At 46.9% G+C, this 461373-nt stretch carries 444 protein-coding genes, 13 tRNA genes, 3 rRNA genes, 1 other RNA gene, 6 pseudogenes, 3 CRISPR repeat arrays, 5 riboswitches and 3 other annotated features (2 of these 478 running past the window's edge); of the genes and pseudogenes, 61 read left to right on the forward strand and 406 right to left on the reverse strand.

Annotated features, from left to right (window positions below; all coding sequences use genetic code 11):
• The 4 genes from M5E81_RS06585 to mraZ form a co-directional block, all read right to left on the reverse strand.
• On the reverse strand, window positions 1–642 hold the 5' end (the start) of the coding sequence (locus tag M5E81_RS06585; RefSeq protein ID WP_009145993.1) for a UDP-N-acetylmuramoyl-L-alanyl-D-glutamate--2,6-diaminopimelate ligase. It extends 846 nt beyond the left edge of the window; only the first 642 of its 1488 coding nucleotides appear in the window; it begins with the start codon at window positions 640–642; the stop codon falls past the left edge of the window.
• Window positions 643–802: 160 nt separating this feature from the next.
• Complete coding sequence (locus M5E81_RS06590; RefSeq protein ID WP_009145994.1) at window positions 803–1204, reverse strand: cell division protein FtsL; 402 nt, start codon at window positions 1202–1204, stop codon at window positions 803–805.
• A 47-nt stretch (window positions 1205–1251) separates the two neighbouring features.
• Window positions 1252–2184 carry a 16S rRNA (cytosine(1402)-N(4))-methyltransferase RsmH gene (gene rsmH / locus M5E81_RS06595; protein ID WP_210684297.1) on the reverse strand — a complete coding sequence of 311 codons (933 nt, stop codon included), beginning with the start codon at window positions 2182–2184 and terminating at the stop codon, window positions 1252–1254.
• Between the two features lie 14 nt (window positions 2185–2198).
• Window positions 2199–2630 carry a division/cell wall cluster transcriptional repressor MraZ gene (gene mraZ, locus M5E81_RS06600; RefSeq protein WP_009145996.1) on the reverse strand — a complete coding sequence of 144 codons (432 nt, stop codon included), beginning with the start codon at window positions 2628–2630 and terminating at the stop codon, window positions 2199–2201.
• A gap of 234 nt (window positions 2631–2864) precedes the next feature.
• On the opposite strand from mraZ, the gene M5E81_RS06605 reads away from it, so the two are divergent.
• On the forward strand, window positions 2865–3074 hold the full coding sequence (locus M5E81_RS06605) for a DUF1858 domain-containing protein (RefSeq protein WP_040564637.1): 210 nt from the start codon (window positions 2865–2867) through the stop codon (window positions 3072–3074).
• 116 nt (window positions 3075–3190) lie between these two features.
• Complete coding sequence (locus tag M5E81_RS06610; protein ID WP_249747082.1) at window positions 3191–4144, forward strand: lactate/malate family dehydrogenase; 954 nt, start codon at window positions 3191–3193, stop codon at window positions 4142–4144.
• Between the two features lie 125 nt (window positions 4145–4269).
• On the opposite strand, the gene M5E81_RS06615 is transcribed toward M5E81_RS06610, so the two are convergent.
• The 34 genes from M5E81_RS06615 to M5E81_RS06780 all read right to left on the reverse strand — a co-directional run bounded on the left by M5E81_RS06615 (window position 4270) and on the right by M5E81_RS06780 (window position 41692).
• The gene (locus tag M5E81_RS06615; protein WP_148495301.1) at window positions 4270–4629 is read right to left on the reverse strand and encodes a hypothetical protein; all 360 of its coding nucleotides are present in this window, start codon (window positions 4627–4629) and stop codon (window positions 4270–4272) included.
• A gap of 300 nt (window positions 4630–4929) precedes the next feature.
• Window positions 4930–7551 (reverse strand): alanine--tRNA ligase, encoded by a 2622-nt coding sequence (gene alaS, locus M5E81_RS06620; protein ID WP_249747083.1) that lies wholly within the window; start codon window positions 7549–7551, stop codon window positions 4930–4932.
• 214 nt (window positions 7552–7765) lie between these two features.
• Window positions 7766–9481, reverse strand: a complete 1716-nt coding sequence (locus M5E81_RS06625) for an ABC transporter ATP-binding protein (RefSeq protein WP_249747084.1) — start codon at window positions 9479–9481, stop codon at window positions 7766–7768.
• On the reverse strand, window positions 9482–10891 hold the full coding sequence (locus M5E81_RS06630; RefSeq protein WP_249747085.1) for an outer membrane protein assembly factor BamB family protein: 1410 nt from the start codon (window positions 10889–10891) through the stop codon (window positions 9482–9484). It lies immediately after the preceding gene.
• Window positions 10888–11763 (reverse strand): energy-coupling factor transporter transmembrane component T family protein, encoded by an 876-nt coding sequence (locus M5E81_RS06635; RefSeq protein ID WP_249747086.1) that lies wholly within the window; start codon window positions 11761–11763, stop codon window positions 10888–10890. Before M5E81_RS06635 ends, M5E81_RS06630 begins: the two co-directional genes overlap by 4 nt.
• Window positions 11732–13381 (reverse strand): ABC transporter ATP-binding protein, encoded by a 1650-nt coding sequence (locus M5E81_RS06640; protein ID WP_009144690.1) that lies wholly within the window; start codon window positions 13379–13381, stop codon window positions 11732–11734. The genes M5E81_RS06635 and M5E81_RS06640 overlap by 32 nt, the downstream gene beginning before the upstream one ends.
• 2 nt (window positions 13382–13383) lie before the next feature.
• Entirely contained in the window at window positions 13384–15042 is a 1659-nt protein-coding gene (locus M5E81_RS06645) for an MptD family putative ECF transporter S component (protein WP_249747087.1), read from the reverse strand.
• A gap of 7 nt (window positions 15043–15049) precedes the next feature.
• A complete protein-coding gene (locus M5E81_RS06650) occupies window positions 15050–15883 on the reverse strand; it encodes an ABC transporter ATP-binding protein (RefSeq protein WP_009144692.1) in 834 nt (277 codons plus the stop codon).
• Between the two features lie 204 nt (window positions 15884–16087).
• Complete coding sequence (locus tag M5E81_RS06655) at window positions 16088–16897, reverse strand: nitroreductase family protein (RefSeq protein ID WP_040564642.1); 810 nt, start codon at window positions 16895–16897, stop codon at window positions 16088–16090.
• Between the two features lie 9 nt (window positions 16898–16906).
• Complete coding sequence (locus tag M5E81_RS06660; RefSeq protein ID WP_040564644.1) at window positions 16907–17305, reverse strand: hypothetical protein; 399 nt, start codon at window positions 17303–17305, stop codon at window positions 16907–16909.
• A 161-nt stretch (window positions 17306–17466) separates the two neighbouring features.
• On the reverse strand, window positions 17467–18369 hold the full coding sequence (gene murB, locus M5E81_RS06665) for a UDP-N-acetylmuramate dehydrogenase (protein WP_249747088.1): 903 nt from the start codon (window positions 18367–18369) through the stop codon (window positions 17467–17469).
• Window positions 18369–18710: a YlbF/YmcA family competence regulator gene (locus M5E81_RS06670; RefSeq protein ID WP_009144696.1), complete on the reverse strand. Its 342-nt coding sequence runs from the start codon at window positions 18708–18710 to the stop codon at window positions 18369–18371. Before M5E81_RS06670 ends, murB begins: the two co-directional genes overlap by 1 nt.
• Window positions 18711–19095: 385 nt before the next feature.
• Window positions 19096–20154 carry a M15 family metallopeptidase gene (locus tag M5E81_RS06675; RefSeq protein WP_249747089.1) on the reverse strand — a complete coding sequence of 353 codons (1059 nt, stop codon included), beginning with the start codon at window positions 20152–20154 and terminating at the stop codon, window positions 19096–19098.
• Complete coding sequence (locus M5E81_RS06680; protein ID WP_249747090.1) at window positions 20154–20933, reverse strand: carbon-nitrogen family hydrolase; 780 nt, start codon at window positions 20931–20933, stop codon at window positions 20154–20156. Before M5E81_RS06680 ends, M5E81_RS06675 begins: the two co-directional genes overlap by 1 nt.
• Complete coding sequence (locus M5E81_RS06685) at window positions 20930–21448, reverse strand: YqeG family HAD IIIA-type phosphatase (RefSeq protein ID WP_210684250.1); 519 nt, start codon at window positions 21446–21448, stop codon at window positions 20930–20932. Before M5E81_RS06685 ends, M5E81_RS06680 begins: the two co-directional genes overlap by 4 nt.
• On the reverse strand, window positions 21445–22992 hold the full coding sequence (locus tag M5E81_RS06690; protein ID WP_009144700.1) for a sensor histidine kinase: 1548 nt from the start codon (window positions 22990–22992) through the stop codon (window positions 21445–21447). The genes M5E81_RS06685 and M5E81_RS06690 overlap by 4 nt, the downstream gene beginning before the upstream one ends.
• A gap of 3 nt (window positions 22993–22995) precedes the next feature.
• Window positions 22996–23700 carry a response regulator transcription factor gene (locus tag M5E81_RS06695; protein WP_009144701.1) on the reverse strand — a complete coding sequence of 235 codons (705 nt, stop codon included), beginning with the start codon at window positions 23698–23700 and terminating at the stop codon, window positions 22996–22998.
• Window positions 23701–23912: 212 nt separating this feature from the next.
• Window positions 23913–24653 (reverse strand): M48 family metallopeptidase, encoded by a 741-nt coding sequence (locus M5E81_RS06700; protein ID WP_249747091.1) that lies wholly within the window; start codon window positions 24651–24653, stop codon window positions 23913–23915.
• Entirely contained in the window at window positions 24650–25576 is a 927-nt protein-coding gene (locus M5E81_RS06705; RefSeq protein WP_009144703.1) for a 3'-5' exoribonuclease YhaM family protein, read from the reverse strand. The genes M5E81_RS06700 and M5E81_RS06705 overlap by 4 nt, the downstream gene beginning before the upstream one ends.
• 18 nt (window positions 25577–25594) lie before the next feature.
• A complete protein-coding gene (locus M5E81_RS06710) occupies window positions 25595–26383 on the reverse strand; it encodes a Nif3-like dinuclear metal center hexameric protein (RefSeq protein WP_009144704.1) in 789 nt (262 codons plus the stop codon).
• Window positions 26358–27062: a tRNA (adenine(22)-N(1))-methyltransferase gene (locus tag M5E81_RS06715; RefSeq protein ID WP_249747092.1), complete on the reverse strand. Its 705-nt coding sequence runs from the start codon at window positions 27060–27062 to the stop codon at window positions 26358–26360. Before M5E81_RS06715 ends, M5E81_RS06710 begins: the two co-directional genes overlap by 26 nt.
• A gap of 234 nt (window positions 27063–27296) precedes the next feature.
• Complete coding sequence (gene phoU, locus M5E81_RS06720) at window positions 27297–27944, reverse strand: phosphate signaling complex protein PhoU (protein ID WP_040564648.1); 648 nt, start codon at window positions 27942–27944, stop codon at window positions 27297–27299.
• Window positions 27945–27967: 23 nt separating this feature from the next.
• The gene (gene pstB / locus M5E81_RS06725) at window positions 27968–28735 is read right to left on the reverse strand and encodes a phosphate ABC transporter ATP-binding protein PstB (RefSeq protein WP_249747093.1); all 768 of its coding nucleotides are present in this window, start codon (window positions 28733–28735) and stop codon (window positions 27968–27970) included.
• Window positions 28732–29616 carry a phosphate ABC transporter permease PstA gene (pstA, locus tag M5E81_RS06730; RefSeq protein ID WP_249747094.1) on the reverse strand — a complete coding sequence of 295 codons (885 nt, stop codon included), beginning with the start codon at window positions 29614–29616 and terminating at the stop codon, window positions 28732–28734. The genes pstB and pstA overlap by 4 nt, the downstream gene beginning before the upstream one ends.
• Window positions 29613–30518, reverse strand: coding sequence for a phosphate ABC transporter permease subunit PstC (gene pstC / locus M5E81_RS06735; RefSeq protein WP_249747095.1), 906 nt, complete (start codon window positions 30516–30518; stop codon window positions 29613–29615). The genes pstA and pstC overlap by 4 nt, the downstream gene beginning before the upstream one ends.
• 242 nt (window positions 30519–30760) lie before the next feature.
• A complete protein-coding gene (locus M5E81_RS06740; RefSeq protein WP_009144712.1) occupies window positions 30761–31642 on the reverse strand; it encodes a phosphate ABC transporter substrate-binding protein in 882 nt (293 codons plus the stop codon).
• Between the two features lie 459 nt (window positions 31643–32101).
• Window positions 32102–32683 (reverse strand): orotate phosphoribosyltransferase, encoded by a 582-nt coding sequence (gene pyrE / locus M5E81_RS06745; RefSeq protein WP_249747096.1) that lies wholly within the window; start codon window positions 32681–32683, stop codon window positions 32102–32104.
• Between the two features lie 4 nt (window positions 32684–32687).
• Window positions 32688–33404 (reverse strand): orotidine-5'-phosphate decarboxylase, encoded by a 717-nt coding sequence (gene pyrF, locus M5E81_RS06750; RefSeq protein ID WP_009144715.1) that lies wholly within the window; start codon window positions 33402–33404, stop codon window positions 32688–32690.
• A 47-nt stretch (window positions 33405–33451) separates the two neighbouring features.
• Complete coding sequence (locus M5E81_RS06755; RefSeq protein ID WP_009144716.1) at window positions 33452–34417, reverse strand: dihydroorotate dehydrogenase; 966 nt, start codon at window positions 34415–34417, stop codon at window positions 33452–33454.
• Window positions 34411–35178, reverse strand: a complete 768-nt coding sequence (locus tag M5E81_RS06760) for a dihydroorotate dehydrogenase electron transfer subunit (RefSeq protein WP_009144717.1) — start codon at window positions 35176–35178, stop codon at window positions 34411–34413. The genes M5E81_RS06755 and M5E81_RS06760 overlap by 7 nt, the downstream gene beginning before the upstream one ends.
• 2 nt (window positions 35179–35180) lie before the next feature.
• Window positions 35181–38390: a carbamoyl-phosphate synthase large subunit gene (carB, locus tag M5E81_RS06765; protein ID WP_249747097.1), complete on the reverse strand. Its 3210-nt coding sequence runs from the start codon at window positions 38388–38390 to the stop codon at window positions 35181–35183.
• 2 nt (window positions 38391–38392) lie between these two features.
• Window positions 38393–39472 carry a carbamoyl phosphate synthase small subunit gene (locus M5E81_RS06770; protein WP_009144719.1) on the reverse strand — a complete coding sequence of 360 codons (1080 nt, stop codon included), beginning with the start codon at window positions 39470–39472 and terminating at the stop codon, window positions 38393–38395.
• Window positions 39457–40752 carry a dihydroorotase gene (locus tag M5E81_RS06775; protein WP_249747098.1) on the reverse strand — a complete coding sequence of 432 codons (1296 nt, stop codon included), beginning with the start codon at window positions 40750–40752 and terminating at the stop codon, window positions 39457–39459. Before M5E81_RS06775 ends, M5E81_RS06770 begins: the two co-directional genes overlap by 16 nt.
• Window positions 40736–41692: an aspartate carbamoyltransferase catalytic subunit gene (locus tag M5E81_RS06780; RefSeq protein WP_040564652.1), complete on the reverse strand. Its 957-nt coding sequence runs from the start codon at window positions 41690–41692 to the stop codon at window positions 40736–40738. The genes M5E81_RS06775 and M5E81_RS06780 overlap by 17 nt, the downstream gene beginning before the upstream one ends.
• A gap of 252 nt (window positions 41693–41944) precedes the next feature.
• On the opposite strand from M5E81_RS06780, the gene M5E81_RS06785 reads away from it, so the two are divergent.
• A complete protein-coding gene (locus M5E81_RS06785) occupies window positions 41945–43084 on the forward strand; it encodes an acyltransferase (protein ID WP_009144722.1) in 1140 nt (379 codons plus the stop codon).
• Window positions 43085–43152: 68 nt separating this feature from the next.
• Here the strand turns inward: M5E81_RS06785 and M5E81_RS06790 are convergent, their stop codons facing one another.
• From M5E81_RS06790 to M5E81_RS06810, 5 genes and pseudogenes are all read right to left on the reverse strand, one after another.
• A complete protein-coding gene (locus tag M5E81_RS06790; RefSeq protein WP_249747099.1) occupies window positions 43153–44589 on the reverse strand; it encodes a glucose-6-phosphate isomerase in 1437 nt (478 codons plus the stop codon).
• 110 nt (window positions 44590–44699) lie between these two features.
• Window positions 44700–45131, reverse strand: a pseudogene (locus M5E81_RS06795) (FKBP-type peptidyl-prolyl cis-trans isomerase); the annotation flags it as partial.
• A 183-nt stretch (window positions 45132–45314) separates the two neighbouring features.
• Window positions 45315–46100, reverse strand: coding sequence for a hypothetical protein (locus M5E81_RS06800; protein WP_249747100.1), 786 nt, complete (start codon window positions 46098–46100; stop codon window positions 45315–45317).
• Between the two features lie 49 nt (window positions 46101–46149).
• Window positions 46150–46965, reverse strand: coding sequence for an SH3 domain-containing protein (locus M5E81_RS06805; RefSeq protein WP_249747101.1), 816 nt, complete (start codon window positions 46963–46965; stop codon window positions 46150–46152).
• Window positions 46966–47109: 144 nt separating this feature from the next.
• The gene (locus M5E81_RS06810) at window positions 47110–47526 is read right to left on the reverse strand and encodes a DUF6508 domain-containing protein (protein ID WP_249748095.1); all 417 of its coding nucleotides are present in this window, start codon (window positions 47524–47526) and stop codon (window positions 47110–47112) included.
• A 171-nt stretch (window positions 47527–47697) separates the two neighbouring features.
• On the opposite strand from M5E81_RS06810, the gene iadA (M5E81_RS06815) reads away from it, so the two are divergent.
• Window positions 47698–48867, forward strand: coding sequence for a beta-aspartyl-peptidase (iadA, locus tag M5E81_RS06815; RefSeq protein ID WP_210684227.1), 1170 nt, complete (start codon window positions 47698–47700; stop codon window positions 48865–48867).
• A 98-nt stretch (window positions 48868–48965) separates the two neighbouring features.
• On the opposite strand, the gene M5E81_RS06820 is transcribed toward iadA (M5E81_RS06815), so the two are convergent.
• From M5E81_RS06820 to M5E81_RS06835, 4 genes are all read right to left on the reverse strand, one after another.
• Complete coding sequence (locus M5E81_RS06820; RefSeq protein ID WP_249747102.1) at window positions 48966–49922, reverse strand: TIM barrel protein; 957 nt, start codon at window positions 49920–49922, stop codon at window positions 48966–48968.
• Between the two features lie 561 nt (window positions 49923–50483).
• Window positions 50484–51293, reverse strand: coding sequence for an ABC transporter ATP-binding protein (locus M5E81_RS06825; protein WP_009144480.1), 810 nt, complete (start codon window positions 51291–51293; stop codon window positions 50484–50486).
• Window positions 51293–52315 (reverse strand): FecCD family ABC transporter permease, encoded by a 1023-nt coding sequence (locus M5E81_RS06830; RefSeq protein WP_009144481.1) that lies wholly within the window; start codon window positions 52313–52315, stop codon window positions 51293–51295. Before M5E81_RS06830 ends, M5E81_RS06825 begins: the two co-directional genes overlap by 1 nt.
• Window positions 52305–53255, reverse strand: a complete 951-nt coding sequence (locus M5E81_RS06835) for an ABC transporter substrate-binding protein (RefSeq protein WP_249747103.1) — start codon at window positions 53253–53255, stop codon at window positions 52305–52307. The genes M5E81_RS06830 and M5E81_RS06835 overlap by 11 nt, the downstream gene beginning before the upstream one ends.
• Before the next feature lie 199 nt (window positions 53256–53454).
• On the opposite strand from M5E81_RS06835, the gene M5E81_RS06840 reads away from it, so the two are divergent.
• The 3 genes from M5E81_RS06840 to fba all read left to right on the forward strand — a co-directional run bounded on the left by M5E81_RS06840 (window position 53455) and on the right by fba (window position 55320).
• On the forward strand, window positions 53455–53652 hold the full coding sequence (locus M5E81_RS06840; RefSeq protein ID WP_249747104.1) for a DUF896 domain-containing protein: 198 nt from the start codon (window positions 53455–53457) through the stop codon (window positions 53650–53652).
• Window positions 53652–54305 (forward strand): RluA family pseudouridine synthase, encoded by a 654-nt coding sequence (locus M5E81_RS06845; protein WP_249747105.1) that lies wholly within the window; start codon window positions 53652–53654, stop codon window positions 54303–54305. The genes M5E81_RS06840 and M5E81_RS06845 overlap by 1 nt, the downstream gene beginning before the upstream one ends.
• Window positions 54306–54390: 85 nt before the next feature.
• Window positions 54391–55320 carry a class II fructose-1,6-bisphosphate aldolase gene (gene fba / locus M5E81_RS06850; protein WP_210684220.1) on the forward strand — a complete coding sequence of 310 codons (930 nt, stop codon included), beginning with the start codon at window positions 54391–54393 and terminating at the stop codon, window positions 55318–55320.
• 123 nt (window positions 55321–55443) lie between these two features.
• Here fba and M5E81_RS06855 read toward each other — a convergent pair whose 3' ends face one another.
• The 6 genes from M5E81_RS06855 to M5E81_RS06880 form a co-directional block, all read right to left on the reverse strand.
• On the reverse strand, window positions 55444–56721 hold the full coding sequence (locus M5E81_RS06855) for a TRAP transporter large permease (RefSeq protein WP_249747106.1): 1278 nt from the start codon (window positions 56719–56721) through the stop codon (window positions 55444–55446).
• A gap of 39 nt (window positions 56722–56760) precedes the next feature.
• On the reverse strand, window positions 56761–57210 hold the full coding sequence (dctP, locus tag M5E81_RS06860) for a TRAP transporter substrate-binding protein DctP (RefSeq protein ID WP_249747107.1): 450 nt from the start codon (window positions 57208–57210) through the stop codon (window positions 56761–56763).
• Window positions 57211–57217: 7 nt separating this feature from the next.
• Window positions 57218–57616 (reverse strand): TRAP transporter substrate-binding protein DctP, encoded by a 399-nt coding sequence (dctP, locus tag M5E81_RS06865; protein ID WP_249747108.1) that lies wholly within the window; start codon window positions 57614–57616, stop codon window positions 57218–57220.
• Between the two features lie 156 nt (window positions 57617–57772).
• Window positions 57773–59350 carry an IS1182 family transposase gene (locus M5E81_RS06870; protein WP_249747109.1) on the reverse strand — a complete coding sequence of 526 codons (1578 nt, stop codon included), beginning with the start codon at window positions 59348–59350 and terminating at the stop codon, window positions 57773–57775.
• Window positions 59351–59863: 513 nt separating this feature from the next.
• The gene (locus M5E81_RS06875) at window positions 59864–61471 is read right to left on the reverse strand and encodes an MBL fold metallo-hydrolase RNA specificity domain-containing protein (protein WP_249747110.1); all 1608 of its coding nucleotides are present in this window, start codon (window positions 61469–61471) and stop codon (window positions 59864–59866) included.
• Between the two features lie 164 nt (window positions 61472–61635).
• Window positions 61636–61785 carry a hypothetical protein gene (locus M5E81_RS06880; protein ID WP_249747111.1) on the reverse strand — a complete coding sequence of 50 codons (150 nt, stop codon included), beginning with the start codon at window positions 61783–61785 and terminating at the stop codon, window positions 61636–61638.
• Window positions 61786–62003: 218 nt separating this feature from the next.
• Between M5E81_RS06880 and M5E81_RS06885 the strand changes: the two genes are divergently transcribed.
• The 3 genes and pseudogenes from M5E81_RS06885 to M5E81_RS11320 all read left to right on the forward strand — a co-directional run bounded on the left by M5E81_RS06885 (window position 62004) and on the right by M5E81_RS11320 (window position 64623).
• The gene (locus M5E81_RS06885) at window positions 62004–63041 is read left to right on the forward strand and encodes an IS1595-like element ISSag10 family transposase (RefSeq protein WP_002837184.1); all 1038 of its coding nucleotides are present in this window, start codon (window positions 62004–62006) and stop codon (window positions 63039–63041) included.
• Window positions 63042–63064: 23 nt separating this feature from the next.
• Entirely contained in the window at window positions 63065–63559 is a 495-nt protein-coding gene (lnu(C), locus tag M5E81_RS06890; RefSeq protein ID WP_019543803.1) for a lincosamide nucleotidyltransferase Lnu(C), read from the forward strand.
• 224 nt (window positions 63560–63783) lie between these two features.
• Window positions 63784–64623, forward strand: a pseudogene (locus M5E81_RS11320) (KilA-N domain-containing protein).
• 169 nt (window positions 64624–64792) lie between these two features.
• On the opposite strand, the gene M5E81_RS06910 reads toward M5E81_RS11320, so the two are convergent.
• Both M5E81_RS06910 and M5E81_RS06915 read right to left on the reverse strand, forming a co-directional pair.
• Window positions 64793–64869, reverse strand: a tRNA-Pro gene (locus M5E81_RS06910).
• A gap of 82 nt (window positions 64870–64951) precedes the next feature.
• Window positions 64952–65287, reverse strand: coding sequence for a hypothetical protein (locus M5E81_RS06915; protein ID WP_249747113.1), 336 nt, complete (start codon window positions 65285–65287; stop codon window positions 64952–64954).
• A 165-nt stretch (window positions 65288–65452) separates the two neighbouring features.
• Between M5E81_RS06915 and mscL the strand changes: the two genes are divergently transcribed.
• The 5 genes from mscL (at window position 65453) to M5E81_RS06940 (ending at window position 70109) form a co-directional block, all read left to right on the forward strand.
• The gene (gene mscL, locus M5E81_RS06920) at window positions 65453–65881 is read left to right on the forward strand and encodes a large conductance mechanosensitive channel protein MscL (RefSeq protein ID WP_040564500.1); all 429 of its coding nucleotides are present in this window, start codon (window positions 65453–65455) and stop codon (window positions 65879–65881) included.
• Window positions 65882–66047: 166 nt separating this feature from the next.
• Window positions 66048–67271 (forward strand): tyrosine--tRNA ligase, encoded by a 1224-nt coding sequence (gene tyrS / locus M5E81_RS06925; protein ID WP_249747114.1) that lies wholly within the window; start codon window positions 66048–66050, stop codon window positions 67269–67271.
• A 103-nt stretch (window positions 67272–67374) separates the two neighbouring features.
• Window positions 67375–68700 (forward strand): branched-chain amino acid transport system II carrier protein, encoded by a 1326-nt coding sequence (gene brnQ / locus M5E81_RS06930; RefSeq protein ID WP_009144493.1) that lies wholly within the window; start codon window positions 67375–67377, stop codon window positions 68698–68700.
• Between the two features lie 40 nt (window positions 68701–68740).
• Window positions 68741–69604: an Mrp/NBP35 family ATP-binding protein gene (locus M5E81_RS06935; protein WP_249747115.1), complete on the forward strand. Its 864-nt coding sequence runs from the start codon at window positions 68741–68743 to the stop codon at window positions 69602–69604.
• 25 nt (window positions 69605–69629) lie between these two features.
• On the forward strand, window positions 69630–70109 hold the full coding sequence (locus M5E81_RS06940) for a YbaK/EbsC family protein (protein WP_009144495.1): 480 nt from the start codon (window positions 69630–69632) through the stop codon (window positions 70107–70109).
• Window positions 70110–70258: 149 nt separating this feature from the next.
• Here the strand turns inward: M5E81_RS06940 and M5E81_RS06945 are convergent, their stop codons facing one another.
• From M5E81_RS06945 to M5E81_RS07035, 18 genes are all read right to left on the reverse strand, one after another.
• On the reverse strand, window positions 70259–70834 hold the full coding sequence (locus M5E81_RS06945) for a 4Fe-4S binding protein (RefSeq protein ID WP_009144496.1): 576 nt from the start codon (window positions 70832–70834) through the stop codon (window positions 70259–70261).
• Window positions 70827–71018: a 4Fe-4S binding protein gene (locus M5E81_RS06950; protein WP_249747116.1), complete on the reverse strand. Its 192-nt coding sequence runs from the start codon at window positions 71016–71018 to the stop codon at window positions 70827–70829. The genes M5E81_RS06945 and M5E81_RS06950 overlap by 8 nt, the downstream gene beginning before the upstream one ends.
• Window positions 71019–71033: 15 nt before the next feature.
• Window positions 71034–72296, reverse strand: coding sequence for a thioredoxin (gene trxA, locus M5E81_RS06955; RefSeq protein WP_249747117.1), 1263 nt, complete (start codon window positions 72294–72296; stop codon window positions 71034–71036).
• A gap of 47 nt (window positions 72297–72343) precedes the next feature.
• Complete coding sequence (locus M5E81_RS06960) at window positions 72344–73105, reverse strand: DUF134 domain-containing protein (RefSeq protein WP_249747118.1); 762 nt, start codon at window positions 73103–73105, stop codon at window positions 72344–72346.
• A gap of 99 nt (window positions 73106–73204) precedes the next feature.
• The gene (locus M5E81_RS06965) at window positions 73205–73723 is read right to left on the reverse strand and encodes a DUF6125 family protein (RefSeq protein ID WP_249747119.1); all 519 of its coding nucleotides are present in this window, start codon (window positions 73721–73723) and stop codon (window positions 73205–73207) included.
• A gap of 315 nt (window positions 73724–74038) precedes the next feature.
• Window positions 74039–75124 carry a Coenzyme F420 hydrogenase/dehydrogenase, beta subunit C-terminal domain gene (locus M5E81_RS06970; protein ID WP_087942286.1) on the reverse strand — a complete coding sequence of 362 codons (1086 nt, stop codon included), beginning with the start codon at window positions 75122–75124 and terminating at the stop codon, window positions 74039–74041.
• Window positions 75125–75369: 245 nt separating this feature from the next.
• Complete coding sequence (locus tag M5E81_RS06975) at window positions 75370–77853, reverse strand: excinuclease ABC subunit UvrA (RefSeq protein WP_249747120.1); 2484 nt, start codon at window positions 77851–77853, stop codon at window positions 75370–75372.
• 431 nt (window positions 77854–78284) lie between these two features.
• Entirely contained in the window at window positions 78285–78815 is a 531-nt protein-coding gene (locus M5E81_RS06980) for a metallophosphoesterase family protein (RefSeq protein ID WP_249747121.1), read from the reverse strand.
• On the reverse strand, window positions 78816–79367 hold the full coding sequence (locus tag M5E81_RS06985) for an AAA family ATPase (protein ID WP_419720834.1): 552 nt from the start codon (window positions 79365–79367) through the stop codon (window positions 78816–78818).
• Between the two features lie 280 nt (window positions 79368–79647).
• Window positions 79648–79935: a hypothetical protein gene (locus tag M5E81_RS06995; RefSeq protein ID WP_249747124.1), complete on the reverse strand. Its 288-nt coding sequence runs from the start codon at window positions 79933–79935 to the stop codon at window positions 79648–79650.
• A 26-nt stretch (window positions 79936–79961) separates the two neighbouring features.
• Window positions 79962–80525: an RNA 2'-phosphotransferase gene (locus tag M5E81_RS07000; RefSeq protein WP_249747125.1), complete on the reverse strand. Its 564-nt coding sequence runs from the start codon at window positions 80523–80525 to the stop codon at window positions 79962–79964.
• A 14-nt stretch (window positions 80526–80539) separates the two neighbouring features.
• A complete protein-coding gene (locus tag M5E81_RS07005; protein WP_249747126.1) occupies window positions 80540–80731 on the reverse strand; it encodes a hypothetical protein in 192 nt (63 codons plus the stop codon).
• A gap of 238 nt (window positions 80732–80969) precedes the next feature.
• A complete protein-coding gene (locus tag M5E81_RS07010; protein ID WP_249747127.1) occupies window positions 80970–81779 on the reverse strand; it encodes a WYL domain-containing protein in 810 nt (269 codons plus the stop codon).
• The gene (locus M5E81_RS07015) at window positions 81780–82373 is read right to left on the reverse strand and encodes a WYL domain-containing protein (protein ID WP_050787076.1); all 594 of its coding nucleotides are present in this window, start codon (window positions 82371–82373) and stop codon (window positions 81780–81782) included.
• A gap of 124 nt (window positions 82374–82497) precedes the next feature.
• The gene (locus M5E81_RS07020; protein WP_249747128.1) at window positions 82498–83028 is read right to left on the reverse strand and encodes a transcriptional regulator; all 531 of its coding nucleotides are present in this window, start codon (window positions 83026–83028) and stop codon (window positions 82498–82500) included.
• Window positions 83029–83340: 312 nt separating this feature from the next.
• Complete coding sequence (locus M5E81_RS07025; RefSeq protein ID WP_249747129.1) at window positions 83341–83589, reverse strand: hypothetical protein; 249 nt, start codon at window positions 83587–83589, stop codon at window positions 83341–83343.
• Window positions 83590–83879: 290 nt separating this feature from the next.
• Window positions 83880–84593, reverse strand: a complete 714-nt coding sequence (locus M5E81_RS07030; protein ID WP_009144513.1) for a response regulator transcription factor — start codon at window positions 84591–84593, stop codon at window positions 83880–83882.
• Window positions 84583–85794, reverse strand: coding sequence for a sensor histidine kinase (locus tag M5E81_RS07035; protein WP_249747131.1), 1212 nt, complete (start codon window positions 85792–85794; stop codon window positions 84583–84585). The genes M5E81_RS07030 and M5E81_RS07035 overlap by 11 nt, the downstream gene beginning before the upstream one ends.
• 71 nt (window positions 85795–85865) lie before the next feature.
• On the opposite strand from M5E81_RS07035, the gene M5E81_RS07040 reads away from it, so the two are divergent.
• Together M5E81_RS07040 and M5E81_RS07045 are read left to right on the forward strand one after the other, a co-directional pair.
• Window positions 85866–87206 carry a TrkH family potassium uptake protein gene (locus tag M5E81_RS07040; protein ID WP_249747132.1) on the forward strand — a complete coding sequence of 447 codons (1341 nt, stop codon included), beginning with the start codon at window positions 85866–85868 and terminating at the stop codon, window positions 87204–87206.
• A 20-nt stretch (window positions 87207–87226) separates the two neighbouring features.
• Window positions 87227–87874, forward strand: coding sequence for a potassium channel family protein (locus tag M5E81_RS07045; RefSeq protein WP_009144516.1), 648 nt, complete (start codon window positions 87227–87229; stop codon window positions 87872–87874).
• A gap of 89 nt (window positions 87875–87963) precedes the next feature.
• On the opposite strand, the gene M5E81_RS07050 is transcribed toward M5E81_RS07045, so the two are convergent.
• The 5 genes and pseudogenes from M5E81_RS07050 to M5E81_RS07070 all read right to left on the reverse strand — a co-directional run bounded on the left by M5E81_RS07050 (window position 87964) and on the right by M5E81_RS07070 (window position 91922).
• Window positions 87964–88494, reverse strand: a complete 531-nt coding sequence (locus M5E81_RS07050) for an LOG family protein (RefSeq protein ID WP_249747133.1) — start codon at window positions 88492–88494, stop codon at window positions 87964–87966.
• A 330-nt stretch (window positions 88495–88824) separates the two neighbouring features.
• Complete coding sequence (locus M5E81_RS07055) at window positions 88825–89601, reverse strand: ZIP family metal transporter (protein ID WP_009144519.1); 777 nt, start codon at window positions 89599–89601, stop codon at window positions 88825–88827.
• Between the two features lie 513 nt (window positions 89602–90114).
• A complete protein-coding gene (locus M5E81_RS07060; RefSeq protein ID WP_249747134.1) occupies window positions 90115–91011 on the reverse strand; it encodes an SIR2 family NAD-dependent protein deacylase in 897 nt (298 codons plus the stop codon).
• Window positions 90977–91471, reverse strand: a pseudogene (locus M5E81_RS07065) (macro domain-containing protein); the annotation flags it as partial. The pseudogene M5E81_RS07065 and the gene M5E81_RS07060, both read right to left, overlap by 35 nt.
• Window positions 91472–91526: 55 nt before the next feature.
• Window positions 91527–91922 (reverse strand): pyridoxamine 5'-phosphate oxidase family protein, encoded by a 396-nt coding sequence (locus tag M5E81_RS07070; RefSeq protein ID WP_249747135.1) that lies wholly within the window; start codon window positions 91920–91922, stop codon window positions 91527–91529.
• A gap of 59 nt (window positions 91923–91981) precedes the next feature.
• Here M5E81_RS07070 and M5E81_RS07075 point away from each other — a divergent pair.
• Window positions 91982–92140: pseudogene (locus M5E81_RS07075) on the forward strand (winged helix-turn-helix transcriptional regulator); the annotation flags it as partial.
• 433 nt (window positions 92141–92573) lie between these two features.
• Here the strand turns inward: M5E81_RS07075 and M5E81_RS07080 are convergent.
• The 13 genes from M5E81_RS07080 to M5E81_RS07140 form a co-directional block, all read right to left on the reverse strand.
• Window positions 92574–93773, reverse strand: coding sequence for an IS256 family transposase (locus M5E81_RS07080; protein ID WP_249747136.1), 1200 nt, complete (start codon window positions 93771–93773; stop codon window positions 92574–92576).
• A 308-nt stretch (window positions 93774–94081) separates the two neighbouring features.
• Complete coding sequence (locus M5E81_RS07085) at window positions 94082–94768, reverse strand: alpha/beta hydrolase (RefSeq protein ID WP_249747137.1); 687 nt, start codon at window positions 94766–94768, stop codon at window positions 94082–94084.
• Window positions 94768–95517, reverse strand: coding sequence for an HD domain-containing protein (locus M5E81_RS07090; protein ID WP_249747138.1), 750 nt, complete (start codon window positions 95515–95517; stop codon window positions 94768–94770). The genes M5E81_RS07085 and M5E81_RS07090 overlap by 1 nt, the downstream gene beginning before the upstream one ends.
• Before the next feature lie 6 nt (window positions 95518–95523).
• The gene (locus M5E81_RS07095; RefSeq protein ID WP_249747139.1) at window positions 95524–95901 is read right to left on the reverse strand and encodes a rhodanese-like domain-containing protein; all 378 of its coding nucleotides are present in this window, start codon (window positions 95899–95901) and stop codon (window positions 95524–95526) included.
• A gap of 501 nt (window positions 95902–96402) precedes the next feature.
• Window positions 96403–97356, reverse strand: coding sequence for a helix-turn-helix transcriptional regulator (locus M5E81_RS07100; RefSeq protein WP_249747140.1), 954 nt, complete (start codon window positions 97354–97356; stop codon window positions 96403–96405).
• Between the two features lie 12 nt (window positions 97357–97368).
• The gene (locus M5E81_RS07105) at window positions 97369–99261 is read right to left on the reverse strand and encodes an RNA ligase (RefSeq protein WP_249747141.1); all 1893 of its coding nucleotides are present in this window, start codon (window positions 99259–99261) and stop codon (window positions 97369–97371) included.
• Between the two features lie 71 nt (window positions 99262–99332).
• Window positions 99333–100214 (reverse strand): IS3 family transposase, encoded by an 882-nt coding sequence (locus M5E81_RS07110; protein WP_249747005.1) that lies wholly within the window; start codon window positions 100212–100214, stop codon window positions 99333–99335.
• Window positions 100145–100708, reverse strand: a complete 564-nt coding sequence (locus M5E81_RS07115; RefSeq protein WP_249747006.1) for a transposase — start codon at window positions 100706–100708, stop codon at window positions 100145–100147. Before M5E81_RS07115 ends, M5E81_RS07110 begins: the two co-directional genes overlap by 70 nt.
• 43 nt (window positions 100709–100751) lie before the next feature.
• Window positions 100752–101048 (reverse strand): AAA family ATPase, encoded by a 297-nt coding sequence (locus tag M5E81_RS07120; RefSeq protein ID WP_249747142.1) that lies wholly within the window; start codon window positions 101046–101048, stop codon window positions 100752–100754.
• Between the two features lie 32 nt (window positions 101049–101080).
• Entirely contained in the window at window positions 101081–101626 is a 546-nt protein-coding gene (locus tag M5E81_RS07125; protein WP_249747143.1) for an RNA 2'-phosphotransferase, read from the reverse strand.
• 57 nt (window positions 101627–101683) lie between these two features.
• On the reverse strand, window positions 101684–101875 hold the full coding sequence (locus M5E81_RS07130) for a hypothetical protein (protein WP_249747144.1): 192 nt from the start codon (window positions 101873–101875) through the stop codon (window positions 101684–101686).
• Between the two features lie 381 nt (window positions 101876–102256).
• A complete protein-coding gene (locus tag M5E81_RS07135; RefSeq protein ID WP_249747145.1) occupies window positions 102257–102928 on the reverse strand; it encodes a hypothetical protein in 672 nt (223 codons plus the stop codon).
• A gap of 220 nt (window positions 102929–103148) precedes the next feature.
• The gene (locus tag M5E81_RS07140; RefSeq protein WP_249747146.1) at window positions 103149–104042 is read right to left on the reverse strand and encodes a WYL domain-containing protein; all 894 of its coding nucleotides are present in this window, start codon (window positions 104040–104042) and stop codon (window positions 103149–103151) included.
• Window positions 104043–104374: 332 nt separating this feature from the next.
• Here M5E81_RS07140 and M5E81_RS07145 point away from each other — a divergent pair, with 332 nt between their 5' ends.
• A complete protein-coding gene (locus M5E81_RS07145) occupies window positions 104375–104788 on the forward strand; it encodes an HTH domain-containing protein (protein ID WP_009144403.1) in 414 nt (137 codons plus the stop codon).
• Window positions 104764–105732: an IS3 family transposase gene (locus tag M5E81_RS07150; RefSeq protein WP_050787068.1), complete on the forward strand. Its 969-nt coding sequence runs from the start codon at window positions 104764–104766 to the stop codon at window positions 105730–105732. The genes M5E81_RS07145 and M5E81_RS07150 overlap by 25 nt, the downstream gene beginning before the upstream one ends.
• Window positions 105733–105848: 116 nt before the next feature.
• Here the strand turns inward: M5E81_RS07150 and M5E81_RS07155 are convergent, their stop codons facing one another.
• Together M5E81_RS07155 and M5E81_RS07160 are read right to left on the reverse strand one after the other, a co-directional pair.
• The gene (locus tag M5E81_RS07155; RefSeq protein WP_249747147.1) at window positions 105849–106199 is read right to left on the reverse strand and encodes a hypothetical protein; all 351 of its coding nucleotides are present in this window, start codon (window positions 106197–106199) and stop codon (window positions 105849–105851) included.
• A 9-nt stretch (window positions 106200–106208) separates the two neighbouring features.
• Window positions 106209–107111 carry a hypothetical protein gene (locus M5E81_RS07160; protein ID WP_249747148.1) on the reverse strand — a complete coding sequence of 301 codons (903 nt, stop codon included), beginning with the start codon at window positions 107109–107111 and terminating at the stop codon, window positions 106209–106211.
• Between the two features lie 329 nt (window positions 107112–107440).
• Here M5E81_RS07160 and M5E81_RS07165 point away from each other — a divergent pair, with 329 nt between their 5' ends.
• From M5E81_RS07165 to M5E81_RS07200, 8 genes are all read left to right on the forward strand, one after another.
• The gene (locus tag M5E81_RS07165; protein WP_249747149.1) at window positions 107441–108481 is read left to right on the forward strand and encodes an IS30 family transposase; all 1041 of its coding nucleotides are present in this window, start codon (window positions 107441–107443) and stop codon (window positions 108479–108481) included.
• A gap of 412 nt (window positions 108482–108893) precedes the next feature.
• The gene (locus M5E81_RS07170; RefSeq protein WP_009144747.1) at window positions 108894–109337 is read left to right on the forward strand and encodes a hypothetical protein; all 444 of its coding nucleotides are present in this window, start codon (window positions 108894–108896) and stop codon (window positions 109335–109337) included.
• A 94-nt stretch (window positions 109338–109431) separates the two neighbouring features.
• Complete coding sequence (locus M5E81_RS07175) at window positions 109432–109998, forward strand: recombinase family protein (RefSeq protein WP_249747150.1); 567 nt, start codon at window positions 109432–109434, stop codon at window positions 109996–109998.
• Window positions 109992–110351, forward strand: coding sequence for a hypothetical protein (locus M5E81_RS07180; protein ID WP_009144749.1), 360 nt, complete (start codon window positions 109992–109994; stop codon window positions 110349–110351). The genes M5E81_RS07175 and M5E81_RS07180 overlap by 7 nt, the downstream gene beginning before the upstream one ends.
• Before the next feature lie 144 nt (window positions 110352–110495).
• Entirely contained in the window at window positions 110496–111353 is an 858-nt protein-coding gene (locus tag M5E81_RS07185) for a protein rep (RefSeq protein WP_249747151.1), read from the forward strand.
• A 129-nt stretch (window positions 111354–111482) separates the two neighbouring features.
• Window positions 111483–111740, forward strand: coding sequence for a recombinase family protein (locus M5E81_RS07190; RefSeq protein WP_249747152.1), 258 nt, complete (start codon window positions 111483–111485; stop codon window positions 111738–111740).
• Between the two features lie 97 nt (window positions 111741–111837).
• Window positions 111838–113223: an IS4 family transposase gene (locus M5E81_RS07195; RefSeq protein ID WP_249747014.1), complete on the forward strand. Its 1386-nt coding sequence runs from the start codon at window positions 111838–111840 to the stop codon at window positions 113221–113223.
• Between the two features lie 116 nt (window positions 113224–113339).
• Complete coding sequence (locus M5E81_RS07200) at window positions 113340–114725, forward strand: IS4 family transposase (protein ID WP_249747153.1); 1386 nt, start codon at window positions 113340–113342, stop codon at window positions 114723–114725.
• A 97-nt stretch (window positions 114726–114822) separates the two neighbouring features.
• Here the strand turns inward: M5E81_RS07200 and M5E81_RS07205 are convergent, their stop codons facing one another.
• The 9 genes from M5E81_RS07205 to M5E81_RS07245 all read right to left on the reverse strand — a co-directional run bounded on the left by M5E81_RS07205 (window position 114823) and on the right by M5E81_RS07245 (window position 121751).
• Window positions 114823–116112 (reverse strand): SpoIID/LytB domain-containing protein, encoded by a 1290-nt coding sequence (locus M5E81_RS07205; RefSeq protein ID WP_249747154.1) that lies wholly within the window; start codon window positions 116110–116112, stop codon window positions 114823–114825.
• 27 nt (window positions 116113–116139) lie between these two features.
• Window positions 116140–116742 carry an epoxyqueuosine reductase QueH gene (locus M5E81_RS07210; protein WP_009146257.1) on the reverse strand — a complete coding sequence of 201 codons (603 nt, stop codon included), beginning with the start codon at window positions 116740–116742 and terminating at the stop codon, window positions 116140–116142.
• 26 nt (window positions 116743–116768) lie between these two features.
• Entirely contained in the window at window positions 116769–117776 is a 1008-nt protein-coding gene (ruvB, locus tag M5E81_RS07215) for a Holliday junction branch migration DNA helicase RuvB (RefSeq protein ID WP_009146256.1), read from the reverse strand.
• A 75-nt stretch (window positions 117777–117851) separates the two neighbouring features.
• Window positions 117852–118454, reverse strand: a complete 603-nt coding sequence (ruvA, locus tag M5E81_RS07220) for a Holliday junction branch migration protein RuvA (RefSeq protein WP_009146255.1) — start codon at window positions 118452–118454, stop codon at window positions 117852–117854.
• Entirely contained in the window at window positions 118455–118949 is a 495-nt protein-coding gene (gene ruvC / locus M5E81_RS07225; RefSeq protein ID WP_021720245.1) for a crossover junction endodeoxyribonuclease RuvC, read from the reverse strand.
• Window positions 118950–119047: 98 nt separating this feature from the next.
• Entirely contained in the window at window positions 119048–119788 is a 741-nt protein-coding gene (locus tag M5E81_RS07230; protein WP_249747155.1) for a YebC/PmpR family DNA-binding transcriptional regulator, read from the reverse strand.
• 106 nt (window positions 119789–119894) lie between these two features.
• The gene (locus tag M5E81_RS07235; protein ID WP_009146252.1) at window positions 119895–120398 is read right to left on the reverse strand and encodes an NUDIX hydrolase; all 504 of its coding nucleotides are present in this window, start codon (window positions 120396–120398) and stop codon (window positions 119895–119897) included.
• A gap of 14 nt (window positions 120399–120412) precedes the next feature.
• On the reverse strand, window positions 120413–120628 hold the full coding sequence (locus M5E81_RS07240) for a hypothetical protein (protein WP_009146251.1): 216 nt from the start codon (window positions 120626–120628) through the stop codon (window positions 120413–120415).
• On the reverse strand, window positions 120615–121751 hold the full coding sequence (locus M5E81_RS07245) for a DNA recombination protein RmuC (protein ID WP_249747156.1): 1137 nt from the start codon (window positions 121749–121751) through the stop codon (window positions 120615–120617). The genes M5E81_RS07240 and M5E81_RS07245 overlap by 14 nt, the downstream gene beginning before the upstream one ends.
• A gap of 197 nt (window positions 121752–121948) precedes the next feature.
• Between M5E81_RS07245 and M5E81_RS07250 the strand changes: the two genes are divergently transcribed.
• The 4 genes from M5E81_RS07250 to M5E81_RS07265 all read left to right on the forward strand — a co-directional run bounded on the left by M5E81_RS07250 (window position 121949) and on the right by M5E81_RS07265 (window position 128067).
• A complete protein-coding gene (locus tag M5E81_RS07250; RefSeq protein ID WP_249747157.1) occupies window positions 121949–122557 on the forward strand; it encodes a TetR/AcrR family transcriptional regulator in 609 nt (202 codons plus the stop codon).
• Between the two features lie 150 nt (window positions 122558–122707).
• A complete protein-coding gene (locus M5E81_RS07255) occupies window positions 122708–123832 on the forward strand; it encodes an efflux RND transporter periplasmic adaptor subunit (protein ID WP_249747158.1) in 1125 nt (374 codons plus the stop codon).
• Entirely contained in the window at window positions 123832–126879 is a 3048-nt protein-coding gene (locus tag M5E81_RS07260; protein ID WP_249747159.1) for an efflux RND transporter permease subunit, read from the forward strand. Before M5E81_RS07255 ends, M5E81_RS07260 begins: the two co-directional genes overlap by 1 nt.
• 348 nt (window positions 126880–127227) lie before the next feature.
• The gene (locus M5E81_RS07265; RefSeq protein WP_249747160.1) at window positions 127228–128067 is read left to right on the forward strand and encodes an Rpn family recombination-promoting nuclease/putative transposase; all 840 of its coding nucleotides are present in this window, start codon (window positions 127228–127230) and stop codon (window positions 128065–128067) included.
• 155 nt (window positions 128068–128222) lie between these two features.
• Here the strand turns inward: M5E81_RS07265 and M5E81_RS07270 are convergent, their stop codons facing one another.
• From M5E81_RS07270 to ppsA, 7 genes are all read right to left on the reverse strand, one after another.
• A complete protein-coding gene (locus tag M5E81_RS07270; RefSeq protein ID WP_249747161.1) occupies window positions 128223–129929 on the reverse strand; it encodes an ABC transporter ATP-binding protein in 1707 nt (568 codons plus the stop codon).
• 266 nt (window positions 129930–130195) lie between these two features.
• Window positions 130196–130618, reverse strand: a complete 423-nt coding sequence (locus tag M5E81_RS07275; protein WP_249747162.1) for a flavodoxin — start codon at window positions 130616–130618, stop codon at window positions 130196–130198.
• Between the two features lie 27 nt (window positions 130619–130645).
• Entirely contained in the window at window positions 130646–131779 is a 1134-nt protein-coding gene (locus tag M5E81_RS07280; protein WP_249747163.1) for an ABC transporter substrate-binding protein, read from the reverse strand.
• 132 nt (window positions 131780–131911) lie between these two features.
• The gene (locus M5E81_RS07285; protein WP_249747164.1) at window positions 131912–132439 is read right to left on the reverse strand and encodes a hypothetical protein; all 528 of its coding nucleotides are present in this window, start codon (window positions 132437–132439) and stop codon (window positions 131912–131914) included.
• Window positions 132436–133551: a PilN domain-containing protein gene (locus tag M5E81_RS07290; RefSeq protein WP_249747165.1), complete on the reverse strand. Its 1116-nt coding sequence runs from the start codon at window positions 133549–133551 to the stop codon at window positions 132436–132438. Before M5E81_RS07290 ends, M5E81_RS07285 begins: the two co-directional genes overlap by 4 nt.
• On the reverse strand, window positions 133548–133997 hold the full coding sequence (locus tag M5E81_RS07295; RefSeq protein ID WP_050787130.1) for a prepilin peptidase: 450 nt from the start codon (window positions 133995–133997) through the stop codon (window positions 133548–133550). Before M5E81_RS07295 ends, M5E81_RS07290 begins: the two co-directional genes overlap by 4 nt.
• 159 nt (window positions 133998–134156) lie before the next feature.
• On the reverse strand, window positions 134157–136532 hold the full coding sequence (gene ppsA / locus M5E81_RS07300; protein WP_249747166.1) for a phosphoenolpyruvate synthase: 2376 nt from the start codon (window positions 136530–136532) through the stop codon (window positions 134157–134159).
• Between the two features lie 290 nt (window positions 136533–136822).
• Here ppsA and M5E81_RS07305 point away from each other — a divergent pair, with 290 nt between their 5' ends.
• Complete coding sequence (locus M5E81_RS07305) at window positions 136823–137263, forward strand: hypothetical protein (RefSeq protein ID WP_249747167.1); 441 nt, start codon at window positions 136823–136825, stop codon at window positions 137261–137263.
• A 96-nt stretch (window positions 137264–137359) separates the two neighbouring features.
• On the opposite strand, the gene M5E81_RS07310 is transcribed toward M5E81_RS07305, so the two are convergent.
• From M5E81_RS07310 to M5E81_RS07330, 5 genes are all read right to left on the reverse strand, one after another.
• Window positions 137360–137435 (reverse strand) — tRNA-Ala (locus M5E81_RS07310).
• Between the two features lie 74 nt (window positions 137436–137509).
• The gene (gene pepT / locus M5E81_RS07315; RefSeq protein WP_249747168.1) at window positions 137510–138754 is read right to left on the reverse strand and encodes a peptidase T; all 1245 of its coding nucleotides are present in this window, start codon (window positions 138752–138754) and stop codon (window positions 137510–137512) included.
• A gap of 163 nt (window positions 138755–138917) precedes the next feature.
• On the reverse strand, window positions 138918–139805 hold the full coding sequence (locus M5E81_RS07320; RefSeq protein ID WP_040565032.1) for an IS3 family transposase: 888 nt from the start codon (window positions 139803–139805) through the stop codon (window positions 138918–138920).
• Entirely contained in the window at window positions 139781–140140 is a 360-nt protein-coding gene (locus M5E81_RS07325) for a hypothetical protein (protein ID WP_009145279.1), read from the reverse strand. The genes M5E81_RS07320 and M5E81_RS07325 overlap by 25 nt, the downstream gene beginning before the upstream one ends.
• Window positions 140141–140369: 229 nt before the next feature.
• On the reverse strand, window positions 140370–141923 hold the full coding sequence (locus M5E81_RS07330; protein WP_249747169.1) for an AbgT family transporter: 1554 nt from the start codon (window positions 141921–141923) through the stop codon (window positions 140370–140372).
• A 251-nt stretch (window positions 141924–142174) separates the two neighbouring features.
• On the opposite strand from M5E81_RS07330, the gene M5E81_RS07335 reads away from it, so the two are divergent.
• Window positions 142175–143371, forward strand: coding sequence for a pyridoxal phosphate-dependent aminotransferase (locus tag M5E81_RS07335; protein WP_249747170.1), 1197 nt, complete (start codon window positions 142175–142177; stop codon window positions 143369–143371).
• A 63-nt stretch (window positions 143372–143434) separates the two neighbouring features.
• On the opposite strand, the gene M5E81_RS07340 is transcribed toward M5E81_RS07335, so the two are convergent.
• The 11 genes from M5E81_RS07340 to M5E81_RS07390 form a co-directional block, all read right to left on the reverse strand.
• Window positions 143435–144598, reverse strand: a complete 1164-nt coding sequence (locus M5E81_RS07340; RefSeq protein WP_249747171.1) for a CaiB/BaiF CoA transferase family protein — start codon at window positions 144596–144598, stop codon at window positions 143435–143437.
• Between the two features lie 42 nt (window positions 144599–144640).
• Entirely contained in the window at window positions 144641–145864 is a 1224-nt protein-coding gene (locus M5E81_RS07345) for a class I SAM-dependent rRNA methyltransferase (RefSeq protein ID WP_009145040.1), read from the reverse strand.
• A 128-nt stretch (window positions 145865–145992) separates the two neighbouring features.
• A complete protein-coding gene (locus M5E81_RS07350; RefSeq protein ID WP_249747172.1) occupies window positions 145993–147696 on the reverse strand; it encodes an AAA family ATPase in 1704 nt (567 codons plus the stop codon).
• Window positions 147697–147847: 151 nt separating this feature from the next.
• Window positions 147848–148669, reverse strand: coding sequence for a MetQ/NlpA family ABC transporter substrate-binding protein (locus tag M5E81_RS07355; protein ID WP_009145042.1), 822 nt, complete (start codon window positions 148667–148669; stop codon window positions 147848–147850).
• Between the two features lie 87 nt (window positions 148670–148756).
• A riboswitch (SAM riboswitch) is annotated at window positions 148757–148857 on the reverse strand.
• A 107-nt stretch (window positions 148858–148964) separates the two neighbouring features.
• Complete coding sequence (locus M5E81_RS07360; RefSeq protein WP_009145043.1) at window positions 148965–149531, reverse strand: Fe-S-containing hydro-lyase; 567 nt, start codon at window positions 149529–149531, stop codon at window positions 148965–148967.
• Between the two features lie 15 nt (window positions 149532–149546).
• Complete coding sequence (locus M5E81_RS07365; RefSeq protein ID WP_009145044.1) at window positions 149547–150392, reverse strand: fumarate hydratase; 846 nt, start codon at window positions 150390–150392, stop codon at window positions 149547–149549.
• 59 nt (window positions 150393–150451) lie between these two features.
• The gene (locus M5E81_RS07370) at window positions 150452–151678 is read right to left on the reverse strand and encodes an NAD(P)-dependent malic enzyme (protein ID WP_249748096.1); all 1227 of its coding nucleotides are present in this window, start codon (window positions 151676–151678) and stop codon (window positions 150452–150454) included.
• Between the two features lie 195 nt (window positions 151679–151873).
• Window positions 151874–152353, reverse strand: coding sequence for a metallophosphoesterase (locus M5E81_RS07375; RefSeq protein ID WP_009145046.1), 480 nt, complete (start codon window positions 152351–152353; stop codon window positions 151874–151876).
• Window positions 152350–152943: an XTP/dITP diphosphatase gene (locus M5E81_RS07380; protein ID WP_249747173.1), complete on the reverse strand. Its 594-nt coding sequence runs from the start codon at window positions 152941–152943 to the stop codon at window positions 152350–152352. Before M5E81_RS07380 ends, M5E81_RS07375 begins: the two co-directional genes overlap by 4 nt.
• A gap of 63 nt (window positions 152944–153006) precedes the next feature.
• Window positions 153007–154332, reverse strand: coding sequence for a histone deacetylase family protein (locus M5E81_RS07385; RefSeq protein ID WP_249747174.1), 1326 nt, complete (start codon window positions 154330–154332; stop codon window positions 153007–153009).
• Window positions 154332–155981, reverse strand: a complete 1650-nt coding sequence (locus tag M5E81_RS07390; protein ID WP_249747175.1) for a hydantoinase/oxoprolinase family protein — start codon at window positions 155979–155981, stop codon at window positions 154332–154334. Before M5E81_RS07390 ends, M5E81_RS07385 begins: the two co-directional genes overlap by 1 nt.
• 667 nt (window positions 155982–156648) lie before the next feature.
• Here M5E81_RS07390 and M5E81_RS07395 point away from each other — a divergent pair.
• A complete protein-coding gene (locus tag M5E81_RS07395; protein WP_249747176.1) occupies window positions 156649–158019 on the forward strand; it encodes a sodium-dependent transporter in 1371 nt (456 codons plus the stop codon).
• An 82-nt stretch (window positions 158020–158101) separates the two neighbouring features.
• On the opposite strand, the gene argH is transcribed toward M5E81_RS07395, so the two are convergent.
• The 7 genes from argH to argC form a co-directional block, all read right to left on the reverse strand.
• A complete protein-coding gene (gene argH, locus M5E81_RS07400; protein WP_210684692.1) occupies window positions 158102–159514 on the reverse strand; it encodes an argininosuccinate lyase in 1413 nt (470 codons plus the stop codon).
• A complete protein-coding gene (locus tag M5E81_RS07405) occupies window positions 159514–160734 on the reverse strand; it encodes an argininosuccinate synthase (protein WP_021720576.1) in 1221 nt (406 codons plus the stop codon). Before M5E81_RS07405 ends, argH begins: the two co-directional genes overlap by 1 nt.
• Window positions 160735–160980: 246 nt before the next feature.
• Window positions 160981–161922 carry an ornithine carbamoyltransferase gene (gene argF, locus M5E81_RS07410; protein WP_009145054.1) on the reverse strand — a complete coding sequence of 314 codons (942 nt, stop codon included), beginning with the start codon at window positions 161920–161922 and terminating at the stop codon, window positions 160981–160983.
• A 19-nt stretch (window positions 161923–161941) separates the two neighbouring features.
• Window positions 161942–163132 (reverse strand): aspartate aminotransferase family protein, encoded by a 1191-nt coding sequence (locus M5E81_RS07415; RefSeq protein WP_249748097.1) that lies wholly within the window; start codon window positions 163130–163132, stop codon window positions 161942–161944.
• Between the two features lie 38 nt (window positions 163133–163170).
• Window positions 163171–164061, reverse strand: coding sequence for an acetylglutamate kinase (gene argB / locus M5E81_RS07420; protein ID WP_009145056.1), 891 nt, complete (start codon window positions 164059–164061; stop codon window positions 163171–163173).
• Between the two features lie 231 nt (window positions 164062–164292).
• Window positions 164293–165498: a bifunctional glutamate N-acetyltransferase/amino-acid acetyltransferase ArgJ gene (argJ, locus tag M5E81_RS07425; protein WP_009145057.1), complete on the reverse strand. Its 1206-nt coding sequence runs from the start codon at window positions 165496–165498 to the stop codon at window positions 164293–164295.
• 92 nt (window positions 165499–165590) lie between these two features.
• The gene (gene argC, locus M5E81_RS07430) at window positions 165591–166625 is read right to left on the reverse strand and encodes an N-acetyl-gamma-glutamyl-phosphate reductase (protein WP_249747177.1); all 1035 of its coding nucleotides are present in this window, start codon (window positions 166623–166625) and stop codon (window positions 165591–165593) included.
• 238 nt (window positions 166626–166863) lie between these two features.
• Between argC and M5E81_RS07435 the strand changes: the two genes are divergently transcribed.
• From M5E81_RS07435 to feoB, 3 genes are all read left to right on the forward strand, one after another.
• A complete protein-coding gene (locus M5E81_RS07435; RefSeq protein ID WP_009145059.1) occupies window positions 166864–167688 on the forward strand; it encodes a transglycosylase domain-containing protein in 825 nt (274 codons plus the stop codon).
• A 132-nt stretch (window positions 167689–167820) separates the two neighbouring features.
• Window positions 167821–168069, forward strand: coding sequence for a FeoA family protein (locus tag M5E81_RS07440; protein ID WP_009145060.1), 249 nt, complete (start codon window positions 167821–167823; stop codon window positions 168067–168069).
• A complete protein-coding gene (feoB, locus tag M5E81_RS07445) occupies window positions 168066–170072 on the forward strand; it encodes a ferrous iron transport protein B (protein WP_249747178.1) in 2007 nt (668 codons plus the stop codon). The genes M5E81_RS07440 and feoB overlap by 4 nt, the downstream gene beginning before the upstream one ends.
• A 75-nt stretch (window positions 170073–170147) precedes the next feature.
• On the opposite strand, the gene M5E81_RS07450 is transcribed toward feoB, so the two are convergent.
• The 40 genes from M5E81_RS07450 to recG all read right to left on the reverse strand — a co-directional run bounded on the left by M5E81_RS07450 (window position 170148) and on the right by recG (window position 216085).
• On the reverse strand, window positions 170148–170915 hold the full coding sequence (locus M5E81_RS07450) for a hypothetical protein (RefSeq protein ID WP_249747179.1): 768 nt from the start codon (window positions 170913–170915) through the stop codon (window positions 170148–170150).
• Window positions 170916–170964: 49 nt separating this feature from the next.
• Complete coding sequence (locus tag M5E81_RS07455; RefSeq protein WP_009145063.1) at window positions 170965–171375, reverse strand: peptide deformylase; 411 nt, start codon at window positions 171373–171375, stop codon at window positions 170965–170967.
• Entirely contained in the window at window positions 171360–171806 is a 447-nt protein-coding gene (locus M5E81_RS07460) for a very short patch repair endonuclease (protein WP_249747180.1), read from the reverse strand. Before M5E81_RS07460 ends, M5E81_RS07455 begins: the two co-directional genes overlap by 16 nt.
• Window positions 171807–171819: 13 nt before the next feature.
• A complete protein-coding gene (locus M5E81_RS07465; protein WP_249747181.1) occupies window positions 171820–173070 on the reverse strand; it encodes a type II restriction endonuclease in 1251 nt (416 codons plus the stop codon).
• 4 nt (window positions 173071–173074) lie between these two features.
• Window positions 173075–174181 carry a DNA (cytosine-5-)-methyltransferase gene (dcm, locus tag M5E81_RS07470; RefSeq protein ID WP_249747182.1) on the reverse strand — a complete coding sequence of 369 codons (1107 nt, stop codon included), beginning with the start codon at window positions 174179–174181 and terminating at the stop codon, window positions 173075–173077.
• Between the two features lie 166 nt (window positions 174182–174347).
• A complete protein-coding gene (gene drmB / locus M5E81_RS07475) occupies window positions 174348–176186 on the reverse strand; it encodes a DUF1998 domain-containing protein (protein ID WP_249747183.1) in 1839 nt (612 codons plus the stop codon).
• Between the two features lie 4 nt (window positions 176187–176190).
• Window positions 176191–179343 (reverse strand): helicase-related protein, encoded by a 3153-nt coding sequence (locus tag M5E81_RS07480; protein ID WP_249747184.1) that lies wholly within the window; start codon window positions 179341–179343, stop codon window positions 176191–176193.
• Between the two features lie 9 nt (window positions 179344–179352).
• Window positions 179353–181992, reverse strand: coding sequence for a UvrD-helicase domain-containing protein (locus M5E81_RS07485; protein WP_249747185.1), 2640 nt, complete (start codon window positions 181990–181992; stop codon window positions 179353–179355).
• 16 nt (window positions 181993–182008) lie between these two features.
• A complete protein-coding gene (locus M5E81_RS07490; RefSeq protein ID WP_249747186.1) occupies window positions 182009–183451 on the reverse strand; it encodes an Hsp70 family protein in 1443 nt (480 codons plus the stop codon).
• Between the two features lies 1 nt (window position 183452).
• Window positions 183453–184877 carry a synaptonemal complex protein 1 gene (locus tag M5E81_RS07495; RefSeq protein WP_249747187.1) on the reverse strand — a complete coding sequence of 475 codons (1425 nt, stop codon included), beginning with the start codon at window positions 184875–184877 and terminating at the stop codon, window positions 183453–183455.
• A gap of 63 nt (window positions 184878–184940) precedes the next feature.
• The gene (locus M5E81_RS07500; protein WP_249747188.1) at window positions 184941–185903 is read right to left on the reverse strand and encodes a ComEC/Rec2 family competence protein; all 963 of its coding nucleotides are present in this window, start codon (window positions 185901–185903) and stop codon (window positions 184941–184943) included.
• 146 nt (window positions 185904–186049) lie between these two features.
• A complete protein-coding gene (locus M5E81_RS07505; protein ID WP_009144900.1) occupies window positions 186050–186814 on the reverse strand; it encodes a cyclase family protein in 765 nt (254 codons plus the stop codon).
• 168 nt (window positions 186815–186982) lie between these two features.
• Window positions 186983–189436, reverse strand: a complete 2454-nt coding sequence (gene pheT / locus M5E81_RS07510) for a phenylalanine--tRNA ligase subunit beta (protein WP_249747189.1) — start codon at window positions 189434–189436, stop codon at window positions 186983–186985.
• A gap of 12 nt (window positions 189437–189448) precedes the next feature.
• Window positions 189449–190480 carry a phenylalanine--tRNA ligase subunit alpha gene (gene pheS / locus M5E81_RS07515; protein WP_040564813.1) on the reverse strand — a complete coding sequence of 344 codons (1032 nt, stop codon included), beginning with the start codon at window positions 190478–190480 and terminating at the stop codon, window positions 189449–189451.
• A 125-nt stretch (window positions 190481–190605) separates the two neighbouring features.
• Window positions 190606–190819 (reverse strand) — a binding site (T-box leader).
• 213 nt (window positions 190820–191032) lie between these two features.
• Entirely contained in the window at window positions 191033–192079 is a 1047-nt protein-coding gene (locus M5E81_RS07520; protein WP_009144904.1) for a Fic family protein, read from the reverse strand.
• 123 nt (window positions 192080–192202) lie between these two features.
• A complete protein-coding gene (locus M5E81_RS07525; RefSeq protein ID WP_009145788.1) occupies window positions 192203–193162 on the reverse strand; it encodes an ABC transporter ATP-binding protein in 960 nt (319 codons plus the stop codon).
• On the reverse strand, window positions 193159–194157 hold the full coding sequence (locus tag M5E81_RS07530; protein ID WP_009145789.1) for an ABC transporter ATP-binding protein: 999 nt from the start codon (window positions 194155–194157) through the stop codon (window positions 193159–193161). Before M5E81_RS07530 ends, M5E81_RS07525 begins: the two co-directional genes overlap by 4 nt.
• Window positions 194158–194169: 12 nt before the next feature.
• Complete coding sequence (locus M5E81_RS07535) at window positions 194170–195042, reverse strand: ABC transporter permease (RefSeq protein ID WP_021720555.1); 873 nt, start codon at window positions 195040–195042, stop codon at window positions 194170–194172.
• Between the two features lie 5 nt (window positions 195043–195047).
• Window positions 195048–195983 carry an ABC transporter permease gene (locus M5E81_RS07540; protein WP_009145791.1) on the reverse strand — a complete coding sequence of 312 codons (936 nt, stop codon included), beginning with the start codon at window positions 195981–195983 and terminating at the stop codon, window positions 195048–195050.
• 104 nt (window positions 195984–196087) lie between these two features.
• Complete coding sequence (locus M5E81_RS07545; protein ID WP_009145792.1) at window positions 196088–197650, reverse strand: ABC transporter substrate-binding protein; 1563 nt, start codon at window positions 197648–197650, stop codon at window positions 196088–196090.
• Between the two features lie 209 nt (window positions 197651–197859).
• Window positions 197860–198390 (reverse strand): flavodoxin family protein, encoded by a 531-nt coding sequence (locus M5E81_RS07550; RefSeq protein WP_249747190.1) that lies wholly within the window; start codon window positions 198388–198390, stop codon window positions 197860–197862.
• Between the two features lie 15 nt (window positions 198391–198405).
• Window positions 198406–199818 (reverse strand): radical SAM protein, encoded by a 1413-nt coding sequence (locus tag M5E81_RS07555; RefSeq protein WP_249747191.1) that lies wholly within the window; start codon window positions 199816–199818, stop codon window positions 198406–198408.
• A 4-nt stretch (window positions 199819–199822) separates the two neighbouring features.
• Complete coding sequence (locus tag M5E81_RS07560) at window positions 199823–200785, reverse strand: ABC transporter substrate-binding protein (RefSeq protein WP_249747192.1); 963 nt, start codon at window positions 200783–200785, stop codon at window positions 199823–199825.
• A 73-nt stretch (window positions 200786–200858) separates the two neighbouring features.
• Window positions 200859–202970, reverse strand: coding sequence for a TonB-dependent receptor plug domain-containing protein (locus tag M5E81_RS07565; RefSeq protein WP_249747193.1), 2112 nt, complete (start codon window positions 202968–202970; stop codon window positions 200859–200861).
• Between the two features lie 343 nt (window positions 202971–203313).
• Window positions 203314–203390 (reverse strand) — tRNA-Met (locus tag M5E81_RS07570).
• A gap of 3 nt (window positions 203391–203393) precedes the next feature.
• Window positions 203394–203469, reverse strand: a tRNA-Thr gene (locus M5E81_RS07575).
• A gap of 9 nt (window positions 203470–203478) precedes the next feature.
• Window positions 203479–203554, reverse strand: a tRNA-Met gene (locus M5E81_RS07580).
• A gap of 9 nt (window positions 203555–203563) precedes the next feature.
• Window positions 203564–203648: transfer RNA gene (locus M5E81_RS07585), tRNA-Tyr, on the reverse strand.
• Window positions 203649–203707: 59 nt separating this feature from the next.
• Window positions 203708–204493 carry a TrmH family RNA methyltransferase gene (locus M5E81_RS07590; protein WP_249747194.1) on the reverse strand — a complete coding sequence of 262 codons (786 nt, stop codon included), beginning with the start codon at window positions 204491–204493 and terminating at the stop codon, window positions 203708–203710.
• 70 nt (window positions 204494–204563) lie between these two features.
• Complete coding sequence (locus M5E81_RS07595; RefSeq protein ID WP_249747195.1) at window positions 204564–205490, reverse strand: AEC family transporter; 927 nt, start codon at window positions 205488–205490, stop codon at window positions 204564–204566.
• A gap of 101 nt (window positions 205491–205591) precedes the next feature.
• Window positions 205592–205945 carry a 50S ribosomal protein L20 gene (gene rplT / locus M5E81_RS07600; protein WP_210684724.1) on the reverse strand — a complete coding sequence of 118 codons (354 nt, stop codon included), beginning with the start codon at window positions 205943–205945 and terminating at the stop codon, window positions 205592–205594.
• A 28-nt stretch (window positions 205946–205973) separates the two neighbouring features.
• A complete protein-coding gene (rpmI, locus tag M5E81_RS07605) occupies window positions 205974–206171 on the reverse strand; it encodes a 50S ribosomal protein L35 (RefSeq protein WP_009145115.1) in 198 nt (65 codons plus the stop codon).
• 17 nt (window positions 206172–206188) lie between these two features.
• On the reverse strand, window positions 206189–206692 hold the full coding sequence (gene infC, locus M5E81_RS07610) for a translation initiation factor IF-3 (protein WP_009145116.1): 504 nt from the start codon (window positions 206690–206692) through the stop codon (window positions 206189–206191).
• Between the two features lie 83 nt (window positions 206693–206775).
• Window positions 206776–206883, reverse strand: a sequence feature (ribosomal protein L20 leader region).
• A 49-nt stretch (window positions 206884–206932) separates the two neighbouring features.
• The gene (gene dnaJ / locus M5E81_RS07615; protein ID WP_009145117.1) at window positions 206933–208084 is read right to left on the reverse strand and encodes a molecular chaperone DnaJ; all 1152 of its coding nucleotides are present in this window, start codon (window positions 208082–208084) and stop codon (window positions 206933–206935) included.
• Window positions 208085–208338: 254 nt separating this feature from the next.
• Window positions 208339–210189: a molecular chaperone DnaK gene (gene dnaK, locus M5E81_RS07620; protein ID WP_249747196.1), complete on the reverse strand. Its 1851-nt coding sequence runs from the start codon at window positions 210187–210189 to the stop codon at window positions 208339–208341.
• Between the two features lie 107 nt (window positions 210190–210296).
• The gene (gene grpE, locus M5E81_RS07625; RefSeq protein WP_249747197.1) at window positions 210297–210884 is read right to left on the reverse strand and encodes a nucleotide exchange factor GrpE; all 588 of its coding nucleotides are present in this window, start codon (window positions 210882–210884) and stop codon (window positions 210297–210299) included.
• Window positions 210885–210902: 18 nt separating this feature from the next.
• The gene (gene hrcA, locus M5E81_RS07630; RefSeq protein WP_009145120.1) at window positions 210903–211937 is read right to left on the reverse strand and encodes a heat-inducible transcriptional repressor HrcA; all 1035 of its coding nucleotides are present in this window, start codon (window positions 211935–211937) and stop codon (window positions 210903–210905) included.
• Between the two features lie 106 nt (window positions 211938–212043).
• Entirely contained in the window at window positions 212044–213246 is a 1203-nt protein-coding gene (gene hemW, locus M5E81_RS07635) for a radical SAM family heme chaperone HemW (RefSeq protein WP_249747198.1), read from the reverse strand.
• Window positions 213247–213310: 64 nt separating this feature from the next.
• The gene (locus tag M5E81_RS07640; RefSeq protein ID WP_009145122.1) at window positions 213311–214009 is read right to left on the reverse strand and encodes a TVP38/TMEM64 family protein; all 699 of its coding nucleotides are present in this window, start codon (window positions 214007–214009) and stop codon (window positions 213311–213313) included.
• Between the two features lie 15 nt (window positions 214010–214024).
• Entirely contained in the window at window positions 214025–216085 is a 2061-nt protein-coding gene (recG, locus tag M5E81_RS07645) for an ATP-dependent DNA helicase RecG (RefSeq protein ID WP_249747199.1), read from the reverse strand.
• A gap of 120 nt (window positions 216086–216205) precedes the next feature.
• Here recG and rpmB point away from each other — a divergent pair, with 120 nt between their 5' ends.
• Window positions 216206–216397, forward strand: a complete 192-nt coding sequence (gene rpmB / locus M5E81_RS07650; protein WP_021719311.1) for a 50S ribosomal protein L28 — start codon at window positions 216206–216208, stop codon at window positions 216395–216397.
• Between the two features lie 59 nt (window positions 216398–216456).
• Here the strand turns inward: rpmB and M5E81_RS07655 are convergent, their stop codons facing one another.
• The 7 genes from M5E81_RS07655 to M5E81_RS07685 all read right to left on the reverse strand — a co-directional run bounded on the left by M5E81_RS07655 (window position 216457) and on the right by M5E81_RS07685 (window position 221483).
• Window positions 216457–216858, reverse strand: a complete 402-nt coding sequence (locus M5E81_RS07655) for a zinc ribbon domain-containing protein (RefSeq protein ID WP_009145124.1) — start codon at window positions 216856–216858, stop codon at window positions 216457–216459.
• Between the two features lie 81 nt (window positions 216859–216939).
• A complete protein-coding gene (gene folK / locus M5E81_RS07660) occupies window positions 216940–217398 on the reverse strand; it encodes a 2-amino-4-hydroxy-6-hydroxymethyldihydropteridine diphosphokinase (RefSeq protein ID WP_009145125.1) in 459 nt (152 codons plus the stop codon).
• Window positions 217399–217697: 299 nt separating this feature from the next.
• Window positions 217698–218891 (reverse strand): dihydropteroate synthase, encoded by a 1194-nt coding sequence (folP, locus tag M5E81_RS07665; RefSeq protein WP_249747200.1) that lies wholly within the window; start codon window positions 218889–218891, stop codon window positions 217698–217700.
• Window positions 218882–219658, reverse strand: a complete 777-nt coding sequence (folE2, locus tag M5E81_RS07670) for a GTP cyclohydrolase FolE2 (protein WP_249747201.1) — start codon at window positions 219656–219658, stop codon at window positions 218882–218884. Before folE2 ends, folP begins: the two co-directional genes overlap by 10 nt.
• A gap of 1 nt (window position 219659) precedes the next feature.
• Entirely contained in the window at window positions 219660–220016 is a 357-nt protein-coding gene (gene queD / locus M5E81_RS07675) for a 6-carboxytetrahydropterin synthase QueD (RefSeq protein WP_009145128.1), read from the reverse strand.
• Window positions 220013–220492, reverse strand: a complete 480-nt coding sequence (gene trmL, locus M5E81_RS07680; RefSeq protein WP_040564986.1) for a tRNA (uridine(34)/cytosine(34)/5-carboxymethylaminomethyluridine(34)-2'-O)-methyltransferase TrmL — start codon at window positions 220490–220492, stop codon at window positions 220013–220015. Before trmL ends, queD begins: the two co-directional genes overlap by 4 nt.
• A 43-nt stretch (window positions 220493–220535) precedes the next feature.
• The gene (locus tag M5E81_RS07685; protein ID WP_009145130.1) at window positions 220536–221483 is read right to left on the reverse strand and encodes a glucosaminidase domain-containing protein; all 948 of its coding nucleotides are present in this window, start codon (window positions 221481–221483) and stop codon (window positions 220536–220538) included.
• 195 nt (window positions 221484–221678) lie between these two features.
• Here M5E81_RS07685 and M5E81_RS07690 point away from each other — a divergent pair, with 195 nt between their 5' ends.
• Window positions 221679–222350 carry a metal-dependent hydrolase gene (locus tag M5E81_RS07690; RefSeq protein WP_249747202.1) on the forward strand — a complete coding sequence of 224 codons (672 nt, stop codon included), beginning with the start codon at window positions 221679–221681 and terminating at the stop codon, window positions 222348–222350.
• Window positions 222351–222353: 3 nt separating this feature from the next.
• Here M5E81_RS07690 and M5E81_RS07695 read toward each other — a convergent pair whose 3' ends face one another.
• From M5E81_RS07695 to M5E81_RS07940, 50 genes and pseudogenes are all read right to left on the reverse strand, one after another.
• Window positions 222354–223604 carry a RecQ family ATP-dependent DNA helicase gene (locus M5E81_RS07695; RefSeq protein ID WP_009145132.1) on the reverse strand — a complete coding sequence of 417 codons (1251 nt, stop codon included), beginning with the start codon at window positions 223602–223604 and terminating at the stop codon, window positions 222354–222356.
• A gap of 149 nt (window positions 223605–223753) precedes the next feature.
• Window positions 223754–224038 carry a zinc-ribbon domain containing protein gene (locus M5E81_RS07700; protein WP_009145133.1) on the reverse strand — a complete coding sequence of 95 codons (285 nt, stop codon included), beginning with the start codon at window positions 224036–224038 and terminating at the stop codon, window positions 223754–223756.
• Between the two features lie 272 nt (window positions 224039–224310).
• Complete coding sequence (locus M5E81_RS07705; RefSeq protein WP_249747014.1) at window positions 224311–225696, reverse strand: IS4 family transposase; 1386 nt, start codon at window positions 225694–225696, stop codon at window positions 224311–224313.
• A gap of 327 nt (window positions 225697–226023) precedes the next feature.
• Window positions 226024–226665: a histidine phosphatase family protein gene (locus tag M5E81_RS07710; protein WP_249747203.1), complete on the reverse strand. Its 642-nt coding sequence runs from the start codon at window positions 226663–226665 to the stop codon at window positions 226024–226026.
• Window positions 226665–227465 (reverse strand): nicotinate-nucleotide--dimethylbenzimidazole phosphoribosyltransferase, encoded by an 801-nt coding sequence (locus M5E81_RS07715; RefSeq protein WP_249747204.1) that lies wholly within the window; start codon window positions 227463–227465, stop codon window positions 226665–226667. Before M5E81_RS07715 ends, M5E81_RS07710 begins: the two co-directional genes overlap by 1 nt.
• Before the next feature lie 56 nt (window positions 227466–227521).
• Window positions 227522–228256 carry an adenosylcobinamide-GDP ribazoletransferase gene (gene cobS, locus M5E81_RS07720; protein ID WP_249747205.1) on the reverse strand — a complete coding sequence of 245 codons (735 nt, stop codon included), beginning with the start codon at window positions 228254–228256 and terminating at the stop codon, window positions 227522–227524.
• A gap of 4 nt (window positions 228257–228260) precedes the next feature.
• Window positions 228261–229271: a nicotinate-nucleotide--dimethylbenzimidazole phosphoribosyltransferase gene (cobT, locus tag M5E81_RS07725; protein ID WP_249747206.1), complete on the reverse strand. Its 1011-nt coding sequence runs from the start codon at window positions 229269–229271 to the stop codon at window positions 228261–228263.
• Window positions 229272–229279: 8 nt separating this feature from the next.
• Window positions 229280–229858, reverse strand: coding sequence for a bifunctional adenosylcobinamide kinase/adenosylcobinamide-phosphate guanylyltransferase (gene cobU / locus M5E81_RS07730; protein WP_249747207.1), 579 nt, complete (start codon window positions 229856–229858; stop codon window positions 229280–229282).
• A 147-nt stretch (window positions 229859–230005) separates the two neighbouring features.
• Window positions 230006–230188, reverse strand: a riboswitch (cobalamin riboswitch).
• A gap of 81 nt (window positions 230189–230269) precedes the next feature.
• Window positions 230270–231814 (reverse strand): ribonuclease Y, encoded by a 1545-nt coding sequence (gene rny, locus M5E81_RS07735; protein WP_249747208.1) that lies wholly within the window; start codon window positions 231812–231814, stop codon window positions 230270–230272.
• A 237-nt stretch (window positions 231815–232051) separates the two neighbouring features.
• Window positions 232052–232579, reverse strand: coding sequence for a regulatory protein RecX (locus M5E81_RS07740; protein WP_249747209.1), 528 nt, complete (start codon window positions 232577–232579; stop codon window positions 232052–232054).
• Window positions 232554–233606 (reverse strand): recombinase RecA, encoded by a 1053-nt coding sequence (gene recA / locus M5E81_RS07745; protein ID WP_009145142.1) that lies wholly within the window; start codon window positions 233604–233606, stop codon window positions 232554–232556. The genes M5E81_RS07740 and recA overlap by 26 nt, the downstream gene beginning before the upstream one ends.
• A gap of 90 nt (window positions 233607–233696) precedes the next feature.
• A complete protein-coding gene (hslO, locus tag M5E81_RS07750; RefSeq protein ID WP_249747210.1) occupies window positions 233697–234596 on the reverse strand; it encodes an Hsp33 family molecular chaperone HslO in 900 nt (299 codons plus the stop codon).
• Between the two features lie 176 nt (window positions 234597–234772).
• Window positions 234773–235234 carry a 6,7-dimethyl-8-ribityllumazine synthase gene (gene ribH, locus M5E81_RS07755; RefSeq protein WP_009145144.1) on the reverse strand — a complete coding sequence of 154 codons (462 nt, stop codon included), beginning with the start codon at window positions 235232–235234 and terminating at the stop codon, window positions 234773–234775.
• A gap of 49 nt (window positions 235235–235283) precedes the next feature.
• Window positions 235284–236513: a bifunctional 3,4-dihydroxy-2-butanone-4-phosphate synthase/GTP cyclohydrolase II gene (locus M5E81_RS07760; protein ID WP_009145145.1), complete on the reverse strand. Its 1230-nt coding sequence runs from the start codon at window positions 236511–236513 to the stop codon at window positions 235284–235286.
• A gap of 21 nt (window positions 236514–236534) precedes the next feature.
• Window positions 236535–237185, reverse strand: a complete 651-nt coding sequence (locus tag M5E81_RS07765; RefSeq protein WP_249747211.1) for a riboflavin synthase — start codon at window positions 237183–237185, stop codon at window positions 236535–236537.
• Window positions 237185–238309, reverse strand: a complete 1125-nt coding sequence (ribD, locus tag M5E81_RS07770) for a bifunctional diaminohydroxyphosphoribosylaminopyrimidine deaminase/5-amino-6-(5-phosphoribosylamino)uracil reductase RibD (RefSeq protein ID WP_249748098.1) — start codon at window positions 238307–238309, stop codon at window positions 237185–237187. Before ribD ends, M5E81_RS07765 begins: the two co-directional genes overlap by 1 nt.
• Window positions 238310–238389: 80 nt before the next feature.
• A riboswitch (FMN riboswitch) is annotated at window positions 238390–238506 on the reverse strand.
• Window positions 238507–238576: 70 nt separating this feature from the next.
• Window positions 238577–239698: a M20/M25/M40 family metallo-hydrolase gene (locus M5E81_RS07775; RefSeq protein WP_009145936.1), complete on the reverse strand. Its 1122-nt coding sequence runs from the start codon at window positions 239696–239698 to the stop codon at window positions 238577–238579.
• An 83-nt stretch (window positions 239699–239781) separates the two neighbouring features.
• The gene (locus M5E81_RS07780) at window positions 239782–239985 is read right to left on the reverse strand and encodes a hypothetical protein (RefSeq protein ID WP_009145937.1); all 204 of its coding nucleotides are present in this window, start codon (window positions 239983–239985) and stop codon (window positions 239782–239784) included.
• A 4-nt stretch (window positions 239986–239989) separates the two neighbouring features.
• On the reverse strand, window positions 239990–243382 hold the full coding sequence (locus M5E81_RS07785; protein WP_249747212.1) for a UvrD-helicase domain-containing protein: 3393 nt from the start codon (window positions 243380–243382) through the stop codon (window positions 239990–239992).
• Window positions 243375–246542 carry a PD-(D/E)XK nuclease family protein gene (locus M5E81_RS07790; protein WP_249747213.1) on the reverse strand — a complete coding sequence of 1056 codons (3168 nt, stop codon included), beginning with the start codon at window positions 246540–246542 and terminating at the stop codon, window positions 243375–243377. The genes M5E81_RS07785 and M5E81_RS07790 overlap by 8 nt, the downstream gene beginning before the upstream one ends.
• A gap of 161 nt (window positions 246543–246703) precedes the next feature.
• Window positions 246704–247516, reverse strand: coding sequence for a hypothetical protein (locus M5E81_RS07795; RefSeq protein ID WP_249747214.1), 813 nt, complete (start codon window positions 247514–247516; stop codon window positions 246704–246706).
• A gap of 138 nt (window positions 247517–247654) precedes the next feature.
• Window positions 247655–247945, reverse strand: a complete 291-nt coding sequence (gene cas2, locus M5E81_RS07800; protein ID WP_210684751.1) for a CRISPR-associated endonuclease Cas2 — start codon at window positions 247943–247945, stop codon at window positions 247655–247657.
• Window positions 247946–247957: 12 nt separating this feature from the next.
• On the reverse strand, window positions 247958–248989 hold the full coding sequence (gene cas1c / locus M5E81_RS07805) for a type I-C CRISPR-associated endonuclease Cas1c (protein ID WP_249747215.1): 1032 nt from the start codon (window positions 248987–248989) through the stop codon (window positions 247958–247960).
• Complete coding sequence (cas4, locus tag M5E81_RS07810) at window positions 248986–249651, reverse strand: CRISPR-associated protein Cas4 (RefSeq protein WP_249747216.1); 666 nt, start codon at window positions 249649–249651, stop codon at window positions 248986–248988. The genes cas1c and cas4 overlap by 4 nt, the downstream gene beginning before the upstream one ends.
• Before the next feature lie 78 nt (window positions 249652–249729).
• Window positions 249730–250216: a CRISPR direct-repeat array (repeat unit 31 nt; unit sequence ATTTCAATCCACGCTCCCTCACGGGAGCGAC).
• A gap of 140 nt (window positions 250217–250356) precedes the next feature.
• The gene (locus M5E81_RS07815) at window positions 250357–251556 is read right to left on the reverse strand and encodes an IS256 family transposase (protein ID WP_249747217.1); all 1200 of its coding nucleotides are present in this window, start codon (window positions 251554–251556) and stop codon (window positions 250357–250359) included.
• A 151-nt stretch (window positions 251557–251707) separates the two neighbouring features.
• Window positions 251708–253700: direct repeats of the CRISPR family, unit length 31 nt; unit sequence ATTTCAATCCACGCTCCCTCGCGGGAGCGAC.
• 87 nt (window positions 253701–253787) lie between these two features.
• A CRISPR array of direct repeats spans window positions 253788–254866; the repeat unit is 31 nt; unit sequence ATTTCAATCCACGCTCCCTCGCGGGAGCGAC.
• A 186-nt stretch (window positions 254867–255052) separates the two neighbouring features.
• Complete coding sequence (locus M5E81_RS07820) at window positions 255053–255886, reverse strand: Fic family protein (RefSeq protein WP_249747218.1); 834 nt, start codon at window positions 255884–255886, stop codon at window positions 255053–255055.
• 1 nt (window position 255887) lies between these two features.
• Window positions 255888–256811, reverse strand: coding sequence for a type I-C CRISPR-associated protein Cas7/Csd2 (gene cas7c, locus M5E81_RS07825; RefSeq protein ID WP_249747219.1), 924 nt, complete (start codon window positions 256809–256811; stop codon window positions 255888–255890).
• Window position 256812: 1 nt separating this feature from the next.
• Window positions 256813–258675 (reverse strand): type I-C CRISPR-associated protein Cas8c/Csd1, encoded by a 1863-nt coding sequence (gene cas8c / locus M5E81_RS07830; protein WP_249747220.1) that lies wholly within the window; start codon window positions 258673–258675, stop codon window positions 256813–256815.
• Entirely contained in the window at window positions 258662–259408 is a 747-nt protein-coding gene (gene cas5c, locus M5E81_RS07835) for a type I-C CRISPR-associated protein Cas5c (RefSeq protein WP_249747221.1), read from the reverse strand. The genes cas8c and cas5c overlap by 14 nt, the downstream gene beginning before the upstream one ends.
• A gap of 16 nt (window positions 259409–259424) precedes the next feature.
• The gene (cas3, locus tag M5E81_RS07840) at window positions 259425–261809 is read right to left on the reverse strand and encodes a CRISPR-associated helicase Cas3' (RefSeq protein WP_249747222.1); all 2385 of its coding nucleotides are present in this window, start codon (window positions 261807–261809) and stop codon (window positions 259425–259427) included.
• Window positions 261810–262226: 417 nt separating this feature from the next.
• On the reverse strand, window positions 262227–263552 hold the full coding sequence (locus M5E81_RS07845; protein ID WP_249747223.1) for an AsmA family protein: 1326 nt from the start codon (window positions 263550–263552) through the stop codon (window positions 262227–262229).
• A gap of 136 nt (window positions 263553–263688) precedes the next feature.
• Window positions 263689–265008, reverse strand: coding sequence for a M18 family aminopeptidase (locus M5E81_RS07850; RefSeq protein ID WP_249747224.1), 1320 nt, complete (start codon window positions 265006–265008; stop codon window positions 263689–263691).
• Window positions 265009–265044: 36 nt separating this feature from the next.
• Window positions 265045–265878, reverse strand: coding sequence for a deoxyribonuclease IV (locus tag M5E81_RS07855; RefSeq protein WP_249747225.1), 834 nt, complete (start codon window positions 265876–265878; stop codon window positions 265045–265047).
• 17 nt (window positions 265879–265895) lie between these two features.
• The gene (locus M5E81_RS07860) at window positions 265896–266546 is read right to left on the reverse strand and encodes an MmcQ/YjbR family DNA-binding protein (protein ID WP_249747226.1); all 651 of its coding nucleotides are present in this window, start codon (window positions 266544–266546) and stop codon (window positions 265896–265898) included.
• Between the two features lie 57 nt (window positions 266547–266603).
• A pseudogene (locus M5E81_RS07865) lies at window positions 266604–266852 on the reverse strand (DUF1653 domain-containing protein); the annotation flags it as partial.
• A 116-nt stretch (window positions 266853–266968) separates the two neighbouring features.
• Window positions 266969–268354, reverse strand: a complete 1386-nt coding sequence (locus M5E81_RS07870; protein ID WP_249747014.1) for an IS4 family transposase — start codon at window positions 268352–268354, stop codon at window positions 266969–266971.
• 671 nt (window positions 268355–269025) lie between these two features.
• Window positions 269026–270357, reverse strand: a complete 1332-nt coding sequence (locus M5E81_RS07875) for an RNA-binding domain-containing protein (protein ID WP_009146153.1) — start codon at window positions 270355–270357, stop codon at window positions 269026–269028.
• 623 nt (window positions 270358–270980) lie between these two features.
• Window positions 270981–271330, reverse strand: a transfer-messenger RNA (tmRNA) gene (gene ssrA, locus M5E81_RS07880).
• A 110-nt stretch (window positions 271331–271440) separates the two neighbouring features.
• Window positions 271441–271908, reverse strand: coding sequence for an SsrA-binding protein SmpB (gene smpB / locus M5E81_RS07885; protein WP_249747227.1), 468 nt, complete (start codon window positions 271906–271908; stop codon window positions 271441–271443).
• 2 nt (window positions 271909–271910) lie between these two features.
• Window positions 271911–274274: a ribonuclease R gene (gene rnr / locus M5E81_RS07890; RefSeq protein ID WP_419720859.1), complete on the reverse strand. Its 2364-nt coding sequence runs from the start codon at window positions 274272–274274 to the stop codon at window positions 271911–271913.
• 10 nt (window positions 274275–274284) lie between these two features.
• Complete coding sequence (locus M5E81_RS07895) at window positions 274285–274746, reverse strand: PaaI family thioesterase (protein WP_009146157.1); 462 nt, start codon at window positions 274744–274746, stop codon at window positions 274285–274287.
• 28 nt (window positions 274747–274774) lie between these two features.
• Window positions 274775–275515 carry an alpha/beta hydrolase gene (locus M5E81_RS07900; RefSeq protein WP_249747229.1) on the reverse strand — a complete coding sequence of 247 codons (741 nt, stop codon included), beginning with the start codon at window positions 275513–275515 and terminating at the stop codon, window positions 274775–274777.
• 167 nt (window positions 275516–275682) lie between these two features.
• On the reverse strand, window positions 275683–275886 hold the full coding sequence (locus M5E81_RS07905; protein ID WP_249747230.1) for a BrnA antitoxin family protein: 204 nt from the start codon (window positions 275884–275886) through the stop codon (window positions 275683–275685).
• A 266-nt stretch (window positions 275887–276152) separates the two neighbouring features.
• The gene (locus M5E81_RS07910) at window positions 276153–276551 is read right to left on the reverse strand and encodes a hypothetical protein (RefSeq protein ID WP_249747231.1); all 399 of its coding nucleotides are present in this window, start codon (window positions 276549–276551) and stop codon (window positions 276153–276155) included.
• 1068 nt (window positions 276552–277619) lie between these two features.
• Window positions 277620–278042, reverse strand: coding sequence for a hypothetical protein (locus M5E81_RS07915; protein WP_249747232.1), 423 nt, complete (start codon window positions 278040–278042; stop codon window positions 277620–277622).
• Window positions 278043–278057: 15 nt separating this feature from the next.
• Complete coding sequence (locus tag M5E81_RS07920; RefSeq protein ID WP_249747233.1) at window positions 278058–278894, reverse strand: ERF family protein; 837 nt, start codon at window positions 278892–278894, stop codon at window positions 278058–278060.
• Window positions 278895–278897: 3 nt separating this feature from the next.
• Entirely contained in the window at window positions 278898–279260 is a 363-nt protein-coding gene (locus M5E81_RS07925; protein ID WP_249747234.1) for a hypothetical protein, read from the reverse strand.
• Window positions 279261–279400: 140 nt separating this feature from the next.
• Window positions 279401–279679, reverse strand: coding sequence for a hypothetical protein (locus M5E81_RS07930; protein WP_249747235.1), 279 nt, complete (start codon window positions 279677–279679; stop codon window positions 279401–279403).
• On the reverse strand, window positions 279679–280143 hold the full coding sequence (locus M5E81_RS07935) for a hypothetical protein (protein ID WP_249747236.1): 465 nt from the start codon (window positions 280141–280143) through the stop codon (window positions 279679–279681). Before M5E81_RS07935 ends, M5E81_RS07930 begins: the two co-directional genes overlap by 1 nt.
• Window positions 280144–280158: 15 nt before the next feature.
• On the reverse strand, window positions 280159–280365 hold the full coding sequence (locus M5E81_RS07940) for a hypothetical protein (protein WP_249747237.1): 207 nt from the start codon (window positions 280363–280365) through the stop codon (window positions 280159–280161).
• A gap of 174 nt (window positions 280366–280539) precedes the next feature.
• Between M5E81_RS07940 and M5E81_RS07945 the strand changes: the two genes are divergently transcribed.
• Complete coding sequence (locus M5E81_RS07945; RefSeq protein WP_249747238.1) at window positions 280540–281190, forward strand: helix-turn-helix domain-containing protein; 651 nt, start codon at window positions 280540–280542, stop codon at window positions 281188–281190.
• Here the strand turns inward: M5E81_RS07945 and M5E81_RS07950 are convergent.
• Window positions 281163–281327, reverse strand: a complete 165-nt coding sequence (locus M5E81_RS07950) for a hypothetical protein (RefSeq protein WP_249747239.1) — start codon at window positions 281325–281327, stop codon at window positions 281163–281165. The two genes, M5E81_RS07945 and M5E81_RS07950, sit on opposite strands and share 28 nt — an antisense overlap.
• A gap of 289 nt (window positions 281328–281616) precedes the next feature.
• Here M5E81_RS07950 and M5E81_RS07955 point away from each other — a divergent pair, with 289 nt between their 5' ends.
• Window positions 281617–282675, forward strand: a complete 1059-nt coding sequence (locus M5E81_RS07955) for a site-specific integrase (RefSeq protein WP_249747240.1) — start codon at window positions 281617–281619, stop codon at window positions 282673–282675.
• A gap of 290 nt (window positions 282676–282965) precedes the next feature.
• Here M5E81_RS07955 and M5E81_RS07960 read toward each other — a convergent pair whose 3' ends face one another.
• The 20 genes from M5E81_RS07960 to scfA all read right to left on the reverse strand — a co-directional run bounded on the left by M5E81_RS07960 (window position 282966) and on the right by scfA (window position 308379).
• Window positions 282966–283574, reverse strand: coding sequence for an ATPase (locus M5E81_RS07960; protein ID WP_249747241.1), 609 nt, complete (start codon window positions 283572–283574; stop codon window positions 282966–282968).
• Window positions 283546–283758, reverse strand: a complete 213-nt coding sequence (locus tag M5E81_RS07965) for a hypothetical protein (protein WP_021720543.1) — start codon at window positions 283756–283758, stop codon at window positions 283546–283548. The genes M5E81_RS07960 and M5E81_RS07965 overlap by 29 nt, the downstream gene beginning before the upstream one ends.
• Window positions 283759–283925: 167 nt before the next feature.
• Window positions 283926–285167 carry an S-layer homology domain-containing protein gene (locus M5E81_RS07970; protein ID WP_249747242.1) on the reverse strand — a complete coding sequence of 414 codons (1242 nt, stop codon included), beginning with the start codon at window positions 285165–285167 and terminating at the stop codon, window positions 283926–283928.
• A 423-nt stretch (window positions 285168–285590) separates the two neighbouring features.
• Entirely contained in the window at window positions 285591–287591 is a 2001-nt protein-coding gene (locus M5E81_RS07975) for a sodium-translocating pyrophosphatase (RefSeq protein WP_413641475.1), read from the reverse strand.
• A 114-nt stretch (window positions 287592–287705) separates the two neighbouring features.
• On the reverse strand, window positions 287706–287936 hold the full coding sequence (gene secG / locus M5E81_RS07980) for a preprotein translocase subunit SecG (protein ID WP_210684771.1): 231 nt from the start codon (window positions 287934–287936) through the stop codon (window positions 287706–287708).
• 347 nt (window positions 287937–288283) lie between these two features.
• On the reverse strand, window positions 288284–289567 hold the full coding sequence (eno, locus tag M5E81_RS07985; RefSeq protein ID WP_249747244.1) for a phosphopyruvate hydratase: 1284 nt from the start codon (window positions 289565–289567) through the stop codon (window positions 288284–288286).
• A 17-nt stretch (window positions 289568–289584) separates the two neighbouring features.
• A complete protein-coding gene (gene gpmI, locus M5E81_RS07990) occupies window positions 289585–291099 on the reverse strand; it encodes a 2,3-bisphosphoglycerate-independent phosphoglycerate mutase (protein WP_009145822.1) in 1515 nt (504 codons plus the stop codon).
• Window positions 291100–291154: 55 nt separating this feature from the next.
• Window positions 291155–293080, reverse strand: a complete 1926-nt coding sequence (tpiA, locus tag M5E81_RS07995) for a triose-phosphate isomerase (RefSeq protein ID WP_009145821.1) — start codon at window positions 293078–293080, stop codon at window positions 291155–291157.
• A gap of 18 nt (window positions 293081–293098) precedes the next feature.
• Entirely contained in the window at window positions 293099–294106 is a 1008-nt protein-coding gene (gap, locus tag M5E81_RS08000; RefSeq protein WP_302292088.1) for a type I glyceraldehyde-3-phosphate dehydrogenase, read from the reverse strand.
• Between the two features lie 83 nt (window positions 294107–294189).
• Entirely contained in the window at window positions 294190–295224 is a 1035-nt protein-coding gene (locus M5E81_RS08005) for a sugar-binding transcriptional regulator (RefSeq protein ID WP_009145819.1), read from the reverse strand.
• A gap of 278 nt (window positions 295225–295502) precedes the next feature.
• Window positions 295503–296000, reverse strand: a complete 498-nt coding sequence (queF, locus tag M5E81_RS08010) for a preQ(1) synthase (protein ID WP_210684774.1) — start codon at window positions 295998–296000, stop codon at window positions 295503–295505.
• On the reverse strand, window positions 296000–296503 hold the full coding sequence (locus tag M5E81_RS08015) for a QueT transporter family protein (RefSeq protein WP_249747246.1): 504 nt from the start codon (window positions 296501–296503) through the stop codon (window positions 296000–296002). Before M5E81_RS08015 ends, queF begins: the two co-directional genes overlap by 1 nt.
• A gap of 14 nt (window positions 296504–296517) precedes the next feature.
• The gene (gene queC, locus M5E81_RS08020) at window positions 296518–297198 is read right to left on the reverse strand and encodes a 7-cyano-7-deazaguanine synthase QueC (RefSeq protein WP_249747247.1); all 681 of its coding nucleotides are present in this window, start codon (window positions 297196–297198) and stop codon (window positions 296518–296520) included.
• A gap of 293 nt (window positions 297199–297491) precedes the next feature.
• A complete protein-coding gene (locus M5E81_RS08025) occupies window positions 297492–298739 on the reverse strand; it encodes an MFS transporter (RefSeq protein ID WP_249747248.1) in 1248 nt (415 codons plus the stop codon).
• Window positions 298740–299641: 902 nt separating this feature from the next.
• A 5S ribosomal RNA gene (rrf, locus tag M5E81_RS08030) occupies window positions 299642–299758 on the reverse strand.
• A 189-nt stretch (window positions 299759–299947) separates the two neighbouring features.
• Window positions 299948–302853 (reverse strand): 23S ribosomal RNA (locus M5E81_RS08035).
• Window positions 302854–303087: 234 nt separating this feature from the next.
• A 16S ribosomal RNA gene (locus tag M5E81_RS08040) occupies window positions 303088–304745 on the reverse strand.
• The 16S, 23S and 5S rRNA genes sit together here, the layout of an rRNA operon.
• 628 nt (window positions 304746–305373) lie before the next feature.
• Window positions 305374–306447, reverse strand: a complete 1074-nt coding sequence (locus M5E81_RS08045) for an ISL3 family transposase (protein ID WP_249747249.1) — start codon at window positions 306445–306447, stop codon at window positions 305374–305376.
• 309 nt (window positions 306448–306756) lie between these two features.
• Entirely contained in the window at window positions 306757–308154 is a 1398-nt protein-coding gene (gene scfB, locus M5E81_RS08050) for a thioether cross-link-forming SCIFF peptide maturase (protein WP_249747250.1), read from the reverse strand.
• Between the two features lie 78 nt (window positions 308155–308232).
• Complete coding sequence (gene scfA, locus M5E81_RS08055; protein ID WP_009145710.1) at window positions 308233–308379, reverse strand: six-cysteine ranthipeptide SCIFF; 147 nt, start codon at window positions 308377–308379, stop codon at window positions 308233–308235.
• 333 nt (window positions 308380–308712) lie between these two features.
• On the opposite strand from scfA, the gene M5E81_RS08060 reads away from it, so the two are divergent.
• The 3 genes from M5E81_RS08060 to M5E81_RS08070 are packed head-to-tail and all read left to right on the forward strand — an operon-like array spanning window position 308713 to window position 310232.
• Window positions 308713–308844, forward strand: coding sequence for a CD1871A family CXXC motif-containing protein (locus M5E81_RS08060; RefSeq protein WP_021719506.1), 132 nt, complete (start codon window positions 308713–308715; stop codon window positions 308842–308844).
• Complete coding sequence (locus M5E81_RS08065; protein ID WP_249747251.1) at window positions 308837–309655, forward strand: 4Fe-4S binding protein; 819 nt, start codon at window positions 308837–308839, stop codon at window positions 309653–309655. Before M5E81_RS08060 ends, M5E81_RS08065 begins: the two co-directional genes overlap by 8 nt.
• A gap of 43 nt (window positions 309656–309698) precedes the next feature.
• Complete coding sequence (locus M5E81_RS08070) at window positions 309699–310232, forward strand: TlpA family protein disulfide reductase (protein ID WP_249747252.1); 534 nt, start codon at window positions 309699–309701, stop codon at window positions 310230–310232.
• 52 nt (window positions 310233–310284) lie between these two features.
• Here the strand turns inward: M5E81_RS08070 and M5E81_RS08075 are convergent, their stop codons facing one another.
• The 20 genes from M5E81_RS08075 to acpS form a co-directional block, all read right to left on the reverse strand.
• On the reverse strand, window positions 310285–310836 hold the full coding sequence (locus tag M5E81_RS08075; RefSeq protein WP_249747253.1) for a biotin transporter BioY: 552 nt from the start codon (window positions 310834–310836) through the stop codon (window positions 310285–310287).
• Window positions 310837–310984: 148 nt separating this feature from the next.
• Window positions 310985–311851 (reverse strand): polysaccharide deacetylase family protein, encoded by an 867-nt coding sequence (locus M5E81_RS08080; RefSeq protein ID WP_009145706.1) that lies wholly within the window; start codon window positions 311849–311851, stop codon window positions 310985–310987.
• Window positions 311848–312786, reverse strand: a complete 939-nt coding sequence (gene whiA, locus M5E81_RS08085) for a DNA-binding protein WhiA (RefSeq protein ID WP_040565143.1) — start codon at window positions 312784–312786, stop codon at window positions 311848–311850. The genes M5E81_RS08080 and whiA overlap by 4 nt, the downstream gene beginning before the upstream one ends.
• 44 nt (window positions 312787–312830) lie before the next feature.
• Entirely contained in the window at window positions 312831–314192 is a 1362-nt protein-coding gene (locus tag M5E81_RS08090; RefSeq protein WP_249747254.1) for a gluconeogenesis factor YvcK family protein, read from the reverse strand.
• Window positions 314193–314204: 12 nt separating this feature from the next.
• Complete coding sequence (rapZ, locus tag M5E81_RS08095; RefSeq protein WP_009145703.1) at window positions 314205–315065, reverse strand: RNase adapter RapZ; 861 nt, start codon at window positions 315063–315065, stop codon at window positions 314205–314207.
• Between the two features lie 335 nt (window positions 315066–315400).
• Complete coding sequence (gene bioB, locus M5E81_RS08100) at window positions 315401–316390, reverse strand: biotin synthase BioB (RefSeq protein WP_009145701.1); 990 nt, start codon at window positions 316388–316390, stop codon at window positions 315401–315403.
• A 181-nt stretch (window positions 316391–316571) separates the two neighbouring features.
• A complete protein-coding gene (locus M5E81_RS08105) occupies window positions 316572–317141 on the reverse strand; it encodes a chromate transporter (RefSeq protein ID WP_009145700.1) in 570 nt (189 codons plus the stop codon).
• Between the two features lie 12 nt (window positions 317142–317153).
• Window positions 317154–317720, reverse strand: coding sequence for a chromate transporter (locus M5E81_RS08110; protein WP_040565140.1), 567 nt, complete (start codon window positions 317718–317720; stop codon window positions 317154–317156).
• A gap of 208 nt (window positions 317721–317928) precedes the next feature.
• The gene (gene groL / locus M5E81_RS08115; protein WP_009145698.1) at window positions 317929–319560 is read right to left on the reverse strand and encodes a chaperonin GroEL; all 1632 of its coding nucleotides are present in this window, start codon (window positions 319558–319560) and stop codon (window positions 317929–317931) included.
• Window positions 319561–319611: 51 nt separating this feature from the next.
• A complete protein-coding gene (gene groES / locus M5E81_RS08120; protein WP_009145697.1) occupies window positions 319612–319902 on the reverse strand; it encodes a co-chaperone GroES in 291 nt (96 codons plus the stop codon).
• A gap of 267 nt (window positions 319903–320169) precedes the next feature.
• Entirely contained in the window at window positions 320170–320757 is a 588-nt protein-coding gene (locus tag M5E81_RS08125; protein ID WP_249747255.1) for an ANTAR domain-containing response regulator, read from the reverse strand.
• A complete protein-coding gene (locus M5E81_RS08130) occupies window positions 320747–322138 on the reverse strand; it encodes a sensor histidine kinase (protein WP_009145694.1) in 1392 nt (463 codons plus the stop codon). The genes M5E81_RS08125 and M5E81_RS08130 overlap by 11 nt, the downstream gene beginning before the upstream one ends.
• Window positions 322139–322306: 168 nt before the next feature.
• Window positions 322307–323329, reverse strand: a complete 1023-nt coding sequence (gene tsaD / locus M5E81_RS08135; RefSeq protein ID WP_210684789.1) for a tRNA (adenosine(37)-N6)-threonylcarbamoyltransferase complex transferase subunit TsaD — start codon at window positions 323327–323329, stop codon at window positions 322307–322309.
• Window positions 323322–323798, reverse strand: coding sequence for a ribosomal protein S18-alanine N-acetyltransferase (gene rimI / locus M5E81_RS08140; protein WP_249747256.1), 477 nt, complete (start codon window positions 323796–323798; stop codon window positions 323322–323324). Before rimI ends, tsaD begins: the two co-directional genes overlap by 8 nt.
• Window positions 323771–324466, reverse strand: a complete 696-nt coding sequence (gene tsaB / locus M5E81_RS08145; protein ID WP_009145691.1) for a tRNA (adenosine(37)-N6)-threonylcarbamoyltransferase complex dimerization subunit type 1 TsaB — start codon at window positions 324464–324466, stop codon at window positions 323771–323773. Before tsaB ends, rimI begins: the two co-directional genes overlap by 28 nt.
• On the reverse strand, window positions 324447–324920 hold the full coding sequence (tsaE, locus tag M5E81_RS08150; RefSeq protein ID WP_249747257.1) for a tRNA (adenosine(37)-N6)-threonylcarbamoyltransferase complex ATPase subunit type 1 TsaE: 474 nt from the start codon (window positions 324918–324920) through the stop codon (window positions 324447–324449). Before tsaE ends, tsaB begins: the two co-directional genes overlap by 20 nt.
• Before the next feature lie 100 nt (window positions 324921–325020).
• Window positions 325021–325557: a GerMN domain-containing protein gene (locus M5E81_RS08155; RefSeq protein WP_249747258.1), complete on the reverse strand. Its 537-nt coding sequence runs from the start codon at window positions 325555–325557 to the stop codon at window positions 325021–325023.
• A 17-nt stretch (window positions 325558–325574) separates the two neighbouring features.
• A complete protein-coding gene (locus M5E81_RS08160) occupies window positions 325575–326825 on the reverse strand; it encodes an N-acetylmuramoyl-L-alanine amidase family protein (protein ID WP_249747259.1) in 1251 nt (416 codons plus the stop codon).
• A 104-nt stretch (window positions 326826–326929) separates the two neighbouring features.
• A complete protein-coding gene (locus tag M5E81_RS08165; RefSeq protein ID WP_249747260.1) occupies window positions 326930–328480 on the reverse strand; it encodes an NAD(P)H-hydrate dehydratase in 1551 nt (516 codons plus the stop codon).
• Entirely contained in the window at window positions 328477–328854 is a 378-nt protein-coding gene (acpS, locus tag M5E81_RS08170; RefSeq protein WP_249747261.1) for a holo-ACP synthase, read from the reverse strand. Before acpS ends, M5E81_RS08165 begins: the two co-directional genes overlap by 4 nt.
• Before the next feature lie 332 nt (window positions 328855–329186).
• On the opposite strand from acpS, the gene M5E81_RS08175 reads away from it, so the two are divergent.
• From M5E81_RS08175 to M5E81_RS08195, 5 genes are all read left to right on the forward strand, one after another.
• Window positions 329187–329828 carry a hypothetical protein gene (locus M5E81_RS08175; RefSeq protein ID WP_249747262.1) on the forward strand — a complete coding sequence of 214 codons (642 nt, stop codon included), beginning with the start codon at window positions 329187–329189 and terminating at the stop codon, window positions 329826–329828.
• A gap of 49 nt (window positions 329829–329877) precedes the next feature.
• Entirely contained in the window at window positions 329878–330213 is a 336-nt protein-coding gene (locus M5E81_RS08180; protein ID WP_249747263.1) for a hypothetical protein, read from the forward strand.
• A gap of 237 nt (window positions 330214–330450) precedes the next feature.
• Complete coding sequence (locus tag M5E81_RS08185) at window positions 330451–331650, forward strand: IS256 family transposase (RefSeq protein WP_249747264.1); 1200 nt, start codon at window positions 330451–330453, stop codon at window positions 331648–331650.
• Window positions 331651–332878: 1228 nt separating this feature from the next.
• Window positions 332879–333208 (forward strand): hypothetical protein, encoded by a 330-nt coding sequence (locus tag M5E81_RS08190; RefSeq protein ID WP_249747265.1) that lies wholly within the window; start codon window positions 332879–332881, stop codon window positions 333206–333208.
• Window positions 333209–333220: 12 nt separating this feature from the next.
• The gene (locus M5E81_RS08195) at window positions 333221–333631 is read left to right on the forward strand and encodes a hypothetical protein (protein ID WP_249747266.1); all 411 of its coding nucleotides are present in this window, start codon (window positions 333221–333223) and stop codon (window positions 333629–333631) included.
• Window positions 333632–334484: 853 nt separating this feature from the next.
• Here M5E81_RS08195 and lnu(C) (M5E81_RS08200) read toward each other — a convergent pair.
• Window positions 334485–334979, reverse strand: a complete 495-nt coding sequence (lnu(C), locus tag M5E81_RS08200; RefSeq protein WP_019543803.1) for a lincosamide nucleotidyltransferase Lnu(C) — start codon at window positions 334977–334979, stop codon at window positions 334485–334487.
• Between the two features lie 23 nt (window positions 334980–335002).
• Window positions 335003–336040: an IS1595-like element ISSag10 family transposase gene (locus M5E81_RS08205; RefSeq protein WP_002837184.1), complete on the reverse strand. Its 1038-nt coding sequence runs from the start codon at window positions 336038–336040 to the stop codon at window positions 335003–335005.
• Window positions 336041–336105: 65 nt separating this feature from the next.
• On the opposite strand from M5E81_RS08205, the gene M5E81_RS08210 reads away from it, so the two are divergent.
• Window positions 336106–336669 carry a transposase gene (locus M5E81_RS08210; RefSeq protein WP_249747006.1) on the forward strand — a complete coding sequence of 188 codons (564 nt, stop codon included), beginning with the start codon at window positions 336106–336108 and terminating at the stop codon, window positions 336667–336669.
• The gene (locus M5E81_RS08215; protein ID WP_249747005.1) at window positions 336600–337481 is read left to right on the forward strand and encodes an IS3 family transposase; all 882 of its coding nucleotides are present in this window, start codon (window positions 336600–336602) and stop codon (window positions 337479–337481) included. The genes M5E81_RS08210 and M5E81_RS08215 overlap by 70 nt, the downstream gene beginning before the upstream one ends.
• 132 nt (window positions 337482–337613) lie before the next feature.
• Here the strand turns inward: M5E81_RS08215 and rpsI are convergent, their stop codons facing one another.
• The 38 genes and pseudogenes from rpsI to M5E81_RS08405 form a co-directional block, all read right to left on the reverse strand.
• Window positions 337614–338006, reverse strand: coding sequence for a 30S ribosomal protein S9 (gene rpsI, locus M5E81_RS08220; RefSeq protein WP_009145170.1), 393 nt, complete (start codon window positions 338004–338006; stop codon window positions 337614–337616).
• A 21-nt stretch (window positions 338007–338027) separates the two neighbouring features.
• Window positions 338028–338465 carry a 50S ribosomal protein L13 gene (gene rplM / locus M5E81_RS08225; protein ID WP_249747267.1) on the reverse strand — a complete coding sequence of 146 codons (438 nt, stop codon included), beginning with the start codon at window positions 338463–338465 and terminating at the stop codon, window positions 338028–338030.
• Between the two features lie 172 nt (window positions 338466–338637).
• On the reverse strand, window positions 338638–339390 hold the full coding sequence (gene truA, locus M5E81_RS08230) for a tRNA pseudouridine(38-40) synthase TruA (protein WP_249747268.1): 753 nt from the start codon (window positions 339388–339390) through the stop codon (window positions 338638–338640).
• Window positions 339378–340193 (reverse strand): energy-coupling factor transporter transmembrane component T family protein, encoded by an 816-nt coding sequence (locus tag M5E81_RS08235; RefSeq protein ID WP_249747269.1) that lies wholly within the window; start codon window positions 340191–340193, stop codon window positions 339378–339380. The genes truA and M5E81_RS08235 overlap by 13 nt, the downstream gene beginning before the upstream one ends.
• A complete protein-coding gene (locus M5E81_RS08240) occupies window positions 340193–341050 on the reverse strand; it encodes an energy-coupling factor transporter ATPase (protein WP_249747270.1) in 858 nt (285 codons plus the stop codon). The genes M5E81_RS08235 and M5E81_RS08240 overlap by 1 nt, the downstream gene beginning before the upstream one ends.
• Window positions 341041–341865, reverse strand: coding sequence for an energy-coupling factor transporter ATPase (locus M5E81_RS08245; RefSeq protein ID WP_009145175.1), 825 nt, complete (start codon window positions 341863–341865; stop codon window positions 341041–341043). Before M5E81_RS08245 ends, M5E81_RS08240 begins: the two co-directional genes overlap by 10 nt.
• A gap of 394 nt (window positions 341866–342259) precedes the next feature.
• A complete protein-coding gene (locus tag M5E81_RS08250; protein WP_009145177.1) occupies window positions 342260–342625 on the reverse strand; it encodes a YccF domain-containing protein in 366 nt (121 codons plus the stop codon).
• 222 nt (window positions 342626–342847) lie between these two features.
• Window positions 342848–344227, reverse strand: coding sequence for an alanine/glycine:cation symporter family protein (locus M5E81_RS08255; RefSeq protein ID WP_040565007.1), 1380 nt, complete (start codon window positions 344225–344227; stop codon window positions 342848–342850).
• A 107-nt stretch (window positions 344228–344334) separates the two neighbouring features.
• Window positions 344335–344432: riboswitch (glycine riboswitch) on the reverse strand.
• A 283-nt stretch (window positions 344433–344715) separates the two neighbouring features.
• Complete coding sequence (locus M5E81_RS08260) at window positions 344716–346062, reverse strand: alanine/glycine:cation symporter family protein (protein ID WP_249747271.1); 1347 nt, start codon at window positions 346060–346062, stop codon at window positions 344716–344718.
• A gap of 120 nt (window positions 346063–346182) precedes the next feature.
• Window positions 346183–346288, reverse strand: a riboswitch (glycine riboswitch).
• Window positions 346289–346553: 265 nt separating this feature from the next.
• Window positions 346554–348041 (reverse strand): annotated as a pseudogene (locus M5E81_RS08265) (ArnT family glycosyltransferase); the annotation flags it as partial.
• 54 nt (window positions 348042–348095) lie between these two features.
• Entirely contained in the window at window positions 348096–349136 is a 1041-nt protein-coding gene (locus M5E81_RS08270; protein ID WP_249746999.1) for an IS30 family transposase, read from the reverse strand.
• A 75-nt stretch (window positions 349137–349211) separates the two neighbouring features.
• Window positions 349212–349349: a hypothetical protein gene (locus tag M5E81_RS08275; RefSeq protein ID WP_249747273.1), complete on the reverse strand. Its 138-nt coding sequence runs from the start codon at window positions 349347–349349 to the stop codon at window positions 349212–349214.
• Window positions 349350–349477: 128 nt separating this feature from the next.
• Entirely contained in the window at window positions 349478–350761 is a 1284-nt protein-coding gene (locus M5E81_RS08280) for a sensor histidine kinase (RefSeq protein ID WP_249747274.1), read from the reverse strand.
• Complete coding sequence (locus tag M5E81_RS08285) at window positions 350751–351416, reverse strand: response regulator transcription factor (RefSeq protein ID WP_249747275.1); 666 nt, start codon at window positions 351414–351416, stop codon at window positions 350751–350753. Before M5E81_RS08285 ends, M5E81_RS08280 begins: the two co-directional genes overlap by 11 nt.
• Before the next feature lie 107 nt (window positions 351417–351523).
• A complete protein-coding gene (locus M5E81_RS08290; protein WP_009145183.1) occupies window positions 351524–351916 on the reverse strand; it encodes a hypothetical protein in 393 nt (130 codons plus the stop codon).
• A 67-nt stretch (window positions 351917–351983) separates the two neighbouring features.
• Complete coding sequence (rpoC, locus tag M5E81_RS08295) at window positions 351984–356099, reverse strand: DNA-directed RNA polymerase subunit beta' (RefSeq protein WP_040565009.1); 4116 nt, start codon at window positions 356097–356099, stop codon at window positions 351984–351986.
• 20 nt (window positions 356100–356119) lie between these two features.
• Entirely contained in the window at window positions 356120–359935 is a 3816-nt protein-coding gene (gene rpoB, locus M5E81_RS08300; protein ID WP_249747276.1) for a DNA-directed RNA polymerase subunit beta, read from the reverse strand.
• A 311-nt stretch (window positions 359936–360246) separates the two neighbouring features.
• Window positions 360247–361413, reverse strand: coding sequence for a beta-aspartyl-peptidase (gene iadA / locus M5E81_RS08305; protein ID WP_249747277.1), 1167 nt, complete (start codon window positions 361411–361413; stop codon window positions 360247–360249).
• 61 nt (window positions 361414–361474) lie between these two features.
• The gene (gene nhaC / locus M5E81_RS08310; RefSeq protein ID WP_249747278.1) at window positions 361475–362926 is read right to left on the reverse strand and encodes a Na+/H+ antiporter NhaC; all 1452 of its coding nucleotides are present in this window, start codon (window positions 362924–362926) and stop codon (window positions 361475–361477) included.
• 344 nt (window positions 362927–363270) lie between these two features.
• Window positions 363271–364152 carry a LysR family transcriptional regulator gene (locus tag M5E81_RS08315; RefSeq protein ID WP_249747279.1) on the reverse strand — a complete coding sequence of 294 codons (882 nt, stop codon included), beginning with the start codon at window positions 364150–364152 and terminating at the stop codon, window positions 363271–363273.
• A 20-nt stretch (window positions 364153–364172) separates the two neighbouring features.
• Window positions 364173–365468, reverse strand: coding sequence for a glutathionylspermidine synthase family protein (locus tag M5E81_RS08320; RefSeq protein WP_249747280.1), 1296 nt, complete (start codon window positions 365466–365468; stop codon window positions 364173–364175).
• Window positions 365469–365478: 10 nt separating this feature from the next.
• Entirely contained in the window at window positions 365479–365925 is a 447-nt protein-coding gene (locus tag M5E81_RS08325) for a hypothetical protein (protein ID WP_009145191.1), read from the reverse strand.
• Window positions 365926–366115: 190 nt separating this feature from the next.
• A complete protein-coding gene (locus M5E81_RS08330; RefSeq protein WP_249747281.1) occupies window positions 366116–366775 on the reverse strand; it encodes an alpha/beta hydrolase in 660 nt (219 codons plus the stop codon).
• Between the two features lie 146 nt (window positions 366776–366921).
• Complete coding sequence (rplL, locus tag M5E81_RS08335) at window positions 366922–367293, reverse strand: 50S ribosomal protein L7/L12 (RefSeq protein WP_009145193.1); 372 nt, start codon at window positions 367291–367293, stop codon at window positions 366922–366924.
• A gap of 65 nt (window positions 367294–367358) precedes the next feature.
• Window positions 367359–367886: a 50S ribosomal protein L10 gene (gene rplJ / locus M5E81_RS08340; RefSeq protein ID WP_009145194.1), complete on the reverse strand. Its 528-nt coding sequence runs from the start codon at window positions 367884–367886 to the stop codon at window positions 367359–367361.
• 30 nt (window positions 367887–367916) lie between these two features.
• Window positions 367917–368052, reverse strand: a sequence feature (ribosomal protein L10 leader region).
• 24 nt (window positions 368053–368076) lie between these two features.
• Window positions 368077–368769 (reverse strand): 50S ribosomal protein L1, encoded by a 693-nt coding sequence (rplA, locus tag M5E81_RS08345; RefSeq protein ID WP_249747282.1) that lies wholly within the window; start codon window positions 368767–368769, stop codon window positions 368077–368079.
• Between the two features lie 69 nt (window positions 368770–368838).
• Window positions 368839–369264 carry a 50S ribosomal protein L11 gene (rplK, locus tag M5E81_RS08350; RefSeq protein WP_009145196.1) on the reverse strand — a complete coding sequence of 142 codons (426 nt, stop codon included), beginning with the start codon at window positions 369262–369264 and terminating at the stop codon, window positions 368839–368841.
• A 14-nt stretch (window positions 369265–369278) separates the two neighbouring features.
• Window positions 369279–369839, reverse strand: a complete 561-nt coding sequence (gene nusG, locus M5E81_RS08355) for a transcription termination/antitermination protein NusG (RefSeq protein ID WP_009145197.1) — start codon at window positions 369837–369839, stop codon at window positions 369279–369281.
• 55 nt (window positions 369840–369894) lie between these two features.
• On the reverse strand, window positions 369895–370113 hold the full coding sequence (secE, locus tag M5E81_RS08360; RefSeq protein ID WP_009145198.1) for a preprotein translocase subunit SecE: 219 nt from the start codon (window positions 370111–370113) through the stop codon (window positions 369895–369897).
• A gap of 46 nt (window positions 370114–370159) precedes the next feature.
• Window positions 370160–370309: a 50S ribosomal protein L33 gene (gene rpmG, locus M5E81_RS08365; protein ID WP_009145199.1), complete on the reverse strand. Its 150-nt coding sequence runs from the start codon at window positions 370307–370309 to the stop codon at window positions 370160–370162.
• Window positions 370310–370541: 232 nt separating this feature from the next.
• Entirely contained in the window at window positions 370542–371732 is a 1191-nt protein-coding gene (gene tuf / locus M5E81_RS08370; RefSeq protein ID WP_009145072.1) for an elongation factor Tu, read from the reverse strand.
• Window positions 371733–371882: 150 nt separating this feature from the next.
• Window positions 371883–371959 (reverse strand) — tRNA-Met (locus M5E81_RS08375).
• Window positions 371960–371962: 3 nt separating this feature from the next.
• Window positions 371963–372038: transfer RNA gene (locus M5E81_RS08380), tRNA-Thr, on the reverse strand.
• A gap of 10 nt (window positions 372039–372048) precedes the next feature.
• Window positions 372049–372124: transfer RNA gene (locus M5E81_RS08385), tRNA-Met, on the reverse strand.
• An 8-nt stretch (window positions 372125–372132) separates the two neighbouring features.
• A tRNA-Tyr gene (locus M5E81_RS08390) sits at window positions 372133–372217 on the reverse strand.
• A 105-nt stretch (window positions 372218–372322) separates the two neighbouring features.
• Window positions 372323–373534: a diaminopropionate ammonia-lyase gene (gene dpaL, locus M5E81_RS08395; protein ID WP_009146125.1), complete on the reverse strand. Its 1212-nt coding sequence runs from the start codon at window positions 373532–373534 to the stop codon at window positions 372323–372325.
• An 11-nt stretch (window positions 373535–373545) separates the two neighbouring features.
• On the reverse strand, window positions 373546–374169 hold the full coding sequence (locus M5E81_RS08400; RefSeq protein WP_009146124.1) for a CYTH domain-containing protein: 624 nt from the start codon (window positions 374167–374169) through the stop codon (window positions 373546–373548).
• The gene (locus tag M5E81_RS08405) at window positions 374147–374866 is read right to left on the reverse strand and encodes a TVP38/TMEM64 family protein (RefSeq protein WP_249747283.1); all 720 of its coding nucleotides are present in this window, start codon (window positions 374864–374866) and stop codon (window positions 374147–374149) included. The genes M5E81_RS08400 and M5E81_RS08405 overlap by 23 nt, the downstream gene beginning before the upstream one ends.
• Before the next feature lie 590 nt (window positions 374867–375456).
• On the opposite strand from M5E81_RS08405, the gene M5E81_RS08410 reads away from it, so the two are divergent.
• Window positions 375457–376005, forward strand: a complete 549-nt coding sequence (locus M5E81_RS08410) for a gamma carbonic anhydrase family protein (RefSeq protein WP_413641481.1) — start codon at window positions 375457–375459, stop codon at window positions 376003–376005.
• Between the two features lie 225 nt (window positions 376006–376230).
• Here M5E81_RS08410 and M5E81_RS08415 read toward each other — a convergent pair whose 3' ends face one another.
• Window positions 376231–377634, reverse strand: a complete 1404-nt coding sequence (locus M5E81_RS08415; protein ID WP_249747285.1) for a sodium:solute symporter family protein — start codon at window positions 377632–377634, stop codon at window positions 376231–376233.
• A 329-nt stretch (window positions 377635–377963) separates the two neighbouring features.
• Here M5E81_RS08415 and M5E81_RS08420 point away from each other — a divergent pair.
• Window positions 377964–378040 (forward strand) — tRNA-Arg (locus M5E81_RS08420).
• Between the two features lie 204 nt (window positions 378041–378244).
• Here M5E81_RS08420 and ptsP read toward each other — a convergent pair.
• From ptsP to M5E81_RS08465, 9 genes are all read right to left on the reverse strand, one after another.
• Window positions 378245–379864, reverse strand: a complete 1620-nt coding sequence (ptsP, locus tag M5E81_RS08425) for a phosphoenolpyruvate--protein phosphotransferase (protein WP_249747286.1) — start codon at window positions 379862–379864, stop codon at window positions 378245–378247.
• A gap of 36 nt (window positions 379865–379900) precedes the next feature.
• Window positions 379901–380158: an HPr family phosphocarrier protein gene (locus M5E81_RS08430; protein ID WP_009146104.1), complete on the reverse strand. Its 258-nt coding sequence runs from the start codon at window positions 380156–380158 to the stop codon at window positions 379901–379903.
• Between the two features lie 88 nt (window positions 380159–380246).
• Window positions 380247–382151, reverse strand: a complete 1905-nt coding sequence (locus M5E81_RS08435; protein ID WP_249747287.1) for a PTS fructose transporter subunit IIABC — start codon at window positions 382149–382151, stop codon at window positions 380247–380249.
• 21 nt (window positions 382152–382172) lie between these two features.
• Window positions 382173–383090 (reverse strand): 1-phosphofructokinase, encoded by a 918-nt coding sequence (pfkB, locus tag M5E81_RS08440; RefSeq protein WP_009146106.1) that lies wholly within the window; start codon window positions 383088–383090, stop codon window positions 382173–382175.
• Window positions 383087–383839, reverse strand: coding sequence for a DeoR/GlpR family DNA-binding transcription regulator (locus M5E81_RS08445; protein WP_040565335.1), 753 nt, complete (start codon window positions 383837–383839; stop codon window positions 383087–383089). The genes pfkB and M5E81_RS08445 overlap by 4 nt, the downstream gene beginning before the upstream one ends.
• Before the next feature lie 212 nt (window positions 383840–384051).
• Window positions 384052–384579 carry a hypothetical protein gene (locus tag M5E81_RS08450; RefSeq protein ID WP_009146109.1) on the reverse strand — a complete coding sequence of 176 codons (528 nt, stop codon included), beginning with the start codon at window positions 384577–384579 and terminating at the stop codon, window positions 384052–384054.
• Window positions 384580–384591: 12 nt separating this feature from the next.
• Window positions 384592–385236, reverse strand: coding sequence for a coenzyme F420-0:L-glutamate ligase (locus M5E81_RS08455; protein WP_210684837.1), 645 nt, complete (start codon window positions 385234–385236; stop codon window positions 384592–384594).
• 4 nt (window positions 385237–385240) lie between these two features.
• Entirely contained in the window at window positions 385241–385666 is a 426-nt protein-coding gene (locus M5E81_RS08460) for an acyl-CoA thioesterase (RefSeq protein WP_249747288.1), read from the reverse strand.
• Between the two features lie 95 nt (window positions 385667–385761).
• Window positions 385762–386889: an AI-2E family transporter gene (locus tag M5E81_RS08465; RefSeq protein WP_249747289.1), complete on the reverse strand. Its 1128-nt coding sequence runs from the start codon at window positions 386887–386889 to the stop codon at window positions 385762–385764.
• 150 nt (window positions 386890–387039) lie between these two features.
• Between M5E81_RS08465 and M5E81_RS08470 the strand changes: the two genes are divergently transcribed.
• Window positions 387040–387114 (forward strand) — tRNA-Arg (locus M5E81_RS08470).
• A 58-nt stretch (window positions 387115–387172) separates the two neighbouring features.
• On the opposite strand, the gene M5E81_RS08475 is transcribed toward M5E81_RS08470, so the two are convergent.
• From M5E81_RS08475 to M5E81_RS08505, 7 genes are all read right to left on the reverse strand, one after another.
• A complete protein-coding gene (locus tag M5E81_RS08475) occupies window positions 387173–388318 on the reverse strand; it encodes a HipA domain-containing protein (RefSeq protein WP_249747290.1) in 1146 nt (381 codons plus the stop codon).
• A 126-nt stretch (window positions 388319–388444) separates the two neighbouring features.
• A complete protein-coding gene (locus tag M5E81_RS08480; protein ID WP_249747291.1) occupies window positions 388445–388801 on the reverse strand; it encodes a molecular chaperone Hsp90 in 357 nt (118 codons plus the stop codon).
• A 208-nt stretch (window positions 388802–389009) separates the two neighbouring features.
• Entirely contained in the window at window positions 389010–390620 is a 1611-nt protein-coding gene (locus tag M5E81_RS08485; protein WP_419720860.1) for a gamma-glutamyltransferase family protein, read from the reverse strand.
• Between the two features lie 82 nt (window positions 390621–390702).
• A complete protein-coding gene (locus M5E81_RS08490) occupies window positions 390703–391422 on the reverse strand; it encodes an amino acid ABC transporter ATP-binding protein (protein ID WP_044484609.1) in 720 nt (239 codons plus the stop codon).
• 8 nt (window positions 391423–391430) lie between these two features.
• Window positions 391431–392081 carry an amino acid ABC transporter permease gene (locus M5E81_RS08495; RefSeq protein ID WP_009146117.1) on the reverse strand — a complete coding sequence of 217 codons (651 nt, stop codon included), beginning with the start codon at window positions 392079–392081 and terminating at the stop codon, window positions 391431–391433.
• Window positions 392082–392133: 52 nt separating this feature from the next.
• Entirely contained in the window at window positions 392134–392901 is a 768-nt protein-coding gene (locus M5E81_RS08500) for a basic amino acid ABC transporter substrate-binding protein (RefSeq protein ID WP_009146118.1), read from the reverse strand.
• Between the two features lie 97 nt (window positions 392902–392998).
• Window positions 392999–393778, reverse strand: coding sequence for a basic amino acid ABC transporter substrate-binding protein (locus M5E81_RS08505; RefSeq protein WP_345740554.1), 780 nt, complete (start codon window positions 393776–393778; stop codon window positions 392999–393001).
• Between the two features lie 494 nt (window positions 393779–394272).
• Here M5E81_RS08505 and M5E81_RS08510 point away from each other — a divergent pair, with 494 nt between their 5' ends.
• Window positions 394273–394890: an HD-GYP domain-containing protein gene (locus tag M5E81_RS08510; RefSeq protein WP_021720610.1), complete on the forward strand. Its 618-nt coding sequence runs from the start codon at window positions 394273–394275 to the stop codon at window positions 394888–394890.
• Between the two features lie 107 nt (window positions 394891–394997).
• On the opposite strand, the gene nrdG is transcribed toward M5E81_RS08510, so the two are convergent.
• Window positions 394998–395537 (reverse strand): anaerobic ribonucleoside-triphosphate reductase activating protein, encoded by a 540-nt coding sequence (gene nrdG, locus M5E81_RS08515; protein ID WP_249747293.1) that lies wholly within the window; start codon window positions 395535–395537, stop codon window positions 394998–395000.
• An 18-nt stretch (window positions 395538–395555) separates the two neighbouring features.
• On the reverse strand, window positions 395556–397682 hold the full coding sequence (gene nrdD, locus M5E81_RS08520; protein ID WP_249747294.1) for an anaerobic ribonucleoside-triphosphate reductase: 2127 nt from the start codon (window positions 397680–397682) through the stop codon (window positions 395556–395558).
• 473 nt (window positions 397683–398155) lie between these two features.
• Between nrdD and M5E81_RS08525 the strand changes: the two genes are divergently transcribed.
• Window positions 398156–399088 (forward strand): DMT family transporter, encoded by a 933-nt coding sequence (locus M5E81_RS08525; RefSeq protein ID WP_249747295.1) that lies wholly within the window; start codon window positions 398156–398158, stop codon window positions 399086–399088.
• Between the two features lie 190 nt (window positions 399089–399278).
• On the forward strand, window positions 399279–400466 hold the full coding sequence (locus tag M5E81_RS08530; RefSeq protein ID WP_009145441.1) for an iron-containing alcohol dehydrogenase: 1188 nt from the start codon (window positions 399279–399281) through the stop codon (window positions 400464–400466).
• Between the two features lie 111 nt (window positions 400467–400577).
• On the opposite strand, the gene rpmA is transcribed toward M5E81_RS08530, so the two are convergent.
• The 6 genes from rpmA to guaA all read right to left on the reverse strand — a co-directional run bounded on the left by rpmA (window position 400578) and on the right by guaA (window position 405717).
• On the reverse strand, window positions 400578–400871 hold the full coding sequence (gene rpmA / locus M5E81_RS08535; protein ID WP_021720615.1) for a 50S ribosomal protein L27: 294 nt from the start codon (window positions 400869–400871) through the stop codon (window positions 400578–400580).
• Window positions 400872–400876: 5 nt separating this feature from the next.
• Window positions 400877–401203 carry a ribosomal-processing cysteine protease Prp gene (locus M5E81_RS08540; protein WP_009145438.1) on the reverse strand — a complete coding sequence of 109 codons (327 nt, stop codon included), beginning with the start codon at window positions 401201–401203 and terminating at the stop codon, window positions 400877–400879.
• Between the two features lie 5 nt (window positions 401204–401208).
• Window positions 401209–401520, reverse strand: a complete 312-nt coding sequence (gene rplU / locus M5E81_RS08545; RefSeq protein WP_009145437.1) for a 50S ribosomal protein L21 — start codon at window positions 401518–401520, stop codon at window positions 401209–401211.
• 129 nt (window positions 401521–401649) lie between these two features.
• On the reverse strand, window positions 401650–403065 hold the full coding sequence (locus tag M5E81_RS08550) for an Rne/Rng family ribonuclease (RefSeq protein WP_009145436.1): 1416 nt from the start codon (window positions 403063–403065) through the stop codon (window positions 401650–401652).
• Between the two features lie 121 nt (window positions 403066–403186).
• On the reverse strand, window positions 403187–403939 hold the full coding sequence (locus M5E81_RS08555; protein ID WP_249747296.1) for an EFR1 family ferrodoxin: 753 nt from the start codon (window positions 403937–403939) through the stop codon (window positions 403187–403189).
• A 224-nt stretch (window positions 403940–404163) separates the two neighbouring features.
• On the reverse strand, window positions 404164–405717 hold the full coding sequence (gene guaA, locus M5E81_RS08560) for a glutamine-hydrolyzing GMP synthase (protein ID WP_009145434.1): 1554 nt from the start codon (window positions 405715–405717) through the stop codon (window positions 404164–404166).
• Between the two features lie 378 nt (window positions 405718–406095).
• Between guaA and M5E81_RS08565 the strand changes: the two genes are divergently transcribed.
• A complete protein-coding gene (locus M5E81_RS08565) occupies window positions 406096–407379 on the forward strand; it encodes a dicarboxylate/amino acid:cation symporter (protein WP_009145432.1) in 1284 nt (427 codons plus the stop codon).
• A gap of 102 nt (window positions 407380–407481) precedes the next feature.
• Here the strand turns inward: M5E81_RS08565 and M5E81_RS08570 are convergent.
• The 15 genes from M5E81_RS08570 to M5E81_RS08640 form a co-directional block, all read right to left on the reverse strand.
• Window positions 407482–407557, reverse strand: a tRNA-Thr gene (locus M5E81_RS08570).
• 76 nt (window positions 407558–407633) lie between these two features.
• Window positions 407634–408437 (reverse strand): undecaprenyl-diphosphate phosphatase, encoded by an 804-nt coding sequence (locus M5E81_RS08575; RefSeq protein WP_009145431.1) that lies wholly within the window; start codon window positions 408435–408437, stop codon window positions 407634–407636.
• A 199-nt stretch (window positions 408438–408636) separates the two neighbouring features.
• Window positions 408637–409731: a 6-phosphofructokinase gene (locus M5E81_RS08580; protein ID WP_009145430.1), complete on the reverse strand. Its 1095-nt coding sequence runs from the start codon at window positions 409729–409731 to the stop codon at window positions 408637–408639.
• 23 nt (window positions 409732–409754) lie between these two features.
• Complete coding sequence (gene brxF, locus M5E81_RS08585; protein WP_040565069.1) at window positions 409755–410219, reverse strand: BREX-3 system P-loop-containing protein BrxF; 465 nt, start codon at window positions 410217–410219, stop codon at window positions 409755–409757.
• Between the two features lie 163 nt (window positions 410220–410382).
• Complete coding sequence (gene sigH / locus M5E81_RS08590) at window positions 410383–411120, reverse strand: RNA polymerase sporulation sigma factor SigH (RefSeq protein WP_009145428.1); 738 nt, start codon at window positions 411118–411120, stop codon at window positions 410383–410385.
• Between the two features lie 108 nt (window positions 411121–411228).
• Complete coding sequence (locus M5E81_RS08595; RefSeq protein ID WP_249747297.1) at window positions 411229–411747, reverse strand: NYN domain-containing protein; 519 nt, start codon at window positions 411745–411747, stop codon at window positions 411229–411231.
• Window positions 411748–411759: 12 nt separating this feature from the next.
• The gene (gene rlmB / locus M5E81_RS08600; protein ID WP_009145426.1) at window positions 411760–412506 is read right to left on the reverse strand and encodes a 23S rRNA (guanosine(2251)-2'-O)-methyltransferase RlmB; all 747 of its coding nucleotides are present in this window, start codon (window positions 412504–412506) and stop codon (window positions 411760–411762) included.
• A 9-nt stretch (window positions 412507–412515) separates the two neighbouring features.
• Complete coding sequence (gene thyX / locus M5E81_RS08605) at window positions 412516–413217, reverse strand: FAD-dependent thymidylate synthase (protein WP_040565068.1); 702 nt, start codon at window positions 413215–413217, stop codon at window positions 412516–412518.
• Between the two features lie 42 nt (window positions 413218–413259).
• Window positions 413260–413727: a Mini-ribonuclease 3 gene (locus tag M5E81_RS08610; RefSeq protein ID WP_210684851.1), complete on the reverse strand. Its 468-nt coding sequence runs from the start codon at window positions 413725–413727 to the stop codon at window positions 413260–413262.
• A complete protein-coding gene (gene cysS, locus M5E81_RS08615; protein ID WP_365688232.1) occupies window positions 413727–415175 on the reverse strand; it encodes a cysteine--tRNA ligase in 1449 nt (482 codons plus the stop codon). The genes M5E81_RS08610 and cysS overlap by 1 nt, the downstream gene beginning before the upstream one ends.
• Before the next feature lie 96 nt (window positions 415176–415271).
• Entirely contained in the window at window positions 415272–416747 is a 1476-nt protein-coding gene (gene gltX, locus M5E81_RS08620) for a glutamate--tRNA ligase (RefSeq protein ID WP_009145421.1), read from the reverse strand.
• 133 nt (window positions 416748–416880) lie between these two features.
• On the reverse strand, window positions 416881–417381 hold the full coding sequence (gene ispF, locus M5E81_RS08625; protein ID WP_009145420.1) for a 2-C-methyl-D-erythritol 2,4-cyclodiphosphate synthase: 501 nt from the start codon (window positions 417379–417381) through the stop codon (window positions 416881–416883).
• The gene (ispD, locus tag M5E81_RS08630) at window positions 417371–418093 is read right to left on the reverse strand and encodes a 2-C-methyl-D-erythritol 4-phosphate cytidylyltransferase (protein WP_009145419.1); all 723 of its coding nucleotides are present in this window, start codon (window positions 418091–418093) and stop codon (window positions 417371–417373) included. The genes ispF and ispD overlap by 11 nt, the downstream gene beginning before the upstream one ends.
• A gap of 10 nt (window positions 418094–418103) precedes the next feature.
• Window positions 418104–419036: a PIN/TRAM domain-containing protein gene (locus tag M5E81_RS08635; RefSeq protein WP_244944641.1), complete on the reverse strand. Its 933-nt coding sequence runs from the start codon at window positions 419034–419036 to the stop codon at window positions 418104–418106.
• Between the two features lie 407 nt (window positions 419037–419443).
• The gene (locus tag M5E81_RS08640; RefSeq protein ID WP_009145417.1) at window positions 419444–419929 is read right to left on the reverse strand and encodes a CarD family transcriptional regulator; all 486 of its coding nucleotides are present in this window, start codon (window positions 419927–419929) and stop codon (window positions 419444–419446) included.
• Window positions 419930–420219: 290 nt separating this feature from the next.
• Between M5E81_RS08640 and M5E81_RS08645 the strand changes: the two genes are divergently transcribed.
• The gene (locus M5E81_RS08645; protein WP_009145416.1) at window positions 420220–421026 is read left to right on the forward strand and encodes an HAD-IIA family hydrolase; all 807 of its coding nucleotides are present in this window, start codon (window positions 420220–420222) and stop codon (window positions 421024–421026) included.
• 114 nt (window positions 421027–421140) lie between these two features.
• Window positions 421141–422232 carry a metallophosphoesterase gene (locus M5E81_RS08650; protein WP_009145415.1) on the forward strand — a complete coding sequence of 364 codons (1092 nt, stop codon included), beginning with the start codon at window positions 421141–421143 and terminating at the stop codon, window positions 422230–422232.
• A 114-nt stretch (window positions 422233–422346) separates the two neighbouring features.
• On the opposite strand, the gene M5E81_RS08655 is transcribed toward M5E81_RS08650, so the two are convergent.
• The 56 genes from M5E81_RS08655 to M5E81_RS08930 all read right to left on the reverse strand — a co-directional run.
• Window positions 422347–422739: a YegP family protein gene (locus M5E81_RS08655; protein ID WP_249747298.1), complete on the reverse strand. Its 393-nt coding sequence runs from the start codon at window positions 422737–422739 to the stop codon at window positions 422347–422349.
• A 102-nt stretch (window positions 422740–422841) separates the two neighbouring features.
• Window positions 422842–423750, reverse strand: coding sequence for a fumarylacetoacetate hydrolase family protein (locus tag M5E81_RS08660; RefSeq protein ID WP_249747299.1), 909 nt, complete (start codon window positions 423748–423750; stop codon window positions 422842–422844).
• A gap of 165 nt (window positions 423751–423915) precedes the next feature.
• Window positions 423916–424254, reverse strand: a complete 339-nt coding sequence (gene rplQ, locus M5E81_RS08665) for a 50S ribosomal protein L17 (RefSeq protein ID WP_009145412.1) — start codon at window positions 424252–424254, stop codon at window positions 423916–423918.
• 19 nt (window positions 424255–424273) lie between these two features.
• Window positions 424274–425239 carry a DNA-directed RNA polymerase subunit alpha gene (locus M5E81_RS08670; protein ID WP_009145411.1) on the reverse strand — a complete coding sequence of 322 codons (966 nt, stop codon included), beginning with the start codon at window positions 425237–425239 and terminating at the stop codon, window positions 424274–424276.
• Between the two features lie 71 nt (window positions 425240–425310).
• Window positions 425311–425904, reverse strand: a complete 594-nt coding sequence (gene rpsD / locus M5E81_RS08675; RefSeq protein WP_009145410.1) for a 30S ribosomal protein S4 — start codon at window positions 425902–425904, stop codon at window positions 425311–425313.
• A gap of 16 nt (window positions 425905–425920) precedes the next feature.
• Window positions 425921–426313: a 30S ribosomal protein S11 gene (gene rpsK, locus M5E81_RS08680; protein WP_009145409.1), complete on the reverse strand. Its 393-nt coding sequence runs from the start codon at window positions 426311–426313 to the stop codon at window positions 425921–425923.
• Between the two features lie 22 nt (window positions 426314–426335).
• Window positions 426336–426704 (reverse strand): 30S ribosomal protein S13, encoded by a 369-nt coding sequence (rpsM, locus tag M5E81_RS08685; RefSeq protein WP_009145408.1) that lies wholly within the window; start codon window positions 426702–426704, stop codon window positions 426336–426338.
• 17 nt (window positions 426705–426721) lie between these two features.
• Entirely contained in the window at window positions 426722–426835 is a 114-nt protein-coding gene (rpmJ, locus tag M5E81_RS08690) for a 50S ribosomal protein L36 (protein ID WP_004092858.1), read from the reverse strand.
• Window positions 426836–426863: 28 nt separating this feature from the next.
• Window positions 426864–427082 carry a translation initiation factor IF-1 gene (infA, locus tag M5E81_RS08695; RefSeq protein WP_009145407.1) on the reverse strand — a complete coding sequence of 73 codons (219 nt, stop codon included), beginning with the start codon at window positions 427080–427082 and terminating at the stop codon, window positions 426864–426866.
• Window positions 427083–427094: 12 nt separating this feature from the next.
• Window positions 427095–427745, reverse strand: coding sequence for an adenylate kinase (locus tag M5E81_RS08700; RefSeq protein ID WP_009145406.1), 651 nt, complete (start codon window positions 427743–427745; stop codon window positions 427095–427097).
• Between the two features lie 12 nt (window positions 427746–427757).
• Entirely contained in the window at window positions 427758–429014 is a 1257-nt protein-coding gene (secY, locus tag M5E81_RS08705; RefSeq protein ID WP_009145405.1) for a preprotein translocase subunit SecY, read from the reverse strand.
• A gap of 1 nt (window position 429015) precedes the next feature.
• Window positions 429016–429456 (reverse strand): 50S ribosomal protein L15, encoded by a 441-nt coding sequence (gene rplO, locus M5E81_RS08710; RefSeq protein WP_009145404.1) that lies wholly within the window; start codon window positions 429454–429456, stop codon window positions 429016–429018.
• Between the two features lie 20 nt (window positions 429457–429476).
• A complete protein-coding gene (gene rpmD / locus M5E81_RS08715) occupies window positions 429477–429656 on the reverse strand; it encodes a 50S ribosomal protein L30 (protein WP_009145403.1) in 180 nt (59 codons plus the stop codon).
• A gap of 13 nt (window positions 429657–429669) precedes the next feature.
• On the reverse strand, window positions 429670–430170 hold the full coding sequence (rpsE, locus tag M5E81_RS08720) for a 30S ribosomal protein S5 (protein ID WP_009145402.1): 501 nt from the start codon (window positions 430168–430170) through the stop codon (window positions 429670–429672).
• A 17-nt stretch (window positions 430171–430187) separates the two neighbouring features.
• A complete protein-coding gene (gene rplR / locus M5E81_RS08725) occupies window positions 430188–430550 on the reverse strand; it encodes a 50S ribosomal protein L18 (RefSeq protein ID WP_021719367.1) in 363 nt (120 codons plus the stop codon).
• 25 nt (window positions 430551–430575) lie between these two features.
• A complete protein-coding gene (rplF, locus tag M5E81_RS08730) occupies window positions 430576–431124 on the reverse strand; it encodes a 50S ribosomal protein L6 (protein WP_040565066.1) in 549 nt (182 codons plus the stop codon).
• A 27-nt stretch (window positions 431125–431151) separates the two neighbouring features.
• Window positions 431152–431550 carry a 30S ribosomal protein S8 gene (gene rpsH / locus M5E81_RS08735; RefSeq protein WP_009145399.1) on the reverse strand — a complete coding sequence of 133 codons (399 nt, stop codon included), beginning with the start codon at window positions 431548–431550 and terminating at the stop codon, window positions 431152–431154.
• A 31-nt stretch (window positions 431551–431581) separates the two neighbouring features.
• On the reverse strand, window positions 431582–431767 hold the full coding sequence (locus M5E81_RS08740) for a type Z 30S ribosomal protein S14 (RefSeq protein ID WP_009145398.1): 186 nt from the start codon (window positions 431765–431767) through the stop codon (window positions 431582–431584).
• Between the two features lie 16 nt (window positions 431768–431783).
• Window positions 431784–432329 (reverse strand): 50S ribosomal protein L5, encoded by a 546-nt coding sequence (gene rplE, locus M5E81_RS08745; protein ID WP_009145397.1) that lies wholly within the window; start codon window positions 432327–432329, stop codon window positions 431784–431786.
• A 27-nt stretch (window positions 432330–432356) separates the two neighbouring features.
• Window positions 432357–432686 (reverse strand): 50S ribosomal protein L24, encoded by a 330-nt coding sequence (gene rplX, locus M5E81_RS08750; RefSeq protein WP_009145396.1) that lies wholly within the window; start codon window positions 432684–432686, stop codon window positions 432357–432359.
• A gap of 37 nt (window positions 432687–432723) precedes the next feature.
• Window positions 432724–433092 (reverse strand): 50S ribosomal protein L14, encoded by a 369-nt coding sequence (gene rplN / locus M5E81_RS08755; RefSeq protein ID WP_009145395.1) that lies wholly within the window; start codon window positions 433090–433092, stop codon window positions 432724–432726.
• A gap of 38 nt (window positions 433093–433130) precedes the next feature.
• Window positions 433131–433391 (reverse strand): 30S ribosomal protein S17, encoded by a 261-nt coding sequence (rpsQ, locus tag M5E81_RS08760; protein WP_021719365.1) that lies wholly within the window; start codon window positions 433389–433391, stop codon window positions 433131–433133.
• Window positions 433392–433423: 32 nt separating this feature from the next.
• Complete coding sequence (gene rpmC / locus M5E81_RS08765) at window positions 433424–433618, reverse strand: 50S ribosomal protein L29 (RefSeq protein ID WP_009145393.1); 195 nt, start codon at window positions 433616–433618, stop codon at window positions 433424–433426.
• The gene (gene rplP / locus M5E81_RS08770; protein ID WP_021719364.1) at window positions 433618–434070 is read right to left on the reverse strand and encodes a 50S ribosomal protein L16; all 453 of its coding nucleotides are present in this window, start codon (window positions 434068–434070) and stop codon (window positions 433618–433620) included. Before rplP ends, rpmC begins: the two co-directional genes overlap by 1 nt.
• A gap of 6 nt (window positions 434071–434076) precedes the next feature.
• Window positions 434077–434745, reverse strand: coding sequence for a 30S ribosomal protein S3 (rpsC, locus tag M5E81_RS08775; protein WP_009145391.1), 669 nt, complete (start codon window positions 434743–434745; stop codon window positions 434077–434079).
• A 27-nt stretch (window positions 434746–434772) separates the two neighbouring features.
• Window positions 434773–435105 (reverse strand): 50S ribosomal protein L22, encoded by a 333-nt coding sequence (gene rplV, locus M5E81_RS08780; protein ID WP_009145390.1) that lies wholly within the window; start codon window positions 435103–435105, stop codon window positions 434773–434775.
• A gap of 20 nt (window positions 435106–435125) precedes the next feature.
• The gene (gene rpsS, locus M5E81_RS08785) at window positions 435126–435401 is read right to left on the reverse strand and encodes a 30S ribosomal protein S19 (protein WP_009145389.1); all 276 of its coding nucleotides are present in this window, start codon (window positions 435399–435401) and stop codon (window positions 435126–435128) included.
• A 31-nt stretch (window positions 435402–435432) separates the two neighbouring features.
• On the reverse strand, window positions 435433–436263 hold the full coding sequence (gene rplB, locus M5E81_RS08790) for a 50S ribosomal protein L2 (RefSeq protein WP_009145388.1): 831 nt from the start codon (window positions 436261–436263) through the stop codon (window positions 435433–435435).
• 23 nt (window positions 436264–436286) lie between these two features.
• On the reverse strand, window positions 436287–436577 hold the full coding sequence (gene rplW / locus M5E81_RS08795) for a 50S ribosomal protein L23 (RefSeq protein WP_210684866.1): 291 nt from the start codon (window positions 436575–436577) through the stop codon (window positions 436287–436289).
• The gene (gene rplD / locus M5E81_RS08800; protein WP_021719361.1) at window positions 436577–437203 is read right to left on the reverse strand and encodes a 50S ribosomal protein L4; all 627 of its coding nucleotides are present in this window, start codon (window positions 437201–437203) and stop codon (window positions 436577–436579) included. Before rplD ends, rplW begins: the two co-directional genes overlap by 1 nt.
• 32 nt (window positions 437204–437235) lie before the next feature.
• The gene (gene rplC, locus M5E81_RS08805) at window positions 437236–437877 is read right to left on the reverse strand and encodes a 50S ribosomal protein L3 (RefSeq protein WP_009145385.1); all 642 of its coding nucleotides are present in this window, start codon (window positions 437875–437877) and stop codon (window positions 437236–437238) included.
• Between the two features lie 15 nt (window positions 437878–437892).
• On the reverse strand, window positions 437893–438204 hold the full coding sequence (rpsJ, locus tag M5E81_RS08810) for a 30S ribosomal protein S10 (protein ID WP_021719359.1): 312 nt from the start codon (window positions 438202–438204) through the stop codon (window positions 437893–437895).
• A gap of 171 nt (window positions 438205–438375) precedes the next feature.
• A complete protein-coding gene (tuf, locus tag M5E81_RS08815; protein ID WP_009145072.1) occupies window positions 438376–439566 on the reverse strand; it encodes an elongation factor Tu in 1191 nt (396 codons plus the stop codon).
• 39 nt (window positions 439567–439605) lie between these two features.
• Window positions 439606–441708 (reverse strand): elongation factor G, encoded by a 2103-nt coding sequence (fusA, locus tag M5E81_RS08820; RefSeq protein WP_272881125.1) that lies wholly within the window; start codon window positions 441706–441708, stop codon window positions 439606–439608.
• A gap of 35 nt (window positions 441709–441743) precedes the next feature.
• A complete protein-coding gene (gene rpsG, locus M5E81_RS08825) occupies window positions 441744–442214 on the reverse strand; it encodes a 30S ribosomal protein S7 (RefSeq protein WP_009144757.1) in 471 nt (156 codons plus the stop codon).
• Between the two features lie 46 nt (window positions 442215–442260).
• Entirely contained in the window at window positions 442261–442641 is a 381-nt protein-coding gene (gene rpsL, locus M5E81_RS08830) for a 30S ribosomal protein S12 (protein WP_009144758.1), read from the reverse strand.
• Between the two features lie 52 nt (window positions 442642–442693).
• Entirely contained in the window at window positions 442694–442963 is a 270-nt protein-coding gene (locus M5E81_RS08835) for a ribosomal L7Ae/L30e/S12e/Gadd45 family protein (RefSeq protein ID WP_244944637.1), read from the reverse strand.
• A gap of 276 nt (window positions 442964–443239) precedes the next feature.
• Window positions 443240–443572: a 7(1) septoil knot domain-containing protein gene (locus M5E81_RS08840; protein WP_249747300.1), complete on the reverse strand. Its 333-nt coding sequence runs from the start codon at window positions 443570–443572 to the stop codon at window positions 443240–443242.
• Window positions 443573–443601: 29 nt separating this feature from the next.
• Window positions 443602–444123 carry a nitroreductase gene (locus M5E81_RS08845; RefSeq protein ID WP_249747301.1) on the reverse strand — a complete coding sequence of 174 codons (522 nt, stop codon included), beginning with the start codon at window positions 444121–444123 and terminating at the stop codon, window positions 443602–443604.
• 127 nt (window positions 444124–444250) lie between these two features.
• Complete coding sequence (locus tag M5E81_RS08850) at window positions 444251–445468, reverse strand: DUF1343 domain-containing protein (RefSeq protein ID WP_009144762.1); 1218 nt, start codon at window positions 445466–445468, stop codon at window positions 444251–444253.
• Between the two features lie 163 nt (window positions 445469–445631).
• On the reverse strand, window positions 445632–446513 hold the full coding sequence (locus tag M5E81_RS08855) for an IS3 family transposase (RefSeq protein WP_249747005.1): 882 nt from the start codon (window positions 446511–446513) through the stop codon (window positions 445632–445634).
• Entirely contained in the window at window positions 446444–447007 is a 564-nt protein-coding gene (locus M5E81_RS08860) for a transposase (RefSeq protein WP_249747006.1), read from the reverse strand. The genes M5E81_RS08855 and M5E81_RS08860 overlap by 70 nt, the downstream gene beginning before the upstream one ends.
• Window positions 447008–447094: 87 nt before the next feature.
• Window positions 447095–447442: an arsenate reductase family protein gene (locus M5E81_RS08865; protein WP_249747302.1), complete on the reverse strand. Its 348-nt coding sequence runs from the start codon at window positions 447440–447442 to the stop codon at window positions 447095–447097.
• Window positions 447443–447454: 12 nt separating this feature from the next.
• Window positions 447455–448609: a S41 family peptidase gene (locus tag M5E81_RS08870; protein WP_040564687.1), complete on the reverse strand. Its 1155-nt coding sequence runs from the start codon at window positions 448607–448609 to the stop codon at window positions 447455–447457.
• Window positions 448610–448633: 24 nt separating this feature from the next.
• A complete protein-coding gene (locus tag M5E81_RS08875) occupies window positions 448634–449779 on the reverse strand; it encodes a murein hydrolase activator EnvC family protein (protein ID WP_009144765.1) in 1146 nt (381 codons plus the stop codon).
• 14 nt (window positions 449780–449793) lie between these two features.
• Window positions 449794–450681: a permease-like cell division protein FtsX gene (ftsX, locus tag M5E81_RS08880; protein ID WP_040564706.1), complete on the reverse strand. Its 888-nt coding sequence runs from the start codon at window positions 450679–450681 to the stop codon at window positions 449794–449796.
• Window positions 450671–451348, reverse strand: a complete 678-nt coding sequence (ftsE, locus tag M5E81_RS08885) for a cell division ATP-binding protein FtsE (RefSeq protein ID WP_009144767.1) — start codon at window positions 451346–451348, stop codon at window positions 450671–450673. Before ftsE ends, ftsX begins: the two co-directional genes overlap by 11 nt.
• 25 nt (window positions 451349–451373) lie before the next feature.
• Window positions 451374–452456 carry a polysaccharide pyruvyl transferase CsaB gene (gene csaB, locus M5E81_RS08890; RefSeq protein ID WP_009144768.1) on the reverse strand — a complete coding sequence of 361 codons (1083 nt, stop codon included), beginning with the start codon at window positions 452454–452456 and terminating at the stop codon, window positions 451374–451376.
• On the reverse strand, window positions 452453–454552 hold the full coding sequence (locus tag M5E81_RS08895; RefSeq protein WP_249747303.1) for a DUF5693 family protein: 2100 nt from the start codon (window positions 454550–454552) through the stop codon (window positions 452453–452455). The genes csaB and M5E81_RS08895 overlap by 4 nt, the downstream gene beginning before the upstream one ends.
• 28 nt (window positions 454553–454580) lie before the next feature.
• Window positions 454581–455685, reverse strand: a protein-coding gene (prfB, locus tag M5E81_RS08900; protein ID WP_187363676.1) for a peptide chain release factor 2 whose coding sequence is annotated in 2 segments (ribosomal slippage) — window positions 454581–455615 and window positions 455617–455685 — 1104 coding nt in all. Because the reading frame shifts where the segments join, the coding sequence is not laid out codon by codon here.
• A gap of 118 nt (window positions 455686–455803) precedes the next feature.
• Window positions 455804–458263, reverse strand: a complete 2460-nt coding sequence (gene secA / locus M5E81_RS08905; RefSeq protein WP_009144771.1) for a preprotein translocase subunit SecA — start codon at window positions 458261–458263, stop codon at window positions 455804–455806.
• A gap of 129 nt (window positions 458264–458392) precedes the next feature.
• Window positions 458393–458932 (reverse strand): ribosome hibernation-promoting factor, HPF/YfiA family, encoded by a 540-nt coding sequence (gene hpf / locus M5E81_RS08910; protein WP_249747304.1) that lies wholly within the window; start codon window positions 458930–458932, stop codon window positions 458393–458395.
• Between the two features lie 201 nt (window positions 458933–459133).
• The gene (locus tag M5E81_RS08915; RefSeq protein ID WP_009144773.1) at window positions 459134–459541 is read right to left on the reverse strand and encodes a GNAT family N-acetyltransferase; all 408 of its coding nucleotides are present in this window, start codon (window positions 459539–459541) and stop codon (window positions 459134–459136) included.
• Complete coding sequence (locus tag M5E81_RS08920; RefSeq protein ID WP_040564693.1) at window positions 459541–459894, reverse strand: CGGC domain-containing protein; 354 nt, start codon at window positions 459892–459894, stop codon at window positions 459541–459543. The genes M5E81_RS08915 and M5E81_RS08920 overlap by 1 nt, the downstream gene beginning before the upstream one ends.
• Window positions 459891–461090: a hypothetical protein gene (locus tag M5E81_RS08925; RefSeq protein ID WP_009144775.1), complete on the reverse strand. Its 1200-nt coding sequence runs from the start codon at window positions 461088–461090 to the stop codon at window positions 459891–459893. Before M5E81_RS08925 ends, M5E81_RS08920 begins: the two co-directional genes overlap by 4 nt.
• Window positions 461091–461279: 189 nt before the next feature.
• On the reverse strand, window positions 461280–461373 hold the final stretch of the coding sequence (locus M5E81_RS08930) for an ABC transporter ATP-binding protein (protein WP_249747305.1). 680 nt of this gene lie beyond the right edge of the window; the window shows 94 of its 774 coding nt (coding positions 681–774); its start codon lies beyond the right edge, outside the window; its stop codon occupies window positions 461280–461282.

The following is a 461373-nucleotide window of genomic DNA, read 5'->3' on the forward strand; positions in this document are numbered from 1 at the left end:
TGTTTTATGGAAGTCCAGGTGATCCTGGGTAATATTCGTCAGCACAGCGCAGTCATATTCAATGCCTGCCACACGCTTCAGCGCCAAAGCATGGCTGGAAACTTCCATTACGCAGTAGTCACAGCCGGCGCAGCACATAGCGTACAGTGTTTTCTGCAGGTCAACTACGTCCGGAGTAGTGTTATGAGATTCGGTAATCTCATCGTTAATCATAATATTGATAGTGCCGATCAGACCAACCTTATAGCCTGCCTTACGCAGAATCAGGCGAATAATATTCGTCGAGGTTGTTTTGCCGTTAGTACCGGTCACGCCGATCATTCTCAGCTTGCGTCCCGGATAATCATAAAAATACGGCGTTACCAGCTCCATAGCCTCACGCGTATCAGCAACCTTAATAAGAGTAACACCCTGCGGTACTTCAGCGGGAACGTCCTCCACCAGCGCAGCAACAGCGCCCTTCTCGGCAGCCATCGTCAAAAATTTATGTCCGTCTACAGTTGCACCCTTCAGGCAGATAAAAAGACTGCCGGCTACCACCGCACGGGAATCGGCAGTTACATCAGTAATAACTTTATCGGCACTGCCAATTACCTCAGCCTGCGGCAATAAGGCAAGGAGTGAAGCTAATTGCTTTTCCATTTATTAACCCCCCTGTTTTACGTTCTGCCCCTCAAGGAGCAAAGCCGTAAATTACTTCTAGTTTAATTATAGTATAGAATTTAAATTGAAACGGCAGCCAAAAGGCTGCCTCCCAAAAACCCATTCAAATTATATCACAATATAAACTGAATGGCTATGTTTATTTGTTATGAACAGCCAAAGAATTGCTGCTTCCGCCAGCCTTAACATAAATATTGCTGCGGGCAACACTCATACCCAAATACTGTTCGGCCAAACCGATAATACGGTCAGGACCCTTCAGCTGCTCAACCTCGATTTTCAGCTCGTTGTTTTTGGTGATAAGCTGAGCCTCCTGCTGTTGCAGGCTCACCAGCTCATTGCCATATTGCACCATAGCGTTACTGCGTAAAACAACAATAAAATAAGCTGCCATAATAAGTAAAAATGCTTTAAGAATTCTGTTGCGCAGCACTCTTCTCGGATCAGGTCTATGTACTTTTCTGCGGGCAGGCTGCTGAACCTCATATTGCTCGGCAGGCTGCTCCTGCCAAGCATAATTATCGTATTTTCTGGCAAGCATCAAAATCACCCTTCATCAAAACATCAAAATTTATCTATGTGCATTTGTCAAATCTTAATTGCATAACGCAGGCGCGCACTGCGGCTGCGCGGATTTTCTTCCACCTCTGCCTTGGATGGAACAATATTGCCTGTTTTGCGCAGCAAAGGCTTTTTACCGCATACGCACACCGGCAGCTGCGGCGGGCAAGTGCAGCCCTTGGCAAGCTTGGCAAAGGTCTGCTTAATAATTCTGTCCTCCAGCGAATGGAAGGTAATGACACCGATACGGCCGCCGCTCTTTAAGCGGTTCACGGCTCTTTCCATAGTATCTGCCAAAATTCCCAGCTCGTTGTTTACCTCTATGCGGATAGCCTGAAAGGTACGCTTCGCCGGATGCGGACCGTCAAGTCTTGCTCCCTTGGGAATAGCCTTCTTGATGACATCCACCAGCTCAAAGGTAGTAGTCAACGGCTTTTCTTTGCGCGCCGCCACAATAAACTGTGCGATACGCTTCGCCCAACGTTCCTCACCGTAACGGTGAATGATATCCGCCAGCTCTTCTTCCTTATAGTGGTTTACAATGTACTCTGCATCCAGACTTGCTTCTTTATTCATGCGCATATCCAAAGGTCCGTCATGCATATACGAAAAACCACGCTCCGGTGTATCCAGCTGATAGCTCGAAACACCAAGATCAAAAAAGATACCGTCAATTTCATCGATTCCCATAGAATCCAATACCTGGGAAAAATTTTCAAAATTGGACTTGGCAACTGCGGTTTTGCAGGTAAATTTGTTCAGCAAGCGTTCGGAACCGGCAGCAATAGCATCATCATCCTGATCAATGCCAATCAAAAGACCGCCTGCCTCCAGCTGTGCGGCAAACGCACTGCTATGACCTGCACCGCCCATAGTGCAGTCCACGTAAATACCATTTTTATCTGTTATCAGAAAGTCCACGCTCTCAGCGAGCAGAATACTTGTATGCTTAAATTCCATAGCCAACACCAATCTTATATTCCTAAGTCAGCAAGCTGCTCTGCAAGCTCGCTCACATCCTCGGCATTTTCTTCGTTATATTCGTTCCAACGGCCTGCATCCCAAATTTCGGCTCTGCTGCCTACGCCCACAATCACAGCATCCTTTTCCAGACCGGCATGACGACGCAGGTTTGCCGGCAAAAGCACTCTGCCCTGCTTGTCACATTCGCCCTCGCAGGCACCGCCAAAGAGAAAACGTGTAAAATCACGCGCTGTTTTGCGGCTCATCGGCAAGGCTGCCAGCTTCTGTTCCAACTGATGCCATTGCTCCATATCGTAAACAAAAAGACAGCCGTCCAGACCTTTGGTAATTATAAACTTACTGCCCAAACTTTCACGCAGCTTAGCAGGCATAGCAAGACGACCTTTTGCATCCAGAGTGTGTTCGTATTCACCTAAAAGCATTTTGTCGCCCCCTTTTTACCCACATTGCACCACTTTTCTCCATTATATCGTTTATTAGCCGTAAACGCAAGTATTTCACGGCTTAATGTGAAAAAATAATCAAAAAAACGTGAACTCTGTCAAGCTTATTTCGCAAAAAATTTTCAGTAATAAATTTGGCTTTTAGAAGCACAGATGATATAATGAATGAGTACGGATTTCGTGTACAATTTTTATAAAAAGGAGACTTATACAATGGTTACTAAAGATACCGGCATTATTGAAGCCGTTCAAAACCATCCTGAAATCATGGAGGTTTTCGCTGAATATGGTCTGGGCTGCATCGGCTGCATGGCTGCTCATTTCGAAACCATCGGTCAAGGCGCTGGCGCTCACGGCATTGATGTTGATGCTCTTATCGAAGATATCAATAAAGTTATTGCCGAAGCAGAAGCAAACAAATAAAATAGCGAAGCGGGATAAATACTGCACCGGCATATTTTCACCGCATAGAAAAAATGAGGGAGCTATCTCCAGCACAAGTGGGGACGGTTCCCTGTTTTCATAAGGAGGTCTCTGTTATGTTCAAAACTCGTAAGGTTGTAATCGTCGGCGCAGGTCACGTCGGCTCTCACGTTGCTTTAGCGCTCATCCAATCCGGTGAAGCAGATGATATTGTACTTATTGATATTCTTAAGGAAAAAGCTGCAGCACAGGCACTGGATTTGGACGACTGTGTCAGCGGTGCTCTTTGCGGTCACGACGCAAAAATCCGCGCCGGTGAATACAGTGAGCTCAATGACGCAGATATTCTGGTAATGGCCTTCGGCCGCAGCCGTCGTCCCGGCGAAACTCGTCTGGATATGTTTGATGATTCCATCAAGATGGCTAACGAAGTTATCAGCCACCTGAAACAGGTTGACTTCAATGGAATTATGATCAGCATTTCCAATCCTGCAGATATTATCTGCGAGCATATCCGCCGTCAGATGCAGTGGGATTCGCATCGCTGCTTCTGCACCGGCACCAGCCTGGAAAGCTACCGCCTGCTGCGCGTACTCAGCGCCGCTACCGGCTACAGCCGTAAATCTATCCAAGCCTTCTGCATGGGTGAGCACGGTAATTCCAGCTTCGTTGTCTGGTCCCGCATCCGCATCGGCAGCAAGAGCTTTGCCCAGCTGCGCAGCGAACGTCCGGAGCTGGCTGCCCTCAGTCTGGATGATTTGCAGCTGCAGGTTAAAAGAGCCGGTGATATCGAGGTTGACGGCAAAGGCTGCACAGAATTCGGTATTGCCAATGCTGCCTGCATGCTGATTAAGGCTATCTTCCATGATCAGAAGCTCATCTGGCCCTGCTCCACCGCTCTCAACGGCGAATACGGTCAGAAGAACGTTGCTGCCGGCGTACCCTGTGTCATCGGCAAGAACGGTATCGAAGAGATTCTTGAACTGAAGCTGACGGAAGAAGAAGAAGCTAAGTTCGCTGCTTCCTGCGACATTCTGCGTGGCTTTTTGGACAGAGCAGGCAGCTTGTAAAGATAAGCTTGCAATGCTTATAAGAATGTAAAACGTTAATTACAAAAAACGTCGTAAGCAATGATCAGCACTCATAAGCTCACGACGTTTTTTTATACACATTATAAAACTACAAACTCACAGCCTCAATAAGCATCCAATCCGTTGCGTGCACCACCGACAACACGCACATTGCTAACATTAAAAGCAGCTTTAATCACAGGCAGATACTTGCCGATTAGCTCCGTGCGCACTCTTTCATCGCCGGCAACCAGCAGCAACGCATCGTCGCCCAGGTTAATATTCAGCAGCGGGCTAATCAGACGCTCAAACGCAGGCGCAGACATAGCCTTCTTCAAAGCCGTCAGTCCGGGTACAAGCTGCGGTTTTTCCTTAGCCATGCGCACCTCCAGCGCTTCAAAAGGAACCTCGAACAGCTTATCATTGGCTGCCCCGACAAAGCTTTCATTAAGAGAACCGCTTACACCAACAAAATCTTCTGCCATAAGAAAAACCTCCTTCATAACATATACACATAGGGAGACATAGCCTCCGCTCAAAATAAAAACTCCTGCTAATATGAATTTATCACGATTCGGACTCTTTGTCAAAAAATACATAGTGAAAATTTCAGCAATATTTCAATAACGCTTAACAAAAAATGCTTCTCGGCAAGCGGTTTTTACAACTGTAATCAAACCGGCTGAAAGCACTATTACAGACATACAAAAACTGACGAAGCAAAATTTGCCTCGTCAGTTTTATTTTTAGGTAATATTTAATTCAACGTCTGCTAAACGAAGTAATTATTTCACCATAGCAGCAACGATATCAAAAGCAGCAGCAAGTGCTTCATCAACCTTAGCTACGTCCTTAGCACCGGCTTGTGCCATATCAGGACGACCGCCGCCGCCACCGCCGCACAGCTTAGCAACAGCCTTAACGATGTTGCCCGCATGTACGCCTTTAGCAACTGCATCTTTAGTAGCCATGGTCAGAATGCTTACCTTCTCGCCCATAACAGCAGCCAGCACAACAACGCCGCCCACCTTATCACGCATCTGGTCACCCAGATTACGCAGAGCGTCAACGCTGTCAGCATTAACCTTCTGTACCAGAACAGGAACGCCGTTAGCATCCTTAATCTGATCAGCAACATTGCTTACCTGCGCCTTAGCGATTTCTGCAGCCAGCTCTTCAGACTTCTTCTGTGCTGCCTTCAGCTCGCATTGCAGAGTCTCCAGACGAGTCGGAACGTCGCAGGAGCGGCATTTCAGCTCAGCAGCCAGACCGTTTACCATTTCCTCGGTAGCATTCACATGAGCCACAGCACCATGACCGGTAACAGCCTCAATACGGCGCACGCCTGCACCGCTGGAGCCTTCGCTCACGATTTTGAACATACCTATTTGTGCGGTATTGCTTACATGGCTGCCGCCGCAGAACTCCATGGAGAAGTCCGGAACGGTAACAACGCGAACGATGTTGCCGTATTTTTCGCCGAAGAGAGCGGTAGCACCCTTCTTCTTAGCTTCCTCAATCGGCAGCTCTTCAATATTAACAGCCTTGCCAGCCAGAACCTGCTCGTTGACAATAGCCTCAACCTTCTTCAGCTCCTCAGCAGTAACCTGAGAGAAGTGGGAGAAGTCAAAACGCAGACGGTCCGGACCGACATAGCTGCCGGCCTGGTTAACATGGGCACCCAGAACCTGTTTCAGAGCAGCATGCAGCAGATGGGTTGCGGTATGGTTACGAGCGATATCCATCTTGCGTGCCTTGTCTACAGCAAAGGTAACAGCGTCACCTACAGCAACAGTGCCTTCGGTTACGGAACCGATCATAATAACAGCGCCGTCAGGCAGCTTTTTGGTAACATTTACAGCGATAACGCCGGTCGAAGCGGTAATAGTACCGATATCGCCCAGCTGGCCGCCGCCCTCAGCATGGAAAGCGGTAACGTCGCAGATAACAGCAACATCAGTGCCGTCAGCAGCGTTTTCAATCGGCTGTGCGTCATGCGCAGGATACATTTTTACAATCTTAGCTTCGGTTGCAGCTTCGTCAACCTTCAGTTCAGCAACATTGATGCCGCTGGTGTTATAAACAACCGGACGGCCCTCTTTATCGTTGCGTGCTTCACGCGCCATTTTACGCTGAACCTCCAGAGCAGCGTCGAAGCCTTCTTTATCCATAGTCATGCCGGCTTCTTCCAGAATTTCTTCAGTCAGTTCCCAGGGGAAGCCAAAGGTATCGTTCAGCTTGAAAGCAGTTGCACCGTCGAGCACGGTTTTGTTTTCAGCCTTCAGCTTTTCAATCTCCTCGTTCAGCAGCTCGCAGCCCTGTTTCAGAGTGCGCAGGAAGCTGGTTTCTTCCATTTCCACAACCTTTTTGATGAAGTCAGCCTTCTCTACCAGGTTGGGGTAAGCGTGACCGAACATGCCGATAACAACGTCAACAGCACCGGTCAGGAACATCTCGTTGATACCCAGCAGACGAGCGTGACGGATAGCACGGCGCAGGATACGGCGCAGTACATAGCCACGGCCTTCGTTGGACGGAAGAATACCATCACCGATCATAAAGGTCATGCTGCGTACATGGTCAGCGATAACCTTCAGGGAAACGTCGGTAGCCTTGTCCTTGCCATATTCAACATTAGCAATCTTAGCTGCATATTCAATAATCGGGAAAATCAGATCAGTTTCAAAGTTGGACGGCTTGCCTTGAACAACACTTGCCAAACGCTCTAAGCCGGCGCCGGTATCAATGTTCTTGTTTTTCAGCGGTGGATAGGTGCCATCAGGCATCTGGTTGAACTGGGTAAATACCAGGTTCCAGATTTCCAGGAAACGATCGCAGTCACAGCCGGGGCCGCAGGTCGGTTTGCCGCAGCCGCGTTCAGGACCGAGGTCGATGTGGATTTCGGAGTCAGGACCGCACGGACCGCTGCCAATTTCCCACCAGTTATCAGCCAGGCGTACAATGTGGTCTTCAGGAACACCTACAACATTGTGCCAGATATCAAAAGCTTCATCATCCTCAGTGTGGATGGTGATGTACAGCTTATCGCCAGGCAGGCCAAGTTCCTTGGTCAGGAACTCCCAGCTCCAGGGGATAACTTCTTTTTTGAAGTAATCGCCAAAGGAGAAGTTGCCCAGCATTTCAAAATAGGTATGGTGGCGCGCAGTGCGGCCAACGTTTTCAATATCACCGGTACGCACGCATTTTTGGCAGGTGGTGATACGAGTAGCAGGCGGTTTCATTTTGCCGGTGAAAAACGGCTTGAACGGTGCCATGCCTGCACCGATAATCAGCAGAGTCGGGTCATCCTGAGGAATCAGGGAAGCACTCGGAAGCATAAGATGGCCTCTATCTTGGAAAAATTTCAAAAACTTTTCGCGGATTTCGTTACCAGTCATGTATTTCATAGTAGTTCATTCGCTCCTTCGAAAAATAATACTGCATTACTGCGGAAATTACCGCAGCAGACAAAGATTGCATATAAAAAAATTATATAATTTTTGCCTGTGAATGTCAATAAGCGCAAAGCTCCGCAAGTGTATACATAGCATAAAAAACGGAGCAATTATCTGCCCGAAAGGCAATCTAACTGCTCCGTCTGCTTAAATTTAATTTTTAAGCTTAATCCTGTTCATCCAGCTCATAAAGGCGCTTATAAATGCCGCCAAGGGCCATTAGTTCTTTGTGTGTGCCGATTTCCGCAATTTCACCGTTATGCAGCACCACAATTCTGTCAGCGTTGATAATCGTAGACAGACGATGTGCGATAATCAGCGTAGTGCGGCTTTCAGCCAGCTTATCCAGGGACTTCTGAATCTGCTTTTCCGTTTTGGTATCAAGCGCACTCGTCGCTTCGTCAAAAACCATTACCGGCGGATTTTTCAGGAAGGCACGGGCAATAGCAATACGCTGCTTTTGCCCGCCGCTCAGCTTCACGCCGCGCTCACCGACCTTAGTTTCATAGCCCTCAGGCAGCGCGCTGATAAAGTCATCAGCAGCCGCCAGCTTGGCAGCCTGCTCAATCTCCTGCTCGCTTGCCTTAATCTTGCCATATGCAATATTAAAGTTAACAGAATCGCTGAAGAGGAAAACATCCTGCTGCACCAAACCTACATGATTGCGCAAGTAGCTCTGTTTATACTTTCTGATATCTACGCCGTCAAGCAGCACTCTGCCCTGCGTCGGCTCGTAAAAGCGCAGCAGCAGGCTTGCCAGTGTCGTTTTGCCTGCACCCGTAGCACCCACAAAGGCCACCTTTTCACCGGGAGCAATATCAAGATCAAAATGCTTCAGCACCGGCTTATCCTGCAGATAGCCAAAGGTTACATTCTCAAAGGTAATGCGGCCCTTAATCTCACCTGCAGCAATCGCATCAGGCGCATCGTCAATCTCCACCTCATGCTGCATCATCTCATTGAAGCGATTGTAACCGGCCATACCGCGCTGGTACATTTCCGTAAACATCAGCAGACGGAAAACAGGCTTCATAAAGATGTTGACATATAGGAAGAAGGCAACAAAATCGCTCAGCGGCAGCTGGCCATCAGCAACCATCACACCACCGCAGACTAATACAACAAGGTTAGTAATATTGGTAAAGAAGGTAATAGTGCCGTTAAAGTATGACAAGATGCCAAAGGATTCATTACGCACGCGCATAAGCTCGTTGCTCTTGCGCATAAAGCGTTCCAGCTCCAACGGCTCGTTGGCAAAGGCCTTCACCAGACGGATACCGCTCAGTGCCTCCTCTGCCTGCGCCGAAACCTCACCGGACTTTTCACGGCTGCGGCGGAAGGCACGCTTCATCTTCCTGTTAACATAAACAGAATGCACTGCCTTGAAAAGCAGTAGCACGCTGATAATAGAACCAAGGAAGGGGTTCAGGTAAAGCATCATGAAAATCGTACCCAGCATACTGATGGTGCAGATGAGAAGGTCATTCGGACCTTTAAATGTCAGCTCACTGATTTCCACGATATCGCTCGTAATACGCGACAGCAGCTGTCCTGTACGGGCATTATCAAAAAAGCGGAAGGACATTTTTTCCATATGTCCGAACAAATCGCGACGCATGTCGTTTTCAATGCCGGAGCTCATCACACGTCCATAATAGTTAATTGCGAAAAGCAGTCCAAAGTTGATAAGATACAATACTACCAGTATGCCTGCCCAGTAAAAAAGCTCGTCAAGATTCTTCTGTGGAATTTCGACGTTGAGCATCTGTCTTACAATATAAGGAAAGACCAGCTCCATCAAGGCCGAGAAGCATGAGCCTATCAGCACCAGAAGCAAAATCAGCTTATAGGGCTTATAATAATGAATTATTTTTTCTAACATTTACTTTGCTCCTCCTGCGTTATTTTTCCAGATATGTAAACGGTAAGCACCGATAATTTTGCCATCCGGAGTCAGTGCCGGCGCCTCCACACCTGCCAGCCACTGTCCGTCAGGTGAAATACCAATCGCCTGACAAGGTCCTTCGGTTGGGAAATAGCTGTACTTTTTGCCTGTTTTCAGGTCCAGCACCAGTGCTCCGTGCGCCTTGTAATTGTGCGTGCGCACGTTGCGCCCCACCGCGCAGGCCGCCAGCCTGCCGGCGAAAGCAATTTCCTCCATCGTACCGTCTGCCATATACTGATAGCGGAAGGTACCGTCTGTATTGAATACAAAAATACTGTTATTGCTCGGGTGTTCTACCGGCGTCGGCAGCTGCCAATTTTCACGGTTAAAGGTGTTAATCGTGGTAAAGAGTACGCCGTAGGGTGTTACGAAACCGTCGCGGCCGCTGGCATTTACATATGCACCATCCACCTGCTGCGGCTTAGATACAGACCTTGTCCAAATGATTTTGCCGGTTTCGTCAAAGAAAATTCCGCGTCCGTCACTGGCTCCTGCTGCCAGATATTTGCCGTCCGCACTGAAGTTGGGACTGCCGCGCATAACTGTGTTATCAAACGGTGGAATCGGCGGCACATGCGTTGAATTAAGCAGCTCGCCGGTTCTTTTATCGAGGAAATACATCGTATCCTTATACTTCATATCCTCGCGGTAATCGTAGGCAGAAGTAGAAAACACTGCTCTGCCGTTATTATCGTTGACATCGCACCAGTTTATCCAGCTGTCGATAACCTCATTCTTGGGGAACTGCCACAGCAACTTACCCTCCTCATTTACAGCCAGCATTTTTGCATTGTAGCCTCTGCTGCCGTCCTTGCGCATCAAAAAGCGGTAAGCGTTGGCATAGACATTATTTTCATTGTCGACTGCAATATGCACCACCGACGGATAGGAACGCTGCGAAGCATCGGAGCCGACGAAGTCAGCACTCTTATACTGCCAACGGATATCACCCGTATGAACATCAACAGCATACAGCCTGCCTTCAGCGCTCTGCTCGCCTACTATCGCCAGTTTGCCGTCAGACGTAAGGCACAGAGCAATCAGCTTGCCTATGCCAAGGGAACGTTTCCATTTCTGACGTCCTTCATTGTCAAAGAGGAAGAGCTCGCCACGCTCCGTACCGACAATCCAGCCTTGTTCGTCGGCAGCATAACGCACTACCGCCTTAGTAAAGCCCATGCGGTCATAATTCTGTGTTGGGATATCACCCAGATAAACGCTCACACCGGAGCCGTCATTGTTAACATGAAACTGGTTCCATGGCGTTCTGCTGCCAGTAATCCAGTACAGTGCGCACCAGGAAAGCAGCAGTAGCACAAGCGCCAGCCAGCCTTTAAGCTTATTCATAGATACAGCACCGTCCAATCATAGATTTGGCGGAAAACGCCAAAGTAGAAGCCCTGCTCCGACAGCAGGTAAATTATTTTACTGCCAACAACTGCCACCACTACTGCAAACAGCAGCAGGCAGCTTGCCTTTTCGCGTGCGTCCCACTGTTGGCGTCGCCTTCCGGCGCCGCCTGCGAAAAAGCCACGGCTCACAACCGAAAGCGCCAGCGTCTGCGCACGCCTCAGGCAGCGCGCCAACAACGGCTTGGCGATATACGGCAAATGCCGCAGCACAGCAGTGCGTCCCCTCTGGCTGTCACTGCGCAGCTGCAGCGCTGTAATAACCTCGCCTGTTTCTGCCGCCAGCACCGGCAAAAAACGAATCGCCGTCACCAGCATGAACGCCATCTGCGGCGGCAGCCTCCAGCCCAGCAATGCCTGCAGCAGCTGTCGCGGGTCACTCGTCCAGCAAACCAAAAGCCCCAAAGCCAACATGCTGGCGCTGCGCAATCCCTGCACCGCACCGTACAGAATGCCTTCGCGGTAGATGAAAAGTCCGCCCGTCAGCTGGCCGATAAAGCCTGCCTCCGGAGCAATCAGCACCAACAGCGGTGTACGCGGCGTCTGCGCAAAGAACAGGGCCTGGCTGAACATGGAGCCCCACAGACCTAAGAGCAGCAAAATTGCCATTACCTTCCATTTGTAAATGGAGGTTTTCGCTGCCAGATGCAATAATAAGGTAAACGTAAATAAAATAAAGAGTGTCCGCGGATTATCCACGGTAATCATCAGAATAGCAAAGAGAAAGAGGAACAGCAGCTTAGTACGCCCATTGAGCTTCTGCGCCCATCCTGCTGCATCAGTGCCTTCCCATAGCTGTCTTACGGACATAGCGCTTCACCCCCTCTACCGTGATGCAGGGAGGAAGCCCCGCCTGCTCGCACACCGGCAAGAGCGCTGACGGTGTAAGACCGCCGGCCTCCACCAGCTCCTTATTGCTCAAAACCTCTTCTGTCGTGCCGTCGGCAATAATCTGCCCCGCACACAAAACAATTACGCGGTCGGCCACCTGTGCCGCCAGCTCCATATCATGCGTACAGATGAAGATACTGCCCCCCTGCTCCTTATAAGCCAAAAGCAGACGGCGGATTTCCGCCAGACTCTGTTCGTCCTGTCCTGTCGTAGGCTCGTCCAAAAGCAGCAGCGCCGGCTTCTTCGCCAGCATAGCACCCAAAACAACGCGCAAACGTTGCCCTTTGCTCAGCGCCAGCGGAAAATCATCGGCATATTCCGCTAAATTCATATGCTCTAAGAGCTGCTGCAGCTCCTGCTGCGTAATCGTGTGATTCTTCCAACACAATTCCTCGCGCACCGTATCTGCGAGCAGCATCAGATCAGGCTCCTGCCGCAGATAGCCGATTTTGCCCAGCTGCTTGTCGACCGGTTTTCCCTCCAGCAGCATGCTTCCCTGCTGCGTCTGTGTCAGGCCGCCCAAAAGGTTCATCAGCGTGCTTTTGCCAGCGCCGTTGAAGCCCATAATCGCTGTAATCTGCCCCTGATAAAGCGTAAACTGCAAATTCTTCAGCGTTGGCTCCTTGCCGCCGGGATAGGTGTAATACAAATCGCAAGCTTCCATAAGAGGCTGCTGTTGCCCTGCAGGCTTGGCCTGCTCAGCAGCTGCTGCAGGCTCGCATTCGCTGCGCAGCATCTGCACTATTTTTTCCTGGTCTGTCGTCAGCTCCGACAGCTGCAGTGCGCGGCACAGCTTCACCGTCTGCGGTTCACGCAAGCCTAAATCCGTGCGCCCTGTCATCGCCTGCCAGGCATCTTTAACAAGACCGTCATAAACAATACGTCCGTCCTGCATTACTGCCAGACGCGAAAAATATTTGCAAAGCTCGTTTACACGATGCTCAATCATCAAAATAGCAATGCCTGCCTCGCGGTTGAGGCGCACCAAAAGCTGCATAAAGCTCTGCACGCCCTGCGGATTCATCTGGCTCACAGGCTCGTCTAAAATCAAAAGTCCCGGCCTGGTAACAAGAATCGAAGCTAACGCTAGACGTTGCCTCTGGCCACCGCTCAGCTTGTGGATGCTGTAATCCTCAAAGCCTCCCAAGCCTACCAACTGCAAAGTTTCGCTCACCTTGCGCGCGATAATCTCCGGCTCCTCGCCCTGGTTCTCCAGTGCAAAGCCAACCTCATCCGCCACCGTCATCGCAAAAAGCTGGTCGTCCGGTGACTGATAGACAGTGCCCACCAGCTGGCCTGTTTTTTCCGGTGGCCATTTGCTGATATCCTCGCCCTGCAGGTAAATTGCTCCCTGCAGCTCACCGCGCTCCTCGCTGCCCAACAAGCCGCTGACAGCCTTAATCAACGTCGACTTGCCACAGCCGCTGCGACCTGCCAAAAGTAGCATTTCACCGTCCGCCAGCGTCAGGTTGATATTTTTTAAGGTAAACTGCTTCCTAGAGGGATAGCGATAAGATAAATTGTCTATTTTCAGCATCTCTATTCCCCCATAACCTGCTGCAGCTTGCTGCCCGTCTTAGCACCCAGCCAGGCGCCGATGCTGCTGTACACAAGGCCGTTGACCAGCATATACAGCGCCAGATACCAGTCTGCATAATACAGACGGTAGAAGAACATCATCTGCTCCATGTTGACGAAGGTGACAAGCGCATCGCCCACGCCCATCAGCAGGCAGATGAACAGCATATAGCCCTTGCCCAGCTCCTGCCTGCGGTAGAAGCCGGAAAGATACAACAGCGTTTCCAAAATCGCTACGTTGACACACATGCTCAAAAGTCCTAACGGCGTAAAATGTCCGAACATCAGACCGGAAAGCATATATTTGACAAAATACATCAGCGTCAGTACGCCCGGTGCACGGAAGAGCACTAGCAGCGCCACCACCAGCAAATACAGCAGCATACCGCTCAGAATGCCTGTCACCAAGCCGGAGAAAGGCCCTAAGAATACATGCAGCAAATCACCGATAAGTGTCGTCGGCAGTGTGATACCGCCAAAGGCCAGCGCCGCAAAGAGTGCCACCGTAATAGCACCGCGCGCACCGATACGGTAAATACAGCCCTTCAGCTTATAGCTAAAGGCCAGCACAGCCAGCAGGCAGATAAAGGAAAAGCCTACTGCCAAAAGGCCCAGATTATGCTTCTTGGCGATTGTCAGCGGTACCTCCTGCACCTTTTCCTGCCCGTTACCGCTTACAGTAACACGCAGGCTGTAATCGCCCTCCAACACTGTAAAATAATCTACATATAACGGAATGATAAAGGCCTGAGTTTTCTTGCCGTCCAGCGAAATCAGCGCCGTAGTTTCGTTGACGCTGCCTGTGTCACCTGCCCAGCCATGCTCGGAATCCTCATTGTTTTTGCCGGCGGTACAAAGACCGGGCATAACCTTGCCAGTCTTCTTATCAATCAGCTCCGCCTTAAATTTCAACAGGCGCACATCGCGCTGCGGGTTACGCATATCCAGCACCAGAAAAGTTGCAGGATGGTTAAACACTGCCGACCAGTTCGTCGCACCATCGCCCGTCATGCGGTTGCGAAAGCCTTCGAGCGTAGTATCGCGGATAAAAACCACGCCTTCTGCCGCGTGGTCATCCTTATTACCCAAATTATCTACCGGCAGAGTAACGCTCTGAATATACCAGTTGAATTTACTTCTGTCGATTTTCTTCCCCGGCTGCGACGCAATAGCAACAGCTGCTGCCGCCGGCTCATAGCTGAAGCTCAGCTCCCTGCGTTCGTGCCAGCCATCGCCGCTGACCTCAACCAGCAGTTGCTTCTGTCCGCGTGCAAGGTATGTCTGCGGCTGAATGTAAAGCAGATCAAAGCTCTGTCCGAAATCTGCCGGCAGCACCCAATCTGCCTCCGCCGTCTGGCGGCCGTCAGCGCTTCCCAAGCGCCATTTGTCATTGGCAAGCGCCTTAAAGCCTTCCGGCAAAATAACACGCAAATGCGCCGGCTGCTCATGCGGTACATCAAAGCCGGTAATATTGATAAACAAAGGCATTGTGCTGCCGCCATGCACTACATGTGCGGCACTCTTATCCAGATTGTAGGGATACACTGCCTCCAGCTTTACGCCTGCAAAGACCTGCTGCGTGAGGCACAGCAGCGCCAGCAGGATATATAAGATTCTCATACTTCACCTATTCACAGCAAATCTTTTTCAATAATGCTGTTTCCTTCTTTTTGCTTGCCTCATCTACACGAGTTGTAATCTCCAGGTTATTATTCAGCGGATTACGGCTTACGGCAATATCAGCCGCATATGCTCTGCTGAGCAAAGGCTCTGTAAAAACACGCTCCGGAGTATCGTCTGCCAGCAGCTTGCCCTCGCCTAAAAGCAGAATACGGCCGCAGTATTTGGCTGCCAGATTAAGCTCATGCACAACCATCAGCACCGTCTTGCCCATCAGCGCCAGCTCACGCGCAAAACGGAAAATCTCCTCCTGATAAACCATGTCCAGACCGGTAGTAGGCTCATCGAGAAAGAGCACCGGTGTCTGCTGCGCCAAAACCTTTGCCAACAGGATACGCTGCTTCTGACCGCCGGAAACCTCTGTCACCGGCTTATCTGCCAGCTCCCGCGTACCGGTATATTCCATGCAGTCCAGCGCCAGACGCTTATCGTCCTCGCTTTCGCGCTCCCACCATTTAAGATAGGGATAACGGCCTGCCATAACAATATCCTGGCCTGTATAACCAAAGCCAACCTCTACCTGCTGCTGCAGATAGGCTACCTCACGCGCCAAATCTCTGTCGGTATATTCCTCCATCGGCTTATCAAAAAACAAAACCTCACCGCTCTGCTTCGGCAACATGCCGCGGATTGTTTTCAAAAGCGTACTCTTGCCGGCACCGTTGCAGCCGATAATACCTACAAGCTCGCCCTTGCCGATAGTGAAGCTTGCATCGCTGATAACACAGCGGCTGCCGTAGCCTATAGATAAATGATTAACACTCAAAACTGCTTCTGACATTATTACACCTCATGCTCATACTTCATCATAAAATTCAAATAAATTTAAGTGCCATATACTTTTACCCAATCTTTTATATTATACCACATAGAAGCATCAGCGACAATAAATCACAGTCCGCACTCTATATAATCAAGAATTTCTTATCAGATAAAATTTTAAATAAAAAGCATGAACCACGGCAATAGTTCATGCTTAAATAAACTAACGGAAATCAACCTTCAGATGCTGTCTTTCCGGCATCCGCTGATATTTATATTTAGGATAGCCAACCATCAGCGTACCTACAATTTTATGTTTCGGCGGCACGGCAATCAAATCCAGCAGCGGCTGATAGCCTGCAATACCGCAGGATTGGATAAAGCCGGCGATAGTTGTTCCCAAACCGATGGTCGGGGCAAACAGCTCTGCATAGGCCCAACTCTGCTCTGCATTGCTCACACCGGTAATATTCAGACGGCGTGCCAACGCAAAAACCAGACAGGGCGCATTGCGGGCGATAATATCCTGTCCACGCTCACGGTAAGCGCGCAGTACCACCTGAAAATAACGTTTATTTTCGGTGCCTGCCGCAACCTCGTTCTCCATCCAGTTGGCAACAGTGTCGGCAATTGCACGGATCTGTTCCTTATCGCGTATAACGATATAGTACATGCCCTGTGAATTGCCGGCAGTCGGCGCATAGCGTGCCACATCCAGCATACGGGTAATTTCTTCATCCGTCGGTGCCTGTGGCTTGAAGTTGCGCACACTGCGGCGCATACGCAAAAATTCATAAGCAACCTCAGGTGTCGGCAGCGGCATCGTCACCGGACGCTGTTCCGCCAGCGGCGTATATTTATTATCCAAGGCTCCTACGGGACAGATAGCAACGCACTGGCCGCAGCTCATGCAGCCACGGTCAAAATTGCACTCCGGTCCGTTTTCACCCATTGAAAGAATGCAGGAAGGACAGCATTCTACGCAAATGCCGCAACGCAGGCATTTATCCTGATTAACTGTTAACAAGTCCATAACGTCACCTCACAGTGCATTATCGGTATAGTGAATGTATTCCAGTCCACTAAAATCTGCCTTATAATGACCATTGCGCATAGGCGTACCCATGAGCTTTTTATCATCAGGCAGACCATCTACATTTACCAGACCGATAGAAGCGGTAGCACAAAGAGCACCAAGCTGTGTTGCTACACGCATAGTATAAGCCTTGTCCGCTTCACCGACAACACCCTTGTGCGGGTACATTGCCGTTGCTGCGACGATAACCGTCAGGATTTTGCCGCTCAGGGCAAAAATATGCGGTACAGTATTCATATCAGTCTGCATATAATCAATTTTAAAATTATGACTTTCCAGCCAGGGAACAAGAGCCTGTAAGCCAAGCTCGTGAATTTCCTGTTCTGTTAAAAGTTGCTGCTCCAAAATTCTCTTCTCCTGTAAACTATTAGTGTGCTCAACCCTTCTCATAAGCAGAGATTGTTAAGAAGATGCCGGATACGAGGAATGGCGACGACGGCGTATAATCTTATACTCCTAGGAGCCCTGACGACGCAGATGGCGCCTTATCGGCGCTCTCCCACAAATTATTCTTCGCCGAGAACCAGAACCTCAGGTTCAAGATGCACACCGTGCGCTGCAAAAACCTTATCCTGCACATCGCAGATAAGCTGCAGCACATCTGCTGCCGTTGCTCCGCCGATGTTCACCACAAAGCCTGCATGCTTTTCGGAAACCTGCGCACCGCCGACAGTATAACCTTTAAGACCGGTCTGGTCGATAAGCGTACCGGCAAAATATCCGGGAGGACGCTTGAACATACTGCCTGCACTGGGCAGCTCCAACGGCTGCTTAGTGATACGGCGGTTACTGAAATCTGCCATTTTATCGGCAATAGCCTGCTTATCACCTGCAGTCAGGCGCACAGTTACCGCAGTAACGATTTTACCGCTGCCCTGCAGTGCTGTATGGCGATAACAGAAATCAAGAGCTGCAGCCGCCAGCTCGCTGATTGTGCCGTCAAGCTCCATTACGCGCACACCGGTAACAACCTTAGCCATTTCACCGTCATAAGCACCGGCATTCATATAAACAGCACCACCGATGCTGCCGGGAATGCCTACAGCAAATTCCATGCCGCTCAGGCCCAGCTCTGCCGCCTTACGGGAAGCAGCAGCCAACGAAACACCGCTGCCAAAGGTCAGGGTGCAGCCGTCAGCAACAACATCATTCAGCATATTGCCCAGCTTGATAACCAGGCCGCGGATGCCCTTATCGCGCACCAACAGATTAGAACCGTTGCCAATCAGCGTAACCGGCACCTTTGCCTCGCCGGCACGCTGCAGTAACTGCTGCAGCTCCTGCTCGCTCTGCGGCATAGCCATCAGATCGGCAGGACCGCCGATACGGAAGGATGTATGCTTCGCCATCGGCTCCTCTGCCAGCAAAGGCTTGGCAGTACAGCCTGCGAAAATCTCCTGCAACGTCATTATTTCTCTCCCATTGCCTCTTTGACAACATCCTGAATAGTATTGGTAACGTCCATCAGCATCATCTGGAAACGAATCAGAGCGTTCAAATATTGAACTGCATCTGCATTCAGATTCAAAATGCCCTGCAGTTTCTGCATTTTATCAACAGAAGCCTGGTCGGGAGTTTTACCCTGATGCTTAGCAAACTCAACTTCCTGAGCAACCATCAGATACTCGTTAACCATTTTCTTAGCATCCGGATCCTTCTCCAGAACAGCAGCTGCTTCCTTCAGTTTTTTGTACTCATGGCTTTCGCGCATAGCCTTAGCCAATTCGTTTGCGTTATCATATACGTTCATAATTAAACACCTCACTAATGATATATTTTTACACTAACGTAAGAAAACCAAATATAGAAAAAAGAACAAAACACATACGCGGGTTATACTGTTAAAGCTTGCAGATATCACGCCAATACAAGCAATCGGTATGCCGTGCAGCGAATATAAATTTTAGCAAATGAGTGTCCGGAACCAAAGGAATGACGCAACTGTTTGAGCGCTACGCTTAACTCATACAGAAGAATCTGTTAGCTTAGCGCGAGTTTTGCGGTATTCCGTCTTGGTTCCACACGAAATTTGCGTCCGTCAAATCGCTTCCGCAAAATACTCAAGAACAACTTCCCTATCAAGCGATTGACGGGAAAATTTCTCTGAGCGGAATGGTATATCGCTTGCGACGCTATTACTGGTTACTTACATTCAAGTGAGCGAACTTAAAGCAGTCGCCAAACTCGAAATGCCACCACTCCATCTCAATCCCATTGAATCCCTGCAGCTCCATCTCCTCGCGCAGCAAGCTGCGCAGATAGCGCTCGCGTGACGTACCGCCGGCATAGCTGGCGTACTGACGCAGCGACGGCTCATCAAAGCCGCAGCCCATATCCAATTCCTCACCGCTTTCCAGGCTGTACAGACCCACATCCACAGCATTACCTGTGTTATGCGTGCTGCCCTTAGTTTCCGGGTCCTCCAGCATGTCCTTCTTATCGTCAGACAAAGCCAGATTAGCCAGCTTGCTCACCGACCAGGGGCGGTAGGCATCCCACAGCACCAGGCCGTAGCCGTAAGGTGCCAGACGCTTTTGCACCTTGCCTAAGGCAGCTGCAGCCTCTTTAGAAACAAAAAGCTTAGACGTAGTATAAAGCGGCGCACCGAAAAGGTTATCACTGCCTGCGTAGACAGAATTAACCTTCACACCGGCAACAGTTGCAGCATCCACCAGCTGCGCCTGCTCACCTGCTGCCAGAGCAGCAGGAACGGCTGCCTTGGCAGCCTCCGCTCGCAGCTTAGCCCAATCCTCGGCACTGCGCTCCGCCAGACGGAAGGACTTCGCCCTCTCGCCGGTAGTCGTGCCTAAAAAGTACCGGCTGTAAGTATTACCGCCGACGCGGCAGGAAATACCGTAGCCGTCAGGATCACGCTCAAAACGGACACCGGCTTCGGTATTGCTCATCGGCCCGGATTCCTGCAAAGTGTAAGAATCAAAATGCACCTTGCTGAGCGGATAAAGATTGGCCGCAGCAAAGGACTTATCCCCCAATGCAGTGCGGTACAACAGCTCCAGACGACCGTTATTCTCACGGATAAGAATATTTTCGCCGTTCCCATAGTAAAAGCCAAGAATATACTTAATATCCTTCGGCGCATCCTTAGGCACGGCAGCCAGAGCAAGCTCCGCTCCCGTTTGGACATAGAAAAGCAGACCGGCCGCCAGGCCGGCCAGCAAATTTCGGTAATTCACTATTGAATCAGCTCCTTGCGTACATCAGCTAAAGCATTAAGCCTGCTGCGTACTCTCGCAACATCTGCCAAATCGATTTCACAGGAAACAACTTCCTCCTGCATACCTGCTTCGGCAAGAATCTTGCCGCTGGGCGCAACAACCATCGAATGACCGTAAAACGGCGCACCCTTAAAGCTGCCTGCACAATTTACCGCTACCACAAAGGTGTGGTTTTCGGCAGCGCGGGCTTGCGCCAGCAAGCGCCAGATATCTCCCCTTGCTTCAGGCCATTCAGCCGGGCAGAAAATGAGCTGTGCTCCCTGCAGAGCCAAATGACGGAAAAGCTCAGGAAAACGCAAATCGTAACAGATAGTCGAGCCGCAGCACAGACCATCTAACGTAAAGGCTTGAAAATTATTGCCGGGAGCAAAGAAATCCTCTTCATGGAAAAGGCCAAAAAGATGCACCTTATCATAAAGATTGACGATTTCACCGTTTTTATTGATAGCCGCAGAGGTATTGTAAATCTTGCCATCGGCATGACGCATAGGCACCGAGCCCGCGAGAATAGCACACTGCTCGGTGCGTGCAATCTCCGCAAGCTGTGCCAGCACAGGCGAAGCCGGCGTTTCGGCCTCCTGCTCCAGGTGTCCCAGGCTGTAGCCTGTTGTCCACACCTCGGGCAGCACCAGCAAATCATGTTTTTTGGCAGCCTCCGCTGCCAGCTGCAGACCATGGGCCACATTAGCCTCTTTATTCTTTTCCAGAACTTCAAGCTGCAGCAATGCTATTTTCATAATACGCGCTCCTTAGGCATCATATTATTGCTGTGCAGGCGACCAAGGAAGAATTTCTCCAGCTTGCGGGTGCAGCGGGTAATGAAATGCTCCTTACCGCCTAAGGACTCAACAAAAACTACAGGATGACCGGCAACCTTTGCGCCTAAAACGTCGGTCAACAGTTGGTCGCCGACAAAAAGAATTTTACCGCCGCCCATAGCTTTAGTAATTTGCTTATAAGCCATCGGCAAAGGCTTAGCGGCACGCATAATGGTGCCAAGACCGGTCTGACGGGTGATACCTTTAATGCGGTCACCGCCGTTATTGGAAATCAATGCAACATTGATACCCATCTGATGCAGCTGACGAATCCAGGTCATAGCACGAGGTCCTACCAGGTTCTTGTCGCGCGGCAGCAGGGTATTGTCAATATCAACAACAATTTTGGTGTAGCCATTGCGCTTCAGCCATTTTGCGGAAATGTCAAATAAACTTTTTACTCTGTAATCGGGGCAAACATACTTTAAAATCATACTACCTTATCCTTTGGAAATTTTATTTCAAATGTGGTACCAGAACCACATTTGCTGATTACCTCGGCACTGGCGCCGTGGACACGAATAATTTCTTTGGCAATGGCAAGCCCCAGACCGGTTCCCGGAACACTGCGGCAATGCGATTTTTCAACCTTGTAAAAGCGCTCCCAGATAAAGGGAATATCCTCTTCGGGAATACCCTTGCCCTGGTCGGAAACCGTTACAAGCACGCCGCCATCGTCAAGCTTATTCGCACCTATTGATACAGTACCATTTTCCGGCGAATATTTCAAGGCATTATCGCACAAAATCATAATTAACTGTACCATTTGGTCTCCGTCGCCCAAAATTTTGATATTATCGTCGGCATGAACATTAATAGTAATATTATGCTTCATGCAACGCACCGATAATTTTTCGGCGACATTACGGATGATACCGGCCAGCGGCAGCTCATCCATGTTGCTTACAGTCAGCGGATCGCTGGACTCCAGTCTGCTGATATCCAACAGCTCGCGTACCATACGCTCTAGACGGACTGTTTCTTCATTTATCAGGCCACGGTAACGCTGAATCAGATCAGTATCCGTTACCATACCGTCACAAATTGCCTCATTGTAGCCACGGATAATCGTAATCGGTGTCCGCAGCTCATGCGATACATTAGCCACAAAATCACGGCGAATTTTTTCCGTCCGCTCCATCTTGGCAATGTAATCACCCAAATCCTTGCCTAAAGAATTGAGCGCATTTCCCAGCTCGGCAATTTCATCATCGCCATGCACCTGCAGCCTGTGGGAATAATCTCCCGCAGCCATCGCCTGCGCATTGTCCTTCATATCCAGAACCGGCCGGATAATCATACCCGACAGACGTTTGACTAAGAACAGACTGAAAATAATGGCAACGATACCTACAATCATAATATAAATATAAACATTTCGCAAGAATTTTTCAAAACCGCTCAAGGGCTCAATCAGCAAAATAGCGCCTGTGTGTCCTTTACCGAAGGTATAAGGAACGCCGACCAGGATTACCTGCTCCTTGTAATACGGATGATAAATCTGCGATTTGAAGGACTTCCCGGCATAAACATCATTCAGTATCACTTTAATGCGATACGATAAATTACTGCTCTTCATATCCTGATCCAGTTTTCTGACGCTTTCCTGCAACACCTGTTGCGAAGGAGCACCATACTTAAGAAAATCCTTCATAGAAGCATTTTCTCCGGTCTCTTGTACATTTTCGTAATTAGAGGCCGCCAAAAGCTCGTAATTATCATCAAACAGCCAGATGCGTGCGCCAACCAGCTTATCTACAGCTAAAATATAACGATAAAGCATATCCCTGTCCTGCAGGCGGATGAAGGCTTCCACAGTTTCCCCCATCTCATCTCCCTTTTCGGCCAACTCCTGCTCCTTAATCTGGAAAAAGTAGTCGGCAATCAGGTAGGATATGCCTGCTGTAATCCCCACAACGACGATAATTATGATAGTCATAAAACTATACATCAGGCGTGTGCTTAGGGATTTTTTCATAGGTTATTCGTCCTTTAGCTCGAATTTATAGCCTACACCCCAGATAGTTGTAATATCCCATTTGGAATCAGGCGGAATGTTCAATTTCTGTCTGATGCGTTTGATGTGCGTATCAACAGTACGGGTATCACCGTAATAGGAATAGCCCCAGATGGTTTCCAGCAGCTGGTTGCGGCTGAAAGCCTTGCCAGGATTCGATGCCAGGCACCACAGCAGCTCCATTTCCTTAGTCGTAAAGGTCATTTTGTTGCCGAATGCTGTTACCTGATACTGATCCATATCAATAATCAGACCGGGATAGGTGATGCGCGAAACCTCGCCCTTCTTCTCCTGCGTGCCTGCACGGCGCAACACAGCCTTCACGCGGGCTACTACCTCACGCGAATTGAACGGCTTGGTGATATAGTCATCAGCGCCGATTTCCAAGCCGGCAATGCGGTCATCATCATCATCCTTGGCCGTAACCATGATAATGGGTAGGTCCGACATTTTACGTACCTGCTTGCAAACCTCAATACCGTCGAGAACGGGCATCATAATATCCAGCAGCAGAATATCCGGTTTTTCGGACTGCACCTTCAAAATTGCGGCAGCACCGTCTTCGGCTTCAATAACCTCAAAGCCTTCCTTCTCAAAATATATGCGCAAGATTTCGCGAATCTGCGCTTCATCATCAGCAATTAATATTTTCTGTTTTGCCATAATCATCACTCCTGCCTTTAAGCTGACTCATACCATTTATTTATCAAAGCAAACGGCAGAGTCCTACAAGATGTTACTATAATTATAGCACAAATACTTGCTTTCTTAGTATGCTTTCACAAAAGATTTACATATATATACTGCTTTTATCATAAACGTAAACGCGAATGCATTATTTATCACAGAAAATGCTTATAATTTTTGTTTTAAGACAGCTATTAAAGCGGCTTGAAGGCTAGCAGCATTTTTTTGCGCTCACGCCAATCGGGCAAATAGCGTTCGACAATCGCATGGAAGCGCGGTGAATGATTAGCCTCGTGCAGATGCGCCAGCTCATGCACCACGATATATTCCAAACATTTCTCGGGCCAGCAGGCCAGAAGCGTATTCAGATTAATGCCGCCTGTGCGCACGTTGCAGGAACCCCAGCGCGTTTTCATTCGATGCACCTTGAGGCCGGTATGACGCACGCCCATTTTCTTTTCCCATGCCTGCAGCAGCTGTTCTCCTCTGTCGGATACCTCCTGCTTATAGAAAAATTCTACAAAGGCGCACCTGGCTTTCTCGCTCAGCTCGCTGCGGTAATAAAAGCAGACAACGTCAGCCTGCACCTCATAGGTACCGTGCTTTTTTCCGCTGAGCAAAAAGTTCGCCGGCAAACGCTTGCCCCACAGCCACACATACTGCCCGTCAAAGGGAAGCTCACCCATGCTGTATTTCGGCTTCTGCTTTTGCTGCGACTTTTCCTGCAGTACCTGCTGCAGCTTTTGGCGCAGCCACTGCTCCCTGCTCTCTAAGAACTGCTGCACCTCGCTTAGGCTCATTCCTACGGGAGCAGTAAGAAAGATGTCGCCGGTTTCTTTTATGCGCAGCGTAATATTTTTGACCAGCTTAAACCGAAGCTTTATCTTCAACCCGTGCAGGTTCAGCACGGTCTCGCGGATTATTCTGCTGTTCACAGCTTGTCTACCAGAATATTACGTCCCAGCATACGGTTGAACTCCCAGGCACTCTTGCCGTCATGCACGTCAAACTGGTTCATTACGGCGTTGATTTCGTCGGCGTAATGCACAACGAAGGCTTCACGTGTAGAGCAGGCTACAGGGGAACCCTTTTCGTTATCACCGTGATGCGACAGCAGAATATGCTGCAGCTGCTCCAGACGGGAGGACGGCAAGCGCAGCTTAGCAGCTGCCTCCTGCACCATCATGCAGCTCATGGTAATGTGTCCGAGCAAACGGCCTTCACTGGTATAAGGGAAGCCGATTTCCGCAGAAATTTCGCGGATTTTGCCGATGTCGTGCAGCAATGCGCCGGCAATAACAAGATCCTTGTCCACGCCTTCAATCTGCTCGGCCAAGGCCACTGCCAGACCGGTAACATCCACAGAATGCTGCAGCAGGCCGCCCAAATAAGCATGATGCATGCGCATGCCTGCAGGATTGGTCACAAAGCGCTCATAGGTTGCACCGCTGAAAATAGTTTCCAGCAGCATACGCAGTCCGGGAGTGCGCACTGCCTTGATATAATTGGCAAGCTTGGTTTTATAAGCCTCTACATCAAAATCACCATGCGGCAACAGATTGCTGATATCATCCTGCGGCAGCAGATTTTCCAGACGCTGAATGACAACCTGCAGCGTCATATCGTTATTGAATTTGTTGATGTCGACGTTACCGCCCATCATAAAGGCAGTAGGGCCCTCCAGCTCACGCAGCTTGTCTACCAGCACTGCGTCAAAGCAGATAAAGGCAATGCGTCCGCTGTTATCCTCCAGCATGCCGCGGGCAAAAACGCCGCCGTTAGAGGAATTGCCTACCTTCTGTACCCTTACCAAAACTGCCTGACACACCTTGATGCCGGCTTTAAAATCTTTAATCATTCTTCTATCACCTGTTTTCTATATATGCTTCAGCAGCAGTGTTTCGCGTGCTACCTGAATTGCCACATCCCAATGCTTTTCCGCAAAGCGCAGCGACAATCTGTCGGCAAGGTCATCGAGCACCGGCAGCTCCGTCGGCTGATGGCCTGCATCGATAATGTTCAAGCCGCTGAAAACAGCCTGCTGTGCCTCATGATACTTCACGTCGCCTGTCACCAGCGTATCGGCGCCCTGCGCCAAAGCCAGCCCAATCAAATCGGCACCGGCACCGCCACAGACCGCAACACGCTTAACCTTGCGTCCTGCATCGCCTACGGTAAGATAATCGGCCTGCAAAGCCTTTTTGACGAAAACTGCAAAATCATGTAGCTTGCTCGGCTGCGCCAGCTCGCCGATGCGTCCGAGGCCGCTGACAGTATCCAGCACATCTGCGTCCTGCAGACGCAGTCTTTTCGCCAGCACGCTGTTCACACCGTTAGCCACGCAATCCAGATTAGTGTGCGCGCTGTAAACAGCAACGCCGTTTTCTGCCAGCTGCAGCAAAAGCTCCTGCTGCCAGTCGGCATCAGTCACATTGCCCAGCTTATGAAAAATCGCCGGATGATGCGTAATCAGCATATCAGCCTTTTTCGCCACCGCCTGCGCCACAGTTTCCTGCGTCATATCCAACGCCAAAAGCAGCTTGCGCACAGGCTTATTGCGTCTGCCCAGCATCAGGCCGACGTTGTCCCAAGACTCCGCTAGCTCAGGCGGTGCCATTTCATCCAGCAGGTTGATGATATCATTTACTGTCACTACGCTTGCCATTTTGCAGCACCTCCAGTTCTGCTTTCAACGCTTCGATTTCCTTATACTTTTCGCTCGCGCGTGCGCGCTCGCTGCGTCCCATATTCTCCAACAGCTGTCTGCAGGTAGCAAGCTGGCGTTCCAGCTGTTTACCCAGCAGCGGATGCTTCTGTGCGAGCAGCAATGGTCCTACAGCACACTCTGCCGCACTGTAAACAGGCGCTAAGCCGCGCTTAGCGGCAATAATCTCGTAAAAATGTGGGGCATCATCCACCAGCTCTTCGGCAGCCAGCTGCCAGCCGTGGCTGCACAGCCACGCACGCAGAGATGCGGCGCCGGCCATCGGCTGCAGCACCAAAAGCTCTGCGCTCTGCGCTACCTCCGTGTCATCCTCCAAAATGCTGATGATGGTAGAAGCGCCCATGCCTGCAATAGCAATGCAGTCTGCTTCACCGGGGCTTAATACCTTCAGGCCGCTGCCCTGACGTACCTCTACATGCTCATGCTGACCGAACTGCGCCACGGTAGTGCGCGCCGCCTGGCAAGGGCCTGCGGCGATATCGCCGGCAATCGCCCGCGCAATTCTTTGCTTATCCAACAGCCACACGGGTAAATACGCATGGTCCGTGCCGATGTCCGCCAATACGCAGCCCTGCGGCACCAGGTTAGCAATAGTTTCTAATCGTCTATCAATATGCATTGCATCCCTCCTGAATTTGCTCTAAAATCTTAGTTTCTGAATCGTGACAGCCACAGCCTGTAATATTTTCTGAAGCTGTCCGGAACGTAAATACTCTAACGCTTTATTATAACACAAATCAACGAATATAGAAAATAAGTCTGCAAAGTGATGCCTGCTGCCAATGCTATGATAACTGCTGAAATAAAGAAAAACCCCCGCATTGCTGCGGAGGCCGTGATTGGCATTCAACGCTCAGTTTTTCAGTTCGTTCTTTACCACAAACATTACCCATTGGGCGATATTCGTAGAATGGTCGGCAATGCGCTCCACATATTTGGCAATCATCAGATAGTCAACATATTGGGGTACGTATTGCGGCTTTTGCTGCATTACAGTGGTCAGATGCTGACGCATTTCGGCAAAATAATTGTCTACCTCATCATCGGTAGCAATAACCTTGTTGGCCAGCTCCAAATCATTTTCGCTGATGGCGCTGATGCTGTCGTACACCATCTGGCGCATAACCTGCAGCATAGCCATAAAGTTATCCGGCAGCGGCACAGGATCCTTTTCAATCAGCTTCAAGGTGTATTGGCTGATATCGCTGCAATGGTCGGCAATGCGCTCCATATCGCCCACCAACTTCAGACAGCTGGCAATCTCGCGCCAGTCAGTTGCTACCGGAGTCTGTGTCAGCACCAGCTCCAGGCATTGCTTTTCGATATTTACTTCGCTGTTGTCAAAATTATCATCGTCGCTGATAATTTGCTGCGCCAAGGCGGCATCCTTCTGCTCCAGGTTGGCGATAACCTTATCCAGGGTATCCTCCAGATTTACGCCCATCACGCGCACACTGTTGAGCAGCTGCTTCAGCTCCTCGTTGAATTTGTTACGTGTCATTTTATTGTTCCTTTCTCCTTGCATCAACCGAATCTGCCGGTAATATACTCTTCTGTCTTAGGATTAGACGGATTAGCAAACAGCTGCTTTGTTTCGTTGAACTCAATCAGCTCGCCCAAAAGGAAGAAGGCCGTTTTATCGGAAATACGTGCAGCCTGCTGCATATTATGCGTAACAATAACAATGGTATAATCCTTTTTCAGCTCCAACGCCAAATCCTCAATCTTCATCGTAGAAATCGGGTCCAGCGCACTGGTAGGCTCGTCCATGAGGATAACCTCCGGCTGCACAGCCAGGGTACGTGCAATGCACAGGCGCTGCTGCTGGCCGCCGCTCAAGCCCAGCGCACTCTTATTCAGTCTGTCCTTCAGCTCGTCCCAGATGGCAGCCTGACGCAGACTGCGCTCCACAATCTCGTCCAGCTCGCTCTTTTTCGTCACGCCATGAATACGCGGACCGTAAGCAACGTTATCATAAATGCTTTTCGGAAAGGGGTTAGGCTGTTGGAAGACCATACCTACACGATGGCGCAGGCTGATGGGGTCAATCTCCGCAAAAATATCCTTGCCATCCAGTGCAATGCTGCCTTCAATGCGAACGCCCTCTTCCAAGTCGTTCATTCTGTTAAGTGTTTTCAAAAAGGTGGATTTGCCGCAGCCGGAAGGACCGATAAGTGCGGTAATTTCCTTTTCCTTAATATCAAGATTTATTTTTTTCAACGCCTGGAATTTGCCGTAATACAAATCCAGATCCTGCACTAAAAATTTAATTGCAGCCTTATCATTCGTCATTTTCTGCTACCTCCGGTTTTTGTATCTAAATAAGTGCTCAGGTAACGTGCGCCCAGGCTAAAGGACAGCACAAGCAGCATTAAGATTGCTGAAGAAAGGTTGGCCATCTGCGCTGCATTGGCCGCTAGAGCCTCGGTACGTGATGCCCAGATATGCAGTGCCAGCGTTTCGCCCGGACGGAAGGGGTTCAGCGGACAGGTCGGCGACAGCAGGTTCCAGCTGTTCCAGTTGATATCTGTGCTCATTCCTGCAGTATACAAGAGAGCTGCCGCTTCACCGAAGCCACGACCTGCGGCCAGAATGACACCTGTCATAATACGCGGCAGGCACGCCGGCAGCAGGACTTTGTAAATTGTCTGCCACAGCGTTGCGCTCATGGCCAGGCTGCCGCGCTTATAGCCCTGCGGCAGTGATTTGAAGGCATCCTCTGTTACCGTCATAATCAGCGGGATGCTGAGAATAGAAACTGCTAGCGCACCGCTGAACAGGTTCCACTGTGAGCCGGTCATTACGATAAATACCAGGTAACCGAACAAGCCGACAACAATGGACGGCAGTGAGGACATCGTTTCGATACACATACGCAGGAACTTGGTGAACTTGCCCTGCTTAGCATATTCCGCCATGTATATACCGGCAGCGACGCCTAGCGGCACGCTCACCAGCAGCGACAGGAAAACCAGATAAATAGTGTTGAAGAATAAATTACCGATGCCGCTTCCCTCAAAGGATACCAGGCTCCAACTGAAATCCTTGAAGCCGTTGATAATAACATACAGGGCAAAGGCTACGAGCAGCAGGATAAAGAAGCCTGCTACGCAATAAAACACAGCTGTCATCAGCTTATCAATAAACTTTGCACGCGCTATACTGTCGTTCATGCCTGCTTCCCTCCTTTAGCAGTTAAAAAGTGGATGGCAAAGATACAGGCCAGAGAGATAATAAACAGCATCAATGCCATTGTCCATAAGGCAATGTTGTATTCGCTGCCCTCCATTGCGCCGCCCATATCTGCCGCAATCGCCGCCGTCAGATTGTTAGTCGGGGAAAGCAGTGAGGTTGGGAAGGCACGCATCTTGCCTATAACCATTGCTACAGCCAGCGCTTCGCCGAAGGCACGCGCCAGGCCCAGGATAACGGCCGTCATCAGACCGGTGATTGCCGCAGGCACTACGACCTTGGCAATAGTCTGCCAACGGGTTGCGCCCAAACCATAGGAAGCAGCACGGTAGCTTTTGGGGATGCTGCGCAGTGCATCTGCCGCCAAACTTGTAATCGTCGGGAAAATCATAACCGCCAGTACAATGCCTGCCGCTAATACGGAAAAACCGAAGCGCAGGTTAAAAATGTTTTTAATCAGCGGTACCAAAATTGTCAGGCCGATCCAGCCGTAAACTACGGAAGGAATGCCGACAAAAATTTCCACAGCCGGTTGGACAAAGCGCTTGCCCAGTTCCGGCGAAATATCCGTCATGAAAATTGCGGTTGCCAGGCTGAACGGTGTAGCAATCGCCAGCGCCAATGCGCAGGTAATAACAGAACCGAAGATAAAGATGGCTGCACCAACACTGCCGCCGCCCTCAGCGCTGTCACTCGGCGCCCAATCTGCCGAAAAAAGAAACTCTGCAATACTGTGGTTGTAGGTAGTAAATGTGCCTACGCCCTTGTAGCACAGGAAAGCGCCGATAGACAGCGTCAGAACAATGAGCGCCAGACCGCAGCCGGTAATAATGTAGCGCCACAACGCATCCTGCCTATAAGCATTTGTTGTAACCTGTTGCATAAACTATTCTCCTCTGATGTAACTCGCGAATATTTCTTTCGTAAAACTAAAGGCTATGCAGAGGCTCGCAGCTGATAACTTACCAGCTCCTGCCCGGCACAGCCTTGATATTTATTCTAAAGGGGATGAGAAGACCGGTAAGACGCATCTCTTGGCGTATGCTGTCTTCCTGCTTCTCGTTTAGATGGAAGCGTAATAATTGTTTTGGGATTGACGCTAATGCGCCTTAGCCGAAGTCCGAATTATCGTTTAACCTGCATTTTAGCAGTAACACCATAACCCTGCTTTTCAATTTCCTTACCATAATCAGCAGAGATGATGAAGTCCAAGAATGCTTTTACAGCGCCGGTAGCTTCGCCTTTAGTATACATATGCTCATAACCCCATACAGGATATTTGCCGTTATAGGTGTTGTCCAGAGTAGGCTCTACACCGTCGATTGCTACGGTTGCAACGTCTTTGTTATTTACAAGGTAGGACAGAGCAACATAACCGATAGCGCCTTTGTTATCCTTTACGCTTTGCAGCAGAGTGCCGGAGTCATCAGTTTCCAGAGATTTGTTGGTTGCTTCTTTAGCACCGCCCAGAGCGAACTCCTGGAAGAGAGCGCGGGTACCGCTTGTAGCAGGACGGGTAATCAGAACGATAGGTTCATCCGGACCGCCAACCTGTTTCCAGTTGGTTACCTTAGCAGTGAAGATGTCGGTCAGCTGAGCCTTGGTCAGGCTTTTTACTTTAGCTGCCAGATCTTTGTTGATAACCGGAGCCATGGTAACTACGCAAACCTTGTGGTCTACAAGTCCTTTGGCAACTTCGGGTTTCAGCTTGCTTTCTGCCGGTACGTCAGAGTTACCGATGTTAACGCTGCCGTCCGCAACCTGTTTCAGACCGGTGCCGCTGCCGCCGCCGTTAAGGGTGATGGAAACATCCGGGTTAATAGCTTTGAATTTGCTTGCTGCATCCTTTGCCAGCGGCAGAAGTGCGGAAGAACCGCTGCCGGTTACACTGCCTGTAACCTTGCTGCCTGCTTTGTTATCAGCAGCCTTGTTATCACTGCCGCAGCCCAGAGCACCGAGTGCTACCATAGCTGCCAGACCTAAACATGCGACTTTTTTCAATTTCATAATATATTTCCTCCTTCAACCATAGTCAAAAAATTTATTTCCGATAAGGCCTGCGCCTCATCAGTAGGGTTCGTGGTTTATGATGCTAGTATAATATATCATTGTTAAGGAAGTATTATGCTGATGTTAAGAACATGTTAAATAGCAAAAAATGCGCACAAGAAAAGCACCTGCCTATCAGTTGTATGATAAGCAGGTGCTTTGAAATTTAGGTTAGATTAGCTTACTTGCCCTCTTCGAGGATAGCGCGCTCAAAAATTTCTCACTTCGCAAAGCTCGTGACAAATCAGGTCTTACTTGTCCTCTTCGAGGATAATTCGACATTCAGTTTCTCGCGGCGCTACGCTTGCGACAAACTGTGTCTTATTTATCCTCTTTCTTGCTCCCTGTTCGGTCGCAAGCGAGGATAATTCCACCTTTTCGATTTCTCGCTTCGTTACACTCGCGACAAATCGGGTGTCATTTACCAGTTCTGCCACGTTTGGTGAACGGTACACCTTTAGCGCACAGCGGACAGGTTGCCGGATCATAGGTTTCTACATTCAAGTGCAGCAGAGCTTCGGTGCGAACGCCGAAATCTACCTTGCCGCCGCTGCGGTCAACCAGCAGGCCTACGCCTACAAGCTCGCCGCCATGCTCTTTAACTACTTCCATAACCTCTTTAACGCTGCCGCCGGTGGTTACGATATCTTCAACAACCAGTACGCGGGTGCCTGCCGGAATTTGGAAGCCGCGACGCAGAGTCATTTTGCCGTTTTCACGCTCGGTGAAGATAGCACGGGTGCCCAGAGCCTTGCCAACCTCGTGAGCCAACAGAATACCGCCGGTCATCGGGCCAACTACCAGTTCAACATCGTCGTTTTCATAACGACGTGCGATTTCCTGGCACAGACGCTCGGTATATTTAGGATGCTGCAGTACGTTGAATTTTTCAACATACATAGGGCTGTGCAGACCGCTGGTTAGCAAAAAGTGACCATGGAGAACTGCTTTAGTTTCCTCGAGCATTTTCATAACATCTTTTTCTTCTAAAACTGCCATTTGCTTACACTCCTTTAATCTCTTCTACAATTGCCAATGCTGCTGCCTGTCTTGCCTCAGCCTTAGTAATAGGTCTGCCTACTACAATGTGGCTGCTGCCGTTTTGCAGAGCGCCTGCCGGTGTTGCTACGCGCTTCTGGTCATCCAAAGAGCTGCCCGCAGGACGTACGCCCGGGGTAACAATCAAAAACTCAGGTCCGCAAGCCTCGCGGATTGCTGCAGCTTCCTTAGGAGAAGCAACAACACCGTCCATGCCTGCTTCCTTCGCCAGCTTAGCCAGGCTGATAACCTGCTCGGCAATGGTATTATTATAATTCAAATCAGCAAACTGTTCATCATCCATGCTAGTAAGAATGGTTACAGCAATCAGCTTCGGTGCCGGACGACCTGCTGCCTCAGCAGCCTCATGCACAGCCTTAACAGCCTCTGCCATCATCTTTTTGCCGCCGACAGCATGAACGTTCATCATATCTGCACCCAAATCGCTGAGTACGGTAAGTGCATGAGCAACAGTGTTAGGAATATCCTGCAGCTTGAGGTCTAGGAAAACATGCTTGCCCTGTTCCTTCAAGAAGCGGATAATTTCGCTGCCTACTGCATAATAAAGCTCCATGCCAACCTTATAGTAGCTTACTGCGTCACCCAATTCGACAACGCAAGCCTTAGCCTGTTCCAAGGTAGGAAAGTCAAGTGCGACTATTAATCTATCATCATGTTGCATGAGAAAATCTCCCTTATATCATACTTTATAGACGCTGGAGAATAATGTTATACAGCGTCGTTAAACAACGGCATGCTTGCTTTGCCGTTTGGCAAAGCCAGACCAACAATTTCAGAAATGTTCTGCGCGTTGTGTCTGTCCAGATATGCCAGCATACCATGGGCAATGGTTTCAGCGATATCAGGCTGTACAAAGTTTGCGGTACCAACTGCTACCGCACTTGCGCCTGCCAGCATGAACTCAATTGCATCCTCGGCACACATGATGCCGCCCATGCCGATGATGGGGATATGCACAGCCTGCGCTACCTGGTAAACCAGGCGCACTGCTACCGGACGTACAGCAGGACCGCTGAGGCCGCCGGTTACATTGCCAAGCACAGGACGCTGACGCTCAATATCAATCTTGGTACCGAGCAGCGTATTAATCATGGAAATTGCATCCGCACCTGCTGCCTCTACAGCCTTGGCCATTACCACGATATCCGTTACATTAGGAGAAAGCTTGGCGATAACCATTTTGCCGGTGTTGGCCTTAACCGCACGTACGACTTCGGCAGCTGCTTCCGGCACAGTGCCGAAAACAATGCCGCCCTCTTTAACATTCGGGCAGGAGATGTTGATTTCTACTGCATCAACACCGTCTACGTCCAGCTTTTTGGCAACAGCGCCGTATTCCTCGGGAGTATGACCGTAAATGTTGACAATCACAGGAACATTATATTTTTTCAGCTCAGGCAGAGTGTGCTCCAAGAAGTACTCACTGCCGGGGTTTTCAAGACCGATGCAGTTCAGCATACCGGACGGGGTTTCTACCGCACGCTGGCCCTTATTGCCTGCCGCAGGCTCTAAGGAGGTACCCTTTACGGTAACAGCGCCAACCTTTTCCAGGTCGAGAAAATCGGTAAATTCCAGGCCAAAGCCAAAGGTACCGGAGCCGGTAGTAACAGGAGTAGCCATTTTCAGGCCGGCAATATCAACTGCCAGACGGCCATCATACAATGCTTTTACCATTCTCCTACCTCCTCTGCCCAGAATACCGGGCCGTCCTTGCAGACCTTGATGCGCTTGCCGATGCCTTCGCAGGCACAGGACAGGCACGCACCCAGACCGCAGGCCATGTATTTTTCCAGAGATACCTGACATTTTACGCCGGCTTCTAAGCAGGCATTGGCAACTGCGCGCATCATCGGTACAGGACCGCAAACGTATACGCAGTCATAGCCGCCCTCTTTTAACAGCTGCGGCAGCAGAGCCATTACGGTGCCCTTAGTGCCGACACTGCCATCATCGGTGGTCAGATAAATATTTTTGCTGAGGCTTTCATAAAGCTTGGTCCAGAACAATTCCTCGGCACTGCGGCCGCCCATCAGGATATCGGTATTGCCCTCACCGAAGCCCTCTGCCAAAAACAGCAGCGGAGCCAGGCCCAAGCCGCCGCCAACCAGCAGCGGTTTTTTGGCGCTCATATCAAAGCCGTGTCCCAGCGGACCGACGATGCTCAGCTCGTCGCCGCTGCAAACGTCAGCCAGAATATGAGTTGCTTCACCGATGATACGATAGATCATGGTGATGGTTCCCTCAGCCTTGTTAACTCCTGCTACGCCGAAGGGACGGCGCAGCAGCGGAGCAGTATTCTTGCACACCTTCACGTTGACGAACTGTCCTGGGACAGCTTCGTCAGCGATTTCCGGTGTATAAACATTTATTAATTTTGTCGTACTATTTAAAACTCGTTGACCAATTACCTTGGCACTCGCAATAGTTTTAGACATAATCAATCCTCCCAGGTCAGGTCCTGCAGAGCGGTAACTCGTACAACGCTACGACGACGCATTGCGCTCATAACGTTCAGCAGCTCGCGTGCAGTATCCATAGAGGTCAGGCAGGCAATTGCATGCTCTACGGTAGAACGGCGGATCTTGAAGCCGTCACGTTCAGCGTCACGGCCATGGTTGGTGGTGTTGATAACCATACCGATGCGTCCGCTCTTGATATCATCAATCAGGTTCGGATGACCTTCGCTTACTTTGGTAGCAACCTCAACAGTTACACCGTATTGCTGCAGATATTCCGCAGTACCGTCGGTTGCAATAACAGTGTAGCCCAACTCTTCAAAGCCGCGAGCAATAGCAACTGCCTCAGGCTTATCCATATCAGCAACGGTAATCAGAATTGCACCCTCGTGCGGTACATTGATACCGGAAGCGATGCAGGCCTTATACAGCGCACGGCTATACTGGTAGTCGCAGGCCATAACCTCACCGGTGGATTTCATTTCAGGTCCAAGGGTGATATCTACATTGCTCATCTTATTGAAGCTGAATACAGGAGCTTTAACAGCATAGTAGTCCGGGAAGAAGCGTAAACCTGCTTGCAGGCCCTGCTCTTTAAGGCTCATGCCCATTGCGCATCTGGTAGCAACGTCTACCATAGAGATGCCGGTAATTTTGCTCAGGAACGGTACGGTTCTGGAGGAACGCGGGTTAACCTCGATTACATATACATGCTCGTCACGAACGATGTACTGAATATTGATCATGCCCTTAACTTCCAGGCCCAGAGCCATCTTGTTGGTGTATTCGATAATGGTACGGATAACACTTTCGCTCAGGCTGCGCGGCGGATATACGGCAATGGAGTCACCGCTGTGTACGCCTGCACGTTCAACGTGTTCCATGATGCCGGGGATTAATACTTCCTTGCCGTCGCAGATAGCGTCAACCTCTACCTCAGTACCCTGCAGGTAATGGTCAACCAGTACCGGATGCTCGTGAGAAGCCTTAACGGCATAGGTCATGTAGTTGCGCAGCTCGTCATCGTTATAAACGATTTCCATAGCACGGCCGCCTAATACGTAGGAAGGACGAACCATAGTCGGATAGCCAACCTTGTGAGCAGCAACCAGCGCACCCTCGGTATCGAATACGGTGTGGCCTTGCGGACGCGGGATATCGCAGCTTGTCAGCAGCTCATCGAAGCGTTCACGGTCCTCGGCACGGTCGATGCTGTCAACGGAGGAACCCAGAATCTTCACGCCTGCGCGGGAGAGCGGGCCTGCCAGGTTGATAGCGGTCTGACCACCGAATTGAACGATAACGCCTTCCGGTTTTTCTTTGTCGATAACATTGAGAACATCCTCTACAGTCAGCGGCTCAAAGTACAGTTTATCGGAAATATCGAAGTCAGTGGAAACGGTTTCCGGGTTGTTGTTGATGATAATGGTTTCATAGCCCATTTCCTTCAACGCCCATACGCAGTGTACGGAGCAGTAGTCGAATTCTACGCCCTGACCGATACGGATAGGACCGGAGCCGAGTACAACTACTCTCTTTCTGTCACTTACTTCAACCTCATCCTCGGTTTCGTAGCAGGAATAGTAGTACGGAGTTGCAGCTTCAAATTCCGCAGCGCAGGTATCAACCATTTTGTAGGTCGGCAGAATGCCGTTAGCCTTACGCATATCGCGGATTTCGAACTCAGTCTTGCCTACGCGTTTTCCGATAACAGCATCGGCAAAGCCCATTTTCTTAGCCTTACGCAGCAGGCTCGGAGTCAGCTCGTGAGTTTCCAGAGCTTTTTCCATTTTAATGATGTTTTGGATTTTGGAGAGGAACCACAGGTCAATCTTGGTGATATCGTGAATCTCTTCCAGAGTAATACCGCGGCGGATAGCCTCAGCAACAACGAAGCAGCGCTCGTCGTCAATGCGTTTGATGCGGTCATGAATTTCTTCATCACTCAGAGCCTTCAGCTCAGGCATTTCCAGATGGTTGATGCCGATTTCCAGGCAGCGAACTGCTTTCAGCATGGAAGCTTCAAAGCTGCGCTCAATTGCCATAACCTCACCGGTAGCTTTCATCTGAGTTCCCAGGGTGCGGTCAGCGGTTACAAATTTATCGAACGGCCAACGCGGGAATTTCAGTACGATATAGTCAATGGTAGGCTCGAAGCAAGCCTTAGTCTTTTTGGTAACAGCGTTTTCGATTTCGTCCAGGTTGTAGCCGACAGCGATTTTGCTGGTAACCTTAGCAATCGGATAACCGGTAGCTTTGGAAGCCAGTGCGGAAGAACGGCTTACACGCGGGTTAACTTCAATTACATAATAGTTTTCGGAGTACGGGTCGAGAGCCAGCTGTACGTTACAGCCGCCAACTACACCCAGCTCACGCACGATATCGATGGAAGCCTGACGCAGCAACTGTACCTCTTTATCGCTCAGAGTCTGTGCCGGAGCCACAACTATGGAGTCGCCGGTGTGTACACCAACGGGGTCCAGGTTTTCCATGGAGCAGACGGTGATGCAGTTATCAGCAGCGTCGCGGATTACTTCGTATTCGATTTCTTTCCAGCCGGCGATGCTGCGTTCAATCAGGCATTGGCCGATGGGGCTGTAGCCCAGGCCCTTTTGCACGATATCAATCAGCTCTTCCTCGTTTTCAGCAATACCGCCACCGGTACCGCCGAGGGTATAAGCAGGACGGACAATCAGCGGATAGCCGATTTCCTTGCCGAAGTCGCAAGCAGCCTCAATGGTTTCTACAATGGTGCTTTCAGGAATCGGCTGATGGATTTTCTCCATAGTTTCCTTGAACATTTCGCGGTCTTCGCCACGTTTGATTGCGCTGATCTGAGTGCCCAGCAGACGAACATTGTACTTGTCCAAAATGCCTTGCTCTTCCAATTTCATAGCCATGTTCAGACCAACCTGACCACCAAGAGTTGCCAGCAGGGAATCAGGACGCTCACGTTTGATAATTTTTTCAATGAATTCATCGCTGATAGGTTCAACATATACACGGTCAGCCACATGCACATCAGTCATAATGGTTGCAGGGTTACTGTTAATCAGTACAACCTCCAGGCCTTCTTCCTTCAGAGCGCGGCAAGCCTGAGTGCCTGCATAGTCAAACTCTGCTGCCTGACCGATGATAATAGGGCCGGAGCCGATAACGAGAACCTTTTTAATATCTTTAAGTTTCGGCATAATTAACGACCCTCCATCATATCAACAAAATGTTTAAACAAATAATCATGATCGCCGGGGCCAGGGCAGGCTTCCGGATGATATTGAACGGTAAAGGTAGGATGCTTGGTGTATTCCAGGCCTTCGATAGTACCGTCGTTCATGGAAATATGGCTGATGTTGATGCCCTTGCCTTCCAGAGATTTTTCATCTACAGCATAGCCGTGGTTTTGGGCGCTGATGTAGATGCGGCCGGTTGCCAGGTATTTTACCGGTTGGTTGATACCGCGATGGCCGAATTTCATTTTATAGGTATCAGCGCCGTTAGCCAAAGCCATGAGCTGATGACCGAGGCAGATACCGAAAATCGGTTTCTTGCCGATTAATTTCTTAATGTTTTCAATAACCTCAGGCAAATCCTTCGGGTCGCCGGGGCCATTGGACAGGAAGATACCGTCCGGGTCGCAAGCCAGTACTTCTTCTGCGGTAGCGGAAGCAGGGAATACTGTCAGGCGGCAGCCAAAGGCTTCAATGGATTTCAGGATATTGCGTTTAATACCGAAGTCCATCACAGCTACATGCAGCTTGCCCTCGCCCATGGTGTAAACCTCGGGAGTGGTAACCTCCTCAACCTGGTTGCGTACTGCCGGTAAGTCCAACAGTTTCTGTACTTCCTCATCAGGCATTTCTGCCGGAACGATTACGCCCTGCAGTACGCCGTGATTACGGATTTTACGGGTGATAGCACGTGTATCTACACCTGCTAAGGTCGGGATATCCTGTTCAGTCAGGAAATCCTCCAGGCTCTGCTCATTGCGCCAGTTGCTGGGGCAATCGCACAGCTCGCCGATTACGAAGCCCTGGAAGAAGCATTTCTTGCCTTGGTTAAACAACGGATTGCAGCCATAGTTGCCTACCAGAGGATAGGTCATTACTACAATCTGACCGCAGAAGGACGGATCAGTCAAGGTCTCCTGGTAACCGCTCATGCCGGTGGTGAATACAACCTCACCTACAGCATTGCGCTTGCCGCCATACAGAGTGCCTTCAAAAACGCTGCCGTCTTTTAAAACTAATTTTCCTTTTCTTACTTTTTCGTGCATACTACACCATTCCTCATTACAAAATTACCATGCAGCATAGTAGCAACAGCCTTGCCGGTGCAAGCCTTGCCTTCGTACGGGGTGAATTTGCCGCGGGTATAGAATTTGGAGCTGTCAACAGTCCATTTTTTATTCAGGTCCATAATAGTGATATCAGCAACGCTGCCTTCTTTCAGAGTACCGCCGGCCAGCTTGAACAGCTTAGCAGGCTCGCAGCTCATTTTGCTGATAATAGTATTCAGGTCGAATACATGGGTGTGATATAAGTCAGTCAGAATTACTGCCAGAGAGGTTTCCAGACCGCAGAAGCCGTTCGGAGCATAACGGAATTCAACATCCTTTTCTTCCGGTGCGTGCGGGGAGTGGTCGGTAACGATAGCGTCAACAGTGCCGTCTAAAACAGCCTCACGCATAGCCTGTACGTGGTCTGCACTGCGCAGCGGCGGGTTAACGCGGGTTGCAGAATTATAATCTGCGCAAGCCTCATCAGTCAGAGTCAGATGATGTACGGTTACTTCACTGGTAACATTTACGCCGCGTTTTTTAGCCTGGCGGATGATATCGATAGCACCCTTGGAAGCAACGTGGCAGATATGTACATGTGCGCCGGTGTATTCAGCGATGATGCAGTCACGTGCAACAGCGATATCCTCACTGATTGCCGGTACGCCTGGTACGCCGATACGTGCGGAAACAACGCCTTCATGCATGTAGCCTTCGGAATCCAGCTCAGGATCAATTGCATGGCACAGCAAAGGTTTGTCAAAAGCAGTTACATATTTAGCAGCCAGCACCATCAGGCGGGAGCTCTTTACATAGTGGCCGTCATCAGAGAAGCCCATAGCGCCTTTTTCTGCCATATCGCCCATCTCTGCCAGCTCTTCGCCCTTTTCGCCCTTGCTGATTGCGCCGATAACTTCAACGTTAGCGTAGCTTTCTTCGCGAGCACGTTCTTTAATACCGCTTACTACGATGGAGGTATCAATAACAGGCTTGGTATTAGGCATGCAGGCAACGGTGGTTACACCGCCGGCAGCAGCAGCCTTAGTACCGCTGATAATATCTTCCTTAGCTTCCAGGCCGGGCTCACGCATATGAGTGTGTACGTCAATCAGACCAGGAGTTACTACGAGGCCGGTTGCATCAAAAACCTCGTCAGCAGCTTCGGCAATATCCTTGCCCAAAGCTTTAATTTTGCCATCCTCAACGAGGATATCCATTACAGCATCTAATTTTTGGCTGGGGTCTACTACCCTGCCGTTTTTAATCAACGTTTTCAATGTGTTTACCTCCTGTCAAAGTCAAGAATAAGAGTGCCATACGTACAGCTACGCCGTTTTGTACCTCAGTACGGATTGCGGCGTTATCGCAGTAACCAACCTCCCAGGAGATTTCCAGACCACGGTTCATCGGGCCGGGATGCAGCACGGTTACGTCAGGCTTAGCCAGCTTCAGGCGGTTTTCGTTAATACCGAAGATACGTGCATATTCACGCGGAGACGGGAACAGGCCCTTTTGCTGACGTTCCAGCTGAATACGCAGGATATCGATTACGTCAGCGCCTTCGATTGCTTCTTCAACGCGTTTGTGTACGGTAACGCCCAGAGAAGCAATATCATGCGGCAGCAGAGTCATAGGACCTGCAACGTGTACCTCAGCGCCCATTTTGGTCCAGGCAGCAATATTGGTGCGGGCAACACGGCTGTAGAGAATATCACCGATGATTGCCATTTTCAAGCCCTTCAGATTTTTGCCCTGCTCACGGATAGTAAACATATCCAGGAAGCCTTGAGAAGGATGTGCATGTGCGCCATCGCCGGCGTTGATGATTACAGGGTCTGCAACCTTAGCAGCATATGCTGCAGCGCCTTCAATGGGGTGACGCATAACAATCGCATCACAAGCCATGGATTGTACAGTCAGGATGGTGTCGCGCAGGCATTCACCTTTGACAACACTGGAGGAGGATGTAGTGATGTTTACTACATCGGCACCCAGATATTTGCCTGCCAGCTCGAAGGATGTACGGGTACGTGTACTGGGCTCATAGAACAGATTGATGATAGATTTACCGCGCAGTGAGGGCACCTTTTTGATATCCCTCTTCATAATCTTCTTCATTTCCTCAGCGGTTTTCAAAACCAGCTCGATTTCCTCAACGCTGAGGCTTTCCAGATCCAGTATATCTCTGCCACCCAGAGATACATTTGATTTAGCCATTAGCTTTACCTCCTGTTTTTTATAATAAAATTGCATAATAAAAGGCCTTCTCGTCCCATGATGGTGCAAAAAGGCCTTAGGTTTCATAATAACTTATACCTTGCAGTCTCACAGGACCAATTTAAAGGTGCAAATTGATTGTATATATTTTACACCTTAATGAAGAATACGTCAAATACTTCGAGGTAAAATCTTGGCAGGATTTTTTTACTTATAGTATAATAAAGAAGATTAAAAATTAGCGAGGTACTTATGCGAAACACCATTATAGATAATCTGCGTGGCATCTGCATGCTTGGCGTCATCGGTATTCATATCGGCAGCCTGGCACTTGCCCCCAACAACTTTACTCTTTACTTATTACTGGAGATTTTAAGCCGTTACAGTGTCCCCTCCTTTTTCTTTATCTCCGGCTACGGCCTGGCCTGTACGGATAAAGGCCTATTAAGCGGCAGCCGGCTGAACTATATCGACTTTATGAAGAAGCGTCTGCGGGGAGCAGGCCTGCCCTATCTCAGCTGGTCGCTTTTTTACATGCTTTACTTCTGGCTGATTCTGCCACCGGGCTTCGTCAGCTGGAATCCGCTGCATGTGGCCTATGTGTTATTCTTCGGCCTGGGCTGCTACCATTTGTATTTTATGGTCATCCTGCTGTGGTTTTATGCAAGCTATCCGCTCTGGCGCCAACTTCTGCGTATAATTATACACAAAAGCATACCATTTATGCTAGTGCTTTTATTCATATTCCAGCTTGCATTTAACTGGTGGACAACGCATCCTGGCCTGAATACAGCGGGTTGGAGCGTCATAGCTAAAAATTTCTTTGATTATCGCCTCAACTATCTTCCCTTGCATTATTTACTTATTTTTATGAGTGGCGGCTTGGCAGCCGGCTATTGGGAAAAATTCATCGCCCTCCTGCGCAGATACAGCGCCATGGTATGCATGATTTTTGCTGCAAGCATGGCCTGGGACGTGCAAAGCTGTTACGAAGCAGTTACGGTCAAAGGCTACACGCTGATTGATCTGGCCAACACCTATCACCAGCTCAGCCCGCAGGGACTCTGCTACACCGTAGGCTCGCTGCTCTTCTTCTGCCTGGCACTTGATTGGCTGGAGCGCAAGGCGCAAAGCGAAGGTTCCCTCGCGAAGCCTTTCTATAAAGCCATCAGCATCCTTTCCTCCTACTCCATGCTCATCTACTTTGTGCATCCGCTGCTCCTGGACTGGCTCAGCAGCGCCTACAACCATTTCGGCATCATCATGACCGTCAAAAAGGTAGCACTGTCCTACGTGCTGCTGGTGCTTGGCTCTCTGGCCCTCAGCATCCTGCTGACGAAAGCATTTGAAAAATGCAGTATGGCAAAGCTGCTGTTTACAGGTAAACGCTGAATTTAATACATAGCAAAAAGACGTTGCGTGCTTTTTCAGCACACAACGTCTTTTTGCCATCTTAAATTTTACAGCTGAGCCTTCATTAATTTCTTATAAACCTCAACGCCAGGCTGGTCAAATGCATCCACATCCGCCAGCTCGCCCTCGTAGGCAATCGTCAGCATCAAAAAATACATCAGCTGACCAAGATAATATTCATTCAGCTTTGGCAGCGTAAAGCGCGCATTGTAACGGTTATCACCCGTCAGCGCCGCTTCATTGGCATTCAGCGCCGCTTTAAGAGCCTTCGCCATATCCATGCCCTCGTACTTATCAAAGAACGGTACATCCGCAAAGGGATTGTGCAAAATTGCCTCCTCCTCAGGGTTGGCAACCTCCAGGAACTGTACCACCTTGTTCAGACGGCCGTCCTGATGCTGCTGCGTCTGCGCATGCATATCCGTCGTGCCAACAGCAACAATCGGCGTTCTACCGTAGTAAACAACCTCACCCTCACGGTTGCAGCGCTTGCCCAACGATTCCGCCAGCAGCTGCACGTACCATTCGCTCAAGGATTTCAGGCGCATGCTGTACGGCATGAACACTTCTATATCACGTCCGCGCTCATAGGCCATAAATTTCAGTAAAGCGTTGAGCAGCGCAGGATTCTCCGCAAGCTCTGCCTGCCGGCAATAGATGTCCATATCACGCGCACCACGCAAAAATTCTTCGATATCTCCGCCCAAGGCAGCCATCGTCACTAGGCCCGGGTCCGTCATGATGCTGAAGCGTCCGCCGATGCCTTCCTTGATATCAAAACGCTCCCAGCCGAATTTTTCCGCCAGCTGCAGCAGCGGCGCAGATTCAATCGGTGCCTGCAAATCGGTAACCACCGTACAATCAAGGTCGATGTCTGCGTTTTGAGACAGATTAGCATAGAAATACGTAAAGGCAGAAATTGTTTCCAGCGTAGTACCGGATTTAGAAATCGGCACCAGCATAATCTTTAGCTTCTTGCCTTCCTGCGCACTTACTCCAGCCATACGGCGCATCTTGAACAGCAGTGAATTGCAGTCCACCGGATCAAGATTATTGCCGGAAAAATAAATGCAGGGCTGCCCCTGACGCAAGGTTGCGCTGGTATTCCAGTGATAACCGCCAAAGGCATCAAACAGCACCTTGTTGCCCAAGTAGGAGCCGCCAACGCCCAAAAAGATTACGACATCCTTACTGCGCAGATGCTTGCTGTAGCGCATCAGCTTGATAATCGACTGCTCCGTATTGGGGTTGCCGTCAGCAATATACGGCATGCGTGGAAAATAAACATGCTCAGGCGTGCCGTCCTTAGATAAATGCTTCTTGGCAAAGCCGCTGCGGCGCAGCTCACACACAGCCTTCTCGGCTACGGCTCCCTGCTGCTGCAGTGCCTGCTCCACTTCCTGCGGCTGCAGTCTGCCTGCTCCCATCATATTATTGAAATCAAAAACGATTCCGCTAGGCACCACAATTCTATAATCCACCATAAACACTCCTAAATATCAGTTGCAAAAATGCACGTATGCTATTGTACCATATCAGCACTGCAAAATCTATTGCCAAAGCAAATTGCAGTTTGCCATATGGTAGCAATACTTTATTTTACCTCTACCAGCTCAATATGGAAGTTCAGTTCCTTGCCGGCCATTTCATGGTTAGCGTCAAAGGTAATGTTGGTATCATCCTTTTCGGTTACCAGTACAGGAACAGGCTGACCGAATTGGTTCTGCAGGTAAACTCTCTGGCCAACGGTCAGGTTTTCAGAACCAGGCAGCTGGGCAATCGGCATGGTGAAGATAGCCTTCGGATCAGCCTCACCGTATGCTTCTGCCGGCAGCAGATGGATGTCAACCTCAGCGCCAACCTCCAGGTCTGCAACAGCTGCATCAAAGCCTTTAATCATCTGGCCTGCGCCGCAAACAAATTCCAACGGCTCGCCACGATCATAGGAAGAATCAAATTGCTTGCCGTCATTAAAGGTACCTTTATAGTGTACGCGACAGGTTTTTCCTACATTACGTCCGGTTAATTCATTACTCATTATTAAATCACCTCATAAAAATATTTGATATAAAGCCGGTATAAGCGTATATCAGTCACAGTTATGTATATTATACTATAAATTTCGCCTTATTTCACCTCAAAAAAAAACGGCAGCCAGTTAAATTCCGACTGCCATCATATTTCAGGCTCATCACATCAGCCCTTTTATTCACCTTCCTGCAGAAAGATACTGCCTCATCAGACCCTTAAAGCCATGCTTTTTGAAGTCCTTCAACGGTAAAAATTCAATCTCAACACTGTTATTAGCGTATTCAGACCTCATTTCATTGAACTCTTCCACAGTCATATCTGTTTCCTGCGAAGCATCTGCCTCACTCCTGCAGCTCATGTTGCGGCAAACGCCAAGGCCGTCATCCTTTGGCCAGGTAAAATAAAGCTCATAGCATCCTAGGTTGCCGTCAGGCTGCAAATGCTCAACAGCAAGCACCTGATGCGAAATGCCGGTGCCGCCTCGTGTCACCAGATTGTCATTTGCCATAAGCTGCAGACTGCTACGGCTCCAGCCCTCCGCAACGTATTTCACGCTGTCGTCCGCAAAGGTGTAAATCGCATAAATCTCCTTACCGTAATGCCCCGCGCCGCGTTTTTGGCTAATCCAACCGATAAGCAGCTCCGGAACACCGTCGCCGCTGATATCCTGCAGCGTGTAGCCAAGCTGCTGCAGGGCCGCCTCCCGCTTGGCGAAATCCCGCACCTCACAGATGCCTGTTCTTCCCTGCTCCGGCAGGTTATCACTCGTACCGTCAGCGATAAATTCATAAACACTGTCTACAACCTTTGCATATTCCTGCTCATAGGCCGGCGCTGCTTTGGCAGCGGCCTCAGCCTTAGGCAAATCCATCTGCGGTAATACGGAATTTTTTTCTGTGCCGCAACCGGCAAATGCCGCCAGAAGCATTGCCAGGCACATGCTCTTAAACAGCTTACGCTTCATTACGCCACCTCCTGTCAAAAGATGTTTTTAGCAAAATTTGCTTCATCCGTCAGTTCGCTAAATGAACATCACTCTCACAGTACATAATTTCTGCAATCACATCACGAGAATCCAGTTTTACATAAAAGCTCTTATGCAGGCATTTTTGCCCCCTTGCGTTGTATGCATATTTTACCCAACCGATCATATGATGCGTATCCGATATACCCACACCCATAGAATCGTTCTCCCAGCCATTCATTTTCAGGTACCCGTCCAGAGCAATCTGCCTGTCTGTGTCAAGCTGCTGACCGACAGCATAGCCTGCCATGCTGCCATGAAGTTTATTAATCTTCACATCATTTACTTTGTTTCTCGCTGAATCTATATAGAACAGACGCGGTCCGACCTGCATCTTTTTATCAGCATAGGAGATAATATCATCCGTATTCTGTTCCACAGGCCCCGGGTAATAGGCACCTGAAGCAAAAATCTCGGGATCCATAATCCAATCTGCTTCGAGGGCAGCATTAAAGCGTCCTGCTGCGCTGGCAGCTCTCGGGGTTGTATCAAGATATTTGCTTGCCATAAAACCAACATGGCCCCTTTCAGTAGTTCCAAGAAGCCATTTGTATTCACTGTTTACTGCATCTACAACCATGCTTACATAAAATTTATCTCCCCTTTGCAGCATGGTGATAACATCACAGTCAGTATTAGGCTGTGTTCTGACATTAACATCGGTTGCGTTGCAATATACCTCCAGCGGCCAGCCGGGATAAGACCTGAGCTCGTTGGCCAAATAATCTGTATTAACCTCGGCAAAGGCAGTGTTGGCAAACATTGCCAGACCAAGCGCTGCGCTTAAGAATATTCTCTTTTGCATATCCATCCCTCCTATTCCTGCCATCTGCGTTACGGGCAGTTGTTTTCCTGATTATATTTTAACTTGAAAATAAGCAAAGCGCCCCACCCGAAAGCGTGAATTCGGGTAGGGCGAGAGGGAAATTTGGGGAGAAAGGATATATTTTTATGCCTCATCAAGCTCCTGCAAACGTTTCAACCATCTTATAACAGAGCCACTTTCGATAAAGCCTAATAACGCACCATCACAAAAGCGCTCTGCCCTAAGAGAAGCTATCAGCAAAGCCAATATACATTGAGCATCTAATCCAGAAGCATCGGCTTTCATCATGGAATCATAACCCCATTCTATGCCATTAGCATTAAGAATATCTGCATATTTACTCGGTACTATCTCATCACTTTCTTTGGCAAATTTATAGATATCATCTGCCAACTTCTTAACCGTTATAGAATAAATGACGAAAGGAAGGTGCATCGGTCTTTCCTGAGAACCATCATTTTCCTTATCACAACTCCATTCACCAGCATTATCATTTTCCAAAAGATTGATATGTTTTGTCAACACAGAGTATTCTTTCATCACACTTCATCCCTCTTCCAATCTCTCCACACTATCATAGCACGACAATTCATTTTTATTGTCTATATTATACCATTAAAACCCGAAAACTTTCTTGTCTCATATACCATTTTCAACAATTCAGTGTATAATTAAAGCATAAATAATTTTTCAGAAACGGAGAATCCTCACATGAAATGCTTACTCATTAAAAACGCGGACGTATACGCTCCGCAGCCCCTCGGAATTGTCGACCTTCTGATTATCAATGACAAAATCGCCAAAATAGGCCAACAGCTTGCAGCACCGCAAGGCTTAGACTGCCAAATTCTTGATGCCCAAAAGCGCAAGGTAGTCCCCGGTTATGTTGACCAGCACGTGCACATCATCGGCGGCGGCGGCGAATCCGGTCCCTACAGCCGTACACCGGAAATCAACCTCAGCGAGCTGACGAAGGTTGGCATTACTACCGTAGTAGGCGTTTTGGGCACAGACGGCACCTCCAGACATAACGAAAGCCTGCTGGCGAAGGCCAGAGGTCTGACGCATGAAGGCATCACCGCGTACATGCTCACCGGCTCTTACGAAATTCCCCTGCACAACATGACCGGTGATGTGCGCCGCGACATCATCCTGATTAACGAATGCCTTGGCATCGGCGAAGTTGCCTTATCTGACCACAGAAGCTCGCAGCCTACACGCGAAGAGCTGGAAAAGGTGCTTACGCAGGCTCGCCTGGGCGGTATGCTTTCCGGCAAGGCCGGCGTTGTGCAGTTCCACATGGGCGTAGGCAAGCGTGGCATGGATGTTCTGCTGGCAATTGTACGCGAAACAGAAATCCCCGCCCGTCATTTTATCCCCACCCACGTCAACCGTGCCTTCCATCTTTTTGAACAGGCCAAGGAATTTGCCCGCTTAGGCGGTTATGTAGATATCACCTCCGGCATCAGGGAGCAGGACGGCTTCCCCGCCTGCGTCAAGCCCAGTGACGCCATCAAAATTCTTTACGAAGAGGGCGTGCCGATGGACAAAGTCACCATGAGCTCGGATGCCAACGGCTGCATGAGCGTTACACTTCCCGACGGCAGCCAAAAGCAGCTTGCCGTTTCGCCGGATTCCTTCCAAGAGGAAGTTAAGGATGCTCTGCTTGCAGGTGTTCCCACAGAGGTTGTGGCAAAGGTTGTCAGCAGCAATCCGGCGCAGGCCAACGGTCTGTATCCTCAAAAGGGCTGCCTGCAAGCCGACAGTGATGCCGATCTGATTATTTACAGCGACAGCTATGACGTAGATACCGTAATCGCCAAAGGCCAAATCATGGTGGCAGCAGGCGAAGCGCTTGTCAAAGGCACCTTTGAAAAATAAACATTGTAACGAAAATCCCCTGCACAAGCCTTTGCTTATGTAGGGGATTAATTTTTTTATGATATTTTCGTTATAGCTTGACGCACTCAGGCCGCTGCTTATCTGGCAACAGAAAGCTGCTGCTGCATCAGCGGAATCATTTCCTCGATAGTTTCATATGCCAGCTCATGATTTACATACTGCGGCTGAACGCACTGCAGAATCTGCTTAGCTGCCGTGGTAGTAAAAGGCTTATGCTGGTCAATCGCCGCAATATGACGCCAAATAACTTCCGCATTCAAATTAGCCGGCACCTTGCGTTCAAAGCTGCGCAAATACTTGCCGGAAAGCGAGCAGGAAAGATGCACACCCTTAATCAGCTCAGCATACGGACCGAGCTTGTCCACCGTGCGGCAGACATAATCCGCAGCCTCCACCTCTGTGCGCAGACGCGGATTGGTATTCATCAGGTGACCGGTATCAAGCATAATACCGACGTTTTTGCGCTCAATGCGCTCAAAGAAAAACTTCACCTTGCGCGCATCCGTCAGGCGCAGACCGGGCCACCACAAATTTTCAAACAGCACCGTAACATTGGCAGGAATCTCATCCGCCACAGCATTAAAAACATCTGCCGAAGCAGCCAATACCTCACGGTCATCGTAACGGAAATCAAAGGTAAAGATTGTTTCGGTATCGGCCTCCGCCACATGCCACACCAGATATTCCGGCTTCTGCGAAATGGCAGCGCAGATATTACGGCGGATTACAGCCAGCCATTCATCACAGCTCATAGCTGTCTTAAAATATGTCTGGCGTTCGTGGATACTGCGAAACTGCTGCTGCAAGCGTTTAGCCTTTCGCAGCCAGAAATCCATCCAATACGGCCAATAATTCAAATGTGCGCCAATCGTCAGCTCCTTGTAATCAGGGAATGCTTCCGGATCTCTGTAAATAAACTGTTCAATACCGTCAACACCCAGCTGCTGCACTAAACCGGCTAAGGTCATCCCCTTACGCTTCAATTCATCTTCATACCAATCAATCGGACAATAGTTAATAAGATGCTTCGTCATTTCTCACCCTTCTTTGCTACATACTGCACACTCTTAACGTAAACCTTACTTCAACTGTGCTACCGGCAAATAGCTTGAAATTCTTGTTTCATAAAAAAACTGCGGCGGTAACGCTGCAGTCATAATTTAGCTCACGCAAGCAGCACTACTGAAATACTAAAGATGGTTTTACCATCCTTCCTTTCACCTGTACATCGCAAGCTTGCGGAAAAAACTTTTGGGCATAGGCACTCTGACTAAGCTCATCACCGGGACAGCATCTTGTGAGGATATGCGCTGCCAGGCTCGCATTACAGTTGCGGTACAGTACCAGATTCACACTGGTTTTCCTTCTGCTCAAAGCATATTAAGTTTTTATTGTCTTGCTTTCTTTATCTGACGAAAGCTGTGTAATAGTAATATCTACTATTTATAGCACAATTAGTATATCATTAATCAGCTTTTTTGGCAATAGAATTATGAAATTTTTTCCACATCTGTACTGCAGAAATAATAAACTCCCGCAAGCACGATGCTTTCGGGAGTTTGTTGTTGAATATGCGCCATGACGCAGACAAGGCTTTAGCGACAGACTGTAATAGGAACGAGGGCGGGCAGCCCATTACTGCACGCAAACTCATCCGCCTGCACGCGGAACACGTCCGCCAGCAGCTTGGACGTAACAATTTCTTTAGGCTCACCGCTGACTACCAGGCGTCCTGCCTTGATAACGGCAACATAATCAGCGTACTGAATGGCATGGTTCAAATCATGGATAACCATAACCACCGTCAGCCCCAGCTCCTTGTTGAGCTTATCAAGCAGCTGCATAACCTCCAGCTGGTGACAGATATCAAGATAGGTCGTAGGCTCGTCAAGCAGCAGTACCTGCGGTCTTTGCGCCAGCGCCATTGCTATCCAGGCGCGCTGACGCTCGCCGCCGCTCAGCGTATGCAGAAGACGGTGGCTCATCGACGTCATATTGGTCTGCTCCAAGGCCCAGGCAACGTGCTGAGCATCGTCTTTATCACCGCGCCCTAAAAAGCTGCGATGCGGAAATCGTCCCATCTCAACCAAATCCTGCACCGTCAAATCGGTAGGCGCAACCGGTGACTGCGTCAAAATTGCCAGACAGCGGGCAAACTCGCGGTGCGACAGCCTATGGATATCCTTGCCCAGGAAGCTGATGCTGCCTTTAGCGCACGGCAAGATGCGTGCAATCGCCTTCAGCGTTGTACTCTTGCCACAGCCGTTGGGGCCAATGATAGCGGTAATCTTACCCTCGGGAATCGCCAGCGATAAATCATGGATGATTGTTTTTTTGTTAATTGCTATATCAATATGCGTTGCCTCTAAAACAGCTTTAAAGGGCGCTGCATTATTTTGTGTCATCAGATTTCCCTCCTTAACAGGAATAAGAAGAAGGGCGCGCCCAAAAAGGCCATAATAATACCAACAGGCAGTTCAATCGGCGCAAAAATTACACGCGCAAAGGTATCACTGAGCGTAACAATGGCAATGCCCAAAAGTGCGGAAGCAGGCAGCAGAAAGCGGTAGTCGCTGCCTATCAGCAGTCGCGCCGCATGCGGCACCACAAGGCCGACAAAGCCCAGCAGGCCGACAACGCTGACAGCGCTGGCTGCGAGCAAAGCTGCAATAGCCGTAAGGATAATGCGCGTTACCTCAACATTGACACCAAGACCGCGCGCCATCTCATCGCCCAGCTGCAGGATGTTCAGATAAGCGGCACTGGCAAGCGCCAGAATCAGGCCGATAACAGCATATGGCAGAATAATATTTACATGCGGCCAGCTGCGTGCGGCAAGACCGCCTACCATCCACATTAAAGCACCATGCACTCTGTCACTGTAAAAAATCATCAGGCCGCTGATACCTGCACCCAAAAAGGCAGATACCGCAACACCGGCCAAAATAATACGCACCGGCTTAATGCCGTTTTTCCACGCCAGAATATAAATGCAGACAGCAGCCAGCATCGCACCGATGAAGGCAACAGGCGTAATCAGATATTCCATCGCCGGGAACAAAATCATAATCACAACGCCTGCCAGGCCGGCGCCGGAGCTGATGCCGATGATATGCGGGTCTGCCAGCGGATTACGCATAATCGCCTGCAGAATCGCACCGGAAAGTGACAGGTTAATGCCGACCAAGGCACCGACGATGGTACGCGGCATACGGATGTTCCAGATAATCTGACTGCGAGGATCATTACCGGGATTAAGCAGAATATCGGTAATCTCCTTGATGCTGATAATGCTGGAGCCTTTTGTTAAGCTCAAAAAGCTGCCCAATAGTGCCAAGAACAAAAATATCACAAGAATAGTAATACGCCATTTAGTACGGCCGATACCAAAATGCTCCGTCTGCTCTGCAGACTGCTTATTTTCCATTAGTAAAGACCTCCGGATAAACCTGCTGTGCCATAAACTTTACAGCCTCAGGATAGCGCAGGCCGGGGTTAATCAAGAACAGTTTTTCCGGCAGCACATATACTCTGCCTGCTTTTACAGCCGACAGACTGTTCCAGGCGGGGTTATTTTTAAAGTCGGTGCGCAGACGATTTTCAATTTCCTCAGGCTTGCCCATAGAGGTAATAAAGATAATTTCCGGATTCTGCTCTACCAGTGTTTCCATGCTGTAAGGAGTTTTGTTGGATTTTCCCTTGAGCGCTGCAGCAGCAACGTTTTCAAAGCCCAGGATATCGCTTACACAGCCGGCAATGCTGTGCGAGCCTTCTACCGTAACGGCGCTGGCTGTTGCATGCATAATAACGATGCGTTTCTTTTCCTTAGGCAGCTTACTGGTAACGGCGGCAACCTGTTTATCAAGCAGCTCATTTTCCTTTTGGGCCTTATCCTGCGTACCATAAATATCGCCCAAGGTTTTGATGGTACCCTTTACATCCTCAAAGGTTTGGGTATCAAACTCCACTACGTTGATTTTGTTGGATTGCAGCATCGGAATAAATTTATCATGCTGATTTTTGCTGGCCAGAACCAGATCAGGCTTCAGGCCGACAAGTGCTTCCATATTAATATTGTAGACCATGCCTACCTCCGGCACAGACTTCATAGATTCGGGAATTTTGCCTACCTTAGAGCTGGCGCGACCGACTACGGTGCCGCCGACAGCCTCAATCATACTCAAATATGAAGGGCTGAGGCTTACCACTCTTTCAGGCTTTTTGGCAAGCGAAACCTGTCTGCCTGCAGCATCGGTAAGCTGCAGATAAGCCTTATCACCGCCAGTTTGCGTTCCTACACCGCCGCAACCGGCAGCAACCAGCATAGCCGCACATAATAGACCACAAGCAATTTTTTTCAAGAACATGTTAATCACCTCATACTCATCTTATATTACCCAAGCCCAAGGCTTTGGCAATATATATAACTCTCTGATAAAAAAAGCTTAATAATATTGCCCTCATAATAGCACAAATCAGAAGTGTAGTCAATGAAAGTTGCTAAGAAGCGCACATAATAGTATAATTAAATGAATAAGCTTGTTATAACAAAGGAGTAAAAATATTATGGAAATCACTGCAATGATTAACCGCATAAATGCATTAGCCAAAAAGAAGAAAACTTCCGGTCTTACCCCGGAGGAGTTGGCAGAACAAAAGGAGCTGTACAAGGAATATCTGGCCAACATCCGCAGGCAGCTGAAGGCTCAGCTCGATAACATCGAGGTAGTCGACGAGCAGCCGGATAAAAAACAGCTGCACTGATGGCTGCTATCCTGTCGCCATCCATGCTGGCCTACGAGGACGATTTTCTGCTGATTATCGATAAGCCTGCAGGCATGCTGGTACACCCCACCGTCAGCGAGCGTGGCACTACGCTCTACGATTATGTAAAGGCATATTATGAAGCCAACGGCATTAATGCCGGTATACATCCCGTGTCGCGTCTGGACCGCAACACCTCCGGCCTCGTTATTTTTGCCAAGGAGCCTATTGTACAGCACTGGCTTAGTCAGCAGCAGGTTGAAAAGGAATATCTGGCGTTGGCCTGCGGCCGCTTTGAAACCAGCGAAGGTATTATCGAAGCGCCCATCGCCCGCAAGGAAGGCAGTATCATTGAACGCTGCGTTGACTACACGCGCGGCAAATACGCCAAAACAGCCTATGAGGTTTTGGCGTCTTACAGCAATCATACGCTGCTCAAGGTCCGTCTTTTCACCGGACGCACGCACCAGATACGTGTCCACCTTGCTTCTATCGGCCACCCGTTAGTCAATGACAATCTTTACGGCACGCCCGGTCCCCAGGCGCGCCATGCGCTGCATGCCTACCGCCTGGCCTTCAAGCATCCGGTCAGCGATGTGTTTTTAGAAATTACCCGTTCTTTACCAAATGATTTACTGAAACTTCTGTACTAAATAAGCAGACCATGATATAATTAGTGTATACTAATGTAAAGACAGAGTAGCTGTAAGGCTACCCTGAATAAGGAGGAATAGACAAATGCCCTTAGTTACATCTACTGAAATGTTCAAAAAAGCTTACGAAGGCCACTATGCTGTTGGTGCCTTCAACGTCAACAACATGGAAATCATCCAAGGTATCGTTGCTGCAGCTCAACAGGAAAAATCCCCGCTGATTCTGCAGGTAAGTGCCGGCGCCCGCAAATACGCCAACCACATCTACCTGATGAAGCTGGTTGAAGCAGCAATCGAAGATACAGGTCTGCCTATCTGCCTGCATCTGGACCATGGCGAAGATTTTGACATCTGCAAAGCTTGCATCGACGGCGGCTTCACCTCCGTTATGATTGATGGCAGCAAGCATCCTTTCGAAGAAAATATCGAAATGACTCGTCGTGTTGTTGAATATGCACACGAAAGAGGCGTTGTAGTTGAGGCAGAGCTTGGCCGACTGGCAGGCGTTGAAGACGCTGTTAAGGTTAACACAAAGGATGCTACCTACACCGATCCCGATCAGGCTGTAGAATTTGTTGAACGCACCGGTTGCGACAGCCTGGCTATCGCTATCGGCACCAGCCACGGCGCTTACAAATTCAAAGGCAAACCGGAACTGGACTTCGCTCGTCTGGAAAAAATCACCAACATGCTGCCCGGTTATCCGCTGGTTCTGCACGGTGCTTCCACCGTTATTCCATCCTTTGTTGAAGAATGCAACAAATACGGCGGCAAGCTGGACGGCGCTCAAGGCGTACCTGAAGACATGCTGCTGCAAGCAGGCAAATTCGGTGTTTGCAAAATCAACATCGATACCGACCTGCGTCTGGCAATGACCGCTTCCATCCGTAAACACCTGGTAGAAAACCCCGGCGACTTCGATCCTCGCCAATACCTGAAACCCGCACGTCAGGCTATCCAAGACATGGTAGCTCACAAAATGCGTGACGTACTCAACAGCAGCAACAGACTGTAAGCTATAACGATTTAAAAACTAAAATGCACCATTCCCGAGTGTTAAGGAATGGTGCATTTTTTATTTTGATTAGTCTAGGATAGTTCCTGTCACAGATGGTGCCTTATACTCACGCCGTCTATCTTATTTAACGATGTTCGGAAGCCAAGTAGCCAACTGCGGGAAAAAGCACAGAACCAGAATCTCCAGCGCCATAGCAGCACCGAAGGGAATAACACCCTTGATAATCTCCGTCATCTTGCTTTCCGGACTAATGCCCTGCAACACGAACAGGTTCATGCCTACCGGCGGCGTAATCAGCGCCAGCTCCAGATTCAAAAGCATTACTACGTTGAACCAGATAGGATCAAAGCCAAGCTGTACAATCAACGGAAAAAGAATCGGCAAAGTGATGAAAATAATAGAAACAGACTCCAGAATGCAGCCCAGGAACAGCAGCAAAATATTGATAGCAACAAATATCAGCCATTTGCTTGCCTGCATACCTACTACCGTATTCGTCAGCGCCTGCGGTGCATCAAAAATTGTCAGCACAAAACCGAATAAGGTCGCACCTATCATAATAGCAAAAATCATACAGGTATTTTTGATAGTATCGTTCAAAATACCCGGCAAATCGCTCAGATGCAGGCTTTTATAAATGAAGAAGGTGATAATCAGGCTGTAGATAGTACCGATACCGGCAGCCTCGGTCGGAGTAAAAACACCGGTATAGATGCCGCCGACTACAATAACCGGCAGCAGAAGGCCCCAAATATTTTTCCGCAGCTCCTCCATGCGCTCGCTCCACGAAGCAGCCTGCTCGCGCTCCAGATGGCGGGAGCGGAAGACCACGATACCCATAATCATGGCCGTCATCATAATACCGGGAACAACACCGCTCATAAAGAGCTTACCGATGGATTCATCGGTGATTGCACCGTACAGAATCATCGGAATAGACGGAGGAATGAGGATACCAAGCGTACCTCCCGCCGCCACCGCACCCAAAACAAGCGGACGGTCGTAGCCACGGCTGAGCATCTCCGGAATAGCGATAGCGCCGATGGTAACAGCGCAGGCTACGGAAGAGCCTGTAATCGCTGCGAAGATGGCACAGGCCATGACCGTCGCAATGCCCAGGCCGCCGGGAAGATGGCGCAGCCATTTGTTGGCCAGCTCAAAAAGATTGTTGCCTACCTTGCCTGTAAGCAAAATCTGACTCATAAGAATGTACATCGGCACTGCGGTCAGAACAAAATCATCCAAGGATTTATAGCCCAAAATCGGCAGCTGATTGAGCGCGCTTTCGCCGTCCATAAAGGCCAGCATACCGGCAACGCCGCCCATGCCAAGCGCAAAGGCAACAGGCAGGCCCAAAGCCAGCAGCACCAGAAGCAGGATAGTAAAACCGGCAATCATTATTTACTTACCTCCTTCTGAAAATCTCTTGTAAAATCATTATTTTTTATTTTGATTATATCCTCCAGCAGAGTACGGATAATCTGCAAGCATAAGAGCTTTTTTCTGAGTATCGTTCAGCTTAGCATAGGATTTGTCGTTGATTGCCAGCAAAAATTCCGGGCAACCGTGGTTGGTGATAGTCAGATATTTGGTAACCTCATACATTTTGCGGTCACGCATTGCCGTAGTACCGGATGTCTGGCCGTCAATAGTTCCGCGCTGAATGCCCATGTAAACTTCACCGGAGCCCATAGTAACACTGGAAGCACCCAATGCCTTAATCGTTTCGGCAGAATATTTTCTGTAGCCGCGGATTTTCAGACCGGCAAAATCCTCAGGAGATTTGATAGCCTTTTTATTATTGGCAAACTGTACAAAGCCGTAATCGGCCCAAATCAAAGGACGTACACCCTTCTTTTCCAGCTGCTCGCCCAGCTTGGCTCCCAAACCGCCGTCAACAGCCTTGCCGATTTTTTTCGTATGTCGGGAACAGGAACGGCAGGTCGAATACGTCCATCGTCGGCACAATGTTTGCCCAACGTCCTACGGTATTCAAGCCCATATCAATACCGCCGCTGATAAGTGCGTCGTTCATACTTTTATCGTTAAACAGCTGGCCTGCAGGATAAATCTGGATATCAACAGTGCCACCGGATTTTTCTGCGGTCTTAGCCTTCAAATCATTCATAGCTTTTACAAGCAGATGGCTTGCAGGCAGATGCGCTGCCATTTTCAGAGTAACCTTTGCACCGGAGGGTGTTGCAGCCTTTTTGTCTGCTCCGCCGCCGCAGCCTGCGATAAGTGCCATTGCAGCAATTAATGCTGCCGCCGTAAATTTTTTTGCTAATTTCATCAAAATCATCCTTTCCCTTAAGCATTCTTGCTTATTTGATTAAAATAAATTTTTTGGGTATAAAAATGAGGCTGGGACAAAACCACCCTCTCAAACTAAAGAAGGACTGGAATTTGAGTTTTTTCTCAAATTCCAGTCCTTTTACTTCGCGTAAAATTAAGCTGCAGCTGTATGCTGCATATATTTTCTTAAATTTACTGCCATCAAAGCCAAACCCATTTCTATTTTTGCTTTGAATTTTCCTCTTACCGTAAATCTGTTGAAACGCAAATTAGCCTTCAAGAATCCAAAGACTGGCTCTACATCAATTTTCCTTCTCTTGTAGATTTTGCCAGTCTTATTGTCTGAAAGCTGTGCTCTAATATATTCTTTTTGCTGTTCCCATTTTACGTTTATACTTATTTTCCTGTTATTGCCTTCTTTGGCCTTGCAACACTGACTGCGGTATGGGCAATTACAACAATCTTCGCATTCGTATACTCTAAAGTTTATCGCAAAGCCGTTCTTATCTTTTCTTTGGGAATTATATTTAAATATCAATTTTTTGCCGTTTGGACACGTATAGTAATCATCAGCATTATCATAATCCCAATTAGCGGTCTTGAAAGCATCTTTTTTATATCTTCTTTCCTGCTCTTTCAGATACATGCCATAAGTAATTAACGGTGTCAGTTGTCTGTTTTCAATAATGTCGACATAGTTTTCCTCACTGCCATATCCAGCATCAGCTACAATATATTCCGGCAAAGCAAAATAACTGCTTTCAATAACATCTAGAAATGGTTTAAGTGTGCGAGTATCTGTAGGATTGGGAAATAAGTCATATGCAAGAGCGTATTGGCCTTCTGTTGCTATTTGTACGTTATAACCTGGCTTCAGCTGGCCGTTCTTCATATAATCTTCTTTCATACGCATAAAAGTAGCATCTGGATCTGTTTTGGAATAACTGTTTCTATTCTCCATAATAGCAAGTTGTCTGTCGTATTTTTGTTTTCGGGCAATATTATCTTTTAAGATTTTTCTGAGTTGCTTCGGACGTTTCCTTTTGTGCCTTATTCGTTTACGTTTTTCGACAGAATCAGATTCAGCTATTTCTTTGTCCATAACCTCAATAGCTGAATCAAGCTTTTCGACCACCTCAACCATCTCTTTTTCGTTAATCGTAGCTTCTTGCTCAAGCTCCATGGCAGGAATTATTTCCTGCTCAACCAATTCATCGTATATCCGTCTGGAATTTTCTATCAGACTTATACCATATTTTTCTACAGCCTTTTTCCATACAAAGCTGAATTTGTTGGCATTGGCTTCTATCTTTGTTCCGTCTATGAAAATAGCTTCATTATTTATTATCTTTTCTTTTATAAGTCGGGCTCTGAACTGAATAAAACACTGACAAAGCAGTTCCTGCATGTCTTTGTTGCTTCTGAATCTGTTAATAGTGCGGTAGCTGGGTGAATATCCCTGAGCTAACCACATCATACGAATGCTGTCAGATAACAACGCTTCTATTTTTCTACCGGAAAATACCGACTGAGAGTAGGCACACAATAATATTTTGAGCATCATTCTCGGGTGATATGCTGGGCAGCCCGTTTCTTTGTAATATTTATCAAAGGCCTTTTTGGGAATACTTTCAACCAAATTGTTTACGTGCCTTGCGATATCGTTATCCTGAATTTTTATTTCTAAATTTAGAGGCAAAACCAGCTGATTTATGTTATAATTTTTGTACATGACGAGTTCCTTTCCTTGTTTTTGTTATTTTGTGGTGATTTAATTCTAACAGAAAAGCAACTCGTTGTGTACTTTTAGCACTAAAAAACCAGTGGAAATTTACCTGACGGTAAAACTCCACTGGTTTTTCTGTTTAAGGTTGGGTTTTGTCCCAGCCTCGTGATATACGCGGTACCACCCTACATTATACTCTGATGCCTTAACGCGGTTGAACGCTGTCTTCTAAATAAAATCATCTCAAAGACAGAGCTCTCAGGTGAGAAAAACAGCTCTCTTCCATCAGCTTGCAACTAACGCTGACTCTCTAAAGCCGGTTGCTGTTTTATTCCTGTTCACAGCCATTGGTAATTTTTTAGACACTGTGTGGAAATTAGTCATATTATAGAAATACAACTGTTATCTGTCAACTGTTTTTCGCGATTATTTCTCTGTTTTTATCAATAGAAAATCGCTAGTGTTATTCAGAGAAGATTTTGTGTAATACAGATGCACTTTATTTGTTTTGCTTTCAGCTTACAAATCCTTCAGGATATCATCCATGTACTTATGCAGCTTTTCCAGCTTCTTGCGTACCATAACAGCCTTATCCGGGTTACGCGCCACAATCTGCTCGATTTTGCTGCGTTGCAGCAGATAATCGTGTTCCATGCCACGCATGTAAGCACGCAGGTCGATAGCAGCAGGCTCAACCTGAACCATTTCGGATTCATGCATCTGCCACTCGGTACCATGGATTTCGGCGCAGTCACCAAAGTGCGGGATGTAGGTTGCCGTTCCCAGATTGCGTCCCAAAGAATCTGCCAGCTCCATAGCTGCATCAAGCTCGCCATGCGTAACGAAAAAGGCCTTAGGCACCTCTTTCATGCTGCTGTACCAGGCTAAAAGCTGTTGCTTATCCGCATGGGCGGAAAAGCCCTTCATATTGTAAATTTTGGCGTTGACTCTGATATCCTCGCCCATAATCTTAATGCGCTTAATACCTTCTATCAGCCTGCGTCCAATAGTGCCCTCCGCCTGATAGCCGGCAAATACTATGCTGCTGTCCTCACGCCACAGATTATGCTTAAGGTGATGCAGAATACGTCCGGCATCTGCCATACCGCTGGCCGAAATAACAATCTTACTGCCCGGAATTTCGTTAATCGCCATGGATTCCTGCACCGTGGCTGTAAAGCGCAAATTATGCATAGACACCAGCCTGCGTCCCTGCATAGCGTAAAGCGCCCGCGCTTCCTCATCGTATTCCTCTGGATTCGTCATAGTAATCTGCGTAGCTCTGTTGGCCATAGGACTATCTACATAAATAGGAATCTCCGGAATTTTGCCTTCCGCCTGCAGCTTTTGGAAATAATACAGCAGTACTTGCGTACGCCCGACAGCAAACGCAGGAATGATAACGTTACCGCCACGCTCGACAGTATCGTTGATAATATTCGCCAGCTCGCCTTCCTTATCGTAAGCTTCGTGGATGCGGTTGCCGTAGGTAGATTCCGTAATAATAAAATCCGCACCGCCTGCTACCGCCGGGTCCTCAATAATCGGCTGATTCGGCTGACCGATATCGCCGGTAAAAATCAAGCGCGTCTTTTTATCGCCTTCAGTAACAGACATTTCTACAAAAGCAGAGCCCAGGATGTGTCCTGCAACGCGGAAGGTTACGGTAACACCGGGAACAATATTAAACGGTTCGCCAAAGCTGCGCAGCTTGAACAAATGCAAAGCGCGAGAAGCGTCATCAACCGTAAACAACGGCTCGACAATCTTTTTGCCGGCACGCATACCCTTGCGGTTGGCGTATTCCGCCTCACCCTCCTGAATGTGCGCACTGTCCGGCAGCAGAATCGAGCACAGCTCCTCCGTCGATTTAGTGCAATAGATGGGGCCGCGGAAGCCTTCCTTGACCAGCTTCGGCAACAGACCGCTGTGGTCAACATGGGCGTGCGTCAGTACAACAGCCTCAATCTCTCCCGGATGAAACAAAAATTCCTTTTCGTTCAGCGCCTTAATCAGCTTGGAGCCCTGGAACATGCCGCAGTCTACCAAAAACTTATGTGCGCCGACCTCCAGCAGATAACAGGAACCTGTAACGGTGCGCGTTGCACCTAAAAAAGTTATTTTCATCGCAAAGCCTCCATTCTGCAAGTAGTATTTTCAGTTATATTTTATAATTCTACAAAACGAAGGAAAAATCCTTTTTATAGGGGGAATTAGTGGGATGAAGAAAAGAAGCAGGCTCTGAGTTTTCGCTCAAAATCTGCTTAATCAATCATTATATTTTAAATACGCTATTCATTCTCACTTCTAGGCATACTACGCTCAAGGTATTTTTTGATAATCTCTAATTGTTCTTCAACTGTTTTTGGCGAATCATCAAGGACGAATCCCTGAAAATCGTTATTTCTATTGTCACCTACAACTTGTTTTTCTTTTTCCATTACTAAGCGACTCCTCTTCATAAGACCAAATATATATTCACTAAAACATTTGACACACTGTAATATATGGCGTTATAATAGAATTATAATATATAAACATTTTTTCACTAATAAAGGGATATAAAAATAAGGCTCTGTCACAACAAATGGTTGATTTTTGACGAGAAATAGCGTATAATAATAGTAAGAAACAGTACCACCGAAGGAGGTAATTGGATATGCCTACTATCAAAGACGCATTAGATATTATCGGTAAGTTGACTGTCGCAGAGCAGGAAAGCCTTAAAACAATGCTTTTAAGTCCTGCCTTTGTAAAGTCTTTGAATATTGAAGATTTCGTAGCAAAGGAACGCTTTGCAAATGGTCGTGTATGCCCTCTTTGTGGCTGTATCCATGTGGTTCGCAATGGTCATCGTAAAGATGGCACACAGCGATATGTATGTAAGGATTGTGGCAAGTCCTTCGTGATTGCTACGAACTCCATTGTGTCTGGTACAAGAAAAGACTTGTCCGTGTGGGAGCAGTACATTGATTGTATGATGAATGGCTTATCCATTCGTAAGACTGCTGTTGCTTGTGGGATTCACAGAAACACCGCATTCCTTTGGAGACACAAGATTTTGGATGCACTTCAGAATATGGCAGACGATGTTACCCTTGACGGCATTATTGAGGCTGACGAAACTTTTTTCGCCATCTCGTACAAGGGCAATCATAGCAAGAGTAAGACATTTGCTATGCCACGCAAGGCTCATAAGCGTGGTCATTCTACACATATCAGAGGCTTGTCCCAAGAAAAGGTATGTGTTCCTTGTGCGGTTAATAGGAATGGCTTGTCTATCTCCAAGATTACGAATACTGGTAGAGTTTCTACAAGAGATTTACATCATATTTATGATGGTAGGATTAAGACCAATTCCACTCTTGTTACGGACAAGATGAACTCCTATGTGAGATTTACAAATGCCAATGGCATTGACCTTGTGCAGTTAAAGACTGGCAAAGCCAAGAAAGGCATTTATAATATCCAACATATCAATAGCTACCATAGCCAGCTAAAGAGGTTTATGCGTGGCTTTAACGGTGTTTCTACCAAGTATCTGAACAACTATCTTGTGTGGAATAACCTTGTAAATTACGCCAAAGAAAGCGACATGGAGAAAAGGAACATCTTCTTAACTTTTGTTTTGGCAACATTGAAAACTGCTAAATGCAGAGATTTATCAAACAGACCAGCAGTTCCTCTGGTCGCCTAATTAGAATTTGTGGAGATGATAAGATGGTCAATATAACAGATGTAAAACAGATTCTTCAATTTGCAATAGATGCGGAGATTAAAGTCTTTCTTGATGGTGGATGGGGTGTAGATGCTCTTCTTGGATATCAGTCAAGAGCCCATAATGATATTGACATTTTTGTAGAAAAGAACGATTATCAGAACTTTATAGAAATAATGAAAGCTAATGGCTTTTATGAGATTAAGATGGAATATACAACATTGAACCATACTGTATGGGAAGATTTGAAAAACAGAATTATTGATTTGCATTGTTTTGAATATACGGACGAAGGTGAAATTCTTTATGATGGGGATTGTTTTCCGGTAGAAACTTTTTCGGGTAAAGGAAGAATTGAGGAAATAGAGGTTTCCTGTATTGAACCATATAGTCAAGTAATGTTCCATCTGGGATACGAGTTTGATGAAAATGATGCACATGATGTGAAGTTATTGTGTGAGACACTTCATATCGAAATTCCAAATGAGTATAGATAACTGCAAATAACAGTTTGTAGGGGAGTTCTGATACTCCCCTATAAAAATGGCTATTTATCAACTGTTTGTTGTGACATAGCCAAAAATAAAATATTACCCGTCAAAAGCACTACCGCCAAAACACCTTAGTACTAACCTACCAATCTATTGATTACCACAAAACCGAAGCGTGAAAGCTTTTGATCTGATGTTTCAATGCAAATTTTTTAGAAAGGATTTTTATTATGAAAGACGTAAAGAGTACAATCAACGCCAACGGCGTAGAAATTCGCGTGGCAAGTTCAAACGAAGCATATTATATTTCATTGACGGATATAGCCAAAAAGCGCAATCCTGAATTTCCGGCAGATGTTGTTAAAAATTAGTTACGTTCGAGAAGTACAATTGAATTTTTAGGATTATGGGAAAAGATTTATAACCCTGATTTTAAACTGGTCGAATTCGACCAGTTTAAAAATGCAGCTGGCGAAAACAGCTTTGTTCTAACACCACAAAAGTGGATAAGCACTACTAATGCTATCGGTATTACATCTAAATCTGGACGCTACGGCGGTACTTATGCTCATTCCGATATAGCATTCGAATTCGCATCCTGGATTTCTCCGGAATTCAAGTTGTATATAATTAAAGATTATCAACGATTAAAAGCTGATGAAAGCCACGCCAAGTCCCTAGACTGGAATATAAAACGCGAAATAACAAAATCAAATTACCGTATTCATACCGATGCGATAAAAGAGAATTTAATCCCTAATCTTACTCCACAGCAGATAGCTTGTAAATATGCCAGTGAAGCTGATTTGATAAATGTTGCTTTGTTCGGACAAACTGCAAAACAATGGAGAAATCAGCACTCTGAATCTAAAGGTAATATACGTGATGAAGCTACAATTGAACAGCTTATAGTTCTAGCCAATCTCGAAAGCTTGAACGCAGAATATATCAGGTAAGGAATATCGCCTGCTGAAAGATTATCCAAATTGAATAAAATAGCTATTTATCAGCTTAATTCTTTGTGGAATAACTCCCTCAAGAGTATAGAAAAACTAAAGAGCTTAAAATAAAAATATCAGAACGCTGATGGCAGGAGAATTTTGAGCATAATTCCGAAAGGGGTACAATTTGTACCCCTCTTAAACTACTCACACCTGACGGAAAAAGTAATTCAAATACTGTATTTAGTCGCAAAAACAAAAAGAACCGCATTCTCATGCGGTTCCTAAGTTTTAAATTTGGTCGGGGCGGCGAGATTCGAACTCACGGCCTCTTGTACCCGAAACAAGCGCGCTACCAAACTGCGCCACGCCCCGACATTTGTTGTTGCTGTTCATCAGCAACGAATATGATTATAAAGCATCTTTAAGCTTTTGTCAACACTTTTTTTGAAAACTTTTATCCTTGGGTCACAACGCGGATGCTGGTAACCTCAAAAGCCTCAGCAATAGCCGGTAAAATTTCTCTTTCAATGTTGGTACGGTGCAGTTCGCTTTCAGCAACAAGCATGATACGGGTATCAGCATAGTTGATGTTATGCACCTTGCTTACCAGGCGCTTGAAGGTTTCCTCACCGATAATTTTCTTCAGCTTTTGCAGACGTGCAAACACCTCCGGTTTTTCCTTCTGCATACGTTCTTCCAAGGGAGAGAACGGTACAGTCACAACTCTGGCATCACGGGCCAGGACATAATTTTCCTCGCCTTCGCCAGGTACTACTAAATCGTCACGCATAATTCTTCCTCCATCTCTATATCTAACTAAATGAACCTGCATAACGCAGAATTTATTCCCTTTTATTATATGTCACAAGCACTTTTTCGTCAAGCAGCAGGATTTTTAGCATTTAACGAGAATACTATAAAAAATACTTTTAACGAGGGGTGTTCATATATGTCTATGAAAGAAGATTTTAAAAAATTTGCTATGCGAGGTAATGTTATGGATATGGCCGTCGGCGTTATCATCGGCGGTGCTTTCGGCAAAATCGTCAGCTCGCTGGTAAATGATGTCGTTATGCCTCCATTAGGTATGGCGCTTGGCAAGATGGATTTTTCCAATCTGTTTATCAGCCTCAACGGCAAGGAATATGCTACACTGGAAGCAGCAAAAAAGGCCGGAGCTCCTGTACTTGCCTATGGCAGCTTCATTAATTCCGTACTGGATTTTCTGATTCTCGCTTTTGTCATCTTTATGATGATTCGTCAGATCAACAAGCTCACTCCGGAACCGGAGCCTGCACCGGAGCCACGTCTGTGCCCTTACTGCAAATCCGAGATTGCCGATGACGCAACCCGTTGCCCGCACTGCACATCTCATTTGGAATAACAGTTTACACTTTCGGCTGATATTCGGGATTTTTTCCTGCATATCAGCCATTTTCACTTTTATAAAGTCTTTTTCATTTGCTAAAAACAAGCTTATATTGTATAATGTAGATTATATATATCGCCTAGGCTGTTTTTCACAGCTTAAATTTTAAGGAGGTTATCTGATGTCTGTTTATGACGTGCTTATGGAACGTGGCTTTATTAAGCAAATGTCCCATGAAGACGAGATTAAAGAATTGTTAGAGAAGGAAAAAATTACCTTTTATATCGGCTTTGACCCCACCGCGGACAGTCTGCATGTAGGCCATTTCATCGCCCTGATGATGATGAGCCATATGCAACACGCAGGCCATCGTCCTATCGTACTTTTGGGCGGCGGCACCGGCATGGTAGGCGACCCGAGCGGCAAGGACGAAATGCGTAAAATGCTCACTCCGGAATTCATCGCTCACAACATTGCCTGCTTCAAAAAGCAAATGAGCCGTTTCATTGATTTCGGTGAAGACAAGGCTATTATTGTCAACAATGCTGACTGGCTGTTAGACTTGAACTATGTTCAGCTGCTGCGCGAGGTTGGCGTACACTTTACCGTTAACCGTATGCTGGCTGCGGAATGCTTCAAAAAGCGTTGGGAAAAAGGCCTGACCTTCTTTGAATTCAACTATATGATTATGCAGGGCTACGACTTCTGGAAGCTGCACCATGACCATAACTGCATTATGGAGCTGGGTGGCGACGACCAATGGTCCAACATGCTTGCCGGCGTAGAATTAATCCGCCGCAAGGATCAAAAGCCTGCATACTGCATGACCTGCAAGCTCCTGACCACCAGCGATGGCCGCAAAATGGGCAAAACCGAAAAGGGTGCTCTGTGGCTTGACCCGGAAAAAACTTCTCCGTATGATTTCTATCAATACTGGCGTAATGTTGCCGACAGCGACGTAGAAAACTGCCTGTCCCTGCTGACATTCCTGCCGATGGATGAAGTTCGTCGTCTGAGCGCACTGAAGGATGCAGCTATTAACGAAGCTAAAAAAGTTCTGGCCTATGAGGTTACCAAGCTTGTTCATGGCGAAGAAGCAGCGCGTCAGGCGCAGGAAGCTACCGAAGCACTCTTCGGCGGCAATGCCAAAGACATGAGCAACGTACCGGCAATCGAAATTACCTCGGAAGATATGACTGCCAAGATTATCGATGTACTGACTGCCGCTAAAGTTTTCAGCAGCAAACGCGAAGCTCGTCAGTTAATCGCCCAAGGCGGCCTGACTGTAGCAGACACTGTCCTGCAGGATGCAGAAGCATGCCTGAGTGCAGACATGTTTGATGCAGATAAGAGCCTGTTAATCCGTAAGGGTAAAAAGAAATATTTCCGTCTGCTGGTAAAATAAGCCTTTTAAAGCCATCTATGCTCCTGACGGACTAGGTGGCTTTTTCTATGATTTCAAAATACAGACTACTCTTTTAATTAAGGTAGTAAAAAAGGAGCACTTAATGCAAAACGATAAGATAAACCTTTCATTAATCATTCCCATCGGCCTGATGTTATTTTCCTTTTTCTTCGGTGCCGGCAACTTAATTTTCCCGCCTGTTTTAGGACAGATGGCAGGTGAAAACATTTCCTGGGGCATGCTCGGCTTCTGCCTGAGCGGCGTTGGCTTCCCGCTTTTGGGCGTACTTGCTATGGCTATGAAGCAAAGCGATAACCCGGACTCCATTGCTATGCCTATGCATCCCCTGTATGCCCGCGCCGTTACCATTCTCTGTGCGTTGGCTATCGGCCCGCTGTTCGCTATTCCGCGTACCGCTGCCGTTTCCTTTGACACCGGTATTCACAGCCTGCTGCCTGCTTCCTGCGAAGCTATCGGCCTGCCGGTATACACCGTGTTCTTTTTCATCCTGACCTATTTCTTTTCCATTAATCCGTCAAAGATCATCGGTCATATCGGTAAATTTTTGTCCCCCATGCTTTTGATTTGTCTGGCAGTTCTCGTGGTCTGCGTTTTCGTAAATCCTACCGGCAGCCTGAAAATGCCTAATCCGGACTTCGCTGCATCTCCGTTCTTCCGTGGCTTCCAGGAAGGCTATAATACCATGGACCTTCTGGCAGCAATTCTGTTCGGTTCTATTACTATCAAGGCTATTGAAGCTCAAGGCATTACCGATAAAAAGGTTCTGACCAAGCTCTGCTCTTATGCCGGCCTGATTGCAGCCTTCTTCCTTGCTATCATCTATGCAGCACTGGCTTACACCGGCGCACTGAGCATCAATGTTTTCGGTGTTATCCCCAATGGTGCAACTCTGCTCAGCAAAATCTGTACCTATTACATGGGCTTCGGCGGTCAGGTTGTCTTGGCTTTGATTATTTTCTTTGCCTGCCTCACCACCAGCATCGGCCTGACAACCGCTATCTCCGGTTATTTTGCCGAACTTAGCAATAACCGTATGCAATACGAGCGACTGGTATTCTTCGTCTCTGCTTTCAGCCTGGTAGTAGCTAACTTCGGTCTGGAAAACATCATCAAGTTCTCCATTCCTGTTATCTGCATGCTCTATCCAATTATTATCGCTCTGGTAATTCTCAACATCGGTCGTGCAATTATCCATGATGATCAGCTGACCTTCCGCATCTGCCTGATACTGACAACTATTTTCGCTGTTTTCGACGGTCTGCGCGTTGCCAACATCCGCTTCATGGCATTGGATAACTTTCTGGCGCAGAACCTGCCACTGTTTGACATCGGCTTCGGCTGGGTTGTTCCCTGCTTCGGCGGTATTGCTGTAGGCCTGCTGCTGAAGGCTGTAAGAAAAGCTAACTAATAAATTTATTCATAATCAATTAGAGAGTAAGGTGTAATTTATGTCTAACGAACAACAATGCAGCAATGCATCTTCCTGCGGACGCAGCAGCTGTGAAGGCTGTCCCTCCGCAGCAGCTGCTGAAAAAACACAGGCAACTAATTTCCGTGCGCAGCTCAATCCGATGAGCAGCGTCAAAAAGGTTATCGCCGTAGTCAGCGGCAAGGGCGGTGTAGGCAAGTCCATCATCACCGGTCTTTTAGCAAGCAGTATGCAGCGCCGCGGTAAGCGCTGTGCTGTTTTAGATGCTGATATCACCGGTCCGTCCATGGGACATAACCTGGGCGTAAACGGCAAGGCCAAAGCCAACGAAATCGGTATTCTGCCTCTGACTGCTCCCTGCGGTCTGGAGGTGCTTTCTGCCAATATGTTTTTGAAGAATGATTCTGACCCTGTTGTTTGGCGTGGGCCTCTGCTCGCCGGTATGGTAAAGCAATTTTGGAGCGATGCCATCTGGACAAATATAGACTTTATGTTTGTTGATATGCCGCCGGGAACCGGTGACGTACCGCTGACCGTCTTCCAATCCCTGCCTGTTGACGGCATTATCATCGTAACTTCTCCGCAGGAGCTTGTTTCCATGATTGTTGCCAAGGCAGTAAAAATGGCACGCATGATGAACATTCCGATTCTCGGTCTGATTGAAAACTACGCTTACTTCCATTGCCCCGATAACGGCAAGGATTACGAAATTTTCGGCCCCAGCCATCTGGCAGAAACTGCCGATGCCTACGGTCTGAAGGTGCTCGCCCGCCTGCCGATTAACCCGTCCCTGGCAGCGGCCTGCGATGCAGGCAAGCTGGCGGACTGCCATGTAGCAGAGCTGGACGATTGCTGTGATTTTTTAGCTGATAATTTTCAGTAAGCATTTTTAAAGGGAGGCTTTTGTCATGTCTATAGAAAAGGTTCGTACATACTTGAAACAATTTAATGCAGATAATCGTATCATAGAGTTTGCAACCTCCAGCGCTACCGTAGAGCTGGCAGCACAAGCAGCAGGCTGTGAGCCTGCGCGCATTGCCAAAACCCTTTCCTTTAAGCTGCATGATGACAGCGTTATCCTCATCGTCACAGCAGGCGATGCTAAGGTAGATAACGCCAAGTACAAGCATTTCTTCTGCTGCAAGGCCAAGATGCTGACTGCTGACGAAGTAGAGCCTGATATCGGCCACGCTATCGGCGGCGTCTGCCCCTTCGGCATCAATGACGGCGTTAAGGTTTATCTTGACGTTTCCCTCAAACGCTTTGTAACCTTCTTCCCTGCCTGCGGCAGCCACAACAGCGCTATTGAGCTTACTCCGGACGAGCTGGAGCAGTACAGCGCCAACTGTCAGGGCTGGGTAGATTTGTGCAAAGGCTGGCAGGAATAAGCATCGATAACAACATCAAATTCAATTTTTAATACGCAGCAGATTCAGCGTCTGCTGTGTTTTTTTACGCATAAAAAGACCTCCCGTAAGCAGCTTTTACTGCTGACTGCAGGAGGTCATTTTTCATATGCTTGTAAATTTTTCACAAGCTATTTTTTCATTTTGCAAATCATCTGCGTCATAGTACCCATCGGGCAGAAGGTACACCAGGTTCTTGGCTTGAACAGCGCCATTACAACTAAGCCAAGCAGCATAGAAGTGAGCATTACGCTGTAAAAGCCAAAGGCATATTGCGCAACCCATGCCGAAGAGCTGCCTGCGGTATAGGCCCACGCCCAAGGAAGCTTAAACATCCAGAGCAGTGTCACTACCTCGCGCAAAGACTGCGCCTGCGCAGCTACAAGATAAGTCTGCCACAGCATATTGCCGAACATGGCCATAAAGAAGCATAAAAAGCCGAAGCGGAACCATTTGGCGACCAAAAACTCCTGCGTAGCGCGGTTACGCGACCACTTCCACTCGCCGCCCAGCTTTGCCAAAAGCAGTCCGCGTCCGCAGTAACGGTTGCAGAACAGCTTGTTGCCGCCAAACAGTGCCAACAAAACAGGCACCATAAAATCAATCATTCCCAGCCAGGCAAAAAGGATATTGAAAAAGCCCAGGACAAAATAAATTATCGGCCATAGCCAAAGATAATCATACCAATGCTGTACTTTCTTAGCCATCTGTTGCCACCCTGATGCTGCCTGCAGGACAGGTTTTGGCACAGATACCGCAGCCAACGCAGCGCTCCCTGTCCACTCTTGCAAAGCACCCCTTGTATATACTGATTGCCTGACGCTGGCACACCTGCGTGCAGGCACCGCAGGAAACGCATCTGTCCTCGTTTACCAATGCAAATCTTTTCATAATGCCACACGTCCTTTAACGCAAATACTTCAAAGCACTCTGAGCCGCAATAGCACCGTCATTAGTCGCCGTTACAACCTGACGCAGCACCTTGTCGCACACGTCACCGGCGCCATACACACCGGGAACAGCAGTCGACATATCGCTTTTCACAACAAGATAGCCCTTGTCATTAGTGATGCCCAAATCACGGCAGAAATCTGTTACAGGGTCCGCGCCGATATAGGGGAAGACGCCTTTTGCGAGCATCGTTTCCGATGCTCCCGTCTGTTTATTAAGCACCTTGAGTCCCGCAACGCGATTATTTTCGATAATAACCTCCTGCGGTACACGCCATGTCAGCACTTCAATCTTCGGATTAGCGGTCACCTTATCCTGCGTAATCTGCTCAGCGCTAATAACATCACGACGCGCCAGAATCGTAACCTTCGACGCAAATTCCGCAAGATACAGTGATTCCTCAAAAGCAGCATTGCCTGCGCCCACAATAATTACATGCTTATTGCGGTAGAACGCCGCATCGCAGACAGCACAGAAGCTGATGCCGCGGCCGATCATCTCCTGCTCGCCCGGAATGTTCAGCAAGCGCTCCACAGTACCGGTAGCGATAATCACAGCAGGTGCCGTAAACTCCGCACCGCTCGCACAGCGCACACGGCGCTCCGCTCCTTCAATCTCCAGAGCAGCAACCTTCTCATAAAGATAGGTTGTGCCTAAGGCCATCGCCTGCTCGTAAATATCGTAGGCCAGCTGTGAGCCGTTAACATTCTTGATGCCGGGCCAGTTTTCAATCTCAAAGGTTTTTATCAGCTTGCCTCCGGGAGCAAAGGATTCCAGCACCAAAGTTTTCAAACCTGCGCGGCGCGCATAAACAGCTGCCGTCAGGCCGGCAGCACCGCCGCCGATAATAATCAGATCATAGCTTCTATCGGGAGCCTGCTCCACCGGCGGTTCGTTGCCCAACAGCTTTTCCAGTCTTGCCTGCAGGCGTTCCTTCGGCAGAAAGCCTGCGTAACGCGAAGCAACCTCGCCGTTTTTGATAAAGAACAGACCGGGAATAATGGTTATATCCATTTCCTCCGTCAGCTCCGGCTCCTTATCTATATCAATCTTCACGATATCTATGCGCTCACCCATCTCCTTAGCAATATCCTCCAGCACGTAACTGAGCATCTTGCAGGGACCGCACCAGGTCGCATAAAAATCTACCAGAAACGTTTTCTTTTCGGCCAGCATCTGCTTAAATTCTGCAGCTGTCGGGTTTACAATAATCGCCATTTACATCAGGCCTCCTTTGTAATAATGTATTCGTAGTTTATCTTATATCAGTGATGACCGCCGCAGCCATGCTCGCCACAGGTGTGACCTTCGCCATGCTCACCGTGGTGATTGCATTTAACAGCGGGGTTGTAGTCCAAATTGCCTGCCAGCAAAGCCTCTACCGCTGCATCCGCGCTGCCGCTTACGCCGCCGTACAGCTTAATGCCTGCAGCAGCCAAAGCCATCTGTGCACCGCCGCCGATACCGCCGCAAATCAGAACGTCTGCCTTCAGCGCGGTCAATACGCCTGCCAAAGCACCATGACCTTGGCCGTTGGTATTCACAACCTCGGACGCAACAACTTTGCCGTCCTGCACATCATAAACCTTAAACTCCTCAGTATGTCCGAAATGTTGAAAAATCTCGCCGTTTTCATAGGTTACTGCAATTCTCATAATATCTTCTCCCTTTTCCTTGTATTTTTCATATAATTTTTGCTTAAAGCAATCAACACAGCCGCAGCCTGTACTGCTGCCGTTACAGAGCTGGAAATCTCCGCCTTCGATACGCAGCGGCCGTCCTTCCACAACAAAATCCGCCAGCTTCTTGCGCGCCGTTTCGTAAATGCGCTGCACTGTCGTCCGCGCAATCTGCATAAAGGCCGCGCACTGCTCCTGACTCATACCGCGCCTGTCAATCAGGCGTATCGCTTCGTATTCGTCAACGGTAAGAAGAATAGGCTCCTGATCTGCATTATTGTTTTGCGGTAAAAACTCCAGCGTTTGCGGGTAATGGCAAACCTTTCTGCATTTTACTTTCCTAGGCATCTGATTTTCTCCTCTCTAAGTCCATTATATAAGCGAAACGGGCATATGTCAATTATATTTTTGACATATGCCCATTTAAATTTTATAACAGCAAATATTCTACTCTTCTTCAAGATAAAATTCCCACACACAGCCGTCAGGACTTTCCGTACAATCATGGAAGCAGCTCAGGCAACGGCATTTGATGCGCGCGTCAATCGTAGCAGCAAAACCGCTGTATTCGTAAATGCCGACCGATTTGCACGGATGATACGGCATACCCTTGCGGCTGCGCGCCGTCTGCACACGGCAGTCGCGGTTGCGGTAAACAAGCCTGTTGCCTTCACGAATGCATTCATGCTCGTTCAAATTGCCGTAAAAGCGATAGTGCAGCGCCTGCTCCAGGCCCTCAAGTCCAGGATTCTCCGGCAGCTGCAAAAACTCCTTGATGCGCTTGGCTTCAATCACAGTAAATCGCTTCCACGCTTCCTCATCATGGTACATGGCCTCCGCCATACCGAATTTGCGTTCAATCGACTGAAACCAGACACCATCATGCGCCAGCCAGTTTTTCGCGTAGAGCTCAATCAGCTCCAAAAGTTGTTCTTTGCTTAATTCCGCAAGATATTTATTGTACATGATGAATAACCTCCTTTGTGGGGGAAATTATTTCCATTCAATATGTAATCTATTGAACCTACTGCTTATTAAGTGTTTTCACCATTACTACAATGGAAATTATTAAAAACGCTATTACTACTATCGAAATCAATTCTTGCATTTTCACGAAATCAGCGATACATTTTGCTTAAAATTATTAGTCCTCATACTTGTTATAAAAGATCATTTTCTTTATTATATCGCTAATATCATTCCCTCCTCTCAGTATCTTAATCATATCATATTATCTAACTTTTATTAACAATTGTTTTAATAGATGTATACTATCCCCACTCACTCCAAGCACCTCTCCACCATCTCTTTCAGCGTATACTCATCAAGATGCTCAAAGAAAAATGTCCGCTTAGGATTTAGCGGCAGCGACTTGCTCACCGCCAAATTATATTCTGCCCCCTTGGCAAAGTCCGTTGTCAAAAGCTCCGCCTTATCCTTAACCTGCGCCAGTAATTCCGCTCCAGCCTTACTGTTCACCAGCACCAGCGTAACGCCCTTATCATCATCAAATTCCGGGTACTGCTTATCTATTCCCCAATAATCGGCAATCGTGATATCCGCCAGGCTACGCTTATTATTAAACGCACACTCACCGCAGGACGGACGTATGCTGATATTATTCAGGAAAAGGCGCATATACGTTTCCTGCCGCTTGCTCGCTCCGAAGTGCTGATGCTCGGTAAAGAACAATGTCTCGCCCTGCTTCCAACCCTTCGCCTTATCGCGGAAATTCACCTGCACAACCGGCTCGCCTGCCTCCTGCGCCAGCTCCCGCAAATGCTTTTGATAAACCTTGGGACTAGGCACACCATGACAAACCACATCAATCGTCAAAAGATTCTCCGACGGCTTTACCAGATATTTCTTTAAACCGGCAATTTGGCAAGGCGTACCGCTGAACAGAACCTTTCTGCCTGCACGTAAAATTTGCCGTACCTCACTGTAAATCTTGCCGATTTTGCTCTGCACATATTTCGAACCACGCAGCTTAGGCAAATCGGCAAGGCTATCCACCAACACATGCTGCACATTAAGCTGTTCGTCCAGCGCCGCGCCAACCACAACACCGCCCTGCTTTAAGATTGCCTCAGCAAAAAGCGTGAACATTCCCCCACTGGAGCTAGTAAAGCGCACTGCATCATCGTTGTTCTTGGCACCATACACCGCAAGCAGCTCATGCTGCTGCGGTTTGTGCAGCATAGGGCAGACATTTTCACATAAACCGCAATCCATACACATTTCTTCGTTAACCTTGGGATACAAAAAGCCTTCCTCGTCCGCAGTCATTTTTATACAGCCACGCGGGCAGATATTGGCGCAAGCACTGCAGCCTGTACAGTTTTGCTTGCTGCTCAGCTCAATCATGTGTTTAACCTCCCTGTTGCCATAGCCTTTTACAGCTTATATTTAAGCATAAGACTCTGCTTAAGTGATTTTTCTTTTATTATATCACAAAAAAGCCCTCTTGCTTGCACTATCTGCGAGTTTGCCACTATGCGCCGACACTGCTTGACAGCGTAATTTCTAACGCACAAAAACAGAGCTGACTTTCGCAATTCGCCAAAATCAGCTCTTACTTTTTTACTATTCTCTTATCACTCCACGCTCAATCACAAAAATCTGCCGGTAATACTGTTTGCGTTTGCTTTAATCTCTGTCGGCGTTCCGCACGCCACAAGCCTTCCGCCTGCATCACCGCCGCCGGGGCCCATATCAAGCACATAGTCAGCGTTACGGATAACGTCTAAATCATGCTCAATGACAACGACAGTTGCCCCATTATCCAAAATCGCCTGAAAAACCTCCAGCAGTACCTGTACATCCAAAGGATGCAAGCCAATCGAAGGCTCATCAAAGACAAAAACAGAATCATGCTGCGTTCTGCCGATTTCGCTGGCCAGCTTCAAGCGCTGTGCTTCACCGCCCGATAAACCCGGCGTTTCCTCGCCCAGCGTCAGATAACCAAGACCAAGTTGACGCAACACGTTCAGCTTTTGGCTGATGCCCTTCATATTTTTGCAGAACTCAAGAGCAGTGTTTACGTCCATAGCCATCAGCTCCGGCAGCGAAGCGCCTTCCCCTGCCTCGTTTGTCAGCCTGATATCGTAGGCCGCCTTCGCGTACCGCGAACCGCGGCAGTCCGGGCAGGGTATATCCACGTCCGGCAAAAACTGTACGTCCAGACTGACAACGCCTGTTCCGTCGCATCCGGGGCAGCGAAGCGAACCTGTATTGTACGAAAAAGCACCTGCCTTATATTCATGCGCTTTAGCTTCGGGCAATTTGGCGTAGAGCTTACGCAAATCATCATGAATGCCTGCATAGGTAGCCACAGTAGAACGAACATTAATTCCGATAGGCGTGGCATCAATGAGCTTAACGTGCTCAATCCCCTCAGCGTTAACGGCACGGATATGCTCAGGCAGCGCCTTGCCGTCAATCGCCGCAGCCAACGCGGGAACAAGGCTTTCCAAAACCATTGTGGTTTTACCGGAACCGGATACACCGGTGACAACCGTCAGGCGTCCCTTCGGAATATTTATCTCCAACGGTTTAACGGTATGGATTGCCGCAGTGGCAAGCTGAATGGTGCCGTCAGCAAACAGCTCCTGCTTCTGAGCGCAGCTTTTCCGCTTTGCCGCTGCCGTTCCGGCAAGGAACGGGCCGATTTGCGAAGCAGGATTTGCTTCAATCTCCGCTATCGTTCCCTGCGCAATTACATGGCCACCGCCAGCGCCTGCCTCCGGTCCCATTTCCACAAGCCAGTCTGCTTCCTGCAAAATCTGCGTATCGTGATCCACAAGGATGACAGAGTTCCCGTCCGCCACCAGGTCATGCATCACACCGTTAAGGCCCACGATGTTTGACGGATGCAGGCCGATGGACGGCTCATCCAGCACATAAAGAACTCCGGTAGTACGATTACGGACAGCACGCGCCAGCTGCATACGCTGCCTCTCTCCCGTAGAGAGCGTAGCAGCGGAGCGGTCAAGCGTAAGATAACCGAGCCCCAAGTCCAGCAGACGTTTTGCAGTGCCGGTAAAAGCTTCACAGATGCGTTCCGCCATCGGACGCATTGCCTCCGGCAAGCTTGGCGGAATGCGCTGCACCCATGATACCAGCTGCACCAGTGTCATTTGGCAAGCCTCGTCCAGCGAAATGCCTAACAGCTTCGGTGCACGCGCAGCTACGGAAAGACGCGTACCGTGGCAGTCGGGGCAGATATCTTCCTTCAAAAACTTTTCTACGCGCTTTATGCCCTTTTCATCTTTTACCTTAGACAACGCATTTTCGACTGTATAAACAGCGTTGAAGTAGGTAAAATCAAGCTCAGCAAAATCGTTGGAATTGCTTTTCTTGGGATGGTAGAGAATATGCTTCTTTTCCGCAGGACCGTGATAAACGATATCCTTCTCCTGCTCCGTCAGCTTGCAAAACGGTACATCTATGCGCACGCCCATCTCCTTGCAGACATCAGTCATCAGCGACCACATGAGGCTGTTCCAAGGTGCAACAGCGCCTTGCTCTATGGTAAGCGATTCATCCGGCACCAGCGTGCTGATATCTACCGTGCGAACACTGCCTGTACCGCCGCAGGTTTTGCAGGCACCCTGCGAATTGAAGGCCAGCTCCTCGGCAGACGGCGCATAAAACTGTGCGCCGCACTCCGGGCAAGTCAGCTTCTTGCCTGCGGCAACCAAAAGCGTCGGCTCCAGATAATGTCCGTTGGGACAGCGATGGTTGGCAAGGCGCGAATACATGAGGCGCAGGCTGTTCAGCAGCTCCGTACCTGTTCCGAAGGTACTGCGGATTCCTGGCACACCGGGGCGTTGGTGCAGCGCCAAGGCCGCAGGAACATAAAGCACCTCATCTACAGACGCTTTGGCAGCCTGCGTCATGCGTCGGCGCGTATATGTCGAAAGCGCCTCCAGATAGCGGCGTGAACCTTCGGCGTACAGCACGCCAAGCGCCAGGGATGATTTGCCGGATCCGGATACACCCGCAATGCCGACAATTTTCCCCAAGGGAATGTCTATATCAAGATTTTTCAGATTGTGGACCTTCGCTCCACGGATAAGCATTTTATCAATCATTTTTCTGCTCCTGTATGAATTGAATTGCTTTTAAAATATGCATGATATGTTTAATTTAGTCTAACACTATAACAATACAAGTGCAACTTATGCGCAAGCTTTTTTCCACGATTGATGATGTTGCTTATGATATAATCGAATTACCGGCTGATGGAGTGTAGCATCATACTTGGAAGTCAGTGGTCGGATGAGGGGGACAGATGCTTTGTTAGTCCCTCCCACAAAGAACTACCCGTAATTCGTTATTGGGGCACTGTGTCACCAGCTTCTAACGTACGGGAGTTCTTTTTTATTCTTAAAATTTAAAGCACGCAAAAAGGCATAACAAGCTGCATTATCACAGCTTATTATGCCTTTGCTTATTTTCGCATCTTATAAAACAGACTTCTGATAGCCTAAAAGTTTTACACGCAGGACTTGCGCTCTTCAAACTACTTGCTCGAAGCAATCATCTTCATCACAAAGCCATCCTCGCTAAGCTCTAGCGCCCGCAGCTGACCGCCCATTTCCACCGCTCCGTCCAGATTAAAGCAATGCTCGGTAACCTCCGCAGGCACGCCCTCATAATTGCGGTATCCGTGAACCTGATACTCGTCCGCAGCAGCATGCTTGGCAAAGCATATATCAACGTCCAGCGCATCCTCATACACGCCGGTGCCGTAAACCAGCTCCGCTGTTGCCACCAAAGATAAATTCTCCGGCATACGTGCCAAGCCGCCATGGCTTACTAAAACCTTTTTGCCCTGATATGTATAGCAGAAGCACTGCGATAATTTCCTGTAAAAATTATATACCGCCTTCCTGCTCAGGCCTGCTTGCGCCAGCTCCGGTGCCGTCTGCATGCGGAACTCCTTCGAAGCAACGCCATCCGGCAAGCCGTAATCCCGCAAGTTAGCCTCATGGTTGCCCTCCAGCAGCGTAACGTTATCTAATGTGGCAAGCTGCAACAGTAATTGCAGCACCTAAGCATTCTCGCTGCCCCTGTCAATGTAATCGCCAAGAAAAATATAGTAGTTTTGCGGATTTATTTCCTCAAGATATTCCTTCAGCGGCTTATAGCAACCATGAATATCACCGATATGAATTACCTTTTTATAGGCAGATAAATCGCGTGGTTTATACCAAATTTGCGCCAGATCCTCCGGTTTGATTACGGTAATGCCGGACGGAACCTTATTATCCGCCAGCTGAGCATACATTCTTTCAATAACATTTTCCGGAACCTGTTTGTATTCCTCACGCTGCAGGTTCCTTTTCTTTGCTTCCTCAATAGTAATATCAGTAAAATCAACCACATAAACACGATATTTATACTCATTGGCAAGCTTTTTGTACGCAGTTATATCTCTGCCGCGGATGTTGGTGGCATCCACGACCGTAAAGCAGCCACGCTTCATGCGCTCCTCCAGCGTCTGCAGGCAAAAACGGCCACATCTGCTTGTCAAAATGTGGGCTGATGCACCATCTGCCTGCGTTATCCAGCATCGGCGAAGCATATAACAGACGCAGCACATCCGCGCTCAATGTATAAGGCTTCAGTCCCTGCTCTTTTATAAACGTGCTCTTGCCGGAGCCCGGCACACCACGCATCAATAATAATATTCTCATATCAATCACCTTACTTAACTAATACTTTGTAGCTAAAAAACTGCCTATAAATGACGAATACTTTTCAGCTATGGGCAACTCATAATCTGCTTCAAAGCTCTTTCTTTTTACGAATACAATTTTTCCCGAAATCGGATTGTAGCCTTGGCGAATATACTCCTTGCTGTATACACCAACGCCTCTTTTCTACCATTGCGGTACATCGTTGTAGTTTATATTCCTTGCAAAGAGAAGCTCATTTTTGAAGGCAACACTTTTTGCCCTCAAATACTGCGTAGCCTCATTTTTTGACAGTCCCTCCTTACGCAACGTCCAATAATACCAAGAGTTAAGCGCATTTCGGTTTGCATCCTCCTGCCGCCACAAAAAATAATCCTTTACGAGTTCAATGTTAGGCAAAGGCACAACTCTGCAGTCAAAGCAGACCGCCTTACCAAGTGCCAAGGAAAAATAACCACTGGCCTCACCGTTCATACACTCGCATCCGCTTATCAAAATCGTCAAATTTCACTATCTAAAGCTCCTTCCAATTCCCATAAAAACTTCTTGGGCACGCTTTCTGTCAGCCACACGCCGTTGGCCGAAAGGTAAAACTTGTAGCCCGCTCTCACCATTTCGCCTGCCAGAACTACGTAGATAAACGGCTCTCCATGTCTTTTGCCGACATTATGCGCTGTTTCTACATTCGCCGACAAATGCACATACAGCCTTTGCCTGGCGATAAGTCCCTGCCTGTTAATACTCGCAACATATTTAACGCCTGTCCCGTGATACAAAAGCTCCGGCGGCGCAACCTCCCAAAGTTCCACATCAACCTTCACGGAATGCCCCTGATTCGCTCTTATTCTCTTCTTATCCTCGCTGAATGCGAAACGCTGCTTGCCATCTTCGGCAACAATCTGCTCCAGCATAAGCATATTAAACGCTTCTATCCGGTTAAAGGCAGCCAGCAGTGCTTCCACCTGCGCCCAACCATGCGCATCCAGCTCAATGCCAACTGCTTGCGGTTTATGCCGCAGCACCAGTGCCAAAAATCTTCCCCATTCGTTCAAGCTCTTTCTCATAGCATTTCCCCGCCTTATAAAAAAGCAGAACTCCCGAAACTATAGCCATAGTCTCCGGAGTTCTGCTTTTTATTACGATTATAAATTTTTGCCGAAGCCTTGACCTTGGTAATCGGCTTCACATTTCCCCAGTTGCCTCGTTTGGAGGCGTTGACTATCTTTTGCTGTTTTTTCGACATTTTCTCATAGCTTACAAATTTTTCCATATGCTTATTCCTCCATCATCTGTTCTGTTTTATAAAAATAGCTTGTTGCTATGTTAATCTTAACACAGCAGCAAGCTATAATCATGGAAAAAAACATACGCACTTAAAATTCTGCGCTGCATTGCAGCTGTTCTCTGAGCTTTTTCTTATAAGCTCCTTAAAGTCCTCCGGCTCACGCACCTTAATCGTCGGCCCAAAGCTCAATACACGGAAAAGCATTTCGGTTTCATCGCTCTTGTCATATTGCACTGTCAGCAGGTAGTGCGACTCGTCCAGCTTTTCCGTTTTCCTTCGCCAGGTCGGAAAAATGCATCAATGCGCGCACCATCGTACTGCGTTCATCCTCAATTTCCAAAACCAGCGTCTGCTCGGCAAGTTCTCCCTTCTTCAAGCTTTTTACATGCTCTACCGCCTCTCCCGCTTCTACGGATATTATTCTGCCTAAATTCAGCGTCACCTGCTTACGCTCGGCTATTGCCTGCAGGCGAAACTTATCATCCTTAGCCGAATATTCCAAAGACACCGGCACCAAATCCGTCCAGACGATAATCGTTCCCTTATTGCTCCGGTACGAAGCATTCAGATAACGCTTTTCCCGCACGGCATGAAGAATTTCCCTAAAGTTTACTCTGTATTTGGGATTGGTATAAGCATCGCCATCCACAAAGCGGTCGAAAAAGACAAACTGCTCAGGCCTGCACAAAGGCTCTACAGACTGCAATGCAGCCTGCTGCCTTGCAATCTCCTCATCAGAAAAGAATAAGCTGATTTTTTCATCAAGGAGCAAGGTTTTCAACCATCGTTTCTGCAGAGCAGTCAGGGGCATCGTCGGCTTATTTTTCAGCGGTGTCCCAAGCTCCGGCGTCAGCAGCTTCCATGTACCGTCAGCAAGTGCAGGCCAAAGCTGCAGCACGCTGTCGCCATAAGCACCCTCGCAGACAAGCTGCTGCATGCTTGCTGCAGACAGTTTTCCGTCAAGCGCCTGCGTCAGCACCTTCGCCACAACATTATAATAGGTTCCGTAAACCTCACTGAACACTGTGCTCATCTACGCTTCACCTGCTTTCTTCACGCCATACATAGCGTACACCTCCGCTAAATCCTGCCAAAACTTTTCTTCCACAGCCTTATTGCTGCAGGAAAAACTTTCAATGCGACCGATAAAGGTACGCAGCCAGGGCAGCATTTCGCCTGCATCATGTACATCGGCAATAAAACGATAATGCTCAGCATCTGTTTTTTCCACTCGTCCGCAGCGCTTTTCCCGCTCCAGGCATTGTAAAATATACGGCTCGTCACTGCTGATGCGCACTACAAGCTCCACATGCTCCAAGGCATCAGCAGCAAGCCATCTGTTCATAGATACGCCCCACAAATGCTGTTCCATCTGCTTTGCCATAGCGCAAAACTTGTCATAATCGCGCACAGGCTTCGCTTCCAGAACACGTTCAAGATTATCCAGACGGCAGAAAATAATCCTATGCGCCTTAAAGAACCAGCACATCACATAACGCCTGCCGCTTTGCGTGCTTACGTAAATCTTCAGCGGCAGCACGCGGAAAGAAATGTTCTTGCCTCTGGAAGAAGAGCTTTCAATACGCACGCACTGCCTGCACTCCATCGCCGCCAGTAAATCAAGCAACACGTCACTCCCCAAGGCATGCAGCAAATAATGATGTTTATAGGAAAATACGTTGCTGCCTGCAGAAAACTTATCCTCTATAAAGCTGCCACAACACCTATCTGATTCGTTTCGGCAAAAAAGCTCACAGCCTCACGCCAAGCCTCCAAATCAACTTCATCCCTGCTGCGCTCATAATATACTCCCGACCGCATTTTTCATTTTCTATTAAACCAAGCTCTGCATATTCTGCCAATTTCTTACGCACAGTGGAAATGTCCAGCGCCACCGGTTCATCAAAACAGGATAAATACGCTGCATCCAGCCTTTCCATAAGCTGACGCAGAGTAAATTTTTCACCAGGCTGCAAAATATCCAGCAGAAAAAAATGCAGCATGATATCATTAGCCGTAAAGCTCTTCGCCTTCAACGCCTTGTAAAAAGGATTATGCGAGATTTTTCTGCTGTCCACGGAAATAAAGCAGTTCTTGCCACCGGCATTCTGACGAAAATACATATACTCACCCAGCCAGCTTTCAATGCGTCTGCGCTCATTGTCATAGCTACGGGCGCTTTTATCCGCAAAATCAGCTCTGCTCTTAAAGCCAAAGACATAAAAATCACGCATCATCTGCCGTATATTATCAAAGCTTTTTATTAACTCATTAAAAGCCACGGCCAGCACCCTCCTTCCTCAGTGAATCCGATGAACAGTATTAAAAAATATGCTGATAACTCAGCGCTACTTTTTTACTTAAGCACTGATTTATCTTTAGTATATCACACACCAATGACAATTTTTGTCTATGTCAGAGAATCTAATACGCCATAAAACAAAAAATCAAATGCAGCTTGGTTGCATTTTTTTTACAGGCAGCAAGAAAAGCGCAGCTATCAGCATGCTTTATGCATGTGTAACAGCTGCGCTTTTTTGCCATTGATAAAAACTTGCGAGTTTAAAGTTTATGTGCGGATTTTACCGAAAGCCTCAGCCCTCATCCTTGATATTTTCTATTTCATCCTGCACATCATTACGCCGCTCTTCCAAATCGTCATAGCTTTCACCGTTAGCCTGTCTTTCTGCTATTTCATCCTCTATATCGGACTTTTCTTCTTCAAGATCCAACAGCTCTTCTCTCGAAGCATACGCATAATTATCTTGAGAAAAAACAAGCGGCATAACCACAAATAACGACATTATCAACAGCGCTTTAGCTATAATACTTTTTATTTTCATAATTACACCCACGAAAATTTATCCTCTAAGCATTTTGCAAAATCCAGCTGACATATAAGTTATTATTTACCACTCCAAGGTCAGGCCAACCCCAACCTCCTTCACCGTCAGCTGTTTATGCAAAGCAAATTTCGCAGCCAGATTTGTACAATGGCATTGTTCTAATTATACCATGCTTGTAAAAATCATAACACCTATATTAAAAGAAAGCCCGCCCCTGTGCTGTGAAAGCATAAGGACGGATTTTAGTTTATCATTATATTAGCCATCTGTACACTTTCCGGCAGATCCTATTCTTCATCTTCTGCCAGCATACGATAGCCTACACCAAGCTCATTAACAATATAGCGCTTTTCTCCGGGTGTCACGCCCATTTTTTTCCTGATGTTTTTCATATTTACCTGTAGCTTTTTGACACTGCCATAATCAGAATATCCCCATACTGCTTGGATTATGGCAGCATAAGTCAGCACCTTTCCCGCATGGATGGAGAGGAAAGTCAAAATATTGTATTCCGTCTGTGTCAGGTCGATTTCGTTTCCATCGACCAAAACCTGCCTTTTATCGTAATCAATCATCAAATCCTGAAATTGAAATTTACCGATGTGATTACCCTCGTTTTTCTCACTGTAACGATGACTGCGAAGCACTGCACGGATACGAGCCATCAGTTCCTCAGTTCCAAACGGCTTAGTAATATAATCATTCGCGCCAAGGTCTAAGGCTTCCACCTTGTCCATTTCGCCGGAACGGGCAGAAAGGACAATGATGGGAACAGTATCCGCTTCTCTAACATCCTGAATTAAGCTCAAGCCATCACGGTCCGGCAACCCGAGATCCAGAACAATGAGATCCGGATGATAAGAAGCGTACATCATCATGCCGAGCGCACAGGTTTCTGCACAGATTACCTGATAATCACTTATTTCCAAATTTGCTTTGATGAAGCTTAGGATGTTTGCTTCATCCTCTACGATTAAAATTTTGAATTTATTATTGCTCATCATCGCACCCTCTTGCCAAAGAAAAGCGGAATACAGCACCGCCGCCCTTCCTGTTTTCCACAAAAATCTCGCTGCCATGCGCCTTAATAATAGCAGCGCAAACCGAAATACCGATGCCCATATTGCTGCGCGTTCCGTCTATCGGTGCTGCAGACTTTTTATAACATCCGGTAAAAATCTTATCCAAAATCTCCTCCGGAATGCCACACCCATTGTCGGCAACTTCAAATATGGCCTTATCTCCTGCAAGGGAAACCGACAGCTTCAGCTCTGTCATACCATTCGCATGAAACACAGCATTTTCCAAAAAGTTCAGCAACACTTGCTCGATGAGGATTGAATCCATAGGAATATCCACAAAGTCGGCCGGTATCTGCGTAATCACCTTCTGATTCGGGTGCTTCTTGGAGAACTTCATAAGCACAGAGTCAATAAGTTCATCCAAAACGATTGGCGTTTTCACAACCTTGACCTTAGCACCGTCGATTCTTGTAACAGCCAGCAGGTTTTCGACCATGCGGATAAGCCACTCGCTATCCTCTTGAATTTCTCCCAACAGCTTTAGCTGCTGTTCTTCCGAAAGTGCATCCTTCTTGGAAATCAGCGTAGAAGATGAGCCATATATTGATGTAAGAGGTGTACGCAAATCATGAGAGATTGCCCGCAACAGATTGCCCCTCATCCTCTCCTTTTCGCTTTCTGCCCGCAAATTCTCCTGATCACGTATCCTACTGTTCAACGTACTGGTGGAAACGGCAACAACCAGCATAATAATAGCAGACAAGATGCTTTCTTCTACGAAAAAATCTAAAGTATAATAAGGATAAGTAAAAGCGAAATTTACGGCAAATACGCTTAAGACAGCCGAAACAATACCATAGCAATACCCGTGCGTTTTCAGCGATATCAGAAATACGCCAAATACAAAAATCATAGGAACCAGCGTTTGTGTTGTAAAGAGCTTCCGAATCAGAAGATTAATGGCAAAAGCGCCGAAAAAAACACAGACCGAAAACAAAATATCTTCTTGTCGTTGTTGATGCTTCATAATGCTTCTCCTAATTATTTTTACAAACCCATTATACTTCACGAGCAAAAGCGCTTCAAGGTACAGCACCGGATAATATTGCTCCATACCCGTTTCTTTACCAAATCTACACCGAAAAAATGCTATGATAGGAACAAGCAAAGCAGTGTTCAATATACGGCTTTTACATTGTGTCCGCAACAAGCACAATGAATATATAAACAGATTAACAAGAAGGTGTAGGTATGTCAGAAGAAATGATTAGCAGAAGATTTCAGCTTTCATCTTTTCAAATTATCATATTAGGTTTTGCGGGAGTAATCCTGCTGGGTGCATTACTGCTGATGCTGCCAATTTCCGCAGCAGAACGCTGTGTAACACCGTTTCTTGATGCGCTTTTTACCGCAACCTCCGCAGTTTGTGTAACCGGTCTTGTGCTGCATGATACCGGCAGCTACTGGTCGGCCTTTGGTCAGACAATCATTCTGGCACTGATACAGATTGGCGGTCTTGGTGTTGTCACTGTAGCTGCATTATTTGCACTTCTGTCCAGGCGAAAAATTTCTTTAATGCAACGCAGCACCATGCAGGATGCCCTATCAGCTCCCAACGTAGGCGGTATTGTCCGGCTTACGAAGTTTATTCTGTGGGGGACATTTCTTGTTGAACTTTTGGGTATACTTGCCATGCTGCCGATGTTCTGCCGCGACTATGGCTGGCATGGTATTTGGATGGCAGTATTTCATTCTGTCTCGGCCTTCTGCAATGCAGGCTTTGATATTTTGGGAACCGCAAACAATCTGTATCCATCTCTTACCGGTTATGAGCAAAATCCAATAATGAATATAACTATTATGCTGCTTATCATAATTGGCGGTATCGGCTTTTTGACCTGGGAGGACATTTACGAAAACAAGCTGCAGTTCCGACGCTACAGAATGCAAAGTAAAGTAATCCTCATTTTTACGTTGATTCTGATTATCTTCCCGGCAATTTTTTTCTTCTTTTTTGATTTTGCACCCCTTCCCATTGAAGCGCGTCTTCAGGCAGCTCTCTTCCAGTCAGTCACAACAAGAACAGCCGGTTTCAATACGGTAAATTTATCTGCTATGTCCAGCTCGTCGCAAGGCATTATGATTCTTTTAATGCTGATTGGCGGTTCACCGGGCTCAACTGCCGGTGGTATGAAAACGACAACCTTTGCCGTCCTGCTTGCCAACATTGTTGCGACCTATCGCCAGCAGGACAGTGCCCATTTTTTTGATCGCAGAATCGATTACAATGCAATCAAGCTTGCCTCAACTATCCTCACCATGTATATTGCACTATTTTTTTGGGGAGGAATTTTTATCAGTGCCTATGAGAACCTGCCACTGTCATCCTGCTTATATGAAACAGCATCAGCATTGGGAACAGTCGGTCTGACGTTGGGAATTACACCGCAGCTACATGTACCCTCACAACTGATACTGATTTTACTTATGTATCTTGGCAGAGTAGGCAGCCTTACGCTCATGTACGCAGCATTATCCGGCAAAAAAGCAGTTAACTCAAAACTGCCGCTGGAAAAAATCACTATTGGCTAAACAAAAGGAGTGGATATCCTATGAAAAATATTTTATTGATTGGAGCAGGTCATTTCGGGCGTCATATCGCTATGCAGCTTTCACAATTAGGGCATCAGGTCATGGCGGTTGATACTGACGAGGAAAGAATTAACGATGTACTGCCGTTTGTCACCAAAGCACAAATCGGTGACAGTACCAATGCAGAGTTTTTACGTGCTCTTGGCATCAGGAATTTTGACGTTTGCTTCGTAACTATCAGCGGTAATTTTCAAAACTCGCTGGAAACTACTTCGCTTTTGAAAGAACTGGGCGCAAAATGTGTAGTATCTCGTGCTGAACGCGATGTCCAGGCAAAGTTTCTGCTTCGTAACGGTGCAGACAATGTAGTCTATCCTGAAAAACAGATGGCTATATGGGCAGCCAAACGCTACACCGCAGACCATATTTTCGATTATATTGAAATTGACAAGCAGCACGCTATTTTTGAAGTAGAGGTGCCCAAAGCATGGGTTGGTAAAAGCATCGGTATGTTGGATGTCCGCAAGAAGTTTGGCATCAATATTCTTGGTATAAAACGCTTAGGAAAAACTGATGTCTCCATAACACCTGACACCGTATTATCCGAGGACATAACTATGTTAGCATTAGGTGAGTATACAGCACTGCAAAAGTGTTTCCGGATATAAATATAAGCACAGAATATTTACGGCAGCAAAAAAGCTGACGCCTTGCGTAAATGCGAAGCGTCAGCCTTTTTATATTCTCGTCAACTCTTTTATTTCAATAATTCCTTAATTTTTTCCAAGCTTTCCGCAAAATATACTCCCTGCTGCTTTTCCTCTGAAGAGAAACCTTTAGCAATCATCTGCTGCAGAAAGTGCTTTATATCATCATAATAACCGTCAAGATTATAATAGATGCACGGCGCCTGCAGATGTCCCAGTGAAATCTTTGACATAATCTCACTGACCTCCTCCAGCGTTCCCACGCCGCCGGGAAAGGCAATAAAGGCATTGCCAAGCTCAATCATTTTCGTCTTGCGCTCTGCCATATCCTTGGTAATTATCAGCTGCGTCAGTCCCTCATATTGATAGTCTTCATCTATAAAAAACTGCGGCTCCACGCCGATAACCTTACCGCCTGCCTGCAGAACGCTTTGCGCCAGCTCTCCCATCAGGCCTGTCTTTGAGCCTCCGTAAACTAATGTATTACCGCTCGCACCAATCCAGCTACCCAACTCTTTAACTGCTTCCTCAAATTTAGAATCATTGCCTGTGGATGAGGCAAGATATACTGTTATATTCATGCTAAGACCTCCGAGTATTGTTTAATTTAGCCTACCACCATAAAAATACCTGTGCAAGCGATATGGAATAATTATATATATAGCTTGATGATGAGTACGTCAGAATCTGTCTATGTGCAAAAGAAGATGTTAGGCATGCCAGATAAACTGTTTAATTAAAGAGAGATTACTGTGAAGTGCAGCATTAAGAAGCTCGATTTTGCCATCAAATTTCTTAATGCTGTTTTTGTTTTCACAGCAATCTCTCATTTCATAATATTCTTTGTCTCTTTCAGGCTTTCCGCTATACTGTTTGCAAGCGGCAGTATTCTGATATACCGAAATTATTCTCTACCCTAACGCAACATCCAGCACCATCATCACACTGAAGCCTACGGCAAAGAAAATCGTGCCGATATTGGAATGCTCTCCCTGCGACATTTCAGGGATAAGCTCCTCTACAACAACATAAAGCATTGCACCGGCAGCAAAGCTCAAAAGATATGGCAGCACCGGTATTACAAACTGAGCGGCAAGTATCGTCAGCACTGCTCCGATTGGTTCCACAACACCGGACAGCACACCACCCCAAAACGCTCTGCTCTTACTCTCTCCCTCTGCACGAAGCGGCATAGAAATAATCGCGCCCTCAGGGAAGTTCTGAATAGCAATACCGATGGACAGGGCAAGCGCCCCTGCTGCCGTAATTGACGTATTACCCGCCAGAAAGCCGGCATATATTACACCTACTGCCATTCCCTCAGGTATGTTGTGCAGCGTGACAGCCAAAACCATCATCGCAGTACGGCTCAAATTTCTTTTGGGACCTTCCGTCTGCTCACTTCCCACATGCAGATGGGGAATCATGTGGTCAAGCAGGAGCAAAAACAATATTCCAATCCAAAAGCCGATAAACGCAGGGAGGAAGGACAGCCTTCCCATGCTTTCGGATTGCTCGATAGCAGGAATCAGCAGGCTCCAGATAGATGCTGCAACCATAACACCGGCTGCAAAGCCCGCAAGCGAGCGCTGCACCATATTACTCAGCGATTTTTTCATAAAGAACACGCACGCCGAACCGAGTGTTGTTCCGATAAAAGGTATCAGTATTCCGATAAAAGTCTCCATTACTTCACCATCCTTGTATAAAAAATTTGTTTCTTGTCAACTTAATCATACCACAATGATAGGAATTATGATAGCTGAAGCGGAGATTTCTTTGGGGTTATATCACCTACTTTTCTGCGTCGGAGTTTATGCTGCATGTATAATCAGCGTCAGCATCAACCTGCAGAAAGCATATTCGACCTTGAGGACTTAATCTATCCTCCTTATATCGAGCAATAATAAATCAACGCGCAACTTTTTTCCACGATTACCTCGTTATTACATGTTATACTTTGTTCATCGGTTGAACACCGACATGTTCCTTGATCTGAGCATAAAAAAACACAGTTATTATCAAGCTTCTTGCATGTGTAATAGCTGCTTTTTTTGTTGGCACGAAAAACTTTAAACAGAATATCATTTGCCAAAGTAACAGGCTGACGCCTTGCGTAAATGCAAAGCGTCAGCTTTTTTGCTATGCTATGAATTATGGATATAAATGCCTAAAAATTTGTAGCTTGTTGATTGGGTATATTAAAAAATGTCCTGCACTGAACCTCTATCAATAAGCTTCTGCAAAGCTACCCCTATATCCTCGTTAATGCAAATTGATTTTGCCTCTATTTCTTCCGGCGCATAGGCTTCGCCTAGATTAATGCAGGCATAAGCAGTATTTGCCCACTCATTTGCCAAATGCCAGAAAGGAAATTTTATAATCGCCGGTGTGTTCATCCCAACGCCAAGTTCCAGAAACAGCACCCTCAAGCCCTTATGCTGCTCAAGGAACTCCTTGTACCGCTGCGACGCACGATACCAGCCATCATCCTGCACAAAGGTAGCATCGCAGTGCAGGTTCATTGTCATAGGCTTGCCACAGATAGGGCAATACGGAATCAGCTCAGCAGAAACTCGCATATCCTTCTGCTCTTCCAGCATTTTCCGAATTCTGATTTCATTATCATACGTTTTCCGGCAGCATGGCTCACTGCACTGAAACAAGCCATAATCTCCCTGCATATAGAAAAGCCGCTTTTTATCAAAGCCAGCTTTCTGAAAACAATGGTCTACATTAGTTGTGATGACAAAGTAATCCTTATCTGCCACCAGGCGCAAAAGCTTTTCATAAACAGGCTTCGGTGCATCCATATAACGGTTGATAAAAATATAACGGCTCCAATAACCCCAAAACTCTTCCTGCGTAGGAAACGGATAAAAGCCACCAGAGTACATGTCACGAATGCTATATTTCTCCGCAAAATCTGCAAAATACTTTTGAAACCGCTCCCCTGTGTAGGTATACCCAGCCGCTGTCGACAAGCCGGAGCCTGCACCGATAACAACAGCCTCACATTCCTGCAGTGCAGCTTGTAAACACTTAATTTGCTCCGAGTAATTTTTAGTAGATATTTTTGTCCAAATCTTTGAAAACATTGAATATTACTTTCTTTACGCCCGTCTGTAGCCTGAAAAACTTCTTAACACTCTGCACGGCAATCTCTGCCGCCAACTCATTGGGAAAATGGAATTCACCTGTAGAAATACAGCAGAATGCAACACTTTCTAATTTATTCTCCGCCGCCAGCCCCAGGCAAGAGCGGTAGCATGATGCAAGCAGTTCTCTCTCGTGCTTTTTCACCTTGCCGCTGATAACAGGACCTACGGTATGCAATACATACCTGCTCGGAAGATTAAAAGCCGGCGTAATTTTAGCACCTCCTGCAGGTTCAGGGTAGCCTTGCTGCTCCATCAAATTATCGCATATAAGGCGCAGCTGCATGCCGGCGAAGGTATGAATTGCGTTGTCAATGCAGCGATGGTTGGGAATATAACAGCCTGTCATAGCGCTGTTGGCAGCGTTCACAACAGCATCACATTTCAGAGTAGTAATATCTACTTTCTATAGCATTACAGCAGCCTCGCTTTCGCAAAGGCTGCTGCATTATTTTTTAGAATTCGTAGGGGGGATTTCCTGAGAAGTCAGCAATAATCCTGTGAGCGTTTTCCAGATATAACACCTCAAAGATGGGATTGGTGGCTTCACCATATTGACTTTTTACAATGGGATTCTGCAGGCACATTTCCTTGGCTGGCATATTGTTTTCAAAAACAGCCTTGCCATGCAAACGAATCCATGCATACTCCGGACTGGACACGGAAAGCTCAACTTCCGGATTTTTCAGCATATCCTTGTAGACATCCTTTTGGCTATTAGTGCAAAACCACAGCTTCCCGTCAAGCAAGCCAGCAAACATAAAGGGGCGGCATTTTGCCTTGCCATCGCGACCAACGGTGGCCAGATATTGCACAGGGTTAGCATTCAGAAATTCTACTACTTTTTTCATTATAAGTACCTCCAAGCTATAGTATGTTTCGTGATGCTTTTATTGTAATACGCATTGAGCAGCTGCGTGCCATGGAGGAAAGTGGCCTTGTCCATCGCCAGGTCTACGCTGAAGTGCCGCCGAAGGTAGAGTATTCGCTGACTGAGCTCGGCCTAAGCTTGAAGCCAATCCTTGACTGCATGTGCACATGGGGCGAAGCATATAAGGCTAAACATTAAAGTGTTTTTGTGCAAAAAGGCTGACGCCTTGCGTAAATGCGAAGCGTCAGCCTTTTCTTATTGTAAACTTATTTATCCTACCTTTCTTTCACATCTATAATAAAAATCATAATCAGGGAGCAAAAGTTTCTGCGCACGCAGCATAAGAAAAGTCAATCTTGCAGCAGTCATGTCCTGACTACGCAGCGCAATTCTCTGTCCCATTCGGTACGGATTTTCTTCAAGCTTCCGCGCACCGATATTGATAACCGGTTTAATCAGCTTAGCCTTACGCATTACACCGAATAAATTGGGTACTGTCAATAGTTTTGCGCAAATTTCTTCAGACATCCTAGCAGAAGTTTAGTATATAAGTTTAACGGTTAGTGCACTTCACCGTTAAATATCAATTAGCTTCTGCTTTAGATACCTTTGCTTATTAAGTTAGCTGTTTTTAAGATATTTTTGCTTCACAATACAGTTCTTCGGCAAGCATATCTGTTAGATGTTTCATGTTCAAGTAACGTTTTTTGCCCCAATCATTGCTGGCTATATAACGCAATCTTGCACATACAAGCATCAATGCTGATTCACCATCAGGAAACGTGCCAATCACTCTTGTGCGACGCTTTATTTCTCTGTTTACACGTTCAATAATGTTATTGGTACGTATACGTAGCCAATGCTCTGACGGAAAATCCATATAGGTCAAGGTTTCCTCTAAACCATTTTCTAGTTTGTCTGCAGCCTTGTTAAGTTTCATCTCACGTAATCTGGAAATTACTGATTTTGCCTTTTCTTTAGCTGCTGCTTTATTCTCCTGAGCATGAATTGCTTTGAGCATCTTGGCAACTTCCTTGACAGTTTTACGTGGTACTACAGAGAATATATTACGGTACATATGCACCGTGCAGCGTTGGTATCTGACATTTGGAAACACTTCACCTATGCTTTCTACCATGCCTAAATTTTTATCGCCAATTATAAGTTTAACGCCATCTAAGCCACGGCTTTTCAGCCATACAAAGAAATTTTTCCAGCTTTCAGTATCTTCTTTGAGGCCCTCGGCTGTACCTATAACTTCTCTGTATCCGTCTTCTGTGACGCCAATAGCAACTAATACAGAGGCGTTTTCAAAGGAGCCTCCCCAACATCTTTTTAGAAAAATACCGTCTACAAAGACATAGGGGTACTTTTCTGTAAGCTTCCTGGAGCGCCATTCTTCAATTTGAGCAAAGCATTTTTGATTCAGATTGCTAATGGTTCCGGCTGAAACCTTCTGTCCCCAGAGAATCTCTGTAATACTTTCAACACGACGCATAGAAACGCCGGCAAGATACATTTCTACCAAGGCTTCTTCTACGGAGCATTCACGTCTTTGGTAGCGCTGAATAATAGCAGACTCAAAAGTAAGACCTTTTAATTTAGGCACTTTTAAAGTAACGTCACCAGCTTGAGTAGAGAATGATCTTTCGTAATGACCGGCGCGATAACCTTTTCTTGTTTGCTCACGTGCGTAGCGTTCAGCTTGTACAAGTTTGTCAGCTTCTGCATCCAAAAGAGCATTGAGAGTTTCTTCTACACTATTTTTTACAATAGTTTTCAATTCGTTGTGGATAAATTGCTCGTTTAATTGTATAATGTTACCAGACATAGATTCTACCTTCTTTCATGTTTTGTGTGGTAACTTAATTGTAAGCATAGGTAGTCTCTATGTCTATCTTTTTAAATTGAATTTGCGCAACTTATTATACGTCATCCTTGCATGTGTAATAGCTGCTTTTTTTGTTGGCACGAAAAACTTTAAACAGATTATCATTATACAATGAGCATTTAAATTTTTAAACACAAAAAAACTGATTGACTTCCGCAAGTTCAATCAGCATTTTCATTCTATATATTGTTCCAACATAATTTATGTTGGTGCCGCGGAGGCGAGCCAGGACAATGAGATACGCTTTTTTATATTACTCTCGTTAGCCACTTCTCCACAATGGCTTCATCTTCCGGCCCCATAAAGGGATGCTCACTATCGGGAGAAACGGTTAAACCAGCACCGAAACCCTTGGCAAAAGCTTCCATTACCTCCAACGGCTGCAAATTATCCTTGCCCGCATACAATATCTCCGTACGAAAGGCCCATTTATTTATGGGATGCTGCAGCACATACTGATAATAATCCCAATCCAAGGTTTCAAAAGGTGTAGCCACCTTCTTTTCCTGCTCCAACCTAGCCTCTGAAACATCAAACCAAAGCATCATCTGCCTTATCAGCCAATGCATGTCAATAATAGGTGATTGCAACAGACATTTCTTAAAAGGCTTGTCAGCATAGCCATGAAGGGCAAAGAAGGCGCCAAGGCTGCAGGCGAAAAAATTTACCTCCGTCCATTTTCCGAAAGTAAAGTCAGCTATCTTCTCCAAATCCTTTATCCCCTGCCAAACATCACAAGGCTCTGGTCCATCCTTTCTCTCGCCATGCCTTGGCAAATCAAAGCTCAAGATTTGATAGCCCTTGGTCTCGGCCACTTTGGCAAAAGCTTCAGCATATTCTTTATACCCCTGCTTGCCATGTACATAAATATAAATTTTATCAGAAGGCACTCCCCACAGCACCGCAGGAATACCATCTATAGAAAACTTTTCCATTAGCATTTTATCTCACTATTTATAAACTTTCTTAACCGTTCTACCGCCTGTTCAACCTCTGTGTCACGAGGCAAAGTAGCGATAACTCTATCCAAATAGCCCTTTTCTACAATCTTTTTCATGGTCCAGGGAAAATACAAGTCGTATACCCAAACAAGATAAAGCAGCTTACGGTCATCAACAGTCTGCATGTCACCGCCATTAATCTGTTCTGCCTTAAGGAAATTATGCTTGCATACAGGTGTAAAAACTCCTTCCGGAGGCACGCATACATACTCAATATTTACTCTGTAAATGTCTAGCTTATCGGCATCACGAATAATCTTGGCAAAAAGCAGATGACGTTCACTGGGAGCCTGAGCTATAAACTTTTTATTGTGATTGCTGATAGCGAACAACAAAATACTCCTGTCCTCGCTATCCAGTTCCTTATACAGTGACTGCTCCTGAATTACCTTCAGTCCCAGCTCAGCATGATCCTCGCTCAGATTATCTCGAAATGTACGGTACACACTCCACTGGCGAAACCTGCCCATATCATGTAAAAGCCCTATCAGCTCAGCAAGCAAAACATCGTGCTCGGTGAGCTTTAGCCATTGGGCCAACTCCTTACAGTTGCGACGCACGAAGCCAATATGTGCTTCTTTAAGACCGATGCCCCACATAGCCTCCTTATCTTCGTTATGAAATGAGCTAGAGTATGCAGCCATCCATTTTTCAGCTTCACTGATAATATGCTTTAAATACACTTGTCCTCACCTTTCCAGTTCCCCCTGCCAACGAGAAATACCGCCAAAGTCCTTTACATCCTTATAGCCCAAACCACGCAAAGTAACTGCTGCAATGGCGCTACGGCGACCGCTACGACAATATACAATAATGGGTTTATCTTTATCGGGCAATAAGCTAGCTGCCTTTTGCTCCACCTGATCGTAAGGCAAAAGCACCGACCCTCCAATATGTCCTTCGGCAAATTCTTCCGGAGTACGCACATCCAAAAGTACAAAATTTTCTTTCTTAGCTAGTTTAGCCTGCAGCTCCTCATAGCTAACCAAACTGCTTTTACCGCCACCAAAACCAAAAATGAACAGGCCTGCAACCGCAAGCGCAGCAATAACTAAATATTTACCCATTTAAACATCATCCTTTTACATTTATATTTAATAATTTAATTCGGTTTTTTCCGAGTCGTTTTTATCCGAATTAAAACTACAGTTTTTCGAAGTGCTTTTATTTACTGCTTTTCAACCAAGCTATAGCTTTCCTCTAAAAGCCGCTACACTAAAAGCGGATATAACATGTTACCTCACTCCTGGAAAAGAATCAACATACTGAATTTTGATGTCTGGTAAGGAATCTACTGTCACTGCTCCTGCTGAGCACATGACAGGTACCATGGTTATCAACAGTGTTACCATCAGTAAAATTTTGGTTGAAAACTTCATTGTACGCACCTCCATTTGCAAACCAATAATCATGCTCTATAACAAAGCCGCCTTTACCTTATTCCACAACCACAGCAGTACCGCTCACACTAAAAATATTATACACTAAAAATCACTTATGAACACCGCTTTCAACAAAAATTTCCTTATTATTATGGAATCTATTCTATATTATTACACACTCTACTCTTATTGAACCACTTCTACTAACTCACCATAACTTCTCAGCCAAATATCTATGCCGCTTCCAAAAACCTCAGCGGTGAGCAAATAACCCTTCTCATTATGGTCAATAATCTCTGCGGTGGGCAGTCTGTCCAATACTGGCTCTGGATTAGGCCCCTTATAATAAAATTTTAGCTTCTGCAGCCTGCCACCATACATAAACTGCACCCGCTTACGGAACTCGCCCTCCTCAAATCTACTCTCGTAGGGCACATTATAATGCCTATCTGTAACCTTGAGGCTCTCAATTCTATCTATCCTATAAATAGTAGGAAACGGGTCATTTTCAACCTCGAACTCAATTTTCTCTTCCTTCTGAGGTACAATAAACCCAGCCAAGTAAAAATAAAACTCCGAAAACATGACTCCGGCTGGGCGCAGCACCCTATGCACAAGGCTTCCATCAGCAGGCTTGCGGTAGTCAATCTCTACCTCCTTATGCTCCCTTAAGGCCTCGCCCAAGCGCCACATGGTCTCTAACACCTCTTTGTTATGACGAGGTGGCACATAATGAAAGCGCTCATTACTAATCAAGCCATTAACATAGCTCTTGCACTCCTTGGGCACGCAGCAATCGATGAGCTTATCCAAAATCGGGTCCAGCTCAGCTTTAGAAAGAGACCTGCTTTCCAGCAATATTTTCAAAACTGCAAAAACCTCTTTATTACTCAGCACGTTTCTTAAGGGTGGCACAAGCTTATAGGCATTATGCTTTTTATCATAAACTAATTCCTGCACTACTCCACTAGCATCACTCTGGTTATGAAAAAATGCCCGCAAATCCTCAATATCACGCTGAATAGAGCGCAAAGAACATTTGTAATGCTCCGCTTCCTCCAATTTATAGAGCACCTTGCCCTCAGCCAGCCTAGCATACATTTCCAGCAGCCTATCCTTGCCAATTCTGTCTTCAGCCATTTTTACATCTCCCTATAATTTATCCTCAAAAAACCTATTTCTCAAAGCGATTATATCCGTTGCAAAGGAATAAGTGCCATCACTTTGACGCAGTGGATAAACCTTCTCTCGCAGCCACTCATAAAACTCCTTGCTTTCCTCATCACCAAGCTGCCATTTGGCCTTGATTGCCCCATGACGCAGCGTTGTATCCGCAACCTGACGTAGCTTTTTCCATTTAGAGTAGTAAGAAAGCTTAATTTTTGTCATAAAATGATTCTCGTCCTCGATGACAAAGCCTTCGATATGCTTGCCTTCATAAAGATAATCGATCTTCATGCTCTCCTTGAGCCATTTATATAACTCATCCCAAGAATTAAGAGTAAAGGCCAGCTTCTTTACTTCCACTCCCAACTGTTCTGCCAAAGCGCAAAGCTCATCATAGGATCGATGCTTAAAGGTCATATCATTCTCGATGATTTCCAAAAGTACCACATGAGGCCTATCGTATTCAATAATATGGGGATCCTTGAACGGCTCAATACACTCAAAAATTACAGAGCAGTTGTTATCACGGACAAAAGCTTCCAAAACAGGCATCTTCTCCTTCAGCTGCTGAGCCAAGGTATTATAGAAAATATTAGAATAAAGCCCCAGCATATCACCTTTGGACGTAATAATCATCTTCTTTTTAGTCTGGTCATAGCCCACAATTCCCAAAAAACCATTAACCTTTACATAAGCCTGCACTGGAAACACAAGATTATCTCGCAATGCCTTCAGCCTTGTTTCCGGTCGCTCCTCCAGATTAAAGAATTTATCGTAGCTACGGGCTACGATTCTTTCTTGTGCCCTATCAATAAATAAGCCCCTGGCCCTACAGGTAATATCATCCCAAGCCTTATTATAAAAGGCTTCACGGCTAAAGTTAAAGGAAGAAATATTGCCAAAGCTACGTTCTTTGATATAAGGATTAGCGTTGAAGGATTCTAAAAGCTCATGTATGGTTTTAGGATTCTTTTTTGCAGAATCATCTTTATTTGGCTTAACCCTAGGGGTATATTCCAAAGCATTACCAATGGTAATGGTCGTAAAGCCTTCCTCAATCAGCTCCAAAGCTCTGAGCTGACCACCCAGCTCCACTCCGCCATCTAGATTAAAACAATGCTCATTGACCTGCACGGGTACGCCCTCGTAATTACGGTGACCATGGACCTGATACTCATTTTCTTGAGCGAGCTTCGCAAAATTTATATCCACATCCAGCCCGTCCTCATATTCGCCCGTGCCATAGAGCATCTCAGCTGTAGCAACAAGCGTAATATTTTCCGGCATTTTGGCTAAGCCTCCATGAGTAGCCAGTACCTTTTTACCATGATATGTATATAAGAAGCACTGCCCAAGCTTACGATAAAATCCATACACAGCCTTGCGCGTTAGTCCCGCCTTAGCCAGCTCCTCTGCCGTCTGCAGGCGAAATTCGCGGGAGCCAGCTCCATCCGCTAATCCATAATCACGCAGATTTATCTCGTGATTACCTTCAAGCACAGTTACGTTTTCCATGCTAGCTAGCTTCAGCATCAGCTCCATAACCTGAGCATTCTCACTGCCGCGATCAAGGTAATCACCAAGAAAGATATAGTAATTTTCAGGATCAATTTCTCCAAGATACTCCGCCAAAGGCTTATAACATCCATGGATATCACCAATATGCACAATCTTTTTGTATTGAGAAAGGTCCTTAGGCACATACCAGACTTTGCCGATTTCATCAGGCTTAATTACAGTAATACCTGCTGGCACTTTATTATCCTCTAGCTGCGCGTACATCCTCTCAATAACGTAGTCCGGCACCTGTTTATACTCTTCACGCAGGAGGTTACGTCTTTTTGCCTCAGCGATAGGCAGATCCGTAAAATCAACCACATATACTCTATACTTATATTCTGATATGTACCCAGTTTTCTGGACACCGCTAAAAATTTGAATAATTATATTTACATCATGGATGCTTCTCTGAATTTAGAGGGAGGCATCCATTTTGTTTTAGCTTGAATTCTTTTGTTGTTATAATAATCGATGTACTCAGCTATAGCGTTTGAAAAAGATTCAAACGAAGGGTAATCTTTTTCAAATCCGTAGAACATCTCGTTTTTTAATCTGCCAAAGAAAGTTTCCATAATACAGTTGTCATAGCAGTTACCTTTCCTAGACATTGATTGAATGATTCCGTGCTTTTGCAATTCATTCCTATAAAATGCATGCTGATATTGCCATCCTTGATCTGAGTGCATAATAAGACCTTTTACAGAAGGAAAACCTTTAAATGCCTTTTTCAGCATGTCCTTTATTTGCGCCATATCTGGATGTAGAGAAAGATTGTAAGAGATTATTTCATTGCTGTTCATATCCAAAATCGGAGAAAGATAACATTTGCCCCAAGGCAGATTGAACTGCGATACATCGGTTGTCCACTTTTGCAAAGGTTTTTCGGTATTGAAATCTCGATTGATGATATTATCAGCAACTTTGCCAACATCGCCTTTATAGGAGTGGTATTTTTCCTTGGGACATTTTCCAAACAAGGTAAGCTGATTCATGATTCGTTGGACACGCTTGTGATTTACTCGAAAACCTCGATTCAGAAGCTCCTTATGTACGCGCCTTACACCATATCGCTTTTTGTTCTCGTTGAAGATAACAATAATTTCGGATGATAAGTCGGCATTTCGTTCGCTAACTTTATCTGTCTTGCTAAGCTCGTAATAGTACGTTGAACGCGACAGTCCAATCGCATCCAGCAAATAATTCAGTTTGTAACCTTCTTCACGCAGTTTTTGGACGAGCGCAGCTTTTTCGCCTTGAGTTGCGCTGCGCATCTCTCTTCTCTCAAGGCAATCTCTTTTTTTACAATAGCAATCTCCGCTCTCAAGCGCTCATTTTCTGCTCTGAGCAGAATCATTTCTTCTCGTTCTGATGGAGTAAGTTCTGCCGGCTCTATTTTTTTCTTCATTTCAGGCTCCTTGGGTGGTCGTCCTTTTCGTTGTGCGACCAATCCCTGATACCCTTTAATTTTATAGCATCTAACCCACTGATACAAGAGTCCAGCGTTAATTCCTGCAGAAATAGCTGTTTCCTTATTTGACGCACCAGCTAATACTTTGGCTACAAGTTCATATTTCTCTTCTGCTGACCAAGTTTTTCTCTGATTTTTATGTCTTAATGCTTCTGGACCACATTTATCTTCTATCCGAACCCAAACTCGGATTGTATTGTGGAAATTTTTTTCTGTTATATCTTTAGGCGTTTCAGGCCATTTACCTTGTCGATATAATTCTACACACTGTCTTTTGAACTTATAGCTGTATTTCATTAAAATACCCCCAATACTGGGTGTCCAGTATTGGGGGTACATATCATTCCTGAGCCAGCTTTTTATAATTGCTTAAATCACGTCCCCGGATATTGGTAGCATCCACAACCGTAAAGCAGCCCCTCTTCATTCTTTCTTCCAAAGCCTTTAGCAGCATTGGCCAGACAAGCTTATCATTGCGCTGGCTAATGCACCACTTGCCCATTTTATCCATTACAGGAGAAGCATATAATAAACGCAGTGCATCGGCGCTCAGCACATAAGGCTCAAGTCCCTTCTCTTTTATAAATGTGCTCTTGCCGCAGCCTGGCACACCTCGCATAAGTAATAAAACTCGCATAATCTATTCACTTCCAATATAAAACAAAACTTTTATTCCTCGTAACTACGTAAAAACTTTACTGGCACGGCTTTTGTAAGCCACACTCCATTTTCTGATAGGTAGAATTTATAGCCTGCATCAACCATTTTACCGGCTAAAATTTTGTATATAAAAGGCTCTCCATGCCGCTTGCCGACCTTTAATGCAGTTTCTACATCACCTGATAAATGCACATAAAGTCTCTGCCGTGGTAAAAGTCCTTCCTTATTAATGCTTTCCACATATTTCCTACCAGTACCATGGTAAAGCACTTCAGGCGGCACAGCTTCCTTAAGCTCCACATCTACCTTCACTGAATGACCTTGATTAGCCCTGATTTTTGTACCATCCGCACTAAATGAATAACGCTTTTTCTCGTCATCCCTCACAATTTCATTTAGCATAGCCACAGTAAACGTACCCATTTTACTAAAGGCACTTACAATAGCGCTGACCTCTGCCCAGCCATGAGTATCAAGCTTAATCCCCACAGCATCAGGTTTGTGTCTAAGTACCATAGCAAGGAGCCTGCTCCATTCTATTAAACTTCTTCCCATCTATTATCACCATCCTAGTACAAATTATCACATATCTTCATAGAAAAATTCTACCCATCAAAAGCAAAAAGCAGGACTTTGGAAACTAGCAAAGCTTCTAAAATCCTGCTTCTTTTTGCGATTATAAATCTTCGCAGATTCTTTTACCTTGGTAATAGGCTTCACTAAGCCCCAGCTACCACGCTTAGCGGAATTGAGCTTCTTCTGTTCCTTTTTAGATAGCTTTTCATAGGCAATAAATTTTTCCATCTTATATCCTCCATTTTATGAAAGAGCGACCTTTGGCTAAGCCGTAGGCCGCCCTTTTTATTAACAAGGCTACTACATATTCATTAGCACCGCTAGAACTGACCAAGATAAACGTGTTAGCGTGTTATCGCAGTTAGCTGTTGGCGTTTGTTGTTGTTAGCGGTTTTCTTGAGTATTGCTTTGAGAGCATCCGCATTCGGACTTACGAGGTTGCGATCTTTATCCCCCATCCCTCTTCACTGACGTTTATACTCCTTTTTATTGCATGGATGAAAAAGATTTCATCAAGTAGATAACATTGTTTTCGATACAAGTATCTTGAAGATATCCCGTCCATCTAACAAGTCGCTAACAATATTGTTCACCCTATTAAGCAATTAATTAAGCGACGTATTCCTCCAAATGCTTATACACATAATCGAGGTCAGCAGTTACAGGAAAAGCCGGCTCAGCTTCCTTGGGAATCCGCGAAGTCAATGCTGCCGCCTCAATGGCATCACTCAAATCATTGGCTTCTTCCTTTAGCTTCTCATAAGCAGCACGGGCCTTAGTCACCACATCCATATCCGGTCGGTGGGTTACGGTAATCGTATAGGCAGCCAGCACCTTTTCGGTGCCCTGAGTAAAGTTCAGGCTGGCAGTATTATTGTATTCCTCCTCAACCTTCCGCCCCAAGGCCTGGCACTGCACCACCAAATCACGCAAATCGCTGGCCTTCAGCACCGCTGCGTCATAGCTTAGTCCCTCATCGCCAATCTGCATTCCATCCTTCACTTGGGAAATAGCGGTCGCAAGCTTAACTCTGCAGCTGGTCAAATACTCGTAAACAGCAAGCAGTCTGGCAAAATCATAGCCACGCACATTCTTGCTCTTTCTGACCTTTAGCTCATCGCTATAGGTTTTATTGGCATCATTAAAGTAAAAGTTGAGTTCGGAGCGTTTGTGGTTTTCCTCTACCACTTCAAACTTCTCATCATCCATGGCGTCATTAACAATCTCTTGTTGAATACATCTAATCAATCTTTGGTACTGAAATGCTTTCTTTAAATTCATGCTAACACCTCATCTCATGACACTCATTTAATCATTTATCTCTTTGCTGACTAAATAATACCATAGTAATGAGATTTAATCATGGAAAAAAAGTTGCGCACTAAAATTGTACCCAGAGTCAACATTACCTATGCACTCTATCTTCTAACATTCTATTTATCATAGTAACATGATTATGTTATTTTATCATTTTTTACGTTAGAATGCTTGCTAGCCCTCTTTAGTTTGTACTTCGAATCCCCAGCTGCTCCTGCAATCTCTCTTTAAGAAGCTCAACAAAGCATTCGGGTTCTCTAACCTTCATAGTAGGCCCAAAGCTCAACACCCGGTACACCATCTCCGTCTCATCGTTTTTATCATAATATACAGTAAGCAGATAATGCGTGTCATCAAGCTTTTCCGTTTCCTTTGCCAAGTCGGAAAAATGCATCAGGGCCCGCATCATGGTGTGGCGCTCGTCCACAAGCTCAAGCACCAGCTTTTCCTGAGACACAGAAACTAAAGGAAGCTCCTCGGCCAAAGGCTCACCCAGCTCCACCGTAATAATCTTGCCCAAGTTTAAAGTAACATGCCTAGACCCTGCCATCCCCTGCAAACGGAACTTATCATCCTTGGCAGAGTATTCCAAAGCCATGGGCACTAAATTAGTCCATACAATGACATTATCCTTATTGGTGCGGTAGGATGCATCGATAGCAAGATGGTCTTTGACAGCCTGTAAAATCTGGCGGAAGTTTTCCCGGTACCTTACGCTTTTATAATCGTCTCCATCTACAAAACGGTCAAAAAATACGAACTGCTCCGGTCTATACAAAGGCTCCACATCCTCAAGTGCCTTCTCTTCATTGGCTAGTTCATCATCGGTAAAAAATAAGCGCACCCTTTCATCAAGTAATAGTGCTTTAAGCCACTTTTTTTGAAGAAGAGTCAAAGGCATAGATGGCTTGTGGATTAAAGGAGTCTTGATCTCCTTAGTCAAAAGCAGCCACCTTTCATCCGTCAAAGCGGGCAGAAGCTCTAGTGCACTTTCCTCATAGCCATCTTTGTATACGATTCTTTTCAGCTGCTCCAGAGTTAATCCGTCGCTTGCAGCTTTGCCTAAAATATCAGCCACTATATTATTATAATGTACCCATAGTCATGGACAGTTTGGTAGGTAGTATAGAAAGCGATATGGGCATTAAAGCAACATAGTCTACATGAATTATATTTGCATTTATGACTTAAGTGTCCCTTTAACTTATTGTTTAAATCTGGACACTAAGAGAGAACGAAAAGAGAGTTACTTTGGACAGTTTTCAAGAAAAATACTAGAATTGGACAGCTTTCTTTTGGTCAATCCCTAAAAATGGACACTTTTTTCTTTTCCTTGGTCTTAAATCGTTTTTGAGCGACTTTTTCCCAAACTGTATGTTATACTATGGATAAAAGGCGGAGGTGCTCAAAATGGCTGTAAAGCGCTTTACTGAAGAGGAAATGGAGCTGTTACGTAAGAATCCATACACCTACAGAGTAACTTATAACATGTTATTATTGACGGTAGAGTTTAAGGAGAAATTTTGGAAACTTTACCTTCAAGGTTTTTCACCAGTGTCTATTTTTAAGGAGTTAGGATATGACCCTAATATTTTAGGTGCTTACAGAATAAACAACTTCACTTTTAAGCTAAAGAAGGCAATGGAATCTGGAAAACCTCTCACTCAGGGAGTTGGTGGTGAAGTAAAGCCTCCACCTAAGAATAAAAATTATAGCGATTTGCCATTCGAGGCAGCGATAGCATCTATGCAGTACGAACTCTCATATCTTAGACAGGAGGTAGATTTCTTAAAAAAGCTGTGCTCTTTGGACAAATCAGACTAGCACGTGAAATATCTCTTGGGTTGTCGAATAGAAAATTTCAATTGATTCATGATTTAGTATCTAAGCCAGATAATCAATTGAAAGTGTCCCATTTATGTAAACTCGCTCATGTTACTAGATCTGGATACTATAATTGGTTAAGCAATATGGATTCCCGTAATGAACATGAACAGAAGGATAGAGCAGATTTTAGTAAAATTCTTGAGGCATATAAATTTAAGGGCTATGACAAAGGCATTCGCGGCATCCATATGAGGTTGTTACATTTGGAGAAGCCAGTGCTGATGAATCTTAAAAAGATAAGGCGGCTAATGGTAAAGTACAATTTGAGATGCCCAATTAGAAAGCCAAATCCATACAGGCAAATGGTAAGAGCTTTGAGAACCAATAAGGTTGCTCCTAATCTTTTGAACCGGGAATTTAAAGAACATGGACCTAGAAAAGTATTGTTAACAGATATAACTTACATACCATTAAATGATAAATACTGTTATTTATCTACAATTCTAGACTCCTATACAATGCAAGTATTAGGATATTGTCTGAGTGATTCTCTGGCAATAGATTTTGTGTTGGAAACTGTTAATATGGTACTAGCAAAGCATGGTAATGAAATCTCTAGTGAAACTATAATTCATTCCGACCAGGGTTCACACTATACAAGTTATAAATTTATGCAGTTAGTCCATGATGCTAATCTTAGGCAATCCATGTCAAGAAGAGGAAATTGTTGGGATAACGCACCACAAGAGAGCTTTTATGGACACATGAAGGACGAAATACATATATCTAAATGCAAAGACTTTGAGGCCTTAAGAGCTGAAATAGATAGGTGGATGGATTACTACAATAACGATAGGTACCAGTGGAAGTTAGCCAAGCTATCCCCAAACGAGTATTATGAGTATGTAAAAACAGGCCTTTACCCATTGAGGATATTTTAATAAAAACTAAGAAGCAGCGGTTCCGGCAGGAACTGCTGCTTCTCTCTTTCTCTTAAAAATGTCCTTGACAAAGGGTACGGTTTATATAGTATGTACCATATACTTCGCTAAAAATATCACTCATGCCCGCCACCTGCCTTGCTCAAGCCATACATAGCATACACGTCATCTAAATCCTGCCAAAAACGCTCCTCTATCTTATTATTACTGCAAGTAAAGCTTTCAATCCTGCCAATAAAAGTGCGCATCCAGGGGAGCATCTCCCCCGCATCTCTCACGTCGGCAGTAAATTGATAGCGTCCCTCAGCTAACTTTGTAACCTTGCCGCAGCGCTTTTCCCTTTCCAGACACTGCAAAATATAGGGTTCCTCTTCACCTGCACGCACAACAAGCTCAACATGATCGAGGCTGCTCTTTCCTTCTCCTAATGGAATGTTCACAGAAACACCCCACAGATGCTGCTCCATTTCCTCCGCCTAAGCCAAAAATTTGTCGAAATCTGGCAAATCCTTGGGCTCCAGTACCTGCTCTAAATTGTCCAGGCGGCAGAAAATTATTCTTTTCGCCTTAAAAAACCAGCCCATTACATAACGGCGACCGCTTTGCGTGCTGACATAAATCTTTAAAGGCAGAACACGCATACTGATATGCTTACCACCATCAGTGCAGCTGGCAAGCCTAACAGTCTGCTTTTTTTGCATCGCATCCAGTAAGTCCAAAAGCACATCGCTTTCCAAGGCCTGCAAGAGATAGTGATGCTTATAGCTAAAAATATTTACTTCCTCACTATATTTATCCTCCAAGAAGCTGCCCACGACGCCCACAGGAGAACTTTCTGCAAAAAAACTGACCGTTTCATGCCAACGCTCCAAATTCACTGCATCCTTACTGCGGCTATAGAACAGCTCACGCCCCTGCTTTGCAGCCACAATAAGGCCCAGCTGTACATATTCGGCCAGTTTCTTGCGCACAGTAGAAGCATCTATGGTTCCTGCATCAGCAAAATGGCTTAAATAATCCTGATCTAGACGCTCCACCAGCTCATTTAAACTCATGCTGACCCCTTCCTGCAACATATCCAAAAGATAAAAGTGCAGCATGATATCCTTCGCAGTAAAGGTTTTTGCCTTCCAAGCCTTGTAAAATGGATTGTGCTTAATCTTGCGGCTGTCCACAGCAATAAAGCGACGCCTGCCCTTAGCATTTTGGCGAAAGCACATATAGTCCGCCAGCCAGCTTTCAATGCGACGACGGTCATTGTCGTGGCTACGAGCACTTCTGTCATTAAAATCAGCCTTGCTCTTAAAACCATACACATAAAAGTCCCGCATCACCATTCTGATATTGTCAAGGTTCTTTACAAGCTCGCTATAGGCCACAACACTCACATCCTTCGCCAATCTTACACATATAAGCTAAATGCATACCCTTGCAAAAGCAAACGCAACCTAAAAAACTGTGAAAACAGTGCAGTGTTACCTTTACAAAACATCATCGTGTCTATATTTTATCATAACAAATGGACAAAATCTGTCTTTCTTCTCAAAAAACAGAGTGATTTTTAAAGCATTTTTAAAGTAAAAAAGTTAAAAGTGGCTCATTGTATAATGAAATTGCACACCTGAAAAATTGAATAAAAATAGTCCATTGTGATACCTTTGTGTTAAGATTAAGTTTCTACACAAAAACTAACTAAGGAGTAATCACAATGGACTACACCAAAGATATCACAAATCATCAAAAAGGTAAACACTTTTCTTTAGGAGACCGCAGGGAATTACAAGGAATTCTGTCTGACAGCTCTAAACAGTATTCTCTTCGTCAGCTGGCAAAGTATTTTAACTGTGCTCCAAATACTATCAGGAATGAACTCAAGCGTGGTGCTCATCCTCATACCGGTAGATATGGAGCTGCTCGTGCTCAACGTGCCTATATTGCTAGCCATAGCAACAGTATTTGCAAGTCTAAAAGATTTCTTACAAGTAATTTTGTTACTTGGACTGTTCGAAAAGTATTGCAAGAACACTGGTCTTTGGATGCCTGCCATGGCTATGCCCTAGACAATCATCTATTTCCTCTCAAAGAAATTGTGTGCGTAAAGACTCTCTATAACTATGTAGATTCCATGCTGCTTAGATTGCGCAACATTGACCTTCCATTAAAGGTAAGAAGACGTAAAACAACCCGCAGCATAAAGAAAAATCTGAAGCATATGGGTCGCAGCATAGACGAGAGGGATTCTAATGTGGATGAACGCAATGAATTCGGTCATTGGGAAATAGATACTGTTATAGGAAGTAAAAGCAAGAGTGACAACGTGGTGTTGACTCTTGTGGAACGTATAACACGCAAGTATATCGCACTGAAAATAACTAGTAAAACATCCTTTGCTGTTAACGAAGGCATTGCTTACCTAAAGGAATACTATGGTACTAAATTCAGTCAGGTGTTTAAGACAATTACTAGCGATAATGGAAGCGAGTTTGCAGAACTCTCGCAAATAGAGAATGACACTTCTATAAAAATATACTTCGCACATCCTTACAGTTCTTGGGAAAGAGGCAGTAATGAGCGCCATAATGGTTTGCTCAGAAGATTCATCCGAAAAAGAAAGAGGATGGACAATTATAGCTACGAAGATATTATGTTTATCGCTGATTGGTGTAATTCACTTCCAAGGAAGATTCTGGGATATAAAACTCCAGATGAACTGTTTGACTTTGAGTTGGATAAGATCTATGCATCTTAATTTTCAAAAAGTGTGCAACTTCTTATTGCAATTTAGAATAAAAAGAAATAGAATCAGTTTTTTCTCCGGAAAACGGCAAACAGACTGTGAGAACAAAAAACATACCATCCTATGGGAAGAGCAGAATACAACCTTAAGCATTATTAACTCTATGTATGCCCACGGCAATACTTTTTGCCTTAATCGAGAAGGGAAACAATTGCAGCCGGAGTAAGCCCTCATGCCTTACTCCGGCTTTACTGATACGTCAACTCTCTCGTCAACAAAAAAAACGCCGAGTTATCCATATATATAATAAATATAGGAAGTAAAAAATAAAAAAGTTCACGCAAAACGAGTCGCTTTCTACATGTCAGCGGCTCGTTTTGTGTGTTAAGAAACGCAAAAACTAACAAACAAAGGAGCCAAGAAAATGAAAAACAATTATCAACTACCAAAACCAACAAATCCAACGATTAGCTACTGCCAAGCAAAAGCAATTTTCACGGCCGATGGCCGCCTCGAAGGTTATAAGAAAAATATGAAAATAACACGGAACAACTTTGTGCGCAAGTTAATCTACGAAAGGCAACATGGTATCTGTCCATATTGCGGTAAAAGGATGCTAAATATAAATGTGGGTACAGCAATCCATCATAACAGCTACGACAATAGCTGCACATTTAATGGTCCACTAATCCACATATATTCGCCGCAACCCGACGGCGCCATCCAAATCCAAGTGCCCAATTGCGCGGTATGCTACTATAAATATCCCTGCAAGTCCGAAGACTGCATTTCTGCCCTTGTTATGATTCATAAGGACTGTCACGAACTACTTCACGGTCACCTAGAAAAAGTCAAAACTCAAGACTAATGAGCACGCCTGCCTCACAACGATATGATGCGGGGTTAAGCGTGCTCAAAACTTACAATCAAAACGATTTACATATAAGAGGAGAATAAACAAAATGATCTATGGTTACGCTCGAGTATCGAGCAAGAAACAACTTCATGGTAATTCTTTAGAAGAACAAACGACAACATTAACCGCCAATGGTGCCATAAGCATAACCGCTGAGCAATTTACAGGCAAGACAACAAGCAGGCCAAAACTTCAAGCACTAATTGATTCACTGCAACCTGGTGACACGCTAATGGTTACAAAACTCGATAGGCTTGCAAGAAATGTTACGGAAGGTATTGAACTCATTCGTGCTCTATTTAAAAAAGAAGTTAAAGTACACGTGCTAAATATTGGCTTATTAGAGAATACTTCAATGGGCAACTTCTTCATCACTACCCTACTTGCCGTAGCTGAACTAGAGAGAAATATGATCCTTGAAAGAACACAAGCAGGCAAGGAAGTTGCCAGGACCAAAGCTGGCTTCCGAGAAGGGCGACCACCTCTACCCAAAGAAAAAATTAATTTGGCCCTAGATCTCCTTACAAACCACTCATATAAAGAAGTTGAAACAATGACAGGCATCAGTAGAGCCACGCTTGGGCGGTACAGACGGAGGGTAAAAAAATGCTAAAGCTTCCTGTATCGTTTTTGGTAATATTCATCCCTACGTGCCAAGGAATAATCGTAAAATGTGTGGATTTGGACATAAGAGTATATGTCAAGGTCTTTCAACTAAAAAAAGCAACCGATGCAACGAAAGCCAAAATTATACAGCAAATTAACGCTTATAATCATCTGGATTATCATATCCAAGAACCAAAATATAGAATTGAGGATGTTCCTAACGGTGTTTTATTCTCTTTCTTAAGGATTGGAAAGGAAGATTTTATAGATATGGAGTCCTCACAAATCTCCCACACTCTCACTACTTATCGGGTTAATGCAAAAATAACCCCCCGTACAGGGATATATACAAAAAAATAACCCTGCCATCAAATGCTAAATTGTGATATATTTGTGAAATCTCGTTTTATTGCTGAAAAACCCCTCTAAAAGCACAGTTTACTTAACGGTTTCTTAACTTGCCAAAGATTATTATTAAACAAAAATAATAATAAGGAGGCACAAATGACTACGAATATCACAATTAACGAAACTGCAAATTACAAAAAGAGGCAGTGCAATGAACTTGCAGAACATCTCAGACATATGGGACTGGAAAAAGAAGCTTTATCCTTAAAAAACTGTTCTTCATTCATTACTTATGCCCTTTTTGAGGACTACAAAAAGGTAAGTGACATCCGGATGTGTCAAAAACGTTATTGCCCTATCTGCGGGGATATGCAACGCTCTCAGCACAGTCATAAAATGAGTACGATAGTCGATACTCTTACCCGCTACAACTCAAACTTAATCACGATATCCCTGGAACTTACCCTACGCAATAACAGTGTCGATCATATCAGAAAAGACATTAAAACTCTCAAAACTGCATGGAGTAAAATTGTTAAGTGCAAAGCTATTAAGCCCAATATAATTGGTTATGTGTATTATATACACCCTAAATATACTAATCAGGATGAATACAACGAAATGAATACGCACAACCATATGCATGTAATAATATTTTTTAAAGAAGTAGTTGAAGAACACTTAAAAGTTGAATACTGGACTGAAATCTTCAAGAGGACTGCCAACCTCCCTTACACCCCTTATGTACACCTAAGAATGTTGGAAAACAAAGAAGCCATCATTACCAAAGCAAATTATGCAGCCAAACCCCTTGAAATCAAGCACATTTCAAAAAAAGACATAAAAGTCTACCTTGAACAAATAAAAAAGCAACGGCTAATTACGATGAGCCAGTCATTAAACAAAATTTACAAACCACTCGCGATCAAAAAATTTACCGAACTTACAAGTGAGTACAAGGGCCGGGTAACTCAATATTGGGAGCAAGATCATTACCAATTAACCGAGTTTTAACTGTATATAATGTATTTTATTAATATTTAGAGGTGAAAAGATGGAAGAAAAATACGAAATAATAGCAAAATATTTACTAAAGCTTCTTTTAGAGTCTGAACCCCCCATCAACGATGAGGAGGCTGCGTAATGGATCGGGCTGTAATATACGCGCGTTACAGTAGCGATAATCAGCGCGAGGAATCCATTGACGCACAGGTGCGGGCCTGCAGAGAATACTGCAAGCGCAAAGATTATTTTGTCACCCACATTTACAAGGACGAAGCCAAAAGCGGAACCAAGCTTGCTGGCCGTGATGCCTATAAGCAAATGCTGGCGGACGTTAAAGAGAATTTATTTGATGTTATTACTCAAACTTCGCAGGTAAAAATCCCCTGCACCCCTTGAAAGTCCAGGCTTTGTAAACAGAAAAATAGCATGAGTCTTGCCAGTTTGGTATAATTATGTTGGCTCAAAAACATACCAAGCACCGGAGGCTCATGCTATGAAAAGTATATCACAAACCACCCAGCAGATGGAATCCATCTCGAAGAAAACTTCGGCGTTCTTCCGTCGTTATCATGTCGGCCAGATTCTGCGCGCGGCCAACGCTTGCAAGCTCAAAGGATTTTCCTCCATTCTCGTTTTCCTCGTGCTCGTAAGCATCATCTTCGAGAACCGCTCGCTCTATATGCAGCGCCGACTTCACGAGGATTCGCTGCCGTTCGGCAAGGACACGGCTTACCGCTTCTTGAACTCCTGCCACACGAACTGGCGCAAGTTCACGCTGCTTCTTGCGGCGCGGATCATCAACGAAACCATCAAGCCGCTGACGGATGCCGGCCGGCGTTGTGCCATCGTCGTCGACGATTCGCTCTTCAGCCGCTCGCGTTCCAAGCGCGTGGAACTCTTGGCGAACGTCTACGACCATGTGAGCCGCCGCTATACGAAGGGCTTCCGCTTGCTCGTCCTCGGCTGGACGGACGGGAACACGTTCCTGCCACTCACGTTCTGCCTTCTTTCAACCTCGAAGGAAAAGAACCGGCTCAATGAGGCCAGCGCATCCGTCGATGCAAGAAGCAACGGCGGAAAGCAGCGCAAGCTCGCGCAGATGGAAGCGCCAGCCGTCGTCCTCAATTTGTTGCAGGAGGTCAAGGCGACAGGAATCCCCGCGCAGTACGTCCTCTTCGACACATGGTTCTGCTCGCCGTCGTCGCTGAAAGCCATCCATGACCTCGGCTATGACGTCACCGCTATGGCAAAGAAGAGCAAGAAGGTGCGCTACCCCTGCGAAGGGAAGATCTCGAACGTCAAGGCCATCTACAAGGAACACAAGAAACGCCGCGGACGCTCGCGTTACCTCCTGTCCGTCGATGCTGTCGCGACGAAACAGGGAGAATCCCTCGTGCCTGTGCGATTGGTCTTCGTGCGGAACCGCAACAAGCGGAAGGATTATCTCGTCCTCGTCACGACAGACCTCTCGCTTTCGGAGGAAGAAGTCATCCAGCTCTACGGGAAGCGCTGGGGCATCGAGGTGTTCTTCAAAGCGTGCAAGTCCTACCTGCGGCTCGGCAAGGATTGTCGTTCCGTCTCCTACGATGCGATGACGGCGCATGTCGCCGTCGTCTGCACACGATATATGCTCCTGGCTGTCGAGGAACGTGAGAACACGGATGGGCGAAGCCTCGGCGAGCTCTTCTATCTGGGGCTTGATGAGCTTCCGGACTTGAAGTACATGGAAGCGCTTCGCCTCGTGTTGCAGGAGTTTGCGGAGCAGCTTCGGGCAGAATATCCGTCAGAAGTCTTGCTGGTCGAATCGCTCTTGGAACGATTCCTGAACGATCTGCCCGCTCTTTGGATGAGTCGTCTGCGTGCACAGAAGTGTGCGTGAATGGCTTTCGACATTCAGTTCAAGCTGATTTATCAAGGCATACGGGATGTTTTCCGTGTGCGAAGTTTGAGTAATTAAGATGTGAAACAAAACATACTAAAGCGGAGGTTCATGCTATGCAAATTATACCACAAACCACCCATCAGATGGAATCCATTTCGAAGAAAACTTCGCTGTTCTTCCACCAATATCGCATCGGCCAGATTTTGCGGTCTGCCAACGCATGCAAACTCAAGGGCTTTTCCGCTATTCTGGTGTTCCTTGTGCTCGTCAGCATCATCTTCGAGAACCGCTCGCTTTACATGCAACGCCGGCTTCACGAGGAATCCCTGCCGTTTGGCAAGGACACGGCCTACCGCTTCTTGAACTCCTGTCACACGAACTGGCGCAGGTTCACGCTGCTCCTTGCGGCGCGGATCATCAACGAAACCATCAAACCGTTGACAGACGCCGGACGTCGTTGCGCTATCATCGTCGACGATTCGCTCTTCAGCCGCTCGCGCTCCAAGCGCGTGGAACTCTTGGCGAACGTCTACGACCATGTGAGCCACCGTTATACGAAGGGCTTCCGCCTGCTCGTCCTTGGCTGGACGGATGGGAACACCTTCCTGCCGCTCACGTTCTGCCTCCTTTCGACATCGAAGGGAAAGAATCGTCTCAACGAGGCCGACGCGTCCGTCGATGCCAGGAGCAACGGCGGAAAGCAGCGCAAGCTCGCGCAGATGGAAGCGCCAGCCGTCGTCCTCAATTTGTTGCAGGAGGTCAAGGCGACAGGAATCCCCGCGCAGTACGTCCTCTTCGACACATGGTTCTGCTCGCCGTCGTCGCTGAAAGCCATCCATGACCTCGGCTATGACGTCACCGCTATGGCAAAGAAGAGCAAGAAGGTGCGCTACCTCTGCGAAGGGAAGATCTCGAACGTCAAGGCCATCTACAAGGAACACAAGAAACGCCGCGGACGCTCGCGTTACCTCCTGTCCGTCGATGCTGTCGCGACGAAACAGGGAGAATCCCTCGTGCCTGTGCGATTGGTCTTCGTGCGGAACCGCAACAAGCGGAAGGATTATCTCGTCCTCGTCACGACAGACCTCTCGCTTTCGGAGGAAGAAGTCATCCAGCTCTACGGGAAGCGCTGGGGCATCGAGGTGTTCTTCAAAGCGTGCAAGTCCTACCTGCGGCTCGGCAAGGATTGTCGTTCCGTCTCCTACGATGCGATGACGGCGCATGTCGCCGTCGTCTGCACACGATATATGCTCCTGGCTGTCGAGGAACGTGAGAACACGGATGGGCGAAGCCTCGGCGAGCTCTTCTATCTGGGGCTTGATGAGCTTCCGGACTTGAAGTACATGGAAGCGCTTCGCCTCGTGTTGCAGGAGTTTGCGGAGCAGCTTCGGGCAGAATATCCGTCAGAAGTCTTGCTGGTCGAATCGCTCTTGGAACGATTCCTGAACGATCTGCCCGCTCTTTGGATGAGTCGTCTGCGTGCACAGAAGTGTGCGTGAATGGCTTTCGACATTCAGTTCAAGCTGATTTATCAAGGCATACGGGATGTTTTCCGTGTGCGAAGTTTGAGTATATTACAGGACACATAGCTTCCTGCTAACGGACAAGCTGAGTTCCGGGATAATAATGTGCCAGAATCGTTTTATAGGTAGCCTTGGCATCGGCGTTAGCCATACCGCGCGCCCCCCAGGCACTCAAACCGAGGCCGGAGCCTTTCCCCTTGCCGTGGAAAATAATTTTTTCTTCCTTGCCGCCGCCCAACAAATGGTAGCTGCGTACTAAATTTTTCCAGACGGGCTTTTTCGACTCATTGACCTTGATGCCTATATCCTTGCTGCCTATTTCCATACCGTAATGATCTTCGATAGGCACCTTGAGCGTTTCCGGTACCGGCGTACCGGTTTCGATATCAAATAAGGTACTGTTCAAGCCTAACAGGTCCTGCAGCTCACTGCCGCTGATTTTGGCAGCACCGGCCTCACCCGAAAGGATAATATATTTTACCCGTCCCGTGGGCGTTCTGTCAACACCTGCATCATCAAGCGGGGACAGACGTATGCTCGTCAGCTTGCCGGTGGTATAACCGCGCTGTGCTGCCAGACTTTCCAAAAGCACCGGAGTAATGCGGCTTTCCCAGGTATATTCCGGGCTGTCGCTGTCGTAATCCTCTACCGACTGCAGATAGCTTACGGCAGTACCGCGCAGATTCAGCGCGCTTTCGGTTCTGCCGCCGCTGCTTGAAGTAGTGACAGCTTCAATCGCCCGACCGTAAGCATCAGCAAGATACTGTCCTTTCGTCGCCTGAATCAGCTTCGTCACAGCATACTTTTCAATGCGCTTGCCGGTACCTCCGTAAGGCAGCTCCCTGTCGGTTGCAAGCAAAGCATAAGCCTTGTCGCTGTGCTGCATTTTATACATAGCATAGCTGCGGGCAGCAACCGCCTGTGCCTTGATAACCTCATCAGGCCATACGGACATCGTTTTGGCAGGCAGCACGCTCGCCAGATAATCCTCCAGCGGCAGTCTGTTGACTACCAGTAGCTTATTACCCTGCTCGGCCTGCAGCTGAAAATCCCCTTTATAACTGCGTTTATTGATTTGCGGTGAGCTTTTGCCTGCCGCCGTAGCAACAAACGCTTCATTACCAAATTCATTGTTATCATCAAAGAAAAGCTTTCCCTGCTGCGCATGGATGAAATATTTTCCCTTGGGCATCGTAGTAGTTTTGCCCGATGAATCACGCACTGTGAATTCATCCTCACAGCTCAGCTCTGCCGTTGCCTGCCCCACCACAATTCCTATGCGGATTTGCTCGGCGGCTACCGCAGCAGAGGCAAATATAAAAGTAAATAACAGTACAGACAGTATCAGTAATTTTCTAAGCATATACTTTTCCTCGATAGCTTGCAGCCTTTATCTGGTCACCATTTTAATATTTTTGCTTACAACCACAAACTTATCCTGCGTTGCTTCCGCCTTGGGCTTTTTGCGGATTTCGTAGCGGTCACGCTCGCTGAAGACACAGCCGCAGTACTGCTGGCGATACAGCCCCAGCTCCAGGCTGATATCCACGCCGCGCTGGTAGCCGACGCGGAAATCCTCGTAATAGAACGGAATACCGAACTCCGCCGCTGCCGCCTCCGCCTCCTTTTTTATCAGCTCATGGCGCTGATAGGGGCTGACGAGCAACGTAGTCGAAAAGGCATCGTAGCCGTTTTCTTTGGCAAACTGCGCTGCGTAGCGCAGGCGCATACGGTAGCAGAAGGCACAGCGCACGGTAGGCTCTGACAGCATACCGCGGATGCATTCCTCTATCGGATAGCTTTTGTCGATAATAAGATTGTAGCGCTTCTTCTCACAAAACTCCCGCAGGGTGCTCAGCCTGTGCTTGAACTCCTTGTACGGATGAATGTTAGGATTAAAAAACAAAATATCAAAATCTGTTCCCGCCGCCGTCAGCTGCTCCGTAGGGTAGCAGGCACAGGGACCGCAGCAGGCGTGTAATAATAATTTCATTTTTCCTCCTGAACAGCTAAGCTGCTTTACTGATTTTCGGGAAACGGTATTCCCAGATATCTATAGGTTTCGCGTGTTGCCATACGTCCGCGCGAGGTGCGGTTCAGCATTCCCTGCTGCATCAGATACGGCTCGATTACATCCTCAATGGTTGAGGACTCCTCGCTTACGGCTGCAGCAATTGTTTCGATGCCGACAGGACCGCCGCCGAAGGTTTTGACGATGGTCGTCAAAATTTTGCGGTCGTTGCGGTCGAAGCCGTAGCGGTCAACCTCCAGCTTAGCCAGCGCTTCGTCTGCCAGCTGACGGTCGATAACCTCCACGCCCAGCACCTGAGCGAAATCGCGCACACGCTTCAGCAGACGGTTCGCGATACGCGGCGTGCCTCTGCTGCGGCGGGCAATTTCCATGGCGCCTTCCTTGTCGATTTTTACATTCAGGATTTCCGCTGCACGCGTAATAATAAACTGCAGCTCCTCCGGCTTGTAAAATTCCAGGCAGCACTGTACGCCGAAGCGGTCCCGCAAAGGCGCTGCTATCGCTCCCAGACGCGTGGTAGCGCCGATAAGCGTAAAATGCGGCAGGTCCAGACGCACACTGCGTGCCGCAGGACCTTTGCCGATAATAATATCTAACGCAAAATCCTCCATAGCGGAATACAGGATTTCCTCTACGGTCTTGGACAAGCGGTGGATTTCGTCAATAAAAAGTACATCATTGTCGCCAAGGTTGGTTAAGATTGCTGCCAAATCTCCCTGACGTTCAATCGCCGGTCCGCTGGTAACGCGGATGTTGACATTAAGCTCATTGGCAATAATGTTGGCCAGCGTAGTTTTGCCCAGGCCCGGAGGCCCGAACAGCAGCACATGGTCCAGCGCTTCGTGGCGGGCAGCGGCAGCCTTAATGAAAATAGACAGATTATCCTTGACCTGCGTCTGACCTATATATTCATTTAACAGACGCGGACGCAGGCTGTACTGCCAGCCATCTGCTTCCTGTTCCGCCCCGGCAATAATTCTATCATCAAATTCCATAAGTTCCTCCTAGCAAGCCTTTTGCAGCCTACTGCTACAGGCTCAAATACCGCCAGACGATTTATCTGCGGGAAATTACTTCATCATCAGCCTTAAGGCCTGCTTCAGAATTTCCTCGCTCGTCTTGGTTTCTGCGCCTTCGATTTTCTTGATTACGGGCATAATCTCGCTGTTGCTGTAGCCAAGGGAAGCAAGTGCTTCGATAGCCTCCGCTACAGCACCGCTGCCTCCGGCAGCTACTGCTTCGCCGAAGCTGTCAGCACTTTCGGCGGCTACGGGTCCGACCTTGTCCTTCAATTCCAGCAGCAATCGCTCCGCCGTCTTTTTGCCGATACCGGGCAGCTTGGTGAGCACCTTGATATCACGGCTCTGCACCGCCAGATAAAAGGCATCAGGCTTAACTGCGGATAAAATACCCAAAGCCATCTTGGGACCTACGCCGCTGATAGTCAGCAGCAGTTCAAAGAGGTCATAATATTCCCGGCTCAAAAAGCCGTAAAGAACAATGGCATCCTCGCGTACTGCGGTGTGGATGTGCAGGCGTACAGAGGCACCCTGCGTCAGCTGAGCAAGCTGTGCCGCCGGCATGAAAACACGGTAGCCTACGCCGCCTGCCGTTTCGATTATGCAGTTGTCTATGCCCAGGCTGTCAACAGTGCCCTTCAATGAACCTATCATTTATCTGCCCTCCTGCCATCTGCGCGTAGACGCAGTATTGATGCCGCAGATTGCCGCTGCCAGCGCATCGGCCGTATCATCCGGTTTAATTTTTTCGCGGATATTGAGCAGATGCATTACCATATAGATAACCTGCTCCTTCGTCGCACTGCCTGTGCCTACTACCGACAGCTTAATCTGCATCGGCGTAAATTCCATCACCGGCAGTCCCTTGTTGGCCGCAGCCAAAAGCACAACGCCGCGTGCCTGTCCTACAGGAATCGCAGTAGTCACGTTGCGGTTGAAAAACAGCTTTTCGATGCTCAGCAGATCCGGCTTGAAGTGATCGATAATATCCGAAATATCATCGTAAATCTTCTTTAGCCTCAGCTCCGGCAGCATATCCTTATCCGTCAGCACCGAGCCGTAAAAAACGGGGCGCAGACGGTTTCCTGTCATATCTACCAAGCCATAACCGCAGATGGCGGTACCGGGGTCAATTCCTAAAACCAGCATAAAAAACCTCTCAAAAAACAGAAAGCAGACATCAACTGCCTGCTTTCCTTTCTGCAACTATGCTTCGCGCACATTGCAGTTACTTCGTAATAATAATATTATTCCTCGTCGTCTTCCGGCAAGTCAGCGTTGGTGTAAACGTCTTGTACATCATCGCAATCATCCAATGCGTCCAGCATCTTCTGAACCTTTTCGGCATCCTCACCGGACAGCTCAGCCATAGTATCGGGAACCATGGTGATTTCGGACATTGCAACTTCAATATTGTTATCAGCCAAAGCCTTTTCTACATCGTCATAAGCAGCCGGATCGGTGATAATTTCGAAGCCGTCTTCGCTGCTCTTGATATCCTCAGCACCTGCATCCAGAGCGATCATCATCAGATCATCCTCGCTCACACCGGTTTCGGCGCTAACTGCGAAGATACCTTTTTGTTTGAACATGTAGCTTACGCAGCCGCTGGCACCCAGGTTGCCGCCGTGCTTAGAGAATACGTGACGTACATCGGCAGCGGTACGGTTACGGTTATCGGTCAGGCAGCTGACCATCATAGCAACGCCTGCAGGACCGTAGCCTTCATAGGTAATCTCTTCGAAGCTTTGGCCTTCCAGAGCACCTGCACCCTTTTGGATTGCACGTTGAATGTTGTCTTTAGGGATATTGTTAGCCTTAGCCTTGGACAGAGCCAGCTTCAGCTTCATGTTACCGGTAGGATCTGCACCGCCCATACGAACGGCAATAGTGATTTCACGGCTGATTTTAGTAGTGATTTTGCCGCGCAGAGCGTCAGCCTTGCTTTTTTTATGTTTAATGTTCGCCCATTTAGAATGTCCTGACATTGTAAATTCCTCCAAACTTTCTCTTTGCCATATTTATTTAAGCATTTACCATAATATTTTACCACGCCGGCTGTGTTTTTTCAACAGCAAACGCCGACATACAGCTTTATTTTGCAAAAACATCCTTAATACTGTCATAATGCAAAAAGATTCCCTGTTGCGCCAGCTCCTGAATTTCCTCCAAGGTCGCCAGCTTGTATTCCAGTGCCTCATTAGGGCGGATTTTTACCTGCTCCGGTGCAAAGGGCAGCGTAAAAAGATAGCAGTCGACGAAATAATTATCGCCCTCGCCCGGATTCTCACGGTGATAGGTCAGCGCCGGTCCGCCTGCGCAGGCAGAAACATCAAGACCGGTTTCCTCCCACACCTCACGGTTCACAGCCTCGCGTGAGCTTTCACCCGCCTGCACCGCACCGCCGGGAACCTCCCACCAGCCGGCAGCCCAGGCCTTCGTCAGCACGCGTCTGGTAATCAGAAAGCGTCCGTCTGTGTTGCGCACAACGCCAAGCACCGTCAGATGATACTCGCCGTCCTGCAGTATCCAGTCATTTTTCTTCATCGTCCGTCCGGTAAGACGGCGTTCACGGTCATAAATATCCCATTGCTCCATTGTAATTCCCCCTCTTAAAGCAAGCGCGGCAAATATTTGAAAATCAGCCAAAAGCCACAGGTCATGGCGAAGGCAATGCTGCCGCTGTCATAATCTATATAACCGAGATACAGGCTGTTTAAGCCCGTAACAAAAATCATATTCAGCCACATAAAGCCGTAGGCCCATAATAATATCTGTACCCACAGCGGCGGCTTTTTATAGTGATGAGGCTCATTATTCTTTGTCATGCTTATCTTCCTCATCTAACATCTGCACAGCATCCAGCTGCTTCTGCAAACGTGCTGTATAGCGCTTGGTGGTATGCAGAGCGTTCTGCCCCTCCTCCAGCTTTTTAGCTGTTTTATCAAGGGCTGTTTCCAGGCCGGCAAGCTCCTGCTTAACCTTGTTCAGCAGCTGCCACACCTCTGTAGTACGCTGCTGCACCGCCAAGGTACGGAAGCCCAGCTGCAGGCTGTTCACCAGCGCTGCCAGCGTCGTCGGCCCCGCCACGCACACTCTGAACTTCAGCTGCAGCTCTTCGGCCAGTCCCGGCAAGGCCAAAGCCTCCGCAAACAGGCCCTCGCTCGGCAGATACATCACGGCAAAATCCGTCGAATACGGCGGACAGATATATTTTTCGCAGATATCCTTCGCTTCGCTCTTTAAGCGTCGCTCCAGCTGCTTTGCCGCCGCATCCGCCGCCTGCGTATCACCGGCCTCACGCGCCTGCTGCAGGCGCTGGTAATCCTCCAGCGGAAACTTGGCATCAATCGGCAACAGCACCTCCTGCTCCCGCTGCCCCGGCAAGCGCAAAGCATATTCCACGCGCAGGCCGCTGTGCGGACGCACCTCTGCATTTTCTACATATCTTGCACGGTCAAGAATATCCTTGAGGATATTGCCAAGCTGCATTTCGCCCCAGGTACCGCGCACCTTGACGTTCGAAAGAACGCGCCGCAGCTCATCCACCCCGCAGGAAAGGCTCTGCATCTGTCCCAGTGACTGGTGTACCTCGCCCAGGCATTTGTTGACCTGCGCGAACTTCTGCTCCAGCGATTGATTAAGGCGCTCGTCCACAGTCATGCGGATGCGCTCCAGGTTCTGGTCCGTCATATCCGCCAGACGCGCCACGCGCTTGTCAATCTGTTCGCTCAGCCTGTCGCTCGCCGCCTGGTTTTCCAAGCGCGCCGCCCGCGCCAGTGTGCTCTGCTCGCCGCGCAGGTCGTACATGCTTTCCGCAAGCCTGCGCTCCAAAAGCTCCAGCCGCTGCGCCGTCATGTCTGCCTTAGGGCGTCCCTGTATCAATAATATTATCACACCTGCCAGCAGCAGAGCTATGACAATCATCAAAGCTATAGCCAATGTATTCATTTTTTCTATACTGACCTCCGTTATTTTTTTATTATAGCAGAAAAACAGTACATAGCCAACGTATTAACGAACAAAATTTTCATATTTAACAAGATATTTTCATAATATCACTTTTTTAACAAAATCAGCTTACATCTGCGCCCAAATCGTGTATAATATATTCATACATTATTTATTCCAACGAGGTATTACGTTATATGATAGATGAAAGTCCTAATCTCAATTCTGCTGATAAAATTCTTGAGGCCGCAACCAAGCTGTTTGCCATGGACAGCTTCGCTGCCGTGTCCATCAAGCAGATTTCTGTTGCCAGCGGCGTCAACAGCGCGTTGATTTCCTATTATTTCGGCGGCAAAAAGAATTTATATCAGGAGGTTTTATATACCGAGGCCGAAAAATTTCTGAAGCTGCAGGACAAAATCCGTCAGCAGCCAGGTTCACCGCTGACCAAGCTGCGTACCTATGTAGACGGCATTGCCGAAATGCAACAGCAGAACCCCTATAACATTCACCTGATTTACCGTGAACTGCTGACTCCGCAGCCCATGTTTGAAAATTATGTGCGCAGCAAGCTGTACCGCATCCATCAGTTCATGACCGAGCTGGTTGAGGAAGCGATTGCCTGCGGCGAAATCGTTGCGGATATCAAAGCAACCCACGTTGCCTTCACTCTGGAAGGTATTATCATGTTCTTCTTTTTGATGCACAGCCATATCTGCGAGCTGGGTAATTTTAAAAACGGTGCTGAGCTTGATTACCTGCTGCAGGCGCTCAACACCTACCTTGCATCGCTTAGCAAAAAATAAATATATTCCTCAAATAAAGCTGCTTTCCGGCAGCTTTATTTTTGTTTACAACTTTGTTGCTTGACGCTCTCTACATTAGAACCTATAATTTAATTGAACGATTAAAAATTTTACAACAATAACATTATTCTGCAAGGGAGCTGTTAAATCATGCAGTCTATTATGGAAAAACTTCCCAAACTTCCTGATAAAAAGAAACTTGTTGCCGGAGCTGCCGTTGTCGTACTGGCAGCCGCAGGCTGGCAGCTTTACAGCAGTATTATGCATAAGCCACAGGAGGCAAACTACATCCCCATCGTCCGGACTATGACGATTGGCGAAAGCATTGCCGATTCCTCCACCGTATATCCCGGCGAGGTGCGCGGACGTTATGAAAGCCAGCTGGCCTTCCAGACTGCCGGCAGAATCGCTTCCCGTCTTGTCAACGTAGGCGACCGGGTACACGCCGGCCAGATTCTGATGACGATTGATCCGAAGGATGTAAACCAAAGCGTAGAAGCAGCCAATGCACAGCTGGCATCTGCCATTGCCAACCAAAAGCTGGCGGCCGACAATGCGGCACGCTTTAACAAGCTATATGCCGGCGGTGCTGTGAGCGAAGCAACGCGCGACCAGTACAACACCCAGCTGGAGGCAGCCAATGCTGCGCTGCGTCAGGCACAGGCCAACGCCAACGCCAGCGGCAACCAGCTGAGCTACACGCAGCTGACGAGTGATGCCGACGGCGTTGTGGCAGCCATCACCGGTGAAGCAGGCCAGGTAACGGCAGCCGGTACGCCGATGGTCACCATCGTGCGCAGCGGTGAACGTGAAATCCAGATTAACGTGCCGGAAAACGTCAAGCTGAGCGTCGGCCAGCAGGCGGAAATCAGCTTCTGGGCGCTTCCAGATGTTACGGCGAAGGGCACTGTCCGCGAAATTTCGCCTATTGCCGACAGCATTACACGTACCTATAAGGTGCGCGTTGCTGTGCCGCAGCTGCCTGCAGCAGCCAAGCTCGGCATGACTGCCAAGGTCAGCTTTAAGGACGCTGCGGCGTCCGAGGACGAGATTGTTATTCCTGCTACCGCACTGTATCAGGTAAACGGCAAGACTCAGGTCTGGCTGGTGCGCAATAACCGCGCTGTGCTGCAGGACGTTAAGGTTGCCGGCTACGTAGGCAACAACGTACGTTTGGCAGGCGGCTTAAACAAGGGTGATATTCTGATAACCGCCGGCCTCAGCAAGCTTGTCGATAACCAACAGGTACGTCTGACCAAAGGCGGTGATATCTGATGTCAAACAACGAAAAGCATCATGCCAACTGGGCAGAATGGGCTATTAACCATCGCCAGTTAGTTTACTTCTTCGCTGTGCTTGTGCTGATTATGGGCATCTTTTCCTTTAAATCGCTCGGCCGCAGCGAGGACCCCAGCTTTGCCGTCAAGCAGATGGTAGTATCCGCAGCCTGGCCCGGTGCCAGCGCCAAGGATGTAGAAATGCATCTGACAAATACTTTGGAAAAGCAGATTCAAAGTCTGCCGCAGGTTAAGAAAATCACCAGCTATTCGCGTCCTGGCGTCTGCGTTATTACGGTAGCGCTCAAGGATGAAGTTGCCGGCAACACGGTACGTCAGCGCTGGCTGGAGCTGCGCAACATCGTAAACGACGGCAAAAAGGACTTGCCTTCGGGTACCGTAGGCCCCTTTTATAACGACCGTTTTGATGATGTTTACGGCAATATCTACGCAATTACCGGTGACGGCTTCACCTATGAGGATATGCGTAAATACGCCGAAAAAATTAAGCTCGACTTCTTCAGCGTGCCTGATGTCAAAAAGGTTGAGCTGGTAGGCGTACAGCCGGAGAAAATCTTCGTGCAGATGCAAACTGCCAAGCTGGCACAGCTGGGACTGGATATCAACAGCATTGCCAGCACCATTAAGGCACAGACCTCGATCAATGCCAGCGGTATGATTGAGGCCGACACAGCCAACTCCTACCTGCGCATTACCGGCAGCCCCGACAGCGTGGAAAATATTGCTGCCATCCCCATCAATGCCAACGGCCGTGTCTTCCGCTTGGGCGATATCGCAACCATCACCCGCGGTTATGCAGACCCGCCGGAAACAATGATGTACTATAACGGCAAGCCCGCAGTCGGCATTGCTCTTTCTATGGAGGACGGCGGCGATAACATCAAGCTCGGTGAAAATCTGGCCAAGGAAATCGCCCGCATCCAAAAGGAGCTGCCGCTCGGATTGGAGCTTAATCAGGTTGCCAATCAGCCTGAGGTAGTAAAAAAATCCATCAGCGAATTCTCCGAAAGCCTTTACGAGGCAATTATCATCGTGCTGGTAGTCAGCCTGATGACGCTCGGACGCCGCAGCGGTTACGTAATTTCCTGCTGCATCCCGCTGATTTTGTTAGGCTCCTTCTGCGCAATGTTCGCTTTGGGCATCGATTTGCATAAGGTATCCCTGGGTGCACTGGTTGTTTCCCTTGGTATGCTGGTCGATGACGCCATCGTCGTCGTTGAGCTGATGGAAGTAAAAATGTCCGAAGGCATGCCTCGTAAGGAAGCAGCCTCCTATGCCTTCAAAACCTGCGCCTGGCCGCTTTTGACAGGCACCACCATTACCTGCCTCGGCTTCATGCCGATTGCCTTCTCCAAGGCCAGCGCTTCGGAATTTGCCTACAGCCTTTTCCCGGTTATGACCGTAACCCTGATGCTGTCCTGGCTTGTTTCCGCAACCTTGGCACCGGTATTGGGCTATGAATGGATACGTCCTACAGTTATCAAGCAGGAATCTTATGACAACTGCTTCTACCGCGCCTTCCGCAAGCTGCTGCACTGGGCCTTGGGACACCGCATTACGGTTATCGGCATTACCTTGGCGATGCTGGGACTTTCCATGTTCATGCTGCGCTTCGTCAGCCAGGAATTTTTCCCCGCCTCCGTACGTCCGGAGCTTTTGGTAGAGCTTAATATGCCTGAAGGCAGTTCGATTAAAACTACAGATGCCGCAGCACGCAAGCTGACGAATCTGATTAAAGACGATAAAGAATTAGACCACGTTTCCACCTACGTAGGCGAAAGCGCACCGCGCTTTGTGCTGGTAATCGACCCGGTACAGCCGCGTGATAACTATGCACAGCTCGTAGTTGTTGCCAAAAGCGTGGAAGACCGCAAAAAACTGGAGAAGCGCATCAGCGAGCTTGCCGCCGAGCATTTGCCGGAGGCTATAGTTTACTCCCGCTCGATTCCGCTCGGTCCGCCTGCTCCCTATCCTGTTATGATCCGCGTCAGCGGCAACAGCGATGCGCAGGTTAAGGAATATGCGCAGAAGGTGCGCAAGGTGATGGCCGCTAATCCCTACGTCAACATGACACGTCTTGACTGGCTGGAGCAGACCAACGCCGTTAAGCTGAAGGTCGACAATGACAAGCTGCTGCAAATGGGACTCACACGTCAGACTGTGGCCAACGCTCTGCAGGCTCAGGTATCCGGTTATACCGTAGCAACCTATCTGGAGGGCGACCAGCAGATTGGTATCGTTTTCCGCCTGCAGCCTGACCAGCGCGCAGATATTTCGCAGCTGGAAACTATTTCCATTCCTACGAGCCAGGGTGCTGTGCCTCTGTCTCAAATCGCGCATCTTGATTACACCAGCGAGGACAATATCATCTGGCGCCGCAACCTGCGTCCTACAATTACCGTCAACGGCGGTATTGTTGACGGCGTTACCGGCAACGATGTTACCAAGCAGGTGTATAAGGAGCTGGAGCCTCTGCGCAAGGAGCTGCCTGCCGGCATGAGCATCGAGGTCGGCGGTTCGCTGGAGGACAGCAACGATACCTTGAATTATCTGATGAAGCCGATACCGCTGATGCTGCTGCTGATTGTCGTTCTGATTATGCTGCAGATGCAGGATATCCGCAAGCTGCTGGTTATTATGCTGACGGCGCCGATGGGTATAATCGGCGTTATCTTCGGCCTGCTGCTGTTCAATTCCGCTTTGGGCTTTATGGCGGAGCTGGGTATTCTGGCGCTCACCGGTACAATTATCCGTAACAGTATGGTGCTGGTTGACCAGATTCAGCAGCATCTTGATGCCGGGATGGAGCCTGCCAAGGCGATTACGGAATCGGCGATTGTGCGTTTCCGTCCGATTATGCTGGCGGCTTTCACTACGGTACTGGGATTGATTCCGATGTTCGCCAGCCAGTTCTGGAATGCAATGGCTGTAGCTATTGCCTGCGGCCTGACAGGTGCAACGCTGCTGACGCTGGTGGTACTGCCGGTGCTGTATGCAATTGTGTTTAAGGTTAAAGCAGAATAGAGCTGAGATTATAGTGTTTATAAAAAAACTGCCTTGCTGAAAATTTCAGCAGGCACAAGTCTTGTTCTCCCTTGACATTCCCCTGTATTTCAAGTAAACTTAAACTAAGTTCTTCAAAACCGCAAGTAAGCCTATGCATCAAGCTCATTTACCTGCGGACAATTAAATAAGCAGTATATCCTGCAGATGCATTTTCTGCAGAAGCTTAAGCAAGGCCATTTATCTGGTACATTCTAAGAGTAGTACAAACTGACGATTTTTTTATCGTCAGGGTACTGCTCTTTTTTTGTTTTTCCGCTGCTTATGTATTTTTTATTGCATCTGTGTTAAAATGAAAGAAGAAAAACCATGCAAGACCTGGCAACAAAATTTGCAAACATGACGATTCAAAGCGACTTCATCTTCAAAAAGGTTATGTCACGCAAACGCATCTGCAAGCATCTGCTGGAGGAACTGCTGCAGATAGAAATTGCTGACATTAACTACATTGAGGCAGAAAAGACGCTTGAGCCTGAGTACACCAGTCGCGGCATCCGCCTTGATATCATCGTAGCGGACGATAAAAACACACACTATAATCTGGAAATGCAGGTAAAAAACAAAAAGAATCCCCAAACCAAAGCCTTCGTTCTGCCCAAACGCTCGCGCTATTATCAGGCGCTGCTTGATTTTGATTTGCTGCAGGCAGGCCAGCCTTATGACCTATTGCCGCCGACCTTTATCATTTTCATCTGTATTTTTGATTTCTTTGAAAATGGTAATTATGTCTATACTTTTAAAAAGCGCTGCCTGGAGGATTTGGAGCTGGAGCTTCCGGATAAAGCAACCACCATGATTTTGAACACTAAGGGTACGCATGGCGAAATCTCTAAGGATCTCAAAAGCTTTTATGATTATGTAAACAATCACATTGTAACTACTGATTTCACCAAGCAGATTGATAATGAAATCAGCTATTTGAAACTCGATACGAAAGTGAGGCGAGAATATATGCTTATGGAAGCTCGTTTGTTAGACGAACGGCGTGAAGGTATTGCTGAAGGCAAAGCTATCGGCATTGCCAAAGGCGAAATCAATGCCAACATTGCTACTGCTAAACGTCTGTTAAGCATGGGACTTACTGTGCAGGATATTGCCAAAGCTACTTCTCTCCCAATTGAACAGGTTGAAGCGCTGAAAGCTGACTAAACTCAATACGAAAAAAATTAAACCAAAGCTCAAAAACCCATGTCCCGCCGAAATCGGCAAGACATGGGTTTTCTGTATTCTCAGCGCACGCTTTAGCAACAGCGTGCGCTATTTTATTATCTTCTGCAGTACGCCTGCATCCGCAAGCCTCTGCTTTACTCCTTCTGATACAAATCATAATAACGCCCTTTGCGCGCCAGCAGCTCCTCATGGCTGCCGCATTCCGCAACAGCACCCTCGTCAAGCACCACAATCTTGTCCGCATGACGGATGGTGGAAAGACGGTGCGCAATAATCAGCGTGGTGCGTCCTACCGCCAGCTCGTCTAGCTCCTTTTGTATCTGCTGCTCCGTAATATTGTCGAGCGCACTTGTAGCCTCATCCAGCACTACTACCGGAGGGTTTTTGAGAAAGACACGTGCAATCGCCAAACGCTGCTTCTGGCCGCCGCTCAGCTTCACGCCGCGCTCACCCACCTCGGTGTCGTAGCCAGCAGGCAGCTTTTGAATGAACTCATCGGCCGCCGCAGCCTTCGCTGCCGCCTGCACCTCGTCCGCTGTCGCATCCGGTTTGGCGTAGGCTATGTTGTAGCGCACGCTGTCGCCGAAGAGAAAGACATCCTGCTGCACCAGGCCGATTTGCCTGCGCAGCGATTCCTGCGTAAATTCACGGATATCGCAGCCGTCCAGCAGAATTCTGCCGCTCTGAGGCTCGTAAAAGCGCAGCAAAAGGCTGGCAATAGTTGTTTTGCCTGCTCCCGTAGCGCCCACAAAGGCCACAGTTTCACCTGCTGCCACGCTCAGCGAAAGGTTGCGGATAACAGGTCTGCCGTCCGCATAGGCAAAGCTGACGTTATCAAAGGTGATGTTCCCCTTGCAGGGCGGGCAAATTTTAGCATCCGGTGCATCAGTAATCTCGGGCTTTTCCTGCAGCAGCTCATAAAAACGCTTGAAGCCTGCCATACCGCGCTGATATACCTGAATGAAGCCTAAAAGCTGCATCAGCGGTTTCATAAACAGGCCCACGTAGAGGAAGAAGGCTACCAGCTCGCCAAAGCTCATCAGCCCCTTATTTATAAGCAAACCGCCTACTACGAGTATCGCTACATTGATAAAGTTGCTGAAGAATATCATGCTGCCGATAAAATAGGATTTAAACTTAAATGACTTTTTACAGGTTGCCAGATACGCATCCGCCTTTTCCATAAACTGCGCCATATCGCTGCGCTCACCGGCAAAGGCCTTGATCAGACGCACGCCGTTAATGCTTTCCGCAGCCTTGCCCGTTACCTCGCCCATTGCCACACGATTGGCAAAAAAGGCCTTTTTCATGCGCAGGTTGACGAAAACGGTATGCACCGCCTTCACCAGAAGCAGGAAGGCAATAAGGCTGCCCAGCATAGGATTCATGTAAATCAGAATAACCATCGTGCCAAGCATCGTCAGCCCACAGACGATAAGATCAATCGGCGCATTGCCTGCGAAGCCGTTAATTTCGCTCAAATCGCTGGTGAGGCGCGAAAGCAGCTGACCGCTTTTGTTTTTATCGTAAAAGCCGAAGGACAGCTTCTGCAGATGGCTGAATAAATCGCGGCGCATATCGCGTTCCATGGAATAGCTCATGGACTGCGCCCAGTAGATGATGCTGAAATGCATGCCGAAGTTTACCAGATACATGGCAAGCAGTGCTGCCGACCATTCAAGGAGCAGCGGCAGATTCTTAAGCGGCAGCTGCTGTTCCAGCATCAGCTTTACTACATAGGGAAAGAACAGCTCGAGCAGTGCGCGCAGCAATGAGCCAATCACGAGAAAGAGCAGGATGCCCTTATACGGTTTATAATAGCTGAGAAATGTTTTGAACATAAAGCTTTCCTATCCTCTATTCCTATATATTCCAAAACGCGGGCAGCAGCTTTTGCCGATGTCCCCGGCGTAAAACGCTGCCGCAGCATGATAATCTTTATTTTATAATGATACAGTCTACACTATATAGCAGGTATAAAGTCAATAGGATGTGTTCTTAAATAATATCGCAAGGCAAGTTATTTGCCAATTGCTATAACGCAAGCGCTTCACTAAAAAACTGCCCTTCTGAAAATCGAAAGGCAGTTTTTTGTGTTGCTTCAGCCTTACTCGGCAAGCAGCTTGCCTGCTTCCGCCAGCTTGGCCATTGCTTCGTCATCGGGAGCACCCAATGCCAGTACGCCGTCAGCTACAAGTGTTGCGCCAGCATCCTTAACGCGTGCTTCCCAATCCTGCATGTAGCTTCCGCCCCAGCCATAGGAGCCGAAGATCGCTACCTTTTTGCCTGCCAGCTTGCCTTCCAGCTCGGTGAAAAACGGCTCGAATTCGCATTCCTCCAGCACCTCTGCGCCCATTGCCGGGCAGCCCAGTGCCAGAGCGTCATAGCCTGCAGCCTCGTCAGCAGTGATTTCGCTGATATTTTTTACAACAGCCTCCGCACCGGCAGCGTTAATTGCTTCTGCAACAGCGTCAGCCATCATTTGTGTGTTACCGGTACCGGTCCAAAAAATTACAGGAATTTGTTTCATGATTATGTCCTCCTTTTGCTTTAAACTTTACTTTTGATAATAACCCTGGATTTGTTCCAGCAGAAAATCAGCACCCTTTTCGCCCATAAACGGCAGGTGTGTTGCCACCACACCGTTCATAAACGGCGTGCTGATGAGCACCTTCATGTTGCTTGCATCTGCCTGCGTGAGCGCCACGTCATCCGCGAAAAGCAACTTGTCGCGCAGCTCACGTATTTCCTGCAGCCATTCGCCCTCCTCGGCGTAGGCTTCTACATCTGCCGCCGGTTCGGTGATGGCCTTCAGGCTGTGCGCGCACATTTTATGCGTCACGGTGATGCCTGCCTGCGCCAGGAAAGTGCTCACACCCTGCACCAGGTCATAATCACCCTTGACAGCGGCCTGCCTTGGCTTGCTGCCGCCCATGGTAATCAGCATCACGATTTCGGGATTTTCCTTGGCTACGAATTCCATGCTCAGCGGAATGTAGCTGCTGTCCTTCACGTTTTCGGCCTTGTCCGCAATGTTCATAGCGCCCAGACGCTCTGCCAGATCACCGCCAAAGCTCTTTTTGGTGGACATGTTGAAGCTGTCCGGCGAGCCGAAGATGATCAGCACCTTCGGTCCCCTGCCCTTCTGTACGTCCTGCGTCAGCGCAGCATATTCCTTTTCTATCTGCGCACGCTTGACGGCAGCTTCCTTTTCTCTGCCGGCAAAGCAGCCAAAATCGTCTATGCTTTTCAGCACATCCTCATAGGAGTTTATCATGTTCAGGTAAAGCGGCACGCCGGCCATTTCCAGAGGCTTGCGCAGCATTACGTGGAAGGGTACGTTGGTACCTACAACCAGATCAGGCTTCAAGCTCATGATTTTTTCCAGATTCGGCGCGTGGATCATGCCTACTTCAGGGATGTCCTTAATGCTTTCCTTGATGTCGTTGGGATATGAAGTGCTGGTAGGTCTGCCGACGGCCTTGCCACCGATGGAGGCGAAGATTTCCAGATTGGAGGCATTGAAAAAGACGATTCTTTTGGGCTCCGCGGGGATGTGTACCTTGGCGCCGGTGCTGTCGGTTACGCTGACGGCGGCGTTGGCTGCGAGCTTGTGCTGGCCTCTTGCCAGCAGGAAGTAGCCTGCCAGGGCTATGATTACGACAAATACGAGTAAGATATATTTTTTCATACGCAACTTCCTTTACAATATTAGCCAATGCTATCTTTAAAATTTAATTAGCCTACTCTAACTTTACTATGACATTATCTTATAAGATGAGGGTTTTGTCAAGATAAAATTAGCGTAGGCTAATTGGGTGAATCAGTTTATGGTATGCAATTCCAGTGAGATATCCATTTTCAGCACTTCTTTTGCCTGCATGTCGCTTTGCAAGCGCAGCTCTTTAAACTTGCAGCCGTCGCGTTCTGCCTGCCGCAGCCAACGCAGCAGGGAATAAAAATTGCCGACAACACTTATTTTCACTGTCTGTAGCTGCAGGCCCTGCTGCAAAGGCACAGGATTTCCCTCCATCTGCATGCTGTTTAGCAGAATACTTTGCGCTTGTGCCTGCTTTTGCAGGCGCTGCAAGAGGTTGTTTAAATTCAGATTATGCTCTACCTGCTGCTCTAATTTTTTTTGCTTATCCAATAGCTTGATTTTATATGTTTTATAATCACTGTGTTCATCAGCAAAGCGAATCTGCTGTGTCAGTTTTCTCTGCAACTTCTGTATCTGCTCTACCGTCAGTTGCCGTTCAGTCAAAAGCTCCCATGCCTGCATTCCCATGCCTACAACCAACACGAAGGCTATGCAGGCAAGCAGATTAATTGTTTTTTCTCCTGCTTTCATTGCTTGCCCTCCTTCATCTGCAGCTGCAGTTTATAAACAAGAACGTTACCCTGCTGCTGCGATTGCAGAAGCTCTACTCTGCTGTAATTTCCACATTTTTGCAGTTGCTCCACAAAGCTTTCTAAAGCCAAATTATCCACCGCCTGACCCTGCAGCACTAAAGGCTTTTTGCTGCCGTTGTATTCCAGCAGAGTCAGCCAACAGCCGGGAATCATCTGGCGGCAGATGCGTTCCAACTCACCAACCGCCTCCTTCGAAGGTTTAGACGCTGTAGCCAACAGCTTTTCCAAACGCTGACATCTATGTTCCACAGCCTTGCTTTCCTGCATACGCTGCTCCCACTCCGCATACTGCGCTAATCGCTGCTCCACCTCCCGCAAATCGCGTTGCGCCAGATAACAGCCTCCCCAGGCCCCGCCATAAGCTAACAGTGCCAAAGCCAAGGCAGCACCGCTGACCTTAGGCAGCCAGCGTCCAAAAGCGGCCGCTGCACCATGCAAATACTTTTGCTTCTGTCTATATACAGTCGGCAGCTGCTTACCGGTAAACCACTTCTCTGCAGCTTCATCAAACGTCATGTCGCTTAACAAAATGCCCTGCAGCTTTAAAAGCAAGCTGCTGCACAGATGCTCCAGCTCAGCGCGTGATGTATCCTGTAAGGCCGTAAAAGTTACCTGATATTGCTGTTCTCCTGCTTCACTAAATTCTGTTGCCTCAAAGCTATAAGTATAGTCCTCTTCAGGCCAAGGAACACTCTGCTGTATCTCCCATTTTAAGACAGCCTGCAGTTCACGCCGCCGCATTGAAGGCAACACCATCTGTTCAGAATGCATCATTGCTGCTGCAGGCAGCAATAAAACCATCGCACCTTCTTCCACCTCACGCTTCAAAAGCATTTCACGTAAAGTATCGGCAAGTCTTTGCTTATTTGTCAGGCACTCTTCATCTAGCTGCTCCTGCCAGCTATGCTCACCATTCTGCCAATATGCCACCTGCCCCGTTTGCAGCGACAGCAGCAAAAGCGCCTGCTTAAGGCGCCATCGGCAGCGCAAAGCGCACAGTACAGGCTCAAACAGCTCCTCAACACTAATACTTTTACCATACTTCATCATAAGAACATCCTCCAATACCATGTAATGATTTCTCTACCCCAAAAATATGCAGTGACTGCCGCCGCACACAAAAACGGTCCGAAGGGAATCGCCTGTTTCAGCTTCCCACGCCTGCACAGCAACAGTAATGCTCCCACAATGCCACCGCTGATAAAGGCAAGCAGCAAACACAATACTCCCTGCTCTAAACCGAGCCAGATACCCAACGCCGGCGCCAACTTAACATCGCCCTCGCCCATACCGCCGCGGCTGGCAAAATACAGCACCAACATTATTGCCAAAATAATTCCAGCGCCGTAAGCAGCATCAAAAAGCTGCCTCTCATACCACGCGCGTACTAAGCCAACCGCCGCTAAAATTAATGTTGTCTTGTCATAAAGCAGCATAGATTTCAGATCGGTATAGGTGTGATAAAGCAATCCAAGAACAAAAATAACGGAAAACATGAATACCTCCTTAAATTTTTCCAGAAAAAAGCAAATAGGACCCCTGCATTGCATTACTACAATACAGGAGTCCTAAAACTCTTTACTGCATATTTACTTTTTCTGCTTCCAGATAAAGCCAATGCGCTTGACTACAGAGCTGAAAGTCTTGCTTGCTAATTACCAGTTCAGGTCCTCAACCTCTTGACGGCCTTTGCCGGTCAGAGCATCCATCATGATGCGTTGCTCGATTTGAGCAGCCAGCTTCTTGGTGAACTTAACAGTATCCGGATTAACGGACATGCTGTCGATACCGCTCTTAATGAGGAACTCGCAGAACTCAGGATATACGCTCGGAGCCTGACCGCAGATAGAAACGGTCTTGCCATCCTTATGAGCAACCTCGATCAGGTGACGAATTGCACGGCGTACAGCCAGGTTACGTTCGTCATAGATATGGGAAACAGTATCGTTATCACGGTCGCAGCCCAGAACCAGCATGGTCAGGTCGTTGGAACCGATGGAATAGCCATCAACAAATTTGTTGAACTGGTCAGCCAGGATGATGTTGGACGGAATCTCAGCCATCAGCCAAACCTTGAAGTCCTTACCACGGGACAGACCGCAGTCAGCCATAATCTTGGTAACCTTTTCGCATTCCTCTACGTTACGGCAGAACGGAATCATAACGTTCAGGTTCTTCAGGCCGAACTCTTCGCGAACTTTGCGAACAGCCATGCATTCGAGCTTGAATGCTTCGATATATTTAGGATCATAGTAACGGGAAGCACCGCGCCAGCCCAGCAGAGCGGAAGGCTCGTTCGGCTCGAATTCGTCGCCGCCCTTCAGGTCGCGGTATTCGCTGGACTTGAAGTCGGAGAAGCGCATGGTTACCGGTCTCGGAGCCATAGCCTGGCAAACTTGGCGGATGCCTTCAGCCAGTTGGTCTACAACCTTTTCCGGTTGACCGATTTTGATCAGATACAGCGGATGTTCATGGATATAAGTAGTCCAGATGAACTCTTCGCGCATCAGACCGATGCCGTCGCAAGGCAGAGTAGCATATTTTTCAGCCAGCTCAGGATCGCCCAGGTTCATATAAATCTTGGTGCCGGTCGGTGGGAAATATTCAGCAGCAGCAACTACTTGTTGTGCCGGCTGTTCAGCCTTCGGCTCTTCGATGATGCCTTCATAAACAACACCATGAGTAGCATCAATGGTTACGTCAATGCCATCGGGAATGGTGGTGGTAGCAGCTTCGCCACGGCTCTTGGTACCTACGATACAGGGAATGCCCAGCTCGCGGGATACGATAGAAGCATGGCAGGTCATTCCGCCGCTATCGGTTACGATTGCTTTCGCTTTCTTCATAGCCGGTACCCAGTCAGGAGCGGTCATTTCGGTTACGAGGATTTCGCCTTCCTTGAACTCGTCGATATGGGACGGATCCAAAATTACATGTACGCGGCCTGCTACATTACCAGGGCTGGCAGGCAAGCCTTTAACGATAACTTTGCGATCAGTAGTCACTTTCTTCTCCTCTTTCGGTGCACCATTTTCTTTGTTACGACGGCTCCATACGGTTTCAGGACGGGCTTGCAGGATGTAAACCTTGTTATCGCGCTCGTCAACGCCCCATTCCATGTCCATGTAGCAGCCATAGTGTGCTTCAATTTTCTTAGCGCATTCAGCCAATTGTTTTATTTGCTCATCAGTCAGCTTCTGCTCGTTTTGCTCATCCAGCGGAACAACAACTTCTTCGCAGTCGCCGTCAGCTTTACGGATCAGCTTAATGTCCTGAGCGTTAACGTTCTTTTCAACAATCTCGCAGGTAGCTTTATTTACAGTATAGTTATCCGGAGTTACGGTGCCTTGAACAACATATTCGCCCAAGCCCCATGCGCCTTCGATGAGGATGTTCTTGTCGTCGCCGGTAGCAACGTTAACAGTGAACATAACGCCTGCAGCCTTGGAGAATACCATCATCTGTACTGCAGCGCTCAGTGCTACATCCAGATGATCAAAGCCTTGTTTTTCACGGTAGTAAACCGCACGGTCGGTAAAGCAGGAAGCATAGCATTCCTTAACCTTAGCAACGATGGTTTCTGCACCCTTTACGTTCAGGTAGGTGTCCTGCTGGCCTGCAAAGCTTGCATCCGGCAAATCCTCTGCGGTAGCGCTGCTGCGAACAGCAACGAACGGATCAGCCTGGCCAACCTTTTCACCCAGCTCTTTGTAAGCTTGGGCAATCATGTCCTGCAGATCCTGCGGCATTTCTTCGTCCATAATTGCCTGGCGGACCTTAGCGCAAACCTCGCGCAGCTGAGCGCTGTTGTCTACGTCCAGACCGGCAATTAAAGCTTTGATCTTTTCGTACAGACCGGTCTTTTCAAAGAAGTATCTGTAAGCGCAGGCAGTAGTTGCGAAGCCATACGGTACAGGTACGTCAACATGAGAGGTCAGCTCGCCCAAGGAAGAAGACTTACCACCGGCGATTGCTACGTCTTTTCTCTCCAGCTGGTCAAACCACAGCAGGAATGCTTTTTCTTTCTCCATAATAATTTGCTCCTTTTAAAATACTATACTTTTTTCTGGGGAAATCCTTAATATAGTGTATACTATATCACATTTAAAGGGCATATTCAAGCGATTTCTGCAGTTTTTTTAGATTTTTTGTAGAAAATTCACCGGCATGCTATAATACAGATAAAAGTGAGGTGCGTGCCATGAATTTTATCGACAGCTTTTGCAGTAACATAAAAAAGGTAATTGCCCTTATAGCTTTAATACTCCTTTTAACGCTCGTTATTTTAATTTTTACGCATACATCATTAGGCTATTTTCTTGTGCTGCTGCCCATAACACTGCTGATTATTTACCTTTTACATAAGATAAAAGAGCTGGATGAACAAGAAAGCTTCTTCCACAGCGTAGTTTTAGCCGTTCTGGCTTTTATTTTAGTTCTCTGTGGACTGCCGAAGGAGGGAGTATTGCTTTCCGCCGTTGTCTATGCCGCAAAGCTTTTGTACAAATACAATAGGATGCTGCATCCGCAGGAGGAAGAACAGCAATACAATAATAATATGAATAATATAGAAGCAGACAGCGCCGATGCTTACGTTCCCCTTATCACCTATGACGATACCTGCCCCGACGACGGCGAGGACTATGGCCCTGAAGGCAGCGTTATCTGGGGACCGCGTACTATCGAAGAAAAGATCTATATCAACAGCAAATGGTACATCAACGAAAACAGCGAGGAATGGGAAGAAAACGAAGGCTGCTGAGCCATTAAACAATTTACTCAGACGCTCATACACATGGGCGTCTTTTTTTGCGCACAAAAAAGCGGTCCTACCAAAGTAAGACCGCTAATTAACGATTGGTGGAGACGAGGAGAATCGAACTCCTGACCCCCTGCTTGCAAGGCAGGTGCTCTCCCAGCTGAGCTACGCCCCCAAAAGGCTTCGCGCGCATTTGCGTCGGAAACAAGTAATATTTTACAGGAAAGCGACGCATTTGTCAAGCATTTTTTATTTGGTAATCAGCTCAACCAGCTTCAATGTCATCAGGCAGGATTTTTCCACTGCAGCCATCGGCATAAACTCGCAGTTGGAGTGGAAGTTGAGCGCGCCGGTGAAATAGTTCGGCGTCGGGATGCCCTTGGTGGAAATAAAGGAACCGTCGGTGCCGCCGCGCATAGCGATATCCTTCGGCTCGATATCCAACTCCTTCATAGCCTCGAAAATGTACTCAACGCATTTTCTGTTGTCATCGTTCAGCGCATCGGCAATGTTGCCGTATACGTCGGTGATGTTCAGCTCAATGCCGGCCTTCGGATTCTTGGCCTGTATATATTCCACAGAATGACGGATGAACTCCTTGCGTGCTTCATACATCTTTTTATTATGGTCGCGGATTTTGATATCCAAAGTTGCTTCCGCAGCGTTGGATTTAATAGACTGCACCCAGATAAAGCCTTCGGTGCCCTCGGTGTGCTCCGGAGTCTGCATTCTGTCGAAGCAGTTGATGATATCTACAGCAACCAGCGCCGGGTTGACCAAAGTGTTCTTAGCGGACATCGGATGTGCGGTTACGCCCTTGATTTTGATGTGTGCGCTGCCTGCATTAAAGGTTTGGTATACAACCTCGCCCAGCTCGCAGCAGTCAATGGTATAAGCAAATTCAACCGGGAACTTGCTGAAATCCATCTTCTTGGAACCGCAGAGGCCAACCTCTTCATCCGGAACAAAGGCTACATAAATTTCGCCGTGCGGACGGTTTTCCTTAATGATGGTTTCCAGTGCTACCATCAGGTTGGCAACAGCAGCCTTGTTATCTGCGCCCAGTACGGAGGTACCGTCGGTGGTGATAAGGTCGCTGCCGATATATTTGTTAAGCTCAGGATGCTCGCTTACCTTAATGTAGATTTGCTTTTCAGCGTTCAGCAGTACATCGCCGCCCTGATAGTTTTTCACAATCTGCGGATGTACCTCGGGAGAAAGGTTTACGTCAACGGTATCCATATGCGCAACCCAGCCTACATTCGGCACGGGAGCGTGACCTGCAGGCAGGTTAGCCGGCAGACGGCCGGTCAGCACGCAGAATTCACTGATTTCCAGGTCCACCAGACCAAGCTCAGCCAAATCCTCCTTCAGCAGCTTAGCCATATCCCATTGGCCGGGATTACTTGGGACAACAGCACAGCCCTCCTTACTTTGGGATGGTACGGCAGCGTAACGTAAAAAGCGTTCAGTCAAACGTTCTTGCAAAGACATTTTCAAAGACCTTCTTTCATAAATACATATAACACCCTTCCGTCTGCTCGCTATGCTCGCAGCCACCTCCCCTTTGAGGGGAGGCAAGGTGAATTAGCTATATGCACTAGTCAACAAATTTTAGACACAAATCATAAAAAAATATACAACAAAAAATTATCTGTTAGTCAGATATCCGTTCGTAATGCAACTTGCGATATTGAGTTGGCGTCAGATAGTTTAACGAATAAGCTGGACGCTGTTCATTAAAGAAGTGAATATATTCTTTTACTTCATCTACAACAGGCCTTTCGCCTGTTACATGAAAATCGGTAAACATTTCTGCCTTTATCCAACCATTAATCGCTTCCATTGCTGCATTGTCGGTAGGTGTTCCGGCACGAGACATGGAATGAGTAATGCTATACATTGGCAACAAGTCGTTAAATGCCTTAGATGTGTAAACAGATCCTTGGTCTGAATGCAAGATCATTTCATATTCCGGATACTGCTTCTTTAAAGCAATTAAATCCTCCAGACCGCTAATATATGTCATACGGTCACCACGTTTGGAAGATAGAGAATGGCTTACAATTTCATTATTCCAAAGATCCATATACAATGTTAGCTCATAATAGATCCCTTTTACATAAAAAGCAGTCATATCGCTTACAATACATTGCAGTGGTCCGTCAATCTGTATTTCTGTCATAAGCAGATTAGGAAAAACACGGTATGAATCTCCTGGCTTTTTGTATTTATAATGCTTGGCTTGACTCTTAATGCCAGTGATTTTACAGCACTTATGTGCATATGCATCTGAAAGTACAAGACCAGTATCCAAACGAATCTTAGCGTTAAGCCAACGATACCCATGAGAAGGAAACTTAGCATGGTACTCTTTAAAAAGTAAAATATTGCTAAGCAGGCTCTTCATTCTTGTAGAAGGATGCGCAAGCTTCTTTTTCCAAGCATAGAAACTACTGCGCTGGATATTCATGGTTTCGCATATAAGTTTTACTGGAAATTCTCCGGAAAGCTCTAATACTACTTGGTATTCTTCTTGCCGTATAGAATTACTGTACCATCCCCTTTCACCGCATAGCCTTTTTTTAATCTGGCTTCTGCAATTCTTGCTTTAAGCAATTCACGAATTAATTCTTCCTTGGTCATGGATTGAAAGTCATCCGTATTTGCAGAAAGTGCTGGGGAATCGGGACGTATTATATTACATTTTTGTTGTTTACAATTTTTTGCAGGCAGGTTATTTGCATCTCTGTACATACGCATATAAGTGCGTGCTGTACCTTCGCAAATTTTATATAACTCTGCAGCTTGATAGCGAGTAATCTCACTGTCATATATTCGTCGACCAATGTCTAATTTTTCTTGTTTAGTGTATTTCATGGTAAACCTCCTGTTTAGACTGAAGTATTCCTTGTTCAGTGATATATATATTGGTGTATTCCATTATATATTATCTGTACAAAAAATACCCCCTCTGTGTCTAAAATAAGTTTACCACTTCAATAGGACAAGAGAAGAGCTTGCATGATGTCACCCCTCTCCGCCTCGACAAGCTCGGCACCTCTCCCCGAGGAGAGGCTCTCTTCATTATATCATCTCTGAAATAATATTACATTATGCGTCTGGGGTATACGTAGTCAGCTTGTAATCCCAACGGTATATCCATAAACCAGAAAGCATACAGCATAATAGTCAGGGTGACGAGTAACGTAATAGTATACGGCAGCATCAGTGAGCTCAGTGTACCGATACCGGCGCTCTTCACGTACTTCTGGCAGTAGAGGATAATCAGCGGGTAGAACGCAAACATCGGAGTTACAACGTTAACCGCAGAGTCACTAACGCGGAAGGCAACCTGAGTCAGCTCCGGCGCAATACCTACAGCCATCAGCATCGGTACGAAGATAGGTGCCAGAATTGCCCACTTAGCGGAAGCAGAGGTAATAATCAGGTTCAGCATCGCAACGAAGATGATGATGCCGAAAATAGTTACCTGCGGCGGCAATGCCAGGGACTTCAGGAACTCGGCACCGGCAATCGCAATCAGCGCGCCCATGTTGGAAGCACCGAAGGCATAGAGGAACTGCGCAGCGAAGAAGTAGAATACAATCAGCTGCACCAGAGTTTTGGTGATATCCTCCATCGCAGTGGTAACATCCTTCGGAGATTTGAATTTTTCTACCATTACGCCGTAGGTCAGACCGACAGCGCCGGTGAAAACAAACAGCAGAGAAACGATGGACTGCATAATCGGCGCCTTGAAGCTTGCCAGCATACCCTTGTCATCGCGGAAGATGGAATCAGCTGGCAGCAGCAGGTACACAAGCAGCGCAATCATCACGATCAAAAGGCCGGTAGCAGCGTAGAAGGCACGGTTTTCTTTGGGAGTTACGGCAGTGTTGCCGTCCTCGCCTACCTCGATATCATCATCGAGCGGGCAGTTTTTCCATAGCCAAGGCTCAACAATTTTTTCCGTCACCCACCAGCAGCTGGGGATTACGAGGAAGGTTGCACCGAAGGCGTAGAAATAGTTGCACAGTACGTTAACCTGATAAGACGGGTCGATAATCTGCGCAGCGCTCTGGGTGAAGCCCTGAATAACCGGGTCAATTGCGGACGGAGTATAGTTGGCAGCGAAGGCACCGGCAATGCCTGCGAAGGATGCGCCGATACCTGCCAGCGGATGCTTGCCGCTCGCATAATACATGTAAGCCGCAACCGGGATGATGATTACATAGCCGGTATCGGGACCGAGATGGCTCAGCATACCGACGAGAATAATAATCGGGGTAATCAAAAACTTAGGCGTAACAGCCAGAATTTTTTTCAGCGCAGTATTAATGTAGCCGGAGCCGTCAGCAATACCGATACCCAGGGTAGCAACGATTACCATGCCCAGCGGCGGGAAGCCGGAATAGTTGGTAACCATCTTGCTTAACAGTGCAACAAGGTTTTTGCCGCTCAACATATTGTTGACTACAATTTCCTTGCCGGTAGTGGGATGCACATAACCAAAGTGCATCGTCGAAAGAATTGCTGACATAATGCAGCAGATGATAAACGCACCGATGAACAAAATCGTGATATCGGGGATTTTGTTGCCGACGCGTTCAATCAGGCCGAGGATGCCGCCGGTCTGATTTTTTGCTTGCGTTGTTTGCATAGGGGACAATCACTCCTTCAAAAAATTAAAAATAACGTTCCTATTATAGCATTTTTTTAATATTTATGCAAAAGCATTCTGCAAACGACAACCATTTGCCAAACTGCTTCTTCAAAAAGTGCTTGCGTCAAAAAGTCAAATGTATACAGTATTAATATTTTACTATATACAATCTCGGCAAAATCTGTGCTATAATAAACAAAGCAGTTACAACTGCCCCAAACAATAAATAATAGCAAGGAGTTTTTTTCATGATACTTTCTCAACGTATTCAAAGCCTGACAGCATCTCCTATCAGAAAGCTGTCCCCGTATGCTGACGCAGCCAAGGCTGCAGGTAAAAAGGTTTATCATCTGAACATCGGACAGCCTGATATTGCCACTCCGGCACAATTCATGGACAGTGTGCGTGAATTCCAGGCACCGGTAATCGCCTACAGCAATTCCAAGGGCGAAATGTTCCTTCTGAAGGCTATACAGAAATATTATGCAGAAAAAGGCATGGATTATGCTATTGAAGATATTTTCGTTACCAACGGCGGCAGCGAGGCCCTGATTTTCGCAGTTATGGCTCTGTGCGACCCCGGCGACGAAATCATGGTTTTCGAACCCTTCTACGCTAACTACACCACCTTCTGCAAGGAGTTCGGCGCTAAAATCAACGCTGTTCCTACCAGCGTAGAAAACGGTTACCACCTGCCCAGCGAAGAAGAAATCGAAAAGCACATTACTCCGAAAACCAAAGCAATTCTGCTCACCAACCCCGGCAATCCTACCGGCGTAGTTTATACCGAAGAAGAACAGGATATGATTTCCCGCATCGTGCGCAAGCATAACCTGGCTTTAATCGCTGACGAAGTATACCGTGAATTCGTTTATGACGGAGCATATCGCAGCTTCGGCACCATGCCCGAATTAGACGACAACCTGATCATCATCGATTCCGTTTCCAAACGCTACAGCGCCTGCGGTGCGCGCATCGGCTGCATCATCAGCAAAAACAAAGAGCTCAGCAAGCAGGTTATCAAATGCTGCCAGGCTCGTCTGTGCAGCCCGATTCTGGAGCAGGTCGGTGCAGCAGCTCTGTACACCACTCCGGCAAGCTATCTGGAAGAGGTTAACAAGGAATACAAAAAACGCCGCGACACCATCGTGGCAGCTTTGAAGAAGCTCCCCGGCGTGAAGGCTTCCGACCCGAAGGGCGCTTTCTACATCATGGTTAACATGCCTGTTGACGATGCAGAAAAATTTGCTATCTGGACTCTGGAAAACTTCGCTATCGACGGCGAAACCGTTATGTTTGCTCCCGGCAACGGCTTCTACAACACCCCCGGCAGTGGCGTCAATGAAGCACGCCTTGCTTATGTATTAAAGAGCGAGGATCTGGAGCGCGCTATCTACATTCTGGGCGAAGCACTCAAAGCATATCCCGGCCGTGTAGAAAAATAAGCTCACAAAAACTTTAAAGCTTACCAAAAAATCAGACCTCCTGAAAATTCAGGAGGTCATTTTTTATTTGCTCTGCAATGCTTCCGCCAGCAGTTTTTCATCGGCAATAGCCTGCGACAGCACCAGCTGCGTATCCTCGCCCAGACGCGGCGCACGCTTCCGCAGCGCGGCCGGCGTTTTGCTCAGCTTCATGGCAAAGCCCAGCTGCCGATAGCTGCCAAGCTCTGCGTCCTCTACGTTCAGCACCATCTCGTTGGCCTTGGTCTGCTCCGCAGCCACCGCCTCGGCAAAATCCAGCACCGGCGTTACGCAGGTATCCTTGCCCGCCAGCAGCTGCTCCCATTCGGGCAGCGTGTGTTTGGCAAATTCCAGCGACAGCTGCTGCTTTAAGTAGTCGTGGTTAGCATCATCATCTATCAGGTCCGTCATATCGGGGCGCTGCAGCACAGCGCACAGGTTGCTCCAGAACTTCTTCTCCAGGCAGCCCACCGCAAGGTAGCGTCCTTCCTTCGTCGCATAAATATTGTAGTTGGCGTTGGCACCCGTCAGCCAGTTGTTGCCGCGTTCCGCCACAAAACCGCTGCCGAAGTACAGGCTGGCAGCACCGGGCATCAGCGTCATCGCCACATTATACAGCGAAATATCTATTTCCTGCCCCTCGCCCGTCATCTGTGCATGGCGCAGCGCAATCATAATGCTCATGCCCGCCGCCATCGACGCATTCATATCCGCCATCAGCACGCCCGGAATCGCCGGCTTGCCCTGCGCCTCACCGCTCATAGCGGTAATGCCTGCCAAGCTCACATAACCGATATCATGGTCGGCCTGCTTGGCCAGCGGCCCCTTTTTGCCGTAGCCTGTCAGCGAGCAGTAGATAATTCGCGGATTCACTGCCTTCGCCGCCGCATAGTCAATGCCCAGCTTCGTCAGTACGCCCGGACGATAGCTTTCCACCACCACGTCGGCGGTTTTCACCAGCTCCAGAAACGCCTTGCGTCCCGCATCCGACTTCAGGTTAAGCACTACGCTCTTTTTATTGCGGTTCAGCTGCAGATGCCAGTAACCGAAATCCTTGAGGAACGGCGGAAAGCTGCGGGCATAATCACCCCGTCCCGGCTCCTCGATTTTAATAACCTCCGCGCCGAAATCGGCCAGCAGCATTGTACAATACGGTCCCGGCAGCAGCCGTGACAAATCAAGCACACGAATACCCTCTAAAGCCTGCACAATAACGCCCCCTTAACAGCAGCATATTTTTAGACTGAGTTTTTATACTACCTGGAAGATATAGAATTTGAGATAATTGGTTTCCGGCACCTGCCACAGAATCGGATGGTCCGGAGATTGCTGACGTGCTTCAATCTGACGCAGGGAAACGTTGGCATCATGCGCAGCGTCCTGCAGCATCTTCACGAATAGCTCCTCCTTCATAAAGTGCGAGCAGGAGCAGGTTGCCAGATAACCGCCGCGCGGCAGCAGCTTCATGGCCTTCAGGTTGATTTCCTTGTAACCGCGAATCGCATTCTTTACCGTGCTGCCGGATTTGGTGAACGCCGGCGGGTCCAGAATAATAAAGTCATATTCACGGGAATGCTTGTTGAACAAATCGCTCAGCAAATCAAAAACATTCGCCTGCAGGCCGTGCATAACATCGGAGCAATTGTTAATCGCAGCGTTATGCTCCGCCATCTGCACTGCCTCCGCACTGATATCAACCGCGGTAACGCTCGCAGCGCCGCCCTTGGCAGCATTCAGCGCAAAGGAGCCGGTGTGGGTAAAGCAGTCCAGCACATGCTTGCCCTTGGCAATCTTGGCAATCGCCTGACGGTTATACTTCTGGTCGAGGAAGAAGCCGGTCTTTTGGCCGTTTTCTACATCAACCGTATATTCGATGCCGTTTTCGACAATCTCGGTAGTCACAGCGCCGGGTTCGGGGCACAAATCGGTAGCAAACCAGTGCTTGCCCTCCTCCATGCCCTCCAGCAGGCGGATTCTTACGTCGTTGCGCTCGTACAGGCCACGGATTTCCTGTCCCATCTCGCGCAGAATTTTAATCAGCAGTTCAAACAGCATCTGCTTGCGCATTTCAATACCCAAGGACAGGGTTTGCGTTACCAGCAGATCATTATAGCGGTCTACGGTCAGTCCGGGGAACATATCCGCTTCGCCGAAAATCAGACGGCAGCAGTTAAAATCACGCTCGCCCATAACCGTCAGGCGGTAATCCAGCGCATAGCGCAGACGACGCTCCCAAAAGGCTTCGTCAAACTTATCATTAGTATTAGTGGAAATAATGCGCACACGGATTTTGGAATGGTCGTTCACAAAACCGGTGCCCAAATACTTGCCCTTGGACGTTACTACATCCACCAGATCACCGTTGGCATAATCGCCTTCAATTTTAGTTACCTCTTCACCGAACACCCAGGGATGACCGCCACGTGCGGCACGCTCTCCCTTCGGGGTTACGAAAAATTTTGCATATTTACGCATATTCTACCTCACGATTTTAAGATTAGTTTTTCTTTAAGTATAGCATATTTTGCAGGCGGATGCGTCAAAAAATAAAAAGCAGGCCCATAGCCTTACCCCTCAGGTAAAGCCACGAGCCTACAAGCTATCTACAGCTTTTCTGCCATAACCCTGCATTTTTTCTTGCAGAAGGCTATGCCGTAAAGCAAAACTTTTTCTCTGCCATTATTATGCAGATACTCTGCGTAGCGTTTTGCGCGAATCTGCGCCAACGCCTTCGCACAGCTCTTCTCCATAGCCGTCATCGTCTGCGCATACTTCAGCTCTACGATTACGCCTGCATCCAAATCATCTGTTTCAACAATAATGTCCGCAAAGCCCTCGCCCGCTTCCACATTAGAGCGCACCAGCCAGTCTGCCTTTCCTGCCAGCAAGCCTACCAAAAGCATGTGATAGGAATTTTCTCTTTCCGCATCCCTGCCCTTAGCATCAAAAACACTGATGGAATTGCTGAGAGTCCTGTTCAAAAACAACTCTACCGCCTCGCTGTCACCCATGGCGAAAGCCTGCCAAAAGCTCTGCAGCTGCTCAGTGTCGGCAAAAACTTTCTTTTTAAACCATTCCTGAATCTGCAGCTTGTACACCTCGCGAATCTCCTGATTGGGAACCACCAGCTTATACGCGCCATCCTCAGTCACGCCCTTCTGCGTAAGATACCCGGTGGTAAAAAGCACGCTCCAAAGATTATCTATACTGCTGTCAATTTCATCATAGGTCAGTTCCAAGCGGATATGCTTTTCTATAGCCTCGCCTGCAACAAGACGCTCCAGTTCATCACGCGTCGATTTATCAGCCATCTCTATAAAGAGCTTCACCAAAGCATTGCCACTGGTATTTATCCAATAAGCCTGCGGTTTGGCCGACGGATTGCTGCGCAGCATATCTACATGATTAATGACATCCCACGGACAATAAACATCAGCGGCACCAAAGCGGTAGCCGTCATACCACGCCTTGGTTTCATCAAGATGGTCTGCCAGATTATAAGCCGCCAAAAGCTGCTCCACCTCAGCATCCGTAAAGCCAAACTGTTCATCAAAACGGTTATCGGTAATCGAAAGCACCTTAAAATTATTCAGACCGGTAAAAATGCTTTCTTTAGAAACACGCAGGCAGCCCGTCAACACAGCAAAATGCAGAAACTCGTTAGTCTTTAAGGCCTGGCCGAGCATACCGCGGATAAGTGACACCATTTCCTTATAATATCCATTCTGAAAGGCCTTATCCAAAGGCACATCATATTCATCAAGCAGGATAATCGTTTTTTGTCCGTAATGCTTAGATAAAAGCTTCGATAAAAGCTGCAAAGCAGAAACAAGAACTTCGCCTGCCAGCGCATAACGTCCCTCGCGCACCGCCGTCAATCCGCAATATAAGCTTCGCTCATTTTCCGTCAGCTTATCGCTCTGCGCCAAAAAAGCAAAGCGCTCCGCTTCTCCGGCAATCAACTCAGCCAAACGATACTGCGCATCGGCAAAGGTAAGTCCCTCTACATTCTTAAAGGAAAGAAAAATTACCGGATATTTTTCCTGATACTCCTCGCACAGCTTATTGTTTTTTGCAATCTGCAGGCCGTCAAACAACGAAGCATCTGCTCCTATCTCAAAGAAATAGCGCAGCATACTCATATTCAGCGTCTTGCCAAAGCGCCGCGGTCTTGTAAACAAATTAACCTTGCCCCAGCCATCCAGCAGCTGTTCAATGAATTTTGTTTTATCAACATAATAAAAGCCCGCCTGACGAATTTCCGCAAAATCTTCTATTCCCACAGGCAGTTTCAAGGATTCTGTCATATGCTAAGCTCTCCTTTCCGCAGCAGTAAATTATTCTACACGCATCCCGTCTTTTTTATAATTGTATCATTATTACACCTGCATCGGCAACAAAATTTTGCTATATAAAAAAGCTGTCGCACTTTGACATGCGACAGCAGTTTTGCTTTGCTTAGAACGCTGCAACAACAGCACCTTTGTATTTTTCGTCAATGAACTTCTTAACTTCGGGAGAACGCAGAGCATTCATCAGCTTCTGGATTTCCGGACGGTTTTCGTCGCCCTTGCGGACAGCTACGATGTTAGCATACGGAGATTCCTTCGGCTCGGTGAACAGAGAATCCTTAACTGGATTCAGCTTAGCTTCCATAGCGAAGTTAGAGTTGATAACGGACAAATCGGTATCATCCATGGAACGCGGCAGCAGAGCAGCTTCGATTTCCACAATCTTCAGCTTCTTGTCGTTGCCAACGATATCGCCTACGGTAGCCTTAACGCCAACGCCATCCTTCAGCTTAAGCAGCTTAGCGCTTTGCAACAGAGCCAGCGCACGGCCGCCGTTGGACGGGTCATTCGGAATAGCGATTTTAGCGCCTTCGGGAATATCATTCAGAGATTTGATTTTCTTGGAATAAATACCCATCGGCTCGATATGTACCTTGCCTGCGGATACAAGATTCATCTTGCGCTCGGAAACAAAGGTATCCAGATAAGGCTCATGCTGGAAGAAGTTGGCATCCAGCTCCTTGTCGTTCAAAGCCAGATTCGGTTTTACATAATCGCTGAATTCGATAATCTGCAGGTCTACGCCCTCTTTAGCCAGAGTGCCTTTAATCTGGTTCAGGATTTCAGCGTGCGGTACAGCGGTAGCACCAACCTTAAGGGTTACCTTTTTGTCAGCACCGTTGTCTGCCTTTTTGTCTCCGCCGCCGCAGCCTGCAGCAACAACTGCCAGGCTTACTAATGCCAGTAATGCAACTAATAATTTTTTCATCTTTTCTTACTCCCTTTCTTTATTTAACACGTCTTGCAAAACATCCGCCTAAGAAAAAAACTCCTTCTGAGGAAGGAGCCGGTCTTCCTCTCATCTTTCAAGATTACACTTGCAGGATGTAGCACCATAACATTTGTCTGGTTGCCGGGCATCATCGGGCCTGTTCCCTCCGCCACTCTTGATAAGAGCGTGTTATTAAGATGTGAGTAATAATATATTATCCTAGTGTCTTTGTCAACATTAATCGCAAAAAAAATTAAGGGCAGAAAATCCTGCCCTCAATCTGTTAACAATGTTACTCTTTTCTGTACTTAGCAATACCAACTTTATAGAAGTCATTACCCTCGCTGTCGATGCAGACGATAGCCGGGAAATCCTTAACCTCGTATCTGCGGATAGCCTCCGGTCCCAGGTCCTCGTAAGCAATCATGGTTTCGCTCTTGATGGATTGGGTGATAACAGCAGCAGCACCGCCTACAGCAACGAAATAAACAGCGCCATGCTTCGCGCAGGCATCAATAACCTCCTGGCTGCGCAGACCTTTGCCGATCATGCCGCGCATGCCCTGCTCGATCATAGTCGGAGTGTATTTGTCCATACGGCCGCTGGTGGTGGGGCCGGCACTGCCGACAACCTCGCCCGGTTTGGCAGGAGTAGGACCAACGTAATAAATAACATTATTGGTCAGGTCCAAAGGCAGCTTTTCGCCGCGCTCCAGCGCTTCATACAAACGCTTGTGAGCAGCGTCGCGTGCAGTGTAGATATAACCGCTGATGCGTACAACGTCGCCTGCATGCAGGTCTTTGACAGTTTCTTCGGTCAGCGGAGCATTGATATATTTGATTACAGCTTCTTCACTCATCTTCAGGCGCCTCCTTTAAATTTCTGCTTCAGCCTTGCGTGCCTGGTGGCAGTTCAGGTTTACAGCGCAGGGCATACCACCGATATGGGTATGGGTAAATTCAACATTTACAGCCAGAGCGGTAGTGCTGCCGCCTAAGCCGGAAGGACCAACGCCGGTCTTATTTACCAGCTCCAGCAGCTCGTCCTCCAGTGCCGCATAGCGCTCATCCTTGTTGTGCTCGCCTACGGTACGGGTCAGCGCGTATTTAGCCAGAATAGCGGCGCGCTCCATGTTGCCGCCGATGCCTACGCCGACGGTAATCGGCGGGCAGGGGTTCGGGCCTGCAGCACGCACGGTATCAACAACAAATTTTTTGATGCCTTCAACACCGTCTGCCGGCTTCAGCATCTTCAAAGCGCCCATGTTTTCGCTGCCGCAGCCTTTGGGGCAAACGATAATTTTAACCTTTTCACCGGGAACAATCTTGGTGTGGATGATTGCCGGAGTATTATCACCGGAATTTTTACGATCAAATACCGGGTCGCCTACAGAGGATTTACGCAGATAGCCTTCAGTGTAGCCCTTTGCTACGCCTGCATGAATGGCAGTATACAAATCGCCGTCAACGAAATGCACTTCCTGGCCGATTTCCAGAAATACAACGGTCAGACCAGTATCCTGACACAGAGGAACAGCCTTTTTCTTAGCCAGCTCGAAGTTCTCAATCAAGGTAGCAAGGATTTCCCTGCCCAAAGGAGATTCTTCTTCAACAGCGGCATTTCTGATCTTGTCCATCATCTCCTGCGGGAGATAGTAGCAGGAATCCATGCACAGCTTGGCAATAACATCAGTGACTTCACTAACCTTTATTTCTCTCATGTTTTCATCCTCCTAAGCTCACATTGTCATTGTGAGAATAATATTTTTGATACTGCGGCTTAACGGCCGATGCGTTTAGCAGTATTGGCTCTTACAACCTCAGGATCTACAATTTTGCGTGCCAGGCCCTTTTCAATAGCAACCTTTGCAACAGCGGCAGCAACCGCCGGAGCAACACGCGGGTCAAAAGCGTCAGGTACTACATAGTCCTCACGCAGGTCTTTTTCATCAATCAGGTCGGCAATAGCATAAACAGCAGCAACCTTCATCTCCTCGGTGATAGCGCGTGCGCGTACATCAATAGCACCGCGGAATACGCCCGGGAATACGGTTACGTTGTTTACCTGGTTCGGTCTGTCGCTGCGGCCGGTGCCGGCAACAGCAACGCCTGCTTCCTTAGCAGCATCATAGCTGGTTTCCGGAACAGGGTTAGCCAAAGCAAAAACAATAGCCTTGTCAGCCATGCTTTGCATAATTTCTTTGGTGAATACGTTCGGAGCGGAAGCACCGATCATAACGTCCGCACCCTTAGCAACATCAGCAAGAGTCCCCTGCTTATGCTCCTTATTGGTTACGGTAGCCAGATAGCTCTGGATGCGGTCCAGCTTAGCGTCGATGCCTTCATACAGAGCGCCGAAGCGGTCAACCATGATTACATGCTGTGCGCCCATGTTTACCAGCAGACGGCCGATAGCACTGCCGGCAGCACCGCAGCCGTTGACAACGAATTTAGCGGTAGCAATGTCTTTTTTTACAAAGCGCAGTGCGCCCAGTACAGCAGACAGGCAGGCAATAGCGGTACCATGCTGGTCATCGTGGAATACAGGAATATCGCAGATTTCTTTCAGCTTATCTTCGATTTCATAGCATTTGGGAGAGGAAATATCCTCCAGGTTTACGCCTGCATAGTTAGGCTGCAGCAGCTTAACGGTGCGGATGAATTCGTCCGGATCCTTGGTATCGAGGCAAACAGGCACAGCGTCAACATCACCGAAGGTTTTGAACAGTGCAGCCTTGCCTTCCATTACCGGCATAGCAGCCTCGGGACCGATGTCGCCCAAGCCGAGTACACGGGTACCGTCGGTAATAATAGCAACCATGTTGCCACGGCAGGTATATTCGAAGGAGAGGTTTTTGTCCTCCTTGATATCCTTGCAGGGTTCAGCTACACCCGGGGTATAGGCAATAGCCAAATCATGACGGGTTGCAATAGGCACCTTGCTTACTACAGCAATTTTGCCGTTATTGTCCATATGTAATTTAAGAGCTTCTTCACGCAGAGTCATTGTCATCTTTTTTTCCTCCCAAGATTTCCCGACGTAAGCTGTCTAAAAAATCATTAGCTCCGTCCAACAAATAGTATACACTTATTGTATATTAAACTACCCTGTTTTGCAAGATGTTTTCTGTGTAATCTACATCATTTTAAGGAATTGTCAAAAGATTTTTGCTTACTGCGCAAAATTTTCTTAACCAAAGAATCAGACCTTGAAGAATTCCACCTGCGGCGTCTGCCCCGCCTGCAGTGTAAGCACCGCAAAGCAAGGTTCCGAGCCGCCGCGGGGACGGGACGGACTGCCGGGGTTCACCAGCAGCGTTTCCGCATAATACTCGGCCATCGGCACATGCGTATGACCGAACACCACGATATCCTGCCCCAGCTGCTTGGCCCAATATCCCAAATCAGCCTGCACATTTCTTTCTATATATCTGTGTCCGTGCGTCAGCCAGATTTTATATCCTTCTATTTCCAGATACTCGTCAAATTTACTGCCGTCATCCAATAAATCACAGTTGCCGCGAACACGCACAGTTTTGATGCCTGTCGCATCATGCAGGCGGTTGGCATCGGCCGCATAATCGCCTGTATGCAGCCACAGCTCGATAGGCGGTGTCTGCTGCAGAATGCGGCGAATCGCCTGCGCACTGCCATGCGTATCACCCGTAATGCCTATTCTCATTTCTTTTTGCTCCAGATAGCAACCAGCTTACGGATTGCCTTACCGCGATGGCTGATTTTGTTTTTCTCCTGCATGGAAGCCTCTGCCATACCCTTATGCAGCTCGGTAGACCAGAACAGCGGATCATAACCGAAGCCGTTTTCACCCAAAGGCTCATGCAGCAGCATACCGTCGCAGATGCCGTCTACCTCGTTGAGCACCTTACCGTCGGGTTGTGCTACGCACAGCGCACAGCGGAAGCGGCAGGTACGCTTAACCTGAAACTTCATGTTGTGCAGCAGCAGGTTGTTGTTGTCCTCGTCGCTGGCCTTTTCGCCGGCATAGCGCGCACTGCGCACACCGGGAGCACCGTCCAGCGCCTGAACCTCCAGGCCGGAATCATCGGCGATGCAGGGCTTGCCCAGCTTCTTTGCATAATAGGTAGCCTTTTGGCGGGCATTGGCAGCAAAGGTGCGGCCTGTTTCCGCCGGTGCTTCCACTGCATCAAAATCTGCCAGATATTTAATTTCAATCGGCAAATCCTTCATTAAAGACTTAAACTCTTCCACCTTGCCCTGATTATGGGTAGCTACAACCAATTCATTAATCATTATTTAACCTCGATTCTCAGCTTAGGACGCATATTTATTCGGCAGCGTACTAATGCTTATTATTTATAGATTTTCTACTGTGCCCGTGGCAATATCCTGCACCAGCACATACTGCCAGCGGCCTTGCTTCTTTTCTGCCAGCGCTGCATCGTAGGCCTTTTGCCGGCAATGCGGACAGATTTCGCGCGTCAGGCAGGTAATGAAAGCGCTCTGGTCGCCAAAGCGCGTCCCTTCGGCCGCCGTCTGCAGGGTAAAATAACCGCGGCAGGCCTTGCGTTCGCAATAATGCACGCTTTCCACCTGCTCCTCGCGGATACCCTCCTCATCGTAGTAGATATGCTTGCTGCGCTGCCAGGTATTGCCGCATTTCGCCAGCAATTCCTTGCTCGTGCGCTCACGGTTGAAGTACAAATCGCCTACCTCGGCAATAAGCTGGTCTACGCGCTTATTGCAGCGCTCATCCTGCGGGCGCAGTCCGCGCAAATCAGGCTCCACCACCTTGCTGTAATCCATGCCTGCCATCGCCAGAATAATACCGGTGTTGACATAAGGCAGGGCGCTTTCAATCGAATAACCTCCCTCCAGCACCGCAATATCAGCCTGCAGCTTATCCGCCAGACGCGCATAGCCCTGTGCTGTCACCTGCATGGAAGCCAGCGGGTCGCTGAAATGGTTATCCTGCCCGGCGCTGTTGATAATCAGCTCCGGCTGAAAGTCCTCCAGTATATGCGTGATTAAGCCATCGTACAGGCGGTGCAGTCCTTCATCGCCTGTTCCCGGCAGCAAGGGTAGATTAATATTCGTGCCCCAGGCCGCAGGACTGCCTGCTTCATTAGGAAAGCCTGTGCCCGGATACAAGGTGCGCCCGTCCTGATGGAAGGAGATATACAGCGTATCGGGATCGTGGTAGAACACGTCCTGCGAGCCGTCGCCGTGATGCACGTCGGTATCCACAACAGCAATCCTACGGATATTATACCTGCTACGTAAATATTCTACCATTATTGCTTCAATATTAATAGTACAAAAACCACGGATTCCGTGTACTACACGCATAGCGTGGTGTCCCGGCGGACGCACGAGAGCAAAGGCACGCTGTATCTCCCGCTGCATTACGGCATCGGCCGCCACCAGGCAGCCTCCCGCAGAGGTCAGATGCGCCGGCGTAATCAGACGTGCAATCGCCGGCACGCCTACATGCGCACGCTGCAAATCCTCGATTTCAGCAAGACGCGGGCGATATTCCTTAATCTCCTCGCAGTCAAAGAGGCCCTCCTCCTCCAGCTGGTCGCGTGTATATAATAAGCGCTCCTGCCGTTCGGGGTGACCGGGGCTGATCATCCAGTCAAACGCAGGGAAAAATACTAATCCCAAGGTATTCTTTGCCATCAGAAGCTCACCTCCCTGCCGCTAACCTTATAGAGAATTCCCGGCTTCAGCTGCATGCGCAGGCTATAAATATCGCCGGTTTCGTAATAGCCGTGTACTGTATGAAAATGCTCGTAGCTGATAAGCTCCGTTTCCTGGTCGGGCAGCTGCCACTGCGCCGTCTGCTCCCGCAGCCAGCTTGCCAGCAGCTCCTCCGCCGCCTGCTTATTGAAGCGTCGCGGCAGGCTTTCGCGTTTTCCGCCCTCAGGAATAATGTAATAGCCGTCGGTAGTGTCCGCACGCAGTCCTGCGCTCAGCGTCGGCCTTGCCACCGCTGCACCTATAGCGTTCGCCACCATCGCTCCGGCAGGAATATCCACCGGCAGCGCCATAGCCTCGCCCAGCGCCCTGATTAAGCCCGGTGCGCCACCGCCAACGCCAATCAGCTGCTGCGGGATGAATTCCGTGCCCTTGATAACATCGTTAACCGTATACACGGGCTGCTTGGCCCATTCGTCCAGCATTTCCCGAATCGTCGTCTTAATCTGCTCAACGGCAGCAGCCACAATCTTGCGTGCTTCTGTCTGCGGTTCGCCGCCCAAAGCGGCAATCGCCGCCTGTGCCCGCTCTTCGTCACCGAAATGCACATAACCCGCCGTAATCAGCGCATCGCTCAGCGTCGCTATGCTGCCGCCGACAGCAGCAGCGGGACCTTCGCGTTCGGGACCGACAACATAACCGTTTTCCGTCTTATGCAGCCTGCTGTCGCCGCCGATGCCGATGCTACGCATATGAAAGGCACGCACCGCCGTAGGATAACCGGCAACCGTTGCACCCTTGCGGGCCATCAGCGGCAGGCCGTTCTCCCAGAAGGCAATGTCGGTAGTAGTGCCGCCCACATCCAGCGAGATGCTGTTCACTGCGGGAGCACAAAGCGCCTCTATGCCCAGTACGGAAGCAGCAGGACCGGTAAACACAGCCTCCACCGGCTGCTGCAAGGCTGCTTCTAGCGGCAGCGTACCGCCGTCCGCCTTCAAGATATGCACCGGAGCGCGGATGCCGCGCTCTGCCAGAGCACGTTCCACGCGCTTGCAGAAGCGGGTGAAAAGCTCATAAACCTGCGCGGAAAAATACGCCGAATTGCTGCGGCGCACAAAATTCAGCTCACCGCTCAGCTCGCTGCCCAAAAACACCTTGCTGTAGCCGCATTTTTTCAGCTCATGCTCCGCCTGATATTCCAGCTGCGGGTTACGCACGGAAAACTTGCCGCTCACCGCACACACACCGCTGCCCTTGCGCCGCAACAGCTCCTGATGCCTGCTCCAATCGATATTAGCCGTAATCTTGCCGCGATGGTCCACATAACCCGACAGATAGTACGGCGTCACCGGCAGATGTCCCTTGACGTTCATGCCCGGTCCGGCGATAATTACCAAAAACGCCGGCGGCAGGCTGCCCTCGGTCAAAGCGTTGGTCACAATAGTGCTGGATATTACCACACGCTCCAGCTCCTGCGCCATTCCCGGCTGCAGCACCGCATCCAGCGCCGCCAGCACGCACTGCAGCACATCGTCATGCGTTGTCGCACGCTTGGCCTGCGCCACCACCTCGCCCTGCCGCAGCACCACGGCATCCGTAAAGGTTCCGCCTACATCAATACCTAACAGCATTGCTTCATCCCTCCTTCTTTTAAACCAGAGTGTCAATGCGTATTCTTTTAATCTATACTATATTTACTTTTAACAAGCTAATAACAGACAGTCTATATTAATTATATTATATCATGTTGCCAAACTCCGTGCGAAGAAAATTCCTTGCTATAATTATATGCAACACACCCGCAAGCGTTTGCGGGCAGAAAAAAAGACGTAAGCTCCGTTGCTTACGCCTTGTAATTATTTTTGGCATCCGGGTGGGGTAATCCTGCAGACATTGTATATTTCTGCTAATGTCATGCAGCTGCGATTGCCGGATGTAAATTGCCGCCGCTTAAATTTAGCTAGGCTCTCAAAAGAGCATCATAGTAAACCAGGCTGGCAGCACCGCATAAAGATAAAACGACAGTACTCAAAATAATAAGATACTTTTTCTGCATTTTAATTCTCCTCTACACACAAAACCCATCTCTGTGTGTGAGGCTATTATAAAATAGGTACTGCCGATAGTCAAGTTAAATGTTATAACTATTTGTTATATTTAATATTCCCGATAGGCCTATATCAAATTCGCCGTTACTGCAGCCTGCGAGAGCATTTATTTCTCTTTAGCTTGCTAAAAACAGGATAATAGCTTATACTATATACTATTATTGTATTAGTAAGGGAGACGATATGTATTATGGAACGTGAGAGCTTCTCTTCACGCTTGGGATTTATCCTGATTTCTGCTGGCTGTGCCATTGGTTTAGGCAACGTCTGGCGCTTTCCTTTCGTCACAGGCCAGTATGGCGGCGCATCCTTTGTGCTCATCTACCTGTGCTTCCTGCTGCTGTTGGGCCTGCCCATCATGGTAGCGGAATTTGCTGTCGGCCGCGCCAGCAGACGCAGTCCGGCAAAATCCTTCGACACACTGGAGCCGAAGGGAACTAAATGGCATCTGTTCAAATATGTAACTATTGCCGGCAACATCATCCTGATGATGTTCTACACCACCGTCAGCGGCTGGATGCTGTATTTTCTCTATAAAATGGCTGTCGGTGATCTTTCCGGTCTTGACGCTCAGGGCATCAAAGACGTTTTCGGTGCTCTGCTGCAGGACCCGGCAACTATGGCCGGCAACATGGCAATCATCATCATGCTCTGCTTCGGCGTCTGCTACATGGGCGTTCGCAACGGCGTTGAACGCATCACCAAGGTTATGATGGCCTTCCTCATCGTGCTGATGGTTGTGCTGGCAGCCAACTCCATGCTGCTTCCGGGCAGTGAAGCCGGCCTCAAGTATTACCTCTACCCCGACTTCGACAAAATTGCCGAGCACGGTGTACGCGAGGTAATCTTCGCCGCTATGGGCCAGGCCTTCTTCACACTGAGCATCGGCATGGGCTCTCTTTCCATCTTCGGCAGCTACATCGGCAAGGAGCAGAAGCTCACCAACGAAGCACTGTGGATTATGTTCCTCGATACCTTCGTAGCAATCGTTGCCGGTCTGATTATCTTCCCGGCATGCTTCAGCTTCGGTATCCAGCCGGATGCGGGCCCGAACCTGCTCTTCATCACCCTGCCTAACGTATTCAACGCTATGAACGGCGGACGTATCTGGGGCACCCTTTTCTTCCTCTTCATGCTCTTTGCGGCAATGTCCACTGTTATTGCCGTATTCGAAATGATTATCTCCAGCATCTGCGAGCTGACTGGCGGTGACCGCCGTCGCCTCATCCCCTTTGCTGTTATCGGCATGATTCTGCTGTCCCTGCCCTGCGTTTTCGGCTTCAATATCTGGAGCGGCTTTGAGCCTCTGGGCAAAGGCACCTGCGTGCTGGATCTGGAAGACTTCCTCGTCAGCAACAATATTCTGCCTTTAGGCAGCCTAATCTTCCTGGCCTTCTGCACTACCCGCTACGGCTGGGGCTGGAACAAATTCATTGAAGAGGTTGATACCGGCAAGGGCATCGGCTTCCCGAAATGGATGCGCTTCTATGCAACCTACATTCTGCCGCTGATTGTACTGTACATCTTCTTCAACGGCTATTACGCTATGTTCTTCAAATAACATAAGCAAAACAAAACGAGCAAGATAGCAGCTTTCGCTACTGTCTTGCTCATTTTTTATGCGCTTGGCGCGTTATTTTTAATTACAGCTTGCTTTGCAGCTCCTCCAGCTTAGCCTGCTGCACTGCCAGCACCTTGTCGCCGATAGCGAACTGCTTCTCGTTTTCGGAGAAAGCAGGTCCGCCGTAGGATTTACGTGCTTCTACGCAATGCTCGGGCTTCAGAGCTACCAGCAAATCGCTCTCGAAGAGGTCGGAGAACTGCTTGTATTCCTCCAGAGAAATCTCCGGCAGGAATTTGCCCTGATGAATAGCATAGGCAACGCATTTGCCGACAACCTCATGTGCCTGACGGAAGGGCAGTCCCTTGCGTACCAGATAGTCTGCCAGGTCGGTGGCATTGGAGAAATCCTTGCTCACTGCCTGCGCCATCTTGTCCACATTAACCGTCATCGTCAGAATCATATCACGATAAACAGCCAGCGTGAATTTAACGGTGTCGATAGCGTCGAAGAAGCCTTCCTTATCCTCCTGCAGGTCCTTGTTATAGGTCAGCGGCAGGCCCTTAGCCGTTGTCAGCATAGCCATCAGATGACCATACACACGGCCGGTTTTACCGCGTACCAGCTCGGAAATATCAGGGTTCTTCTTCTGCGGCATCATGGAAGAACCGGTGGCAAAAGCATCGTCCAGCTCAACAAAGCCGAATTCGGTGCTGCTCCAGAGGCAGATTTCCTCGCTCAGACGGCTCATGTGCATCATGAGGGTGGAAGCAAAGGAAAGGAATTCAATGATATAGTCACGGTCGCTTACTGCGTCCATGCTGTTCGGATAAACTGTGCCGAAGTTCAGCTCCTCCGCAACCATAAAACGGTCAATGGGGAACGTAGTGCCTGCAATCGCACCGGCACCCAGCGGCATCATGTCCGCGCCTTCCCAAACGCCCAGCAGGCGGCGGAAGTCACGCTGCAGCATATTGAAATATGCCAGCATATGATGAGCAAAGGTAATCGGCTGCGCACGCTGCAGATGGGTATAACCCGGCATCAGAGTTTTTTCGTGCTTTTTGGCAACTGTTAAAAGAGCTTCCTCAAATTTGAGTAAAAGCTCGGCAATTTCGGCAACCTCACGCTTCATATACATATGCATATCGAGTGCAACCTGGTCGTTACGGCTGCGTGCGGTATGCAGACGGGCGCCGGCGCTGCCGATACGTTCGGTCAGACGCGCTTCCACATTCATATGAATATCCTCCAGCGCAACGTCAAAATGGAAGTTGCCTGCTTCAATATCAGCCAGGATGTCTTTCAGACCGGCAATGATTTTCTCCCCGTCCTCTGCCGGAATGATACCGCATTTAGCCAGCATACCGGCATGAGCAATGCTGCCGCGGATATCCTCGTGATATAAGCGTTTATCAAAATCAATGGACGCATTAAATGCGTCCACCAATTCGTTCGTATTCTTACTGAAACGACCGCCCCAAAGCTTAGCCATTATTTCAGGTTGCCTTTCTTCATCAGCGCTCTAACTTTCAGCGGCAGGCCGAAGAGGTTGATGAAGCCGGTAGCATCTGCCTGGTTGTAAACTTCGTCTTCGCCGAAGGTTACATATTCCTGGCTGTACAGGGAGTACGGGGATTTAACGCCTGCACTGTAGATGTTGCCTTTATAAAGTTTCATGCGAACAGTACCGGTAACGGTTTTTTGAGTTTCGTTAACGAAAGCATCCAGAGCCTCACGCAGCGGGCTGAACCACATGCCATCGTAAACCAGCTCGGAATAACGGATGGAAACCTGTTGCTTGAAGGATTGGGTTGCACGGTCCAGGCAAAGGTTTTCCAGATCGTTGTGGCCGTAGTAGATGATAGCGCCGGCAGGGTTTTCATAAACGCCACGGGATTTCATGCCAACCAGACGATCTTCAACCATATCGGTAATACCAACAGCGTTGCGGATACCGATTTCGTTCAGTTTTTCAACGAGCTTAGCCGGGCTGAGTTTTTCACCGTTAACGCTTACAGGTACGCCTTCAACGTATTCCAGTTCAACATATTCCGGTTTATCGGGAGCTTTTTCAGGAATGTTGGTAACGATGAACAATTCATCTTTCGGTGCATTCCACGGATCTTCCAGGTCGCTGCCTTCATGGGACAGATGCCACATGTTGCGGTCCATGGAGTAGTCATGGTCATGGGATACAGGGATAGGAATGTTATGTGCTGCAGCATAGTCGATTTCCTGGTCACGGCTGCGCAGTTCCCACTCACGCCACGGAGCAATGATTGCCAGCTGCGGAGCCAGAGCCTTTACGGACAGTTCGAAACGAACCTGGTCGTTGCCTTTGCCGGTAGCACCGTGAGCAATAGCATCAGCGCCTTCTTTTTCAGCGATTTCAACTAATTTTTTAGCAATCAGCGGACGAGCGAAGGAAGTACCCAGCAGGTATTTCTTTTCGTATACAGCACCGGCCTTAACAGTGGGCCATACATAGTCGCTGATGAATTCTTCTTTCAGGTCCATGATGTAGCATTTGCTTGCACCGGTTTTCAGTGCTTTGTCATGAACGGGTTCCAGTTCGTCGCCTTGGCCAAGGTCAGCGCAGGCAGCGATAACTTCGCAGTTGTTGTAATGCTCTTTCAGCCAGGGGATGATTACGGATGTATCAAGGCCACCGGAGTAAGCCAGAACTACTTTCTTAATATCTTCTTTTTTCATTATAATAGCCTCCCATTTCTGTATAATGCTATGCATTAGTGAATAAACTTACAAACTTCTTGTATTATATACCCTTTTTATGCATAAATCAAGTATTTAAGCGCATGTATACAATACTTTTTGTGTACTAGATGTAACAAAAAGCCTAAAATATAGCTTATTTCAGAAAATTTTATCTGTATACAAGAACGGCTAAGCATATAAACTATACGCTCAGCCGTTATATTTATACATTCAAGACCTGATTTAGAGTACTTCGTCGCTCATCAGCAGCGCCATAATAGCCTTTTGTACGTGCAGTCTGTTCTCTGCCTGGTCGAATACAACAGATTGCGGTCCTTCCAGCACTTCCTCGGTAATTTCTTCACCGCGGTGTGCAGGCAGGCAATGCAGAACGATTGCTTCCGGACGTGCTTCGTTCAGCAGCGCCTGGTTAATCTGATAATTATGCAGTGCTTTGAAACGAACCTCACGCTCTGCTTCCTCGCCCATGCTGGTCCATACATCGGTATAGAGCACGTCGGCGCCCTTAGCAGCCTTGAAGATGTCCTCCTCTACGGTAATGCTGCAGCCGGTTTGGGCAGCGTCCTCCTGTGCCAGACGCAGGATTTCCGGATCAGGCTGATAGCCCTTCGGGCTGGCGCAGATCATGTTCATGCCAACCTTAGCGCAGGCAAACATCAAAGAGTGTGCCATATTGTTGCCGTCGCCTACATAAACCAGCTTACGGCCTTTGAGCACCTTCATCTTCTCCTGAATAGTGAAGATATCGGTCAGAGCCTGGCAGGGATGCAGCAAATCGGTCAGGCCGTTGATAACAGGAACGCTTGCATATTTAGCCAGCTCAATAACGGAATCATGTGAGAAGGTACGGATCATAATACCGTCAACGAAGCGGGAAAGTACACGCGCAGTATCGCGAATCGGTTCGCCGCGGCCGATTTGGGAAGCGGAATCGCTCAGATAAATCGGATGGCCGCCCAGCTGCCAGAAGCCAACCTCAAAAGAGGTTCTGGTACGGGTAGAAGCCTTGGAGAACAGCATAGCCAGAGTTTTGCCCTTCAAATATTGGTGAGGCTCACCGGCCTTTTGCTTACGTTTCAATTTTTTTGCCACATCAAGAATTGTTGCGACCTCGCCTACGCTAAGGTCATGAATAGAAATCAGGTCTTTGTCTTTTAAACTCATTTTTTATCCCCTCTCGTTTTTAACAGGCCGCCAGCGCCTTATCCAGCGCAGCAACCACGATATCAATTTCTTCCTTGCTGATAATCAGCGGCGGTACAATGCGGATAACATTACCCGCAGTACAGTTCACAATAACATGGTTTTCCAGGCAGCTTTCCACAATCGGCTTGCCCTCGCCGGCAACCTCCATGCCCAGCATCAGGCCGCAGCCGCGGACATCGGTAACCTTGTCAGGATATTTTTCCTGCAGCGTACGCAGCTCATTCTTAAAGTATTCACCCTTCTCCGCAACCTTGTCTACCAGTCCTTCGGACTTAATAGTCGTCAGCGTTGCGTATACAGCGGCGCAGGCCAGCGGGTTACCGCCGAAGGTTCCGCCGTGGTCGCCGGGCTTAAACACATGCGCCAGGCGCTCCGGCACAGCAAAGCCTGCAACTGGGAAGCCTCCGCCGATGCCCTTGGCAAAGGTCAGGATATCAGGCTTCACGCCGCTGTGCATATAAGCAAACCATTTGCCGGTACGAGCAACACCGGTCTGCACCTCGTCGAAAATCAGCAGCGCATCATGCTTATCGCACAGCGCACGCACCTGCTGCAAATACTCAGCAGGCGGTACATGCACGCCGCCCTCGCCCTGAATAGGCTCCAGCAGAACAGCGCAGACATCATCATCCATTTGAGCCTCCAGCGCCTTAATATCGCCGTAAGGTACAAGCACATGTCCGGGGCTCAGCGGACCGTAGCCCACATGATAATAATCATGGCCGGTAGCAGCCAGCGTATCAAAGGTGCGTCCGTGGAAGGATTCGTCGGCAGAAATAATTTTATATTTCGTAGGCGCTTTGCTCACGCCGTATTTACGCGCCAGCTTCATAGCGCCCTCATTGCCCTCGGCACCGCAGTTGGCAAAGAAAATGCGGTCCATACCGGTAGCCTCGGCCACAACACGCAAGGCCTTTACCTGAATCTCGGTATAATACAGATTGGAGCAGTGCATCAGCTTAGCAGCCTGCTCACTGATAGCCTTCACCAGCACCGGATGATTGTAACCAAGGCTGTTGACAGCAATACCGGCAAAGGCATCCACATACTCATTGCCCTCGTTGTCCCACACACGGCAGCCATGGCCAAGCTCCATAACCATCGGATATCTGCCGAAAACAGGCAGATAATATTTTTCTGTTTCTTCTATAATAGTTTTTTTATCCATTGCCAAGAATATCTCCCCCTCATGCAAAATCCCTGCTATCAGATTTCTTTAACTACCTCGGTACCAACGCCCTTGTCGCTGAACAGCTCCATCAGAATAGAATGCTCGGCACGGCCGTCAATAATATGTGTTTTCTTGGCACCGCCGCTCAAAGCCTTAATGCAGGAACGAACCTTAGGAATCATGCCGCCGTCAATGCTGCCCTTGAGGATAAGCTCATGAGCCTTTTCAAAGGTCAACGTGGAAATGAAGCTGCTTTCATCCGGATATGCGGAATAAATACCGCGGACATCAGTCAGCACCAGCAGCTTTTCTGCCTTCAGCGCACCGGCAATTTCACCGGCAGCAACATCTGCGTTAATGTTATAGGTTTCACCCTCGTCACCGACGCCGGTCGGAGCGATTACAGGAATATAACCGCCGTCCAGCAGGCAGTTAATCAAATCGGTGTTGACCTCTTTAACGCTGCCGACAAAACCGATATCTACCAGGTTAACCTCACCGTTTTCATAAACATCAGCCAGATATTTTTTAGCCTTCAGCAGGTTAGCATCCTTGCCGTTGAGGCCGACAGCCTTGCCACCCAAAGCATTCAGACGCCCAACAAGGTCAGTGTTGATTTTGCCTACGAGCGCCATCTCGGCAATAGCTGCGGATTCTGCATCGGTTACACGCAGACCGCCGACAAATTCGCTCTTTTTACCGGCCTGCTCCAGCTGACGGCTGATTTCCGGACCGCCGCCGTGAACAACTACCGGACGCATGCCGGCGTATTGCAGGAACAGGATATCCTGCAGCACCTTGTTTTTCAGCTCATCATTCAGCATAGCGTTGCCGCCATATTTTACGACAATAGTTTTATCTTTAAAATTGCTCAGATACGGCAGTGCTTCCATTAAGGTCTGTACTTGTTGTTCGTTCATTAACATAAGTGATGTCCTCCCTCATTTTTTTATATATTTGTCTTGCGTTTATATTTATCATTGCTTCTCTCCAAAGACGTGAAAGAAAGTATTAGATGTAATCCACCATAATAATATTATGCGCTCACTACCAAGGACGAGCTAGAAAGTACCAGAGACGAGGAAAGCCGACGAAGGCGTACTAACAGTACTCCGAGGAGGCTTGACGAAGTATATGGTGCTTTATCACTCGGCCACTCAGGTATGATATTCACCGTTAATCTTCACATACTCATAACTAAAATCGCAAGTCCACACAGTTGCGCTTTCCTCACCGGCCCCCAGGTCGATGCTCATGGAAATATCATGCTCAGCCATGGTCGGCGCCAGCTTTTCGGCAGGCACGTTGCAGTTCATGCCGTTTTCTACCAGGCGGATGCCGCCGATAGACAGGTTTACCTTATCTGCCTCCATGGCAGCACCGCTGTAGCCTGCAGCGCAGACAATGCGTCCCCAGTTCGGGTCCTCGCCGAAGAAGGCTGTTTTTACCAACGGCGATTTGGCAATAGCCATCGCTGCGGTTTTGGCATCCTCCCAGGTTGCGGCACCAGTAACATTTACCTCGAGGAATTTGGTAGCGCCCTCGCCGTCATGCGCAATCATTTTGGCAAGGTCGGTAGCACAGGCAACCAGCGCTTCAAAGAAGGCCGGATAATCCGGATGCTCCTCCGAAAGAATGATTGCGTTTTCGGCAAGACCGTTGGCCAGCACAATCATGCTGTCATTGGTACTGGTATCGCCGTCGACAACAACCATGTTGAAGGATTTGTCGGCAGCCTTTTTCACCGCGCGCTTCAGCACATCGGGAGCAACGGCAGCGTCGGTAGTGATGAAGGTCAGCATAGTTGCCATGTTCGGATGAATCATGCCAGCACCCTTGGCGATACCGGCGAAGGTTACCTTCTTGCCGCCGATTTCCGTTTCATAGGCAGCGTGCTTGATAAAGGTATCCGTAGTCTGAATCGCCATAGCGCAGCTTTCACCCTCGCATTCGTCCAAGCTGTCGACAGCATCGGCAATGCCTGTTAAAAGCTTATCCATCGGCAGGAACTGGCCGATAACACCGGTGGAGCAGACAAATACTGCTTCCGGAGCGATGCCTAAAAGCTCTGCCGTATGCGCCTGCATTTTCTTGGCATCCGCCAGGCCCTGCTCGCCCGTGCAGGCGTTGGCACAGCCGCTGTTTACGGCAATCGCCTGCGCATAACCGTGCTTGTTGACCTCGCGGCTCACGAGCACAGGAGCAGCGCACATTTTATTTTGTGTAAATACCGCACCGCAGGCCGCAGGCACGGTACTGAAAATAACTGCTACATCATGATTGCCGCTGGCTTTGATACCGGCCTTGACGCCGGCAGCAATGAAGCCCTGCGGTGCAGTCACCCAGCCTTCTAATTTCTTCATGAGATTCCCCTCTTTCTCAGGTGCTTACATCTTTTCTTCTACGGCAGCATCACCGTTAAGCACCATTTTATAGTATAATAGTTATAACAAGCTTAAGGAACAAGCGGCAGCTGACGCAGGCCGGCAGTTTCATCAATGCCAAACATAACATTCATGTTCTGCACTGCCTGTCCCGCAGCACCCTTAACCAGATTATCAATACAATTCATTACAATAATACGGCCTGTACGCTTATCGGTCTGCCAGCCAAGGTCCACATAGTTGGAGCCACGAATATTCTTCAATTCCGGGCAAACTCCCTTGCCGCGCAGGCGGATGAAAAATTCATCGCCGTACATTGCCTGATAGGCCTCCTCAATCTGTGCATCCGTTACGCCCTGCTTCAGCTGTGCATAGCAGGTTGCATAAATACCGCGGTCCACAGGCAGCAGATGCGGTGTAAACTGAATCACAACATCCTCACCGGCAAACTCGCTGTAAATCTGCTCGATTTCCGGTGTATGGCGGTGCGAAGCAACACCGTAGGCCTTAAAGCTTTCGTTGACACTGCAGTAAAGACTGCCTGCCTTCAGGCTGCGGCCCGCACCGGTCGTACCGCTTTTGGCATCAATCACAATGCCCTGAGCTTCAATCAGCTTATATTTTAAAAGCGGCACCAGCGCCAGAATGCTGCAGGTAGTGTAGCAGCCGGGATTTGCCACCAGCTGCGCCCCGCGCACCTTATCGCGGAAAAGCTCTGTCAGACCGTAGACAGCCTGCGCCTCCGGGTCCTCATGCTTCACCTTGTACCACTGTTCAAACACATGGTAATCCTTAAATCTATAATCGCCGCCGAGGTCAATAATCTTGGTCTTGCTGCCTCGCAGCTGCTTGCCTATCTTCATAGCATGGCCATGAGGCAGGGCAATAAAAATCACATCACTTGCTGCTGCAATAGCATCCAGCTCCTGCATAGACTGCAGATTCTTTTCAATACGTCCCGACAAATGCGGATACATAGAAGCAATCGCCTCTCCCGTACTGCTCTCAGAGGTAATTACGGCAATTTCCGCTTCCGGATGTCCGTCCAAAAGTCGCAGAAGCTCAACTCCTGCGTAGCCTGTTGCACCGATAACACTTGCTTTCATATCCATTCTCCTTTGTACTCGATAATTATACAACTAAATTGTATAATTTTGCAAGCACTTTGTGAATTTTTTTGTAAAAATTAAGGGACAATAATCCATTTTACAATCTTATTTTACTACCTAAAAGGTAAATATACCAGTATTTTTTGCCAAATTCACACTTTATTGTTACAATAGACGTGAAAGCTATACACGTCACTGTTTAAAATATATCAAAATTACTAACGAGGTGTATCTTATGTTTAAAATCATTATCATGGCTTTGCTTATTTTTATAGGCATGGTGGGTTATGACAACATTACGGATAAGGCTCAGCCTACCACCCCCATACAGCAGGAACAGCAGAAGGTCAGCAAGCACGAAAAATCCGCCGCTATGGCGCTTTTCACCAGCCTGCTGCCTCCCAAGGAGGAATGGCCCTCGCCCGTACATAAATTCTATCTGGCCTTTAATATGGATGAGGTTATCGATCCTATCCGCCAAAACCCGAACTGGACAAGTCTTGACGCCATGTCGCGCGATATACCGCAGGCGTTGATTGCTATCGAGGACCACGCTTTTTATAATCACGGCGCTATTGCCGTGGAAGGCATTCTGCGCGCCGCACTGGCCAACATCAACGCCGGCGAGGTAGTGCAGGGAGGCAGCACGCTGACACAGCAGTTTGTCAAAAATGTTTTTCTGTCGCACGAGCAAAGCATGGAGCGTAAAATTGAAGAGGCCGTGCTCTCGCTCATGCTGGAGGATAATTACAGCAAGGACGAAATTCTGGAGCTTTATCTGAACACCACCTACTTCGGCGCAGGCTCCACCGGTATTAAACAGGCCAGCAGAACATACTTCGGCAAGGCACCTTCGGCGCTGACTCTGGCCGAGGCCGCCGTCATCGCCTCACTTCCCTACGCGCCCACCAGCCTCAATCCGCTGGAAAACCCCGAGGGCTGCAAAAAACGTCAGCTGCTGGTGCTGGCCGCTATGCATAAATATGGTATGATTAATCAGGGCCAGCTGGCAGAAGCCAAGACCGAAAAAATCCGTCTCACCAACGGCACCGTCATGTAAAGCTGTAACAAAATCTACATTGTATATTTTTTAATTAAAGTTTATCGATAAAAGCTTTGTTTTACTTGACCGCTTCATGCTTCATATATATAATTAAAGCTTAAGCAAAATCACTCAAAGAAGGTCAAAATCATGGAAACTACAACTTTAGATAAGCTTCCCTTAGGTCAGGAGGCTATCATCGCTAAGGTCGGCGGCGAAGGCAGCATTCTGCGTCGCCGTCTGCTTGATATGGGGCTCACGCCCCGCACCCGCGTTATGGTACGCAAGCGCGCACCGCTCGGTGACCCGCTGGAAATCTCCCTGCGTGGCTACGAACTGACACTGCGTGCGGAGGAAGCCGCCAAAATCACCGTTACGCCGGAGGTGAGCGAAGCATGAAGCTGCATTTCGCCCTCGTCGGCAACCAGAACTGCGGCAAAAGCACGCTGTTCAATTATCTCACCGGCAGTAACCAGCACGTCGGCAACTTTCCCGGTGTAACCGTCCAGAAAAAGGAAGGTACGATTCTCGCCGTACCGGACGCAGGCGTTATCGACCTGCCCGGCATCTACTCGCTTTCTCCCTACACCTCGGAAGAAATTGTTACGCGTGACCTGCTGTTATACAATAAGCCGGACGCTATTATCAACGTCATTGACGCAACTAATATTGAACGCAGCCTGTATCTTTCGCTGCAGCTCATCGAGCTGAATATCCCGATGGTCATCGCCCTCAACATGATGGACGAGCTCACCGGCAGCGGCGGCAGTATTGACATCAAAGCAATGGAGGATTCGCTGACCGTGCCTGTTGTCCCCATAACCGCCAACTCCGGCGAAGGCGTGGGCGAGCTTTTGCGCCGCGCCGTAGAGGTTGCGCAAAACCAGCAGCTGCCACAACGCCTGGACTTCTGCAGCGGTCCTGTGCATACCGCTATTCACAGTATCGCCCACTTAATCGAAACCAAAGCACGTCGCCAGAACCTGCCGCTGCGCTTTACCGCCACCAAGCTTATCGAGGGCGACAGCGATTTCGCCAAGGCACTGCAGCTTTCGGAAAACGAATGCGATATCATCGGCCACTTCGTTACCGAAATGGAGCAAAACCTCAAAACGGATAAGGAAGCGGCGTTGGCAGATATGCGCTATGCCTATATCGAGGACCTCTGCGCGCAGACCGTGCAGAAGCCCAAGCATACGGAAGCACAGCTGCGCTCCGTCAAAATCGACCATTATCTGACGCATAAATTTTATGCTATCCCTATTTTCGTGCTTATCATGGGCCTTGTTTTCTGGCTCACCTTTGACGTTATCGGAGCTTTTCTCAGCGACATCCTCAGCAATGTTATTGATGCTGTAACAGCTTCGGTTGATAACACGCTCACCGTGCTGGATATCGCACCGCCGATGCATTCGCTGATTATCGACGGCATCTTCTCCGGCGTCGGTGCCGTGCTTTCCTTCCTGCCGACCATCGTCACCCTGTTCTTCTTCCTTTCGATGCTCGAGGACAGCGGTTACATGGCGCGTGTTGCCTTCGTTATGGATAAGATGCTGCGTAAAATCGGCCTCTCCGGTTCGTCCTTTGTTCCGATGATCATCGGCTTCGGCTGCAGCGTGCCGGCCATCATGGCCTCGCGCACCCTCGCCAGTGAGCGCGACCGCAAAATGACCATCATGCTCACACCGTTCATGAGCTGCAGCGCCAAGCTCCCCATCTACGGTATGTTCATTGCCGCCTTCTTCCCGCACAGTGGCGGTCTGGTCATGCTTTCGCTCTATCTCACCGGTATCTGCGTAGCTATTCTCTCCGGCTTTTTGCTCAACAGCCTGGTGTTCCGCGGCAAGCCGGTCCCCTTTGTCATGGAGCTGCCTGCCTACCGTCTGCCGACGGCGCGCAACATCATCATGCATATGTGGGAAAAAGCCAAGGACTTTCTGCATAAGGCCTTCACGGTTATCTTCCTCGTCAGCATCATCGTCTGGTTCCTGCAGAACTTTGACATCCGCTTTTACATGGTAGATGCCTCCGACAGCATTATCGCCTCCATCGGCAAGCTGGCAGCGCCTATTTTTGCGCCGCTAGGCTTCGGCAGCTGGCAGGCAACAACCTCGCTCATCTGTGGTATCACCGCTAAAGAGGTTGTCATCAGTACGCTTTCCGTGCTCGCAGTCGGCAGCGGCGGTGCGCCTGATCTGTCAAGCCTCTTTTCGCCGCTCACCGCCTACACCTTCCTGGTGTTCTGCCTGCTCTATCCGCCCTGCGTCGCAGCGCTGGCTACCATCCGTCGCGAGCTGAACTCGGATACCAGCACGCTCTGCCTTATGGGCTATGAGCTTGTTGTGGCCTGGTGCGTAGCGTTTATCGTAAGACAAATCGGCTTAATGCTTGGCTTTGCCTAAAAAATTGCATAAGAAAACAGCCCAAAACTCATGCTTTGAGAATTGGGCTGTTATTTTTTTTGCTATTTTGCTGCGCTACAGCTCTTTTATCCGTGCATATGCCTGCTGCCAGCTCGTCAGCGACAGCTGCCACAGCTCGCTATACGCCCGCACTGCCGCCTGCGGCGACCTTACATACAACGCGCACAGTCCCCGCACTCCTGCATAAGGATAGTACGGAATGCACGTCCGCGCCTCCTCGGGCGTCTGCAAAAACGCCTGCGCCAGCGCCAAATGCCCCTGCTGCAGGCACCACAGCCAACGGGCAAACTCCGCCAGCGTTTCCTTGACCACGGCAGCCTGGGCCGCCTCCGTCTGCCGTCCGTACCAATAACGCTGAGCCTGCTTGTACTCCGCACTCTGCACCGCTGCGCCGGCAGCGCCAAAGTGCGCCAGCACTGCCTGATAATGCAGCAGATGCACACGCTCATGCACCAGCACGGAATCATAATAGACTGCATAATCCCAGCCATGCTCAGCACATTCCTGCCTGATAGCATTCACATAAAGCGTAATACCCTTGCCCGCAGCAAACTCGCCATGCAGCAGGCGTTTGAACTTTAGCTGCTGCAGCTTTTTGCCCCACTCAGCATATTGCTTGCCAAGCCTTGGCAATGCAGCGATGTCATACTCCGCCTGCAATGCTTCCACACGCTCGAGTAATTGCCTGCCCTCGCGCTGCACCGCAACCGTGTCATAGCGCCCGTACTGCCTGTAAAGCAGCACGTCGGACTCTGCATACGCTGCAGGCAGACCAAGCCTTTCGGGAGCAGTAACGATATTTTCTAAGATAATTTCTAACATTCTTTTTGAATAAACAAGCACTTTGCAGTTTCTCGGTCCATCTCTGCGCTTAAATTATAATACCATGGCAATGGTCAATCTCATGCTGGATAATCTGCGCCGTAAAGCCACTGAAGCTCTGCTTGCACTTTTTAAACTGCATATCCTGATAGGCAACCGTAATTTTTTCGTAGCGCACTGCAGCACGCTCGCCCTCCAGCGACAGGCAGCCCTCCTCCGTCATATATTTGCCGGAGCGCTTGATAATCTCCGGGTTCAGCATAGCAATATTCGTAGGACCGATATTGACGGCGATAACGCATTTCTGCACGCCGATCATATTTGCTGCCAAGCCCACGCAACGGTCCGCATGAGCTGCAAGCGTATCTAATAAATCCTGCGCTACTGCAATATCCATAAAGGTTGCAGGCTGCGATTTTTGTGCCAAAAAGGCTTCGTCTTTAATTATTGGTTTTTCCATGGTGTACCTCCAGGAGTAGTATTCTTACGTAACTCAATTTGCCTCAGAACTTCAGCAACGCATTCGTCCAAATGTTTTTTGATGTCTGTTTCCCAAAACCGTAACACTATCCAGCCATTATCACGCAATGTTATCGTATTATCTAAATCGCGTTCAACATTGCGCTTAATTTTTTCATGCCAAAATTTTGCATTAGTATGAACATCGTACTTTTCAAATGTTTTCCCATGCCAAAAATCGCCATCACAAAAGATGGCGATTTTATATTTTGTGATTACGATATCCGGGTGGCAATTTAGGACTTTATAATTTTTTCGATAGTGAATCCCCTTATGCCATAACGCTTTTCGCAGGCATACCTCAATTTTAGTATTTTTACTGCGAATAGCTACCATATTCTTATGTCGTTGTTCCTTAGTAAGAACGTCCATAACCATAAACTCCTCAAAGACGAAGCATGGCAGCATATGGTGTTTTCCGTTGCTTCTCCTTAATCTCGTCAAGAAAATCTGCTACTGAATAAAGCCATTGGCGCTGATTCTCTGTATAAGTACAATGTATTTGCTGCGGCACAACAAGCTGCAGATGTTTATCCTGCATTTCATCAGTTTGATATGTACTGATTGCTGCTTCCAGGGTCAAAAGATGCTTTCTGTCTATTCTGTCAGCCTCAGCCAACACCTGTCGCCATCTGTCCTTACACGTACTCTTAGCACCCAGCATAGTTAAATTCTCTGCATTGAAATCCATATTACGGTAGCATTCAATATTAGGAAACAGAAAATCAGGCTTTGAGCGGTTTTCTGTTACAGGAGTATGCGAATACTCTATACCATTAGCATCTAAAAGTGCGCAAATATGATTTTCAAGCGAATAGCCTGCTCTGCTTTTTCTTCTGTTTTGTACGGATAGCGAAAAATTGATAAACATTTTCACATTAACTTCGCCATTTTCAACAAATCCCTGTTGCAAACGCTCTTTAACAATATTTTCTTCCATAAGGAAAAATAACTTTTCATCCATATCAAACCATTTCAATAAAGCTACATCTGGTTCGCTAATTGGATCAACATCTTTAACAAGTGACCTTGCAAACGAAGAAAATAAAGTTGTTTTAGGGAAGCTGTTACCAAATTCACCAATAAGCTCTGCTAACAGCCCTTTGCTATCATCTTCCTCATACGCAATACCTATCTGTTCAAGAATAGTTCTTGCGAGGAATTCTAATTGCCCACTGTCTGTATTCAACAATGAATTTTGAGTGAATTTGCCAGCTTTATTATCAGTAATATCAAAAAGCCAATATAACTGACTTGTTATAGTTGCATCTTTAGCAGCTACTATACATAAAATAGTATCATCCTGTTTAACACAAATGAAAAGCGAATCACCGGATTTTGCCATTTCCGATACTTTGGTAGAAGGATAGTACAGTCTATACTCTGACCTTGTCGGATGATTTCTACGAGCATCATACCACGTAAGAAAATTTTTCGCTGTAATATTTGTTTCGTCATCAATATAAAGAAAATCTGTCTCAAATTTTCTATCATCAAAGCCAAAGATTTCCTTCATTTTGGTGGTAGCATTGTATTCATGCTGGTTGCTTTTTTTAGGAATGGTTTCAACATCTGAAAGTTTTTTTACTATGATGCCTTTAAAATACTTTTTCAAATAACCATTTTCCAGTCCCATGCAACTATTCCTCCAATTGCTCAATCTTGGCAACAACCAGTTTGGCAACATTGGCCATCAACGGAACAACTACAGAATTTCCAAACTGCTTATATGCCTGGGTATCAGATACAGGAATAACAAAGCTGTCAGGAAATCCTTGCAATCTGGCGCATTCTCTTGGCGTCAGTTTTCGAGGATTTTTCCCTGGCTGCTCAATCAATACTTCCGAACCATCTTTATAGTAACGAGCACTTAACGTTCTCGAAACACCATCTAACGGCGCAATACCAAAACCAAAACCATTCCCCGCAGCCTTATGTTTTGCTGCATACTGCTGCAGATACGTCCACAGCTTATCCGATAACGTATATTTGATATCAACATCTTTCTCCAATATATCAGCAATTACTGGTTTAGGTTCTTTGGGAGTGATATCAAACTCAAAATCAAAATAATTGCCATATCTTCTTCTGTCAAAGCCAACAATTATTATACGTTCTCTATGCTGCGGAACAAAGCTTTGTCCATCAATGACTTTATAGAAAATTTCATAATCAAGTTCATTTAAAGACTCAACTATTACTTTGAAGGTTCTGCCTCTGTCATGACTGCAAAGATTCTTTACATTCTCCAGCATAAAAGCTTTTGGTCTTTTAGCTTCCAAAATACGACAGACATCAAAAAATAAAGTTCCCTGTGTTTTATCTGCAAAACCAGTAGCTCTGCCTAAGCTGTTTTTCTTAGATACACCTGCAATGGAAAACGGTTGGCACGGAAAACCTGCAACAAGAATATCATGATCAGGTATATCCGCAGCATTAACCTGCGTTATATCACCATCAGGCATATCACCAAAATTTGCCATATAAGTTTGCTGACTAAATTTATTCCATTCGTTAGAATAAACGCATTCTCCACCAGCCTCATCAAAAGCCAATCTCATCCCGCCAATTCCGGCGAATAAATCAATAAAAGTAAATTTCCTGTTTTTCTTTTGCTTTTTCTGACGACTCAGCATTACATATAAAGCTGTTGAAATGGCATCTTGAACAGTCATACCTGCTCCTTTTGCATATTCAGCAATTTCTTTATACTGATTGTCCTCTAATCTTAAATGTACTTGTTTCATTTCACTGCTCCCTCTGGGAATTTTCTTATACCTATTTCATCCCATTCTACCACAGTGAACAAATTTTCTCAAGCATCAAGTGAACTTTTTAGCTTTTTTAGAGGAAAATAATCTTGATTTTACGCTAATATTTCACGCTAAATATACCCATCATCCAATACAGCAACTACTTCAGCAAACTCGAAAAATAGCCTCTGCCCCTATCATGAATACTTCCGACAACTGCTCCCCTGTCTAACAAACAATTACGCATTTCGCAGCTTGTCTCCGGTAACAAGGCGCAAGCATGGCAGGCAGCATAATTCAGTGAATCAAAACCTTGTCCCTTGGAATCCATACATACGGGATCAGAAGAACACCATGATGCCTCCTGAAGCATTTTTTTAAAGATAGGTGTTATATTATCAGGTTCCGCATTTCTTACTAATCCACCAAGACTACCATCTGTATCTGAAGATGCCGTATATAACAAAATGCCAGCCATCTTACAGTTTGACTCCGGATATGTACTATAAATCCTTTCCTTTATAGAAGCGCCGGAATAGCCACATTCCATAGTCAATTGACGAATCAGTAAATGCGACAGCGTATGAAGCAAAACATATCTTGGAGAAAAATTATCACAAACTATAATACTTTCAGCTAATCGTTTCTTAAGATTGGCATAATATTTCTCCTGAGATTTTTCCCATGCTTCCAAGCGTTCTTCATTAAAGCTGATGAATATACCCTCACCTAAAAGTTCAACAGCAGGAAGCCAATCCAATTTTTCATCAGATAAGGGAGTACAATCATTTTGGCGATAGCCAATAAAGTCTCTTTGTTCATCTTCAGAAGCATTAGTCTCTGGTACTTCAGGCTTGATTCTTCGAAACCCCTTTAATGCTAAAATTTCCCTCAATCTTTTGACAGCAAAAATATTATCAATCAATCCACCAAAAAAGCTGTCAATATTTGTTTTTTTCAATTTAAAGTGCATATCATCAGGGTTTTCGTAATTGCCACGCATGAAAACTTTATACTCATCTTCCAGCAAATTCTGCTTAGTATATGTTGAATGAGCAGTTCGATTTTCATTCTGTATTATCTTGATAACATCATCGACAGAATAAAAATTATCAGCCAATTCTTTATTCATTAGAGCTTGTATTAGAAGTCTTAACATATTAATATCATTATTCTGATTTATTAATACATCTATCTGTTCCCTATGCTTTTCAATATCCTGATATATTCTCTTACTCCATGGCGGGATTGTAAGAGCACTGCTCGTAATAGGAAAATATAAATTAGAGGCACCTCTTTGAATACCACGCAGTAAGGCATCACAATCTTTCTGATCATTTTTTTCTTTTCTTTTGCCTACCCATGGACGCAATCCTCTACATTTATGCCCCTTCAACGCATCACGGTTTAAGGCACCTTCCATACTGCGCTTAGCACCACAAGTTTCACATTCTATAATTATGCTATCCAAACCACCACTTTCACTTGTAAACTTTATTTTTAAACGGTGATTTTTGTCATATGGCATTTTCGTAGGCTGATGAACCCACCAATTATAGGGAAAGTCCTCTAAATGTCCATTGATACAGGCAGCCACAAAACGAGAAGGAACAGTCTTACATTTACAATCTTCGCATATTATCCTGCCTCTTGACTTGCCAAAATCTTTATAGTGTGCCAATTTGCCACACTTAGGACAAAAGCACCAATCCGGAAAGCGGAATGCAGGCGTATCAGGAGTAGTGCCGCTTTCATTAAACCCTTCATTTGAATGCGCACATGGTTCCCTAAAGCAATTTACACCTAATAGTTTTTGTAAATTGGCCTCATGCAAAACTCTGCTATTACGTGAATTCCAATAATCTGTTGCTGCCATAATCACAGAGATATCAGGTAAATCAACTATTGCACCAGGACCATAGGTAGTGATAACTTGCGTGCGACGTAATTCTCCGACAACAGTTTTTTTATTGCTGCCTTTTGTACCTAATCTTGGCATACAATCAGTCCTCCCCTAATAAATATATACCTGTCTGAACATCAACATTTCTCATACTGTTCATGGTAGCAAATCTGTCACAATCCACATCAGATTTTAAAAGTGATGTACCTCGTTCCTCGCCATGTTTTTTATATACAAGCTCACCATCACATTTCTTATCCCATTCCCTGCGGATTTCCTGAAGTTCATCAAGGACACTATTCAGTTCTGCCGGATCAATCAGCTCAACATAGTCCCTAATTATTTTTTCAACCTGCTGAGCACCAGCTTCTTCAAATTTCGCAGCCTGTTTATTCTCAAGCTTTCCGGGCACCAAATATCTATACAATGCAACATACAGTGCATGTAAGGCTCTGTCTCTTGCTCTATCAGCAAAAGGTGTCAAACTGGTTGCTTCCACATATCTGTACATTGCAGAATGATATTTTATAAACTGCTCATAATGAGATCTGTCTCTGGAACGTGCCTGATTATATACAGTCACTACCAGGCCAGGGTTAGCACGTCCTACACGACTAGAAGATTGAATATATTCTGCATTCGTTTTAGGCTGTCCTACCATAACCATAGTTCCTAATCTGTCAATATCAATGCCAACAGAAATCATATTAGAAGCCAGAATAAAATCAAGTACATATCTGCCATCTGCATTACTGGAATAACCTGTTTTTAAAGTATCCTGGATAAGTTTGGTAATATCATTATTATCTAACCTGCTGGTCAGTTCTTTAATATTGGTATACCTCTTTATCATATCAGCAGGTAATGCATAAGACTTAAATTTATTCTTAGCCAAATACTCAAAACGGCTTTGAACGTCATCTATAATCTGAGTATTAGCACCACCAAGCTCACGCAAGCTATTAAAATACCCTGTAATTGTCCAAAAATTATCTATTACCTTATCTTCGAAGCCTTGTCTGGTAAGATATCTGGTAGCAAACAGTAAAGCAGCATTTACTCTGATAAGGGTGGTAGTAGCAGTCGTACCTGAACCCAATACACCAAGATATTTTCTTGCAGGACGCTTATCGGCAGTTGACTCTACAGCAAAGAAGGAATCTTTTACTGTCAACCCCTGTGGAGGAAATTGTATAAAATCCTTCCCATAGAGTGCTTTTATTTGTTTTGCAGCATTACGGATTGTGGCAGTAGACGCAATAACTTTAGCACCAATACCATCTTTTTCACATAGTTTGGTTATTATAGCTTCATAAATACCAGTAATTGTACCCAACGGCCCGGAAATCAAATGCAGTTCATCCTGGATAATTAAATCCGGCGGATTCTTATGATTAGAAATGCCAAAAAGAGCTGCAGGCTTATCATTCAAAGGAAGCTGCGCAAACTTATCTACAGTTGCAACAATAAACGTTGGCGGATTGCCATAAATAGATTCATCAATAATGTTCAATGGCAACAAATTATCATCATTATGAAAATCACATTCACTATTGGGACATTTGATATTCATTTGATTACTTGCCGTATCTATACAGTAATCTTTGTATGTCAGGTCCTGACCACACCACGGACATTTTTTGACCTGACAAGGGTCAGTATCATTTCCTGGTAACTGCCCAACTGCAAGATTGTTTAAAGCTCTTCTGGCGTCTGCAATTTTATTAGGAGTTAATTGCCCGCCGACCCATAAGCCTATAGTTATCCTGCTGCCATCAATATTATATTTTTTCCTAAGCTTTTCACAAGCACAGATTAAAGCACTGGCACGTTCAAATTGCTGTATGGTTAGTAAGCGAAGCGTATAACGCATAATGATAGTTGTACCATCATCATTATGATTACGAAGGCGTCTTAGGAAAATTACAAAAGCAGCAATACCGAGATATGCCTCTGTTTTACCACCGCCAGTCGGAAACCATAACAAATCAACCATCTTCCTTGAATCGTCACCAGGACATATAAAAGATGGTAATTCATGCAAAACGAAGGCTAACTGAAAAGGATACCATGTTATTTCTGAGCGTTGTACTCTTTTCCCGCTTTTTCTAAGAGTCTGCTCACGTTGCAGCAACATTGCTTCATTGGCAATCTTAAAAGCCTGCATAGCATGTTTATCAAGTTTAAGCATATCAACAGCTTTTGACATTTGCTTATATGCAGCATTACATTTTTGCAAGTTCTGTGCAGCTATTTCATGAAACTTAGGATTTAAAAGGCATATTTTCTTTTCCTGCTCATTTATCCATTGGATATATTTCAAGAGGAAATTATTTAATGACTGAATAACTGACTCGTCAGATTCTGATACCAGATACTCCATTGATAAAGCATTCTCATTCTTAAGCATACCCGGCATCATTTGCAGCAGCTCGTATTCCGGCATCCATGCTGAGCTGATTATTAAATCTCCCTCAGCATTTTCCTGCCATTTGACCGAACAGCCATGACCTTGAGCATAATACTTAATATCAGAATATAACATTTCCAGTTCCAAGCTATCTGTATCGTCTGCCAAACAAATCTGTTGGTTGATTGGATTAAATACCTGGCCCTTACCCGTTATATTGAGCTGTACCTGAAAGACACAGCCAGCAGCTATGGTATCTATATCAGCATCTGCACCGTTTTCATTAACTAGAGTAGCTGTAAGAATTATCTCATCAGAAATATTTGTATCATGGATATAAACCTTTAATGAGATTTTCCCCGGCAAGCTGAAGATGTAACTTTTCGCAGCAGTAAATATCAAGTTTTCACTAAAGGCTGTTTCTTTTCTTTGCCAAGATGTAGCAGCATGCTTTTTCTGTTTTTTTATACCGGTACTGGTATTATTTTCTGCCTGTACAGGTACATAAAAAGCATAACTGCCATAAATCGTAATTTCTCTGACTTCAGAATTTATTGCACAAGTTATTCCCATTGACGATGGGTTGCGCACATTGCTCAAAGATATAGATGTATCGTAACCGTCAAGCTCATTCTCCAATATTGCATTACGGTTGATATCTCCTTCTTCCTGAGTAATAGCATCTGATTCTATATCTGCCTGAGGATACAGCTTGCCCATCAGATAATAATTTAAAGGAGATTCGTCTAAAACCTCATCTTCAGCTACAGGACCAATAAGATCCTTCACCATAAATTCTTCGATAATATCCCTGGCTTTATAATATTGGGAATAATTTTGCACAATATCACCTCATTTAGTTGAAGCAAATCCGCCAAGGCGCAAGCCTTGCCATACATAATAATCTCCATACTTATGAGCCCCTTCAAGTTCCGGGCAATTAGCTGAAATATGGGTAGTTTTGCCTACAACATATATATCAGAAAAAGTACGTGTAAAATACTTGTTTTTAAATTTACCTTTATACATTCTGGTAATTGCAGTCCTTACTGCGGTTGCAAAATCAGCAGTTGTCTGCCCAATGACAACTGCATCATAATCCTTAAGCTCATATAAAGGATTTTCCTCCTCCGGACCGCCAAGCTTCTTCAGCTCCATCTGGTCACCTATATGTATGCTATTTTCAATATATTCCTGGCGTTTTTTATTTACTGCATACATAAACGGATTGATATCACCTGTCTGTATTTCGAAATTAGCAAGGTATATTTTTCCAAAAGAATATAATCCCTGTTCAAAGCAACGTCGGCTATCATCCTTGAAAATATAAATATACTTTTCTGGCATGCTGATTTTAGTAATTTCATCTTTTGCTCTTGTTATAGCAACATAGGCAATTTTATGTTCCAAGTGATTCTTTTCTTCTGCTCCATTAGTAAGAAGATCACTTAAAACAACAACATTATCATATTCAAGACCTTTAGATCTATGCACATTGCTTACGAAAATATTACAATCAGCATCTCCCGGTTCCTGAAAAAGTAACATGTCTTTAGCTTTATACAAAATCCCTTTCAAAAGATTTTCTACACTATAAGCTGTAAGCGTATTATCGTTCTGCGTGCTGATAACAGCATCCCAATACGCCTGAGCATTTTCTGCCTGCTTTGGATAAAGCTTGCTGAACGTTGCAATAAAGCTCTCTTGTGTAGCTATTGCATCAGTACTCAACTGCGTCAGAACCTGATAAATCCAAGAAGCAAGCGGTACATTAGTGTTGGGGCTACGCAACAAATGCTTAATATTTTTACCTAAAAGCTTTTGTGCAATCAATAATGCTTGTGCATTAGTACGCGTAAGAATACCAGTCTTTTTACCGGCATAATGTTTTTCAAAAGAATCACGATCCAAATTATCCATGTCCCAAAATGCAGAATCAATCTTCTGATTTACTGCTTCTGCTTCATTCGCTTCAATATCTGCATTCTGTTCCAATATAGCATGTCTATATGGGTTGGCAAAAGCAGTCAGACTATCATTTTGCCTATAATTATGCGTCAGTTCTACCTGACTTATATTACTATGATTCTCTAAAAGCTTTTTCCTGAAAACACTAGAGCTGATTACATTATTGTCGTCCTCTGACATATAATCGTAAATAGCCTGACAGCTATCACCTAATAAAGTAAAGCCACATGAATCCGGCAAATCGTTAAGCATTGCAAGTACCAGTTCTGCTCGTGGCCCAACCAAATCCTGCACCTCATCAACGATTACATGCTGCCACGAATCAGCCAGAATTTTATACTTGTCATTATCAAATATTGCTTTAGCCCGGAGTATACGCTGTTCATAATTCAGATTTTCAAAGTCATCATCATCTGGCAATAACTCTTTTAATTCATCATCCTCAGTATCTCTCAGATTTGCAAGAAGCCAGGTAGCAAAGGAATCAAAGGTACGTATATCAATGCTACGCCATCTAGCATTTATAGTTCTGTTTTTATCTGCGAGCTTTAATCTTTCAGTTATAACACGAACTGCAGCTCTCGAAAAGCACAAAACAACAATATTCTCAGGTTCTACTTCTTCATTATTCAAGAACTCTTTGATTCGTTCAATCAATGTCCAGGTTTTACCTGTACCAGGTCCTGCATTCACAAGAATTCTTTTACGATGATCTGCTGTAATAACTGCTTTCTGTTCGTCACTGCTATCACCAGTAATAAGGTGTTCCTGTCCTTTCGGAAGGTCAGGTTTAGTTTGAGGTTCCGGTTCTTTCTGATGTTCAGGAGAAGTTTGAGATTCCGCTCCTTTCGGAGGTTCTGGAGTAGTTGTGGGTTCCGTTCCTTTCAGAGGTTCTGGAGTAGTTGTGGATTCTGTTCCTTTCAGAGGTTCTGGAGTAGTTGTGGATTCCGTTCCTTTCAGAGGTTCTGTAGTAGTTGTGAATTCCGTTCCTTTCAGAGGTTCTGGAGTAGTTGTGGATTCCATTCCTTCCGGAGGTTCTGGAGTAGTTGTTGGTTCCGTTCCTTTCGGAGGTTCTGAAGTTGCAGAAATAGCAGGAACATCCTTGGATTCAGTTCTATCAATGGCTTCTCCGTGGATTTCTTTTGTCATACTACCCTGCTGTCTTAATTCTTGTCGCAAAGCAATTTCTTTCTCTATGCTTTCCTTAGTTTCATACCTTCTGCAACTCGTCAGCAAGTACTTGCAGTCAAGCTTAGTGCATCTGCATACAACTTTTACTCTACCATCAGGAAGCTTATACGGACCCCAAAGTACACCTTCCTCTCTGTTATATAAACAGTCAACGCTGTCAAGCAGCTTTCGTTGATATGATGTCAAGCGATAAGTAGAATTACGAGCTTGAATCTTTCTAAGGCTCTCTTTATCAGAAAGGCATTTTAAATAATCTATATCGTCTGTCTGTCTAAGCTTCCTGACTACATAAACGTTGCTTTTCAAAGTTATGTTTGTCACTGGTTTACTCATGATATCACTCTTCTCGTCAAATCTTATAATAATATTTTAAATTGCTATATTTCCACCAGTTTTCATATTTGATTGCTTTTTTAAATGTACTATATGCTGACACACGGAATATCAAATCATTATCTATCATAGCATTAAGAACAATCTGCTCAAGCAAAAAGCCACAAGCTTCAACTCTGAACAAATTATATCTTTCAGACATTTTATCTATATCCGCACTGCCACTAAAAATAAATCTTGCTTCTGCTGATTGATCAGTAACTGCAAAACGAACCTCATTTTTCCATTGAGCAATTGGCGTATCTTTAGGTAATATTTCAAAATAATTGCCATCAGCTAGAATAACACCTACTGACTGATTTGTATAATACCGTCCGCCTTTATCTGCAAGTATAGCAGCACCTTCCGCAACACACCATTCCGGCTCATCAGGGAAAAAGATTTTTTCTGCAAGCTCTTTACCATATTCTTTGACAAGAATCTCTTGCAAAGGTCTTAAATTACAGCTGCCGCCTACAAGCAAAATTTTATCAATATTAGTGAAGTTCAGCTTACTTTCTTCAATAGTTTCTTTAAGGCAGTTTAGTGCCTCTTTTATCTCCGGTTCAATCAACGCACTGAAAGTACCATATTTTATAAATTCCGAAACAGTTATATCATCAGAAATGTACCTTGGCACACGACATTGTGCCTCATTTTTACTTAAGAAAAGACATTTGGTTCTTTCAGCTCTGTCCAAAATGTGTATCCTGTCTATTTCCGGTATATCTTCAAATCTGATATCGGGAACAACATTCTTATGAATCATCTTAGCCAGCTTTTCATCTATATTGTCACCAGCAAGAGCAAGACTTTTGCTGGCAAGCTCTGCTACTTTACCATGGTCATTTCTCAAGACACAGACATCCAGGGTTCCTCCGCCCCAATCAAAGACAGCTACAGTTTCAGCGTTTTTCAGTTCCTTATAATTAGCAAAAAAAGCTGCTGTAGGCTCGCTGATAAAGGTTTTAATTTCTATTCCTGCTTTTCTGGCTGCTTGTCTGATTTTTTCACGCTTTTCAGGTGAAAATCCTACAGGAATAGCAACAATTGCACTGTCAATATCATAATTATATTGACTCATTGCCTCTCTTTTCAAAGCTAAAAATACTTCAGAAGCTATATCTTCCACGTATTTCTTCACGCCGCAAACTTCAATATACCAATTCTTATTATCCATTTTCATTTTTACTGAATGTATATAGCTGGCCTGCTCTCCCCACTCTATTCTTTTTGTCTTAGCAGCAGAACCTACAACTACTTCTCCAGTGCTTCTGTTGATGGCAACAGAAGACGTTAATGGTGCTCCGTCCAGATCACCGCAGCGTACTAATTTACCATTGTCATGTATGTAGAACGCTACACCACTTTTTGTTGTTCCGAAATCAATGCCAAATGAAATTTTTAAATTATTACTCATATTAGCCACCTATTTTAACATCATATTTTTTCAATATATCAAAAATCTCCTGAACAGTCTCCTGCAGTTGTGAAGCCTTGCTTTCACCATTCTTCATCTGTAATATCATTTCATAATCTTCATGGGAAAGCTTTAAGCTGTTACCTAATTTTACAATAAACTCACGATGTTTTTTATTTGCTTCAATTTCCTGTATATTATACAGTTCATTAAGCTTGCTATACTCTGTTTCCAGCTTATTATATTTTTCTGTTAACTCCACATTAGCTAATTTCTGCTGTGCCAGTTCAGCTTTCAAAACACTGAGATTACTATTCAGGGTATTGCAGATTTCTTCTTTACTGCTTAAAGCATTCTCCTGCTTCTGAATTTTTGACTTAAGTGCTTCTATCTCATTTTGATAACTGCTACATTCTGCTAAAACCTTAGTATTTTGTCCCTGTAATTCGCTCAAGGAATTATCTAAATTCTTTAAAAGTGAGTAAATTTCCTCAATTGATTTATTTTGAAGAAATGGTTTATCCTCATTGTTTTGTACAGTAACAGTTTTATCTGCAGGCTCATCTGGTTGCTTTTGCGCAACAGGTTCAGTAATACCCGTTGACGCCTCTTTATTTTCTTCAACCGGTATCCCAAGCCATCTCATGATTTTCTCAGCCTTAATATTATCGTTTTTATTCTGTGATTCCCTATAATAAGCTATTACAGGTTCCATTACCTCTTTAAATATTGTAATATCATTTGCATCCAATGATTCAGTATCGAGTGGAGATAATTCATTAGCACCAGTTAAAACTAAATCAAAGCAATTTGACTTAAAAACAGCAGCATTACCTTTGTTAAGCCTATTCTTATCTTCGCGACTAAATGCCATGACATTTATTGCTTTGATAATTTCAGGCATAAGAAGTTTTGCTACAGGTTTATTATAATCACAATACTTGCCCATAAATGCGACAAGAATCTTAAAACCTATTTGGGCATTTAGGGCATCAGCCTTGATATATTTAATTAAAGCCTGCATTTCATATTTGGCAGATTGCGATGAAGCAAAATATTTTTCAACAGCATCAACACTATTAAACATGTACCCATCAATAATAAACTTTACAGTTTCTGAACTAAACCCCTTTTCTTTTATCAGGGAATAAATATTTTCTTGAAATACACCTTGCATTTCTTTGTTAGGTTTTTTTAGTCCCTTATTCTTCTTAAAATCTATTAATATTGTCAGTTTTTCTTTACTCGTTTTATTAGATTTTTCACTTTCATGACTCGGAGTAAATTTATTGTTAGCATTATTCTTCTTATTGACGTTAGTATCATTACCTTTCGTAAATTTATTGACAGTGTGATTATTATTGTTACTACCGTTACTTGCATTATTTCTGTTGTTTTTGTTGTTTTTGTTGTTTTTAATCATCATTACAACCTCCGCTTCGTCTTTCTATTCCCTATTCTACCCCACTTATGCTCTTTAGGCAACCTTCTACCGCTCCGTCAGCACATCAAAGATCTCGCCGTCCGTTGTCACCGTCAGCGTGCCGTGATCGTGCGTCGTCAGCACCTTCGCGCCAAGATGCGTTAAGCTGCCCAACACGTTCTTGTTCGGATGTTTATAAATCGAAAAATCACCGCAGCTGATAAGCGCATATTTAGGCTTAACCTTGCTAATGAACGGCCAATAGGACGATGTCTTGCTGCCGTGATGGCCAACCTTCAGCACGTCCGCCTGCAGCGCAGTACCGTATTTTTGCTGCAGCGCATCCTCCACCGGCGCCTCCGCATCACCCGTCAGCAGCATCTTAAAGCTGCCGTAATGCAGCATCAGCACCAGGCTGGTGTTATTCATATTCTTCAGGTCCTTTTTGCTGAGGAAATCTCCCGGCGCCAGCACCTCGATATAATAATTTTTGTCAATCGTAATCTTGTCCCCGGCCTTCAGCGCCTGTCCGTTATACCTGCCGGCGCGCAAATCACTGTTCAGCGCCACGGACGCTTTGTAGCCGTTGTTCACATAACCACTGTCATAAATATTGCTGACGCCGTATTTGCCGCGCACATACATGATATTACCCATATGGTCACGATGATGGTGCGTCACGAAAACAGTCTTAATTCTATTGACTCCGGCCTTATCCAGCGCCTTAATCAGCGCCTGCTTGCCACCGCTGTCGCCAACCTTGTCCTTAACATCGTTGCCCACGTCAACCATAATGTTACGCTTGCCGTCCTGCAGCAAAATCGCATCCGCCTGCCCCACATCCAGCACGCTGATGCGCAGTCTGCCCTGCGCTGTGCCTGTGTCCTGCTTCTGCTGCATGCTCTGCGGCAGGTTATTTTTTACCGCCGCACGCACGCTTTCGGCGTTTGGCTGGTACAGGCCGCTGTACGCAGCCAGCGCCACGATGAAGGCTATGATAATCTGAAAAACAAACTTTAATTTACGCATGTGTATCTTACTTCCCTTTTCTTTTGCAAATCAGCAGCTTCGTTTGCTGATATATTTATTATATCACGCCAATAAAAAAGCGTACATACTCACACTCCGTATGTACGCTTCTTTCTTGATCTGTCAGCTTAAAGCAAGCAAATTTTTTATTTTTTCGGAGTAATTGCCAACACACGCGCCGGCAAGCCGGTCGCTCCTTCAATGCGCGGCCAAGCAGCAACAAGCAATGCTCCCGCAGGTGCCACGCGGTCCAGGTTCTGCAGCACTTCAATCTGCAGCTTGCCCTTGCCCAGCACATAGCGCTCGCACGCCAAATCTCCTGCCTTGGCAGCCTCTGCCGAAGCATCTGTATCCAGTGTTTCGTGACCGTTGGCTGCAGCGTTGCGCTCTTCATAAATATATTGCAGCGCCGGCAGAGACCAGCCGGGGAAGTTTTCGCTGCCGTCGGCAGCAATACCGCTCAGCTTATCCATATCCGGCCAGTTTTTATACCAGTCGGTGCGCAGTGCCACAAAGGCACCGTCGGGAATCGCTCCGTATTCTGCCTCATAAGCCTTGATGTCCTCCACCGTTACGGCATAATGCACATCCTCCGCTACCTTGGCGGTGATATCAATCACGCACAAGGGAAACAGCATCTGCTGCGCGCCGAACGCTTCGGATAAAGGCATATCCTTAACAAAGTGACCGGGAAAGTCAATATGTGTGCCGTATTGGCCGGGGAATTTAAAGGTCTGAATCAAACATTCCAGCATCGGGTTGCCCCAATCGAAAACTGTCTTGCTAACCTCTACCGAGCCTGCGGGAATACCGCTCCACACCGGGCTGTCATTGTTCATGGAGTGGGAAAGCTCCACCCATTCATAAGCATCTGATTGCATTTCTGCTAACATGTTCCATAATTTGTACATAAGAAAACCCCCTCAATAAAAAATATTGGTCCTCACTATTATCATAGTACATCGATAGGAATTTGTAAAGCAGATATTTTAACAACGGAATTTTTGTACCAATGCAAAAGACCCGCCACCGCTAAAAAGCGGCAGCGAGTCCTTTTATATGTAATAATTATATCTTAATTAATCTCTCAGCTTAGCCTTATATGCTTCGGCAACCTCAGCGATTACCTTCTTCATAGAAGCATCAACCTCAGCGTCGGTCAGGGTGCGGTCAGCAGCCTGATAGGTCAGGTTGAAGGCCATGGATTTGCAGCCTGCGGCAACCTGCTTGCCGGTGTAGATATCGAATACACGCACACCCTGCAGCAGCTCGCCTGCATGCGCACGGATAACCTGCTCCAGCTCGGCATTGGTTACTTCGGCCGGAACAACAACGGCAATATCGCGGCTCATGCTTGGGAACTTGGGCAGATGCTTGTATTGCGGTACAGCGGTTGCGCTTGCTACCAACGGCTCTACAGCCATTTCCAGCACGTAGGTAACCTGATCCAGCTCAAAGTTTTCCTGAACTACCGGGTGCACCTCGCCAAAGGAGCCGATAACCTCGCCATTGACAACGATATCACAGCTCTTGCCCGGATGCAGGTACGGCTGTTGGCTGCGAGTCATGGTGTAATCGCTCACCTGCATTGCTTCCAGCAGGCCTTCAACGATGCCCTTCATATCATAGAAGTCAACGCTGCCCTTATCATCGCACCAGTTGAGTGCTTTGCGGCTGCCGCTCAGTACTGCGGTCAGCAGCTGACGCTCTGCGGGATCCTCGGTCAGCGGCAGTGCCTTCGGCAGGAAGATACGGCCGATTTCAAACAGAGCAACACTGCTGTTGTGGTTGCGCAGGTTAAAGGAGGCAGTCTGCAGTGCGCTCGGAACCATAGTGGTACGCATTACGGAGAAGGCGTCGGTAATCGGGTTCAGCAGCTCGATGCAGTTACGGCGTGCATCATCTGCCGGCAGCAGCATTTTATCGTAAGCGTTAGCCTTGATGAAGCTGTAGGTCATCATTTCGCTCAGGCCTGCGCCTACCATGTAATCCTGTACATCATCCTTAACATCGTCCAGCACGGACTGGCTGCCTTGGGTGATGGTCAGCTCCGGCTGATGGCTTTCGATGAAATCATAGCCATGCATACGCGCAATTTCTTCGCTGATATCGGCATCGCAGTCGATATCACGGCGCCAGGTAGGAGCGGTAATCAGCAGCTCGCAGTCCTTTGCTTCTACACCGAAGCCCAATTTAGTAAGGATAGCAACCATTTCGTCCTCAGCGATGTTTACGCCGATGCGGCCGTTAATCTTTGCTGCGGTAGTGGTGATTACCGCCGGCTTCAGCTCCTCCGGATAAGCCTCTACGATACCGCTGAAGGTTTCGCAGGCACCCATTTGCTCCAGCAAGTGAGCAGCACGGTTCAGTGCGTCATGGTCGCGGATGGTATCTACGCCACGCTCAAAACGACCGCTGGCTTCACTGCGCAAGCCCAGCGCACGGGAGGTGCGGCGAATGGAAGGACCGTGGAAGGAAGCAGCCTCCAGAATAACGTTCTTGGTTTCGTCGGTAACCTCGGTCAAAAGACCGCCCATAACACCGCCAAGACCGGCAGCCTTTTCGGCATCACCGATGGTAATCATAGCGGAGGTCAGCTCACGCTCCTTGCCGTCGAGGGTAACAAGCTTTTCGCCCTCTTCTGCACGGCGCACAATCAGAGTGTGGCCTGCAACCTTGTCGGCATCATAAGCATGCATCGGCTGGCCCAGCTCCAGCATTACATAGTTGGTAACGTCAACTACGTTGCTGATGGGGCGCACGCCGCAGGCACGCAGACGGCGCTGCATCCATTCGGGAGAAGGCATAATTTTGATATCCTTCAGCACGCGGGTAGCAAAGCGGGAGCAAAGCTCCGGTGCGTCAATTTTTACGTTTACATAATCGCTGGCCTTGCCTGCAGCAGCTTCCTTAACGTCCATAGCGGGCATTTTCAGCGGGCAGCCGGTAATAGCGCTGATTTCGCGCGCCAGACCGATAATGCTGAAGCAGTCGGCACGGTTGCTGGTCAGGTCGATATCGATAACGGTATCATCCAGGCCTAAAACGGTTTTGATGTCTACGCCAATCGGAGTGTTTTCCGGCAGAATGAAGATGCCGTTTCTTTGCTCCGGCAGCAGCAGCTTGGATTCAATGCCCAGCTCATCGGCACTGCACAGCATACCGAAGGAATCAAGGCCGCGCATTTTAGCTTTTTTCAGCTTCAGGCCTTGCGGGTTGCGCTCGCTCGGAGGCAGTACGCTGCCAACTACGGCAACAGGCACAATGTCATATTGATGTACGTTTTGCGCGCCGGTAAGAATCTGCACCGGCTCGCCGCCTTGGCCGTAATCCAGCATGCAAACCCACAGGTGGTCGCTGTCGGGATGACGGTGAATTTCCATAACCTTACCGGTGATAACACCCTCCAGGCCCTTGCCCAGTTGGGTTACGGTGTCAACCTCCAGGCCGACACGGGTAATTTTATCGCACAGCTCCGCAACGGAGATGTTAATATCTACATATTGTTTTAACCATTCTAAAGATGCAAGCATGATTGATCCTCCTTATTTGAACTGACTGATGAAGCGTTGGTCGTTTTCGAAGAACAGGCGCAAATCGTCAATGCCGTATTTCAGCATAGCGATACGTTCAACGCCCAGACCAAAGGCAAAACCGGTCATTTTCTCGGGATCATAACCGCTCATGCGCAGTACGTTGGGATGTACAACACCGGCGCCAAGGATTTCCAGCCAGCCGCTGTCCTTGCAGACATGGCAGCCGCCGCCCTTAGCATGGCAAATCGGGCAGGATACGTCCACTTCTACAGAAGGCTCGGTGAACGGGAAGTAGGAAGGACGCAGGCGAACCTTAACATCCTCGCCGAACATTTGCTTACAGAACAGCTCCAAAGTGCCTTTCAAATCTGCCAGGCTGATGTTTTTATCTACAACAAGGCCTTCTACCTGATGGAACATCGGGGAGTGGGTTGCGTCGTAATCGCAGCGGTAAACGGTACCGGGGCAAATCATGCGAATCGGAGTGTTAGGCTCCTTGCTTTCCAAAGTACGCGCCTGCACGCCGGAGGTTTGGGTGCGCAGCAGATAATTTTCGGTAATATAGAAGGAATCCTGCATATCCAGTGCCGGATGATCAGGCGGCAGATTCAATGCGGTGAAGTTGTGGTATACATCCTCAATTTCCGGACCGTCACAAACATCAAAGCCCATACGCATGAAGATTTTCTTAATCTCACGCATGGTTAATGTTACGGGATGCAGATGACCGGTTTTCGGCTTGCGGCCCGGCAGAGTAATATCAACCTGCTCGTTAGCGAGCTTGTCAGCCAGCGCCTTTTTCTCCAGCATGGCAGTTGCTTCGTTGATTTTGCCTTCCAGCTCAGCCTTGATTTCGTTAACAATCTGGCCGATTTTCGGACGCTCTTCGGCAGGCAGCTTGCCCATGCCGCGCAGGATTTCGGTCATCGGGCCTTTTTTGCCCAGATATTTGACGCGCAGGTCCTTGAGCGCATCAAGAGAAGTTACGGCAGCAAGCTCTTCTAAAGCCTGTGCTTTTAATGCTTCCAATTTTTCTTTCATTGATTTCATCCTTTCTTCCTTTGACAGCTTAGAAAGTACCGGATATGCGGAATAACCGCAGCAGATGATGCTTTATCAACTGTCTTTAAAAATAAGAAAACGCCCCTGCAAAACTGATAAAAGTTTACAGGGGCGAAAAACTTTCGCGGTACCACCCAAATTTGTTCCTTCATTTGCAAGCTTTAACGCAGCCTTACGCCCACCCTACGCAGCCATGCGGCCTTCAGGCAGGACACTCCCAAGGGAACTTCGGCATAATTTTGTGTGCGAAGCTTACAGCCGGCGACTTCGCTCTCTTAAACACAGCCTTAAGCCTACTTGCTTGTTCATCGTGTTATCAGGGGTCGATTCAATTTGATGTTTATTATAGCACTTTTTGAGCAAAAGATAAAGAGGGGAAAAATGATTTATTATTTTCTCCTTTCATCCAGCCTATTTGCTTTTCGTCCAAAATTGGTATATAATTGGACGAAAGTAACAAATATTGGACAAAACCGCCCCTTGAAATCAGCTTTTCATATGGCGGTTAATTTTACTCTATTTTTAATACCCTCATTTAACTCTAAAATAGCAAGTGCTTTTCCCCTTGCCTTCTTTTTGCAATTCACCGGAAAGCACCAGCTTACGCAGAGCAGCTTCAATAGAGCTGTCGCTAAGCGTAGAACAAAGTTCACGAATATCCTGCTTATTAAAGCGTCCAATTTTATTTTCACTTGCTCTACGTACCATTTCCAGCGCAGAAAGCTTAGGCTCAATGATAGTCATACGTTCTTCAAAGTCTTTATAAGCAGCAAGAATGGTCCCCAAAATATATTTTACAAATGGTATAGCATCTTCCTTACCCTCATGCCAGCCTATTTGCGAATCAGCCAACGCTTCATAATATAAATCCTTATTCTGCGCAACTTTAGCTTCCAAAGAAATATATTTTCCAACATAAAAACCACTTCTATACAAAAGTAAGGTTGTCAGCAAGCGGCTCATTCTTCCATTGCCATCATTAAAGGGATGAATGCATAAAAAATCATGAATAAAAATAGGTATAGCGATAAGCGGTTCTAGCTCCGAATTGCCTATAACCATATTATATTCTTCACAGATACGCTCAAGCGCTTCCGGTGTTTCGTAAGGAGCAAGCGGTGTAAATAAAATCTTAGTACTACCATCCGGGTAAGTAGCACTGATATAATTTTGCACGCTTTTTGTTCTTCCTGCAAGCGGGTTATTCATATGTCCATACAAAATTTTATGAAGCTGTAAAATATAGTTTTTGGAGATGGGGATAACATCGAAATTCTCATGTATTATATTTAATACATCACGATAGCCGGCAATTTCCTGCTCATCACGATTTCTCGGTGTTGTTTTCTCGTTTACAAGCTCACGTATTCTAGTGCTAGTCGTAACAATGCCCTCAATCGCATTAGACGCTTCCGTACTTTGAATTTTTGCTATTTCTACCAGCTTATTTAGCTCTTCCGGCCGTTGCTTTACAAAAAGCTCCTGTTTACCTGCCTCTTTATAAATTGCAGCTATCAAGCTCAAAATTTCTGAATCCCATTTTTGTTCTCTAATTATTGAGTAGTTAAAGCTTCTCATTCCCTTACTCCTCCTTCCATTTCCTTAAATTATACCATAAAATAAGGGAATCACCAATAGGATAAGGGAAAATCGCCCCCTGAAATCAGCTTTTCAGAGGGCGATTAATTTTTTCAATATAAATTATTTTACGCAGGAGCAGGCCACAAAATGCTGCGGCTCAACCTCGCGCAGTACAGGATTGCCTTTATCACAAACGCCGGCAACAGGGCAGTCGCAGCGCTTCATGAAACGGCAGGCATCCGGCAGGTTGATAGGAGCGGTAATTTCGCCCTTGATAACCTGACGCTTAGGCTTATCCTTGCCCACGATAGGCAGAGGAATTGCCGAAAGCAGTGCCTTAGTATAAGGATGCAGCGGATTTTTGAACAGCAGATTAGCGGGTGCTTTTTCTACCATGGTGCCCATATACATAACCGCAATATCATCCGAGAAATATTTTACAACGGACAAGTCATGGGTGATGAAGATATAGGTAAGTCCCAAATCCTTTTGCAGCTGCTTGAGCAGGTTCAGAATCTGCGCCTGAATGGAAACGTCCAGCGCGGAAACAGGCTCGTCGCAAACAATGATTTTAGGATTCATAGCCAAAGCACGGGCAATGCCGATACGCTGACGGCGGCCGCCGTCCAGCTCATGCGGATATACATTGGCATAGCGCTCTGCCAGACCAACGGTACGCATCAGCTCCAGAGTGCGTTCTTCAATCGCTTCCCTGCCTTTAATCAGCTTATGCTCGATAATAGGCTCGCTGATAAGCTGCATAACGGTTTCACGCGGATCCAGAGAGGAAAACGGATCCTGGAATACCATCTGCATCTTCTGGCGCAGCGGGCGCATTTCCTTACGGCTCAGCTTGGTGATATCGTTGCCCTGAAAGATGATTTTGCCGCTGGTGGGCTCAATCAGCTTCAGAATGCAGCGTCCGGTGGTGGATTTACCGCAGCCGGATTCACCTACGATACCCAGAGTTTTGCCTTCCTCCAGAGTAAAGCTTACACCATCGACAGCGTGCAGCTGACCTGCAGCGGTATTAAAATATTTGGACAGATTGTCAATAACTAACAGCGGAGCATTACTCATTTTTGGTTCCTCCTTAAAGCAAATCCGGGTCTGGAATAAGCGTGGCAGGCTACAAAATGAGTTTTGCTGCCATCTACGGAATGCAGCTCAGGCACAGAGGCAGAGCATGCTTCGGTAGCATAGGGACAACGCGGAGCAAAGGTGCATCCGGGCGGCAAATCCGCCGGGTCGGGCATCAGGCCTTTGATAGGCTCCAGCATTTCGCCCTGCTCCTTCAGGTTAGGCAAGCTGTTGAACAGGCCCTCGGTGTAGGGATGGCGCATGTTGTTGAATACATCGTCAACAGTGCCCTTCTCCACAATACGGCCGGCATACATAACTGCCATATCGTCGCAAACCTCGGCAACGATACCCAGGCTGTGCGTAATCATCAGCATGGACATATCGCGGTTGTTGATGAGGTCCTTCATCAGCTCCAGCACCTGCGCCTGAATGGTTACATCCAGTGCGGTGGTCGGTTCATCGGCAATCAGCAGCTTGGGACTGCAGGCCAGCGCTATAGCAATAACTACACGCTGCTTCATACCGCCGGAGAACTGATGCGGATAGTCGTTGGCTCTTGCCTCGGCAATACCAACAAGCTTCAGCATATCCTTAGCCTTTTCCAGAGATTGCTCCGGAGTAAGGTTCTGGTGCAGCTCCAGACTTTCGGCAATCTGCTCGCCTACGGTCATAACAGGGTTCAGCGCAGTCATCGGGTCCTGGAAAATCATTGCCACGTCGTTACCGCGCATTTCCTCCAGCTCACGCTCGCTCATTTCGAGTACGTTTTTGCCTTCGAGCTTAATCGTACCGCTTTTAATAACTCCCGGAGGATCCGGAACAAGGTTCATGATAGACAGTGCGGTAGTAGTTTTGCCCGCACCGGTTTCGCCTACCAGGCCCAGAGTACGTTTTTTGCCGATAGCGATGTCAATGCCGTTGACAGCATGTACATCGCTGTCTTCTGTTTCGTAATGGACCACAAGGTCCTTAATATCTAATAATAAATCCATAATGCAGCCCCCTTATTTCTTCAGCTTAGGATCCAGCGCATCGCGCAGGCCATCGCCCAACAGGTTCAAGGCTAATACGGTAAACATAATAGCTAAACCGGGAATAACACAAATGTAGCTGGCATCACGAATATGACCTCTGCCGCCGGAAAGCAGCGCACCCCATTCGGGAGCAGGCGCCGGTACGCCGATACCCAAAAAGCTCAGGGAGGAAGCGGAAATAATAGTAGTACCGATCAGCAGAGTAGTCTGTACGATAATCGGAGACAGGCAGTTCGGCAGGATATGTCTGAGAATAATCTTCCAGGTGGGCAGGCCCATCGCATAAGAGGATTCAACATATTCCAAATCGCGCACTGTCATAACGGAAGCACGCACGATACGCGCATAGTTGGTTGCGCAGGAAATTGCCAGAGCAATAATCAGGTTGATGGTGCTGGTGCCCAGCAGAGATACGATTACTACTGCCTTCAGAATGTTAGGAATGGAGTAGAAAATATCAATACCGCGCATGATGATATCATCGGCCTTGCCGCCGTAGAAGCCGGCAATAGAGCCTAAAATAGTACCTACAATCAGACCGAAGCCTACGGAACCGATACCGATAGCCATGGAATAGCGTGCGCCGTACATAACACGTGCAAACAGGTCACGGCCGTATTCGTCGGTGCCGAACCAGTGCTCCCCGCTGGGAGGCTGCAGCTTAATAGCCAGGTTCTGACCGATAACGTCGGTTTCATAGTTGAATACCAAGGGACTTACCAGAGCGATGACGCACAGCAGTGCCAGAAAGGCCATGCCGATTACAGCGCCCTTATTTTTCAGCAGACGATGCCAGGTTTCCTGGAACATGGTGCGTCTTTTAGTTCTTTTCTTTGCAGCCATCTTCCTCACCCCTTCTTACTGTACTGTGCCTTGATACGCGGATCAAAGAATGCGTATACCAGATCGACAACCAGGTTAATCAGGCACATCAAAATAGAACACAGAATAATAGAACCTGTTACCATCGGAATATCACGTCTGGTAATAGATTCGTATACCAGACGGCCGATACCGGGCCAGCTGAATACGGTTTCAGCCAGTACGGAGCCGGTGATAACCAAAGACATTTGCAGACCGATAGCAGTGATAATAGGAATCAGTGCGTTTTTCAGACCATGCTTGTAGATTACACGATGCTCGCTGCAGCCTTTAGCACGCGCGGTTGTCATATAATCCTGACGCATAACGTCCAGCATGGAGGAACGGGTAATACGGGTAATCAAAGCTGCCAGACCGAAGCCTACGGTTACAGCAGGCAGAACCAGGCTCTTCCAGCCGAAGTTGCCGCCGGTCGGGAATAATCTCAGATGCAGAGCAAAGATAATAATCAGCATCAGTCCCAGCCAGAAGTTAGGCATGGAGGTACCGAACAAAGCGAAAATCATGCCTGCGGTATCCTTCCAGGTGTTCTGGTGGATAGCGGTGTAGATGCCCAGAGGAATAGATACCAGAGTAGCGATAATAACAGCAGCGCCACCCAGATACAGGGTGTTCGGCAGATATTGGAAGAAGGTATGGAATACGTCCTTGTTGGTTACATAGGATTTGCCCATATCACCTACAAGCATACCTCTCATATAGTTAAAATATTGCAGCAGGAAAGGCTGGTCCAGACCAAGATCATGGCGGATCTGATCAATCATTTCCTTCGAAGCGCCGTCGCCGGCAATCATCATTGCGGGGTCGCCCTCAGTAAGACTCATTGCCCAGTAAATCAGAAAAGAGGTTACTAAAATTACCGGAATCAAACTGAGGAGTCTGTTGACAACATATTTAAGCATTCAACAAAGCTCCTTTCCGTAGAACTCAAATAAAAGGTGCTATGATAAAACAAGAGAGGACTACGCCTCCCTTGTTTTACGCCTTTGTAAATTTTTCAGCAAAATTATTTAGCGATATAAGCATGACGCCAATCGTGGTTGCCGCCGCCGTAGAAATATTGACCTTTCAGGTCTTTATTGTAGGCAACTACCAGGTTAGCAATGTACAGAGGAACCTGCGGGCATTCGTCAACCAGGTATTTTTGCAGCTCAACGCCGGCTTCCATACGTTTGTTCTGATCCTTCAGGGTTGCAACATCATCAATCAGCTTGTCAGCCTTCGGATCGGAGAAGTGATGATAGTTGGAGCCGGAACCGGTGTAGAACAGGTCGCGATATACAAAGTCAACCTTGGAGTCTTCGTTCCAACGCCACAGGAACAGGCTTTGTTTGCCGTCCTTGCAGGCAGCCTTCAGAGCAGCTTGCTCCATCGGAACCAGATCTACGGTAATACCGATTTGTGCCAGGTTAGCTTGGATAACAGTTGCAATCTGCTCATAGGGAGCGCCGGTTGCATAGGTCAGAGTGGTTTTGATAGGACCGGTTACGCCGGATTCCTTCATCAGCTGTTTAGCACGCTCCAGATTGTAGTCATAGCCGGGCATTTCATCATAGAAGCCCCACAGACCACGGTTCAGAATGGTTTTTTGCAGAGTGCCTTTGCCATTCAGAGCAGCGTCCAGAACGGATTTCTTGTCGATTGCGCAAGCTACAGCCTGACGCAGTTTTTGGTTATCCCACGGTTTCTTTTCAACATTGAATGCGAAGTAGAACAGACGGGTACCGGGTTGTTCGTAAACAGTGATATTCTTGTCATCCTTCAAGAATTTCAGATCGCTGATAGGCGGATTTACGCATACATCGATTTCGCCGGCCTGCAGAGCCATTACGCGAGCAGAAGCTTCGATCATCGGACGGAATTCGATGATATCGGATACGCCGGGAGCAAAGTTTTCGGTTGCAGGCAGGTTGTTGCCCCAATAATCCTTAACCTTGGTCAGACGGCAGTATTCGCCTTGAACCCATTTGTCATATTTGTAAGGGCCGGTGCCGATAAGCCACGGCTCTTTTACGCCGTCATCATAAGCCTTTTTGGATTGGATGGACAGAGGAACGGAGGACAGAGATTGAATGAACTCGTTGTTATAGGAGCTGATTTCGATTTCAATCTGATATTTGTCTTTAACGGTAGATTTTACATAGCCTGCCAGAGCGGATTTGATAACGTTTTTCATTGCCATATCCAAGGTGAATTTAACGTCATCTGCAGTCATCGGAGTCTTTTTACCGTCGTTGAAGTATACATCCTTACGCAGGTTCATGATGATATGGGTATCATCTACGAACTTCCAGTCGGTAGCCAGACCGGGGCCGAAACGCTCCTTGCCTTGAGAGCCGTTATTGAAGAATACCAGAGTCTGGTGAGTGTTCTTCAGAATAACGTTGTTGGCAGCGTCCTGTTGTTTTTGCAGGTTAAGGTTGTTGATATCGGCATCGGTACCGATAACCAGCTTCTCCTTGTGTGGAGTACTGCCGTTGTCAGCTTTTTTGTCATCGCCGCCACAGCCTGCAACAGCCATAGCAAGAATCATCAAAGCTGCCATGATGAGCACTAATAATTTTTTCATAATGCACCTTCCTTTCAAAATTGCATTTAATGACTACATCCATTGTACACTATGAGCGAACTTTACGCAAGACACAATTTTGTCAATAGTTCTACACTTTTAGTTCATCGTTTAAATTTATCTGCCCTAAAATGCTTTTACAATAATAAATGCGCAGCCAAACTGCGACTGCGCATTATAAAACACTGTTCTTATATAAAGGACTGCTCTTACATCATCTTCAAAAACTTGTCATACATAGCCAAAAAGCCCTGCATAAAGCTCTTGGCCTTCGCCAAGTCCGCTGCATCAGGATGGCTGGCTGCAGCAGCCCAACGGGCTTCGCTCTCGGGACTGGGGCTGTGCGGGCTGCCTGCCGGCATCTTGCGCATCATGGCAATCAGCGCCGGGTCAATCGCACCGCGGATAGATAAAGTACCCAGTACCTTGCAGTCCTTGTTCATTAATACGCCTGCATTTACTAGGGAGCTTACAGCGTGGTCGCTCGCCGGGTCTGCACCCAAGGTTTGGAACAGCACTACCTTTTTGCCGTGCAAATTCTCCAAATATTTTTTCATCTTCGCATTCGGTGCGCCCTTGTCAACCCAGTATCCTGCCACAACAACAGCGAAGTCATCCGCAGCCGGAGCAGCGTCAACCTGCGCCAGCACGCAGCGTTCGCCTGCAGCTTCGGCCAAAGCCTTGGCAACCTTTTCCGTATTACCGGTTTTGCTGTCATAAACGATTAAAATGTCCTGCATAGTAGTACACTCCTTTTATTTCATATTCTTCATAATGCCCATCATCTTCTGGCCTGCCTGCTCCATCAGTCCCGGTTTGCCGTAAAGTGCGCACTCCGCAGCTGTCAGCAGCACTCTGTCCATCTGACGATAGTAATATTTTCCCTTCGCCGTAAAGTAATACTTGCCATCCACTGCGTAAAGCAGGTCCAAAAGCTCCCACTGCTCCAAAAGCGGCGCAAGCAGGCTTTCCCAATCCGCATCGCTATACTGCTTCAGCAAAGCAAAATCAAGCTTGCCCGCATCACACTGTCCGGAAAGCTTTTCCAGCAGCAGATAATTTTCGTTATGCTTGCCCATGCCCATAACGGCGTACTGCCCGGACGTAGCCTTTTTTACATAGTCGCTTCGTTCCATAGTCTTCATATAGTTATACATTCCCATGTGACCGCCGCAGGCCGCACCGCAGGTAATGATATTCGCACCGCTCTTCACTAGCGTATTGTAACCGCTGCGTTCATCCTCGCGCATTGCCCAATGGCAGCAGCTCAGCACCTTGGCCCCCTGCTCTGCAAGCAACGCATCGGCAGCAACGAACATTTCCGCCAGCATTCTGTCGTTATATTCGTATTTGATCTTGCCCTTGGCAATCGCCTGACCTAAGGGAGATTTAGGCATAATCTGCAGCTTGTACAAATCCATACCGCTCACGCCGCAGGCCAGCGCCGTTCCGATATCGTTCAGCAGCATGGCCTGCGTCTGGCCGTTCAGGCCGTAAATCAGGTCGATAATAACCTTGACGCCTTTAGCTGCCGCCTCTTCGAGCTTGCCCGTTACCTCTTCCTTGGCATTAAGCCTGCCTAAGGAGCGGCGCAAATGCGTATCAAAGGCCTGAACGCCGAAGCTGAAGCGGTTCACGCCGCCGTCAATGCAGGCAGCGAGCTTATCCGCCGATAAATCATAGATACTGCTTTCAAAGGTTACCTCACAATCATCCGCCAGCTTTGCTACACTGTGAATTTTATTCAGCAGCGCACTGATTTGCGCCGGATTGAGCACCGACGGTGTGCCACCGCCAAAGAAAACAGCTTCCGGTCTTTGCTTGGCAAAAACACCCTGCTGCTGCAGGAAATCCAGCTCTGCCAAAAGCGCCTGCACATATTCTTCCACCTGCTCCGCCTCAAAGGGATTGCGGTAAAAGCTGCAGTAGGAGCAGCGCAGATTGCAGAACGGAATATGCAGATACAGCGCCGTAGGCTGCGCAGGCTGCAAAGCAAACTCCTGCAGCATAGTCCCGGCCATCATCCCCGGCAACGGTTTGGTCTTGCGCGGAACATAGATCAGGTCCTTGAAGCTTGCTTCAACAGCAGTTGCCCCCGATTGGCCGGCAAGAGCCTTATAATCATCGCGCTCATAAAACGCCTGAATATTTTTTGCGTAATCAATCATCAGCCTACTCCTTTACTGCATCAGGATACATTTTTGCTGCCATGTAGCGCACTGCCTTAGGATATTCTAACCCCGGATTGAGCAGGAACAAATCGTCCGGCAGGAAAAATACCTGCTTATTTTTTACTGCGTCGATAGATTGCCATGCTTCATTATTCATAATCTCCAGCTTGGGATTGCCCTCAGCATCACGCGGCGCACCCATAGAGGTGATAAAAATTACCTGCGGATTTTTCTCCAGCAAATCCTCTAAGCTGTAGGGAGCCTTGTCAGGCTGAGTTCCCATCGGTCCGCTGACAGGCTTGGTTTCTCCCTGTACTACGTTGCGCAGTTTAAGCATTTTGGCACAGCAGCCGGCAATGCTCGTTTCCTTTTCCATAGTAATGCCCATGCTGGTGGTGTGCAGAATCGCTACGCTGCGCTCGCTTTTAGGCAGCTTGCTTACTGTAGCATTGATATCCTTATCGAGATTTGCCACAACCTTCTGTGCCTTGTCATCCTTACGCATTATTTTGCCAATGGTGAGCATGCTGTGCTTAACATCCTCATAGGATTTCAGATTCAGAACAACAACTGGAATATTGTTGGATTCCAATGTATGCAGATAACGCTCGTGCATGCCCTTGTAAGCAATTACCAGATCAGGCTTCAGCTCCACGATTTTTTCTACATTGATATTAAAGATAAAGCCTACCTCGGCAGCATCCTTGGCAAAAGCGGGCACCTTGCCTACCTGTGTTTTGGCACGGCCAACAACCTTGCCATCTACTGCCTCCACCAGCTCTAAAAAAGACGGTGACAGAACAACAATTCTTTCGGGCACCTTTTTCAAGGTAACAATACGCTGGTTATCATCGGTGATTTTTATTGCGGAGCCTGAACCGGAGCTGCCGGTTAGCGGTGAGCAACCGCTTATACATAAGCATACCATAAGAACTGTAAAAATGAAACTGAAAATTTTTCTCATAATACTTCCTCGTTAGGCAAACAAAGCAGGCCATCGGGCCTGCTTTATTTGTTCTTTTACTTTACCGCTATGTTTAGAATTTATATTCCATACCAACTCTGTACAAGCGACCGAGATTGCCGTCAGAATACGGGCCAAAGTTCTGGTGATTGCTGATGTTGTCAATGCCCAGATAAATCTTGGTATCCTTGTTGAGATGTCTGGAAGCCATGATATTGGCAATGGTGAAGTCCTTGGTTTCGTAAACAAAGTTGCCCATGGTGCTCTTATCGCCATTATTGAAGTAGTAGCCGATGTTAGATACAAGGTCAAAGCTCAGGTCCCAAGCATAAATATTTTCCGGCTGATAGGAAACACCGAAGGTTACCTGATGCTTAGCTCTGTCTTTCAGACGGGTTCCATTAGTTTTGTCTTTAGCATCCAGGAAGGTGTAGCCGGCATTCAAATAAATATTCTTGCCCAGTCTGTGAGAACCGTACAGCTCTACGCCCTGCAGAGTTGCTTCGGGAATATTCTTGTACGCCATAACTTGGTCGCCTTTAACGCCGGGATACAAATCTGGATCATCATCTGTCAACTTACCGGTCCAATAGGTGCTAATCAAATCCTTAACTTCACTTCTAAATACCCCCAGATGAACGGTAGATCTGTCGCCCCAATCCTTCTCAACGGATAATTCATAGCTTAAGGATTTCTCCGGTTTCAGATCAGGGTTACCAACATAGAATTGGCCTTTACCACCCGGATTTGCAGCATACATTTCCCAGAAAATGTACAAATCGTTTACAGTCGGAGTTTTATAGCCCTGACCAATTGCAGCCTTAATACGTACATCATCGGCAGCATTATAGGTTGCAGCCAGGTTGCTGGTCAGCTTGTTGCTGAACTGATCACTGTGGTCGAAACGTACGGAAGGAATAATCAGCCATTTATCATCAGGTCTGAATTCATCCTGAACGTATGCTGCCAGATAGTTGATAGCTGCCTTGTCATAAGCATCATGAGCATTACCGTCTGCCAAAGATGTATTCGGTTTCTTTAAGCGGGTGCCTTCGCTCTGATCCTTACGATATTCAAAACCGGCAGTCAGCTTGTTCTTATCGCTCAGATTGAAGGTGTCCTTGCCTTCAATAACGCTCAGAGTACGTTTAACAGTATCAATCTTCGGATCCTGCAGAGTCCACTTACCGGGCTTGCCCCTCATGGTCATACGGGTATTATTCTGGTTCTTATAGTTCTTATCGAATACTGATTTATAAGCTCGGAACATCCAGTCCTGCTTATCATCGGAGCCCTTATAAGTAATAGCATAGTCAGTACGCTTATTATCGTTATAAATCGTCTGAACCTTATCCTGCCATACCTTACCGGGCACCATAACAGTTGTGCTGGTCGTAGATTTTTGATTATCTTCCTTTATTTTACTGAAATCTACGCTTAATTCATTGCCATTATCGAACTTATAGCCTACATTCAAAGAAAGCGGCTGTTGCTTGCCATAGAAATTCATGGAATCTCCGCTGCCTTTGGGATCCAAATACGGTCTGTTTTTATTCAGGCCGGCGTTGATTTTATAGGAATAGTTGCCTTCAGCGCCTTGCAGATACAGGTTGCCTTTATAGCCTGCGCCCTTGCCGTCCTCATACCAGCCATATTCATAATTTACATCAGCAGTTGTTTTGTCCGGAGTTTTGGTAATAACGTTAATTACACCGCCCATTGCATCACTGCCATACAGTGCGCCGGCAGGTCCGCGGATAATTTCTACTCTTTCAACGTCTTCCATGCGGATACGGTCTACATCCCAGGCATTGGCAGAGTTGTAAGCAGCCTCGCCGCCTAAACGCTTGCCGTCAACCATAATCAATACGTGACGGGATTCACTGCCGCGGATGCTGACATTACTGCGTCCCTGGAAATCATTAAATACATTAACGCCCAAAGCGCCCTTTAAAGCATCATGCAAGGTTTTAGCCTGTGTCTGCTCCAGCTTTTTGCTGTCAACAATCTCTACGGTCGAAGGGGTTTCCTTAACGGTCATTGCCGTTCTGGTTGCGGTAACAACCATGGTGTCCAAAGAAAACTCTTGTAAATTCTCTTCAGCAGCGAATGCTGTCCCCCCCCAAAGTACGCTGCCGGTCAACAGGGTTGTCAGGACTAACTTGGAAAGATCTTTTTTCTGCATACTCATACCACTCCTTAAAATATATACCAATCACAGCTATGACAGATTAAAATTCGGCAAAGTCCGCCATAGGCAAAACCAGTCATTTTTACATATGTTTATTCAAATATGTGTATTTTTTTGTATTATTATCTGTTTTCGTAACTATTACTGTTTACAAGTATATCATTTAAAGACTAATGAGTCAAGAAAAGTATGAAAACTGTTGCAATTTATTTTTACGTAAAAATATTAAAACCAACAAAAAATTTTACATGATACGAAGCAGAATATTTTTTATTCCATTTACCTGTTGCAGACAACAAAAAAGACTCCCAATTTCTTGGAAGCCTTGAATTGCAGTTGGTGGCGGCGCACGGATTCGAACCGCGGACACTGCGGGTATGAACCGCATGCTCTAGCCAACTGAGCTACGCCGCCATTTGGAGCTGATGACCAGGATTGAACTGGTGACCTTATCCTTACCAAGGATACGCTCTGCCGACTGAGCTACATCAGCATATAAAGTTGGTTGCGGGGGGCGGACTTGAACCACCGACCTTCGGGTTATGAGCCCGACGAGCTACCAACTGCTCCACCCCGCGATGTTAAGTTGGTGGATGGGGTTGGATTCGAACCAACGAAGCGAAACGCGGCAGATTTACAGTCTGCTCCCTTTAACCACTCGGGAACCCATCCATAGGCAACATAGATATTATATTATAGTGAGATACTTTTGTCAAGCAAAAACTAAAAAATTATTTAAGCTTCTGACGCAGCGCCTCAAACATAACTATACCGGCAGCCATAGCCACGTTCAGCGATTCCGCACGTCCTTGCATAGGGATAAAGACGCGCTTGTCTGCTGCCGCCAGCAAAGCAGGACTCACGCCGTTGGCCTCATTGCCCATAACGAAAGCCAGACGTCCCTGCAAATCAGACTTGTACAAATTATCCGCACCGTCCAGGCAGGTAACCAGCAGCTCATAGCCGGCCTTACGTGCTGCCTGCACCAACAGCTCCTCGCTCAAACCGCTCAGCACCGGCAGGTGGAATAGCGAGCCCATGGAAGCACGCACGGTTTTCGGCGCATAAATATCAGCGCAGCCCTGCAAGAGCAGCAGGCCGCCTACGCCGGCAGCATCCGCAGTTCGCAGCATGGTACCGATATTTCCCGGGTCCGTAACCCTGTCCAGAACAAGCAGCATTTTGCCGGATGCCAGAAACTCATCCAGACGCTTGCTGCGCATTTCACACACAGCAATAATTCCCTGCGGCGTTTCGGTATCGGCAATTTTTTTCAGCACCTTGTCGCTCACACAGACGAGCTTAATCTGCTTGGCCGCAGCCTCTTCTAGCACAGCACGGGTGCGGTCATCCTCAATCGCAGTATAAAAAATGCTCTGCACGGCGCCGTAACGCACTGCTTCTTCCACAGTACGCAGGCCCTCCGCCAAGAACAGGCCCTGCTGCTGACGATATTTCTTCTGCTTCAGCTCCGCTGCAGCCTTCACCATTGGGTTTTGCAATCCGGTAAGTTCCATCTTGTTTCTCCTCTATACGTAGTCACATTACTTTTCTACTATTATACTAATATATTTAAGCCAACGTCAATCAGCCATTTATTATAATGAAAAAAGCTGTAAAAAGAACGACGCTGGTAATGATTGTCAATGAATTGAACAGGCTGGCCAGCTGTACATTTGCTCCCAGCTTCTCTACAAAAATCGGGCCGATAATCGTGCAGGGTGCCATAAACGCCAGCGCAATCACATAATTTATCTCCTGCTTGAAAGGCGCCAGATAAATAAAAGCAGCGGCGCATAAAAGCGATATTGCATAACGCACACTGAACAGCTCCTTGACATAGCCCATCGCCTTCTTATCCAGCTTAATTTCAAACATCATACCAATCATCAGCATACTCAAAAACGGGTTGCCTGTGCCTACAATCTCCGTAAACGTATACACGCTCTTAGGGAAGTGGAAGCCTGCCAGCGACAGCAGCAGCATGCTGATATAAACAACAAACGGCACCGAATGCAGCAGCTTGTCCGTAATATTCTTCATGCTGAATTTGTCCTTGCGTCCGTCCGCATAACCGATGCAGGAGGCCGTCAGCGCATAGGTCATACCTGTACACATAATCGAATTGCCCACGTCGAACATACACAGACCGACTACAGCAAAGGGCGTTAAAAAGGCCTGCGCAAACGGCAACGTAAAGCAGCCTACATTATAACCCGCAAGGCTGAAGATATAGAAAATCTTGGTAGCCGGCGTATCACCGCGTGTCAGCATCAGAGATACAAAAAGCATCATCAGATTGCCGAATAAGCCTAAAAAGACGGCAGCGATTAGCGAAAAATCCATCTCAAAATGTGCAAAGCTGTTGATTACGGCACAGGGCAGCGTAATATTCAAAACAATTTTGCTTACGACCTGATAGTCGGTCGGTGAAAAAAAGCCGCGGCGTTTGCAGATATAGCCTATAAGTATGATGAGCACAAAGGCCAGGGCTTTACTTAAAACTACTAACATAAAACTAAACCCCTCACAAATTACAAAAAAACCTGCTCCCGTGCACACACAGGAGCAGGCTCAGACCAGCGCCTACGCACCAGTCAGTATTTACTTTTCTCTTACAGAGCAGCTTTAGCAGCTTCTACCAGCTTAGCGAAAGCAGCAGAGTCATAGATAGCCATGTCAGCCATAACTTTGCGGTTCATTTCGATGCCAGCTTTAGTCAGGCCGCAGATGAAACGGCTGTAGCTCAGGCCGTTAGCACGGGTAGCAGCGTTGATACGAGCGATCCACAGACGACGGAACTCGCGTTTTTTAGCGCGACGGTCACGACGAGCATAGGACAGAGCTTTCATTACCAGCTCATTAGCTTTTTTGAATTGTTTGCTGCGGGAACCATAGTAACCTTTAGCCAGTTTCAGAATGTGTTTATGACGACGATGAGCGGTTACGCCCACTTTAACTCTTGCCATTGTTAGTATCCTCCTTTAAATCCCTTAATTATGCGTACGGGAGCATTTTTGCTACATGCTCTTTGTCAGTCTTGTGCACCAGAGCTGCTTTACGCAGGTTTCTCTTACGTGCAGGAGATTTATGTTCGAGAATGTGGCTCTTGAAGTTTTTAAAATGTTTGAATTCACCAGAAGCGGTTTTTTTGAAGCGCTTTGCAGCAGCTCTACGGGTTTTCATTTTCGGCATTGTGATTTCCTCCTCTATTATTTAGCAGGTTTTGGCGCAACAATCATAATCATGTTTTTGCCTTCTAATTTTGGAACTCTTTCTACGACGGCAATTTCTTTCAACTGCTGTGCCATACGATTCAGCAGCACCTCGCCAAGCTCAGGATGAGACAGTTCGCGGCCACGGAACATGATGGTAACTTTTACCTTATCGCCATCTTCCAGGAAACGTACTGCATTCTTATACTTAACATTGAAGTCGTGGTCCTCGATACCGGGACGCAACTTAACTTCTTTAATGTCGAAGGTCTTTTGTTTCTTACGAGCTTCTTTTTCGCGTTTTTGCTGCTCGTAACGATACTTGCCATAATCCATAATCCGGCACACAGGCGGTTTTGCTGTCGGAGCAATTTCGACTAAGTCCAGATGATTTTCTAATGCAAGCTTCAGAGCGTCACGGCTGGACATAATGCCGAGCTGTTCGCCCCCATTGGCAATAACACGCACTTCACGCGCACGAATTTCTTCGTTAATACGCAAGCTTTCCTTACTTATAACAATTCACCTCCATGAACATCAGATAAGCAATTACTGCTTATAAAATCTGTAACATATCAGATATAAGCAAAATAAAAAAGCGGGCAGAACAAATTCCACCCGCATGAATATCATATCCAACCCTGTCGAGCGTTTGCCGCAAGGTGAGAAGCGAGTGGCTTCTGCTTTGTTACTAGAATATGATAACACATAGCCCGATAAGTGTCAAGCTATTTACAGTTTTTATTTAAAAAGATTTTTGATTTTATTGAAGAAGCTCTTTTCCTCGGGGCTGATATTATCCTTGCTGATTTCACCGAAGCTGCGCAGTGCTTCCTTCTGCTTTTCGTTCAGCTTAGTCGGCACAACTACCTTAATGCGAACCAGCTGATCACCGCGCTGACCGCCGCGCAGGCTGGGAATACCCTTCCCCTTCAGGCGCAGCACCTTACCGGGCTGAGTGCCTTCGGGAACCTTAACGGTTACCTGACCATCCAGCGTAGGAACCTTGATCTCAGCGCCCAGGGTTGCCTGTACGATATTGACAGGTACCTCGCACAGAACAGTAGTGCCATCACGTTCAAAGAACTTGTGTGGCTTCACGTACAGATATACGTAAAGATCACCGCTCTGACCGCCCTTAGCACCGGCCTCACCCTCGCCGCTTACGCGCAGACGGGAGCCGTTATCTACACCTGCAGGAATTTTTACCTTCAGGCGTTTATTCTTCTTCACAGTACCCTTGCCGCGGCATTCCTTACAAGGGTTGGAAATAATCTTGCCTTCGCCGTGGCACTTGGAGCACGGACGCTCATTTACCATCTGACCGAACATGGTGTTCTGGGTGAAGCGTACATAGCCGGAGCCGTGACATTCAGGACAGGTTTCAACCTTGGAGCCGGGTTCTGCACCATCACCGTGGCAATGGTCGCAGGTTTCGTCGCGATACAGATTGATTTCCTTTTCTACGCCGAATGCTGCCTCTTCAAAGGTAATTTCCATATCAAAGCGCAAATCCGCACCGCGCTGCGGGCCCGCTTCGCGGCCGCCGCGACCGCGTCCCTGGCCGCCGAAGAACATATCGAAAATATCATCCATGCCTCCGCCGCCAAAGCCACCGAAGCCTCCGCCGAACGGATTACCGCCGGCGCCGCCGGCAGTCTGCGCCTGTTCGAAGGCATCAGGGCCAAGCTGGTCATACTGCTGGCGCTTCTGCTCATCGGAAAGGACACTGTAAGCCTCATTGGCTTCCTTGAATTTGTTCATGGCTTCTTCGTTGCCCTTATTACGGTCAGGATGATATTTCAGGGCCAGTTTACGGAATGCTTTTTTTATTTCGTCCTGGGAAGCTGTTTTGCTTACTCCCAGTACCTCATAATAATCTCTCTTAGCCAAAACAGGCGCCTCCTAAAACTTTTCTAACGAATATTATTTAAGCATATAATGCCCAGATGCATGATGGCGGTTGCCACAGCAGCTGGGCACTAATATTATATTACTTTTTTACGTCTGCATCAATAACACAGATGGTTCTTTTCACCCAACCCGAAGGCTGGTGAGAAGGTATCAGATGCTAGGCGAAACGACGACGGCGTACTTTTAGTACGTCGAGGAGTCCTAACAACGCAGACGGTGCTTTATAGACAGGATTATTTCTTGTCGTCGTCAACAACTTCAGCGTCAACAACATCGTCATCGGCTTTTTTAGCACCCTGAGCACCTGCAGCGCCTTGTGCGCCCGCAGCACCCTCTTGTGCCTGAGTTTCTTTGTAAAGCTCAGCGCTCAGCTCGTACAGCGGTTTGGTCAGAGCTTCGGTATCAGCTTTAATCTTGTCGAGATCGTCACCCTTCATGGTTTCTTTCAGGGTGTCAACTGCAGCTTTAACCTTAGCGATTAATTCGTCCTTGCCTTTGCCTTCCATGTCTTTCATGGTCTTTTCAGCCTGATAGCACATGTTGTCGGCCTGGTTGCGAACTTCTACGCCTTCCTTACGTTTCTTATCAGCTTCAGCGTTAGCTTCTGCTTCTTTAACCATTCTGTCTACTTCGTCCTTATCAAGGGTGCCGGAGGAGGTAATGGTAATCTTTTGTTCTTTACCGGTGCCAAGATCTTTAGCGCTTACGTTAACGATACCGTTAGCATCGATGTCGAAGGAAACTTCGATTTTAGGAATTCCACGCGGTGCAGCCGGGATGCCGGACAGCTCGAAGCGGCCCAGAGTTTTGTTGTCTGCAGCCATTTCACGTTCGCCTTGCAGAACATGGATATCAACGGAAGGCTGGTTATCTGCAGCGGTAGAGAATACCTGTTTCTTAGAGGTCGGGATAGTGGTGTTACGGTCGATAATCTTGGTGAATACACCGCCGAGGGTTTCAATACCCAAGGACAACGGAGTTACATCCAGCAGCAGTACGTTGCCGGTACCTTCTTCACCGGAGAGAACGCCAGCCTGGATAGCAGCACCTACTGCAACGCATTCGTCCGGGTTAACTCCTTTGTAAGGCTCTTTGCCCATGAATGCTTTGATAGCAGCCTGTACAGCCGGGATACGGGAAGAACCGCCGACCAGGATTACTTTGCTGATATCGCTTGTGGAAAGACCTGCATCGCTCATGGCCTGACGAACAGGGCCCATGGTGCGTTCAACCAGATCGGCAGTCATAGCTTCGAATTTAGCACGGGTCAGGTCCATATCCAGATGTTTCGGGCCGTCAGCACCTGCAGTAATGAACGGCAGGTTGATGTTGGTGCTCATAACGCCGGACAATTCGATTTTAGCTTTTTCAGCAGCCTCACGCAGACGTTGCATAGCCATACGGTCGGTAGAAAGGTCAATGCCTTCAGCTTTCTTGAATTCGTCAACCATCCAGTCCATGATTTTCTTATCGAAGTCATCGCCGCCCAGATGAGTATCACCGTTGGTTGCTTTTACTTCGAATACGCCGTCGCCGACATCCAGAATAGATACATCGAAGGTGCCGCCGCCGAGGTCGTATACCATGATGGTATGGTCGTCGGTTTTATCAATGCCGTATGCCAGAGAAGCAGCGGTAGGCTCGTTGACGATACGCAGAACATCGAGGCCTGCAATCTTGCCTGCGTCTTTAGTAGCCTGACGTTGGCTGTCATTGAAGTATGCCGGAACAGTGATAACTGCCTGGGATACGGTTTCGCCCAGATAAGCCTCTGCATCAGCTTTCAGTTTTTGCAGAATCATTGCGGAAATTTCTTCCGGGGAATATTTTTTGTCATCGACAGTTACTCTGTAAGAGCCTTCGCCCATGTGACGTTTGATGGAGCTGATGGTTCTGTCAGGGTTGGAAACTGCCTGACGTTTTGCCAGCTGACCAACAAGACGCTCGCCGTTTTTAGCAAAGCCTACAACAGACGGGGTTAAGCGGCTGCCTTCCTGGTTAGTGATGACGGTAGGTTCGCCGCCTTCCATAACTGCAACAACACTATTAGTAGTACCTAAGTCAATACCAATTACTTTAGCCATGATTTTTATCCTCCTGATTACTATCCTTCGGTGATGCGGCAGCTGCCGCATTTTTACCGAATCGATGTGATATATTTTTTAAATTTATTGTGAAGAGCACGCCAGCTTTATTCGTTGGTGTTTACTCTTACCTTACTGTGACGGATAACCTTGTCACCCAGCTTATAGCCTTTTTCGAAAACCATATCTACGATTTCATCATCCAGCTCCGGATTATGACCGCGCATTACAGCTTCGTGGATATTCGGGTCAAACTTGGCATTTTGAGCTTCAATTTCTTCTACCTTCAGATCCTTGAAGGCATCTTCAAACTGACGGCGGATTTTTTTCATACCGTCGACAACTGCATCCACATTATCGCCCTTTTCGACGCTTGCTTCAGCACGCTCAAAATTATCTAAAACCTTTAAGAACTTGCCAACCACATTTGCTGTTACAAAGTTGGAAAGCTGTTCCTTTTCTATATTGGTGCGACGGCGGAAGTTTTCAAAATCGGCCTGCAATCTCAATAAACGATTTTGCAGCTCTTCGATTTTGGCATCCTTCGGGTCAACCTCAGGCTCAGCGGCTTCCTCCGCATTTTTTGCATCTTCAGCTTTTTCAGCTTCTGCAGCTTCCGCAGTTTCCTGTTCGGCAGCCTTCGCTTCCGCAGCCTCCTGCTCAGCCTGTTTTTCTTTCATTTCATTATCCTGCAAGGCTCTTCCTCCTTAGTTTTATTTATTGTCGGGCTTTTGCTCGAACATCGTTTTCAAATACTTATGCAGGTAATCCATTACGGTAATTACCTTGCCGTATTCCATACGCGTCGGGCCAAGAACTGCCATCGTACCGACTATCTGACCGTTAAGACGGTAGGTTGCCTGTACCATGCTGCAATCCTGAATGCCGGTGAATTTGTTTTCACTGCCAATCGTGATCTTCAGTCCGCTGTCCTCGCCTGCCCTCAGCAAATCGCGTACTACGCGCTCCTCTTCAAGGATACCCAGAAGATTCTTCACACGCTCCACATCGCGGAATTCCGGTTGGTTAAGCAGCTGCTTGGTGCCACCCAGGAAAACCTTTTGCTGCTGGTATTTCTGACGCATCTGGCGGATGGACTGTACCAGCGATGTGAACAGCAGCTTATCATCTGCTATATTGGTATGCACCGCCTGCAGCAGGTCCTCGGTAATGTTCGCCAGCGCTCTGCCCTCCAGCAGTCTGCTGACGCGTCCTGCCATGTAGTCCAGCTCCTCCGGCCGCATTCCCAAAGGAATTTCTACCACGCAATTGGCCACATTGCCGTCATCTGTTACAATGCACAGGATGGCATGGTGCTCATCCAGAGGTAAAAACTTCATATAACGGAAGCACGCACCGGCATCACGGTTAGCCAGCACCATTGAAACATTCTTCGTCATCCGGGAAAGGATTTTAGCCGTTGACTGGAAGATTTCATCAATGCTTCTGCGTCTTTCGCTGAACCAGCCGTTAATCAGTGCTCTGTCATTATCTGTCAGAGTGCCCGGCTCAACAAGCGAGTCAACATAAAGACGATAAGCCTGAGCCGACGGTACACGTCCGGCCGAGGTGTGCGGCTGCTCCAGATAACCCAGGAGCTCCAGGTCACTCATCTCGTTACGGATGGTCGCTGGACTGAGGCCCAAATCATATTTGCGGGCAATCGTCCTTGAACCTACAGGCTCAGCAGTTGAAATATAATCCTCAATTATGAGCTGGAGAATTTTTTTCTTTCTTTCGTTTAACATATTCCCACCTCATTTGATTGTTAGCACTCTTTCATTAGGAGTGCTAACATCTTGATACTAGGATAGCACTAGCCTACTTTATTGTCAACACCTTTTTGATTTATTTTTAAGTTATCACAAAAACTTCAAATATTTGATTGCCGACCTCCATACCACGCTCTGTCAGGCGCAGTCTTTGCGTGCTTGCATCATACGCAATAAGCTTTTGTTCAAACAGCGGCGCCAGCTCGGAGGCAAAGCGCTGCAGCACATCAACGCCAAAGCGCTCGCGTGCCTCCGCCAGGCTCGCACCTTCGCTGCGGCGCAGTCCCATGAACATGAACTCCTCCAACAGCTCTGCGCAAGATAATTCTTCTACATTATATAATGCACTTGCACGTAAATCGTCACCGCCGAAGCTTTGCAGCTGCCCGATATATTCCTTTACCGTAATAAGCCCGGTACGCCGTCTTTGCCCATCAAAGCCGCAGGCAGCAGCGCCGAAGGCCATGTAGGGATGATATTCCCAGTAAACGGTATTATGGCGTGAATACTGTCCGTTTTTCGCGTAGTTGGAAATTTCGTAGCGCTCAAAGCCACGCTCGCGCAAAAAACTCTGCACCAGCTCATACATGTCCGCCGCAGTATCGTCATCAGGCAAAGTTATTCTGCCCTTGTCCACAAGGCTTGCCAACGGCGTGCCATCCTCCACAATCAGGCCGTAAACAGAAATATGCTCTATGCCCGTATCGGCCAAACGCTCCAGCGTATCCTGCAGGCTGGTAAGCGTCTGCGACGGCAGGCCGTAAATCAAATCCGCACTGATGCGTGCGAAGCCTGCTTTGCGTGCCAATGCCAACGCCTCCAGTGCCTGCTGTGCGTTGTGAATGCGTCCTATCGCCCGCAGCTCGTCATCCTGCAGCGACTGTACGCCGAAGCTGATGCGGTCAAAGCCAAGGCTGCGCAATGTCTGCAGCTTGGCTAAATCCGCCGTGCCGGGGTTCACCTCAATCGTTGCCTCGCAGGGCTGCTGCCAAAAGCCGTACTGCTTCAATGCATTCACCAGCTTAGCAATACATTCCGTAGGCAGCACGCTCGGCGTACCGCCGCCAAAGTAAATGCTGGCGTTCGCCGCCATGTTTGCCGCCTCAGCCGCACGCAGGGCGATTTCTTTGCACACAGCATCGGTATAATCACGCTTTGCCTGCTCGCCAAAGCCGGCATAAGAAGCAAAATCGCAGTACAAGCATTTCTGTACGCAAAACGGTATATGCAGATAAAGCGCCTGATATTGCTTCCATGGCCGCACATTTTTATTTTCCATCATCATTTATCCTCTCCGTATCTTGAAAAAACGCCGCCACAGAAATTACTGCAGCGACGCCTAAGCAAATTTATTTTCCCTTTTTATAGAACCATTTTTTATACGCAAAAAAGACAGCGCCCACAACCAAGATCAAAATCGTTAATCTTTGGCTATGCTCCTGGAAATTAACTACATCATGACCGATGACAACCTCCAACGCCGTAGAAGGAAATTTGCCGATAAGGTTAGCAATAATGTAATCACGCGCACTCATGCTGCTCACAGCACCCACCGCCGTCAAAATGCCTGACGGAAAATACGGCAGCGCCCTGGCGAAGGCCATCCACTCCAGGCCGTGCTTGCTGCTTGCCTCATCAATGGATTTCAGCGAGTTGCTTTTTTCAATCAGCTTCTGCGCCGTATCACGGAAGAAGAAGCGCATCAGGTAAAAGCTTATAACCACACCGGTTGTTTCAGCCAGCCAGGAAATTGTGATGCCCAGTGGCAGGCCGAAAATCAGACCGTTGGCTGTAGAAAGAAAAATCGACGGGAAAACGCTGCCGGCATTAATCAGCACATCCAGCACAAAACTGATTAAAATCGCCCACGGTCCAAAGGAGCGCAGATATTCCACCAGGCCGTTGACATTGCCGCTGATTGCCAGCGTAAAGGTTTTGTTAAAGAAATCATCGGCAAAAAAGTGAATACCTAAAAACAAGGCCACCAGCAAAAGTGCCGCCGTCACCTTAGCACAAACATCAGGATTTTTTAACCAGTCTTTTTTCATGTATTTATACCCTCTTTAAGTATTGAAAATCATATTAAAGCGTTCGCCAAACTGCATTTCCACCAGACGACGGATTTCCGCCCAGTCCTCCGGCGTACGCAGCTGCGCCTGCGCCAGTTGGCGAACCTGCGCAATTACGTCAACATCTCGCATTATATCAGCAATTCGCAAATCTGGCAAGCCATGCTGCTTTAAGCCGAAGAGCTGCCCTGCACCGCGCTGCTCCATATCTTTTTCCGCAAGATAAAAGCCGTCCTCGCTCTCATGCAGTACGTTCAAACGCGCCAGTGCCTCCGGCGAATCGGCGGCCGTCAGCAGCACGCAGTAGGACTGCTCGCTGCCGCGACCTACACGTCCGCGCAGCTGGTGCAGCTGTGCCAAGCCGAAGCGCTCCGCATTTTCAATCACCATCAGCGTAGCATTGGGCACGTTCACGCCTACCTCGATAACCGTAGTGCTCACCAGCACCTTAAGTTCGCCTGCCGCAAAGCTGCTCATAATGGCATCCTTCTCCGCACCCTTCAGCCTGCCATGCAGCAGAGCGCAGGGAATATCCTGCAGAAAATCACGCTTCAGCTCTTCGTATACTCTTTCTGCGCTATGCACAGCCAGAACATCCGATTCCTCAATCAGCGGGCAGACAACATAAGCCTGCCTTCCTGCCTGCACCTGACGTACCAGGCCGGCGTACACCTCACGGCGGCGCTCGTCCGTATAGCACAGTGTCCGCACCGGCTTGCGCTGCGGCGGACGTCCCTTCATTACGGAAATATCCAGATCGCCGTAAACAGTAAGCGCCAAGGTACGCGGAATCGGCGTTGCCGTCATTACCAGTACATCGGGAGCATTGGCCGATTTATTGGACAGACGCGCACGCTGCTCTACGCCGAAGCGGTGCTGCTCGTCCGTCACCGTCAGCGACAGATTGGCAAAGCGCACATCCTCCTCCAAAAGCGCATGCGTACCCACAACCACGTCAACAAGACCAAGCTCCAGATTCAGCAGCAGCTCACGCCTTGCCTTAGCACGCATACCGCCCGTCAGTAAAGCAATACGCACACCGTAAGGCTGCAGATATTGCTCCAGCGTTTCAAAATGCTGCGCAGCCAAAATCTCCGTAGGCACCATAATACAGCCCTGATAACCGTTTTCCACCGCCTTAGCCAACGCCAACGCACTGATAACCGTCTTGCCGCTGCCTACATCGCCCTGCAGAATGCGGTGCATAGGCTTTTTATCCTGCATATCCAGCGAAATCTCACGCCATGCCTGTTGCTGTGCCGCCGTCAGCTCAAAGGGCAGTCCCTGCATTACATCTTTAACAAGCGCACCGTCTGCAGCGTGCTTGATGCCCTCTCTGTTGTCATGGCTCTGCTGACGATAATACAGCAAGCCGCACTGCAGCAAAAACAGCTCCTCAAAAACAAAGCGCTGCTTGGCACGTCGCAACGCTTCCCAGCTTTCCGGGAAGTGAATATTTTTCAGCGCCGTATAGCGGTCGGGCAAATTGCATTGACTCACAACCTTCGCCGGCAGGCTTTCCGGCAAATCCTCTGCTGCCAAGCGCAGCGCCTCGCTTATCCAGGTACGCAGGTTCTTCTGCGTCAGGTTGCCGCTCAAAGCATACACCGGCACAATGCCCGGCGTTTTGCCCTCGTCCTGCTCCAAAGGCTGCACATCAACCTCGCTGACGGACTTCGTAGTGCGCCCCTGCCTTACGCGGCCTGTAATCTGCAGCACGGTATCCGGCTTCAGCTTCTGCGCCTTGTAGCGCTGCCCGCCGAAAAAGTACAGCGTGGCATAACCTGTTTCGTCACGCACCGTCACGGACGTATAGCTGCGACGGCTGGCACCGTAGCCGTTTTTCACCTGATAAACGGTCGCTTTAAAAATCTGCTTACTGTTGTCTACATCAAGCTCCTTAATCGTTTTGAGCTTGGTATAATCGAGATAAGCACCCTGACGCGGGTAAAATTCCAGCAAATCACCCACGCTGAAAATATTAAGAGCAGCCAGCTCAGCTGCTTTTTTTACGCCTACACCTTTTAGTGTTGTTACAGGTTCTTTCCACCACATTTATAAAAATACCCTCTTTATCTTAAAATTCCCTTGCTTTTCTGCGCTTTTTATGGTATGATACTCATGTTAAATTTGAATGTGCCTTATGTCTTATCACGTTTAAGGAGGTGGGAAACAATGGCATCTATCTGCGAAATCTGCGGTAAAGGAAAACTCGCTGGCAACAACGTCAGCCACTCCAATAGACACACCAAACGTGCTTGGAACCCGAATATTCAACAAGTAAGAGCAGTTGTTGAAGGTTCTGTTAAACGCTTGAACGTTTGCACCCGTTGCCTGCGTTCCGGTAAAGTTAACCGCGCAATCTAATCCGTTCGGATTTAAAAAGAAGCCAAATACCAATCGGTATTTGGTTTCTTTTTTTGCGCTTATTTTACTTTGCAGCCGCACTCGGGGCAGAACTTAACCAAAGAGCTGATTTTTGCGGAGCAGTTCGGGCACAAAATAAAGGCACGGTATTCAGTGAGCTTCTTTTCGAACAGCTCATAGAACTGGTTAACCTCTTTGTCCTCGCGCTTCCAGTTATAAATCTGCAGACGCTCCTTGGTGGAGTCCATGATAACCTGTACGGTTTCTTCATCCAAAGACTGCATAGCCAGCTGCATAATTTTTTTCTTGTTATGGAAGTGCAGCTGATGTGCAGCATCATCCTGTTCATCAATAGTTACACCCATCTCATTGACGCACAGCAAGGCAATATTCCAGGCTACGTCAATATCAACTTCATAAAGACGGTTATCAAAGCAACCGCCGGCACCATCTATTCTCATAGCTACCTCCTGCCAGATGTTTTTTCTTAATTATAGCACAAGCGCATATTTGCTGTAAAACAAATCGCTCGTGCCGCAGCATTATTTGTTCAGTTCCGCTGCCATTTCCCTTACAGTCTTATGCAGCAGCGGATGCTCCAGCTCCGGCGCAATATCCAGTAACGGCAGCAGCACAAAATCCCTGTTCTGCATATCGGGATGCGGCAGCGTAAGCTCCGGTGTCTGCATTACGACATTTTCGTAAAGCAGCAAATCCAGATCAATATTGCGCTCGCCCCAATGACGCAGGCGCACACGTCCCATCGCCAGCTCCGTTGCCAAAAGTGTACGCAAAAGCGCCACAGGCTCCAAATTAGTGCGCACCTTGCACACAGCATTCAAAAACTGCGGCTGGTCCGTCACACCGTAAGGCTCCGTAGCAAAATAGCCGGAAACCTGCAGTACATCCACGCCCTGCTGCATCAGCAGCATCAGCGCGCGCTGTAAATTCTTTTTCTTATCGCCCAGGTTACTGCCCAAGGCAACATATGCAATAGCCATCTCAGACTCCTGTTCTTTTGATGTGATATGATATTCCAGCAATTATCTATCGCGTTACAGCGAAAAATTTCTTAACGGCAATTTCGCGCGGAACAAAGACGAAATTGCAATAAACTCGCGCTATGCGTAGCATTTTTCTACACAAGTCAGCTTAGCGCTCAAACAGTATTGCAATTTCTTTTGTTCCAAGCACTTATTTCCTAAAATTTTTATGCTTCCACCGCGATAAATAATTGCTTATGTCACTATTCCGTCGCAGCGTGACAGATAATTGCTAAAACAATTCTTTCTAAGCTAACCTACTCCGCACTGCCGCGCAAAATAGCCTCTAGTGTGCGAATCGCCCGCACGTTCTCCTCAACATCATGCACGCGCACCATCTGTGCCCCTGCGTAAATTGCCTGCAGACTCGTCGCAATCGTTCCCTCCAAACGCTGCTCTGCCGGTACACCGCCCAGCACAGCACCAAGCGTACTCTTGCGCGACGCCGCCAGCAGCACAGGATAACCAAAGCTCGTCAAAGCCTTCAGGTCACGCATCAACAGCAAATTCTGCTCCACATTCTTGGCAAAGCCGATACCCGGATCCAGAATAATCTTATCCGCACTCACACCACGCTCACGCAAAAGCTGCGCTCTCTGCGCCAGATAAACGGCAACCTCCTGCACAACATCCTTGTACTCGCAGTTCTGCTGCATATTCTTCGGCGTACCGCGCATATGCATAAGAATAATCGGCGCTTTAGTTGCCACAACCACGTCAGCCATGCGCGGGTCAGCCTCCATCGCACTGATATCGTTGATAATATCAGCACCCGCAGCAATAGCTGCCTCCGCCGTATCCGCACGATAGGTATCAATAGAAATAACAGCATCGGGATAAGCCTTGCGCAAAGCAGCAATCGCCGGAACTACGCGGCGGCGCTCCTCCTCCCCATCAACGCTGTCGCTGCCCGGACGGGCAGACTCACCGCCGATATCCAGCACACCGGCACCCGCAGCAAGCATTCTGCCTGCACGCTCCACCAGCTCCTCCATAGCAGGAACACGGCTGCCCTCATAAAAGGAATCGGGCGTAACGTTCAGAATACCCATCACGCACATCTTCTCATAGGTCAGCACTCTGCCGTCAGCCAGAGTAGTGCACAGCTTTTGCGGTGTCAGCGCCATCTCCAAATCAATAGCAGCCTGCGGAATGCCAAAGTACGGCATCTGTGCCAGCTTCTTCAAAAGCACCTTATAATGCTTCAGCGTACCCAAAAGCAGGATATCAACATACTTCGCAGCACAGGTAACAGCACCCACCGGTGTTACGGCGTCGCCGCCCACCGCCAGCATCTCCTGCTTGATAATATTCGCTGCCGGCGTACGCACACCAAGCAGCTTGAACGGAATAATCTCCGCCTTATGCGCAAAAATAGGCAGACTGTCGGCATGAGCGCCGATACTTGCCAGCGCTGCCTCCAAGCCTTCACGGTTAACCTTTAATAACATTCATTCTCACCTTTTTCCACAACAGCAAAAGCGTTATGATTATGGATGCTTTCCATGCTCTCCACCTCTGCACGATACCAGGTAATACGCTTATCCGCCTCCAGACGCAAAGCAACCTCACGCACAGCATCCTCTACAAAACGCGGATTTTCATAAGCATGCTCCGTAACATATTTTTCATCGGGGCGCTTCAAAAGACCGTAAAGCGGCGTGCTTGCGGAAGCCTCGGCATATTCCACCAGCTCCTCCAGCCACACCATTTCCTGCGCCTCAACCTCCAGCTTCGCCCAGGCGCGCTGATTATGCGCACCGTATTCGCTGATTTCCTTGGAGCAGGGGCACAGCGTCTGCACCGGCACAACAGCTGTAATGCGCCAACGCAGCTTCTCGCCCTTCTCGGCCTTATACACGCAATCGATATCCATCGGCGCTTCCATACCGCTCACAGGAGCCTTCTTCGTTACAAAATACGGGAATTTCAGCTCGATAAAAGCTCTTTCAGCCTGCAGATGCTGCTTCAGCTGGTCTAAAATTGCCTCCACATCAGCAAGGCCCACAGGACCAAGAGTACGCAGACACTCCACAAAACGGCTCATGTGCGTACCGCGCATATCATGCGGCAAATCAACCGCCAGTGTTACCTCTGCTACGCTGTGCTGCGTACCGCGTGCTTTATCGCGCAGCTCAATCGGCCAGCGCAGGCCCTTTATTCCCACATGCTTCAAAGAAATATTGCGTAAATCCTTTTCGCTTTGTACATCCTTCACGTCATTCACCTCTGTACACGCAGCCACTGGTGCGAGTTTCCCAAACTTCTACTTCATATAAATGATAATGGTCGCTCTTAAGCAGCTCAACCAGCTTATTCCAAACCCAGACGCTGATATTTTCCGCAGAAGGCACCGGCAGAATATCATTCAGGCAGGCGTGGTCCAAATGTGCCAGCACCTCTTCCTTCACCAGATTCTTCAACTTGATAAAATCAATAACCATACCCTCGTGGTCGGGAGTGCCCTCTACCTTTACCACCAGCTTATAGGTATGACCGTGCAAATGCTCGCACTTGCCGTTATACGCAGGCAGATAATGCGCAGCGTCAAAATCAAATTCCTTAATAATTATCATTTATATTCTCCTCCATAAAGGGTTAAATCAGCAAAGCCGTTTTGGCGCAGTGCCTCATAAGCCACAATCGCCACGGAATTGGACAAATTCAAAGAGCGTGCATCCTCAATCATCGGAATACGGATGCAGCTTTCGGGATATTCGTGCAGCAAGGTTTCCGGCAGGCCGGCAGTTTCCTTGCCGAAAATCAGCAGGCTGTCCTGAGCATACTGAACATCGGCATAAGAGCTGTGTGCCTTCGTCGTCAGGAAATACTTAGGATTATCCTTATATTTTTCCAGCACCTCATAAACGCTGTCATAATAATGGATATCAACAAGATGCCAATAATCCAGACCCGCACGCTTCAAATATTTATCCTCCACGGAAAAACCAAGCGGACGGACCAAATGCAGGTGGCAGCCGGTTGCTGCGCACAGACGTGCAATATTACCGGTATTGCCGGGAATTTCCGGTTCAACTAAAACTATATGCATTTTACTGAATGCCTCCTCAGCTGACTGCTGCACAGTCGTTAATTTATTTTTTCTCCTGCAGTATTTCAGAAACTCTCTGCTTCATACTGCGTTTCTTTTTATTCTTTTCCTTAACCGGTTCAGCCGGTGCCGGCTTAATCTCCGGCTCAACAGGCTGCTGTGCCAGGATTTTCTGATAGGTGGCCATAATCTTTTCGCAATACAGCGAGCCCATCGCCCAGGTACCGTTCAAACCGTACCAGGTGTTGACAACACCGCGCTCCAGGCGGATATTATGCGCCAGATCATAGCGCGGATCGACAATATCCGTTGAAGGACGCTTCGTCTGCGTGTAAGCCAGCAGATGCTGGATGTGCGCACGCACTCCCAGCTGCGGCGTAGCAAAGGACGCACCGCGCACACCGCCGCCGATAGTACCAAGACCGCAGAAATTGTTCTGATGATGCAGCACATCACCGCCATAACGGTAAGCACCGGTTTCAACCAACGATTGCGCCAGGGCAAGATCGGGACGCACGTTTTCACGCTTAGCCTCCTGCCAGTACAGCTCAACCAGCTCCTCTACCGGGCAGGCTAGCTTCACAGCAGGGTTAGCCGCCAAAATATAGGCAACAGCCTGCGCCTTGCTGGCAATCGCCTCACCGTAAATAGCGATATTACGGTAATCATCCGGTAGCTGAGTACCGGAAAAATAGAACTTGCCGTCCTTCTCCTGCAGCAGCGACGGACGCGGAGCGGCAGGAACATTTATCGTACCGGCAGGCGGTTTAGCCACCGGTTTGGTAGATACTACAATTTTATCCTTTTCCTGAGTTATTTGGACAGCGCGCTGCTTTTTGTTGAGCAGCTTCTTATCCTTTTTATCAGCGATAATCGTCTGCTTGGAGGCCGGTGCTTCATCAGCGACCTCGCGCACGGTTGCCGCACACACGCCGGCATAGAGCGACAGACCCAGCAGAACACACGCAAAAGTAATTTTTTTATATTTCATAGCGCATTACTCCTATATATATCACGCTATCAATTTTACCGCACTTGAGGCAAAATTGTAAAGTTTTTCCCACCCCTGCAGTGAGGAATTCACAAAAAAGTAGATTTAAGCTATAATATTTATAAGATAACATCCAAGCGCTATCTTATTTAACATCAAGTAGCAATCAGCTTGTTAAATTAAGGAGGGAAAATTATGTCCGCAAAATTCCATTTCATCAACCATGCCTGCTTTATGCTGGAAAAAAATAATTCCGCTATTATCTTCGACCCGTATCTGGACGATAATTCGGAAGGACTCACCGCCAAAGACATTAAGGTTGATTATATTTTCGTCAGCCACGGTCACTTCGACCATTTGGGCAGTGCCTTTGAAATCGCCAAAAATTGTGACGCTACCATCATCTCTACTGCTGAAATCTGCGGTCTGGCGCAGGAAGCCGGCTGCAAAGCGCACGCTATGCATCTTGGCGGCACCTTTAAGTTTCCCTTCGGCAAGGTACGCCTGACGCTGGCCTTCCACGGCAGCGGCGTTCCCGGCGGTCACGCCTGCGGCATCGTCATTGATTTCTACGGCACTAAGCTGTACTTCGCCGGTGACACCGCACTGTTTAGCGATATGCAGCTGCTGCCCAAGCTCGACGCCTTTGAATACGCAGTGCTTCCTATCGGCGGCAACTTCACTATGGACCCCAATGATGCACTTATCGCCTGCAAGCTGCTGCAGGCAAAATACGTTATCCCCGTACATTACAACACCTGGCCGCCCATCGCTCAGGACGTTGAAGCCTTCAAGGCCGCCGTTGAGGACGAAACCGACAGCAAGGTGCTCATTGTAAAACCGGGCAACACTATTGATATCGACTAAAATTTAAAACTTCAAAAACTTACGCCACGAAGCGTTCTTATTCACGTCGCAGTTGCCGCAATTGTTGCACTGCGACGTTGTTTTTTCTCCGAAATATTCCAGCAGTACCTTGCGCAGGCACATGGATGTATTGCAATAATTGGTCATTTTACTCAGCAGCTGCAGCTCGTGCTCCTTCCAGGTCAGATCCGGCTGATCGTGGCCGATAAGATAGGTGTTGACCGCAATATCCGCCTTATCGTAAAGCAGCAGACATTCCGCAGGCAGGCCGTCACGCCCTGCGCGTCCTGCCTCCTGATAGTAGCTTTCGATATCCTTGGGCATATTATAATGCACCACAAAGCGTACATCCGGCTTATCAATGCCCATACCGAAGGCATTTGTTGCCACAATCAGCGGCACGCTGCCGCCTACAAAAGCATTCTGATTCTCACGCCGCTCCTCCGGCGTCAATCCCGCGTGATAGCGCAAGGCACTGAAGCCCTGACGCCGCAAAAGCTGCGTCACGCTTTCCACCTTGTTGCGCGTAGCACAGTAAACTACGCCGCAATCCTTTTTATGCTTGCGCATAAACTCCAACAGCGAGCGCTCCTTATCCTGCGTGCGCTGCACGGCAAAATGCAGATTAGGCCTGTCAAAGCCCGTCACCACAATTTTTGCCTCCGGAATGCCTAGGCGTTTGATAATATCACGGCGTACATCCGGTGTAGCCGTAGCAGTAAAGGCTGCCACCAGCGGCTTCGTCGGCAAGGCCTGAATAAAATCGGGGATATTATAATATTCCTTACGAAAGCTGTGTCCCCACTGCGATACGCAGTGCGCCTCGTCCACCGCCACCATCGTAATATAAGCCTGGCGGGCGAAATCAATAAACTGCTGGTTGACCAATCGCTCCGGTGCCACATACAAAAACTTGCACTGCTTGTTGAGCGCAGCATGCAGCACTCTGCCGTACTCGTTGCTGCTCATGCTGCTGTCCAGATAAGCTGCCGGAATACCGCGAGCCGTCAGTGCCTCCGCCTGGTCCTTCATCAGCGATATCAGCGGCGAAATGACCAGCGTCACGCCCTTCAGCAGCAGCGAAGGCAGCTGAAAGCAAATACTCTTGCCTGCACCCGTAGGCAGCACTGCCAGCACAGGCTGTCCGTGTAATATTTCACTTATAATTTCTTCCTGCCCTGTGCGAAAGCTGCTGTAGCCATAAAAATGCTGCAGCGCGCGGTGCAGAAAATCACTGTCTATAATACGTGCCATAAAGCTCCCTTGCTTCGAATAATTGATATTGTAAAAAGTATAGCATATAAGCACTTTTATGTAAAATAACTTTCGTTTTTTCTATAATCGGCTAATAAAAAACAGGTACAGCCTAAGCTGTACCTGAATTTGTTACTTCAAGCGTCTAATTAGTGTTTACGTGCGTTGAAGCATTCGCGGCAGTAAACCGGACGATCGCTGGGTTTGAACGGTACCATGGTCTCTTTACCGCATTCAGCGCAAACTGCGGGGAACATTTCGCGTTGCGGACGGTCGTTTTGTACGCCCATGCGTTGTTTGCGAGCTTGACGGCAAGCCGGGCAACGGCGCGGTTCGTTAGTGAAGCCCTTTTCTGCGTAGAACTCTTGCTCGGAAGCGGTGAATACGAATTCGTTGCCGCACTCGCAGCAGGTTAAAGTCTTGTCTTCTTTCATTGTTTAATCACTCCTAATCATAGATAGAACATACCCCAAAGAACGCATTAAGATGTTTACCTTGGCTTCCCCATTTCATCTATGATAGAAGAAGTTAGGAACTTAAACGGACCACTGAGATACACCTCTTACAGTATATAGTAAGCGCCTGTAAAAGTCAATCTTAGTTTATCAAAAATGCGTAAATTCTTTAATAAGAAACTCAAACTTCGCACACGGAAAACATCCCGTATGCCTTGATAAATCAGCTTGAACTGAATGTCGAAAGCCATTCACGCACACTTCTGTGCACGCAGACGACTCATCCAAAGAGCGGGCAGATCGTTCAGGAATCGTTCCAAGAGCGATTCGACCAGCAAGACTTCTGACGGATATTCTGCCCGAAGCTGCTCCGCAAACTCCTGCAACACGAGGCGAAGCGCTTCCATGTACTTCAAGTCCGGAAGCTCATCAAGCCCCAGATAGAAGAGCTCGCCGAGGCTTCGCCCATCCGTGTTCTCACGTTCCTCGACAGCCAGGAGCATATATCGTGTGCAGACGACGGCGACATGCGCCGTCATCGCATCGTAGGAGACGGAACGACAATCCTTGCCGAGCCGCAGGTAGGACTTGCACGCTTTGAAGAACACCTCGATGCCCCAGCGCTTCCCGTAGAGCTGGATGACTTCTTCCTCCGAAAGCGAGAGGTCTGTCGTGACGAGGACGAGATAATCCTTCCGCTTGTTGCGGTTCCGCACGAAGACCAATCGCACAGGCACGAGGGATTCTCCCTGTTTCGTCGCGACAGCATCGACGGACAGGAGGTAACGCGAGCGTCCGCGGCGTTTCTTGTGTTCCTTGTAGATGGCCTTGACGTTCGAGATCTTCCCTTCGCAGGGGTAGCGCACCTTCTTGCTCTTCTTTGCCATAGCGGTGACGTCATAGCCGAGGTCATGGATGGCTTTCAGCGACGACGGCGAGCAGAACCATGTGTCGAAGAGGACGTACTGCGCGGGGATTCCTGTCGCCTTGACCTCCTGCAACAAATTGAGGACGACGGCTGGCGCTTCCATCTGCGCGAGCTTGCGCTGCTTTCCGCCGTTGCTTCTTGCATCGACGGATGCGCTGGCCTCATTGAGCCGGTTCTTTTCCTTCGAGGTTGAAAGAAGGCAGAACGTGAGTGGCAGGAACGTGTTCCCGTCCGTCCAGCCGAGGACGAGCAAGCGGAAGCCCTTCGTATAGCGGCGGCTCACATGGTCGTAGACGTTCGCCAAGAGTTCCACGCGCTTGGAACGCGAGCGGCTGAAGAGCGAATCGTCGACGACGATGGCACAACGCCGGCCGGCATCCGTCAGCGGCTTGATGGTTTCGTTGATGATCCGCGCCGCAAGAAGCAGCGTGAACTTGCGCCAGTTCGTGTGGCAGGAGTTCAAGAAGCGGTAAGCCGTGTCCTTGCCGAACGGCAGCGAATCCTCGTGAAGTCGGCGCTGCATATAGAGCGAGCGGTTCTCGAAGATGATGCTTACGAGCACGAGGAAAACGAGAATGGAGGAAAATCCTTTGAGCTTGCAAGCGTTGGCCGCGCGCAGAATCTGGCCGACATGATAACGACGGAAGAACGCCGAAGTTTTCTTCGAGATGGATTCCATCTGCTGGGTGGTTTGTGATATACTTTTCATAGCATGAGCCTCCGGTGCTTGGTATGTTTTTGAGCCAACATAATTATACCAAACTGGCAAGACTCATGCTATTTTTCTGTTTACAAAGCCTGGACTTTCAAGGGGTGCAGGGGATTTTTACCTGCGAAGTTTGAGTAAGAAACTTTTCATTTCTCAACATATGCTCAAATCCGCTTGTTAACAGTGCTCACAGGAAAAGCTTGCGTGTAAAATTAATGGTGCGGCACCGATAAGTTTACAGCAAAAACTATGACCGTCTTTTTTTCGCCGCTTTAAAGAAAAACCGCGACAGCTTTTCAGGTCTGCGCGGTTTTCGAACTTCAATTTTTATTTATGCAGCCAGTTTACAGATTTTCCCTGCTCTCTGGCAAAGTGAGCATCATTGATGGTTTCGGCAATGATATTGCCCTGCCAGTCATTCAGCATGCTGACAGAAACATTATGCACACTCAGCTTCCACAGATTGTTCAGCGGGATGCCCAAAAGCAGGCACAGCTGCACGCGGATAATACCGCCGTGCGATACAATCGCGATATTCTTCTCGTGGCCTTCACGCTCGAAGATATAGTCAAAAGCCGCCTGACAGCGACGCGCTACATCATGAAAGCTTTCGCCCTGCGGCGGAATCCATTCGCCCGGACGCGTCAGGAAATCATCCATCTCCTTAGGCCAGCGGCGGCTGATTTCCGCATATTCCAGGCCTTCCCAGGCACCGAAGCTTACCTCCTGCAGCAAATCCAACGGCTGGTAGGACATATTTTTGCTCATAGCCAGCGGTGCTGCCGTCATGCAGGCACGCAGCATTGAGCTGCAGTAAATCTTGTCAACCGGCAGATGCTGCATATACGCAGCCAGCTTCTCGGACTGCTCCAGACCTTTGGCGTTCAGCGGCATGTTGATGCGTCCCTGAAAGCGATGTCCCTTGTTGCTGTCCGTTTCACCGTGACGGATTAAATATATTTTACCCATTAAGCCTTCGCCCCTTTTTTAGATTGCTCTGCCAGGGAAAATTCCTTCATCTCCGCATGCACGCCTGCTTCCTCAAAGGTTTCCATTTCTTTGTAGGCCTTGATGCCGGCATTGAACAGCGTAAAGCAGACAGCAGCGCCCTCACCGGCGCCGTCGGGAATATTCAGGCGCAGCGGTGCCGTAAGCCCCAGCTCCTGCAGGCATTCTTCTGCGCCCGGCTCTGCGGAAACGTGACCGGCAAAGCAGTAGTCGAGCACGGCAGGTGCCATATCCGCCGCCTTTTTGGCAGCCTTGCAGACAGCAACGCCGTCCAGCATTACCGGCACCTTCATAGCTGCAGCCTGCAGCAGAGCGCCGGCCATAGCGGTGCGTACCATCTCATTATCAGGATTGGAAAGGCAGCCGAAGCCCAAAAGCTCCAGTCCCTTCTCGTGTACCAGCTCCTGCACCAGGGCAGCGCCCTCCTCCAGAGCATCAGCCTCCTCCTCCGAGGTTACCAGCAGAGCCACGGCCTTCGCACCGGTTTCTGCAGCCAGCACATTCACCGGCCATTTGGCGTGCATAATTTTTTCGGCCTGAGCAGCCTCTTCGATACCGCACCATACCAGTAAATCGCGTTTAGGATAATCTAAATCCTCTTTTTCATAAATACCCTTGATACCGCAATAGCGCGAGGTCATTTCTTCCAGCTTGGCCAGACTGCCGACCGGCTTGATCAGATTATCAAAGCGTGTCTGCGCCAGCTTCATACAGCCTCTGTCGGCAGGCACAATCTTTTGGATTATTTCTTCTATATGCATAGCATTTTTCCTTTCTGTCTCTTTATAATTCGGCAAAATATTGCCGGGGAAATATATCAGATTATATAGGTTGCGAGCATCAGGTAAACCACAACGCCGCATTCCGTCAAAAAGCCGTAGGTATCACCGGTAAGGCCGCCCAGCTGACCGCTGAGGAAATGCGCAATGCCCTGGCAGATAACGAAGGCCGCTATTGCCGTATACAAATACGGCAGGCCGCAGGCTGCCACCAGCGCCAGACAAAGTACAAAGGCAATATAGGTGTACATCGGCTTGGCATAGGCCTTAAACATATGACCGATACCGGTTTTGCGTGCATACTTGTAGTTGACGATGTAGGTAACCATAAAGGTGCGCGTTGCTACAAAAACTGCAACCAACGCAAACGACAGCTTAACCGGCGGCAGCGTAGTATAGGCAGCCACCTTCAGCAGCACGAGGCAGACAAGCGCGATAACGGCATTGGAGCCTACGTGGCTGTCCTTCATGATTTCCAGCATACGCTCACGGTCACGGGCGCTGAAAACACCGTCGGAGGTATCCATAAAGCCGTCATACATCAAAGCGCCGATAATAATCAGCTCCGCCAGCACCAGCATCACTGCGCGCATCAGATCAGGGGTGTGCAGATAATACAGTCCGTAATTTACCGCACCCATAAAAACGCCCATTACCAGGCCGACCAAAGGGAAGTACGGCACGCTGCGGCTGAAATCGTCATCATGCCAGTCCGTGCGGTTGGAAAAGCGGATTCTGGTCAAAAATTCCAGACAAGTTACAAAATCACGCATCACATCACCTGCTTAAATGATTATACACATCCATTGCTGCCTGCAGCACAACAATAGCCAGAGAAGCACCGGTGCCCTCACCCAGGCGCATACCGGCATCCACAATCGGCGAAAGCTGCATCAGCTCCAGCATTTTCTTATGAGAAATATCGCTGCTCAGATGCGAGCAAAGCATATAATCGCGGCACTGCGGATAGAGGCCGTAGGCCAAAAGTGCTGCAGCCGTAGCATTAACACCGTCAACCATTGCCGGTACGCGGCGACGGGCTGCACCGATAATTACACCGGCCAGACCTGCGTGGTCATAGCCGCCGACCTTACAGAGAATGTCCATCGCATCACCCTGCTTCGGCATGTTTTTAGCCAGGCCGTCGATAACAACCTGACGCTTAATCTTCATGCGTTCGTCATTTATACCGCTACCGCGACCGACAGTCAGCTGCGGGTCCAGGCCCAGAAAGGCGCTGGCAATAGCGGAGGTAGAGGTTGTATTGCCGATACCCATTTCACCGGTGTAAAGAATATTATAGCCTTGGTCGATGCACATATCAGCCATTTCGATGCCAACGGCAATAGCCTTTTCGGCCTGCTCACGAGTCATAGCTGGACCTTGGGTGAAGTCTTCGGTTCCCCAAGCTACCTTTTTCTGATAAACCTTGGGCAAATCGCTCAAATCAAAGGCAGTGCCTACATCGCAGACGAAAACATCGGCGTGCGCATGACGTGCCAGCACGGTGGCTCCGGCAGTACCGCGCATATAGCCGTTAATCATCTGGCGCGTAACCTCCTGCGGATAAGCGCTGACACCGTATTTCGCAATACCGTGGTCACCGCACATCAGAACCATCGCCGTCTTTAATTTATCCGGTAAATCCTTGCCGATCATGCCTGCAAGGCCTACAACCATATCCTCCAGCTTGCCCAGATTAGCTGCCGGCTTGTCTATCTTAGCGTAGCCTGCCCGCACTTCTTGCATACGTTCTTCATCCAGAGCAGGTATTATGATTTTCTCCATATCAGTCGTTATTCTCCTTCATCCTCAAATTTAAAAGCCAATTTTTTTACGTCTACAGCCTGACCTGCCACACAATAATAAACATGGTCAGCCTCATTGGCCACACGCTGGTTAACCCAGCCGGCAAGGTCACGGTATTCACGCGCCATCTGATTATCCGGCACAATACCGCTGCCCACCTCATTCGTAACAAAGACAACGATTTTACCGCAATTACGTGCTGCTGCCAGCACCTTGTCAATTTCGTCAAATACTACCTGACAGCGCTCCAGGAATTCACCCTCCGGCGCATCCTTGCCATAAAGCAGGTTACACATATAAACAGTCAGGCAGTCAAACAGAACCGCTCCTGTTTCCGCTGACAGCGCTTCAAGCGTGCGCTCGGCATGATAAGGCGCTTCGTGATTAATCCAACGTGCATCACGACGCTCACGGTGCAGACGCACGCGCTCCGCCATTTCCTCATCTAAGATTTCTGCCGTAGCAACGTAATCGCATTTGGGAGAATAATGCAATACATAGCGTTCTGCAAATTCGCTTTTGCCGCTGCGGGCTCCGCCGGTAACCATAATAATTTTTCCAGGCATATTTCAACCTCCCTTCGTTTTTGTAAGCTGCATGCTTTTCATTTTATACATATATGAAAAAAGCTCCCTTGCGGGAGATTTACAAAATGCAGCTGCATCCAAAAATTCTATATTTACGCATACCAAAGCCAGCCTATCTCCCGTAGGCTCCAAGCTTCGTAACAGGCAGGTCTCCTGGCTTAGCTTCATCGCCCTCAGCGCCTTCCCAACTTGCGTCAGTGACATAATTGCCTGGGCTCCGCTTACAGTAGCGGGACTGCTCCGGATTCTCACCGGCATTCCCTTTTCAGCACCGGCCTCAACCGGCGCACCTGTCAAAAAAATTCCAAGTATATATATTCGACAGCAATTCCTATAATCCTGCTAAGGCGCAAAAAAAGAGCTGCCTAAGCAGCTCTTTCAGGAATTTCGTTATTTTGCGTAATCAACAGCACGAGTTTCGCGGATGATAACAACCTTAATCTGACCGGGATATTCCATTTCATCTTCAATCTTCTTGGAGATATCTCGTGCCAGAAGCACAGCGGAAGCATCATCGATAACATCCGGCTTAACCATAATGCGGATTTCGCGGCCAGCCTGTACGGCATAGCATTTTTCAACGCCCTCAAAGGACTCAGAAATTTCTTCCAATCGAGTTAAGCGCTTCAGGTAGCTTTCCAGAGTTTCGCGTCTTGCACCCGGACGGGCAGCAGATACTGCGTCAGCGGCAGATACCAGAACAGCTTCAACACTCTTAGGCTCGCAGTCACCATGATGCGCCAAAATAGCATTGACAATCAGGTCGGACTCACGGAACTTCTTGGCAATTTCGCCGCCGATTTCAACGTGAGAGCCTTCCATTTCATGGTCAATAGCCTTGCCGATATCATGCAGCAGGCCGGCACGTTTAGCCAGAACAACGTCAACACCGAGCTCAGAAGCCATTACACCTGCCAGGTTAGCAACCTCAACAGAATGGTTCAGGACATTCTGACCATAGCTGGTACGATATTTCAGGCGACCCAGCAGCTTAATCAGTTCGGGATGCAGGCCATGCACACCGACAGCAAAGGTAGCCTGTTCGCCGGCTTCCTTAATTTTCTGCTCAACCTCTTTTTGTGCCTTTTCAACCATTTCCTCAATGCGGGACGGATGAATACGGCCGTCATTAATCAATTTTTCCAGAGCGATACGGGCAACCTCACGGCGTACCGGATCGAAGCCGGAAATAATAACAGCCTCCGGAGTATCATCGATAATCAGATCGATGCCGGTAAGGGTTTCCAGAGTGCGGATGTTACGGCCTTCACGACCGATGATGCGGCCCTTCATTTCATCGTTAGGCAGGCCTACTACGGAAACGGTGGTTTCCGCTACATGGTCTGCTGCACAACGCTGAATTGCCAGAGAAATAATTTCTCTTGCCTTGCGGTCTGCCTCATCCTTAGCCTGTTGCTCCAGATCCTTAACCATCATAGCAGATTCGTGCTTAACCTCGTCCTCGAGGGATTGCAGCAGCTCCTGCTTTGCTTCGTCACTGGTCAGTCCGGAAATACGCTCCAGCTCAACCTGACGTTTTTCCAGCATTGCATCAGCCTTCTCCTGAGCAGCATTTAAACGTTGCTCCTTAGAAGCTAGCTTTTCTTCCTTGCGTTCGAAGGATTCGATTTTGCGGTCCAGATTTTCTTCTTTTTGCAGCAGACGACGCTCCTGACGCTGCAGGTCATTACGTCTGTCTTTATTTTCACGCTCCATATCGGAACGCAGACGATGGATTTCTTCTTTAGCCTCCATCATAATTTCTTTGCGTTTTGCTTCGCCGGTCTGCTCAGCATCCTGTACAATACGGATAGCCTGCTCTTCTGCAGTAGCAATTTTACCTTCAGCAACATTTTTGCGAACCAGATAACCTACCGCACCGCCTGCCAGACCAACTACAACAGCTGTACCGATAATTTCTAAAATCGTCCTCACCTCCTAAATGTAGATTTTTCCAAGATTTTTTTGCATAGTAACAGCAGGCGCCTGTTTGCGTCTGCTATAGATGTCCTTATTCCGTTGAATCTATAATAAAATATGTATTATCTATTCTGAAATAGGGCAAAAAATAAGGCAACCGCTTTACGCGTCGCCTCGTGAAAATCGTTGATATTAACACGATTGCATAACTACATTATAGATTATATTTAACAAAATTGTCAAGTTTAACCGCTACATATTGTCTGAAAAATGCAATTTACCCAATATAATGTGCACATATCTTGATGAAAAGCCGCGAGCCGCCATAAAGCGCCCCGCAGCCGCATATATTTTTTTGTTATCTGTTTCTGCTGTTAGCTTACGCTGATTGCGCTGCACGAAAAGCTGTGCCGCGTTCTCCGCCTGCCCTTCTTCAATGTCAGGCGTAAAGCGTTCCATAATTTCCGCAACCACGTCCGGGCGTATGCCGCGCTTGGTCAGCTCCAGCTGCAGATGCTGTCTGCCGTAATAGCGTTTGGCCAGCCATGCTTCGTACACCCTATTGGCGTAACGCTCCTCGTTCAGCAGACCGTAATCCTCGAGCTTGGCCACCGCCTCCAGCGCCTGCTCCTTAGTTGCACCCTTGCGCTGCAAGCGCTCCACCATATCCTTATGGCTGTAATCACGGTAAGACAATAAATCCAGCGCGCAGTCATAAACCTGCTGCGCGCCGGTAAAGCCTTCTTCCTTTTTCTTATTCCTTAAAGATCGACTCCACATCCTGCAACGGCTCCTCAGCTGCTTCCTTATTATCGCTCTTGGCAATCGTCACTGCGCGGATTTTAGCTTCGATTTCTTGGGCAATTTCCGGATTCTCACGCAAAAAGTCTTTAACCTTTTCCTTGCCCTGACCTAAACGGATATCACCGTAGGAATACCAGGCACCGCTCTTGTTGATAATATCAAGGTCTGCGCCCAGATCAACAAGGCAGCCTTCATGAGAAATGCCTTTGCCATACATAATATCGAACTCAGCCTGTCTGAACGGAGGTGCTACCTTGTTCTTGACAACCTTAACGCGGGTACGGCTGCCGATAACATCGTTGCCGTTTTTCAGCGTGTCGATACGGCGTACATCCATACGGACGGTAGAGTAGAATTTCAGTGCGCGGCCACCGGTAGTGGTTTCCGGATTACCGAACATAACGCCGACCTTTTCACGGATCTGGTTGATGAAAATAGTAGCACACTTGGATTTGGAAATCAGACCTGTCAGCTTACGCAGAGCCTGGCTCATCAGACGTGCCTGCAGGCCTACGTGGGAATCACCCATTTCGCCTTCGATTTCGGCACGCGGAACCAAAGCTGCAACGGAGTCGATAACGATAATATCAATAGCGCCGCTGCGTACCAGTGCGTCAGCAATTTCCAAAGCCTGTTCGCCGTTATCCGGCTGAGAAATCAGCAGATCGTCAATATCTACACCCAGATGACGGGCATATTCCGGATCCAGTGCATGCTCCGCATCGATAAATGCTGCATAGCCGCCCATCTTCTGAGCTTCGGCAATCATATGCAAAGCAACGGTAGTTTTACCGGAAGATTCGGGACCGTAAATCTCAATAACGCGTCCGCGCGGAATACCGCCGACACCAAGAGCAATATCCAGTGATAAAGCGCCTGTAGGGATAACCTCTATATTCATTTTGGCACTTGCTTCGCCCAGCATCATAATGCTGCCCTTGCCAAAATCCTTTTCAATCTGGTGCATCGCCATGTCTAAGGCTTTCTTTTTATCTGCGTCCATCTGCCTGCCTCCTAATATATAAATTTAAATTTAATCAATTCACTGCCTTTATTATACAAACAAAAGTTTCTTTTGTCAAGAAAAGTTTTGTTATTTGATATTCTGTTTAGCAGCCTCCAGCTGTGCCTGCTTTTCCTTTTCTTCCAACAGGTGCTTGATTTCATCCTGAGTATATTCATAGGTGCTGTTGCAGAATTCGCAGTGTGCTTCCGTAGTTTTGTCCTGCGCCAGCTCCTCCAGAGATTTTACATCAAGGTTGCCCAAAGCCGCCAGAATGCGCTCACGGCTGCAGCGGCATTTGAAGCTCAGGGGAATGGTTTCTTTAATATCAACGTCCAGACCGCGGCCGAGAATTTCAATCATCTTTTGCGGAGTATAACCGATTTCCAGCAGCTGGGTTACATACGGAGTCAGGTTAACGTTGTTTTCCAGCTTTTCCAGAACCTCGTCGGTGCAGCCCGGCATAGCCTGAATAAAGAAGCCGCCGGATGCGGTTACGTTGCCGTCCTTGTCAACCAGTACGCCCAGAGCAACGCTTGTCGGTGTCTGTTCGGAAACATAGAGGTATTTGGTCAGGTCGCTGGCGATTTCGCCGTCCTGCAGCTCGCAGTAGCCGGTGAAGGGCTCTGCATTCTGCAGATAACGCGTTACGATAATATTACCCTCGCCGATGCCGCCGCCGACATCCAGCTTGCCATTTTTCAGGGGCAAAAATGCATCGGGGTTTTCCACATAACCGCGCACTGTGCTGCCTTCGGCATCTGCTACTACCTCGCCCAAAGGGCCATCGCCCTTCAGACGCAGGCTGATGCGCTCGTTATCCTTCATTGTTGCGGCCAGCAGCAGCGCGCCGTTCATTGCACGTCCCAGAGCAGCGCTTGCCAGATGGGAGCAGCCGTGCTTTTTAGCTGCTTCCTGTACCAGATTAGTGGTGCATAATGCATAAATACGTACACCGTCGGCCGTAGCCTTTGTCAAAACATCTTCCATAATATCTGCCTCACAATCCTGCCTTACGGCAAAAATTTTACTTGCTTAATAAAACAAGCCCACTAAACTACTGCTAGCGGGCTTGCAAATTTCATGCATGGGGAACAGCCTGTTATCAGCTCTTCCACAATGTCAATTATAAATCATAATAGTCAAAAAGGCAAGCGGTGAAAATGTTACATTTCTTTGAAGAGATTTACCATTTCCATTGCGGTCATTGCGCAGTCTACGCCCTTGTTGCCGGCCTTGGTGCCTGCACGTTCTACAGCCTGCTGAATGTTTTCGGTGGTGAGTACGCCGAAGGCTACGGGTACGCCGGTTTGCATGCTTACCTGAGCGATGCCTTTGGAGGCTTCGGCGCATACATAGTCAAAGTGCGGGGTTGCGCCGCGGATTACGGCACCTAAGCAGATTACTGCGTCATATTTGCCGCTTTCTGCGAGTTTTTTTGCTGCCATGGGGATTTCGAAGGCGCCCGGTACCCAGGCTACGGTGAGATCTTCGTCAGCTGCTTCGTGGCGGATCAGGCAGTCGATGCAGCCGCTGAGGAGTTTGCTGGTGATGAATTCGTTGAAGCGGGCTACGACGATGGCGATTTTCATGTTTTTGGCGGTGAGTTTTCCTTCTAAGGTTTTCATGTTTTGTTCCTCCTAATGGTTTTATGTTTTACGTTAATTTATACTTTTTTTACTTTCCACAGTTGCAGCCACAGCCTTCGTGCAGCTTGTGTCCCATTTTCTCTTCTTTAACGTCGAGATAGTGCTCGTTGTATTCGTTAGGCTCCATGATGATGGGCACGCGGTCGGTGATGGTGATGCCATAACCGGAGAGACCGATGCGTTTTGCGGGGTTGTTGGTAATCAGGCGGATGCTGGTGAGTCCGAGGTCAACCAGAATTTGTGCACCCATGCCGTAATCACGCAGGTCGGGAGCAAAGCCCAGGCGAACGTTCGCCTCAACGGTATCAAGGCCCTGATCCTGCAGTGCGTAAGCACGGATTTTATTAGCCAAACCAATACCACGGCCCTCCTGACGCATGTAAACAACAGCGCCGCAGCCTTCCTTTTCAATCATCTTCAGAGCGGTTGCCAGCTGATCGCCGCAGTCGCAGCGCAGGCTGCCGAAGGCATCACCGGTCAGGCACTCGCTGTGTACGCGCACGAGCACATCCTTTTTACCGGCAACATCGCCCTTGACAATAGCAACATGACAAAGGTTGTCCAAATCGTTTTCATATGCAATGATGCGGAAATTGCCGTATTTAGTCGGCAACGCAGCCTCAGCGGCACGATGCACCATTTTTTCGTGTGCCTTGCGATAGGCAACAAGCTCGGCAACAGTGATGAAAACGAGCTTATGCTTTTTAGCGAACTCGATTAAATCCGGAGTGCGCGCCATATGGCCGTCATCGTTCATAATCTCGCAGCAGATGCCCACGGGCTGCAGGCCTGCCAGCTTGCACAAATCAACAGTAGTTTCGGTGTGACCGGTACGCACCAGTACACCGCCCTTGCGTGCGCGCAGCGGGAAAACGTGACCCGGACGGCGGAAGTCGCTCGGCTGTGCGCCCGGCTCAGCGCATTTTTTCATGGTATATGCGCGCTCATAAGCGGAAATACCGGTGGTGGTGTCAACATGGTCAATAGAAACAGAGAAGGCTGTTTCGTGATTGTCGGTGTTATGCGTTACCATAGCGCCGAACTGCAGCTTGTCCATAACCTCGCTGTCTGCCGGCATGCAGATAAGTCCGCGTGCTTCCTTAGCCATAAAGTTAATAGCCTCGGGAGTGCACAGCTCGGCTGCCATAATCAGGTCGCCTTCGTTTTCGCGGTCCTCGTCATCGGTTACCAATACCATCTGACCTGCTTTAATCGCAGCGATGGCTTCATCAATTGTATTATACTTAAACTTTTCCATTTTCTACCTCTTTGTTGCTGCTCAGATAAACCCATTCTCCAGCAGCATATTTTTATTTAAAGCAGGCTTCTGAGTCTGCTTAGGGTTAAATTTTAACATTTGCTCTACATATTTGCCGATAATATCCGTTTCCAGATTTACGCTGTCGCCCACATCCTTAAAGCCAAGCGTTGTTTCCTTGGCGGTATGCGGAATCAGCGATACGGAAAAGCTGCTTTCCGTAACCTGCGTCACCGTCAGGCTGATACCATCAATCGCAATACTGCCCTTTTTGATGATATATTTCAAAAGCTCCGGCGGGGTGTTGATAGTCACCACCATCGCAATGCCCTCCGGTCTGCGGCCGGCAATTACACCCAGTCCTTCCACGTGTCCGCTGACGATATGACCGTCAAGACCGTCGCACAGGCGCAGCGTGCGCTCCAGATTTACTCTGTCGCCGGCATGCAGGCTGCCGATATTGGTCAGGCGCACGGTTTCCGGCATCACGTCGGCGGTAAAGGCGGTGTCATCCATGCTTACTACCGTAAGGCAGGCGCCGTTGACGGCAACGCTATCACCGATTTTCAAATTCTGCAGTACCTTCACCGCAGCAACTGTCAGGTGATAGGATTCACCCTGCTGCGCCAGCTTCTGCACCGTGCCCAGTTCGGCTACCAATCCTGTAAACATTATTCCGCCTCCTTCGGCAGTTCCTGCTTATCCAGCTCCGGCACCAGACCTGTTATCAGTACATCACTGCCCAATTTTTCCATCTCGACCTCTGTCAGCTGCCAACCTGTTTCTACTAGGCTGCTGCCTGCACCGCCTACCGGCGGCAGAGCGGCAGCGCCGCCGATCAGCTTGGGCGCTACAAAGGCGCACACTCTGTCAGCAAGGCCTGCATCAAAGAAGGCACCGTGAATTGCACTGCCTCCTTCTACCAAAAGGCTGGCAATACCGCGCTCAGCCAAGGCCTGCACCACCTGCGCCACAGGCAGCACGCCGTCAGCCAGCGGCAGACGTACCACCTCTACGTTAGGCAGAGCAGCCAGCGCTTCCGCCTTAACGATATCGGAATCCAAGCCGGTAAAAATAATCGTGTCCGCCAGCGGATTCAAAACTGCTGCCATCAGCGAAATCTTCAGGCTGCTGTCGAGCACCACGCGCACCGGATTTTTGCCGCGCACCAGACGGGTGGTCAGCTCCGGGTCATCCTCCAGCACTGTGCCGATGCCGACAAGCACAGCGTCATGCTGCTTACGCAGACGATGCGCGAAGGTGCGTGCCTCCTCGCCGGTAATCCATTTGCTGTCGCCGGTAGCAGTAGCGATTTTGCCATCCAATGTCATAGCGTATTTTAAAGTAATAAACGGACGCTGCTTCGTAATCCAGGTAAAGAAGCGCTCATTTAGGCGCTTAGCCTCCTTTTCGCACACGCCGGTAACAACCTCGATACCCTGCAGGCGCAGATATTCCAAACCCTGACCTGCAACCTTGGGGTTAGGATCAAGGCAGGCAACCACAACCTTGCCGATGCCCGCGCGCGCCAAGGCTACGCAGCAGGGACCGGTGCGTCCGTAATGTGCGCAGGGCTCCAACGTTACATAGGCCGTTGCACCCTGAGCCATCTGCTTAGCCTCCGCCAAGGCATTGACCTCGGCATGCGGTTCGCCGGCCTTATGGTGATAGCCCTCACCCACAATATTGCCTTCGGCATCCACAATCACGCAGCCAACCATCGGATTGGGACTGGTATTGCCCTCTGCCTGCAGCGCCAGCTCCAGGGCCCGCTGCATATATGCTTCATCTGTCATTCTTGCCAAAATATCACCTTCCAGTAATATAAAAAACCGCATAAAGACCTAAGGAGCCCATATGCGGTAAAAAACTGTTTTGCCACCTTTTATCATCCAGACTATACTGTCGGTACCGGAATCGCACCGGTTCATGCGCTGCTGCGCTAGCGGACTTTACCGCCGATCGGGAATTGCACCCTGCCCCAAAGGTTACATTATGAAGTTATTTTTATTATAGCGTCAAATTTTCTTCCAGTCAAGAAAACTATACGTGAACACTATGATTTACTTCGCTGCCTCTTTAATAATTTCGTAGGTCCAGCGTGCAGTGTTGTACAAATCCTCTTCCTTCAGATATTCCGCGGTAGTATGCACATTGCTCATGCCGGTTGCCAACAGACCGCAGGGCAGGCCGTAGCCGCAAAGATAATTGCCGTCACTGCAGCCGCCGGTGGTTTTCAGCTCTACCGGGAAGCCCAGTGTTTCCGCAGCGCGTGCTGCCAGCTTAATGCATTCGTGGTCCTTGTTCAGCTCCACAGCAGGACAGCCTTCCACTACTTCGAATTCAACCTGACCGCCACCGGCCTCAACAGCCTCTTTAATCAGAGCGATGGTGGAATCCTTCAGCGCCTCCAGACGCGGTACGTTCAGAGAGCGCATATCAATGACGAATTTAGCCTCCGGGCAAACGATATTAGTGCCAACGCCTGCGTTGAACATGCCGATGTTAAAGGTAGTTTCGCTGTCCAGACGACCGTAAGCAGGCAGCTTGGACAAAGCATCCGCCGCCAGCATAATCGCATTGACGCCTTCTTCCGGAGCAATGCCTGCATGGGCAGCCTTGCCCTTGACGGTTACGTAAATATCGTACAGCTTCGGTGCAGCATAGGTAATTTCGCCCGGTGCGCCGCCGATATCCATGCAATAACCGTAATCAGCCTTAATCCAGCTCTGGTCCATGTTTACTACACCAAGGCAGCCGATTTCCTCACTTACAGTAAAGCACAGCTGCACGTCGCCGTGAGCTACGCCATCCTCCTTCAGTGCGCGCACCGCCTCCAGCATGGCAGCAACGCCAACCTTGTCGTCACCGCCCAAGGTCGTGGTACCGTCGCTGTACAGCACGCCGTCCTTGCGGACAACCTTGGTGCCGGTTGTCGGTGCTACGGAATCCATGTGCGCTTCGAACAGCAGCTTCGGAGCATTCGGCACGGTGCCCTTCACATAGGCCCACACATTACCGCAGGTACCGCCGGTTTTCTCGTGCGCCTTATCCATCTCAGGCTCCAGGCCAAGCTCGCGCAGCTTCGCCATAATCAGCTCTGCTTCCTGCTTTTCATCCTTACTGGGGCAGGGAACGCTTACCAGCTCTATAAATTCATCAATCAATCTTGTTTTGTTTATCATTATGGTCACCTCGTAAAAGTTTAAGATATAAGCATATTATATACCTTAATGAAAGCCGCGCGCAAGTTTAACTGCCGGCAATATTACAGCTGCAGATAGCGGCAGGCCAGATACAAAGCGCCCGCAACCAAACCACCGCAGGCACGGATTCGCAGCTTTTTCGCATCAACGCGCTCCGGGTCGCTTTTCTGCAGACGGCCGATGCCGCCCAGCAGCAGCCAGGCGGAAAACAGCAGCATAGCCGCCGCCAGATAATCCCAGCTTTCCAATTTAGCAAAAATCTCCATTATATCACCTATTCTTTATTTTTTGCGGACATAGATATGCATAGTGACAGTAAGCACAGCTTTCGTTACAGCTGCAGGCGAAATCGTCCTCCTCGCCCTTACCGCTGATTTCCTCGCACAGCTCTATTGCCTCCTGCAGGTACGATTTATCCAACGGCAGCTGCCAAACGCTCATATTCTGCAGAAAGTGCAGCTCGGCGCACACAACTCTTTTGCCGGGGTACAGCTTTTCCGCAGCATCCTTATACAGCGCCAGCTGATAAGCATAACCCAGCTTCACCTCGTCAGGCTCCGGCGGCGTACCTGTTTTATAGTCCACTATTATCATATTATCATCTTCGTCAAAGGCCAGCAAATCAATTACGCCCTCAGCCGCCAGCTCCTGCTGCAGAGGCTGTACAAATTCTAATTCACGCTTCTGCTTTTTGGGCAATAATTTATACAAATCGCTGCTGATATAAGCATCAAACATACTCTTGGCCTGTGTTGCCGCAGCGCCGGGAGCAAATTCATCCAGTGCAATGGCAAAAACAGCCTCCGCATTATAGCCATTATACAGCTCCAGCGCTTTATGCACAATACTGCCGGTTACACTAGCAGGCAGCTCGTGCGCCTGCTCTCCGGCAACTGTCTGCTCCAGCTCAGGCACTGCCAAAACCTGCTGGTAGTAATATTGACGCTGACAATGCAGATACGTCTGCAGTGCACTTGCGGTAAAGCAGGTACGGCCGCAGGCTGCGTAGGCAGGCAGCGGTGCCAAGGACAACGGCTCCAGCGCCAGCTGCTGCTGCACGCCCTGCTGCACAACAGCCGGGCTTAAAGCATCGGCACACAAAAGGCGTACCCAAGGACAGCTGCTTTCCTGCTTGTCCCAATCCACCTCGTATACTGCCTGCAGCTGCTGCCACCAGCCCTTGGCGGCAGGCAGAGCGATAACAGCCTCCGGCAGCTTTTCTTCCGCCACCGTACCGACCATTAAAAGCTGCTTTTTGGCACGCGTCATAGCAACATAAAGCAGACGTCTGCTTTCTTCTTCTTCCAGCTCACTATCGCGCGCCTTCGCCAGCTCGTACACGCCGCTGTTTTGCAGCTGCATTTCCTTATCGGGCACCTTAATGCCCAAAAGTCCCTGCTCGCCTTCCTTCCCCGAAAAATATTTAATGGATGCGGTATCGCCCTTCACTGATTTATCTAAATGCGGTAAAATAACAAGATCGAATTCCAAGCCTTTGGAATTATGTATCGTCATAATCTGCAGTGCATCATCGGCCTGTACGGTAGCGGCAGGCTCCTTGCTGCTGCTTGCGCGCAAATCCTTAACGTTTTGCAGCCATTCCGCCAGCGAAGCCTGCTTCGTTTGGCAATACTGCTGTGCCAGGCGGCGCAGCTTTTTGACATTGGCCAGCTTGCTCGGGCCGTTTTCCTGCTGCGACAGAACGAATTCCGGCTTCAGCTCGTCCCAAAGCTGTGCGAACAGCTCCGGCAATGCCATCAGTGCTGCTGCCTGACGTAGGCTGCGTAAGCGTTCGGCAGCCTGCATAGCCAGCGCCTGCTGCTCCGGCTGCAGGTTCAGCTGCAGCTCACCGCTGCCGACAGCCTGCAGTACATCCCATAACGGTTTATCATTTTCGGTCTGCCAGAAAAGCTGCGTCAGCGTTGCATCATCCAAACCGAAATAGTTGGAGCGCAAAGCGCCTGCCAGCTCCAGGCTTTCGTAACGGTTGTGCAGCACAGCCAGCAGATTCAGAATATCCAGAACCTCCTGCTGCTCATAAAAGCCCTTGCCCTTAACTACTACGCAATTTATGCCGTAGCCCTGCAGCGTCTGCCGCAAAATTTCGCAATGCGTCATTGCGCGCAGCAAAATAGCCTTGCTTGCCCCCGGCCTGAGCTGCGGCTCAACCTTGGGCAGCTCCTGCTGCAGATAGGCGGCGATTGCCTCTGCCTCCTTCTGCCATTTATCCTCTTTAGCGCCCAGGTCATCATCCTTGGATTTATACGGCACCTGCAGCAGGCAAACCTTAGCGCCGCCGGTGTTAGCACCCTCGTGATGCTCCAGACAGATTTCCTCCTTCGGCAAATCCATCAGCTGACAAAAGGCGGTATTACAGCTTTCGACAATGCTCTGCGTGCTGCGGAAGTTGGTTTTCATGCCCAGGTTCTGTCCCGCATTTTGCGCGATATCCTCTTTTACCTTATTAAAAACGCTGACATCGGCATGACGGAAACGATAAATAGACTGCTTCACATCACCGACGATAAAAAGATTATTCTTGCCGTCCAGCTTGTTACCGCAGAGCAGATAAATCAGCTGACGTTGGCGTTCGTTGGTGTCCTGGAACTCGTCTACCATAATATATTTATAGCGCTCCTGATACTTTTGCCGCAGCGCCTCATTCTTCTGCAAATGCTCGATGGCCAGCAAATCCAGATCATCATTAAACAGGATATTATTTTCCTGCTTGCGTGCGCTCAGGCAGGCATAAAACTCCTGCAGCACGGCAAGCCAATCCTGCACCAAATCGCAGCCCTTGGCGTTCAAAAGTACATGGTTCAGCTCCTGACGCAGATTTTTTAAATTAGTCAGCTCCGCTGCCAACGCCTTGCCACTAACCTTAACAACGCCCGACGCATCCAGCAGGGAGCACTCCGGCTCCGGCGCCAGCAGCTGCTTTTGCATTTCGTCCAGCAGTCCTGCGGCCTCCGTCAACGTCTGGCGTCCCTTGGTCTTTGCCCCCAAAGCCTCGCGCGCTTCGATTACCTCGCGCACAGCAGCAAACAGCTTCTGCTGCAGAGCCGGCAGTTCTTCCTTCGCCTTAAGATAAGGCTCTGCCAGATTATCTTCACGCACCAGCTCCGAGAGCTTGTCCCCCAGCGCCGTAACCTGATTAACAAAGCTGTTAACGCCGTAGGTCTGCACCAGCCTGCGCAGGGCAGCGTTTTCCTTGATATTTTTGCGTAAAAACTGCTGCAGCGTTTCTTTAAAAAAGTCCTGCGCTTCAAAATCCTCTAAAATCGTAAATTCCGGATCAAGCTGCGTTTCTACCGGGTTATCTCTCAAAATACGGCTGCACAGGCTGTGAATCGTGCTTATCGGCGCGCTCTCCACCTTCTGCAGATGCTCCTGCCAGCGCAGTCTTTCCAAATCAGTCTGCGCCTGCTCCACACATTCGCCGACAGCCTGACGCACACGCCCCTTGATTTCGTCGGCAGCCTTGCGCGTAAAGGTTATCGCCACAATATTCGTGGGATTAACGCTCAAATCCGAGCGCAGAATTTGCACAAAGCGCTTCATCAGTACATAGGTTTTACCGCTTCCGGCACCGGCGAGCAGCGAAACATTGCTTTTAATCGTATTTATCGCCAAAGCCTGCTCCGGTGTAGGGTTCTTACTCATCGCTCTCGCCTCCCTGTCCGCCGTCGCCATTCACCAGCTGCACACGGCAAATATCGTGTAACGGGCAATATACATCGCAGCGTCTGCAGCCTGCCAATGCAAAATCGCCTGCATAAATTCTTTCTATATAATCCTTCAGCAACTGCTCTTTTTCCTGCTTAAAGCTATCCCAGGTCAGCTCTGCGGCGTTCTTCGGCTTTTTATACGGCAAGTCGCTGTTGCCCACGCTTTCCAGCAAAAAGGCACTTTTGCGCTTGCCCTCCTTCAGCGAATAATAGCAGCCGCCGCTGACTGCAAGCTGCTCCTTGGAAAGCGCCGCCACCGCCAGCAGATACACCGGCAGCTGCAGGTCGAGCCCCAGCTCCATAGCACTGCCTGTGGGAGGCGTGCCACTTTTATAGTCCGTGATAAAAGCATGCTCGCCGTCGCTGTCGATTCTGTCAACTCTGCCGATGAGCGATACATCACTGCCGTCACTGAGCGTCAGGTACAAGGGCTTGCCGTTTTTAGAGCTGAAATTCCATTCCACAGCCTGCGGCCTAAAGCCGCCCCAACGCTGCTGGTCGGCATATTCAAAGCGCAGCCAGCGCACCAGCATACGCCAGAGGCGCTGCTTTTCTACCTGCCAGATATCCTCGTTTACGGAAGCAACGGTACTGCCGCCGTCATTGCGCGCAGCGGTGCAGACATCCTCAAAGACTGCCTCCAGCTCCTCCGTCAGGTCTGCCATAGTTTCGCCGATAATTTTGCTGCCAAGATAAGGCTCGACAAAGCTTTTCAGCGTCTGGTGCAGGATATCACCGGCATCACGCGGCTGCAGCAAATCATCCGCTTCCTCCGCCGCCTGCGCCAGCCACACCTTCTCCGCCAAAAAGCGGAAGGGGCAGGCAGCATAAGCCTCCAGCCTGCTCGCACTGAAGCGGCTGCCGATTTGCTTACGCAGCAGCTTCGTCGGCAGGGAATTTTGCAAGTCGCCATTATATTCCGGCTGCTGTGCCTTACGCAGAATATCCGCTTTGGCTGCCAGCTGCTGCTCCGCAGAGGGAGCCTTTTGCCCGCTGAGCTCTGCTATTTTCGGCAAATCCGCAGCAGCAAAGCGCTTGTCGCTGTACGCCTCCTCCGCCGAAGCAACGCCGAAATCAGGCAGCGTCTGCGCCTTCACATAGTCCTTGTCCAGACGCTTGTCCTCACTTCCCGGCTGCAAAAACAGCTTCCAGATTTCCTCCAGATAGCTGCTGGCCAGGCTTTCGCCTACATCCTCATGCCAAGTGAGGATGAGCTCCTTTTGCGCCGCACACACAGCCTGAGCAAAGAAATAAGCATCCTCATCAAAGGAGGAGCCAACCGTGGGCAAATCGTAGCCTGCGTCCGCCAGCTGCTTGCGCTCCGTATCGTTATAAATCCAGTTTTCGTTTTTAGCCTGCGGAAACTCGCCCTCGCGCAGGCCCATAATATACACGCTGTCGAAGCTCAGGCCCTGTACGTTGCCAACCTCCGTAAAGAGTACGCCGTCCCTGCGGCCGAAGCGCAGAGTAAGCTGCACCTGCCCCAAGGCCTCCTGCAGCAGGCTGTTCCATTGGCTAAGCGTCAGCTTGTAATCACTGTTTTTCGCAACCTCGTAATCACGCACAAGCTGCTGCACAGCCTTCAGCACAGCATCCTTGCTGCGCAGGCAGGCCAGCATAAAATCAAGCGGCACGCCCTGCTTATGCAGGCTGCCCAGACGCTCTTCCAATGGCAGCGATTGCACAAGCTGCGTCAGCTGCTCGGCATATTCGCTGATGGCAGCCTCCGCCTTAGTGGTTTCTATAAAAGCATCCAGCTGCTGCCACAGCTCCGTTGCATCACCCAGCAGCTCGTGTGCCTTCTGCATAGCCTCCTGACGTGTTTTGAAATACGTTTGCGTGCGCAGGCTGCTCGCCGTTTCCACATCCACATCAAAGAACAGACGCAAAAGCTCACAGCTCAGCAGCTCCAGATAGGCCGCTGCCGCCTCACGTCCTCTGCCTGCGGCAGTAAGCAGCAGGCGCAGCATAACAGCCAACGGCTGAGCTGCCAGCGCAGTTGTCTGCGGCAGGCTCACCGGCACACCGTATTCATCCGCCAGCTGGCGCAAGCCGCTGTATAAAGAAAAGTCGCGCACGGCAACAACAATGCGATTGGCAGCACACTTTTCATGCGCCAGCTGCTGCTTGATACGCTTCAGCACCCAGCGCATCTCCTGCTCATCGGAGGCAAAGCAGTAGCTTTCCACACCCTCCGCAGGCACCGGTGCGGTCGCATGCCCCAAGTGACGCAGCTGCCGCATAGCAACGCCTGCCGGAGCTTGTCCCAATTCCTCTGCCGCAAGGCTTGCAACCGTCGCACCAAGAATTTTCAGCGCGTTGACGGTGTTCGTGCTCGCGCGCATAAACTTGGTAATTGATTCATACTTGGCTTTTTCGTCGGAGCTTACTCTGCGTCCTTCGTAGCTCATGCTGATTACCAGATCATCCACATGCTTCGCCAAGGCCTGCAGAAAGTTTATCTGCACCTGGTCAAGGCTGAAGAAATCGCAGATATAGATATGCTTCCAGGGGATTTTGCAATCCTGCTTCTGCAGCATTTCCATAGCCAGACGATACTTGCCCTCCAGGTCATACCAGTTATTGTTTTCCAGATATTGACGATAAAGCAGATAAAAATTGCAGACGCCCAAATCCTTGCCCTTCAGCTCATCCTCCTCAAAGGATTTTTGGATTTGGCCGTAGATATCCTCCTTAGTGGCACCGCAGCGTGAAAGCTGGCTTACGAGCGAGGTCATGGCCTTCACAAAGCCTGTTTTATGCGCCAGCGAGCCGAAATATTCCAGCTGCTTGTGCGTGGTCATACCGGTAAGCTGCTTGTTTTCCATCATATAGTCGATGATGTCCTGCACAATCAGCTCCTGACTGCGACGGCTCAATTCCTTGTAATCGCTGCCACCGTTAAGGTTCATCAGCTTGCTTGCCAGAGTATCCATGCCCATTGTTTCCACATTAGCATAATTGCGGTGCACATCGTCCGTCAGCAGGCGGTTCGGTAGCACCAGCACGCCTTCGCCCAACGGCTGTTGCGAAAGCTTCTCTGCCAGCTGCGAGCGCAGGCTGCAGCCGAGAGGTACATAAATCAACTTTGCCATAACAATCTCCTTCTGTTTATCCTTTAGCGTAATATTGCTCAAATCTTTATAATGCTTATTATACCATAAGCGACTGTCAAAGATTGTCTATTTGAGGAACGGATTTTTAGGGAAAGGAAAAAGGCTGCCACTTGACGTGACAGCCTCCTGAAAATACAATATTATGCTTCGTATTCAGCTAACTTTGCAGCAGCTTTCGGGCAGCCTTTTGCGGCAGCCAGTTCGAAGTAGGTCTTGGAGCAGATTTTGTGGCCCATAGCCAGATATTGCTCGCCCAGCTTGTACATATCTTCTGCATATTCCATGTCCTTCAGCTTCGCGGCAGCCTTCGGGCAACCTTTGGCAGCAGCCAGTTCGAAGTAGGTTTTGCCGCAGATGCAGTGGCCCATGCCCAGATAATGCTCGCCCAGCTTGTACATATCTTCTGCATATTCCATGTCTTTCAGCTTAGCAGCAGCCTTCGGGCAGCCTTTGGCAGCAGCCAGCTCAAAGTAGGTCTTGGAGCAGATGCAATGGCCCATTGCCAGATAATGCTCGCCCAGGTCATACATATCTTGTGCATATTCCATGTCCTTCAGCTGTGCGATTGCTTCCTCGGAGCCTTTAGCGGCAGCCAGCTCCAGATAGGTTTTACCGCTGATGCAGTGGCCCATACCCAGATATTGTTTAGCAAGCATCAGGCAGCCTGCAACATATTCTTTTTCTTTAGCTTCGGCAGCAACGATTTCCTCATCGGTAACGCCGGTTTTTTCTTTGAACCATGCCATGATAGCGTCCATGTCTTCAGCCTTGTGCAGCACGCTTCTGAATTTATGGTCAATCACCTTGGTAGTATACAGGTACTCAACACCCAGGTCCAAGTCAAAATAATCCAATCCGAAAAATGTCAGAATACCATCAATAACAACCTCAGCATTAGCAGGATCCTTTGCCAGCTTAGCAATTTGTAAATACTTTTCAGCAACAGTCGTCATTTAAAAAACCTCTCTTTTTCATTCTTTTGTAAGAATAATCAATTATTAGTTCCTTCGGAACCAATATAATCATATCACGATTGAAATTAATTATCAACTATTATATGGGAAATGGTAGGAAAATGGGAGATGGGATACTCAAAACATCAAAACACCTTCGGGATCATATGAGGTTTTAGTTCCAAAATGTTCAATTTTCGTATTATATTTAGCACCCAAATTATAAAAACGCAGGCTATCCTTCGTCAGGTCAGCAATCTTAAGGAGCTCATTTTGTAAAAAAGCATAGTCATGTGGTTCTACCAAACATTCAAACACCGAATTCTGTACCCGCTGCCCATACTTCAAACACATTTTAGCAATCTTGTTAAGTCTTCTCCTGCCAGCGGCATCCTGAGTATTAACATCATATGTTACCAATATCAGCATAGCATTTTATCCTCACTTCCACAAATAGCTCGGATATTCATCTATATCTCCGCGTATATATCTGGCTAAAAGCTGCGCCTGAACAAAAGGCACTAATCCCCATGGTATTTTTTCTTGCAAAAATGGATGCATAATTACGTCTTGCTTACGTTTTTGCCAAGCTTCAAAAAATGTCTTTCGTCCATCGTCATTTAATAATACACTGCCGTTTTCCTGATTATTAAATGATTTTTCATTAATCACACGATTATTAATCAACGTAAGCACAAATCTATCTGCTATAATGCTGCGAAACTCTTCCATCAAATCAAGAGCTAAAGACAAGCGTCCCGGTCTATCCCGATGCATGAAACCAATATACGGATCCAAGCCGGCTCCTTCAAGTGCTGCAGCACAATCGTTAGCCAAAATAGTATATGCAAAGGATAATAGAGCATTTACAGGATCGGTCGGAGGCCTTTTATTTCTATTAGTAAATCTAAAATAAGCCTTATTTTGCAATACAAGCTCATTAAACTGAGCAAAATACAAGCTGGCAGCATCGCCCTCCAATCCTCTCAGTACAGCTAAATCGGTACATTTTCTGGAAAGCCTTGTTAAACGCATAATTTCATGGCTGGCTTGTTCAATATTAGCTACATCAACAGTTAAAGCATGGTCACGTTTGGCACGCTCCAAAACGCTACGAGAATTATACAGTTTGCCAACAATAAAATTACGCGCTATTTTACAGCTAAGCTCCTCTGAATCCGAAATCCGATACTGTTCTTTGCGTAACAATACATTGCTGTTATTATGCCCCATAACTCGCGCCAGAAATCTTCCGCTTGGTTTATAAAAACACACGGCTATCCCATGCTCAGCACATTTTCCCAATAACGCCGGACTCGCTCCCATATAGCCAAAATATAAAATCTGCTCAAACATACGCAACGGTAATTTTTTTATTGCAGTACCATTCCTGTTTATTACCACGTTTTCATTGTCCAGCGATAAATAAACATCTTCGCTTGTCACAAATAAAGTATTCAGTAAATGTCTCATAATGCATCCTCATTTAAAAATTTTGCATAATAATCCGCTACAACTGTCTTCCTGCATATAACCGGCAAACAAATATCCTTTAAAGAACATAAGCTACAGCCTTTTTTAGGCTTAACATTCGGTGTATAGCCCTGTCTATAATAGTTATGCATTTCGCGCAACATAGATTCTACATTTTCACGCATAGAAGCAGTAAAAGCAATCTCTTCTCGACGATGTGTTTCATTATAATATAACGCACCTTTAGGTATATCAACATGCAGCATTTCTTCCAAACACATAGCCTGACAGCATAATTGTAATCTGTCAGCATCAATCAGCTTACTCTTTCCGCGCTTATACTCTATGGGATAAGGGTGCCACAATCCTTCACGTCCATATAAAGTGCATCCGTTTTCAGTCTTACTGAATTCGACAACATCACATTGTCCGGAAACGCCTAATCTTCTTGAAAAGATACTCAAGGAACGTGTAATTAACAGATTACCGCGTTTTTCTATAAAGCCATCATCATGACAACGTTCATGGATTATGTTACCCTCAATTGTTCTTACATTTTCCTGCCATTGATTTTCTATATGAATCAACGCCCATTGTCGACGGCAAAAGCAAAAATGCTGAATACCTGATAATTGTAAGAATTCATCTTCACAATATTCCATAAGAATTCTCCTTTCCCTATTAGCTAATCAGAATACGTCATTTGTGTTAACAAAACCGAAAATCCAACCGTGTTCCGTATTTCAATCCACGCTCCCTCACGGGAGCGACTTGGCGAGCGTTTTGGCAAGCTCGTTGTTATCGAGATTTCAATCCACGCTCCCTCACGGGAGCGACTGACGGTCAGCGTCTGCACCATTGTTGTGCCGGTATTTCAATCCACGCTCCCTCACGGGAGCGACTTGAGAGCTTCCAACTTTTGGGCAAAGCAAGCCATTTCAATCCACGCTCCCTCACGGGAGCGACGGGGATAAAGATACCTTCCTGCCCTAAGGCTTCTATTTCAATCCACGCTCCCTCACGGGAGCGACGGCAGGTTTATCGATGTTAACGACTCGCAACTGCCATTTCAATCCACGCTCCCTCACGGGAGCGACCTTTGATATCCACGTCTTTAGCACCCAGATAAGTATTTCAATCCACGCTCCCTCGCGGGAGCGACGATGTTGCTCAATCTCCATAGGCATACCCCACATATTTCAATCCACGCTCCCTCGCGGGAGCGGGTACTGTCAATAGTTTTGCGCAAATTTCTTCAGACATCCTAGCAGAAGTTTAGTTATATAAGTTTAACGGTTAGTGCACTTCACCGTTAAATATCAACTAGCTTCTGCTTTAGATACCTTTGCTTATTAAGTTAGCTGTTTTTAAGATATTTTTGCTTCACAATACAGTTCTTCGGCAAGCATATCTGTTAGATGTTTCATGTTCAAGTAACGTTTTTTGCCCCAATCATTGCTGGCTATATAACGCAATCTTGCACATACAAGCATCAATGCTGATTCACCATCAGGAAACGTGCCAATCACTCTTGTGCGACGCTTTATTTCTCTGTTTACACGTTCAATAACGTTATTGGTACGTATACGTAGCCAATGCTCTGACGGAAAATCCATATAGGTCAAGGTTTCCTCTAAACCATTTTCTAGTTTGTCTGCAGCCTTGTTAAGTTTCATCTCACGTAATCTGGAAATTACTGATTTTGCCTTTTCTTTAGCTGCTGCTTTATTCTCCTGAGCATGAATTGCTTTGAGCATCTTGGCAACTTCCTTGACAGTTTTACGTGGTACTACAGAGAATATATTACGGTACATATGCACCGTGCAGCGTTTGTATCTGGCATTTGGAAACACTTCACCTATGCTTTCTACCATGCCTAAATTTTTATCGCCAATTATAAGTTTTACGCCATCTAAGCCACGGCTTTTCAGCCATACAAAGAAATTTTTCCAGCTTTCAGTATCTTCTTTGAGGCCCTCGGCTGTACCTATAACTTCTCTGTATCCGTCTTCTGTGACGCCAATAGCAACTAATACAGAGGCGTTTTCAAAGGAACCTCCCCAACATCTTTTTAGAAAAATACCGTCTACAAAGACATAGGGGTACTTTTCTGTAAGCTTCCTGGAGCGCCATTCTTCAATTTGAGAAAAGCATTTTTGATTCAGATTGCTAATGGTTCCGGCTGAAACCTTCTGTCCCCAGAGAATCTCTGTAATACTTTCAACACGACGCATAGAAACGCCGGCAAGATACATTTCTACCAAGGCTTCTTCTACGGAGCATTCACGTCTTTGGTAGCGCTGAATAATAGCAGACTCAAAAGTAAGACCTTTTAATTTAGGCACTTTTAAAGTAACGTCACCAGCTTGAGTAGAGAATGATCTTTCGTAATGACCGGCGCGATAACCTTTTCTTGTTTGCTCACGTGCGTAGCGTTCAGCTTGTACAAGTTTGTCAGCTTCTGCATCCAAAAGAGCATTGAGAGTTTCTTCTACACTATTTTTTACAATAGTTTTCAATTCGTTGTGGATAAATTGCTCGTTTAATTGTATAATGTTACCAGACATAGATTCTACCTTCTTTCATGTTTTGTGTGGTAACTTAATTGTAAGCAAAGGTAGTCTCTATGTCTATCTTTTTGAATTGAATTTGCGCAACTTATTATACGTTATCCGGGAGCGACTATCTGACAGCCACCGAGCTGCTGAGTATCGTAGAATTTCAATCCACGCTCCCTCGCGGGAGCGACGTGTCGGTCACATCGACAAACATCATTGCAGGAATTTCAATCCACGCTCCCTCGCGGGAGCGACCGGAGATAGCCGGGCAGATCATGACGGACGAATATATTTCAATCCACGCTCCCTCGCGGGAGCGACTTTTAGGGCAGATTGTTGGTGTAAGCCGCCAACTATTTCAATCCACGCTCCCTCGCGGGAGCGACGTGAGAGCACTGTAATTTGGGACGAGGACTCCGCAATTTCAATCCACGCTCCCTCGCGGGAGCGACCCAATGGCGCTCCCATGCATCACCGAAGATACGATTTCAATCCACGCTCCCTCGCGGGAGCGACTGCGTGGGCAAAAGCTGAAAATGTTAAAGTGTGGATTTCAATCCACGCTCCCTCGCGGGAGCGACAGTTAGGAGGTGTAGAAAATGCATGAGGATATGCAGATTTCAATCCACGCTCCCTCGCGGGAGCGACGGCACGGCCAAGAGTATTCCATGGCAAGCCGTCATCAATTTCAATCCACGCTCCCTCGCGGGAGCGACTTTAATAAAATTAAGGAGTTTATATTATGGCTCATTTCAATCCACGCTCCCTCGCGGGAGCGACGAGAGTGCTCGTTATGTTGCTAAATACTCCCTAAAATTTCAATCCACGCTCCCTCGCGGGAGCGACCTGCTTGAGCTTAACGTCACTTTTCTGGATGGCCAATTTCAATCCACGCTCCCTCGCGGGAGCGACGCGTTTCTCCTGCCCAGCTTAATGACATAATCGGCATTTCAATCCACGCTCCCTCGCGGGAGCGACTCCAAAAACACATCGTTTGTCACAAACCCAGCCTCATTTCAATCCACGCTCCCTCGCGGGAGCGACAACTTGTTTGATTATGATGACAAGGCACGTGATAATTTCAATCCACGCTCCCTCGCGGGAGCGACTGTAACAATGCTGGTAATGTTGTCAGCGTTGGCTTATTTCAATCCACGCTCCCTCGCGGGAGCGACATGGATGTCGGGGATGCTTATCTTAATTTGAGAATTTCAATCCACGCTCCCTCGCGGGAGCGACTTTCTGCTTCTGCTCGTATTGGTCGACGGTCTGATTTCAATCCACGCTCCCTCGCGGGAGCGACCCATTCTTGGCGTTATAATTGCCGCCGCTCTCTTATTTCAATCCACGCTCCCTCGCGGGAGCGACGTAATTGTAAAATCAGTAAAGCGCCAGTCGGTGTCTATTTCAATCCACGCTCCCTCGCGGGAGCGACAGCTCATATTGCTAAAAGGTTATGGAATAGCGGTATTTCAATCCACGCTCCCTCGCGGGAGCGACATGGATGTCGGGGATGCTTATCTTAATTTGAGAATTTCAATCCACGCTCCCTCGCGGGAGCGACTTTCTGCTTCTGCTCGTATTGGTCGACGGTCTGATTTCAATCCACGCTCCCTCGCGGGAGCGACCCATTCTTGGCGTTATAATTGCCGCCGCTCTCTTATTTCAATCCACGCTCCCTCGCGGGAGCGACGTAATTGTAAAATCAGTAAAGCGCCAGTCGGTGTCTATTTCAATCCACGCTCCCTCGCGGGAGCGACAGCTCATATTGCTAAAAGGTTATGGAATAGCGGTATTTCAATCCACGCTCCCTCGCGGGAGCGACCCTTACGCTGCCATATACACGTTCTGTCATCGCCATTTCAATCCACGCTCCCTCGCGGGAGCGACAGCCGATGAGCTTTTGAGAGCTATTCCCGGCGGCATTTCAATCCACGCTCCCTCGCGGGAGCGACATAAACGGCGAAATTATCCCTATCGCATTATAAATATTTCAATCCACGCTCCCTCGCGGGAGCGACGATTTGCCAGGCCAATATCCTTTTAACCAGGTTATTTCAATCCACGCTCCCTCGCGGGAGCGACGACGGCCGCGGCCAGCTCGGGATAACCGACAAATGTATTTCAATCCACGCTCCCTTGCGGGAGCGACAGCGGCGCTCGACTGTGATGCCACAGCCCGCGGATATTTCAATCCACGCTCCCGGTGTATTCCGTATGGTGCAGCAGGGCAATGATTTATTTCAATCCACGCTCCCTCGCGGGAGCGACTTCGGGCAGCGATGCATATTACAATCAGACGCAGCAATTTCAATCCACGCTCCCTCGCGGGAGCGACATGCGGCCATGTGGACGGATGAGCCCTTGACTGATTTCAATCCACGCTCCCTCGCGGGAGCGACTTATCAACAAAACTGTACTGGAGCAAGAGTTAGAATTTCAATCCACGCTCCCTCGCGGGAGCGACTCAGATACACTAGCTTTAGCAAATAAGAAATAATTTTTCAATCCACGCTCCCTCGCGGGAGCGACCCGCAGCACCGAAGTCTTTGATGGCGAGGATACCGTTTTCAATCCACGCTCCCTCGCGGGAGCGACGCTTCTGCTACTGTCTATGGTATCCAACTGCTCCTTTTTCAATCCACGCTCCCTCGCGGGAGCGACGCGCACTGAGACCACACAGATATGTGTTGTCTTAATTTTCAATCCACGCTCCCTCGCGGGAGCGACATTTTAACTATTCCTCCTTGATTATTAAAAAAGGTTTTCAATCCACGCTCCCTCGCGGGAGCGACCCGGCACGCCTAGCCAGCTTGTAATAGCCGGGTTGTTTTCAATCCACGCTCCCTCGCGGGAGCGACCATACGGCACACTTTCTAAAGAGCGTGTTGCAAATGCTTTTTCAATCCACGCTCCCTCGCGGGAGCGACTTAGCACAGTCATTTTGGCATAGCCAAAATTTAATTTTCAATCCACGCTCCCTCGCGGGAGCGAGCCTAACTCTACCGCGGTCAGATAATCTTTTTTCATTTTCAATCCACGCTCCCTCGCGGGAGCGACTTATCCAAACGGCAGCCTAAACACTGGCCACATGTTTTCAATCCACGCTCCCTCGCGGGAGCGACTTTTCCTTATCTGCAATGATTTGTACTGGCGGTGTTTTCAATCCACGCTCCCTCGCGGGAGCGACTCAAATGCAAAATTTTAAACTGCTTGCGGCTCACTTTTCAATCCACGCTCCCTCGCGGGAGCGACATACTGTCTTTTTTGTAAGCGTCCTCGCTGCTTTTTTCAATCCACGCTCCCTCGCGGGAGCGACGCATCAAAACAAATTACTTCTCTATTCATTTAAATCAAGCATTTTTTGCGAACTAGCTCAACTCAAATACTCAAAAATTTATTTTGATGTGAGAAAACTTATAGTTTCCCATTCTAGCTTAAGTTGCGAACCTAAGTTAAATTTTATGTTCCATATAACTTCGCACAGGATAATTCTGCACTATTTTTACTCATGCCAATCAATATGCAAATAGCGGTTCTTTAATTCGTTATTTCCGTTATATAGTAAATTCTCAAAGAATTTCTCTAAATACACCGTAGTAGCGTGAACTCCATTTTGTAAATCATTATAGTTTGCTCTAACCAAAGCATTACGGAAATACCAGGAATCCTTAGCAAAAGCTTCATTACCTATGGAATATCCTAAAGAATTCAAATACTTTATGATAAAAACAGCAGTTGAGCGAGTGTTTCCTTCGCAAAAAGGATGTATCTGCCATATATCACAAGTAAATTTTGCTATATGCTTAACGATTTCACTCTCGCTAAGATTTCTATAAGAAAATCTCTTTTCAGTATTAAAATCATAGTCGAGTGTCATAGAAATGCTATCATAGGATGCGTAAAAAACACTTTTTCCATTCAAAACCCATTCATTTTTACTAATATTATAGGTTCTGACCTCTCCGGCATGAGCAAATACATTCGCAAAAAGGTTTTTATGTATGGAAATCCAATAAGCAGGAGAAAAGCTAAATGTTTTTTCTCCCAATATTGCAGTAATCCTACCTGCTACAACATCCGCTTCTTTCGTTCCAGCTTCAATAGCTTTCCTATCGTTGCATTCCTCATAATAACTACTGATTTTATCATTAGCTTCACTAATAGTGATTTTGCCTTCAATATTCTCTTTAGCCGTTTCCAGTAAGTAATCAGAAGTAGAAAGGCCATCTACTGCCTGTAAGCCAATTGCGGTCTGCCAGGCAACTGTTTTTTCTTCCAGCTTGGGTTCACCCAAACGAATATATTCATTTAAGTCTTGATACCAATCTTTCTGCATATTACATTCCTTCTTTAACTTCGGGAACAAGACCATTCAATTCATCGACAACAATATCATAATCATCTGCAGACAGTGCCTCTGCAATACCTTCCTTAAGCTTTACTTTAACAGAACGATGAACCTTAGCAGAAGAGTACTGCCCTTCCTTGCAATTATGCTTCCACCAATACAACTTAACAACTTCCATAGAGCCATCCGGACGAGCCGAAGAAGCATCATTTTCAAACAGAGTTAATAAACATTTTTTGACAACTTCAGCATCTTCATCTGTAAAACCAGTTTTCGTTGCAAGCTGAACATTAATGGCACCCTTAATTTCATACATACCAAACTTTATCATGTGCTTCATGCCCATTGTATCAGAAGATTTTCCTTCTTTGCCATCTTTATTTTCGCCATTGACACTTTTGGTAATTTGATAAGAGCATACTTCAACGGGATCAATGCTTACTGCCTGATGAATCGAGATAGGTCCTCTTACACCTACTGAAACACCTGCTGCTTCTTTATCTTTTTTATTATTAAATGCGAATACCTGTCCAAAACTACGCACATCAAGCCAAGTTTCACATGTCCAGGCAGCATACTGCTCCGGACTAACTTTGTCACCTTTCTTTACTTTCTTATCGCTCTTATCTTCTGCTAAATGTTTTTCTTCAAGCTTTTTAGCAATAAGTGCCGATGCACGATCACTTAAAGAAGTAAAGCCATCATCGCTGCGATCATTAGACTGGACAAAAATAGGATATCCCAAATCCTGCATACGGTTACGAATTTTACGTTTAATACATTCAGCTGTAATTTCACCATAGCTGCCATAATCAATACGCGGGCGATTACCATTCAGCGGATCACCATTGGGATTTGCCATTTTTACACTTACCAATAATACAAAGTCAATTTTGTTGCTTAATTCTGCCATTTTACTTATCCTCCTCTTGTTTGTCTTTTTTAGATATATATAAATCATTGCGCTGATCATAATAACCCATCAAATAACAGGGTTCCAGACTTTTATTGCGGATTTTATCAGCTGTTTCACCTATTTTTCCCATAATTTCGCCAATAAGGCCCAAATAGAAGTTTTTTCTTGTGTCCGGCAAATATTTCAAATAAGGTCTTAAAGCACCATTAATATTCGCTGCACCACTTTCCGGCTTAGCACAATAAAAATTCCACAATTTATCAGCATGAGTTTCCCTGATATCATTATCAGTATAGCCGTACCGGCTCTTCATTGCATCAATCTCTAGCTTTTCAAATACAGCTAATAATCTGCCATATAAATAATCACGATTCAACTTATTTTTATCAAGGCTCATATTCCATTCCTCCTTTTGGGCCTTATCATTATAATACTTTCTTATGACCGCACAAGCTACAGAAAGTATCTTTTCACGATTTTTCTTATTATAGCTTTTGGGCATTGAAGCCTTGGCAGTTAATGCCATTACTATATCATAAGGTATAGGTAGTTTCTCAATAAGACACTTAAACAGCCTCTGCATATGTTGTTTTAAAAGCTTATCATCAACTTCAACTTTGCTGTTATCATCATTGCCCCTCTGAACACCGAAAGCAAAACGCACTATATCATACAACAACGGTGATTGGATATTTTGATAAAAATACCAATAACAGCTATTATACCAGCTATTAATTCTTTCAAAAAAATCAGATGCCTTTAATTCATTATAATATACCAATGATAATCGTCCGGTTGTTGCTGCATCAAAAGCTGCAATAATTACATCCTCTTCATTAGGTAAATCATTTTTAAATCCTGCCAAGGTATTATTTAATTCCTTGCGATAATCCGAAGGAACAAAAATTGTTTTCTTTTTATCGCCAAATATACTCTTATTAAACTTTGGTACAGGTTTTCCTTTAGGATTCCAACACAAAAAAGTTCTATCAGATACGCAAAAGCTAGTTTCGGAATTATTGGCCAACCACTGCAAAATTACAAACACTTTCTGAAAGGTTGAATATCCTACACTGCTTGCTTGTTCGGCATCAGTAAAGCGTCCACGAAAAACAAAATTTGCAGTATCATTAGAAGAAATCAATTTAGCATTTGCCTGCATATTTACAATTCCTTTAGGAACCATAGGTGCAAGAATTTCTTGTTCTCCAGAAATCATACAAAGATCCATAATGAATTTCTCATTATTTTGCATCTGAGTGTCATAATAAGAAGCCCATTTTTGGAATAGCTGTTTATCACGCCAACATTCTTCTACGTCTGTTCCCAAAACACGCCAACGCACCATGCATTGCAATGGTTCTACACCATTAATTTTTTTGTCAGCTATTTTGTTATTTTTATCCAATTCCAAAAGTTGTTCTCTTACTAAATCCTTGACAATCGTTTCACCATCAAGATACTTTTTTATAGCACTTAGTTTTATATCGCCATATTCTGATGATGCTTCCCAATTTGCTAACAAATTCATATATTCCTGATGCTTGTTGTTTTCTGTAGGAATCAGATAATCTAATTTATCGCTTAATGGATGCGCTGCCGGATTCTTGCCGGAACGACTACCGGATTCTATTGTTACAGGAATAATAGTTGGCTGCTCAAAAGGCACATTAGGATCTTTACTTTTTTTATCCAATGCTCTTGCACTTACAAATTCGCCATTTAAATTAATGCTTGCTTCAATTTGTACATTTTTCAAAATATGAGAGATTGGTAACAAAGGCGATTTGCCGGCTTCAATCATTCCTACTAATGACTTATGGTATTCATATGTCTCATAGGCTTTATTAAACAAACTCATCTATTGTTCCTCCTTCCTCATGTTCGAACTCATCTAAACCACTAAAATTCTTCTTATCTTCAAAAATTTTCATTTTCATCGGATGAATTTTCTTAGTAGCAGTACACTCTTGGGGACGTATGAAATCAATAACACCCTTTTTCATAACTGGTCGCCAAAAACGTACAGTCATGCAATCCTTAGTTTCGGGAGAATAAAATTCATCCGGATAAGTAATACCATGATACATAACACCAAAAGCCAATTCATTAACATCATCATAGGCCCCAGAACCTTCACCAAATTTACAAGGCTCTACATAAGCCTGACATTCGCGTGTTCCCAAAAAAACATCTCGGCGGCCGCCTTTCAATATCATCCGTTTTGCAATATTATGGTGTTTATTCTCATTTCGGTCACCTTCCAACTCAGGTCGGTTCTTATTCCATTCAAAATGCGCCTGGACTTGATACCGGCAATTTTTCAGGTATGTATAATATGCCAAATCATTTCCATTACCAGTGTATTTAATTGGACGGACGCCTTTAACCTCTGTTTGAATCTGATTCATTACACGCACCTTGTCAATGTACCAAATGATGGTCGGCTTCCAATACACCGACATTAAAATACCTTTTAATGCTTCATATGTAGGCACCTGATAAGAACACTTCTCACCACCTACACGCATGATTGGATCACTAAAAAGTGCATAATTACCATAAACCTCAAATTCGACATTATTAGAATGCATATGACACCTCCATTGCTTAATAAAAAACTCCTTCGCCACCTATAGCATCTAAATTTAAACCAAGCTTATCATCATAGTAAGCAGAATCATTCAAGATATAGATGCCAAAGCAATCATTATATATTACTGCTGCATCTTTCTTTAAAATATCTATCTGATATTGATAACATGTAACAGTATATCCGGTTGCTTGCTTTATAGCTTCTTCCGCATACGCCAGATTATACATAGCTTTCTCAGAATTCAACTCGCTAATAACATCTTGCCCCTTCCCATAAGGCACTATCATTTCAACGGTATTATTATCAAAAACATTAAAATACTTTCCTGCTGTCTTTAACTGTTGCGCCAAAAAGTAACCATCTGCAACATCATGTTGATTTAACAATCCGTATAAAGACTTATGTAAATTAGGTACAAAAAAATCTTGCTCACCCTTGTTCATCATAGAGTATAGCTTTTTATAATAAAAGGAAATAGCTACATCGGAGTTCAAGCTAGTATAATGTTTTTTTATTTTAACTTCCTGTAATAAACTTTCAGTAGCTCTTTTAGCAGTTTCAATCTCTTTAAGCCGATGAAGTTTCTCTCCCAATAAATTTACAATGTAAACCGACTCTAATTTATTTTCGCCATTTCTATTGCATCTTCCTGCTGCCTGAACAATACTATCCATTCCAGCCTGTAATCTAATAACACAGTTAAAAGAAATATCCACACCAGCCTCAATTACTTGAGTTGCAACGCAAACTATTTGTTTAGGATCTGGTAAACTCAAATCAATTTTCATTGACTCTACTATCATTTTTCTATGCTTTGTACACATCGAAGCAGATAGATGATACATTGGAATCACGCCGTTTACTTCAGCCTGTAAACTCTCAAATAACTCTTTAGCCTCTCGTTTTGTATTGCATACAACTAGAAGGCTTTTTTTGCTCCTTATTATTTCTAAAGCAAAATCAGATAACTCTTCCATGCTCATAGAACCCTTGTCAACTAATTCCACACGTTCAAAAACCTTTAAAGTTTCAGAGGGCAACGTAATCAAGTCACTAACCTCGCTTAATAATTTGTGCTCAGCATTTTCAAAGGAAGGCTGTGTAGCAGAACACAAAATAACAGTTGCATGACATTTTTTCACAAGGAAATTTATCGTTAAATTAAACAGCGCGAGCATTGTATTTGGCAAAGACTGCACCTCATCAAAAACAATTACACTATTACACAGAGATGCAAAACGTCTGACTGAACTGGTTTTTCCTAAAAACATAGTATTTAGAAGTTGCACTAATGTTGTTATCACAATAGGATTATCCCAGGACTGTATAAGCAGCTCTCTCTTATTTAATTCCTCGACATCACTGTTTTCATCATCAATGACATTAGAATGATGCTCTAAAAGAATACTATCATCCTGTACTGCTTTTCTTATTTCCTGTGCATTTTGTTCAATGATGGACAGTAAAGGCATGACAAAAAACATTCTTTTTTTATGATATTTTTTTGCGTGTTCCAAGGAATAACGCAATGAACTTAAAGTTTTGCCACCACCAGTCGGAACATTTAACCTGTATACTCCTTCAGGTTTTTGCGCGGCAACAGCACATGCAGCAGAAATCGCCTTACGTGCTAAATCTATATCCCGTTCTGTCTTAAAATTTTCAATATAAGAATTAAAATTCGCTAAAATCCTACTCCAATCTAAGTCTAACTGCTTAGTTACCTCATTTTTTTCAAATTCCATAGTATCTTTTCTATCAGCATCTATAACTGCCGATGTCAGTAAACGACACACCAATGAATAATAAAACGGAATTTCAGGTTCTTTATAATTCTCTGTGCTATCTATACTAACTATTATATCAGCAAGATTTTTTATTTCATCTGTTGCCTCCAGAAGCAATTTTTCAATTTCATCCTCACTGGCACATTCATTATAGAAGTTTTCTATAGCCTCCTCAGAATCAATGTTTTCTTTTTCTAATCTGTAAGCAAAGGCACTTTCATCCTTATCTTTTATACAGTCAAATAAGCCGTGATGTGCTCCGATTGCATAAGCTATCAATTCAATAGTTAAATCTTGGAAGTCATTTGCACCAACATATTTAGCATGTTTCGCTAAAATCAGCTTTACACCTGCAAAAGTATGATTAACAGTACCACGCTTAACTTCTTTTTCATTGACAACTGCATCTTCAATATACTGCTTAAATCTGAACGTATGTTTGCCGCAATCATGTAATAAGCCTGCAAGATAAGCAGTCTTTTCTAAGCCTACTGCCTTTAATGCTTCACTAGCATATTTTGCTGTATTACGGCAATGCTCAGCAACAGATTGAAATGAATAAGTTACTTTACCATCACAAGATATTTCTTTTCTTATATGCGCCGGATACATACTGAACACCTCACTTTTTGCTTTCAATTATATTTTAATGTTTAAAGAATCAATTGTCAAGGATTATTATTTCTGCTAAGCACGCAAAATTACCTTGTCTTCTGAAGATTGTTATTGTACAATGAAAGAGTCATATACTTTCGGTATATGTGGATTGAAAAAATTATATTTTTATGTATGTAAATAGAGATACTAAAATGTATCTCTATTTTACATTTCTGCTAATTTATCTTTAGTGTATCACACTACAAAGACAGTTTTTGTCTATATTGAAAAAGTCACTTGCTACCTTGAAAAAAATTTAGGAATTTGCACAAAAGTCCAGTCTATTAATTTTTTTAAATTACAGACTGGACTTTTCTGATTCCACAAGGAATACCTATATTGTATATTCTTTTATTATAAAAATTCTCCCCCCTACCTCACACGTATACGCCTGCCCTCGCCGTTCGCCAAAAAAATCTCGCCCAGCTGCAATCTGCCGTCCACAATCTTAAAGACATCGCTTTCAAACGTGCCCACCTTGGTTTCAATCTCCACATTACTGAACGCCAGCTCGCCGCTCTGGTCGCTGAAGCTGCCACGCAGGCTCAAAAACGGCACCAGCATATATGTTCCCTTGCCCGTAGAAAAGCTGCCGTATACCAAATTATTGCCATGCGGTCCCTCATTGCGGAACTTAATCTTCAAGGCTACGCTCGTATTTATCTTGCTGCTTTTGGCAGCCAGCGAAGCCATCAGATTCTTGCCGTCAACATCGATTTTGTAATAGCGATTATCAAAATGATACAAGCCTATCGCATCAAAGGTACCGCCGAAAATGCTGCCAGTCACATCCTGAAAGGTTATCAGCGCATTTTCATAATGATAGGTACCATTGATATTCGTAAAATACAAATCGTTCAGATGCAGCTCCTTCAGCGCCAGCGCACCATCAATCACAGGTTTTTTCAGGCTGCCGGTCATCTGCCCAGTCACCGTCATCGCATCCTTAACATTTTTCATGCCCAGCGAATCCGGAATAACATCATACAGGCAGATATTGATATTCGTCTTCTGCTCCCCCTTCAGGTCGCAGGTGCCGTCAATATTCAGTCCCTTGCCTGCAATGCTGCCGCCGTAGCGTCCCGCAGCTAAGTGCAGCTCCAGCCTTTGATGCTCATGTATCTGCGCCGTGCCGTCCACGTCATTCAAAATAAAGTGACGCTTTTTATATTCTGCCGACAGCACCGTATCATGCAAAATCAGCTTAATATTCGGCAGCCTGCCCTTAATCTGCAGATGACGCTTTTCCATAGGCACCTCGTCCGGCAGGATACTTTCCTCCGCCGTCTTTTTATTCTGCAGGATATCCAGGCGCATTTTATCATCAAAGCCCAAATGAATATAAGCACCGCTCAGCTCCACCTCCTGCACCGTATCAATGCCCGCTATGCGCAGGATGATGTCCTTCGGCTTGATTTTGATACGTCCCTCGGGCACATCCACCAGGCGTTCATGCTCCGGCGAATCCCAGGTCAGGTTTTTAAAATATACATTGCCCCAGATATCGGCGCGCAGCTCCTCGGCCGTCACCGTGCCTGTCAGCACCTGCTGCTTTGCCATATAATAATTAAAAAGCTCCGCCGCATGACGGCTGGCACGCTGCGCCAAAAAGAAATAGACAGCGCCGCCCACTGCCAGCAGGCAGACTACTACCATTGCCAAATGAGTTTTAGATAATCTGCGTATTGCCTGCAACATATAATCACCACTTTCGCTTATAAAACTTCCTAAGCTCAGTATATCACCACGCCGAACTGCCCGCAACTAATAGCAAAGGCACAGCAGACCTGTCACCAGCATCTGCTATGCCCCTATATCTATACATATTAAATTGTTACTTCAAGAAGTACGTTCCGTCGGCAGCCTCCGCCACAGCGGCAGCAAAAAATGCCTGCGCCAGCTCCGCCAGATACGCCGTGTCCTTAACGCCGGCCATTTCGTAGGCGGAATGCATCGCCAGCTGCGCCAGGCCGATATCCACCGATTTGATTGCTACCTGAGCGGTAGAGATATTGCCTAAGGTAGAACCGCCTGCCATATCCGAACGGTTATAGAAAAGCTGCAGCGGCACGTTCGCCTTTTTAGCCAGCAGCTGCACCAATGCGCCGGATACCGCATCCGTAGTATATTTTTGGTTAGCGCTGTATTTGACAACCACACCCTCATTAGGATAGGTCTTGTTCGTCAGGTCGTTCTTATCCGTATGATTAGGATGCACAGCATGCGCATTGTCCGCCGAAAGCATCAGGCTGTTGGCCAAGGACACCAGATAATCCTCCTCGTCCCTGCCCAATGCCATGTTGATGCGCTGCAGCGCATCCTTTAAGAAGGTCGCCGCCGCGCCCTGCTTCGTGCCGCTGCCAACCTCTTCGTTATCCAGCATGCAGAATACCGGCACACTCTCGCCTGCTTCTGCCGCCAAAAAGCCCTGCAATCCGGCAAACACGCACTGCAAATCATCCAGCCTGCCGCCGGCAACATATTCCTGATCCAGCCCGACTGTAGTCGTCGGCATTCTGTTGTACAGGAAAAGCTCCGTATCCACAATCTGCTCTGCGGTAACGCCGCAGGCCTCCGCCAACAGCTTCTGCAGGCCGTCCTTAGCCGCAGCACTGCCGATAAGCGGCAGCATATCCGTCTGCGCGTTCAGCTTTACGCCCTCGTTGGCTTCCCTGTTCATGTGGATTGCCAGATTCGGAATCATCATCAGGTCCTGCTCAACATTAACAAGACGCGCTTCCAAGCGGCCGTCAACGTTGCATAGCACACGTCCGGCAACGGAAAGCGGCCTGTCAAGCCAGGTGTTCAGCAGCATGCCGCCATACTTTTCCACATTCAGCTTCACATACTTTTTGTCTACCACAATTTCCGCATTATTCTTCAGCTTGAACGCCGGCGAATCGCAGTGGCAGGCGTAAACCTGAAAGCCCAGGTAAGCCTTTTTGGGAAGCACAAAGGCCAGCAGCGCCGAACCGTTACGGCTGACATAATATTTGCCGCCTTCCTGCAGCTGCCATCTGCTGTTTTCCTGCAGCTCGGTAAAGCCTGCAGCCGCCAGCTCCACCTTAATATTTTTCACGGCGAAAAAGCTGTTGGGCGTTTTATCCAAAAAAGCGCACAGCTTCGCATTCAGCTCCGTATAAGCCATTTCCATTTCTGTCTTTCACCTCTTGCAAAAATTCTTGGTATATTACTCTTTAAAGCGCTCACGCAGCATCTTTATTTCCGCAGCGTAGCCCGGCAGCTCGTTAGGTGTTTCCAAGTAAAACGGCAGTGTGCGCAGCGCCGGATGGTTAATCACCGCCGTCAGCGCCTCCAAGCCGATATTGCCTGCACCGATGCACGCATGCCTGTCCTTGTGGCTGCCGCAAATATTCAGGCTGTCGTTCAGATGCACAGCCTTCAAGCGCTCCAAGCCGATAATTTTATCGAACTGCGCCAGTACGCCGTCCAAATCATTAACGATATCATAGCCACCGTCAAAAATATGACAGGTATCAAGGCAGACGCCCATCTTTTCGTTAAGCTGCACCTTGCTCAAAATCGCCGCCAGCTCCTCAAAGCTGCGGCCAACCTCCGTGCCCTTGCCGGCCATCGTTTCCAATAGAACCGTGGTATGCAAATCCTTGTGCAGCACACTGTTGAGCAGCGCCGCTATTTTTTCTATGCCAACCTCAGCTCCCTGCTTCACATGGCTGCCGGGATGAAAATTATACATATTCCCCGGCACATATTCCAGCATCGCCAAATCGCCCTCCATCACCATCTGCGCAAACTCCAGCAGCTTTTCGTCTGCTGCACATGGGTTCATCGTATACGGTGCGTGTGCCAGAATGGGCGCAAAATTGTGCTCCTGCATCAACGCGTTCAGCGCCGCCGCGTCCTCCGGCTTCACAGCCTTCGCCTTGCCTCCACGCGGATTGCGCGTAAAAAACTGAAACGTATCGGCACCGATCGACAGCGCCGTCTTTCCCATCGCTAGAAAGCCCTTCGATGAGGATAAATGACAACCTATATGTAACACTTGCTCAATCTCCTTTGCTATTTTTCAACCAGCTGATAGCTTTCCGCCAACAGCTCCTGCACCAACGAAATGTCTGCATCCTTTTGCAGCATTACCGTCAGCCAATGCTTTTTGTTCATATGATACGCAGGATAAAAATGCTGCCTGTCCACCAGCTGCTCAATCTTTGCCGGTGGCAGCTTAATATTCAAAACATCAACCTTCCCCGCCTTCGCTAAGCCCAGGCTTTTATAGGGAATCGTCATAAACAAAGCGTACCATTTATTTCTCCGCGCCGTCTTAAAGGTAAAATTCTCCGGTGTTTCCGGCCACGGAGCGTCGGGTACAGTGCCGAAGCGCTGCGAGCAGTAATCCATCAGCTGCAGCTTAACATTGCTTTTAATCAGGCACTGCGTTTTTATTTCTTCCAGCAGAGCCTCTGCTTTCTCGCGCACGCTCATAACGTAACCGCTGATGTTATCGGCAACGTTAAATGGCAGGTACTCCTCATCTGTATCGCGTTCCAAAACATTTACGGATAAGGCCTTGCCTGCAAGCATAACGACAGCGTAAAACTCTGTTTCCGGCAGCGCCTTCCGCAGTGTCAGCCCTGCGCCCTCCCGCACAAAACCGTAGGCCAGCGCTTTTTCTATGTCAACATCATATTGCTCTAAAATCGGATAAAGCATTTCCGTTCTCTCCTGCAAATAAAATTATATGCACCACCGGTATAATCGCCTAAGCAATCAGAACTCCTGCACAACCTCAAAGCGGTACTTTTGCTTAATCGCAGGATATTTTTCGCGGTCCACCTCGCTCATAAACATAGCGTAAGGACGGGCGCAAATTTTGAACGGAGCATACAGCGCCTGATACACCACCAGCTTTTCGCCGGTCTCCGTGTGCTCGGCAAAGGCCAGTATTTTATATAAGTATTCCGTCGTAGGATTTTCGACAGTTTCTCTTTTAAAATGGCGCACAATGTCGCCCATATGCATTTCTCTAGTCATAGTATTAACCTCCGTATTTTGTTTATATAACTCAAACTTCGCACACGGAAAACATCCCGTATGCCTTGATAAATCAGCTTGAACTGAATGTCGAAAGCCATTCACGCACACTTCTGTGCACGCAGACGACTCATCCAAAGAGCGGGCAGATCGTTCAGGAATCGTTCCAAGAGCGATTCGACCAGCAAGACTTCTGACGGATATTCTGCCCGAAGCTGCTCCGCAAACTCCTGCAACACGAGGCGAAGCGCTTCCATGTACTTCAAGTCCGGAAGCTCATCAAGCCCCAGATAGAAGAGCTCGCCGAGGCTTCGCCCATCCGTGTTCTCACGTTCCTCGACAGCCAGGAGCATATATCGTGTGCAGACGACGGCGACATGCGCCGTCATCGCATCGTAGGAGACGGAACGACAATCCTTGCCGAGCCGCAGGTAGGACTTGCACGCTTTGAAGAACACCTCGATGCCCCAGCGCTTCCCGTAGAGCTGGATGACTTCTTCCTCCGAAAGCGAGAGGTCTGTCGTGACGAGGACGAGATAATCCTTCCGCTTGTTGCGGTTCCGCACGAAGACCAATCGCACAGGCACGAGGGATTCTCCCTGTTTCGTCGCGACAGCATCGACGGACAGGAGGTAACGCGAGCGTCCGCGGCGTTTCTTGTGTTCCTTGTAGATGGCCTTGACGTTCGAGATCTTCCCTTCGCAGGGGTAGCGCACCTTCTTGCTCTTCTTTGCCATAGCGGTGACGTCATAGCCGAGGTCATGGATGGCTTTCAGCGACGACGGCGAGCAGAACCATGTGTCGAAGAGGACGTACTGCGCGGGGATTCCTGTCGCCTTGACCTCCTGCAACAAATTGAGGACGACGGCTGGCGCTTCCATCTGCGCGAGCTTGCGCTGCTTTCCGCCGTTGCTTCTTGCATCGACGGATGCGCTGGCCTCATTGAGCCGGTTCTTTTCCTTCGAGGTTGAAAGAAGGCAGAACGTGAGTGGCAGGAACGTGTTCCCGTCCGTCCAGCCGAGGACGAGCAAGCGGAAGCCCTTCGTATAGCGGCGGCTCACATGGTCGTAGACGTTCGCCAAGAGTTCCACGCGCTTGGAACGCGAGCGGCTGAAGAGCGAATCGTCGACGACGATGGCACAACGCCGGCCGGCATCCGTCAGCGGCTTGATGGTTTCGTTGATGATCCGCGCCGCAAGAAGCAGCGTGAACTTGCGCCAGTTCGTGTGGCAGGAGTTCAAGAAGCGGTAAGCCGTGTCCTTGCCGAACGGCAGCGAATCCTCGTGAAGTCGGCGCTGCATATAGAGCGAGCGGTTCTCGAAGATGATGCTTACGAGCACGAGGAAAACGAGAATGGAGGAAAATCCTTTGAGCTTGCAAGCGTTGGCCGCGCGCAGAATCTGGCCGACATGATAACGACGGAAGAACGCCGAAGTTTTCTTCGAGATGGATTCCATCTGCTGGGTGGTTTGTGATATACTTTTCATAGCATGAGCCTCCGGTGCTTGGTATGTTTTTGAGCCAACATAATTATACCAAACTGGCAAGACTCATGCTATTTTTCTGTTTACAAAGCCTGGACTTTCAAGGGGTGCAGGGGATTTTTACCTGCGAAGTTTGAGTTTATATAATTATACTACAAAATACAGCTTATATGCCACGTGCTTCCGAGGTTAATAATTCTTCTAAATGTGTTTTCCAACACAAGCGGTTCAAGATAAACTAAAATCAGCATATATAACATTTAGCCGCAAATCTTTACCTTTGCCAAAGCCTCCTGAAACTTATCGCCCAGGGAATCTTATAACTAAATTATATACGATACCATGGACAGAAACTGTCATTGCTCTCATAAAAAAGCTATAGAATAAAAATTTTACATCACCTATGCTTAAATTCATCCTGAAAGCAAAAAAGAGGATAACGTACCGCGAAAGTACATTATCCTCGTGCTGTTTTATAGGTAACTAACAGCCACATCCCTATTCTTATATTACAGCCTCATACAAGTTCCTAAAAGTTTAGCAACAACTTCACTCCGTAAAAAAAGATTACGCCGCCGCAGACAATATTCACCCTGCGTAAAAATACTGTATCAAGCCTGTCTCGAAAAACCAAAATCAACAGCGTCAAACCTTTGTGGTTTGTCTGTTATAAATTACTCTTTTCTAAGTTCATACCGTGTGGTACGACTTCCACCAATCTGTTTGATTTGACCACTATCTACCATTGCTTTCAGAATACGACCAGCCGTAGACTGACTAACCTCCAACAGTGTCTGTGTTTCTTTTCTGGTAATCATCAGGTGCTCCCTTAAAAATTGCAGAACTTTTTCCTCATTTGAATCCAAGTCCAGAGCTGCCGCATTTTCAAATTTCTTATGTGCTTCTGCTGCTTTCGGAGTGAAATTCACATTAGGAAGAATGATTTTAAAAGCGTTGTTAGTTGTCTTGATCTTCGGTTGCACCAGAGCATTTGCATAAGCTCCCATGATTTTCTTCATGCCGGTGCCATATGCTTCAATCAGCTGCAAGCGGTAAAAAACATTAGCAAGGTGTGGATTTCTGCAAACAGAAACACCCATCATCAAATCGTCAAGTTCCAAACCGGGAAGCAGCCCGCCGATGGACACGAATTCAATCCGATCATCGTATATGCTGATCAAGGTGCTGGCTCGGAAAGAATAATCTCGGTGTACTAGCGTGTTCAGCAATGCCTCGCGGACGGCGACCTCCGGGTAGTCCCGTGTATCAATCCGCAAAAGCTTCCGAAATGTCGCATGTGTCTGATTGTGGAAATCAATATAGTCGTAGACCTCATTGAGTTGCTGCATCAGAGAGCCGGAAAACTCCCGGCGATCCTTAAATACATTCTGATTGATTCCTTCAAACACGGCCGCCTTGATTGTGTGGGGACACTGCTCAGACAGGAGCAACCCTAAATTCGTATAAATGCCATCTGCGGAAACGATTTTCAAAGTCTGCATTTGCGGCTGTCCAAATACAACATTGCGTTTTTCAAATTCCTTTTTTGTTGCCTCAAAGGTCAATGCCTGATTGATAGACCGCATATTCTCAAAGCTATCTCCATCGGTTTCCTTGATCATCTGCCGAATAGCCGTATCTGTTGCCGGTACAGAAGAATATCCCTGCCGCACATAGACACCCTCAGGCCGCAGTCCTTTCTTTGCCAGATAATAGGGACGGTTTGTGCCGCGCTGAATGTTGACGGCCACAACTGCTTTTCCATCACATTCTAGCGTTTCATAGTGAATGAACATAGTAACATCCGGCTTTACGGCATCCCGTACCATATTGGAAATCTGCAAGGCACATTTATCCGCATTTTCAATTCCCAACACTGTGCCATCGTCTGCCACACCTACATAAATCGTGCCTCCGTCACAGTTGGCAAAAGCAATAATCTCTTTTTTGATATCATCCATCACGATAGACTTTAATTCAACCGTTTCTGTTTCCCGGAATCTCATTCTGCTCACTCCTCAGTTCTATTCTACCCATATTCTAACCATTCTAATCGTCATTGTCAATCATATTGGTTAGAATAATGAGTAGCAAGGGCATCAACAAGAGCAGCATGTGTCCTAAATTATATATATTATTCGGGACACTTGGCACAAATTATCAGCTGCAAGCGAAAAAAGACTGACGCGCACCTTTTTCCACGATCACCTCATTATTATATGTTATACTTTGTTCATCGGTTGAACACCGACATGTTCCAAAAATCAAGCCTACTGAATTACTGACCATATAATCCAGTAGGCTTTTTTTATGCTTTAAAAATTTTTATTTATCAATCTGCTCTTATCTATATATATTTCTCCGTTAACCGCATTTTGAAAAGCGCTGTTATCAGGATTAACAAATCTGCCCATCTGCTTTAACATCCTCGCATTTCACGTTACTTCTATAATAGAATTATAGCACAAATGACTACTGCAGTAAATAATAAACAGCATTGGAAATTATCTATTCTATCCCGACACTCATGCATATAAAATCATTTTCAAACAAAAACAGAGAATAGTGCTGTTATACACTATCCTCTGCTTTTTATTCCACCAATCAAATGTCACGATTGGACTACTTCTGGTGGAGATGAGGGGAGTCGAACCCCTGTCCGAAAATATTGCCATACAACTTTCTCCGAGCGCAGACGTCATACTTTGTTTCGCGCTGCGATTGCCTGACGACGGGCCTTCACATTGCTATCCTAAAGAGGTTCCCTTAAAGCCTATAGGAATCAGCCTTAAGGTATCCCACTATTGACTGTCATTCCTCACCCGCGGGAGGAGGCTCAGAGACAGTTAGCAGATTAAGCTGCTAAAGCGTATTCTTGTTCAGCGTTTATATTTAAACGTGCCCACCGATTATCGTGCAGATGGAACCACGGCTCGCTTATCATACCGCACCTACCCCCGTCGAAACCAGTACATCCCCAAATTGGAATATATCGGTGAAAGAGCCGATACGCTACAATGATATTTTACTATGCTTTAGTCAAAAAGTCAAATGACTGTGCATGAAGAATTTGTGAATTCACCCGTCTATCAGCGATTCCTGTCCTTCAGTGCGCGCTCCATCTCACGCTTAGCGTCGCGCTTGGCCATGTCCTGACGCTTATCGTACAGCTTCTTGCCTACTGCCAGCGCCAGCTCCATCTTCACCAGACCACGCTTAAAGTACAGCTTGAGCGGTACAAGCGCATAGCCCTTTTCCTTCACCTTGCCGATGAGCTTGTTAATCTCCGCACGGTGCAGCAAAAGGCGGCGGCTGCGCAGCGGATCATGGTTAAAGATGTTGCCATGGTCGTAGGGGCTGATGTGCAGATTATACACAAAGACCTCCGCCTGACGTGTTACCTGCGCATAGCTGTCCTTCATGTTCGCCTTGCCCGCACGCAGGGACTTTACCTCCGTACCGGTCAGCGCAATGCCTGCCTCAAAGGTTTCGTAAATGGTAAAGTCATGGCGTGCCTTACGATTTTCTGCTATAATTTTAATCTTTTGTTCTGCCATAATTATCTGCTTTTCCTATTCTTTTTTCTGCTCTTTTTACCGGACTTGCTGCCACCCTTAGAACTGCTCTTCGGCGCAGGCTTGCCGTGCTTGGCGCTGCGGCGTCCGGCCTCTTTATTCTTCGCACCCTTGTGCTTTTTCTTCTGCGTTTCCGCACTCAGAGCGATGCTCTGCGTGCTGCGTCCGCTGCTCGGCTTCTGCTTCATCAGCAGCTGCTGGCGGATGTGCTCGCGCACGCCTGCGTTTTCCCCTGCCATAATGAAGTCGATGCTTACATCGCTGATATTTACCTGCAGCACCTCAATGCGCACCTTATCACCCAGGCGATAGGTGTGACCGCTGTGCGTGCCTACGAGGGCATAACGCTCCTCGTAATATTCGTAGTAATCATCCATCAGGCTGGAAATATGCACCAGTCCCTCTACGCCGTTCTCCAGCTCAACGAACATACCAAAGGCCGTTACGCCGGAAATAACGCCGTCAAATTCTTCGCCGATATGGTCTGCCATATATTCGCACATTTTGAGGTCAACGGTTGCACGCTCCGCATCCGCTGCCGCACGCTCGCGAATAGAGGAATGATCGGCAATAACGTCCAGCTTATCGCCCAGCTTTTCGGCATCTGCTTCCTTCAGTGTGGGCTTTGTCATCCAGGCGCGCAGCAGGCGATGCACAATCAGGTCCGGATAACGGCGGATTGGCGAGGTAAAGTGCGTATAATACTTCGCCGCCAGGCCAAAGTGTCCGATATTATCCGTCTGATAAACTGCCTGCTTCATGGAGCGCAGCGCTACCGTAGTTACCAATCGTTCTTCCGGACGGCCGGCGATTTCCTTCACGGCCTGCTGAATATCCTTCGGCTCCGTTTCTTCCTTAGGAATAAATTTAATATTAAAGTTTGCCAACAGCTTGGCGAACTCCTGCATCTTTTCCTCGCTTGGAATATCATGCACGCGGTAGATGAACGGCCAGTGCTGGTTAAACATGTGCTGCGCAACTGTTTCGTTGGCCGCCAGCATGAACTCCTCGATAATCGACTCCGCATTGCCGTGAATGCGCTGCACAATCTCAATCGGATGCAGCTTTTCGTCCAGAATAACCTTCTGCTCCGGCAAATCAAAGTCTACTGCGCCACGGCGCGCACGCTTGTCATGCAAAATCTGGCGCAAAATATCCATGCGGGCAATCATCGGCAAAATGTCCTCATACTTGTCGCACATTTCCTTGTCGCCTGCCAAAATTGCACGCACAATATTGTAGCTCAAACGGTGACGTACATTGATAACCGCCGGGAAAATCTCGTAGCTGAGCACCTTGCCCATTTTGTCGATATGCATCTCGCAGGCCATGGACAAACGGTCCTCACCGGCATTCAGGCTGCAGATACCGTTCGACAGACGCTCCGGCAGCATCGGCAGTACGCGGTCGACAAGATAAACGCTTGTGCCGCGCTCTCTTGCTTCCTTATCCAGCACGCTGTCCTCCGTAACATAATAGCTGACATCCGCAATATAAACGCCCAGCAGGTATTCGTTATCGTTAATCTGCTCTACATAAACAGCATCATCCAAGTCCTTAGCATCCTCGCCGTCGACGGTTACGACAGTGCGTTCACGCAGATCACGGCGGCCTGCCAGCTCGCCCTTTTTAATAGACTTCGGCACCTTGCGCGAAGCCTCCAGCACCTCATCCGGGAAGGTCAGCGGCAGATCATTCTGCTTGATTATCGACAGAATCTCCAAACCCACATCACCGATGTTGCCCAAAACCTCGGTAACCTTGCCCTCGGCCTTGCGGTGCTCCTGCGGCCATTCGGTAATTTCTACTACTACCTTCTGACCGTCCTTCGCACCGTTAAAGTGCTTGCGCATAACATATACATCCTGACCGATGCGCTTGTCGTCAGGCGTTACAAAGGCAAAATCACCGGTCTGGTGAAATACGCCTACCACCTTATTATTAGCATGCGTGATGATACGCAGGATTTCGCCCTCAGGCTTTTTGCCCTGCGCCGCATTATTCACACGCGCCAGCACACGGTCATTGTTCATCGCACCATGCAAAGCGCGCGGCGGAATGAACACGTCCGGTCTGTCGCCCTTGTTATCCGGAATAACAAAGCCAAAGCCCTTGCTCGTCAGCTGAAAACGTCCGGCAACCAGGCCCATTTTCTCCGGCAGGCCGTATGTTTCAAAGCGTGTTTTAATAATCTCGCCGTTCTGCTCCAGCGCCAGCAGCTCATCCCAAAACTTGTTGGGATTAACATCATGCCCCAGCGCATCCACCAGCTCCTCCGAGGTCATCGGTGCATAGCTTTCTTCACGCATAAAATTTAATATTTTTTCACGTATATCCTTCGTCTGCATAATTTTACCTCTATTCTTCTTCACCCTCGCCTGCGGCGAGCTTGCGCGACGGTTGCGGCGTTTCATCCACAATCATCATCTTCGACAGACATTCCGCCAACAGCGTACCATCCTTTTTGCAGATAGTTCCCTGCATTTCAACCATACGCCCCTTGCGCTTCAGCTCGCGCCCGGTGCAGACAACCTCTTCACCTATCGCCAACGGCTGACGGTAGCGGATTTCAATCTTCGCCGTATAGGAAGGCTTGCCCTCCTTGGCAAAAAGATAATTGCCTGTCACCTCATCCAGCAACACTGCCACCAGTCCGCCGTGCATACGTCCGGGATAGCTCTGGTGCTCCCGGCGCGGCGTAAAATACGCTGTGCACTTGTCGTCGTCAATTTCAAAACGCATATGTAACCCGCTGGGATTATCCTTGCCACAGGCAAAGCACCAGCTGTATTCGTTATTATTCAACAATGACTTATCCATATTTCTTCGTCTACCCTTCAATATCCTTTTATTCAGCAAAAAAATCGGCGATTTCCTTAAAAACTGCCTCATGCTCGCGGTCCAGTGTCAGAATATGCCCGCTGTGCTCAAACCAGACTAATCTTCTGCTGCTGGCCGCAGCTAATTTGTTATAGATATATTCGGCACTGCGCGGCTGCACGGTATGCTCTGTTTTCGACTGCAAAATCAAACAGGGGATTTTGATTTCCGCCAGCAGCTGGTTCTTGCATTCATTAAGCATCTTAAAAAGACTCATCAACGGCTTCGTCGGCATTTTGGCATAGGAGATGCAATATTCCTGCAGCTCCTGATAATTCTTCTTATGCTTAGGCAGGTAGTGGATGAAAAAGCGCAAGAACGCCAACAGCGGCGCACGCTTATCCTGCACAAAAATAGGTGCCGAAATAAAGGCAGCCTTCTTCACCGGCAGCTTTGCTGCCAGCTTGATAGCCAGCAATCCACCCATCGACAGGCCTGCCACATAAACGCTGTTAAAGCGCGCCAGCAGCTCCAGGCATTCCGCTTCAGCAGCAGCATACCAATCCGTCGCGGTGGTTGCCTCCAGGTCTTTGATGCTCGTGCCGTGGCCGGGAAGGCGCACACAGCTCACAGTATAACCAAGCGCATGCAGATAATCACCCAGCGGACGCATTTCCGACGGCGCACCGGTGTAACCATGCAAGAGCAACACTGCCTTATTATTCTTTCCCTCCAGCAGAAATGATTCTGCACCTTCAATTATCCGCACAAGCTTCACCTCAAAATTATTCTATACTAATTTATATTATATCATAAAACAGTTTTGCAATTAAAGCAGTAAAAGCGGCTTCAAATCGTTGTATTTATAGGCTTTTTTTGACTAAAAAAAATTTCATTTATCTGTTTTATGATATTTTAGTTCCGTTTTAGTTCCGGCTAGAAATCACCTAAGCTTTTTTCAAGTTCTTTCTTTGCCTTCTCATAGTTCGCTAGTGTAGCAGCGTTCTTTTCTACATACGCAGCCAGCAACTTACACAACAAGCTGCTAAAGCTGATACCTTGCGCCGCTGCCAGCGCCTTTCCTTTTTCCATGAGTTCCGCGTCTATCGCTGCATTGATACGGCCTTCTTTTTTTGCCATTATAAAGCACCTGCCTTCCTTGATTTTTTCCTTTGTCTATATTATACTATTATCACATAATTTACGCAAGTTTAGTTATTTGTAGAGTATGCATATTTAACATAATGCACATTATCGGACGTAAAATATTATTTTTACCTTTTCCACGTATCCATAACACAGAAGCCAGGGCAGCAGTCCCCGGCTTTTTCTTTTCCCAAATGAATAAAGAAAAAAATTTGTGTTTTGAGGGGAGCAGTCCGGTCTACACGAAAAGCGCCTTGCGATTATTTTTCCCCCCGGGGGGCGCTTGCCGCTGTCAGCGCCGCGCTAATTTCAGTAATACATTTGCACTGCAGTTTAAATACATTGCTTAACGAATAGCAAAGAAGTTCGGCCGTGCGTTCTGCCGTGTAGCCTTGTTCATAACGCACATAAAGCACTTTACGCGCTGCATCATCGGTTGCAAGGTCTAGCAAGCGCATACACTTTCCCCGGCTTTGCTGGCAAGCTTCTTTTTCCTGCTCTATATAAGTTATACACTTGTCTATACTTTGGCAGCTTCTCAATATAGGCTCTTTAGCTTTCAGTCTTGTTACCCAGGCAAGAAGTTCCGCAAGGCTTTTTTCTTCTTCATCGTACCAGCGCAAACTTTCCAGCCTGCTTCTAATTTCTGTTTTATCCACGGCGCGCCCCTCTTTCTGAATATATTAAAATGCAGTTTTTTGCTTATTTCAATAATACCACGAAAATTCAGCAGCAGCGCCCGGCTCTTTCTTTTTGGCGCTGGCGTTCCCGGCGCGGATGAAGCGCCGGGCCAACGGCCGCAAGTTATTACATTACCACCCCAAAATTTTATATTTTTTTAAAGCCGTTCCGGTGCGGAATGCCCGACCACCGCAAGCCGCCCACCCCCTAGGAAGTACCTTGCTTTGCGGAAATTAAGCTTCTTGCTCATTTCCGCATTTTGCGCCACTTCTGTTTTTGGCCTTTAATGTTACTTTTCGTTCTAACCAACACCAGCGGAAGGAAATCGTTTTTTGAAAAATTGCAGCTAAATTCTTTTCGGGAGTTCGTCGACCCGCAAGCTTTTTCTTTTTCTGAAAGAACCTACCGCCATTCCTGCAGCTTCTGGCCATGCTCTTATATTCGTTCCTTGCCTTTCTCTGTTCCTGCGCTTTCCTAGCGTGCCTTCTCGCAGCGCCACAAACCACCTGTATATAAATCATGTATCTATTGCCTTCAGAAGCTCTATGCCCCCTTCCCGGCTCTCCTTAAATACTTGATTTTTTCCGCCCATATACCAAAATACTTAATTTGAGTATGCAGCTTATAACGCTATCTACATAGCAAGGCAGCGCCGCCAGCTCCTGCAGCGTGTTAATAAATCTTATCCGCTTTTCCGCCCTTATACTTAACTACTTAATTCCCTTGTTAGGTAATAAGCGTAAGTTAGTAGTTATAGCCTAGATACTACTACCTAAGTACTATAGTAGTAGTTACTAAGATATTGAATAGGGGTGTAAAAAAATACACACTACCCCCTAAACCCTTGCCACATCGGCGTTTCAAGAGTCGACTTTCCAAAAGTAGTGTGTATTTTTGTACACACTACCCAAAAACAAGGCTAAACCCTTGCCACATCGGCGTTTACGCCACTTTTTGAGTGTGTATTTTTGTACACACTACTTGAAAATAGCTGCTGTTAATCTACATGAATAAATTTAAAGCGACGTGAAGCCGCTTTTCCATGCTTACACGTCGCTTATCAATTCCTCAATTTTCTTTTGTTCTTCCTCACTCACTGACGGCCTTATAATGACTTGCAGCTCTGAAAGTTTGCCGCTTATCTTTACACGCCTGCAGTACCCGGCTTTTTCCAACCTAGTTATGCTTCTAAGAATTGTTTGCCTGTTTTTCGCTCCTGTCAACCTACACAAATAATCATGATTGATCAGTATACCTTCCCGGCCGCTTTTTCTTTTTCGATAAGGCAGCGCCAGCAAAATACCATAAAGCTCCTTGTCCTGCGACTTTACGCTCTTATCAAAAATAATGCTATTCGGTATTTTAGTAAAATTGCTTTTGACTGTTCCTGCACCTGTCACCGGGTTGATGAATGTCAATAGCGTGCCGCGCTGCTCCTGCTGTTCCTTCTTCTCCTGTTCATCTGCCATTACATCACCGCCCGGCTACTTGCCAGCGCCAGAACCTTCAGCGCCTGCGCTGCCTTCTTTGGTTCGGCGCTGCAGTTTCGTTATTTCTTCCCGGTAGCTTTTTTCCGGCATCTGCATTAGATCGGTAATGCCTAAACTACACAGAATACTTTCCAGCTGCACACCATTTCTTTCAGCGGCTTTTATCAAAAGTTGCGCCTGTACCGCGTTTATAAGCTCCTGCTGACCTTTGCTGCCGGCATTGGCGGCCGTCTGCTTTGCTGGCCGTGGCGCTGGCGCTGTTTTTGGCGCTGCTGCAGCACTTGACTTTTTTTGTCCGTTTGCGTCAAGTGACTTTTTCGGCCCGGCTGCAGCTTTACCAGCGCCAGAAGTATGGCCATTGTTTCCGGAATCTGGCAGCGCGTCCACGTCTGCGCCGTCATCAACACCTAGCAAACCGCTAAGCGCGTACTTTCTGGCGTAGCTGCTTGCAGCTCCTGTTAATTGCGCATCGTCAAATTTAGGCCGCGCGGCCGTTTCTCTGGCGCTGGCTTCTGCTTCCACGCGTTCGCCGTTGGCTGCATCAACAAAAACGGCCGTTGCAACGATATACCAGCGCCCGGCAATCTCTTCTACTCTGTCTTTAAGCAGGATAACCGCCCCGACTTCCTTCAGCAGCGGCTTTGCACTTTCTAAAATATCCTCGCAACTCCTATAGTTATAATCTGCAAATCCGTTATGCCTTTTTTTCGGCGCTTTTAACTCTGTTTGCACCTTCAACAGTTTTGCATATACGTTCACCTTTTTCACCTCTTTCACCTGTTTATAAAGGCCGCTGGCTTGAAGCTGGCGGCCTTGTATGTTATAATTCAAGTATTAAAGACTTTGCTGTTCGTCATTGGCTAAAATCTTTAATGCTTGCCGCCTAGCGTCTGGATCGCTAAGCGGCTTTTCTTTTGTCCTTTTTTTACGCTGCTTCTGCTTCTGCGTGCGTACACCTTCCAAAAACCCCGCCCAATAAGTAACAAGTATAGCGTGCCCGCTCCACTCCTGCTGTTCCCTGTCTGCGCTTGCTATTGCAAAAACTTCAAGCGCCGTATTAGCTAAGCTATAAAGCATACCATGAGAATAAGTTGAAGCCGCATCCCTTGCCATTAGCGAAAAATCTTCCGAAACATCGTGCAAGCGTTGCCCTAATACTATTGGCAATTCATCCGCCTGTTTATTCTGCTTTGACATTATCTAACCCCCAGCGCCTTAACCGCCATTACTTTCACAACCGCATTAGTAGCCACGAACGTAATACACGCCAACGCCCATACATAAAAGGCTGCTTTCGCATAATTAAAGCGCCTAATAACTCTTGTTCTTCTCATGTTTTACACCTCTATTTTCTTCAGCAAGTATTTTTTTAACACCTTGCCACGAATAACCAGCTTTCCGGCTGCCTGCAGTTCTGAATTGCAATCACGAATAATTTTGTAAGCCATGCACTTTTTGATTTTCAGAAGTGCCGCCACTTCATCGGCATTTAACAAATAATGCTTTTGTTCTTGTAGCGGCTGCTCCTGCAGGTCTGAAGCGTTTGGTGCTGCTGGCGCTGTTTCCGGGGAATCAACGTAGTTTATCGTCTGAATATTCACGCTTTCATTATCCATTACTTTTTACCCTCTGCAGCTGCATCAGCGCCCGGCGCGCCTTCCTGCGCCAGCTTATAGCCGTATTCAATAGCCATTGCAAAAAGCTGTTTGAACGCCTTCATTTCGTCACGCTGCAGCTGCTTATAAAAGCGCGCTATTCTGGAATCATGCGGCGCTAAGTCATCAGCTTTCAGTGTGCCGTCATATACGGCCATAAAGATACGGCTTGCCTGTTCCACTTCCTCGCGCGGCTGGTAGTTGTCGCGTGTAACCTCTTTGGCTGCCTGCAGCACAAGCGGCTTGACTGTTTCCGCATCTTCCAGCAGGTTCAGCGCCCGGCGCTGTTCGCCTTCCAGAATATTACGCGACGCAAACACGCCAGGGCAAATTTCGACTTCATCAAGTTCTTCATCATCAACTTCTTCAAAGTCAAAATCATCCGGCGCAACGGCCAGCGGTGCAAAATGTTTCTGTTCTGTCATTGGTAAAACCCCCTTTTAGTCATTGAAAAAAATCTTGTCTACCTGTTCCGGTGTAAGCTGCCAACGCTGTTTCAGCTTTGCTATGTCGGAACGGCTAAAATCAGTCTTTCCGCCGTGAAGATATGTTGTAATTGTAGAAGGCGCTCTGTTTAGAAATGTAGCAACGCTACGCATATTGTCACCATTTTTAGCGGCATAGTATTTGAATAACGCACTATCCATTATTTCACCCCCTTTTTTCTCTTACTTTTGCGAACCTCATTCGCATTTACTATATTATCACGCATTTTTACGAATGTCAACCGCTTTTCTTGCTCTTTTTTCTTGTTTTTGCGTTGCTTATTCGCTTTTTGAATGTTATAATAAAATATATTATTATATTAGGCGGTCTATAAAATGCTAACGGAACAAAAAAAAATCGGCGAATTGATACGAGCTAAACGAAAAGAAAAACATTTAACCCAGGCACAATTATCGGAAAAGCTTGATATTACAAGGGATGCTGTTTTTACATACGAAAAGGGAAAAGTAAAAGTGATACCTTTCGAAAAGCGTGTAAAGCTAGCTGCTGTTTTAGATATTCCTATAAGCAAACTGCTTTACAGTAACGAATTAAACCTAAGTGACTCGAAGCCAGAAGATGAATTTAAAATCGAAGATATGTTAGATGCTTTACCAGAAAGCGAAATGGACAATATCCACACAAGAAAAATCACACTTTTTGAAGATTTATGTTTTAATTTACCTGTAGAGCAAAGAAAAACACTAGAAAAGCTAATTGCAGGAACTGAAAAACTGTCCTTCTCTAATGCTGCTTACTATGTTTTTGTTAGTGCAAAAAGTGAAAATATGGATAACATAGCAAATATTATTTGCTATATGCTGCGAAAACGTGGCCTTGCATCGTATGATGCCGAGCCGTTAGCACAAGTTTTTCAGTGTTTATATACGCAATATCTTTATACACCAAACGGAGAAAATATAAAATTTATGCAGGAAATGCACCGCGACTATTGGAATTATGAAAACCCCGACACAAAAAAATAACTGCCAGCCTTCACGCTCTGGCAGCTCTCCAGCACTTCCACGCCCGGCAAGTGCTTTTTCTTTATCTGTTGGCGTTCCCGGCGCTGATGAAGTGCCCGGACAACGGCCGCAATCAGCGCGGCCAGCTGCAGCGCCAACACCGCCGCCACATCCCAAGCGCTTGTTATACCTCGCGACCATTTTTCGCTTTTCAGTGTTTCAGAGTCTTGTTATTCTAAGTTATAAATACCCCTCAGACGAACGTAATTGCCCCTAGATTTAATTTTTATTGTCTTGCCCTGGTCTTTATACCTGTAAACGTTTCAAAACATTCTAAGGCGTAAAATTTATTGTTTTTTGCTCACTCTTTATATTTCTATATCCGTTGGCCGTTTGCTGCAGATGAACGGCCACCACATCAGCCAATGACGAAAAGGACGTGAAAAAATGCCTGTATATCTTGACAAGAACACCAAAAAATATTATTTCAAATGCTACTACACAGATTGGCAAGGCGAAAAGCACCAGGCTAAGCGGCGCGGCTTTGCGTTGGCGCGTGAAGCAAAAGCAGCTGAACGCGAATTTTTGGCACAATACGCAACAAATCCGAATTACACTTTCCAGGACGTTTACGAAAAATATATAAATGACTGTTCCGCAAGATTGAGAAAAACAACTGTTACCAACAAGCAAAGTTTTTTTGAACACGCTATCCTTCCCTTTTTCCATGCTATGAAGATCAGCGAAATAAACCCGGTTCACGTTCGGCGCTGGCAAAATGATATTCTTATGCACTACGCCCCAACAAGTCAAAGAATCATTCACGGCAATCTTTCAGCGCTGTTTAACTTTGCAATAAAATTCTACGGCTTGAAAAATAATCCGGCGCGCATTGCTGGCAGTATCGGCACATTAAAAGCACACCGCGCTAAATTCTGGACTGTCGAACAATTTAATTTAGCTATGAAGTTTACAACGCCAGCAGCTAAGGCAGCGTTTACGCTGCTGTTTTATTCTGGCCTGCGTGTTGGCGAATTGCTGGCGCTGACAATCCAGGACTATAACCCAGCGGCCAAGACTATCAACGTTTCAAAATCTCTTTCAACTATCGGCAGCGCTCAATATATCGGCCCGACAAAAAACAGTCAAAGCACACGTATAGTTTCAATCCCGGCTAGCGTCTGCGCATTGATTGACGAATATTTAAAGCTTTTATATGAGCCAGAAGCAGAAGAACCGCTATTCATGTATTTTTCTAAACCCACTTTGCTAAAACAACTAAAGGCAGCAGCGGAAAAAGCCGGACTAGAAAAAATACGCCTGCATGATCTGCGCCACTCTCACGCCAGCCTATTAATAAATTTAGGCATAAACATTCTTGCTATAAGTCGACGTTTAGGCCATGACGATATAAAAACAACGCTTAACATATACGGCCACCTGTACCACACAACAAACGAGGAAATAGCGGCTAAAATAGAAAATTTAATAACCTCAAATAACTAAATTTAATGTTTTAGTTCCGTTTCAGTTCCGCAATTCATTCCACAAAATCAAAAAACGCCAGAATCATGCTATTTGCAAGGTCCTGGCGCTTTTGTTTTGTATTTTATATCATAAAAAAAGCATACTGATTACAGCATGCTTTGATTTTGCAAGAACTTCATACATTGCGATGTAGAAAAATGCGTTTTTTTGCGAACTACATACATTGCAATGTATGTAAATTGGTGTTTTTGAAAGGTTTTATACATCGGAATGTAGATAAAAAGAGGACGGTGCGCACCGTCCTCTTTTCATTTATTTAAGTTCTTATACTGCATATTTTCGCTACCAGTTAAAAGCTTAATATCTTCTTGATGCCACTCATCGCAAACATCAAAGAATTCCTCACTCTTGCGTTTTTTGAAAATACGAAAAGGTTGCTCTGTCGAGTTGTCATATATATGACAAACGTCTGCAACATGAACAACATCACAAACCTGAGCCAAAGCCTTATCATAGCGTTCTATTATTTTCTCGACCGGCACATCATGTCCACCTTCTGCGACACGAGATTTTATTCGATAAACATTAATAAAAGGGTCAACAGTTAAAATATAGTAACAACGTATAAAATAACCTGCTTCCTTAGCTCGTTGCAACAAATTTAAATTTCTAGGTGTAGACATAACTGTTTCAAAACAGAAGTCCTCTCTATTTTTCAAATGATCCTCTCTCTGCTTTTCAGCAATTTGCGCTGCAGTCAAATCATCGCATTTTAAATTTTTCTTGATTTCATCAGCATTAATATAGTCAACAGGTGGTTTTAATAAATCTGTAAAAGTACTCTTACCGGAACCGTTTGGTCCAGCAAAAACGATTATCTCCGGCTTTTTATTTGACTCTTTCGCTGTAGCGTCCATGATTATATCTCCCACATACCTGAGTTTTGCTACCATCACTGCCAATTACACAAATACTCTGCGTTTCTCTATCATATGTAAAAATAGGCACATCCATAGCACGTTTCTTTTCTAATGCAATTTTTACGGCACAATTAGCACGTTTTACAACCTGCTCGTCAGAAATATATTTTTGTTGACTCATAAGACACCAACCTTTCTAAACACATTATCCTACTTACATAGTACTGTATTTCAGCAAAAAAGTCAAAAGCTATCTTGCGCATGCAAAAAGAGGACGGTGCGCACCGTCCTCTTTTCATTTATGCATATGCGATTTTTTGCTTTTCAGCGGATTGACGTAAAGTCAGATTAGAAGCTGATTTGCAGACGGCTCCAGATTACACGATCGTTTTTATCGGTTTCTTTGCCATCGAAATCATAGTAGTCGAGCATGTAAACCATGTTCTTAGCAAGGGTATAGGAAGCACCAACATTATAGCCTTTGAAGCCTTCAGTCAGGTATTTATCCCAATCGGCAGTCTTCATGGTGTGTGCTACGAAAGTGCCAGCACCTTGATCAAAATATTTAGTGCTCAAGCCCCAGGAACCAGCTTCTTTAGCTTTAGCACCTTTGTAATCCAAGCCTACAACAAAGCCGTCAGTATCAACGTCTTTTTTCATCAAATTATCACTTGCAACATCAGAATTCAGGTAAGCAGCATTCAAAGCAACATTTTTGTCGAATGCATATTTTGCAGTTACATTCCAAACATTGTTATCTTCGCCTACTTTAACGTTAGCGTTTTTAGCAGTAGCGGTAATACCTTCTTTAGCTGCATCTAAAGAATCTTTAAATGCATCATAGCCAGCACTCAGAGCCAACTTGCCAACATTACCAGCTAAGGAAGCACCATAGAAGTTATCAAAACCATAGTCGGTCGGTTGACCTGCATATGCAGTCAGCTTAACGTCTTTGCCATAGGATACAGAAACGAATTCAGCGGTATCATCGTACAGGTTACCATCAACCAAAGTCAGAGGTGCTTTACCAGCAACAACTGCCAAACCGCCTACGCGACCGGTTACATATGCTTGGTTCAAATCAGTTTTTTCGTTACCAGCATTATCAGCAAGGTTTTGGTCATTTTGCAGACGTGCAGTATAGGTCCAATCGTCATTGATAGCACCATTTACAAACAAACGGGTACGCAGACGATTTTTAGCAACATTATCACCAAAAGCGCCATCACGGTCAGCATATTCATAACGGATTTGGCCGGTGATTTTTACGTTGTCAGCTTTTTTCTCCAGAGCAGCAACGCGAACGCCCAGGTTGTCCAGTTCATCAGCGAACTCAGCAGCCAGTTTATCAACGTTAGCACCTTTTGCCATTGCTTTAGCAACGATTTGAGCCATTTCATAACGGGTCATCAGTTTGTCGCCACCGAAGGTGGAGTCGCCGTAGCCTTCGATTACGCCAGCAGCAGCCAGTTTGTTGATGCTGTCATAAGCCCAGTGGCCAGCAGGAACGTCAGAGAACGGATTTGCGGCATAAGCAGAAGCGGTTACGCCAAGTGCCATAGCCATAGCGAGTACTAAGGATTTTTTCATTGTTGTTTCCTCCTCAGGAAGTAGCAGTATTATCAAACTGCCAATATTGTATTTTTACAAATCACCTTCCGGAGCCGCCAACAAATTCCGCTCAAGAGTTGCCTTGTTTCCTCTGTCATCCTTTGCCGGTTTTTCCATAGCAATGATTTATAAAGCAATAGTAATCAGTAAAAATGGTATTTTCAATTCTTATCGATAGTTGCATTATACCATGCATCAACATTTAGCGCAAGTCTTTTTCTGTTAATCTGTTATTGATTTTACTTGAATTTTGCTTTACTGTTACACTTGTATTTTAAAGCAAAAAGCATTTGCCTACAAACGTACACTTTTCACAAAGAAAGCTGTATTACAGCATAGACGCAACAAAAAAGCTGCTGCAGCTAATGCTGCAGCAGCGTGGATTATAGCTTAACTATAAAATTATTTTAACAGGCCAAGCAGGATGCCGCCGTTTGCTGCCAGTACAGGAGCAAATACCAGGGATACAATGGTCATCAGTTTGATCAGAATGTTCATTGCAGGTCCGGAAGTATCTTTGAACGGGTCACCTACAGTATCGCCTACTACGGTTGCATCATGAACCGGAGTATGTTTACGGCCGGAAGCTTCTACGAATTTCTTCGCGTTATCCCATGCACCGCCGGCGTTAGCCATCAGGATTGCAACCAGTACGCCGGAAGCCAGAGAGCCGCCAATCAGGCCGCCCAGAGCTTCAGTACCGAACAGGAAGCCAACCAGCAGAGGAGCAACGATAGCGATAACACCAGGCATAATCATCTCGTGCAGAGCAGCTGCAGTGGAGATGTCTACGCATTTTTGGTAGTCAGCTTTAGCTTTGCCTTCCAGCAGGCCGGGGATTTCGTGGAATTGACGACGAACTTCCTCGATCATCTGGTAAGCAGCTTTACCAACAGATTCCATGGTCATAGCACCGAATACGAACGGCAGGGTTGCACCGATAAACAGACCGATCAGGGTTACAGGGTTCAGCAGGTCGATTGCTTTCAGGCCTACAGTGTGTGCATAAGCAGAGAACAGAGCCAGAGCAGTCAGAGCAGCGGAACCGATAGCGAAGCCTTTACCGATAGCAGCGGTGGTGTTGCCAACGGAGTCCAGGGTATCGGTGATTTCACGTACTTCAGGAGGCAGCTCGGACATTTCTGCGATACCGCCGGCGTTATCAGCGATAGGACCATAAGCGTCAACTGCTACGGTCAGACCGGTGGTGGACAGCATACCAACTGCAGCCAGGGAGATACCGAACAGGCCCATGCCTGCATCTTTAGCACCGCCCATGGTGAAGAATGCCAGGATTACACCAACGCAGATGAAGATCATCGGCAGGAAGGTGGAATACATGCCAACAGCCAGACCGGAGATGATGGTGGTTGCCGGACCGGTTTCGGATTGCTCAGCAATCTTCTTAACGGAAGCATAATCAGCAGAGGTGTAGATTTCGGTGATTTTACCGATTAACAGACCAACAACCAGACCGGAAGCAATAGCTACGAATGCAGCAGTGTTACCGAAGATGGAAGTGGACAGGTAGTAAGCAGCAGCAATTACGATTACGCCGCCAACATAGGTACCATGGTTCAGAGCAGCCTGCGGATTGGTGGATTTGCTGCTGCGAGCATAGAATACACCGATCAGGGAAGCAATGATACCAGCGAAAGCCAGCTCGAATACGAACATAATGCCTTCGCCGCCGGGATATGCAACAGCACCTAGGGTAATAGCGGAGATGATAGCACCTACATAGGATTCGAACAAGTCAGCGCCCATGCCTGCAACGTCGCCTACGTTATCGCCTACGTTATCAGCGATGGTAGCCGGGTTACGCGGGTCATCTTCAGGCAGACCTTCTTCTACTTTACCTACCAGGTCAGCGCCAACGTCAGCAGCTTTGGTGTAGATACCGCCGCCAACACGAGCAAACAATGCAATGGAGCTTGCGCCCAGACCGAAGCCGGTAACGATATCAATGTTGCCGAACAGCATGTAAGCAGCAGCAACACCAACGATACCCAGACCAACAACGCCCAGACCCATAACAGCACCGCCGGAGAAAGCAATTTTCAGAGCTTCCGGCATGCCGCCATGTTGAGCAGCTGCAGCAGTACGAACGTTAGCTTTGGTAGCAACAGTCATGCCAATGTAGCCTGCACATACGGAGAATACTGCACCTGCAACGAAGCATACTGCAGTAAGCGGAGATAAGAACATAGAAATTACGATAGCAACAACGATTACGAAAGCAGACAGTGCTTTGTATTCGCGGAACAGGAACGCCATAGCGCCCTCGTGGATGTAACCGGCAATTTCCTGCATACGTGCTGTACCAGCAGGAGCCTTACCGATTGCGCTGCTCAGCATCAGTGCAACTGCGAGTGCAATGAGGCCGACAACAATGGAGATCATTAAGAAATTCAAGACCCAAACCCCTTTCTTTTTATAAAAAAATTTAAAATTTTAAGAGTGCGGTTGCACTCTTGGTAACATGATGAGTGCGGAAAACAGGAACCCCCGTCAGCCTTAAGCGTTGATTTTTGCCAGCGCCAATGTAATAACAGCAAATGCAACACCTAAATAAATCGTGGCCTTCGCCATGAGTGTATCCAGATCATTGCCCTTGCCAAAAAAAGCACCGTCACTGCCGCCGAAAGTACTGCCCATACCGCCGCCTTTTCCGGACTGCAGCAGAACTGCGCCAATGAGTGCTATGCAAACGATAACTTCAAGAACCATCAAGACAGTTTCAATCACAGAGCTTACCTCCTCATATTTTTGTACCATAGTATTTTACCATAAAGCCAATTATAAAGCTAGTATTTTTTTCACAGATTATTTTATATTATATTTGCTGCGACTCTTTCCAGCGGGAAAATGGTAAATTATGGCAGAATTTGCTCAATCTCTTATTCTTTCTGATATGGCAGGTATAATCAGCTATTATATTTGCAAATGGTTAGACCGAAAATAGCGCACAGTCAGCTTAAAATGAAAAACCCCGAGGCGCAATCCCGGGGCTTTTCTTTTTGCGTGCGAACTATGACATTTGCACAATCTCTTTTCGAGTTAACTATAGCGCAATTGTATTGCTTTGTCAAATTTTATTTAATATTGTAGAAAACCTTCATGCCGTTATATTTTGCAGCCTTGCCGAGATCCTCTTCGATACGCAGCAGCTGGTTGTATTTGGCAACACGGTCGGTACGTGCCGGAGCACCGGTTTTAATCTGACCAGCGTTTACAGCAACAGCAATATCTGCCAGAGTGGTGTCTTCGGTTTCACCGCTGCGGTGAGAGATGATGCAGGTGTAGCCTGCGCGTTTTGCGGTTTCGATAGCGTTGAAGGTTTCGGTTAAGGTACCGATTTGGTTTACCTTAATCAGAATAGCGTTAGCTACGCCCTTTTCAATGCCCTGAACCAGACGCTCTTCGTTGGTAACGAACAGGTCATCGCCAACCAGCTGAACTTTTTTGCCCAGCTTTTTGGTGAGCTTCTTCCATCCGTCCCAGTCATCTTCAGCCATACCGTCTTCGATGGAGATGATAGGATATTTCTCGCACAGACCTGCCAGATAATCTACCATTTCTTCGCTGGTCATTTCTACGCCTTCGCCGGTCATTTTGTATTTGCCGTCTACATAGAATTCGCTAGAAGCAACGTCCATTGCCATAACGATGTCCTTACCCGGTTTGTAGCCCGCTCGCTCGGTTGCTTCGAGGATAACCTCGATTGCATCTGCGTTGCATTTCAGGTTCGGTGCAAAACCGCCTTCATCACCCAAAGCAGTGCTCAGGCCTTTTTCCTTCAGCAGTGCCTTCAGGTTATGATAAATCTCAGCATTCATGCGCAGTGCTTCGCTGAAGGATTTAGCGCCAACCGGCATAATCATGAATTCCTGAATATCAACGTTGTTGTCTGCATGCTCGCCGCCGTTTAAGATGTTCATCATCGGAACAGGCAGCTCTTTGGCAGCAACACCGCCTAAGTACAGGTACAGCGGCAGGCCTATGGAAGCAGCGGCAGCCTTAGCTACAGCCATGGAAACGCCGAGGATAGCGTTAGCGCCGAGGCGGCCCTTGTTCGGAGTGCCGTCCAGGCGAACCAGCAGCTCGTCAATTTCGGTTTGGCGGGTTGCGTCCAGACCGATAATTGCTTCGGCAATAATGTCGTTAACATTATCAACTGCTTTGGTAACGCCCTTGCCCAGGTAACGCTCTTTGTCGCCGTCACGCAGCTCTACAGCTTCGTGTACGCCGGTAGATGCGCCAGAAGGAACAGCAGCGCGTCCCATAGCGCCGTCTTCCAGGCATACTTCAACTTCTACGGTCGGATTGCCGCGGGAATCCAGAATCTCGCGAGCGTAAACTTCGGTAATCATTGCCATTTCTTATCACCTCATGATTAGTCTATCAAAGTTTTACCTGTCATAGCGACAGGCTGTTTAATATTAAGCAGCTGCAGCAGCGTCGGTGCAATATCGGCCAAAATGCCGTTATGCAGCTTGTGCTGCTCCTTGCTTACTAAAATAAACGGTACAGGGTTAGTGGTATGCGCGGTGTTCGGAGAACCGTCGCTTTCGGCCATCTTCTCCAAATTGCCGTGGTCCGCGGTAATGCACACACTGCCGCCAAGGGACAGCACCTTGCGTACAATGCGTCCGGCACAGTCATCAACCTTTTCCATAGCGGTAATCGCAGCGCTGAGCACACCGGTATGACCAACCATATCCGGATTTGCAAAGTTCAGGATAATCGCATCAAATTTATCCTTATCCAGCTCTGCCAATAGTGCCTGCGTAACCTCTTCGGCGCTCATTTCCGGCTGCAAATCATAGGTTGAAACCTTCGGCGAAGGAATCAGAATACGCTCCTCATTAGCATTCGGAGCTTCCACACCACCGTTGAAGAAGAAGGTTACATGCGCATATTTTTCGGTTTCCGCAATGCGCAGCTGGTGCAGTCCATGCTGTGCCAACACCTCACCCAATGTATCCTTAATCTCCTCCGGAGGAAAGGCTACCGGTGCGGTAATTGTAGCATCATACTGCGTCATGCACACATAATTTACAGGGCGTGCGCCCTCGGGACGTGCAAAATACGGGAAGTCCTCATCATGCAGCGCACGGGTAATTTCACGTGCTCTGTCAGGACGGAAATTGAAGAAAATCACACCGTCCCCGGCAGTGATTTTGCCATCTACGCCGTCAACAGTGAAGGGTTCAACAAACTCATCCGTTACACCTGCGGCATAGGATGCTTCTACGCCGGCAGCAGCGCTTGCAGCCTTGCCGCCATCGCCCAGCACCAGTGCTTTATAGGCACGCTCCACGCGCTCCCAGCGCTTGTCGCGGTCCATTGCGTAATAGCGTCCGCTGACGGTAGCAATCTTGCCTACGCCAATCTGCGCCATGCCATCTTCCAGCTCATGGATATATTCCAAAGCTGTTTTCGGACCGACATCACGTCCATCCAGGAAGGCATGCACATAAACCTTGGTCAGGCCTTTAACCTTAGCCATGCAGATAAGTGCCAAAAGATGCTCAATGTGGCTGTGTACGCCGCCGTCGGATAACAGTCCCAGAAGATGCAGCGCCTTGCCTGCCTGCTTCGTTTCGTCCATCACCCTGCTGAGCTCTTTGTTCTTATACAAATCGCCATCCTCAATCGCCTTGTCAATGCGTGTCAGGCTTTGGTAGATAATGCGGCCGGCACCGATATTCAGGTGACCTACCTCGGAATTACCGATCTGACCTGCAGGCAGGCCGACAGCCTTGCCGCTGGCTTCCAAGGTTGTATGAGGATAATTTGCAAAATAACTGTCCAGGTTAGGAGTTTTTGCCATCGCTGCAGCGTTTGTTTTGTCTGCGGGAGCAATGCCCCAACCATCTAGAATCATTAGTAAAACTGGTTTTTTCATTATCAAATTCCTAAAGACGAAGGAGAAAGCAACAGGTGCTTTCTCCGAGGTCTTATTAAAAGCTTCTTACGATTGCGGCAAAGGTGTCAGCCTTCAGGCTTGCACCGCCTACCAGTACACCGTCAATACCGCTGAGGTTGAAGGAAGCAGCGTTCTTTTCATTAACACTGCCGCCGTAAAGAATACGAACCTTGCGGGCAATATCAGGTGTAAAGATTTTGCCTATTTTTTCACGAATCAGAGTGCATACTTCCAAAGCATCCTCCGGAGTAGCAGCCTTACCGCTGCCGATAGCCCAGATAGGCTCATAAGCAACAACAAGGTTTTCTGCATCCTCTGCAGAAATTACACGCAGAGCGCTCTTCAGCTGCATATTGATTTTGCGGGCAGTTTTGCCTGCTTCACGCTCAGCCAGATTTTCACCAACGCACAGCATCGGCTTCAGGCCGTTGCGGTAAGCGGCAATAATCTTGCTGGCAACAATTTTTTCGTTCTCACCGAAAATGGTACGGCGTTCGCTGTGACCAACGAGAACATATTCAGCGCAGATATCGGCAATCATCGCACCGGAAACAGCGCCGGTGAAGGCACCCTTGTCTTCCCAATGCAAATCCTGTGCGCCGTAGCCTACGTGCTTGCCGTCGATAGCATCCGCAACAGTTTCCAGTGCGGTGAACGGCGGGAAAATAACAACCTCGTTCAAGGTACCGTTAGTTTCCATAACAATATCCTCAGCTAGCGCTACAGCCTCGCTTACGGTTTTGTGCATTTTCCAGTTGCCGGCAATCATTTTGCGGCGCAGGTCATCCAGCGCAGCAACGCCGGGCAGTACCTTGCCTTCCAGATATTCCAGAGAAGCACCGCCACCGGTGGAAATGTGGGTAATGCGTTTAGCCAGACCCAGCTTTTCGATAGCAGCAACGCTGTCGCCGCCGCCGACAATGCTGGTAGCACGGCTCTTGGCTACAGCCTTCGCTACAGCCTCGGTACCCTTGCAGAATGCATCCATTTCAAAAACGCCCATCGGTCCGTTCCATACAATCATCTTAGCGTCAGCCAGAGCTTCCGCATAAGCCTTGCTGGTTTCCGCACCGATATCCAGAGCCATATAAGCCTGATTCAGGTTTTTCACCTTTTCGGTTACATGCTCGGCGTCGGGAGCAAATGCAGCAGCCATTACCAGATCGGTAGGCAGCAGCATATTTACTTTATTTTTCTTAGCCTTAGCCAAAAGCTCTTTAGCCAGATCCAGCTTATCCTCTTCTACTAAAGACTTGCCCATTTTGTAGCCTTGTGCAGCCAGGAAGGTGTTAGCCATACCGCCGCCGATAAGCAGGGTATCAACCTTATCGAGCAGGTTGCTGATAACGCCGATTTTGTCGCTTACCTTAGCACCGCCGATAATAGCAACGAAAGGATGCAGCGGATTGGTTACAGCCTGACCTACATACTGGATTTCCTTTTCCAGCAGGAAGCCTGCAGCTGCAGGCAGGAAGTGGGTTACGCCTTCTACAGAAGCATGTGCGCGGTGAGATACACCGAAGCCGTCATTGACATACAGGTCTGCCAAAGAAGCCAGCTTCTCGGCAAATTCCATGTCGTTCTTTTCTTCTTCCTTATGGAAACGCAGGTTTTCCAACAGCAGGATGTGGCCCGGTTTCAGCTTGCTGGCAGCAGCCTGTGCAGCTTCGCCTACGCAGTCCGGAGCAAACAGAATCTTTTTGCCCAGCAGCTTGCCCAAATGCTTAGCTACGGGAGCCAAAGACAATTCCGGTTTAACCTGTCCTTTAGGACGGCCGAGATGTGCCATTAAAATAACAGCAGCCTTTTGCTCCAACAGATATTGAATGGTCGGCAGAGATGCGGTGATGCGGGTATCATCGGTAATCTCACCTTTATCATTCAGAGGAACGTTAAAATCTACGCGTACCAGTACTTTTTTACCGGCAACGTCTAAGTCACGTACAGTTTTTTTATCCACGGATAAGAATCTCCTTTATTACAGACCTTTTTTAGCAATATAAGCAGCCAGGTCAACTACGCGGTTGGAATAACCCCATTCGTTGTCGTACCAGCTTACAACCTTAGCCATGCGAGGACCAACCATCATGGTGGACAGGCCGTCGATAATGGAGCTCAGCGGGCAGCCGTTGTAATCGCGGGATACCAGCGGTTCGTCGCTGTAGCCCATGATGCCTTTGAGTTCGCCTTCAGCAGCTTCCTTCAGCACTGCGTTGATTTCTTCGGCAGTGGTGTCTTTTTGCAGCAGTACAGTCAGGTCGGTGATGGAAACGTTCGGAGTCGGAACGCGCATTGCGAAGCCGTTCAGTTTACCCTTCAGTTCCGGCAGAACCAGAGCAACTGCTTTTGCAGCACCGGTAGTAGTCGGGATGATGGAGCAAGCAGCAGCGCGAGCACGGCGCAGGTCTTTATGCGGCAGGTCCAGGATTCTCTGGTCATTGGTGTAGGAGTGAACAGTGGTCATCAGACCGCTTTCGATACCGAATTTGTTCAGCAATACTTTGGTGAACGGAGCCAGGCAGTTGGTGGTGCAGGAAGCGTTGGAAATGATGTTGTGTTTTGCAGGATCATATTTGTCTTCGTTAACACCCATAACGATGGTAATATCTTCGCCTTTTGCAGGAGCGGAGATAATAACCTTTTTAACAGTGTCATGCAGATGAGCTCCAGCCTTTGCAGCTTCGGTGAAACGGCCGGTGGATTCTACAACAATTTCAGCACCGGCTTCGCCCCAAGGAATCTGTGCAGGATCCAGGCAAGCGAATACTTCGATTTTGCGGTCGTCAACAATAATGTAGTTGCCTTCAATGCTGACTTCATGATTGAAGGTGCCATGGATAGAGTCATATTTCAACAGGTGAGCCAAAGCGGTGATGTCGCCAGGATCGTTGACAGCAACAACCTCTACTTCAGGATTGTTGAATGCTACACGGAAAACCTCGCGGCCGATACGGCCAAAACCATTAATACCTACTTTTGTCATAATAATTTCCTCCTTAATTCTGAGAGAATCTAAATTTTGCACAAATGTGCTCAGTAACAAATTAATACTTTAAGAGCTTCACTTGTTTATTGCTCTTTAGCCATTTTGAGAATCTCATGCGCTGCAGCCTCATCGGTAATCAAAATATCCTGTCTGGAAGCACGAATAACCGATAAAATTGCGGCAGCCTTCGATTTACCTCCGGCAATACCGATGATTGTGCCGATGTGTTGCAAATCCTGCAGCATCAGGCCGGCATTATTAGTCATATAAACCTGTCTGCCGTCCAAAGCGCAATACTGACCGAACGCCTCGCCTACAGCACCGTCCGCCTCCAGCTTGGCAATTACCTCGCTGCCTAAGCGTCTGTGTCTTGCCATAACACTGGCACGGCCTACACCGTGGACAAGAATATCCGCCTGCTTGATAATATCAACGACAGCACGTACACCGATATCCTCTTTAAGAATACTGTTTAAGATATCCTCGCTTACACAGTCGGGAACATAAAGCTGACGGTAGGATGCTCCGAGCTTTTGCGCCAGGACAGTTGCAATCGTATTGGCCTGCAGTTCCACGTTATCACCCAAGCCGCCACGAGCCGGTACAACCACCGTATTAGGCTGGGAACCGGAAACATTAGCTGCCATCGCTGCCATAGTAGTACCGCCGCTGACAGCAACTATATGCTTATTGCCATCGCTCAGCAGCTTGCTGAGAATATGCGCTGCAGTACGGCCGATTTCGCGTTTGACAACATCCTCCTGATCGGAATCGCCGGGAAGAATGACAACCTTGCCAATCTTCAGCGTATCACTGAGAGTGCTTTCCAAAAACGAAATATCCTGCAGCTTGCGTACATAATCCGCCAGCTCCTTAAGAATATCCGCTCCCTCATCAGTTACGCTCATGCCGCTGGAAGAAAAATCCAGCAAGCCGCTTTTCTTGAGAAAATCAACCTGAGCACGCAGCACTCTTTCGCTGAGTCCCAGTCTTGCAGCCAGCGCACGTCGGCCTATCGGCGCTTCGTGACTCACCTGACGCAAAATCTGGTAACGCTGTACGAGCAAATCAGTCAGCTCCGGTACAATTTTCTTTTGCAGATTAATAATACTATCCATAACCAGTTACATCCCTTGACGTGTTTTGTCCCTCGTGGTACTTTTCGTGTCCCACAGATTCAATACAAATAAGTGAATTATTTGTCTATAGCTCATTATAGCATACTCTAATTAAGAAATAAAGTGCTGTATTAGTGTTTATCGAAAAATTTTTGTTAAAATCAGTCTTTGATTAGCTATCGCTAACTTAAACTGTCTAAAAATAGTTTTTTTCTGCTGATTTGTTCACAAAGCGCAAAAAAAAAAGAGCCGCCGCATTGTGCAGCAGCTCCAAATTTTTATCTGTTATTAACTGTTTCTGGATACATATCATGCATAAAGAGACGCTTCTTCGCAGCCTGCTCCCATTCGGTTCCCGGCTTGCCGTAGTTGGCATACGGATCGATGGACAGACCGCCGCGCGGCAGGAATTTGCCCCAAACCTCAATATATTTAGGCTCCATCAGCTTAATAAGATCCTTCATAATGATGTTTACGCAATCCTCATGGAAATCACCGTGATTACGGAAGCTGAAGAGATACAGCTTCAGAGATTTGCTTTCTACCAGACGTTCGTCCGGAACATAGGAAATATAGATAGTCGCAAAATCAGGTTGTCCTGTCATCGGACACAGGCTGGTAAATTCCGGGCAGTTAAATTTAACCCAGTAATCGTTTTGCGGATGCTTATTCGGGAAAGATTCCAGAACCTCCGGCGCATAATCGCTTTTATAAGCAGTTTTATGGCCTAACAGGCTTACACCCTGTAATTCTTCTTTACTTCTGCCACTTGTCATTATTGTTTACCTCCATCAAATGCAAACAGTTTACCTGCTCCCACACGTTCCAATGCGGTAACCAGCATTACACTGGCAATACCGCAGATGCACTGACCAATCAGCAGACTGCTTGCCAGCACCAGATAGGGAATATCCAGCAGTACACTCAACCATACAGGAACACCAAGTCCCGGTACAAAGGTAACCGCAGCCCAGATAATCCAGTTGCCGCAGCCACGACGCTTAGCAAACACAATAATGCTGGTCGTTACGATACCCACAATGAACCCGCCGATAATATCCGGCAGACCAAGACCGCCCATCACCGTGTTGCTGACAACGTTTGCCAAGCCAAACGGTAAAATCAAAAACGGGAAAATAGCGCTCAAGCCATACAGAACAGTAGCAATACGAATCTGATACTGACCAAAAGCAAAGCTTTGGGTGCAAATCATCACAACAATATATAAAGCAATGCATAATGCGGAAAATACTAATTTTTGGTTACTTAAACTCTTCATTATCCTTACCTCCTTCAAGCCTCTGCTAAGGGATCAACAACACCGTTGGCAGCAAAGGCTGCTTCACGGTCAATACAGGTACCGCACTTATGACAGGGCTTTTCGTCACCGTCATAACAGCTCCATGTAAGCTCATAGGGAACGCCAAGACGCAAGCCCTCGGCAACTATATCCTTCTTTGTTTTGTCGACAAAGGGAGCAACCAGACGCACCTTGCGGCCGCTTCCCAGATATACTGCCAAATTCATCGACTCGTTAAATTCGACGCTGCAATCAGGATAAGCGTTGCCTGCAGCATCATCGGCATGGGGCCCGTAGTAAATCTCATTGCATTCATATTCCAAGGCAATGCTTGCCGCAGCAGACAGGAACAAGCCATTACGGAACGGTACATAAGTGCTGACAGGCTCACCCTTGCTTTCCTTCAGCTGCTCTGCATAAGATGCGTGCGGAACGCTTTCCTCCGAGCCCTGGAGCAGAGAGCATTTGCTGTGTGCAAAAATCTTCGACAAATCCATATGCAGCAGCTCCACATGATAATAATCGGCAATAGCCTGCGCTGCTGCAAGCTCCTTGGCATGCTTCTGACCATAGGACATCGACAAGGCCAGAACATTATCACCGTATTTTTCTTTTGCCAGTGCCAGACAGGTTGAGCTGTCTACGCCACCGCTTAATAATACTAAAACCTTCATTTTTTCCTCCCGATAACGAGCGGGCAAAGTCCACAAAATATAAAAGGATTCCGTCATCTACAGACGAAATCCTTGCATACATAAAAAATACCGGCCGGCGCCAGTACATCGCCCGTAGTTTTATTTATAGACAGGATGGTTACGAACTGTCTGTTATGAACTTCTAGGATATTATACAGCATATCGCGCTATTTGTCCAGTATAAGAAAATAGCATAATCAAAAACAGACACCGCCGATATACTTAAAGCATGTCGAGGTGTCTGTCTTAAAAGCGTTATAGCTTATCTCTTATTATACAATTGCTTTATCAGGCTTTACAAAGAACCAGGCAATGGCACCGCAGATACCGGTTACAGCAGTTGCTGCCAAAGCAGCCTGCCAGCCATAGTTGGTTGCAAACCAGGCAGTAACGGTCGGAGCCAGTACGCCGCCGATATTGCCCCAGAAGTTCATCCAACCGGATACAGAGCCTGCAAATTTGCCGCCCATGGTGATTACACTGGACCAGGAAGCACTCATGGTCAGACCAAGAGAGCCTAAGGATACGGAAAGCCAGAGAACATTCATCATCGGATCAGCAGTACGGGTGGAAATGTACAGTGCACCTGCACACAGCAGAATGCCAGCAGCACCGGTTGCAGTCTTAACCATATTCTGAGACATGCCGTTGCGCAGCAGTTTATCGGAATAGTGACCGCAAAGAGTAACCACAGCCATCAGAGAAATCCAGGGAGCAGCAGCCCAAATACCCATTTTAGCTAAGGAGAATTTGTGCACCTCCATGAGGTACATCGGCAGCCATGCCAAGAATACGTACATAATGTAATCGGTAATCAGGAACTGAATGCCCAAAGCCCAGAATTGGGAAGAACGCAGCAGCTTGCCCCACGGAGCAATCTGTTTTTCACCGGTTGCGTCCACACGGCCCTCGTTGATGTGAGCCAATTCTGCTTCATTAACATAAGGACTGTCCTTCGGATCATCAGTAACATATTTATGCCAAGCCCAAGCCAAGAGCAGACCGACTACACCGAAGCTAAGGAATACATGATGCCAGCCAAAGGTTGTCATCAGCCATACTACAACAGCAGGACCGACTACAGGACCAAAGAAGCAGCCGTTAAGAATAAAGGAGCTTGCCTTGCCCTTTTCGTCTTTATTAAACCATTTGTGTTCCGCCATAGCGAACGCAGGATAAATCGGTGCTTCGCCCAAGCCAAACATCAAACGTACAATTGCAAAGGTGTACTTACCGCTTGCTACTGCAGTTAAAGCAGTAAAAATTGACCACCAGGCGCAGGCGATAGAACCGGTAAAGCGATGGCCGAATTTTTCGGCAACCATACCGCCGGGAACCTGCATCAAAGCATAACCAGCGAAGAAGAAGGATTGAATGAGGCCCATATCAATTTTAGTAAAGCCAAATTCCTTCATGATTACGGGTGTTGCAACAGAAAGGTTAACGCGGTCCATGTAGGATACAAAGCTGATAGCAAAGATCAGCCACGCTACCTTCCATCTGAAGTTTGTCATTTTCATAGTTTTCTTTCCCTTCATAAAAAACAAATTCTGTTCTTATATATATATTCTGTCGAACAGTTAACAATAATGATACTATTTCTTCTTAAAACTGTCAATATTTTTCGTTCATTTAATTTTTGCGAATATTCGTCCAGTGTATAAGGATTTTTGAATTTTTTATGGAAAGGAAGGGAAGCAGGTGCGTCGCAATAGTATATTGCAGCAATGTAAATCCAAGAAGCACGTCCGCAGAACAACGCTGATTGATAAGAAAGCAAGTAAATCGAGCGAGAGGTAATATCGTGCAAGGAATAGCAAATTTAGCGAATGAGTGTCCGGAATCATCTGCGGGCGCATCCAAGAAGCGAGTCCGCAGGGCGTCATGCGCGCCATGCGATAGTGTCCCAAGAAGCAAGCTAGAAGATCGAAGCTGATTGGTTTGACACGAACCGCTAAGTGTTGCATTGTCTGAGCGCTAAGCTATCTACTATAATAAAATCTCTTTGCATAGCGCGAGTTTTGCGACACTTCGTCTTGATTCCACACGAAATTTGCATTAAGAAATTGCTGCTGACCGAAACGATATATCTCGCGCGAATATAAGAAGTACGGTAGTAAGCCTGACACATGCTTGCGCGTCGCTTCGCTCCTTCAAGCATGGCTATCTATCCCTCCAAAAATACTCCTTGCAGCAATACTTCATTAAGAAGTTGCCGCTACCGACTTTACTGCATAATCGTAGATTCTATCCTCAATCGACAAGCTGATTACATCAGCTCGTCGATACGCCTCGCCACAATCGCATTTGCTCGTCGCGTTGCTTCTTCAAATGCGGTGGCTGGGCAGGCAGGCCCGCTGCTGGTCATAAGATAGCTGACGGTAAAAGAAAAAAGACATGTCACATGACATGTCTTTTTTCTAACCGGCAGCTATCTATCCTCCCAGGCCGCTTCCAGCCAAGTACTTTCGACGTATAAGGGCTTAACTACTGTGTTCGGGATGGGAACAGGTGGATCCCCTTAGCCATCACCACCGGATTATTTAATTTTGAGGTTTGTACCCTCAAAACTTCAACAGAAGAATGAACCGTTAAGTTCTTTTTAACGTTTTGTTTAAGCTGACTTCTTCATCGAAAACCGCTCCTTATTCAGTCGCTGTTTTCGATGTTTGCACGACCTTTTCGATTTCTCGCTTCGCTTTGCTTGCGACAAATCGGGTCTTTGCTTCAAGTCAAGCCCTCGACATATTAGTATCGGTCCGCTGAATACATTACTGTACTTACACTCCCGACCTATCAACCTCGTCTTCTCCAAGGTGTCTTACTAGATTGCTCTATGAGAGATCTCATCTTAAGGCTGGTTTCACGCTTAGATGCTTTCAGCGTTTATCCTTTCCGAACGTAGCTACCCAACTATACCTCTGGCGAGATAATTGGTACACCATTGGTTCGTCCACTCCGGTCCTCTCGTACTAGGAGCAGCCCCCTTCAAATCTCTTGCGCCCGCGATGGATAGGGACCGAACTGTCTCACGACGTTCTGAACCCAGCTCACGTACCACTTTAATGGGCGAACAGCCCAACCCTTGGGACCGACTTCAGCCCCAGGATGTGATGAGCCGACATCGAGGTGCCAAACCTCCCCGTCGATATGGACTCTTGGGAGAGATTAGCCTGTTATCCCCAGGGTAGCTTTTATCCGTTGAGCGATGGCCCTTCCACTTGGATGCCACCGGATCACTAAGCCCTACTTTCGTACCTGATTGCCGTGTTTGGCTCTCAGTCAAGCTCCCTTCTGCCTTTACACTCTTCGCGCGATTTCCGGCCGCGCTGAGGGAACCTTTGGGCGCCTCCGTTACTCTTTGGGAGGCGACCGCCCCAGTCAAACTGCCCGCCTGACACTGTCCCGAGTTTCGTTACTCCTACGGTTAGAATTCCGATACATCAAGGGTGGTATCCCAACGGCGGCTCCACGAAGACTAGCGTCCTCGCTTCCATGCCTCCCACCTATCCTGTACGTGATGTATCAGAACCCAATGTCAGGTTACAGTAAAGCTCCATGGGGTCTTTCTGTCCAGTCGCGGGTAACCTGCATCTTCACAGGTACTTCAATTTCACCGGGTCCCTCGTTGAGACAGTGCCCAAATCGTTACACCTTTCGTGCGGGTCGGAACTTACCCGACAAGGAATTTCGCTACCTTAGGACCGTTATAGTTACGGCCGCCGTTCACCGGGGCTTCGGTCGAATGCTTTGGATTGCTCCGGACATCCTTCCTTAACCTTCCGGCACTGGGCAGGTGTCAGCACCTATACGTCAGATTTCTCTTTAGCAGGCACCTGTGTTTGTGGTAAACAGTCGCTTGGGCCTCTTCTCTGCGACCGCCTCATGCTCCGTCTGTTCAGACTTCACAACAGCGGCTACCCTTATCCCGAAGTTACGGGTACATTTTGCCGAGTTCCTTAACGAGGGTTCTCCCGCGCACCTTAGGATTCTCTCCCCGCATACCTGTGTCGGTTTACGGTACGGGCGGTAATTCTCTAACTAGAAGCTTTTCTCGACAGTGTGGGGTCAGCAGCTTCAGTTCCGTTTCCGGAACCTCCACATCACGCCTCAGACTCACAGGACGCGGATTTGCCTGCGTCCCATCCTACACGCTTGTACAGGAACAACCAATCTCCTGCCTGCCTGCCCTCCTGTGTCACTCCATCGCTCAAACAATCATTACCGGTACTGGAATATCTGCCAGTTGTCCATCTCCTACGCTCCATGCCTCGGATTAGGTCCCGACTTACCCTGGGACGACGATCGTTGCCCAGGAATCCTTATGCTTTCGGTGGAATGGATTCTCACCATTCTTTTCGCTACTCATACCAACATTCTCACTTCTGTGAAGTCCACCGTTCCTTACAGAACGACTTCAGCCCTCACAGAACGCTCCCCTACCCCACGACATATGTCGTAGCCACAGCTTCGGTTTCGTACTTTAGCCCCGGTAATCTTCGGCGCAGGGTCTCTCGACCAGTGAGCTATTACGCACTCTTTAAATGGTGGCTGCTTCTAAGCCAACATCCTGGTTGTTTTAGAGACCCCACATCCTTTTCCACTTAGTACGACATTGGGGACCTTAGCTGGTGGTCTGGGCTGTTTCCCTTTTGACCACGGATCTTATCACTCGTAGTCTGACTCCCAAGCTCTACAGTATAACCATTCGGAGTTTGACAGGGTTCGGTAACCTTTATGGCCCCTAGCCCGATCAGTGCTCTACCGCCTATACTTACTACTTGAGGCTAGCCCTAAAGCTATTTCGGGGAGAACCAGCTATCTCCGCGTTCGATTGGAATTTCACCTCTACCCACATCTCATCCTAAAGCTTTTCAACGCTCACAGGTTCGGTCCTCCACGCAATTTTACCTGCGCTTCAACCTGGACATGGGTAGATCACTGCGGTTTCGGGTCTACGTACACTAACTATCCGCCCTCTTAAGACTCGCTTTCGCTTCGGCTCCGTGTCTTCCACTTAACCTCGCTAGTGCACGTAACTCGTTGGTTCATTCTTCAATAGGCACGCCGTCGCTTTCGCTCCGACTGCTTGTAGACATACGGTTTCAGGTTCTCTTTCACTCCCCTCCCGGGGTTCTTTTCACCTTTCCCTCACGGTACTATGCGCTATCGGTCGCCATTCAGTGTTTAGGGTTGGAGGGTGGTCCCCCCGGCTTCCCACAAGATTCCTCGTGCCTCGTGGTACTCTGGATACTGCTCATCTCTCCGGTCTTTAACCTACGTGGCTTTTACACTGTATTGCCTACCTTTCCAGGTAGTTCGGATAGACCATTGAGACTAAATGCAGTCCTCAACCCCGGCGAGCCGTAGCTCACCGGTTTGCCCTCTGCCCTCTTCGCTCGCCGCTACTGTGGGCATCTCGTTTGATTTCTCTTCCTCCGGGTACTTAGATGTTTCAGTTCCCCGGGTTCCCTTCCTTTCGGATACCTGCCCATGACGGCAGGTGGGTTTCCCCATTCGGACATCTACGGATCAATACTTGCTTGCAGTTCCCCGTAGCTTTTCGCAGCTTACCGCGTCCTTCATCGGCTGATGGCGCCTAGGCATCCGCCGTATGCCCTTAGTAGCTTGACTTTTTCAGCTTACTAAGAACTTTGCGTTCCTAGATCTCGTTAACTCATTCTCTTTGCTTTCGCATTGATTAGAGGTGCCTTGTCATCTCATCAACAACAAGGACTTTTATTCTTCTGTTTGAAGTTTTCAAGGTACAATAGAAGGTTTTTTGAACCTTCAAAACTAAACATCAACCTAAGCGAATGTGCGTCGACTTGTCGTACGAACAAGTTTCCCCGTTCATGTACTCCATAGAAAGGAGGTGATCCAGCCGCACCTTCCGATACGGCTACCTTGTTACGACTTCACCCCAATCATCGGCCCCACCTTAGACGGCTGGCTCCTTACGGTTACCCCACCGGCTTCGGGTGTTACCAACTTTCGTGGTGTGACGGGCGGTGTGTACAAGGCCCGGGAACGTATTCACCGCAGTATGCTGACCTGCGATTACTAGCGATTCCGACTTCATGCAGGCGAGTTGCAGCCTGCAATCCGAACTGGGATCGGGTTTCTGGGGTTTGCTCTGCCTCACGGCTTCGCTTCCCTCTGTTGCCGACCATTGTAGTACGTGTGTAGCCCAAGACATAAGGGGCATGATGACTTGACGTCATCCCCGCCTTCCTCCAAGTTGTCCTTGGCAGTCTCCTATGAGTCCCCGGCATTACCCGCTGGTAACATAGGATAGGGGTTGCGCTCGTTGCGGGACTTAACCCAACATCTCACGACACGAGCTGACGACAGCCATGCACCACCTGTTTTCATGTCCCCGAAGGGAAAGCTCCATCTCTGGAGCGGTCATTCAATGTCAAGCCTTGGTAAGGTTCTTCGCGTTGCGTCGAATTAAACCACATACTCCACCGCTTGTGCGGGCCCCCGTCAATTCCTTTGAGTTTCATCCTTGCGGACGTACTCCCCAGGCGGGGTACTTATTGCGTTAACTCCGGCACAGAAGGGGTCGATACCTCCTACACCTAGTACCCATCGTTTACGGCCAGGACTACCGGGGTATCTAATCCCGTTCGCTACCCTGGCTTTCGCATCTCAGCGTCAGACACAGTCCAGAAAGGCGCCTTCGCCACTGGTGTTCCTCCCAATATCTACGCATTTCACCGCTACACTGGGAATTCCCCTTTCCTCTCCTGCACTCAAGTCTTCCAGTATCCAGAGCCATACGGGGTTGAGCCCCGCATTTTCACTCCAGACTTAAAAAACCGCCTACATGCTCTTTACGCCCAATAATTCCGGACAACGCTCGCCACCTACGTATTACCGCGGCTGCTGGCACGTAGTTAGCCGTGGCTTATTCGTTTACTACCGTCATTACAGATCATTATTTACAATCTGCACATTCGTCATAAACAAAAGAGCTTTACGGAACGAATTCCTTCATCACTCACGCGGCATTGCTCCGTCAGGCTTTCGCCCATTGCGGAAGATTCCCCACTGCTGCCTCCCGTAGGAGTCTGGGCCGTGTCTCAGTCCCAATGTGGCCGTTCATCCTCTCAGACCGGCTACTGATCATCGCCTTGCTAGGCCGTTACCCCACCAACTAGCTAATCAGACGCAGGCCCATCCTCTAGCGATAGCTTATAAATAGAGGCCATCTTTCACAGCATCCTCATGCGAGATTGCTGTCACATTCGGTATTAGCACCCCTTTCGGGATGTTGTCCCCATCTAGAGGGCAGGTTGCCCACGCGTTACTCACCCGTTCGCCACTAAGAAAGTTCAACACCTAATACTTCAACCACCATGTTAGTTCATGCTTTTAATGCGTAGTAAAAATTGCTTCGCAATTTTTACCGCTACACTTCAGCGGATGAAATACTTGGTGTTGAACTTTCTCCGTTCGACTTGCATGTGTTAGGCATGCCGCCAGCGTTCGTCCTGAGCCAGGATCAAACTCTCCAATAAAGTTTATTGAAGAACTAATCTAGCTCTTATTATTTAAAAAAGAAGTTATTTGACTTGGTCTTGCGCTTTCGCGCTCGACCCGCACATTCGCTTTTTTCTAGGTTCAATGTTCAGTTTTCAAGGTTCAGTGCCTAGCGACTTTGGCTTTTGTTTTGTTGCCGTATCGCGTCGACTTGTATATAATACCATGTGACCCGCATTATGTCAACATCTTTTTTGTTACTTTTTTAACATTTTTTCGTGATACACTAGGATTCGTGGGAAAGCAACTATGCTTGATTATCGCCTTTTTCGGCATCAAAATTTCTTCAAAAAAATCTCAAAAAAGTTAGATTTTCTACCGAAAAACTGCAAAATCTGCGTAAAAAAATGCCTTTTCTTCAAAAAAAATTCCAAGATTTTTTTGCTTTGAACAGCTTTTTTATTTTATACTTTTTAACAGCAATCCGTAAAAATCAAAAAATGGGTTCTTTGTCAAGTTTTGGGGTATTCAAGACTTTAACATCATAGACCTAGACAACACATAATTATTTTTGCAATTCAACTAGCCTCTAGTATATTTATATTGGAGGCTGGTTTTATTTTTCTAAAATAAGACATAGTTATCCTAATGCATTTTCACAATATTTTATTGCAGATACAGTATTCTGTTACGAAACCTATCGAAATTCTGCACACCATAGCTGATTCGCTTCAATACTTTGATTTTATTATTGCTTCCTTCGATAAACCCGTTAGAAACTCTTTCGCCAATTATATTTGCAATTTCAGTCTTACAATTACTAAAAGTCGTAATGCAATGCTGAAATTCAGGAAGTGATAAATCCGCAGCCAACAATAACCACTTTCCCAGTTCTTTTTTTGCTTCAGTTCTTGTTTGTTTCCTGAACACTTCATAAAAACGTTCTTTCAAAACATATGCTTTTTCTAGATCGTAGGATGAGTTAAGCATCCGAGCTAACTCTATTTTATCTTCATCTGTCAGCTTGTATTCCGGCTTAAGCAAAAGATAACGACTTCGCTTGAACCATTTTCTTTTTGTTGCATGAAATTCTTTCTGGATGCGTTTTCTAACATTCTCCAGGCTGTTTATAACTGCTCTGATAACATGAAACTTATCTGCTACTATCTTGGCTTCGGGAAACATGGACTTGGCAACAGACCTGAACAAAGTACTTAAGTCCATAATTATCTTCTTGACCGCAGCACGTTCTTTATATGGATATTCCAAGAAATGTTTACAAAGATTCTCCATATTGCGACTTGGCAGAATATCTATTACTCGATGTTTTACAGGATCTGCAATATTGCACTGGAATTTTTCACCACCGGCATTACCTCTTAATTCATCTATTGATATGCATTCCGGTAACTTAGGATGAGGGTAATTGAGATTGTCGAACCATCTTATTATACTGGTTACAGATACGCCAAATCTCTTAGCTATTGATGAAAAGCTCTGCAAGCAGAAAGTTTCTTTGATTGATTCAAGATAAAGCCTGTCTGGAAAATGGCAATATCTTTTTATATATGGATTTTCTTCAGTAAAAGTAGTATTGCAGTTTTTACAAATATAATGTCTTTTTCTTATTGTGACAATTAACGGCTTGCCTAAAACAACTAAATCTCTAACCGTTTGAAGTCTGTAATCCTTAATATAAGTAGTACTATTACCGCAGTGAGGACAACGATGTTCTTTCACAGGCATCTCTATAAAGGCTTTATATGATCCTGTTGATTAATCTTCCTCAAAGTATTTTGTGTTTACCCCTTTAAAAAAAGGAATGGATTGTGTATAATTGTCATGAAGCATAAGGTGTCTGCTCTCCTTTGTAGATTGTATTGTTTTGGTCGATGATATTTTACTACAATTCCAGCATTTTATGCTTTATTTTTTTGCCTAAAAAATAAGTGTTGGAAGTATTGACTTAATTCAAGTCAATACCCCAACACTTATTATAGAACCCAAAAAATGCGCTCTGCTTTCGCAGAGGGCACGAGAAACCATCTGTTATTTTTCGTAAGTGAAGTTGTTGATATGCGGACGCAGGTCCTCGCCTTCCTGTGCTTCGGCAGACAGAACCGCCTGAACAATGATAGCATTTTCCAGACGTTTCTTTTGCAGACGACAACCATACTCATACGGCTTGGTAATATCGCCGTTAATTAAATCCGCATTGGCGTGGCAGCCACCGCTGCAGAAGAAGCGTGCCCAGCATTTACTGCACTCCGGCTTAGTAAGAACATGGGTATGACGGAACTTTTGCACCATCTCAGGTGTAACGATACCGGTATCCAGAGTACCCATCTTATATTGTTCACGGCCTACAAACTGGTGGCACGGATAAATATCGCCATCAGCGGTAATGCAATAGTATTCATGACCGGCGCCGCAGCCTGCCAAGCGCTTAGCTACGCACGGACCGTTATCAAGTGCTACATTAAAATGGAAGAAGTCAAAGGGATTTCCTTCGTGACGACGCTCCAGATATGCGCGTGCCAGCTTATCGTATTCATCGAAAATTACCGGCAGATCTTCCTCGGTCAATACCCAGGGTTCATCAATGCCTACTACCGGCTCTACGGAAATCTCCTTGCCAACCTTAGTCATATCAAGGACATCCTCACAGAAATGGGTGCTGAAATGGGTATAGGTTCCGCGCAGATAGTAGTTTTTGCCCTCACGGCTGTCAATTACCTTCTTGAAGCCGCGTACAGCTGCATCATAGCTGCCGGCTTTATTCGGGAACGGACGCATAGCATCATGAGTTTCCTTCTTGCCATCCAGGCTCAGAACCAGCATAACACGGTTATCATTGAGGAATTTGATATTATCATCATTCAAAAGAGTACCGTTGGTAGTAAGCGTCAGCTTAATATTCTTACCGGTTTCTTTTTCGCGACGGCGTACATATTCGGTAATATGTACAACAACCGGCCAGTTCATCAGCGGTTCACCGCCGAACATATCCAGTTCCAGATTATGGCGCTTCTTGCTGCCTTCAATAGCAAACTCAATAGCCTTTTCCGCAGTTTCCTTGCTCATGAGCTGACGGCAGCCACCGAAAGAACCGGTGTCGGCAAAGCAATAACCGCAGCGCAGATTGCAGTCATGAGTTACAAGCAGGCACAGGGATTTGACAATCGGCTTTTCGGCAAAAGTCGGCGGTACATCAAAGGAAGGGGTGAAAAGCAGACCTTCATCCTGCAGGCCGTGCATTTCTTCCAATGCATCGCGCAAATCCTCTTCGCTGTATTTATCCTTCAAAGCAGCCATAGCCTCAGCATCGTTGCTGCCATCATAATAATCGAGTAAATCGTAAATAACATCGTCTACAAGATGAACGGCACCGCTGTTGATATCCAGCACAGCCATATTGTCATCAAGACGCATTTTATGTATCAGCATGTATTCCAACCTTTCTTTTTTGCATAGATAGTAAAACAGCCCCCTGCACCAGACAGGGAGCTGCATTAAGCTCAGATATTATTTGCAGTGTTCGCAAACCTGGTTGCCAACGGTGCAGGAAGTTTTGCAAGCGGATTGGCAGGAAGCCGGGCACTCGCCGCAGCCACCGGTACGCAGAGTTTTGTTCAGCATTGCTTTATTAACAGTTTTGATGTGTTTACGCATAACGATTACCTCCGAAAAAATATATTATTACTTGTTTTATTTTACCTTGTTTTTGCCTATTTTGCAAGGATTTTTTTAAATTGCTCATTTACAAATACTATTTCGCGACCTATATTCTTCCATTGCATTATCTGTTTTATTATAGCCTGTTTAAACGCTTTTATCCATACAACACCTGTCAGAAAATAATTGCAACACGCGGATAGAAATAATTTAATATTATTTTCTGCTATTTGCTACCCAACCTCAATAATGTATAGTCATGCATTCATAGTAAAATTTCATCGTATATGCTAGAATATTCTTAGTAATTATATAGGAGGTCTGCTTGCTATGAAAATAACACGTATTTTAATCCTTCTGAGCGCTGCCGCCATGCTGACGTATGGTATCTGCAACAGAGAATATCTTGCCGTTTGGCGCAAGGCAGCGACAATTTGTCTGGAGTGTATCGGCATTGGTTAAACGTAAGCTTGTACAAATTTGCACCGCCCTCCTATATAACGGCAATTTTGCAGGCTTTACCGATGGCAATATCTGGAATGGCAGCAGCAAGAATATCTGCCTGCCGGGGTTAAACTGCTATTCCTGCCCCGGAGCCTTGGGCGCCTGCCCGCTTGGTTCGCTGCAAAGCTCACTCAGCGGTGTATTTTTGCGCATTCCCTTCTATGTGCTGGGCTTTATTCTGTTCTTTGCGTTAATCTTTGCACGTCTTATCTGCGGCTGGGGCTGTCTCTTCGGCCTTGTACAGGAATTGCTCTACAAAATTCCTACGCCTAAGCTGCAGCGCAACCGCTTTACCTATCTGCTCAGCTATCTGAAATATTTTATTGCATTGATTTTTCTTCTGCTTTTGCCCTTAGCCTTTTACCATTTCATCGGCAGCGGCGTACCTGCCTTCTGTAAATTTATCTGCCCCGCAGGTACTTTGGAGGCTGCTCTGCCCTTGGCATTTTTCAAGCCGCAGATTCGTGAGCTTTTGGGCCAGCTGTTTATTTGGAAGCTAACACTGCTGTGCCTTACCGTACTGACAGCCATCTTCATCTATCGCCCCTTCTGCCGCTTCATCTGCCCTTTAGGCGCTATTTACGGACTGTTTAATAAAATCTCCCTCTTTGGCATGAAGGTAAATGCCGTAAAGTGCATCAACTGCGACCGTTGTATGGAGCATTGCAAAATGGATTGCCGGCATGTAGGTGACAGCGAATGTATCGCCTGTGGTGAATGCCGCAAGGTCTGCCCGGTAAAGGCAATTTCTCTCGGCAAAAAGTTTTAATTTATATATACCATTTTTCTTTTATTCTTATAAGGAGGTCAACATGAAAAAAATTCTGCTCACCTTATCTATGACTGCGCTGCTATTATTTACCGCAGGCTGCAGCTGTCCTTTTCCCGATAAAACTGCCGACAGCAAACCGCAGATGAACACCGCTGCTGCCTCAGCTGCCGAAGCCGCACCCGATTTCAGCTACAAGGAGTTAGGCAGCGGCAAAACCATGCGCCTGAGTGACTTGAAGGGCAAGCCTGTTTTCATCAATTTTTGGGCTACCTGGTGCCCTCCCTGTGTAGGCGAGCTGCCGCATATTGAAAAGAAATACGCCGAATATAAAGATAAAATGCATTTTGTTATTCTAAGCGTAGATGATAACGAACAGGATCCTGCACGCTTCATCAAAAGCAAAGGCTACTCCTTCCCCGCTGCCTACGGCGACCACCAGGCACTTGGACGAGCCTACGGCATTGACGCTATTCCTGCATCCTACATCATCAGCGCCGACGGCCATATAGTTGCACGTATCGTCGGCAGCATGAACGAATCTTCCCTGGATGCCTTCCTGCAGAAGGCCTTCTAAAAAGCTAAAAGCAGTCCCGCAACCTTTTTATAAGATTGCAAGGACTGCTTTTTTATGCCTTCAGCCAAATGCTGGCCTTATAACCGCGCACACCCAGCATCGCCGCACCAATGCAGAGCACAACATCAGGAATAACCTGCAGAATACCGCAGTACCAGATAACTGCCCACACGGAAATCGGTGCATTGATTATATAATTGGATACTACATAGAACCATACGAGTCCAAACAGATAAACAATTACCATACCAACAAGATTTGCTTCCAACAGGCTACGGAAATTAATTTGCTTAGCCTTGCGCGCCCAGGCACCGTTTACCCATGCCTGCACGATAAAGCCCAGCAGATAACCGAACGTCGGCTGTGCAATATAACCGGGGCCGCCGCCTGATGCAAAAACAGGAATTCCGACCAGGCCCATGACAACATAAGTGCCGACAGCAATCGCGCCCAGACGCGGTCCGAGCAGCAGACCGGCCAGCAAAGTAAACAAAAACTGCAGTGTATAGACATCGGTGCCTACCGGAATTTTAATAAACGTTCCCACAGTAATAAGCGCAATAAACAATGCGCATAAAATCAGTTCCTTCGTACTCAAATGCATATTTTACGCCTCCAAAGCTTCTGTAACCTCTGTTACAGTTCATAGTTTATAGGATACGCCAGTTTTTATTTATTGTCAACCTATTTTATTTTTACAGTTAACATTACTTACAAAAGAAAAGGGAGACAACCGCCTCCCTAAATTTTACTTAGCGCACAAATATGTCGCGCACAATATTGATATCAATGCCCTTAGTCTGCAAAAAGCCAAAGAAATATGCCTGTTCCAGGCGTTTCTTGAAGCCTTCAAGTCCGTTACCGTCATCAGCAACTGTTACGCGGTACATTTCGAAAGGTGCCTTTTGATAGGTAGCCGCCGTATTGACACCTACATGCCCAGTCAGCGCCCTGTAAAAGCCGTATTTTTTCGCCGCAGCAATAACCCTTTCGTTATAGCTGCCGTTAGGATAAGCCAGAGTACGCACGATATAGCCGTCAAATTTTTTCTTCAGCCAATAACGCGACGTATCTGTTTCCCAAACCAGATATTTTTCGTCAATGGCAGCCAGCGGATTATGGCTGTAGGTATGCGAGCCAAGCTCCATGCCGGCAGCAATCAGCTCCTTAATTTCCTGCTCATTCATATGCAGCTCATCGCCGATATCCTTGTTGATGACAAAGAAAGAACCTTTGGCATCATACTTCTTTAGTAACGGCAGCACCACGCTATGATTATTCTTATAGCCATCATCAAAGCTCAAGGCAACATACTTATCTACACTTTTTCCCTGCTGCAAACGCTCTGCCAGCTCTGCTACCGTCACAATCGTATAGCCCTGCTCCTTCAGGTACTGCAAATGCGATTCAAACAGCTCCGGCTTCATAATCAGCGTTTTAGGCCAGTCTGCGCCTTCTTCCGGACCGACAGCGTGATACATCAGTACCGGTGCACCGGTTTTTCTGAAGGCCGCATATTCCTGCTGCCAACGCTCGCCGTTAAGCTTCCATGCAACACCAGCAGCCGCCAAAAGTACGACAACCAGCGCCAGGAATACTAAGCATACTTTCTTAATCATTTATCTGCTTTCTCCAATTCCATACCTAAACCTACTGCAATATCCTGCAGCTTTTTCAAACGATGGTTGATGCCGGATTTGCCCAAACCACCGGAGTATTCTACCAAATCATTTAACGACACATCCGGATATTGCAGACGCAGACGCGCCGTATCCTGCAATCCCTGAGGCAGCTCGCTCAAGCCCATATGCTCATCAATATAATGGATGCAGCTTACCTGACGCACGGCAGCCTTAACCACCTTGTTCAGGTTCGCAGTTTCGCAATTTACCGCTCTGTTGACATTGTTGCGCATTTCTTTGACAATACGGACATTTTCCAGCTCCATCATCGCATTATGCGCACCGATAACGCTCAAAAAGCTGATAATGCTTTCGCCATCCTTCAGATAAACAATGTACTCGTTTTTTCTGTCGGTCAGCTTGGCCTTCAAGGAAAAGCTCTGCATAACCTTAATAATTGTCTGCGCAAAATCCTCGTTGCCTGTCACCATCTCCAGATGGTAATCACTGGCCGGACGGCTGATACTGCCGCCGCCCAAAAAAGCTCCGCGCAAAAAGGTGCGCTTGCCCTCGTGATGCGAGAGCAGCGGATTTTTCAAATCGCCCTCTACGCTCAACAGCTGCAGCTCGTTCAGCGCCTTGCTTACCTGAGGTGCCGGCACTACATGTACCTGATAACGGTTATTCTTCTTCAAACGGCGTGAACGGGTAATAACTACCTCCGTCTGCACCTGATAATTGCTTTTCAACAGCTGCAGTACACGTCTGGCCAAAGCAGCATTTTCAGTAGAAAAGTGAATACCTATATTCATACCGCGGATGACAATCGCACCGCTCATACGCAAAAGACCGAGCAGCTCTGCCTTGTCACCGGTCGCATCGTTAGTTTCTATACGAGATAATTCATTTTTTACATCATTGGAAAAAGACAAGCAGACTCCTCCCTTCTCAGCCGACAAGGCTGCAGCGTCTGGTTTTATTTTTGTTTATACAGCTTCTTCATGCCCGCACGCATAAAGAAGTAATCGAAAAACTGCATGCCGCGTCCAAAAAGACGCAGACGATAAATTAAAGCAATAAGCACACGCGCCAACTTACGCGGATCATGGCGCACCAGATCATCCTTGCTTATCAAGCGCGCCGGCACAACCGTAATCCCCAGACTGCGGATTTTATCAATATCCGGCGTTATAGGACGCGAGCCTTCAGCATCATACTGACGCAGCTGCTCCGAAGTGACATCCTGGGAATTGACAATAGCGTAATCCAAAAACGGTGTACCGACATGATCAATCAACGCCTGCACATGGTCATAAGCACCGTAGCCGTCGGTTTCGCCGGGCTGTGTCATAACATTGCAGATGTAAATTTTGATTGCCTTCGACCGTACAACAGCATCACGGATTCCCTCAACCAAAAGGTTAGGAATAACACTGGTATACAGGCTTCCCGGTCCGAAAATAAGCACATCGGCATTTAAAATTGCATCGATAGCTCCGTTTGCCGCCTGTGCATCCGCCGGCAGCATCATCATCTTCTTAATATGCTTGCGCACCTTGGGAATCTCGGATTCGCCTGTCACAATGCTGCCGTCAGTCATCCGTGCCTGCAGGCGGATATCCTCCAGCGTAGACGGAATAACCCTGCCGCGCACCTTCAGAATCTGACTCGTAGCATTGAGTCCGGCCTCCATGCCGCCCTCGGCCTGCGCCATCGCCGCAATAAACAGATTGCCGAAGCAATGCCCTGCAAGCGGGGAATCGCCCTGAAAGCGATACTGCATCAAACGTTCCATCAGCGGCTCACGGTCAGCAAGAGCTGTCAGGCAGTTACGCAAATCACCGGGAGGAATAATACCCAGCTCCTTACGCAGACGTCCGGAGGAACCGCCGTCATCAGCAGTTGTTACTACGGCCGTACAATTATTGGTGATATACTTCATGCCGCGCAGCAGCGTCGACAAACCGGTACCTCCGCCGACAACGGTGATAGCAGGGCCACGTGTCAGCTTGCGCTGCATAAAAATCGTTTCCATCAATGAACCGTTTTTGTCTGGCACTACAACAGATACTACCGAACTGATTAAGCGGCGTGTTCCGTACACCATAATAGCAAAGCCCACGATAAGAAAGCCCACGCCCATCGTCATAATCAGGCCGTTTGAATAGCGTCCTGTTGTCAGATAGGTCATCTGGAAGAGCAGTTCTTCCGCCTTGCCCATCAGCTGATAATTAAAAAACAAAGCCAGTCCCAAAGCACATAAAAGTACACCTACCGCAAAAAGCAGCAGCCAGCGCTTCAAATTAATGCCGGGACAAAGCCAACTAATCCAACCCATTAGGCCCCTCCCTTACTTTCTGTGAGGAATATCACGATGCGTCACATCAACGCTGTAACCCTTTTCACGCAGATATTCGTACAATTTATTGGCAATAAAAACGCTGCGGTGCTGTCCGCCTGTGCAGCCTACGCTGATAACAAGCTGTGCCTTGCCTTCGTTAATATATTGCGGTACAAGAAAATCAAGCAGCTGCTCCTCCAGCTTAAGATACTGGAAGGTCTGCGGATAGCGGCAGATAAAATCCGCTACCGGGCGGTCGTTGCCAGTCATATTGCGCAGCTCCTCCACATAAAACGGATTCGGCAAAAAACGCACATCCAGAACCAGATCGCTGTCCAGCGGCAGACCATGCTTGAAGCCGAACGAACGCACAACAATGCCCATACGCTCTTTAGAAGAGCCCTCGCCAAACATTTCCGTTACCTTAGCCTTCAGCTGCGCTGTAGTCAGCGTCGAGGTATCAATAATATGCGTAGCCTTTTCGCGCAACGGATCAAGCAATTCACGCTCACAGGTAATATTCTTCAGCAAGGTATTGCGCTCACCCAAGGGATGACGACGACGCGTTTCCTTGTAACGGCGCACCAAAGTCGCATCGGAAGCATCCAAAAACAGCAGCTCGTATTTTTGGCCGCTGGCCTCCATCTCATCCAAAACCTGCAGCAGCTTATCAAAAAAGCGTCCGCCACGGATATCAACAACAAGAGCTACCTTTTCCTCCGAAGTCTGACGGCAAAGCTCCGCAAACTTAGGAATCAAGGTCGCCGGCAAATTGTCAATGCAAAAGAAATTTAAATCCTCCAGGGTACGCACAACCTGCGTTTTGCCTGCACCGGACATACCGGTAATAATAAGAAAGTGTGACTGCATTTTGCTTCACCTCTTTAAAGTCATTAGCAAATTATATTATATCATAAATTTTGCCGTAGAGGGCAGTGCGTCCGTAAATAAATGATGGATTGGTTATGTGGATTGATGATGCGGAAGAAGGTGCGTTATCAAATAAATATGTGCGTCAGAACGTACCGGATTCAAAGAAGCAATCCCGACGGCGTATTTTTCATACGTCGAGGGATTGATGATGCAGAAGATAGTGCGTTATCACGCACATATAAAAAATAAGCAGACTGCTCGCAACTACAGTCTGCTTATCTTTTTGAGATTTTAAGGTGTAAGATTTGTATTAAAAATTCATGGAAAACTAATTAATCAAGATTCGGCATGCTGCGCGGACGATCAAGATCCTTGAGCATCTGCATATCGCGGTCAGTACCACGGCCGGCAGTCGTCAGATAACCGCCGATCATAATGCCGCTTGCACCGCCATTGAGTGCCAATGCCTGCAGGTCACGCAGATTTACTTCGCGACCGCCTGCCGTACGGATTTGTGCCTTCGGTAGAACAAAACGGAAAACAGCGAACGCACGCAGAATTTCCAGCGGCGGCAGCGGTTTGTTGTTTTCAAACGGAGTGCCCGGAATCGGAGTCAGCATATTCAGAGGTACACTGTCAATGCCAAGTTCCTTCAGAGTGAAGGCCCATTCAACACGCTGCTCACGTGTTTCACCAAGGCCTAAAATACCACCGCTGCAAACACGCAGGCCGGCAGCCTGTGCATTTTTGATGGTAACAAATTTATCAGCATAGGTATGAGTGCTGCAGATATTCGGGAAATTGCTGCCTGCGGTTTCCAGATTGGAATGATAGCGGGTTACACCGGCTTTGCGCAGCTCTTTTGCCTGCTCTACAGTCAAAATGCCCAAAGAAGCGCAAACTTCAATGTGCAGTTCTTCTTTAATACGTTTCAGTGTACGGCAGATATTTTCAAAGTCATCGGCTTTGCTCTGTCCGCGACCGCTGGTAACGATGGAGAAGCGTACAGCGCCTGCTTCCTTAGCTTTTTTAGCTGCATTGAAGATTTCCTCTTCGCTCAGCAGACCGTATTCCTTAACACCGGTATGATAATGTGCGGATTGTGCGCAGAACTTGCAGTTCTCGCTGCATTTACCGCTGCGGCCGTTGATGATTGCACAGCAGTCAACAGCATCGCCGGCATATTTTTGGCGAATCTTGTCAGCCATGGCCAAAAGCAGCATGGTGTCGTCATCGCTCACGTTAATCAAAAATTCAGCTTCTTCTTTAGTAATATCCTGACCGTTTAAAACCTTCTCGGCCAGTGTAATAATTTTTTGCATTGTAATTCACATCCCTAACCTTAGTAGTTAACCGACGCTATTCGTTGGTTAACTGTATCTATTATATAGCAGAATTCCGCTTGCGTCAACCGTTAATTTCCAGGAGTTAACTTCAACATAATAAAAAGCGCGCCATGCCGCAAGCCAAAGCTCACAACGCAGCGCGCTATTGCATTAAATATCAGCGAATACCCGCAATACCCAAAATCAAGCCCAAAACACCGCTCATGCACAGTGTACGGATAACACTCATCTTATGACGGATACACCACAGGGAAATCGGCAGCACAATGCAGCCAAGCAAATCAACCTTGGTAAAATCCTTCGGCAAGGTTTCCGTATTCCACAGCGCCAACATTACAAAGCTCAGTCCGGCAGAGCAGATGAGTGCCACAACCGCAGGACGCAGACCGTTCAGAATACCGCGAATCGGACCGATATCACCATATTTGAAGAATAATTTTGCGAGTGCCAGCACGATAAATACAGAAGGGAAAACAAAGCCCACAGTTGCCGCAACAGCACCGGGCAAGCCTGCAACCTTCGTACCGACGAACGTCGCCGCATTGATACCAATAGGACCCGGCGTCATCTGCGAAATCGTAAAAATATCAATAAACTGCGGCATAGTCATCCATGCATGATTTTCAATAACCTCCGCCTGAATCAGCGGCATCGAAGCATAACCACCGCCGACGCAAAAGGCACCAACCTTGACAAAGCTCCAGAAAAGCTCCCAATAAATATACATCTCGCCGCCTCCTTACGCGTACTTCTTGTCACGCAGCAGGAAGAAGCCGATAACAGCATCCACAACGACTGCATACATCAGATTTACATTAAAGAAATAATTGGCAATAAAGGTACCGACAATAATCAAAAGCGGCAGTGCCAATTTTTTCTTCAGCTCTTTTTTGAGCAGGTCAATCGCAACGTTAATAATAATAGCCGTCGCGCCGCACTGCATGCCCTTCAAAACCAGCTGAATATACTGGTTATGTGCAAAGGCATCATAAGCGTAGGAAATAATGCTCAAGGTAATCAGCGGCGGCAAAATAGTTGCCAGCAAAGCAGTAAGCGTACCGCGGATACCGCCAAGCTTGTAGCCCATGCTAATTGCCGCATTGGCTGCCACAACACCCGGCGCAGACTGCGCAATCGCCACAAGGTTCAGCGCTTCCTTATCATCCATCCATTTATACTCATCAACAAATTTGGCCTTCAACAGCGGAATGATTACAAAACCACCGCCGATAGTAAAGGCACTAATTATAAAGGTTGATTTGAACAGCTTCCAGTAAAAATCTTTTTCGGCTGCAGCTTCACCCATTATCAACAGCTCCTTCTGTCCATAGAATGAAATTATTATAGCATATTTGCCAGCAAAAAACATAATTAGGCTGCACTAATAGCTAAAATTTTTTCAGCCGCGGTTTTTTGTAACAAAAAAGCACACCCTGCTACCAAATCAGTAACAGAGTGTGCTATCTATAGCCTACTCAAGCTATATTATACAGTTTTGACATCCGGCCTGCAGATTACATCATACCGGGCATGCCGCCGCCCATCGGAGGCATTGCCGGCATAGCAGCGCCTTCCTTAGCAGGTTTGTCGGCTACGATGGATTCGGTAGTCAGAACCATAGAAGCGATGCTTGCAGCATTTTGCAGTGCGCTTCTGGTAACCTTAGTCGGGTCAACGATACCGGCTTCGATCATGTCAACATACTCTTCAGTCAGAGCGTTGAAGCCATAGCCTTTGCGGCTGCGTTTAATGGTATCAACGATAACAGCGCCTTCCAGGCCAGCGTTGTAAGCGATTTGACGAACAGGCTCTTCAATAGCGCGTTTAACGATTTCTACGCCGGTCTTCTCATCGCCGGTAGCTTTGATTTTTGCCAGAGCAGGCTGTACTTGCAGCAGAGCAGTACCGCCGCCGGCAACAATACCTTCGGCAACAGCAGCGCGTGTAGCGTTCAGAGCATCTTCAATGCGCAGTTTTTTATCTTTCAGCTCAACTTCGGTAGCAGCGCCTACTTTGATAACAGCTACGCCACCGGCCAGTTTAGCCAGACGTTCTTGCAGTTTTTCTTTATCGAAATCAGAAGTGGTTTCCGGAATTTGTGCACGGATTTGAGCAACACGTGCAGCAATAGCGTCTTTATCGCCCAAGCCGTCAACGATAGTAGTCAATTCTTTGGTTACGCGAACCTGACCTGCGCGGCCAAGATCTGCCATGCTTGCGCTGTCCAGCTTACGGCCAACTTCTTCACTGATAACGGTTGCACCGGTCAGAGTAGCGATATCTTGCAGCATTGCTTTACGACGGTCACCGAAGCCAGGAGCTTTAACAGCAACAGCTTTGAAGGTGCCACGCAGTTTGTTGACAACCAAGGTTGCCAGTGCTTCGCCTTCAACATCTTCAGCGATGATTAAGAGTTCGCCGCCGTTTTGAACAACTTTTTCCAGAACCGGCATAATGTCAGCAATCATGGTGATTTTTCTATCGGTAATGAATACGTACGGATTGCTCAGTACAGCTTCCATTTTATCAGCATCGGTTGCCATGTACGGGGAAATGTAGCCACGGTCAAACTGCATGCCTTCAACGGTTTCCAGATGAGTTTCCATGGTCTTGGATTCTTCAACAGTGATAACACCGTCGTCGCCAACTTTTTCCATAGCATCGGCAATCAGGTTACCGATTTCATCATCAGCTGCGGAAATAGAAGCAACTTGTGCTTTTGCAGCCTTGGTTTCAACCTTTTGGGAAACATTTTTCAGTTCGTCAACCAGTACATCAACTGCTTTTTTGATACCTTTTTTCAGAACCATCGGGTTAGCGCCGGCAGCAACGTTGCGCATACCTTCGTTAATCATAGCCTGTGCCAGAACGGTAGCAGTGGTAGTGCCGTCACCGGCAACATCGTTGGTTTTGATGGATACTTCTTTAACCAGCTGTGCGCCCATGTTTTCAAACGGATCTTCCAGTTCGATGTCGCGGGCAATGGTTACACCGTCATTGGTGATGGTCGGTGCGCCGAATTTCTTTTCCAGTACAACGTTACGGCCTTTAGGACCGAGGGTTACTTTTACAGCGTCAGCCAGAGCATTTACGCCACGCTCCAGGCTACGACGAGCTTCTTCATTAAACAGAATTTGTTTAGCCATTTTATATCGCTCCTTTGAAAATTCAATTAAAAATTAATTACAGTTTTTATGTTACTTCTCAATGGTTGCTAAGATATCGCGTTCGCTAAGAATCAGGTAATCCTTACCTTGATGTTTAACAGGAGTTCCGCTGTATTTTGCGAAGATAACTTCGTCGCCAACATTTACTTCGGGTTTAATCAGAGTGCCGTTGTCGCTGTATTTGCCTCTGCCTACAGCCAGAACCTTGCCCTGTTGCGGTTTTTCTTTTACTGCGGTATCCGGCAGGAAAATGCCGCTGGCAGTTTTTTCTTCTACTTCTACAACCTCTACAATTACGTGATCAGCTAATGGTTTTAACATTTTTATAACCCCTTTCGAGTATTCTTACTTACGTGAGAGCAATTTGCTTCTTGGTTATTAGCACTCATTTGTTCCGAGTGCTAACCACAATTCTTATTATATCCATATTAGGAAAAATTGCAAGTACTTTTTCGCTGTTTTTTACAAAATTGTCGCAATTCTGCTTCACGCCCTCAAAAATCGGCTTCAGCGTCCTGTTTTTTTGCTTCTCAGGCCCAAATTTTTGCTTGAACACAAAAAAAGAGCAGTTCACACTGCCCTTTCAGCTCATTGTTGTCTTTTGGCCGCAGCTGCAATAATGCTTTCCGCCAGCTCCTTCAGACTGATACGTTTGGCCATACTGAACTGCTGCATCTTACGGTATGCTTCCTGCTCCGTCATTCCGTGCGCTGCCATCAGGATACCCTTGGCACGGTCCAGCAGCTTACGTGTCTCCAAGCTTTCCTTCAGCTTATCAAGCTCCAGATTAAGCTTATGCATTTCCTGAAAGCGTTTGGCCGCAATCTCCATTGCCGGGAAAAGCTGTTCCTCGCGTACAGGTTTAACCAGATAAGCGATAACGCCTGCATCCGATGCTTTCTCGACAATATCCTGCTGACTGTAAGCTGTCAGCAGCAATACCGGAGCAATATTATCGGCAGCAATAATTTTTGCTGCGGTAATACCGTCCATAATCGGCATTTTTACGTCCATGATAATAAAATCAGGCTTTAACTCTTTAGCCAGCTTTACTGCTTCCTGTCCGTTGGCAGTCTCGCCTACTATTTTATGACCGGCATCCGCCAGCATTTCGCGCAAATCAAGACGCAAAATAGCTTCATCATCTGCCAATAATATTCTCAGTTTATTTAACATCTTCCAGCCCCCCCTTTGGAATTGTTACTAATGCAAGTGTACCGCCATCCTCACGATTCGTCAAGCTAAAGCTTCCCTGCAGGTCAGCTTCCGCCATAGTCTTGATAATTTTCAGTCCTAAGCTTTGACGGTTGCTGTTTAATGAAAAGCCTTCCGGAAGGCCTACACCGTCATCGGCAATTGACAAAACATAACGCTTGCTTTCTTCCGCAAAGCGCACCTTAAGGCTGCCGCTCATCCGGCCTTCGTAAGCATGTTCTATAGTATTCTGCAATAATTCGTTGAGAATCAAAGCGATACTTGTTGCTTTATCTGACGGCAGCTGTACAGGATCTGCTTTGAAATCGGCATGCAGGATAAATTCCGGATGCAGCATGCTGCTGATAATCGCCTGATAAATTCCCTTGGCCACCTTACCGACATCAATCAGACCGGTATCCTGCTGCGAAAGATACTCATGCACAATAGCAATGCTGTTGACTCTGTTGACGCAGTCACGTAGAACTATTTTGGTTTCGTCACACTGCGCGCGACGCTCCTGCAGGCGCAGCAGACTGGCGATGGTCTGCAGATTGTTCTTTACGCGGTGATGAATCTCTTTAATTACAACAGATTTTATCAGCAGCTCCTCGTCCTTTTTGCGCAGCTCGGTAATATCTTGCAAAATAACAATAGCACAACCGGCCTTAGGCCTGGGAATTACCGGCAGAATACGTATGGAAAGCAAAATGCCATGCATCGTAAATTCCTTGCTTTCCGCCGTGCCTGTTTCCATAACCATACCGACCAGCGGCCAATTTATAGCAACATCGTTGGTACGGCAGCCGACAAGATGAGAAATATCCATAACATCAAACATATGACGTGCACGGTTGTTGGCAGCAACAATCACTCTGTTGGCATCTACCACCATAATGCCGTCAGAAGGCCGCAGCCGCTGATAGTTGCTGTTATTGCTCAAATCCTGGCGCAGATTGCACAAAAGCTCCAGTGACTGAGCAATAATAATATCATCGGGAGCAGCACTTTCAAAGCTGACGGCACCGTAGCAATGTCCGCGGCTGTCACGCAGCGGAAAAACCTTCAGACTGTTGAACATGCCCAAAGCCCATTCACGCTTGCCGTTAACAGGCACATTTTTTTGCAGCACACGCGCAACGAGCGGCTCTTCAACCGCACGTACACGCCGACCCGTCATATCCGGGCGCACATTGCCGACCTGTGTCATCGGCTGCTCCTGCTTATAAACATTAAAAAACTTTTTATTCTCTCCCGGCAGATAAATCGTCACAGCAGCATGTGCTATATCTGCCGCCAGACCGAGTACCTGTGGCATAGCTTGTAAACTGTTTCTTTGTTCTGCTGTTAAATTGCTCAGCATGTTTCCCCTCTTCTTCCTGCTGTTGTCCTTTCCACAGCTTTATCTGATTAATCCACTATTTTATCCACTATATCCACAGGCTTTTCCACAACAGTAATGCGCTTATATGTGGATATTGCCCGCTTATCCACAATATCCACAGGCTTATGCACTATAAAAGACACTTGTTTAGCCTAATTTCAAAGATGGATTAGCGTTTAAATCCAATGGACTGAAGCTGCCGGCCTGATACATAAAATAACCGCGGCAGGCAATCATTACAGCATTATCGGTACACAAAATCGGTGTCGGATGCACCAGTTGGGCACCAATCTCCTCCATAGCCTTTGCCAGTGTGTTTTGCAAGGTTTTATTGGCAGAAACGCCGCCGGCCAACACAATTTTATTGTAGCCGGTATGCTGCATAGCATGCACCGCTTCCTTAACAAGTGCATCAACAACCGCACGCTGGAAGGATGCCGCAACATCGCTGCGGTTCACCTCACGGCCTGCCTGCTGCTGATTGTGCAGATAATTGATTACGGCAGATTTCAAACCGCTGAAGCTGAATTCATAAGGCTTGTCCAAACGTGCTACCGGAAAATCAATAGCATGGTCATTGCCGCCCAATGCCAAGCGCTCAATTTCCGGACCTCCGGGATAAGGCAGCCCCATAACACGGGCAATCTTGTCGAAGGCTTCGCCTGCCGCATCATCACGCGTCTGTCCCAAAAGCTCAAAACTGTTATAGCCGGTAACCTTCAGCAGGGCCGTGTGTCCGCCGCTGACAACCAACGCCATGAACGGCGGCTTCAGCTCGCTGTCTGCCAAAAAGTTGGCAAATACATGGCCTTCAAGATGGTTGACACCTATCAACGGTTTGTCCGTTGCCCAGGCCAGCGCCTTGGCAGCCGAAAGACCGACAAGCAGCGCGCCGACCAGACCAGGTCCGTAGGTAACGGCAACAGCATCTATCTGCTCCATGCCGACGCCTGCCTGTGACAAAGCCTCGTCGATAACAGGCATAATATTTTCTATATGCTTACGGGAAGCAATTTCCGGCACAACGCCGCCGAATTTACGGTGAATAACAATTTGGGAGGAGATAATGTTGCTCAGTACCTCACGCCCGTTCTTTACTACAGCAGCCGCAGTTTCATCACAGCTGCTTTCAATACCTAAAATATATACATCCTTCTGCTCTTTATTCATGGCCTGCTCCTTCTTTATACAGCCACATTATAACTGCATTTTCATGATTGTCTTCGTAATAATTCGGACGAATGCCTTCGCTGGCAAAGCCACAGGTCAGATAAACCTTCTGCGCGGCAATATTTCCCTCGCGCACCTCTAGCGTAATAGCCGTAGCGCCAAGCTCCCAGGCCTTGTTGACCAACGCTGCCGTCAGACGTGTGCCATAACCCTGGCCGCGTTCTTCATCAGCAACAGCCACACGGGTAATCTGCGCTTCGCCGGCTGCCAGCCAGAAGCCCGCATAACCGACAAGCTTGCCGGCACATTCCATTACCAGATAGGTAGTCAGCTCGTTGGCTATTTCATTACGCAGCATATTTTCATTCCAGGCATCATAAAAGGATTGTGCTTCTATGGCAACCAAAGCCGGAATATCCGCTTCCGTCATTGCTCTGAAGCTTATTGTTGCTTGTGCTTCTTCTCCCACAATTCCTCAGCCTCCGATCTTCTGATATAGTATGGCTCCAGGCCAAAAATTTTCTTATCGTTTTCTGCATCAAATTCTGCCAAGGCAGCCAATGCTACAGAGCTGCCTTTAGGCATACGCAATGCTTCCGGTGCCACGCTGATAAAATCAGGCAGACCGTTTTTCGCAAGCTTGCTGCACTCGCCCAAAAGCAACGCAGGGGTTCCCTGCAGCGCAATTCTTTCTAATGCTTTTTCCGCACTGACAACCTCAACAGGTGCCAGCTCCACAAGCTCACCGTTGCGCCATTCGTACAAGGCCTGATAAAAATTACCCTTTTGCGCATCCAGCACCGGTGACAGCACCCTGCCCTCAAGCTGGATATTATAAGCCAAAGCCTTTAAAGTATCAACACCGTGCAGGCAGCACTGCCAGCTATAGGCCATAGCCTCTGCCGTTGCCAGACCGATACGCAGGCCGGTAAAGGAACCAGGTCCCATGCTTACAGCCAAAAGCTCGATGTCCTGCTTTTGTACACCGGTACGCTGCAGCAGCTGGTCTAATTGCGGCAGCAAGCCTTCGCTGTGTGTCATCCCCATATTTATCGTATATTCAGCTAAAATTTCCTTATCACGGCATAATGCAATCGTGCACACCTTAGTAGCCGTATCAATTGCCAAAGTCAGCATCTTTTTCTACCTCCCGCAGCAGTTTTTCATATCTTTCACCCTGAGCCTGCAGCACAGCACGACGGCCTTCACCATCATGCAGCAAAGTAATCTGCAGATATTCCTCCGGCAGCTCATCCTTGAACAGTTCAGCCCATTCAATCAATGTTACGCCATCGCCTCCGGCATATTCCTCAAAGCCGATGTCCTCCAGCTCCTCCGGACGGTTGAGGCGATATAAATCAAAATGCCTTATTTCCAGCTCACGCCCCTGATAAACATTCATGATGGCAAAGGTCGGACTGTTAACATCTTCGGCCCCAGCCCCCAAGGCTACAGCAACACCGCGGCTGAGCAGCGTTTTGCCTGCGCCAAGGTCACCGCTCAGGCAGAAAACGTCACCGCTTGCTGCATGCTTTCCCAAAAGCCTTCCCAAGGCTTCCGTTGCAGCGCTGTCCTGCAAATAAAATTCCATAACCAACTCTCCTCACATTTGGCAAGAAAGAAATCCCCTGCCATAGTAATCAATAATTTTAAAAAGCGGCACCAGACTTACCAGTACCGCTTCTTTGTTTTTACAATAAAGTCGTATTACGCGTCAGCGGATCCTCAATATCCATATGACCACTCAAGGTAATAACCTTTTTGCCCTCTATCAGAATCTGCACGCGCTTAATCTCCGGAAACTCTGTCAGAGTATTAGTGATAGCATAGCAAAGCATCATCTCACCATAGGATCCTTGTCCCTTCTTTGCCAGCTCGCGCGTAAAATCAGCGTAGGCGGTGCCGTCCTGCTCTATTTTCAGACTGCGCACCTTAGTACCGATGGGTACAACATCATCCATCTTTGCATCCTGCGGCTTAGTAGTTACCAAGGCAATCAAAGCATTTTCCGGCAAACTTTTGCCGTTATCCTTCATCGTAATTTTTTCCGGCAACAGCTTTTCGCTGCCATCGGAAGCTGCACGATAAACAATAAAGCTGATATCCTTTTTTTCCTGTACCGCAGCTGTTGCTGCATTCTTGGCATCCTCTTTCGGCGGAACATTTTCACTGCAACCGCTTGCTATTACTGCACACAAAAGCAGCATCAATAAAATTAGCTTTCTCATTACTTGCCGCCTCCGTATTATGCAAAATATTTTTCAATGCCTTCAGCAATCAGACGAGCTGTTTTCTTTTGGAACCATTGTCCCTTCATCAAGGTCAGCTCCTTTTCATTGCTGATGAAGCACATTTCTACTAAAACTGCCGGCATACTGATACGCTTGATAACATAAAAGTTTGCCTGACGTACACCCAAATCATCTACACCAAAATTAGCAGCCAGCTTATTTTGGATATTTTTAGCTAAGCGCAAATCATTATCGGTTTTCGGATAGTAGTATGTAGAAAAACCACCAACATTTTTATTGACCGAAGAATTGACATGCAGGCTGACAAACATATCCGAATTATATTTTTCGCCAACGTTTACACGCGCCTGCAGTTCCTCTGCATCACTGGCATTAGGTCCGAATACATCAACATCGGTAGTGCGCGTCATATAGACCTTGGCACCTTTATCTTCCAGGATTTCCTTAAGCATTTTGGCAATTGGCAGAGTAATATTTTTTTCCTTCGTACCATCACTGCCTATAGCTCCCGGATCGCTGCCGCCATGGCCTGCATCTAAGGTAATAATTTTACCGTCAAGACCGCCGCTTGTGCGGAACCTGCCGTTTCCTTTGATTACCGCAAGCTTATCAGCGTCAGATTTATTTACTTTTGTTTCCGTTTTGGCAGCAGCAGTATTTTTCTTATTATCGTTTTTATTTTTACTGCTGCTCTTCTTTTTATCCGCTTTCTTATCCGCTGCGGTACTTGTTTTTATAACGATATTTTTCTTGATACTGCTGTTATTTTTTGTCGGACGGTTGCTTACTACCGGTCTGTTGCTTACAACGGTGGTTGCAGCACCGGAACCACTGTAGGAAGCCTGGCGCGGCATAACATCAAGCACTACACGGAAGGGACGGCCTGTTGCAGGATCCTTCTTTAAGACGAAAGCCTTATAGCTTTTTTCCAGCAGACGCTGTTTCAGCGGTACACGCACCACCGTATAGCTGCCTTTATCCACAATTTTCAAGGAATCAGCCAAAGAGCTTTTTACAGCCTTACTATGCGGCACCTGCGCTCCCTTATCGGCATTCACCGTCAGATTCAGCGTATCGCCTTCCATATCAACAGCATAGCCTGCAGTATCCGTTACATCAACAACAATACGCAGAACGTCTGCTTTATTGACACCCCATTTTACATCTGTTATCTGCGCCGCCTGAGCAACCGCGCCTAAAAGCATACAGCAGGCCAGCAGCGTCAGCAGGAAAATCTTGCGCAATAGTTCCACCTCGCAAACTTACATACTCTTACTAAAGATTTTACTTCAACAGTTTATTTTAACACTAATTACATAAGTCTGTAAACAAAATTACCGTTAAAGCATTAATTGCCCTTCAGAACCTCATGACGGGCCTCCGGCAAAAACTGCGCCAGCTCGCCTGCTGCCAGCCCGATATCAATACCGCTGATATCCGCAGCCTTTCCGTGCAGGTAAACCCCGCACAAAGCAGCCTCCTGCAGAGTAATCTCCTGCGCTGCCAGACCGGCAATGATACCTGTCAGCACATCACCGCTGCCACCTGTAGCCAAAGCACTGGAGCCGGTGCTGTTGACATAAACAGTGCCATCTGGGCAGGCAATAACGGTCGGTGCTCCCTTGAGCACCAGCACAGCATTCCATTCCTGAGCATATTGCGCAGCAATATTGATACGGTCAGCATTAATTTCGCTGATTTCTTTACCGATAAGACGTGCCATTTCACCCGGATGCGGAGTCAGCACCTTAGCTGCCTGCATCTGTGCAAGAATTTCCGTATGTCCCTGTAATGCTGTCAATGCATCCGCATCAATAACAACAGGTACCTGCACCTGCAGCAGGATATCACGCACTACCTGCTGTGTACTTTCACTTGTACCCAAGCCTGGGCCGATTGCCAGTACATCGGCAGCATTAGCATTTTTCACTACATCGCCTGTTGCGCCGCCGCCAAGAATACCGGGCATACGCTCCAGCAGTCCGTGCACCATAACCTCTGTAAGCTTGCCTGCCAGCACATCACGGCTGCTGAGCGGAGTATAAAGCGCTACAAGGCCTGCACCAGCCTTTACTGCGGCGTAGCTGCTCAAAGCAGCGGCACCGGCGAAGCCGGGGCTGCCGGCACAGATAACAGCGCGTCCTGCATCGCCCTTATGCGCATCAGCTTTACGCAGCGGCAGCAGCTCACGCACAATATCGTCTGTCAGACGATATTTTTTGCTGGCACATTCCTCTACCATTTTTGCAGGCATACCTATATCTGCCAGCTCAATATCACCGCAATACTCACGGCCGGGATAGAGCAAAAGACCGGTTTTTAACAAAGCCATCGTCACGGTTTTATCCGCACGTACAGCATTTTCAGAAACAGCACCATTGTCTGCATTTACACCTGTCGGTACGTCAACTGCTACAATATATTTTTCGCTGTCATTCAGTAATCTGCAGGCACGCAGCAAATCGCCCTCAAGCTCGCCATGAAAGCCGGTTCCTGCTAAAGCATCAACCAAAATATCAGCCTTCGCAGCAGCAAGCTCAGCTACTACCCAGTCATCCTCGCCGGCAATAGCCTCTACCTTAGCATCAGTTTTTTGCAACATCGCAAGCTCTGCCGCAGCATCACCTGTCACAGCCTCGAGTTCCTTGCCTACGACAAAAACGCGCACTCTTGCACCGTAATTTTGCAGCCAGCGGGCAGCACCGAAGCCATCGCCGCCATTATTGCCGCCACCGCAAAAAACAACTACGCTTTCGCCATCCAGCTCATCTAAGCTATCATTAACAGCATCGGCAACCGCCTGCGCTGCATTATCCATCAATAAGATTCCCGGTACAGCATATTCCGCTGTCGCCAGTTGATCAAGCTGTTTCATTTCCTGTACGTTTACTAATTTCATTTTTCATCCTCCATTATCACATACGCCGTAGCCAGCTCTCTGCTATGGCTTAAGCTGATTTGTATATTTTTTACTCCAAGCTGTTTTGCCAGCATTGCAAAGTGACCGCTAAGCTGCACCAAAGGCTTTCCCAGAACATCGTTGTCTACGGCTATTTCCTGCAGCGAGCCTTCGCGCAGACCGGTTCCCAATGCTTTCAGCACCGCTTCTTTAGCAGCAAAGCGTGCTGCAAAGCTTGCCGCCGCCTGCTGTCCTCTTCTTTGACAATAGGCAGCTTCCTCAGCAGTAAACACTCGCCGGATAAAAGATTCGCGCTTTATTGCCCGGGCAATACGTTCTATTTCGATAATATCACAGCCTATGCCTACTATCATTTGCTTTCACTCCTTCACACAGCTTCGTAACTATTATTAATTCTTGCAAGTATATCCAAAATCCTTTTTTTATTTTTGATTTTCACAAAGATATTGCAAAATGATAAGAAAGAGGTTAAAATTTGAGCTAGGACTTGTCTTTGTTACACTAAGAAAACTTTAAGGTATCTATACTACCCTAACTATAATATAATTTCATGATTTATTTAATGAAGTCCTATACAAATTATTGCTAAAGCAACAGTGCTTCAGATGGAATCTCCATGTCATAATTAATTATACTTTATTATTAAACTTACTAAAAAATAAATTGATTTTAAAAGAAGGTAAAAATGAAGCTATTATTTAGTCTAACATCATTATTTCTTTTGATTTGTTCAACCGCATTAGCTTATGATAATGAACCAGACGGATTCAAAGGATTAAAGTGGGGAACAAGTATAGAGGAATTCAAGAACGTTTATCCTAATGCAACTTTGCAAAAACAACAACCGGGAGAATATAACCCTGCTAACATCATAACATATATTGTTCCAATTAATGAAAGTAAGTTAAGCGGTATTACCATAACTTCCCCTTTTAGGTATTCTTTTTATAATAATAAATTGGAATCAGTTTTAGTTACATTTACAGGTAAAGATAATTACGAAACACTAAATAAGCAAAAATTTTTATTAAACAGAATGTCAATGATATATGGGGAAATTAACGAAAGTAGTGGCAACAATATTGACGAATTTATCCCTGGTCTTTCTACCTCATATTATAATTTTAACTACTGTTGGAAAGGTACAACAACAACCATCAACTTAAATGGAAGTTACAAAGAGCCTAATCTCAGTTCTTATTTATCAATTAGTATATCATCTGTAGAAATCCGAAAGCAATGGTTATCAAAAGTCAAACCAATTGATAAGACAGAATGGTCTAAAATTCGGAAAAATATTATTTCCGAATATCGTTCTGATTGGTGAACTGAAAAAAATACATCATTATTAATAATTTAAAGGAGTATATGTAAAAATGTTTTATAGTCTTGCAACAGCATGCTTTGCTTTAGCTATACAATCTATAATAAAAAGTGTATTAAAAAATTTTTTTGGCAGAAGTAGTTTAGATGTTATAGTAAAGTTAATTTACCTAATTACTCTACCTATCATTATGTATAATGTAGTATCAGAAACAATGGCCATTATATCTTTAGGTTATGCAATAAAGCATGTATTTGGATATGATAGCTCATTACCATATACTCATCAAACGTTTTCTGCATTAAAATACGGGAAAATTGCAAATTATACAGCCTACGCAATTATGTTTTTCGGTTTCTTGACAATAATCAATTTTGGACGTATATAATAACAAATCAATAGTTGACATAAAAAGATACACATTGATTATTTTATAATATGTGTATCTTTTTTATTTTATAGTAACTTATTATGTGTTCATTAATATGACAAGACGTTATGATTATTGTTGTAATTCTAGATAACGTATAATAAGTTGCGCAAATTCAATTCAAAAAGATAGACATAGAGACTACCTTTGCTTACAATTAAGTTACCACACAAAACATGAAAGAAGGTAGAATCTATGTCTGGTAACATTATACAATTAAACGAGCAATTTATCCACAACGAATTGAGAACTATTGTAAAAAATAGTGTAGAAGAAACTCTCAATGCTCTTTTGGATGCAGAAGCTGACAAACTTGTACAAGCTGAACGCTACGCACGTGAGCAAACAAGAAAAGGTTATCGCGCCGGTCATTACGAAAGATCATTCTCTACTCAAGCTGGTGATGTTACTTTAAAAGTGCCTAAATTAAAAGGTCTTACTTTTGAGTCTGCTATTATTCAGCGCTACCAAAGACGTGAATGCTCCGTAGAAGAAGCCTTGATAGAAATGTATCTTGCCGGCGTTTCTATGCGTCGTGTTGAAAGTATTACAGAGATTCTCTGGGGACAGAAGGTTTCAGCCGGAACCATTAGCAATCTGAATCAAAAATGCTTTGCTCAAATTGAAGAATGGCGCTCCAGGAAGCTTACAGAAAAGTACCCCTATGTCTTTGTAGACGGTATTTTTCTAAAAAGATGTTGGGGAGGTTCCTTTGAAAACGCCTCTGTATTAGTTGCTATTGGCGTCACAGAAGACGGATACAGAGAAGTTATAGGTACAGCCGAGGGCCTCAAAGAAGATACTGAAAGCTGGAAAAATTTCTTTGTATGGCTGAAAAGCCGTGGCTTAGATGGCGTAAAACTTATAATTGGCGATAAAAATTTAGGCATGGTAGAAAGCATAGGTGAAGTGTTTCCAAATGCCAGATACCAACGCTGCACGGTGCATATGTACCGTAATATATTCTCTGTAGTACCACGTAAAACTGTCAAGGAAGTTGCCAAGATGCTCAAAGCAATTCATGCTCAGGAGAATAAAGCAGCAGCTAAAGAAAAGGCAAAATCAGTAATTTCCAGATTACGTGAGATGAAACTTAACAAGGCTGCAGACAAACTAGAAAATGGTTTAGAGGAAACCTTGACCTATATGGATTTTCCGTCAGAGCATTGGCTACGTATACGTACCAATAACGTTATTGAACGTGTAAACAGAGAAATAAAGCGTCGCACAAGAGTGATTGGCACGTTTCCTGATGGTGAATCAGCATTGATGCTTGTATGTGCAAGATTGCGTTATATAGCCAGCAATGATTGGGGCAAAAAACGTTACTTGAACATGAAACATCTAACAGATATGCTTGCCGAAGAACTGTATTGTGAAGCAAAAATATCTTAAAAACAGCTAACTTAATAAGCAAAGGTATCTAAAGCAGAAGCTAGTTGATATTTAACGGTGAAGTGCACTAACCGTTAAACTTATATAACTAAACTTCTGCTAGGATGTCTGAAGAAATTTGCGCAAAACTATTGACAGTACCTTCTAAAATATCTGATTATAGTGTTTGGGAAGACAAATAGTATGCATAAACCGTAAATTCCTTTGAAATACCGAAAGCATTATGAGGTATGCTATTTTCGTTTACTACGACTACTGAAACAAAGCGCTTAGTTAAAATTACATTTTCAATCCGAATCAGCTTAGCCGGGAAATACAAAAACTCCGCAACCAAAACAGTTGCGGAGTAATTTGTGCGATTTGTGTTTGTGATTGGTGCTTGACAGTAAACCAAAAATTACAGTTCATCCTATATTTCAAATTAGGCCCTTCTGACACTACACCATTAATGTCAACACACCATAAAATGAAAAAAACAACTATTGAAATTGCGCGTTTCAACAGAATGTGCTATTATTTAATTAATTTAAATAGAAAACTTAGTTGTTATCACAGTTGGCAGTGACAGTATGAGCATGCAATACAAAAAGATCTACTAAACAATCTTTACCATGCCATTGGCACAAGACGTGACAATTATAGTATAATAAATGCTCAATTTTTACTATTAATACATATATAGGAGGAAGATAGATTGTGCTAGGAAGATGCTCGGAACTTTTTTACTTTTATTGCTTTGTATTTGCGTTCGGCTCATGCTTTGGCTCCGGTTATATGGCCGTTGTGCAAGGCGTAATAGCAGTTGCTACAATTAAATTTGTAAGTTATCTATACAGGAATGTAGATAATTTATATTTATTTATATTTATTTGTATTATCCTTGATTCCATTTGTAATTATAATTAAAATTATAAGTCCTGTTGCTTACTTTACTGTATGGAGTATTACTCTTTTCTACGTTCTATTTATCTTACTTGCGATATTCAAAGGAAAGACTTCCGATGATACTAAACATATGACAGTAACGGAAATGTACCTGGCTTTACGTGATGATATTTTCAAACAAAAAAATAATAGCCTACGCTTATACGGTAACTATTATTGCTTTTCCCGAATCAAAATTACCGATAGGAGTACTAGACATGCTACGCGGAAGTCCACAGAGATGAATTAAAAAATATGAAATTACTAAATCGCTGAAAATAAATGATATTATAAGGAGGATTTGATGGTGAAAGAAGTTATAACAAAATATCAAACAAACCTAATTATTGGATTATTGCTTATCGCTATTGTGCAATTCGGAATGATTTTTTATCTAATGAGTGAAGTAAACAAAGCCAGATATGAAGCCAGCGAAGCTTGTTCTGATATATCTAGTATAAAGCAGAATATATCAGACACAGCAGATATTACCAAGAGATTAGATAGCATAGAAAGACGCCTTGAAGATATAGAATGTCCAAGCGGACCAAACGAAATAGAAGCTTTGCGTGCTGACTTATTTTTTCTAAAGAAAAAAGTAGACGAATTGGAACTTGATATTCTTTATAGATAAGAGGTTGATAGAATGAAAAAAATAATAATTTTAATATTAACTCTGATTGCACTAATTTTTTCTTCGACAGTTCTTGCTGGTAATAGATTTGTAGATATAGGAGAATTTTATAATCAAAAAATTTTTATTGATACTCAAAGTATTGTTTTAGCAACAGAGAAAGAAACGATTGACTATACAATATGGAAATGGGACAACCAAAATGATAGAGTAATTAGTAACAATATTGAGTATAACGTGTACATGGGAAAATCTAGATGCACCAGGACTGTTGTAAGAAAAATATCAACAAAGGAACTGATGGAAGATACCCTCCGTCCTAACGCTAACTGGCAACCAGTTTATCAGGGCACACCAACCCATATGGGGCTTATGTATATATTAAATGTTCTTGAAAAATATGACCGTGAACGAAACGCTTAATGAATAAACAGCATTCTCGCTTAAATTATAAGTGGGAATGCTGTTTTCAAATACTAGAAAGAAAGTAATACATTAAAACTTATGACATTATTCTAATAAACTGTAACGGTCTTATCCTAACGAATTTATATCAAATTAAGGAGAATGTTGCTAGTCCTAAACTATTATAAATAGCTAAATTTGCAAAACATAGATTTATGTGTAATCTACTATTGCTTTTGCCAAATCATTAAACACTTTTTACTAACATAAAAATCAAGAAAAAGAAAATAAAAATCGTACTTATTTAACGTAAAAAACAAATACAAAGATACTTGTATATTTGCAAAGAATAATTTACGCATACACTGCGCCCTGATTTCTACGCACTACCATGTATACCTAAAATATACTATTAATAATAACTTCATCATAGTTCATTTATTTCACAGCAACCACAACACAAACCTGATAACAAGTATGTAAATTTAAAAATTTAGAAGCTGATTATTTGACACTACTACTCTGGTATGACATAAAGGATTTACACTCATAAGACATTGGAACAGCTATTAGAAGCTATAAATTCAATATAGTTTGTTGCATATGCGTTACATACTCGCTACATACCTGTTACATACGTACCTTAAATTCCATGCATTAAAGACACTTTAAAAAATTTTCCATATATATTCCAAACAACACAGACAATACAAAAACTCCGCAACCAAAACAGTTGCGGAGTAATTTGTGCGATTTGTATTTGTGATTGGTGCTTGACAGTAAACCAAAAGGCTATGTCACAACAAACAGTTGATAAATAGCCATTTTTATAGGGGAGTATCAGAACTCCCCTACAAACTGTTATTTGCAGTTATCTATACTCATTTGGAATTTCGATATGAAGTGTCTCACACAATAACTTCACATCATGTGCATCATTTTCATCAAACTCGTATCCCAGATGGAACATTACTTGACTATATGGTTCAATACAGGAAACCTCTATTTCCTCAATTCTTCCTTTACCCGAAAAAGTTTCTACCGGAAAACAATCCCCATCATAAAGAATTTCACCTTCGTCCGTATATTCAAAACAATGCAAATCAATAATTCTGTTTTTCAAATCTTCCCATACAGTATGGTTCAATGTTGTATATTCCATCTTAATCTCATAAAAGCCATTAGCTTTCATTATTTCTATAAAGTTCTGATAATCGTTCTTTTCTACAAAAATGTCAATATCATTATGGGCTCTTGACTGATATCCAAGAAGAGCATCTACACCCCATCCACCATCAAGAAAGACTTTAATCTCCGCATCTATTGCAAATTGAAGAATCTGTTTTACATCTGTTATATTGACCATCTTATCATCTCCACAAATTCTAATTAGGCGACCAGAGGAACTGCTGGTCTGTTTGATAAATCTCTGCATTTAGCAGTTTTCAATGTTGCCAAAACAAAAGTTAAGAAGATGTTCCTTTTCTCCATGTCGCTTTCTTTGGCGTAATTTACAAGGTTATTCCACACAAGATAGTTGTTCAGATACTTGGTAGAAACACCGTTAAAGCCACGCATAAACCTCTTTAGCTGGCTATGGTAGCTATTGATATGTTGGATATTATAAATGCCTTTCTTGGCTTTGCCAGTCTTTAACTGCACAAGGTCAATGCCATTGGCATTTGTAAATCTCACATAGGAGTTCATCTTGTCCGTAACAAGAGTGGAATTGGTCTTAATCCTACCATCATAAATATGATGTAAATCTCTTGTAGAAACTCTACCAGTATTCGTAATCTTGGAGATAGACAAGCCATTCCTATTAACCGCACAAGGAACACATACCTTTTCTTGGGACAAGCCTCTGATATGTGTAGAATGACCACGCTTATGAGCCTTGCGTGGCATAGCAAATGTCTTACTCTTGCTATGATTGCCCTTGTACGAGATGGCGAAAAAAGTTTCGTCAGCCTCAATAATGCCGTCAAGGGTAACATCGTCTGCCATATTCTGAAGTGCATCCAAAATCTTGTGTCTCCAAAGGAATGCGGTGTTTCTGTGAATCCCACAAGCAACAGCAGTCTTACGAATGGATAAGCCATTCATCATACAATCAATGTACTGCTCCCACACGGACAAGTCTTTTCTTGTACCAGACACAATGGAGTTCGTAGCAATCACGAAGGACTTGCCACAATCCTTACATACATATCGCTGTGTGCCATCTTTACGATGACCATTGCGAACCACATGGATACAGCCACAAAGAGGGCATACACGACCATTTGCAAAGCGTTCCTTTGCTACGAAATCTTCAATATTCAAAGACTTTACAAAGGCAGGACTTAAAAGCATTGTTTTAAGGCTTTCCTGCTCTGCGACAGTCAACTTACCGATAATATCTAATGCGTCTTTGATAGTAGGCATATCCAATTACCTCCTTCGGTGATATGTACCCCCAATACTGGACACCCAGTATTGGGGGTATTTTAATGAAATACAGCTATAAGTTCAAAAGACAGTGTGTAGAATTATATCGACAAGGTAAATGGCCTGAAACGCCTAAAGATATAACAGAAAAAAATTTCCACAATACAATCCGAGTTTGGGTTCGGATAGAAGATAAATGTGGTCCAGAAGCATTAAGACATAAAAATCAGAGAAAAACTTGGTCAGCAGAAGAGAAATATGAACTTGTAGCCAAAGTATTAGCTGGTGCGTCAAATAAGGAAACAGCTATTTCTGCAGGAATTAACGCTGGACTCTTGTATCAGTGGGTTAGATGCTATAAAATTAAAGGGTATCAGGGATTGGTCGCACAACGAAAAGGACGACCACCCAAGGAGCCTGAAATGAAGAAAAAAATAGAGCCGGCAGAACTTACTCCATCAGAACGAGAAGAAATGATTCTGCTCAGAGCAGAAAATGAGCGCTTGAGAGCGGAGATTGCTATTGTAAAAAAAGAGATTGCCTTGAGAGAAGAGAGATGCGCAGCGCAACTCAAGGCGAAAAAGCTGCGCTCGTCCAAAAACTGCGTGAAGAAGGTTACAAACTGAATTATTTGCTGGATGCGATTGGACTGTCGCGTTCAACGTACTATTACGAGCTTAGCAAGACAGATAAAGTTAGCGAACGAAATGCCGACTTATCATCCGAAATTATTGTTATCTTCAACGAGAACAAAAAGCGATATGGTGTAAGGCGCGTACATAAGGAGCTTCTGAATCGAGGTTTTCGAGTAAATCACAAGCGTGTCCAACGAATCATGAATCAGCTTACCTTGTTTGGAAAATGTCCCAAGGAAAAATACCACTCCTATAAAGGCGATGTTGGCAAAGTTGCTGATAATATCATCAATCGAGATTTCAATACCGAAAAACCTTTGCAAAAGTGGACAACCGATGTATCGCAGTTCAATCTGCCTTGGGGCAAATGTTATCTTTCTCCGATTTTGGATATGAACAGCAATGAAATAATCTCTTACAATCTTTCTCTACATCCAGATATGGCGCAAATAAAGGACATGCTGAAAAAGGCATTTAAAGGTTTTCCTTCTGTAAAAGGTCTTATTATGCACTCAGATCAAGGATGGCAATATCAGCATGCATTTTATAGGAATGAATTGCAAAAGCACGGAATCATTCAATCAATGTCTAGGAAAGGTAACTGCTATGACAACTGTATTATGGAAACTTTCTTTGGCAGATTAAAAAACGAGATGTTCTACGGATTTGAAAAAGATTACCCTTCGTTTGAATCTTTTTCAAACGCTATAGCTGAGTACATCGATTATTATAACAACAAAAGAATTCAAGCTAAAACAAAATGGATGCCTCCCTCTAAATTCAGAGAAGCATCCATGATGTAAATATAATTATTCAAATTTTTAGCGGTGTCCAGAAAACTGGGTACATATCATCGGTGGTACTGTTTCTTACTATTATTATACGCTATTTCTCGTCAAAAATCAACCATTTGTTGTGACAGAGCCAACCAAAAATTAACGTTTGGAGAACTGGCTAGCTTTACGAGCTTTCTTCAAGCCGTATTTACGACGTTCTTTTTCGCGCGGGTCGCGAGTCAGGAAGCCTGCTTTTTTCAGAGCAGGACGGAATTCAGCGTCAACTTTCAGCAGAGCGCGAGCAATGCCGTGACGGATAGCACCAGCTTGGCCGGAAATACCGCCGCCGTTTACGTTAACGAGTACGTCATATTTGCCTTTGGTTTCGGTAACTTCGAGCGGTTGGTTAACAATCAGCTCTAAGGTTTTCAGACCAAAGTATTTGTTCAATTCACGGTCGTTGATAACGATGTTGCCTTCACCCGGAACCAGGCGAACGCGAGCAACAGAAGATTTACGACGACCAGTTGCGTTATAAGTAACTACTGCCATTTATTTGTTCCCTCCCGGATATTATCTAACGTTGATTTCCATTACTTCAGGTTTTTGAGCTGCATGCGGATGTTCGCTGCCAGCATATACATGAAGTTTGGAGAAAATTTGAGCGCCGAGGCTGTTGTGCGGAATCATGCCTTTAACAGCGAGCTCTACCATTTTTACAGGGTTTTTCTTCAGCATGTCGCCAGCTTTTACATAGCTGTCGCCGCCGAGATAACCGGAATGACGGAAATAAATTTTGTGAGTCAGTTTTTTGCCGGTCAGAACAACCTTATCTGCATTGATAATGATTACGTGATCACCGGTGTCCATGTGCGGGGTAAAGGTCGGTTTGTGTTTACCGCGCAGGACTTTTGCAACCTCTGCAGCCAGGCGGCCCAGAGTTTTATCAGCTGCGTCAACAACGTACCATTTGTGTTCGATGTTAGACGGATTAGCCATAAAAGATTTCATCGCTTGTGTCCCTCCTAGATATTTTCCAAATATACAGTTCGTTGCGATCTTCTCACCGTATTTCGGGGCTAGTGAAATCAAGCGGAAAATCACGTAGATATATTATACGCAACTTAAGAGTTTAAGTCAAGTATTTTTGTTAAAATTTTAGCATTTTCCAAGAGTTTTTCCCTTAAAGCTGCGGATACTCCCGATAACCTACCTCTGCCAGGTATAAACCCTGTGCCGGAGCAGGCTCGTTCAGAAATTCACAGCGCTGTGCCGTCAGCTCAGCGGCAAAATCCTGCACCGTGCGCTTGCCCATTCCCACCTGTACCAGGGACCAGACTATGTTGCGTACCATGTGATATAAAAAGCCGTCACCGCTGATGCGGAAAAGAATCTCTTCTCCCTGCTGCTGCCACTTGGCAGCAAAAATTGTTTTTATCGGCGAAGTATCAACACTGCCGCTACTGCGGAAGGCACTGAAATCATGCGTTCCCAGCAGCAGCTCCGCCGCTTCGTTCATGGCCTTCACCTCAAGCTGCTGACGCAGCTGCCAGGCATAACGCACCATAAAGGGATTGACGTGCTCATTGACAAGCAGCTTGTAATGATACGTCTTCCACTGTGCGCTGAAGCGTGCGTGAAAGCCTTCCGGCATCTCCTCGGCGCTCACAACCACGATATCCTCCGGCAACAGGCTTGCCGCCGCACGCACCAGATTAGCACAGGGAATGCGTCCGTTCGTAGTAAAGGTCACCGTCTGTGCCAAAGCATGCACGCCTGTATCCGTGCGCCCACTGCCTGCGGTTACTACTTTTTCGCCGCACAGCATAGTCAACGCTTCTTCCAAAACATTTTGCACCGTCTGCACGTTTTTCTGCTTCTGAAAGCCATGATAGGCACTGCCGTCATAGGCTACGACCAGCTTTATTGTACGCATATATTCCCCCAGCGCAATACTGCCAGGCCAACCGCCAGTATAATAATCAAAGCAAAGGCCAGATAATCGCGGCCGGCATATACCAGCTCGTGCATGCGTGTACGTCCTTCACCGCCGCGATAGCAGCGTGCTTCCATTGCAACAGCCAGTTCATCGGCACGACGGAAGGCACTGATAAACAGCGGTACCAGCAAAGGCAGCATATTTTTCATTCTCTGGAAGATATTGCCGCTGGCAAAATCAGCTCCGCGAGAGGTCTGTGCCTTCATAATGCGGTCTGTTTCATCCAATAATGTAGGAATAAAGCGCAAAGCAATGGTCATCATCATAGCCAGCTCATGCGCAGGAACACCCAGCTTTTTGAACGGACGCAGCAGATTTTCAATACCGTCTGTCAGTACAATCGGTGATGTCGTAAAGGTCAGCACCGAAGAAAACAGCAGCAGCAGAATCAGGCGAACTGCCATCTTTACGCCCATGTCGATACCTTCGGCAGTTACGCTCAAAAACTTCCAGGTAAAAACAATATGCTCACCGGGAGCGGTAAACATATGAATCAGCATCGTCAGAATAACGATAATCCAAATAGGCTTCAAGGATTTGAAGACCAGCATCCACGGTACTCTTGAAATAAGAATTACTACAGCGGCAAAGGCAGTCAGAATGCCATAAGCCAACGGCGTTACCGCAAAGAAAATAGCAATGATATAAATCAAGGTGGCCAACAGCTTAGTACGCGGATCAAGCTTATGGATAAAGGATTTACCGGGGAAATATTGTCCTAAGGTTATATCTGTCAGCATTATTTCCACCCCTTTGCTTGCTTAATCGCCTTAACCAGGCTCATATCGTCTTTAATATTCTCTTTCACTGCCAGGCCGTTTTTACGCAGCAAATCCGCCAGCTTGTAAACCTGCGGAACATCTACGCCAACCTTGACCAGCTCATCGGCATGCTGCTTGAAAATATCTGCGGGAGTACCGTCGAACAGCACCTTGCCGGTGTTGATAACCAGCAGGCGATCAGCATATTTTACTGCCTCCTCCATGCTGTGCGTTACCAGCACAATAGCAATGCCACGGCTCTTGTGCAGTGACATGATTTCCTTAAATACTGCATTACGGCTGCGCGGGTCCAAGCCTGCGGAAGGCTCGTCCAAAACCAGATAATCCGGGTTCATCGCAACCACACCGGCAATAGCTACACGGCGCATCTGGCCGCCGCTCAGCTGAAAGGGAGAGCGCTGCGCATAGGTATCATAATCCAGGCCGACGAAGGCCATAGCCTCACGCACCTGCTTTTCTACCTCATCCTCGGCAAAGCCTTTATTGCGCGGGCCGAAGGCGATATCCTCAAAAACAGTTTCCGCAAACAGCTGATGCTCTGGATACTGAAATACCATGCCAACCTGCTGGCGTGCAGTCTTGGCCTCTGCACTCTTAGCAGTAATATTAATGTCATCAATGCTTGCGCTGCCCTTATCCGGCTTCAGCAAGCCGTTTAAATGCTGTACTAAGGTAGACTTACCGCTGCCTGTGTGTCCTATAATAGCAACTATTTCGCCCTTGGAAATCTCCAGCGATACATCATTGAGCGCCAGGCGTTCAAACGGCGTGCCTTTGGAATATGTATGATATATATTAGAAAGTTTTATTGACATAATGCCTGCGCCAGCTCCTCATCTGTAATAATATCCTGCGGCAGCTTTACACCGCTTTTGCGCAGCTCGCTGGCTACCTTCGCTGCCAGCGGAGCCTCCAGTCCCAAGGCCTCCAGCTCATCCACTCTGCTGAAAACCTCACGCGGAGTACCCATAAATCTGATATGACCTTTTTCCATAACAACTACGCGGTCAGCAGCCAGTGCCTCAACCATGTAATGCGTAATATAAACTATAGTCATATTTTTTTCTTCATTGAGCTTACGTACAGTGCCCACGATTTCCTTGCGTCCCTGCGGGTCAAGCATCGCTGTAGGCTCGTCCAGCACAATGCATTCCGGCTGCAGCGCCAGAATACCTGCTATAGCCACACGCTGCTTCTGGCCGCCGCTCAAAAGATGCGGTGCATGTTTGGCATATTCCGTCATGCCTACAGCAGCCAACGAATCTGCTACACGCTGCGGTATTTCCGGACCAGGTACGCCGATATTTTCCGGACCGAAGGCCACATCCTCTTCGACAATCGCAGCAACTATCTGGTTGTCGGGATTTTGGAACACCATGCCCACCTTTTGGCGGATATCCCACATTTTGCTTTCATCTTCAGTGTCCATGCCATCTACCAGCACAGTGCCGTCAGTCGGCAGCAGTAAAGCGTTCAAGTGACGTGCCAGCGTAGATTTACCGCTGCCGTTAGCGCCGATAACAGCAACAAATTCACCCTGCTTAATCTCAAGGCTTACGCCGTCCAGTGCCCTTACCTCATTGCCATCAGCATCTGTATAGTAATGCTTCAAATTTTTTATACTAATCACAACAGTGCCTCCATCATAAATTCGTGTACTTAATAATTATATACGTGATAAAAAGATTAGTCAACCTTCTTTTATCATAAGGTTAACCATAATGCTAAAAGAGTAAACCATAAACGCTAAAGCACGTTTACGGCTTATTTTTATAAATCAAAACGTTCAATTTTAATGCCAGCAAAGCAACACGAGCTTTAGAAAACGAGAAAACAGCCTGCAGGGGATATTGCAGGCTGTTTCTCTTAGGAAAGCTGTTTATGATGAATTTGATGGGAAGGGTGTAGCAACTTCTTGCTACACTCATAGTATACTATATTGCTGTGACATAGCAAGGGCAAAGTTTTGAAGAAATCGTGAATAAAATTCCTGCATGAACTGCGCTTGCATTCAAATTTAATTATTACTTATCCGTAATCTGTGCTCCAAACGGCAACAGTGCCAGCTTAGCCAGCTTAAAATGCTGCATGCCGAAGGGAATGCCGATAATCGTACAGCACAAAATTACAGCAAAAACTGCATGCGTAATTGCCAGCTCGATACCGCCAAAAATCAGCCAAAAAATATTTAACAGCAACGAGGTTGTTTCACCGCTCAAAGCTACATCCTTGCCAAATGGGAAGAAGCTCAACCGTCCCAGCTTAAAGCACTGCAGTCCTACCGGAATACCGATAATCGTCAAACACCATAACAGGCCTACCAGATACCAGATAATGCCTGCTAAAATACCGCCAAATAAAAACCAGATAATATTACCGATAATGCTCATTGCGCACTTCCTTTCATCTACCGACAAACCAACCGGCACAGCGAAAAAATATACACGTAGTTGGTTACTGATACATTTGATTTAAAAGATTGTAAGTAATCTCTCTAAGGCTAGTTTAGCATACCGCAAACTTTTGCGCAAGCGCAAAGGCAAGCGGCACTGTGGGAACTCTGGGGAGAGTCTCACGGTGCCGCTGCACTATATTAAATTAAATGGGATAACTTAATGATTGGTTTCTTCGGCTAATTTTACCGGAACCAACTCAGCCTCTTCCTTGAGATGCTGCTGATAAGCTTTTGTTTCAGCAACAACTACGCCGGAAAGAGCAACCAGAGCAATCAGGTTAGGCAAAGCCATCAGACCGTTAACGATATCGGACATAACCCAGATTTCTTCCAGTTTCAGGAACGGACCGCAGGCAACAAGAATGATGAAACCGATGCGGTACGGAAGAATTGCTTTAACACCCATCAGGTATTCTACGCAACGTTCGCCGTAATAGTTCCAGCCGAGGATGGTAGTGAAGGCGAAGAGCACCAGGCCAACCAACAGCAGCCAGCTGCCGAAAGCAGGGAAGGCGGAAGTGAAGGCTGCATTAGTCATTGCAGCACCGTTGAGTTCACCGTTCCAAACGCCGGTAACAATCAAGGACAAACCGGTCATGGTGCAGATGATGATGGTATCGATAAAGGTACCGGTCATGGAAACCAGACCTTGTTCAGCAGGCCAATTAGTTTTAGCAGCAGCCGCTACGATAGGAGCAGAGCCTAAGCCGGATTCGTTGGAGAATACGCCGCGGGCAACACCGCTGCGCATTGCCAGCATAACAGTTGCACCAAGGAAGCCGCCCTGTGCAGCAGTAGTAGTGAAGGCACTTTCAATAACCAGTGCTACAGCTGCCGGCACCTGATCAGCGAAAGCTATCAAAATACCTAAGGTAGTCAGGAAGTAAATTACTGCCATACCGGGAACAACCTTAGAAGAAACAGTAGCGATGGATTTCAGACCGCCTATGGTTACGGCAGCAACAAGAATTGTCAGCGCAATGCCGGTATAAAGAACCGGGATGCCTGCAGAGATTTTGGTAATCTCAACGATGGAGTTTACCTGAGCGAAGGTACCTACGCCGAAGTATGCGCACATGATACCGAAAACGCAGAACATAGTAGCCAAGGGTTTATATTGCTTGCCAAGGCCGTTTTGAATGTAATACATCGGACCGCCGGAGATATTGCCGTTAGCGTCGACAGTACGATATTTTACAGCCAGCAGGCATTCTGCATATTTGGTTGCCATACCGAAGAAGGCAGCCAGCCACATCCAGAACAATGCACCGGGACCACCGGCCTTAATTGCGGTAGCAACACCGACAATATTACCGGTACCAACAGTTGCAGCAAGAGCGGTACACAATGCTTTAAAGCTGTTTACGTCACCGTGACCATCATTCTTGGCACAGAAGATAAGCTTCAATGCTTGCGGCAGCTTCAATACCTGCAACAAGCCTAAACGAATGGTCAGCATAATGCCGGTACCTACAAGCAATACCAGTAGTGGCGGACCCCAGACAAACGAATCAATTGCATTCAATGTTTCCAACATGATGATTTCCCCTCTCATTTTCAAAGTTCCCTAAGTAAATAAAAAGCCGGAGTATAATTACCTGATACTCCGGTTTGTCAGCGGCCATGATAGCTGTGCTATCATTGTTATTTTGCTCCGTCCACTGGCCTGAGAGATAAGGATGTAAATATTCACATCTTTGCACCTTCGGCGCCCATTCAAGGGACTCTCCAGAGTTGTGTCTGTACACGGTTCTTGCTTTTTATAAGCACCTGAGAGTTTTTGCTCCTTCGGTAGGCATTGCCTTCTCCTATGTACTTCATCCACTCACTATTTACTTATGTATCTGATTATAACACATGTAAAACAAAATTCAAGATCTTACAGCAATGTATACACGCATACATACAAAACTGTAAACTAAAGTATGTTTATTGATTTTTTTAATAACAAAACGGCGCTGTGGGAACTCTGGGGAGAGTCGCACAACGCCGCTTTGCTATATAAAGATGAAATATTAGGCTTACTTATTTATTATTTTCTTCAGCCAGATGCTTCTGATAAGCCTTAGTTTCGGCAACAACTACACCGGACAAAGCAATCAAAGCAATTAAGTTAGGAATAGCCATCAGGCCGTTAACGATATCCGCCAAAACCCAAATCTCTTCCAGCTTCAGGAAAGGACCGCAGGCAATCAGGCATATGAAGATGATGCGGTACGGCAGAATTGCCTTTACGCCCATCAGATATTCTACACAGCGTTCGCCGTAGTAGTTCCAGCCAAGGATGGTGGTGAAAGCAAAGAGTACAAGACCAACCAAAAGCAGCATGCTGCCAAATGCAGGGAAAGCCATGGTGAAGGCAGATTCAGTCATTGCAGCACCGTTCAGAGGTCCGCACCATACACCGCTGACAACCAGGGACAAGCCGGTCAGAGTACAAATGATAATAGTATCAATAAAAGTACCGGTCATAGAAATCAAGCCTTGCTCTGCAGCCCATTTGGTTTTAGCAGCAGCAGCAACGATAGGAGCAGAACCTAAACCGGATTCGTTGGAGAATACGCCACGAGCAACACCACTGCGCATTGCCAGCATAACGGTAGCACCGAGGAAACCGCCTTGAGCAGCAGTCGGAGTGAAAGCAGAATTCAGTACAGTTGCGATTGCAGCAGGAACCTGATCTGCAAACACAATCATGATACCGACAGTAGTCAGGAAGTACAGCAGAGCCATAGCAGGAACTACCTTTGCAGCAACAGTTGCAATGGATTTCAGACCGCCGATGGTTACAGCAGCAACAACTACAGTCAGAGCAATACCGGTGTAAACAACCGGAATACCTGCAGAAATCTGGGTAATTTCAACAATGGAGTTTACCTGAGCAAAGGTACCGATACCAAAGTATGCGCACAGAACACCGAATATAGCAAACATAACAGCCAGCGGTTTGTATTTTTTGCCAAGACCATTTTCAATGTAGTACATCGGGCCACCGGAAATATTGCCGTTAGCATCGACAGTACGATATTTTACAGCCAGCAGACATTCGGAATATTTGGTTGCCATTCCGAAGAAGGCTGCCATCCACATCCAGAACAAAGCGCCCGGCCCACCTGCTTTAATTGCAGTTGCAACACCAACGATGTTACCGGTACCAACAGTTGCAGCCAGTGCGGTACACAATGCTTTAAAGCTGTTTACGTCACCACTGCCATCGTTCTTGGCACTGAAGATCAAGCCCAAAGCCTGCGGCAGCTTGAAAACCTGTAGCAGCTTCAGACGGAAGGTCAGCAGAATACCGGTACCAACCAAAAGTACCAGAAGCGGCGGACCCCAGACAAACGCATCAATTTCATTCAAAATTTCCAACATGATTCAAACATCTCCCTTTAAATTCCCATTAATTATTTACAAGCAAATAAAAAACCGGAGTATACAAAAAATACTCCGGTAAAAGTCAATGACATATGATAGGCAATAGCGCCATCACATAAGCTTTGCTCTGTCCACTGGCCTGAGAGATAAGGACGTTTCTGAATTTCAGAAGACATCTTTGCACCTTCGGCGCCCATTTAAGGGACTCTCCAGAGTTGTGTCAGCATACGGTTCCTGCTTAAAATTAAGCACCTGAGAGTTTTGCTCCTTCGGTAGGCAGTGCCTTCTCCCATATACATCATCCACTCGTTATTTACTTATGTACGCTATTATAACACACTTTTTGAAGAACGCAAGTCTTTTTTTAACAATTTTTTATGTATACACGAATACATAAGGGAGTGTAACTTTTGAAGCAAAACAGATTGCTTAAAGCATGCTAAAATACTACTTATTGTAAAAAATACATACTAAATCTCGCTTTGTAATCATATATGCTTCATTCTCAGCATAATCCAACTATTATCGGCATCAATAACCTGCCATTTTTTATTCTGCTGAGCAATAAATCTATCATAGCTTTTAGTCGTAACAACAACAAAACGATACGGATTCCGCTCCAGTGTTGCGTAAGGCATAACGTTCTTGCTTGTCCAGGAAAAATCCTTGGGAACATAGCCTGCAACCTCACGCTCATGCATCAGCTTGACAATTTTACTGCTGCTGTAAAAAACTGCAGAAGTAGGATATTTGCCATATAAGCCTACCTCATGTACATCATTTTCCGTCAGCATCTCACCCAAATTCTTCGCACTGCGCTGCTCACTGAATGGTATAGCAAGGCTGAAAATAAGCGCAATATAAAATACTGCCGACATAGCCGCAATACTGCAGACACGCTCTCCCGTCACTAAGCGCAGTATATAATCAAGCATCACGCCGATAATCAGCGCCAACGGCAGCAAGAACAGCAGCTCAGATGCTATAAGCTGATGACTTACCGCAAACCATGCTCCCACAAGCAGCAGGCCAAAGCCTCCGCCGACAAATATCATATAACCGCCATCCACACAGTCCGTATGTTTCGCCAGCATGCTTCCCAGCAAAAGGCTGGCCGGGAAGAGCAGCGGATAAGTATAGGTGATGTATTTCGTTGCCATACATTGAAAGAAAATGAAAACAACAAGTGCCCACAGCAGTAAAAATTTTTGCTGTTCTTCCAGGCTACGATGTCCCTGCCGCCACCATTTATAAGCAGCCCTGGGAACAAGTCCGCTCCACGGAAACAGCGCCAGCAGATTTACCAGCGTATAATAGTAAATCACATCGTCACGCGGATGCTCCGATACCGTTGCGCGCAGGAAGTTATGCGTGCCGAAGAAGGTATTGATGAAGTCGCTTCCGTGCAGGCTGTACATTACAGCATACCAGGGAACGACAACCGCCGCACAAAGCAATGTGCCGCTTACAAGATGCATGCGCTTCAGTACGTGCCAATCACGCTGCCACAACAGGAATAACGTAATAATCAATCCCGGCAGCAGCACGCCAATCGGTCCCTTAGTCAAAACCGCAAAGCCTGCTGCAGCATACATAATGTACCAATAGCGCGCCCTGCCGTCACGATAGCCAAGATAGAAAAACAGCAATGTCGCACTGAAGAAAAAGAACAATACAGCATCTGTAATTACCGACTTGCTGATCAGAAAAAATTCTACACTGCTCAGCAGTACCAATGCACTGATAAAACCGCTGCGCGCATTTTCCAGCTTGCTGCCGCCCCACGCCAATAATGCCACGCTGCCTAAACCGAACAATGCCGGGAAGAAGCGTGAAGCAAATTCCGTAAAGCCAAACATTTTATAAGCCAGCGCCGTCATCCAATAAAAGAAAATCGGCTTATCATACCAGTAATGACCGTAAATCTGCGGTGACAGCCAATCGCCGCTCAGTACCATTTCCTTCGCCGTCAAGGCATAATTAGATTCTACGCTCTAAATTGCAATAAGAAGTTGCACACTTTTTGAAAATTAAGATGCATAGATCTTATCCAACTCAAAGTCAAACAGTTCATCTGGAGTTTTATATCCCAGAATCTTCCTTGGAAGTGAATTACACCAATCAGCGATAAACATAATATCTTCGTAGCTATAATTGTCCATCCTCTTTCCTTTTCGGATGAATCTTCTGAGCAAACCATTATGGCGCTCATTACTGCCTCTTTCCCAAGAACTGTAAGGATGTGCGAAGTATATTTTTATAGAAGTGTCATTCTCTATTTGCGAGAGTTCTGCAAACTCGCTTCCATTATCGCTAGTAATTGTCTTAAACACCTGACTGAATTTAGTACCATAGTATTCCTTTAGGTAAGCAATGCCTTCGTTAACAGCAAAGGATGTTTTACTAGTTATTTTCAGTGCGATATACTTGCGTGTTATACGTTCCACAAGAGTCAACACCACGTTGTCACTCTTGCTTTTACTTCCTATAACAGTATCTATTTCCCAATGACCGAATTCATTGCGTTCATCCACATTAGAATCCCTCTCGTCTATGCTGCGACCCATATGCTTCAGATTTTTCTTTATGCTGCGGGTTGTTCTACGTCTTCTTACCTTTAATGGAAGGTCAATGTTGCGCAATCTAAGCAGCATGGAATCTACATAGTTATAGAGAGTCTTTACGCACACAATTTCTTTGAGAGGAAATAGATGATTGTCTAGGGCATAGCCATGGCAGGCATCCAAAGACCAGTGTTCTTGCAATACTTTTCGAACAGTCCAAGTAACAAAATTACTTGTAAGAAATCTTTTAGACTTGCAAATACTGTTGCTATGGCTAGCAATATAGGCACGTTGAGCACGAGCAGCTCCATATCTACCGGTATGAGGATGAGCACCACGCTTGAGTTCATTCCTGATAGTATTTGGAGCACAGTTAAAATACTTTGCCAGCTGACGAAGAGAATACTGTTTAGAGCTGTCAGACAGAATTCCTTGTAATTCCCTGCGGTCTCCTAAAGAAAAGTGTTTACCTTTTTGATGATTTGTGATATCTTTGGTGTAGTCCATTGTGATTACTCCTTAGTTAGTTTTTGTGTAGAAACTTAATCTTAACACAAAGGTATCACAATGGACTATTTTTATTCAATTTTTCAGGTGTGCAATTTCATTATACAATGAGCCATTAGATTCTACGCTGTCTGTAATCAGCAGGCTGCCATTACCCGCAAAAAGCAATGCTGCGGCAGCTGCAAAAAGCAGCAGCCAATATTTTCGTGGCATAAAAAATCCCCCTTCAGCAGCAGAGCTTTTACACTCCGCCTTTCATTAAGCACAGTATAAACTCCTTCACTTAATGATTACTGAAAGGGGTATTCATCTTAAATTCAGCTTATAAGAAAGCCTAATAATTACTTTGCAGCCGTCGGCAGCTTCACATACATGACAGTTCCCCGAGGCTTGTTGTCGAGAACCTTGATGCTGCCGCCATGCTGCCGCACAATAGCCAGCGCCAGCGACAAGCCTAAGCCCAAGCCCCCATGACTACGGCTGCGCGCCTTGTCCACGCGGAAGAAGCGGTCAAAAATCTTCTGCTTATCTTCGTCACTGATGCCAAAGCCCTCATCACGTACCTCCAGTACCAGATGCGTTTTCACCTTGGCTGCACGCAGAGTAATTTGCGTCTGCTCCGGTGAATACTTCATAGCGTTATCCAACAGAATAATCAGCAAGCGCGATAAAGCTATTTCATCACCCTGCATTACCAAGTTATCCTGGATTTCCTGCTTCAGCTGCAGCTTTTTTTCTGCTGTCAAAAGCGACATCTGCGATGCAACCTTTTTACACAGCGCCGTTATATCCACCTGCGCCGTATACACGGGAAGAATATCCTCATCGCTGCGCGCCAGCGTCATAAGATTTTCCGTAAGACGGCTAAGTCTTTCCGACTCGCTTTGCAGCATGTTTACCGACTCTTTGGCAAAATCGCTCAGCCTGCTGTCCTCATCCTCCTGCAGTCCCTGCACAGCCAGCTTCATAACGGCAAGCGGCGTGCGCATTTCATGCGAAGCATCCGCTGTGAACTGCTGCTGCTTGGCATACATGTTGCTTATAGGACGGATATTGCGTTCTGCCAGCCAATAACCGAAATAACAGGCAGCAAAATAGAGTATCAATGCCATACACAAAAGCATAAACAGTGTTTTATAGGCCGCATGATAATAAAACTGCATATTTTTGAACATATACAGCCTGCCAATCTGCTTATCACCGTCAATAACGGGAGCAACAGCGGCAAGATATCTATAACGCGCACCATTTGCACTCTGCATCCGCAAAAGACGCGATGTATTCAGCTTCTTCGGCCAATCATCTTTATGACTCATCAGCTCCTGCCCTGCCTCACCTGTTCCAAGCTGGTTTAAAATTACCTTCGAGCCATCTGCATTCACAAAGTATGCAAGCATCTTCCCGCTGCGGATAGCTGCTTCGGAGCAGGGAGCCTCCTCTGATTCTACCCATTCTTCGCCCTCATGGTAAATTTGCGCTACAAGATTTTCCTTTTCATGCGCCAATATTTCCCACCAGATAAAGGTATAGGCAGCAGCTACAATAACTAAAATCAAAGCACCGAAGATTGCCGCATATAAGCAGGTCATACGCCGGCGCAGCTTTTCAAAAGGCTTATTCCACATAATAGCCCACGCCCCGCATCGTTTTAATCAGTTCTTCTCCGTTCAGCTCCATAATTTTTTTACGCAGCAGACGGATATGCACATCAAGATTGTTCTCCGTCACATCGCTGTCAATGCCCCAGATGCGGTCCTGCAGCACCGCACGCGGCATAACCTGCCCACGGTTACGCAAAAGCAGCTCCAGCAGCTTAAATTCACGCGGACGCAGCTCTACACGACGCTCGTCGTATGCCAGGCAATATGTAGAGCTTTCCAAAGTATAAGCACCGTAACGCAGCTTTTCCGCGCTGTACTGTCCTTGGCGACGGCAAAGAGCGTTCAGACGCGCCACCAGCTCCTCCAGCTCGAAAGGCTTTACCAGATAGTCATCGGCACCGCTGTTTAAGCCCTGCACCTTATCCGCCAACGTATCCTTGGCCGTCAGCAGCAATATTTTTCCCTGATAATCCTCCTCACGCAAACGCTTGCACAGGTCAAGTCCGCTCAGAAGCGGCATCATCCAGTCCAACACCAGCACATCATAGCCGTCGGCATATACAGCATCGTAGGCAGCCTCGCCATCCTGCACCCAGTTCACAGTTATATTTTGCTTTTTCAGCAGCATGCTCAAAAGCTTACCTAAATTTATATCATCCTCAGCTAACAAAATTTTCATTGCTTCCGCCTCCGTTACAGCTATTGTATCACAATGCAGTATAGGCATGTAAAATTAATTTCAACTGAAAAATCGCTGCCGAGGCTTTGCCTGCAGCAGCGATTGTCTTACATGATATATCTGTTCAATGACGGCACAATTTCCGCATAGGTGCCTTTTTTATTGGCCAGCATAATATTAATGGCCCATACAGTCTGTCCGCGGTCATCCTCCGTGCGTGTAGCCTGCAGCTTACGGTTGGTACCTGTAAAACATATGATATCTTCCAGCTCCAGCAAAAGCGCCATATCCTCACGTCTGTAGCCCTCAAGACAGCGGTCGGAAAACATTACTGTCAGCATCAGCATATCGTCCATACGCCAGCATTCCAGGCGATAGGCACGGCCGTCGCTCAGCTTACCGTTATAATAGCCGACATCCTGCACGCCGTCCTCATCCGGCTCATAGGGAGAAGGAACATAATCCACGCGGCAGGGAACAGGAAATTTTTTTATCAGCATAAATTCGTTCTCCTTAGAGAGCAAAGCGCCTCAGAGCTTAAGGCTTTGAGGCGCGATTGCTTATACGTTATTCCTTATCGGGAGTTTCTTCTGCTACAGTTTCAGCAGTTGCAACTTCGGGCATCGGAACATTATATTTAACTTTGATATCACGATAACGGCTCATACCGGTACCTGCCGGAATCAGCTTACCGATGATAACGTTTTCTTTCAGGCCCAGCAGCGGGTCAACTTTGCCTTTAATAGCGGCATCGGTGAGTACGCGGGTGGTTTCCTGGAAGGAAGCAGCAGACAGGAAGGAGTCGGTAGCCAAAGAAGCTTTGGTGATACCCAGCAGGATAGCACGGCCTTCTGCAGGAGCCTTGCCTGCTTCCAGCATCTCGGTATTCTGCTCTTCAAATTCTGCCACATCAACGTCTTCACCCGGCAGCATTGTGGTGTCACCGGATTCCTCGATGCGGATTTTGCGCATCATCTGACGAACCATAACCTCGATATGCTTACTGTTGATATCTACGCCCTGAGACTTATAAACGCCTACTACCTGAGATACCAGATAGTTCTGGGTAGCCTTCACGCCGCTGATACGCAGTACGTCATGCGGGTTAAGAGAACCTTCGGTCAGACGGTCGCCCTTAGCGATTTCCTCGCCCTCAACAACAGACAGCTTAGCGCCGTAAGGAATCTGATATTCCTGGTTTTCGCCATCCAGTGCCATTACGGTTACCTTGCGGCTGTTGCCTTCCTGGGTAATATGTACGTGACCTGCAACCTCGGACAGAATGCCCGGATGTTTCGGTTTACGTGCTTCGAACAGCTCCTCGACACGAGGCAGACCTTGGGTAATATCGTCTGCACCAGCAACGCCGCCGGTATGGAACGTACGCATGGTCAGCTGAGTACCAGGTTCGCCGATGGACTGTGCAGCGATAGTGCCGACTGCCTCACCAACATCGACGTTCTTGCCGGTTGCCAGGTTACGGCCATAGCACTTGCGGCAAACGCCGAACTTAGCCTTACAGGTAAGTACGCTGCGGATTTTAACCTTTTCACGCAGCTGGCAGATACGTTCTGCCATAGGCTCGGTAACATATTCATTGATATGATAAAGAATTTCACCATTTTCATCCAGAATATCCTCAGCCAGGTTACGGCCAATGATACGGTCATGCAGGGTTTCAATGATGGTTTTCTCTTTTTTTCCTTCGGTAATTGCCTCAACCTCAATGCCGGCAATTTCGTTATTGCGGATACGCAGCTCCTTAACGGTACCGTCAGCCAGAACAGCGTTGATAATGTCTTCGGTCATAGTTTCGCCGGTATGTGCCAGCACTTCGCCTGCACCGTTAACAATATCTGCTGCCACTTCTTTGCCGTTGAAGTTATGCATCATTGCTTCCTTCAGCACATTATGAGCAAAGGTATCGCTGATGTTGATGCGGACATTTTCGATATCCTCACCGTTCATATCTTCGTCGGAATAGAGATTGATTTCTTCAACACCTGCATCATTGAGCTTAGCAAAAAGCTCTTCGGTGATGTTGGTATCTGCTTCAGCAATCAGGTTGCCTTCTTCATCAAGTACGCCGGAAGCCAGAGTACGACCCATAACCTTTTCGCGGATTTTGTTCTGGCTTGCGCCAAGAACAGCCTTGCTCAGACGGCTGCGTTCCTTAACCAGGTTCATACCAACGATATCGCAATCATCCTCACGGACAATTACGTCCTGTGCAACGTCAACCAGACGACGAGTCAGGTAACCGGAGTCAGCGGTACGCAGTGCGGTATCGGCCAAGCCTTTACGAGCACCATGAGAAGAAATGAAGTATTCCAAAATAGTCAGGCCTTCACGGAAGTTAGATTTGATAGGACGGTCAATGATACGACCGGAAGGATCGGCCATCAAACCACGCATACCGGCCAGCTGACGAATCTGCTGTTTGTTACCGCGGGCACCGGAGTCAGCCATCATGGATACAGGATTGAACTTGTTCATGGTAGATTTCATCAGTTTATCGGTAACCTTATCGGTTGCTTCGTTCCACAGGTCAATTACCTTACGATAACGTTCGTCATCGCTCATCAAACCACGGCGGAAGAGGCGTTCAACCTTATCAACCTCATGCTCTGTTGCTTCCAGAATAACTTCTTTTTCAGCAGGAATCTGAATATCGGAGGTTGCGATAGAAATACCGGATTTACAAGCATTATCGTAACCCATTTTCTTAACAATATCCAGAATCTCGGCAGTACGCAGGTTGCCGTACAGCTTGTGAGCCTTAGCAACGAGTCTGCCCAATTCTTTCTTGTCAATCAGCTTGCCGAGATGCCAACGTTCAACTTCAACGGTTGTTTCAACAACATTGCCGGAAGCATCCAGACGCTTTTCAACAACCTGATCTTTTTCTTTATGATAGTAACGCATTTCCAGAGGCAGCTCGCCATTGAAAATAGTGTTACCTACAGTTGTAACTACTAGGGACATACCGGTTTCACCGACAGCTGCACCCTTTTCTTCATCATAGATTTCGCTGTTGGGAATATAAACCTCGATAGGTACTTGCAGATCTACCGCATGGTGGAAGTAAGCCAGCTGAGCTTCATCTACGCTGCTGTAGCGGGTTCCTTCACCCTTAACGTTCGGGTCATCCTTGCTGGTCTTTTCAATAGTCAGATAGTAGGAGCCCAAAACCATATCCTGTGTAGGAACAGCAACAGGCTTGCCGTCTTTCGGTGCCAGGATGTTGTTTACGGACATCATCAGCATACGTGCTTCAGCCTGAGCCTCAACGGAAAGCGGCAGATGGACAGCCATCTGGTCACCGTCAAAGTCGGCGTTATAAGCGGTACATACCAGAGGATGCAGCTTAATAGCACGGCCTTCGGACAGAATAGGCTCGAAAGCCTGAATGCCCAGTCTGTGCAGAGTCGGTGCACGGTTCAACAGTACAGGATGTTCCTTGATTACCTCTTCCAGAACGTCCCATACAGCGTTGGTAGCACGCTCTACCATGCGCTTAGCACTCTTAATGTTAGTTGCTTCACCGCTGTTTACCAAACGCTTCATAACGAAGGGTTTGAACAGCTCCAGAGCCATTTCCTTCGGCAGGCCGCACTGATGCATTTTCAGCTCAGGACCTACAACGATTACGGAACGGCCGGAATAGTCAACACGTTTACCTAACAGGTTCTGACGGAAACGGCCTTGTTTACCCTTGAGCATGTCGGACAAGGATTTCAGAGGACGGTTGCCGGGACCGGTAACCGGACGGCCGCGACGGCCGTTATCAATCAAAGCATCTACTGCTTCCTGCAGCATACGTTTTTCATTGCGGACAATGATATCAGGCGCATGCAGCTCCAGCAGACGTTTCAGACGGTTGTTACGGTTAATAACACGGCGATACAGATCGTTCAGGTCGGAGGTTGCGAAACGACCGCCATCCAGCTGTACCATAGGACGCAGTTCAGGCGGAATTACCGGAACTACATCCATAATCATCCATTCAGGACGGTTGCCGGATTTCAGGAATGCTTCGGCTACTTCCAGACGGCGAATAGCGCGCACACGGCGCTGACCGCTCAGCTCCTTCATTTCATGACGCAGCTGCTCTGTCAAAGCTTCCAGATCAATAGCTTCCAACAGCTCTTTAATAGCCTGTGCACCCATACCTACACGGATGCCTGCTTCAGGATATTTATCACGTTTTTCCATGTACTCAGGCTCGGTCAGCAGCTGGCCTTTAACCAGGTCAGTGCCTTCACCCGGGTCAAGTACGATGAAGCTTGCAAAATACAAAACCTTTTCCAGGCTACGCGGAGAAATATCCAGAATCAAGCCCATACGGCTGGGGATACCCTTAAAGTACCAGATATGGGAAACCGGCGCAGCCAGTTCGATGTGACCCATACGGTCACGACGAACCTTGCTGCGGGTAACTTCAACGCCGCACTTGTCGCAGATAATACCCTTATAACGGATGCGTTTATATTTGCCGCAATGACATTCCCAATCCTTAGTAGGGCCAAAGATTCTTTCGCAGAACAGGCCATCCCGTTCCGGCTTCAGGGTTCTGTAATTGATGGTTTCGGGTTTTTTTACCTCGCCGTAGGACCAGGCTCTAATCTGGTCCGGAGAAGCCAAACCGATACGCATAGACACAAAATTATTTACGTCGATCAAGAATCATTCGCTCCCTTCTCTTACATATTAGTCGGATCATCTAAGTCACCATCGGGATTATCGGTAATAGTGAAATTACCCATATCGGCAATGATGTCCCCAGAATCACTATCATCCTCGGTAGCGTCATTATCAGCATAATCATCAACAGGCTTTTCAGGTGCATTTTCAACAACCTGGCCGTTGATGTCTAAATCAACCTCGCGAGCGGTGGTTGCAATATCGTCATCCTCATCGTCGCGCAAGGAAACCTCTTCCTCGTCCTCGTTGAGAACCTTGATATCCAGACCGATGGACTGCAATTCCTTAACCAGTACCTTGAAGGATTCAGGAATACCAGGATCAGGTACATTTTCGCCCTTAACGATTGCTTCGTAGGTCTTAACACGGCCAACAACGTCATCGGACTTAACAGTCAGGATTTCCTGCAGAGTGTAAGCAGCGCCGTATGCTTCCAGCGCCCAAACTTCCATCTCACCGAATCTCTGGCCGCCGAACTGTGCTTTACCACCCAACGGCTGCTGGGTAACTAAGGAGTACGGGCCGGTGCTGCGGGCATGGATCTTATCATCAACCAAATGGTGAAGCTTGAGGTAATAGGTCAGACCAACGGTAACAGGGTTATCGAAGGGTTCACCGGTACGACCGTCATACAGAGTGGTCTTAGCAGTTTTATCAATGCCTGCAAGCTCCAGTGCATCAGCAATATCCTGCTCATGCGCGCCGTCGAATACAGGTACGGAAATCTGTACTGCTTTTACGCTCTTGCCACCGAATTTATCAATTTCAACAGTTTCCGGCATACCATATTTTTCATAATCGTAGCCGTAATGCTCTAATTTCTTAGCGGTTTCAGAATTAGCCAGCTCTTCCTTGAAGGCTGCTTCAAATTCCGGAGTACCTTCTGCTGCGCCGGTTTTTTCAACGGCATTCAGCTTAGCTGCCAGGTTGGTAGTATCAATTTCCATACCCAGCGCACGTGCTGCCCAGCCAAGATGGTTCTCCAGTACCTGTCCGATGTTCATACGGGAAGGTACGCCCAACGGATTCAGTACGATATGTACCGGTTCGCCGGTCGGCAGGAAAGGCATGTCCTCACGTGCCATAATACGGGAAACGACACCCTTGTTACCGTGACGGCCTGCCATCTTATCGCCTTCGGAAATCTTACGTTTCTGGGCAATATGTACACGAACCTGTTCGTTTACTCCCGGCGGCAGATCATCGCCGTTTTCACGGCTGAATACCTTAACGCTGACAATCTTACCTGCTTCGCCGTGCGGTACACGCAGGGAGCTGTCACGTACTTCACGCGCTTTTTCACCGAAGATTGCACGCAGCAGACGTTCTTCTGCAGTCAGCTCGGTTTCGCCTTTCGGAGTAACCTTACCTACCAGAATATCGCCGGGGCGTACTTCGGCACCGATACGGATAATACCGCGTTCATCCAGATCCTTCAGAGCTTCGTCGGATACGTTAGGAATCTCGCGGGTAATTTCTTCTTTACCAAGCTTGGTATCGCGGGCATCACAATCATATTCTTCAATATGGATAGAGGTAAAGATATCAGCCTTTACCAGATCCTCGTTCAGCAGAACAGCATCCTCGTAGTTATAGCCTTCCCAAGGCATATAAGCAACGATTACGTTGTGACCTAAAGCCAGCTCGCCATGATCGGTAGCAGGGCCGTCAGCCAGAATCTGCTTTTCGGTAACCTTGTCGCCTTTGAAAACGATAGGACGCTGGTTAACACAGGTACCTTGGTTGGAACGTTTGAATTTCAGCAGCGGATATACATCCACTTCACCGTTTTCTGCACGTACACGGATTTCGTTGCCTACTACGCGGATAACTTCGCCGGCACGTTTAGCCAGAACGCAGACACCGGAGTCGGCAGCAACCTTGTATTCCATACCGGTACCGATAATCGGAGCCTGAGTGCAGAGCAGAGGTACAGCCTGACGCTGCATGTTCGCACCCATCAGAGCACGGTTAGCGTCATCGTTCTCCAGGAAAGGAATCAGCGCGGTTGCGATAGATACTACCTGTTTAGGAGAAACGTCCATCAGGTCAACCTTATCCGGAGTAATGGAGAGGACATCATCCTTAGCACGGGCGGTAACACGTTCGCCCAGGAAGTAGCCGTCATCATCCAACGGTTCGTTGGCCTGTGCTACGATATATTTATCTTCTTCGTCCGCAGTCATGTATCTGATTTCTTCAGTTACACGTTTATTTTCTTTATCAACAACACGGTACGGAGTTTCCATAAAGCCGTATTCATTGATAACAGCATAGGTGGACAAAGAACCGATCAAACCGATGTTAGGACCTTCAGGCGTCTCGATAGGACACATACGGCCATAGTGGGAGTTGTGTACGTCGCGGACTTCATAGCCTGCGCGCTCACGGGACAGACCGCCGGGGCCGAGGGCAGACAGACGACGTTTATGAGTCAGCTCTGCCAGAGGGTTATTCTGGTCCATGAACTGGGACAACTGGCTGCTGCCGAAGAATTCCTTAATAGCGGCAACAACAGGACGGATGTTGATCAGAGCCTGCGGGGTAATAACCTCGTTGTCCTGAATGGTCATACGCTCTTTTACTACACGCTCCATACGGGAAAGACCGATACGGAACTGGTTTTGCAGCAATTCGCCAACGCAGCGTACACGACGGTTGCCCAAATGGTCAATATCATCGCCGATGCCATGACCATCCATCAGGTTCAGCAAATAGTTGAAGGAAGCAAATACATCCTCATTGGTAACGGTATGCATTTTTTCATCGATACCGGTGGTGAACATCAGAAGCATTTCTTCTTCATGGTTCTGAATCTTGACAGCACGCAGACCGCGTTCGTTATAAATGCCGCTTTCTGCAATCTTATCAAGATTTTCATCGGTCATCTTAGTGCCTGCCGGCAGGATGATTTCGCCGGTTTCTTCATCAGCAATAGCCTCAGCCAGTACGGTACCGCTCAGGCGGTTGCGCCAGCCAAGCTTTTTGTTGAGCTTATAACGGCCAACATTAGCCAGGTCATAACGCTTGCTGTCGAAGAAGGTGTTTTCAATCAGCTGTACGGCGTTTTCCAGAATAACAGGCTCGCCCGGACGCAGCTTCTTGTAAAGCTCCAGCATAGCTTCATCTCTGTTAGTGGTAGTATCCTTTTCCAGAGTTGCCAGCAGCGCAGGATGATTGCCGAAGCAAGCCAGGATCTCATCATTGGAAGACAAGCCCAGAGCACGCAGCAGCACGGTTGCCGGAACCTTACGGGTACGGTCTACACGAGCAGAAATAATATCATTAATGTCAGTTTCATATTCAATCCAAGCGCCACGGTTAGGAATTACAGTAGTACCGTAAATCTTCTTACCGCTGGGATCCATAGTTACACTATAGTAAACGCCGGGAGAACGCACCAGCTGGCTGACGATAACACGTTCAGCACCGTTGATAACAAAGGTACCGGTATCGGTCATCAGCGGGAAGTCGCCCATAAATACAGAGGATTCCTTAATTTCGCCTTTTTCCTTGTCTTTGAAAATCAGGCGTGCTTTAACGTTCATCGGTGCAGAATAGGATTCATCTCTCTCCTTGCACTCTTCAACGCTGTATTTCGGAGTTCCTAATTCAAAGCTTTCAAAGGAAAGCTCCAGATTACCTGCAAAGTCTTTAATAGGAGAAATGTCATGCAGAATCTCCATGAGGCCCTTTTGAACGAACCATTCGTAGGATTTTCTCTGGATATCAATCAAATGAGGCATTGCCAAAATTTCATTGATTCTTGCATAACTATACCGAGTCCTATCACCTACTGGAACCGGTTTAAACATGTAATTCCTCACCCCTTCTTGTATTATCAGCACACTAAACTCGGCGAATCATGCGTGACAAAAAAAACAACAAGGTTCTTACCACAAGGACCTTGTCAGTTGTCTTCGATGATCTGCCTCATCTTTCATTATAAGCAAGATACGCCGTTCAACCACTGACCCGGCAGTATTTGTTGTCAAAATTTACACCTGCAAAAATAATAATGATGTAGTATGATATGTTATCATAAATTACGCAAGTTGTCAAGATTTTTGTCAAAAAAAATACAGACACAGCATCTTCGGTGTGTCTGTATTCGCATAGGCGCAGCTTATTCAAAGCGGCCTTTAAGAACAATCTCTTTATCCAGCAGGGCAACCTGGCCTTTAGCAAACAATGCGTCGATATCCAGGTTTTCGTCCAGAACCAGCAGGTCAGCATCTGCGCCGACTGCAACGCAGCCTTTGACACCGGTTTTGCCGAGCAGCTCGGCAGGTGTAGAGGTCAGCAGCTTGATAGCCTCTTCCAACGGCAGACCGCGGCGTACCAGACTCTTGATAGTCAGATGCAGATATTTAGGAGAGCAGTAGGTCAGACCGATGCAGTCACCGTTTTCGTTGAACTTAGGTTGAGAACCGAAAGCGTCACTGCTCATCGTCAGGTGGTCGGTGCTCATACCCTCCCAGCTCAGAATTTCCATAATCTGCTCTGCGCCGATTTCCATATCCTCGTCAGTGCTGCCGGCAGTCATATCGAAATAACCGCCGCGACGTATCAGCTTTGCGCCCTCTTCCATCAGCTCGCGAGTACGCAGCATATGAGTAGGCAGGAAGTTCTTTGCAGGAACATCGGCATGGTCCAATGCGTAGAACAGCGGGTCCAGCTTGCCGATACCGGAGCCCATGTGCATGGTTACCAGGCCGGCAACGTTAGCCAGCAGGCCACCGCGACGGGTTGCGGTAGCAACCTCAATCAGCTCAGGTCCCTGAGGATTAGAGCTGCGATGATCGCTGACAGCAATCTTGGTACCGATAATAGGCGGAACCATCATAATATCTTTTTCGATAGAACCTGTAATGGTCGGCGAAGGAATTCCGTAAGCACCGGTCAGGCAGTAGGCAGTAATGCCTTCTTCCGTCAGTGCGCGTGCCTTAGCCACCAGGTTTTCTACGCTTCTTGTTACGCCGTCCGTACCCAGCAGGCCCAGAACGGTTGTAATACCGCAGCTGGTAATCTGGCTCAGCATTGCTTCAGGTACGCGGGAAGCAGGACCCTGCTCACCGCCGCCGCCGGTGATGTGCATATGCATATCAATGTAACCGGGCAGCAGCTTTTTGCCGCTGAAATCAAATACCTCTACTTCAGGCATGCCTTCGTAGCCTTCAATTTTATCAGCAATACGCACTACCTTATCTGCAATAACCAGCACATCCTTTTTGCCAAGATGAGCAGGTGCGTAAACATCAGCGTTTCTAATAAGTTTAATCAAAATTGTCACTTTTCCTTTCATTGCGTACCAAGCAACGGCTCAGTACTGCCGACATGCTTGCGCAGCCGGCTTATTTCTTTTCGTCTTCCAGCTTAGCGATACCGATACCGGTGTAGCCGTAGAACAGAGCGATAATGAAACCGGTGTAGCAGAGAATTGCCCACGGAGCATAATCCAGAGTTTCAATACCGGTGCAGGCGGCCATATAAGCACCTGCTGCAGACCAGGGTACCAACGGGACAAATACGGTACCTGCATCTTCCAATGTACGGGACAGGTTCTTCGCAGCAAGACCTCTTGCTTTATAAGCATCACGGAACATTTCACCGGGAATCAGAATGGACAGGTAGGAGTTACCGGTGCACAGGCCCATGGTAATGCAGGAAGCAACGGTGGAAGCAATCAGATCGCCGGTGCTCTTAGCAAAGGTCAGGATTTTTTGCAGAACTACTTCCAGGCAGCCGGCCTTGCTCATGATACCGGCAAAGCAGAATGCGCAGAATACCAGCAGAGTGGTACCCATGATTTCAGCCATACCACCGCGGTTCAGAAGTTTGATAATCTGAGGAGCAGCAGTAGCGGGGTCAAAGCCGGGAGTGGTCAGCATAGAAATTTTAAAGCCTTTTACAGTAGCCAGCAGCAGGTTTTTCAGGTTGATGTTTTGGAAAATCAATGCTTCTGCGCCAGCCAGAACAGTGGAAGCCATCATAACCGGCAGAGTCGGTTTCTTAAAGATAGAGCCTGCCAGAATCAGCAGTACAGGCAGAATCAGCAGAATGTTAAAGTTATACATGCCATCTAGCTGAGTCAGCATAGTGCTTACTGCTTCGGAAGAAACATCGCCGCCGATATTGCCCTTTAAGCCTACGAAAGCGTAAACAACCAGGGAAATAATAGTTGCCGGAACAGTAGTCCAGAACATGTGAGCAATGTGCTCATAAAGAGTAGAACCAGCTGCAACCGGTGCCAGGTTAGTGGTATCGGACAGCGGGGAGATTTTATCACCGAAATAGGAACCGGCGATTACAGCACCTGCAGTAGCTGCCAGGTTTACACCCAGAGTGCTTGCAATACCCATCAGTGCAACACCCATAGTAGCAACGGAGCCCCAGGAGGTGCCGGTTACGATAGATACTACTGCGGTAATCAGAAACGCGGTTACCAGCATGAAGGTCGGGTTTACAATCTGTACACCATAATAAATCATCATCGGGATAGTACCAGAAGCCATCCAGGTACCAACCAGCGCACCAACGCAGGTCAGAATCAGGATTGCCGGCATGCCCTTAGCAATCTTCTGGCAGATTTCGTCCATCATTTCATCCCAGGTAACACCAACGCGGTAAGCAATCAGGCCGGCAATAGCAGCTACCAAAAGCAGCAGCGGCTCGGTTGCGTAACCCAGATAACCTTTGCCGACAGTCAGAATAACCATCATGGCAATAATAGGAATAACGGATTCCGTAAAGGTTGGCATACGCCTATTTGTTTTTTCTTCAGTTTTTTGCATATCCTTTGACATAATACCCTCGTTTCTGCCAGTCATCCAGCCGGCTTAATTTTGCGCAAGCAACGCTATCTATAAAAATTTTATCATTATAGCTTAATTATCTCAACAGTTTTCTTTATCTATACTTATTGGAATTTTTCTTGTATACATAAGCAATTTATTCGCCGTTCTGTATTTTGTATACAAAATTTGTACTATAATTCGTGGACATTTTCTTAACCATGCGCTTTTTTATACTAAAAATTTAGGACTTCTTCAAACATGCTGAAGAAGCCCTAAATTAAAAAATCAATAAGATTATTTTCCCTGTTATAGTATTTTGATAAATTATTCTTATATAAAGAACAGAAAGTAAATTAACCCTTTATCTTTTCCTGCGACTCTTTTAAAAGCTCCAAAAAGCGTTTTGTAGGCAAGGTAAAGTTAAATTCATAATCATAAAGAACCGATATAGGCATATTTCCCGAATACTTGACAGGGAATTCGACTAATGTCCCCTGCTCCAGTTCCTTCCTTACCTTTACCCGCGGTGTCAAGGCTATACCAAGATTCTGCTCAACTGCCATCAGCACGGATTCCGAATCACTGAAGGTCAATATACTTTGCAGACGCGTGAAATCAACCTTAGATTTCAGATGCTTATAGTATACCTCGCTTGCAGGATAGGAAACAAAGGGATAATCATAAATATTATTGTTTTCTCCCATCTGTTCATACAGTTCTTTGGAGGCTACAAAAACCATCGGCTGATTCCAAAGCTGTACACGCTTGGTATAAAGCGGCTGCACATCAATATGCACAAAGGCAAAATCATACAGCTTTTGTACAAAAGCATCATTTATTGTCGATTCTACCGTCATACAGCGGTTGACCTCTATATCCAGCTTGGGAAATTCCTTTTTGAGCTTCAGCAGCACAGGCAAAAGATAAAAGTTTATGCCCTGAGTAGAAACGCCTATTTTCAGACTGTAATTCTTCTTTTGAAACTGGCGCATTACCTCCTGGCTTTTCTGATAATCAGCCATCAGCTGCTGTGCTATCGGCACAAAGTTTTTACCTGCCTGCGTCAGATAAACATTCTTGCCATCTCGGGTAAAAAGAATAACGCCGTATTCTTCTTCCAAAGCGTTGATATGATTGCTGATTGTAGGCTGGGTAAAATTAAGATATTTTGCAGCCTGCGTAAAGCTGCGGCACTGTACAACAGTCAAAAAAGATTGATATACTTGGATATTCATTTCGGATATTCCTCAAATTCTTATATTTCATCGAGAACAGGTACAAAATATGCTTCCACGCCGGTAATTTCTCCCGGCTGCAAACGCACAAAGGTTTCCGACGCTTTACCGTTGATTACAAAGCAGGAATAAGTGTACTTGCCGGTTGCCTCACCGTTATCTGTTTCCTGCTGTACATCTGCTGAAGGAACAAACTGCTGGTAAATCAAATCGCAGTCATCGCATTCCTCTGCCTCGTAGCTCGTTGCACCATCAGGCTCTACAATAGCAATGCCTGCACCCTCACGCCCAAAAATAGGCTTCTTAATATAACGCTGACCTGCCAGCGGCTTGCTGTCCAAATAGGTCGGCGTTAAATGCGCAGCCAACAGTTCTTCCTCCTGCGGTGTCCAGAAAAGACGATGCTGATATAGATACCATGCCAGTGCCAACAGCGCTTTATTCTGCAGTACAATGGATTTTACAGGGTTAACCAGATCCACAGCCCCGAAATTTGCCAGCTCCATAAGTTTTAAGCCTACAGGATAGCCGTCTTCGCTTTCATCATCCATCAAAAGCTCCAGCGGATGCAGACGATACAGTATATCAATTCTATCTTCCTTATGGAATATTTCATTAGGAATGTACACTCCGTCATCATGTACTATAAGCTCATCTAAACCGACAAGGCGACAAACGAATGGCTGCTTGCTCAAAATGCGTTCACGCAACACCTCTTGCACACGCTCAAATAAAAATTTGGCGTTAGCCCAATCCTCACTGTAGCCTTTATCAGCAGCAAAAGCAATGCGCACTACATCCTTATCTGCATATTTAGGCTGTTCCAACAGCTTTAAAAAGGGCTCTGCCAGCTCCTCACCATCTGAACGCGGCTGCAAATGCAGGCCGTACTCCTTAGCAAAATATGCTTCCGCTACCTTGTTGGCATAAAAGGTTTCCGGCAAGGCGCAGGGTGTATCCGAATTAATTTCTACCAGCTTATAGCAGCCGTCGGTATTCTTTACAAAGTCAAGACGGCTGATATAGCTCACATGGTCCGAGTTATCCGCAAGGATATACGGTGTGAGCTTATCCGTCATATTAAACAGATTAAAGGGCATTGCGCCATTATTATTGGTACGCAAAGCCTCTGCCAGGCGTGACAGTGCTGCTGTAAGGCCGGCACTGATGCGCTGCAGCTCCCGCTTATTGGCATTGCTCATCAGCAGCGCGCTGATAGTAGGATAACGGTTTTCCCACTCCGGCGCATCCAAATACGGCATCATATTCAAATCAATTTTATCAAGCCATGTATCAGGCTTACGGTATTTATACATCTTCATCACCTCAGGAAATTGCGCTGCCGCTGGAGCGGCTCATGCCACTGCCGATGCCGCTTTTGCCTGTGCTTCCCGTACTGCCGAGCTTGGAATTTTGCGTGCTTCCTGCAGTTCCCTGCTGCACAGTAGAGCCGTTGGCGGTGTTAGCGTTTGGTTTAGGATTAGTAGACGAGCCTGCGGGTGCAGTATTCTGCTTCTGGTTAGCTGCAGGCGCAGTTCGCACACCTGCCATCGGGCCTACACCAAAGGTACGGCCGATGAAGTACCAGGGAAAGAAGCCATGAAAAAAGTCTCCGCCGTTATCTTCATCCTTCTTTTCATCTTGATTATTCTGAGCAGAGTTATCATTCTTCCACTCACTGTCTTTATCGTTACCACAGCCTGCAACACCTGTCAGCATAACTACCGCCAGCGCACCGGCCAAAAGCTTTTTACGTTTTTCATCTGTAAGCATATGAAACTCCTTTATAAAAAATCTCTATCATTTTTACACAGCAATATAGTAGGTCATCTTTCATATTATAGCATAAGAAGCAGCTGAATTGCACTATGACTATGCTTCATTCACAAAATCAAAAAACTCCCGACACACCTAAGTGCATCGGGAAGCGGATTGCAGACGAATCAACAATCTATGGGTGTTCTTATGAGTGAATCTTTTCATTGTTCATCAACCATGCAAATCCTTTTGCCATACGCAAAGCAGGTTCCTTAAAATGACTTCCCTCATTCCAAACAAGAATACTGCTCAACCTATGATCTCTTAATGAGCAATACACATCATAAATATCATTTGCCACCTGTGACAGAATTTGGTTGCGTGTCTTTGCTTCCTTATCGCCAAGACTTAAATAGACTCTATTGTTTAATATTTTGTTGTTATGTACAAAATCAACAAATTTAGGAAACCACACAGACGGAGATACTGCTGCTATACCTTCTAATAAATTTGTTTGATAAGCCGCCCACAATACAAATAATCCGGCTAAGGAATAGCCACCAGCAAAAATCTTTATATCTTGATGCTCACTTAATAACGGAACAATTACTTCATTTTTTATACGTGTTAGAAGTTTTTCCGCATTGCCAGCAAAGGCAGCATCTCCAAAAATCGGCTCTGCCATCCATGGCGAAAGGTCGTCATTCCAGCTATCAACCTGCACTGTAATAAACAAAAAATCTGTACTCTGCGTTATAGCTTTTATATGTGAAAGCTCCTCTTCAATAAACGGCAACTCGTGTTCTCCTATTATTTGCAGCAAGACTATTTTTGCATCGCGATTGCCTTGATAATTGACTTTCATCCTCTACTCGCCTCTTGGTTCCGTTGCAAATATTATATATTCTTTGAGGCAGAAAATCAAAAAAACTCCCGATACACCTAAGTGCATCGGGAGTCGGATTGCAGACGAATCAACAATCTATTGTGCTACTATCGTAGCAAACAAGATTATTTAACTTCTACAGTTGCGCCAGCAGCTTCCAGTTTCTCTTTCAGAGCGTCAGCGTCAGCTTTGGAGATTTTTTCTTTGATAGCTTTCGGAGCGCCGTCAACCAGCTCTTTAGCTTCTTTCAGGCCCAGGCCAGTAGCTTCGCGAACAGCTTTGATTACGCCGATTTTGGAAGCGCCAGCGGAAGTCAGGATTACGTCGAATTCAGTTTTTTCAGCTGCAGCAGCTTCGCCGCCAGCAGCCGGAGCAGCAGCAACAGCTACCGGAGCAGCTGCGGATACGCCGAATTTTTCTTCCAGAGCTTTAACCAGTTCGGACAGCTCGAGTACGGTCATGGATTCAATAGCTTCGATGATTTGATCTTTATTCATTATAGTTACCTCCAATAATAAGTAAGTTTTTATTTTTTAAGCTGCCTTATGCAGCATGCCGCAAATTAAGCGGACTCTTTTTGTTTGCGTACAGCTTCCAGAGCGTATACGACATTGCGGATAGTACCTTGAAGTACATTGACAAAACCGCTGATAGGAGCATTCATGCTGCCCAGCATCTTGGCAATAAGAACTTCTTTCGGCGGCAGAGAAGCCAGTGCTTTGATTTCGTCAGCACCGATAACTTTGCCATCAAGAACGCCAACTTTAACTTTCAGTTCTTTGTTTTCTTTTGCGAATTCGCAAACGATTTTTGCAACTGCAACAGGATCTTCCGGGGAAACAGCGATAGCGGTGTTTTTCTCCAGAGAAGGTTCCAGACCTTCAATACCAGCTTGTTCTGCAGCAATACGCAGCAGAGTGTTCTTAACTACATTGTAGTGAACGCCAGCTTCACGCATTTTGCGACGCAGCTCGGTATCCTGAGCAACAGTTAAACCGCAGAAGTCAACTAAAATAGTGCATTTGGAGTTAGAAAGCAACTCTTGAATTTCAGCAACTTTAGCTACTTTTTCAGGTCTAATAACTGCCATTTAGATTGCACCTCCTTTTTTTGATGTTTTTATTAAATCAAAAAGACCTCTCGGCCGTAGCCGGAGGTCGGAAGGTCTAATATATCTTCACGCTCCAGCCTCGGCAGGCGTAGTTAAAACTTACGCACGTGGCACCTGCTGTCTATGGCCCGATTATCTTCTGATTTAGTAAAATTAAGTAAAACTACAATTATTTGTCGCTGTTAGCTTTCAGGACATCAACTTTAACGCCAGGGCCCATGGTGCAGGACATGGTGATAGTTCTCATGTACTGACCTTTAGCACCAGCCGGTTTAACCTTAACCAGGGTATCAGCCAAAGTCATGTAGTTTTGTAACAGTTGCTCTTCAGTAAAGGATGCTTTACCGATAGGAGCTTGTACGTTGCCGGATTTATCGGTACGATACTCGATTTTACCAGCTTTGGATTCCTTAACGGCACGGGTTACGTCCATGGTAACGGTACCAACCTTCGGGTTAGGCATTAAACCACGAGGGCCAAGGATTTTACCAAGACGACCAACAAGACCCATCATATCAGGGGTTGCGATGCACACGTCAAATGCCATCCAGCCGTTCTTGATTTTATCAACATATTCTTCACCGCCAACGAAATCTGCGCCGGCAGCTTCTGCTTCTGCAACTTTGGGGCCTTTAGCAAAAACCATAACAGTCTTGGATTTACCAGTGCCGTTCGGCAGAACCAGTGCACCACGAACTTGCTGATCAGGGTATTTAGGGTTAACACCCAGACGGAAAGCAACTTCAACAGTGCTGTCGAATTTGGTAGCAGCGGTTTTCTTAACCAGAGCTACTGCTTCTTTCGGAGAGTAGAATTTGTCAGCTTCGATTAATTTCAAAGCGTCATCATACTTTTTGCCCATTGTTATAAAATCCTCCTATGTGGTACAAGCGGCTTTTGCCTCCCACTAAATTGAGAAGACTACTTAAAATTAGTCTTCGATTACAATACCCATGCTACGTGCAGTGCCTTCTACCATTCTCATAGCAGCTTCAACGTTTGCAGCATTGAGGTCTTGCATTTTGCTTTCTGCGATTTCGCGAACTTTGTCACGACCCAGTTTAGCAACTTTCTTTTTGTTAGGTTCACCAGAAGCCTTTTCCAGACCAGCAGCTTTTTTCAGCAGAACTGCAGCCGGAGGGGTTTTGGTTACGAAAGTAAAGGAACGATCTTCGAATACAGTGATCTCAACAGGAATGATGAGGCCAACTTGTTTCTCGGTACGTGCGTTAAATTCCTTAACGAAGGCCATGATGTTAACACCAGCCTGGCCAAGTGCAGGACCTACCGGAGGAGCCGGAGTAGCTTTAGCAGCCGGTACCTGTAATTTTACCATTTTAACGACTTTTTTCGGCATTTAATTACACCTCCTTACTCAATTTCTTCAACTTGTGTAAAGTCAATTTCAACAGGAGTTTCGCGTCCCATGATATCAACGAGTACCTTCAGTTTACCCTTTTCTTCGTTGATTTCACTGATTGTGCCTTCAAAATCCATGAAGGGCGCAGTCTTGATGCGGACTCTCTGATGTAACTGAAAATCAATTTTTGCGGGTTTGACAGTTTCTTCAACTTCCATACCCATCGAAGGCATAATCTGCCTTACTTCTTCAGCTGTAAGCGGAGTCGGATGGGTAGAATCAGAACCGACGAAACCAGTTACACCTGCAGTATTGCGGACAGCATACCAGTTGCGCTCATTTACAATCATTTCCACCAGTACATAGCCTGGGAAAACTTTATGCTCAACAACTTTTTTCTTGCCATCCGAAGTGATTTCAACCTCTTTTTCCGTAGGTATTTCAATACGGAAAATTTCATTTTCCATACCCAAGGAATGAACTTTTCGTTCCAGGTTTGCGCGCACTTTATTTTCGTAGCCAGAATAGGTATGGATTACATACCAATGTTTTCCTTGCTTTTCTTCTTCCATGAATAAACGGAAAGCAACGCTTCCCCTTCCCTCCTTACTTAAGCCTTACAGCTCATTATTGCAAAATCATGCGGAATAACATACTAAAGATGGAATCAATAATCCAGATTAGAGCTGCGCACAAAACAACTGCAATAATTACCACTATAGTGTTAGCAATAAGCTCTTGTTTGGTAGGCCAGGTAACCTTTTTTAATTCTACTTTAGTTTCACTAAGAAAGGTTGTAATGCTGAATCCCTTATTCTCAGTGTCTGTAGTTTCCGGAACGGCCATCTTGTCACATCCTTGCTATTACTACCCGGTTACGCACAAGCCAATATTATTTGGTTTCTTTGTGCAGAGTGTGTTTTTTGCAGAACTTGCAATATTTATTGAGCTCGATACGATCAGGATCGTTCTTTTTGTTTTTGTTGGTTTGGTAATTTCTCTGTTTGCACTCAGTGCAAGCCAAAGTAATCAGGTTACGCATTTAGTTACACCTCGCTTACGTACATAATAATAAAACCAATCACAAATTGTCGCTAATATAGAGTAACACAGTTAACACTTTATGTCAACTATAAATATCCGTCTGACGCAAATTTTTTCTGTCCAAACAGTGCTTAATTACTCTAAAGCGTTTCTTTGGCAATCAGTCTTAAAAAATCAAGACCGGCCATAAGCTGACCGGTCTTGTATTTTGCATTACTATGCCGGAAAAATTATTTCTCTTCTACTTCGGAAACAACGCCAGCGCCAACGGTACGGCCGCCTTCACGGATAGCGAAACGCAGACCTTTTTCGATAGCGATCGGGGTGATCAGTTCTACTTCCATGGTTACGTTATCGCCAGGCATTACCATTTCTACGCCCTCCGGCAGTTCGGTTACGCCGGTTACGTCGGTAGTACGGAAATAGAATTGCGGACGGTAGCCGTTGAAGAACGGAGTGTGACGGCCGCCTTCTTCTTTGGTCAGTACATAAACTTCACCTTTGAATTTGGTGTGCGGATGAATGCTGCCCGGTTTGGACAGTACTTGGCCACGCTCGATTTCTTTACGGTCAACACCACGCAGCAGGCAGCCGATGTTATCGCCGGCTACTGCTTCGTCCAACAGTTTGCGGAACATTTCAACGCCAGTTACTACGGTAGATTTTTTCTCGTCTTTCATACCAACGATTTCTACGGTATCGCCAACTTTAACAGTACCACGCTCTACACGGCCGGTAGCAACGGTACCACGACCGGTGATGGTGAATACGTCCTCGACAGGCATCAGGAACGGTTTGTCGGTTGCACGTTCCGGCAGCGGAATGTAGCTGTCAACTGCGTCCATCAGTTCCATGATTTTTGCTTCGTATTTCGGGTCGCCTTCCAGAGCTTTCAGAGCGGAACCTGCAACAACAGGAATGTCATCGCCGGGGAAGTCATAGGAGCTCAGCAGTTCGCGAACTTCCATTTCTACCAGTTCCAGCAGCTCTTCGTCGTCAACCATATCTACTTTGTTCAGGAATACTACCATTGCAGGTACGCCTACTTGGCGAGCCAGCAGGATGTGCTCACGAGTCTGAGGCATCGGGCCGTCAGCAGCGGATACTACCAGGATTGCGCCGTCCATCTGAGCAGCGCCGGTGATCATGTTCTTTACATAGTCAGCATGGCCCGGGCAGTCAACGTGTGCATAGTGACGGGTTGCGGTTTCATATTCAACGTGAGAGGTATTGATGGTAATACCACGTTCACGTTCTTCCGGAGCTTTATCGATCATGGAGTAGTCCATGAATTCAGCGCCGCCTTTTTCAGCCAGTACTTTGGTGATAGCAGCAGTCAGAGTAGTCTTGCCATGGTCAACGTGACCGATGGTGCCGATATTCAGATGCGGTTTAGTTCTTTCATATTTAGCTTTTGCCATTTTTGAAATTCCTCCAATCAATACATCAACTTAAAAATAGCAGGTACACTAGACCTATCTTATAATATTCGCCCTTGCACAGTAAAATCCTGCTGCTTTCGGCAAATAAAATAAAAAACCTCATTTTATTAATGAGGTTTGGTGGCTAATTGGTGGCGGCGCACGGATTTGAACCGCGGACACTGCGGGTATGAACCGCATGCTCTAGCCAACTGAGCTACGCCGCCATTTGGAGCTGATGACCAGGATTGAACTGGTGACCTTATCCTTACCAAGGATACGCTCTGCCGACTGAGCTACATCAGCAATATTTAGTTGGTTGCGGGGGGCGGACTTGAACCACCGACCTTCGGGTTATGAGCCCGACGAGCTACCAACTGCTCCACCCCGCGATGAAAGTTGGTGGATGGGGTTGGATTCGAACCAACGAAGCGAAACGCGGCAGATTTACAGTCTGCTCCCTTTAACCACTCGGGAACCCATCCGTTTGCGACAAGAAGAATTATACAGGATTTAGGCCCGTTTGTCAACAGCTTTTCATAAATTTATTTGCATTATTTTTAAAAACAGATGTAAGCCGCATCGCTAAGCTATTTTTCGACACTGGAAAGCTTATCCAGGCTATATTCTCCGGACCAGACAATGCTTCTGTATTTTGCCGGCGCTGTATCACCTTCAGTAGAAATACACAGCACAACAGAGCTTTCATCAAGCTGCAGAAGAGAGTTGGCATGTACGTCACTACGGCCCAGCAAGGCAAAGCCCAGCCCTGCTGCGCCGCTTTCACCTGAAACAATGGCAGTATCACCACTTAATGGATTACCCAACACGCGCATGCCATAGGCAGCAAATTCATCCGGCATAGAAGCAAAATTATCTGCATAGCGCCGAAGCATATCCCAGGCAAGACTGCAGGGCTCACCGCAGCACAGACCGGCCATAATCGAATCCAAAGCACCTGTTACATTATGAAGCCTTCCATCATCAGCCTTGGCCGTTTTGAAAATGCAGTCCGCCTTTTCAGGCTCTACTATAGTGATAATCGGTTTGTCTGCTTTATAATAGTCAGCCAAAAAAGCTGCTACAGCACCGGCCATAGCGCCCACTCCGGCCTGCAGAAAGACATGCGTCGGACGCACTCCCTGCAGCTGCTGCACTATTTCATAACCCATAGTAGTGTAGCCCTGCATAATATGTAGAGGCACATCCTCATAGCCTTCCCAAGATGTATCCTGTACCATGATGCCGCCGCATTCAGCAGCTATTTTTCTTGCCATACGCACAGTATCGTCATAGTTGACATCCGTAATATATGCTTCGGCTTCGAAATCCCTGATTGCCTCCAGACGCGCAAGCTCTGTTCCCTTAGGCATCAGCACGATAGCCTTCTGCTGCAGACGGCTGGCAGTCCAGGCAACGCCTCTGCCATGATTGCCGTCGGTAGCAGTAACAAAGGTCAGCTCGCCCAGCTTTTGTTTTACCTCAGGTGCCATAAGCTTGTCATAGGTAAGCTCCTCCACAGGAAGCTGCAGACGCTTAGCAAGCTCGCAGGCAATCGCGTAGCTGCCACCCAAAACCTTGAAGGCATTCAGGCCGAAGCGATAGCTTTCATCCTTAACATAAATATCCTTAACACCGAAAAGCTTGGCCAGGTTTTCCAGACGCACTAAAGGCGTAACGGTATATTCGGGAAAGCTGCTATGAAAACGGCACACCTTCTCCGCCTGCTCATAGCCATAATGATTAACAACGGAAAGATTGTCTTCCTTCTGTTGATGCAGATAATGTATTAATTCAGCCATCGTCCCGCTCCTTATTTTGCCTGCAAAAGCGCCAGTCCGCGTGCAAACTTGCTGCGTTCTTCCGCACGCAGCTCCACCTGTGACGCTATTCTTTCCCTAAGCTCCAGCAGCACATCCACAGTACCGCTCATAAGCTCAAATTCAACCTCATCAATGCTGTCGCTTTTTTCACCGCAATGAATTGCGCCCTTATCTATCGCCAGCTCAATTACAGCACCGGCATAATCCAGAATATAGGTTATGCGTTCTACATCAACCGTAAACAAAGCTCTGACTCCGGCAGGAGCCAATTCGCTAAGCTCGTAACCCAGGCCAAGAGCTGCAAAGCCGTTCAGCTCAGGCTTTGCTTCTGCCAGCGGCAGATTCAGCTCCAGACGTTCGCTCAGACCATCCTTGCTTTGTTTGGAGGTCTTTACGGTCGCTTCAAAGCTGCAATCGCCTTTGTCGCGTACACGGTAAGCAATACCATGCTGCGTCAGCGCCATATCCGCAGTATCGTAATAGGTGCTTACCAGACGGCGCTTTTTGTAGCTGTCCGGACGCATGGCCTGCTGCATAAAATCCAGCTGCAGCATTTTCTCCAAGCCTTCTCTGCTGAGCAAAAGCTTTAATTCAATCTCTGTATTCTTTACCATTATTATCACTGCCTTTACCGAAATTTTTTAAACTGCCCAACGCCTGCGATGCCGAATTTTTCTGCCACCACACCAACGGTATACCAAAGGCCAGCAGCGTTACAGCCAACGCTGCATAAAAACGCGGCGTACCGAAAGCATCTGCCAAAAAGTTATAGGCAATAGCCCCCGGAAGCATACCGAGAACCGTTGCTGCCGCATAAATTTTAAACGGCAGGCGCACACTGCCGGCAATAATACTCACCGGATCATATGGAAAAATCGGCACCGTGCGCAAAATAATCATCTTCTTAAAGCTGCCGCTGCCTACAAGATAATGTGTCAGCCGTTCACCCCAGCTGCCGCCGAAGTTGCGCAGCAGCCAGCTGCCGCCGCCGAAACGTCCCAAAAGATAACAAAAGCTTGCACAGCCAAAGCCACCCAAAAGCAGAAATAATATTCCCCACCACGGTCCGAACAGCACGCCTGCGCTTAAATTCAAAAGCAGCGTCGGGAACAAAAGCAACGGGCGAATCGTATACACCACCACATAAATCAACGGCGCCCACACGCCAAAGCCCACAACCCAGCGGCGGATATCCTCGGCACTGTGCGGATGCGGATTATACGGTGATTCATACAAGCCATACAAAATTGCTCCCAGCACCAGCAGATAACCCAGCACGCGCAAAAATAAATATAGATATTTTTTCTTCATATAAACCTCTGATTTTCAAACTCTCATCTATTATACGGCGTTTAGAGGACGTTGCGCAAGCAGTATTGCCAAATAGTTTGGTAAATGTAAAAAGGCCGTCACTGCACCACTTGAACCACTTGAACCACTTCATTTGGTGCAAAAAGAAAAAATGCGCCACTAACCATAATATATATCCCTGTAAGTAAAGTCTTCGTAAGGGTTCAAAACCTTTATTTTATGTTATTTACAGCTATTTTAAGGCTCTTTTATTTATATTATATTAAAATCTTCGAACCCCTCATTTTTTAGCAAAAATGCTGAAAAAAGTGGTACAACTGGTGCAAGTGGTGCAAAAACAAGATTGAGCTGCAGAAACCGGGATTTTACTCAACCTCTATCAATCTGCTGTAGAAGCCAACATTATGCTGCAGGATTTAGGCTTAACCCCCTTGTTCAACAGTAAGGAATAATCCTTCACATCTGCAAAATAAATGTGAACGCCTTGACTTTATTATCTGCTCATATGATAATAATAGTGTGAGAAGAAATTGTTTATCTTTCAAGACTGCCGCGAAGGCAGCCAATTTACAGAAAGCGGTGATACCATGATTTTTAAATTTGAAGCGCAAGCCCCCAAAATTGATGAAAAGGCCTATGCCTTTAATACTGCCACCCTGATTGGCAAGGTTGAGCTTAAAGAGTACGCCAGCGTTTGGCCAGGCGTTACTATCCGCGGCGACGTTAACCGCATCGAGGTTGGCCGCTACAGCAATATCCAGGACAACAGCGTGCTGCACGTTGCTGATAACTACGCCTGCATCGTCGGTGATTATGTAACTGTAGGCCACTGCGCTCTGCTGCATGCCTGCACCGTTGAAGACCACTGCCTCATCGGCATGCATTCTACCGTACTTGACGGCGCTGTAATCGGCCACGGCTCTATCGTTGCTGCCGGTGCCGTTGTAACCAAAGGCACCATCGTACCGCCGAATTCCCTGGTTGCCGGCATTCCTGCCAAGGTTATCAAAACATTGGACGAAAAAGGTATAGCTGCAATCCATGCCCAGGCACTGAAATACAAAACATTGTGGACCGAACGCTACGGCCTGCTGCCTGATAATGACGGCGAACGCTACCACGGCGAGCAAATCGTTTAATTATCAAAAACAGAAGCCTGACAATGTCCTCTGATTAAGAAATGCGTAAAAATTTTTAATCAGGTCACGCTTCATTAATAGTGCAAAAAAATCCCGTTGCACGGCGCAAGTCTGTGAACGGGATTTTTGCTTACAGCAAACACTTAATCTCATAATCAAAAAAGCCATCTCCGTATTCCTCAAGAACAACGGAGATGGCTTTTCAGCTTCAAATATACTTTTTATTTAGTTGCTTTCGGCAGCAACGGCTTTTTTAGCAGGGCAAATAATAGCTGCAATAGCATAAGCAGCAATACATACCAGCCATTCCATGTAGATTACATTCGGGAAAATGCGTACTGCCGGGGTAAGCTGCCACAGCACCAGCAGCACCAGGCCTGCCAGCAAAGTCCAGAAGCCTGCGGCTTTAGAAGCATACTGCGGGAAGAACAGCGCTACGATTACGATAACGCTGAAGGCAGCAGTCAAAGACAGACCAATCATAATCGTACCCAAAATACTGGATACGCTCATAGCAAGTCCCAAGGTAAGAATACCGCTGATAATGATGCAGGCACGTGTCATCAGCAGCTGACGCGCCTGGTCACACTGCGGATTGATGAAGCGCTTGTAAATATCACTGGAGAACAGTGTACCGGCGCTAAGCAGCAGGTTACAAGCAGTAGATACATCCGCAGCCCACAGAGCTGCCAGAGTGATACCTGCCAACACCGGCTGCAGGCCTACGATAACCTGCGGCAAAGCAAGTGCAGCCTGCGCATCAGGATACATAGCCTTAGCAACCAAACCAAGGAAGGCAGCCAGAACGCCTACCGGCAGCATCAGAATGCCGCCCCAGACGAAGCCCTTCTTAGCAGTTGCAGCGTCCTTAGCGCCCAGAGAAATCTGCAGAATACTTTGCAGAGAAAGATTTACGGTAATCAAAGTTACAACCCAGCTGGTGATGGTTACAGGGCCAACACCGTCAATAAAGCTGAACCAGGGCACATTAGCCGGCAAAGCAGCAGCCAGATGATCCATGCTGCCAATTTTTTTGAACTGAATAATAGTTGCCGCCAAAATGCCAACGTAAATCAGAATAATATTCAATACATTAGATAAGGATGCAGACCACATACCACCGATAAAGGTAATACCGATAAAAGTGATAGCGCTGACAATCATACCTGTGTGGAAATCAAAGATATCCGGCAGGATAGCGTGCAGAATACTGCCACCCGCAATATATTGCAGACTGATGATTACCAACTGAATAACAATCTGGCAGAAAACGCCCAAGATTACCGCGCCCTTGGTATGATGGCGTTCGATAAGCTCAGTGATAGTCGTAATGTTCTGTTCACGGTACTTTTTAGCCATGAACAACCCCATAACAATCGCGCCCAAAGCCCAGGCAATCGTATACCAACCGGCACTCAGACCAACACGGAAGGCATGCTCGGAAACGCCGATAGTCGACGCACCGCCGACAGCCAGTCCGATAATAGTAACACAAATCAGAGGCGCAGAAAGTCTGCGTCCCGCAAGAGCAAAGTTTTCGTTGTTTCCTTCACTACGTTTTTTAGCGTACCAGCTGATAGCGAACAAAGCAACAATGTACAATATTAAGATGAATAAAGAAACAGGCACAAAAAATCCTCCTTTAAATTATACATGCCTGTTAAAGAAATACAACGTCATCGCTGGCAGTATCCCTATACTGCCTCACATCAGACCTAATCGTGCAGACTTCAACAACATATAATACAAAAACCATTTGTGCTGTCATTACAATTCCCCATCGCCCATACCGGCAAGCATCCCAATGCAGACCAAATATACGCCTCCTGATGCTTCCTTGCAAAGCAGCCACATATATATTAGCTAAATTATATCCCGCCAGGAAAAAACAGTCAAGATTTTTTCACAAAAAAGTATTGACAAAATAGCCTCTTGCAGTTAAAATAAATATTGTTGTTGGCCTCGTAGCTCAGCTGGATAGAGCGTTTGACTACGAATCAAAAGGTCGCAGGTTCGAGTCCTGCCGAGGTCACCATTTTGAAATTGACATCGCAAGAGATTGCGGTGTTTTTGTTTTTCTGATTAAAATAATCTTTTCTAAGAAAAAAGAACCGGTCACTAAAACCGGTTCTGCATAAAAGAATATAAAGCATTGACGCCGAAAGCTGCCCCTGATACTGCTTGCGCATTATCAGGGGTATTTTCATGCGTTATATAGAAATATGTGTATGAGTAAAAATTACAGGCTGCGGATTTTTTTGCGCAGCGGCAGAATGCTTGCCGGGCTCACAGAAAGCTCATCCATGCTCATGCGTACAAACTCCTTCGTCAAGCTCAAATCAGCGCCCAGCTCGCCGCAGACGCCGCACCAGATGCCTGCTGCATGCGCTCCCTGCACCGTCATTTCAATCAGACGCAGGATTGCAGGATGATGTGCATCAAAGAACGGCTCCAGCTGCTGGTTTTGGCGGTCTATAGCCAACGTATACTGACTCAAATCGTTTGTACCGATGCTGAAGAAATCAACTTCCTTAGCCAGCTCCGCACTGATCAGTGCTGCTGCCGGCGTTTCAATCATAATGCCGACCTCCATCTTCGGGTCGAATGATACACCTGCATACTTCAGCTCTGCCTGTACTTCGCGCAGAATTTTACGCGCCTTGCGCACCTCTTCTACACTGATAATCATCGGGAACATCACAGCCAGCTTGCCATAGGCGGAAGCGCGGCAGATAGCGCGCAGCTGCGTAGCAAACAGCTCCGGTCTTTCCAGACAGATACGGATTGCGCGATAGCCAAGCGCCGGATTTTCCTCCTGCAGCAGCTCGAAGTAATCAGCCTGCTTATCAGCGCCGATATCAAGCGTACGGATAATAACACGCTTGCCGGCCATTGCCTCCGCTGCCAGCTTATACTTTTCAAACTGCTGCTCCTCTGTCGGATAATCCTTGCTTTCCAGATAAATGAACTCACTGCGGAAAAGTCCGATGCCCTCTGCATCGTTCGCCAGCACGCTGGCCAAATCACCGGTGCCGCCGATGTTGGCATATACATGCACCTGCTGGCCGCCGCCGGTAATGCTCTTTTTGCCCTTGAGCTCCTCCAAGAGCTTTTTATGCTGTGCATCCTGCTCCATCTTCGCCTTGATACGCTCCAGCGTTGCTTCATCAGGATCAACGAAAACCTCGCCGGTATAGCCATCAACCGCTATCAGCTTGCCGTCATATTCTTCACCGATGCTGCTGCCGGTGCTGACAACCGCAGGAATACCGATCGTGCGCGCCAAAATTGCCGTATGCGAATTTACACTGCCTGCCGCCGTCACAAAGCCCTGCACACGCGATTTATCAAGTTGTACGGTTTCGCTGGGTGCCAGGTCATCCGCTGCCAGAATGTAACTGCCACTGCCGCTTTCCCAGCTGCTGCCTACATCACCCAGGCAGCCAAGCACCTTGTTGGAAATATCCTTGACGTCGGCAGCGCGTGCACGCATATAATCATCTTCCATCGAAGAAAAAATTTCTGCAAAATTAGCTGCGATAGTCTGCACCGCATATTCCGCATTAACCTGCTGTGTGCGGATAATGCCTTCAACAGACTCTATATAATCAAGGTCCTCCAGCATCATCTGGTGAATTTCAAAAATAGCGGCATTATCCTTGCCTACATCTGCAACAGCCTTTTCATAAAGCTCTGCCAGCTTATCTATAGCACCCTGACGCGCTGTCTGAAAGCGTGCAACCTCAGCCTCGGCATTCTGCACCTTACGACGTTTAACTGCTGCTGCATTACGACGCAGTACAGCCAAGGTTCCCAGCGTTACGCCACCGCAAACGCCCTTACCCTTTAATGAAAGCATTTTATCACCTCGCGAAAAATCTCTCTTACTGCGAACTTACAGGTTAGCCTTGAAGAAAGCCTCCAAAGCTGCTGCTGCTGCATCCTCATCAGCACCCTCGCAGGTAACAGTAATCTCTTCACCCTTTTTAACGCCCAGGGCCATAACGCCGAAGATACGCTTCAAATCACCTTTTTTAGCACCTTTGGCAATGGTGGTACTGCTGGCAAATTTGGCAGCCTCTTTAACGAGCAGTCCTGCCGGACGTGCATGGATGCCTGCTTCATCAGTAATAACATAAGTAAATTGTTTCATTTTTTATTTCCTCCGTTTCGCTAATAACAATATTCTGCCGCTAAATCCTTAAAATCCTATTTTTGTTTTTATCTTTTTTCTCTATCTGTTATTCGTTCACGTTCTTTTTAACAAACCCCATAAGCACAGCTGCCAGCACACTGCCTGCTGCCAGAGCTGCAAAATACATCGGCCAGTTCTGCACTACGCCGAAAACAAATACACCGCCATGCGGTGCCGGAACGCTGCAGCCAAAGGCCATGGACAAAGCACCGGCTACACCGCTGCTCAAAGCGCAGGTCGGAATTACACGCAACGGGTCACTTGCTGCAAAGGGAATAGCGCCTTCGGTAATAAAGGACAGACCCATGATAAAGTTGGTCACGCCGGACTGACGCTCCTTAGAAGTAAATTTACTCTTAAACAGCATAGTACACAGTGCAATCGCCAGCGGCGGCACCATACCGCCAATCATAACCGCAGCCATAATCTCGCTGCTTACAGCGCTGCCGTCAGCTGCAGCCAAAGAAGCAGTACCGAAAACATAGGCTGCCTTGTTCAGAGGACCGCCGAAGTCAATGGACATCATAGCACCCAACACAAAGCCCATCAGCACTTTGCTTGTTGTGCTCATGCTTGCCAGCGCACCTGCCAGCCATTGGTTGAAGGCTGCAGTCGGCGGGTTGATAACGTAGGTCATCAAGATGCCCATAAGCAGCAGGCCGATAACAGGATACAGCAGAATCGGCTTCAGACCTTCCAAGCTGTCAGGCAGTACACTGAACACCTTGCGCAATGCCAGGATCAGATAACCGCCAATGAAGCCTGCAAACAGCGCGCCGAAGAAGCCGCTGCCGCCGGAGGCTGCCAAAAAGCCGCCTACGATACCAAGCATCAGTGCCGGACGCTCGCCGATACTCATTGCGATATAGCCTGCCAAAATCGGCATCATCATGCTGAACGCCAAACCGCCGATATTCTTAAAGAAGGCTGCTAGCGGCGTGCCGCTGCCAAACTTAGCCGTGCCGGCAAATTCCATATCGAACATAAATGCCAGCGCGATAAGAATACCACCGCCGATTACAAACGGCAACATGTGCGAAACGCCATTCATCAGATGCTTATAAATTTGTCTCCCCAGACTTTCCTCAGCATCTGCCACGTCACTTGTCGCCTCGCTGCCGCCCTTGCCTGCGTAAGCAGAAACATTACCGCTCAAAATCTCCTCGATAAGCTCCTTCGGCTTGTTGATACCGTCAGCTACCTTAACGAAGATAACCGGCTTGCCTGCAAAGCGCTCCACAGGCACGTTCTTGTCTGCAGCCACAATAATGCCTTCGGCTTCTTCTATCTCTGCCGCCGTCAGCTTATTTTTTACGCCGCCGCTGCCATTGGTTTCAACCTTCATTGCAACGCCCATCTTACCGGCCATCTCCTGCAAAGCCTCTGCTGCCATATAGGTATGTGCAATACCTGTCGGGCAGGCAGTAACAGCCAGCACCTTGCGCTGCTTAGCAGGCTCTGCTGCCGGTGCCTCTTCTTCCTCATCCTCAAACTTTTCATTTTCGTATTTGTCGATAACTGCCAAAAAGTCCTTGGCGCTACCGGCATTCAGCAGCTCGCTGCGGAAATTATCGTTCATCAGCAGCATGCTCAGATGGCTCAGCACATCAAGATGCACATTATCCTTCGTATCAGGTGCAGCAATCAGGAAGAACAGCTTCGCAGGCTCGCCGTCCAGACTGTCGAAGTCAACGCCGTCCTTTACCAGCATAGCTGCCAGTCCCGGTGCCTTTACAGCACTTGTCTTGGCATGCGGAATGGCAATGCCTTCACCTATACCCGTGCTACCCTCCTCTTCACGACGCAACACGCAGGCTCTGTATTCGTCCTTATCAAGCAGATTACCGCCGCTCTCCATCAGCGTAATCAAATGCTCCAGCGCTGCTGCCTTATCCTTAGGCTGCGCTTTAAGATCAATGCTTTCTACCTTCAGCAAATCAACTATTTTCATCTTATTTTTGCCCCTTCTTTTTTATTTATTAGTCACGCCCTGTAAAATAATTTTATCAATATCATCACTTGTTGCCAGCCAATCCTTAAACGCGCTTGCGCTGCCTGCGGCTACGCCAAGGCGCAGCGCCTCCTCATAATCCTGCGTTTTAAGATAGCCAGCCAAAAAGCCGGCCACCATACTGTCACCGGCACCAACAGAGTTTACCAGTTTACCCTTCGGTGAAGCCATCATATGCTGCCTGCCATTTTCGTCCAACAGTACAGCTCCGTCCGCTCCACGCGAAACCAGCACATTACGTGCTCCCTGCTGCTGCAGCTTCAGTGCAGCAGCAAGAATATCCTCCTCATTCAGCAACGGTCCCCGGCCAAAGAACTCTCCTAATTCCTCATGGTTTGGTTTGATTAAAAACGGCTTATATTTCAGCACCTTGAGCAGCAAATCGCCAGTAGCATCTACCACAACCCGTGTGCAAGCAGGCTGCAGCAGCTCCAGAATCTGCTCATAAATATCATCCGGCAGTGAAGCGGGTATACTTCCTGCCAGCACCAAAATATCATCCTGCGTCAGACCCTGCAGCTTGGTGAAAAGCTTTTGCAGCTCTTCCTTGCTCAGCTGCGGTCCCTGACCATTCAGCGCCGTTTCCGAGTCCGAAATAATCTTCGTATTAATGCGCGAGCAGCCTTGACCGGCCTGAATAAAATCACAGCGGCAGCCTGCCTCCTGCAGCAGGCGTTCTATCTCTGCACCGCTAAAGCCGGCCGTAAAGCCCAAGGCTACCGATTGCAGCCCCAGATTTTGCAGCACCAGCGAAACATTGATTCCCTTGCCACCCGGATATATATTTTCTACTTGGGTGCGGTTAATCTCGCCTACTGCAAAATTATCAACCTTTACCACATAATCCAAGGAAGGGTTAAAGGTTACAGTATAAATCAAAGTACAATCACCTCCGTATGCTGCTTGTAGGACCTAACGTTCAAGCCCTCCTGCGCAGCTGTAATAATCACGCCCTTGGACAACGGGCCGAAGGACACGTTCGACAGCGCCTCAAACTTGCTGGCATCCGCCAATACATAGCATTTACGGCAATGCTCCATCGCCACACGCTTATTCATGGCCTCCTCTATATCAGGAGTTGTGAAGCCCTCTTCTACCGTAATACCGTTAGTTCCGAAAAAGCCCTTGCTGAAATGATAATGCTGCAGGGAAGCAACCGCTTCCGTACCGATTACCGCATCAGTTGTCGCCTTCACACGCCCTGCTATAAGCAGTGTTTTCAGGCCGCGCTGCGCCAGCTTCTGTGCCAGCGTAATACCGTTCGTTACATAAACAGCATCCTTTTCCGTCAGGTAGGTTGCCAGCTGCTCGGTTGTCGAGCCCGCATCAAGAAAAATAAAATCGTTGGGACGCACCAGCGTTGCCGCATACGCAGCAATTGTACGCTTATCTTCAATGTTACGACTGTATTTTTCCTGCATATTGCGCTCCTGCACAGGCTCCGCCTCGCGCACGGCAGTCGCACCGCCATGCACCTTGCGTACCTTGCCCAAGCTGTCCAACTGCACCAAATCACGGCGGATAGTGGACTCAGAGGTTTCCAGAAGCCTTGCCAGCTCCGGTACTGTCGCCGCACCGTCACGCGTGACAATGCGAACAATTTCTTCAAATCTTTCTTGTGTTAGCATGAGCATCTCTCCTCTTGCAGATATTATATAATCATTTTCACGCAAAATCAATCATTTTTGAGCAAGAATCTGCATTTTTTTGATTTTTTTGCAGATTATCTTCAGCTTCTTTCAAAGCAATAAAAAAGCAGATGCCTCTCCCAATTTGGAGAAGCATCTACATGAAGAATTGTTTGTATAGTTTTAAAAACAGTGTGCATAAAAGCGTCAGCTTATTTTACCAAAGCACGCATTTCATCCGCAGTCAGAGTAAAGTATTCCTTTACGGTATAGAGCTCACGGCGACCGCGGCAATCTGCAAACAAAGCAACATCAACATCAGGAATATTTTCTATTGCTTCCTCTACGCTCTTGCCGTTTTTGGCATAAGCCTCAAATCGCAGGACAAATTTTTCGCCGGTACCTGCCGGAACCAGCATTGCTTCAAAATAATCATCCTCGCGCAGATAACCCTCACGGTTAACCTTACCGCGCAGCAGCACATCACTATACTGCTCCTGCGGCAGATAAATACGCATATAAGCATCCAGAATAGTACCTTCCTGCTTGCCTACGTTATCAAAAGGTACCTCTAAGGAAAAATCAATTCTGTCGGCATATACCTTATCCAAAACAGCCTTAGTGCGCTGTTTTACCAACAAACGCATTACAGCATCACCCTGAATAGAAATATATACACCTACAATTATAACGCCTAAAATAAACAGTCCTACAAGGACTCCCACAATCGTCATCAGCATCTTGCTTCCCCCTTACGCCTTATGATAATCCTTGATAATGCAGATTGGTGTTTTTTCACTGCCGTTGCCAAAAGGATTATCAATAAGGATTTCCGCAACCTTATCCGGATCAACACCTTTAGACCAGCCAAGCACTGCAGAGCGCTTCAAATCGTTAACGTCGGCAATAGCAGCGCCATAGCAGCCGCAAGCCTTGGTAATTGCTTCGGCAACCTTTTCCGGTTCTGCCGGACCATAAACAATATGCTTGTCATACGGAGGCATTGTGCCGGTAACATCGTCAATCAGGCGAGCCTGTTTGCCTGCCATACGGTAGAAGGTACCGCTTACGCCTACACATTTAGCAGCAAAGCCGCAAATTACTGCCCACAGAACACGTGCACCGCCCTCTGCGTCAATTAGGGACTGCATGCTGTACCAGCTGCTGATACTGCCCTTGGCCGGAAACAGATGCGACAGCACCTTAGCCAGCGGTCCCGGATGGAACTCCTCGCAGCGCATTGCTCTACCTTGAGTAATAGCTACTACGCTTTCGGCAGTGCAGACAACATCATTGGGGCCGATTTTATCCTTGGCATATTCCAGAATAGCATCACAGATATCATCGTGATGAGTCAAAATTCTTGTCGGCACAGGAACAATCTTATACTTTTCCATACTCTCACATCTCCTCCGCAGCCTTATCCGCTGCATATACCTTCTGAATTTTATCATACCATTCAGGCTTCAAACGAACAATGTGGCCTTCATTATCGGTAAACACATTGCGCGTATAGCCTTCAACCGCCACAGCGCCGTCGCGCAGACGGATAACAGTATAATCAAATTCCATTTTTGCTTTATTAAAGGCACTCATTTTTACCTGTACTTCAAAATCATCATCAAAGGTACAGGAATTTTTATACTTGGCGCGCACCTCGGTAATCGGGAAAATAACGCCGTCAGCCATCAGCTCGCCCAAGGAAATACCGCAGGCACGCAGATATGCTACACGTCCCATTTCAAACCAACGCAGATAGTTGGCATGATGCACAACACCCATCATATCAGTTTCAACAAAACGCACCTTATCTCGTATTGTAATCATAAAATCTCCTTTGCATATTCAAGGCTTCCTGCAGATAACAGGCTTACAATCAATTTATTATTATAGCACTTTTAGCGCCAAGTGCCTAACAAATCTTATAAATTAGATAAATTTTTCTCTGCCAGCAAACGCTTAACCTTTTCAGCCAGCAAAGCATAAAGTACGGAAAACAGCGGTACGCAGACAATCATACCGGCAACACCGCCAAGGCTCGCGCCAATCGTCACCGCCGCCAGCACCCACAGCTCCGAAAGACCTACAGCCTTACCCACAATCTTAGGATAAAGCAAGTCAGCCTCAATGCGCTGCAGTACAATGTATAATATAATAAAATACCAAATTTTCTCCGGTGCTGCCACCAATATTAAAAAGCAGCCGATAAGAGCACTGATTAATGTACCGAGAATCGGTATCAGGCTCAGCACTGCCACCAGCAGCGAAATTACCGTCGCATAGGGAAAGCTGCAAAGCTTCATGCTGACGAAATACATCACGCCCAAAAGCAGCGCTACTACCAGCTGTCCGCCCACAAAGCCGCGGAAAATCTGCTCCGCCGTCTGCAAAACATGCAGGATATAGGCAGCGCGCTCCTTCGAGCAGAAGGCAAAAATTACCCGTTTAAAATTGCGCACCAGACGATGCTTTTCCAGCAGACAATAAATCGCTACAACAAAACCGATAACACAGTTGGCTAGCACCTCAACGAGTGAGGCTGTTGCCAAAAATGTCTGCTCCAGCAAAAGACGCTTGTTGTTCTGCAGATAATTGAGCATCGTCTGATAAACTTCCTTAGCCTGCGCCTGTACTACAGCCAGCTCGTCTGCCGAGAAGGAAAGCTCCTGCGCCTTCTGCTGCAGATAAATATTCAGCTTGGCTAACGCCGGCGGCAGCATCTTGACGAGCATTTTCATACTGGCGTGCAGCTCGGGCACAATCGTCAGCACAAAGAAGGCCAAAAAGCCGATAATGATTGCAAGGCTCAGAAGCAGACACACAGGACGCTCAAAACGCGTTACTACGCTCTGCTTAAAAATTCTGCGCCAATATTGCTCCAGTTTTTTCATCAGAACGTTGACGATAAAAGCCATACAACCGCCAATGACAAACGGCAGCAAAACATCATATATACCAGCCAGCAGTTTTAGGCTGACATTGTAATTCCACAACGCCCAGATAAGTACAATTGCAAAGGCCAGCAGACAATAAGGATTTCTTTCTTTCATAAGCAACCTCTATTCAAAGCGCATGTCCAAGGTAATACATGCTCATTAAATTAATAATATTATTGTAACATATAAGAGCGCACAAGACAAAAAAGAAGGCTTTTCTTTGCATAAGTTTCACATCTGTGGTATAATTCCATTGTAGTTTTTGCGCCTGTAGCTCAGTGGATAGAGCAATGGTCTCCGGAACCGTGTGCGGAGGTTCGATTCCTCTCAGGCGCACCAAAAAGAAAAGTACCGCTAAGGCTTTTTGAAGGCTTTAGCGGTTTTTTGATGCTCACTTTCAGTTTAGCTTGCTCAAATAATTTTTCAGGCCACGCGCACGGTTAGCAACAGCTTCGCTGATACGTGTGACGCGCTCTTTATCCAGATACGGACTTGTCAACAAGGTATTCTGCACTATCTCAGCGCAAGCATCAATTCCATTAATATCAATAAGGCACTCTTTAACTAAGGCAAGCTGCTTTTTCTGCGTATCTTTAAATGGCATAGCAGATAATTCTGTTCCTATTTCGCTATTTAATGATTCGCACCACAGGCTTGTACCATTATCAAACAACGGTGCAGGACCTAGGAACTTCAAAGAATTAACATCACGGATAAAGCCAAAATTGCCATAATGCCTGTCGCTGTTCTCTATCAGGTAATCAAGGCAAAGCATCTGCTGTAAATAGCCTGCCACATCAGGAATTTGCAACTGCTCGCAACACCTGAGGAAGTGTCCGTAAGCAGAATCGTTATTCGACTTGGTAAGAATATCCTTAACATAATAAGCAGGAACAAATTCTGTTTCCGTAGTAATAAAATTAGGACACAGACACAGCGGACGATTATCCTCTATAATCAGTTCATAGGGAACATGCTTAATCGTCAGAGCCTCCGCTACATTGGCGGCAGCAATTTCATTATACGGCTGCTGCAACAGCGGTACCGAGCCTGCTTTGGCAAGATACGTAACGCCGTTGATTTTCACCCACTTTTTCTTTAACCAGCCATTGCTTGAAGCATCAGGCGTGAACGGATTTATTGCAGGCCTGGAGGACTCCTTTTGAAAAAACGCTTCCCCTAACTCCTTGGAAAAATCGTTGGTGAAAAAGTTTACCTCCTGCCATGTCAGCTCACTGCCGACAGGCTTCAGCCAATATTGATCGGACAGACTCAACCCCAAGCTGCGCTTGCTCAAAACCGCTGGAGATTCGACATCATACAAATGCAGGATATAGCGCAATCCGTCGCGACTTGCAGGAATAATACGGCTACGCCACCATTGATTTAATTTGTCTGTGAGCTTATTGAAATCATCAGTAAAAATACCTACAGGAAAGGCTTCTGAATTGTATATCTGCAGGACTTCGGTTATATAGCCTGCAGCGGACATCGTTGTCTTAACCAAAGGAATATTTTTATTCATGATTATATACTTATCCATGCTTTTCCCTCCTTCAGTATTTTTTATATTATACCGCAAGCAGCATTTTTTTGAAAGAAAATTATAACCGCCCGCATCTCCACTTCACCTGAGACACGGGCGGTCATTTTTATTTTTGAAGATTAATTACAGCAGCTCAGCCTTTTTATCCAGAATTGCTTTGCAGGCAGCGCAGGCCGGGCAATCGCAATAGGCAGCCCCGGCAGCCTTGATTTCCTTAGCATGTGCCAAAATATTTTTTGCCAGCTCAGCACCGAAAACGCCAACGCCTGCTTCGGAACCGGCAAAAGCAATCAGCCCGTCTATCGGCATGATATCTGATTCCAGCTCTGCAATATAAGCTTTGGTTACTTCTGCTTCTTTCGCAGTACCGACAGCAGCAAGCCATTTTTCAGCAGCAGCCTTTGCTTCAGCGCTGCAGCTATGAGCAGCAATTAAAGCTACAGTTTTTTCTTTAACAAAATCTAACGTTTCTTGTGTCATAATCTGTTAACCTCCTCGTGATGCGTTGCGCATCATCTGTACATATCATAGTACCAAATTGCAGTCCTGTAAAGTACGCACTTTCACGTGCGCTAGTTACCGCAAGGTTACTATTGTAGTATCATGCGTATGCCCTCAGCTTGATGATAATTACGTCCGTACTACGCACAGTAGAGAATATCATATTAATACACAAAAACTTATAAAATTACCAGGCAGCAACGGTTCCGTCAGCACGCGGCTCCGTTGCTCCCGCCAGTACGCCGTCAGGGCAGCGCCAAATAATTTCGCCCCTGCCAAAGCTGGTGTAATCGCTCATTACACGTACGTCATGCCCCTGCTTGCGCAGCTGTTCCACTACCTCCGGCGCAAAGCGATCCTCCAGCCACACCTCGCGTCCATCAATCCACTGCCAGCGCGGCGCATCAAGCGCAGCCTGCGGATTCAGCAGGAAGTCAATCGTGTTCATCAGCACCTGCACATGACCTTGCGGCTGCATATAGGCACCCATAACACCAAACGGTCCGACTGCTTCGCCATCCTTAGTCAAAAAGCCGGGGATAATTGTATGATACGGCTTTTTGCGCGGCAGCAGGAAATCATCCGAAGATTCGTCCAAGCTGAAGCCTGAGCCCCTATCATTAAAGTTGATGCCATAACCCGGCAGTACAACGCCACTGCCAAAGTCTTTGTAGTTGCTTTGGATAAAGGAAACCATATTTCCTTCGTTATCTGCAGTACACAGATAAACAGTGCCGCCGCAGAACGGTTTGCCTGCTTCCGGCAGCAAGGCCTGCTCGCCAATAAGCGCACGGCGTTTGGCTGCATATTCCTCGCTCAGCATAGCTTCCACCTTAGTACGCATATAGCGCTGGTCAGCAATATACTGCATGCCATCGGCAAAAGCCAACTTCATAGCTTCTATCTGCTTATGCAGTGTTGCTACGCTGTCACGTCCGTCGAATTCAAAGCCCTTCAATATATTCAAAGCCATCAGCGCTGTAATACCATGACCGTTAGGCGGCATTTCCCACACATCATAGCCACGGTAATTAATATGCACAGGTTCAACAAATTCCGCACGATAATCAGCCAAATCTGCCAACGTCAGATAACCGCCGGTCTTTTCGCTGAAGTCGACAATTTTTTCGGCAAGCTCACCGCGATAATAGCTTTCACAATAGCTTTCCGCCAACAAACGCAAGGTTTTGGCATGGTCTGGAAGACGTACCAACTCGCCTGTGCGCGGTGCCACGCCTTTGGGCGCAAAGGTTGCAAACCAGGGTGCAACAGCAGGATTATCCTTATACGGCGCCAGCGCCTCAATGCCCTCCTGCCAGAAGCGTGCTACTATCGGTGAAACAGGATAACCGTTTTCCGCATAATCAATAGCAGAGGCAAATAATTGCGCAAAGGGCAGACGACCGAAACGCTTGTGCAGCTCCGCCCAGGCTGAAGGCGCCCCCGGAACAGTCACAGCCTGCCAGCCTCTAAACGGCATTTTATCTGTATGTCCTGCAGCACGCACTGCCTCCGCCGTCAGGTTCTGCGGCGCATAACCGCTGCCGTTGATACCATAAAGCTTATTCTTTACCCAGACAATCGCAAAGCAGTCGCTGCCAAGACCGTTATTCGTAGGCTCCACTACGGTCTGACAAATTGCTGTTGCGATGGCTGCATCAATAGCATTCCCGCCCTGCTGCAAAATCTGCAGGCCGACCTGAGATGCCAATGGTTGCGAGGTGCAGACCATACCGCGTCTGCCATAAACTACGCGACGGCGCGAAGCGTAAGGATATTGTTGTCCGTCGAATTGCATTTGCATAATTATCACTCCATAAATGATGATTAGTTGAAAAAAGCACACCTTTACAGATGTGCTTTTAATAAAAATCAAGTAATTATAAAATCTTGGACAGGAAGTTTTTGGTGCGTTCTTCTTTCGGATTGCCAAAAATCTCCTCAGGAGTTCCTTCTTCCAAAATTTTGCCGCCGTCTACGAAGCATACACGGTCGCCAACCTCACGGGCAAAGCCCATTTCGTGAGTAACAACAGCCATGGTCATACCTTCGTTAGCCAACTGCTTCATAACGTCCAGAACCTCGTTAACCATTTCCGGATCAAGAGCACTGGTAGGCTCGTCAAACAGCAGAGCCTTCGGCTTCATGCACAGGGCTCGCGCAATAGCAACACGCTGTTGCTGACCGCCGCTGAGCTGATCGGGATAATTATTGGCTTTGTCTTCCATGCCAACCTTTTTCAGGTACATATGTGCAGTCTTTTCTGCTTCATCCTTAGAAACGCCGCGCACCTTCATCGGTGCCAGCATCAGATTCTGCATAACAGTCATATGCGGAAACAGATTAAAGCGCTGGAATACCATGCCTACTTCCTTGCGGATTTCGTTAATATTAGCCTCACCGTTCAGAGGAATACCATCGATAACAATGCTGCCGCCGGTAGGCTCCTCCAAAAAGTTGATGCAACGCAACAGAGTACTCTTACCGCTGCCGCTGGGGCCGATAATAACAACAACCTCTTTTTCCGCAATCGTCAGGTTTACACCCTTGAGTACGTGCAGATCACCAAAGCTTTTCTTCAGATCTTTGATTACAATCATTTCCTTGCTCATTTCGTGTCAAACCTCCGCTCCAGATAACCGGTAAACCTTGCAACAGCAAAGGTCATAATCAGATAAATAATAGCTACAGCCATCCAGATTTCAAAGGAAGCGTAGGTACGGGCAATAATCAGCTGACCGCGACGTGTCAGCTCTTCAAAACCGATAACGGAAACCAGAGAGGAATCCTTCAGCATAGCGATAAACTCATTGCCCAGAGGCGGAATGATGCGCTTGAAGGCCTGCGGCATGATAATATAGCGCATGGTCTGTGCCCAGGTCATGCCAAGGCTGCGGCCTGCTTCCATCTGGCCCTTGTCGATAGACTGGATGCCGGCACGGAAGATTTCGGCAACATACGCACCGCTGTTGATGGAGCAGGCGGAAATTGCTGCCACAAACGGATCAACACGGCTGCCGATAATATTAGGCAACGCAAAATACACGAGGAAGATTTGTACCAGCAGCGGGGTGCCGCGGATAAAATCTACATAAACATTGGCAAAATAACGCAACGGCTTAATGCTGCACAAACGCGCAATACCAATCATGCAGCCAATCAGCAGACCGAAGGTAACGCTCATCGCCGTAATCTCTACGGTAATAGCGGCACCGGCCAGCAAAAGCGGAAACGAATTTGCCATAAGCTCAAAATTCATATTCTCCCAATCCCTTCTAAATTCTTAGTTTCAGGCCGGAGATAACTACTGCTTATTTTTTCTCTCCAAACCATTTAGTATAAAGCTTATCATATTCGCCGCTCTTTTTCAATTCAGCTAAAGCTTTATTTAAATCACCAGCCAGCTTGCTGCCTTTTTTAACAGCAATACCGTAAGGCTCAGCTTCCATTCTTTCACCAACAGTTTTAGCAAAGTCCTTGCCAGCTTTGGTCATATAGTATTCAATAACCGGTGCATCACCGATTACAGCATCAGCACCGCCGTTTTTCAGCTCCAGAGAAGCTTCATCCTGAGTATTGAATGCCTTTACTTTAGCGCCTTCAACAGTTCTGGATTTGTTTTCACCGGTAGTACCGATTTGGCAGGCAATAGTTTTGCCCTTCAAATCATCGATGGATTTTACATTACTGTCTTTACGTACCATGATCATCAGACCGGAGGTATAATAGGATTCAGTAAAATCAACAACCTTTTTACGCTCGTCAGTAATGGTCATACCGGCAATAGCAACATCAATATTGTTGGAATTCAGCGCCGGAATCAGAGCATCAAAGCCCATGCTTACCATTTCAACCTTGTAGCCCATTTTCTTGCCAAGAGCTTCAATCAGTTCAATATCAAAGCCGGTCAGATCCTTGCTGCCTTCTTTAGGAAATTCAAACGGTGCAAATACAGGCTCAGTGCCGACACGCAAAACCTTTGCGCTGTCAGCCGCCTTTTTTTCCTCACCGCCGCAGCCGGTCAGCAGCATGCTGCAGGCCATAATAGCCATCATCAAAAATACTAATACCTTTTTCATTTGTTGGTCCCCCTCATTTTTTCTTTTCTATTTTTTTAATATCAAACGGAGCACGTCCGGCAATTAAACCCTGTCGTGCTCCGTAGTGAACAAAATATTATTTCTTTACTTCACCAAACCAGGTTTTGTAAATCTTGTCATATTCACCATTTTTCTTCAACTCAGCCAAAGCCTTGTTGATTTCGCCCGCAAGCTTATCATTACCTTTTTTAACAGCCAGACCGTATTGCTCTGCTTCCATGATATCACCAACAGTTTTCATGCTGGCGTTACCACCCTGTGCCAGGTAATAACCAACTACAGGACTATCATTGATAATCGCATCAACGCCTTTGTTTTTCAGTTCCATAACAGCTTCATCATTAGTATTGAAAGCAGTTACTTTAGCGTTAGCAACGTTTCTGGCATTTTTTTCACCGGTAGTACCGATTTGGCAGGCAATACGTTTGCCTTCCAGATCTTTAACGCTCTTAACTTCGTTGTTGTCCTTATTTACCATAACGATCAGGCCGGAAGTATAATAAGGTTCAGAGAAGGTAACAGCCTTTTGACGTTCTTCATTAATGCTCATGCCTGCAGCAACAACATCAATGTTGCCGGAGTTCAGTGCCGGAATCAAAGCGTCAAAGCCCATGCTGACAATTTCAACCTTGTAGCCCATTTGCTTGCCGATAGCACGTGCCAGATCCATGTCAAAACCATCATAGCTTTTACTGCCCTCTTTTTGGAATTCAAAAGGAGCAAAGGTAGGCTCTGTACCTACACGCAGTACCTTTTCCGGTTCAGCAGCTTTTTTATCGCCACCGCCACAGCCAGCAATCATCATAGAAGCAGCAGTCAGAACTGCCATAACTAAAAACAAAATCTTCTTCATCATCATTTCCCCCTTCGATATTGTAAGCCAATTTTGAGATAGGTACATTATATACCTAAATTCCCGCAAGGTAAAGTATTTTTATGAAAAAAATAGTATAAAAATAAAAATTTGCCGCATTTTTTTCATTTTGCGGCAAACTGTAATTTAGGTAACAAAAAACAACTCAGCTGACCTGGTTTTCGCCCCCACACTCGCCTGCTGGAAGGTTCGCTCCTAAGCATTCCGCTCCCCACTACTACCTCTCTCGCCCATAATTTTTTTGCGGCAGGACTTACTTCTAAGCTGCACCGTGCTCACAGCAAAATTTTGCTGCTTACGTGGATCGTTTCGCCTGCAACTGGCATCGACTTGCAACCACAGACCTGAGTTGTCCTATCTATTATAATGGGAAAAAAATTTTTTTGCAAGTCAATCGCTCTGCATACTTTTATCTTTTCTCAAAAAGTGCTATACTATTTGTACTCAATATTGAACGGAAAAAGGAAATAAGCTTTATGATTGCTATACCACAATGTCTGGACTTTGCTGATGCTCGCCTGACGAAGGATATCTGCGAGTTCTATTTAAGAATGTTGGAAATTAAAAATAGAGAAATTTATCTGCACAGCCAGCAGGTTGCCAATTATTCTGCCAGCACTGCCGCTAAGCTCGGTCTGCCTGCCAGCGAAGTTTCGCAGATAAAAACAGCAGCGCTGCTGCATGATATCGGTCAGCTTTCCGTACCCAATATTATTTTGGCTAAGCTGCCGTTTCTTTCTACGCGCGAGCAGTCTATTTATAAACGTCACTGCATCGCAGGCGCCAGCATGCTGGAAAACATTCCCGGCTTTGATACCATCAGCGATATCATCCGCGCGCACCATGAAAAATGGGACGGCACCGGTTATCCCAAACGCCTGAAGGGACAGAACATCCCTATCGGTGCACGCATAGTCGCCGTAGCCAATTATTATGACCGCAACCTTAACCCCTGCACCCAGCATTGGCAAAAAACTCACGCCGACGCTATCATCGAGCTGCAGAATAAGGCCGGTCTGGATTTTGAGCCGGCAATAGTCAAAGCCTTTATCGAATCTGTTATTCCGCAATCCTTGCGCACACAATTAAAATAGCATTGTCAGTCCTGCTAAGACCGACAATGCTATTTCTTTTTCCTGGCATCCCTGCTCCTGCGAGCCGGGATGCTTTATTTTTTATAAATTTGTAAACGCACTGCTTATCAGATGCTCAAGCCTTCACCGTCATCCCATTGTACAATGCCGTCTGCCTTCAGCGATTCCTGCACTAGGATAACGCGTTGGTTTTCGCTGCCGCGAAAGCGCAGATTAGGATTCTTCAGCTCAAGCTTAAATTCTCCGTCTACCAGTACGTCAATGTAGGACAACATTTCCTCAGTGATTTCCCAAGCGCCGAGATTACCTGTCAGCATATCTTTTTCGAAATCATAGCCGCTGTAGCACCAGATATCCTTCTTGGGAAAGCGTGCTCTTACCTTGCGCAGGAACGGCAGCAGTGCTGCCTGATTGGCAGGCTCGAATGGTTCACCGCCCAAAAGCGACAGGCCGCGGATATGTTCGTTCTCCAACAGCTCCAGCAAATGCTCTTGCGTTGCTTCCGTAAAAGGCTGACCGTAATTAAAATTCCAGGACTCCGGGTTGAAGCAGCCCTTGCAATGATGCGTACAGCCGCTGACAAACAGCGATACACGCAAGCCCGGTCCGTTAGCAATATCCAGATTTTTTATTTCTGCGTAATTCATACGCCCTCACCTCGCAAATTACAGATGCATTACTCTGGCTTTGATTTCCTTAGTCTTGCCTACATTCCAGAAGTTCTCTCCCAGATAACCGCAGGTACGGCGGATAACCGTCATCTTGGAGTGATCCTTGTTGTGGCATGCGGGGCATTCCCACTCATTATCATCATTAATGGTAATTTCACCGTCAAAGCCGCAAACATGGCAGTAATCGGATTTAGTATTAAACTCCGCATACTGGATGTTGTCATAAATGAATTTGACAACCTCTTCCAATGCTTCGGTGTTGTGACGCATATTAGGAATTTCTACATAAGAAATCGCACCGCCGGAGGAAATATTCTGGAACTGGCTTTCAAATTTAAATTTGCTGAAAGCATCAATCTTCTCACGTACGTCAACATGATAGGAGTTAGTGTAGTAACCCTTATCGGTAACATCCTCAATCGTGCCAAAACGTTCCTTGTCGATACGTGCGAAGCGGTAGCAAAGGCTTTCTGCCGGTGTACCGTACAGACCGAAGCCCAGACCTGTCTGTGCCTTCCATTTATCGCAGGCACCGCGCAGACGGTTCATAACGCGCAGAGCAAAATCCTTGCCTGCAGGATCTGTATGGCTTACGCCCTTCATCAGCTTGGTCAGCTCATAGAGGCCGATATAGCCAAGAGAGATAGTAGAATAACCGTTTTCCAGATACTTGTCTATTGTTTCACCCTTACCCAGACGGGCAATAGCACCGTACTGCCAATGTACAGGACTGACATCGCTCTTAATGCCCTTTAGCGCATTGTGACGGCACATAAGTGCTTCAAAGCACAGCTCCAGACGCTCATCCAACAGCTTCCAGAACTTCTGCTCATCGCCTTTGGCAACAATGCCAATCTGCGGCAGGTTCAGAGAAACTACGCCCTGATTGAAGCGACCTTCAAATTTATAGTTACCGTTTTCATCCTTCCAGGGAGACAGGAAGCTGCGGCAGCCCATCGGGGAGAAAACATTGCCTTCGTAGTTTTCACGCATCTTCTTAGCGCTGATGTAATCGGGATACATACGCTTAGCGCTGCATTTTACTGCCAGACGTGTAATGTAATCGTACTTGCCGCCCTTCAGGCAGTTATGCTCATCCAGAACATAAACCAGCTTCGGGAAGGCCGGGGTTACATAAACGCCCTTGTCATTTTTAATGCCCTGCAGACGCTGACGCAGAATTTCTTCCACAATCATGGCGTTTTCCTTCAGATACGGATCATCCTTCTGCAGATTCAAAAACAGGGTAACAAACGGAGATTGACCATTGGTGGTCATCAAGGTATTAATCTGATACTGAATAGTCTGTACGCCGCCCTTCAGCTCGTAGCGCAGGCGCTCGTTTGTCAGACGCTCCAGAGTTTCCTCATCAATGTTGCCTTCAGCGGCCTCCATAATACCCTTTTTGAACTTTTCGTAGCTCTTACGCAGATATTTGCCCAGATGACGGATATCAACAGACTGACCGCCGTACTGGCTAGAAGCAACAGAAGCAATAATCTGTGTCATAACGGTGCAGGCAACCTGAAAGCTCTTAGGACTTTCAATCATTTTGCCGTTCATAACCGTGCCGTTATCCAGCATATCGCCGATATTAATCAGGCAGCAGTTGAAAATAGGCTGAATAAAATAGTCGGCATCATGGAAATGCAGCACGCCCTCTTCATGCGCCTTCGAAATCTTTGCCGGCAGCATAATACGCTTCGTCAGGTCCTTGGAAACCTCACCGGCAATCAAGTCACGCTGAGTAGCAGCCATCGTTGCATTTTTATTACTGTTTTCTTCCATAACGTCCTTATTGCTGTTACGGATTAAGGACAGAATAGAATCGTCGGTAGTGTTGGCCTTACGCACCAGAGCACGTTTATAACGGTAAATAATATACTGCTTTGCCAATTCAAACTTACCGGCATCCATCAGGCTATGCTCTACCATATCCTGAATATCCTCTACAAGCAGACGCATGCGGTTACGAGATTGTACGCTATCCGCAATTTCCTGGATTTTATCCTCCTCAATACGAAATTCCGGTTCCACGGCAGCATTGGCTTTTTGAATAGCAACGACAATTTTTGCGGCATCAAAATCTACTGTTGTGCCATCGCGTTTAATAACTTTCATAACCTGTCAGCATCCTTTCCTGTAAAAATTAAAGTTATAAATTCATATCTTCGTATAAGAACTAAGAACAAAATTCCATAAGTTATTCTTAAAATACACCTATACGTTATTCAAGGCTCTGACCGTAACAGTCAAAGCCTTGTCTTTATCATAAAAAACAGCTACGGTTAAGCGCAGCATTTTCTGTAGCTTTATTCTACCACAATATATCGTAGGTGTCAAAGATAAATTCATCAATATGTTGATAAAATTCTTTGTAGACGATTTTTTCGCCAATTTAGCACTTAGCTTTATTTTTTCTGTTTTCAGCTAATTGCTTTACAAAAAAGTCCTGCAAGAGGAAATGTTCCGCAGAAAAGCAACTCAAAATTATCCCTCTGACGGCGTTTTTTCAAGCTGTTACCTTTGTACACGCACTGCAAAATATGGTATAATAATTTTCATCTTATTGTTTTGTTATAGGGGTGTTGTTTATGCATAATTCATCAGCAAATAATCATAGTACTCGCGGCGTTCTCATGCTCACGCTGTGTGCTTTTATCTGGGGCACTGCCTTTATCGCGCAAAGCGTCGGAGGCAATTACGCCGAACCGTTAACCTTCAACTGCGCGCGCAGTGTTTTGGCTACTATATTTTTGTTCGGCTGCTGCCTATTGTTCGACAAAGCGGCAGGTAAGCGCTTTACTGTTTTAGGCAGTGATGACCCTATTTATAAAGAACGTCTGCTTAAGGGCGGCATCACCTGCGGCCTGTTCCTCTCACTCGCGTGTTTTTTCCAGCAGCTTGGCATAATGTACACTACCGTAGGCAAAAGCGGCTTTATTACAGCACTCTATATCATTCTGGTACCTGTTTTGAGCTATATCTTCTATCGTCGCTCTGTTTCCCTGCTGCAGGGTCTCAGCGTTGTCGTAGCAGCCGTAGGCATGTACTTCATCTGCATCAACGAAGGCTTCTCTATCAACAAAGGTGATTTATACACCCTCATCTGCGCTTTCTGCTTTGCCGCACAGATTATCGCCATAGAAAATATCATTAAAAATCTTGACGGCGTGCGCCTGTCACTCATACAATTTATGACCTGCACCGTGGTCAACGGTGTGCTGATGTTTATTTTCGAAACACCATCCATGAGCAATATTATTGCAGGCTGGGCACCTATCGCCTACGCCGGTATCATGTCCAGCGGTGTAGCCTACACGCTGCAGATTGTCGGCCAAAAACATGTCAGCTCCCTGGTTGCCTGCATGCTGATGAGTCTGGAATCAGCCTTCGCACTGGTAAGCGGCTGGCTTATTTTGGGACAGGCTATGAGCAGCCGTGAAATCTTTGGCTGTGCTCTGGTATTTGCAGCTATTACGCTGGCACAGCTGCCGGAAGAAATACTGGGATTAAAGAAGCGCTAAGCCTTACACTTAAAATAAATTGACAAAGAAAAAATAATTTCCTATAATAAGCAAAGTAAGAGAGATTCCTGATAGCTGTATGTCAGTCCTCTCCGGATTTTGTTTTGCGAGAGACTGCCTGCTACCTCAGGCAGTCTTTTTGTTATTCTTTTATCCATTGAGAAATTATTACTGGCAAGGAGCTGATATTATGGATCATTTTCAGATTCACGCACCTACACAAATAATCTTCGGTAAAAATACCGAAAACGAAGCAGGTAAATGGTGTAAATATTATGGTGCCCACAAGGTACTTGTACACTTCGGCGGCCACAGCGCCAAGAAAAGCGGTCTGCTGGACCGCGTCTGCGCCAGCCTGAAGGACGCAGGCCTGGAATACGTACTGTTGGGAGGCGTTGTGCCTAATCCGCAGCTTTCCATGGTTAAAAAGGGCGTAGAACTGTGCCGTGAGGAAAACGTTGATTTTATTCTCGCAGTCGGCGGCGGCAGTGTTATCGACAGCGCCAAGGGCATTGGTTACGGTCTTGCCAACCCCGGAGATGTGTGGGATTATTATGCTAAGAAAAAAGAGATTACCGCCTGCGCTCCGCTCGGCGCAGTGCTGACTATTGCGGCAGCAGGCAGCGAAATGAGCAACTGCAGCGTTATCACCAACGAAGACGGCATGCTCAAGCGCGGTCTTTCTACCGATTACGGCTACTGCAAATTCGCTATTATGAACCCTGAGCTTACCTATACCCTGCCTGCCTACCAGACAGCCAGCGGCTGCACTGATATCATGGTACATACCTTGGAGCGTTATTTTACCGCTCCTGCCACACATCAGCTGGCACTAATCGACGGTATTGCCGAAACATTGCTGCGCAATGTTATGCGCTATGCTAAAATTGCACTCAAAGAACCGGATAATTACGATGCCCGCGCCGAAATCATGTGGAGCGGTACCCTGTCCCACAACGAAACCACCGGTGACCGCACCTTCGGTGACTGGTCCTGCCACCAGCTAGAACACGAGCTGAGCAGCATGTTCGGCGTTGCTCACGGCGCAGGTCTGGCAGCAGTCTGGGGCAGCTGGGCACGCTATGTCTATAAAGAAAATGTCGGCCGCTTTGCACAGCTGGCAACCAATGTTTTCCATATTCCCTATAACTTCCGTAATCCCGAGGCTACAGCTTTAGAAGGCATTGCTGCAATGGAAAGCTTCTTTCACCATATCGGTATGCCCACCAGCATTCACGAGCTTATCGGCAAGGACCTCACAGAAGATGAAATCAAAGAGCTGGCATATAAATGCAGCTTTATGAATACGCGCACTATCGGCCAGTTTAAAGTTCTGACTATCGGAGATATGGAAAATATCTACCGTGCGGCAAAATAACCTGTTACTAAAATCAAAATGCTTCCCTTTGCGGGGAAGCATTTTTTCATCTAGTGCCGGAAACACAAAAAACTCCGTAACCCGAGAGTTACGGAGTAATTTTTATGAAGATTACATTGCTGCTTCTTCAACAGGATATACACTGATTTGGCGTTTGTCGCGGCCTTTGCGTTCAAATTTAACGCGACCTTCAACCTTAGCATAAATAGTGTAGTCCTTGCCCATGCCAACATTGTTGCCCGGATGGAATTTAGTACCACGTTGACGAACGATGATGCTGCCAGCGGTTACCAGCTGGGTGTCATGAGCTTTGGTACCCAGACGTTGTGCGTTAGAGTCACGACCGTTGTGGGAGCTACCAGTACCTTTTTTATGTGCATGTAATTGCAGAATAATTTCAAACATTACTTTCACCTCCTATGTTCTTGAATGCGAACATATTGCGGACACTGACGCGCTATTGATTCCACTCCATAAATCATGGTTTGCAATATAGCCTCTGTCAGGTCGGTAGGAGCACTGTTCAATGCTACCTCGAAGATTCCGTCCTCCTGATTAACTACATAGGACGGATTGAGTTTCAAATGTTTCTCCAAGCCAAGCAAGGGAGCCTGTGTCAGAGCGGAAACCGCGCTGCAGACAATGTCTGAGCCTTCCTCACTGTAGCCAGCATGACCACTAACCTTATAGCCGGTAATCATACCCTGCCTGTTCCTGAATAAATCAACACTTACCATAAAAATTATGCGTTAATAGCGGTGATTTCAACAGTAGTGAACGGTTGACGATGACCTTGACGTTTACGGTAGTTGGATTTAGCTTTGTATTTGAAAACGAAAATTTTGTCTGCTTTGCCGTGTTCAACAACTTTAGCAACAACTTTTGCACCTTCAACTACGGGCTTGCCAATCTTAACATCAGCATCATTTACAACGGTCAGAACTTCTTCAAAAACTACTTCAGCGCCAACTTCTGCGTTCAGTTTTTCAACTTGCAGAGTTTCGCCTTCGCTTACGCGGTATTGTTTGCCACCGGTTTTGATAATTGCGTACATCTATTGCACCTCCCTTAATGATAGACTCGCCAAATACGGTACCCTGACGCCAGGGATTTTCAGAACCTCTCTGCGCGGTTGGGGACGGACCAAATCAGTCCATACTGGAATATTTTACCTTAATGTCTGCTATTTGTCAACACCACTGTTATCTAAAATCATAAAACTTTCTACATGCAGTGAAGCATCTGCCTCAACCTTCAGAGTGCAGGCCAATTCTCTTTCCCAGGCACGCAAATCCTTGCTCACCAGCCACTCTGCCAGCCAGGGATTAGCTGTAATCAAAAGATTCTTTGAGCTGCTGCGACGCTTCAGCAAAGTACGCAGACGACGCTTAATTTCCAAAGAAAGATTTTCTCTGCTCTGCACACGTCCGCTGCCGTTGCATACCGGGCAGGGAGTGTATAGTACGCTTGATAAATTCTGACGCGATTTTTTTCTGGTAATCTCTACAAGATTCAGCACCGTGATATCCTGCACCTTGGGATGCATTTTATCACCCTTCAGCGCCTGCTGCAGAGAGTTTATAATCTCTCTTTTGTGATTGTCGGTATGCATATCAATAAAATCTACTACGATAATGCCGCCAATATCACGCAAACGCAGCTGACGCGCAATCTCCAGCGCCGCTTCGCGGTTAATCTGCATTATCGTCTCTTCCAGATTTTCGCGTCCGCTGAACTTGCCGCTGTTAACATCAATAACCGTCATTGCCTCGGTGTGGTCGATAACAAGGTAACCGCCGCTCGGCAAAGTCACCTGTCTGTCGCTGATGCCGGCAACCGCTTCTCCCTGCTTATGATATTCAAAGATATCCTCCAGGCCCTGATACAGCGTTACCCTGATATCCTGTGCCTGCGGCATCTCGGCCAACAGCTCCTCTACACGCTTATAAATCGGCAGATTATCAATCACGATTTCTGTCAGCTCCGGACGCAGATAATCGCGCACAATACGGATTGGCAGATCAAGCTCACGCCTCAGCAGGCAGGGAGCCTTCGCTACACGCTCACGCGCCGCCAGCACCTTCCAGTCAGCCGCCAGCTCCTGCACGTCGCGCTCCAGAAGCTCACGCGCAACACCGGTCGCCGCCGTGCGCACCACAATCCCCATACCGACAGGACGTACACCCTCGCAAATCGTATTCAGGCGCTCGCGCTCCTCCTTATCGGTAATCTTACGCGAAATACCCACATAATCTGCCTGCGGCAGCAGTACAACATAGCGTCCGGGCAAGGTAATTTCGCGGGTAGCAGTAGGACCTTTGGTACCGCGTGCATCCTTAGATATCTGCACTATCAGGCTTTGACCTTCGGTAACGTCCTTTTTATTACCTAAATACAGAAAAGCATTTTGCTCCAGACCGATATCAACAAAGGCAGCCTGAATGCCACGTACTACATTGCATACCTTTCCCTTAAATACACTGCCTACAAGATGCTGCTCTTCCTTGCGCTCTACCAGATATTCCATCAATATTCCGTTTTCCAGCAACCCCATACGGTTTTCGTCTTCGTTGGCGCTTATAATTATTTTAGCTATCATCGCTACTCTCCGCTCTTAAATAATCATGATATTATATTGTAGCATAAATTACGCCTGCTGGCAAAAGCAACGGCATTTCTGTATGTTAAAAATCCATTAAAGCGCATATAGGCAAAAGCTCTTAGAAAAAGGTTTCATTTTTATTTCTGGCAGCCTTGAATGCAGCAAGCATATTATCTGTTTTCTCCTGCAAGGGAGGCGGAAGAATTCTTGCCTGCTTAGGACACGCATGGATGCAAGCCATGCAAAGAATACATTTTGCTGCATCCGTAGCCATCTTGCCGTCCATATTTGATATAGCATCTGTCGGGCAGATTTTTGCGCATGCTCCGCATGATGTACACGTTGGCAAAGAAAGCGGCGCTGCCGCCACATTCATCTCCGGCTTATAGGGGCGATTACCGGGAACATGAACATTTTCTGCGGAAGTGCTGCTCTTCACTGCTTCGGCAAATGCACGGATTTCTTTTATATCCTCCGCATCAGGTCTGCCGGCGCCAACCTCCGGCACAATAGAATGCTGCGCCACAAAGGCAGCTGATGCTATTACCGTAAAGCCGCCTTGAATCAGAATGTCATTCATCTCCAGCAATGCATCCTCATAAGCTCTGTTACCATAAACAGCGATAGTTACGGCCTTCTTCCCCTCACCGGCAAGCGTTTTTATTTTTTCACGCACGACAGAAGGAATTCGTCCTGCAAATACAGGCGCTGCAACAATAATCAGCTCACCCTGCGGTTGCTTCGTCGGCGTTTGCTTATCTCTCAAATCATGCCATACTGCATCTTTGCCTACGGCAGCGGCAAAAATATCGCTTACCTTTTTTGTTCCTCCCGTGGGACTGAAATAATAAACCTCCATTTTATCTGACATTTTTCGTCCTCCTTTGCTTTGCACATGCTTATAATCATTTTAACTGTAGCTTCTTCGAAAACTTTTTTCTCTTAAGCAATAATTATGCATCACTTGATATTATTGTAAAACAAAAAGCAGGATATGGCCAGCGCATAAATATGTACAAACGCAAAAATCCCTTAGCTATGAGTTTTATCCCCACAGCTAAGGGATTAATTTTTACTGTTATAGTGTATCAGAAATCATTCGAACTCAATAGTAGCAGGCGGTTTGGTGGTATAGTCAAAGAGTACACGGTTGATGTGCTTAACCTCATTGACGATACGGTTAGCAGCAGTAGTAATAGTTGCCGGCGGCAGCATAGTTACTTCTGCAGTCATGAAGTCGGTAGTAGTTACCGCACGCAGAGCGATAGCATAATCATAGGTACGCTCGTCGCCCATAACGCCGACACTGCGCATATTGGTCAGAGCTGCAAAGTACTGGCTCGGACGCTCGCTCATCGGCAGCTTGTCTACCTCTTCACGATAAATTGCATCGGCATCCTGTACGATAGCAACCTTTTCCGGAGTTACATCGCCGATGATGCGGATTGCCAGACCGGGGCCCGGGAACGGCTGACGTGCTACCAGATTTTCAGGCAGGCCAAGCTCACGGCCGGATTGACGAACCTCATCCTTGAACAGGTCACGCAGAGGCTCAACGATTTCCTTAAAATCAACAAAGTCAGGCAGACCGCCGACATTATGATGGCTCTTAATGGTTGCAGATTCGCCGCCGAGGCCGCTTTCTACAACGTCAGGATAAATGGTGCCCTGTGCCAGATAGTCAACAGCACCGATTTTCTTAGCTTCTTCTTCAAATACGCGAATGAATTCTTCACCGATAATTTTACGTTTTCCTTCCGGAGCAGTTACGCCTGCCAGCTTGCTGTAGAAGCGCTCGCGTGCATCAACACAGATGAAGTTGATATCGAACTGACCGCCTTCACCGAAAACAGCGCAAACCTCTTCACGCTCGTTTTTGCGCAGCAGACCGTGGTCTACAAATACGCAGGTCAGTTGTTTGCCGATAGCCTTAGCCAGCATAGCGGCACAAACGCTGGAATCAACACCGCCGGAGAGTGCGCACAGAACCTTGCCGTCACCGATTCTTTCTTTCAGCTCAGCAACAGTCTGCTCTACGAAGGAATCCATTTTCCAGGTACCTGCACAGCCACAAACATTGTAAACAAAGTTGCTCAGCATCTTGGTGCCGTTTTCGGTATGCAGAACCTCGGGATGGAATTGTACACAGTATAATTTACGGGCTGCATCTTCAGCAGCAGCAACCGGGCAGTTCGGGGTGCTGGCAACAATCTTGAAGCCGGGAGCTGCGGTTTCGATATAATCGTTATGGCTCATCCAGCAAACATTCTTCTCGGAAAGACCGGCGAACATCGGGCTGGTGGTGTCGAGGTCGACAACGGTTTTTCCGTATTCGCGCTCGGGAGCTACGCATACATGACCGCCGAGCATATGCATCATCAGCTGGCTGCCGTAGCAAATGCCCAGAACAGGTACGCCCCAAGTATAGATTTCCGGATCAATAGTAGGAGAATCCTCCAGATAAGCACTGTTAGGACCGCCGGTAAAAATAATTCCCTTAGGATTTTTAGCCTTAATTGCTTCCAGGCTATGCTTATAGGATACGATTTCGCAGTACACACCGCTTTCACGTACGCGTCTTGCGATTAACTGGTTATACTGCCCGCCGAAGTCAATTACGAGCACCATTTCTTGTGCATTATTTTGCATCAATCCTTCACTCTCCTTCAAAAATAAACATGCTGCTTATATAGCAGTTATGTAAAAAATTATACGTTTTTAATATATTATAGATTACCATAAACGGCATGAAAATGCAATGAAAATGCTATTTCAGCGTCATAACGTCTTGTTTTGGCAGAAGTATACATCCTACTGCTCTTAAAATGTGCTTTGCTGCAATAAATAACAGTAAGCTTAAACACAAACATCCCATATTCAAATATCATTAATGACTGCTAAATTGAAATTTACAAATCTTTCAGAAAATGCTATAATATTTTTTAGGTATGTCACAAGGCTACCTAGGGAGTATTAGCTGACAGAAATTCTAAAAAATCTGACAGCACCTATTTTAGGAGGGATATAATGCAGCAAAATGCAGATGTGAAGGATTTAGCACAAAAAGTGATAAATCAAAACAAATCACAAAACAACAAAAGTCAATTTATTCTATGGATGGGCGCATTGGTAGTCGGTGCCATTCTCGGTTACATGGGAATTAAACCCCTGAATGAATTATTCAATTTCATCGCTACCGTTTATACACGCCTCTTCCAATTTATCGCCGTACCGACCATTGCTTTAGCCGTAATCACTACATTGGCTGCTTTGGGAAGCAAAAAAGAAACCGGCCAAATTTTTGCTCACGCCGTAGTTTATACCTTTTTGACTACTGTTTGTGCAGCAGGCATCGGTCTTGCTATCTATCTTTGGGTAGCTCCCGGCAACCTGCCGGCAGAAATTATTGGCAGCGGCATGTCCAATGTACCGCAAAATCTTGGCAAGTTAAGCTACTACGACCACATTTTAAATGTTATTCCTAACAACATGCTGCAGCCGTTCCTCGCAGGCAACGTACTTTCCGTAATGCTGATTGCTGCTGCTATGGGCTTAGGTCTGGCATTCATGCCTAAAACCGAAAACAGAGAAGCTCTGCTGAAAACAGTATTAGGCTTCCAGGAGCTGCTGTTCACTCTTATTAAAGCGCTGCTGTTCATACTGCCTCTCGGTATTCTGGCATTCGCAGGTCAGCTTTCCGCACAGATTGAAGCCGGCGTAATCGTTGGCGCTCTGGGCAAATACACTCTGGTTATCATGGCCAGTAACTGTGTTCAGTTCTTCATCGTTCTGCCTATCTTCCTGCTGGCAAGAGGCCTGAACCCGATTGATGTATTCAAGAAAATGTCTCCGGCAGTCGCTGTTGCTCTGTTCACCAAGAGCTCCGCAGGCACCCTGCCTGTAACCATGGCTTCCGCTGAACAAAACTTGAAGGTTAACAAAGCTGTTTCCCGCTTTGTACTGCCTATCTGCACCACCATCAACATGAACGGCTGCGCTGCCTTCATCTTGATTACCTCCATTTTCGTAATGCAGAACGCAGGCTTCGAGCTGTCCATGTCCACCATGCTGACATGGCTGCTGGTATCCGTACTGGCTGCTGTTGGTAACGCAGGCGTACCGATGGGCTGCTACTTCCTCACCCTGTCTCTGATGAGCGGCATCGGCGCTCCTATCGGCATCATGGGTATCATCCTGCCGATTTACACCATCATCGATATGGTTGAAACCGCAGAAAACGTTTGGTCCGACTCCTGCGTTTGCGCAATGACCGACCATGACCTCAAAGGTAAAATTGCCGAAGAAGAATAAGCCATAAAGCAAATAACTGCTAATTCGCTGTGAATTAGCAGTTATTTTTTTGCAGGAAAACAAAAACGCCGTCAGATAAACATCTAACGGCGAAAAATTCACTGGAGCTGGCAATAGGAATCGAACCCACAACCTGCTGATTACAAATCAGCTGCTCTGCCAATTGAGCTATGCCAGCACAAAATTCTTTTATTATTATAAAGGATAAAGCCTGTTTTGTCAATACTTTCACAAGCAAAGATTTTAGAGCAAGCTTACATGTAAAAATACCAGTAGGTTACACCGGCCAGCAGTATCCTGTAAACCGCAAAGCTGGTCAGCTTGGAATTCTGCAAAAATTTCAGGAACCATAATACCGAAATATAAGCAACTATAAAGGATACAACAAAACCTATTGCCAATACCTGCATATCACCGGCAGAAAGATACTGGAGGTTTCTGAGCAAATCATAAATACAGGCCACAAACATCAAGGGTACAGCAATCACAAATGTATAGTTTGCTGCAGCACTGCGAGTCAGGCCAACAAGCAATCCTCCGGCAATAGTACTGCCGCTGCGGGAAAAACCCGGCCACAGGGAAAGAAATTGATAAATACCAACCCATACTGCCTGACGGATAGAAATTTTATCAACATCATCCACCAGTTCAGCCTCGCGGCCTTTAGTTCTATATTCCGCAAACATCAGCAGCAGACCGCCCAGGAAAAGACCGATTGCTACCGTAAAAGGAGAAAACAGATACTCCTTGATATAGTGATACAGGAAGAAGGCTACCAGCATAACCGGTACGATACCGGCAGCTACATGCCAGACAGAAAGTCCCTTATTTATATCCCAGCCATCTTTGGTAAAGAATCTGGCAAAACGCTCTTTGTAAATAAATACTACAGACAGGATAGCGCCCAACTGTACAAAGACATCAAAAACATCTGCCAGCTGGCCTTCAAAGCCCAACACGTGACCGACAATAATCATATGTCCGGTAGAAGAAACCGGTAAAAATTCTGTCAGACCTTCGACAATACCCACAATAACGGCAATTAAATTTAAGTCCATGATTTACTCCCTTTCGCAAACACTAAGCCTTTTTATTATACTCTGAATCACGCTTAACTGCAATGAAATATCACTATTTTTTTAAATTTTTCACAGTTCATAAAGCTGCACACAAAAACAGAGGATGGTGCAAGCACCACCCTCTGTAATATAAGTGTATAATCTTAATCTGGGGTTAAATCTAGTAATCAAGTTTAAATCAATCGCCAAAGCACAATCCCAGCTGGCGTCCTGTACGGATAATTTCGCTGTCTACAGGAACCTGACGCGGTTTTGATGCTGCCTTTTGAATAAAGACGGTAACAATCTGATCATGATACAGTGAAACCATAACATTATATTCACGTCTTAGGCAAGCCTCTGCTGCTGCCACGCCGTAACGCGTTGACAGCACACGATCAAACGCTGTAGGCGAACCGCCACGCTGCAGATAACCTAATACGGTACAGCGTGATTCGATGCCTGTCTGCTCTTCAATGGCCTGCGCCACCTTTTCGCCCGCACCGCCAAGGCGGATCGGCTCAAAGCTGCCCTCAACCATACGTGCGATTGACATCTCGCCACCCTCAGGGCGTGCGCCTTCGGCAACAACAACAATACTAAAATTCTTTCCGGCAGCCTTTCGCGCCTGAATCTTAGCAATCACCGGCTCCAGCTTGTAAGGAATTTCCGGTAGCAAAATAACGTCCGCACCGCCGGCAATACCACTGTGCAAAGCAATCCAGCCGGCATAACGGCCCATAACCTCCAACACCATAACACGGTGATGTGATTCGGCAGTAGTATGCAGTCTGTCAAGCGCTTCGGTAGCCATAGCCATAGCAGTATCAAAGCCGAATGTCCGCTCTGTGCAGGGCAAATCATTATCAATGGTCTTAGGTACGCCAACAACCTTAATATCACATTCACGCGCCAGCTCGGCACCAATATTCAGGCTACCGTCACCGCCGATAACAACCAAGGCTTCTATATCGTATTTACGCAGGTTTTCGATAACCTTTTCGCGCATATCCTTATATACAAGCTCACCATTTTCTTCAACAGCAAAATGGAAGGGATTATCACGGTTCGTGGTTCCTAAAATTGTTCCGCCGCGCGGTAAAATACCCGATACTGCAGCATAATCCATCAATTTAAGATTATCGTTTATCAGGCCGTTAAAGCCATTGAGTACGCCATAAACCTCACAATCGTTCTGCAGGAAGGTTTTTACAACCGCACGGATTACAGCATTTAATCCCGGGCAGTCACCTCCACCGGTCAAAACAGCAAAGCGACGTTTTTTCTGCTCCATATCAAGCCTCCGCTTATTAACTATTAACCTTCTACGTTCCAGATCTTAAAGCCATCGGGGCTGATACGGATAGCTTCGGTACCGTCAAATTTGTCATAGCACAGGTTACCGTTATCAATGTATCCGGGCCATGCGGTTACGATAGTAAACTTTTTGCTCAGTTTACGCATCAGGCTGTCGGTATTGATGTGGAATACAGGTACAAACAAGGTCTGCAGTCTGTCAAGAATGATAACATCTGCATTGTAGCTTGCCAGAATATCTGCAAACATATCAGGAGCATACAAGCCTCTGTCAGCAGCCGGAATTGCCAGGAATTCCTCACTGATCAGCATGCGGCAGTCAACGTAGGTCCATTTTTGAGATTCTGCAGCTTCACGTAAAACTTTGCTCTTGCCACTGCCCGGTTTACCGGTAACAATAACAACATTTCCTTTGTCGGTCTGAGCCTCTGCTACAACCTTCACTAATTCTTCAACTTGATTCATTTGAAAAACCTCCTCTAACACCGAAGTGTCAATTTTTCTTTACTGACTTGTTAATATATCTATTCGCTATACTTGTCAAAAATCCTCTTAATAAAAAAACACCATTCTGAAAATTTCAAAATGATGTAGATTTTTGTTACAGTTTTATCAATTATCCGCTTTTTCAGGAATTTTTATTCTTGAAACGCTCATACGGATCAATAGCCAGCAGTCCGCTGTAAACTGTACGCAGATCAGTAATATCTCCTTTGCTGATGATATATTTTTCAAGTTTACGCTTTACACGCTGCAGCGCATTATCAATAGATTTGATATGACGCCCCAGCTCAGCAGCAATTTCCTGATAGGATTTGCCATCAAGATAGCTCATCAGAACCTTCCATTCCAGGTCACTGAGAATATCATTCATCTTGCTTTCAATATCGCTGAATTCCTCACGGCTGATAATCATATCCTCCGGATTAGCAACCTTCACACCGCTGATGACATCCAGCAGCGTGCGGTCACTGTCCTCCTCATAAATAGGCTTGTTAAGCGATACATAGGAGTTGAGAGGGATATGCTTCTGTCTGGTAGCAGTCTTTATTGCCGTAATAATCTGCCTTGTTACACACAGCTCGGCAAACGCACGGAACGATGCCTGCTTATCGGCACGGAAATCACGGATAGCCTTATAAAGACCGATCATGCCTTCCTGAATAATATCTTCTCGCTCGGCACCTATTAAAAAATAGCTGCGAGCCTTGGCTCTGACGAAGTTTCTGTATTTATGCAGCAGATATTCCTGCGCTAAAACATTATCATGCTGTTGTGATTCTAAAACGATTTCCTCATCAGTCATTTTTGCAAAAGCGTCATTGGGATCGTTTTGCATTACAGTATCTGTAGCCATCAATAGCATATCCTCCGTCTGTTCATCTATCTGCCACTGTCTTGCAAAACAGTTATCGCAAATATCTTCATAATAAAAGCATCAGTGTTTTTATTATATCCTGCCTGGTGTTTTCCGTCAACTTTTCTCCCGACGCAATTTTTCCAGATGAGCCAGAACATGTCCGCTCACTCTGCCACCAAGCTCATTGCGGTTTAAAGCTCGTCTGGGGACATGCAGACGCTCGGCAATTTCCTTTTTTGTCTTATAATACTGCTCGCGGAATTCCCTGGAGGAAATGCGGTATGCACCTGCTCCCAAAATGTTAATCTGCTCCGCGTAGTCACTGGTGACAACGAAACCCTTTGCCTGTACACGTCTAAGCTCGTAGGCTCTGCGTTCAATCCAGGAATCTGCCGTTTCTCCCTCATCGGTAAATACAACGTCAATGCCATGAATTTTTTCGGAAGCAGCAGCGCCTGCCACCTCCTGAGCATCAAAAACTACGATAGCACGATAGCCCTTAAAGGCAGCATATTCTGCCACACCCGCTACCAGCAGCTCGCGTGCATGCTCCAGGTTTTCCTGACGCAGCTGGGCAAAATCCTTCCAGGCGTTAATTACATTATACCCATCAATTATCAGATATTCGCCCATGCCTTCACCTCTTTAGAATTGATGTCGTTGACGTACTACCTCGTACATCAGGACAGCACCCGCAGCCGATGCGTTCAAAGAATTAACGCCGCCGTTCATCGGAATGCTGACAACATCATCACATTTTTGTTTTACAAGTCGGCCTAAGCCTCTGCCTTCAGCGCCGATTACCAGTACAATCGGACCGCTCATATTGGCAGCATAAAAATCAACGCCATCCATATCAGCCCCGACAACCCAGCAGCCGCGCTGCTTAAGCTCTTCGATAGTCTGGGCGATATTGCCGATTTGCACAACGGGTACATATTCTACCGCACCTGCGGAAATCTTGGCAACAACAGCGTTCAGCGGGCAGCTGCGGCGGCGCGGCATCAGCACGCCATGCACGCCTGCGGCATCGGCACTGCGGATAAGAGCACCCACGTTCTGCGGGTCCTGCAGCTCATCCAAAAGCAAAATAAACGGCTCTTCATTTTTTTCTGCCGCACAGGCAAAAACATCATCCAGAGTACGGAATGCAATCGGTGCCGCTAAAGCAGCTACACCCTGATGACGCAGACCTTTAGCCAGCTTATCCAGCTTTTCGGCCTTTACGGTTTCTACAGGTACACCCTTTTGCTTTGCCAAAGCAATGATTTCGCCCAGACTGCCGCCATGAGCGCCTTCCTGCAAAAGTATTTTATTTATTGAACGCTGACTGCGCAAGGCTTCACTAACCGCATTACGTCCAGCTATTAAATCATTATTCTGCTCAGCCATAGTTTCTCCTTACTGCTTTTGCTCTGCCTTGGCTTTTGCCGCCAAAATTGCCTGCAGACGTCCGCAGGACATAGCGCCCTCGTGACAAACGCCCTCAGATACACAGGTCGGACCTGCATTTTCAAAAATAACCGGTGCTACAGCCTGACATTGGCGCAGCATCTCATTAGCCAGCGCACGGATTTCCCATTGTGCACGGGTGCAGCAGCGCAGGCTGAAGAAGTTCAGCAAGGAGCGTGCATTAAACGTGCAGACAATCTTCGTTTCTGTTGCGTTAGGCAGAATATAACGGGCATCCTCAGCCGGAATATCAAGCGCGATAAACTCGTCATACATTGCCTGAATCTCAGTCATCAGCTTGTCGAATTTAGCCTTAGCCTCGGGCTTAGAAGCAATGGAAGCAGGCACAATTGTTTCAAAATCATGCTCCTTCACATAGCGCTGAGATTGCTGGGAATAAGAAGCAATACGGTGACGCACCAGCTGATGTGTCAAAACACGGGATACGCCTTCGATAGCAAAGGTAAAGGTAACATGCTCCAAGGTGGACAAGTGCCCCATGCTTACCAGTTTGCGTACCAGATTTGCTGCCTGCTCATCACTGATTTTTTCTTCCAGCTGAGCGGCACCAATCGGTGAATAGCACAGACGCGCGCTCATAGCCACAGTACGCTCCGGCTCCGGCGTATGACGTACTAATTTTACCATCATATTTATCATCTCCTCTCTTTTCAACGGACAAATAGAGGGGTATTATTTTTTGTGATTTTCCTGCATATATTTGCTGATAATATCAAAGGAAAGATCCATAACCTCTTGCAGGCGCTCCTCGCGTTCTTCAAGGAACAACCAGCCCAAAAGTGCTTCAAAAGCTGTTGCCATACGGTATTCATGCACTGAGGCGCTTTTCGGCACCATCGACTTAGCATTACGGCCGCGGCGGAAAATAACGCTTTCCTCCTCGCTCAGGCCTGCCTCCAGCTGCTGCATTGCCTGACATTGGCACACTGCAGAAACCATCTTGGAACCGATGTCATGTACAATTCTTACATGCTTGGAAGTCGGCAAAAGGCGCAGACGGACATACATAGAAAAAACTACGTCGCCGATATACGCCAGCAGAATCGGATTTATTTCCTTAGTTGCAGGAAAAGGAGCACCGGCAGCCGCACAGGCTGCCAGGGCATGCTCCTTTAGCATTTTGTATTGTTCAAATTTCATTATTGCTTAGACCACTTTACGCCTTGCGGAGTATCCTGCAGCACAATGCCGATTTCATTCAGCTTATTGCGCAGCTCATCTGCCAGTGCGTAATTTTTGTTTTTACGTGCATCCTGACGCATAGCGATAAGCATTTCCACCAACTCGGCTTCCTTGCTGTCGCCTGCCTCTTCTGCAGCCGGAGCAGCAGTTTTTTCCAGAACACCGATGATAGAGCAGGTTTCTGCAAAGACATCGTTAAACATAGCAACCAGCTTGCCGTCCGGTTTAATGCCGGCATCAACAACTGCCTTATGGTAAATGTTGATTTCCTTAGCCAGAGCAAACATATGGCTGATAGCCAGCGCAGTATTGAAGTCATCGCGCATAGCTTCCATAAATGCTTCACGCAGCTCTTTAACCTTCTCGCGCAGTGCCAAGCTTTCGGCAGTCGGGCCGGCGCTCAGCATTTCGCTCAGCTCACCCAAAGTTTCCTGTGCCTGACGCAGACGTGCAAGGCTCTTTTGTGCTTCGGTAAGACGTGCATCGCTGAAGTCCAGCGGGCTGCGATAATGCGTGGAAACGATGAAGAAACGCAGAGTTTCCGGATCGTAATGCTCTAAAATATCGATAACCATGAAGAAGTTGCCCAGAGATTTGGACATTTTTTCTTCGTTAACGGTAATAAAGCCGTTGTGCAGCCAGTAATGTACGAAAGGATGAATGCCGGTGCAGCCTTCGGATTGAGCAATCTCGTTTTCATGATGTGGGAAAATCAAATCGCTGCCGCCGCCATGGAAGTCAAAGGTTTCGCCCAGATACTTCATGCTCATGGTAGAGCATTCAATATGCCAGCCGGGACGACCGGGACCCCAAGGGCTCTCCCAAGCAGGCTCGCCCGGTTTAGCGGATTTCCACAGCGCAAAATCCATCGGATTATGCTTGCGGTCATCAACGTCTACACGTGCACCAGCCATCATATCCTCAATATTACGGCCGGAAAGCTGTCCATAGTATTTAAATTTTTCTACACTGTAGAAAACATCGCCGTCAACAACATAGCCATAGCCATTGTCAATCAGGCATTGAACGGTTTTGATGATATCATCGATATGCTCGGATACACGCGGATAAACATGCGCACGGCGCACATTGAGTTTATCCATTACTTCAAAGTAGGAGTCAATATAGCGGTTGCAGATATCATACCATTGTACGCCCTCTTTATTGGCAGTGTTGATAATCTTGTCATCAACATCGGTAAAGTTCTGTACATGGGTTACGTCATAGCCTTCATGCTCCAGAAAGCGGCGGATAACGTCCCAGGTTACGAACGGACGCGCATTACCAACATGCGGATGGTTGTACGGAGTAACACCGCAAACATAGATGTTGGCTTTGCCCGGATGAATAGGTACGAATTCTTCTTTTTGTTTGGTTAAGGTGTTATATACTTTAATGCTCATAATAACTATTCCTTTGCAAAAATTCTCTGAGCGACAAGAAGGCCTGGGATGCGAGCAACGCCGTTACGAAGCAGATGAGGCCTTATCGTCAGTCATCAATCAAAGATTTACGCCTGTTTTTGCCAAGCTGGATTTAATACGTTTTGCAGTACGCTCAACGCCCAGCAGCGGAACCATTGCTGCCAGCTCAGGACCATGCTGATTACCGGTCAGAGCGACACGAATCGGCATGAATACATCCTTGCCCTTCAGCTTAGTTGCTTTCTGAATCTGCTTGAACAGAGCTTTAACTGCATCATTGTCCAGTTTTTCTACCTTCGGCAGCTCTTCCAGCAGCATATTGATAACTGTCGGCACAGTTTCAGCCTTCAGGACTGCTTCTGCTTCCTCGTTTTCAAAATCGAATTCATCATTGAAGTACATTTCTACGCATTCAGGAATTTGGGCAGCATATGAAATGTGCTCCTGTGCGGTTGCTACAACGCGTTTCAGCCAAGCCAGCTTCTCGCCTTCTTCTTCGCCGGTCATGTAGCCTGCAGCAATCATGTGCGGTTTAGCAGCTTCAAAGAATGCTTCCGCATCCAGCTGACGCATATAGTGCTGGTTAATCCAGTTCAGCTTGTCGATATCGAAAACAGCAGGGTTCTTGGCAACACGGTCCATGCTGAATTCGTGAATCAGCTCGTCCATGCTGAAGATTTCCTGCTCACTGTTCGGAGCCCAACCCAAAAGTGCCAGGAAGTTGTTGATAGCTTCCGGCAGGTAACCCAGCTGACGATATTGGTCAACACTAGTAGCGCCGTGACGCTTGCTCATTTTGGTGTGGTCCTTGCCCAGAATCAGGGAAATGTGACCGAAGGTCGGTTGTTTGAAGCCCAATGCATCATAAACGAGGCATTGACGCGGAGTGTTGGACAGATGCTCTTCAGCGCGGATTACATGAGTAATGTGCATCAGCGCATCATCGATAACTACAGCATAGTTATAGGTCGGAATACCGTCGGATTTAACAATAACGAAATCACCGATATTATTGGAATCAAAAACTACATCGCCACGAACCATGTCGCGAACGAGAATCTGCTTGTCGGCAGGAACACGGAAGCGAACGGTCGGTTTGCGGCCTTCAGCTTTGAACTGAGCAATCTGCTCTTCGGTCAGATGACGGCATTTGCCCATATAACGCGGCATTTTGCCTTCTTTGATCAGGCTCTGGCGTTCTTTCTCCAGCTCCTCATCGGTGCAGTAGCAATAGTAAGCCTTGCCTTCAGCCAACAGCTTGTCAGTATATTTTTTGTAGATATCAAGACGTTCCATCTGATGATACGGTCCGTTCGGGCCGCCAACATCAACGCCCTCATCCCAGTCCATACCCAGCCACTTCAAAGCAGCCTTGATATTTTCCTCGGATTCCGGGGTAGAACGCTCACGGTCGGTATCCTCGATACGCAGAATCAGCTTACCGCCGGTTTTGCGGGCCAGCAGATAGTTGAACAGCGCACTGCGCGCACCACCGATATGGAACGGGCCGGTCGGGCTCGGCGCAAATCTTACTCTAACTTCATCATTACACATTGATATATCCCTCCAAATTTATCTATTAACATTAGATTTACCAAAAAAGCACAATCACTCCGGCTCCGGCTAAAATAAATTTCCTTCCACCGGTATATCCAAACAGATTACACTTATCAGTCTAATTATTATATCACATCTTGACAATACTCGCCACAGCTTCAGCGGCAATACCTTCACCTCTGCCTGTAAAACCGAGCTTTTCTGTTGTTGTTGCCTTAATATTTACTACGGACTCAGCAACATCCAAGACCTTGGCAACATTGGCACGCATTTTGGCAATATAGCCTGCCAGCTTCGGGCGTTGGGCAATAATGGTTACATCCACGTTATTAACCTGCCAGCCTTCCTCCTGCAAGAGCTTTTTGACATGCAGCGTCAGCTGCATGCTGTCAGCTCCCTTAAAGCGTTCATCCGTATCCGGGAAGTGCTTGCCGATATCTCCCATGGCCGCCGCGCCCAAGAGCGCGTCCATCAGCGCATGCAACGCCACATCTGCATCACTGTGTCCCAAAAGGCCTTTTTCATAAGGCACCTCAACACCGCAGAGAATTAATTTACGTTCTTCTCCCAGCTTATGTACATCATAGCCGCAGCCGATGCGAAATTGCGGCATTACAATCTTATTTTCCATCTTCCTGCTCCTGTTGCGCCAGCAGATTTTCTGCAAAAAGCAAATCCTCCGGCGTAGTAATTTTAATATTTTCGTAGCGTCCTAACGCTGTCGCTACCTTATGGCCCATCAGCTCTACTACCGAAGCATCGTCGGTAACAGCAGCGGGATGTGCCGCCAAATGTGCGTAAGCCTGCTTCAGCAGTTCCGCAGTAAAAATCTGCGGTGTCTGCACTGCCATCAGCGTACTGCGCTCAGGCGTAGCAGTTACAATACCGTCGGTGCCGACAACCTTGATGGTATCTTTCACCGGAACGGCAGCAATTGCGGCGCCATGCACCTTAGCGGCAGCCAATGTGCGTTCAAAAACAGCGCGTCCCGCAAAAGGACGCGCACCATCGTGAACAGCGATATAACAATCTGTTTCCTCTACTGCGGCCAACGCATTGGCAACACTGTCCTGACGCTCCTTCCCGCCGGCTACTACGCAAAACGGCAGCGTCCGGAAATAATCTTCCTGATAGCCTGCCAAAAGCTCACGGCCTTCAACAACCTCCTGCGGCGCCAGCACGACAACGGCACGCTTAACCAGACCTGTTGCCTCCAACATATGCAGACAGTGCACCAGAAGAGGTGCACCGTTCAGCATAGCAAAGGCCTTATTAATCCCCAGCCCCAGACGCTTACCGGCGCCTGCAGCCGGAACAATTACAATAAGTTCATCCTTGCCCATCTCAAAGCTCCTATTTTGTTTTTGCGAAAATCATTCTTCCGGCAGAAGTCTGCAGCACGCTGGTTACAACAACAATTGCGCTGCGGCCGATGAAGTGACGTCCGTTTTCTACAACGATCATAGTACCGTCATCAAGATAAGCAACAGCCTGTCCCTGCTCCTTGCCTTCCTTAACCAGGAATACGTTCATTTCCTCGCCTGCAACAACTACCGCTTTAATAGCGTTCGCCAGCTCATTGATATTCAACACCTTAACGCCCTGAATACCTGCAACCTTATTCAGGTTATAATCATTGGTAATAATGTCAGCGTTAGCCTGTCTTGCCAAACGTACAAGCTTAGCATCCACGCCTTCCAAATCATCATAATCGTTATCTACGACCAGAATACGGTTCTTGTAGCTTATCTGCAAATCATGCACCAGGTCCAAACCACGACGGCCTTTGGCACGCTTCATATTATCCGAAGAATCCGCCAGCTTCTGCAGCTCCTCCAGCACAAAATTCGGCACCACCAGCTGACCGTCCAAAAAGCCTGCAGCCATAATATCCATAACACGTCCGTCAATAATGACGCTGGTATCAAGCAATTTATTGCTGCTGTAAAGACGGTCACCCAAAGGTCCCTCCAATACGCTCTTTGTTTCATCGACAGGCTTTACGGACTTACGCGTAGGAATGCGGTTAAAAAACTCCACAATATCATTATGCTTACGCAAAGCCAGCTTAGCACCGACAACCGAAAGTACAAGGCTTAGTACGATGGGAATAAACGGTCCGATAACCGGCAGTCTGGAAAAAGGACTGCCTATCAGATTTGCTAAAATCAGACCGATGCCGATACCGAAAATCATTACCAGAATATCACTGGTAGGTACGCCGGAGAGAGAAACCGTCAGACGTTCAGCGTAATTGAACAGCCATTTTGTAATAAACGGTGCCAATACTAGGCCAAGCCAGGAAGATATAAAAAGACCTGGTAAAGTCAGTATCATGGTAGCAAAGGTAATTCCCATTAAGCCATTGCCGTGTAAATCATAGCCCAAGTAATTTGATAAAAACGGTAAAGATAAATTTGTTAGTATGAGTCCGGTTACAATAATAATTAACGATATGCTCAGGCTAATAATTTTTCTCAGCATTTCAATTTCTCCTTTCTCTGAATTTCTGATACATAGTATTTCATCCTACTATTATATCAATTATATAATACAGCTATAATCCGCAAAAAACAAGTAAATAACTTTTTTAAATATGACATTAATGAAAAAAAGGCCTAAAAATTTTGCAAAAAAAACCGTTTTAAAGCAGTTTCTAACTCAACAGCCTTAAAACGGTCTTTATATTCTGCCTAATTACAGCAACGCTCTAACCAGTTGCCCGCTTTCTCTGCATCCACATCCTTAATCAGCATTATTTCACTTTGCAAAATCTGCTTCGTACTGTGCAGCAATCTGCGCTCACCTACGGAAATTTTCTTTCTGCGTTCTAAAATAGTCAGTATTTTAAAGATTCTTGCGACCTCAGCAACACTGCCGCTTTTTATCTTCTGCATATACAACTGAAAGCGCCGATTCCAGGAAATCGCCTTCACCGTCTGTACATCCGGTACTTCATGCAGCGTATTCTGAATTATTGCCAGAGTTTCATCATCGCCAATATAACGTAAACCTAATTTTTCGGCGTTTTCTACCGGTACCGACACTGTCATATTGTCAAAAAGCATTTGTAAAATGTAATACTTCACAGTCTCGCCATCCTGTATATGTGCTTCTATATCCTTGATAATAGCTCCACCATGAAGTGGATATACAACTCTGTCACCCATCGCAAACATCTTCAACCCTCCTAAAATTATAATTCTGATAAATACATTGTAGCACGCCCCTTCTTTATTGTCAAAAGTATTTTATTTTACCACTATCTTTCTAATATGTCAACCTTTAACTAGGATGTTGGTCTATCTTCAGAATTCTTTTAACATTTAGCGATAAAACCACACTTAAAAGAATAATATTTTACAAACTGTTAACTAATTACAGCTTCTGCTGCCCCGTTAAGCTCTTGCAAAAGATATTTTTTTCTTGCATAATATAAGTGTCTAAAACAGTAAAGGAAGTAAAAATTATGGACAGCAACGAAAAATATGAATTATTATTAACACAGCTTCGCGCAAAAGAAGGCTTTATCTGCGATATGGATGGTGTTATCTACCACGGAAATAACCTATTGCCCGGAGTAAGAGAATTCGTAAACTGGCTCTATGAAGAAAAAAAGAGCTTTTTATTTTTGACTAACGCCAGCGAACGCAGTCCCAAAGAACTGCAGCAAAAGCTTTTACGTCTGGGACTGGAGGTTGACGAAAGTCATTTCTATACCAGTGCTCTCGCCACTGCCAAATTTATCCATTCGCAGGCCCCCGGCTGCAGTGCCTACGTTATCGGCGGCCCCGGTCTTGTCAATGCGCTTTATGATGCCGGCATCACAATGAATGATGTTAATCCCGATTACGTTGTAGTCGGCGAAACAAATTCTTATAATTATAATATGATTCTCAAGGCAGTAAGCCTGATTAACCAAGGAGCACGCCTGATTGCAACAAACAGCGACCTTACCGGCCCCTCTGATTTCGGTATCATCCCCGCCTGCCGTGCACTGGTCGCACCTATTGAGCTTGCTACCGGCAAAAAGGCTTACTTTGTCGGCAAACCTAACCCCTTGATGATGCGCACAGGCTTGCGTCTGCTGGATGTTCATTCAGAGGATGCTGCTATGATCGGCGACCGTATGGATACAGATATCGTTGCCGGTATGGAAAGCGGTCTGATGACAGCTCTTGTTCTGAGCGGCGTAAGTACGTTGGAAAATATTAAGGAATTCTCCTACCGTCCGTCTATCATCTTAAACGGCGTCGGTGATATTCCGAACAAATAATGTTATACCTCACGGACTGCCGCACTCGGCAGTCCTTTTTCTTTAGCGCAGCACTTGACTTAAAGTACACTCTAACATATATAATGTAAGCAAGAATTATATAAAGGAGCCTTAATGAATAATATGCGCATTTTTCTTTTCGTCGGTACGATTGATGCTCTCATGAGTATCATCGGTTATATGTATTATCGCCATTATCTGCCCTTCGGCCGCACACTGACCTTCGGGCTTATATATCTGCTGATGGCACTCGGCACAGCTATCAGTGTCATTCTGCCGCAGGGAACGCCTCATTTTCTGCTCAAGCTCACTGCGTGGATAGAAGGACTTTGGATTGCTTTTTGCTACTACACACTTCTGTTGGCCATCATTCATCTTCTCTGCCTGCTTTTCAGTAAGCTGGGCGGTTGGCAGCTACCTTCAGCAAAAATCAGTATCATCGGCCTTGCCTTTATCTGCTGCTTCATTACCTGGGGCAGCTGGCGCGCCTTTCACCCGACAGTACGCACAGAAGCACTGGTAACGGAAAAGCTGCCGCAGAATGCTCATTATAAAATTGTCTTTCTCACCGACCTGCATATGGGAAGAATACTCGGCCATGACTACGCAGAACGTCTGGCAGCACGCATCAACGAGCAAAAGCCGGACTTTGTTGTAGTCAGCGGCGATATGCTTGATGAGCGCATTTTTTATGTAGAAGAGGAGGATACGCTTTCTGCTCTGGCTCAAATCAAAGCGCCTGTCTACATGGCCTTCGGCAACCATGATTATCTTGACGAACCATTGCGCTGGCAACAAATGCTCACAGACAAGGGCTTCTACATCCTGCGCAATACCGATACCATTATCGACAACAAAATCAAAATAACCGGTATAGATGATTACAGCAAAAACCGTACCAACAACCAGCTTATAAACCTTTCCTCCCAAAATGAAGACTACTACAGTATTCTGCTCGATCATCAGCCTCGCCGTATGGATGCTGCGGCTGCTGCGGGTTATGATCTTTATCTGGCCGGCCATACGCATACAGGCCAGCTTTTTCCCAACCGTCTGGTAACGAAAAAAATGTACAAGCTGGATTACGGCCGTACAAACTTTGGCAATCTGACCGCAATCACCAATAACGGCTACGGCTTTTGGGGACCTCCGGTTCGCACGGAGATAGCACCGGAAATGGTTGTATTGGAGCTGCGGGGAAAATAACTTCTGCCGGATAAAGCTTTCCAAAAAAATACACAGCAGACTAATATAATCTGTTGTGTTACAAAAAAATAGGACCACTGCGTGTTTATAGCGTAGTGGTCCTTTTGATTGACATTATTCAGCTTTTGCTTCTTTAGGTGCTTCAACAATTATTTTGGCATCAACAACATTTTTCTTAATGGACTCAATGCCGCGTTTGCATCCTGCCATTGCCTTGTAGCCTTCACCGGTAGCAATAATCTGTCCGTTGGTTGCCTTCAAACGGAAGCGGAATTCTCCGGCCTTGTCTTTATAAACTTCAAATTTCGGATGCTTACAAGGGGTAAAGCCTTCTACCGTCTGGTCCTCTATCGGAGCAACAGGAGCATTGTTGATAACACTGGCAATACCCTTTCGACAGTACTTCTCATCCTTATAAACCTGGGAGCTGGCAATGACTTCACCATTTGCAGCTTTTAAATTAAATTTAACGCCATTTTTTGCCTGAGAAATTACGAATTTACCCATTTTGTAGCCTCCTTTAAATTTAGTATGGTCTATATGTTTATTTTATGCCATCAGCACTAAAAACACAAGTATTTTTATTTAAACTACACAATTTAGCAATTTTTAATCGATAACATTCTTCAATGAACCGATTTTTTCAATAGAGCAGACAATTTTATCACCGTGCTGTAAGAATGTCGGCGGTTTCATCCCCATGCCGACGCCGGCCGGAGTACCGGTAGCAATAATTGTACCTGCAGCTAATTTCATGCCCTCTGACAGCTCTGCAATTGCACCAGAGACAGTCTGAATCATATAACGGGTATTACTGCTCTGGCGCAGCTCTCCGTTAACCGTACAGCTGATATCAAGTGCCTGCTCATCGCCAATTTCATCTGCCGTAACAATACACGGTCCCATAGGCGTAAAGCCGTCAAGACTTTTTCCCAGATACCATTGCTTATGACGCGTCTGCAGATTACGTGCACTGATATCATTAATAATTGTATAACCAAAAATATAATCTCTGGCGTTTTCTTTGCTGACACCCTTGGCATCGCGTCCCAGGATTACTCCCAGCTCTGCTTCGTAATCAAGGCTGTCTACCAATCCTTCATAACGCGGAACACTTTCACCGCTTGCCGTTGCTCTGTTCACACGCTTGGAAAAATAAATTGTGTAGGGGCGTTCACCGCCGAAAGCTTCACTGGAAAAGCGTCCTGCTTCCTGAGCATGTGCATCATAGTTAATACCAAGGCAGACTACATCCTGACGCGGATGAACAATCGGTGCCAGCAGCTTTACTTCCGGAAGCTTGACTGCAGCGCCCTGCAGAACGTCCTCATTATCAGCCAAGTGCTCCAGCTTTTCCTTAACCTCAGGCGTATAACGGCATATTAATTCATTCATATCCGCAACTGCCAGCTCAGGCACAAGTCTTGCCAATAAATTCAGTCTGTAAACGGCTTCATTCTCACGAAAGCCAACAAGAATTTCCTCACGTCCCGCTATCTCTACTGTATAAAAACGCATTATATCTTTCTCCTCTTGGAATATTGATAGTTTGTATCATGCTAAAGCCATAGTATTTTCGGATCATATATCCGGAAATAGGATTAGCATAATATTATTATACACATACAATCCCCAGAACGCAAAAAAGCAGGAACCGAAGTTCCTGCTTTTTACAGCTCTAAATTAGATGAGTTCGATGATAGCCATTTCAGCTGCATCGCCACGGCGAGGACCTACTCTGTAAATGCGAGTAAAGCCGCCTTGTCTGCCTTCATATTTCGGAGCAATTTCTTCAAACAGTTTTTTGGTAATGGTTTCGTCAACCAGAACTGCCATAACCTGACGACGAGCATGCAGGTCATTACGTTTTGCCAAAGTAATCAGTTGAGCGGAATGCTTAGCAACTTCTTTAGCTTTGGTAACGGTGGTTTCGATCTTACCATATTTGAAGAAGGAAGTTAAAATGCTGCGAAACAGAGCCTTACGGTTGCTGGAGTTACGACCCAGTTTTCTGTATGCCATGTACTTCTGACCCCCTTAATTATTCTTCATCGTTTTTGCGAAAATGCAAGCCCATATCCTCAAGTTTCTTTTTAATCTCTTCCAGAGATTTACTACCCAAGTTACGAACTTTAATCATATCAGCTTCTGTTTTCTGGATCAATTCTTCGACAGTATTGATACCTGCACGTCTCAGGCAGTTATTGCTGCGGACGGACAAATCCAAATCGTCGATAGACATTGTGTTTTGACCCTCTTGCTTGCTCGGTTCGGGAGCTTCAGGCTCAGAACCGCCAGCTACAGTGATCACAGAACCTTTGCCATCACTGGTCTGGAAAAGCTTGAGATAGTCAATCAGGATGGTGGAAGCCATATCAACAGCTTCATCAGGCTTTATGCTGCCATCTGTCCAAACTTCCAAAGTAAGCTTGTCATAGTTGGTAACATTACCTACGCGGGTATCGTTAACAGCAAATTTTACTCTGGTAATCGGAGAGTAAATGGAGTCTACCGGAATAACGCCGATAGGCTGATCAGGCTGTTTATTTTTGTCCGCAGGTACATAGCCACGGCCTTTATCAATATGGATTTCCATATTGAAAACTGCGTCTTTATCTAAAGTCGCAATATGCAGCTCAGGGTTCAGGATTTCAACATCGCTATCAGCAATGATATTTGCAGCAGTAACTTCCTGTTCACCGGAACATTCGATACGCAGAATCTTTTCCCCTTCACCTTCCATTTTAAGGCACAAAGCCTTAATGTTCAGGATGATATCAGCAACATCCTCACGAACACCAGGAATGGTAGCAAACTCATGCAGAACACCGTCAATCTTGACGTAGGTTACTGCAGCACCCGGCAGGGAGGACAGCAGCACACGACGCAGGCTGTTGCCCAGCGTGATGCCGTAGCCTCTCTCGAGCGGCTCCCAAACGAATTTGCCATAACGACCATCTTCGCTGACATCAGATGTAACCATCTTAGGTTTTTCAATTTCAATCATTCGGAAAGCCTCCTTCTATCGCGTATTACCACAATACGTCTCATAAGTGGGTGGCACAAGATATTCACTAATTATTTGGAGTACAACTCTACGATGAAGTGCTCTTCAATAGGAACATCAATTTCCTCACGAGTCGGGAAACGGTCTACCTTACCGCTAACGTTAGCAGCGTCCAGTACCAGCCAAGCCGGAACTGCTTTGGTAGCCAGAGTTTCGTCCATGCCTTTGAAGTATTCTTTAGCACGGCTGTTTTCCATAACGGTTACAACATCGCCAACTCTTACCAATGCGGAAGGAATGTCCAGACGTTTGCCGTTAACAGCAATGTGGCCATGTCTTACGATTTGGCGAGCCTGACGGCGGGTGTTAGCCAAGCCGAGGCGGAAAACTACGTTGTCGATTCTTCTTTCGAGGAGGATCAGCAGGTTTTCACCGGTGATACCTTCCATCTTTTTAGCTTTATCATAGTAGCCACGGAATTGTTTTTCCAGTACGCCATAGATAAATTTAGCTTTTTGTTTTTCAGTTAACTGAATGCCATATTCGCTCTTTTTTCTGTTTTGGCGGCGAACTTGGCGTTTAGATTCCTTGCTAATGCCCATGAATGCGGGAGCTAAGCCCAAAGATCTGCATCTTTTCAGGACAGGAGTTCTATCAATTGCCATCTATTTACACCCCCAATTATACTCTTCTACGTTTCGGCGGACGGCAGCCGTTATGCGGGATCGGAGTAACGTCTTTAATAGAGTTAACTTCCAGACCTGCAGCCTGAAGTGCACGGATTGCTGCTTCACGGCCAGCGCCAGGACCTTTTACATATACTTCTACTTGTTTCAAGCCATGCTCCATAGCAGCTTTGGTTGCTTCTTCAGCAGCCATTTGTGCAGCAAACGGAGTGCTCTTACGGCTGCCACGGAAACCGAGGCCGCCTGCGGAGGCCCAGCTCAGAACATTACCTTCGGTATCAGCGATGGTAACGATAGTATTATTGAAGGTGGAGCGGATATGTGCTACACCGTTGATTACGTTTTTGCTAACTTTTTTCTTGTTGCGAACAACTTTCTTGCCAGCCACTGGTTTATCCCTCCCTCGCTAATTATTTCTTCTTGCCTGCAATAGTACGTTTCGGACCTTTACGGGTGCGGGCATTGTTTTTAGTGTTTTGACCACGAACAGGCAGACCCATACGATGTCTTCTGCCACGATAGCTGCCAATTTCAATCAGACGTTTAATGTTCAGGGATTCCTCACGGCGGAGGTCACCTTCAACTTTATAGTCCTGATCCAGAGTTTCACGGATCTTAGCAACTTCTTCTTCAGTCAGGTCGCGAACGCGAGTGTCCGGGTTAATACCGGTTTTAGCTAAAATTTCACGAGAGAGAGTCAGGCCGATGCCGTAGATGTACGGCAGAGCATACTCAATACGTTTATCTCTCGGTAAATCGACACCAGAAATACGTGCCATTAATGTGCACCTCCTTCTTATCCTTGTTTTTGTTTATGTTTCGGGTTTTCGCAAATTACCATTACATGGCCTTTACGTTTAATGACTTTGCATTTTTCACATATTGGCTTAACAGACGGTCTTACTTTCATAATTTAAACCTCCTCTTTGCCTGTTGGATTATTTATACCGATAAGTAATTCTTCCACGATTGAGGTCGTACGGAGTAAGCTCCACGGTAACCTTATCACCAGGCAAAATCTTGATGAAGTTCATACGAATCTTACCGGATATATGTGCTAAAATTGTATGGCCGTTAACCAGTTGAACTTGGAACATAGCATTGGGAAGTGCTTCTAAGATTGTACCTTCAACCTCAATAACATCCTGTTTGGACACTGTTGTACCTCCTTATTTGCTACATCCGAGACTAACTTTAACGTCGGCATATACTTTATCGATAGGCTGCAAGCCATCGATTTCTTTGTACAGGCCTTGTTTTTTGTAGTACTCAATTAACGGTTCTGTTTGTTCATGATATGCATGCAGACGATTTACAACGGTTTCTTCTTTATCGTCGTTACGTTGATAAAGGTTACCACCGCATTTGTCGCAAACATTTTCTACCTTGCTGGGGTTAAAGCTTACATGATAGGTAGCACCGCAAGCTTTGCAGATACGGCGGCCAACTACACGCGCAACCAGCTCGGAGTCAGGAACAGAGATATTAACAACACCGGTCAATTTAATGCCCAGGTCTTTGAGGATTCCGTCGAGAGCAACTGCTTGCTCCTCAGTTCTCGGGAAGCCATCTAAGATGAAACCATTTGCACATTCGGGTTTGGACAAGCCTTCACGAACAATGCCGATGGTTACGACGTCGGGGACAAGTCCGCCAGCGTCCATATATTTTTTTGCCTCTTTACCAAGTTCGGTGCCTGCGCTTACTGCTGCACGGAACATGTCTCCTGTGGAGATATGAGGGATTTTAAATTCATCAATGAGTTTTTCTGCTTGAGTGCCTTTACCAGCACCCGGAGGTCCCATTAAAAGAATGTACATTCTGAACTCCTCCTATTTCATAAAGCCATGATAATGACGCATCAGAACCATGGACTCTATTTGCTTCATAGTTTGTAATGCAACACCAACAACGATCAACAAAGCGGTACCGCCGAAGTACACACCTTCAATGCGGGTTACCCATCCGATAACATGAGGCATCAGCGCAATTAATGAGAGGAAAATCGCACCGGCCAAAGTTATTCTGGACATCACCTTGTCAAGATATTCTGTAGTAGGATTACCGGGTCTTAAACCGGGAATAAAGCCACCGTTCTTTTTAATATTATCGGAAAGATCTCCGATGTTCAGGCTTACTGCTGTATAGAAGTAAGTGAAGAACAAAATCATCAGAACATATAATGTGGTCTGCAGCGGGCTGCCCCACTGAAAGAGCTTACCCATTGCTTTAACCCAGGGAACATCAACGAACTGAGCAATTGTTACCGGGAACATCAGCACCGAAGAAGCGAAGATGATCGGAATAACGCCTGCCTGGTTGACCTTCAGAGGGATATAGCTTGTATGACCGCCATAAGCCTTTTTGCCTACTACACGCTTAGCATACTGAACGGGGATTTTGCGAATACCCTCAGAAATGATAATTACGAAAACTACCATCGCCAGGGCTATAGCCGCGAACAAAATAACGTTCAATAAGCTTACCGTGCCAGCCTGCAGATATTGGAAAATTACCTTAAGTCCATCCGGCAGTCTGGATACGATACCGGCAAAGATTATCAGGGAAATACCATTGCCGACGCCGCGAGCTGTAATCTGCTCGCCTATCCACATAAGGAAAACAGTTCCTGCAGTAAGTGTGATAGCAATAAGCAGGATTGAGAAAATCCCGGGGTTATTAATCGCCATCTTCAGGCCGTAGGCCATACCGCAGGCTTGGACAAACGCCAAAGCCACCGTCAGCATACGTGTAAGCTTTGTCGTTTTCTTGAAGCCTTCCTCACCTTCCTTGGACCATTGTTCCAAGGTCGGTACAACTACCTTCAATAACTGTAAAATAATTGAAGCATTGATATATGGGGTAATACTCATAGCAAAAATAGAGAATTTGCTCAAGGCGCCGCCACTGAACATATCAAGCAGTCCGAAGAGATTACCGCTGCGGAAAAGCTGTTCAATGACAGAAGCGTTTACGCCAGGAACAGGTATATGTGTTCCAGCCCTGAATACGATGAACATGGCGAGAGTAAATAAAACTTTTTGCCTGAGTTCTGTTATTCTAAATATGTTTGCAAGGGCTGCTAACACTTTAGATCACCTCAATCTTACCGCCAGCTGCAACGATTTTCTCTTCAGCGGATTTGCTGAAGCCCATAGCTTGTACAGTAAGCTTTTTGGTTAATTCGCCATTGCCAAGAATACGGATGCCGTCGCGAATGTTCTTAACAACACCTTCTTCAATGAGCATTACGGGTTCAACAACGGTGCCGTCCTCAAAACGATTGAGTACGGAAACGTTGATTTCAACATAATCTTTACCAAATTTATTGTAGAAACCGCGTTTAGGAAGACGCAGGTACAGAGGTCTTTGACCACCTTCAAATCCAGGGCGCTTAACACCGCCGGAACGGGATTTCTGACCTTTCTGGCCTTTGCCGGAAGTCTTGCCCAAGCCACTGCCCAGGCCACGACCTACGCGAACTGCTACACGTTTAGATCCCGGAGCGGGAGACAATTCATGTAAATTCATCTTCAGTACACCTCCTTGTCTTACGCTTCTTCAACCTTCACGAGATGTTCAACCTTGTGAATCATGCCGCGAATAGTCGGAGTATCTTCTTTAACAACGCTAGTATTGATTTTACCTAAGCCCAGAGCTTTAACGGTTGCACGCTGATCTTTGGGGTAACCGATCAGGCTGCGGGTCAGGGTGATTTTAATTTGTGCCATGACAAAGTCCTCCTTAGCCCAACAATTCTTCTACGGTTTTACCACGCAGAGCTGCAACAGCTTCAGCACTCTTCAAGGATTTCAGACCTTCAATGGTTGCACGAACCATGTTGTTCGGGTTGGAAGAGCCTTGAGATTTAGTAAGAATATCACGAACGCCAGCCAGTTCCAGTACGGCACGTACAGGGCCGCCAGCGATAACGCCGGTACCTTCTGCAGCCGGTTTCAGGAATACGCGGCCTGCGCCGAATACACCGATGTTTTCATGAGGAATGGTAGTACCAACCAGCGGTACAGTAACCAGGTTTTTCTTAGCGTCTTCAACGCCTTTACGAATAGCTTCAGGAACCTCTGCAGCTTTACCCAGGCCCATGCCTACATGACCATTTTCATCACCTACAACAACAAGTGCAGCGAAGGAGAAACGACGTCCGCCTTTAACAACCTTAGCAACACGGTTGATGAAAACGACTTTTTCTTGTAATTCGTTTTCTTTATTTTCGAAGTTCGCCACTTTATTTCCTCCTTCTCTTAGAATACCAGGCCAGCTTCGCGAGCAGCTTCAGCCAGGGCAGCTACACGTCCGTGGTACAGATAGCCACCACGATCGAATACAACTTCTTTTACACCCTTAGCCAGCGCTTTTTCAGCGATTGCTTTGCCTACAGCTTTAGCAGCCTCAATGTTGCCGCCGTAGTTTTCTTTCAGATCTTTTTCAACGGTGCTGGCAGCAGCGATAGTTTCGCCGGTCTCATCGTTAATAACCTGTGCATAAATGTTGGACAGGGAACGGTATACGTTCAGACGAGGTTTTTCAGCAGTACCGATAATATATCTACGAGAACGGAGATGACGTTTTTGACGTTTCTCGTTTTTATCAACTCTGTTAAGCAAGAGTTTCACTCCCTTCTTTTAGAAATTATTTCTTGCCTTTAGCGCCGGCTTTACCAATCTTACGACGAACATGTTCGCCTTCGTAACGGATACCTTTACCTTTGTAAGGTTCAGGCGGACGCAAAGTACGGATATCTGCAGCAACTGCACCTACAACTTCTTTATCAGCACCGCTAACAACGATCTTGTTCGGAGCGGGAACTTCAAAAGTAATACCTGCAGGCGGCTCTTTTACAACCGGGTGAGAGAAACCCAGAGTAAAGTTAATGTTTTGGCCTTGCTTAGCAGCACGGTAACCAACACCATTAATTTCCAGAGTTTTGCTGAAGCCTTGGGTTACACCGATGATCATGTTGTTGATCAGGGTGCGGGACAGACCATGCAGAGAACGGTTTTCTTTTTCATCGTCCGGACGTTCAACGGTGATTACACCATTGTCCATGGTCAGCTTCATGTTTTTATTGATTTGGCGAGCTAATTCGCCTTTAGGACCTTTAACGGTCACGTGATTATCTTCAATAGTAACTGTTACACCAGCGGGAACAGTAATTGGCATCTTACCAATTCTAGACACGTACGAGCACCTCCTATCTTTTTAGTATTACCATACGTATGCAAGAACTTCGCCGCCCAAGCCTGCTTTACGAGCAGCTTTGTCGGTCATCAAGCCTTGGGAAGTAGAAATTAATGCAATACCCAGACCTCCGAGGACTCTAGGCAGTTGGTCTTTTTGAGAGTAAACTCTCAGACCAGGTTTGGAAATACGTTTAATACCGGAGATAACCTTCTCTTTATTAGCACCGTATTTCAGGCTGACGCGGATAACATTTTGTTTGCTGTCAGCAATAACTTCGAAATCTTTAATGAAACCTTCGGCTTTCAGGATTTCAGCAATAGCCAGCTTAATCTTGCTGCCGGGGATTTCAACTTTATCATGATGAACTGAATTTGCGTTACGAATACGGGTAAGCATATCAGCAATCGGGTCAGTCATTACCATACTTAAATACCCTCCTTCCTTGTTGTCTGTCTTACCAGCTTGCTTTGGTTACGCCCGGAATAGCTCCTTTATAAGCATATTCACGGAAGCAGATACGGCAGAGGCCAAATTTACGCATATAGCCATGAGGTCTGCCGCAAACTTTGCAGCGGTTATAATGACGAACTTCGAATTTCGGTTCGCCTTTCCATTTTTCGATCAGGGCTTTTTTAGCCAATGTGTTCCCTCCTCACTTATGCGCCGAACGGCATTCCGAGGAGTTTGAGCAGCTCTCTAGCTTCCTCGTCTGTCTTAGCGGTAGTCACAATGATGATATCCATGCCACGAACTTTATCGATCTTATCATATTCGATTTCCGGGAAAATCAATTGTTCTTTCAGACCCAGTGCGTAGTTGCCACGGCCGTCAAATGCGGAAGCATTTACGCCACGGAAGTCACGTACGCGCGGAAGAGCGAGATTCATCAGTTTATCAAGGAAATAGTACATACGGTCGCCACGCAGGGTTACTTTAGCACCCAGAGGCATACCTTGACGTACTTTGAAAGCTGCGATGGATTTCTTAGCTTTGGTGATAACAGGTTTCTGACCTGCGATCTGAGTCATATCAGCAACTGCGCTTTCCAGAGCTTTGCTGTTGCCTACAGCCTCGCCAACACCCATGTTGATTACAACTTTCTCAATTTTAGGGATTTCCATTACGTTTTTATATTGGAATTTGTCATGCATAGCCTTAGCTACTTCAGACAAATATTTTTCTTGCAATCTGGTCTTTGCCATTCAGTTATTTCCTCCTTTCCCGGAAAATTATTTATCGATTACTTCACCGCATTTTTTGCAGGTTCTTACGAAAGCACCGGCAACTTCGGTCTTTTTAATACGGGTAGCTTGTTTGCAAACCGGGCATACCAGCATTACTTTGGAAGAAGCGAGCGGAGCTTCTTTAGTAATGATGCCGCCTTGAGGATTTGCCTGAGACGGTTTGGTATGACGTTTTACTTTATTCACGCCTTCAACAACCACTTTGGCTTTCTTAGGCAGAGCTTCAACGATCTTACCTTGCTTGCCTTTATCCTTACCGGACAGTACAAGAACGGTATCGCCTTTTTTAACATGCAGCTTTACAGCATTTGCCATGTCAAGAACACCTCCTTACAGTGCGTTATCTAATTTCTTACAGCACTTCCGGTGCCAGAGAAATGATTTTCATGAAGTCTTTTTCGCGAAGTTCGCGGGCAACAGGCCCAAAAATACGAGTGCCGCGCGGGCTCTTGTCGTCTTTAATTACAACTGCTGCGTTCTCATCAAAACGGATGTAGGAACCGTCTGCACGGCGAACACCTTTAACGGAACGAACAACAACTGCTTTAACTACGTCGCCTTTTTTTACAACGCCACCGGGTGATGCATCTTTAACAGCACATACGATAACGTCACCGATATTAGCATATTTACGGTAAGAACCGCCTAATACACGGATACACATAACCTTCTTAGCGCCAGTGTTGTCACCAACATTAAGGATAGTTTGTTGTTGTATCATGGATTTCCCTCCCTTGCCGGACTAACTCTTCGGCAAAATTATTTAGCACGCTCTAAGATTTCAATAACGCGCCAGCATTTATCTTTAGACAGCGGACGAGTTTGCATAATTTCAACTACGTCGCCAACATGTGCTTCGTTATTTTCATCATGAGCTTTAAATTTAATAGTATGTTGTACGCCTTTTTTGTACAGCGGATGCTGAACGAAACGTTCTACTGCAACTACGACAGTTTTCTGCATTTTATCGCTGACAACTTTACCAATACGGGTAACACGTGCGTTTCTTTCTTCGGTCACGACTGTTTCCTCCTTGTTATACTTCAAAACAGTTAAGCCTTGAGCTCACGTTCACGCTGGATTGTTTTGATACGGGCAATGGATTTCTTAACGTCACGAATTTTCATCGGATTTTCACATTGACCGGTTGCCATTTGAAAACGCAGATTGAAGAGTTCCTCTTTCAAATCTGCCAACTTGGTGTCTAACTCAGCAGCAGACAATTCACGAATTTCTGTTGTTTTCATTAAGCTTCACCACCCTTTTCTTGTGCGGCAGCTTCAGCTTCCTGTTGAGCGCGAGTTACAAATTTGCATTTGATAGGCAATTTGTGGCTAGCAAGACGCATTGCTTCTTTAGCAACTTCTTCGCTAACACCGTTCATTTCGAACAGAACGCGACCAGGTTTAACTACTGCTACCCAGTACTCCGGAGAACCTTTACCAGAACCCATACGAGTTTCAGCAGGTTTTGCAGTAATCGGTTTATCCGGGAAAATTTGAATCCAAACTTGACCGCCACGTTTGATATAACGTGTCATTGCGATACGGGCTGCCTCAATCTGGCGGTTGGTAATCCAAGCGGGCTCCAATGCTACCAGACCGAAATCGCCATGAGCGATTCTATTACCGCGCATAGCACGGCCAGTCATACGACCTCTATGTTGTTTACGATGTTTAACTCTCTTCGGTAATAACATGTCTGATTATGCCTCCTTTGCCGGAGCAACTTTAGCTGCTTCTTTGCTTTCAGGAAGAACTTCACCTTTGTAAATCCATACCTTAATGCCGATACGGCCATAAGTGGTATGTGCTTCTGCAGTGCCATAATCGATGTCAGCACGCAGGGTGTGCAGAGGAATGCTGCCTTCACGATAGGATTCGCTGCGTGCAATTTCAGCACCGCCAAGACGACCGCCGCAGGTAATTTTGATACCTTTAGCACCCATACGCATGGTACGGCCAACGCATTGTTTCATAGCACGACGGAAAGCGATACGGCGTTCCAGCTGTGCTGCAATGTTCTCTGCAACCAAGGTTGCGTCCATATCCGGGGTTTTAACTTCTACGATGTTGATTTCGATAGCGCTCTCAGTCATTTTCTTCAGGTCGGATTTCAGCAGTTCGATGTTGCTGCCTTGACGACCGATTACCATACCAGGTTTTGCAGTATGGATGGAAATGCGGGCTTTATTAGATGCGCGTTCGATTTCTACTTTAGATATACCGGACAGGAACAGTTTTTCTTTGATGAACTCACGGATTTTAATGTCTTCTAACAAGAATTTCTCATAGTCTTTGCCAGCGTACCATTTGGAATCCCAGCCTTTGATAACGCCAACACGGAGACCATGCGGATTAACTTTTTGACCCACTATCTTTTCCCTCCTTCTGACGGGATATTATTTTTCTTTAACTGCTACAGTTACGTGGCTAGAACGTTTCAGAATTTTGAAAGCCTGTCCACGGGAACGAGGATGAATACGTTTCATGGTCGGACCTTGATCTACTGCACAGTAGGATACGATCAGGTTATCCACGTTCATGTCAAAATTGTGCTCTGCGTTTGCTACTGCACTGCGCAGAACTTTCTCGATTACCTCAGAACCAACCTTCGGGGTATATTTGAGGATCGCGAATGCTTCACCAACGGATTTGCCGCGGATGAGATTGATTACGATGCGCAGTTTGCGCGGCGCAATACGGATATATTTTGCAATTGCCTTTGCTTCCATTGTTTGGTCCCCCTTTCCCCTTATTTTAAGCCGGTGCTCTTATCTGCGTGACCTTTGTAAGTACGAGTAGGAGCGAATTCTCCTAATTTGTGGCCTACCATATCCTCGGTAATGAATACCGGAACATGTTTGCGTCCGTCATGAACCGCAATGGTGTGACCAACGAAAGACGGAAGAATAGTAGAGCTGCGAGACCAGGTCTTAACAACTTTTTTATCATTAGCGGCATTAAGCACGTCAATCTTTTTCAAAAGACTTGCATGGACAAAAGGTCCTTTTTTAACTGATCTGGACACTAGGTTAGCCTCCTTTCCTTATCCTGTTTTATTATTTAGTTCTACGTTTCAGAATTAACTTAGTAGAAGCTTTCTTCTCTCTGCGAGTACGAGTACCGAATGCACATTTACCCCAAGGAGTAACAGGACGTTTACGACCAACGGGGGAGTGACCTTCACCACCACCATGCGGATGGTCGTTAGGATTCATAACAACACCGCGGTTAGCAGGACGGATACCCAGCCAACGGCTGCGGCCAGCTTTACCGATGCAGATGTTTTCAGCATCAATGTTACCAACTTGACCGATGGTTGCACGGCAGTTGATATGTACTTTACGGATTTCGCCAGAAGGAAGACGGAGCAGAGCGTAGTCGCCCTCTTTAGCCATCAGCTGTGCGCTGGTACCAGCACTACGAGCCATTTGGCCGCCTTTACCAATTTTCATTTCCACGTTGTGTACGGTAGTACCAAGCGGAATGTTTTTCAGCGGCAGGCAGTTACCGGTTTTGATATCTGCGTCAGGACCGCTTACTACGATATCGCCAACTTTCAAATCAAGCGGAGCGATGATGTAACGTTTTTCGCCGTCAACATAGTTGATCAGAGCGATACGAGCGTTACGGTTAGGATCGTATTCAATGGTAGCAACCTTAGCCGGAATGCCGTCTTTGGTACGCTTGAAATCAATGATACGATATTGTTTTTTATGACCGCCGCCTTGATGACGAACAGTCATTTTACCGGTATTATTACGGCCTGCATGTTTACCAAGTTTTTCAACAAGCGGGCGGTAAGGCTTGTCAGTCGTAATCTCTTCGAAGGCAGACACAGTAATAAAGCGTCTGGAAGGAGAATACGGATTAAAGCTTTTAATAGCCATTTAATTTACCTCCTATACGTTAATTACATTCCTTCGAAAAGGGGAATCGTATTGCCTTCAGCAAGCTTCACGATAGCTTTCTTATAATCGGAACGTTTGCCAACATATTTACCCATGCGTTTGGTTTTGCCCAGTACGCGGATGGTATTTACATTCAATACTTTAACTTTGAAAATCGCCTCTACAGCTTGGCGAATCTCCACTTTGTTAGCATCCAGGGGAACCTGGAAGGTGTATTTGTTCTCCTGCATCATCTGAGAAGTCTTTTCAGTGATGATGGGACGAATCAGTATATCGCGAGGATTAGCAGCCATTATGCGAGCACCTCCTCAATTTTTTCTACAGCATCTTTAGCAAGGAATACCTTTTTGCTGTTCAGGATATCAAAGCAGTTCAGACCCATGTTGGTGATGGTGGTTACTTTCGGCATGTTACGTGCGGAAAGAGCAACGTTTTCGTTGGAACCATCGGTAATCAACAGAGCTTTAGTGTCAACAGCTTCAAAAGCTTTCAGCAGAGAAGCTACTTGTTTAGTTTTCGGAGCGTCAAAAGCCAGACCTTCAACAACTACCAGTTCACCAGCTGCTACTTTAGCAGACAGTGCGCAGCACAGAGCTAAGCGACGTGCTTTACGAGGCATTTTCTTTGCATAGCTGCGGGGTTGGGGACCAAAAGTGGTACCACCGCCAACCCATACGGGAGAACGGTTGGAACCGCAACGAGCGCGGCCAGTACCTTTTTGTTTCCAGGGTTTACGACCGCCACCGCGTACCATAGCACGGGTTTTAGTAGCGGAAGTTCCTTGACGTTGGTTTGCCAGCTGCATTACAACTGCTTGATGTACTACAGCTTCATTGAACTCAGCGCCAAATACGGAATCATTTAATTCTATTTCACCGGTTTGTGCACCGGAAAGATCATATACTGATAACTTCGGCATTAGAAGCATCCTCCTTTCTTTCGCTTATCTTATTATTTGTTAGGTTTTACGGTTTCCTTCAGTACTACGTAAGAACCAGTAGCACCCGGAATAGCACCCTTAACCAGAATAAGATTACGTTCTGCGTCAACCTTAACAACGGTCAGACGTTGAACAGTTACATTTGCATTACCCATACGGCCAGGCAGTTTTTTGCCTTTGATTACACGGCCGCCAGGACCGGAATGCATGGGGCCCATAGAACCAGGCTCACGATGAGACTTAGAACCATGTTTCATAGGTCCGCGAGAGAAATTGTGGCGCTTAATAGTGCCTGCAAAACCTTTGCCGCGGGAAACGCCGCTTGCGTCAATCAATTCGCCTGCAGCAAAAATATCAGCAGCGATTTTATCGCCTACCGCATATTCGGAAGGAGCAGCCAGACGCAGCTCTCTGACAAATTTGACCGGTGTTACACCAGCTTTGTCAAAATGGCCTTTCATCGGTTTGGTGGTATGTTTTTCTTTAATTTCACCAAAACCAAGTTGAACAGCATTATAACCGTCTGTTTCTTCGGTTTTGTTTTGAAGTACAACGCAGGGTCCTGCTTCTACAACAGTAACAGGAATCAGTCTGCCATCAGCTTCAAAAATTTGGGTCATGCCCAGTTTTTTGCCTAAGATACCTTTAGCCATTATTGCACCTCCTCCTTACAGTTTAATTTCAATATCTACGCCAGCGGGCAGGTCAAGACGCATCAGAGCGTCAACAGTCTTACCGGTGGGTTCCAGAATGTCTACAAGACGTTTGTGAGTACGCATTTCGAATTGCTCACGGGAATCTTTGTTAACATGCGGAGAACGCAGAATAGTGTAAATGTTTTTTTCTGTAGGAAGGGGAATCGGACCGGAAACTTGTGCACCGGTACGTTTTGCAGTTTCTACAATCTTAGAAGCACTTTGGTCAAGTGCTTTATGATCATACGCTTTCAGGCGTATTCTAATCTTTTGAGACTTAGCCATTAAAAAATATCCTCCTAAATTCGCCCAGTTTCTATGAACGGACATACTCCGTGAAAATCTCCCTGTCTAACAGGCAAGCAACCTTTCACATCATCGCAGGGCCATACCAACAAACATAAGAATAGAGGGGAGGTTAACCCCCCTCATATTCTTCCAGGGATCTAACTAAAATTATTTCTCTTCTACTTCGGAAACAACGCCAGCGCCAACGGTACGGCCGCCTTCACGGATAGCGAAGCGCAGACCTTTTTCGATAGCGATCGGGGTGATCAGTTCTACTTCCATGGTTACGTTATCGCCAGGCATTACCATTTCTACGCCCTCCGGCAGTTCGGTTACGCCGGTTACGTCGGTAGTACGGAAATAGAATTGCGGACGGTAGCCGTTGAAGAACGGAGTGTGACGGCCGCCTTCTTCTTTGGTCAGTACATAAACTTCACCTTTGAATTTGGTGTGCGGATGAATGCTGCCCGGTTTGGACAGTACTTGGCCACGCTCGATTTCTTTACGGTCAACACCACGCAGCAGGCAGCCGATGTTATCGCCGGCTACTGCTTCGTCCAACAGTTTGCGGAACATTTCAACGCCAGTTACTACGGTAGATTTTTTCTCGTCTTTCATACCAACGATTTCTACAGTATCGCCAACTTTAACAGTACCACGCTCTACACGGCCGGTAGCAACGGTACCACGACCGGTGATGGTGAATACGTCCTCGACAGGCATCAGGAACGGTTTGTCGGTTGCACGTTCCGGCAGCGGAATGTAGCTGTCAACTGCGTCCATCAGTTCCATGATTTTTGCTTCGTATTTCGGGTCGCCTTCCAGAGCTTTCAGAGCGGAACCTGCAACAACAGGAATGTCATCGCCGGGGAAGTCATAGGAGCTCAGCAGTTCGCGAACTTCCATTTCTACCAGTTCCAGCAGCTCTTCGTCGTCAACCATATCTACTTTGTTCAGGAATACTACCATTGCAGGTACGCCTACTTGGCGAGCCAGCAGGATGTGCTCACGAGTCTGAGGCATCGGGCCGTCAGCAGCGGATACTACCAGGATTGCGCCGTCCATCTGAGCAGCGCCGGTGATCATGTTCTTTACATAGTCAGCATGGCCCGGGCAGTCAACGTGTGCATAGTGACGGGTTGCGGTTTCATATTCAACGTGAGAGGTATTGATGGTAATACCACGTTCACGTTCTTCCGGAGCTTTATCGATCATGGAGTAGTCCATGAATTCAGCGCCGCCTTTTTCAGCCAGTACTTTGGTGATAGCAGCAGTCAGAGTAGTCTTGCCATGGTCAACGTGACCGATGGTGCCGATATTCAGATGCGGTTTAGTTCTTTCATATTTAGCTTTTGCCATTGTGAATTTCCTCCTTAAGGTTGTTTGTTAAAACTAGGCTTAGTTGGTGCCTTTGTTTTTAGCAATAATTGCCTCAGCAATGTTTCTGGGAACGTCTTCGTAGTGGTCTACTTCCATGGAGTAGTTACCACGGCCTTGGGTTTTGCTGCGCAGGTCGGTAGCATAACCAAACATTTCAGCCAGCGGAACGAATGCATTGATTACTTGTGCACCGTTACGAGCTTCCATGCCTTCGATGCGGCCACGGCGGGAGTTGATGTCGCCGATTACGTCGCCCATGTATTCTTCAGGAACAGTAATTTCTACTTTCATGTAAGGCTCAAGGATAACCGGGTTAGCTTTTTCAGCACCGGACTTGAAGCCCATAGAACCGGCAATCTTAAATGCCATTTCAGAAGAATCGACTTCATGGTAAGAACCATCATAAACAGTAACTGCGATATCAACCATCGGATAACCAGCAACTACGCCGTTTTCCATAGCTTCTTTAACGCCTGCTTCGATAGGAGCGATGTATTCCTTAGGAATAGCGCCGCCAACAACTTTGTTTTCAAACAGGAAGCCTTCGCCAGGTTCACGCGGAGTGATTTCCAGCCAGCAATGACCATATTGGCCTTTACCACCGGACTGACGAACAAATTTACCTTCGGATTTAACAGCTTTGCGAATGGTTTCGCGATAAGCAACCTGCGGGTTACCAACAGTGCAGCCTACTTTGAATTCGCGCAGCAGACGGTCAACAATGATGTCCAGGTGAAGCTCGCCCATACCGGAAATAATGGTTTGGGAGGTTTCAGGATCAGTGTGAACACGGAAGGTCGGATCTTCTTCTGCCAGTTTTTGCAGGGCGATGCCCATTTTTTCCTGGTCAGCTTTAGTTTTAGGTTCAACTGCAACGGAGATTACAGGATCAGGGAATACCATAGATTCGAGGATGATCTCGTTTTTCTCATCGCAGAGAGTATCACCGGTAGTGGTGTCTTTCAGACCTACAGCAGCTGCGATATCACCGGAGTAAACTTGTTCAATTTCTTCGCGGTGGTTAGCATGCATTTGCAGGATACGACCGATACGCTCGCGTTTACCTTTAGTGGAGTTATATACATAAGAACCAGCAGTCAAGGTACCGGAGTATACACGGAAGAATGCCAGCTTACCAACAAACGGGTCGGTAGCAATCTTGAATGCCAGTGCAGAGAACGGAGCTTCGTCGCTGGACGGACGCTCATCTTCTTCGCCGGTTTCAGGGTTTACACCTTTGATGTTAGGAACATCTGTCGGTGCAGGCATGAATTGGATTACAGCGTCCAGCATCGGTTGAACGCCTTTGTTTTTGTAGGAAGAACCGCAGCAAACCGGAGTCATTTTGCAAGCGATAGTTGCTTTACGGATACCAGCCAGGATTTCTTCTTCGGTCAGCTCTTCGCCTTCCAAATATTTCATCATCAGCTCGTCATCGGATTCAGCAACAGCTTCAACCAATGCTGCACGGTATTCCTCAGCTTTTTCTTTCATGTCAGCCGGGATTTCTACGAACTCTTCTTCTTTACCGAGTGCATCATCATAAACGATTGCTCTCATTTTGATCAGGTCGATCATGCCTTCGAAAGTATCTTCAAAGCCGATAGGCAGTTGAATAGGTACTGCATTGGCATTCAGACGGGTCTTCATCATGTCAATTACACGATAGAAGTCTGCACCGGTAATATCCATTTTATTTACATATGCCATACGGGGTACATGGTATTTGTCAGCCTGACGCCATACGGTTTCGGACTGAGGCTCAACACCGCCCTTAGCACAGAAAACTGCAACGGAACCATCAAGTACACGCAGGGAACGTTCAACTTCTACAGTAAAGTCAACGTGACCCGGGGTATCAATGATATTGATACGATGTTTATCGAATTGGTGCTCGGAACCTTCCCAGTAGCAGGTGGTTGCAGCAGAGGTGATGGTAATACCACGCTCTTGTTCCTGAACCATCCAGTCCATGGTAGCAGCACCTTCATGGGTTTCACCAATCTTATGTACTCTGCCGGTATAGAACAGAATACGTTCGGTTGTGGTGGTTTTACCAGCATCGATGTGAGCCATGATGCCGATATTTCTAGTTCTCTCAAGCGGAATTAATCTGCCCACTTCTTTATCCTCCTCAAATTAACTGAGACAGGTCATTACCAGCGGTAATGAGCAAATGCTTTGTTTGCTTCTGCCATCTTGTGGGTATCTTCGCGTTTCTTAACAGCTGCGCCAGTGCCATTGGAAGCGTCCATGATCTCACCAGCTACACGCTCGTACATGGTGCGCTCACCACGCAGACGAGAGTAGTTTACCAGCCAACGGATACCCAGGGTGGTTTTGCGGTCAGCACGTACTTCAACAGGTACTTGGTAGTTTGCACCACCAACACGACGGGCACGAACTTCCAGCAGCGGCATTACGTTCTGCATAGCAGCATCGAACACTTCCAAAGGATCTTTGCCAGTCTTTGCACGAACCAGGTCGAATGCATCGTATACAATACGTTCTGCAACGCCTTTTTTGCCGTCGAGCATAATTTTATTGATAAATCTAGTTAAAAGCTTAGAACCGTACACCGGATCCGGCAGTACGTCTCTTTTAGTTACAGGGCCTTTTCTCGGCATGTGTTTCCCTCCTTAGGATTAAATCATTCTTAATGTTTTCTTGAAATTATTTCTTTGCTTTAGCACGTTTTGCACCGTACTTGGAGCGAGATTGGTTGCGGTTAGCAACGCCTGCAGTATCAAGAGCACCACGAATGATATGGTAACGCACACCAGGAAGGTCCTTGACTCTTCCGCCTCTGATCAGAACAACACTGTGTTCCTGAAGATTATGGCCGATACCCGGGATATAAGCAGTAACTTCGATGCCGTTGGTCAAACGTACACGAGCTACTTTACGAAGTGCAGAGTTAGGTTTCTTCGGGGTAGTGGTGTAAACACGAGTGCAGACGCCACGTTTTTGCGGGCATTCTTTCAATGCCGGTGCAGTAGATTTGCTTTTCAGAACCTCTCTACCTTTGCGAACCAATTGGTTAATTGTGGGCATATCGGCACCTCCTTTCCAAACAATTAGATTTTAATGATTATAAAAACTCAGCTCACGCCAAGCCCTTATCGGCTTTAAGTATCGCAGCCGCTGCTGCTTTGACGTTTATGCCGCAGGCTCTGCCGATTTCCAGCATCGTTTCTGTGTTTTCAACCGGTACTGAATTTTCCCGACACAGTTGCATCAGCCTGCCGGTAACTCTCTCGTCCGCATCACTTGCGATATAGACGACAGCGGCAACTTGTCTTGCTACAGCTTTTTCTGTCTGCTTAACGCCTACAGTATGCTTTTCAGCTTGCTTTAAAGCTTCAAGTGCCATCATGTTACCTCCTTCATCGAGCGCATAGCTCTCCCGCGATACTTGTATATTGTAACATCTCATGCACAAGCTGTCAACACTTTTTAGCAACTTTTTTAAAAAATTTAGTAGCGCTTTTTGCCGTGTTAATGCGCTTCTTTCTTTACACGTATCCAAGTGTTTCATTGACTATTTCTTCATACATAAAGTACACCCAAGGAGTACTTTTTCAACAGAGCTTTCACCTTAAATATCGCATAAAAAAAGAGCTGCCAACACTTCTGACAGCTCATATGTATATTATTTTGCCACGCCCGGGAAGGAAGAAACGTATTTGATTTTTATATCCGGAAAACTATCAACAAACCGAACTCTGAAATCTTCACCGTACTCTACAAATTGCCACTCGCCTATATTATTGGGAAAGCTTTGGACAACCTTTACTTTTAAATCAGGGAAGCTGTCGACAACCTTTACCTTAATATCAGGAAAACTGTCAACAATTTTCACTTTACCGCACAGCTTGATATTTTTATAGTAGCCTGCGCTGTTGATAGGAGTAGCAGCTCCCGCGATACAGGGAAATGCAGCAATCAGCAGCAGACTTAAGCAAAGAACAGTTTTTTTCAGCATTCCTCTTCCCCCTTTCGTTAAGGACGCTTTTATTTTACGTAAAATACACGGTTTGCTTTACGCGGAGCAGCCTGAGGCACAGGTCCGTCAGCATAACCGAGGATGCAGTGGCCTACGCCCTCATACTCTCCTTCAATACCCCATTCTTTCAGCAACTGTTTGCCTTCTTCGGAAGCAAACTCTTCCTTAGCACGGTTAATCCAGCAGCTGCCAAGACCTACGGCATGAGCCGCCTGCATCAGGTTGCCCATTACCAGGCTGCCGTCATAGGGAGTAAGCTTATTGCTTTTAGGTCCCAAAACAACAAGAACCACAGGTGCGCCATAAAAACTGTCGATGCTTGTGCCCAAAATTTCACGGTTCATCTGCGCCAGTTTGTCGCGAACCTCTTTATTGGTTACCGCAACAATAATTACTTCCTGCGTACCATGACCGCTGGCAGCATAAAGACCGGCATCGATAACCTGGTCAATCAGCTCCTGCGGCACCATGTCTGCCTTATATTTGCGAACGCTTCTGCGTTCCTTTAAAGCCTGTAATTCTGCATTCATTATATGTCAGCTCCTTATCGTTAATGAAATAAAATTTTACGCTGTTACGCTGTATTAATTTTATTCTTGCCTGCGCCGTTATTATCCTGCCGGAAAATGCAACAAAAATGTTAATTTCTCTGCAGCTTTACTTGTACAGCAGATAAGGCTTTACCTGCTGCTCAAAGGCCGCGCACTCCTGATGCCAACGCGCAAAAGCTGTTTTTGGCGCTTCACCTTCACGCAAGCTGCTTTCTCCAAGCGCAATATCCAGCTTATAGCCTTTGCTGCCATAACCGCGCTCCGGCGTTTTTACCTGCTCCGGATATAATTCTTTAAATGTAGTAAACAAAATATAATCCAGCTCAGGCAGATTAACCTTACGTAAATCCGTAAGATAAATTTCTACGCCCTGCACCAGCTCACCGCTATAGGTGCCGTAACGCGGTGTAAAGCGTGCTGCTCTAAAAGCCACGCCAGCAAGCTGCTTTTCATCTAAGGCTGCCTTTACGGCATCCGCATCAGCAAAAGGTGCTCCCAGAAAATAAAACGGTTTAGCTGTCCCGACACCCACGGAAAGATTACTGTCACCGCTTACACCGGTAGCGCCATACAGGAAAGCGGTCGCCGCCGTAGGAATCAGCGGAGATGTCTGTACCCATGGCAGGCCTGTATCCTGCCACAGCTCTCTGCGTGACCATCCCTTCATAGACACCACCGCCAGCTCACAGCCGATATGCTGCGTAGCGTTGATATAGCTTGCAAATTCACCTATAGTAAGACCATGACGCAACGGCAGCTCGTAAAGCCCGATAAAAGTTTTATATTCCGGCTTGAGAACCGGTCCCTGCATAGCACCGCCTAAAGGATTAGGGCGGTCCAAAACAACAACCTGCTTTTTCGCTTTGGCACATTCTTCCATTATATAAGCAAGCGAAGAAAAATATGTATAGTGACGAATGCCGACATCCTGAATATCAACCACCATAGTGTCAATCTCATCCAGCATTTTTGCCGTAGGCCTGCGATCTTCTCCATACAGACTGTGTACAGGTATATCCTTATAGGTGTGACTCTCAAAGGTTTCGCCTGCCGCCACAGCGCCGAACAATCCATGCTCAGGCACAAACAGTGCCGTCAGATTATAGCTCTTCTGCAGCAGCTCTGTGCTGCTGCGAAGCTTGCTGTCCACGCCGGACTGATTAGTAAAAAGTCCCAGCCTTTTCCCTGCAAGCAGCTGCTTAGCAAACGGCTCATCAATGCGTTCAATACCTAATACAACTCTTTTTTCCCCGGCTGCCGCAAAGCTTGTTGCTGCAAACAGCACTATCAATAAACTGCATAATATGCATAACAACTTTTTCATTAAACCCCTCCCAAAAATAATTCTAAGTATATTTTAGCACATTTGCCGTTTCCGTGACGATAAAGTAAGCTGTTCTTCCGAAAGAGAAAAAACAGACAGACCTGTCGCATAAGTGATATGTACCCAGTTTTCTGGACACCGCTAAAAATTTGAATAATTATATTTACATCATGGATGCTTCTCTGAATTTAGAGGGAGGCATCCATTTTGTTTTAGCTTGAATTCTTTTGTTGTTATAATAATCGATGTACTCAGCTATAGCGTTTGAAAAAGATTCAAACGAAGGGTAATCTTTTTCAAATCCGTAGAACATCTCGTTTTTTAATCTGCCAAAGAAAGTTTCCATAATACAGTTGTCATAGCAGTTACCTTTCCTAGACATTGATTGAATGATTCCGTGCTTTTGCAATTCATTCCTATAAAATGCATGCTGATATTGCCATCCTTGATCTGAGTGCATAATAAGACCTTTTACAGAAGGAAAACCTTTAAATGCCTTTTTCAGCATGTCCTTTATTTGCGCCATATCTGGATGTAGAGAAAGATTGTAAGAGATTATTTCATTGCTGTTCATATCCAAAATCGGAGAAAGATAACATTTGCCCCAAGGCAGATTGAACTGCGATACATCGGTTGTCCACTTTTGCAAAGGTTTTTCGGTATTGAAATCTCGATTGATGATATTATCAGCAACTTTGCCAACATCGCCTTTATAGGAGTGGTATTTTTCCTTGGGACATTTTCCAAACAAGGTAAGCTGATTCATGATTCGTTGGACACGCTTGTGATTTACTCGAAAACCTCGATTCAGAAGCTCCTTATGTACGCGCCTTACACCATATCGCTTTTTGTTCTCGTTGAAGATAACAATAATTTCGGATGATAAGTCGGCATTTCGTTCGCTAACTTTATCTGTCTTGCTAAGCTCGTAATAGTACGTTGAACGCGACAGTCCAATCGCATCCAGCAAATAATTCAGTTTGTAACCTTCTTCACGCAGTTTTTGGACGAGCGCAGCTTTTTCGCCTTGAGTTGCGCTGCGCATCTCTCTTCTCTCAAGGCAATCTCTTTTTTTACAATAGCAATCTCCGCTCTCAAGCGCTCATTTTCTGCTCTGAGCAGAATCATTTCTTCTCGTTCTGATGGAGTAAGTTCTGCCGGCTCTATTTTTTTCTTCATTTCAGGCTCCTTGGGTGGTCGTCCTTTTCGTTGTGCGACCAATCCCTGATACCCTTTAATTTTATAGCATCTAACCCACTGATACAAGAGTCCAGCGTTAATTCCTGCAGAAATAGCTGTTTCCTTATTTGACGCACCAGCTAATACTTTGGCTACAAGTTCATATTTCTCTTCTGCTGACCAAGTTTTTCTCTGATTTTTATGTCTTAATGCTTCTGGACCACATTTATCTTCTATCCGAACCCAAACTCGGATTGTATTGTGGAAATTTTTTTCTGTTATATCTTTAGGCGTTTCAGGCCATTTACCTTGTCGATATAATTCTACACACTGTCTTTTGAACTTATAGCTGTATTTCATTAAAATACCCCCAATACTGGGTGTCCAGTATTGGGGGTACATATCAAAGTTCTGCCTGTTTTTTCAAAGTTATTTTAAATTAATATATCAGAGCTTCTCGTCATATTCAGCCTTTTTAAAGCCAACCAACACGCCGCCGTCATAAATTACCAACGGACGTTTAACAAGCATACCATCGCTTGCAAGCAGCTCAAGCTGCTCGTCCTCGCTCATTGTCGGCAGTTTATCCTTCAGTCCCAGCTGCTTATACAGATTACCGCTGGTGTTGAAGAAGCGTTTCAGCGGCAAACCGCTGGCTGCATACCAGGTACGCAGCTCGTCAGCTGTCGGATTATCAGTCTTGATATCACGCACAGTAAAGCTCAGGCCTTTAGCCTGCAGATACTGCTCTGCCTTTTTGCAGGTAGAACATTTTGGGTAACAGATAAATAACATTTTTATACCTCCTTACTGCAGCTGCTGCAGCAGATAGTCCTCCGCTGCCTTCAGCTGAACATCAACAGTAGCATCCTCCGGCAGCTCTACCTTCACATCAGGCTCAATACCTACATTATGAATAGAAACACCGGACGGTGTATAATATTTGGCTACCGTAATTTTCACTGCCGTATTGCTGTCCAGGCGGTATACCGATTGCACACTGCCTTTACCGAAGGTTTTGGTACCGAAAAGCTTACCGCTTTTGGTATCCTTAATCGCACCGGCAACAATTTCCGCAGCGCTGGCACTGCCATGATCAACAAGCACAGCCAAAGGATATTTCACCTTCTCCAGACTGGAAGTTTCTTCATACTTGTTGCCATTTTTATCTACAACAGAAACAATAGGTCCCTTAGGCACCAGCATACCGGCGACGGCAACACCTGCATCAAAAACACCTCCGGGATTGCCGCGCAAATCAAGCACAAGGGCCTGCATGCCCTGCTTTTCCAACTCTGCATATTTTTTTGCAAAGTCATCACCGGTATTTTCATTAAATACGGCTATTCTGATATAACCGATTTTTGTATCAGGCAAAAGCTGACCGCCAACAGACGGATTTTTGATTTCGCAACGCTCAACGCTCACAGTACGCAGCTTGCCATCCTTGCCCTTGAGCTCCAGCTTGACGACGGTGCCATGCTTGCCGCGGATTTTGTTGGCTACCTGCTCCATGTTCATATCACGCGTCGGGTTGCCGTCAATCGCAGTAATAATATCACCGCTCTTAATACCGGCCTTTGCGCCGGGATTATCCTCCAAAGCAGAAATAACTACATAGTCATTACCGCGTTTGCCAAAAACAATACCGATACCGCCAAAGCTGCCCCCTGTCATTTCACTCAGCTGCTGAAAATCCTTGCTGTTAAGATAAACTGTATAAGGATCGCCTGCAGCTTCTACCATACCTTTTATTGCGCCGTCAAACAGCTGGTGATTGTCTACTTCACCATTATAGTTACGCTTTAAAAGATTCATAGTACGCAAAAAACGCACCGATTCAGAGGCACTGCCCGTTAACCTGTTTAACAGCACAGCTTCTGTTCCCACTACCGCTGCGATAGTCACCAGCGCTGTAAGCAGGCAGCAGGCTGCAAGCTGCCATCTTCTTTTTCTAAACACTTTTCTTGCCTCCGTTTATATCTGTCACGGTAAATAATTTAACGGCTCCGTAAGCTCGCCATGCAGACGCACCTCAAAGTGACAGTGCGGTCCGGTAGAATAACCGGTACTGCCGGCATAGGCAACTACCGTGCCCTTGCTTACATATTGCCCCTCACCAACATTTAACGCCGAATTATGTGCATAAAGCGTTACCAGACCGCCGCCATGGTCAATCATTACGCAGTTGCCGTAGCCTCCAAGCCAACCGCTGTAAACAATCGTGCCGCTGTCAGCAGCGTGAATCGGCGTTCCCGAATCAACCGCAATATCCATACCGCTATGGTACTTGGTTGTACCGAAAATCGGATGCGTTCTCCAACCATAGTAGGAGGTAATCGGACCGTTACAAGGCCACATAAACTGACCTGTACCGCCTTGTCCTGCAGGAGCACCGCCGCCTGCGTTTTCCATATTACGCAGCATAGAGGCGATATTTTCCGAAATAGCCAGCAGACGCTCATATTCCTCCTGGCTGGACTGCTCTTCCTCCTGTGCCTTGTAAAGCATATAGGCACGCTGCTCACGCAGCTTATTTACTTTAGCTTTTTTTGCTTCCAGCTCTGTCTGGGTAGCCTTGATTTCCTTCATTTCAGCTGCCAGCTGCTCCTTGCGGCTGTTGATTTCCGCAGCATCCTGCTTCAGCTTTTCCAACAGCTCCAGGTCGCGGCTGATGATTTTTTGCAGCAAATACATGCGCGAGGAAAAATCACTGAAATCCTTGGCACCCAAAAGCACATCCAGATAATTTATCTGGCCGTTGATATAAATATCACGCAGACGCTTGCGATAAATCAGCATCCGCTCCTGCATTTCCTGTTGCTTTTTCTCCAGCTTAGCCTGGTTATCATTTATTTTTCCCTGCAAAGCATCGCTTTTTTTCTGCAGATTATTAGCCTGTGCCTGCAGTTCGTTAAGGCTGCCCATAACCTCGCTAAGCTCCGCGCTGGCGCTTTCAGCCTTCCTGCGCGCCTGCTCCTTGCGGGTCTGCATCCGCTCCATACGCTGACGTACATCATTCAGTTCGGCACGCTTGTCATCAGCAGTATCGGCAAAGCACATGGCTCCGTAAAGCGGCAGCACCGCCAGCCATAATGCCAGCAGCAGACCGCCCAGCTTCTTTTTCTCCATCACTTCTGCCTCCCTTAAACGCGCAAGAACTTACGCAAGGAGATATAACTGCCCAAAGCGCCGATACCGGTACCTGCCGCCAGTAAAAATATTGTTACATAAAACAATAAGGGAGATGTGGGCAGTAACGGCAGAAAGGCCAGAGTAGCATGGATTCTTTCCAACAGCCCGGCGTAAAGGCTGTTAATGCAGACAGATGCAATCACAGCGCCGAAAAAGCCTAAGGTCATTCCTTCCAGCAAAAACGGCCAGCGGATAAACCAGTCGGTTGCACCTACATATTTCATAATGACAACTTCCTTACGGCGGGCAAAAACCGTCAGACGGATAGTATTGGAAATAATAAACAGCGTTGCCATAGCTAAAAATATAACGAGCACAATGCCGCCGAAGCGCAATATTTTAGTCAGAGAAAACAGGTGCTCCACAACCTCCTGACCGAATTTAGCTGTTTCTACCTTAGGCAGCTGTCCGATAGAAGGCGTGATAACCTTGATGCGCTCCGGATTATCCACCTGCACCTCAAAGGAATTTGGGAAAGGATTGTCCTTACCCAAACTGTTGAGCAGCTGCTCCTGATCGCCAAGACGCTCCTTGAAGCGTGCCAGAGCCTGCTGCTTGCTTACCGGTGTTACTTTAACTACACCGGGCATCTTCTTCAGCTTCGCCTCTACTGCTTTCAGCTCCTCCGCAGAAGCATTATCCTGCATATAGACCGACACCTGTACCTGACTTTCCAGATACTGTGCCAAATTGTTGGTGTTTAGAAAAATCAGCAGAAACATTCCCAGCACTAACAGCGAAACCGCAACAGTCGAAATAGAAGCAAAGCTCATAAAGCCGTTACGCCTGATAGATTTATAGGTTTCCTTAACAAAATATTCTTTTGTACTAAAGCTCATAGCCATATACCCCGCTTGCTTCATCACGTACGATATGCCCGTCCTCTATGGCTATAACGCGCTTGCCCATGGCATCAACTATTTCTTTATCGTGAGTTGCCATGACAATCGTAGTTCCTTCAGCATTAATTTCCTTAAAGATTTCCATAATATCCCAGCTTGTTTCCGGGTCCAGGTTACCTGTAGGTTCGTCGGCAATTACCATAATAGGATCATTGACAATAGCACGGGCAATAGCGATACGCTGCTGCTCGCCGCCGCTCAGCTCATTAGGATAAGCATTGGCACGGTGACGCAGGCCGACAAGATCCAATACGTTCAACACTCTGCGCTTAATCTTGCGGCGCGGTGTTTCTATTACCTCCATAGCAAAAGCTACGTTTTCATAAACAGTACGGTCCGGAAGCAGACGGTAATCCTGGAAAATTATGCCCAGCTGACGCCTCATATACGGAATCTCATTGGGTGTCAGCGATAAAATATCCACACCATTAACAAAAATGCTGCCCGTGGTCGGCAGAACCTCACGGAACAGCATTTTGATAAAGGTAGACTTACCAGCGCCGCTAGGTCCTACAACAAAGACGAATTCGCCTGGTTCAATATGAATATCGACGTTCTGCAAGGCAACAGACCCACCGGGATATACCTTGCTTACATCAGTCATTTTCAGCACTACCTTCAATCTCCTCTCAATTTAATAAATCAAAGGCTTCCTTTGCATTTAAAAAAGCTTTCGCTCTCAATGTATCCAAAAGTCCATGAGCAGCATTGGCAGAGGCCAGCGCCTTACGCGCAGAAGAAACTACCTGCGCAGCCTGCAGTGTTTCCACAGCTCCTGCGCTGATGCCGTTAATGTCTTTGACAAAGCCGTCAATTTTGGGATCATAGGATACAGCCACAAAAGGCAGCTCCATAACTGCAGCAAAAATCAGTGCATGCAGACGCATACCGATAAGCAGATTAAAGTTACCCATCAGCGACAAAAACTGCTCGGTATCACAGCCGGTTTCCAAAACAGTACTGTCTGCCTTGCGCCTCATAAAGTGCTGCAATCTGTTGCAGGCAGCAACATCCACAGGATATTGCAGCGGCAGCAGCACAATATGTGCCTTATATTCCTTAGCCAGAATATCCGCAGCCTTAGCCAGCTCCAGCAGGTACTTGTCATCCTCCTGCCATTTACGTACACTTATAGCTATCAGCATTTTATCTTGCGGTACACCAAACTGCTGCAGCAGCTCTAGTCCTTTTTCTTTACTCTCCTGCGGCAAGGTCAACACAGAATCGGCTGTCAGCTGCACCTTTTCCGCTGGTACACCGATGCGACGCAGTTCATACAAAGAATCCTGGTCACGCACGGTAATTAAATCCACCCGGCTGCAGATAAATTTAGTCAGCCTGCGCATAAGTCTGTTATGGATAGGACCTATACCCTGGCCGAAAAGCATAACCTTTTTTTTGAGCAGCAGGCCCAAAGCCAGGATAAACAGATAATATAACAGACTGCGCTTGCTGGTAATATCCTGCAGAAGACTGCCACCGCCGCTGAGCAGCAGGTCGCAGTCCATGAGGGCAGCAAAAATTTTGCAAAAGCTGAAACGATGAAGAGAATTCACCTTGTGTCTTGCGGCAGTAGCGGGCGGATTGCCTGAGATAACCGTCAGCTCCACGGTCTTTTCCGTACTGCGCAAAGCCTTAATGATCGCGGTCAGCATAGCTTCATCTCCGGCATTAGCAAATCCATAGTATCCGGAAATCACGATCTTACTCATTCTTCAAGGTATCTCCTTCTAAACTTAACAACTAAAGGCAACAGCATGCCAAGCACCAGTACAGCGATTACGCCGAATACAACGCCAACAGCATAGCCGTCGAGAGCACGTACAAAGCTCATAACAACAGGTGTACGCATATGACAGAAGGTCTGCACCAGACTGCCCTGTCCGATAACGGCAGCACAGGTCAGTACAAACTGCCACCAACGCGGTGCGCAACGGTAAACAGCAAGCACTGCCACGAAAAATGCCGGATGCCCGATCATAAATTCTTTTTCGCGCGGACGTGCATACATCAGCTGCTCTAAGAAAGCACGCATCTTCAATTCAATTGCCGGTACAGGCACACCACCTGTGTGACCGCTGCGGCCGACAAAATAATAAGCAATAAACAGCAGTACCGCAAGCACTGCTACATGGCGGAAGGTAATCCCTGTATCCAGCAGACCGTTAAGACGCTCCCATAGAGTTTTCAATCCCTTGCCCACAACCTGCAGCAGGTCATAGCGTTTCATAAAGAGAACAGCTGTCAGCATAACCGGCAAAATAAAGGTTAATTTTACTCCGCGGTAGATATCAATCTCCAGCAGGAAGCGGCTGTCTGTCAAAATAGCCGACAGGAAGGCTGCACCCACCAAAGATAAAGCAATAGCCAACGCCAGCTGCCAGATACCGTTCCAGCAGATAGCAAGCAGGCTGTGCTTATCACTCGTATTTTTATCCCAAATGTTAAAGATAACATTCATTGAAAGCACCGGGAAAACACTTGCTGCCGCCAAAGCCAGCAGCTGACGCGTAAACAGGCCGCGGCCGATAAACAGCAGTGCCAAAGCTCCGGCAGAAAAAACAGCCCACAGTGCTATTTGCTGCTTACCGCCCAGGTTAAAGAGCAGCGCAAGATACAGCACTACACCGGCGGCAATCGCCAATACAATAGGAATAAAGCTTACCTTAGCGGGGAAATACGGTGCAAAGCCATCTTTGTTTTCGGCACTGAAAACACCTGCTTCGCCGATAGTGTAACCACGCGCTTCAACGCTGGCCTTGATATCACGCACATATTTCAGGTTAGTCTTCATAATATCCTGACCACCCTCAGGCATCAGGAAGGGACGGATGTAGTTCACACGGATATTGCGCTCCTCGTCCGTCAGCGCCCAACGGCGCAAAGCCTCGCCCACGCTGATTTTCTTTTGCTCGGTAGGGTCGATAACATAGGAACGGGCAGCCTTGTAGTCATTGAACTCAGCCAACGGCAACAGGCCGTCGATTTTGGCAAACTGCAGCTGGGTGTAATGCTCCAGCATTACCAGCGTCATATTGTTTTCCTTCATGCGCTCGCCCAAATGCTGCATTTTGTTAGGATAACCTACAACCTCTGTACCGCATGGCATCAGGGCATCAACCGGTACACCGGCTTCTTTAATGCGGGCAAAAATGCCGTCAATCTGCTCATCAGTTACATCCACATAATTTTGCGGACGTACGATAATTTTGAAGCCCAAAGCAGCAACCTTACGCATATCCTGCACCGGCAAGCCTAAAGGAGCCTGCAGCAGTCCCTGAGGCTCATCGTATTTGCCCTCAGGCAGAGGTGTAGTGCTGCCCTTGATTTTGATAATACGCGGATTTTCACTTACAACCTTTACACGGTCAGCACCGTAGCGCAGGCACAAATCCTGCTCTACATCATCTAAGACAGACTGCTTGTCAGTAGCAGCAACGTAAGCAGCATTTTCTTCAATATCGCCGGCTCCCACATTAGCGAAAACACCCATGCCGGAACCAAGCGCAGCTGCCTGACGCAGCTCACCGCCTGTTACCGTCTGGATTTCGCCGTTTTTAGTCAGGCGCTCCAACGTAGTATCGAAAATCATCAGCGAGTTGATGCCTGCATCCTTAAACTGACGCAGTACATCCTCCTCCAGCAGGCCCTGCAAAGCGGCCAGCTTACGTAAGCCCTCGTACTCCATAGCCATTTCTACAGTATTGTTTTTTTGTTCAACATCGTGACGGACAACGTTCAGCCATAAGGCACAAACCAGACCGATTACGATTACTGCCAAAAGCAAAGGATTATATCGGCTTTTCATAAAATTCACCTATCCAGACCTCGCTTTATTAAACCTTTTTCTGCTGACTGCGCAGATATGCTTCTACGAACGGCATCAGATCGCCATCCATAACAGCCTGAATGTTACCGGTTTCGCAGCCGGTACGATGGTCCTTAACCATAGTATAGGGTTGGAATACATAGGAACGGATCTGGCTGCCCCATTCGATATTCTGGTAATCACCGGCAATATCGCTGACAAGAGCATCCTGCTTAGCCTTTTCGTATTCATATAATTTTGCACGCAGCATCTGCAGGCAGCGCTCACGGTTCTGAATTTGGGAACGCTCATTCTGACATTGAACAACGATACCCGTCGGTTCATGTGTCATACGTACAGCAGAGGAGGTTTTATTGACGTGCTGACCGCCGGCACCGCTGGAACGGTAAACATCGACGCGCACCTCATCCATATTAATATTTACATCAACAGTATCATCCAGCTCCGGCATTACGTCTACCGCAGCAAAGGAGGTGTGACGACGGGCATTGGCATCAAACGGAGAAATGCGCACCAGGCGGTGTACACCCTTTTCAGAGCGCAAGAAGCCATAAGCATTATGGCCGTTAACCTGGATAGTAGCACTTTTTACACCGGCCTCATCACCCGGCTGATAGTCGAGCATTTCCAACGCAAAACCGTTTTGCTCCGCAAAGCGGGTAAACATACGCAGCAGCATGCTGGTCCAATCCTGCGCTTCGGTGCCGCCGGCACCTGCATGCAGTGTCAGGATAGCATTATTGGCATCATATTCACCGCTGAGCAGCATACCTAATTCCAAATGCTCCAGCTCGCTGCGGCATTTTGCCAGCAGCTCATCCATTTCAGGAAGCAGGCTTTCATCATTTTCTTCGGCAGCCATCTCCTGCAAAGCTTCCAAATCATCAACACCTGCGCTTAATTTATGGAAACCGTCAACCTCTTCCTTTAAGCTGTTAACATCCTGCGCAGTTTTTTGTGCCTTTTCCGGATCATCCCAAAAAGTTGGATCACCCATTTTATGTTCTAATTCTGCAATACGATCTTCTTTGACAGCGATGTCAAAGAGATCCCCTCATTTCCTCTAATTTTGCTTGCAGATTTGTAATTTCAGGCTTATATTCTTCAATCAACAAAATTCCTCACAACCTTTCGTGTAGCAAATATTAGTTATTTACGGCCTCAGCCGTTTTGCCGAGTTCTTGCAAACAAGGCTAAGTAAGTCAGCAGCCAAGGCTGCTGACTTAAAAATTATTTCTTGGGTTCAGCTTTCAAATTACCCTCGTCACCCTCGGGAGTCGGGTTATTGGTGGAAGCATTTTCCAGCGGGTCTTCAACCTGCGGCTGGGTAATAACATTGACGCGGTAAATGTAACGAACAACGTCTTCCTTGATAGCCTCCATCATGGCTTCAAACATATCGTAGGCTTCAAATTTGTACTCAACCAGCGGATCCTTCTGGCCATATGCACGTAGGCCAACGCCCTCACGCAGCATATCCATAGCATCCAGATGCTCCATCCAGTGGTTGTCTACAACCTTCAGCATAACCAGGTTTTCCAGCTCGCGCATCAGCTCAGGACCAATTGCGTCCTCACGTGCCTGGTAGTTGTCATCAGCAACCTTCTGCAGATATTCAGCCAGCTCTTCACGGCTGAGGTTTTGCAGATAATCTACGGTCAGCAGACCACGCGGAGCATAGAAATCCTCAGCGTAGTTAATCAGAGCCTGCAGATCCCAATCCTCAGAGTAAACCTCAGGCGGTGCGTACATGGTCATAGTACGTTCAACGGTTTCATCAACCATTTCCTTGATGGTATCCTTAAGATTTTCCTGATGCAGGATTTTATGACGCTGAGAGTAAATAACCTCACGCTGCTGATTCATAACATCGTCATATTCGAGAACGTGCTTACGAATGCTGAAGTTACGTGCTTCAACCTTCTTCTGCGCATTTTCAATGGACTTGGTAACAAGGCTGTGTTCAATCGGCTCATCGTCCTCCATGCCCAGCTTGTCCATAATGCCGGCAATATTATCACTGCCGAACAAACGCATCAGATCATCCTCCAGGCTCAGGAAGAACTTGGAAGAACCGGGGTCACCCTGACGGGCGCAACGGCCACGCAGCTGGTTATCGATACGACGGCTTTCATGACGCTCGGTACCGATGATATGCAGACCACCCAATTCAGGAACGCCTTCACCCAAGGTAATATCGGTACCACGGCCTGCCATGTTGGTAGCAATGGTTACAGCACCGTATTGGCCTGCATGAGAAATAATCTCAGCCTCTTTTTCATGGTACTTCGCATTCAGCACGTTATGCGGAATGTTGCGGCGTTTAAGCATAGCGCTCAGCTCTTCGGATTGAGCGATGGAAGTAGTACCAACCAGTACCGGACGGCCGGACTTATGGCATTCTTCAATCTCGTTGACTGCTGCCTTGTATTTGGCAATACGTGTTTTATAGATAACATCAGGATAGTCAATACGGATCATCGGCTTATTGGTAGGTACAACAACAACCGGCAGATTATAAATTTTCTGGAACTCCTGCTCCTCGGTCTTAGCGGTACCGGTCATGCCGGCGAGCTTTTTGTACATACGGAAGTAGTTCTGGAAGGTAATAGTTGCCAGTGTCTGGCTTTCGCGTTCTACCTTTACGCCTTCCTTAGCTTCGATAGCCTGATGCAGGCCTTCGGAGAAACGACGGCCGAACATCAGACGGCCGGTAAATTCATCAACGATGATAACCTGACCATCCTTAACCACATAATCGCGGTCGCGGTGCATCAAAGCCTTAGCCTTCAGAGCGCACATAATCTGGTGAGAGTAGTCCACACCATGCTCATTGTCATACAGGTTGCCGATGCCCAGCATTTTTTCTGCCTTGGCAATACCCTTTTCGGTAGGTGCTACCTGTTTTTGTTTTTCATCAACAGTGTAATCCTCGCCCTCTTCCATGTTGGCAACAACACGGGCCAGAACCTGATACAGCTCGGTGGATTTTTCACCGGGGCCGGAGATAATCAGCGGGGTACGCGCTTCGTCAATCAGGATACTGTCGACCTCATCGACAATACAGTAATTCAGCTCACGCTGAACCATTTGATTTTCATCAACTACCATGTTATCACGCAGATAGTCAAAGCCGAATTCGTTATTGGTACCGTAAGTAATATCTGCAGCATAAGCAGCCTTACGATCTGGGAAATCCATATCATGCACAATCAGACCTACAGACAGACCGAGGAACTTGTAAATACGGCCCATATCCTCGCTGTCACGGCGTGCCAGATAATCATTAACAGTTACAACATGCACGCCCTTGCCGGTCAGTGCGTTCAGATATACAGGCGCAGTAGCTACCAGAGTTTTACCTTCGCCGGTACGCATCTCGGCAATTTTGCCGCGATGGAGCACTACGCCACCGATTAACTGCACATCAAAATGACGCATGCCGGTAACACGTCTGGAAGCTTCACGGACAACGGCAAATGCTTCCGGAAGGATATCGTCCAGAGTTTCGCCCTTTTGCAAACGTACTTTAAATTCGCTGGTCTTGGCTGCCAAATTGGCAGAGCTAAGACTTTCCATATCCTTTTCAAGACTATTAATCTTATCTACGATTACACGAATATTCTTGATTTCTTTTTCGTTGGGGTCACCAAAAATTTTCTTTAAAATGCCTTCGAGCAACACGATCACTCCTTAAAATTATGGTGTTTGAAAAGACTATACACCTAATTTTAAATTATAACAGAATCTCTCTTAAAAAGCAAAAAGCACAGGAGCAAATCCTGTGCTTTTTTGTGAAGTTTAGGTTAAAATATTCACTTATTTCAGTTCCGGGCTCAGCAAGCCGTATTTGCCATCCTTACGGCGGTAAACTACATTGGTAGCACCCAGATCGGGATCGTAGAATACGAAGAAATCGTGATTCAACAGATTCATTTGCAGGATTGCTTCTTCCGGAGTCATCGGATGCATGATGAAGCGTTTATTCTTAATGATTTCGAATTCGCCATCGTCAGCAGCTTCCGCAGCAGGTGCCGGAGCAGGAACAGCGGCATCAGCAAAGTTGCTGTATTTTCTCTTCATCAGACGAGTTTTATATTTGTGAATCTGACGTTCAATTTTCTCTACAACCAAATCAATAGATGAATACATATCTTTCGTGGTTTCCTGTGCTCTCAGCAAAATGCCGCTTGCAGGAACCGTAATTTCTACAATATGGTTACCTTTCTCAACCTTCAGTACTGCAGAAATGTCACCAACAGTCTTAAACTGCTTAGTAACCTTGGTAATTTTTTTCTCCACATACTCTTTCAGAGCCGGGGTCACATCAATGTTTCTGCCTTTTACGTTTACACTCATAATCAATGCCTCCTTTGGTATGTCGCCAAATTGCTTCGGTGCTACCATTTTTCTATCAAGGGCTCGGGCTTTATCCCTTTGCTTTTATATTTCGCTATAGGAACGAAAACTCCTGCTAAAGTTTGCAAAAATTATCTAATTTGCTTAGATTTGTTGCAATAGTGTTATATTGATTACAGCTTATAACCGATGTTAACATCCTCATCTTATAAAAGCGCAGCAACCATACTTTTCGACTCTTTTTAACCCAAGGAATTCATAAAAAGCAATATTTTTTTCACTTGCTTCTGTAAGGAGCTGCAGTTGATAGACATCGGCATACTTTTCCATAACCTTCCGCATAAGCTGTGAACCAATGCCATGACGCTGAAATTCCGGCAGCACTATTAAATCCTGCAGAAAAACCACAGAAGCACCATCACCGACAGCACGGAGTATCCCCACAAGCTTTCCATCAGCATAAGCAGCTAAAACATAAAGTGAATTCTTATAAGCTTTTCTTAGCATTGCCGGATTATTGGTATAATTACTCCAGCCAACACTACTATATAACGCCATAATTTCGGCTTCATTGTAGGTCTTGTATTCTGCAAATCTAAGTACATCCATCAGTGCGTACCTTCCACAATTGTCAGTCCCGCAGCCTCCAAGCGCTCGCAAATTTCTTCAATAGTTTTGCAGGTAACAACCTGGCCATCCTGCGTGCGGTGCTTAACACAAACGCCAACATGCACAGCATCCGGCTTAAGGCCGATGATACGCTCCAGCTTTTCTTCAATGCCGGCCTGATGCTCAAAACGGCAGTCACCGCAGCCGTTGCAGCTCCAATAAGCCTCCAGCTCCAGCGGTTCCTCGCCATATCTGGCGAAGGCACCGCTTTTTGTATTAAAAGCACGCATGCAGGCTGCACCGGTACATACATTATTGGAACGCAGGCAACGTAAAATTACTATACGTTTCATTCATGCCTCCCAAAGTCCTTACTGATTTTGTTCTTAACCTCTCGGCAATCTTCAACAGTCAGACCGATTTTCAGCGCCACATCCTGCCAGGAATTCTTCGGCGTCTTCAAATCAATAACATCCTTAATATCCAGACCGGCCTTTTGTGCAAGCAGATAAGAACTGTTGATATGATGCATTGCGTAGCCCATATGCATATACTTCTTCGTTACCTTCTGCGGGATATCCATGCGTTCTGCCAGACGTCGTGCCTGATAATCCACGCAGCGGTCAAAATATACCTGCGGTGTCAAGCCAAGCACATACTTCATACGCTCCCAAGAATATTTATCGCGCAGGTCAATAATTTCCTGCAGTGTCTTTTTACTCATGTAGGCATGCAGGCAGATATCCTCCAAGCCTTCAAAGCCATACTTTTCATATAGCGGCAGCAGCTCTGCTTCATCAAAAAGATAATCAGCGTGGAAAATCTTTACAGCTCTTTCTGCTGTCATGTTGCGTGTATGCAAGCCGGCAAAGCCTGCGCCGCTACGCTGGCCGCGTCCTCTGAAGGCGAAAGGCTGGTCCTGTTTTTGTTCCTGCTGCAAGCCCAGCTTTTCCTTAACCTGCTGCCAATCACAGGTAACAGTGCGCATAGGCAATACCTGTGCCAAAGTTTTGCCGCTCTCCTTGGCCAGCTTGGCAGCCTGCTGAATATCGCCCAGCGGATAACCCTGTCGCAGATATTTCAGCGCCGTTTCTCTGTCTACCAGGCTGTCGGCAGGCAGATAGCTTGCCTGATACTCCATATATTTTTCGGCATACAGCTTAGGCGTCAGCCCTAGCTGCGCACGCACCCTGCCCCAGGTTGCAGGCTGACGCAGCTGCAGCACCTTTTCTACCGGCTCACCGGACAGATACGCATACAAGCAGGCTGTGTTCATATCGCCATAGCTATGGCCGATATTCAACAGTCGCAGCATATCAGAATAACGGTAGCCGTATGCGGACTGCAGTTTTTCCGCAGCCTCTGCATTGGAAAGCTGTGGCCGGCGCATACGCGGTGGCATCGGCGGATGCTTGCCGTCTTTGGGCGGCAGCAGCATCATTTTGCTTTTCTGCGGCGGTGCAGGCTGAGCAGCGAAGGCAGCAGAAACTGCGACGGTGCCGACAAAGAACATTGTCATGAACGCCGGAATCAATAATAGCTTTTTCATTTTTTACCCTCCTTGAACAAAAAAATATTATAGTGCAGATGGCGACTTATCCGCCGCCGTTCTATTCAAACCTTATTTTCACGCTAGGTGGCGCAGAAGGTGGCATATGTGGTTAAAGCTCGACGACGGCGTACTAGAAGTACGTCGAGGAGCGGTGAAGCCGCAGATGGCGCCTTATTCGCCGCCGTCCTACATCCAATGTTGTGGCAGATACACAATATTTATACGTCCCGTAGACTTTTCCTCATCCACTCTGCAGCGCACCTCATACATATCATAAATA

It is taken from the genome of Phascolarctobacterium succinatutens, from assembly GCF_023497905.1.
In the GTDB taxonomy this organism is placed as follows: Bacteria; Bacillota; Negativicutes; order Acidaminococcales; family Acidaminococcaceae; genus Phascolarctobacterium_A; species Phascolarctobacterium_A succinatutens.

Bases quoted from the DNA above. Each gene is read 5' to 3' on its own strand.
- M5E81_RS06590 (WP_009145994.1), bottom strand. From the start codon at position 1,204: ATGCTTGCCAGAAAATACGATAATTATGCTTGGCAGGAGCAGCCTGCC.
- rsmH (WP_210684297.1), bottom strand. From the start codon at position 2,184: ATGGAATTTAAGCATACAAGTATTCTGCTCGCTGAGAGCGTGGACTTT.
- mraZ (WP_009145996.1), bottom strand. From the start codon at position 2,630: ATGCTTTTAGGTGAATACGAACACACTCTGGATGCAAAAGGTCGTCTT.
- M5E81_RS06605 (WP_040564637.1), top strand. From the start codon at position 2,865: ATGGTTACTAAAGATACCGGCATTATTGAAGCCGTTCAAAACCATCCT.
- M5E81_RS06610 (WP_249747082.1), top strand. From the start codon at position 3,191: ATGTTCAAAACTCGTAAGGTTGTAATCGTCGGCGCAGGTCACGTCGGC.
- M5E81_RS06615 (WP_148495301.1), bottom strand. From the start codon at position 4,629: ATGGCAGAAGATTTTGTTGGTGTAAGCGGTTCTCTTAATGAAAGCTTT.
- alaS (WP_249747083.1), bottom strand. From the start codon at position 7,551: ATGAAATACATGACTGGTAACGAAATCCGCGAAAAGTTTTTGAAATTT.
- M5E81_RS06625 (WP_249747084.1), bottom strand. From the start codon at position 9,481: ATGTTAGAAAAAATAATTCATTATTATAAGCCCTATAAGCTGATTTTG.
- M5E81_RS06630 (WP_249747085.1), bottom strand. From the start codon at position 10,891: ATGAATAAGCTTAAAGGCTGGCTGGCGCTTGTGCTACTGCTGCTTTCC.
- M5E81_RS06635 (WP_249747086.1), bottom strand. From the start codon at position 11,763: ATGTCCGTAAGACAGCTATGGGAAGGCACTGATGCAGCAGGATGGGCG.
- M5E81_RS06640 (WP_009144690.1), bottom strand. From the start codon at position 13,381: ATGCTGAAAATAGACAATTTATCTTATCGCTATCCCTCTAGGAAGCAG.
- M5E81_RS06645 (WP_249747087.1), bottom strand. From the start codon at position 15,042: ATGAGAATCTTATATATCCTGCTGGCGCTGCTGTGCCTCACGCAGCAG.
- M5E81_RS06650 (WP_009144692.1), bottom strand. From the start codon at position 15,883: ATGTCAGAAGCAGTTTTGAGTGTTAATCATTTATCTATAGGCTACGGC.
- M5E81_RS06655 (WP_040564642.1), bottom strand. From the start codon at position 16,897: ATGGACTTGTTAACAGTTAATCAGGATAAATGCCTGCGTTGCGGCATT.
- murB (WP_249747088.1), bottom strand. From the start codon at position 18,369: ATGACGTTGCAGGAGATTTTCGCAGGCTGTACTGCCAAGCCTTTGCTG.
- M5E81_RS06670 (WP_009144696.1), bottom strand. From the start codon at position 18,710: ATGAACGTATATGATAACGCAAACGAATTGGCTAAGGCTATGCGCGAA.
- M5E81_RS06680 (WP_249747090.1), bottom strand. From the start codon at position 20,933: ATGAAAATAGCATTGCTGCAGCTTGAAGTTCTGGAAAAGAATAAAGAG.
- M5E81_RS06685 (WP_210684250.1), bottom strand. From the start codon at position 21,448: ATGATTTTAAAGTATGTTTGCCCCGATTACAGAGTAAAAAGTTTATTT.
- M5E81_RS06690 (WP_009144700.1), bottom strand. From the start codon at position 22,992: ATGAAAAAATCCCTAAGCACACGCCTGATGTATAGTTTTATGACTATC.
- M5E81_RS06695 (WP_009144701.1), bottom strand. From the start codon at position 23,700: ATGATTATGGCAAAACAGAAAATATTAATTGCTGATGATGAAGCGCAG.
- M5E81_RS06705 (WP_009144703.1), bottom strand. From the start codon at position 25,576: ATGATTAAAGATTTTAAAGCCGGCATCAAGGTGTGTCAGGCAGTTTTG.
- M5E81_RS06710 (WP_009144704.1), bottom strand. From the start codon at position 26,383: ATGGCAAGCGTAGTGACAGTAAATGATATCATCAACCTGCTGGATGAA.
- M5E81_RS06715 (WP_249747092.1), bottom strand. From the start codon at position 27,062: ATGCATATTGATAGACGATTAGAAACTATTGCTAACCTGGTGCCGCAG.
- phoU (WP_040564648.1), bottom strand. From the start codon at position 27,944: ATGACACGTAACAAATTCAACGAGGAGCTGAAGCAGCTGCTCAACAGT.
- pstB (WP_249747093.1), bottom strand. From the start codon at position 28,735: ATGACGAATGATAAGGCTGCAATTAAATTTTTAGTGCAGGATCTGGAT.
- pstA (WP_249747094.1), bottom strand. From the start codon at position 29,616: ATGAACGACAGTATAGCGCGTGCAAAGTTTATTGATAAGCTGATGACA.
- pstC (WP_249747095.1), bottom strand. From the start codon at position 30,518: ATGCAACAGGTTACAACAAATGCTTATAGGCAGGATGCGTTGTGGCGC.
- M5E81_RS06740 (WP_009144712.1), bottom strand. From the start codon at position 31,642: ATGAAATTGAAAAAAGTCGCATGTTTAGGTCTGGCAGCTATGGTAGCA.
- pyrE (WP_249747096.1), bottom strand. From the start codon at position 32,683: ATGGCAGTTTTAGAAGAAAAAGATGTTATGAAAATGCTCGAGGAAACT.
- pyrF (WP_009144715.1), bottom strand. From the start codon at position 33,404: ATGCAACATGATGATAGATTAATAGTCGCACTTGACTTTCCTACCTTG.
- M5E81_RS06755 (WP_009144716.1), bottom strand. From the start codon at position 34,417: ATGGTAAAAGCATTGTATGATGGCCGTCTGGCAGTTGATATTGCCGGC.
- M5E81_RS06760 (WP_009144717.1), bottom strand. From the start codon at position 35,178: ATGTCTAAAACTATTGCGAGTGCCAAGGTAATTGGTCAACGAGTTTTA.
- carB (WP_249747097.1), bottom strand. From the start codon at position 38,390: ATGCCGAAACTTAAAGATATTAAAAAGGTTCTCGTTATCGGCTCCGGC.
- M5E81_RS06770 (WP_009144719.1), bottom strand. From the start codon at position 39,472: ATGCACGAAAAAGTAAGAAAAGGAAAATTAGTTTTAAAAGACGGCAGC.
- M5E81_RS06780 (WP_040564652.1), bottom strand. From the start codon at position 41,692: ATGGCTAAATCAAATGTATCTCTGGGTGGCAGAGATATACTGGATCTG.
- M5E81_RS06785 (WP_009144722.1), top strand. From the start codon at position 41,945: ATGCGAAACACCATTATAGATAATCTGCGTGGCATCTGCATGCTTGGC.
- M5E81_RS06790 (WP_249747099.1), bottom strand. From the start codon at position 44,589: ATGGTGGATTATAGAATTGTGGTGCCTAGCGGAATCGTTTTTGATTTC.
- M5E81_RS06800 (WP_249747100.1), bottom strand. From the start codon at position 46,100: ATGAAGCGTAAGCTGTTTAAGAGCATGTGCCTGGCAATGCTTCTGGCG.
- M5E81_RS06805 (WP_249747101.1), bottom strand. From the start codon at position 46,965: ATGCAAAAGAGAATATTCTTAAGCGCAGCGCTTGGTCTGGCAATGTTT.
- M5E81_RS06810 (WP_249748095.1), bottom strand. From the start codon at position 47,526: ATGAAAGAATACTCTGTGTTGACAAAACATATCAATCTTTTGGAAAAT.
- iadA (WP_210684227.1), top strand. From the start codon at position 47,698: ATGAAATGCTTACTCATTAAAAACGCGGACGTATACGCTCCGCAGCCC.
- M5E81_RS06820 (WP_249747102.1), bottom strand. From the start codon at position 49,922: ATGACGAAGCATCTTATTAACTATTGTCCGATTGATTGGTATGAAGAT.
- M5E81_RS06825 (WP_009144480.1), bottom strand. From the start codon at position 51,293: ATGACACAAAATAATGCAGCGCCCTTTAAAGCTGTTTTAGAGGCAACG.
- M5E81_RS06830 (WP_009144481.1), bottom strand. From the start codon at position 52,315: ATGGAAAATAAGCAGTCTGCAGAGCAGACGGAGCATTTTGGTATCGGC.
- M5E81_RS06835 (WP_249747103.1), bottom strand. From the start codon at position 53,255: ATGTTCTTGAAAAAAATTGCTTGTGGTCTATTATGTGCGGCTATGCTG.
- M5E81_RS06840 (WP_249747104.1), top strand. From the start codon at position 53,455: ATGGAAATCACTGCAATGATTAACCGCATAAATGCATTAGCCAAAAAG.
- M5E81_RS06845 (WP_249747105.1), top strand. From the start codon at position 53,652: ATGGCTGCTATCCTGTCGCCATCCATGCTGGCCTACGAGGACGATTTT.
- fba (WP_210684220.1), top strand. From the start codon at position 54,391: ATGCCCTTAGTTACATCTACTGAAATGTTCAAAAAAGCTTACGAAGGC.
- M5E81_RS06855 (WP_249747106.1), bottom strand. From the start codon at position 56,721: ATGATTGCCGGTTTTACTATCCTGCTTCTGGTGCTGCTGGCTTTGGGC.
- dctP (WP_249747108.1), bottom strand. From the start codon at position 57,616: ATGAAATTAGCAAAAAAATTTACGGCGGCAGCATTAATTGCTGCAATG.
- M5E81_RS06870 (WP_249747109.1), bottom strand. From the start codon at position 59,350: ATGTACAAAAATTATAACATAAATCAGCTGGTTTTGCCTCTAAATTTA.
- M5E81_RS06875 (WP_249747110.1), bottom strand. From the start codon at position 61,471: ATGAAAATAACTTTTTTAGGTGCAACGCGCACCGTTACAGGTTCCTGT.
- M5E81_RS06880 (WP_249747111.1), bottom strand. From the start codon at position 61,785: ATGGAAAAAGAAAAACAAGTTGTAGGTGACAATAGAAATAACGATTTT.
- M5E81_RS06885 (WP_002837184.1), top strand. From the start codon at position 62,004: ATGCCTACTATCAAAGACGCATTAGATATTATCGGTAAGTTGACTGTC.
- M5E81_RS06915 (WP_249747113.1), bottom strand. From the start codon at position 65,287: ATGCGTGACGATTTAGTAGTACCTGGCGAAGGCGAGGAAAATTATGTC.
- mscL (WP_040564500.1), top strand. From the start codon at position 65,453: ATGAAAGAAGATTTTAAAAAATTTGCTATGCGAGGTAATGTTATGGAT.
- tyrS (WP_249747114.1), top strand. From the start codon at position 66,048: ATGTCTGTTTATGACGTGCTTATGGAACGTGGCTTTATTAAGCAAATG.
- brnQ (WP_009144493.1), top strand. From the start codon at position 67,375: ATGCAAAACGATAAGATAAACCTTTCATTAATCATTCCCATCGGCCTG.
- M5E81_RS06935 (WP_249747115.1), top strand. From the start codon at position 68,741: ATGTCTAACGAACAACAATGCAGCAATGCATCTTCCTGCGGACGCAGC.
- M5E81_RS06940 (WP_009144495.1), top strand. From the start codon at position 69,630: ATGTCTATAGAAAAGGTTCGTACATACTTGAAACAATTTAATGCAGAT.
- M5E81_RS06945 (WP_009144496.1), bottom strand. From the start codon at position 70,834: ATGGCTAAGAAAGTACAGCATTGGTATGATTATCTTTGGCTATGGCCG.
- M5E81_RS06950 (WP_249747116.1), bottom strand. From the start codon at position 71,018: ATGAAAAGATTTGCATTGGTAAACGAGGACAGATGCGTTTCCTGCGGT.
- trxA (WP_249747117.1), bottom strand. From the start codon at position 72,296: ATGGCGATTATTGTAAACCCGACAGCTGCAGAATTTAAGCAGATGCTG.
- M5E81_RS06960 (WP_249747118.1), bottom strand. From the start codon at position 73,105: ATGCCTAGGAAAGTAAAATGCAGAAAGGTTTGCCATTACCCGCAAACG.
- M5E81_RS06965 (WP_249747119.1), bottom strand. From the start codon at position 73,723: ATGTACAATAAATATCTTGCGGAATTAAGCAAAGAACAACTTTTGGAG.
- M5E81_RS06970 (WP_087942286.1), bottom strand. From the start codon at position 75,124: ATGATTGAGCTGAGCAGCAAGCAAAACTGTACAGGCTGCAGTGCTTGC.
- M5E81_RS06975 (WP_249747120.1), bottom strand. From the start codon at position 77,853: ATGATTGATAAAATGCTTATCCGTGGAGCGAAGGTCCACAATCTGAAA.
- M5E81_RS06985 (WP_419720834.1), bottom strand. From the start codon at position 79,367: ATGTGCTGCGTCTGTTATATGCTTCGCCGATGCTGGATAACGCAGGCA.
- M5E81_RS06995 (WP_249747124.1), bottom strand. From the start codon at position 79,935: ATGAACGGTGAGGCCAGTGGTTATTTTTCCTTGGCACTTGGTAAGGCG.
- M5E81_RS07000 (WP_249747125.1), bottom strand. From the start codon at position 80,525: ATGAGAAAGAGCTTGAACGAATGGGGAAGATTTTTGGCACTGGTGCTG.
- M5E81_RS07005 (WP_249747126.1), bottom strand. From the start codon at position 80,731: ATGGAAAAATTTGTAAGCTATGAGAAAATGTCGAAAAAACAGCAAAAG.
- M5E81_RS07010 (WP_249747127.1), bottom strand. From the start codon at position 81,779: ATGAGCACAGTGTTCAGTGAGGTTTACGGAACCTATTATAATGTTGTG.
- M5E81_RS07025 (WP_249747129.1), bottom strand. From the start codon at position 83,589: ATGAAAATAAAAAGTATTATAGCTAAAGCGCTGTTGATAATGTCGTTA.
- M5E81_RS07030 (WP_009144513.1), bottom strand. From the start codon at position 84,593: ATGAGCAATAATAAATTCAAAATTTTAATCGTAGAGGATGAAGCAAAC.
- M5E81_RS07040 (WP_249747132.1), top strand. From the start codon at position 85,866: ATGTCAGAAGAAATGATTAGCAGAAGATTTCAGCTTTCATCTTTTCAA.
- M5E81_RS07045 (WP_009144516.1), top strand. From the start codon at position 87,227: ATGAAAAATATTTTATTGATTGGAGCAGGTCATTTCGGGCGTCATATC.
- M5E81_RS07050 (WP_249747133.1), bottom strand. From the start codon at position 88,494: ATGAATATAACAGTATATCTTGCCTCATCCACAGGCAATGATTCTAAA.
- M5E81_RS07055 (WP_009144519.1), bottom strand. From the start codon at position 89,601: ATGGAGACTTTTATCGGAATACTGATACCTTTTATCGGAACAACACTC.
- M5E81_RS07060 (WP_249747134.1), bottom strand. From the start codon at position 91,011: ATGTTTTCAAAGATTTGGACAAAAATATCTACTAAAAATTACTCGGAG.
- M5E81_RS07070 (WP_249747135.1), bottom strand. From the start codon at position 91,922: ATGAAAAAAGTAGTAGAATTTCTGAATGCTAACCCTGTGCAATATCTG.
- M5E81_RS07080 (WP_249747136.1), bottom strand. From the start codon at position 93,773: ATGTCTGGTAACATTATACAATTAAACGAGCAATTTATCCACAACGAA.
- M5E81_RS07085 (WP_249747137.1), bottom strand. From the start codon at position 94,768: ATGGAAAAGTTTTCTATAGATGGTATTCCTGCGGTGCTGTGGGGAGTG.
- M5E81_RS07095 (WP_249747139.1), bottom strand. From the start codon at position 95,901: ATGGGTAAATATTTAGTTATTGCTGCGCTTGCGGTTGCAGGCCTGTTC.
- M5E81_RS07100 (WP_249747140.1), bottom strand. From the start codon at position 97,356: ATGGCTGAAGACAGAATTGGCAAGGATAGGCTGCTGGAAATGTATGCT.
- M5E81_RS07110 (WP_249747005.1), bottom strand. From the start codon at position 100,214: ATGCGCAGCGCAACTCAAGGCGAAAAAGCTGCGCTCGTCCAAAAACTG.
- M5E81_RS07115 (WP_249747006.1), bottom strand. From the start codon at position 100,708: ATGAAATACAGCTATAAGTTCAAAAGACAGTGTGTAGAATTATATCGA.
- M5E81_RS07120 (WP_249747142.1), bottom strand. From the start codon at position 101,048: ATGCGAGTTTTATTACTTATGCGAGGTGTGCCAGGCTGCGGCAAGAGC.
- M5E81_RS07125 (WP_249747143.1), bottom strand. From the start codon at position 101,626: ATGGGAAGAAGTTTAATAGAATGGAGCAGGCTCCTTGCTATGGTACTT.
- M5E81_RS07130 (WP_249747144.1), bottom strand. From the start codon at position 101,875: ATGGAAAAATTTATTGCCTATGAAAAGCTATCTAAAAAGGAACAGAAG.
- M5E81_RS07135 (WP_249747145.1), bottom strand. From the start codon at position 102,928: ATGAATTTAAAGAAAGCATTTCAGTACCAAAGATTGATTAGATGTATT.
- M5E81_RS07145 (WP_009144403.1), top strand. From the start codon at position 104,375: ATGGCTGTAAAGCGCTTTACTGAAGAGGAAATGGAGCTGTTACGTAAG.
- M5E81_RS07155 (WP_249747147.1), bottom strand. From the start codon at position 106,199: ATGGAGCAGCATCTGTGGGGTGTTTCTGTGAACATTCCATTAGGAGAA.
- M5E81_RS07165 (WP_249747149.1), top strand. From the start codon at position 107,441: ATGGACTACACCAAAGATATCACAAATCATCAAAAAGGTAAACACTTT.
- M5E81_RS07170 (WP_009144747.1), top strand. From the start codon at position 108,894: ATGAAAAACAATTATCAACTACCAAAACCAACAAATCCAACGATTAGC.
- M5E81_RS07175 (WP_249747150.1), top strand. From the start codon at position 109,432: ATGATCTATGGTTACGCTCGAGTATCGAGCAAGAAACAACTTCATGGT.
- M5E81_RS07180 (WP_009144749.1), top strand. From the start codon at position 109,992: ATGCTAAAGCTTCCTGTATCGTTTTTGGTAATATTCATCCCTACGTGC.
- M5E81_RS07185 (WP_249747151.1), top strand. From the start codon at position 110,496: ATGACTACGAATATCACAATTAACGAAACTGCAAATTACAAAAAGAGG.
- M5E81_RS07190 (WP_249747152.1), top strand. From the start codon at position 111,483: ATGGATCGGGCTGTAATATACGCGCGTTACAGTAGCGATAATCAGCGC.
- M5E81_RS07195 (WP_249747014.1), top strand. From the start codon at position 111,838: ATGAAAAGTATATCACAAACCACCCAGCAGATGGAATCCATCTCGAAG.
- M5E81_RS07200 (WP_249747153.1), top strand. From the start codon at position 113,340: ATGCAAATTATACCACAAACCACCCATCAGATGGAATCCATTTCGAAG.
- M5E81_RS07205 (WP_249747154.1), bottom strand. From the start codon at position 116,112: ATGCTTAGAAAATTACTGATACTGTCTGTACTGTTATTTACTTTTATA.
- M5E81_RS07210 (WP_009146257.1), bottom strand. From the start codon at position 116,742: ATGAAATTATTATTACACGCCTGCTGCGGTCCCTGTGCCTGCTACCCT.
- ruvB (WP_009146256.1), bottom strand. From the start codon at position 117,776: ATGGAATTTGATGATAGAATTATTGCCGGGGCGGAACAGGAAGCAGAT.
- ruvA (WP_009146255.1), bottom strand. From the start codon at position 118,454: ATGATAGGTTCATTGAAGGGCACTGTTGACAGCCTGGGCATAGACAAC.
- ruvC (WP_021720245.1), bottom strand. From the start codon at position 118,949: ATGCTGGTTTTAGGAATTGACCCCGGTACCGCCATCTGCGGTTATGGC.
- M5E81_RS07230 (WP_249747155.1), bottom strand. From the start codon at position 119,788: ATGTCAGGACATTCTAAATGGGCGAACATTAAACATAAAAAAAGCAAG.
- M5E81_RS07235 (WP_009146252.1), bottom strand. From the start codon at position 120,398: ATGGAGCAATGGGATATTTATGACCGTGAACGCCGTCTTACCGGACGG.
- M5E81_RS07240 (WP_009146251.1), bottom strand. From the start codon at position 120,628: ATGACAAAGAATAATGAGCCTCATCACTATAAAAAGCCGCCGCTGTGG.
- M5E81_RS07245 (WP_249747156.1), bottom strand. From the start codon at position 121,751: ATGAATACATTGGCTATAGCTTTGATGATTGTCATAGCTCTGCTGCTG.
- M5E81_RS07250 (WP_249747157.1), top strand. From the start codon at position 121,949: ATGATAGATGAAAGTCCTAATCTCAATTCTGCTGATAAAATTCTTGAG.
- M5E81_RS07255 (WP_249747158.1), top strand. From the start codon at position 122,708: ATGCAGTCTATTATGGAAAAACTTCCCAAACTTCCTGATAAAAAGAAA.
- M5E81_RS07260 (WP_249747159.1), top strand. From the start codon at position 123,832: ATGTCAAACAACGAAAAGCATCATGCCAACTGGGCAGAATGGGCTATT.
- M5E81_RS07265 (WP_249747160.1), top strand. From the start codon at position 127,228: ATGCAAGACCTGGCAACAAAATTTGCAAACATGACGATTCAAAGCGAC.
- M5E81_RS07270 (WP_249747161.1), bottom strand. From the start codon at position 129,929: ATGTTCAAAACATTTCTCAGCTATTATAAACCGTATAAGGGCATCCTG.
- M5E81_RS07275 (WP_249747162.1), bottom strand. From the start codon at position 130,618: ATGAAACAAATTCCTGTAATTTTTTGGACCGGTACCGGTAACACACAA.
- M5E81_RS07280 (WP_249747163.1), bottom strand. From the start codon at position 131,779: ATGAAAAAATATATCTTACTCGTATTTGTCGTAATCATAGCCCTGGCA.
- M5E81_RS07285 (WP_249747164.1), bottom strand. From the start codon at position 132,439: ATGAAAGCAGGAGAAAAAACAATTAATCTGCTTGCCTGCATAGCCTTC.
- M5E81_RS07290 (WP_249747165.1), bottom strand. From the start codon at position 133,551: ATGATGAAGTATGGTAAAAGTATTAGTGTTGAGGAGCTGTTTGAGCCT.
- M5E81_RS07295 (WP_050787130.1), bottom strand. From the start codon at position 133,997: ATGTTTTCCGTTATTTTTGTTCTTGGATTGCTTTATCACACCTATACC.
- ppsA (WP_249747166.1), bottom strand. From the start codon at position 136,532: ATGGAGAAAGAAAAAGCATTCCTGCTGTGGTTTGACCAGCTGGAGAGA.
- pepT (WP_249747168.1), bottom strand. From the start codon at position 138,754: ATGTCTTTGCAAGAACGTTTGACTGAACGCTTTTTACGTTACGCTGCC.
- M5E81_RS07325 (WP_009145279.1), bottom strand. From the start codon at position 140,140: ATGAAATACACTAAACAAGAAAAATTAGACATTGGTCGACGAATATAT.
- M5E81_RS07330 (WP_249747169.1), bottom strand. From the start codon at position 141,923: ATGCAAACAACGCAAGCAAAAAATCAGACCGGCGGCATCCTCGGCCTG.
- M5E81_RS07335 (WP_249747170.1), top strand. From the start codon at position 142,175: ATGATACTTTCTCAACGTATTCAAAGCCTGACAGCATCTCCTATCAGA.
- M5E81_RS07345 (WP_009145040.1), bottom strand. From the start codon at position 145,864: ATGCGTAAATATGCAAAATTTTTCGTAACCCCGAAGGGAGAGCGTGCC.
- M5E81_RS07350 (WP_249747172.1), bottom strand. From the start codon at position 147,696: ATGACAGAATCCTTGAAACTGCCTGTGGGAATAGAAGATTTTGCGGAA.
- M5E81_RS07355 (WP_009145042.1), bottom strand. From the start codon at position 148,669: ATGAAAAAATTATTAGTTGCATTACTGGCATTAGTAAGCCTGGCAGTT.
- M5E81_RS07360 (WP_009145043.1), bottom strand. From the start codon at position 149,531: ATGAGTGAAGAAGCTGTAATCAAATATATCAATGCTCCGCTGACCGAA.
- M5E81_RS07365 (WP_009145044.1), bottom strand. From the start codon at position 150,392: ATGAGAGAAATAAAGGTTAGTGAAGTCACTGATGTTATTGCCAAGCTG.
- M5E81_RS07370 (WP_249748096.1), bottom strand. From the start codon at position 151,678: ATGACTCTGCGTGAAGAAGCTCTTAAATTACATATGGACAATAACGGC.
- M5E81_RS07375 (WP_009145046.1), bottom strand. From the start codon at position 152,353: ATGAGAATAGGCATTACGGGTGATACGCATGGCAGTGCGCAGGCGATT.
- M5E81_RS07380 (WP_249747173.1), bottom strand. From the start codon at position 152,943: ATGATTAATGAATTGGTTGTAGCTACCCATAATCAGGGCAAGGTGGAA.
- M5E81_RS07385 (WP_249747174.1), bottom strand. From the start codon at position 154,332: ATGGCAAAGAATACCTTGGGATTAGTATTTTTCCCTGCGTTTGACTGG.
- M5E81_RS07390 (WP_249747175.1), bottom strand. From the start codon at position 155,981: ATGCTGTTAGGTATTGATGTAGGCGGAACCTTTACGGATGCCGTGGTG.
- M5E81_RS07395 (WP_249747176.1), top strand. From the start codon at position 156,649: ATGGAACGTGAGAGCTTCTCTTCACGCTTGGGATTTATCCTGATTTCT.
- argH (WP_210684692.1), bottom strand. From the start codon at position 159,514: ATGGCTAAGCTTTGGGGCGGTCGTTTCAGTAAGAATACGAACGAATTG.
- M5E81_RS07405 (WP_021720576.1), bottom strand. From the start codon at position 160,734: ATGAAAAAAGAAGATATTAAGAAAGTAGTTCTGGCTTACTCCGGTGGC.
- argF (WP_009145054.1), bottom strand. From the start codon at position 161,922: ATGAGTTTAAAAGACAAAGACCTGATTTCTATTCATGACCTTAGCGTA.
- M5E81_RS07415 (WP_249748097.1), bottom strand. From the start codon at position 163,132: ATGGATAAAAAAACTATTATAGAAGAAACAGAAAAATATTATCTGCCT.
- argB (WP_009145056.1), bottom strand. From the start codon at position 164,061: ATGTTAATGAACGAACAACAAGTACAGACCTTAATGGAAGCACTGCCG.
- argJ (WP_009145057.1), bottom strand. From the start codon at position 165,498: ATGAAGAAATTAGAAGGCTGGGTGACTGCACCGCAGGGCTTCATTGCT.
- argC (WP_249747177.1), bottom strand. From the start codon at position 166,625: ATGAAAGCAAGTGTTATCGGTGCAACAGGCTACGCAGGAGTTGAGCTT.
- M5E81_RS07435 (WP_009145059.1), top strand. From the start codon at position 166,864: ATGTTTAAAATCATTATCATGGCTTTGCTTATTTTTATAGGCATGGTG.
- M5E81_RS07440 (WP_009145060.1), top strand. From the start codon at position 167,821: ATGGAAACTACAACTTTAGATAAGCTTCCCTTAGGTCAGGAGGCTATC.
- feoB (WP_249747178.1), top strand. From the start codon at position 168,066: ATGAAGCTGCATTTCGCCCTCGTCGGCAACCAGAACTGCGGCAAAAGC.
- M5E81_RS07450 (WP_249747179.1), bottom strand. From the start codon at position 170,915: ATGTTAGAAATTATCTTAGAAAATATCGTTACTGCTCCCGAAAGGCTT.
- M5E81_RS07455 (WP_009145063.1), bottom strand. From the start codon at position 171,375: ATGGAAAAACCAATAATTAAAGACGAAGCCTTTTTGGCACAAAAATCG.
- M5E81_RS07460 (WP_249747180.1), bottom strand. From the start codon at position 171,806: ATGGACGTTCTTACTAAGGAACAACGACATAAGAATATGGTAGCTATT.
- M5E81_RS07465 (WP_249747181.1), bottom strand. From the start codon at position 173,070: ATGGGACTGGAAAATGGTTATTTGAAAAAGTATTTTAAAGGCATCATA.
- dcm (WP_249747182.1), bottom strand. From the start codon at position 174,181: ATGAAACAAGTACATTTAAGATTAGAGGACAATCAGTATAAAGAAATT.
- drmB (WP_249747183.1), bottom strand. From the start codon at position 176,186: ATGCCAAGATTAGGTACAAAAGGCAGCAATAAAAAAACTGTTGTCGGA.
- M5E81_RS07485 (WP_249747185.1), bottom strand. From the start codon at position 181,992: ATGAGTAAACCAGTGACAAACATAACTTTGAAAAGCAACGTTTATGTA.
- M5E81_RS07490 (WP_249747186.1), bottom strand. From the start codon at position 183,451: ATGAGTAATAATTTAAAAATTTCATTTGGCATTGATTTCGGAACAACA.
- M5E81_RS07495 (WP_249747187.1), bottom strand. From the start codon at position 184,877: ATGATGATTAAAAACAACAAAAACAACAAAAACAACAGAAATAATGCA.
- M5E81_RS07500 (WP_249747188.1), bottom strand. From the start codon at position 185,903: ATGCGTAAATTAAAGTTTGTTTTTCAGATTATCATAGCCTTCATCGTG.
- M5E81_RS07505 (WP_009144900.1), bottom strand. From the start codon at position 186,814: ATGTACAAATTATGGAACATGTTAGCAGAAATGCAATCAGATGCTTAT.
- pheT (WP_249747189.1), bottom strand. From the start codon at position 189,436: ATGCTTGCATCTTTAGAATGGTTAAAACAATATGTAGATATTAACATC.
- pheS (WP_040564813.1), bottom strand. From the start codon at position 190,480: ATGAAAGAAAAATTGGAAGCATTAAAAGCACAGGCTTTAGAAGAGCTT.
- M5E81_RS07520 (WP_009144904.1), bottom strand. From the start codon at position 192,079: ATGAGAAGCTTTAACTACTCAATAATTAGAGAACAAAAATGGGATTCA.
- M5E81_RS07525 (WP_009145788.1), bottom strand. From the start codon at position 193,162: ATGAGTAATGCTCCGCTGTTAGTTATTGACAATCTGTCCAAATATTTT.
- M5E81_RS07530 (WP_009145789.1), bottom strand. From the start codon at position 194,157: ATGGATTTATTATTAGATATTAAGGACCTTGTGGTCCATTACGAAACA.
- M5E81_RS07535 (WP_021720555.1), bottom strand. From the start codon at position 195,042: ATGGCTGCAAAGAAAAGAACTAAAAGACGCACCATGTTCCAGGAAACC.
- M5E81_RS07540 (WP_009145791.1), bottom strand. From the start codon at position 195,983: ATGCTTAAATATGTTGTCAACAGACTCCTCAGTTTGATTCCGGTAATT.
- M5E81_RS07545 (WP_009145792.1), bottom strand. From the start codon at position 197,650: ATGAAAAAATTATTAGTGCTCATCATGGCAGCTTTGATGATTCTTGCT.
- M5E81_RS07550 (WP_249747190.1), bottom strand. From the start codon at position 198,390: ATGCAGGACATTTTAATCGTTTATGACAGCAAAACCGGTAATACGGAA.
- M5E81_RS07555 (WP_249747191.1), bottom strand. From the start codon at position 199,818: ATGATTGATTACGCAAAAAATATTCAGGCGTTTTATGAGCGCGATGAT.
- M5E81_RS07560 (WP_249747192.1), bottom strand. From the start codon at position 200,785: ATGAGAAAAATTTTCAGTTTCATTTTTACAGTTCTTATGGTATGCTTA.
- M5E81_RS07565 (WP_249747193.1), bottom strand. From the start codon at position 202,970: ATGCAGAAAAAAGATCTTTCCAAGTTAGTCCTGACAACCCTGTTGACC.
- M5E81_RS07590 (WP_249747194.1), bottom strand. From the start codon at position 204,493: ATGGAACTTACCGGATTGCAAAACCCAATGGTGAAGGCTGCAGCGGAG.
- M5E81_RS07595 (WP_249747195.1), bottom strand. From the start codon at position 205,490: ATGTTAGTAGTTTTAAGTAAAGCCCTGGCCTTTGTGCTCATCATACTT.
- rplT (WP_210684724.1), bottom strand. From the start codon at position 205,945: ATGGCAAGAGTTAAAGTGGGCGTAACCGCTCATCGTCGTCATAAACAC.
- rpmI (WP_009145115.1), bottom strand. From the start codon at position 206,171: ATGCCGAAAATGAAAACCCGTAGAGCTGCTGCAAAGCGCTTCAAAAAA.
- dnaK (WP_249747196.1), bottom strand. From the start codon at position 210,189: ATGGCTAAAGTAATTGGTATTGACTTAGGTACTACTAATAGTGTTGTT.
- hrcA (WP_009145120.1), bottom strand. From the start codon at position 211,937: ATGTTAAACGAAAGAAAGAAAAAAATTCTCCAGCTCATAATTGAGGAT.
- hemW (WP_249747198.1), bottom strand. From the start codon at position 213,246: ATGATGATGGAAAATAAAAATGTGCGGCCATGGAAGCAATATCAGGCG.
- M5E81_RS07640 (WP_009145122.1), bottom strand. From the start codon at position 214,009: ATGAAAAAAGACTGGTTAAAAAATCCTGATGTTTGTGCTAAGGTGACG.
- recG (WP_249747199.1), bottom strand. From the start codon at position 216,085: ATGTGGTGGAAAGAACCTGTAACAACACTAAAAGGTGTAGGCGTAAAA.
- rpmB (WP_021719311.1), top strand. From the start codon at position 216,206: ATGGCATCTATCTGCGAAATCTGCGGTAAAGGAAAACTCGCTGGCAAC.
- M5E81_RS07655 (WP_009145124.1), bottom strand. From the start codon at position 216,858: ATGAGAATAGATGGTGCCGGCGGTTGCTTTGATAACCGTCTTTATGAA.
- folK (WP_009145125.1), bottom strand. From the start codon at position 217,398: ATGGCTATTGCATATGTTGCCTTGGGCAGTAACCTGGGCGATAAGAAA.
- folP (WP_249747200.1), bottom strand. From the start codon at position 218,891: ATGTTATTAAAGGTTAACCGTGAAGGCTTGGAGGCAGCGCTGGCAAGT.
- queD (WP_009145128.1), bottom strand. From the start codon at position 220,016: ATGATAATTATTAAGGAATTTGATTTTGACGCTGCGCATTATCTGCCT.
- trmL (WP_040564986.1), bottom strand. From the start codon at position 220,492: ATGCATATAGTTTTAGTTGAACCGGAAATTCCCGGCAATACCGGTAAT.
- M5E81_RS07685 (WP_009145130.1), bottom strand. From the start codon at position 221,483: ATGAAATATAAAAAAATTACTTTTGCGTGTGTTCTGCTGGGTCTGTCG.
- M5E81_RS07690 (WP_249747202.1), top strand. From the start codon at position 221,679: ATGTCCGCAAAATTCCATTTCATCAACCATGCCTGCTTTATGCTGGAA.
- M5E81_RS07695 (WP_009145132.1), bottom strand. From the start codon at position 223,604: ATGGCACGTATTATAGACAGTGATTTTCTGCACCGCGCGCTGCAGCAT.
- M5E81_RS07700 (WP_009145133.1), bottom strand. From the start codon at position 224,038: ATGAAAGAAGACAAGACTTTAACCTGCTGCGAGTGCGGCAACGAATTC.
- M5E81_RS07705 (WP_249747014.1), bottom strand. From the start codon at position 225,696: ATGAAAAGTATATCACAAACCACCCAGCAGATGGAATCCATCTCGAAG.
- M5E81_RS07710 (WP_249747203.1), bottom strand. From the start codon at position 226,665: ATGGGTAAAATATATTTAATCCGTCACGGTGAAACGGACAGCAACAAG.
- M5E81_RS07715 (WP_249747204.1), bottom strand. From the start codon at position 227,465: ATGCATATAGAAGAAATAATCCAAAAGATTGTGCCTGCCGACAGAGGC.
- cobS (WP_249747205.1), bottom strand. From the start codon at position 228,256: ATGCGTGATTTTGTAACTTGTCTGGAATTTTTGACCAGAATCCGCTTT.
- cobT (WP_249747206.1), bottom strand. From the start codon at position 229,271: ATGGAGAAAATCATAATACCTGCTCTGGATGAAGAACGTATGCAAGAA.
- cobU (WP_249747207.1), bottom strand. From the start codon at position 229,858: ATGCCTGGAAAAATTATTATGGTTACCGGCGGAGCCCGCAGCGGCAAA.
- M5E81_RS07740 (WP_249747209.1), bottom strand. From the start codon at position 232,579: ATGTGGAGTCGATCTTTAAGGAATAAGAAAAAGGAAGAAGGCTTTACC.
- recA (WP_009145142.1), bottom strand. From the start codon at position 233,606: ATGGACGCAGATAAAAAGAAAGCCTTAGACATGGCGATGCACCAGATT.
- hslO (WP_249747210.1), bottom strand. From the start codon at position 234,596: ATGGAAGATGTTTTGACAAAGGCTACGGCCGACGGTGTACGTATTTAT.
- ribH (WP_009145144.1), bottom strand. From the start codon at position 235,234: ATGAAAACCTTAGAAGGAAAACTCACCGCCAAAAACATGAAAATCGCC.
- M5E81_RS07760 (WP_009145145.1), bottom strand. From the start codon at position 236,513: ATGGAAAAGTTTAAGTATAATACAATTGATGAAGCCATCGCTGCGATT.
- M5E81_RS07765 (WP_249747211.1), bottom strand. From the start codon at position 237,185: ATGTTTACAGGATTGGTAGCCGAACTGGGCACGGTGCAGAAGCTGGCG.
- ribD (WP_249748098.1), bottom strand. From the start codon at position 238,309: ATGACAGATGAAGCATATATGCAGCGGGCCCTGGAGCTGGCGCTGCAG.
- M5E81_RS07775 (WP_009145936.1), bottom strand. From the start codon at position 239,698: ATGATAAACAAAACAAGATTGATTGATGAATTTATAGAGCTGGTAAGC.
- M5E81_RS07780 (WP_009145937.1), bottom strand. From the start codon at position 239,985: ATGGAGATTTTTGCTAAATTGGAAAGCTGGGATTATCTGGCGGCGGCT.
- M5E81_RS07785 (WP_249747212.1), bottom strand. From the start codon at position 243,382: ATGAGTAAGAACCCTACACCGGAGCAGGCTTTGGCGATAAATACGATT.
- M5E81_RS07790 (WP_249747213.1), bottom strand. From the start codon at position 246,542: ATGGCAAAGTTGATTTATGTACCTCTCGGCTGCAGCCTGCGCTCGCAG.
- M5E81_RS07795 (WP_249747214.1), bottom strand. From the start codon at position 247,516: ATGACGACTGTTGCTGAAAAGTATTTACAAATTGCTAAGCTGGCAAAG.
- cas2 (WP_210684751.1), bottom strand. From the start codon at position 247,945: ATGCTGATATTGGTAACATATGATGTTAATACTCAGGATGCCGCTGGC.
- cas1c (WP_249747215.1), bottom strand. From the start codon at position 248,989: ATGAGACATTTACTGAATACTTTATTTGTGACAAGCGAAGATGTTTAT.
- cas4 (WP_249747216.1), bottom strand. From the start codon at position 249,651: ATGGAATATTGTGAAGATGAATTCTTACAATTATCAGGTATTCAGCAT.
- M5E81_RS07815 (WP_249747217.1), bottom strand. From the start codon at position 251,556: ATGTCTGGTAACATTATACAATTAAACGAGCAATTTATCCACAACGAA.
- M5E81_RS07820 (WP_249747218.1), bottom strand. From the start codon at position 255,886: ATGCAGAAAGATTGGTATCAAGACTTAAATGAATATATTCGTTTGGGT.
- cas7c (WP_249747219.1), bottom strand. From the start codon at position 256,811: ATGGCAGAATTAAGCAACAAAATTGACTTTGTATTATTGGTAAGTGTA.
- cas8c (WP_249747220.1), bottom strand. From the start codon at position 258,675: ATGAGTTTGTTTAATAAAGCCTATGAGACATATGAATACCATAAGTCA.
- cas5c (WP_249747221.1), bottom strand. From the start codon at position 259,408: ATGCATTCTAATAATGTCGAATTTGAGGTTTATGGTAATTATGCACTT.
- cas3 (WP_249747222.1), bottom strand. From the start codon at position 261,809: ATGTATCCGGCGCATATAAGAAAAGAAATATCTTGTGATGGTAAAGTA.
- M5E81_RS07845 (WP_249747223.1), bottom strand. From the start codon at position 263,552: ATGTTGCAGGCAATACGCAGATTATCTAAAACTCATTTGGCAATGGTA.
- M5E81_RS07850 (WP_249747224.1), bottom strand. From the start codon at position 265,008: ATGGAAATGGCTTATACGGAGCTGAATGCGAAGCTGTGCGCTTTTTTG.
- M5E81_RS07860 (WP_249747226.1), bottom strand. From the start codon at position 266,546: ATGCTTTATCCGATTTTAGAGCAATATGATGTTGACATAGAAAAAGCG.
- M5E81_RS07870 (WP_249747014.1), bottom strand. From the start codon at position 268,354: ATGAAAAGTATATCACAAACCACCCAGCAGATGGAATCCATCTCGAAG.
- M5E81_RS07875 (WP_009146153.1), bottom strand. From the start codon at position 270,357: ATGAGATTCCGGGAAACAGAAACGGTTGAATTAAAGTCTATCGTGATG.
- smpB (WP_249747227.1), bottom strand. From the start codon at position 271,908: ATGGCAGAACAAAAGATTAAAATTATAGCAGAAAATCGTAAGGCACGC.
- rnr (WP_419720859.1), bottom strand. From the start codon at position 274,274: ATGCAGACGAAGGATATACGTGAAAAAATATTAAATTTTATGCGTGAA.
- M5E81_RS07895 (WP_009146157.1), bottom strand. From the start codon at position 274,746: ATGGATAAGTCATTGTTGAATAATAACGAATACAGCTGGTGCTTTGCC.
- M5E81_RS07905 (WP_249747230.1), bottom strand. From the start codon at position 275,886: ATGGCAAAAAAAGAAGGCCGTATCAATGCAGCGATAGACGCGGAACTC.
- M5E81_RS07915 (WP_249747232.1), bottom strand. From the start codon at position 278,042: ATGGCAGATGAACAGGAGAAGAAGGAACAGCAGGAGCAGCGCGGCACG.
- M5E81_RS07925 (WP_249747234.1), bottom strand. From the start codon at position 279,260: ATGTCAAAGCAGAATAAACAGGCGGATGAATTGCCAATAGTATTAGGG.
- M5E81_RS07930 (WP_249747235.1), bottom strand. From the start codon at position 279,679: ATGGATAATGAAAGCGTGAATATTCAGACGATAAACTACGTTGATTCC.
- M5E81_RS07935 (WP_249747236.1), bottom strand. From the start codon at position 280,143: ATGACAGAACAGAAACATTTTGCACCGCTGGCCGTTGCGCCGGATGAT.
- M5E81_RS07940 (WP_249747237.1), bottom strand. From the start codon at position 280,365: ATGGATAGTGCGTTATTCAAATACTATGCCGCTAAAAATGGTGACAAT.
- M5E81_RS07945 (WP_249747238.1), top strand. From the start codon at position 280,540: ATGCTAACGGAACAAAAAAAAATCGGCGAATTGATACGAGCTAAACGA.
- M5E81_RS07955 (WP_249747240.1), top strand. From the start codon at position 281,617: ATGCCTGTATATCTTGACAAGAACACCAAAAAATATTATTTCAAATGC.
- M5E81_RS07960 (WP_249747241.1), bottom strand. From the start codon at position 283,574: ATGGACGCTACAGCGAAAGAGTCAAATAAAAAGCCGGAGATAATCGTT.
- M5E81_RS07965 (WP_021720543.1), bottom strand. From the start codon at position 283,758: ATGAGTCAACAAAAATATATTTCTGACGAGCAGGTTGTAAAACGTGCT.
- M5E81_RS07970 (WP_249747242.1), bottom strand. From the start codon at position 285,167: ATGAAAAAATCCTTAGTACTCGCTATGGCTATGGCACTTGGCGTAACC.
- M5E81_RS07975 (WP_413641475.1), bottom strand. From the start codon at position 287,591: ATGATCTCCATTGTTGTCGGCCTCATTGCACTCGCAGTTGCACTGATG.
- eno (WP_249747244.1), bottom strand. From the start codon at position 289,567: ATGGCAATGATTACCGAAGTTTACGCTCGCGAGATTCTGGATTCCCGC.
- gpmI (WP_009145822.1), bottom strand. From the start codon at position 291,099: ATGAAAAAACCAGTTTTACTAATGATTCTAGATGGTTGGGGCATTGCT.
- M5E81_RS08005 (WP_009145819.1), bottom strand. From the start codon at position 295,224: ATGGATAGTATTATTAATCTGCAAAAGAAAATTGTACCGGAGCTGACT.
- queF (WP_210684774.1), bottom strand. From the start codon at position 296,000: ATGACAAGTGGCAGAAGTAAAGAAGAATTACAGGGTGTAAGCCTGTTA.
- M5E81_RS08015 (WP_249747246.1), bottom strand. From the start codon at position 296,503: ATGAAGAGTTTAAGTAACCAAAAATTAGTATTTTCCGCATTATGCATT.
- queC (WP_249747247.1), bottom strand. From the start codon at position 297,198: ATGAAGGTTTTAGTATTATTAAGCGGTGGCGTAGACAGCTCAACCTGT.
- M5E81_RS08025 (WP_249747248.1), bottom strand. From the start codon at position 298,739: ATGAAAATGACAAACTTCAGATGGAAGGTAGCGTGGCTGATCTTTGCT.
- scfB (WP_249747250.1), bottom strand. From the start codon at position 308,154: ATGCTGATACATAAAATGCGTCTTGATGACAATATGGCTGTGCTGGAT.
- scfA (WP_009145710.1), bottom strand. From the start codon at position 308,379: ATGCGTAAACACATCAAAACTGTTAATAAAGCAATGCTGAACAAAACT.
- M5E81_RS08060 (WP_021719506.1), top strand. From the start codon at position 308,713: ATGAAAATAACACGTATTTTAATCCTTCTGAGCGCTGCCGCCATGCTG.
- M5E81_RS08070 (WP_249747252.1), top strand. From the start codon at position 309,699: ATGAAAAAAATTCTGCTCACCTTATCTATGACTGCGCTGCTATTATTT.
- M5E81_RS08075 (WP_249747253.1), bottom strand. From the start codon at position 310,836: ATGCATTTGAGTACGAAGGAACTGATTTTATGCGCATTGTTTATTGCG.
- M5E81_RS08080 (WP_009145706.1), bottom strand. From the start codon at position 311,851: ATGATTAAGAAAGTATGCTTAGTATTCCTGGCGCTGGTTGTCGTACTT.
- M5E81_RS08090 (WP_249747254.1), bottom strand. From the start codon at position 314,192: ATGGGTTGGATTAGTTGGCTTTGTCCCGGCATTAATTTGAAGCGCTGG.
- rapZ (WP_009145703.1), bottom strand. From the start codon at position 315,065: ATGCAGTCACACTTTCTTATTATTACCGGTATGTCCGGTGCAGGCAAA.
- bioB (WP_009145701.1), bottom strand. From the start codon at position 316,390: ATGCAAAAAATTATTACACTGGCCGAGAAGGTTTTAAACGGTCAGGAT.
- M5E81_RS08105 (WP_009145700.1), bottom strand. From the start codon at position 317,141: ATGTATATTTATTGGGAGCTTTTCTGGAGCTTTGTCAAGGTTGGTGCC.
- M5E81_RS08110 (WP_040565140.1), bottom strand. From the start codon at position 317,720: ATGGGTGAAGCTGCAGCCGAAAAAGATTTTTACTGGAAGCTGTTCAAA.
- groL (WP_009145698.1), bottom strand. From the start codon at position 319,560: ATGGCTAAACAAATTCTGTTTAATGAAGAAGCTCGTCGTAGCCTGGAG.
- groES (WP_009145697.1), bottom strand. From the start codon at position 319,902: ATGTTAAAACCATTAGCTGATCACGTAATTGTAGAGGTTGTAGAAGTA.
- M5E81_RS08125 (WP_249747255.1), bottom strand. From the start codon at position 320,757: ATGTTAAATAAACTGAGAATATTATTGGCAGATGATGAAGCTATTTTG.
- M5E81_RS08130 (WP_009145694.1), bottom strand. From the start codon at position 322,138: ATGCTGAGCAATTTAACAGCAGAACAAAGAAACAGTTTACAAGCTATG.
- tsaD (WP_210684789.1), bottom strand. From the start codon at position 323,329: ATGAATAAAGAGCAGAAGGATGTATATATTTTAGGTATTGAAAGCAGC.
- tsaB (WP_009145691.1), bottom strand. From the start codon at position 324,466: ATGCTGACTTTGGCAATTGATACGGCTACTAAGGTGTGCACGATTGCA.
- tsaE (WP_249747257.1), bottom strand. From the start codon at position 324,920: ATGGAATTTTATTTGCAGGACAGCGCTGCAACGGAAGCCTTGGGAAGG.
- M5E81_RS08155 (WP_249747258.1), bottom strand. From the start codon at position 325,557: ATGAGAAAGCTAATTTTATTGATGCTGCTTTTGTGTGCAGTAATAGCA.
- M5E81_RS08165 (WP_249747260.1), bottom strand. From the start codon at position 328,480: ATGAAATTAGTAAACGTACAGGAAATGAAACAGCTTGATCAACTGGCG.
- acpS (WP_249747261.1), bottom strand. From the start codon at position 328,854: ATGATAGTAGGCATAGGCTGTGATATTATCGAAATAGAACGTATTGCC.
- M5E81_RS08175 (WP_249747262.1), top strand. From the start codon at position 329,187: ATGAAGCTATTATTTAGTCTAACATCATTATTTCTTTTGATTTGTTCA.
- M5E81_RS08180 (WP_249747263.1), top strand. From the start codon at position 329,878: ATGTTTTATAGTCTTGCAACAGCATGCTTTGCTTTAGCTATACAATCT.
- M5E81_RS08185 (WP_249747264.1), top strand. From the start codon at position 330,451: ATGTCTGGTAACATTATACAATTAAACGAGCAATTTATCCACAACGAA.
- M5E81_RS08190 (WP_249747265.1), top strand. From the start codon at position 332,879: ATGGTGAAAGAAGTTATAACAAAATATCAAACAAACCTAATTATTGGA.
- M5E81_RS08195 (WP_249747266.1), top strand. From the start codon at position 333,221: ATGAAAAAAATAATAATTTTAATATTAACTCTGATTGCACTAATTTTT.
- M5E81_RS08205 (WP_002837184.1), bottom strand. From the start codon at position 336,040: ATGCCTACTATCAAAGACGCATTAGATATTATCGGTAAGTTGACTGTC.
- M5E81_RS08210 (WP_249747006.1), top strand. From the start codon at position 336,106: ATGAAATACAGCTATAAGTTCAAAAGACAGTGTGTAGAATTATATCGA.
- M5E81_RS08215 (WP_249747005.1), top strand. From the start codon at position 336,600: ATGCGCAGCGCAACTCAAGGCGAAAAAGCTGCGCTCGTCCAAAAACTG.
- rpsI (WP_009145170.1), bottom strand. From the start codon at position 338,006: ATGGCAGTAGTTACTTATAACGCAACTGGTCGTCGTAAATCTTCTGTT.
- rplM (WP_249747267.1), bottom strand. From the start codon at position 338,465: ATGAAATCTTTTATGGCTAATCCGTCTAACATCGAACACAAATGGTAC.
- truA (WP_249747268.1), bottom strand. From the start codon at position 339,390: ATGCGTACAATAAAGCTGGTCGTAGCCTATGACGGCAGTGCCTATCAT.
- M5E81_RS08235 (WP_249747269.1), bottom strand. From the start codon at position 340,193: ATGCTGACAGATATAACCTTAGGACAATATTTCCCCGGTAAATCCTTT.
- M5E81_RS08240 (WP_249747270.1), bottom strand. From the start codon at position 341,050: ATGTCAATAAAACTTTCTAATATATATCATACATATTCCAAAGGCACG.
- M5E81_RS08250 (WP_009145177.1), bottom strand. From the start codon at position 342,625: ATGAGCATTATCGGTAATATTATCTGGTTTTTATTTGGCGGTATTTTA.
- M5E81_RS08255 (WP_040565007.1), bottom strand. From the start codon at position 344,227: ATGTTGGAAACATTGAATGCAATTGATTCGTTTGTCTGGGGTCCGCCA.
- M5E81_RS08260 (WP_249747271.1), bottom strand. From the start codon at position 346,062: ATGTTGGAAATTTTGAATGAAATTGATGCGTTTGTCTGGGGTCCGCCG.
- M5E81_RS08270 (WP_249746999.1), bottom strand. From the start codon at position 349,136: ATGGACTACACCAAAGATATCACAAATCATCAAAAAGGTAAACACTTT.
- M5E81_RS08275 (WP_249747273.1), bottom strand. From the start codon at position 349,349: ATGCCACGAAAATATTGGCTGCTGCTTTTTGCAGCTGCCGCAGCATTG.
- M5E81_RS08280 (WP_249747274.1), bottom strand. From the start codon at position 350,761: ATGTGGAATAAGCCTTTTGAAAAGCTGCGCCGGCGTATGACCTGCTTA.
- M5E81_RS08285 (WP_249747275.1), bottom strand. From the start codon at position 351,416: ATGAAAATTTTGTTAGCTGAGGATGATATAAATTTAGGTAAGCTTTTG.
- M5E81_RS08290 (WP_009145183.1), bottom strand. From the start codon at position 351,916: ATGCTGATAAAAAAATTTCCTGTTCCCTGCCGCGTGGATTATGTTCCT.
- rpoB (WP_249747276.1), bottom strand. From the start codon at position 359,935: ATGTTTAAACCGGTTCCAGTAGGTGATAGGACTCGGTATAGTTATGCA.
- nhaC (WP_249747278.1), bottom strand. From the start codon at position 362,926: ATGTCAAAGGATATGCAAAAAACTGAAGAAAAAACAAATAGGCGTATG.
- M5E81_RS08315 (WP_249747279.1), bottom strand. From the start codon at position 364,152: ATGAATATCCAAGTATATCAATCTTTTTTGACTGTTGTACAGTGCCGC.
- M5E81_RS08320 (WP_249747280.1), bottom strand. From the start codon at position 365,468: ATGTATAAATACCGTAAGCCTGATACATGGCTTGATAAAATTGATTTG.
- M5E81_RS08325 (WP_009145191.1), bottom strand. From the start codon at position 365,925: ATGCTTACAGATGAAAAACGTAAAAAGCTTTTGGCCGGTGCGCTGGCG.
- M5E81_RS08330 (WP_249747281.1), bottom strand. From the start codon at position 366,775: ATGAAAGTCAATTATCAAGGCAATCGCGATGCAAAAATAGTCTTGCTG.
- rplL (WP_009145193.1), bottom strand. From the start codon at position 367,293: ATGAATAAAGATCAAATCATCGAAGCTATTGAATCCATGACCGTACTC.
- rplJ (WP_009145194.1), bottom strand. From the start codon at position 367,886: ATGGCAGTTATTAGACCTGAAAAAGTAGCTAAAGTTGCTGAAATTCAA.
- rplA (WP_249747282.1), bottom strand. From the start codon at position 368,769: ATGGGCAAAAAGTATGATGACGCTTTGAAATTAATCGAAGCTGACAAA.
- rplK (WP_009145196.1), bottom strand. From the start codon at position 369,264: ATGCCGAAAAAAGTCGTTAAAATGGTAAAATTACAGGTACCGGCTGCT.
- nusG (WP_009145197.1), bottom strand. From the start codon at position 369,839: ATGGAAGAAGAAAAGCAAGGAAAACATTGGTATGTAATCCATACCTAT.
- secE (WP_009145198.1), bottom strand. From the start codon at position 370,113: ATGGCCGTTCCGGAAACTACAGACACTGAGAATAAGGGATTCAGCATT.
- rpmG (WP_009145199.1), bottom strand. From the start codon at position 370,309: ATGCGTAACCTGATTACTTTGGCTTGCACTGAGTGCAAACAGAGAAAT.
- tuf (WP_009145072.1), bottom strand. From the start codon at position 371,732: ATGGCAAAAGCTAAATATGAAAGAACTAAACCGCATCTGAATATCGGC.
- dpaL (WP_009146125.1), bottom strand. From the start codon at position 373,534: ATGGCTGAATTAATACATTATCTGCATCAACAGAAGGAAGACAATCTT.
- M5E81_RS08400 (WP_009146124.1), bottom strand. From the start codon at position 374,169: ATGGTAAAGAATACAGAGATTGAATTAAAGCTTTTGCTCAGCAGAGAA.
- M5E81_RS08405 (WP_249747283.1), bottom strand. From the start codon at position 374,866: ATGAAGAAAAAATATCTATATTTATTTTTGCGCGTGCTGGGTTATCTG.
- ptsP (WP_249747286.1), bottom strand. From the start codon at position 379,864: ATGCTTTCATTAAAGGGTAAGGGCGTTTGCGGTGGCGTAACGCTGGGA.
- M5E81_RS08430 (WP_009146104.1), bottom strand. From the start codon at position 380,158: ATGAAACAATTTACTTATGTTATTACTGATGAAGCAGGCATCCATGCA.
- M5E81_RS08435 (WP_249747287.1), bottom strand. From the start codon at position 382,151: ATGAAAATAGTTGATTTGCTGAAGGTAGAAAGCATTGATCTTAAAGCG.
- M5E81_RS08445 (WP_040565335.1), bottom strand. From the start codon at position 383,839: ATGCTAACACAAGAAAGATTTGAAGAAATTGTTCGCATTGTCACGCGT.
- M5E81_RS08450 (WP_009146109.1), bottom strand. From the start codon at position 384,579: ATGCTGATGACGATTGTGGGAGTCCTTGTAGGACTGTTTATTTTAGGC.
- M5E81_RS08455 (WP_210684837.1), bottom strand. From the start codon at position 385,236: ATGGAAAAGTATAAGATTGTTCCTGTGCCGACAAGAATTTTGACTCAT.
- M5E81_RS08460 (WP_249747288.1), bottom strand. From the start codon at position 385,666: ATGATTACAATACGAGATAAGGTGCGTTTTGTTGAAACTGATATGATG.
- M5E81_RS08465 (WP_249747289.1), bottom strand. From the start codon at position 386,889: ATGAAAGAAAGAAATCCTTATTGTCTGCTGGCCTTTGCAATTGTACTT.
- M5E81_RS08475 (WP_249747290.1), bottom strand. From the start codon at position 388,318: ATGGATAAGTATATAATCATGAATAAAAATATTCCTTTGGTTAAGACA.
- M5E81_RS08480 (WP_249747291.1), bottom strand. From the start codon at position 388,801: ATGACACAAGAAACGTTAGATTTTGTTAAAGAAAAAACTGTAGCTTTA.
- M5E81_RS08485 (WP_419720860.1), bottom strand. From the start codon at position 390,620: ATGCAATTCGACGGACAACAATATCCTTACGCTTCGCGCCGTCGCGTA.
- M5E81_RS08490 (WP_044484609.1), bottom strand. From the start codon at position 391,422: ATGATTGTAATCAAAGATCTGAAGAAAAGCTTTGGTGATCTGCACGTA.
- M5E81_RS08495 (WP_009146117.1), bottom strand. From the start codon at position 392,081: ATGAATTTTGAGCTTATGGCAAATTCGTTTCCGCTTTTGCTGGCCGGT.
- M5E81_RS08500 (WP_009146118.1), bottom strand. From the start codon at position 392,901: ATGAAAAAGGTATTAGTATTTTTGATGATGGCTATTATGGCCTGCAGC.
- M5E81_RS08505 (WP_345740554.1), bottom strand. From the start codon at position 393,778: ATGATGAAGAAGATTTTGTTTTTAGTTATGGCAGTTCTGACTGCTGCT.
- M5E81_RS08510 (WP_021720610.1), top strand. From the start codon at position 394,273: ATGATTGCTATACCACAATGTCTGGACTTTGCTGATGCTCGCCTGACG.
- nrdG (WP_249747293.1), bottom strand. From the start codon at position 395,537: ATGAATTACGCAGAAATAAAAAATCTGGATATTGCTAACGGACCGGGC.
- nrdD (WP_249747294.1), bottom strand. From the start codon at position 397,682: ATGAAAGTTATTAAACGCGATGGCACAACAGTAGATTTTGATGCCGCA.
- M5E81_RS08525 (WP_249747295.1), top strand. From the start codon at position 398,156: ATGCATAATTCATCAGCAAATAATCATAGTACTCGCGGCGTTCTCATG.
- M5E81_RS08530 (WP_009145441.1), top strand. From the start codon at position 399,279: ATGGATCATTTTCAGATTCACGCACCTACACAAATAATCTTCGGTAAA.
- rpmA (WP_021720615.1), bottom strand. From the start codon at position 400,871: ATGTTTGAAATTATTCTGCAATTACATGCACATAAAAAAGGTACTGGT.
- M5E81_RS08540 (WP_009145438.1), bottom strand. From the start codon at position 401,203: ATGGTAAGTGTTGATTTATTCAGGAACAGGCAGGGTATGATTACCGGC.
- rplU (WP_009145437.1), bottom strand. From the start codon at position 401,520: ATGTACGCAATTATCAAAACCGGTGGCAAACAATACCGCGTAAGCGAA.
- M5E81_RS08550 (WP_009145436.1), bottom strand. From the start codon at position 403,065: ATGATAGCTAAAATAATTATAAGCGCCAACGAAGACGAAAACCGTATG.
- M5E81_RS08555 (WP_249747296.1), bottom strand. From the start codon at position 403,939: ATGTCAGATAAAATGGAGGTTTATTATTTCAGTCCCACGGGAGGAACA.
- guaA (WP_009145434.1), bottom strand. From the start codon at position 405,717: ATGCAAAATAATGCACAAGAAATGGTGCTCGTAATTGACTTCGGCGGG.
- M5E81_RS08565 (WP_009145432.1), top strand. From the start codon at position 406,096: ATGCAGCAAAATGCAGATGTGAAGGATTTAGCACAAAAAGTGATAAAT.
- M5E81_RS08575 (WP_009145431.1), bottom strand. From the start codon at position 408,437: ATGGACTTAAATTTAATTGCCGTTATTGTGGGTATTGTCGAAGGTCTG.
- M5E81_RS08580 (WP_009145430.1), bottom strand. From the start codon at position 409,731: ATGGAGCAGAAAAAACGTCGCTTTGCTGTTTTGACCGGTGGAGGTGAC.
- brxF (WP_040565069.1), bottom strand. From the start codon at position 410,219: ATGAATCAAGTTGAAGAATTAGTGAAGGTTGTAGCAGAGGCTCAGACC.
- sigH (WP_009145428.1), bottom strand. From the start codon at position 411,120: ATGCTATTGATGGCTACAGATACTGTAATGCAAAACGATCCCAATGAC.
- M5E81_RS08595 (WP_249747297.1), bottom strand. From the start codon at position 411,747: ATGGGCGAATATCTGATAATTGATGGGTATAATGTAATTAACGCCTGG.
- rlmB (WP_009145426.1), bottom strand. From the start codon at position 412,506: ATGGCTGAGCAGAATAATGATTTAATAGCTGGACGTAATGCGGTTAGT.
- thyX (WP_040565068.1), bottom strand. From the start codon at position 413,217: ATGATGGTAAAATTAGTACGTCATACGCCGGAGCCGGAGCGTACTGTG.
- M5E81_RS08610 (WP_210684851.1), bottom strand. From the start codon at position 413,727: ATGAAATTTGAACAATACAAAATGCTAAAGGAGCATGCCCTGGCAGCC.
- gltX (WP_009145421.1), bottom strand. From the start codon at position 416,747: ATGTGTAATGATGAAGTTAGAGTAAGATTTGCGCCGAGCCCGACCGGC.
- ispF (WP_009145420.1), bottom strand. From the start codon at position 417,381: ATGGAAAATAAGATTGTAATGCCGCAATTTCGCATCGGCTGCGGCTAT.
- ispD (WP_009145419.1), bottom strand. From the start codon at position 418,093: ATGGGCAAGGATGAACTTATTGTAATTGTTCCGGCTGCAGGCGCCGGT.
- M5E81_RS08640 (WP_009145417.1), bottom strand. From the start codon at position 419,929: ATGTTTGCGATGGGTGACAGAGTTGTATATCCACTTCATGGTGGAGCT.
- M5E81_RS08645 (WP_009145416.1), top strand. From the start codon at position 420,220: ATGGACAGCAACGAAAAATATGAATTATTATTAACACAGCTTCGCGCA.
- M5E81_RS08650 (WP_009145415.1), top strand. From the start codon at position 421,141: ATGAATAATATGCGCATTTTTCTTTTCGTCGGTACGATTGATGCTCTC.
- M5E81_RS08655 (WP_249747298.1), bottom strand. From the start codon at position 422,739: ATGGGTAAATTCGTAATTTCTCAGGCAAAAAATGGCGTTAAATTTAAT.
- M5E81_RS08660 (WP_249747299.1), bottom strand. From the start codon at position 423,750: ATGCGTTTTTATACAGTAGAGATAGCGGGACGTGAGGAAATTCTTGTT.
- rplQ (WP_009145412.1), bottom strand. From the start codon at position 424,254: ATGGCATACAGAAAACTGGGTCGTAACTCCAGCAACCGTAAGGCTCTG.
- M5E81_RS08670 (WP_009145411.1), bottom strand. From the start codon at position 425,239: ATGATTGAAATTGAAAAACCTAAGATGGTTACATCTGATGTCAGCGAA.
- rpsD (WP_009145410.1), bottom strand. From the start codon at position 425,904: ATGGCAATTGATAGAACTCCTGTCCTGAAAAGATGCAGATCTTTGGGC.
- rpsM (WP_009145408.1), bottom strand. From the start codon at position 426,704: ATGGCACGTATTTCTGGTGTCGATTTACCGAGAGATAAACGTATTGAG.
- rpmJ (WP_004092858.1), bottom strand. From the start codon at position 426,835: ATGAAAGTAAGACCGTCTGTTAAGCCAATATGTGAAAAATGCAAAGTC.
- M5E81_RS08700 (WP_009145406.1), bottom strand. From the start codon at position 427,745: ATGTACATTCTTTTAATGGGACCTCCGGGTGCTGGTAAAGGCACTCAA.
- rplO (WP_009145404.1), bottom strand. From the start codon at position 429,456: ATGAATTTACATGAATTGTCTCCCGCTCCGGGATCTAAACGTGTAGCA.
- rpmD (WP_009145403.1), bottom strand. From the start codon at position 429,656: ATGGCACAAATTAAAATCACCCTGACCCGCAGCCTGATCGGTTACCCC.
- rpsH (WP_009145399.1), bottom strand. From the start codon at position 431,550: ATGGTAATGACTGACCCGATTGCTGATATGCTTACCCGTATTCGTAAC.
- rplE (WP_009145397.1), bottom strand. From the start codon at position 432,329: ATGGCAAAGACCAGATTGCAAGAAAAATATTTGTCTGAAGTAGCTAAG.
- rplX (WP_009145396.1), bottom strand. From the start codon at position 432,686: ATGGCAAATGCTGTAAAGCTGCATGTTAAAAAAGGCGATACCGTTCTT.
- rplN (WP_009145395.1), bottom strand. From the start codon at position 433,092: ATGATACAACAACAAACTATCCTTAATGTTGGTGACAACACTGGCGCT.
- rpmC (WP_009145393.1), bottom strand. From the start codon at position 433,618: ATGAAAACAACAGAAATTCGTGAATTGTCTGCTGCTGAGTTAGACACC.
- rplP (WP_021719364.1), bottom strand. From the start codon at position 434,070: ATGTTATTACCGAAGAGAGTTAAACATCGTAAACAACATAGAGGTCGT.
- rplV (WP_009145390.1), bottom strand. From the start codon at position 435,105: ATGGAAGCAAAGGCAATTGCAAAATATATCCGTATTGCGCCGCGCAAA.
- rplB (WP_009145388.1), bottom strand. From the start codon at position 436,263: ATGGCTATTAAAAGCTTTAATCCGTATTCTCCTTCCAGACGCTTTATT.
- rplW (WP_210684866.1), bottom strand. From the start codon at position 436,577: ATGGCTGCTAATCCTCGCGATATACTGATTCGTCCCATCATCACTGAA.
- rplD (WP_021719361.1), bottom strand. From the start codon at position 437,203: ATGCCGAAGTTATCAGTATATGATCTTTCCGGTGCACAAACCGGTGAA.
- rplC (WP_009145385.1), bottom strand. From the start codon at position 437,877: ATGGCTAAAGGTATCTTAGGCAAAAAACTGGGCATGACCCAAATTTTT.
- rpsJ (WP_021719359.1), bottom strand. From the start codon at position 438,204: ATGGCTAAGTCTCAAAAGATTAGAATACGCCTGAAAGCGTATGATCAT.
- tuf (WP_009145072.1), bottom strand. From the start codon at position 439,566: ATGGCAAAAGCTAAATATGAAAGAACTAAACCGCATCTGAATATCGGC.
- rpsG (WP_009144757.1), bottom strand. From the start codon at position 442,214: ATGCCGAGAAAAGGCCCTGTAACTAAAAGAGACGTACTGCCGGATCCG.
- rpsL (WP_009144758.1), bottom strand. From the start codon at position 442,641: ATGCCCACAATTAACCAATTGGTTCGCAAAGGTAGAGAGGTTCTGAAA.
- M5E81_RS08835 (WP_244944637.1), bottom strand. From the start codon at position 442,963: ATGATGGCACTTGAAGCTTTAAAGCAAGCTGAAAAGCATACTGTAGGC.
- M5E81_RS08840 (WP_249747300.1), bottom strand. From the start codon at position 443,572: ATGCTGAAAAAAACTGTTCTTTGCTTAAGTCTGCTGCTGATTGCTGCA.
- M5E81_RS08845 (WP_249747301.1), bottom strand. From the start codon at position 444,123: ATGAATGCAGAATTACAGGCTTTAAAGGAACGCAGAAGCGTTCGCAAA.
- M5E81_RS08850 (WP_009144762.1), bottom strand. From the start codon at position 445,468: ATGAAAAAGTTGTTATGCATATTATGCAGTTTATTGATAGTGCTGTTT.
- M5E81_RS08855 (WP_249747005.1), bottom strand. From the start codon at position 446,513: ATGCGCAGCGCAACTCAAGGCGAAAAAGCTGCGCTCGTCCAAAAACTG.
- M5E81_RS08860 (WP_249747006.1), bottom strand. From the start codon at position 447,007: ATGAAATACAGCTATAAGTTCAAAAGACAGTGTGTAGAATTATATCGA.
- M5E81_RS08865 (WP_249747302.1), bottom strand. From the start codon at position 447,442: ATGTTATTTATCTGTTACCCAAAATGTTCTACCTGCAAAAAGGCAGAG.
- M5E81_RS08875 (WP_009144765.1), bottom strand. From the start codon at position 449,779: ATGGAGAAAAAGAAGCTGGGCGGTCTGCTGCTGGCATTATGGCTGGCG.
- ftsX (WP_040564706.1), bottom strand. From the start codon at position 450,681: ATGAGCTTTAGTACAAAAGAATATTTTGTTAAGGAAACCTATAAATCT.
- ftsE (WP_009144767.1), bottom strand. From the start codon at position 451,348: ATGACTGATGTAAGCAAGGTATATCCCGGTGGGTCTGTTGCCTTGCAG.
- csaB (WP_009144768.1), bottom strand. From the start codon at position 452,456: ATGAGTAAGATCGTGATTTCCGGATACTATGGATTTGCTAATGCCGGA.
- M5E81_RS08895 (WP_249747303.1), bottom strand. From the start codon at position 454,552: ATGAAAAGCCGATATAATCCTTTGCTTTTGGCAGTAATCGTAATCGGT.
- hpf (WP_249747304.1), bottom strand. From the start codon at position 458,932: ATGAGTGTAAACGTAAAAGGCAGAAACATTGATGTGACCCCGGCTCTG.
- M5E81_RS08915 (WP_009144773.1), bottom strand. From the start codon at position 459,541: ATGGATGTACTTAGATTTGCAGAATACAAGACCTACAATGAAGCCGAA.
- M5E81_RS08920 (WP_040564693.1), bottom strand. From the start codon at position 459,894: ATGAAACGTATAGTAATTTTACGTTGCCTGCGTTCCAATAATGTATGT.
- M5E81_RS08925 (WP_009144775.1), bottom strand. From the start codon at position 461,090: ATGAAAAAGCTATTATTGATTCCGGCGTTCATGACAATGTTCTTTGTC.